Annotated in this window: 428 protein-coding genes, 5 tRNA genes, 1 other RNA gene, 6 pseudogenes, 2 riboswitches and 2 other annotated features (2 of these 444 cut by a window edge); of the genes and pseudogenes, 336 read left to right on the plus strand and 104 right to left on the minus strand. The window is 41.7% G+C overall.

Annotated features, from left to right (window positions below):
* A protein-coding gene (locus ACWPWY_RS02330; RefSeq protein ID WP_454190211.1) for a MalY/PatB family protein crosses the window boundary here: on the minus strand, nt 1-128 show its start. Its footprint begins 1069 nt before the window's first position; the window shows 128 of its 1197 coding nt (coding positions 1-128); the start codon lies at nt 126-128; the stop codon falls past the left edge of the window.
* Nucleotides 129-226: 98 nt separating this feature from the next.
* Between ACWPWY_RS02330 and ACWPWY_RS02335 the strand changes: the two genes are divergently transcribed.
* From ACWPWY_RS02335 to ACWPWY_RS02355, 5 genes are read left to right on the plus strand one after another with little or no spacing between them, the layout of a single operon-like run.
* Nucleotides 227-1303: an undecaprenyldiphospho-muramoylpentapeptide beta-N-acetylglucosaminyltransferase gene (locus tag ACWPWY_RS02335; protein ID WP_454190212.1), complete on the plus strand. Its 1077-nt coding sequence runs from the start codon at nt 227-229 to the stop codon at nt 1301-1303.
* 37 nt (nt 1304-1340) lie between these two features.
* Entirely contained in the window at nt 1341-1889 is a 549-nt protein-coding gene (locus tag ACWPWY_RS02340; RefSeq protein ID WP_454190213.1) for a maleylpyruvate isomerase N-terminal domain-containing protein, read from the plus strand.
* Between the two features lie 16 nt (nt 1890-1905).
* Complete coding sequence (locus ACWPWY_RS02345; RefSeq protein WP_454190214.1) at nt 1906-2199, plus strand: antibiotic biosynthesis monooxygenase family protein; 294 nt, start codon at nt 1906-1908, stop codon at nt 2197-2199.
* Between the two features lie 49 nt (nt 2200-2248).
* Entirely contained in the window at nt 2249-2707 is a 459-nt protein-coding gene (locus ACWPWY_RS02350) for a GNAT family N-acetyltransferase (RefSeq protein ID WP_454190215.1), read from the plus strand.
* A 3-nt stretch (nt 2708-2710) separates the two neighbouring features.
* The gene (locus tag ACWPWY_RS02355) at nt 2711-2836 is read left to right on the plus strand and encodes a hypothetical protein (protein WP_454190216.1); all 126 of its coding nucleotides are present in this window, start codon (nt 2711-2713) and stop codon (nt 2834-2836) included.
* Between the two features lie 56 nt (nt 2837-2892).
* Here the strand turns inward: ACWPWY_RS02355 and ACWPWY_RS02360 are convergent, their stop codons facing one another.
* Nucleotides 2893-3978 (minus strand): Gfo/Idh/MocA family protein, encoded by a 1086-nt coding sequence (locus tag ACWPWY_RS02360; RefSeq protein WP_454190217.1) that lies wholly within the window; start codon nt 3976-3978, stop codon nt 2893-2895.
* Between the two features lie 714 nt (nt 3979-4692).
* Between ACWPWY_RS02360 and ACWPWY_RS02365 the strand changes: the two genes are divergently transcribed.
* The 3 genes from ACWPWY_RS02365 (at nt 4693) to ACWPWY_RS02375 (ending at nt 9475) form a co-directional block, all read left to right on the plus strand.
* Nucleotides 4693-7584 carry a 2-oxoglutarate dehydrogenase E1 component gene (locus ACWPWY_RS02365; RefSeq protein WP_454190218.1) on the plus strand — a complete coding sequence of 964 codons (2892 nt, stop codon included), beginning with the start codon at nt 4693-4695 and terminating at the stop codon, nt 7582-7584.
* Between the two features lie 6 nt (nt 7585-7590).
* Nucleotides 7591-8844: a 2-oxoglutarate dehydrogenase complex dihydrolipoyllysine-residue succinyltransferase gene (gene odhB / locus ACWPWY_RS02370; RefSeq protein WP_454190219.1), complete on the plus strand. Its 1254-nt coding sequence runs from the start codon at nt 7591-7593 to the stop codon at nt 8842-8844.
* A gap of 97 nt (nt 8845-8941) precedes the next feature.
* Nucleotides 8942-9475: a YfiT family bacillithiol transferase gene (locus ACWPWY_RS02375; protein WP_454190220.1), complete on the plus strand. Its 534-nt coding sequence runs from the start codon at nt 8942-8944 to the stop codon at nt 9473-9475.
* 81 nt (nt 9476-9556) lie between these two features.
* Here ACWPWY_RS02375 and ACWPWY_RS02380 read toward each other — a convergent pair whose 3' ends face one another.
* From ACWPWY_RS02380 to ACWPWY_RS02395, 4 genes are read right to left on the minus strand one after another with little or no spacing between them, the layout of a single operon-like run.
* Nucleotides 9557-10492: an alpha/beta fold hydrolase gene (locus tag ACWPWY_RS02380; protein ID WP_454190221.1), complete on the minus strand. Its 936-nt coding sequence runs from the start codon at nt 10490-10492 to the stop codon at nt 9557-9559.
* Between the two features lie 41 nt (nt 10493-10533).
* Nucleotides 10534-11505, minus strand: coding sequence for a type I phosphomannose isomerase catalytic subunit (locus tag ACWPWY_RS02385; RefSeq protein WP_454190222.1), 972 nt, complete (start codon nt 11503-11505; stop codon nt 10534-10536).
* 57 nt (nt 11506-11562) lie between these two features.
* On the minus strand, nt 11563-12147 hold the full coding sequence (locus tag ACWPWY_RS02390) for a class I SAM-dependent methyltransferase (RefSeq protein WP_454190223.1): 585 nt from the start codon (nt 12145-12147) through the stop codon (nt 11563-11565).
* A 6-nt stretch (nt 12148-12153) separates the two neighbouring features.
* Complete coding sequence (locus tag ACWPWY_RS02395) at nt 12154-13101, minus strand: TIGR01212 family radical SAM protein (protein WP_454190224.1); 948 nt, start codon at nt 13099-13101, stop codon at nt 12154-12156.
* Nucleotides 13102-13392: 291 nt separating this feature from the next.
* Here ACWPWY_RS02395 and ACWPWY_RS02400 point away from each other — a divergent pair, with 291 nt between their 5' ends.
* The 3 genes from ACWPWY_RS02400 (at nt 13393) to ACWPWY_RS02410 (ending at nt 16019) form a co-directional block, all read left to right on the plus strand.
* A complete protein-coding gene (locus tag ACWPWY_RS02400) occupies nt 13393-13590 on the plus strand; it encodes a hypothetical protein (protein ID WP_191797726.1) in 198 nt (65 codons plus the stop codon).
* A gap of 149 nt (nt 13591-13739) precedes the next feature.
* Entirely contained in the window at nt 13740-14489 is a 750-nt protein-coding gene (trmB, locus tag ACWPWY_RS02405) for a tRNA (guanosine(46)-N7)-methyltransferase TrmB (RefSeq protein ID WP_454190225.1), read from the plus strand.
* Between the two features lie 171 nt (nt 14490-14660).
* Nucleotides 14661-16019: an IS1182 family transposase gene (locus ACWPWY_RS02410; RefSeq protein WP_454190226.1), complete on the plus strand. Its 1359-nt coding sequence runs from the start codon at nt 14661-14663 to the stop codon at nt 16017-16019.
* Nucleotides 16020-16126: 107 nt separating this feature from the next.
* Here ACWPWY_RS02410 and ACWPWY_RS02415 read toward each other — a convergent pair whose 3' ends face one another.
* Nucleotides 16127-17260: an MGDG synthase family glycosyltransferase gene (locus tag ACWPWY_RS02415; RefSeq protein WP_454190227.1), complete on the minus strand. Its 1134-nt coding sequence runs from the start codon at nt 17258-17260 to the stop codon at nt 16127-16129.
* 55 nt (nt 17261-17315) lie between these two features.
* Nucleotides 17316-17843 (minus strand): phosphatase PAP2 family protein, encoded by a 528-nt coding sequence (locus tag ACWPWY_RS02420; RefSeq protein ID WP_454190228.1) that lies wholly within the window; start codon nt 17841-17843, stop codon nt 17316-17318.
* Between the two features lie 556 nt (nt 17844-18399).
* On the opposite strand from ACWPWY_RS02420, the gene ACWPWY_RS02425 reads away from it, so the two are divergent.
* From ACWPWY_RS02425 to ACWPWY_RS02465, 9 genes are all read left to right on the plus strand, one after another.
* Complete coding sequence (locus ACWPWY_RS02425) at nt 18400-19638, plus strand: glycosyltransferase family 2 protein (protein WP_454190229.1); 1239 nt, start codon at nt 18400-18402, stop codon at nt 19636-19638.
* Between the two features lie 262 nt (nt 19639-19900).
* Entirely contained in the window at nt 19901-20395 is a 495-nt protein-coding gene (gene infC / locus ACWPWY_RS02430; RefSeq protein ID WP_191798616.1) for a translation initiation factor IF-3, read from the plus strand.
* Nucleotides 20396-20425: 30 nt separating this feature from the next.
* Nucleotides 20426-20626, plus strand: a complete 201-nt coding sequence (rpmI, locus tag ACWPWY_RS02435; protein ID WP_191797736.1) for a 50S ribosomal protein L35 — start codon at nt 20426-20428, stop codon at nt 20624-20626.
* Between the two features lie 73 nt (nt 20627-20699).
* On the plus strand, nt 20700-21059 hold the full coding sequence (gene rplT, locus ACWPWY_RS02440; RefSeq protein WP_160032823.1) for a 50S ribosomal protein L20: 360 nt from the start codon (nt 20700-20702) through the stop codon (nt 21057-21059).
* Between the two features lie 455 nt (nt 21060-21514).
* Nucleotides 21515-22546 (plus strand): BMP family lipoprotein, encoded by a 1032-nt coding sequence (locus ACWPWY_RS02445; protein WP_454190230.1) that lies wholly within the window; start codon nt 21515-21517, stop codon nt 22544-22546.
* A 135-nt stretch (nt 22547-22681) separates the two neighbouring features.
* Entirely contained in the window at nt 22682-24220 is a 1539-nt protein-coding gene (locus ACWPWY_RS02450; RefSeq protein ID WP_454190231.1) for an ABC transporter ATP-binding protein, read from the plus strand.
* Nucleotides 24213-25292 carry an ABC transporter permease gene (locus ACWPWY_RS02455; RefSeq protein ID WP_454190232.1) on the plus strand — a complete coding sequence of 360 codons (1080 nt, stop codon included), beginning with the start codon at nt 24213-24215 and terminating at the stop codon, nt 25290-25292. Before ACWPWY_RS02450 ends, ACWPWY_RS02455 begins: the two co-directional genes overlap by 8 nt.
* A gap of 2 nt (nt 25293-25294) precedes the next feature.
* The gene (locus ACWPWY_RS02460) at nt 25295-26269 is read left to right on the plus strand and encodes an ABC transporter permease (RefSeq protein WP_454190233.1); all 975 of its coding nucleotides are present in this window, start codon (nt 25295-25297) and stop codon (nt 26267-26269) included.
* Between the two features lie 152 nt (nt 26270-26421).
* The gene (locus tag ACWPWY_RS02465) at nt 26422-26847 is read left to right on the plus strand and encodes a hypothetical protein (RefSeq protein WP_454190234.1); all 426 of its coding nucleotides are present in this window, start codon (nt 26422-26424) and stop codon (nt 26845-26847) included.
* 130 nt (nt 26848-26977) lie between these two features.
* Here the strand turns inward: ACWPWY_RS02465 and ACWPWY_RS02470 are convergent, their stop codons facing one another.
* A complete protein-coding gene (locus tag ACWPWY_RS02470; RefSeq protein WP_454190235.1) occupies nt 26978-27430 on the minus strand; it encodes a GNAT family N-acetyltransferase in 453 nt (150 codons plus the stop codon).
* Nucleotides 27431-28005: 575 nt separating this feature from the next.
* On the opposite strand from ACWPWY_RS02470, the gene ilvB reads away from it, so the two are divergent.
* From ilvB to ACWPWY_RS02490, 4 genes are all read left to right on the plus strand, one after another.
* On the plus strand, nt 28006-29751 hold the full coding sequence (ilvB, locus tag ACWPWY_RS02475; protein WP_454190236.1) for a biosynthetic-type acetolactate synthase large subunit: 1746 nt from the start codon (nt 28006-28008) through the stop codon (nt 29749-29751).
* A gap of 3 nt (nt 29752-29754) precedes the next feature.
* Complete coding sequence (ilvN, locus tag ACWPWY_RS02480; protein WP_454190237.1) at nt 29755-30237, plus strand: acetolactate synthase small subunit; 483 nt, start codon at nt 29755-29757, stop codon at nt 30235-30237.
* A 234-nt stretch (nt 30238-30471) separates the two neighbouring features.
* A complete protein-coding gene (gene ilvC, locus ACWPWY_RS02485; RefSeq protein ID WP_454190238.1) occupies nt 30472-31464 on the plus strand; it encodes a ketol-acid reductoisomerase in 993 nt (330 codons plus the stop codon).
* A gap of 114 nt (nt 31465-31578) precedes the next feature.
* A complete protein-coding gene (locus tag ACWPWY_RS02490) occupies nt 31579-33120 on the plus strand; it encodes a 2-isopropylmalate synthase (RefSeq protein ID WP_454190239.1) in 1542 nt (513 codons plus the stop codon).
* A 125-nt stretch (nt 33121-33245) separates the two neighbouring features.
* Here the strand turns inward: ACWPWY_RS02490 and ACWPWY_RS02495 are convergent, their stop codons facing one another.
* Entirely contained in the window at nt 33246-34226 is a 981-nt protein-coding gene (locus ACWPWY_RS02495; protein WP_454190240.1) for an aldo/keto reductase, read from the minus strand.
* 255 nt (nt 34227-34481) lie between these two features.
* Between ACWPWY_RS02495 and leuB the strand changes: the two genes are divergently transcribed.
* The 16 genes from leuB to ACWPWY_RS02575 all read left to right on the plus strand — a co-directional run bounded on the left by leuB (nt 34482) and on the right by ACWPWY_RS02575 (nt 57943).
* Entirely contained in the window at nt 34482-35582 is a 1101-nt protein-coding gene (leuB, locus tag ACWPWY_RS02500) for a 3-isopropylmalate dehydrogenase (protein ID WP_454190241.1), read from the plus strand.
* A gap of 452 nt (nt 35583-36034) precedes the next feature.
* Nucleotides 36035-36457 (plus strand): hypothetical protein, encoded by a 423-nt coding sequence (locus tag ACWPWY_RS02505; protein ID WP_160032835.1) that lies wholly within the window; start codon nt 36035-36037, stop codon nt 36455-36457.
* Nucleotides 36458-36895: 438 nt separating this feature from the next.
* Entirely contained in the window at nt 36896-37999 is a 1104-nt protein-coding gene (locus ACWPWY_RS02510) for an ATP-binding protein (protein ID WP_454190242.1), read from the plus strand.
* Between the two features lie 177 nt (nt 38000-38176).
* A complete protein-coding gene (locus ACWPWY_RS02515; RefSeq protein ID WP_454190243.1) occupies nt 38177-39712 on the plus strand; it encodes a leucyl aminopeptidase in 1536 nt (511 codons plus the stop codon).
* A gap of 176 nt (nt 39713-39888) precedes the next feature.
* Nucleotides 39889-40836, plus strand: coding sequence for an AAA family ATPase (locus ACWPWY_RS02520; protein ID WP_454192770.1), 948 nt, complete (start codon nt 39889-39891; stop codon nt 40834-40836).
* Nucleotides 40837-40839: 3 nt separating this feature from the next.
* Nucleotides 40840-41940, plus strand: a complete 1101-nt coding sequence (locus tag ACWPWY_RS02525; protein ID WP_454190244.1) for a DUF58 domain-containing protein — start codon at nt 40840-40842, stop codon at nt 41938-41940.
* Entirely contained in the window at nt 41933-43270 is a 1338-nt protein-coding gene (locus ACWPWY_RS02530; RefSeq protein WP_454190245.1) for a hypothetical protein, read from the plus strand. The genes ACWPWY_RS02525 and ACWPWY_RS02530 overlap by 8 nt, the downstream gene beginning before the upstream one ends.
* 78 nt (nt 43271-43348) lie before the next feature.
* Complete coding sequence (locus ACWPWY_RS02535) at nt 43349-44308, plus strand: aldolase catalytic domain-containing protein (protein ID WP_454190246.1); 960 nt, start codon at nt 43349-43351, stop codon at nt 44306-44308.
* Nucleotides 44309-44592: 284 nt separating this feature from the next.
* Nucleotides 44593-46716, plus strand: coding sequence for a putative bifunctional diguanylate cyclase/phosphodiesterase (locus tag ACWPWY_RS02540; protein WP_454190247.1), 2124 nt, complete (start codon nt 44593-44595; stop codon nt 46714-46716).
* 166 nt (nt 46717-46882) lie between these two features.
* Nucleotides 46883-46956 (plus strand) — tRNA-Pro (locus tag ACWPWY_RS02545).
* Nucleotides 46957-46966: 10 nt separating this feature from the next.
* A tRNA-Gly gene (locus ACWPWY_RS02550) sits at nt 46967-47037 on the plus strand.
* Between the two features lie 134 nt (nt 47038-47171).
* On the plus strand, nt 47172-48323 hold the full coding sequence (locus ACWPWY_RS02555) for an SGNH/GDSL hydrolase family protein (RefSeq protein ID WP_454190248.1): 1152 nt from the start codon (nt 47172-47174) through the stop codon (nt 48321-48323).
* Nucleotides 48324-48740: 417 nt separating this feature from the next.
* On the plus strand, nt 48741-50642 hold the full coding sequence (gene abc-f / locus ACWPWY_RS02560; RefSeq protein WP_454190249.1) for a ribosomal protection-like ABC-F family protein: 1902 nt from the start codon (nt 48741-48743) through the stop codon (nt 50640-50642).
* Nucleotides 50643-51158: 516 nt separating this feature from the next.
* Complete coding sequence (pheS, locus tag ACWPWY_RS02565; RefSeq protein WP_454190250.1) at nt 51159-52193, plus strand: phenylalanine--tRNA ligase subunit alpha; 1035 nt, start codon at nt 51159-51161, stop codon at nt 52191-52193.
* A gap of 58 nt (nt 52194-52251) precedes the next feature.
* A complete protein-coding gene (pheT, locus tag ACWPWY_RS02570; protein ID WP_454190251.1) occupies nt 52252-54699 on the plus strand; it encodes a phenylalanine--tRNA ligase subunit beta in 2448 nt (815 codons plus the stop codon).
* 214 nt (nt 54700-54913) lie between these two features.
* Nucleotides 54914-57943, plus strand: coding sequence for a hypothetical protein (locus ACWPWY_RS02575; protein WP_454190252.1), 3030 nt, complete (start codon nt 54914-54916; stop codon nt 57941-57943).
* A gap of 83 nt (nt 57944-58026) precedes the next feature.
* On the opposite strand, the gene ACWPWY_RS02580 is transcribed toward ACWPWY_RS02575, so the two are convergent.
* On the minus strand, nt 58027-58410 hold the full coding sequence (locus ACWPWY_RS02580) for a cytochrome C oxidase subunit II (RefSeq protein ID WP_454190253.1): 384 nt from the start codon (nt 58408-58410) through the stop codon (nt 58027-58029).
* Nucleotides 58411-58582: 172 nt separating this feature from the next.
* A complete protein-coding gene (locus ACWPWY_RS02585; protein WP_454190254.1) occupies nt 58583-58933 on the minus strand; it encodes a phage holin family protein in 351 nt (116 codons plus the stop codon).
* Nucleotides 58934-59088: 155 nt separating this feature from the next.
* Here ACWPWY_RS02585 and ACWPWY_RS02590 point away from each other — a divergent pair, with 155 nt between their 5' ends.
* The 17 genes from ACWPWY_RS02590 to ACWPWY_RS02670 all read left to right on the plus strand — a co-directional run bounded on the left by ACWPWY_RS02590 (nt 59089) and on the right by ACWPWY_RS02670 (nt 73726).
* Entirely contained in the window at nt 59089-61446 is a 2358-nt protein-coding gene (locus ACWPWY_RS02590; RefSeq protein WP_454190255.1) for an endonuclease MutS2, read from the plus strand.
* A gap of 149 nt (nt 61447-61595) precedes the next feature.
* Complete coding sequence (locus ACWPWY_RS02595; RefSeq protein ID WP_454190256.1) at nt 61596-62219, plus strand: hypothetical protein; 624 nt, start codon at nt 61596-61598, stop codon at nt 62217-62219.
* A 179-nt stretch (nt 62220-62398) separates the two neighbouring features.
* The gene (locus ACWPWY_RS02600) at nt 62399-63592 is read left to right on the plus strand and encodes an MFS transporter (RefSeq protein ID WP_454190257.1); all 1194 of its coding nucleotides are present in this window, start codon (nt 62399-62401) and stop codon (nt 63590-63592) included.
* Between the two features lie 76 nt (nt 63593-63668).
* Nucleotides 63669-63905 carry a hypothetical protein gene (locus ACWPWY_RS02605; RefSeq protein WP_454190258.1) on the plus strand — a complete coding sequence of 79 codons (237 nt, stop codon included), beginning with the start codon at nt 63669-63671 and terminating at the stop codon, nt 63903-63905.
* 43 nt (nt 63906-63948) lie between these two features.
* A complete protein-coding gene (locus tag ACWPWY_RS02610; RefSeq protein WP_454190259.1) occupies nt 63949-64269 on the plus strand; it encodes a spore coat protein in 321 nt (106 codons plus the stop codon).
* Nucleotides 64270-64429: 160 nt separating this feature from the next.
* Complete coding sequence (locus ACWPWY_RS02615) at nt 64430-64930, plus strand: Lrp/AsnC family transcriptional regulator (protein WP_160032851.1); 501 nt, start codon at nt 64430-64432, stop codon at nt 64928-64930.
* Between the two features lie 15 nt (nt 64931-64945).
* Nucleotides 64946-66166, plus strand: coding sequence for an aminotransferase class I/II-fold pyridoxal phosphate-dependent enzyme (locus tag ACWPWY_RS02620; protein WP_454190260.1), 1221 nt, complete (start codon nt 64946-64948; stop codon nt 66164-66166).
* A 196-nt stretch (nt 66167-66362) separates the two neighbouring features.
* On the plus strand, nt 66363-66578 hold the full coding sequence (locus ACWPWY_RS02625) for an aspartyl-phosphate phosphatase Spo0E family protein (protein WP_454192771.1): 216 nt from the start codon (nt 66363-66365) through the stop codon (nt 66576-66578).
* A 108-nt stretch (nt 66579-66686) separates the two neighbouring features.
* Nucleotides 66687-67253 carry a hypothetical protein gene (locus ACWPWY_RS02630; protein ID WP_454190261.1) on the plus strand — a complete coding sequence of 189 codons (567 nt, stop codon included), beginning with the start codon at nt 66687-66689 and terminating at the stop codon, nt 67251-67253.
* A 50-nt stretch (nt 67254-67303) separates the two neighbouring features.
* Nucleotides 67304-67846: a bifunctional adenosylcobinamide kinase/adenosylcobinamide-phosphate guanylyltransferase gene (locus ACWPWY_RS02635; protein ID WP_454190262.1), complete on the plus strand. Its 543-nt coding sequence runs from the start codon at nt 67304-67306 to the stop codon at nt 67844-67846.
* Between the two features lie 12 nt (nt 67847-67858).
* Entirely contained in the window at nt 67859-68428 is a 570-nt protein-coding gene (locus ACWPWY_RS02640) for a cob(I)yrinic acid a,c-diamide adenosyltransferase (protein ID WP_454190263.1), read from the plus strand.
* Nucleotides 68425-69384 carry an RluA family pseudouridine synthase gene (locus ACWPWY_RS02645; protein ID WP_454190264.1) on the plus strand — a complete coding sequence of 320 codons (960 nt, stop codon included), beginning with the start codon at nt 68425-68427 and terminating at the stop codon, nt 69382-69384. Before ACWPWY_RS02640 ends, ACWPWY_RS02645 begins: the two co-directional genes overlap by 4 nt.
* A gap of 46 nt (nt 69385-69430) precedes the next feature.
* A complete protein-coding gene (locus ACWPWY_RS02650; protein ID WP_454190265.1) occupies nt 69431-69790 on the plus strand; it encodes an arsenate reductase family protein in 360 nt (119 codons plus the stop codon).
* Between the two features lie 132 nt (nt 69791-69922).
* On the plus strand, nt 69923-70822 hold the full coding sequence (locus tag ACWPWY_RS02655) for a 5'-3' exonuclease (protein ID WP_454190266.1): 900 nt from the start codon (nt 69923-69925) through the stop codon (nt 70820-70822).
* Between the two features lie 226 nt (nt 70823-71048).
* Complete coding sequence (locus ACWPWY_RS02660; RefSeq protein WP_454192772.1) at nt 71049-71657, plus strand: MOSC domain-containing protein; 609 nt, start codon at nt 71049-71051, stop codon at nt 71655-71657.
* A 22-nt stretch (nt 71658-71679) separates the two neighbouring features.
* Complete coding sequence (locus tag ACWPWY_RS02665) at nt 71680-72561, plus strand: ROK family protein (RefSeq protein WP_454190267.1); 882 nt, start codon at nt 71680-71682, stop codon at nt 72559-72561.
* A 160-nt stretch (nt 72562-72721) separates the two neighbouring features.
* Complete coding sequence (locus ACWPWY_RS02670; RefSeq protein ID WP_454190268.1) at nt 72722-73726, plus strand: HRDC domain-containing protein; 1005 nt, start codon at nt 72722-72724, stop codon at nt 73724-73726.
* 184 nt (nt 73727-73910) lie between these two features.
* On the opposite strand, the gene corA is transcribed toward ACWPWY_RS02670, so the two are convergent.
* Complete coding sequence (gene corA, locus ACWPWY_RS02675; protein WP_454190269.1) at nt 73911-74846, minus strand: magnesium/cobalt transporter CorA; 936 nt, start codon at nt 74844-74846, stop codon at nt 73911-73913.
* A 430-nt stretch (nt 74847-75276) separates the two neighbouring features.
* Nucleotides 75277-75407, plus strand: a riboswitch (SAM riboswitch).
* Between the two features lie 145 nt (nt 75408-75552).
* On the opposite strand from corA, the gene metA reads away from it, so the two are divergent.
* The 4 genes from metA to mqnC all read left to right on the plus strand — a co-directional run bounded on the left by metA (nt 75553) and on the right by mqnC (nt 80116).
* On the plus strand, nt 75553-76512 hold the full coding sequence (metA, locus tag ACWPWY_RS02680) for a homoserine O-acetyltransferase MetA (protein WP_454190270.1): 960 nt from the start codon (nt 75553-75555) through the stop codon (nt 76510-76512).
* Nucleotides 76497-77681: an aminotransferase class I/II-fold pyridoxal phosphate-dependent enzyme gene (locus ACWPWY_RS02685; protein WP_454190272.1), complete on the plus strand. Its 1185-nt coding sequence runs from the start codon at nt 76497-76499 to the stop codon at nt 77679-77681. Before metA ends, ACWPWY_RS02685 begins: the two co-directional genes overlap by 16 nt.
* Complete coding sequence (locus ACWPWY_RS02690) at nt 77674-78846, plus strand: aminotransferase class I/II-fold pyridoxal phosphate-dependent enzyme (protein WP_454190273.1); 1173 nt, start codon at nt 77674-77676, stop codon at nt 78844-78846. Before ACWPWY_RS02685 ends, ACWPWY_RS02690 begins: the two co-directional genes overlap by 8 nt.
* A gap of 130 nt (nt 78847-78976) precedes the next feature.
* Nucleotides 78977-80116: a cyclic dehypoxanthinyl futalosine synthase gene (gene mqnC / locus ACWPWY_RS02695; RefSeq protein ID WP_454190274.1), complete on the plus strand. Its 1140-nt coding sequence runs from the start codon at nt 78977-78979 to the stop codon at nt 80114-80116.
* 91 nt (nt 80117-80207) lie between these two features.
* On the opposite strand, the gene ACWPWY_RS02700 is transcribed toward mqnC, so the two are convergent.
* From ACWPWY_RS02700 to ACWPWY_RS02715, 4 genes are all read right to left on the minus strand, one after another.
* Nucleotides 80208-81089: a YitT family protein gene (locus tag ACWPWY_RS02700; RefSeq protein WP_454190275.1), complete on the minus strand. Its 882-nt coding sequence runs from the start codon at nt 81087-81089 to the stop codon at nt 80208-80210.
* Nucleotides 81090-81125: 36 nt separating this feature from the next.
* Complete coding sequence (locus ACWPWY_RS02705; RefSeq protein WP_454190276.1) at nt 81126-82373, minus strand: cation:proton antiporter; 1248 nt, start codon at nt 82371-82373, stop codon at nt 81126-81128.
* A gap of 4 nt (nt 82374-82377) precedes the next feature.
* Nucleotides 82378-82875: a cation:proton antiporter regulatory subunit gene (locus ACWPWY_RS02710; protein WP_454190277.1), complete on the minus strand. Its 498-nt coding sequence runs from the start codon at nt 82873-82875 to the stop codon at nt 82378-82380.
* An 84-nt stretch (nt 82876-82959) separates the two neighbouring features.
* Nucleotides 82960-83331 carry a hypothetical protein gene (locus tag ACWPWY_RS02715; protein ID WP_454190278.1) on the minus strand — a complete coding sequence of 124 codons (372 nt, stop codon included), beginning with the start codon at nt 83329-83331 and terminating at the stop codon, nt 82960-82962.
* A 174-nt stretch (nt 83332-83505) separates the two neighbouring features.
* On the opposite strand from ACWPWY_RS02715, the gene ACWPWY_RS02720 reads away from it, so the two are divergent.
* From ACWPWY_RS02720 to ACWPWY_RS02795, 16 genes are all read left to right on the plus strand, one after another.
* A complete protein-coding gene (locus tag ACWPWY_RS02720) occupies nt 83506-84441 on the plus strand; it encodes a putative sporulation protein YtxC (protein WP_454190279.1) in 936 nt (311 codons plus the stop codon).
* Between the two features lie 9 nt (nt 84442-84450).
* Nucleotides 84451-84719, plus strand: a binding site (T-box leader).
* 79 nt (nt 84720-84798) lie between these two features.
* On the plus strand, nt 84799-86736 hold the full coding sequence (thrS, locus tag ACWPWY_RS02725; RefSeq protein ID WP_454190280.1) for a threonine--tRNA ligase: 1938 nt from the start codon (nt 84799-84801) through the stop codon (nt 86734-86736).
* 79 nt (nt 86737-86815) lie between these two features.
* The gene (locus tag ACWPWY_RS02730; RefSeq protein WP_454190281.1) at nt 86816-87388 is read left to right on the plus strand and encodes a 3D domain-containing protein; all 573 of its coding nucleotides are present in this window, start codon (nt 86816-86818) and stop codon (nt 87386-87388) included.
* A 158-nt stretch (nt 87389-87546) separates the two neighbouring features.
* The gene (locus ACWPWY_RS02735) at nt 87547-87789 is read left to right on the plus strand and encodes a hypothetical protein (RefSeq protein ID WP_454190282.1); all 243 of its coding nucleotides are present in this window, start codon (nt 87547-87549) and stop codon (nt 87787-87789) included.
* Between the two features lie 193 nt (nt 87790-87982).
* Nucleotides 87983-88909 carry a cell wall-active antibiotics response protein LiaF gene (gene liaF, locus ACWPWY_RS02740; RefSeq protein WP_454190283.1) on the plus strand — a complete coding sequence of 309 codons (927 nt, stop codon included), beginning with the start codon at nt 87983-87985 and terminating at the stop codon, nt 88907-88909.
* 4 nt (nt 88910-88913) lie between these two features.
* Complete coding sequence (locus ACWPWY_RS02745) at nt 88914-89939, plus strand: sensor histidine kinase (protein ID WP_454190284.1); 1026 nt, start codon at nt 88914-88916, stop codon at nt 89937-89939.
* Between the two features lie 63 nt (nt 89940-90002).
* Entirely contained in the window at nt 90003-90638 is a 636-nt protein-coding gene (locus tag ACWPWY_RS02750) for a response regulator (RefSeq protein ID WP_454192773.1), read from the plus strand.
* Between the two features lie 143 nt (nt 90639-90781).
* Entirely contained in the window at nt 90782-92419 is a 1638-nt protein-coding gene (locus ACWPWY_RS02755; RefSeq protein ID WP_454190285.1) for a S1C family serine protease, read from the plus strand.
* Between the two features lie 207 nt (nt 92420-92626).
* The gene (locus tag ACWPWY_RS02760) at nt 92627-93316 is read left to right on the plus strand and encodes a response regulator transcription factor (protein ID WP_454192774.1); all 690 of its coding nucleotides are present in this window, start codon (nt 92627-92629) and stop codon (nt 93314-93316) included.
* Between the two features lies 1 nt (nt 93317).
* Nucleotides 93318-94802 (plus strand): sensor histidine kinase, encoded by a 1485-nt coding sequence (locus ACWPWY_RS02765; protein ID WP_454190286.1) that lies wholly within the window; start codon nt 93318-93320, stop codon nt 94800-94802.
* A 40-nt stretch (nt 94803-94842) separates the two neighbouring features.
* Nucleotides 94843-95787 (plus strand): 4-hydroxy-3-methylbut-2-enyl diphosphate reductase, encoded by a 945-nt coding sequence (locus ACWPWY_RS02770; RefSeq protein ID WP_454190287.1) that lies wholly within the window; start codon nt 94843-94845, stop codon nt 95785-95787.
* Between the two features lie 272 nt (nt 95788-96059).
* Nucleotides 96060-97109 (plus strand): 3-deoxy-7-phosphoheptulonate synthase, encoded by a 1050-nt coding sequence (aroF, locus tag ACWPWY_RS02775; RefSeq protein ID WP_454190288.1) that lies wholly within the window; start codon nt 96060-96062, stop codon nt 97107-97109.
* 247 nt (nt 97110-97356) lie between these two features.
* Nucleotides 97357-98781, plus strand: a complete 1425-nt coding sequence (glnA, locus tag ACWPWY_RS02780) for a type I glutamate--ammonia ligase (RefSeq protein WP_454190289.1) — start codon at nt 97357-97359, stop codon at nt 98779-98781.
* A gap of 197 nt (nt 98782-98978) precedes the next feature.
* Entirely contained in the window at nt 98979-100067 is a 1089-nt protein-coding gene (gene serC / locus ACWPWY_RS02785) for a 3-phosphoserine/phosphohydroxythreonine transaminase (protein WP_454190290.1), read from the plus strand.
* A gap of 114 nt (nt 100068-100181) precedes the next feature.
* Nucleotides 100182-100646, plus strand: coding sequence for a tRNA (uridine(34)/cytosine(34)/5-carboxymethylaminomethyluridine(34)-2'-O)-methyltransferase TrmL (gene trmL, locus ACWPWY_RS02790; protein ID WP_454190291.1), 465 nt, complete (start codon nt 100182-100184; stop codon nt 100644-100646).
* Between the two features lie 157 nt (nt 100647-100803).
* Nucleotides 100804-101058, plus strand: coding sequence for an AbrB/MazE/SpoVT family DNA-binding domain-containing protein (locus tag ACWPWY_RS02795; RefSeq protein WP_160032883.1), 255 nt, complete (start codon nt 100804-100806; stop codon nt 101056-101058).
* Between the two features lie 310 nt (nt 101059-101368).
* Here the strand turns inward: ACWPWY_RS02795 and ACWPWY_RS02800 are convergent, their stop codons facing one another.
* Together ACWPWY_RS02800 and ACWPWY_RS02805 are read right to left on the minus strand one after the other, a co-directional pair.
* The gene (locus ACWPWY_RS02800; RefSeq protein WP_454190292.1) at nt 101369-102439 is read right to left on the minus strand and encodes a phosphodiester glycosidase family protein; all 1071 of its coding nucleotides are present in this window, start codon (nt 102437-102439) and stop codon (nt 101369-101371) included.
* A complete protein-coding gene (locus ACWPWY_RS02805) occupies nt 102436-102846 on the minus strand; it encodes a hypothetical protein (protein WP_454190293.1) in 411 nt (136 codons plus the stop codon). Before ACWPWY_RS02805 ends, ACWPWY_RS02800 begins: the two co-directional genes overlap by 4 nt.
* Before the next feature lie 343 nt (nt 102847-103189).
* Here ACWPWY_RS02805 and ACWPWY_RS02810 point away from each other — a divergent pair, with 343 nt between their 5' ends.
* From ACWPWY_RS02810 to ACWPWY_RS02820, 3 genes are all read left to right on the plus strand, one after another.
* Complete coding sequence (locus ACWPWY_RS02810) at nt 103190-103843, plus strand: response regulator (RefSeq protein ID WP_454190294.1); 654 nt, start codon at nt 103190-103192, stop codon at nt 103841-103843.
* 115 nt (nt 103844-103958) lie between these two features.
* A complete protein-coding gene (locus ACWPWY_RS02815) occupies nt 103959-105185 on the plus strand; it encodes an aminotransferase-like domain-containing protein (RefSeq protein ID WP_454190295.1) in 1227 nt (408 codons plus the stop codon).
* A 232-nt stretch (nt 105186-105417) separates the two neighbouring features.
* Complete coding sequence (locus ACWPWY_RS02820; RefSeq protein ID WP_454190296.1) at nt 105418-106044, plus strand: FMN-dependent NADH-azoreductase; 627 nt, start codon at nt 105418-105420, stop codon at nt 106042-106044.
* 82 nt (nt 106045-106126) lie between these two features.
* Here ACWPWY_RS02820 and ACWPWY_RS02825 read toward each other — a convergent pair whose 3' ends face one another.
* Nucleotides 106127-106888, minus strand: a complete 762-nt coding sequence (locus ACWPWY_RS02825; RefSeq protein WP_454190297.1) for a DUF2161 family putative PD-(D/E)XK-type phosphodiesterase — start codon at nt 106886-106888, stop codon at nt 106127-106129.
* A gap of 386 nt (nt 106889-107274) precedes the next feature.
* On the opposite strand from ACWPWY_RS02825, the gene ACWPWY_RS02830 reads away from it, so the two are divergent.
* The 4 genes from ACWPWY_RS02830 to ACWPWY_RS02845 all read left to right on the plus strand — a co-directional run bounded on the left by ACWPWY_RS02830 (nt 107275) and on the right by ACWPWY_RS02845 (nt 112543).
* Entirely contained in the window at nt 107275-109170 is a 1896-nt protein-coding gene (locus ACWPWY_RS02830; RefSeq protein WP_454190298.1) for a PrkA family serine protein kinase, read from the plus strand.
* 257 nt (nt 109171-109427) lie between these two features.
* Nucleotides 109428-110444 (plus strand): protoglobin domain-containing protein, encoded by a 1017-nt coding sequence (locus ACWPWY_RS02835; RefSeq protein WP_454190299.1) that lies wholly within the window; start codon nt 109428-109430, stop codon nt 110442-110444.
* A gap of 135 nt (nt 110445-110579) precedes the next feature.
* Nucleotides 110580-111590: a LacI family DNA-binding transcriptional regulator gene (locus ACWPWY_RS02840; RefSeq protein ID WP_454190300.1), complete on the plus strand. Its 1011-nt coding sequence runs from the start codon at nt 110580-110582 to the stop codon at nt 111588-111590.
* Between the two features lie 257 nt (nt 111591-111847).
* The gene (locus tag ACWPWY_RS02845; RefSeq protein ID WP_454190301.1) at nt 111848-112543 is read left to right on the plus strand and encodes a hypothetical protein; all 696 of its coding nucleotides are present in this window, start codon (nt 111848-111850) and stop codon (nt 112541-112543) included.
* Nucleotides 112544-112604: 61 nt separating this feature from the next.
* On the opposite strand, the gene ACWPWY_RS02850 is transcribed toward ACWPWY_RS02845, so the two are convergent.
* Both ACWPWY_RS02850 and ACWPWY_RS02855 read right to left on the minus strand, forming a co-directional pair.
* Nucleotides 112605-113159 carry an SEC-C metal-binding domain-containing protein gene (locus ACWPWY_RS02850; protein WP_454190302.1) on the minus strand — a complete coding sequence of 185 codons (555 nt, stop codon included), beginning with the start codon at nt 113157-113159 and terminating at the stop codon, nt 112605-112607.
* Nucleotides 113160-113493: 334 nt separating this feature from the next.
* Nucleotides 113494-114135 (minus strand): annotated as a pseudogene (locus ACWPWY_RS02855) (SpoVR family protein); the annotation flags it as partial.
* A gap of 101 nt (nt 114136-114236) precedes the next feature.
* Between ACWPWY_RS02855 and ACWPWY_RS02860 the strand changes: the two are divergent.
* The 4 genes from ACWPWY_RS02860 (at nt 114237) to ACWPWY_RS02875 (ending at nt 116889) form a co-directional block, all read left to right on the plus strand.
* Nucleotides 114237-114959 carry an AAA family ATPase gene (locus ACWPWY_RS02860; protein ID WP_454192775.1) on the plus strand — a complete coding sequence of 241 codons (723 nt, stop codon included), beginning with the start codon at nt 114237-114239 and terminating at the stop codon, nt 114957-114959.
* An 8-nt stretch (nt 114960-114967) separates the two neighbouring features.
* Nucleotides 114968-115375, plus strand: coding sequence for an AAA family ATPase (locus tag ACWPWY_RS02865; RefSeq protein WP_454190303.1), 408 nt, complete (start codon nt 114968-114970; stop codon nt 115373-115375).
* Between the two features lie 170 nt (nt 115376-115545).
* A complete protein-coding gene (locus tag ACWPWY_RS02870) occupies nt 115546-115959 on the plus strand; it encodes a hypothetical protein (RefSeq protein WP_454190304.1) in 414 nt (137 codons plus the stop codon).
* A gap of 282 nt (nt 115960-116241) precedes the next feature.
* Nucleotides 116242-116889 carry a DUF429 domain-containing protein gene (locus ACWPWY_RS02875; protein WP_454190305.1) on the plus strand — a complete coding sequence of 216 codons (648 nt, stop codon included), beginning with the start codon at nt 116242-116244 and terminating at the stop codon, nt 116887-116889.
* 443 nt (nt 116890-117332) lie between these two features.
* Here the strand turns inward: ACWPWY_RS02875 and ACWPWY_RS02880 are convergent, their stop codons facing one another.
* The 3 genes from ACWPWY_RS02880 to ACWPWY_RS02890 are packed head-to-tail and all read right to left on the minus strand — an operon-like array spanning nt 117333 to nt 120511.
* Nucleotides 117333-118907: a recombinase family protein gene (locus tag ACWPWY_RS02880; protein ID WP_454190306.1), complete on the minus strand. Its 1575-nt coding sequence runs from the start codon at nt 118905-118907 to the stop codon at nt 117333-117335.
* Nucleotides 118894-120345, minus strand: coding sequence for a recombinase family protein (locus ACWPWY_RS02885; protein WP_454190307.1), 1452 nt, complete (start codon nt 120343-120345; stop codon nt 118894-118896). Before ACWPWY_RS02885 ends, ACWPWY_RS02880 begins: the two co-directional genes overlap by 14 nt.
* Before the next feature lie 7 nt (nt 120346-120352).
* Nucleotides 120353-120511, minus strand: coding sequence for a hypothetical protein (locus tag ACWPWY_RS02890; RefSeq protein ID WP_454190308.1), 159 nt, complete (start codon nt 120509-120511; stop codon nt 120353-120355).
* Nucleotides 120512-120544: 33 nt separating this feature from the next.
* Between ACWPWY_RS02890 and ACWPWY_RS02895 the strand changes: the two genes are divergently transcribed.
* Complete coding sequence (locus tag ACWPWY_RS02895; RefSeq protein ID WP_454190309.1) at nt 120545-120889, plus strand: helix-turn-helix domain-containing protein; 345 nt, start codon at nt 120545-120547, stop codon at nt 120887-120889.
* A gap of 101 nt (nt 120890-120990) precedes the next feature.
* Here the strand turns inward: ACWPWY_RS02895 and ACWPWY_RS02900 are convergent, their stop codons facing one another.
* Nucleotides 120991-121251, minus strand: a complete 261-nt coding sequence (locus ACWPWY_RS02900; protein ID WP_454190310.1) for a hypothetical protein — start codon at nt 121249-121251, stop codon at nt 120991-120993.
* Between the two features lie 103 nt (nt 121252-121354).
* On the opposite strand from ACWPWY_RS02900, the gene ACWPWY_RS02905 reads away from it, so the two are divergent.
* Nucleotides 121355-122839: a recombinase family protein gene (locus ACWPWY_RS02905; protein WP_454190311.1), complete on the plus strand. Its 1485-nt coding sequence runs from the start codon at nt 121355-121357 to the stop codon at nt 122837-122839.
* Between the two features lie 50 nt (nt 122840-122889).
* Here the strand turns inward: ACWPWY_RS02905 and ACWPWY_RS02910 are convergent, their stop codons facing one another.
* On the minus strand, nt 122890-123798 hold the full coding sequence (locus ACWPWY_RS02910) for a hypothetical protein (protein ID WP_454190312.1): 909 nt from the start codon (nt 123796-123798) through the stop codon (nt 122890-122892).
* A 365-nt stretch (nt 123799-124163) separates the two neighbouring features.
* On the opposite strand from ACWPWY_RS02910, the gene ACWPWY_RS02915 reads away from it, so the two are divergent.
* From ACWPWY_RS02915 to ACWPWY_RS02925, 3 genes are read left to right on the plus strand one after another with little or no spacing between them, the layout of a single operon-like run.
* The gene (locus ACWPWY_RS02915; protein ID WP_454190313.1) at nt 124164-125657 is read left to right on the plus strand and encodes a type I restriction-modification system subunit M; all 1494 of its coding nucleotides are present in this window, start codon (nt 124164-124166) and stop codon (nt 125655-125657) included.
* Complete coding sequence (locus ACWPWY_RS02920; RefSeq protein ID WP_454190314.1) at nt 125657-126937, plus strand: restriction endonuclease subunit S; 1281 nt, start codon at nt 125657-125659, stop codon at nt 126935-126937. The genes ACWPWY_RS02915 and ACWPWY_RS02920 overlap by 1 nt, the downstream gene beginning before the upstream one ends.
* Nucleotides 126938-126967: 30 nt before the next feature.
* Nucleotides 126968-129895, plus strand: a complete 2928-nt coding sequence (locus ACWPWY_RS02925) for a type I restriction endonuclease subunit R (RefSeq protein WP_454190315.1) — start codon at nt 126968-126970, stop codon at nt 129893-129895.
* A gap of 34 nt (nt 129896-129929) precedes the next feature.
* Here ACWPWY_RS02925 and ACWPWY_RS02930 read toward each other — a convergent pair whose 3' ends face one another.
* Both ACWPWY_RS02930 and ACWPWY_RS02935 read right to left on the minus strand, forming a co-directional pair.
* Complete coding sequence (locus tag ACWPWY_RS02930; RefSeq protein ID WP_454190316.1) at nt 129930-130655, minus strand: M48 family metallopeptidase; 726 nt, start codon at nt 130653-130655, stop codon at nt 129930-129932.
* Nucleotides 130656-130763: 108 nt separating this feature from the next.
* Complete coding sequence (locus ACWPWY_RS02935) at nt 130764-132197, minus strand: SpoVR family protein (protein WP_454192776.1); 1434 nt, start codon at nt 132195-132197, stop codon at nt 130764-130766.
* Between the two features lie 104 nt (nt 132198-132301).
* Here ACWPWY_RS02935 and ACWPWY_RS02940 point away from each other — a divergent pair, with 104 nt between their 5' ends.
* The 3 genes from ACWPWY_RS02940 to ACWPWY_RS02950 all read left to right on the plus strand — a co-directional run bounded on the left by ACWPWY_RS02940 (nt 132302) and on the right by ACWPWY_RS02950 (nt 133462).
* On the plus strand, nt 132302-132886 hold the full coding sequence (locus ACWPWY_RS02940) for a restriction endonuclease (protein WP_454190317.1): 585 nt from the start codon (nt 132302-132304) through the stop codon (nt 132884-132886).
* A 63-nt stretch (nt 132887-132949) separates the two neighbouring features.
* Complete coding sequence (locus ACWPWY_RS02945) at nt 132950-133183, plus strand: hypothetical protein (RefSeq protein WP_454190318.1); 234 nt, start codon at nt 132950-132952, stop codon at nt 133181-133183.
* Nucleotides 133184-133462 carry a hypothetical protein gene (locus tag ACWPWY_RS02950; RefSeq protein WP_454190319.1) on the plus strand — a complete coding sequence of 93 codons (279 nt, stop codon included), beginning with the start codon at nt 133184-133186 and terminating at the stop codon, nt 133460-133462.
* Nucleotides 133463-133524: 62 nt separating this feature from the next.
* Here ACWPWY_RS02950 and ACWPWY_RS02955 read toward each other — a convergent pair.
* Together ACWPWY_RS02955 and yhbH are read right to left on the minus strand one after the other, a co-directional pair.
* Nucleotides 133525-134352 (minus strand): annotated as a pseudogene (locus ACWPWY_RS02955) (SpoVR family protein); the annotation flags it as partial.
* On the minus strand, nt 134349-135515 hold the full coding sequence (gene yhbH, locus ACWPWY_RS02960) for a sporulation protein YhbH (RefSeq protein WP_454190320.1): 1167 nt from the start codon (nt 135513-135515) through the stop codon (nt 134349-134351). The pseudogene ACWPWY_RS02955 and the gene yhbH, both read right to left, overlap by 4 nt.
* 253 nt (nt 135516-135768) lie before the next feature.
* Between yhbH and thrC the strand changes: the two genes are divergently transcribed.
* The 3 genes from thrC to pdaA all read left to right on the plus strand — a co-directional run bounded on the left by thrC (nt 135769) and on the right by pdaA (nt 138777).
* Entirely contained in the window at nt 135769-137181 is a 1413-nt protein-coding gene (gene thrC, locus ACWPWY_RS02965) for a threonine synthase (RefSeq protein WP_454190321.1), read from the plus strand.
* Nucleotides 137182-137482: 301 nt separating this feature from the next.
* On the plus strand, nt 137483-137899 hold the full coding sequence (locus tag ACWPWY_RS02970; protein ID WP_454190322.1) for a hypothetical protein: 417 nt from the start codon (nt 137483-137485) through the stop codon (nt 137897-137899).
* Nucleotides 137900-138036: 137 nt separating this feature from the next.
* Entirely contained in the window at nt 138037-138777 is a 741-nt protein-coding gene (pdaA, locus tag ACWPWY_RS02975) for a delta-lactam-biosynthetic de-N-acetylase (protein WP_454192777.1), read from the plus strand.
* Between the two features lie 83 nt (nt 138778-138860).
* Here pdaA and ACWPWY_RS02980 read toward each other — a convergent pair.
* Nucleotides 138861-139707, minus strand: a pseudogene (locus ACWPWY_RS02980) (DegV family protein).
* Between the two features lie 95 nt (nt 139708-139802).
* A complete protein-coding gene (locus ACWPWY_RS02985; protein WP_454190323.1) occupies nt 139803-140231 on the minus strand; it encodes a hypothetical protein in 429 nt (142 codons plus the stop codon).
* Nucleotides 140232-140420: 189 nt separating this feature from the next.
* On the opposite strand from ACWPWY_RS02985, the gene ACWPWY_RS02990 reads away from it, so the two are divergent.
* Nucleotides 140421-140795, plus strand: coding sequence for a DUF423 domain-containing protein (locus ACWPWY_RS02990; protein ID WP_454190324.1), 375 nt, complete (start codon nt 140421-140423; stop codon nt 140793-140795).
* A gap of 40 nt (nt 140796-140835) precedes the next feature.
* Here the strand turns inward: ACWPWY_RS02990 and ACWPWY_RS02995 are convergent, their stop codons facing one another.
* Nucleotides 140836-141327, minus strand: coding sequence for a hypothetical protein (locus ACWPWY_RS02995; protein ID WP_454190325.1), 492 nt, complete (start codon nt 141325-141327; stop codon nt 140836-140838).
* Between the two features lie 263 nt (nt 141328-141590).
* On the opposite strand from ACWPWY_RS02995, the gene ACWPWY_RS03000 reads away from it, so the two are divergent.
* Nucleotides 141591-141893, plus strand: a complete 303-nt coding sequence (locus ACWPWY_RS03000) for a YunC family protein (RefSeq protein ID WP_454190326.1) — start codon at nt 141591-141593, stop codon at nt 141891-141893.
* 95 nt (nt 141894-141988) lie between these two features.
* Here ACWPWY_RS03000 and mtnA read toward each other — a convergent pair whose 3' ends face one another.
* Nucleotides 141989-143080, minus strand: a complete 1092-nt coding sequence (mtnA, locus tag ACWPWY_RS03005) for an S-methyl-5-thioribose-1-phosphate isomerase (RefSeq protein ID WP_454190327.1) — start codon at nt 143078-143080, stop codon at nt 141989-141991.
* Nucleotides 143077-144300, minus strand: a complete 1224-nt coding sequence (mtnK, locus tag ACWPWY_RS03010; RefSeq protein ID WP_454190328.1) for an S-methyl-5-thioribose kinase — start codon at nt 144298-144300, stop codon at nt 143077-143079. Before mtnK ends, mtnA begins: the two co-directional genes overlap by 4 nt.
* Before the next feature lie 299 nt (nt 144301-144599).
* Between mtnK and ACWPWY_RS03015 the strand changes: the two are divergent.
* The 6 genes and pseudogenes from ACWPWY_RS03015 (at nt 144600) to sufB (ending at nt 150616) form a co-directional block, all read left to right on the plus strand.
* Nucleotides 144600-145062 (plus strand): annotated as a pseudogene (locus ACWPWY_RS03015) (Dps family protein).
* Nucleotides 145063-145446: 384 nt separating this feature from the next.
* Complete coding sequence (gene sufC / locus ACWPWY_RS03020) at nt 145447-146229, plus strand: Fe-S cluster assembly ATPase SufC (protein WP_454190329.1); 783 nt, start codon at nt 145447-145449, stop codon at nt 146227-146229.
* 26 nt (nt 146230-146255) lie between these two features.
* Nucleotides 146256-147557 (plus strand): Fe-S cluster assembly protein SufD, encoded by a 1302-nt coding sequence (gene sufD, locus ACWPWY_RS03025; RefSeq protein WP_454190330.1) that lies wholly within the window; start codon nt 146256-146258, stop codon nt 147555-147557.
* Nucleotides 147554-148777, plus strand: a complete 1224-nt coding sequence (locus ACWPWY_RS03030; protein WP_454190331.1) for a cysteine desulfurase — start codon at nt 147554-147556, stop codon at nt 148775-148777. The genes sufD and ACWPWY_RS03030 overlap by 4 nt, the downstream gene beginning before the upstream one ends.
* A complete protein-coding gene (sufU, locus tag ACWPWY_RS03035) occupies nt 148767-149198 on the plus strand; it encodes a Fe-S cluster assembly sulfur transfer protein SufU (protein ID WP_160032916.1) in 432 nt (143 codons plus the stop codon). Before ACWPWY_RS03030 ends, sufU begins: the two co-directional genes overlap by 11 nt.
* Before the next feature lie 20 nt (nt 149199-149218).
* The gene (gene sufB / locus ACWPWY_RS03040) at nt 149219-150616 is read left to right on the plus strand and encodes a Fe-S cluster assembly protein SufB (protein WP_454190332.1); all 1398 of its coding nucleotides are present in this window, start codon (nt 149219-149221) and stop codon (nt 150614-150616) included.
* A gap of 399 nt (nt 150617-151015) precedes the next feature.
* Here sufB and ACWPWY_RS03045 read toward each other — a convergent pair whose 3' ends face one another.
* Nucleotides 151016-152056 carry an HD-GYP domain-containing protein gene (locus ACWPWY_RS03045; protein WP_454190333.1) on the minus strand — a complete coding sequence of 347 codons (1041 nt, stop codon included), beginning with the start codon at nt 152054-152056 and terminating at the stop codon, nt 151016-151018.
* 85 nt (nt 152057-152141) lie between these two features.
* Nucleotides 152142-152873, minus strand: coding sequence for a molybdopterin converting factor subunit 1 (gene moaD, locus ACWPWY_RS03050; protein ID WP_454190334.1), 732 nt, complete (start codon nt 152871-152873; stop codon nt 152142-152144).
* Between the two features lie 133 nt (nt 152874-153006).
* On the opposite strand from moaD, the gene ACWPWY_RS03055 reads away from it, so the two are divergent.
* From ACWPWY_RS03055 to yfkAB, 3 genes are all read left to right on the plus strand, one after another.
* Nucleotides 153007-154467: a bifunctional metallophosphatase/5'-nucleotidase gene (locus ACWPWY_RS03055; RefSeq protein ID WP_454190335.1), complete on the plus strand. Its 1461-nt coding sequence runs from the start codon at nt 153007-153009 to the stop codon at nt 154465-154467.
* A gap of 33 nt (nt 154468-154500) precedes the next feature.
* Nucleotides 154501-155616, plus strand: a complete 1116-nt coding sequence (locus tag ACWPWY_RS03060) for an HD-GYP domain-containing protein (protein ID WP_454190336.1) — start codon at nt 154501-154503, stop codon at nt 155614-155616.
* A 108-nt stretch (nt 155617-155724) separates the two neighbouring features.
* Entirely contained in the window at nt 155725-156867 is a 1143-nt protein-coding gene (yfkAB, locus tag ACWPWY_RS03065; protein ID WP_454190337.1) for a radical SAM/CxCxxxxC motif protein YfkAB, read from the plus strand.
* Nucleotides 156868-156974: 107 nt separating this feature from the next.
* On the opposite strand, the gene ACWPWY_RS03070 is transcribed toward yfkAB, so the two are convergent.
* Nucleotides 156975-159635 carry a cation-translocating P-type ATPase gene (locus tag ACWPWY_RS03070; protein WP_454190338.1) on the minus strand — a complete coding sequence of 887 codons (2661 nt, stop codon included), beginning with the start codon at nt 159633-159635 and terminating at the stop codon, nt 156975-156977.
* A gap of 379 nt (nt 159636-160014) precedes the next feature.
* On the opposite strand from ACWPWY_RS03070, the gene ACWPWY_RS03075 reads away from it, so the two are divergent.
* Nucleotides 160015-160701, plus strand: coding sequence for an HAD family hydrolase (locus ACWPWY_RS03075; RefSeq protein WP_454190339.1), 687 nt, complete (start codon nt 160015-160017; stop codon nt 160699-160701).
* A gap of 142 nt (nt 160702-160843) precedes the next feature.
* Here the strand turns inward: ACWPWY_RS03075 and ACWPWY_RS03080 are convergent, their stop codons facing one another.
* From ACWPWY_RS03080 to ACWPWY_RS03100, 5 genes are all read right to left on the minus strand, one after another.
* Nucleotides 160844-161950 (minus strand): YheC/YheD family endospore coat-associated protein, encoded by a 1107-nt coding sequence (locus tag ACWPWY_RS03080; protein ID WP_454190340.1) that lies wholly within the window; start codon nt 161948-161950, stop codon nt 160844-160846.
* A gap of 16 nt (nt 161951-161966) precedes the next feature.
* Nucleotides 161967-163076 (minus strand): YheC/YheD family endospore coat-associated protein, encoded by a 1110-nt coding sequence (locus ACWPWY_RS03085; RefSeq protein ID WP_454192778.1) that lies wholly within the window; start codon nt 163074-163076, stop codon nt 161967-161969.
* Nucleotides 163076-164449 carry a YheC/YheD family endospore coat-associated protein gene (locus ACWPWY_RS03090; RefSeq protein WP_454190341.1) on the minus strand — a complete coding sequence of 458 codons (1374 nt, stop codon included), beginning with the start codon at nt 164447-164449 and terminating at the stop codon, nt 163076-163078. Before ACWPWY_RS03090 ends, ACWPWY_RS03085 begins: the two co-directional genes overlap by 1 nt.
* A 103-nt stretch (nt 164450-164552) precedes the next feature.
* Nucleotides 164553-165674, minus strand: coding sequence for a YheC/YheD family endospore coat-associated protein (locus ACWPWY_RS03095; protein WP_454190342.1), 1122 nt, complete (start codon nt 165672-165674; stop codon nt 164553-164555).
* Nucleotides 165675-165703: 29 nt separating this feature from the next.
* Entirely contained in the window at nt 165704-167071 is a 1368-nt protein-coding gene (locus tag ACWPWY_RS03100; protein WP_454190343.1) for a YheC/YheD family endospore coat-associated protein, read from the minus strand.
* A gap of 191 nt (nt 167072-167262) precedes the next feature.
* Between ACWPWY_RS03100 and ACWPWY_RS03105 the strand changes: the two genes are divergently transcribed.
* The 3 genes from ACWPWY_RS03105 to ACWPWY_RS03115 all read left to right on the plus strand — a co-directional run bounded on the left by ACWPWY_RS03105 (nt 167263) and on the right by ACWPWY_RS03115 (nt 169526).
* Nucleotides 167263-167613, plus strand: a complete 351-nt coding sequence (locus tag ACWPWY_RS03105) for a YlbF family regulator (RefSeq protein WP_285747566.1) — start codon at nt 167263-167265, stop codon at nt 167611-167613.
* Nucleotides 167614-167716: 103 nt separating this feature from the next.
* Nucleotides 167717-168031: a hypothetical protein gene (locus ACWPWY_RS03110; protein ID WP_454190344.1), complete on the plus strand. Its 315-nt coding sequence runs from the start codon at nt 167717-167719 to the stop codon at nt 168029-168031.
* Nucleotides 168032-168188: 157 nt separating this feature from the next.
* Entirely contained in the window at nt 168189-169526 is a 1338-nt protein-coding gene (locus ACWPWY_RS03115; RefSeq protein ID WP_454190345.1) for a DRTGG domain-containing protein, read from the plus strand.
* Nucleotides 169527-169546: 20 nt separating this feature from the next.
* On the opposite strand, the gene ACWPWY_RS03120 is transcribed toward ACWPWY_RS03115, so the two are convergent.
* The 3 genes from ACWPWY_RS03120 to ACWPWY_RS03130 all read right to left on the minus strand — a co-directional run bounded on the left by ACWPWY_RS03120 (nt 169547) and on the right by ACWPWY_RS03130 (nt 170792).
* Entirely contained in the window at nt 169547-169858 is a 312-nt protein-coding gene (locus tag ACWPWY_RS03120; RefSeq protein ID WP_454190346.1) for a YtpI family protein, read from the minus strand.
* A 102-nt stretch (nt 169859-169960) separates the two neighbouring features.
* Nucleotides 169961-170446, minus strand: coding sequence for a hypothetical protein (locus tag ACWPWY_RS03125; RefSeq protein ID WP_454190347.1), 486 nt, complete (start codon nt 170444-170446; stop codon nt 169961-169963).
* Nucleotides 170447-170465: 19 nt separating this feature from the next.
* Nucleotides 170466-170792: a YtrH family sporulation protein gene (locus ACWPWY_RS03130; RefSeq protein ID WP_191798628.1), complete on the minus strand. Its 327-nt coding sequence runs from the start codon at nt 170790-170792 to the stop codon at nt 170466-170468.
* A 155-nt stretch (nt 170793-170947) separates the two neighbouring features.
* Between ACWPWY_RS03130 and ACWPWY_RS03135 the strand changes: the two genes are divergently transcribed.
* The 26 genes from ACWPWY_RS03135 to ACWPWY_RS03260 all read left to right on the plus strand — a co-directional run bounded on the left by ACWPWY_RS03135 (nt 170948) and on the right by ACWPWY_RS03260 (nt 201079).
* On the plus strand, nt 170948-174655 hold the full coding sequence (locus ACWPWY_RS03135; RefSeq protein ID WP_454190348.1) for a DNA polymerase III subunit alpha: 3708 nt from the start codon (nt 170948-170950) through the stop codon (nt 174653-174655).
* 199 nt (nt 174656-174854) lie between these two features.
* Nucleotides 174855-175346, plus strand: a complete 492-nt coding sequence (locus tag ACWPWY_RS03140; protein WP_213532248.1) for a phosphatidylglycerophosphatase A family protein — start codon at nt 174855-174857, stop codon at nt 175344-175346.
* 171 nt (nt 175347-175517) lie between these two features.
* Nucleotides 175518-175706: a glutamate decarboxylase gene (locus ACWPWY_RS03145; protein WP_191797943.1), complete on the plus strand. Its 189-nt coding sequence runs from the start codon at nt 175518-175520 to the stop codon at nt 175704-175706.
* A gap of 211 nt (nt 175707-175917) precedes the next feature.
* Nucleotides 175918-176808, plus strand: a complete 891-nt coding sequence (gene accD, locus ACWPWY_RS03150) for an acetyl-CoA carboxylase, carboxyltransferase subunit beta (RefSeq protein ID WP_454190349.1) — start codon at nt 175918-175920, stop codon at nt 176806-176808.
* A gap of 1 nt (nt 176809) precedes the next feature.
* Nucleotides 176810-177775: an acetyl-CoA carboxylase carboxyltransferase subunit alpha gene (locus ACWPWY_RS03155; RefSeq protein WP_454190350.1), complete on the plus strand. Its 966-nt coding sequence runs from the start codon at nt 176810-176812 to the stop codon at nt 177773-177775.
* A gap of 139 nt (nt 177776-177914) precedes the next feature.
* Nucleotides 177915-179330, plus strand: a complete 1416-nt coding sequence (pyk, locus tag ACWPWY_RS03160; protein ID WP_454190351.1) for a pyruvate kinase — start codon at nt 177915-177917, stop codon at nt 179328-179330.
* A 109-nt stretch (nt 179331-179439) separates the two neighbouring features.
* Complete coding sequence (locus ACWPWY_RS03165; protein ID WP_454192779.1) at nt 179440-179958, plus strand: acyl-CoA thioesterase; 519 nt, start codon at nt 179440-179442, stop codon at nt 179956-179958.
* A 6-nt stretch (nt 179959-179964) separates the two neighbouring features.
* Nucleotides 179965-180360, plus strand: a complete 396-nt coding sequence (locus ACWPWY_RS03170) for an FxsA family protein (protein ID WP_191797949.1) — start codon at nt 179965-179967, stop codon at nt 180358-180360.
* A gap of 307 nt (nt 180361-180667) precedes the next feature.
* The gene (citZ, locus tag ACWPWY_RS03175) at nt 180668-181780 is read left to right on the plus strand and encodes a citrate synthase (protein WP_454190352.1); all 1113 of its coding nucleotides are present in this window, start codon (nt 180668-180670) and stop codon (nt 181778-181780) included.
* Between the two features lie 124 nt (nt 181781-181904).
* Nucleotides 181905-183200: an NADP-dependent isocitrate dehydrogenase gene (gene icd, locus ACWPWY_RS03180; RefSeq protein WP_454192780.1), complete on the plus strand. Its 1296-nt coding sequence runs from the start codon at nt 181905-181907 to the stop codon at nt 183198-183200.
* A 12-nt stretch (nt 183201-183212) separates the two neighbouring features.
* Nucleotides 183213-184154: a malate dehydrogenase gene (gene mdh, locus ACWPWY_RS03185; RefSeq protein WP_454190353.1), complete on the plus strand. Its 942-nt coding sequence runs from the start codon at nt 183213-183215 to the stop codon at nt 184152-184154.
* 220 nt (nt 184155-184374) lie between these two features.
* The gene (locus tag ACWPWY_RS03190) at nt 184375-184794 is read left to right on the plus strand and encodes a hypothetical protein (protein ID WP_454190354.1); all 420 of its coding nucleotides are present in this window, start codon (nt 184375-184377) and stop codon (nt 184792-184794) included.
* Between the two features lie 316 nt (nt 184795-185110).
* The gene (locus ACWPWY_RS03195) at nt 185111-185974 is read left to right on the plus strand and encodes an SDR family oxidoreductase (RefSeq protein WP_454190355.1); all 864 of its coding nucleotides are present in this window, start codon (nt 185111-185113) and stop codon (nt 185972-185974) included.
* A 153-nt stretch (nt 185975-186127) separates the two neighbouring features.
* Entirely contained in the window at nt 186128-187093 is a 966-nt protein-coding gene (locus ACWPWY_RS03200) for a bile acid:sodium symporter family protein (RefSeq protein WP_454190356.1), read from the plus strand.
* 45 nt (nt 187094-187138) lie between these two features.
* Nucleotides 187139-188956, plus strand: coding sequence for a two-component system histidine kinase PnpS (gene pnpS, locus ACWPWY_RS03205; RefSeq protein WP_454190357.1), 1818 nt, complete (start codon nt 187139-187141; stop codon nt 188954-188956).
* A gap of 106 nt (nt 188957-189062) precedes the next feature.
* Complete coding sequence (locus tag ACWPWY_RS03210; protein WP_454190358.1) at nt 189063-189794, plus strand: response regulator transcription factor; 732 nt, start codon at nt 189063-189065, stop codon at nt 189792-189794.
* 275 nt (nt 189795-190069) lie between these two features.
* A complete protein-coding gene (gene pstB, locus ACWPWY_RS03215) occupies nt 190070-190828 on the plus strand; it encodes a phosphate ABC transporter ATP-binding protein PstB (RefSeq protein WP_454190359.1) in 759 nt (252 codons plus the stop codon).
* Between the two features lie 55 nt (nt 190829-190883).
* Complete coding sequence (gene phoU / locus ACWPWY_RS03220; protein WP_454190360.1) at nt 190884-191543, plus strand: phosphate signaling complex protein PhoU; 660 nt, start codon at nt 190884-190886, stop codon at nt 191541-191543.
* A gap of 276 nt (nt 191544-191819) precedes the next feature.
* A complete protein-coding gene (locus tag ACWPWY_RS03225; protein ID WP_454190361.1) occupies nt 191820-192977 on the plus strand; it encodes an ABC transporter ATP-binding protein in 1158 nt (385 codons plus the stop codon).
* On the plus strand, nt 192964-193632 hold the full coding sequence (locus tag ACWPWY_RS03230) for an ABC transporter permease (protein ID WP_454190362.1): 669 nt from the start codon (nt 192964-192966) through the stop codon (nt 193630-193632). Before ACWPWY_RS03225 ends, ACWPWY_RS03230 begins: the two co-directional genes overlap by 14 nt.
* Nucleotides 193633-193712: 80 nt before the next feature.
* Nucleotides 193713-195311, plus strand: coding sequence for a glycine betaine ABC transporter substrate-binding protein (locus ACWPWY_RS03235; RefSeq protein ID WP_454190363.1), 1599 nt, complete (start codon nt 193713-193715; stop codon nt 195309-195311).
* Between the two features lie 148 nt (nt 195312-195459).
* The gene (gene polA, locus ACWPWY_RS03240) at nt 195460-198117 is read left to right on the plus strand and encodes a DNA polymerase I (RefSeq protein WP_454190364.1); all 2658 of its coding nucleotides are present in this window, start codon (nt 195460-195462) and stop codon (nt 198115-198117) included.
* 65 nt (nt 198118-198182) lie between these two features.
* Nucleotides 198183-199013 (plus strand): DNA-formamidopyrimidine glycosylase, encoded by an 831-nt coding sequence (gene mutM / locus ACWPWY_RS03245; protein ID WP_454190365.1) that lies wholly within the window; start codon nt 198183-198185, stop codon nt 199011-199013.
* A gap of 157 nt (nt 199014-199170) precedes the next feature.
* A complete protein-coding gene (locus ACWPWY_RS03250; RefSeq protein ID WP_454190366.1) occupies nt 199171-199908 on the plus strand; it encodes a manganese efflux pump in 738 nt (245 codons plus the stop codon).
* 14 nt (nt 199909-199922) lie between these two features.
* A complete protein-coding gene (coaE, locus tag ACWPWY_RS03255; RefSeq protein ID WP_454190367.1) occupies nt 199923-200519 on the plus strand; it encodes a dephospho-CoA kinase in 597 nt (198 codons plus the stop codon).
* A complete protein-coding gene (locus ACWPWY_RS03260; RefSeq protein WP_191797974.1) occupies nt 200516-201079 on the plus strand; it encodes a lytic transglycosylase domain-containing protein in 564 nt (187 codons plus the stop codon). The genes coaE and ACWPWY_RS03260 overlap by 4 nt, the downstream gene beginning before the upstream one ends.
* An 87-nt stretch (nt 201080-201166) precedes the next feature.
* Here ACWPWY_RS03260 and ACWPWY_RS03265 read toward each other — a convergent pair whose 3' ends face one another.
* Complete coding sequence (locus ACWPWY_RS03265) at nt 201167-201391, minus strand: small, acid-soluble spore protein, alpha/beta type (protein WP_454190368.1); 225 nt, start codon at nt 201389-201391, stop codon at nt 201167-201169.
* Between the two features lie 114 nt (nt 201392-201505).
* Here ACWPWY_RS03265 and nrdR point away from each other — a divergent pair, with 114 nt between their 5' ends.
* From nrdR to ACWPWY_RS03285, 4 genes are all read left to right on the plus strand, one after another.
* Nucleotides 201506-201973 carry a transcriptional regulator NrdR gene (gene nrdR, locus ACWPWY_RS03270; protein WP_191797976.1) on the plus strand — a complete coding sequence of 156 codons (468 nt, stop codon included), beginning with the start codon at nt 201506-201508 and terminating at the stop codon, nt 201971-201973.
* Between the two features lie 33 nt (nt 201974-202006).
* Nucleotides 202007-203143 (plus strand): DUF2264 domain-containing protein, encoded by a 1137-nt coding sequence (locus tag ACWPWY_RS03275; protein ID WP_454190369.1) that lies wholly within the window; start codon nt 202007-202009, stop codon nt 203141-203143.
* Nucleotides 203144-203167: 24 nt separating this feature from the next.
* Complete coding sequence (locus ACWPWY_RS03280) at nt 203168-203410, plus strand: hypothetical protein (protein ID WP_454190370.1); 243 nt, start codon at nt 203168-203170, stop codon at nt 203408-203410.
* 408 nt (nt 203411-203818) lie between these two features.
* Nucleotides 203819-203891 (plus strand) — tRNA-Ala (locus ACWPWY_RS03285).
* Between the two features lie 129 nt (nt 203892-204020).
* Here the strand turns inward: ACWPWY_RS03285 and ACWPWY_RS03290 are convergent.
* A complete protein-coding gene (locus ACWPWY_RS03290) occupies nt 204021-205907 on the minus strand; it encodes a sugar-binding protein (RefSeq protein ID WP_454190371.1) in 1887 nt (628 codons plus the stop codon).
* A 471-nt stretch (nt 205908-206378) separates the two neighbouring features.
* Between ACWPWY_RS03290 and ACWPWY_RS03295 the strand changes: the two genes are divergently transcribed.
* The 7 genes from ACWPWY_RS03295 (at nt 206379) to ACWPWY_RS03325 (ending at nt 215268) form a co-directional block, all read left to right on the plus strand.
* The gene (locus tag ACWPWY_RS03295; RefSeq protein WP_454190372.1) at nt 206379-209531 is read left to right on the plus strand and encodes a hypothetical protein; all 3153 of its coding nucleotides are present in this window, start codon (nt 206379-206381) and stop codon (nt 209529-209531) included.
* A gap of 27 nt (nt 209532-209558) precedes the next feature.
* Nucleotides 209559-210080 carry a phage tail protein gene (locus tag ACWPWY_RS03300; RefSeq protein WP_454190373.1) on the plus strand — a complete coding sequence of 174 codons (522 nt, stop codon included), beginning with the start codon at nt 209559-209561 and terminating at the stop codon, nt 210078-210080.
* Between the two features lie 27 nt (nt 210081-210107).
* The gene (locus tag ACWPWY_RS03305; protein WP_454190374.1) at nt 210108-210374 is read left to right on the plus strand and encodes a phage tail protein; all 267 of its coding nucleotides are present in this window, start codon (nt 210108-210110) and stop codon (nt 210372-210374) included.
* 1 nt (nt 210375) lies between these two features.
* Nucleotides 210376-210612, plus strand: a complete 237-nt coding sequence (locus ACWPWY_RS03310; RefSeq protein WP_454190375.1) for a phage tail protein — start codon at nt 210376-210378, stop codon at nt 210610-210612.
* Nucleotides 210613-210626: 14 nt separating this feature from the next.
* Nucleotides 210627-211157 carry a phage tail protein gene (locus ACWPWY_RS03315; protein WP_454190376.1) on the plus strand — a complete coding sequence of 177 codons (531 nt, stop codon included), beginning with the start codon at nt 210627-210629 and terminating at the stop codon, nt 211155-211157.
* Nucleotides 211158-211222: 65 nt separating this feature from the next.
* On the plus strand, nt 211223-214801 hold the full coding sequence (locus ACWPWY_RS03320; RefSeq protein ID WP_454190377.1) for an Ig-like domain-containing protein: 3579 nt from the start codon (nt 211223-211225) through the stop codon (nt 214799-214801).
* 2 nt (nt 214802-214803) lie between these two features.
* Nucleotides 214804-215268 (plus strand): GNAT family N-acetyltransferase, encoded by a 465-nt coding sequence (locus ACWPWY_RS03325; RefSeq protein WP_454190378.1) that lies wholly within the window; start codon nt 214804-214806, stop codon nt 215266-215268.
* A gap of 206 nt (nt 215269-215474) precedes the next feature.
* On the opposite strand, the gene ACWPWY_RS03330 is transcribed toward ACWPWY_RS03325, so the two are convergent.
* On the minus strand, nt 215475-217124 hold the full coding sequence (locus ACWPWY_RS03330; protein WP_454190380.1) for an MGH1-like glycoside hydrolase domain-containing protein: 1650 nt from the start codon (nt 217122-217124) through the stop codon (nt 215475-215477).
* Between the two features lie 458 nt (nt 217125-217582).
* On the opposite strand from ACWPWY_RS03330, the gene ACWPWY_RS03335 reads away from it, so the two are divergent.
* The 5 genes from ACWPWY_RS03335 (at nt 217583) to ACWPWY_RS03355 (ending at nt 223501) form a co-directional block, all read left to right on the plus strand.
* Nucleotides 217583-217948 carry a DUF4180 domain-containing protein gene (locus ACWPWY_RS03335; RefSeq protein WP_454190381.1) on the plus strand — a complete coding sequence of 122 codons (366 nt, stop codon included), beginning with the start codon at nt 217583-217585 and terminating at the stop codon, nt 217946-217948.
* Nucleotides 217949-218010: 62 nt separating this feature from the next.
* Complete coding sequence (locus ACWPWY_RS03340) at nt 218011-218679, plus strand: formylglycine-generating enzyme family protein (RefSeq protein ID WP_454192781.1); 669 nt, start codon at nt 218011-218013, stop codon at nt 218677-218679.
* Nucleotides 218680-218688: 9 nt separating this feature from the next.
* Nucleotides 218689-219777 carry an alpha/beta hydrolase family protein gene (locus tag ACWPWY_RS03345; protein WP_454190382.1) on the plus strand — a complete coding sequence of 363 codons (1089 nt, stop codon included), beginning with the start codon at nt 218689-218691 and terminating at the stop codon, nt 219775-219777.
* 513 nt (nt 219778-220290) lie between these two features.
* Nucleotides 220291-221856, plus strand: a complete 1566-nt coding sequence (locus tag ACWPWY_RS03350) for a glycoside hydrolase family 43 protein (RefSeq protein WP_454190383.1) — start codon at nt 220291-220293, stop codon at nt 221854-221856.
* 55 nt (nt 221857-221911) lie between these two features.
* Entirely contained in the window at nt 221912-223501 is a 1590-nt protein-coding gene (locus ACWPWY_RS03355) for a glycoside hydrolase family 28 protein (RefSeq protein ID WP_454190384.1), read from the plus strand.
* Between the two features lie 4 nt (nt 223502-223505).
* On the opposite strand, the gene ACWPWY_RS03360 is transcribed toward ACWPWY_RS03355, so the two are convergent.
* Complete coding sequence (locus tag ACWPWY_RS03360; protein WP_454190385.1) at nt 223506-224351, minus strand: AraC family transcriptional regulator; 846 nt, start codon at nt 224349-224351, stop codon at nt 223506-223508.
* 126 nt (nt 224352-224477) lie between these two features.
* Here ACWPWY_RS03360 and ACWPWY_RS03365 point away from each other — a divergent pair, with 126 nt between their 5' ends.
* The gene (locus ACWPWY_RS03365; RefSeq protein ID WP_454190386.1) at nt 224478-225392 is read left to right on the plus strand and encodes a pectinesterase family protein; all 915 of its coding nucleotides are present in this window, start codon (nt 224478-224480) and stop codon (nt 225390-225392) included.
* 12 nt (nt 225393-225404) lie between these two features.
* A complete protein-coding gene (locus tag ACWPWY_RS03370) occupies nt 225405-226505 on the plus strand; it encodes a glycoside hydrolase family 88/105 protein (RefSeq protein WP_454190387.1) in 1101 nt (366 codons plus the stop codon).
* A gap of 127 nt (nt 226506-226632) precedes the next feature.
* Here the strand turns inward: ACWPWY_RS03370 and ACWPWY_RS03375 are convergent, their stop codons facing one another.
* Nucleotides 226633-228093 (minus strand): MFS transporter, encoded by a 1461-nt coding sequence (locus ACWPWY_RS03375; RefSeq protein ID WP_454190388.1) that lies wholly within the window; start codon nt 228091-228093, stop codon nt 226633-226635.
* 179 nt (nt 228094-228272) lie between these two features.
* Nucleotides 228273-228504, plus strand: a binding site (T-box leader).
* Between the two features lie 96 nt (nt 228505-228600).
* Between ACWPWY_RS03375 and tyrS the strand changes: the two genes are divergently transcribed.
* The 3 genes from tyrS to ACWPWY_RS03390 all read left to right on the plus strand — a co-directional run bounded on the left by tyrS (nt 228601) and on the right by ACWPWY_RS03390 (nt 231585).
* Nucleotides 228601-229860 carry a tyrosine--tRNA ligase gene (gene tyrS / locus ACWPWY_RS03380; protein WP_191798022.1) on the plus strand — a complete coding sequence of 420 codons (1260 nt, stop codon included), beginning with the start codon at nt 228601-228603 and terminating at the stop codon, nt 229858-229860.
* Nucleotides 229861-230116: 256 nt separating this feature from the next.
* Nucleotides 230117-230189 (plus strand) — tRNA-Lys (locus ACWPWY_RS03385).
* Between the two features lie 163 nt (nt 230190-230352).
* Nucleotides 230353-231585 carry an AGE family epimerase/isomerase gene (locus ACWPWY_RS03390; RefSeq protein WP_454190389.1) on the plus strand — a complete coding sequence of 411 codons (1233 nt, stop codon included), beginning with the start codon at nt 230353-230355 and terminating at the stop codon, nt 231583-231585.
* Nucleotides 231586-231605: 20 nt separating this feature from the next.
* Here ACWPWY_RS03390 and ACWPWY_RS03395 read toward each other — a convergent pair whose 3' ends face one another.
* Both ACWPWY_RS03395 and ACWPWY_RS03400 read right to left on the minus strand, forming a co-directional pair.
* The gene (locus ACWPWY_RS03395; protein WP_454190390.1) at nt 231606-231962 is read right to left on the minus strand and encodes a hypothetical protein; all 357 of its coding nucleotides are present in this window, start codon (nt 231960-231962) and stop codon (nt 231606-231608) included.
* A 96-nt stretch (nt 231963-232058) separates the two neighbouring features.
* Nucleotides 232059-232982 (minus strand): S66 peptidase family protein, encoded by a 924-nt coding sequence (locus tag ACWPWY_RS03400; protein WP_454190391.1) that lies wholly within the window; start codon nt 232980-232982, stop codon nt 232059-232061.
* A gap of 154 nt (nt 232983-233136) precedes the next feature.
* On the opposite strand from ACWPWY_RS03400, the gene ACWPWY_RS03405 reads away from it, so the two are divergent.
* The 3 genes from ACWPWY_RS03405 to ACWPWY_RS03415 all read left to right on the plus strand — a co-directional run bounded on the left by ACWPWY_RS03405 (nt 233137) and on the right by ACWPWY_RS03415 (nt 235543).
* Complete coding sequence (locus ACWPWY_RS03405; RefSeq protein ID WP_454190392.1) at nt 233137-234054, plus strand: LysR family transcriptional regulator; 918 nt, start codon at nt 233137-233139, stop codon at nt 234052-234054.
* Between the two features lie 115 nt (nt 234055-234169).
* Complete coding sequence (locus tag ACWPWY_RS03410) at nt 234170-235312, plus strand: 5-methyltetrahydropteroyltriglutamate--homocysteine S-methyltransferase (RefSeq protein ID WP_454190393.1); 1143 nt, start codon at nt 234170-234172, stop codon at nt 235310-235312.
* 147 nt (nt 235313-235459) lie between these two features.
* A tRNA-Leu gene (locus ACWPWY_RS03415) sits at nt 235460-235543 on the plus strand.
* A 55-nt stretch (nt 235544-235598) separates the two neighbouring features.
* On the opposite strand, the gene ACWPWY_RS03420 is transcribed toward ACWPWY_RS03415, so the two are convergent.
* Nucleotides 235599-236477, minus strand: a complete 879-nt coding sequence (locus ACWPWY_RS03420; RefSeq protein WP_454190394.1) for an AraC family transcriptional regulator — start codon at nt 236475-236477, stop codon at nt 235599-235601.
* Between the two features lie 252 nt (nt 236478-236729).
* Between ACWPWY_RS03420 and melA the strand changes: the two genes are divergently transcribed.
* Nucleotides 236730-238028: an alpha-galactosidase gene (gene melA, locus ACWPWY_RS03425; protein ID WP_454190395.1), complete on the plus strand. Its 1299-nt coding sequence runs from the start codon at nt 236730-236732 to the stop codon at nt 238026-238028.
* A 151-nt stretch (nt 238029-238179) separates the two neighbouring features.
* Nucleotides 238180-239331: a sn-glycerol-1-phosphate dehydrogenase gene (locus ACWPWY_RS03430; protein ID WP_454190396.1), complete on the plus strand. Its 1152-nt coding sequence runs from the start codon at nt 238180-238182 to the stop codon at nt 239329-239331.
* A 144-nt stretch (nt 239332-239475) separates the two neighbouring features.
* Here the strand turns inward: ACWPWY_RS03430 and ACWPWY_RS03435 are convergent, their stop codons facing one another.
* Nucleotides 239476-240066: a helix-turn-helix domain-containing protein gene (locus tag ACWPWY_RS03435; RefSeq protein ID WP_454190397.1), complete on the minus strand. Its 591-nt coding sequence runs from the start codon at nt 240064-240066 to the stop codon at nt 239476-239478.
* 338 nt (nt 240067-240404) lie between these two features.
* Here ACWPWY_RS03435 and ACWPWY_RS03440 point away from each other — a divergent pair, with 338 nt between their 5' ends.
* The 13 genes from ACWPWY_RS03440 (at nt 240405) to ACWPWY_RS03500 (ending at nt 247421) form a co-directional block, all read left to right on the plus strand.
* Nucleotides 240405-240911 carry a phage holin family protein gene (locus ACWPWY_RS03440; RefSeq protein ID WP_454190398.1) on the plus strand — a complete coding sequence of 169 codons (507 nt, stop codon included), beginning with the start codon at nt 240405-240407 and terminating at the stop codon, nt 240909-240911.
* 173 nt (nt 240912-241084) lie between these two features.
* Nucleotides 241085-241372, plus strand: a complete 288-nt coding sequence (locus tag ACWPWY_RS03445) for a Dabb family protein (RefSeq protein WP_191798037.1) — start codon at nt 241085-241087, stop codon at nt 241370-241372.
* 37 nt (nt 241373-241409) lie between these two features.
* Nucleotides 241410-241538 carry a hypothetical protein gene (locus ACWPWY_RS03450; protein WP_263621304.1) on the plus strand — a complete coding sequence of 43 codons (129 nt, stop codon included), beginning with the start codon at nt 241410-241412 and terminating at the stop codon, nt 241536-241538.
* Nucleotides 241539-241543: 5 nt separating this feature from the next.
* Nucleotides 241544-241987: a DUF86 domain-containing protein gene (locus ACWPWY_RS03455; protein ID WP_454190399.1), complete on the plus strand. Its 444-nt coding sequence runs from the start codon at nt 241544-241546 to the stop codon at nt 241985-241987.
* 64 nt (nt 241988-242051) lie between these two features.
* On the plus strand, nt 242052-242975 hold the full coding sequence (locus tag ACWPWY_RS03460) for a DUF4261 domain-containing protein (protein ID WP_454190400.1): 924 nt from the start codon (nt 242052-242054) through the stop codon (nt 242973-242975).
* Between the two features lie 107 nt (nt 242976-243082).
* The gene (locus tag ACWPWY_RS03465) at nt 243083-243535 is read left to right on the plus strand and encodes a DUF948 domain-containing protein (protein WP_454190401.1); all 453 of its coding nucleotides are present in this window, start codon (nt 243083-243085) and stop codon (nt 243533-243535) included.
* A 17-nt stretch (nt 243536-243552) separates the two neighbouring features.
* Entirely contained in the window at nt 243553-243915 is a 363-nt protein-coding gene (locus ACWPWY_RS03470) for a YtxH domain-containing protein (RefSeq protein WP_454190402.1), read from the plus strand.
* A gap of 218 nt (nt 243916-244133) precedes the next feature.
* Nucleotides 244134-244943, plus strand: coding sequence for a glutamate racemase (racE, locus tag ACWPWY_RS03475; protein ID WP_454190403.1), 810 nt, complete (start codon nt 244134-244136; stop codon nt 244941-244943).
* A 169-nt stretch (nt 244944-245112) separates the two neighbouring features.
* On the plus strand, nt 245113-246000 hold the full coding sequence (locus ACWPWY_RS03480; RefSeq protein ID WP_454190404.1) for a M14 family metallopeptidase: 888 nt from the start codon (nt 245113-245115) through the stop codon (nt 245998-246000).
* Nucleotides 246001-246115: 115 nt separating this feature from the next.
* Entirely contained in the window at nt 246116-246379 is a 264-nt protein-coding gene (locus tag ACWPWY_RS03485) for a hypothetical protein (RefSeq protein ID WP_454190405.1), read from the plus strand.
* Nucleotides 246380-246517: 138 nt separating this feature from the next.
* A complete protein-coding gene (locus ACWPWY_RS03490) occupies nt 246518-246820 on the plus strand; it encodes an iron-sulfur cluster assembly accessory protein (RefSeq protein ID WP_454190406.1) in 303 nt (100 codons plus the stop codon).
* 28 nt (nt 246821-246848) lie between these two features.
* A complete protein-coding gene (locus ACWPWY_RS03495) occupies nt 246849-247073 on the plus strand; it encodes a DUF1450 domain-containing protein (protein WP_454190407.1) in 225 nt (74 codons plus the stop codon).
* Between the two features lie 81 nt (nt 247074-247154).
* Nucleotides 247155-247421 (plus strand): hypothetical protein, encoded by a 267-nt coding sequence (locus ACWPWY_RS03500; RefSeq protein ID WP_454190408.1) that lies wholly within the window; start codon nt 247155-247157, stop codon nt 247419-247421.
* Nucleotides 247422-247510: 89 nt separating this feature from the next.
* Here the strand turns inward: ACWPWY_RS03500 and ACWPWY_RS03505 are convergent, their stop codons facing one another.
* Nucleotides 247511-249508, minus strand: a complete 1998-nt coding sequence (locus tag ACWPWY_RS03505) for an LTA synthase family protein (protein ID WP_454190409.1) — start codon at nt 249506-249508, stop codon at nt 247511-247513.
* 181 nt (nt 249509-249689) lie between these two features.
* Nucleotides 249690-250835, minus strand: coding sequence for a THUMP domain-containing class I SAM-dependent RNA methyltransferase (locus ACWPWY_RS03510; RefSeq protein ID WP_454190410.1), 1146 nt, complete (start codon nt 250833-250835; stop codon nt 249690-249692).
* Nucleotides 250836-251077: 242 nt separating this feature from the next.
* On the opposite strand from ACWPWY_RS03510, the gene ACWPWY_RS03515 reads away from it, so the two are divergent.
* From ACWPWY_RS03515 to ACWPWY_RS03560, 10 genes are all read left to right on the plus strand, one after another.
* Nucleotides 251078-251710, plus strand: a complete 633-nt coding sequence (locus ACWPWY_RS03515; protein WP_454190411.1) for an O-methyltransferase — start codon at nt 251078-251080, stop codon at nt 251708-251710.
* Nucleotides 251711-252175: 465 nt separating this feature from the next.
* Nucleotides 252176-253582 carry an ABC transporter substrate-binding protein gene (locus ACWPWY_RS03520; protein ID WP_454190412.1) on the plus strand — a complete coding sequence of 469 codons (1407 nt, stop codon included), beginning with the start codon at nt 252176-252178 and terminating at the stop codon, nt 253580-253582.
* Between the two features lie 79 nt (nt 253583-253661).
* Entirely contained in the window at nt 253662-256616 is a 2955-nt protein-coding gene (locus ACWPWY_RS03525) for an extracellular solute-binding protein (RefSeq protein WP_454190413.1), read from the plus strand.
* Nucleotides 256603-257511, plus strand: coding sequence for a carbohydrate ABC transporter permease (locus ACWPWY_RS03530; RefSeq protein ID WP_454190414.1), 909 nt, complete (start codon nt 256603-256605; stop codon nt 257509-257511). Before ACWPWY_RS03525 ends, ACWPWY_RS03530 begins: the two co-directional genes overlap by 14 nt.
* A gap of 6 nt (nt 257512-257517) precedes the next feature.
* On the plus strand, nt 257518-258381 hold the full coding sequence (locus tag ACWPWY_RS03535) for a carbohydrate ABC transporter permease (RefSeq protein ID WP_454190415.1): 864 nt from the start codon (nt 257518-257520) through the stop codon (nt 258379-258381).
* A gap of 10 nt (nt 258382-258391) precedes the next feature.
* Nucleotides 258392-259891, plus strand: coding sequence for a hypothetical protein (locus ACWPWY_RS03540; protein WP_454190416.1), 1500 nt, complete (start codon nt 258392-258394; stop codon nt 259889-259891).
* The gene (locus ACWPWY_RS03545) at nt 259888-260505 is read left to right on the plus strand and encodes a Yip1 family protein (RefSeq protein ID WP_454190417.1); all 618 of its coding nucleotides are present in this window, start codon (nt 259888-259890) and stop codon (nt 260503-260505) included. The genes ACWPWY_RS03540 and ACWPWY_RS03545 overlap by 4 nt, the downstream gene beginning before the upstream one ends.
* Before the next feature lie 15 nt (nt 260506-260520).
* Complete coding sequence (locus ACWPWY_RS03550) at nt 260521-262932, plus strand: DUF5696 domain-containing protein (protein ID WP_454190418.1); 2412 nt, start codon at nt 260521-260523, stop codon at nt 262930-262932.
* 3 nt (nt 262933-262935) lie between these two features.
* Entirely contained in the window at nt 262936-263811 is an 876-nt protein-coding gene (locus tag ACWPWY_RS03555) for a carbohydrate ABC transporter permease (RefSeq protein WP_454190419.1), read from the plus strand.
* 1 nt (nt 263812) lies between these two features.
* Nucleotides 263813-264805: a carbohydrate ABC transporter permease gene (locus ACWPWY_RS03560; protein ID WP_454190420.1), complete on the plus strand. Its 993-nt coding sequence runs from the start codon at nt 263813-263815 to the stop codon at nt 264803-264805.
* A gap of 97 nt (nt 264806-264902) precedes the next feature.
* Here ACWPWY_RS03560 and ACWPWY_RS03565 read toward each other — a convergent pair whose 3' ends face one another.
* Entirely contained in the window at nt 264903-265817 is a 915-nt protein-coding gene (locus ACWPWY_RS03565; RefSeq protein ID WP_454190422.1) for an ArsR/SmtB family transcription factor, read from the minus strand.
* 247 nt (nt 265818-266064) lie between these two features.
* Nucleotides 266065-267273, minus strand: a complete 1209-nt coding sequence (locus tag ACWPWY_RS03570; RefSeq protein WP_454190423.1) for an MFS transporter — start codon at nt 267271-267273, stop codon at nt 266065-266067.
* A 251-nt stretch (nt 267274-267524) separates the two neighbouring features.
* On the opposite strand from ACWPWY_RS03570, the gene hemE reads away from it, so the two are divergent.
* From hemE to ACWPWY_RS03615, 9 genes are all read left to right on the plus strand, one after another.
* Nucleotides 267525-268586, plus strand: a complete 1062-nt coding sequence (hemE, locus tag ACWPWY_RS03575; protein ID WP_454190424.1) for a uroporphyrinogen decarboxylase — start codon at nt 267525-267527, stop codon at nt 268584-268586.
* Between the two features lie 26 nt (nt 268587-268612).
* Nucleotides 268613-269563 carry a ferrochelatase gene (gene hemH, locus ACWPWY_RS03580; RefSeq protein ID WP_454192782.1) on the plus strand — a complete coding sequence of 317 codons (951 nt, stop codon included), beginning with the start codon at nt 268613-268615 and terminating at the stop codon, nt 269561-269563.
* A 361-nt stretch (nt 269564-269924) separates the two neighbouring features.
* Nucleotides 269925-271283 (plus strand): CapA family protein, encoded by a 1359-nt coding sequence (locus tag ACWPWY_RS03585; RefSeq protein ID WP_454190425.1) that lies wholly within the window; start codon nt 269925-269927, stop codon nt 271281-271283.
* 28 nt (nt 271284-271311) lie between these two features.
* Complete coding sequence (locus ACWPWY_RS03590; protein WP_454190426.1) at nt 271312-272073, plus strand: glycerophosphodiester phosphodiesterase; 762 nt, start codon at nt 271312-271314, stop codon at nt 272071-272073.
* A 24-nt stretch (nt 272074-272097) separates the two neighbouring features.
* Nucleotides 272098-272721, plus strand: coding sequence for a fumarylacetoacetate hydrolase family protein (locus ACWPWY_RS03595; protein WP_454190427.1), 624 nt, complete (start codon nt 272098-272100; stop codon nt 272719-272721).
* 168 nt (nt 272722-272889) lie between these two features.
* Nucleotides 272890-273699, plus strand: coding sequence for a DUF92 domain-containing protein (locus ACWPWY_RS03600; RefSeq protein ID WP_454190428.1), 810 nt, complete (start codon nt 272890-272892; stop codon nt 273697-273699).
* Nucleotides 273700-273730: 31 nt separating this feature from the next.
* Complete coding sequence (locus ACWPWY_RS03605) at nt 273731-274318, plus strand: TetR/AcrR family transcriptional regulator (protein WP_454190429.1); 588 nt, start codon at nt 273731-273733, stop codon at nt 274316-274318.
* A gap of 54 nt (nt 274319-274372) precedes the next feature.
* Nucleotides 274373-276310 (plus strand): ABC-F family ATP-binding cassette domain-containing protein, encoded by a 1938-nt coding sequence (locus ACWPWY_RS03610; RefSeq protein WP_454190430.1) that lies wholly within the window; start codon nt 274373-274375, stop codon nt 276308-276310.
* A 52-nt stretch (nt 276311-276362) separates the two neighbouring features.
* A complete protein-coding gene (locus ACWPWY_RS03615; RefSeq protein WP_454190431.1) occupies nt 276363-277298 on the plus strand; it encodes a hypothetical protein in 936 nt (311 codons plus the stop codon).
* A 178-nt stretch (nt 277299-277476) separates the two neighbouring features.
* On the opposite strand, the gene ACWPWY_RS03620 is transcribed toward ACWPWY_RS03615, so the two are convergent.
* The 5 genes from ACWPWY_RS03620 to ACWPWY_RS03640 all read right to left on the minus strand — a co-directional run bounded on the left by ACWPWY_RS03620 (nt 277477) and on the right by ACWPWY_RS03640 (nt 281511).
* The gene (locus ACWPWY_RS03620) at nt 277477-277869 is read right to left on the minus strand and encodes a hypothetical protein (protein WP_454190432.1); all 393 of its coding nucleotides are present in this window, start codon (nt 277867-277869) and stop codon (nt 277477-277479) included.
* Between the two features lie 61 nt (nt 277870-277930).
* Nucleotides 277931-278968: a M42 family metallopeptidase gene (locus ACWPWY_RS03625; protein ID WP_454190433.1), complete on the minus strand. Its 1038-nt coding sequence runs from the start codon at nt 278966-278968 to the stop codon at nt 277931-277933.
* Between the two features lie 105 nt (nt 278969-279073).
* Nucleotides 279074-280864: an oligoendopeptidase F gene (gene pepF / locus ACWPWY_RS03630; RefSeq protein ID WP_454192783.1), complete on the minus strand. Its 1791-nt coding sequence runs from the start codon at nt 280862-280864 to the stop codon at nt 279074-279076.
* 225 nt (nt 280865-281089) lie between these two features.
* Nucleotides 281090-281272 (minus strand): hypothetical protein, encoded by a 183-nt coding sequence (locus tag ACWPWY_RS03635; protein WP_454190434.1) that lies wholly within the window; start codon nt 281270-281272, stop codon nt 281090-281092.
* Nucleotides 281273-281277: 5 nt separating this feature from the next.
* Nucleotides 281278-281511: a hypothetical protein gene (locus tag ACWPWY_RS03640; protein ID WP_191798086.1), complete on the minus strand. Its 234-nt coding sequence runs from the start codon at nt 281509-281511 to the stop codon at nt 281278-281280.
* Nucleotides 281512-281674: 163 nt separating this feature from the next.
* On the opposite strand from ACWPWY_RS03640, the gene ACWPWY_RS03645 reads away from it, so the two are divergent.
* The 3 genes from ACWPWY_RS03645 to pfkA all read left to right on the plus strand — a co-directional run bounded on the left by ACWPWY_RS03645 (nt 281675) and on the right by pfkA (nt 284230).
* Entirely contained in the window at nt 281675-281872 is a 198-nt protein-coding gene (locus tag ACWPWY_RS03645) for a cold shock domain-containing protein (protein WP_160033010.1), read from the plus strand.
* A gap of 336 nt (nt 281873-282208) precedes the next feature.
* Nucleotides 282209-283243, plus strand: a complete 1035-nt coding sequence (locus ACWPWY_RS03650) for a tetraprenyl-beta-curcumene synthase family protein (RefSeq protein WP_454192784.1) — start codon at nt 282209-282211, stop codon at nt 283241-283243.
* Between the two features lie 15 nt (nt 283244-283258).
* Nucleotides 283259-284230, plus strand: coding sequence for a 6-phosphofructokinase (gene pfkA / locus ACWPWY_RS03655; protein ID WP_454190435.1), 972 nt, complete (start codon nt 283259-283261; stop codon nt 284228-284230).
* Between the two features lie 62 nt (nt 284231-284292).
* Here pfkA and ACWPWY_RS03660 read toward each other — a convergent pair whose 3' ends face one another.
* The 3 genes from ACWPWY_RS03660 to ACWPWY_RS03670 all read right to left on the minus strand — a co-directional run bounded on the left by ACWPWY_RS03660 (nt 284293) and on the right by ACWPWY_RS03670 (nt 287028).
* Nucleotides 284293-285654, minus strand: coding sequence for an MATE family efflux transporter (locus ACWPWY_RS03660; RefSeq protein ID WP_454190436.1), 1362 nt, complete (start codon nt 285652-285654; stop codon nt 284293-284295).
* A 177-nt stretch (nt 285655-285831) separates the two neighbouring features.
* Complete coding sequence (locus tag ACWPWY_RS03665; protein WP_454192785.1) at nt 285832-286020, minus strand: hypothetical protein; 189 nt, start codon at nt 286018-286020, stop codon at nt 285832-285834.
* Between the two features lie 186 nt (nt 286021-286206).
* Nucleotides 286207-287028 carry a YitT family protein gene (locus ACWPWY_RS03670; RefSeq protein WP_454190437.1) on the minus strand — a complete coding sequence of 274 codons (822 nt, stop codon included), beginning with the start codon at nt 287026-287028 and terminating at the stop codon, nt 286207-286209.
* A gap of 321 nt (nt 287029-287349) precedes the next feature.
* On the opposite strand from ACWPWY_RS03670, the gene ACWPWY_RS03675 reads away from it, so the two are divergent.
* Nucleotides 287350-288963, plus strand: coding sequence for a DEAD/DEAH box helicase (locus ACWPWY_RS03675; RefSeq protein WP_454190438.1), 1614 nt, complete (start codon nt 287350-287352; stop codon nt 288961-288963).
* Between the two features lie 47 nt (nt 288964-289010).
* Here the strand turns inward: ACWPWY_RS03675 and ACWPWY_RS03680 are convergent, their stop codons facing one another.
* A complete protein-coding gene (locus ACWPWY_RS03680; protein WP_454190439.1) occupies nt 289011-289136 on the minus strand; it encodes a hypothetical protein in 126 nt (41 codons plus the stop codon).
* A gap of 423 nt (nt 289137-289559) precedes the next feature.
* Here ACWPWY_RS03680 and ACWPWY_RS03685 point away from each other — a divergent pair, with 423 nt between their 5' ends.
* The 3 genes from ACWPWY_RS03685 (at nt 289560) to ACWPWY_RS03695 (ending at nt 291225) form a co-directional block, all read left to right on the plus strand.
* A complete protein-coding gene (locus ACWPWY_RS03685) occupies nt 289560-290336 on the plus strand; it encodes a YesL family protein (protein ID WP_454190440.1) in 777 nt (258 codons plus the stop codon).
* A 71-nt stretch (nt 290337-290407) separates the two neighbouring features.
* Nucleotides 290408-290597, plus strand: a non-coding RNA gene (ssrS, locus tag ACWPWY_RS03690) — 6S RNA.
* 232 nt (nt 290598-290829) lie between these two features.
* Nucleotides 290830-291225, plus strand: coding sequence for a DUF1499 domain-containing protein (locus ACWPWY_RS03695; RefSeq protein WP_191798105.1), 396 nt, complete (start codon nt 290830-290832; stop codon nt 291223-291225).
* Between the two features lie 52 nt (nt 291226-291277).
* Here ACWPWY_RS03695 and tpx read toward each other — a convergent pair whose 3' ends face one another.
* Nucleotides 291278-291796 (minus strand): thiol peroxidase, encoded by a 519-nt coding sequence (gene tpx, locus ACWPWY_RS03700; RefSeq protein WP_454190441.1) that lies wholly within the window; start codon nt 291794-291796, stop codon nt 291278-291280.
* A 101-nt stretch (nt 291797-291897) separates the two neighbouring features.
* Here tpx and ACWPWY_RS03705 point away from each other — a divergent pair, with 101 nt between their 5' ends.
* A complete protein-coding gene (locus ACWPWY_RS03705) occupies nt 291898-292518 on the plus strand; it encodes a rhomboid family intramembrane serine protease (RefSeq protein ID WP_454190442.1) in 621 nt (206 codons plus the stop codon).
* An 88-nt stretch (nt 292519-292606) separates the two neighbouring features.
* Nucleotides 292607-293518: a LysR family transcriptional regulator gene (locus ACWPWY_RS03710; protein ID WP_454190443.1), complete on the plus strand. Its 912-nt coding sequence runs from the start codon at nt 292607-292609 to the stop codon at nt 293516-293518.
* Between the two features lie 23 nt (nt 293519-293541).
* Here the strand turns inward: ACWPWY_RS03710 and ACWPWY_RS03715 are convergent, their stop codons facing one another.
* Nucleotides 293542-294216 carry a zinc metallopeptidase gene (locus ACWPWY_RS03715; protein ID WP_454190444.1) on the minus strand — a complete coding sequence of 225 codons (675 nt, stop codon included), beginning with the start codon at nt 294214-294216 and terminating at the stop codon, nt 293542-293544.
* A 26-nt stretch (nt 294217-294242) separates the two neighbouring features.
* Nucleotides 294243-294671: a MerR family transcriptional regulator gene (locus ACWPWY_RS03720; RefSeq protein WP_454190445.1), complete on the minus strand. Its 429-nt coding sequence runs from the start codon at nt 294669-294671 to the stop codon at nt 294243-294245.
* A 308-nt stretch (nt 294672-294979) separates the two neighbouring features.
* Here ACWPWY_RS03720 and ACWPWY_RS03725 point away from each other — a divergent pair, with 308 nt between their 5' ends.
* Together ACWPWY_RS03725 and ACWPWY_RS03730 are read left to right on the plus strand one after the other, a co-directional pair.
* A complete protein-coding gene (locus ACWPWY_RS03725; protein WP_454190446.1) occupies nt 294980-296068 on the plus strand; it encodes a DUF294 nucleotidyltransferase-like domain-containing protein in 1089 nt (362 codons plus the stop codon).
* Nucleotides 296065-296802, plus strand: a complete 738-nt coding sequence (locus ACWPWY_RS03730; RefSeq protein WP_454190447.1) for an exonuclease domain-containing protein — start codon at nt 296065-296067, stop codon at nt 296800-296802. The genes ACWPWY_RS03725 and ACWPWY_RS03730 overlap by 4 nt, the downstream gene beginning before the upstream one ends.
* On the opposite strand, the gene ACWPWY_RS03735 is transcribed toward ACWPWY_RS03730, so the two are convergent.
* A complete protein-coding gene (locus ACWPWY_RS03735; protein WP_454190448.1) occupies nt 296788-297219 on the minus strand; it encodes a Mov34/MPN/PAD-1 family protein in 432 nt (143 codons plus the stop codon). The two genes, ACWPWY_RS03730 and ACWPWY_RS03735, sit on opposite strands and share 15 nt — an antisense overlap.
* Nucleotides 297220-297380: 161 nt before the next feature.
* Here ACWPWY_RS03735 and ACWPWY_RS03740 point away from each other — a divergent pair, with 161 nt between their 5' ends.
* Complete coding sequence (locus ACWPWY_RS03740; protein WP_454190449.1) at nt 297381-297944, plus strand: TlpA family protein disulfide reductase; 564 nt, start codon at nt 297381-297383, stop codon at nt 297942-297944.
* A gap of 57 nt (nt 297945-298001) precedes the next feature.
* On the opposite strand, the gene cimA is transcribed toward ACWPWY_RS03740, so the two are convergent.
* Entirely contained in the window at nt 298002-299621 is a 1620-nt protein-coding gene (gene cimA, locus ACWPWY_RS03745; protein ID WP_454190450.1) for a citramalate synthase, read from the minus strand.
* Nucleotides 299622-299844: 223 nt separating this feature from the next.
* On the opposite strand from cimA, the gene ACWPWY_RS03750 reads away from it, so the two are divergent.
* Entirely contained in the window at nt 299845-301125 is a 1281-nt protein-coding gene (locus tag ACWPWY_RS03750; protein ID WP_454190451.1) for a DNA polymerase IV, read from the plus strand.
* Nucleotides 301126-301252: 127 nt separating this feature from the next.
* On the plus strand, nt 301253-301495 hold the full coding sequence (locus ACWPWY_RS03755; protein WP_191798134.1) for a ferredoxin: 243 nt from the start codon (nt 301253-301255) through the stop codon (nt 301493-301495).
* Between the two features lie 166 nt (nt 301496-301661).
* On the opposite strand, the gene ACWPWY_RS03760 is transcribed toward ACWPWY_RS03755, so the two are convergent.
* Nucleotides 301662-301808 carry a hypothetical protein gene (locus tag ACWPWY_RS03760; protein WP_191798136.1) on the minus strand — a complete coding sequence of 49 codons (147 nt, stop codon included), beginning with the start codon at nt 301806-301808 and terminating at the stop codon, nt 301662-301664.
* A gap of 314 nt (nt 301809-302122) precedes the next feature.
* On the opposite strand from ACWPWY_RS03760, the gene ACWPWY_RS03765 reads away from it, so the two are divergent.
* From ACWPWY_RS03765 to ACWPWY_RS03775, 3 genes are read left to right on the plus strand one after another with little or no spacing between them, the layout of a single operon-like run.
* Nucleotides 302123-303217 carry a quinone-dependent dihydroorotate dehydrogenase gene (locus ACWPWY_RS03765; RefSeq protein ID WP_454190452.1) on the plus strand — a complete coding sequence of 365 codons (1095 nt, stop codon included), beginning with the start codon at nt 302123-302125 and terminating at the stop codon, nt 303215-303217.
* 59 nt (nt 303218-303276) lie between these two features.
* Entirely contained in the window at nt 303277-304089 is an 813-nt protein-coding gene (locus tag ACWPWY_RS03770) for a GTP pyrophosphokinase (protein WP_454190453.1), read from the plus strand.
* Nucleotides 304079-304570: a DUF309 domain-containing protein gene (locus ACWPWY_RS03775; protein WP_454190454.1), complete on the plus strand. Its 492-nt coding sequence runs from the start codon at nt 304079-304081 to the stop codon at nt 304568-304570. The genes ACWPWY_RS03770 and ACWPWY_RS03775 overlap by 11 nt, the downstream gene beginning before the upstream one ends.
* Before the next feature lie 81 nt (nt 304571-304651).
* Here ACWPWY_RS03775 and ACWPWY_RS03780 read toward each other — a convergent pair whose 3' ends face one another.
* Together ACWPWY_RS03780 and ACWPWY_RS03785 are read right to left on the minus strand one after the other, a co-directional pair.
* Nucleotides 304652-305140, minus strand: a complete 489-nt coding sequence (locus tag ACWPWY_RS03780; protein WP_454190455.1) for a PCYCGC motif-containing (lipo)protein — start codon at nt 305138-305140, stop codon at nt 304652-304654.
* On the minus strand, nt 305137-305706 hold the full coding sequence (locus ACWPWY_RS03785) for a thioredoxin family protein (RefSeq protein WP_454190456.1): 570 nt from the start codon (nt 305704-305706) through the stop codon (nt 305137-305139). The genes ACWPWY_RS03780 and ACWPWY_RS03785 overlap by 4 nt, the downstream gene beginning before the upstream one ends.
* Nucleotides 305707-305997: 291 nt before the next feature.
* On the opposite strand from ACWPWY_RS03785, the gene ACWPWY_RS03790 reads away from it, so the two are divergent.
* From ACWPWY_RS03790 to ACWPWY_RS03805, 4 genes are all read left to right on the plus strand, one after another.
* Complete coding sequence (locus tag ACWPWY_RS03790; RefSeq protein WP_454190457.1) at nt 305998-306774, plus strand: pseudouridine synthase; 777 nt, start codon at nt 305998-306000, stop codon at nt 306772-306774.
* 26 nt (nt 306775-306800) lie between these two features.
* Nucleotides 306801-307607, plus strand: coding sequence for a Cof-type HAD-IIB family hydrolase (locus ACWPWY_RS03795; RefSeq protein ID WP_454190458.1), 807 nt, complete (start codon nt 306801-306803; stop codon nt 307605-307607).
* Nucleotides 307608-307691: 84 nt separating this feature from the next.
* Nucleotides 307692-308741 (plus strand): hypothetical protein, encoded by a 1050-nt coding sequence (locus tag ACWPWY_RS03800; protein WP_454190459.1) that lies wholly within the window; start codon nt 307692-307694, stop codon nt 308739-308741.
* Nucleotides 308742-308938: 197 nt separating this feature from the next.
* A complete protein-coding gene (locus ACWPWY_RS03805; RefSeq protein WP_454190460.1) occupies nt 308939-310069 on the plus strand; it encodes a glycosyltransferase family 4 protein in 1131 nt (376 codons plus the stop codon).
* A 6-nt stretch (nt 310070-310075) separates the two neighbouring features.
* Here the strand turns inward: ACWPWY_RS03805 and ACWPWY_RS03810 are convergent, their stop codons facing one another.
* Nucleotides 310076-311125 carry a YkvI family membrane protein gene (locus ACWPWY_RS03810; RefSeq protein WP_454190461.1) on the minus strand — a complete coding sequence of 350 codons (1050 nt, stop codon included), beginning with the start codon at nt 311123-311125 and terminating at the stop codon, nt 310076-310078.
* A 226-nt stretch (nt 311126-311351) separates the two neighbouring features.
* Here ACWPWY_RS03810 and ACWPWY_RS03815 point away from each other — a divergent pair, with 226 nt between their 5' ends.
* The 3 genes from ACWPWY_RS03815 (at nt 311352) to ACWPWY_RS03825 (ending at nt 312705) form a co-directional block, all read left to right on the plus strand.
* Nucleotides 311352-311921: a xanthine phosphoribosyltransferase gene (locus ACWPWY_RS03815; RefSeq protein WP_454190462.1), complete on the plus strand. Its 570-nt coding sequence runs from the start codon at nt 311352-311354 to the stop codon at nt 311919-311921.
* A gap of 125 nt (nt 311922-312046) precedes the next feature.
* Complete coding sequence (locus tag ACWPWY_RS03820) at nt 312047-312373, plus strand: hypothetical protein (RefSeq protein WP_160033066.1); 327 nt, start codon at nt 312047-312049, stop codon at nt 312371-312373.
* Between the two features lie 113 nt (nt 312374-312486).
* Nucleotides 312487-312705 carry a hypothetical protein gene (locus ACWPWY_RS03825; RefSeq protein WP_454190463.1) on the plus strand — a complete coding sequence of 73 codons (219 nt, stop codon included), beginning with the start codon at nt 312487-312489 and terminating at the stop codon, nt 312703-312705.
* A 69-nt stretch (nt 312706-312774) separates the two neighbouring features.
* Here ACWPWY_RS03825 and ACWPWY_RS03830 read toward each other — a convergent pair whose 3' ends face one another.
* The gene (locus ACWPWY_RS03830) at nt 312775-313146 is read right to left on the minus strand and encodes a hypothetical protein (protein WP_454190464.1); all 372 of its coding nucleotides are present in this window, start codon (nt 313144-313146) and stop codon (nt 312775-312777) included.
* Between the two features lie 192 nt (nt 313147-313338).
* Here ACWPWY_RS03830 and ACWPWY_RS03835 point away from each other — a divergent pair, with 192 nt between their 5' ends.
* Nucleotides 313339-314205 carry a divergent polysaccharide deacetylase family protein gene (locus ACWPWY_RS03835; RefSeq protein WP_454190465.1) on the plus strand — a complete coding sequence of 289 codons (867 nt, stop codon included), beginning with the start codon at nt 313339-313341 and terminating at the stop codon, nt 314203-314205.
* Here the strand turns inward: ACWPWY_RS03835 and ACWPWY_RS03840 are convergent.
* The gene (locus ACWPWY_RS03840) at nt 314180-314836 is read right to left on the minus strand and encodes an N-acetylmuramoyl-L-alanine amidase family protein (protein WP_454192786.1); all 657 of its coding nucleotides are present in this window, start codon (nt 314834-314836) and stop codon (nt 314180-314182) included. The two genes, ACWPWY_RS03835 and ACWPWY_RS03840, sit on opposite strands and share 26 nt — an antisense overlap.
* 213 nt (nt 314837-315049) lie before the next feature.
* Here ACWPWY_RS03840 and ACWPWY_RS03845 point away from each other — a divergent pair, with 213 nt between their 5' ends.
* Complete coding sequence (locus tag ACWPWY_RS03845) at nt 315050-315268, plus strand: YqzE family protein (protein ID WP_454190466.1); 219 nt, start codon at nt 315050-315052, stop codon at nt 315266-315268.
* A 38-nt stretch (nt 315269-315306) separates the two neighbouring features.
* On the opposite strand, the gene ACWPWY_RS03850 is transcribed toward ACWPWY_RS03845, so the two are convergent.
* From ACWPWY_RS03850 to ACWPWY_RS03860, 3 genes are all read right to left on the minus strand, one after another.
* Entirely contained in the window at nt 315307-316236 is a 930-nt protein-coding gene (locus ACWPWY_RS03850; RefSeq protein WP_454190467.1) for a hypothetical protein, read from the minus strand.
* A 186-nt stretch (nt 316237-316422) separates the two neighbouring features.
* Entirely contained in the window at nt 316423-317382 is a 960-nt protein-coding gene (locus ACWPWY_RS03855; protein ID WP_454190468.1) for a YqhG family protein, read from the minus strand.
* Nucleotides 317379-319205, minus strand: a complete 1827-nt coding sequence (locus ACWPWY_RS03860) for a DEAD/DEAH box helicase (protein ID WP_454190469.1) — start codon at nt 319203-319205, stop codon at nt 317379-317381. The genes ACWPWY_RS03855 and ACWPWY_RS03860 overlap by 4 nt, the downstream gene beginning before the upstream one ends.
* Nucleotides 319206-319434: 229 nt before the next feature.
* On the opposite strand from ACWPWY_RS03860, the gene murB reads away from it, so the two are divergent.
* Nucleotides 319435-320451 (plus strand): UDP-N-acetylmuramate dehydrogenase, encoded by a 1017-nt coding sequence (gene murB / locus ACWPWY_RS03865; protein WP_454190470.1) that lies wholly within the window; start codon nt 319435-319437, stop codon nt 320449-320451.
* 279 nt (nt 320452-320730) lie between these two features.
* Nucleotides 320731-321189, plus strand: coding sequence for a MarR family winged helix-turn-helix transcriptional regulator (locus tag ACWPWY_RS03870; RefSeq protein ID WP_454190471.1), 459 nt, complete (start codon nt 320731-320733; stop codon nt 321187-321189).
* A gap of 46 nt (nt 321190-321235) precedes the next feature.
* Here the strand turns inward: ACWPWY_RS03870 and ACWPWY_RS03875 are convergent, their stop codons facing one another.
* Entirely contained in the window at nt 321236-321535 is a 300-nt protein-coding gene (locus ACWPWY_RS03875) for a hypothetical protein (RefSeq protein WP_454190472.1), read from the minus strand.
* A 155-nt stretch (nt 321536-321690) separates the two neighbouring features.
* On the opposite strand from ACWPWY_RS03875, the gene ACWPWY_RS03880 reads away from it, so the two are divergent.
* From ACWPWY_RS03880 to ACWPWY_RS03970, 19 genes are all read left to right on the plus strand, one after another.
* Nucleotides 321691-323697, plus strand: coding sequence for a Na+/H+ antiporter (locus tag ACWPWY_RS03880; protein WP_454190473.1), 2007 nt, complete (start codon nt 321691-321693; stop codon nt 323695-323697).
* Between the two features lie 194 nt (nt 323698-323891).
* Nucleotides 323892-324650 carry a polysaccharide deacetylase family protein gene (locus ACWPWY_RS03885; protein ID WP_454190474.1) on the plus strand — a complete coding sequence of 253 codons (759 nt, stop codon included), beginning with the start codon at nt 323892-323894 and terminating at the stop codon, nt 324648-324650.
* Between the two features lie 39 nt (nt 324651-324689).
* Nucleotides 324690-324887, plus strand: coding sequence for a YwbE family protein (locus ACWPWY_RS03890; RefSeq protein WP_454190475.1), 198 nt, complete (start codon nt 324690-324692; stop codon nt 324885-324887).
* Between the two features lie 239 nt (nt 324888-325126).
* Nucleotides 325127-328879 carry an alpha-L-arabinofuranosidase C-terminal domain-containing protein gene (locus tag ACWPWY_RS03895; protein WP_454190476.1) on the plus strand — a complete coding sequence of 1251 codons (3753 nt, stop codon included), beginning with the start codon at nt 325127-325129 and terminating at the stop codon, nt 328877-328879.
* Nucleotides 328880-329081: 202 nt separating this feature from the next.
* Nucleotides 329082-329987: an ABC transporter permease gene (locus tag ACWPWY_RS03900; protein WP_454190477.1), complete on the plus strand. Its 906-nt coding sequence runs from the start codon at nt 329082-329084 to the stop codon at nt 329985-329987.
* 15 nt (nt 329988-330002) lie between these two features.
* Entirely contained in the window at nt 330003-330893 is an 891-nt protein-coding gene (locus tag ACWPWY_RS03905; RefSeq protein ID WP_454190478.1) for a carbohydrate ABC transporter permease, read from the plus strand.
* Between the two features lie 75 nt (nt 330894-330968).
* The gene (locus tag ACWPWY_RS03910; RefSeq protein WP_454190479.1) at nt 330969-332750 is read left to right on the plus strand and encodes a sensor histidine kinase; all 1782 of its coding nucleotides are present in this window, start codon (nt 330969-330971) and stop codon (nt 332748-332750) included.
* Complete coding sequence (locus ACWPWY_RS03915; RefSeq protein WP_454190480.1) at nt 332725-334383, plus strand: response regulator transcription factor; 1659 nt, start codon at nt 332725-332727, stop codon at nt 334381-334383. Before ACWPWY_RS03910 ends, ACWPWY_RS03915 begins: the two co-directional genes overlap by 26 nt.
* A gap of 120 nt (nt 334384-334503) precedes the next feature.
* Entirely contained in the window at nt 334504-336144 is a 1641-nt protein-coding gene (locus tag ACWPWY_RS03920) for an extracellular solute-binding protein (protein ID WP_454190481.1), read from the plus strand.
* A 235-nt stretch (nt 336145-336379) separates the two neighbouring features.
* The gene (locus ACWPWY_RS03925) at nt 336380-337360 is read left to right on the plus strand and encodes a transposase (RefSeq protein WP_454190482.1); all 981 of its coding nucleotides are present in this window, start codon (nt 336380-336382) and stop codon (nt 337358-337360) included.
* Nucleotides 337306-337593, plus strand: a complete 288-nt coding sequence (locus ACWPWY_RS03930; RefSeq protein WP_454192787.1) for a transposase — start codon at nt 337306-337308, stop codon at nt 337591-337593. Before ACWPWY_RS03925 ends, ACWPWY_RS03930 begins: the two co-directional genes overlap by 55 nt.
* Before the next feature lie 446 nt (nt 337594-338039).
* Nucleotides 338040-339230 carry an ornithine--oxo-acid transaminase gene (locus ACWPWY_RS03935; RefSeq protein ID WP_454190483.1) on the plus strand — a complete coding sequence of 397 codons (1191 nt, stop codon included), beginning with the start codon at nt 338040-338042 and terminating at the stop codon, nt 339228-339230.
* A 336-nt stretch (nt 339231-339566) separates the two neighbouring features.
* Complete coding sequence (locus ACWPWY_RS03940) at nt 339567-341300, plus strand: sensor histidine kinase (protein WP_454190484.1); 1734 nt, start codon at nt 339567-339569, stop codon at nt 341298-341300.
* 6 nt (nt 341301-341306) lie between these two features.
* Nucleotides 341307-342941, plus strand: a complete 1635-nt coding sequence (locus ACWPWY_RS03945; protein WP_454190485.1) for a response regulator transcription factor — start codon at nt 341307-341309, stop codon at nt 342939-342941.
* A 101-nt stretch (nt 342942-343042) separates the two neighbouring features.
* Nucleotides 343043-344725: a sugar ABC transporter gene (locus ACWPWY_RS03950; RefSeq protein WP_454190486.1), complete on the plus strand. Its 1683-nt coding sequence runs from the start codon at nt 343043-343045 to the stop codon at nt 344723-344725.
* A gap of 120 nt (nt 344726-344845) precedes the next feature.
* Nucleotides 344846-345736 carry an ABC transporter permease gene (locus ACWPWY_RS03955; protein WP_454190487.1) on the plus strand — a complete coding sequence of 297 codons (891 nt, stop codon included), beginning with the start codon at nt 344846-344848 and terminating at the stop codon, nt 345734-345736.
* A 28-nt stretch (nt 345737-345764) separates the two neighbouring features.
* On the plus strand, nt 345765-346643 hold the full coding sequence (locus ACWPWY_RS03960) for a carbohydrate ABC transporter permease (RefSeq protein ID WP_454190488.1): 879 nt from the start codon (nt 345765-345767) through the stop codon (nt 346641-346643).
* 66 nt (nt 346644-346709) lie between these two features.
* Nucleotides 346710-348800: a beta-galactosidase gene (locus ACWPWY_RS03965; protein ID WP_454190489.1), complete on the plus strand. Its 2091-nt coding sequence runs from the start codon at nt 346710-346712 to the stop codon at nt 348798-348800.
* A 175-nt stretch (nt 348801-348975) separates the two neighbouring features.
* Entirely contained in the window at nt 348976-350409 is a 1434-nt protein-coding gene (locus tag ACWPWY_RS03970; protein ID WP_454190490.1) for a malic enzyme-like NAD(P)-binding protein, read from the plus strand.
* A 73-nt stretch (nt 350410-350482) separates the two neighbouring features.
* On the opposite strand, the gene ACWPWY_RS03975 is transcribed toward ACWPWY_RS03970, so the two are convergent.
* Nucleotides 350483-351709, minus strand: a complete 1227-nt coding sequence (locus ACWPWY_RS03975) for a stalk domain-containing protein (protein WP_454190491.1) — start codon at nt 351707-351709, stop codon at nt 350483-350485.
* A gap of 380 nt (nt 351710-352089) precedes the next feature.
* On the opposite strand from ACWPWY_RS03975, the gene ACWPWY_RS03980 reads away from it, so the two are divergent.
* From ACWPWY_RS03980 to ACWPWY_RS04000, 5 genes are all read left to right on the plus strand, one after another.
* On the plus strand, nt 352090-353154 hold the full coding sequence (locus ACWPWY_RS03980) for an FUSC family protein (RefSeq protein ID WP_454190492.1): 1065 nt from the start codon (nt 352090-352092) through the stop codon (nt 353152-353154).
* 102 nt (nt 353155-353256) lie between these two features.
* Nucleotides 353257-353733, plus strand: coding sequence for a pyridoxamine 5'-phosphate oxidase family protein (locus ACWPWY_RS03985; protein ID WP_454190493.1), 477 nt, complete (start codon nt 353257-353259; stop codon nt 353731-353733).
* Nucleotides 353734-353764: 31 nt separating this feature from the next.
* Nucleotides 353765-356134 (plus strand): RNA polymerase recycling motor HelD, encoded by a 2370-nt coding sequence (gene helD / locus ACWPWY_RS03990; protein ID WP_454190494.1) that lies wholly within the window; start codon nt 353765-353767, stop codon nt 356132-356134.
* A gap of 265 nt (nt 356135-356399) precedes the next feature.
* Nucleotides 356400-358217, plus strand: a complete 1818-nt coding sequence (ade, locus tag ACWPWY_RS03995; protein WP_454190495.1) for an adenine deaminase — start codon at nt 356400-356402, stop codon at nt 358215-358217.
* Between the two features lie 266 nt (nt 358218-358483).
* Nucleotides 358484-358576: riboswitch (cyclic di-GMP riboswitch) on the plus strand.
* Between the two features lie 28 nt (nt 358577-358604).
* Nucleotides 358605-359537, plus strand: a complete 933-nt coding sequence (locus ACWPWY_RS04000; RefSeq protein WP_454190496.1) for a hypothetical protein — start codon at nt 358605-358607, stop codon at nt 359535-359537.
* A 64-nt stretch (nt 359538-359601) separates the two neighbouring features.
* On the opposite strand, the gene ACWPWY_RS04005 is transcribed toward ACWPWY_RS04000, so the two are convergent.
* Entirely contained in the window at nt 359602-360513 is a 912-nt protein-coding gene (locus ACWPWY_RS04005) for an AraC family transcriptional regulator (protein ID WP_454190497.1), read from the minus strand.
* A gap of 200 nt (nt 360514-360713) precedes the next feature.
* Between ACWPWY_RS04005 and yicI the strand changes: the two genes are divergently transcribed.
* Both yicI and ACWPWY_RS04015 read left to right on the plus strand, forming a co-directional pair.
* Nucleotides 360714-363032: an alpha-xylosidase gene (yicI, locus tag ACWPWY_RS04010; RefSeq protein ID WP_454190498.1), complete on the plus strand. Its 2319-nt coding sequence runs from the start codon at nt 360714-360716 to the stop codon at nt 363030-363032.
* Between the two features lie 196 nt (nt 363033-363228).
* Complete coding sequence (locus tag ACWPWY_RS04015; RefSeq protein WP_454190499.1) at nt 363229-364509, plus strand: MFS transporter; 1281 nt, start codon at nt 363229-363231, stop codon at nt 364507-364509.
* 58 nt (nt 364510-364567) lie between these two features.
* Here ACWPWY_RS04015 and ACWPWY_RS04020 read toward each other — a convergent pair whose 3' ends face one another.
* Nucleotides 364568-365764: an MFS transporter gene (locus tag ACWPWY_RS04020; RefSeq protein WP_454190500.1), complete on the minus strand. Its 1197-nt coding sequence runs from the start codon at nt 365762-365764 to the stop codon at nt 364568-364570.
* Between the two features lie 65 nt (nt 365765-365829).
* A complete protein-coding gene (locus tag ACWPWY_RS04025) occupies nt 365830-366300 on the minus strand; it encodes a MarR family winged helix-turn-helix transcriptional regulator (RefSeq protein ID WP_454190501.1) in 471 nt (156 codons plus the stop codon).
* 202 nt (nt 366301-366502) lie between these two features.
* Between ACWPWY_RS04025 and ACWPWY_RS04030 the strand changes: the two genes are divergently transcribed.
* The 5 genes from ACWPWY_RS04030 (at nt 366503) to ACWPWY_RS04050 (ending at nt 369636) form a co-directional block, all read left to right on the plus strand.
* A complete protein-coding gene (locus ACWPWY_RS04030) occupies nt 366503-366967 on the plus strand; it encodes a GNAT family N-acetyltransferase (RefSeq protein ID WP_454190502.1) in 465 nt (154 codons plus the stop codon).
* Nucleotides 366968-367060: 93 nt separating this feature from the next.
* Nucleotides 367061-367663: a TraX family protein gene (locus ACWPWY_RS04035; protein ID WP_454192788.1), complete on the plus strand. Its 603-nt coding sequence runs from the start codon at nt 367061-367063 to the stop codon at nt 367661-367663.
* A gap of 180 nt (nt 367664-367843) precedes the next feature.
* Nucleotides 367844-368515: a ribose-5-phosphate isomerase RpiA gene (gene rpiA / locus ACWPWY_RS04040; protein ID WP_454190503.1), complete on the plus strand. Its 672-nt coding sequence runs from the start codon at nt 367844-367846 to the stop codon at nt 368513-368515.
* A 62-nt stretch (nt 368516-368577) separates the two neighbouring features.
* Nucleotides 368578-369105 carry a GNAT family N-acetyltransferase gene (locus ACWPWY_RS04045; protein WP_454192789.1) on the plus strand — a complete coding sequence of 176 codons (528 nt, stop codon included), beginning with the start codon at nt 368578-368580 and terminating at the stop codon, nt 369103-369105.
* A 75-nt stretch (nt 369106-369180) separates the two neighbouring features.
* On the plus strand, nt 369181-369636 hold the full coding sequence (locus ACWPWY_RS04050; protein WP_454190504.1) for a MarR family winged helix-turn-helix transcriptional regulator: 456 nt from the start codon (nt 369181-369183) through the stop codon (nt 369634-369636).
* Between the two features lie 64 nt (nt 369637-369700).
* On the opposite strand, the gene ACWPWY_RS04055 is transcribed toward ACWPWY_RS04050, so the two are convergent.
* A protein-coding gene (locus ACWPWY_RS04055) for an IS3 family transposase (protein ID WP_454190505.1) occupies nt 369701-371055 on the minus strand; the annotation gives its coding sequence in 2 pieces (ribosomal slippage) (nt 369701-370602 and nt 370602-371055; 1356 coding nt in all).
* A gap of 240 nt (nt 371056-371295) precedes the next feature.
* Between ACWPWY_RS04055 and ACWPWY_RS04060 the strand changes: the two genes are divergently transcribed.
* The 11 genes from ACWPWY_RS04060 (at nt 371296) to ACWPWY_RS04110 (ending at nt 380040) form a co-directional block, all read left to right on the plus strand.
* Nucleotides 371296-371703 carry a hypothetical protein gene (locus ACWPWY_RS04060; RefSeq protein WP_454190506.1) on the plus strand — a complete coding sequence of 136 codons (408 nt, stop codon included), beginning with the start codon at nt 371296-371298 and terminating at the stop codon, nt 371701-371703.
* Nucleotides 371636-371971, plus strand: a complete 336-nt coding sequence (locus ACWPWY_RS04065) for a cobalamin B12-binding domain-containing protein (RefSeq protein WP_454190507.1) — start codon at nt 371636-371638, stop codon at nt 371969-371971. The genes ACWPWY_RS04060 and ACWPWY_RS04065 overlap by 68 nt, the downstream gene beginning before the upstream one ends.
* A 49-nt stretch (nt 371972-372020) precedes the next feature.
* Complete coding sequence (locus ACWPWY_RS04070; protein WP_454190508.1) at nt 372021-373805, plus strand: ATP-binding protein; 1785 nt, start codon at nt 372021-372023, stop codon at nt 373803-373805.
* A 143-nt stretch (nt 373806-373948) separates the two neighbouring features.
* Complete coding sequence (locus ACWPWY_RS04075) at nt 373949-374911, plus strand: alpha/beta hydrolase (RefSeq protein ID WP_454190509.1); 963 nt, start codon at nt 373949-373951, stop codon at nt 374909-374911.
* Nucleotides 374912-374969: 58 nt separating this feature from the next.
* Nucleotides 374970-375689, plus strand: a complete 720-nt coding sequence (locus ACWPWY_RS04080; RefSeq protein WP_454190510.1) for a class I SAM-dependent methyltransferase — start codon at nt 374970-374972, stop codon at nt 375687-375689.
* Nucleotides 375690-375879: 190 nt separating this feature from the next.
* Nucleotides 375880-376398: a nucleotidyltransferase family protein gene (locus ACWPWY_RS04085; RefSeq protein ID WP_454192790.1), complete on the plus strand. Its 519-nt coding sequence runs from the start codon at nt 375880-375882 to the stop codon at nt 376396-376398.
* 101 nt (nt 376399-376499) lie between these two features.
* Entirely contained in the window at nt 376500-377198 is a 699-nt protein-coding gene (locus tag ACWPWY_RS04090; RefSeq protein WP_454190511.1) for a hypothetical protein, read from the plus strand.
* A gap of 109 nt (nt 377199-377307) precedes the next feature.
* Nucleotides 377308-377733, plus strand: coding sequence for a GNAT family N-acetyltransferase (locus ACWPWY_RS04095; protein ID WP_454190512.1), 426 nt, complete (start codon nt 377308-377310; stop codon nt 377731-377733).
* 71 nt (nt 377734-377804) lie between these two features.
* The gene (locus tag ACWPWY_RS04100; RefSeq protein ID WP_454190513.1) at nt 377805-378005 is read left to right on the plus strand and encodes a hypothetical protein; all 201 of its coding nucleotides are present in this window, start codon (nt 377805-377807) and stop codon (nt 378003-378005) included.
* 202 nt (nt 378006-378207) lie between these two features.
* Entirely contained in the window at nt 378208-378876 is a 669-nt protein-coding gene (locus tag ACWPWY_RS04105) for a GDSL-type esterase/lipase family protein (protein WP_454190514.1), read from the plus strand.
* A 90-nt stretch (nt 378877-378966) separates the two neighbouring features.
* Nucleotides 378967-380040, plus strand: coding sequence for a phosphotransferase (locus ACWPWY_RS04110; RefSeq protein ID WP_454190515.1), 1074 nt, complete (start codon nt 378967-378969; stop codon nt 380038-380040).
* 53 nt (nt 380041-380093) lie between these two features.
* On the opposite strand, the gene ACWPWY_RS04115 is transcribed toward ACWPWY_RS04110, so the two are convergent.
* Complete coding sequence (locus ACWPWY_RS04115; protein ID WP_454190516.1) at nt 380094-380765, minus strand: tetratricopeptide repeat protein; 672 nt, start codon at nt 380763-380765, stop codon at nt 380094-380096.
* Between the two features lie 225 nt (nt 380766-380990).
* On the opposite strand from ACWPWY_RS04115, the gene ACWPWY_RS04120 reads away from it, so the two are divergent.
* On the plus strand, nt 380991-381578 hold the full coding sequence (locus tag ACWPWY_RS04120; protein ID WP_454190517.1) for an HD domain-containing protein: 588 nt from the start codon (nt 380991-380993) through the stop codon (nt 381576-381578).
* 94 nt (nt 381579-381672) lie between these two features.
* On the opposite strand, the gene ACWPWY_RS04125 is transcribed toward ACWPWY_RS04120, so the two are convergent.
* The gene (locus ACWPWY_RS04125; RefSeq protein ID WP_454190518.1) at nt 381673-382542 is read right to left on the minus strand and encodes a helix-turn-helix domain-containing protein; all 870 of its coding nucleotides are present in this window, start codon (nt 382540-382542) and stop codon (nt 381673-381675) included.
* Nucleotides 382543-382674: 132 nt separating this feature from the next.
* Here ACWPWY_RS04125 and ACWPWY_RS04130 point away from each other — a divergent pair, with 132 nt between their 5' ends.
* Both ACWPWY_RS04130 and ACWPWY_RS04135 read left to right on the plus strand, forming a co-directional pair.
* A complete protein-coding gene (locus tag ACWPWY_RS04130) occupies nt 382675-384189 on the plus strand; it encodes a tagaturonate reductase (protein WP_454190519.1) in 1515 nt (504 codons plus the stop codon).
* Nucleotides 384176-385693 carry a UxaA family hydrolase gene (locus ACWPWY_RS04135; protein WP_454190520.1) on the plus strand — a complete coding sequence of 506 codons (1518 nt, stop codon included), beginning with the start codon at nt 384176-384178 and terminating at the stop codon, nt 385691-385693. Before ACWPWY_RS04130 ends, ACWPWY_RS04135 begins: the two co-directional genes overlap by 14 nt.
* A gap of 73 nt (nt 385694-385766) precedes the next feature.
* Here ACWPWY_RS04135 and ACWPWY_RS04140 read toward each other — a convergent pair whose 3' ends face one another.
* Nucleotides 385767-386675, minus strand: coding sequence for a hypothetical protein (locus ACWPWY_RS04140; protein WP_454190522.1), 909 nt, complete (start codon nt 386673-386675; stop codon nt 385767-385769).
* A gap of 167 nt (nt 386676-386842) precedes the next feature.
* Nucleotides 386843-388870, minus strand: a complete 2028-nt coding sequence (locus ACWPWY_RS04145) for a beta-galactosidase (RefSeq protein WP_454190523.1) — start codon at nt 388868-388870, stop codon at nt 386843-386845.
* Between the two features lie 114 nt (nt 388871-388984).
* On the opposite strand from ACWPWY_RS04145, the gene ACWPWY_RS04150 reads away from it, so the two are divergent.
* The 4 genes from ACWPWY_RS04150 to ACWPWY_RS04165 all read left to right on the plus strand — a co-directional run bounded on the left by ACWPWY_RS04150 (nt 388985) and on the right by ACWPWY_RS04165 (nt 392288).
* Nucleotides 388985-389824, plus strand: coding sequence for an AraC family transcriptional regulator (locus ACWPWY_RS04150; protein ID WP_454190524.1), 840 nt, complete (start codon nt 388985-388987; stop codon nt 389822-389824).
* A gap of 96 nt (nt 389825-389920) precedes the next feature.
* On the plus strand, nt 389921-390709 hold the full coding sequence (locus ACWPWY_RS04155; RefSeq protein ID WP_454190525.1) for an alpha/beta hydrolase: 789 nt from the start codon (nt 389921-389923) through the stop codon (nt 390707-390709).
* A gap of 165 nt (nt 390710-390874) precedes the next feature.
* Nucleotides 390875-391750 carry an SMP-30/gluconolactonase/LRE family protein gene (locus ACWPWY_RS04160; RefSeq protein ID WP_454190526.1) on the plus strand — a complete coding sequence of 292 codons (876 nt, stop codon included), beginning with the start codon at nt 390875-390877 and terminating at the stop codon, nt 391748-391750.
* A gap of 343 nt (nt 391751-392093) precedes the next feature.
* A complete protein-coding gene (locus tag ACWPWY_RS04165; protein ID WP_454190527.1) occupies nt 392094-392288 on the plus strand; it encodes a hypothetical protein in 195 nt (64 codons plus the stop codon).
* Nucleotides 392289-392396: 108 nt separating this feature from the next.
* Here the strand turns inward: ACWPWY_RS04165 and ahpF are convergent, their stop codons facing one another.
* Together ahpF and ahpC are read right to left on the minus strand one after the other, a co-directional pair.
* A complete protein-coding gene (ahpF, locus tag ACWPWY_RS04170; RefSeq protein ID WP_454190528.1) occupies nt 392397-393926 on the minus strand; it encodes an alkyl hydroperoxide reductase subunit F in 1530 nt (509 codons plus the stop codon).
* Nucleotides 393927-393938: 12 nt separating this feature from the next.
* A complete protein-coding gene (ahpC, locus tag ACWPWY_RS04175; RefSeq protein WP_191798273.1) occupies nt 393939-394502 on the minus strand; it encodes an alkyl hydroperoxide reductase subunit C in 564 nt (187 codons plus the stop codon).
* 785 nt (nt 394503-395287) lie between these two features.
* Here ahpC and rsmD point away from each other — a divergent pair.
* Both rsmD and coaD read left to right on the plus strand, forming a co-directional pair.
* A complete protein-coding gene (gene rsmD, locus ACWPWY_RS04180; protein ID WP_454190529.1) occupies nt 395288-395908 on the plus strand; it encodes a 16S rRNA (guanine(966)-N(2))-methyltransferase RsmD in 621 nt (206 codons plus the stop codon).
* Nucleotides 395901-396419 (plus strand): pantetheine-phosphate adenylyltransferase, encoded by a 519-nt coding sequence (coaD, locus tag ACWPWY_RS04185; RefSeq protein ID WP_454190530.1) that lies wholly within the window; start codon nt 395901-395903, stop codon nt 396417-396419. The genes rsmD and coaD overlap by 8 nt, the downstream gene beginning before the upstream one ends.
* Here coaD and ACWPWY_RS04190 read toward each other — a convergent pair.
* On the minus strand, nt 396394-397644 hold the full coding sequence (locus ACWPWY_RS04190) for a nucleoside recognition domain-containing protein (protein WP_454190531.1): 1251 nt from the start codon (nt 397642-397644) through the stop codon (nt 396394-396396). The two genes, coaD and ACWPWY_RS04190, sit on opposite strands and share 26 nt — an antisense overlap.
* A 209-nt stretch (nt 397645-397853) precedes the next feature.
* Here ACWPWY_RS04190 and ACWPWY_RS04195 point away from each other — a divergent pair, with 209 nt between their 5' ends.
* Complete coding sequence (locus ACWPWY_RS04195; protein ID WP_454190532.1) at nt 397854-398891, plus strand: SepM family pheromone-processing serine protease; 1038 nt, start codon at nt 397854-397856, stop codon at nt 398889-398891.
* A 146-nt stretch (nt 398892-399037) separates the two neighbouring features.
* Here ACWPWY_RS04195 and ACWPWY_RS04200 read toward each other — a convergent pair whose 3' ends face one another.
* Nucleotides 399038-400273: a nucleotidyltransferase gene (locus ACWPWY_RS04200; RefSeq protein WP_454190533.1), complete on the minus strand. Its 1236-nt coding sequence runs from the start codon at nt 400271-400273 to the stop codon at nt 399038-399040.
* A gap of 374 nt (nt 400274-400647) precedes the next feature.
* On the opposite strand from ACWPWY_RS04200, the gene ACWPWY_RS04205 reads away from it, so the two are divergent.
* The 12 genes from ACWPWY_RS04205 (at nt 400648) to ftsY (ending at nt 413902) form a co-directional block, all read left to right on the plus strand.
* The gene (locus ACWPWY_RS04205) at nt 400648-401187 is read left to right on the plus strand and encodes a YceD family protein (protein ID WP_454190534.1); all 540 of its coding nucleotides are present in this window, start codon (nt 400648-400650) and stop codon (nt 401185-401187) included.
* A 410-nt stretch (nt 401188-401597) separates the two neighbouring features.
* On the plus strand, nt 401598-401771 hold the full coding sequence (gene rpmF, locus ACWPWY_RS04210; RefSeq protein ID WP_160036476.1) for a 50S ribosomal protein L32: 174 nt from the start codon (nt 401598-401600) through the stop codon (nt 401769-401771).
* A 343-nt stretch (nt 401772-402114) separates the two neighbouring features.
* A complete protein-coding gene (fapR, locus tag ACWPWY_RS04215; protein ID WP_211746038.1) occupies nt 402115-402711 on the plus strand; it encodes a transcription factor FapR in 597 nt (198 codons plus the stop codon).
* Nucleotides 402695-403684 (plus strand): phosphate acyltransferase PlsX, encoded by a 990-nt coding sequence (plsX, locus tag ACWPWY_RS04220; protein ID WP_454190535.1) that lies wholly within the window; start codon nt 402695-402697, stop codon nt 403682-403684. Before fapR ends, plsX begins: the two co-directional genes overlap by 17 nt.
* Before the next feature lie 5 nt (nt 403685-403689).
* A complete protein-coding gene (locus ACWPWY_RS04225) occupies nt 403690-404685 on the plus strand; it encodes a beta-ketoacyl-ACP synthase III (RefSeq protein ID WP_454190536.1) in 996 nt (331 codons plus the stop codon).
* Nucleotides 404686-404766: 81 nt separating this feature from the next.
* Nucleotides 404767-405708: an ACP S-malonyltransferase gene (gene fabD, locus ACWPWY_RS04230; protein ID WP_454190537.1), complete on the plus strand. Its 942-nt coding sequence runs from the start codon at nt 404767-404769 to the stop codon at nt 405706-405708.
* Between the two features lie 43 nt (nt 405709-405751).
* Nucleotides 405752-406501: a 3-oxoacyl-[acyl-carrier-protein] reductase gene (gene fabG / locus ACWPWY_RS04235; RefSeq protein ID WP_454190538.1), complete on the plus strand. Its 750-nt coding sequence runs from the start codon at nt 405752-405754 to the stop codon at nt 406499-406501.
* Nucleotides 406502-406621: 120 nt separating this feature from the next.
* Nucleotides 406622-406855: an acyl carrier protein gene (gene acpP, locus ACWPWY_RS04240; RefSeq protein ID WP_160036471.1), complete on the plus strand. Its 234-nt coding sequence runs from the start codon at nt 406622-406624 to the stop codon at nt 406853-406855.
* 203 nt (nt 406856-407058) lie between these two features.
* Entirely contained in the window at nt 407059-408297 is a 1239-nt protein-coding gene (gene fabF, locus ACWPWY_RS04245; protein WP_454190539.1) for a beta-ketoacyl-ACP synthase II, read from the plus strand.
* 13 nt (nt 408298-408310) lie between these two features.
* A complete protein-coding gene (gene rnc, locus ACWPWY_RS04250; RefSeq protein ID WP_225229021.1) occupies nt 408311-409003 on the plus strand; it encodes a ribonuclease III in 693 nt (230 codons plus the stop codon).
* A gap of 280 nt (nt 409004-409283) precedes the next feature.
* Nucleotides 409284-412853, plus strand: coding sequence for a chromosome segregation protein SMC (gene smc / locus ACWPWY_RS04255; protein WP_454190540.1), 3570 nt, complete (start codon nt 409284-409286; stop codon nt 412851-412853).
* A gap of 32 nt (nt 412854-412885) precedes the next feature.
* The gene (gene ftsY, locus ACWPWY_RS04260; RefSeq protein ID WP_454190541.1) at nt 412886-413902 is read left to right on the plus strand and encodes a signal recognition particle-docking protein FtsY; all 1017 of its coding nucleotides are present in this window, start codon (nt 412886-412888) and stop codon (nt 413900-413902) included.
* 114 nt (nt 413903-414016) lie between these two features.
* Here the strand turns inward: ftsY and ACWPWY_RS04265 are convergent, their stop codons facing one another.
* Genes ACWPWY_RS04265 through ACWPWY_RS04285 form a run of 5 tightly spaced genes read right to left on the minus strand, consistent with a single transcriptional unit; the run spans nt 414017 to nt 417916 of the window.
* Nucleotides 414017-414223, minus strand: a complete 207-nt coding sequence (locus tag ACWPWY_RS04265) for a hypothetical protein (protein ID WP_454190542.1) — start codon at nt 414221-414223, stop codon at nt 414017-414019.
* 60 nt (nt 414224-414283) lie between these two features.
* The gene (locus ACWPWY_RS04270) at nt 414284-414607 is read right to left on the minus strand and encodes a hypothetical protein (RefSeq protein WP_454190543.1); all 324 of its coding nucleotides are present in this window, start codon (nt 414605-414607) and stop codon (nt 414284-414286) included.
* A gap of 21 nt (nt 414608-414628) precedes the next feature.
* A complete protein-coding gene (locus ACWPWY_RS04275; protein WP_454190544.1) occupies nt 414629-415642 on the minus strand; it encodes a polysaccharide pyruvyl transferase family protein in 1014 nt (337 codons plus the stop codon).
* A complete protein-coding gene (locus tag ACWPWY_RS04280) occupies nt 415639-416934 on the minus strand; it encodes a glycosyltransferase family 2 protein (RefSeq protein WP_454190545.1) in 1296 nt (431 codons plus the stop codon). The genes ACWPWY_RS04275 and ACWPWY_RS04280 overlap by 4 nt, the downstream gene beginning before the upstream one ends.
* Entirely contained in the window at nt 416891-417916 is a 1026-nt protein-coding gene (locus ACWPWY_RS04285) for a glycosyltransferase (protein ID WP_454190546.1), read from the minus strand. Before ACWPWY_RS04285 ends, ACWPWY_RS04280 begins: the two co-directional genes overlap by 44 nt.
* Nucleotides 417917-418147: 231 nt before the next feature.
* Between ACWPWY_RS04285 and wecB the strand changes: the two genes are divergently transcribed.
* The 8 genes from wecB (at nt 418148) to trmD (ending at nt 423920) form a co-directional block, all read left to right on the plus strand.
* On the plus strand, nt 418148-419263 hold the full coding sequence (gene wecB, locus ACWPWY_RS04290) for a non-hydrolyzing UDP-N-acetylglucosamine 2-epimerase (RefSeq protein WP_454190547.1): 1116 nt from the start codon (nt 418148-418150) through the stop codon (nt 419261-419263).
* Between the two features lie 77 nt (nt 419264-419340).
* A complete protein-coding gene (trhA, locus tag ACWPWY_RS04295) occupies nt 419341-419988 on the plus strand; it encodes a PAQR family membrane homeostasis protein TrhA (RefSeq protein ID WP_454190548.1) in 648 nt (215 codons plus the stop codon).
* Nucleotides 419989-420188: 200 nt separating this feature from the next.
* The gene (locus ACWPWY_RS04300) at nt 420189-420545 is read left to right on the plus strand and encodes a putative DNA-binding protein (protein ID WP_454190549.1); all 357 of its coding nucleotides are present in this window, start codon (nt 420189-420191) and stop codon (nt 420543-420545) included.
* Between the two features lie 41 nt (nt 420546-420586).
* Complete coding sequence (gene ffh, locus ACWPWY_RS04305; protein ID WP_191798315.1) at nt 420587-421966, plus strand: signal recognition particle protein; 1380 nt, start codon at nt 420587-420589, stop codon at nt 421964-421966.
* Nucleotides 421967-422011: 45 nt separating this feature from the next.
* Nucleotides 422012-422284, plus strand: a complete 273-nt coding sequence (rpsP, locus tag ACWPWY_RS04310) for a 30S ribosomal protein S16 (RefSeq protein ID WP_160036457.1) — start codon at nt 422012-422014, stop codon at nt 422282-422284.
* A gap of 23 nt (nt 422285-422307) precedes the next feature.
* The gene (locus ACWPWY_RS04315) at nt 422308-422538 is read left to right on the plus strand and encodes a KH domain-containing protein (RefSeq protein ID WP_454190550.1); all 231 of its coding nucleotides are present in this window, start codon (nt 422308-422310) and stop codon (nt 422536-422538) included.
* 87 nt (nt 422539-422625) lie between these two features.
* The gene (rimM, locus tag ACWPWY_RS04320; RefSeq protein ID WP_454190551.1) at nt 422626-423135 is read left to right on the plus strand and encodes a ribosome maturation factor RimM; all 510 of its coding nucleotides are present in this window, start codon (nt 422626-422628) and stop codon (nt 423133-423135) included.
* Nucleotides 423135-423920, plus strand: a complete 786-nt coding sequence (gene trmD, locus ACWPWY_RS04325) for a tRNA (guanosine(37)-N1)-methyltransferase TrmD (protein WP_454190552.1) — start codon at nt 423135-423137, stop codon at nt 423918-423920. Before rimM ends, trmD begins: the two co-directional genes overlap by 1 nt.
* 114 nt (nt 423921-424034) lie before the next feature.
* Here the strand turns inward: trmD and ACWPWY_RS04330 are convergent, their stop codons facing one another.
* On the minus strand, nt 424035-424979 hold the full coding sequence (locus tag ACWPWY_RS04330) for a polysaccharide deacetylase family protein (protein ID WP_454190553.1): 945 nt from the start codon (nt 424977-424979) through the stop codon (nt 424035-424037).
* 269 nt (nt 424980-425248) lie between these two features.
* On the opposite strand from ACWPWY_RS04330, the gene rplS reads away from it, so the two are divergent.
* The 10 genes from rplS to ACWPWY_RS04380 all read left to right on the plus strand — a co-directional run bounded on the left by rplS (nt 425249) and on the right by ACWPWY_RS04380 (nt 433607).
* Nucleotides 425249-425590, plus strand: a complete 342-nt coding sequence (gene rplS / locus ACWPWY_RS04335; protein ID WP_211745967.1) for a 50S ribosomal protein L19 — start codon at nt 425249-425251, stop codon at nt 425588-425590.
* A 246-nt stretch (nt 425591-425836) separates the two neighbouring features.
* A complete protein-coding gene (lepB, locus tag ACWPWY_RS04340; RefSeq protein WP_454190554.1) occupies nt 425837-426457 on the plus strand; it encodes a signal peptidase I in 621 nt (206 codons plus the stop codon).
* A 61-nt stretch (nt 426458-426518) separates the two neighbouring features.
* The gene (gene ylqF / locus ACWPWY_RS04345; RefSeq protein WP_454190555.1) at nt 426519-427385 is read left to right on the plus strand and encodes a ribosome biogenesis GTPase YlqF; all 867 of its coding nucleotides are present in this window, start codon (nt 426519-426521) and stop codon (nt 427383-427385) included.
* Between the two features lie 178 nt (nt 427386-427563).
* Nucleotides 427564-428241 carry a ribonuclease HII gene (locus tag ACWPWY_RS04350; RefSeq protein ID WP_454190556.1) on the plus strand — a complete coding sequence of 226 codons (678 nt, stop codon included), beginning with the start codon at nt 427564-427566 and terminating at the stop codon, nt 428239-428241.
* A 161-nt stretch (nt 428242-428402) separates the two neighbouring features.
* The gene (locus ACWPWY_RS04355) at nt 428403-430502 is read left to right on the plus strand and encodes a hypothetical protein (protein WP_454190557.1); all 2100 of its coding nucleotides are present in this window, start codon (nt 428403-428405) and stop codon (nt 430500-430502) included.
* Complete coding sequence (locus ACWPWY_RS04360; protein WP_454190558.1) at nt 430499-430801, plus strand: EscU/YscU/HrcU family type III secretion system export apparatus switch protein; 303 nt, start codon at nt 430499-430501, stop codon at nt 430799-430801. The genes ACWPWY_RS04355 and ACWPWY_RS04360 overlap by 4 nt, the downstream gene beginning before the upstream one ends.
* 12 nt (nt 430802-430813) lie before the next feature.
* A complete protein-coding gene (locus ACWPWY_RS04365) occupies nt 430814-431236 on the plus strand; it encodes a YraN family protein (RefSeq protein WP_454190559.1) in 423 nt (140 codons plus the stop codon).
* 243 nt (nt 431237-431479) lie between these two features.
* Nucleotides 431480-432043: a nitroreductase family protein gene (locus ACWPWY_RS04370; RefSeq protein ID WP_454190560.1), complete on the plus strand. Its 564-nt coding sequence runs from the start codon at nt 431480-431482 to the stop codon at nt 432041-432043.
* Nucleotides 432044-432288: 245 nt separating this feature from the next.
* Nucleotides 432289-433176, plus strand: a complete 888-nt coding sequence (locus ACWPWY_RS04375; protein WP_454190561.1) for a hypothetical protein — start codon at nt 432289-432291, stop codon at nt 433174-433176.
* A gap of 179 nt (nt 433177-433355) precedes the next feature.
* Nucleotides 433356-433607, plus strand: coding sequence for a YolD-like family protein (locus tag ACWPWY_RS04380; RefSeq protein WP_454190562.1), 252 nt, complete (start codon nt 433356-433358; stop codon nt 433605-433607).
* A gap of 86 nt (nt 433608-433693) precedes the next feature.
* Here the strand turns inward: ACWPWY_RS04380 and ACWPWY_RS04385 are convergent, their stop codons facing one another.
* Nucleotides 433694-435307, minus strand: a complete 1614-nt coding sequence (locus ACWPWY_RS04385; protein WP_454190563.1) for a YifB family Mg chelatase-like AAA ATPase — start codon at nt 435305-435307, stop codon at nt 433694-433696.
* 374 nt (nt 435308-435681) lie between these two features.
* Between ACWPWY_RS04385 and ACWPWY_RS04390 the strand changes: the two genes are divergently transcribed.
* The 28 genes and pseudogenes from ACWPWY_RS04390 to fliP all read left to right on the plus strand — a co-directional run.
* A complete protein-coding gene (locus tag ACWPWY_RS04390) occupies nt 435682-436146 on the plus strand; it encodes a MarR family winged helix-turn-helix transcriptional regulator (protein WP_454190564.1) in 465 nt (154 codons plus the stop codon).
* Nucleotides 436147-436401: 255 nt separating this feature from the next.
* On the plus strand, nt 436402-437562 hold the full coding sequence (sucC, locus tag ACWPWY_RS04395; protein ID WP_454190565.1) for an ADP-forming succinate--CoA ligase subunit beta: 1161 nt from the start codon (nt 436402-436404) through the stop codon (nt 437560-437562).
* Between the two features lie 60 nt (nt 437563-437622).
* Nucleotides 437623-438552, plus strand: a complete 930-nt coding sequence (gene sucD / locus ACWPWY_RS04400; RefSeq protein WP_191798352.1) for a succinate--CoA ligase subunit alpha — start codon at nt 437623-437625, stop codon at nt 438550-438552.
* 194 nt (nt 438553-438746) lie between these two features.
* Nucleotides 438747-439874, plus strand: a complete 1128-nt coding sequence (gene dprA / locus ACWPWY_RS04405; protein WP_454190566.1) for a DNA-processing protein DprA — start codon at nt 438747-438749, stop codon at nt 439872-439874.
* Nucleotides 439875-439949: 75 nt separating this feature from the next.
* A complete protein-coding gene (gene topA / locus ACWPWY_RS04410) occupies nt 439950-442052 on the plus strand; it encodes a type I DNA topoisomerase (protein WP_454190567.1) in 2103 nt (700 codons plus the stop codon).
* Nucleotides 442053-442148: 96 nt separating this feature from the next.
* Nucleotides 442149-443483 (plus strand): FADH(2)-oxidizing methylenetetrahydrofolate--tRNA-(uracil(54)-C(5))-methyltransferase TrmFO, encoded by a 1335-nt coding sequence (trmFO, locus tag ACWPWY_RS04415; protein ID WP_454192791.1) that lies wholly within the window; start codon nt 442149-442151, stop codon nt 443481-443483.
* 81 nt (nt 443484-443564) lie between these two features.
* Nucleotides 443565-444107, plus strand: coding sequence for an ATP-dependent protease subunit HslV (hslV, locus tag ACWPWY_RS04420; RefSeq protein WP_454192792.1), 543 nt, complete (start codon nt 443565-443567; stop codon nt 444105-444107).
* 84 nt (nt 444108-444191) lie between these two features.
* A complete protein-coding gene (gene hslU, locus ACWPWY_RS04425) occupies nt 444192-445589 on the plus strand; it encodes an ATP-dependent protease ATPase subunit HslU (protein WP_454190568.1) in 1398 nt (465 codons plus the stop codon).
* A 497-nt stretch (nt 445590-446086) separates the two neighbouring features.
* Nucleotides 446087-446496 (plus strand): annotated as a pseudogene (flgB, locus tag ACWPWY_RS04430) (flagellar basal body rod protein FlgB).
* Nucleotides 446496-446943 (plus strand): annotated as a pseudogene (gene flgC / locus ACWPWY_RS04435) (flagellar basal body rod protein FlgC). Before flgB ends, flgC begins: the two co-directional pseudogenes overlap by 1 nt.
* Before the next feature lie 41 nt (nt 446944-446984).
* Entirely contained in the window at nt 446985-447290 is a 306-nt protein-coding gene (gene fliE / locus ACWPWY_RS04440; protein WP_454190569.1) for a flagellar hook-basal body complex protein FliE, read from the plus strand.
* 39 nt (nt 447291-447329) lie between these two features.
* Complete coding sequence (gene fliF / locus ACWPWY_RS04445; RefSeq protein WP_454190570.1) at nt 447330-448907, plus strand: flagellar basal-body MS-ring/collar protein FliF; 1578 nt, start codon at nt 447330-447332, stop codon at nt 448905-448907.
* A gap of 11 nt (nt 448908-448918) precedes the next feature.
* Nucleotides 448919-449935: a flagellar motor switch protein FliG gene (fliG, locus tag ACWPWY_RS04450; RefSeq protein WP_454190571.1), complete on the plus strand. Its 1017-nt coding sequence runs from the start codon at nt 448919-448921 to the stop codon at nt 449933-449935.
* Nucleotides 449928-450785 (plus strand): FliH/SctL family protein, encoded by an 858-nt coding sequence (locus ACWPWY_RS04455; RefSeq protein ID WP_454190572.1) that lies wholly within the window; start codon nt 449928-449930, stop codon nt 450783-450785. The genes fliG and ACWPWY_RS04455 overlap by 8 nt, the downstream gene beginning before the upstream one ends.
* The gene (fliI, locus tag ACWPWY_RS04460; RefSeq protein ID WP_454190573.1) at nt 450772-452091 is read left to right on the plus strand and encodes a flagellar protein export ATPase FliI; all 1320 of its coding nucleotides are present in this window, start codon (nt 450772-450774) and stop codon (nt 452089-452091) included. The genes ACWPWY_RS04455 and fliI overlap by 14 nt, the downstream gene beginning before the upstream one ends.
* 11 nt (nt 452092-452102) lie before the next feature.
* Entirely contained in the window at nt 452103-452546 is a 444-nt protein-coding gene (gene fliJ, locus ACWPWY_RS04465) for a flagellar export protein FliJ (RefSeq protein ID WP_191798374.1), read from the plus strand.
* A gap of 39 nt (nt 452547-452585) precedes the next feature.
* Complete coding sequence (locus tag ACWPWY_RS04470; protein WP_191798376.1) at nt 452586-453536, plus strand: MotE family protein; 951 nt, start codon at nt 452586-452588, stop codon at nt 453534-453536.
* A 39-nt stretch (nt 453537-453575) separates the two neighbouring features.
* Complete coding sequence (locus tag ACWPWY_RS04475) at nt 453576-455036, plus strand: flagellar hook-length control protein FliK (RefSeq protein ID WP_454190574.1); 1461 nt, start codon at nt 453576-453578, stop codon at nt 455034-455036.
* Between the two features lie 15 nt (nt 455037-455051).
* A complete protein-coding gene (locus ACWPWY_RS04480; RefSeq protein WP_454190575.1) occupies nt 455052-455582 on the plus strand; it encodes a flagellar hook capping FlgD N-terminal domain-containing protein in 531 nt (176 codons plus the stop codon).
* Nucleotides 455579-455959, plus strand: coding sequence for a TIGR02530 family flagellar biosynthesis protein (locus tag ACWPWY_RS04485; RefSeq protein ID WP_454190576.1), 381 nt, complete (start codon nt 455579-455581; stop codon nt 455957-455959). Before ACWPWY_RS04480 ends, ACWPWY_RS04485 begins: the two co-directional genes overlap by 4 nt.
* Before the next feature lie 89 nt (nt 455960-456048).
* Nucleotides 456049-456864, plus strand: a complete 816-nt coding sequence (gene flgG, locus ACWPWY_RS04490; protein WP_454190577.1) for a flagellar basal body rod protein FlgG — start codon at nt 456049-456051, stop codon at nt 456862-456864.
* Between the two features lie 68 nt (nt 456865-456932).
* Complete coding sequence (locus tag ACWPWY_RS04495; protein ID WP_191798387.1) at nt 456933-457157, plus strand: flagellar FlbD family protein; 225 nt, start codon at nt 456933-456935, stop codon at nt 457155-457157.
* A complete protein-coding gene (locus tag ACWPWY_RS04500; RefSeq protein WP_454190578.1) occupies nt 457158-457622 on the plus strand; it encodes a flagellar basal body-associated FliL family protein in 465 nt (154 codons plus the stop codon).
* Between the two features lie 42 nt (nt 457623-457664).
* Nucleotides 457665-458663 carry a flagellar motor switch protein FliM gene (gene fliM / locus ACWPWY_RS04505; RefSeq protein ID WP_454190579.1) on the plus strand — a complete coding sequence of 333 codons (999 nt, stop codon included), beginning with the start codon at nt 457665-457667 and terminating at the stop codon, nt 458661-458663.
* Complete coding sequence (gene fliY / locus ACWPWY_RS04510; protein WP_454190580.1) at nt 458653-459936, plus strand: flagellar motor switch phosphatase FliY; 1284 nt, start codon at nt 458653-458655, stop codon at nt 459934-459936. Before fliM ends, fliY begins: the two co-directional genes overlap by 11 nt.
* 30 nt (nt 459937-459966) lie before the next feature.
* Nucleotides 459967-460332, plus strand: coding sequence for a response regulator (locus ACWPWY_RS04515; protein ID WP_191798395.1), 366 nt, complete (start codon nt 459967-459969; stop codon nt 460330-460332).
* Between the two features lie 5 nt (nt 460333-460337).
* The gene (locus ACWPWY_RS04520; protein WP_454190581.1) at nt 460338-460859 is read left to right on the plus strand and encodes a flagellar biosynthetic protein FliO; all 522 of its coding nucleotides are present in this window, start codon (nt 460338-460340) and stop codon (nt 460857-460859) included.
* A protein-coding gene (gene fliP, locus ACWPWY_RS04525; protein WP_454190582.1) for a flagellar type III secretion system pore protein FliP crosses the window boundary here: on the plus strand, nt 460856-461373 show its 5' portion. It continues 238 nt past the right edge of the window; the window shows 518 of its 756 coding nt (coding positions 1-518); its start codon is at nt 460856-460858; its stop codon lies beyond the right edge, outside the window. Before ACWPWY_RS04520 ends, fliP begins: the two co-directional genes overlap by 4 nt.

A 461373-nucleotide genomic window follows, 5' to 3' on the forward strand; every position in this document is an offset into this window, starting at 1 on the left:
ACCCATAGTGGAATCGCTTCTTTTACCCCAAAGAGCGACTCTATTCCATCCCATTTCACAGAACGTGTCTCTTTACGGTTAATCATGCGATGAAGCGGATGATTATGATTTGTAGTATTTTTATCCATTAATTAGTTTCCCCCAGCACAATATATAGCATAACAATCCATAATTATTATCTAATAAAGTAGGTATGAACGCAATGAGACAGGAGCGGAGGATATAAATGGAACAACAATCGATTGTTTTTACTGGAGGAGGATCTGCCGGACATGTAACGGTGAATTTGGCACTGATTCCTTATTTTCTGCAAAAGGGTGAAAAGGTACATTATGTAGGTTCTAGAGACGGCATTGAAAAAGAACTTGTTGAGTCTCTGAATGAGGTGAGTTATAGAGCGATCGCAACGGGAAAGCTGCGCCGGTACCTTAGTGTTAACAATTTGAAAGATCCTTTTAGAGTGTTGAAAGGGGTAGGTGAAGCTTACCGTTACCTTGGGGAGGTAAAACCTTCTATTGTATTTTCGAAAGGAGGGTTTGTATCTGTTCCCGTTGTTTTAGCTGCATGGATGCGTAAAATCCCCGTTGTTATTCATGAATCGGATCTTACCCCGGGTCTCGCTAACCGGATTGCACTTCCTTTTGCTACTCAGGTATGTACGACCTTTAAAGAAGCTGCTGAACATCTAAAAGGAAATAAGGCAGTTCATGTAGGAGCTGTTGTTAGAGAAGAAATAGGGCAAGGCGATAAGGAACGGGCTAGAAGGTGGCTTGGTTTTGAACAAGAGAAGCCAGTACTGTTATTTATGGGTGGCAGCCTTGGTGCGAAGAAGATGAATGATACGCTGCGGGCTATAGCGATTCAACTTACGCAAAAATATCAGATTGTCCATCTTTGTGGGAAAGGTCAAGTAAACCTAGAGATGGATTCGGTAAAAGGTTACAAGGCATTTGAATATCTTCAGGATGAGCTCCCAGATGTGCTTGCGTTAGCGGATATGGTGATTTCAAGGGCAGGTTCGAATGCAATATTTGAATTTTTAACGTTACATAAACCGATGCTGCTGATCCCATTATCTGAAAAAGTGAGCCGTGGAGATCAGCTATTAAATGCTAAAGCCTTTGAAAAATCAGGATATGCTCGAATTTTATGGGAAGAACATCTTTCTGAAGGTACCTTGCTAGAATCCATTCGTTTACTGGATGAGAATAAAGAAAAGATCAAAGCGAAGATGCAGGATTATGATAGACGAGATGCGATATCAGAAATCATCAAAATCATTGAAAATTCGCGTTTGAAATAAGTTTTATTTTGTGGAAAAGCAGGGGATTTCTTGTATTTTGACGAATGAGAATATCAGAAGTGATAACTATTCAAATGATTTCTGGCGAGGGGATGAAGGCGAAGTGAATACATTGCAAAAAAATTCCTTGATTGTGTCTTTTCATGAATGGCATGACTGGTTCCGTAAGTGGAGTATAGAGAGGGATACGCTTTGGGATACCCCGGTTGCAGCTGAGAAATGGACGGTTCGTGAACTGATTAGTCATATGATGCGCTGGGATCGTTATTTTTGGGAAGGTGCCATATCTCTGATTATTTCGGGAGAAGAGAAACAGCTGCAAATTCAGCATCTGGATTTTGATATATTTAATGAGGCGGCACGTGAACATGCACATACGATTAGTTTAGAAGAGCTAGTGCATGATACGCTTCATTACCGGGAGCAGATTATTCGCGCGCTTCATGAATTGCCCGCTGAGAATTGGACGAAAGAATATAGGGGACTTGATGGCGGACCTTTTACCGTACAAAGTTATGTTGAAGATTTTATTTGGCACGATCGCCATCATATGAAACAACTTGAAGATATGTCTAAGTCTTTGTAGCGAGGAACGATGTACGATGATTTTGGAAAGTGCCATGCTGTATGTAACGAAAGGGAATGAATTTGCGTTTGAACACGATTTTGCTAAGGCATCTACAATCATATCAAGCATGACAGGGTATATTCATCACGAATTGTATAAATGCATGGAGACAGATCATCAGTATCTGTTGTTAGTTCAGTGGGAAACACTGGAGGATCACACCATTGGATTTCGAGGTTCAGAAGGTTATCAGCAGTGGGAAGAGATGCTTCATCACTACTATGATCCTTTTCCAAAAGTAGAGCATTTCATGAAGGTCCGTCTGTAAGTAACAAAAAAGGCGGTTTTGCATTCCGTTGCATCAAGGGGGAACACTTATGGAATATAGGGTCCGTTCAATGGGGAAGGAAGAGCCAGTACCTTATGAAATATTACTACTCGCTGATCCGTCTAAAGCTGTGATAGACGAATATATTCACCGCGGACAGAGAAGCGTGGCTGTATTTCATGGAGAGTCTATAGGAATTGTGGTGCTGCTGCATACCAGGCCGCAAACTTATGAGATTGTAAATCTGGCAGTGAAAGAGAAGTATCAGGGCAAGGGTATAGGAAGAGCATTACTGCGCTATGCACTTGAGCAAGCAAAGGATCAGGGCGCCTCGACTATTGAGATCGGTACTGGCAATTCAAGTCTGGATCAGCTAGGCTTCTATCAGAGGGAAGGGTTCCGGATCACTGGAATTGACCGTGATTTTTTTATAAAACATTATCCTGACTCTATCATAGAAAATGGTATACTTTGTGTAGATATGCTGCGTCTGTCCAAGGAGGTGTAGCCTATGATTATTGAGATTCTAGTCATTACTTGTGCAGCTTATACTCCTATTATTTATAGTTTAATCAAAAGGATAAGACGTCTCGAAGAACAGGTTAAAGAGTTGAAGCAGCGAGAAGATATAATATGAGAATAAGCCATCCTAATCCTCTGCTGGATAATAGATGGCTTATTTTTTGATTGATGCTATAAATCAGGAATTTCAATTGTCACTTCTTTTTTTGCGGCTGAAGAACGGAGAACTCCGTCAATGATTGCCTGATTATATAAAATTTGTTCACCCGGTATGGGGGCTGGTAACCGCTTTTGAATCGCATTAGCATAATCAAAAATTTTCGCATGAAACAAATTGACCTGGTGATGTTGAATGGGAAGGGGACTTTCTGTATGATGACCAGCAATATCGTGATACAGCGTCATACTGCCGATTCGGCCTTCCCAGCCTCCGCTCCAAGGACCGCTTCCTGCAGGGGTAACTTTTAGACCAGCATCGGTTCCAAGGAACATCGTGGGTCCGAGCGTATCCATATGCATAGCCCAGGAGATTTTGTAGCTTAGCAAAATATCGCCTTCTAATCGAACCATCGCGGCTCCAAAATCTTCTACGTTAAACATATTTGCTTCTGGGTGATATTTTGGATTTGTGCCAAAATAATTGGAAGTATAGGCCGATACCGTAAGTGGTTTTGGATAACCAAGTGCATGGAGAACCATATCTAGAGAATAGCAACCAATATCCGCCATAGCCCCTGCTCCGGCAAGATCCTTTCTGATAAATGTCCCCCCAGGCATACCGCGTCTTCGGCCACCGCCTGCTTCAGCAAAGTATACCTTTCCAAGTTGTCCATCTTGAATCAAGCTGCGAATGGCCTGCATATTTGGATCGTACCTGGGTTGAAATCCGACAGTAAGCATTTTTCCTGTTCGTTTAGAGACTTCTACCATTTCAATAGCCTGATCAAGCGTAACAGACATCGGTTTCTCTACCATGACGTGTTTCCCTGCATTCAGTGCATCAATAGTAATATTGTAATGAGAGAAGTTCGGCGTGCAGATGCTGACACCGTCTAAATCCAGTTCCAGCAGATGGAGATGATCATCATAGGCTTTCGCCATAGGCAGGTTTGTTTGTTCTATGAATAGGGATGCTTTGCCTGGAATAATGTCCGCAACGGCCACAACCTCTACATAATCCAGTTGTTTATAGGCATTTGCATGGGCCCTTGCAATACCTCCGCTTCCAATGATTCCGATTTTAATTGTACGTTCCAAGCATCATTCCTCCTTTACCAAATCGATCAATGAATGAAATTACGTCTTGCCTTATGGTTACCACAATGTGGCTGAATGAAACCAATGTTTTTATATTTATTGTTGTAACCATCAAAATAATTCTACTCCGCAGGGAGAAGAAACATCGGATCGTAAAAACGTTAGAGCAAATTAGTTATGAGGCGAAAAAGTATAAAATCCATTCAAATCGTGAAAAGTGGGGTACTATATAGGTGTAGTAACCCCTTTTATATGAGAAGATTTACATGATTTTTGTTTTCTTACTCGTTATTTGGTAGAATCTCTAATTGGTGCATTGATACGTAAAAACGATTCATCTAATTAATGCATCGATTACCTTTAAAATTGGAAATGCTCTTCGCTTCAAATGTTTATAGAATAGAATTAGGAATTAAAACCATCCCTTGGGATCGGTAGAATAATTAAATGAGGTGACCGCCTTGGGCTAACATGAGCATCAGATTACATTTACTACATGAAATTAAGAAGCTCACCGTTTTATTGTGAGTGCCCGTAATTCATGAACGATGTAGTAATGTAATGAAAGATGAGAATGACCAAAGAGCGATTCATTACTGGAGTTAATTCATATTCTCTTCATATTAACGAATTATAATATGTTTTTAATTGATTACATTTTTATATGGTATTCCGTCCTGGAACAATCCAAAATAATTGACGGAGGGAACATTTATGGCTAACGAAGATGGCAATATGCAAAGCCCTTGGAAAGCTTATTACGGACCTAATATGGGTTATGTTCAAGAACAGTACGAAATTTATACAGTGAATCCGGATTCAGTAGATGCTGAATACCGTTTGCTTTTTGACCAATGGGGACCTCCTCCTGAAGAGGAAATAACAAGTAATAATGAGACGGGGAGTACAGTTGCTTCCGGTATAGCTGATATCCATCTTTTAAGGAAAGCGGTTACAATAACTGAATTAGTTCAAAACATACGAAGATTCGGTCATTTAAAAGCGAATATTGATCCTCTTGGAATCAGTGAAAATACAGATACAGATCTTCTATCTCCTGGGCATTTTGGTCTTAGTGAGCAGGATTTAAGATCATTACCAGCCTCTATTGTTTGGGAGAATGCGGATCAGACGACCAAAACAGCTTTGGACGCTGTCACACGTCTAAATGAATTGTATACAGGGCCGATCGCTTTTGAGTTCACGCATATTCAGGACGAAGAGGAACGAAAGTGGCTTAATGAATATATTGAGTCAGGCAAATTACAAGAGGAACTCAAGGAAGAAGAACGAAAGACATTGTTAAAACGTTTGGTAAAAGTAGAACAGTTTGAGCAATTTTTGCACAAGACATTCGTCGGTCAAAAATGGTTTTCTATCGAAGGCAATGACATGCTTGTCCCTATGCTCGACTCCTTTATTGATACGATGATGGATGCAGGTTCACGTCATATCTTAATGGGGATGTCTCACCGAGGACGCCTGAATGTTCTTGCACATGTTCTTGGAAAACCTTACGGCAAAATCTTCTCTAAATTCCATCAAGCAATAAACAGAGATCTGGTTCCTTCGGAATCATCTTCCGGTGTGAACTATGGATGGACGGGGGACGTAAAATATCATTTAGGTGCCACGCGCACGCTTAAAAAAGATGATAACAAACAGGCCAAAATCACACTTGCGAACAACCCGAGTCACTTGGAGTACGTAAACCCTGTTGTTCAAGGTTTCGCTCGTGCGGCTCAAGAAGAGCGCAGCGGGTCTGGTTATCCTAAGCAGGATGTATCCAAAGCCGCAACGATTCTAATGCACGGTGACGCTGCATTCCCTGGCGAGGGTATTGTAGCCGAAACTTTGAATTTCAAAGCACTGAAAGGTTACCAGAATGGCGGGACGCTTCATGTTATTGTCAATAATCGAGTAGGATTCACAACGAACAGCGGTGACTCTCGGTCTACGCTTTATTCTAGCGACTTGGCAAAAGGTTATGAAATTCCGATTGTACACGTTAATGCGGATTATCCTGAAGCATGTGTTGCTGCGATGAGACTTGCATCAGCGTACCGTAACCGTTATAAGAAGGACTTTTTAATAGATCTGATTGGTTATCGCCGTTACGGTCATAATGAGACAGATGATCCGGAAACGACACAACCAATTGTGTACAAAAAGGTTAAAAAACACGCACTAGTAACCGAGCTGTACGCTGAATATCTAAGCCAAAAAGGATTATCATCCAATCTTCTGGCTGAATATCGCGCGGAAGCTCAGCGTGTCCTGAAACAGGCTTACGAAGAAGTGAAACAAGGAACGGTAAGTCATGAAGAAGTTCATGATAAAGTGGATGCTGGAAGCAAGCGTCTGGATAAACCAGAACGAATGACTAACATGCCTACTGGCGTGCCACTAGATAAACTTCGCGAGATTAATGCAGAATTACTGAAATGGCCGGAAGGATTCAAAGTCTATCCAAAACTGCAAAGGATTCTACAACGTCGTCAGAATGCGTTGGATGAGGGAGAAAAGGTAGACTGGAGTTTGGCTGAAACATTGGCCTTTGCATCTATTCTTGCAGATGGCAAGCCAATTCGGATGTCGGGTCAGGATGTACAGCGAGCAACTTTTGCTCATCGTAACCTTGTTCTTCATAATGCTGAGACAGGAGAAGAGTACAACGTGCTGCATCGTTTACCACAAGCTAAAGCATCGTTCGCTCTTCATAACAGTCCTTTATCGGAAGAATCGGTTCTTGGATTTGAGTATGGATATAATGTCTTCTCTCCAGAGACGCTTGTCATCTGGGAAGCGCAATTCGGTGATTTTGCTAACTGTGCACAAGTTATCTTTGATCAGTTTATATCTTCAGGCCGTTCAAAATGGTCTCAGAATTCAAGTCTGGTTATGCTATTACCTCACGCAAGTGAGGGGCAGGGACCTGAACATACGAGTGCGAGATTAGAGCGGTTTCTGCAGATGAGTGCGGACGATAACTGGATTATTGCCAATCTATCAAGCAGTGCGCAATATTTCCACTTGCTTCGTCGTCAAGCTGCTTTAACCGAAACAGACGATGCTAGACCGCTTGTATTGATGTCTCCGAAAAGTCTCATTCGTAACCCTAGAGTTGCATCGCCGGCAAAACTGCTTAGCGAAGGCAGTTTCCAGGCAGTACTCGAACAACCGAACTTGGGTGTACAATCGGAAGGCGTAGAACGCGTCTTGTTATGCAGCGGCAAAATAGCTATTGATCTAGAAGAAGCTATTGATAAGGATAAGGAAAAAGACTGGTCTTGGCTTCATATTATTCGAGTAGAACAGCTGTATCCATTCCCTGAACAGGAAATTAAACGGATATTAGCTAGATTCCGCAACCTGAAAGAACTTATTTGGACTCAGGAAGAACCTAAGAATATGGGAGCCTGGACTTATATGGAGCCTAAGCTGCGGGGTCTTGCACCTGAAGGGGTTAAGGTGGAGTATGCTGGACGCGTCGAACATTCAAGCCCAGCTACGGGATTCCACCATGTTCATATCCAAGAACAACAACAAATTCTCGCTAAAGTATTGAAACAAAATTCGAAGAAAAACATACCACTGGGGAGGTAGCTTGCTTTGAGCGAAATTAAAGTACCGGCTATGGGGGAATCCATCACGGAAGGGACAATATCCAGATGGGTCGTTAAAGAAGGAGACTCTGTAAATCAAGGAGATGTACTTCTAGAAGTTGAAACCGATAAGGTAAATATCGAAATTAGTGCGGAAGAAAGCGGTGTGATCACCAGTATCTTGCATCAAGAAGGAGATACGGTACAGATCGGGGAAGCCATTGCTCTAATTGAAGCAGGCGCTGGCGCCAAAGAATCAGCGGCAACGTCAGTGCAGGCTCCGGAAGCTCCGGATCCTGTGGCGTTAGAACCAGCTCCTGCAAAGAGTGAGCAAAAAGAGGATGCTCCAGAGAGTGGAAGCCCTAAAGCTTCTCCATCTGCACGCAAGCTTGCTCGTGAACGTGGTATTGATCTTGATCAAGTACAGGGCCGCGATCCCATTGGACGTATCTACCAAGAAGATGTGAAAACTCATGGGTCGGTGCAAGCAGCTCCTGCTGCATCACCTAGTAAGTCTGCTAGTGCTCCGTCTGCTCCGAAAGAGCAAGCAAGCTTCAGTAAACCAATAGAACGTCAAAGAATGTCTCGCCGCCGTGCGACCATTGCGAAACGTCTTGTTGAGGCTCAACAAACTGCGGCGATGTTGACGACATTTAACGAAGTTGATATGACTGCAATCCTTGATGTTCGTAAACGTCGTAAAGACAAATTTAAAGAAAAACATGATGTAGGTCTAGGCTTTATGTCATTCTTTACGAAAGCAGTTGTAGGTGCATTGAAACAATTTCCAACAGTTAACGCGGAGATTGATGGCGACGATGTTATTCTTAAAAAATATTACGATATCGGTATAGCTGTATCTGCGAAAGAAGGACTTGTTGTTCCTGTTGTCCGCGATGCTGACCGTTTGAGCTTTGCTGAAATCGAGCGTAATATTGGAGAACTCGCTTCTAAAGCACGTTCGAATACATTATCTCTGAATGAACTGCAAGGTGGAACATTCACCATCACAAATGGCGGAGTATTTGGCTCTCTTTTATCGACTCCGATCCTGAATGCTCCTCAAGTGGGGATTTTGGGTATGCATAAGATTCAAGTTCGTCCCGTAGCTATTGATGATGAGCGCATGGAGAATCGTCCAATGATGTATATTGCTCTATCCTATGACCACCGTATTATTGACGGCAGTGAAGCAGTTCGCTTCCTTGTAACGGTGAAGGAATTGTTAGAGGATCCAGAATCATTGTTACTTGAAGGATAAGAAGGCGGAATATTGAATAATAAGAAGGACAGGTACGCGCAACTGATGTGGCGGCTTGTTCTTCTTTTTATATCATTTTTAGTAGGAGGAAACGGAAATGCTGAGTATCGTAGAGTTACAATATCCGATTGGGCAAGAGAAAGTTAAGCCCATAAATGAGGAAAACCTCAAAGAATGGATTAAAAATCTAGAAGAGTTACCTCAGAAGCTGAAAGAGGCGGTAGCGAATTTATCCGATGAACAGTTAAATACGGCTTATCGTCCGGAGGGCTGGTCAGTTAGGCAAGTTGTCCATCATGTGGCAGATAGCCATATGAATAGTTTTATTAGGTGTAAGCTCGCTTTAACAGAGAACAGTCCAACGATCACACCTTACGAAGAAACGTTATGGGCTGAACTGCCTGACGCAAGTGAAATGCTGATTACCCCCTCCTTAAACATCATAGAAGGACTACATACACGCTGGACTACATTACTTCATTCCATGTCACCTGAAGAATATCAGCGTACATTTTATCACCCGGGTTCTCAGAAGATGATAACCCTTGGCGAGTGTGCACGTCTCTATTCGTGGCATAGTCTTCATCATACAGCTCATATTACTTCACTTCGCGAGCGAATGAAGTGGTAGACATAGTACGACAAAAAACCTCTCTTGTCATTGAATGATGCATTCAAATTCAAGAAAGGTTTTTGATGTGAATATGATAGATTATACGGAAGAAGGTACATGACGAAGGAGCCAATCGGCGACATGTTCTTCTACTTCTTTACGGTTAATTTCATGAAGCATTTCATGTCTGCCTTCCGGGTAGATCCGATATTCCAAATCTCTTATTTGAAGTTCTTTATACATTTCTATTAGATTACGGACTCCTTTGCCATGCATACCTACAGGGTCATTCTCACCAGAAAAGATATAGACTGGCTTATCTTTAGGAATATCAGCAAGATGATGAGGAAGATGTATTTCCATAAGCAGTTCGAAAAAGCTTTGGTAGAAACGAGCCGTGCATAAAGAGCCGCATAAAGGGTCATCTATAAACTTCCGCACTTCTTGTTCATCCCTTGATAACCAGTCAAAAGGAGTAGCAGCAGGACGAAAGGAGCGGTTAAATCCACCAAATACAATGGCATTGAGAATAAAACTACGATGCTGCTTGCCTTGAATAAAGCTTTGCAGGTGAGCGAGAGTTTGACCCAGCTTCAGTAAATTTCTTTTCCCATTAGAACCGGATAGAATATAGCCTTCATACAAATGAGGACCTGCACACATTACCTTTTGAGTAAGGAAGGAACCCATACTGTGTCCAAGTAAAAAAATAGGTAAGTCAGGATGTTCTTGGCGTATAAACTTTCCTAGTTCGCCCATATCTTTTGCCATCCACTTAAAGGCGTCGGGTCCGCCATCTCCCAGCATCCCCTGATCAACAGCGGTTTTACCATGACCACGATGATCATTGGCATATATGATGAACCCGTGTTTAGTCAAGCATTCAGCCAGCTCTTTATAGCGCTTCGCTGTTTCGGACATCCCGTGTGCGATTTGAACAATCCCCTTAATAGGTACTTCATCTTCCGGAGTCCACCGATACACAAAGACATTGACCTCATCACTATCCAGCATTTGAAACGTATATTCCTGCATGACTAAATCCTCCTTCCAATATGAATGGCGGTTACTAATAATTAAGGAAGATAAGAACGCAAAACGGTCGTATTTCCTTTAAGCGTGTAACTTCCAAGGGTAGAAGGAAGTAGATAACATTGACCCGCTTTTAGATCAAGTTCTTCCGTATCATTCCAAATTAATTGGCCGCTGCCTTCACATACAACGAGAATAGTAAAACTCTCTTCCGTCGTGGACAGGTTCCAAGAATCTGCTACAATTCCTTTTTCGACGACAAAATAAGGACAAGAAGCAAGTGTAAGCCACTTACCAGGAACAGACTGATTTGTTTTCATCGAAGTAGCTCCTGTATTTTTGAACACGGTTACGTTTAAGGAATCTTCGATATGAAGTTCGCGAGGTTTACCGTCAAGACCAGGGCGGTTGTAGTCAAAAATTCGGTAGGTCGTATCTGAGTTTTGCTGAATTTCGGCAACTAACACACCGGCACATAAGGCATGAACAGTACCTGCTGGGATAAAGAAGGAATCTCCCGCTTCTACAGATACTTCCTGTAGTGTATCCATTACCGTACCGTTTTCAAGTACGTCACGCAGCTGATCGTGAGTAACATTTTCTTTTAATCCATATATAATTTTAGCGTCCGGTTTTGCATCAAGCACATACCACATTTCTGTTTTGCCGAGTTCCCCTTTTGGAAGTCCAGCATAATCATCGGTAGGATGAACTTGAATGGATAGATCATCATTACAATCCAGCAATTTAATGAGCAGAGGGAAACGCCCCCCTTGTTCGGAAACCCCCTTATTACCAAGCCAATCCCGTCCGTACGTTTCTCTTATTTCGTCAAGGCCAAGACCTGCTAATTCCCCGTTAAGCACTTTTGTTGTTCCATTTGGGTGATCAGCGATCATCCAACCTTCCCCAATATGTCCATCAGGTATCGTAAGACCAAATTGTTCTAAAGCGCGACCGCCCCATACTCTTTCCTTAAACTCGGGCTGAAATTGCAACGGATAAGGCTTATGCATGATTATTCTCTCCTTATGATATGAATTTAGTCTTTCTTCTACCCATATTAGATTCTGTTATTTTTTCTCAATAGCGATGAGATAGGGGGAAGAGGCTCTTTGCAACTGTCTGTATATAACTGCTTGCCCAATAGCGATAGGAAGTTTGCCAGCCCACTCCGTAACTGCATGTGCTTCTTCATCGCCTCCTTTGTGTCCGGGATATAATACGACAGTCAGGATTCCTTTGGGTCTAAGTAAATCAAGCGATACTTCCAAAGCAGAGATCGTAGTTGCAGTAAGCGTGATAACAGAAGGATCAGCTTGATCCGCCGGCAGATATCCAAGATTGAACATGACGGCTCCGATATGACCATGAAAATGGGAAGGGATATAATTGCTCATATCCCCATGACTTTGTCTAAAGAAGGTGACGGGAGCGAGTTTATCTTGATCAGCGGTATCCGCAAATCTTTTTTTTGCAAGGTCAATTGCTTGTTCTTGGATATCAAAGCCAAAGACCTGCCCTTTCGATCCAACAGTCCGTGCCAAAAATAAAGTGTCTGCTCCTGTCCCTACCGTAGCATCAATGGCTGTGTCGCCAGGACGCAGCCTGTCCGCTGTCCAAAGGTGAGCACAGCTAAGAATAGATCGAAAACCCATAAATTATTATCCCCTCCAGTATTTCCCTTGCCAAGTATTACGAGCTTTTAGCTCGGCGTCAATACCATTTAATACTTCCCACTTTTTAAGGGACCACATCGGGCCGATCAAAAGATCCCTTGGGGCATCTCCCGTTAGGCGGTGAACAATCATGTCCGGCGGCAAAATTTCAAGTGAATCTACAATAAGTTTTATATATTCGTCTTGTTCCAGAAAACGGAGAAGACCTGCTTCGTATTGTTTTACCATCGGTGTTTTGCGCATAAGGTGAAGGAGATGGATCTTGATTCCTTGTACACCCATGTTTGCCACTGCCCTTGTTGTCTCTAGCATCATTTCATGGGTTTCTTGAGGAAGTCCATGAATAATATGTGTACATACACGGATATTGTGTTTTCTTAGCTTTTCAACAGCTTCTATATAGCATTTTGTATCATGTGCCCGATTAATTAACTGAGAAGTTGAATCATGAATCGTTTGCAGACCCATTTCGATCCATAGATATGTGCGTTCATTGAGTTCAGCAAGATATTCAACCACATCATCTGGTAAACAGTCCGGGCGTGTCGCGATTGATAAACCCACTACTCCAGGCTGTTTCAAAATCACTTCAAAGTAATCTCGCAGTTCTTCAACTGGAGCATAAGTGTTGGTGTAGGCCTGGAAATATCCAATGTATTTGGCATTAGGCCACTTTTGATGCTGACGGTCACGGATGGTATTAAACTGCGTAACCAGATCATTTCTTCTCGATCCTGCAAAATCGCCCGAGCCTCTCGCGCTGCAGAAAGTGCAGCCGCCTTTTGCGATCGAACCGTCTCGGTTGGGACAAGTAAAACCAGCATCGAGCATGACTTTAAATACCTTATTGTCAAACTGCTCCCGCATTTCATAGTTCCATGTGTGGAATCGTTTGTCTCCCCACAATAAGGGGGAGGAAGTTGGTAAATTCATTTCAATACTCCTTTTCACTAAGTTCGTTCTATATATGAAAAACAAGTTCATAATTGAGTTAACGATAACCTTTTCTATTGTATCAAAAAGCTTTATAAAAAGGGAATTCTCTCCCATAAAATAGAGAAAAAGATCACAGACAAAATTTTAAAAAATAAGCGCTTTCCTATTGTAAACCTTACACAGTAATGTTATATTATAACTAGGTCAGACCTTAAAATTATTGCTTACAATTTCGCTAGAATTCATACATTTTGCTCGTCTCGGCCATACTAATAATGAGGTGATAACATGAATTCGATAATAAAAGCAGGACAGAACAAAGTCACGGTTGAGCTTACAGCGGATGAAGCGCTAGCACTTACGGGAGTAAGATTCAATAACAACCCACAAGTAGAAACAATTGCGAAGAAAAAAATACGAAGAGCCTTCGAAAAGACATTTGATTTTTCTACCCAAGATAAGGTAGACTATGAACTGTTAAAGTAGTTGGACCCCAATTCCAAATAAATGAAAAAGGAATTATATGCCGTGCCTTATGGGTACAGTGTGTGATTCCTTTTTCTTTTATCTTTACTTTTCACTCATATTTAGGCACAATTAATGCCGATGAATTTTTTATATAACGGAGGAGAGTTATGCGTTTAAGGGGCAGAAAAGGGATTCGTGAAAGTTTAGAAGAGCAAAAGGACCTTGTTATTCTGAATCCTGCTGATTATAAAGGAAAATGGTCGGAATTGTTTGGAAACGATAGACCAATTCACGTTGAATTCGGTATGGGTAAAGGACAGTTTATCAGTCAAATGAGTTATCGAAACAAGGAAGTCAATTATATCGGAATTGATATGTATGATGAGCTTGTCCGCCGTGCAAGTGATAAGGCTAGATTGGCATGGGAGCCAGAAGGGGTAGAAACTCCACCAAACCTTAAATTGGCACTGGCGAACATTGAAGATATTCTCGATGTTTTTGAGAAAAATGAAGTGGAACGAATATATTTGAACTTCAGTGATCCGTGGCCTAAATCAAAACATGCAAGAAGAAGACTGACTCATCCGCGTTTTCTTGATAAGTATAAAGAGGTGCTGAACAACTTGGGGCAGATTCACTTCAAGACGGACTCTGAAACTCTATTTGAGTTCTCACTTAACTCATTTGCTGATTACGGTCTCCAAATGACTAATATTTCTCTTAACTTGCACCGCGATGGAATCAATGAAGAACATGTAATGACAGAGTATGAACAAAAATTTATGGGCAAAGGAATGAACATTCACCGTGTAGAGGTTATTATTGGTGAACAAGCCCTTGCTGAATATAATGCAACGCGTTTGAAAAAGTATCGTTTAACAGAAAGTACAGGCAAACAAGAACAAGAACAAAATTAAAAAAAATTGGGAATGTTTACGTGCTTGTCCTCATAACATTTGAATAGTGGAAAATAAAAAAGGTGCCCTTATAAAGGCACCTCAGACTGTAGACAAACTAGCTTAAAATAGTTTGCCTGCAGTCTTTTTTATTTTACAATAGTAGTAACTACTTTATTTGAGGTGACAATCATGCTAACGAAACAATCATCCACTCAGCGTGACCAACTTGAAATGGTTGCCCTGGATCAACTCGTGCCAGAAGATCATTTGGTTCGCAAAATCGAATCAGCGATCGACTTTTCTTTCATCTACGATTTGGTTCAGGATCATTATTCGGAAATTGGACGACCTAGCATCGATCCGGTCATCTTAATTAAACTACCTCTTATTCAATATACCTTTGGTATTCGTTCCATGCGAAAAACGATCGAAGAAGTACAGACCAATATGGCGTATCGTTGGTTTTTGGGCTATGGATTTTATGATAAAGTTCCGCATTTCTCTACTTTCGGAAAGAACTACGAACGTCGTTTTAAAGATACAGATCTATTCGAACAGATTTTCTACCGTATTTTGCGGACTGCAGCAGAGAAACATTTACTCAGTGCGGAGCATGTTTTCATCGATTCTACACACGTAAAAGCGAGCGCGAACAAACGAAAATTCGAAAAGAAGGTTGTACGCAAAGAAACAAGAGCGTACCAACGCAAACTGGAAGAGGAAATTAACCAAGACCGGGACGACCACGATAAAAAGCCATTTCCGCCGGACTCTTTCAAAAAAGAAGAAGAAAAGGAAATCAAACAAAGCACAACGGACCCTGACAGCGGCTACTATGTCAAAGATGAACGGACCAAACAATTTGCTTATTCGTTTCACGCAGCAGTAGACCGAAACGGATTTGTACTCGGTAACATCGTCACTCCCGGAAATGAACATGACAGTCACTTGCTTGTGCCCCTCGTAGAATTGGTAAAAGAAAAGATTGGAAAACCTGTAGCAGTGGCAGCCGATGCGGCCTACAAAACACCTTGGATTAGCAAGTATTTATTAGAGCAAGGGGTTACTCCTGCGCTGCCTTATACGCGTCCACGTTCTCAAAAAGAAGGTTTTCAAAAAAATGACTACATGTATGATGAATATTTTGACGTCTATTTATGTCCTGCTAACGTGGTATTACCTTACTCGACTACCAATAAAGAAGGGTACCGAGAATACAAATCTCCAAAAGAAATTTGTAAATCGTGTCGTTATTTGTCCATGTGTACAGAGAGCAAAAACCACCAAAAAGTAGTGACGCGACATGTATGGCAAAACCACTTAGAAGAAGTAGAGCATCTAAGACAGCACCAGCATGTAAAACAAATCTATGCGAAACGAAAAGAAACGGTGGAACGGGTATTTGCAGATGCAAAAGAAAAGCATGGCATGCGATGGACAACCCTACGAGGGCTGAAAAAATTGTCCATGCAGGCGATGCTTACGTTTGCTGCCATGAATCTGAAGAAGATCGCGAGATGGTCGTGGAACAGACCAATCCCGGCGTAAATCAGGTAGAAACCCGTCTGATTTATTCTTGAAAAGAAGTAGAAATGACAAAAGGCATTCCGAATGTATACATTCCGAATGCCTTTTGTCTACAATCTGAGGTGCCCTTATAAAGGCACCTTTCTTGTTTCGACCATTTCAATGATGCTTTTAGCACTCTGCATCGGGTGAAATTTCTCGATTTCTTTTAAATGACGCTCTCTTGTTTCGACAATTGATTCATACTCACTAAGGAGACGGTTCATCCATTTTTCGACCACATCTAAAGAGGTGATGGGTTCTCCAAGTCCTTGTTCTGTGAAATATAGACAATTTTCTTCTTCCTGACCAGGTAAGGGGTTATGAAACAGCATTGGAATCCCTTTAGCGAGTCCTTCTGAACAAGTCATTCCGCCAGGTTTCGTCACAAGAACATCAGCTACTTCCATCAGCTTGTCGATTTCTCTGGTGAATCCCATGATATGAATGTTGGGCTTTTGATAAAGTGGGTTCTGTTCCATATGGGCCCTGGCTTTGTCGTTATTTCCCAGTACATAAATCAATTGTACCTTTTGTTGCCACTGAGCAAGGTACTCATTGACAATTTCATCGGTCATGAGTCCCCAGCCGCCATCCATGACAAGGACCGTAGGCATGTCTTTCAGCTCGAACCTGAGGCGGATCTCTTCACGACTTGGATGTTCCCAAAAATTCGGATGAACCGGAATACCGGTCACCTGAATTTTATTTTTTGGAACACCACGGTCAATGAGCTTGATCTGAACTTCAGTGGTTGAAACCAGATACCGATCGACTTCTGGGCTGATCCAAGTTCCATGAACATCATAGTCCGTTATAACAGTGCATAACGGAACTTCAACTCCTAGACGCTTGAGACGAGCGATGACAGCACTTGGTATAGGATGAGTGCAAACAATAATGTCGGGTTTAAGCTGTCTTACAATGCTCCTGGTGTGGGTATAAAAAAGTCTGTGTAAGGCGAGCGTTGCAAAACGATTAATTGGTTTTTTGTACTGTTTTCGATACATAAGTGCAACAAGCTTGGGTTGTTTTGTAATCGTTCTTTTGTAAGCATTTATAATGAGGGGAGCAACATGCGGATTGAGAAAACTCCCTAATTCAAGCACTTTCGTCTGCACATCAGATGAGAGTCTCCTTAAACTGCTCGAGAGTGCGTATGCTGCTTGAGTATGTCCGGCTCCGAAACCTTCAGATAATAACAACACTCTTTTTTTGGTCACTCTCAGCTCACCTGTTCCTTGCTCTTTGTTTTCTATCATTCAAAGATACTAAACATTATGGCCAAAATGCAACCGTTCCGAGTGCAACTGAAGTCCCAATTACTGCACCGGCAAGTACGTCAGAAGGATAATGTAATCCAAGATAGATTCTTGAAAAACCGACAATGCTTGCTAAAGGCAGCAGAACGATTGTTACACTGGGTACGATCATCATAAAAGGAACCGTGACAGAAAAAATCGCGGTAGTATGACCAGATGGAAAAGAATGATCAGATAAGGGATTACGAAAAGTATTTGTACCAGGCAGCGCCAAATAAGGTCTGATCCTAGGATACAGCTTCTTAGCTGCTGCAACAGGAATATGACTAATTGCTAAGGATACACAAGCCATATAACCAGCTTGTCTCCATGGCTCAGGTGCCGATGTAGCTATGAGAAGAGAAGCTGCGATCGTAAACGTTGCCCCACCCAAATGAGTTAAGTAGTAAAGCCAGAAATTTAGAAAACGGTTATGAAGACGTCCGTTAATCCACATAAAAATTTTTTGTTCGAATGCTTGTAGTCTTACGAAAAAACGGCTCATATAACATCCCCCTGCATCAATTGCGTCCACAATGAGTATTAATCCTAGTTTATCATATTTTTAAATGATATCCCTTTCAATAATAACCCATGTACACCCTGTAAAAAAACAGTGGTTTTGACTTTACCCAAGAAAAAAATATAAAATGATTCAAGCCACCAAATCTGGTTTAAAAAATTTAGAGGTATGTTTAAACCTTTTGCCTGCTTTTTGCGTTTAATATTTAGATCTTATTCCTGCATTTAGAAATAAATAAAAATGGAGGACAGAAAGATCAAATAAAAAACGCGTAATCGGATGAAAATAAGACTTAACTGCTATGAATGAAGGCTTGAAGTAGTTCTTATAGAGAAATCAGCCCAAAAGAACGCTTTATTGCCGAGATGCTGTCATTTGAGGATTTTGACAAAACTTCAGAAAGCATACAAAATCGAGTAGGCAGTTAAGAATAGTGGTGAAGATATAGAAATTGAACAAAGAACGGGTCATGTACTACAAAAAAAGATGTGCGTAAAAAAAGAGAAGCTCATATTAAAGAGGGGGTAGCAGAGAACAAATGTTTAATGCGATATTTGTGACGTTCCAAGTGATCTTGGCGTTTCTTGCTGTGTATCAGTTTAGTTTTTCTCTGTTCGGTCTGATTAAAAAGAAGAAGAAACAACAGTTTCCGCCGAACAAGTCATTTGCTGTATTGGTTGCTGCTCACAATGAGGCAGAAGTTATTGGAGCCTTGCTTGAGAATATGAAAAAGTTGGATTATCCCAAAGAGTTGTATGATGTGTTTGTGATCTGTGACAACTGTACAGATAATACAGCTGAAATTGTTAGAGCACATGGAATGAACGCCTGTGTCAGAGTAAATCCAGAACAACGCGGTAAAGGTTATGCGATTGAGTGGATGCTCAAAGAACTATGGAGCATGCCAAGACAGTATGATGCAATCGTTATGTTCGATGCAGATAATCTGGCAGCTACGAATTTCCTTCAAGAAATGAATAATGATTTGAATCGCGGAGCTCGCGTTATTCAAGGATATATCGATACAAAGAATCCAGAAGACTCCTGGATTACAGCTGCTTACGGTATTTCTTACTGGTATATTAACCGTTTGTGGCAGTTGTCCCGTCATAACCTGAATATGGCTAACTTTTTAGGTGGTACGGGAATGTGTTTTGAAAGTAAACTTCTTAAAGATATGGGCTGGGGAGCTACATCCCTGGTAGAAGATCTAGAGTTCACAATGCGTGCTGTAGAACGTGATGTGTATCCTGTGTTTAACTATGACGCTAAGGTGTTTGACGAGAAGCCACTTACATTTAAAGCTTCTGCAAGACAACGTCTACGCTGGATGCAAGGTCACTTCACAGTAGCGAGAAGATATTTCTTTCCACTGATATGGAAAAGTATCAAGCAAGGCAGTCTGGTTAAATTTGACCTCGCTGTATACAGTGCGAACGTGTATGTAGTATTACTGACGTTTCTTATGACGGCGGTCAGCCTGATCGATATTACGTTGTTTAAAGGTCCGAATATCACAAATATTTACGGATACCTGCCATTATGGGTAGGATTTATTGCTATTTTGGCAAACGTCGTTACATTCCTAGCGTCTCTTGCACTAGAGAAGGTTAAAATCAAGAAGGTGTATACATCACTTATCTTGTTCCCGATCTATCTGTTATCCTGGTATCCAATTACGCTTTATGCGTTCTTTACACAGAATAACAAACAATGGAGTCACACGAAGCATACTCGTGTTGTTCGCTTGGAAGAAGTACAGAGCAAACAAGGATAAAAAAATATATTTTGTGCTTGACGGTTTGTATGAGCTATGTTATATTAATCAAGTGATTGTTTACGGAATCATAAGAAGAAGGTACGACTTCTCACCTGATCGGCTGAAGCTGACGGGTACGATCCCAATGATTTGTGAAACTTGATTTTTCATGAAGAATTGTCGATTGTTCAGGGATGTCGGTAGCCTACCGGCATCCCTATTTTTTTTCGAATGGGTATCGATAACGACATGGAGGTGGACAGTTATTAGTAAAGAACACATGATTAATGATGAAATTCGGTCGAAGGAAGTTCGTTTGGTTGGAGCTGAAGGGGAGCAAATTGGGATTACACCAATTCGCGAAGCATTGCAGATGGCTGCAGATCTCAACTTAGACTTGGTGAATGTAGCGCCGCAGGCTAAACCGCCAGTATGTCGCATTATGGACTACGGTAAATTCCGCTATGAGCAACAAAAGAAAGAAAAAGAAGCACGTAAGAATCAAAAGATTGTGGACATTAAGGAAGTTTGGTTCCGCTCTAACATAGAGGAACACGACTACCAAACAAAACTTCGCAATGTAGTTAAGTTCTTGAAGGACGGCGACAAAGTGAAGTGCTCCGTCCGCTTCCGCGGACGTGAGATCGCCCATGCGGATATCGGTCAAAAGATTTTGGAACGCGTTAAAGTAGAAGTTGCTGAAATTAGCAGCATCGAACGTCAACCTAAACTTGAAGGTCGTAGCATGATTATGATTTTGGCTCCAAAAGCTTGAGCCAGTTAAACTTGGAGGAGGAAATACAAAATGCCTAAAATGAAAACTCACAGCAGTCTGAAGGGTCGTTTCAAAATTACAGGTACTGGTAAAGTGAAACGTTATAAAGCATACAGAAACCATTTGCTTTCCCACAAATCCAAACGTGCAAAACGCGTTCTTGCTGGTAGCCCGGTTATGGCACCTGGAGATGTTAAGCGTCTGAAACAAGGTTTGTCTAACCTTAAATAGTCTCGTAATGCCAACAACTGCATCTAAGCAGTACAACTACTAAACATATATATTTTCTGGGAGGTCTTCTAATATGGCAAGAGTAAAGGGCGGATTCGTTGTTCGTCGTCGTCATAAAAAAGTATTGAAACTTGCTAAAGGTTATTTTGGTTCTAAACACCGTATCTTTAAAACAGCTAATGAACAAGTAATGAAATCCATGGTATATGCATACCGTGACCGTCGTACAACAAAACGTAACTTCCGTAAATTGTGGATCGTTCGTATCAATGCAGCAGCTCGCATGAACGGATTGTCTTACAGCAAATTCATGCACGGTTTGAAACTCGCTGGAGTTGACATGAACCGTAAAATGCTCGCTGATCTTGCAGTGAACGATATCAATGCATTCAACTCTTTGGCTGTTGTAGCTAAAGAAAAAGTGAACGCATAATTTAATAATATGTTGCCGCCGTTATAGGCGGCTTTTTTATGGACATATTTAGGTTTGTTTACATAAATGAACTAGGTCTTCTGTCATAATGACTTGAACCATTCTTTTTGTAGAAGACTTAAAATAGTGCAAATGATAATTGGAATTCAAGGAAGTAAAAGGGATACAGAAGATACTTATATGGCAAGGAAAGTCACATGCAAGTTACATTAACGTGTTAAATTACGAAAGTAAAAACGTTTTCATTCCTTTTTTGCTATAAAAATTCAAAATTAAGTGATGAAACTGCTGGATTTTAAAAAAGGATGATTGTATAATCACACCTAGTAGGACAGTCCTACTTGAACTTCTCATTCGCTTGAACTGTAAAGTGCTCGATTAAGATTAATTGTCACAAGCAGCAGAGCTAATGAAAGATTCAAGAAGGCAATATTTTAAGGGGGAACAATTCCAAGATGAAGAAAGTATTGAGTTTGTCTCTAAGTATGATCCTTGCAGCATCAGTTGCACTTGCCGGTTGCGGTAATGACAACAGCAGTAGTTCGCAAGGTAGCGATGGAAACGAAGGAGCAGCAAAATCTGACGTACAAATCGGTATGGTAACGGATGTCGGCGGTGTAAACGACAAATCCTTTAACCAATCTGCTTGGGAAGCTCTGCAAGCTGTAGAAGCGGAATCAGGCGCAAAAGTTAAATATTTGCAGAGTAAATCGGATAGTGAATATAACACAAACCTAAACGAGTTCGTACAAAACAATTATAATCTTACTTGGGGAATTGGATACCAGTTGGCTGATGCTATTAAAACGGTAGCTGAACAAAACCCAGAATCAAATCTTGCGATTATTGACAGCGTTGTAGATGCGCCAAATGTGAAATCTGTTACTTTTGCAGAAGAACAAGGCTCTTTCCTCGTAGGTGTAATTGCTGGTAAAATGACAAAAACGAACAAAATCGGTTTTGTTGGTGGACAAGCTAGCCCACTCATCAAGAGATTTGAAGTTGGATTCAGAGAAGGTATTAAAGCTGTAAATCCTGATGCTAAATTTATTCCTACTTACACGGGTAACTTTGATAAACCTGACGAAGGAAAAACAGCGGCAGCTACACTCTACAATGATGGAGTAGATATTATCTTCCACGCTGCTGGTGCAACAGGTACAGGCGTATTCAATGAAGGTCTCTCCCGTAAAAAATCTGGTCAAGATGTTTGGGTAATCGGTGTAGATAAAGACCAATCCATCGAGTTTGGTGATGAAATCACACTGACTTCCATGATCAAAAAAGTAGATGAAGCAGTTAAAAAAGTATCACTTGAGTTAGTAAATGGTACTTTCAAGGGTGGAGTTGAAGAGCTTGACCTTGCCGATAACGGTGTAGGTATAGCGGAGACATCAACAGCTAACGTTCCTGAAGATGTTCTGAAGCTCGTTGACGAGTATAAAGAAAAAATCATCAGCGGCGAAATTGTTGTTCCTACTGAGTAGTTAAAATAGTACCGTTTCTTTCGTAAAAGTAGATACGATGTAAATAAGTATAATGACAAGGCTGGTTAACAGAACTAGCCTTGTTGTCACGTCTAGGGCCATAATTACTAATAAATTTTATATAAGGGTGATCTCATGGGTGCAGCAACTCCTGTAGTAGAGTTAAAGCAAATCACAAAACGCTTCCCAGGTATAGTCGCCAATGATTCCATTAGTTTGCAGCTGCACAAGGGTGAAATCCATGCGCTGCTGGGGGAGAATGGTGCGGGTAAGTCCACGTTGATGAATATCGTATTTGGGTTGTATCAGCCTGATGAAGGCAGCATAGAAGTTAACGGAAAGCCTGTGTTAATTGATAGTCCGAACAAAGCAATTGAACTAGGAATTGGAATGGTCCATCAGCATTTTAAGCTGGTGCAACCTTTTACTGTAGCTGAGAATATTATACTGGGTTCTGAACCAAAAAGAGGACTGGGTATTAACTATAAAAAGGCAGTAGCAGAGGTCAAACGTTTATCTGAAATGTATGGATTACAAGTTAATCCAAACGCCAAAATTGAAGATATATCTGTAGGTATGCAGCAACGTGTTGAGATTCTTAAAACGCTGTATCGCGGAGCTGAAATTCTCATTTTTGACGAACCAACAGCGGTACTAACACCACAGGAAATAACGGAATTACTTGTGATTATGAAGAAGCTCGTTGCAGAAGGAAAGTCTATTATTTTGATTACTCATAAACTGAAAGAAATTATGGAGATTTCTGATAAAGTTACAATTATCCGCCGCGGGAAAGTGATTGACTCGGTTAAAACTTCCGAGACTTCTCCAAATGATCTAGCAGCTAAAATGGTAGGACGAGAAGTCACTTTCAAGGTCGATAAGAAACAGGCTGAGCCTAAAGAAGTGGTTCTTGATATTCGTAATCTTACATCCAAGAATCAAGACCACATCTCTGTTCTTGATCAATTAAATCTGCAAGTGCGAGCTGGTGAAATTGTCGGGATTGCCGGAGTGGATGGTAATGGGCAAAGTGAACTGATCGAGGCTATTACTGGACTGCGTAAAGTAGATTCCGGAAGTATTAAACTCAATGGCAAAGAGATTAAGAATCAATCCCCTCGCAAAATTTCAGAATCAGGGGTAGGTCATATCCCAGAGGATCGTCATAAACATGGTCTGGTACTTGACTTCTCCGTAAGTGAAAATATGGTGCTTGAATCATACTACAAAGAACCATTTTCAAAGAACGGATTTCTGGATTTTAAAGAGATTGATAAGCATACGGTAAAATTGGTGGAAGCATTTGATGTAAGAACACCAAGTATTGATACGAAATCTCGTGCGCTCTCTGGTGGTAACCAGCAGAAAGCAATCATTGCGAGAGAAGTGAATAAAAACCCGGATTTACTTATCGCTGCACAGCCGACACGTGGGTTGGACGTTGGTGCCATTGAATTCGTACAAAAACAACTCATTGCCCAGCGAGATCAAGGAAAAGCTGTTCTTCTTATTTCTTTTGAGTTAGATGAAATTATGAATGTATCTGACCGGATCGCTGTTATCTATGAAGGACATATCGTAGGTGAAGTACTGCCAGAGGAAACAAATGACCAAGAACTCGGACTTATGATGGCAGGCAGCATGAAGAAGAGAGGTGCAGCGGGTGAATAATGTATTAAAATGGTTTACGAAGGACTCATTTATCTATCCAGTAGTAGCTATTATTATGGGTTTATTCTTGGGTGCATTCGTTATGCTGATTGGTGGATATAATCCGATTACGGCTTACGGTGCACTGATTGATAAAGTTTTTGGAAGTACCTATAACTTTGGTGAAGCAATTCGAGAGATGACTCCGCTCCTCATGACGGGTCTGGCTTTCGCTTTTGCATCGCGAGCAGGTTTGTTTAACATCGGGGCAGAAGGTCAGTATATCGTAGGTATGACCGCGGCTACGTTTATCGGGATTAAATTTACTAGTTTACCCGTACTCATTCATGCTCCGCTTGCTCTCATTGCCGGGGCAATCGCAGGTGGACTTTGGGCTTCTGTAGCGGGTTTTCTTAAAGCGAAACGCGGAGTTAACGAAGTTATCACCAGTATTATGATGAACTGGATTGCTCTTTATATGGCTAATCTTGTAGTAAGGCAGTTCCTTCTTATGCCTGGTGAAAATCGTTCAGAACAAATTCAGCCTAGTGCGTCGATCGCGATCGGCTGGTTGTCTGAACTGATGAACAATTCTCGTGTTCACTGGGGAACTTTAATTGCCTTGGTAGCAGCCTTGTTTTTCTATATTTTCATGTGGAAGACAAAACAAGGTTTTGAGCTGCGTGCCGTTGGTTTTAACCATCATGCCGCAGAATATGCCGGGATGAAAGTAAACCGTAATGTAGTAAAGGCGATGTTTATCAGTGGAATATTTGCTGGTCTTGGCGGTGCGTTCCAAGTGCTTGGGGTGTTTGGGTATCAAACCGTGTTCCAAGGTTCTCCAGGTATCGGATTTGACGGAATCGCCGTTGCTCTGATTGGTATGAATCATCCACTCGGTGTTGTATTAGGAGCTGTTCTATTCGGTGGATTAACATATGGTTCCTCCGGAATGAGCTTTGCTGCGGATGTTCCTCCAGAATTGATCCGAATCGTAATCGGTTCGATCATCTTCTTTATAGCTGCACAAGGAATTGTGCGCTGGGTGCTTAAACCCTTTAACTCCAAGCGCAAGAAAGAGAAGGTGTTGTAAACATGGACTTCATAACCCTTTCTGGACAACTGATTAATACCACACTCGTTTTTGCAACTGCACTTGTTTTTGCTGCGCTAGGTGGTATCTTCTCCGAGCGTTCCGGGGTAACGAATCTCGGGATCGAAGGTTTTATGATTTTCGGAGCTTTTGCAGCGGGTGTCACAGCTCACTATGCACAAGACGCAGGCATGTCTGGAGAATCCGCAGCGGTGATCGGTCTTATTGCTGCTGCCGTATTCGGACTGATTGTATCTCTTATTCATGCCGTAGCTTCGATCACTTTTAAAGCAGATCAAATTATTAGCGGTATCGTTATTAACTTCCTGGCTGCAGGGAGCACCTTGTATATGGTTAAATTACTCTTTGATGGTTCGGGAGAAACTCCGCTAATTCGTGGTTTTGAAAAATGGGACCCTGTCTTATTCGGTATAGAGTTAAAGGAAATTCCGTTCATTGGTAATGTATTTATTAATCATTATCCGACTACGTTTTTAGCTATATTGTTCGTTATTATTGCATACTACTTCTTGTATAAAACGCCTTATGGACTGCGTCTTCGTTCTGTCGGGGAGCACCCAAGTGCGGCAGATACAATGGGGATTAACGTTACGAAATATAGATATGTTGCAGTTATGGTTAGTGGAGCACTAGCAGCTATTGGTGGTGCAACGCTAACTCTTACAACAACGGGAGTGTTCTCACATAATACAATTTCTGGACAAGGATACATTGCTATTGCTGCTATGATTTTTGGTAAATGGAATCCTATCGGTGCATTTGGCGCTGCCTTATTCTTCGGATTGTCTCAAGCAGTTCGTAACTATATTCAAATATTCGAATGGTCTCAGGCTATTCCCCAGGAAATTATTTTCATGTTGCCGTATGTACTTACCATTGTCGTATTGGTCGCTGCAGTAGGTCGCTCTTCTGCCCCAGCTGCACTCGGACAACCATACGATCCAGGCAAACGATAAAATTGGGATTAGAAAATGGGCAGATAACCCGAAGGTGTTCACATTCATGTGTACACCTTCGGGTTTTTTTGTACATGCAGGACATAGGAACAGGCAAATCTCTGATCTATGAATAGAATAATAGTGAATTCTACTCAGAAGGAGGGAGAAAGATGAGTAAATCTGTGAGCGTAAATGAAGCAAAAAAATGGATTGGACAGGAAATTGTAGCTGTTCGTAAAGATGGAACACAGGTAGCAGGAAAGCTTGTGTCTGTATCGGGTAATAAACTTATACTCGAACCGTTGGGCGGAAAAGAAGCAGGTACACGGGCGATTATTCCGTTGGTATTATTTGATCTTCTCGCAATTGGTACTTTGCCTTTTATAGGAGGCGGGGGCTTTGGCGGCCCATTTGGCGGAGGCGGTTATCAAGGTGGCTATAATGGAGGAGGCTACCAGGGTGGAGGTTATCCTGGCGGCGGTTATGGCTACGGAGGCAAACCAGGTGGTGGTTACGGTTTTGGACCAGGTCCTGGCCCAGGTCCAGGTCCAGGTTTTGGCGGAGGATATGGGTATAAAAATAAATTTTTCTACTAGTGAATCAAATTCATAATATCTTTATCTGCTTTAAATCAGGACTATATATAGATCGAAATTGTTATATTTGTCTATATATAGTTACAAATTTAGTGTTTTAATGAGTTATGAAAATTGAACTAGTAACGTTTCAATAGTTTTCTAAATTTTTTCCCATCTCATAACAACGGCCAATGTCCATATATCGAATCAATTCATAGCCTGATTTCTTATAAAAAAGTACCCCTTGATGGTTGCCTTCATCAACCATCACTTTTGATCTTTTACAACCCCGTGAGATTCCAAACTGTTCTGCTTTGAGTAACAGTTCTCTGCCGTGATTCTTCCTCTGTTGTTTCGGTGAGACTGCCATCATGTCAATATAAAGCAGATCTCCATGCATCATAAAGTGAATGAAACCGAATAAATCCGATTCGTATGTCGAAGAGGATACGAAAGAAATTCCCCTTGATAATCTGAAGGGGATTTCTTTTATGACTTGGTCGATGTCCTGCTTGCTCATGTGAGAGAGAGGGACCAATTGTGTTTTAATGAGTTCCATGATAGCAGAGTCATCCTGTTTAGGTCTTCGATTTCGAATCATGGAAAACACCTCCTTTTGAGCAAGTTCTTGTTGAAATAGTATATGTATAGACGGGATAACAGGTGTTATTTTCCAGGGTAAAACAGTTGATATAGCAAGGTTTGTACAAAAAATGTAATACTTTTGAAAAATAAAGTGTTGACTATTTCCATAAATGAATCATATAATGTTCCTAACATTTAACCGCTATAGTTCATCGGCAATGATGAGGACGAAGTTGTAAGGGCGCTTATGCTCAGAGAGTGGACGGAATATGCTGCAAGCTCCACCATAATCCCTTATATACGAGCTCACCTCGGAGCTGTTTTCCTGAAAGGCAGTTTGCTTATTAGGGAAAATCGTAAGTCTACGTTACAGACATTAGGTAAGAAGATGGGGTGGGGTTATTTACCTTACTATTCTTCTACTTGCTAAGGTCGGATTCTGTGAGGAATCAGACAAAACTGGGTGGTACCACGGAAGAAACAACCTTTCGTCCCTTGCGAGGCACATATTGTGTCCGCTTGAGATGAGAGGTTTTTTTGTTTTCTTGTATGCAAGTTCAATGTAGTTCTTAAGAAGGGGGAGATCTTAGAGTGAATGCACATAATCCTGAAATGCGGTCAACAGATCAACTACGAGAGAAATGGATGAAGCCGGAAGTCATTACCGGTTCGGATATCTTGCTACGAAGCTTGCTCCTCGAAGGTGTTGATTGTGTGTTTGGTTATCCGGGCGGAGCAGTACTTTATATTTATGATGCGATGTATGGATTCGAAGATTTCAAACATCTTCTTACACGTCATGAACAAGGTGCTATTCATGCGGCTGATGGTTATGCACGTGTAAGTGGAAAAGTAGGGGTATGTATTGCTACTTCAGGTCCTGGTGCTACAAACCTCGTTACTGGAATTGCAACTGCGTATATGGATTCAGTACCTCTTGTTGTCATCACAGGAAATGTCATTTCAAACCTGATTGGTACCGATGCATTCCAGGAAGCTGATATTACGGGAATTACCATGCCCATCACAAAACATAGTTATCTGGTACGAGATGTTGAAGATTTGCCTCGGGTTATTCACGAAGCATTCCACATTGCGAATACAGGTAGAAAAGGGCCGGTACTTATTGATATTCCTAAAGATATCTCATCAGCGAAAACCCTTTTCAAACCTCAAACGGAACCTGTGCAGATGAGAGCTTACAATCCAAAAGTGATTCCAAACCGGATCCAGCTCGATAAACTGCATCAAGCCATTCAAGAAGCAGAACGTCCAGTCATTCTAGCTGGAGGCGGGGTTGTATATTCCGGAGGACATGAAGCACTTTACGAATTTGTTAAACAAACGGAAATTCCGATTACAACTACACTTCTTGGACTCGGAGGGTTCCCAAGCGGTCATGAATTGTGGATGGGAATGCCCGGAATGCATGGAACATATACAGCAAATCATGCGATTCAACAAGCAGACCTCCTAATCAGCATCGGTGCAAGATTTGATGATCGGGTTACGGGAAAACTGGATGGTTTTGCACCAAAAGCAAAAATTGTTCACATTGATATTGACCCAGCTGAGATTGGTAAAAACGTTGCTACTGATATTCCTATTGTAGGTGACGTGAAAACCGTTCTAGAAATTCTTAATCAAGATGCAGCTCGTGCAGATAAGGCAGATGCATGGCGGGAACAGATCAAGGAATGGAAAGGCGATCGTCTCTATAACTACAAGGATTCGGATGAAGTCTTAAAGCCACAATGGGTTATTGAAATGTTGAATGATACTACAAACGGCAGTGCAATTGTAACGACAGATGTAGGTCAACATCAAATGTGGGCTGCACAATATTATAAATTTAATCAGCCTCGTTCATGGGTTACTTCTGGTGGTCTTGGTACCATGGGATTCGGATTCCCTTCTGCGATTGGTGCACAGATGGCTCATCCAGATCGACTGGTCATTTCCATCAATGGAGATGGCGGAATGCAAATGTGTTCTCAAGAACTTGCGATCTGCGCGATAAACAAAATTCCGGTTAAGATTGTGGTAATTAACAATCAGGTGCTTGGAATGGTAAGACAGTGGCAGGAATTAATTTACGATAATCGGTTTAGTCATATTGATCTTTCAGGTAGTCCTGATTTTGTGAAATTGGCCGAAGCGTATGGAGTAAAAGGCCTGCGGGCCACAAACAAAGAGGAAGCTCAGCAAGCTTGGGAAGAAGCGATGAATACCGATGGACCTGTACTTGTCGAATTTGTAGTGAATAGGGACGAAAATGTATATCCGATGGTAATGCAGGGTTCGACAATTGATCAAATGCTGATGGGAGATGCATAAATCATGAATAGACATACGATTGCCGTGCTGGTAAACGATCAGCCAGGAGTGCTTCAACGGGTATCAGGTCTGTTCGGTCGCCGTGGATTTAACATCGAAAGTATTACAGTAGGTCAATCGGAAGAAGCAGGTTTATCTCGAATGGTCATTGTAACACTTGGAGACGACAAATTACTCGAGCAAATTGAGAAGCAACTATACAAATTGATTGATGTAATTAAGGTAGTTAATCTTAGTTCAAATCCAATGGTAGGACGCGAACTAGCGTTGATAAAAGTAAAAGCAGATCCTTCGGAACGACCTGAAGTGATGGGGCTCGTAGAAACTTTCCGCGCTTCAGTCGTGGATATAGGAAATACATCTTTGATGGTACAGGTTGTAGGGGATACAGAAAAGATTGATGCAATGATTGAGCTTCTGAAGCCTTACGGAATCCGCGAATTATCCAGAACCGGAGTTACTGCCATGGTTAGAGGCAATGTATAAAAACTTATTAGGGTGAATAGTTAATTCATGGAATTGTCATTCATTCTCTTTTTTACAGTAATAGTTTAGTCATTCACCGCGACATAAAATCACAGTCCTGAAGAATGGGCGGGGGTTTGAGGGGATTGCTGCTACTTCATAACTAAAGCCGATGAGTAGTCTGGGAGAATAGTCCCTTGAAACACCCGCTCATTCATGCAGGGTTTCTTTACAAATCAAAGGAGGATTTTAACAATGGCAGTTACAACGTACTATGAACAGGATGCAGAACTTAGTGTATTGAAAGGTAAAACCATCGCCGTAATCGGATATGGTAGTCAGGGACATGCTCAGGCACAAAACTTGCGTGACAGTGGACTAAATGTAGTAATCGGTCTACGCGAAGGTAAATCATTCCAAGTCGCTCAAAATGATGGTTTTGAAGTACTTTCCGTAGCAGAGGCAACAGGCCGTGCTGATGTCATTCAAATTTTGATGCCGGATGAAACTCAAGCTTCGGTTTACAAAAATGAAATTGAGCCTAACTTGAAAAAGGGCGCTACAATCATGTTCTCTCACGGTTTCAACGTTCATTTTGGTCAAATCGTTGCTCCAAAAGATAGCGATGTATTGCTTGTTGCTCCTAAATCTCCAGGACATATGGTTCGTCGTACATATGTAGAAGGTTTTGGCGTACCTGGTTTGATCGCGATTGAACAAGATGCAACAGGAAAAGCAAAAGAAATCGGTCTTGCATATGCAAAAGGGATTGGCTGTACTCGTGCTGGAGTTATCGAAACTTCTTTCCGTGAAGAAACCGAAACAGATTTGTTCGGTGAACAAGCTGTATTGTGCGGTGGTGTAAGTGCTCTCGTAAAAGCAGGATTTGAAACGCTGACAGAAGCAGGTTATGCACCAGAAATGGCATACTTCGAATGTCTGCACGAACTGAAATTGATTGTGGATTTGATGTATGAAGGCGGACTTGCAAGCATGCGTGATTCCATCAGCAACACAGCTGAATATGGTGATTATGTTACAGGTCCTCGTATTGTAACGGAAGATACAAAAGCAGCGATGAAAGCAGTTCTGACTGACATCCAACAAGGTAAATTTGCTCGTGACTTTATTCTTGAGAACCAATCAGGTCGTGCATTCCTTACAGCAACTCGCCGTAATGAAGCAAATCACCCGATTGAAGTCGTTGGCGGTCAATTGCGTGACATGATGCACTGGACTCATAAATAAGATTTGATCATAATCGAAAAATAATAAATTAGAATATTACTTCCTAAGCGGCCGTGCGATTATGCGTTGGCCGCTATAGGAGGTTAAACACAAATTTTTTTGGAGGTGCTGAGTGTGCGCAAAATTCATATCTTTGATACTACGCTGCGTGACGGAGAGCAGTCTCCTGGCGTCAATCTGAACACGCGGGAGAAACTGGAGATCGCTTATCAGCTTGAAAAATTAGGAGTGGACCGGATGGAGGCTGGTTTTCCGGCAGCCTCCCCGGGCGACCTTGCTGCAGTAAATGCCATCGCTAGAGCGGTGAAAAACTCAACCGTTATTGGACTCTCTCGTTCTAGAGAACAGGATATTGAAGCGGTACGGGAAGCACTTCAAGGAGCACAAGATCCGTGTATCCACCTGTTTCTAGCTACTTCACCAATACATCGTCAGCATAAACTTCGCATGGACAAAGCTCAGGTGCTTGATACAGCAAGATCTGCGATTCGGTATGCGAAACGTTATTTTTCTAAAATTGAATTTTCACTTGAAGATGCCGGCCGTACAGAACACGACTTCTTAGTTGAAGTGACATCGATGGCGGTACAAGAGGGAGCAGCCGTTGTAAATATCCCGGACACTGTAGGTTATTTATATCCAGAAGAATACGGTAATCTGTTCAGAATATTAAAAACGCAAGTACCAGAGATTGAAAAGGTGCAGCTCAGCGCTCATTGTCATAACGATCTAGGTATGGCGACAGCCAATACATTGGCTGCGATTATGAACGGAGCAGATCAAATTGAAGGTACAATTAATGGAATAGGGGAACGTGCCGGAAATACGGCTATTGAAGAAATAGCGATGGCTTTAGAGACACGACAAGAACTGTTTGGTGCGAAAACAACACTTCAATTATCTGAGATCGCTCGGACTAGCCGGCTGGTCAGCAGATTAACCGGTATGGTCGTTCCTGGTAATAAGGCGATCGTCGGTGCGAACGCGTTTGCTCATGAGTCAGGTATTCATCAGGACGGCATGCTCAAAGAAAAAACAACTTATGAAATCATGACACCTGAAACAATTGGACTGAAAGAAAGCAAGCTAGTACTTGGTAAACATTCAGGACGACATGCATTCCGTGAAAAATTGATTGAACTTGGATTTACCCTTCAAGAGGATGAAGTAAACCGGGCCTTTGCACAGTTTAAAGATCTTGCAGATAAGAAAAAAGAAGTGACGGATGACGATCTAATCGCTCTCTTAGAAGAAAAATTAATTGATATTCCTGAGGTGTTTAAACTCCAGGAAATGTATGTTACTTATGGAGATGCCTCGGTACCTGCTGCTAAAATCAGTCTTTGCTTGGAAGATGATAAATATGTGACCTCAGAAGCAGAAGGAAATGGCTCAGTAGATGCGATCTATAATGCGATCGATAAAGCAAGTGGAGAAGAAGTAATCCTTGCTGATTATTCTATTAAGTCTGTTACTCACGGTAAAGATGCTTTGGGTGAAGTGCATGTCGTCTTAAGGCAGGATAAAATGACGGTGCAAGGACGCGGAGTAAGTACCGACATACTTGGAGCGAGTGCGCGTGCTTATGTAGATGCCCTCAATCATCTTGTGGAGAAGCGTAAAACATATACAGAACGTATTAATGTAAATTTATAAAATTATGATGATTCGATAAAAAAAGCCCTTTTTTGGAACTTTCCTCAGCTGAGCAAAGATTCCTACAAAGGGCTTTTCGAGTAACTTTTTGTATTTATTTATCAAAACAGATTGTTATATATTGTTTACCAAGCATATGCATTAGGAGCATGACCGCCAGGTCCTGGGAAAATTTCATCTAGGCGTTTCATCGTGGATTCATCCAGGGTAACCTCAAGTGCATCTAGTGTACTTTCAAATTGCTCCATGGTTCGAGGTCCGATGATTGGAGCCGTTACAGCAGGATTTGATAGGAGCCATGCAAGGGCTACGTTATCCTGTGGTTCACCGAGTTCACGACAGAGTGCAGCAAATTGCTCTAACTGCTCCCGGTGTTGATCGATGTAAGCTGCATTATTACCAGTACGAGTGCCTTCTAACTTCTTAAGCGCATTACGTCCGAGTAATCCACCATCGAGCGGACTCCAAGGGATAATCCCAAGACCTAAATTTTGAGCAGCGGGAAGGACTTCAAGTTCAGGAAGCCGGCAGTTCAGGCTGTATTTATGCTGTTCTGAGATAAGACCGAGAAAATGCCGCTGTTTGGCAGCACTTTGGGCAACCGCAATTTGCCAGCCTGCAAAATTACTAGAACCGACATAGCCGATTTTCCCTTGTGCAATGCTGACTTCAAACGCTCCCCAAAGTTCTTCCCATGAAATGACGGGATCTACGTGATGCATTTGGTAAAGTTCAATATGATCCGTTTGAAGACGCTGTAATGATCCTTCCAGGTGACGACGAATTTTATACGCAGATAAACCTCCGTCATCGTTAGGACCATCGGTCTGATCATGCATGGAACCATAAACTTTCGTAGCTAGTACTACTCTTTCACGTCGGCCTCCGCCTTGTTTGAACCATTTACCGATAATCTTTTCGGTTAAGCCAGAGTGTTCACCCCAACCGTATACATTCGCTGTATCAAAAAAATTGATTCCTGCATCAAGAGCTGCATCCATAATTCGGAATGCCTCTTTCTCATCTGTTTCGGGACCAAAGTTCATTGTACCAAGACATAGTTTGCTTACCTTTAAACCAGACTTACCTAGGTAACTGTATTGCATAGTCCACTCATCCTTCCTCATAGGAACCAAATTTACCTTTCTATGTTATTGTAAACGGTTAATTCAAGTTCAATCAACTGATTACTTACAAATCTCTGAACTTAGATGCACCTGTTATAGTCTAAACCTATTAAAGCAATAGATTCTATATCTTGGTCAAATCCATCTCAATTATGGTACAAAGATATATAAGAAGTTTACGACGACGAGAAAAGAGACGTTTACGATTTTACATAAAAAAGGAGCGTGTTGTTAATGTCAGAAGTGAAGAAGATTGCAGTCATCGCAGGAGATGGGATCGGCCCTGAGGTTGTTGCAGAAGCAGAGAAAGTACTGAAACGGACCGAGGAAATATTCGGTTATACTTTTGAAACTACTCATGCTTTATTCGGCGGGATCGCTATTGATCAAAAAGGAACTCCGCTTCCAGAAGAAACGCTCGAAGTATGTCAGAATGCGGACGCAGTTCTGCTTGGAGCAGTCGGTGGTCCACAGTGGGATAATAACCCTAAAGAACTTAGACCGGAAACAGGATTACTGGGAATCCGTAAGGCACTTGGACTATTCTCTAATTTACGCCCAGCTGTTGTATTTGACTGTTTGAAAGATGCGTCTACCTTGAAACCAGAAGTTCTAGAAGGAACGGACTTAATGGTCGTAAGAGAACTGACCGGAGGAATTTATTTCGGTGACAAACTTCGCAGGCAAGGAGAGCACGGGGAAGAAGCAGTGGATACCTGTGTTTATAACGTGACCGAAGTGGAACGTATTGTTAGACAGGCTTTTGAAATCGCACAGAAGCGGAAAAAGAGACTTGCATCTGTAGATAAGGCTAATGTACTGGAGACCTCAAGATTATGGCGTGAAGTCGTAAACCGTGTTGCTCCTGACTATCCTGATGTAGAAGTAGAGCATGTACTCGTAGATAACTGTGCAATGCAGCTTCTTCGCAGACCGGCTAGCTTTGATGTCATTGTAACTGAGAATATGTTCGGCGATATTCTAAGTGATGAAGCAGCGATGTTGACGGGTTCGATTGGGATGCTATCTTCTGCATCTTTGGGAGAAGGCAGCTTCGGGCTGTATGAACCGGTTCATGGTTCCGCTCCTGATATTGCAGGACAAGGAGCAGCAAATCCTATTGCTACGATCCTATCTGTAGCTTTAATGTTCCGGATGACTTTTGGTTATGAAGATGCAGCAGAGGCCATCGAAAAAGCAGTAGCTAAAGTGCTCGATGAGGGTCATCGTACAAGCGACATTGCAGTAGACAAGAGCCAAGCAATCAGTACTTCAGCAATGGGAGATTTAATCGTGAAAAATATGGAGAAATCGACACTAGTTTCTTCCTATTAAATAGGTGACGATAGAGAGCAGAATTCTTTTAGATTCCGTTTTGATTACGGTAAAGGAGTAACTGTTCTCTATCTTTTCATGAGCTGTAATTTGACTTTAAGTCAGGCGAGTGATAGGATCGATATATTCTTCGTAATAGGGGTTGGGGGTTTTGGTCACATTTTCTTTTCCCCGCCGACAGTAACCTATATGTTTCCGCATTTTTTAAAATAATAGACAAGCCCTTACAGCATTTTTCATGTTGTGAGGGCTTTTTTCACCAAAAAGCGCGAACACCCTTATTTTTACAAAAATTACGTTTAAGAACACGGAAAAAGGTGTTATAAGGGGTATGGATTCTTTTTTCTTATAAAGAGGAAAACGAACTGTCATAACGAATAGGGTAAAAGAATACGCTATTGAACATAATGTAAATAATGCATCCGGTGCGTTTCTACAAGGAGGGTGAACAAATGAGTTTTTGTTGTGGAGCAAGTATGATTGGAACGAAGGGGACATTAAAACATTACCGTACACAGGTCCACAATGTTCCCCTGCTCTTTTGTCCAGTATGTCATCGGGTAGAAGTCCATTACAAAGTAGAAAATGAATATGAAATATTAGCCGAATATGCACATGGTGATGGTGCTTCTGAGATTGATTTTCAAGACTATGTAATGGAAGACGAAGATACGATTTATGAGAACTGTGTAAACCGTGAAAATGAAGATCCGCTCGAAGTCGTCCAAAGACAAATCGATACGTCTCTTGATTTGCTGTCCATTGCTAAAAATATAAAAGACGAAAAGTGGGAGAGCGAGTTGAAGCGCAGGCTTGCTGTCATGAGTAAAAAACGCTCAAAACTTAAGCACAATCAACCGGGAAGACAACCATAGGATATGAATGAAGACCTTTGCCCTAAGGGCAGAGGTTTTTTTATTGAGAAATAATCCTTTATGCCTGAACGAAAAGGGTTTAGCTCAGTTATTTCTGTTTATTCGACAGTATCTCTGATTGACTAGGCTTAGTAACCTTGTCTATGATAAAATAGACTTCTTTCAAAGCGGAATCAGCTAATTTAAAAACATTGCTCATACTATCGCTATTCCGTATCGGAAAATGGATCTTCCCATTTTTGTGTACATGATTAGAAACAAAGGAATACGTAATATTTGGACTAACTCTATACTTACTCTACGAAAGTCTTAAGAAAGGCAAACAAATGCCCTTCTGATGGGAAGACACTACACTTCAAGGTAGACGGTCTCACTGTTCTGCGACCATAGCTAGTCCGATCGGCAAGTTCCATTTAAGTAAAAAGGGGGAACCTGAGTATGATCAGTGAGTTTCAGGACACTTTGATTTCTGCCAATGAGGCTTTTCCACTAAGGCATCTCGATAATAGTAATTACGAGAACATTTTGGAACATTTGGACAGTGGTATCATGCTGTTTGATAGCGAAGGTTTTCTTACTTTTATCAATGTACAGATGGCAAAATTGCTGGAGCTTCCAAGACATCAGTTACTTGGATGTAACGTCCTTCAGTTAGTTCAACATCCTTATATCAGCCGCATCAAAAAGAAGAAAATTCTCAGGATATATCGAGAGACCATCTTCCACCGTAAGCGCTATCATGAGCTGCTTGATGAGTATGGGAAACATTGGCTGATAACGATTACCTATGGTGATCAGATGGATGGGAATTTCCTGCTGAGTGTAAAAGACGTATCAGATTTCAAACAGATTGAACAGACCGCTTATCAAAATGACAAGCTTGCGATGCTCGGGCAAATATCCGCTTCGATTGCGCATGAAATTCGAAACCCGCTTACAGCTATTCGAGGGTTTATTCAATTGCTTCGTCCTCATTTACTTCAGCTGGGCAAGGACGAATATGCAAAAATTATTTTGACAGAGATTGACCGAGCTAACGATATTATTTATGAGTTTTTAAATTCTTCCAAACCTTCAGCACCTCAAAAAACGGTCATTCCTATTCAGTCTTTACTCAAAGAAATTGTCCTGCTTACAGAGAGTGAAGGTTTGATGAAAGGCTGTGAAATTCAGCTGAATAATGATTTAACGCCACTATATGTCTCCATTGATGTAAAACAGATCAAGCAAGTCATGCTAAACATAGTGAAAAATGCGATGGACGCTATTGATCCTGTAGGAGAAGACTATTCTGGTATGATTCAGATTCATACTTATGAGGAGCAAAGTCAGGTCGTTATCTCAATCAATGATAACGGTCATGGGATGGATAACAACACGCTTGTTCGATTATTCGATCCATTTTTCACAACAAAAGAAACAGGGACGGGACTGGGTCTCTCTGTCAGTTATCGTATCATTAAGAATCATGGTGGAACTATAGCTGTGAACAGTAAGGTAGGAGAAGGGACCCATTTCAAAATTTCTCTTCCTCTTGTATAGCTTATCTTTAGTGACATGACTTTAATCTTCATCATTAAAATCGGCCAGGAGCTACACCAGCTTCCGGCCTGTTTTGTTTTTTTACGTGTGGCGAAGGGTATATATGGAGTAGTATGGATCACGTATATATAAACACATATATAAATATAGGCCTATACCGATTGGGAGATGAAAATATTGATCTACAACGCATTAGAAGTCACATGGAAAACAGCGATTCCTGTAGAATCGCTTGAAGCACATGCCGTCATATGTTTGGTATCAGAAGCTGAGTGGATTACGGGACATTTTCCAGAATCATGGAAGCAAGCGATCACTTCGGTAAAAGAAAGAGGTCTTTTTAATGGATCCGATAATCAACTGTTCACCATCCCTGTAAAGCAGGGGAGTGCAGCTGCTACACTTGTTCTAGTAGGAACAGGTGAGCATCCGATGAGTGTAGAAGAGCTCCGTAACCTCGCTGCAAAAGCAGCCAAAGCTTCGCTTCAAGTCAGCGCAGATGAAGTCGTGTTCGCCATGCCTTCCTCGCTGGTGTCATATTCTGATACTCTTGATGTTTCCAAAGTAGCACATGCTTTAACAGAAGGTTTTATTTTAGGAGCATACCGGAGAAAAAACTATAAACAGAAGCAAAAAGCTTATATAGGTCCAAGTAAACTTATTTTTCATCAGGAAAAGATCACGAACCCTGATTTTCAAAAAGAATGGGAGAAAGGGATCGAGCTGGGCCAAGCTTTTGCGGCAGGGACCAATTATGCTAGAGAACTAACCAATCTTCCAGGGAATATGCTCGTTCCTGAAGATCTTGCTAAGGCGGCAGAACAATTGGCTGAGAAACACGGTCTAGCGTATTCCATTTTGGACGAAAAGGAACTCGAGAGAAAAGGGATGGGTGGAATTCTCTCCGTAGGGAAAGGAAGCATCCATCCGCCAAAAATGATCGTAATCAAGTATCAAGGAAAAGAAACATGGGATGGCGATATTGTAGGACTTGTAGGAAAAGGAATTACATTTGACACAGGCGGTATTTCTCTGAAACCACGTATCGGTATGGAAGAGATGATTAGCGATATGGGAGGTGCGGCAACGGTGCTCGGCGCACTTGAGACCTTATCTATCCTCCGTCCGCAACTGAACGCACTGGTAATTATTCCTACTGCTGAAAATATGCCTTCTGGCAGTGCATTCAAACCAGGTGATGTCATTACAACATATAGTGGCAGAACCGTTGAAATTCTAAATACAGATGCGGAAGGAAGAGTTGTACTTGCTGACGGTATGACCTACGCGAAGGAATTAGGTGCAACTAGCCTAATTGATGTAGCAACGTTAACCGGAGCTGTAGTATCTGCACTTGGAGATGTAGCCACGGGTGCTGTTTCGAATGATGAGACGTTCTTGACTCGGTTTATTTCCGCTTCGAGACGAACGGGTGAAAGAGTGTGGCCTCTTCCTGCGTATCCTGAATTTCAAGAGATGCTGAGAAGTGATGTAGCAGACTTACGGAACAGTACAGGGCGCAATGCAGCTTCAAGTACCGCTGGTCTGTTCATAGGAACCTTTGCTGACGGAATGCCTTGGATTCATCTTGATATTGCCGGAACCGCATTTCTTTCGAAAGAACGAGGTGTGAATCCGAAAGGAGCCACCGGTGTTATGGTACGGACGATTGTGGAGTGGATCACAAGCGTGGAACAAGAACAGGGTTTTTAATTGTAGAATAGGTATATACCTTTGGAGAAACCAGGGGGTATACCTTCTTTTTTTACATAAAATGCATGTTTTCCAGCATTGTGATAAAATACAACACATATATGAAAACGTTTCCTTATTACAAATACAAAGGTGGTTTTTCTGTGGTTGAGGCTGAAATCAAGGCAATTGCGAAAATGGCCCAAGAACTGAGGACTAGTATAGCGAAGTACATGATCGGAAAAGAAGAGTCAGTCGATTTATTGCTGACCGCACTTATCGCTTCGGGTCATATCTTATTGGAAGATGTTCCAGGGACAGGTAAGACGATGCTCGCTAAAACAGTAGCTGCTTCGATGGAATGTTCCTTTCGGCGGATTCAGTTTACTCCAGATTTATTGCCGTCGGATTTGACGGGAATCCATTTCTATAACCAGAAAGAGGGACAGTTTGAGTTTAGACCAGGCCCGCTATTTGCGAATATCGTATTAGCGGACGAGATTAATAGAGCAACGCCAAGAACACAGTCCAGTTTGCTAGAGTGTATGGAGGAGAGGCAAATTAGTGTGGATGGACAAACTCATGTACTATCCAAACCTTTTATCGTGATTGCAACGCAGAATCCAGTTGATAACCAAGGGACTTTTCCACTGCCAGAAGCACAAATGGATCGATTCATGTTAAAAATGAATTTAGGTTATCCATCCCAAGCCGAAGGCGTTGAAATCTTGAAGCGGACGATGGAAGGCGGTTTCCAGGCTTCAATAAACCCCGTTATCACTCAGGAGGATATGATTTTAGCTCAGCAATCCTTTCAATCCGTTCAAGTTCAGGACGATCTTCTCCAGTACATGATTGCTATAGCTGAGGCTACAAGGCGCCATCCTGATATTGCCCTTGGGGTAAGTCCGAGAGGAACACAGGCACTACTTAGAGCTAGCCAAGCTCGGGCTGCCATCAGGAACAGGGACTACGTCCTGCCTGACGATATCAAAGCGCTCGCCCTGCCCGTTTTATCCCATAGACTTGTGTTGCACCAAAGATCAAGACAACAAGAAGGGAAGGCTGCTGAGCTGCTTCAAAGTATCATTGATCAAATCCCTGTCCCGAGCGAAAACATGAGTTCTGAAAGCAGTATAGGCTAGCTGATGGATCTTTTATGGTTTATTGTTGTCGGTCTTTTGCTGATTGTGGTGGAGCAAGCGATATTTGGAGTTCCTGTACTTAGGCGCGTTACGTATACGAGAGAGTTTGAAAAAGAACGCTGTTATGCAGGCGATCAGTTAGTTATGACGGAGAAGATTGCTAATGAAAAGAGATTGTCCATTCCTTGGCTTCGCCTAGAAGCAATGATGCCTGCTTCCTTTTCTTTTCAAACAGGAGAAGAGATGGGGATCAGTAAAGGAAACATTTATCAAAATCATCAAAGCGTGTTTACGATGAGACCCTTCACTAAAATCTCAAGAAGACACTTTGTGGTATGTCAAAATCGGGGTATCTATCAGATGGAGACGGTCACGATGACGGGGGGAGACCTCTTTAATATCTACTCTACAAGTCAAAAGTTGCCCGTATCCATTGCTTTGACTGTGTACCCGGCAATCCTTTCGGATCATGAAATGCCTTCAAGCTATGAAGTATGGCAAGGAGAATTGGAAGTATCCAGGTGGATTGTGGAAGACCCATTCTTAATTGTAGGAGTTCGGCCTTATGGGGAGAGCGATCCAATGAATCGTATTCACTGGAGTGCTACCGCAAGGACAGGCGATCTTCAAGTATTTAAGCAGGGCTATAGTTCTGATCCACAGACGATGATCCTGTTTAATATACAAGAATCGGAAGAAATGTGGAGTGTTGTGACTAGACCAGAACTGGCAGAGCGAGGCTTATCTTATGCGGCGACAGCAGTTAGTTATGCTGCTAGCAGAGGGCTAAAGGCAGGGTTTTCACATAATGCTTATTCGGAACAGACCGATACAAGTGTTCGGATCGAAGCGGATTATGGCTCTGTTCATGCAGAATATATTATGCAAACCATGGCTGAGGTTCAATTGAAGTGCCTTATGCCAATGGAACAAATGCTGCGGGATGAAGCTGACCGGCAAGAAGATGAGGAACAGAAGCTGGATTATTTACTGATCACCGCCTATGTGTCACAAGCGATGGAAACGCAGTTATCGAGACTTCGAACCGCAGGTAACCGGATCACCGTCCTGTTCATAGAGAATAAGGAGGGGGGAAATGAATAAGAATCAAACTTATACTTTTCCTGTGCAAGCTATATTACAAGGCGCAGCTGAATTAATTTATGGCTATGCTCTTATTGTTATTTTAGCTGTGTATATTCTCGGGATTCCTCCTATATATGTGCTCTGTATTTGTTTTATTGCGATCAGTGCCGGGGTATTGGGCGGAAGAGCTCTATTTATAAAGAGTCCTACATTTGCTGTTATTACAGCTGTACTTGGTGGGATATTAATTACCACTGCGGCATTTATGGCAGGATCAACGGGAAATCAACTTCTCTTCATCATAGCAGGTGTCGTTGTTGGCGGAGCTGCAGGATATCGGGGATTTTACTTGCAGAAGTATATCGAGCATTCGATTTTTGTATCAGGAAAATATCGGTTATTTGGTCTATTTTCTTTGGTATTGCTCAGTTTTTTCGTGGGAAGATATTCTTCGCTTACGCCTTACAGTGTGGGGATTTATGTAAGTGGTTTGGTTAGTTTTATCTTGCTGCTTTGGAATCGTCATAGCCAGGAGATGCGCAAGGTTACACTTGATCCCAAGGGGCAGAGGCCGCTCGTAAGAAGTTTTACGAGGATTAATCAATTACGTACCTTGATCTTCATTACTATCGTATTATTTGTGGGAGCTTTTCAGCGTTTATCAGAAGTGGCTGCCTCGTTATGGAGCTGGTTTACTGCTTGGGTGAGAAGTCTATTTAGCGGTGAGACTCAGCAGGAAAGTATCCCCGATTCTTCAGGAGTTACGGAGGCTCCTCCGCCCTTTCTGCCAAATGAGGGGAAGATTCCACAAGAACCATCGCCTATTTGGGAGTTTTTGCTGAAGGCGTTTGTTTTCTTGGCGGCGATCGTAATTCTAGTTTTTATATTCTATAAGGCTTGGAAATTGTTTTTGAAGTTCACTGAGTATTTAGATCATCGTAAAAAGAACCCAATGCCTGTAGTACCGCCTAAAACGGCATATATAGATGTGATTGAAACGATTGAGGAGAAACCGAAGAAGAAGAGCTGGCTTCGTTTCTTTCAGAGAGGATCTGTACCTAACGATCCGCAGGAACGTATTCGATATTATTATCGAGAGTACATTCTAAGAGTCAAAGGACAGGGACATGAAATCCCAGCACATCTAACTCCTTTTGAAGTGAAACAAGAGCTGGATAAGATTAAGACGGCAGCTAAGACAGAAAGAACGAATAAAAAACAGAAGGGTGACATAGGAGCCGCTCCTGATGACCTTTTCCCCTTATATAACGAAGTTAGGTACGGAAAGAGAAAGGTAAGTGAAGAAGCGATTCAACAAATAGATAGGGAATGGAAGACAAATCAATAGGTAAACCTTCCCTTTACTTTTCCTTCTACGTTCAAGTATCATGGTAGAAATAGATAAAGATGCCAAAGGAGCTTATGCATGAAGACATTGACGAACACAAGCAAAATTGTAGATTGCACCATTCGAGACGGCGGTCTCGTAAACAATTGGGATTTCAGCGTTGAGTTTGTCCAAGGACTTTATGAAGGGCTGAATGAAGCAGGGGTAGAGTACATGGAGATTGGTTATAAAAACTCTCCCAAGTTACTTAAAGGAGCAGAAAAAGCAGGACCATGGCGCTTTTTGAATGATGATTTTCTGCGTAAAGTGATTCCACAAAAAGGAACAACTAAATTATCCGCCCTGGTTGATATTGGCAGAGTAGACGAAGCTGATATTTTACCTCGTAGTGAAAGTATGCTGGATTTAATCCGCGTAGCTTGTTACATCAAAGATGTGGACAAAGGTCTTGAACTTGCACAGACCTTCCATGACCGCGGTTACGAGACAACACTGAACATAATGGCTCTTTCTAACGTTATGGAGAATGAACTTTTAGAAGCTTTTGAAATGATTAATGAGAGTGTTGTAGATGTAGTATACATCGTAGATTCATACGGTAGCCTGGATCATAACGACATTAAATACCTCGTTGAAAAATTCAAAAAGCATCTTCCTAATAAACGTCTCGGTGTACATACACATAACAATATGCAGCTAGCTTTTTCAAATACACTGATTGCTTCTGAACTTGGTGTAGAGCTCCTTGATGCATCTGTATATGGAATGGGACGTGCGGCGGGCAATTGTCCAACGGAACTGCTTATTGCTCATTTGAAAGGAACCAAGTACAAATTGCGTCCGGTTCTAAACGTACTGGAAAATTGGCTTGTGCCTTTGCGGGAAAAGGAAGAATGGGGTTATCTCCTTCCTTATATGGTTACCGGACATCTTGATGAACATCCCCGTTCAGCAATGGCTCTTCGAGCTTCGGAAAGTAAAGATCAGGTTGTAGAATTCTACGACAAGCTCACCACGCCTGAAGTTAATTTTGAATAAACACTAAATTATAATCCTTTGCTTGATGATATGAACGCTCTATGTGAAATTCGCGTAGGGCGTTTTTTGTGTTCGTTTTCGAAAATTTATAATACTTTAGAACTATAATATACGCCAATATGCATCGATGTTCACAAAAAAAGATACACGATTTCCTCTAAAAATGGTATTATAGTCCAGTAAAGTGGAAGAATAATGTTGAAATGTGTCATATTAGATCAAATATTGGGTAGCTAACTAAGTTGTTTTTTAGTTATAGATGAATGGGAGGCATAGAAAATGTTATGAACTTAAAAAATGGATATCACAAATCCATCAAAATTGTGTTAGCGGGTTTGTTTTTATGTTTACTGACTCCATGGATACCAAGTTCATTATCATCAATCGTAAATCAAGAATTTTTTCATCTATTAGGTCTTGGAATTTCGTTAGTTTCTATGATTATTTGTTTATCTGCTTATAACCAGAGTAGAATGCGGGCAAAAGGGGATCAAACCAGGAATGGACAATATTTTTCTTGCGTCTTTTTTGCTGGAGGAATGCTTAAACTGTTGTTATTTCTTTACTACGGAAAAATTATAATAGGGTATGAACTATTAGTTGACTCCGCAGATGCACTGCTCATTATTTTTATGGCTCGTTTCATCTGTGTGCTGTGCATGTTGTTTCTGGGATTTAAACTGCCTACAGAGCAGAAGCCTTTTCCGAGATGGTTCAGTTTTACAATGGGCGCTTTGTACATTAGTTTTCTTGTATTTATTCTTCGAAATAAGGGCACAGCGGAATTTTTCCTCAGCAGTTCGGATTCTTGGTCACAAATGATAAGTCCAATCCATTACGTTGTACATGCGTCGCTTCTTATATTTTTTGTGTTCGCTTTGGCAGGTATCATCTTCTCGCGGAAGAAGCGCTGTAATGAAATTAACTTCCGGCTGATCCTAGGTGTATGTTTTTGCATGATAAGCCAAGGTTTTATACTTCAAGTCCATTATGTTCAGGATGTATTCTTTACTTTTTCGATGTTGTTTCAATTGATTGCGTATGTAATCTTTCAAAATACTTATTTTAACGTTTATATTGAGAGCCCGTTAGAAGAGCAAAAAGTAACAAGAGAAAAATTGGACTATATGGCTCATTATGATGAGACAACGGGGCTTGGGAACCGAAGATCTTTGCTTCACTATGTGAGCGGATGTCTTGAAAAAGCTGAGGCTAATGGTACACTCTTAGGTCTGCTTGTTATTAATATTAGTCGGTTTAAGATCATTAACGATTCCCTTGGTTACAGACTTGGGGACCAGCTTTTGAAACAAACAGGGGAACGATTGCTTGACTATCAAGGGGGAAAAGAAGTGTTTTCTCTTGGAGGAGATCGATATGCAATCGTTATGAGTCAAATAGAAAGCGTAGAAATGTTACATAATCGGGTTCATGAAATTTTAGAGCATGTAAAAGATCCTATTTTTATAAAAGAACAAGAACTATACATTACGCCTTCGGCAGGAATTAGTATATATCCTTATGATGGTGCTAAGCCGGACGAACTTCTTCGTAATGCAAATACCGCTTTATATTTTGCCAAAAATGAAGGGCAAGACTTTACTAGGTATACCTTATCTATGAAGAAAGAGGCACAAGAGAGCTTACAGATGGAACATGATATACGTAAAGGTCTAGAACGTGAAGAGTTTTATCTTGAGTATCAGCCGCAGATTGATCTTGCTACCGGTGAAGTTGTTGGAGTAGAAGCATTGGTTCGGTGGGACCATCCGATGAGAGGACGTATATCACCAGTTGATTTTATTCCTATAGCTGAAGAATGCGGACTTATCGTGCCGCTTGGAGAATGGGTGCTTAGAGAAGCATGTTATCAGAACCGAATGTGGCAAAAACAAGGCTACAAACCTTTGACGGTATCCGTAAATTTATCGATTCAACAATTTCACGAAGAACAGCTTGCAGAGCGAATTAAGCGTGTTTTACTGGACACTGGGCTAGATCCTATTTATTTAGAACTTGAAATAACAGAAAGTACGATGTTTGATATGACGCAAGGGATGAAAGTGCTCGAAAGTATTAAAAAGCTTGGAGTACAGATTAGTATCGACGATTTTGGAACGGGATACAGCTCACTTCATTATCTGAAAAATCTACCTATCGACCGTCTTAAAATTGATCAGTCCTTTGTGCGGGAACTCATGGTGGACCGTAACAATAAAGCGATCGTATCCACGATTACCTCTATGGCAAAACACCTTCAGCTAAAAGTGACTGCGGAAGGTGTAGAGAATGAAGAGCAACTTTTATTTTTACAAGAACAGCACTGTAATGATGCGCAAGGCTACTTTTTCAGCAGACCACTTGCATCGACTGACTTCGAATCTAGATTCTTAAAAGCTATTGCGTAAACTTATTCTCAGATGATACCCAGCACATGCATTTATTTTTTGTTACCTGAACTGCATGTGCTGAGACTGAGAAAAATGCATTGTATTTATAAATTCAGGGTTGCAGAGAAAGTAGAGTTATGATATATTATTTCTTGTCACTAATGAATGACGCTCATTCATTTGACGGGACGTAGCTCAGCTTGGTAGAGCACCTGGTTTGGGACCAGGGGGTCGCATGTTCAAATCGTGTCGTCCCGATCGTCACTTTGCGGGTGTAGTTCAATGGTAGAACTTCAGCCTTCCAAGCTGATAGCGTGGGTTCGATTCCCATCACCCGCTTTCTAGTAAAACCTCTTGCCTTAGGCAAGAGGTTTTTGTTTTCCATTACCTGATTCATATTGAATATAAACAAAGCTTTAGTATAATGGGTGAGGGCTAGTTTGATTTTACATAATGAGGAAGGGGGGGGGGGAATGGCAGGTGAATATGTATCCGCAACAGCCGTCTCTACGGCAACTAATTTCATCATGGAGCAGAAAACAACGGTTACACGTACCTATCGGACGTACTTAAGACTGAGAGAAACAGGTCAGCTTGATTTGAAGTTTTGGCACAGTAATTCGGTAGACTCGACATGGGACGTAGGAAACACTGCGAAAGGAAGTATGCCTGGCGGTGAATGGATTATTGAAAGCGCTTATGTAGCGGTGAGCGGGCATAAACGAGATGGCAGTATTATGCCTGACAGCGCAATAAAGGTAACTTTTGATGAAGAAGTTAGCAAAGAAGTGGCTCCTGCAGAGGAGTTCTGGAGTGATTCGGTACATATAGATGTTCCGGCAGGACATGACTTAGTTTTCTCATGGACAATTTCGGCTTCCGCAGGAAGATCGTTCCCATACAATACGGAGGGGCTGCTTGTATCTGCTTTTGAAGCGGAAGGGAATAAGGCAGATGAAGAACAAGGAGCCTTGTTTACATCATCCGAGAATCGGCTTGTTCTGCCTGCTTTTGTAGGTTATAAAAAACTGGTGAGGGAAGAGATCGTTTTTTTGGGAGATTCAATAACGCAGGGAGTGAGAACGCGAAAAGATGGCTACGAATACTGGGTTTCTCGTATAGCTGATGGTGTTGGTCCTGATTATGGGATTTGGAATATTGGCTCCGGTTGGGCAAGAGCCTATGATGCAGCAGCGGACGGCCCGTGGCTTGCTAAATCAAAGCTGGGTAGTATCGTGGTCCTTGTCCTTGGTGTGAATGATATTGACATAGGCAGTCGAAGCGCAGATGAATTACTTTCTGATTTATCTATTATTATCCGAAAAGTAAAGCAAAATCCAGAGCGTACCGGTGTGCGGGTCATTTTATTTACCGTCCCGCCGTTTAATTTTGCGGAGAAAAGAGAAGAAGTATGGCGGACCGTTAATGAAACGATTCGGACACATCCCCCAGAAGGAACGGATGCTGTGTTTGATATTGCCAAAGTTTTATCCTGCCCGGCACCAAAGGAACACCGGATTCAGCCAAAGTTCATGAGTAATGAATTTGATCCTCATCCAAACGGCGAAGCGGGAAAAGAAGTCGCGGATGCTTTTCTAGATTGGTTTCGCAAACAAAATTTTTAAAATACAGAAAATTACAGGTTTAGAAATACATGAGATTATGATATACTAACTAACAATTAAAGATGAATGAGAGGTAACCACACGTCCCATGAAGTAAAACACATGAAATCCTACGGATAACTGCAAACCGATTGTGAAGCAGGTTAGCTGTTTGCGGCTGACGACCCTAGGATAAGTGTGCCTACATTCAGTCATGGGAATGGTGTGGTTTTTTTGTGCTATTCATAAGTTATTTGTACCTTGAATAAGTTCTGGTCATTACTATGGCAGAGCAAGGTATGCACATGAAAACCCGAACTTATTTTACCTACGACCCATCTTTAGAGGTGCATTCATTTCTATAGGCTCTCGTCTTCGCTGCAGGCTGCTTGCTTGCAGTGTTTTAGCTTGCGCGAAGAGAAAGAGGGAGATATTCATATGACGACACTTATTCATATGCATGAGATCAGTAAGGAATGGAATGGAAAACAGTTGTTTGAACACGTGAACTTGGAAGTGAACGAGCATGAACGGATTGCTTTGTTTGGACGTAACGGTTGTGGTAAAACGACACTATTACACATTTTGACGGGAAGCGAACAGGCATCAGAGGGGACACTTACCATTCACTTGGAACCGGAAGAGATTGGATTTATGCAGCAAGATTTCAAAGCAGATCTAGTGGAATCAGTGCAAGAAGTTGCTTATAAGGAAAGTGGATCTTGGGGAAGTTTGAAGCTGAAATTACAGAAAGCCGAGGCAAACCTCGCATCAGGCGATTCAGATAAGTCCTCAGAATTAATGGAGCAATATGGACAGATTACGGAACAATATGAAGCGCACGGCGGCTATAGTAGAGAAATAGAACTTGAGAAAATGATGACTCACCTGGGGATTGCCGCAGAGTTATGGAACCGTCCTTATGTATCACTCAGTGGCGGGCAAAAGACGAGACTACGACTAGCTGCTTTATTAGCTAGAAAACCACGACTTCTTATTCTCGATGAGCCAACCAATCATCTGGATCAAGAAAGTTTGATCTGGCTTGAAGACTGGATTTTATCTTATCCGGGTACTATTATATTTGTTTCGCACGACCGAACTTTTCTAGATCATGTAGTGACGGGGATTTGTGAACTCAGTAAAGACGGTGTCCGCAAATACCTCGGGGGTTATGAGGAATATAAACTTCAGAAAAAGCGTGAGCGCAAAGAACAGGAAACGATGTACCGAAAACAAGAACTTGCAAAAAAAGCACTAGAAGAATCCATTCGTAATTATCAGGAGTGGTTCAAAAAATCTCATAATAATGCGGGAAATGTAACCGAGTCGAGAATAGCAGCAAGCTATTACAAGGCGAGAGCGAATAAAAACATATCAAGATATCATGCCAAACAGAAGCAGCTGGAACGATTGGAAGAAGAGCGAGTGGAACGACCGCGCGAGGGACCAAAAGTCAGTATGGAATTAAAGGATGGAGAGTTCGAAGCCCGCACTTTTGTTCAGCTTCAAGATGTAGAATATCGATACGAAGAAAGTGAAAAACCTGTCGTCTCAGGAGCGACTTTTTCTATCCAGCGCGGGAAGCGACTCGTCCTTCGGGGGCCGAACGGAGCAGGGAAAACAACTCTGCTTAAGCTGATTACGGGAAGTTTGACCCCGCAAAAGGGCAGTGTTGTCCTTCATCCGAAGACGAAAATCGGCTATTTTTCTCAGGAGCTGGAAGGTCTACAAACAGAAATGACACTGCTGGACAGTCTGCTCGCCAATCCCTACATGACACAGACCGAAGCTCGTACGGTACTTGGTAATTTTTTATTCTCAAGAGATGATGCGTTTAAGAAGATCGGTGATCTGAGTATGGGAGAAAAATGCAGAGCGGCATTTATTCGTCTATATTTTAGCGGAGCAAACTTACTTGTTTTGGATGAACCGACTAATTATTTAGACATTGAGACGCGAGAAGTGATGGAGACAGCACTGCTTCACTATGAAGGATCTCTTGTCTTCGTATCTCATGACCGTACACTGGTTAGAAAGATTGCGAATCAATTGATTGAGTTGAGCGGAGATGAACAAGGTCAGATCCATATATATGATGGAAGCGTGGAAGAGTATGAGGATCATCTTGACCGAAAAAATAAAGTTCCAGCAGAGCGTGAGGAAGATAACCACCGTATGCATTTGCAGCACCGTTTACATGAATTACTGACAGGATCAGTCACCTCAAATCATCGTAATGGTCAGCCTGCAGATGTAGAGTCTTACTACATGGAAGAGTCTGTTCTAGAGGAAATCCGTCAAATCCGTGCTCAGCTTGATGCATATGCGAAGAAGTAGTGCCTATTTTTGAGGCGAGGACTTGATTGGCACTTGTCATTTGCGTATAATAATGTAGCAATGAATATAGAAAAACTAAAGGAATGAAGCGAAAAATTGTGTCACACTTTAGTTTCATCTATATATAAGATTTCATTGAGCAAAATGCGTGGATGGAGAAGAGTACACAGTGCTTTTGTACAGGGAGGAAGCGCCATTTAGATTGAGAGCGTTTCTACGAAATCAGGCTGTCGAAGTTCGCTCCGGAGCAGTTCCTTGAACAGCAGATAGGGTGGCTATGCAATTGCCTTATTTCATGGTCAGTAGAGGATACCGGTTCACGACCGTTACAAACGTGCTAAAGTGAGATTGATCTCGTACAGACTAGTAAGGTTTTATTATAAAACCTTGGATTTATTTTAGTCGTACATGAATCTAACAAGGGTGGTACCACGGTCTTTTCGTCCCTTTTTTTGGGGGAGAAAAGGCCTTTTTTATTGATTAAAATCTAAGAGTTACGAAGGGAGTAACCGCAACATGAAAGAAAGATTGGAAGCACTGCAAGTTGAAGCTCTCGCTGAGCTTGCAAACGTAGCCGATGATAAGGCACTAAGTGAAATACGTGTGAAATATTTAGGTAAAAAAGGAGCACTCACTGAGATTTTGCGCGGTATGGGTGCCCTAAGTGCAGAAGAACGTCCGGTTATCGGCCAAGTGGCGAATGAAGTGCGCGGTGCGATTGAGTCTGTTATTGAGGAAAAACAAACTGCTTTCCAAAAAGAAGAGACGGCGAGACGCCTTTCGAAAGAGAAGATTGATATTTCCTTGCCAGGACGCCGTTTGCCTGAGGGAGGTCTTCATCCGTTAACAAAAGTAATCCAGGATCTCGAAGATATCTTCGTTGGGCTTGGTTACAAAGTGGCGGAAGGGCCAGAAGTCGAAACGGATTATTTTAACTTTGAAGCTCTGAACCTACCGAAGAATCACCCAGCCCGGGATATGCAGGATTCGTTCTATATTACAGATGACATCCTCATGAGAACACATACATCTCCTGTTCAGATTCGTACCATGCAAGCCATGCAAGGAGAAACTCCGGTAAAAGTTATCGTACCAGGCAAAGTATATCGTCGTGATGACGATGACGCGACTCATTCCTTCCAGTTCCATCAGGTAGAGGGAATCGTTGTTGGCAAAAACATTCGAATGAGTGACCTGAAAGGTACACTTTTGCAATTTGTTCGTGAAATGTTTGGCGCTCATACCGAGATCAGACTTCGTCCAAGTTTCTTCCCGTTTACAGAGCCGAGTGTAGAAGTCGACGTTACTTGCATTAAATGCGGCGGGGAAGGATGCAGACTTTGCAAACAATCCGGTTGGATTGAGATTCTCGGAGCAGGAATGGTACATCCAAAAGTGCTGGAGATGGGCGGATATGATCCGGCTGAATACAGCGGTTTTGCATTTGGTATGGGTGTCGAGCGTATCGCTATGCTGAAATATGGTGTAGATGATATCCGTCATTTCTATAACAGCGATATGTCATTCTTGAAGCAGTTTGCAAGATTATAGAATATTTAAATCACAAATCATAAGGTTAACCTATTTTTATAGAAGGAAGTGAACGTCCGTGAGAGTATCTACAGAGTGGTTGTCTGATTATATATCTCTTGAAAATGTAGCTCCGGAAGATCTGGCAGAGCGTATTACAAGAGCGGGAATTGAAATTGATGTAGTGGAAAACCGTAACCAAGGTATTACGAAAGTGGTAGTCGGTTACGTTTTGAGCAAAGAGAAACATCCGGATGCGGATAAACTCAATATATGTAAAGTCGATGCAGGACTTGAAGAAGAACTTCAAATCGTGTGCGGCGCGAAAAACGTAGATGCGGGTCAAAAAGTACCGGTGGCTATGATCGGAGCTAAGCTTCCAGGCGGACTGGATATCAAAAAAGCAAAACTGCGCGGCGTATTATCCCAGGGGATGATTTGTTCTGCGAAAGAGCTGGGACTTAATGATAAGTTGCTGCCTAAGGAACAACAAGAAGGTATTCTTGTTCTGCCTTCCGATCTTGAACCAGGTACGCCGATAGAACAAGTCTTGGGTCTTAATGATCATGTGCTTGAACTTGATTTAACACCAAACCGTTCTGATGCCTTATCTATGATCGGGGCTGCTTATGAAGTAAGCGCGATTTTAGGCAGAGAGATCACTTTGCCAAAACCGGAAGAGCAATTAACGGAGTCGGGTTCTCCTGCAGCAGAGCATATTTCAGTAATGGTGAATGCGCCTGAGCTCTGCACTCACTATGCTGCCCGGTATATTACAGGTGTCCAAGTTGCTTCATCTCCACTATGGATGCAAAATCGTCTAATGGCAGCTGGTATTCGTCCAATTAACAATATTGTTGATATTACGAACTATGTCATGCTTGAATATGGTCAGCCTCTACATGCATTTGATGCAGATAGGCTTGCTGGCGGCAACATTGTTGTACGTACAGCGGCTGAAGGCGAAAAAATGGTGACACTTGACGGACAAGAGCGCAAGTTGAAAGAAACGATGCTTCTTATTACCGATGGTGAAAAACCGGCTGCGATCGCAGGGGTTATGGGCGGAGAGAACTCCGAAGTAACGAGTAATACGGTCAACCTTTTGCTTGAATCAGCTAGATTTGACGGAACTACCGTACGGAAAACATCTCGTGATCTAGGGCTTCGTTCTGAATCTAGCCTTCGCTTCGAGAAAAATGTAGATCCGAATTCTGTTATTCCGGCACTGAATCGCGCAGCATCTCTGATCGCTCAGTATGCAGCAGGTACTGTGCATCCAGGGATTGTTGAATCTGCACCTGCTCAAACAGAAGAGCTTGTGATTTCTTTATCTACTGATAAAGTGAATAATTATCTGGGAACTCAACTCACAACGGAAGAGATCAAAGCGATTTTCGATCGTCTTCATTTTGCATATGAGGTATCCGGTGATGAACTTAAAGTAACCGTTCCTACCCGCCGAGGAGATATTACCCGTGATGTAGATTTAATCGAAGAAGTAGCAAGACTATATGGATACGATCTTATTCCTACGACAGTGATCGAAGGTCCAACTACCCCTGGTTCCTTCACGAAGGATCAAACGATTCGTCGTGCGCTTCGCGCTCTTCTTTCGAATGGCGGTTACCATGAAATGATCAGTTATTCTTTCGTAAATCCGGTGCGCGGTTCATTGTTCTCGGAACTTACAAAAGGCAGTCACTCTGTTAAACTTTCTATGCCGATGAGTGAAGAGCAAAGTGTACTGAGAACTAGTATTTTACCGCAGATGCTTTCCGCAGCAGAATACAATCGGAATCGTAAACAGGATAGTTTGGCACTTTTTGAGATCGGAAATGTGTTCTACACAGAGGAAGAAAGCTTGACGAAGCAACCTCGTGAAATTCCTGCGCTATCCCTGCTTCTTAGTGGGAATCGCGTAGAAAAACAATGGAATACAGCTGTACAAAAAGTGGATTTCTTTGATCTAAAAGGTGCAATTGAGTCGATCTTTGCTTATCTTGGTCTTGATAAACATGTGTCCTATATTGCAAATGAACCGAAGGATTTCCATCCAGGGCGTTCTGCTTCCATTTATCTGAATATCGAAGGCAAGGATGCGATCCTGATCGGAACAATGGGGCAAGTTCATCCTGAGATTCAAAACAGCTATGATCTAGCGGATACGTATGTTGCGGAATTGTCACTTGAAGTAATCTATGAATATGCTAGACCTGCACTTGTCTATCGTGAGCTTCCTCGTTTCCCTGCTGTTGAACGTGATATTGCAGTTGTAGTTGAGGAGAAAGTCGAAGCAGGTGCAATGCTGACCTCTATTCGCGAATCGGCAGGAGAACTGTTACAATCGGTTCAGGTGTTCGATATCTTTACTGGAGAAAAACTTGGTCTTGGTAAGAAAAGTGTTGCTCTTGCTCTGACTTATCGTCACCATGAACATACGCTGACAGAAGAAGAAATTACAGCCGTTCATAGTAAAGTGGTAGAAGATCTTTCTACACGTTTTGGAGCCGAACTCCGAAAATAAGGATATGACGGGCTTGGCATGTAAGTTTCCATGTTTCTCCTTTATTTTTTGAGGAAATATTTGAAGGAATTGCTCTAAGTCACATCGAATCCTTAAAGATAAAGGCTTCGATGTGACTTTTTGTTTAGGGATCTTTATACTTAAACATATATACCTAATAAAATAGGGTTACATCATCCAGAATCAACATACAGACTTGAAGGAGGGCACAACTGTGACTACACCTGATCGTACACGCGTTACCGTAGAGATCTACGGAACTTCTTATAAATTGGTCGGCAGCAGTGCCGAATATATGAAACAAGTGGCCAGTATGGTCGATGAAAGAATGAACACCATTTCTAAAAATCACTCTAGGCTGGATACTCCAAGACTAGCAGTACTCACTGCAGTACATATGGCAGAAGAGTCTCTTCAGGTTCAGCAGGTAAAGAATGAACTGAAGATGGTCACTGGTGAACGCACTCAGCTCGTTACTGAGCTGGATAAACTTAAAACGACTTATGAACAGCAAAAAGAAAAATTAGAGCAGTTTGAAATGGTTACGAAAGACATGGAGAAAGAAAAGCAATCTGCTCAGCAAGCATTGGCGCAGCTTGAGAGTGTTCGTGCCGAAGAACAAAAGGCACTGAAAGCTCAGCTTGCAGATGCTCTTGCGAAGGTTTCTCTTCGGGAGGGTGAATTAAAACAGGCGAAGCAGAATAATACAGAACTCTCTACTCGTCTGCAGCAGAACGACAAAAAGTGGCAGCAACAGCTGTCAGATAAACAAAAAGAGTATACGGAAGCACTTGAAGCTCGGCGTAAGGAAGTGCTGGCTGAGGCAGAGCAAAAGCATAAGAAACTACAAGAAGAAGCAGATGCAAAATTGAAGGAGCTGAATTTACTTCTGAATCAGCGCTCTGCTGAACTAAATAAAGTGTCTCAAGAGCGTAAAGCGCTTGAAACTAAATTCCAGACAGATCAACAGAACTGGGAGAAACAACTTAAAGCAAACAAAGAAAATTGGGAGAAACAGCTCCAAACAGAGAAACAAAATTGGGATAAAGGGCTCCAAGCCAAACTCCAAAACCTCACGGAGCAACATCAGCGTAAGCAACAGGAGTTAGAGAATAATTGGCAACAGTTGAAAAAAGATCTTGAAAAGAAATTGGAACGTAAGGAACAGGAACGAGCAGCTGCAGATCAAGCATTGCAAGATTATAAACAGCAGGCTGCGGAAGAATTACAAACGATGCAGGAACTGGCTGATACTGAAATTCGTGAGGTTCGCTTAGCAGCTGATGAACAGATTCATCAAGCAGAAGCACAGCTGCAAACGAAGCTTGAACAATGGAAAGAACAGCATGCGCTTGATATCGAATCCATCAAAGCAGAGGCTCAGGCAGAAGCAGAGAAGAGTATTAATGAAGTCATGGAAATGCTTACGGAGACCGAAGAAAAGCATGCAAATGTAATTTCTTCGATTAAGGCGGATGCGCTAGAGCGTACAGCACAGCTGGAACAACGGCTTCAACAAGCAAATGATGATCTGGAAGCAGAACGCGAAAGATCGGAAGAACAGCTGCAAGAATTGAAGAAGGAAATGGAAGCGAAGGTACAAGAGGCTGAGCGTCTTGCGTTGGAAGAAGCAGAGAAAGCCGAGGCAGAAGCGTATGAACTATACAAAACAGAACTGAATAACACGAAACAGCAAATTTTGGCTGATCATAATAAAAAAGAGCAGAAACTTCTTCAAGAACTGACTCAGTTGCAGGAAAGTTTGGAGAATGAGCGAAAAGAAGCAAGTTTACAACTTGAAGAAGCGATAATCCAACTCTCAGAAGAAGAAGAACAGCGCAAACAATTGGCGGCTGTATTAGAAGAGGAGAAGTCTCGAATCCAGGAACTTGAATCTATGAATATTGCTGCTGAAGAGAACATTTCGAAATATACACGCCGAGTACAGGAGCTTGAACAACAGATTACGGAAAGTAAAGAAAGCAGTTCTACTTTGCAGAGAAAACTCCACACAGCAGAACAAGATCGAATGAAAGCCCAGGAGAGAATAGTTGAGCTGAAACAAAAAGTACAAGAAGCGGCTGATCGAGAAACAGCAAATACTGCGCTGATTCGCAAATTACAGGAACAACAAGCGGCTAGTCAGCAGGAATTGAATAAAATGAAACAAGTGGGAGCAAAAGCAGAAGAGGAACAGCGCCGATTGCAAAAAGTAATCGAACAAGCTCACGCGGCAACCCGTAAATTACAAAGTGAAATTACTTCCATCTCTGCAAGTGAGAAGAGTTGGAGAACGATTGCGGAACAAAGACAAAAGGATATTAGTCAGCTGGAGAATGACGTCTTAGAAAGTGCAGATCAATTAGAGTCTGCAGAAGCGCGTCTTCGTGACTTACAGCAGGAGCTAAATACGGCTCAAGAGGAAGCACAAAGAGCTCAACAGCATGCGGTAGAGCTTAGAGAACAGTTGTCTGTGCTTGACGGTAAGTATGCCGAACTGAATGCTAAATTTGAATCATCTGTTGAAGAGACTCACCAGCATCTTCAGATAGCAGAGCAGTACGAACAAGAACTCCAGCAGATTCGCAAAAATCTGAATGTTCTTGAAGCGGAACTGAAAGATGCCAAAGAAGAAGTGAATAGCAGGCAGTCTCTACTTGATAAAGCAGAAGAAGAAGCGATTGAATGGCAATTAAGATGTGAAGAACTGACAGAAGCCGAGTCCAAGCTTCAGCAGGAACGTAAACAGTGGGAAGAGGAGCAGGAACAGCTTCGCAGTCAACTTAGAGACTGGGCTGAGAAAGAACAAGAATGGACAAGTCTGCAGGAGCGAATGGATCAAGAGAATCAAGAGTTGCAGCGACAATATCAATATCTCATGAACCAACAAGCTGACTGGGAAGCGAATCGCAAGCATCTAGAGGAAGAAGTGAAGAGCTGGCAGCAACAGATTGCAGCTGGTAATGATAGATTGCTTGAATTATCCTATGAGAAAAATGAAGCGATCTCTCGTTCTTCTTCGCTCGAAAGTGATAAAAAATCACTTGAAATCGAACTTCAAGAAATGATGGAGCGTTATGAAATAACGGCTCATCAGTTGAGGCTCCTTGAGGTTGAACGTGAAATGCATCAAGATAAATCAGAAGATTTGGCGAATGACTACCGTAAATTGCAAGAAGAGTATGCTAAACTCCAAACGGAATATAACGAATGGATTGAACTGATTGAGCAGGATCAAAACTAATTTAGCTTCTATTCACTAATAAAATCATTGTAAAAAGACCCTCGTACCAGGCTGATTGCCTTGGGCGAGGGTCTTTTGTAATGCTATTCTTCTACAATAATTTTAGAAATCATTGATGAGTGACCTTTTCCGCACCAGACGGAGCAGGCAACTTCAAATTCACCGGTTTCCTCAGGCGTAATCACAGCAGAACTTTTTTTGGTATCCAGTTGCAAGCTGAGTCCTGGTACAATAATTCCATGGTTCCCTTCTACGTTTTCATAAACGATACGAACGGGAACTCCTTTTTTAATACGATATTCAGGTTGATCGAATTCGTAATTTGTTGCTTTAATGATAATTTCTTCACTTGCTGCCACTTCTGATTCAGAAACTCCGCTGCCTGAACCTGATTCCGAATCTTGACCGCATGCTGCAAGTACGAATAGTAACATAGTACTTAGAAGTAGTACGATTGCTTTTTTCAAGAATGAGACCCTCCTATAAAAATGTTTTAGGTACATGCTCTCTTATGATACCGTAGATCATCTGCGGGTGTACATTCCTATTACGTCATATTTTTGAATATTCTCGCTAATTTTAAAACAACACAAAAAGGTCTCCTTCATATAGAAGAAGACCTTTTTACTGTTATGCTCATTATTTATTTTTTTTCGCAGCATCGAATGGAGTTGGGACAAATATGTCTATAATCCCGATCACGAGTGCTGCCAGAAGAGCACCGAGAATACTTGCGGATACATCGTTAACAATATATTGAGATAACCAGATTACAAGCGCACTAACAAGAAATCCAACGACACCTCTGCCAAATGGAGATACTCTCTTGCCGAAAATACTTTCGACCACCCATCCGAGCAGTGCGATTACCAGCGCTAACAAAAGTGCACTGCCGAAACCATGCACGGAGAAACCAGGAACGATCCAACTCACCAGCAACAATACAATTGCTGCCACAATAAAACGAACAATTGCCCCTAAAATTGACATATCATATATCCTCCTTAAATTTGGTGTATTCTTGGGTATGCATAACCTATTATGTAGCAAATCGACACAAATTATGTGTAGAATTGATTTCTCAAATGGCACAAGTCCTGCTCATTCGTTATAATGAAATATAGAGCCTGAGAGGAGTTGTCACATTGGATTCGAAAATTTTGCATACGTTAGAATACCGTAAAATTTTAAATACAATATCTCTATACACACAAACCGAGATAGGTAAACATAAAGCAGAAAATCTAATGCCTGTATCTGATCTTGAAGAAGTGAAATCTTTGCTTACAGGAACAGACCAAGCGGTAGCTGTAGATCGTTTAAAAGGTATTCCTTCTTTTACTGGAGTGACCGATATTACATCTGCTGTGAAAAGAGCTCGGATCGGAGGAACACTCAGCCCTCATGAGTTGCTTGCTATCCATAATACGGTTCATACGGCACGCAGACTTAAACGGATCCTTCACAGCATGGAAGATGAGATTGAAATCGGTAAGTTGTCATTTTTAAGCGAACAGCTCTCAGAACAAAAACCGCTGGAAGATGCAATTAAATCTTGTATCAATGAAACGGCAGAAGTGCTGGATTCTGCAAGTTCCGCATTATCTCAAATTCGAAGAGAACTTCGGTCAGGTGAATCACGGATCAGAGAGAAATTAGACTCCATGATTCGTTCATCTTCGGTTTCAAAAATGTTACAAGATCAGCTCATCACCATTCGTGGGGATCGATTCGTTATTCCTGTTAAGGCAGAGTATCGTGCCCACTTCGGTGGTATTGTTCATGATCAATCGGGATCGGGAGCTACTCTGTTTATAGAACCGGAATCGATCGTTGCCATGAACAACAAGCTGAGAGAGACGCGCCTAGCAGAGGAACGCGAAATTGAAGTTATTTTGCAGAAATTGACAGCTCTTGTAGGTGAAGAGTCGGAGTGGTTAATCCAAGATGTCGAATTATTGGGAACGCTTGATTTCATTTTTGCGAAAGCACGGGTTGCCCGTGAAATGAAAGCAACGCTGCCGATCATGAACGATCGTGGATTTATGAAGATCAAAAAAGGGCGCCACCCTCTAATCCCACTAGACAAAGTTGTTCCAACGGATCTTGAACTTGGAAATTCATATAGTTCTATTATTGTGACAGGTCCAAACACAGGGGGTAAAACAGTTACCCTTAAAACGGTTGGTTTACTTAGCCTTATGGCCATGTCAGGGTTATTTGTACCTGCTGAAGATGGAAGTCAATTGAGTGTTTTTGATGCCATCTATGCTGATATTGGTGATGAGCAAAGTATTGAACAAAGTCTCAGTACGTTTTCGAGCCATATGACGAACATTATTCGTATTCTATCTCAAATGACACCGAAAAGTTTGGTGCTCCTGGATGAGCTGGGTGCAGGGACAGATCCTGCGGAAGGGTCCGCACTTGCGATCTCCATTCTTGAGCATATTCACGCTACAGGTTGTCGTATGATTGCAACGACTCACTATAGTGAACTGAAAGCATATGCATACGAACGAGAAGGAATTATTAACGCGAGCATGGAGTTTGATGTCGCGTCACTTAGTCCGACGTACCGCCTATTGATTGGTGTACCTGGCCGTAGTAATGCGTTTGCTATTGCTGAACGATTGGGTCTGCAATCTGACATTCTCGACTATGCACGCGGTGAAGTGAAAGAGGAAGATCAGCGTGTTGAGAACATGATTGCTTCCCTTGAAGATAACCGTCTTAAAGCGGAACAGGAGCATGATAAAGCTCAGCAAATTCGTGCAGAACTTGAACAACTCCGAAGTCAGCATGAACAGGAGATTAAAAAACTGGAAGAGCAACGCGAAAAAAGGCTACAAAAGGCGGAGCAAGAAGCTCGTGATATCGTAGCCAAAGCGCGTCAAGAATCCGAAAAAATTATTCAAGATCTTAGAAAAATGGCTCTTGAAGAAGGTGCTTCTGTCAAAGAGCACAAGTTGATTGCTGCTCGTAAGGGGCTTGAAGAAGCAGAGCCGGCGGAACGCAAGAAGAAAGTGAAGAAAGCTGCTGGGACCAGAAGTATTGGCCTTGGTGATGAAGTGAAGGTTACCAGTCTGAATCAAAAAGGTCATGTGGTTGAATTATCTGGTAAAGAAGCACTTGTTCAGATGGGTATTATGAAAATGAAAGTGGCCGTTTCCGATCTGGAACTGATCGAATCGTCGCAAAAAGCATCGACGCAGATCCAGCGACATGTTACGGCGGTAAAACGAACTCGTGATGATAACGTGCGGTCTGAACTTGATTTGCGAGGAGCGAATCTTGAGGAAGCATTGATTGAAGCAGATCGTTTTATTGACGAAGCATTTTTATCTAACCTTGGACAAGTGTACTTAATCCATGGTAAAGGAACAGGAGTACTCCGTACAGGAATTCAGGATTATTTAAGAAAACATAAAAATGTCAAAAGTTATCGTCTTGGGAATTATGGAGAAGGCGGTAATGGAGTGACCGTTGTTGAATTGAAATAAGAAGGTTCTATATGTACAGGAGGATCTATGAAAAATTTGACCCGGATTTTATTTGCTGCTGCCATCATATTTTTCGCAGCAGGAATCGTGTATATGATGAACGGGTAATGGGCTAAGATGAAATGGGATAGTATGAAAGGATGAATAAAATGGAAACAACAGTATGTCCATGGTGTCAAACAGAAATCGTATGGGATGAGGAGCTGGGTCCGGAAGAAGAATGCCCTTATTGCAATAATCCTCTATCCGCTATTCCAGACCAAGAAGAACCTGAAACCACTGCGGATGAGTTTCAAACCAATAACCAACATGAGAATCTTCCTAAAGTGAACCTAGAGGGATATCGTACGGTTAACTTGACGCTCACAGAAGAAGAGGAACTTTTGAAAGAAAAAGCGGCTGCTGAGGCAACGGAAGAAGATTATGATCAACTATGGGAGGATGAAACAGATACACTTCTTCCTACTGCCAGAGTACTCGATCAATATGAAGAATCCGGTGTTGATCTTGCTAAATATTCATCTGCTGTGCAGTCTATTCTCGATGTCCAGGAGGAAGCACCTGAATGTCCAAACTGCCGTGAATTTTTGCTTCATACCGGAGTTCAGACCGTAACAAGAGACAGCTTCACAAAAATTCAGTCCGTGTTGCCTCCACTTGAAGCGCCATTCGGTTTGAATATTTATGTTTGTCCTTCTTGTTTTCAAACGACACAAAGTCTAGCCTCCGAGGATAGACTACGTATGGTGAAACGCTTAAGTCAAAGTAAATAAAAAACATTTTATATAAGGGAACACATACCGTTTCAAGGTGTGTGTTCCTTTTTTATTGTTTCCAATTTCATGAAATTGATAAACAGAGACAAGTTTTCTGTAAAGAGAGGACATATTAGTTTTGTTACTTATGGTAGTCCTGCTCCCTGAATGTAGCAGAGCGTAAGGAGGGAAACGAAGTGAAAAAGGCGATGCTTGACGGGCAATCCAAACTGCTTCTGTTTGTAAATGGTTTGTTTGTCCTTGCGAGTGCCTTATCCGGCACCTTTATTAATGTGTTTCTGTGGAAAAGCCGTCAAGATTTCACCATGATTGGTTGGTTTACCATCAGTCAGCAAATAGCTCTTGTCCTTACTTTTTGGCTGGCTGGAAAATGGGTGAAAGAACATAACAAAATGAATGTCATCCGAGTCGGCATTTTATTATCTGCAGTATTCTATCTTCTTGTACTGTGGCTAGATCAGCAAGCAGTATCGTATATTTGGCCATTAGGATTACTATTAGGGGCTTCGCTTGGCTTGTTCTGGATCTCATTTAATGTCGTTTATTTTGAAGTCACTAGTCGAGATAACCGCGACTTGTTTAATGGATGGGTTGGGCTCATCGGCTCACTAGTTGGGATTGTGGGCCCCTGGGCATCGGGTCTCGTTATTTCACTATCAAAAGCAAATCAAGGATACAGAATCATATTTATGATTTCGATGGTTGTTTATGGAGTAGGTGTGATTGTCAGTTTCTTTTTGAAAAAAAGAAAGACAGAAGGGACTTACTACTGGATAGAGCCTTTTCGCCAGCTGAAGATTACAGCGAGTCCATGGCGTCATGCAGCTCCTGCTCTTGCTTTCCAAGGGATTAGAGAAGGCGTGTTTTCATTTTTAGTGAACCTCTTGGTATATATCGCTACAACTCAAGAAGTGAAATTAGGACAGTTCTATCTGTATACATCCTTAGTGGCTCTTGTTAGTTATCATTTTGTTGGAAAATGGTACAAACCATCTCACCGGTATTATGGATCTTTGATAGGGGCTGTATTGCTTTCTTTGCTTACGCTGCCTTTATTATGGTCTGTTAATTACAGCGCCTTACTCATCGTTGGTATAGGTTCAGCATTATTTATGCCGTTTTATCTCTTGCCGATGATCTCTTCTGTATTCGATCTCATGGGAACAAATGATGAAATGGTGTCAAAAAGAGTCGAACTTGTCGTTTTACGTGAAATTTGTCTAACCACAGGTAGGATCGCCGGAGTTCTTATCTTTATCCTAGTCCTATCTATCCATGATTCGAGCAGAACAATGACATGGCTCATGGTCATTCTCGGGTTCTCTCCGGTACTTAGTTGGTTTTTTATTCGCAAGCTCGTTCGTATCTAGCTGTACATAAAGATTTTGAATACGGGCAAGCTATCAAACGTAAATGGAGAGTCATAACTTGAGGAGGTAAAGATCTATGCAAACACAGTCAATGCAGCCGATCACCGGGAAAGAACTGGAATACATTGCCGATTGTTTATCGAATGAAGATTTATTGACAAAACAGTGTGCAGCGACTGCATCAATTATTCAAAACCCAAGGCTGAAGCAAGTTTTAAGTCAGCACATTCAGATGCATAAGCAACATGCTGATAAGCTTATTAGCGCTCTGCAGCAGCATCAGCCGCTAGCACCCACACAACCATCTAATTAAACAGATAAAAACCATTGAAAGATTGAGAGGGAGGCGAAAAAAGATGAATACATCATCCAGTAGTTCATTCATGCCTGAAGCAGATTTAGCATATACGATCTTGGCCGATTTAAAAAGAACGGTACGTGAATACACAACGGCTACAACGGAATCCAACTGTCCAACAGTACGCCAAATGTTTACTGATTTAACGAATAGTTCTTTAAAATTACAAGGTGAACTTTATACTGCAATGCAGCAAAGCAATTTATATCCTGCTCCAGGTAAAGCACTCCAATCGGATATTGACAAACAAATACAGACAGCGAATCAAACAAAACAGGAATGCGAACAATTTGTACAACAAAAAAATCAATTTAACTGATAAAGAGAAACCAGCGCCTCGCGAACAAAGAGGTGTTGGTTTTTTTATTTGCAGTAATATTCATTTCATGTCATATTATATTTAATCTGCTTAACGAAAAGGCAGCTGCATGGCCCGTTACACGGACCCGTTACTGAAGATGTACTCTGGAGGGAAATGCATGATAGAACTTAATGATTTGAAATTAAAAGTGCTCAATTTGTTAAAAGAAGACGCGAGACGAACACCGGCACTCCTTGCTACTTTACTTGGGACTTCGGAAGAAGAGATCAAGAAAGCGGTATCGGAACTTGAGAAAGACAATGTAATCGTGAAGTACGCGACCGTTGTAAACTGGGAAAAAGTTGATGATGAGAAAGTAACTGCCTTAATTGAAGTTCAAATTAGTCCTGAACGTGGTCGTGGTTTTGAAGGAATTGCAGAGCGCATTTATTTGTATCCACAAGTAAAATCCGTGTACCTTATGTCAGGAGCATATGATCTCCTGGTTGAGATTGAAGGGCGCAACTTGCGTGAAGTGGCTAATTTTGTATCGGAAAGACTTTCTACGATTGATTCTGTATTGTCGACCAAGACAAACTTTATTCTTAAAAAATATAAACAAGACGGCATCATTTTTGAGCCACATCAAGAAGATAAACGGCTCCCTATTTCGCCATAAAAGGAAGTATGAGAGATGATAGTTAACCAAGATAAAAAAGATAATAAATCCGGTTCGAAATCGATGAGTTCATATCTAAACCCAGGGGCTCAGCAAATACCACCGTCAGGGATCCGTAAGTTTTTTGACCTCGTTGGTCCTAACAAAGGGATTATTTCTCTTGGCGTTGGGGAGCCTGATTTTATTACCCCATGGCACATGCGTGAAGCTTCCGTATACTCCCTTGAACGCGGGTTTACGAGCTACACGTCGAACGCTGGTATGATTGAACTTCGAGAAGCTATCAGTGATTACCTGGAACGGGGATTTCATACTCCATACGATCCTGAAGATGAAATTCTCGTTACTGTAGGCGGCAGTGAAGCCATTGATCTGGCATTACGTGCGCTGATCGTGGCGGGGGATGAAATTTTGGTTCCTGAGCCTTGTTATGTAGCCTATTCGCCTATTATTGCGCTTGGCGGCGGCGTTCCCGTAGGTGTAGAAACGATAGCAGAGAATAATTTTAAGCTAACACCGGAAGCTCTTGAAGCAAAAATCACACCTAAATCCAAAGTGCTTATTCTCTGTTATCCAAGCAATCCGACAGGGGCAATCATGACGTACGAAGATTGGCTGCCCATTGCTGAGATCGTAGAGAAGCATGATCTTATCGTCATTTCGGATGAAATCTATGCAGAACTTACATATAATCAAAAGCATGTAAGTTTTCCTTCGATCCCTGGGATGCGAGACAGAACCATCCTAGTGAGCGGGTTCTCTAAGGCGTTTGCAATGACAGGTTGGAGAATTGGATACATGTGCGGAAATTCTGATCTGATTTCAGCAATGCTTAAAATTCATCAGTATACGGTAATGTGTGCTCCTTCTATGGGCCAAGTCGCCGCTTTGGAAGCTTTGCGTAATGGATTAGAGGAAAAGGATCGAATGGTGGAGTCGTACAATCAGCGCCGCCGATTAATTGTTCAAGGTTTCCGGGACATTGGACTGGATTGCCATGAACCTCAGGGTGCGTTCTATGCATTTCCAAGTATACGGAAAACAGGACTTACTTCAGAAGAATTTGCCCACAAGTTGTTAACGGAAGGCAAAGTTGCAACGGTTCCAGGCGGTGTATTTGGTTCCGGTGGAGAAGGTTATCTACGCTGCTCTTATGCGACTTCTCTTACTCAATTAAATGAAGCTCTAGAAAGAATCGGGAATTTTGTTTATAAATTAGAACAAGAGGGTAAATAAAAATATATAATGATGGTTGCCACTTGGTATAAATAAAACTAAAATGTAAACAATTCAACTATTTCCGTAAATTGTAACAATTGGTACGGGTTTATTCGTTTTTATGCTATAATCTGTAAGGATATAGATTTCTAGGGAGGGATTTACCTTGTTTTGTGCCGACTATGATTTGCCGACATACCGAGGTCAATATGCTGTGGATAGCGATAGCAGCACCTCTTGGCTTACACACTCGGAGAAAGCATCATCACGCAATCTTTCCTTGGAAGATGAAATCCATATCCTGCGCAGCAAGATGGAAAGAATCTTTTTAGAAGAGAAGTCTTTTACTTCAGACATAGTGATCGAAATCAGCAGCTTGCTTGATTTGAAGATCAATGAATATATGAAGACCTATCCTAAGAAAGCATAAAAGCGTGAGCTCATTTAACAGGAGAAGACCCTTTTGAGGGTCTTCTTTTTTTGTGTAGCAGTATTGTGATATGATGTGAAATAAGGGAAAAAGGAGGAATTATTAAACGTGTCTAAAAGAAGCGGATGGGCTATAGTTGTATTATTATTCATAGTAATACTCACGGCGTGTGGCAAAGAAGATGATACTGCGTTCCGGATTTTTATGACAGATGATCAAGGTAGTATTGCGGGTATTGAAGATGAACTTCAATCTAAGCTGCAAGAAAAGTTTGGAGACAGAATAACGATAGAAGTCATTTCTAGTCCGATCTATAATCAGCAAAAACTTCTGCTTGAGTACGTTGGACGATCAAATGATCTAATGATTATGCCAGAAAACGATATGAAATCGTACGGTAGAGAAGGTTCGCATATTGCAATTGAGGATGCTTTAAACCCAGAAACCTATAGTCGTGGTTATTTTGAGGGCGGTACATATGAGATTGATGAAAATGGAGAGATTTCTAAAGATATGGTAACGGGGGATCATTTATTTGGGATTCCACTTGATGAAATGACGATATTCAAAGAGCTGAATTATCCAGCAAAAAATTTATTCGCGACCATCCCGGTTTCTACATCTGATATCGCATTAGCAAAAGAAGTTCTCAAGTTTATGACGGAATCGAATTAATTTATAATGAACGGACTAAGTGATATACCAGTAGGAGGGGGGGCTGAGGGATGCTCATTATGGTAACAGGGGGAGTAAGCAGCGGTAAAACCCAGTTTGCACTATCCTATGCCTCAACACTTGCAAGGGAAGGCATTTATATAACAGATGAACATGCAAAACCTTTGCCCGAAAAAATGAGGGCCCCGTCCAAACTGCGCAGAGTACATATCTCTTCACATCAATCACTTCCGGATACACTTGATCACATCAACAGGGAATCGAATTTGTTCCGTGCTGATCACCGTATTGTTGTTATTGATAGTTTGACCAGCTGGATGATTAGTGAATGGAAAAACTGTTGGAACAGTGCGGATCAAGCTCGTATTATAGCAAGGTTGGAGCAATTAAAGGATGTTCTTTTCTCTTATCAGGGATTACTTCTGATTATTACCAACGAAATGCAGGGGAGTTTTCATCCTTCCGAGGAGGAAAAACAATTCATTTCTTCAATGGCTGAGATGAATCGTATGATTGCAGTCAGAAGCGACCAGGTGTTCCAGCTCACTTCAGGCATTGCAAGCGAGATCAGCAGGAACAAAATCAGATATTAAGTGGAGGGTATAATGAAAATATATACAAAATCAGGTGATAAAGGCCAGACTTCAGTGATCGGCGCAAGAGTACCAAAAGACGATGACCGGGTCGAGGCTTATGGCACGATTGATGAATTAAATAGTTTTGTTGGTCAAGCCATCAGTATCATAACGACCGAAGAAAAGTATTCGGACTTAAAAAAAGAACTAGAGACGATTCAGCAGGAGTTATTCGATTGCGGATCGGATCTTGCTTTTGTCAAATTGGAGGAAGGGAATTATAAAGTGTCTGGTGATATGGCAGAACGTTTAGAACAGTGGATTGATCTTCATCAAGCTGAAAATCCGCAAATCGAACGTTTCATTATTCCGGGAGGAGCTGCTTTATCTTCTGCACTTCATGTGTGCCGTACCGTAAGCCGGAGAGCAGAACGCCGGGTAGTAACGCTTGGGTCTCACACTGAAATTAATCCTAGCGTCAGGCTGTATATGAACCGTCTGTCAGATTACTTCTTTGTTGTCGCTCGTACGGCCAATGTTCGTTCCGGTGTTCCTGATGTAGAATATCTACGCAGCAAAAAGGTGTTTCGAAGCAAATGATGTCTTACTATGAACCGATTGTATATGTTGTTCTTCCAGAAGATGAAGGGATGCTTCTAAAAACGATTTTACAAAAAAGATTAGGAGTCTCCCGAAAGTTAATGTCCAGAGTGAAAATGACCGAATGTGGAATTCAATTAAATGGTCAACGCGTCTATATCAGTGAGAAAGTAAAGGGCGGAGACCGAATCGAACTTCGGATGGAAAAAGAGACTTCGGCAGATATTTTACCGGAGCCTATTCCTTTTGACATCATATATGAGGATGAGCATCTACTCATTGTGAATAAACCTGCGGGACTCATTGTTCATCCAACCAGTGGTCACTATACGGGAACACTAGCAAATGGTGTGGTACATTACTGGCAGGAGAAAGGTGAACAGGTACGTTTTAGACCCGTCCACAGGCTGGACCAAGACACATCAGGAGTTCTGTGTATAGCTAAGAATCCGTACGTGCATCAGCATATTTCCGAGCAAATGATGCAGGGAACGGTAGATAAGTATTATACAGCGATTGTGCATGGATATCCTGAACCCGCAGAAGGAATGATTGATGGACCTATTGACCGAGACCCATTAGAGCCGCATCGCCGTATTGTTACACCGGATGGTTATCCAGCTCGCACATTGTATCATATAGTGGAACGTTATCCACATGGCAGCATGGTACAAATAAAGCTTGAGAGTGGACGAACCCATCAAATCAGGGTGCATATGAGTTCGATTGGTTGTCCGCTAATAGGGGATACTTTTTATGGTGTCGATCAGCTCTCACATGCAAAATTTAACCGTGAACAGGCACTACTAACGGATACATGGATGAATAGACAAGCTTTGCATGCCAGCAAGCTTTCTTTCACTCACCCGCTTTCTGGGGAAAGAGTGACGTTTACTGCGGCTTTACCAGCAGATATGGAACAGTTACAAGCAAGACTTGAAGAAGCGCAAGGTTAACAACAATAATAACAAAACAGCTATCGATTCAGGAGGACACAAAAAAATGAGTCAATTAACCGTATATCAATATGCGAAATGCAGCACTTGCCGTAAAGCAGTAAAATGGCTGGAGTCAGCTGGACATGAGCTAACACTAATTCCAATTTTTGAAGAGCCGCCTACGGTAGATGAACTAGCATCACTTGTTGAGAACAGCGGACTAGAATTGAAAAAGTTCTTCAACACAAGTGGAGAAGTCTATAAAGAAATGAATCTTAAGGATCAGTTGAAAGAAATGAGTAGAGAAGAACAGTTAAAACTGTTGTCCTCTCATGGCAGACTGATTAAACGTCCTATTGTGACGGATGGAAGCAAAGTTACCGTTGGTTTCAAAGAAGAACAATTTCAAGAAACATGGGGTTGACCCGATCATCCCTTTTTATAAGAATGACTTTGGTATGGTTTCCATTGTTTTATCCCCAAACCTAGTGCAGCCTGTGCTATAATACAGGTATTATAAATATAGGTATGGAATAGAACAGGAGCGTTATCATAAGTGAGTAATGAAACAAAAGAACAACAATCGGTATTGATCGTCGACGGTATGGCCGTCCTATTTCGCGCATATTTTGCCACAGCTGCAGGTGGATATATCCGTCGTACTAAGGATGGACTGGCCACGAATGCAGTTTATGGTTTTATTCGTTATTTTTGGGATGCAGTTCAGACTTTTAACCCGACACATGTAGTATGTTGCTGGGATTTAGGTGGCGGAACTTTCCGAGGCGAGCATTATGCGGCATATAAGGGAAATCGTCCGGAAGCGCCGGAAGATTTAATCCCTCAGTTTACAATGATTAAAGAAGTAATGGAAAGTCTCGGAATTCCAAACATTAGTGCTCCAGGTTATGAAGCTGACGATTGTATTGGTACATTAAGTCGATTATACAGCGAAGAACTTGATATGAATGTGATGATTCTGTCTGGGGATCATGATCTTCTTCAGCTTGTGAACGATCGTACTAGTGTGATTATAATGAAAAAAGGACATGGTAATTATAAAGTATATACTCCGGATTCCTTATATGAGGAGAAGGGGCTGCGTCCTCGTCAAATCATTGATATGAAGGGTCTTATGGGTGATGCAAGTGATAATTATCCAGGCGTTCAGGGGATAGGCGAAAAAACAGCGATGAAGCTTGTTCAAGAGTATGAATCCATCGAAGGGATTCTTGAACATCTGGATGAGCTTAGTCCTTCTATTCGTAAGAAGATTGAGAATGACATGGACATGTTACATCTATCTCGCAAACTGGCTGAGATCCATTTGGAAGTTCCCGTTGCTTGTTCTCTTGAAAGTTGTGTACTAAGTTTAGATCATCATCAGGTCATCGCGAAATTCGAAGAACTTGAAATGAAAAGTTTGTGCTCACTAATCGGAGTTGCAATTAGTTAAAGATAGAATAAAAGATACGGAAGATTACTTTCCGTATCTTTTTTTGTGTATTTAGGCATTGACCTAAAACCGATTTCGGGGGATTATTAAATAAAGCCGGATGCTAACCTTATACAGCGAAGATAGAACTTCTTGGTATCCAGAAATAGTGGAGGCGTTACCATTGAATGATATTCAGTCCATTTCATATCAGATCATATCTCTAAACATTGGAACCAAGAAACGGATGAAAAGCGGCAGACAAGAATTTTATTCGGCCATCGATAAACATCCTGTTTCAGATCGTATATACCTATCAAAAACAGGGTTTGCCCGTGATGAACAGGCTGATCTGGTACACCACGGAGGTGTAGATAAGGCAGTGTGTGTATTCGACTATCTTGCCTATCCTTCCTACGAAGTTTTTTTAGGTCAAAACTTGCTGCCAGGCGCGTTTGGCGAAAATATTACTGTATCGGGTTGCAGTGAGCAGGACACATATATCGGTGATATATGGAAGCTTGGAGAAGCAACAGTTCAAGTGAGTCAGCCGCGTGAACCTTGTTTTAAACTAGGTGTAAAACACAACGTTAAGGAGCTTCCTTTGAAGTTTCAAACTACTGGGATTACTGGGTACTATTTTCGAGTGCTTGAAGAAGGATATGTATCAGCTGAGAGTGAACTTGTTCTGTATTCGCGAGCAGCTAACAGTGTAAGTATATTGGAAGCAAACTACATTATGCATCAGAATAAAGAAGATCTTCATGCGATACATAAACTTCTTTCGGTGGATTCTCTATCAGCGAGCTGGAAATCGACACTGACAAAAAGAATGGAAAAGCGAAAACTCAACTAGAATGATACGAGAGGGTGTTAATGTGCGAGTATTAGGTGCTATTGAAGCGGGTGGAACAAAGTTTGTATGCGGGATCGGTAATGAACAGGGTGAAATTTTCGAACGAGTTAGTTTTCCAACGACAACCCCTGAAGAAACCATGGCCCAAGTTATTGCTTTTTTTGAAGGTAAGAAATTTGATGCACTTGGTGTAGGCTCCTTTGGGCCAATCGATCCGATTAAGAACAGTCCTACATATGGGTCTATTACAACAACACCGAAACCGTTTTGGGGCGGGTATGACATGATTGGCAAGCTAAAAGAACATTTTGATGTACCAATGAATTTTGATACGGATGTTAATGGAGCTGCACTTGGTGAGTATACTTGGGGTGCTGCAAAGGGATTAGACAGCTGTATTTACATCACTGTCGGTACGGGAATCGGAGCAGGAGCCGTTGTTGGAGGACAGTTGGTTCATGGGCTATCTCATCCAGAAATGGGACATATCCGTGTTAGACGTCATTTGGATGATACGTTTGAAGGATTCTGTCCATTTCATGGGGATTGTCTGGAAGGGATTGCAGCTGGGCCTGCGATACTTAAACGCTGGGGGAAACCTGGCGCGGAACTACCAGCCGATCATCCTGCTTGGGAGATGGAAGCTTATTATTTGGCACAAGCTTTGGTCAATTATGTACTTATTCTTTCACCGCAAAAAATTATTATGGGCGGCGGTGTAATGAAGCAGGAGCAATTATTCCCTGAGATTAGACATCAGTTGAAGTCACTCTTAGGTGGATATGTTCAACATTCGAGTATTATCGAGCATATTGATGAGTATGTAGTATATCCGGAACTTGGAGACAATGCGGGTATATGCGGTTCACTCGCTCTTGCAAAGCTGGCATTAGAAGAACAATAAATTTAATATTGAAATTATAACCATTTATGGTATAGTGTTTGATAACAGAACAGCGCGGAGTTACATGAGGAAGCACCTCTCTCACATGAATATGTGAGAGAGGTGCTTTTTTGCGTGTTACTTTTGTACTGCCTGATTTTGAGAGGAGGCTGGCATGGTAATGAAAATTGTATTTATGAATCAATTATCTGTGACATCAGAGCAAAACGGGGCAAAGTATGCACAATTATGGATAGGGGAAGAAGAAGACTTGTGGCAGCTTGGCTGGAGTAGTATGAATATGGACGAAGAACAGGGGGATATCTGGTATGAAGGAGATTCTTGGAATGAGATGATGCATATCTATCGTTTTCAGCTTGCAATCAAGATGAGTGAAGGCTACCGACCGCTTATTGAGGGCATCTTTCATGAAACCGAAGAGGCGAAACAGCGAAATCAACATACCCAGAAACTGCAATGTTATAGCGAACTTTATGGTCGGGAAGAATTATATCAAGCTTTATGTGTATGGCGAAGACAAAAAGCATCAGCTGAGCGCAAGGCGCCTTATTTTATTGCAAGTAATCGATTGCTTCGGATGATTAGTACCTATGTACCTCATACCTTAGAAGAATTGCGAGAATTACCTGGTGTAGGCGAGAATAAGTTGGCTGAATATGGCCAGGAGTTGCTTGAAATCACCACACAAGAAACGAGAGAGCATGGTTTTCCACTACATTGGGTAGCTACCGTGCTTACGGAAGAGGAATATGAGTCATGGAATTATAGACAAAAAGAGCAGAAGTATAAACAGGAACTGGAGAAATTCAATTTAAAAAAATCAGTCTTAACAGCGATAGCAAGTGGACAATCTCTTGATGACATCAGTGCAATTACGGGTTTGAACCGTAGAGAACTAGTTGATTTTCTGGAGGAACTTGAAAAGAGTGGTTATGATACAGAGATGCTGATCGCGAAAGAACTGACATGGATGACGGATGATGAGCAGGAGCTGATCTGGAATGCTTATGACGAGCTTGGGACAAGCTTTTTAAAACCAATATTACTTCGAGTATATGGTGAAGATCCTGCAGGAGCAGGACCACTAGATCAATTGTATGAGCGGCTGCGTATGGTTCGTATTCGTTACCGAAGACAGACCGAAACGAGCAAACAGGTTGGATAAAAGGAGGAAGGTTACTCTACATAACTTCCGTATGTAACTCATGTTTATGATGTGAAAGAGCAAGGACGATACAACATAAAAAGGTTCCTCCACATTAATGAAGGAACCTTTTTATATATGATATTTACATGAAGATTTAATGAAGAAAGGGAAGGAATCACATTCACAAGAAAACTCAAAATTTCTAAATCCAATCTTTTTTACGGAAAATAAGGTACATCGTGATCCCTAGCGCTGCGATAATCCCAATGACTATAAAATATGAATATTGATAATCTAGCTCAGGCATATTCTTGAAATTCATTCCATAAATCCCGGTAATCAGTGTCAGTGGCATAAATACAGTTGTTATGGCCGTAAATACACGCATGATTTCATTGGCCCGGTTGGAAATACTGGACTGATAAGCTTCTCGTAAGTTACCCATCAAATCTCGATACGTATCAAATGTTTCTGATATTTTTACTGCATTCTCATAGATATCACTAAAGTATTTTTGCAATTGATCATCAATGAGACGCAGATCCTTTTTATTGAGTGTATTAATGACTTCTTTTTGAGGACCGAGCCCCTTTTTGAGCCATAAAATCTCACTTCGCAAACCTATAATTTCATTTAGATGACTTTTCTTAGTATGCATTAAAATATCTTCTTCCAGCTTTTCAATTCTTGCTTCAAGCCGGTCACCTACAGTGAAATAATTATCCACAATGGAATCAATGAGCAGATATAAGAAACGATCCGGTGAATTTACTTCCTGTTCCCAGAGGATCGGTTTCAGTGTTCGCAGTTCATTTACTTTCTGCTTCGTTACCGTAATAATATAATGTCTTCCTAAGAAAACGTTCACCGCACGTAAAAATATTTCCTCGTCATCAAAACGTATACTATTTACAACGATAAAATAATGACTTTCATAGATTTCGAGCTTCGGACGCTGTTCCTCATCACTCAAACAGTCTTCTACAGCAAGATCATGCATGTGGAATAAAGGTTGAAGAACCGCAAGATCGTCTACATCCGCATCAATCCAATAAAATCCTTCTTCAGGCGGAGTCAGTGTATCTTCAATATGATCAAGCGAAGTAAAAACTCCTTGGTTAACATATCTAATTTTCATTTGAACCACTCCTTAAGTAAACTCCCGGAATTTAAGCGGGACAAGCTGAATAACTAAGGAATGTGAACATCAGTGCCGACAAGGGTACGAAAAGGGCAGACATCAGGAATTACGCGTCCCGTTAGCCGGCAAGCTGATGGTACATCCTATGCTGTTATTATCATTCGGCTGCCAGTCAGGCCTCGGGTCGCCGTCCATTTTTGTCACCCCATTATGTTGAATTTGACACTGATTCTTAGTATAACGTGCTATATTTCAGCAATCAAGATAAATGTTTATGGCATATCTTATGTCCGGATTTTCATAGAGGTGACTTGTTTCCAAAGAATCGTTATAAATCCAGTTCTTGACGGATTCATACCTCATGCTATAGAGTAATGGTAACAATTAGTGAATTATTTTCATTTTAAAAAAAATTAAATACAGCGAAATCTTATCAAGAGTGGCGGAGGGACTGGCCCTTAGAAACCACAGCAACCGGCGAGCAATCGCACGGTGCTAATTCTTGCTATTCATGTTTTATGCCGGATGTGGCTTAAAACAAGAATTGAGAGATGAGAGAGGAGCATTACCGTATACGGATGGACGGCCTTTCTCAAGTGTATTGAGATAGGTCGTTTTTGTTTATCTTCCGTGGGAATAAGTTTGCTTCCTTAATAACCTCTCACTCCATTATCCAACAAAATGTTTTTAAGGAGGAATACCCTTGCCCATTAAAATCCCTGATACTTTACCAGCTAAAGAAATTCTCGCAGGTGAGAATATTTTTGTGATGGATGAGACACATGCTTTCAAACAGGACATTCGCCCTTTACGTATCGGTATTCTTAATTTGATGCCTACGAAAGAGACGACGGAGACCCAGTTACTCCGGCTCATTGGCAATACGCCCCTTCAAGTGGATGTGATTCTAATTCATCCGAAATCACATGTTTCGAAGAATACATCTCAAGAATATCTCGATATGTTTTATAAAACGTTTGATGAAGTGAAAGATCTGCGCTTTGATGGACTGATCATCACGGGGGCCCCGGTAGAACAGATGGAATTTGAAGAAGTGACGTATTGGGAAGAGATCCAGCAGATTTTCAACTGGTCCAAAACGAATGTGACTTCAACCATGCATATCTGTTGGGCTTCACAAGCAGGGCTTTATCACCATTTTAATGTACCCAAAGTGGCACTTCCTGAAAAATGTTTCGGCGTGTTTCCACACACGTTAGAGAAATCACATGTAAAACTCCTTCGAGGATTTGATGAGTTATTCCTTGCACCGCATTCCCGTCATACCGAAGTACGCCGAGAAGATATAGAGAAAGTGGCTGGACTTGATATTTTATCAGAGTCTGAAGAAGCCGGAGTATATATTGTGGCAAGTGAGGATGGCAAACAGATTTTTGTGACAGGGCATTCCGAATATGATTCGTTATCCTTAAAGTGGGAATATGATCGAGATAAGGCGAGAGGATTAGATGTTAAATTGCCTAATAATTATTTCCCGAATGATGATCCTAGCAAAACACCGTTGTCCAGCTGGAGAGCACATGCAAATTTATTGTTCTCCAATTGGCTTAACTATTATGTTTACCAAGCAACGCCCTATGACCTTGAAACACAAAACCAGTCTATATCTAAGGGGGACAATACGTTATGGAAAACAAGCTGAGATTAGAAAGTAAGTTGGCACAAATAGGATCAGTGAAAGAACCTGTAACTGGAGCGGTGAACTTTCCGATCTATCAATCGACTGCATTTAGACATCCTGAACTGGGAAAAAGCACGGGATTTGATTACATACGTACGACAAACCCAACTCGAAAAGTGCTGGAAGAAGCTGCAGCTGAACTGGAGTCAGGGGATGCAGGTTTTGCCTGCAGCTCTGGTATGGCAGCGATCATGACGATCTTCGCTAAGTTTGGGCAAGGCGATCATTTGATCATTTCACTTGATCTATATGGGGGAACATATCGTCTTGTGGAGCGAATCCTTGCTAAAAACGGAATTACAGCAAGTTATGTAGATACGAACGATTTAGATGCACTCGATAAGGTACGCCAGGATAATACAAAAGCGATTTTCATCGAAACTCCAACGAATCCGCTGATGATGATAACGGATATTGAAAAAGTCTGTACATGGGCTAGAAAATACGAAATTTTATCTATTGTAGATAATACACTGCTTACTCCTTTCTTCCAGCGGCCGCTTGAACTTGGAGCAGATATTGTTATGCACAGTGCTACCAAATATTTGGGGGGACATAACGATGTGCTAGCGGGTCTTATTGTAACGAAAGGAAAAGAAATTTCCGAAGAGATCGCTTTTCTCCATAACTCGATTGGGGCTGTGTTATCTCCGAGCGATAGTTACCAATTAATGCGGGGAATGAAGACGCTTGCGCTTCGTATGGAACGCCATGAACTGAATGCAACGAAGGTAGCAGAGTTTTTGTTGTCACATGAGCTGATTACAGATGTATATTACCCTGCCTTGCCGGACCACCCGTCTTATGAAGTCCAAAAACGACAGTCCAGTGGAAATACAGGCATCTTGTCTTTTAAAGTGAAAGACGCTCGTTATGTGGAGCCGATCCTAAGACATATCAAACTGATTGCCTTTGCAGAAAGTTTGGGCGGGGTAGAGTCACTGATGACGTACCCTGTAGTGCAGACCCATGCGGATATACCAGTAGAGATTCGTAATGCAGTAGGACTTGATGATCGTCTGCTGCGGTTCTCTGTTGGAATTGAACATATTGATGATATTATTCAGGACTTAGATGCTGCATTTCACGAGGCAGCTTTAGAGCTGGAAGGAAGTGTTGTTCGTGGCTAACAAAAAGGAAGATCAGCAAAACGACTATAAATTCGATACAAAACTGCTGCATTTTGGCGCAGAGATTGATGAGACAACCGGCGCATCCAGTGTACCCATATATCAAGCTTCTACCTTCCACCATCATGATATTTTTTCGCCGCCTACCCACGATTACAGCCGTTCAGGCAATCCAACGCGGCAGGCGCTTGAAGACTATATCGCGCTTCTAGAGGGAGGAGTACGTGGTTTTGCTTATTCTTCGGGGATGGCTGCGATTTCAAGTTCTCTCATGATTCTGTCTGCGGGTGATCATATTATCGCCACAGAAGATGTATACGGCGGAACATATCGTTTGCTAAGCAGCATTCTTACTCGGATGAATATTGAGACTACGTTCGTAGATATGACGGATCTAGAAAAAGTAAAAGCCGCCTATCGTCCAAATACGAAAGCAGTATATATGGAAACACCCTCAAATCCGACCCTGCGTATTACAGATGTAGCGGGCATTACCGGATGGGCAAAGGAAAAAGGGCTTCTGACGCTGCTTGATAATACGTTCATGACACCTTACTACCAAAAGCCAATTGAGCAGGGAGTGGATATCGTACTTCATAGTGCAACCAAATTCCTTGGTGGACACAGCGATGTACTTGCAGGGCTTGCTGTAGCAAGAACAGAAGCGATTGGCGCGCAGCTGAAGCAGCTTCAAAACGGACTTGGCACGGTACTTGGCGCCCAAGAGTCCTGGCTATTGATGAGAGGAATGAAGACGCTTGGTGCTCGTATGGCTCATTCAGAGATCAGTGCGACGAAACTTGCAGCTTGGCTTATGAGCCGCTCTGACATTCCTTCTGTATATTATCCAGGTCTACTTCATCATCCAGGAAGAGAAGTGCATGAGAAACAGTCTACGGGATACGGTGCAATTGTATCATTTGATGTAGGTTCAGGAGATCGAGCGAAAGCTGTCCTGAATAAAGTTCGTTTACCTCTTGTTGCCGTAAGTCTGGGTTCAGTGGAGAGTATCCTGTCCTATCCTGCAATGATGTCTCATGCAGCGATGCCGAAAGACTTTAGATTAGAGCGAGGCATAACGGATGGTTTACTTCGTTTTTCCGTTGGACTTGAAGATATAGATGATTTAATTGCCGATTTAGATCAGGCATTATCTAACACATAGCCCAAAATTTTTCTTGTCATAAGAAGCATGCTAACATTAGGTGCTTCTTTTCACATGTATCCTATGTTACGATATATAAGACAATATTTGATATTATTGTTACATTTCTAACGATAAGGGAGGCTGCCGTATGAGTGCGGTGAACCATATCTTAAATAAAGCGTTGAACGGAGAACGTCTGAATGTAGAAGACGCTATTGCTTTGTTTGAATCTGATGAAGTTGAAAAAATCGGTGAAGCAGCTAATGTAATTATGAAGCGGATGCATCCCGAACCAATCACCACTTTTGTTATTGGCAGAAATATTAACTACACGAATGTGTGTGATGTATACTGTCGTTTCTGTGCCTTCTATCGTAGACCAGGCTCTGATGAAGGTTATGTACTGCCGGATGAACTCATTTTCCAAAAGATCAAGGAAACGGAAGAAGTAGGCGGAACTGAAATTCTGATGCAGGGTGGTACAAATCCGAATTTACCATTCAGCTACTACACGGATTTGCTTCGTGGTATTAAGGAACGGTTCCCTAATATTACGATGCATTCTTTCTCACCAGCTGAGATTATGAAAATGAAAGAAGTATCAGACGGACTTTCTCTAGAAGAGGTGGTGCGTCAAATTCATGAAGCCGGACTTGATTCGCTTCCAGGTGGGGGCGCTGAAATCCTCGATGACCGGACTCGCCGCAAAATCAGTCGTCAAAAAGGCTCATGGCGTGACTGGATGGACGTGATGCAAACCGCGCACCGAATTGGTATGAACACAACAGCTACGATGGTTATTGGTTTTGGTGAAACGATGGAAGAGAGAGCTTTACATTTACAACGTGTGCGTGATGCTCAAGATGAATGTATTCAGAACGGATATGATTCGGAAGGATTCCTTGCGTTTATTCCATGGACTTTCCAGCCAGACAACACAAACCTCAAAAAAGAGCGTCAAACACCAGAAGCTTATCTAAAAACGGTAGCAATTAGTCGTTTGTTCCTGGATAATATTAAGAATATTCAGTCTTCTTGGGTAACGATGGGGCCTGAGGTAGGTAAACTTTCGCTTAGATATGGATGTAATGATTTCGGCAGTACGATGATTGAAGAGAATGTAGTATCTGCTGCGGGGGCAACCCATAAAGTCAATATTCATTCTATTCTGGATCTGATTCGTGAAACAGGTAATGTTCCTGCTCAGCGAAATACAAAATACGAAATTCTTCGTGTTTTTGATGAATCTGATAATGCGGTTGTGAATGATTTTGTTATGCAGAACTAATTTTCCTTATATAAAATAAAGCGTACAAGCATAGCAGCTATGCTTGATGTGAATAGGAAAAACCCTTGGACTTTAAAGTCCAAGGGTTTTTTTATAATCGATTCATATCCCTATCGAATAGAATGCTAGCATGTGGATCGATAGAACGAACGATATATTTGATTCGGCGAGATTCAAATAGATGTATTTTGTAATATAGTACAGGTAGTGTTTCCCATGGCTCGGAGCCATGGGTTGTCTCTTCTAGTCTGTCTTCAGATGCTTCGGGATCACGGTGTAACCGAGTCTTAATGGAATGTTCAATCCGCTCTTTCTCGGCACTTACAATACATATCTTACGATTAAAGGTATATCCTCTTAAAGAAAAGTGAACACCTTCAAAAGCAATCAGATAGGCGACAATGGAATACATCGCTTGCTGTGTACCGAATGTAATTCCGGCCGTGGTAAGCACGACCAAATTCACAACCATAATGACTCGTTCTAATCGATATTTTGATCGATTATTATTGGTGTGATCCATCGGCCGGATCGCTAGTGTATCCAGCGTACCACCTTCATATAAAACCATCCCAATTCCTATTCCGAGGAATAAGCCACCGCAAGCCGCAGCAAGCAGTGGATGTTCAATCAGAGCAGGAAAGGAATGAAGCATGAGAGAGCTAAGTGATAGAACCACTAACCCAAGAACCGTTAGTAGTGCATATTGCCTCTGGACTCTTCGGTAAGAAAGAAGTATAAAGGGCAAGTTAAACAGAAATAAGAAAAGTCCTAATCGCATCTCGGTTTGATAGGCGAACATGGCTGAAATTCCTGTGACACCGCCGATGATTAATTGATTCGGATGTAAAAATAACTCAAGCCCAATAGAAGCAAGAATTCCCCCAAGAATAACAAATAGCAATTTCTTTATCCATATTCGGTAAGATAGTTTGGCTGATGAGGAAAGAACGGAGTGTGGAGATTGATTCATCTTTGTTTCTCCTTTTCCTACATATTTGCGAACCCTTTATTCATTATCTATAGGTTTTTCTTTTAACACTTTAGGATTTGGTTTTTTCTTGTTATCTTCGAATTTGAATATTTTATTAATTCCACGGTAGATATGTTTTGATTCTTTCGTCAGCAGAGGTCCTAAGATCGCCAGAATTAAAACGTATATAGCAGCAAAAGGCTGGATAATCATCATCAGTCCGCCCGCTTGAGCCATGTTAGCGAGAATGATAGAAAATTCACCACGGGATACGATGGTAAGACCGATATTAGAAGAAGCTTTCGTTGAAAGACCCGCAGTTCGTCCCGCAAGCATACCGGCTACGAAGTTACCAATTAGAGTAACAACCACCGCAATTAGAGCCAACCAAACGGCTTCTCCACCAAGTGACAAAGGATCAATAGATAATCCGAAGCTGAAGAAGAAGATGGCACCAAAGAAATCTTTAAATGGCAATATCAAATGTTCGATGCGCTTCGCGTGAGTTGTTTCTGCAAGAACCAGTCCCACGAGAAGGGCACCGATCGCTTCAGCAACGTGAATCGTTTCAGAGAATCCTGCAATGAGGAACAATGAACCGAAAATAACGAGGCCAAACAATTCATTATTACGAATATTAAGCAACTTATTGAGCAGAGGAACCAGTTTGCGTCCTACAATGATGACGACAAGCATATAACCAAGTGCAATGAGAGCACTTAAAATGACACCGCCGACTGAAGAGGAATCACTGAGAACAAGTCCTGAAAGAATCGAAATATATACCGCAAGGAATACATCTTCAAACATTATAATTCCAAGAATCATTTCCGTTTCAGGATTAGCGGTTCTCTTCAGATCAACTAGCACTTTCGCTACAATGGCACTAGACGAAATTGTGGTAATCCCCGCAATAATGAGTACTTCTGCAATCGGAAAGCCTGACATAAATCCTAGCAAAAGTCCCAGGGTAAAGTTAATGCCTAAATATATACTTCCACCAACTACAATCGATTTACCTGATTTAATCAATCGTCCGACTGAGAATTCGAGTCCTAGATAGAAGAGCAGGAAGAGCACACCTATACGACCAAGGAATGAAATAAAAGGCTCGCTCTCAATAAATCGAAAATCGAGATGCCATATCTGTGCGGCATGCGGTCCTACTGCCATACCAATCAAAATATAGAAAGGGATGACAGAAAAACGCAGTTTTGAGGAAATCAGTCCGGCTGCCGCGATGAGTGCAATTGCCAAACCGACTTCAAGTACTAAATGATCCATCGGTTCACCAACTTCCATCCTTTAAGATTTGTTTTAATTTTTGTTGCTGATGTCTTTCTCCGACCGCGACTACTGTTGAGTCAGCTGTAATCTGGACATCAGGACCAGGACTTACATGTTTGTTTTTGTTATTTTTATCGACTACGGCAATAATGGTTGCTCCTGAGTTCTGCCGAATATCTAGTTCACCTATAGATTTGCCAACACAACTGTAATTCGCATCAATTTTATACCATTCGATAATAAGATCATCGAGCGTCATTTCCATACGCTCTAGTTGTTTTGGTTTGTAAGTCATCCCACCCACGATAGCGGCAAGCTGTCTTGCTTCGTAGTCTTCAAGCGTAATCATTGAAATACTTTGTTCTGGGTCATTATATTCAAAGTGATACATTTCACGTCTTCCGTCGTCATGAATCACGATAATTACTTTATCACCACTGCTTGTTGTCGCTTGAAATTTACGTCCGATTCCAGGCAGGTCTGTTTCACGAATTTCCATATAGATTAAATCCCCCTAAAGTTTGTTTATAGCCATGAATTGATTTCATAGCAGAGTACATAAAGTTTTTACAATTCGTTTTCTCTATGCACTTACAAACGTGGAGGTAAACTTAACGGGTTTAAGATAAAGCCGGCGCTTTATATTGTCATAAAACACCTTGAAAGGCGGCTCGATCATCGGAACCCGAAAGATCATCAGAATGGACAGTATCGTAAAGAGGTATTGCAAAGGGTTGACGGCAGTTAACTTCTGGGGCGACATCGATTTTCGGATCATTGCTTTAGGGTGATTATTCCCCGAGAATTCCAATGGTTCCATGGTTGATTCGTCAACAACTAAAATAGAATGTGACCCTGCAGTCGTTTTACCGAGGATGGGGATTTGATAGGAAAAAATCACAAATAAACATAGAAAAATCAGTAAGAAACGCTGAATCCAATTCTCTTTTTTCATCCCATCCCCCTCTCTGCAAGATACTGTTACTAAAATAATAACACAAATTTGTTCGGACTCCAAATTCGTTTTTCTTCTTACTATCCTGAGAATACATGACATTCTTTCCATTAAGCCGCTTCGTATATCCCCTTCGACCGGACCATATAATAATTAGAGAAGGGAGTGGGTCTTGTGGAATTGTTCGCGGTATGGACAGAAGTAAACAGCCAATCAGCAGAAGATTGTTTTTATCGATTCATCAAAAATAAAACAAAAGGTCTACATATAAGCAAACAAGGCTTTCGATTTTCTTTTCGGCAATATGGGGGCAAGGCAGCATGGATATGTAAAGGAACGGAAAGTCACCCCGGCTTTAAGGAAGGCTTACCTCGGATGTATCAGATTATGGCTGCAGGCATAGCTGATTACATACTTGATCAAAAAGAAGAAGAGCAGCTCGACCAGATCCTGAAGCGTGAATGTGTAAATATGGATGCTGAGGAACTTTCACGGGTCAAATTAATATGTGAACCTTTGCTGAGATCAAGATTCGAGACCGAGCAGGGGACGAGAGAACGAAGGCATGCCAAGCTAACAGAAGGGCTTATACAGGGGATGAAAGAAATACCTGTAATTCATCTTGATGGTGTACTACGATTTCGGATGCAGAGTTATAAGAACGAACTTCATGAAATCGTGGAATATGCATTAGATGAATTTTATATGGATCGGCAGTATGAGGAGTTTATGAGTCTTTTGAAATATTTTGTTTATTTTCAAGAAACGAAGGTGCCTCTTGTACATGTCGTGCATAAAGATCAACACGAATTTGTGTTATATGATGAGTACATGCGGCCTCTGGTTTTGCCTCCAGATGAAAGTGTTATTATGGAGATGCCAGGTATAGAACTTGAAATGGAAGTCGAAGATATGATTATTAGCAGGCTGATCTCTATTTCTCCTAAGAAAATGAAACTGCATACGCAGACTCAAGATTTTCCGGTCATTCGATCCATTACACAGATTTTTGAAGATCGAGTGGAGATTTGCCATAACTGCAGATATTGCTGTTCGATGAAAGAAACGGGGCTGCTGACGCTTGACGAAGAGGAATCTTTAGAATTATAATAACTGGTATTAAAAGCAATGACAAAGACATGAGCCGTAGAAAATGGGCCGTACAGAGAGAAGAAACTTGGCTGTAATTTCTTCCGGATACCAACTGCGACTTACCCCTTTGTAGCTGTGGTTTAGAACGCTTGCATTTATGCAGACAAGTAAGAACCGCCGGATTCATGCCCGTTATCTTGCATGCTTCAATGAGGGTTGTCCTGTTATGTGCACTTGCGCATGATAAGAGACAACTGAATTAGGGTGGAACCACGAGTATAACACTCGTCCCTTTGCCGGGACGGGTGTTTTTTGCGTCTGCAATAAACATAGCATCGTTCCCCGGCATCCAAAAGGATAAAGGAGGAAATAACAATGTCAGTAAGTATTAAATTACCAGATGGTTCTGTTCGCGAATATGAGAACGGAGCTAGTATCCTTGATGTAGCTGCTTCGATTAGCAGTGGACTCAAAAAAAATGCACTTGCAGGTAAAATGGATGGGATTGTTGTCGATCTTTCCACTCCGCTTCGTGAAGGGGCACTTGTTGAAATTGTAACTTATGATTCACCTGAAGGACTTGAAGTGCTTCGCCATAGTACTGCACATTTGCTGGCACAAGCCGTAAAACGCCTGTTTGGCAACAAAGAAGTCTTTTTGGGTGTAGGTCCGGTGATTGAAGACGGATTCTATTATGATATGGATCTTGAACATGCACTGAATCCGGAAGATCTGCAAAAGATCGAGAAAGAAATGGAACGCATCGTTAATGAGAACCTTCCTATCGTACGTAAAGAAGTGAGCAGAGAAGAAGCGATTCGAATTTTTGAAGAAGTTCAAGACCCTTATAAACTGGAGCTCATTCGTGATTTGCCAGAAGACAGCATCATTTCCATCTATGAACAAGGTGAATTCTTCGACCTTTGCCGTGGACCGCATGTTCCATCAACTGGAAAAATTAAAGTGTTTAAGCTGATGAACGTAGCCGGCGCATACTGGCGCGGAGACAGCAAGAATAAAATGCTTCAACGGGTATACGGAACTGCATTTGCGAAAAAGGCACAACTGGATGAACATCTTCATTACTTGGAAGAAGCTAAAAAACGGGATCACCGTAAGCTGGGTAAAGAACTGAACATGTTTACTTTCTCTCAGCTGGTCGGCCAAGGGCTTCCTATTTGGCTTCCCAATGGAGCAAAACTTCGTCGTACCCTGGAACGCTATATTGTAGACCTTGAAGAAAGTTTGGGTTACAAACATGTGTACACTCCTGTTCTAGGGAATGTAGAATTGTATAAAACTTCTGGACATTTAGAGCACTATGAAGAAGATATGTTCCCAAGAATGGTGCTTGATAATGAAGAACTTGTGCTACGTCCAATGAACTGTCCTCACCACATGATGGTATATAAAAGTGAAATGCACAGCTACCGTGATTTGCCGGTTCGTATTGCTGAGCTTGGAATGCAGCACCGTTATGAAATGTCAGGAGCACTGACTGGTTTACACCGGGTTCGTGCAATGACTCTAAATGATTCTCATATTTTCTGCCGTCCGGATCAGATCAAAGAAGAGTTTGCTCGTGTCATTGAGCTGATTATGATTGCTTATAAAGACTTTGGTATTCACGATTACCGCTTCCGTCTATCCTATCGCGATCCTCAGGATACTGAGAAATACTTCCCGAATGATGAGATGTGGGAAATGTCGCAGCGCATGTTGAAGGAAGTAGTGGAAAGTCTGGATATGCCGTTCTATGAGGCTGAAGGAGAAGCTGCTTTCTATGGTCCGAAGCTTGATGTTCAGGTAAAAACGGCACTAGGCAAAGAAGAAACATTGTCGACTGTTCAGCTCGACTTCTTGCTTCCAGAGCGTTTTGAACTGGAGTATGTAGGAGACGATGGACAGAAACACCGTCCAGTTGTTATCCACCGCGGTATTTTGGGAACTATGGAGCGTTTCACTGCATTCTTGCTTGAGAATTATGCAGGTAATTTGCCACTGTGGCTTTCTCCAGTTCAAGCAAAAGTGATCCCTGTATCGGTTCATTTTGAGAAATATGCTCGTGAAGTGGAAGCGAAGCTTAGACGCGCGGGAATTACGGTAGAAGCGGATCTGCGTAATGAGAAACTTGGCTATAAGATCCGTGAAGCTCAGCTTGAGAAAATTCCTTATATGTTCATCATTGGGGAAAATGAAATGAATGACGGCAGTGTCTCTATCCGTAAACGTGGTGAAGGTGATTTAGGAGCTAAACCTTTAGATGAAGTTGTACAAATGTTACAAGAAGAAATTCGTACGCACCAAGTCTAAAAGTAGTTAGATAGGCTCGGATGAATAGATTGTGTGTTTTATGGGGACCCTCTGCTAGAGAAAGGGAGGAATTAAACCTATGATACACCCTATGATTCGGCGATGTTCTTCAGCTGTTTTGCTGATGCTGCTGATTTGTTTTTCAAGTAATGACTTAGCCGTTGCCGTGAATCTACAACGAAGTGAGCCGGATGAGGCAAAAGAAGTGCTCGCTCCGCCAACGGAACAGGTGGTCGGGACAGTAAATGTGACGGCGACAGGTTATACTGCGGGATATGAATCAACAGGAAAAGGTCCGAATCATCCACTATATGGCATCACTTATTCTGGTGTAAAAGTACACCGGAATAAACAAGGGGTTTCGACCATTGCCGCAGACCCTTCCATATTCCCACTCGGAACGGTACTTTATATACCTGGGTACGGGTATGGAATTGTAGCTGATACAGGATCTGCTATTAAGGGCTCCAAGATAGATCTGTATTTTCCAACGATTAAGGCGGTATACAGTGAGTGGGGCAAAAAAGATGTGCAGGTTCAAGTGATCAAGCTAGGAAAAGGGAAATGTACGGAACAGATGTTAGAGCAACTTGGAGATGCCATAATGGTCAATCAGAGCATTCCAGATGCCTTGCTGAATGAAGAAATATAATTATCAAAGAGCTTGCCTGGGTAGTAACCTACCCAGGCAAGCTCTTTTCTTTTTTTTGAATAAGAAACAGCTAATCCTCACATAATACGGACTGAGGTAAGCAATACCTCAGGTCAAGCAAGTGACCTACACTTGCAGGAGAGGGAGGTGAATCTGACATGAAAAAAGTGAATTCTCAAGGTACGCAAAGTTCTCAAGGTTTTCAAACTCCGAATGAGAAATACGATGCTGAGTTTGGTCAAGAAACGAACTCTGCAGCTGAGAAAGTAAAACAATCTTCAGCTGCTAAAGTACAAGATAACTACCAAACTCCGGATGAAAAGTATGACGCTGAGTTTGGAGTAGAGAACACAGGAATTAAACAACAAAACCAACAAGGTCAACAAGGCCAACAAAAATAATGTAAGATAAATAAACAGACCCTGAAGAATATTCTTCAGGGTCTGTTTATTTATCTCTTTAGTTTTCAACTCAGTCTCAAGACCGAGTTCGATTTCATTCCTGCGCCGCTCTTCTTATCGCGCTATCTAGTTTACAATAAGTACATAATTAGTAAAACTAAAGAAATATGAAAAAAGAGAGGATGTACGAAATATGGCAAACCGTTTAATTGGAGCTGTACTGCTCATCGGAATAGGTATATTGGTGTTTTATCACGTATTAAACGGGGGGGACTTTAGTCTTGGCTACCTCTTCTCCACATTTTGGCCCGTCATTTTTTTGTATCTTGGATTTAGTTCCTTTAAAGAAAAAAATTATATTGGCGGTCTCATCTTGTTGGTTCTTGGCGCACAATTCCTAAATAATAATTTAGGGTATTTTTCTTTCTCTTTTGGAGACCTTTTCCGGTACGCAGTACCTGTAGCTTTGATCGGGGGCGGTCTTTACGTACTCTTAAGCCCGAGAAGAAGGGATCGTAAACATGATCAGAGAACAAAAGAAGAGGGAGAATATAAGGTACCTCCTGCACCACCGGTTGAACCAAGCCCGCTTTACTCCGATTTAGATCAACAGTTTGAGCAAAAGTTTGGATCAAGCGTGAAAGACGAAGATAACAAGAAGTATGAACAAGACAGAGAGAACAATCATTACGGAAAACATAATCATAATCATTATCGTAAAAATACGGATTTTCATGATGCGAAAATAAATAAATCGACTTTCATAGGTGATATTCGTCTGGGAGATGATTATTACGAACTGAAACCAACCAATATATCTCAGTTTATTGGAGATACCGTAATTGATTTAACGAAAGCACAAATTCCATATGGAGAGACACGAATTCATATCTCTAGCTTTATAGGGGACATAAAAGTCTTTGCTCCAAAGGATATGGAGATTGGGATTATGGTGAATTCCAACTCGTTTATCGGTGATATGGATGTTCTCAGCAATTCAAAACATGGTTTTATGGGCAATGCGGTCGCAGAAACTCCCGGTTATAGAGAAGCGGGAAAGAAAGTGCGTATTATTATTAGCGTTTTTATCGGCGACGTTAAAGTGAATTCGGTAGGTTAACACGATGAAAATGATATTTCGAACGGTTAAATGGGAGCTATTGTTATTTTTCTTAATGAATAGTGTAGTTACAGTAGGAATACTCTATAGCGCTTTTCGAACGGGGCATTTAGGATCAATGATGCCTCAGACCTGGCTTTACTATCTGGCGCTTATTGTGGCTACAACTCTGATTATTGGTTATATTGCTGGACTGCGCGTCCAGCGAAAAATAGATGTGCTGAATTTAAATATGCTGCAAGTAACGAAAGGGAATCTTTCTACTCGAATTGATGCGGATGAGGATGCTTCTTTTTCGGGAATATTCCCACAATTCAATGCAATGATGAATGCAATTGAGGAACGGATGAAATGGGTACAAAGACTGGGAGAACAAGAGGTAATAGAGAAGGAAAAAGCGGCAGAAGCAGCGGTACTGGAAGAGCGGAGAAGAATGGCTCGAGATCTACATGATACCGTAAGTCAGCAATTATTCGCCATGCATATGTCTGCTTCTGCTCTTCCATCTTTACTTAAACAGCATCATGAACAAGGAAATGTAGTACTTGAACAACTGATTATAATGTCACAAACCGCTCAAAAGCAGATGAGAGCGCTTATTGCTCAGCTAAGACCTGTAGAACTGGAGAACCGAAGTCTCGAAGAAGCCCTTGATGCTTGGTTTCCGGATTATTGCAGACAAAATGGACTAAAGGGAGTAAAAGAACAAGAGTTTATTGGGGAGATTTCTGAAGCTATCGAACACCAAATGTTTCTTATTATCCAAGAAGCAATGGCTAATATTGTGAAGCATGCAGGAGCAAGTCTTGTTAGTCTGTCGATACGAGAAGAAGAAAGGCAAATTGTGTTCAGTGTTAGTGATAATGGCAAAGGTTTTCGTCCGGAGGAAGCGGGAAGGCAAGGTTCATACGGGCTTACGACAATGAAAGAGCGAGCTGAGAAATTAGGAGGAAATGTAGAGATTATTGCACATCCGGGAGCCGGAACAACGATAAGAGTGCATATACCTAAGTTTAAGGCTGATTCATAAAGGAACTGTCAGGCGTAGATATGAAAGGGGAGATCTCAATTGGAACTAGAAAAAACGAAAATTATGATTGTGGACGATCATGATATGGTCAGAATGGGACTAAAAACATACATAAGTTTGGATCCTTCTTTTGAAGTGGTATCGGAAGGGAAAGATGGACAACATGCCTTACATACGTTACAGACCTCTGCTCCCGAACAATTACCCGAACTGATTCTTATGGATTTAATGATGCCTGTAATGAATGGTGTGGAAGCGACAAGAGCCATACTATCTAAATACCCAGACATGAAGATCATTATATTAACCAGTTTTCTGGAGGATCATTTGGTACTGGAAGCGATTGAATCGGGAGCAGTCAGTTATGTGCTTAAAACGATTTCAGCTGAGGAACTTGTTTATGCACTGCAGGGAGCAAAACGCGGGATGCCTGTAATGACCAATGATATCTCTCAAGCGCTTACGCGAGGGCTCAGACAAAAAACCGTTCGAGAAGACGACTCGGGGATGACGGAAAGGGAGCGAGAAGTTCTGTTACTCATTGCCGAAGGGAAAAGTAATAAGGATATATCAGAAGAATTACATATCAGCATCAAAACCGTCAAAACTCATGTAAGTAATCTGTTAATGAAATGTGAGATGGATGACCGGACACAGCTGGCAATCTATGCCCACCGTAAAGGCTGGGCGAATACATAATAAGATTTGTTTTTTATTTCAACAATTTTACATGTTTTATCTCCTTTTTAATTGTTTTTAATGTGTATTTAAGGTTTAAAGTACAAAATAAAGACAGTTAAACAATATCCCTTGGAAGCAAGGGGTTTAGGAGGATAAATAAAATGAGCGAGAATAACAATAATCGTTATAACCGTGAAGAGGATGAACGTGAATATAATAGAAGCGGCGAGCAACGTTCTCCTGAGAACAGCGGTGAATCTTACTACTACTCATATGGACCATTTCAATCTATTAACTCCGATGGGAAAGAACAAAGTTCGAATAATGTAAATGAGGTAGAAGTAACGCCACCAGATCCAATTAAACCGGTTCCGACGATGCTCGAACGGAATTCCAATGGTTTTGCTCGGTCCGGTCATACAAGTACGAATGCAGGAACAGGACAGAGTGAAGGCAATGGAAACGGCGGAAATCGCAACTGGAAGTATAACCAAAAACCGAAATCCAACTTTAAGACAGGGGTTACTTCTTTTTTTGCAGGCATGATTGTTGTATCACTGCTAATGTTCACCGCAGACCGTATGAACCTGTTTACTCCGGACACTGCATTATCGAATAATGAAACAGCGCAAAGTTCTACTTCTGATGACAATAGCGGATCAACAAACACAGGTAATTCTGGTGTAACCACTTCACTTCCCGTGGGATCTACAGACATTTCGAGCGTGGTAAGTAAAGTGAGTCCTGCTGTTGTGAAAATTGAAACTTTGTCTAAATCAAGTTCCAACAGTTCAAGAAACAATTCTTATTACAATGACCCTCTTTATCAATACTTCTTTGGTGGTAATGGCACGAATGGAAGTAGTAATAATAACAATAACAGCAATAATGGTTCTTCTGATCAACTTGTACCGCTTGGTATTGGTTCAGGATTTGTTTTTGAAAAAGAAGGCTACATTCTTACGAATGAGCATGTGATCTCTGGCGCAGACGTCATTCAAGTTACGCTTGAAGATAATACAAAACCTTATGAAGCAACGCTTTTAGGTAGCAGCAAAGATCTAGACCTTGCCGTTCTGAAAATTGAAGGTGACAACGATTTCCCAGTAGCAACCCTAGGTGACTCTGATAGTACAAAAGTAGGTGACTGGCTGGTAGCGATCGGAAACCCAGAAGGGTTTGAACATACGGTTACAGCAGGTGTGCTAAGTGCGAAAGATCGTACGATTACGATTAATGATGAAGATACGGGTGAAGCTAATGAATATAACAATTTGCTTCAAACCGACGCTTCCATTAACCCAGGTAACTCCGGGGGACCTTTGCTTAACCTAAACGGCGAAGTCATTGGTATGAATGTGGCGGTAAGTGCGGATGCACAAGGAATTGGATTTGCGATCCCATCTTCTGTTATTCAGGAAGTAGTAGAAAAACTGAAAAATAATGAAGAAATTCCGAAAGAACCAGAACCATTCATTGGTGCATCTCTGATGAACTTGACTCCAGAAGTGGCAAAACAAATGGGAACAGACCTCACAGAGGGTTCCGTAGTGACCAATTTAATTTATCAATCCCCAGCGTATACTGCAGACCTTCGTCCATACGATATTATTACCGGCATTAACGGTACGAAATATGCAACTGCGCAAGATTTGATTGAACAAATTCAAACGAAAAAAGTGGGCGATGTCATTACACTCAATGTAAATCGTGATGGAAAAGATATTGAAGTCAAAGTAACCATCGGCAACAAAAATGATTTCAACACGGAGAGCAGTTCACAAAGCGTGCAGCCTTAATTCGAGTAGCAGATTTATGGACTGCAACACAGAAGCGAAGGGAATCAGCCCCTTCGCTTTTTGCTGCTAGAATGGGTGCATGCTTGTACGTTGACTGATACAATATAAGTAAAAAGTGAATCAATTTCATAATACCTTTAGTTGCTTTATCAGGAGTATATGAGTATGGAATTGATTCAAGTGTATAGAGAAAAAGGAGATGCTGGGGTGCGTTCAACAATATTGGTTATTGATGATGACGAAAAAATTATTTCTATGCTAAGAAGAGGTTTGGCGTTTGAAGGTTACGATGTATTAACTGCAGCAAATGGAGCGGAAGGGCTTCAAAAGATGCTGGAGGCCGATCCTGATGTTGTTGTTCTTGATGTTATGATGCCAAAAGTGGATGGATTCGAAGTATGTAGAAGGGTTCGCGAAGGAGGAAGCAATGTCCCGATCCTAATGCTGACCGCAAAAGACGAGATTGAACAACGAGTCAAGGGGTTGGATCTTGGGGCAGACGACTATTTAGTGAAGCCATTTGCGCTTGAAGAATTGCTTGCACGTGTACGAGCTTTACTTCGCCGTAAATCAGAGACAAATGGGGAGAGCAGTAATCGGCTCAGTTTTGAAGACATCTTGCTCGATTATGATTCACGCGAAGTACATCGTTCTGGAGTAAGACTGGATCTTACCGCGAAAGAATTTGAACTCCTGTACCTATTTATGCAAAACCCGAGACGTGTGTTATCAAGAGACTTGATTATGGACAAAATATGGGGATTCGATTATAGCGGAGAATCGAATGTACTTGAGGTTTATATCGCTATGTTGCGTCAAAAAACAGAAGAACATGGAGGAAAACGTGTAATTCAGACCATTCGCGGTGCAGGTTACATTTTGAGAGGAGACTCCTAGTATGTCCATCCGGTTACGGCTAACTTTATGGTATTCAGGCTTGCTTGCCGCCGTACTGCTGCTTTTTGGGTCCATCATATATGCACTTGTGTATCATTATGCTTACCAGGATGTCGAAAATGAAATTTTGAGACAAACCAGAAGTCTTAGCAAGAAGATGGCCGTTGTGGTTGTACCCAACTCAGATTTTACGGAAGAGCTTAATTTGTTGTTACCGGAAGAGGCGAATCAACTCGCAGATCTGCAAATTTATGTCCAGTTATATAATTATGAGAATAATAAAGTGGTGACTTCAAAAAACCTGAATAATTTCAATTTTGAAGTGCCTGCAACCATAAATGAGGCTATGGAAAATGAGGGATGGAAACGGATGCTTGTGGATAAGACTCCTTTCCTTGTCTATCAATTCCCATTCACTTATACGATTCAAGGAACGACAGAACAGGTTAGCGGTCTACTGCAGGTAGGTTCGATTACGGCATCAGAAGATAAATTAATGGATCGTTTGCTTTTTATTCTGGTGTATGTATCCATTATTACGATTATGCTCGCCATGAGTGTAGGACTGTTTTTAGCTCGGAAGTCGATGCGGCCGCTTGTTCATATTATTAATGCAGCCAATGGTATTCAATCCGGGAATGACCTAAGTGTGCGGATTGAGTACGATGGACCAGAAGATGAAATAGGTAAACTTATAGGAACAGTAAATAAGATGCTTGCTCGTACGGAAGGGTTCTTCAAAGAACTTGAAGATGCTTATGCTGCGCAAAGACGCTTTGTTTCCGATGCCTCTCACGAGCTGAGAACGCCGCTTACCACCATTCGTGGAAACACCGATTTCCTGAAGAAGCTATGGGATCCGGAAACAGATGGCAGTAAACAAATGAGTGAGGAGATGAGAAAAGAAATTACCTTAGAAGCCATTGATGACATCTCAGATGAAGGAAAACGAATGAGCCGTCTTGTGAATGATATGTTATCCCTAGCGAGAGCTGATACTGGTCAGACGATTGATCTTCATCCTATTCCATTATCTATCCTCGTGAAGGAAGTGGCGCGTCGGGCGCACCATCTCGAACGGACGGCGGATTGGAATTATGGTGATTTGGAAGTGCTGAATGGTGTATATGTGCTTGGAAATAAAGACTATTTACAGCAAATGTTATTTATCTTTATTGAAAATGCCTTTAAATATACACCAGAAGGCAGCGTAACCCTGGATGCGATCCTTTATAATGGTCAAGTGGGCCTTAAGATCAGTGATACGGGTATAGGGATGGATAAAGATGAGGTCCCTTATATTTTTGATCGTTTTTATAGAGCCGATGAGTCCCGCGGGGTTACAAAAGGAACAGGGCTTGGTCTTTCGATTGCCAAATGGATCATTGAGGAACATGGCGGTTCTGTAGAAGTTGTGACAAAGCTAAATGAGGGTACGACTTTTATTATATGGCTTCCTTTGGTGTTGGCTCCCCCTCTCGAATAAGGTATACTAAGACTACGTTTAGAAGAAAGCAGGTGGCAACATGGAAGTACTACGAATTTCACCACGAGGATATTGTTATGGTGTGGTAGACGCTATGGTGCTAGCGCGACAAGCAGCAAGCAACTTGGATCTACCAAGACCAATTTATATATTGGGTATGATTGTGCACAACAGTCATGTAACGAACTCTTTTGAAGATGAAGGTATTATTACACTTGATGGGCCAAACCGTCTTGAAATATTGGAACAGGTAGACAAAGGTACTATCATTTTCACTGCACACGGTGTTTCTCCTGAAGTGCGTAAGATTGCGCGGGAAAAAGGGCTGACTACGGTTGATGCTACTTGTCCTGATGTAACCAAAACGCATGACCTTATCAGAGAGAAATCAGATGAAGGTTATCAGATCATTTATATCGGAAAAAAAGGGCATCCTGAACCAGAAGGAGCTATCGGTATTGCACCACATTCGGTACATCTCATTGAGAGAGAAGAAGAGATTGAGGATCTCGATATCCCGAAAGGGAAGATCATTATTACCAATCAGACTACGATGAGTCAGTGGGATATTAAAAACATTATGAAAAAGTTACTCACAAAGTTCCCAGGAGCGGAAGTTCATAATGAAATCTGTCTGGCTACTCAGGTGCGTCAAGAGGCAGTTGCTGAACAAGCAGGTCAAGCTGACCTTGTTATTGTGGTAGGTGATCCTCGTAGTAACAACTCCAATCGTCTTGCACAGGTATCTGAAGAGATTGCTGGAGTGACAGCTTACCGGATTTCCGATGTTACTGAAATCAAACAGGAATGGCTCAAAGGCGTCAATAAGGTAGCTGTTACTTCGGGTGCTTCGACACCTACACCGATTACTAAAGAAGTCATTAATTATCTGGAACAATACGATGCAAATGATCCTGAGACATGGGAGATTCAGCGTACAGTGAATATGAAAAAGCTGCTTCCTCCAGTGAAAATGAAATCGTAATTTATTTTATATAGTGAAGAAGACCTGGTGAATGGAACCGGGTCTTCTTCTTTTTTTTAGGAAACGTAAGAAAATAAGCAGATGTAGCGGTATCAATTCAATATAGGGAGCATAAAGTAAGGAGAGCTTGACGAGAAGTTATAAAACATGTATAGTTGCTTTAACGTATAAAAGCTTAAAAGCGAACAAGCGTTTAAGTGTAATAGTATAAATAACAACTGAGGTCTATCATAGAAGTATGATTTCACATTCGAAAGGTGGAGAATAATAAAATGATCGTTATAACAGGAAACACCACACCGGAAGAACAGATTCAGGATATTATTTTAGCGATTGAAAAGGAAGGGCTTCAAGTTCACCTTTCCCGCGGAAATGACCGGACCGTCATTGGACTAATCGGAACTGTCGAACCTAAACTAGCTGAACACTTACGACAAATGAAAGGTGTAGAGAACGTAGTGAAAATTTCGAAATCTTACAAACTAGCAAGTCGGGACTTCCATCCTGAAGATACCGTTATTTCTATTAAAGGTGTAAATATAGGCGGTGGCGAGCTCGTCGTAATGGGCGGACCTTGTGCGGTGGAATCGGCAGAGCAGATTGATGAGATCGCGGGTCTTGTAAAAGCAGCGGGCGGTCAAGTACTGCGCGGCGGAGCATTTAAACCTCGCACAGGACCATATAGCTTTCAAGGAGTAGGAGTAGAAGGTCTTATTATGATGGCAGAAGCAGGGAAAAAGCATGACCTTCTGACTATTACGGAAGTCATGACGCCCGAATATGTTGATATTTGTGCGGAATATGCAGATATTCTTCAAGTGGGTACTCGGAACATGCAAAACTTTGATTTGCTGCGGAAGCTGGGTACATGTGGGAAGCCAGTTCTGCTCAAACGTGGATTTAGTGCAACTTACGATGAACTTCTGAATGCAGCGGAATATATCCTTGCAGGGGGAAATCCAAACGTCATGTTGTGCGAAAGAGGAATTCGTACGTTTGAGACGTATACTCGTAATACCCTGGATTTGACAGCTATCCCTGTTTTGAAAGACCTTAGCCATTTACCTGTTATCTCTGACCCAAGTCATGGTACAGGGCGCAGAGAGCTTGTAGAACCGATGACAAAGGCTTCTGTGGCTGCAGGAGCAGACGGACTCATTATTGAAATGCATACAGATCCAGATAATTCAATGACAGGTGATGGAGTTCAATCCCTGTTTCCAGATCAATTCGCTGGACTTCTTCAAGATTTAGAGAAGCTAGCTCCCATCGTTGGTAAAACATTCAGCACAAAAAAAGCACCTTTGATTCATCAAAACTGATGTAAGGTTTGATATTTTATGAATAGCCTATAACCTCGTTCTATAGACCGAGGTTATAGGCTATTAGTCTATAATCCTATTGTTCCTGTTAGTGTCAGCAATTCTCACACTAGCATAAAAAATACCTGACATAACTATTGACGATGTAAGATTTGGGATTTATACTTACCTCAGTTGAAAATTAGATTGATGAACATTCACAAGGCTAAGGGTGTCTAATGTTCGGAAAAATTGGGAGGAAGAACACATGTCTGTTGAAAATGTATTGAAAACAATCCAGGAAAACAACATTGAGTGGGTCGATTTTCGTTTTGTAGATTTATCTGGTCGTGCGCATCACATTAGTTTGCCATCTACCGAAGTAGATGCAGAAACGTTCGTTAATGGAGTAGCATTTGATGGATCTTCCATTCCAGGCTTCCGCGGTATCGAAGAATCTGACATGGTTATGATGCCAGATCCAGCATCCACTTTTATTGATCCGTTTACTCAACATCCAACTATTAATATTATGTGTGATATATTTACTCCAGATGGTGAGCGTTATGAACGTGACCCGCGCAGTATCGCTGTAAAAGCAGAAGAATATCTGGAAAAAACAGGGATCGGTACTCGCGCTAATTTCGCTCCTGAATCTGAATTCTTTATTTTTGATGATGTGCGTTATGAAAGTGGAACAAACAGTGCTTCTTTCTTCGTTGATTCCGAAGAAGCGGGTTGGAACACCAATCGTAAAGAAGAAGGCGGAAACCTAGGATTTAAAGTCCGCGTAAAAGGTGGATATGTTCCTGTGGCTCCAGTAGATACACAACAAGACATCCGTAGTGAAATGTCTCGTTTGCTTGAAGAAGCAGGCATGCGCGTAGAACGCCATCACCATGAAGTAGCTACAGCAGGTCAAGCCGAGATCAATTTCCGTTTTGACACCCTTACGAAAACAGCAGATAACCTCCTCGCCTATAAATACATTGTACATAACACAGCACGTCAATATGGTAAAACAGCAACATTTATGCCAAAACCACTGTTTGGTGATAACGGTAGCGGAATGCACGTTCACCAATCCATCTTTGACGGTGATACTCCTTTATTCTATGAAAAAGGCGGATACGCTAACCTCAGTGAAATGGCACTCCATTACATCGGCGGTATTTTATACCATGCTCCAGCATTAATTGCACTAACTAATCCAAGCACTAACTCATTTAAACGTCTTGTACCTGGTTATGAAGCTCCAGTTAACCTCGTATATTCCAAAGGAAACCGTTCTGCAGCCGTACGTATACCCGTTGCAGCAGTAACACCAAAAGGTTGTCGTATTGAATTCCGTACTCCGGACTCTACCGCGAATCCATACCTTGCATTTGCAGCAATGCTAATGGCAGGTCTTGATGGAATCAAACGTAAAATCAATCCTACGGAACTTGGTTACGGACCCGTTGATAAAAACATTTATGAGTTGCCTGAAGATGATAAAGCGAACATTCGCAGTGTTCCCGCTTCACTGGAAGAAGCACTCGATGCACTAGCTGCTGATTGTGAATTCTTGACTGAAGGCGGCGTGTTTACAAAAGATTTCATCGACAATTACATTAAATTCAAACGCAATGAAGCTAAATCCGTTGCAATTCGTGTTCATCCACATGAATATAGTCTGTATTATGACTGCTAAGTAGCACTTATATCCATTTCGTCTTTTATAAACCCTCGGGAGATTTTTCCGGGGGTTTCATAATATTGTAATATATGTAACAGATATGAGGTATAAATACACTTGATATCACGAACGTTTATTGCTATTATAGCCATTATCATACGTATCATTAGATGTCATATAAAGATAACAGGGAGAGAAGGGCGGTTACTATAATGAATAAAAGAGCGTTCAATTTCAATGCAGGGCCAGCAGCATTACCATTAGAGGTGCTCGAACGGGCACAGGCAGAACTTGTAGATTATAAGGGAACTGGCATGTCTATTATGGAAATGTCTCATCGCGGAGTAGTATATGAATCAGTACATAATGAGGCTCAGGAACGTTTGTTATCTCTTCTTGGCAATCCTAAAGGTTATAAAGTATTATTTCTGCAAGGTGGAGCGAGCACACAGTTCGCTATGATCCCTATGAATTTTCTCTCTGCGGGCCTAACAGGTAGTTATGTTAATACAGGCAGCTGGGCTAAGAAAGCTATCTCAGAAGCGAAAATCATTGGTGAGACCCATATTGCTGCTTCTGGTGAAAGCAGTAAGTTTATGAAGCTGCCAGATGTATCAGGAATAGAGATGGCAGAGAACACAGCTTATCTGCATATGACTTCTAATGAAACGATTGAGGGAACCCAGTTCAAGGATTTCCCAGATACGGGTAATACACCGCTAATCGTAGATATGTCCAGTGATATTTTGAGCAGACCTCTGAATATGAATAAATTTGATATGATTTATGCTGGAGCACAGAAAAATTTGGGGCCGTCAGGGGTTACAGTAGTCATCGCCAAAGAAGAAATGCTGACAGATTCACCAAAAACAATTCCATCTATGCTTCGTTATGATACGTTCTTAGGAAACAATTCGCTATATAACACGCCTCCATCCTTTGGAGTGTATTTAGTAAATGAAGTGCTGAAGTGGATTGAAGAACAAGGCGGACTCGCGCAAGTCGAGAAAGCGAATGAGAAGAAAGCAGGATCCATCTATCAAGTCATCGATGAAAGCCAAGGTTTTTACCGGGGCTGTGTAGATGCTGAGGATCGTTCTAGAATGAACGTAACTTTCCGTCTGGCTGATGAAGCACTGGAGAAGGAATTTATTAAACAGTCGGAAAAAGAAGGTTTTATCGGAATTAAGGGACATCGGAGTGTAGGTGGACTCCGCGCTTCCATTTATAATGCGGTTCCCTATGAAAGCGTAAAGGCGCTTACAGATTTTATGAAAGAATTTCAGAAAATAAATGGTTAATACATGAATTATTAAAGAAATTTTCATTTACCTCCCACAAAAGTTTGTGGGAGGCTTTCTTTTATATTATAATTTAATTCTTATACAGTTCATACAAGAGGAGAAATGAGTCAGATGGCATTACACATCGTATTAGTGGAACCCGAGATTCCGGCGAATACCGGCAATATAGCAAGAACTTGTGCTGCAACAGGAACCCATCTTCATCTTGTCCACCCGCTTGGTTTTAACACAGATGACCGTACGTTGAAACGGGCAGGGCTGGACTACTGGCATGCCGTAAATATTGAATATCATAATTCTTTTGAAGAAGTACAGCAGAAATATGCCGGCAGTCGGTTTTTTTATGCAACTACAAAAGCAAAGAATAGATATTCTGACTTCCAATTTCAGGATGGAGACTTCCTAGTTTTTGGAAAAGAGACGAAAGGGCTTCCTCCGGAATTGATCGCCGAGAATCAGGAAACCTGTATGCGTATGCCAATGTCAGATGCAGTCAGATCTCTAAATTTGTCCAATTCTGCGGCAATAATCGTATATGAGGCGCTAAAACAACTGAATTTCCCTGGAATCGAATAATTTGGTTTGTTTTGGTAACCATCTTTCCTAATTATGGTAACTAAAATAAAGTTAATAATTTTATTAATTATTGCAGGATTCGACAAAAACGTAGCGAATGTATAAACTATAGTACAATTGTACCTAGAAATATTTTGAACAGGAGTGTGTACTGTTAATGAAACCTGCTGGAGTAGTACGCAAAGTAGACCAACTTGGAAGAATTGTGCTTCCTAAATCTTTACGTAAGAGATATCAAATGAATGAAGGAGATCCTGTGGAGATCCTCGTGCAAGGGGATCACATCATCCTTGAGCGCTATCGTCCAAAATGTATTTTCTGTGGATCGATGGAAGAAGTAAATGATTTTAAAGATCGTTATATTTGTGCTTCTTGCCTCACAGAAATGACGGGGCTTCAAGAGAACGCCTAATCGTCTGATAGCAGACGGATATCGCAGGCGTGATAGATAACTTACGTCTAGAAACAACAAAAAAAAGCTCTCCTCATATAGAGGGGAGCTTTTTTTGTTGTTTCTAAAGACCTTTTGTCTTGTCATCATTATAGGAGGACGTCAAGATTCCTACTGTGTAAAGGACAAGGACTATCGTGATGATCCAGAAAGTCAACGAGAATGACATGTCATCCACCTCCTGTTAATCTCGCAGCCCTTATTATACCTATTTTTCAGCAAAAAAGGAATCATTTCCCTGTTAAAGCGATTCGCTGATCATTAAATCGATTTATTCATAAAACAAAAAATGAGTAGGTACTTTTCTAAGATTTCCGTCAGATGGATCATTTACAACCTTTCCATTCAGAACAAGAGAGGCTGAGCCGCCTCCATCAAGGTTATAGGCATCTTGAACTCCAAGGGTATACATTTTATGCTGGAGTTCTTCTAAGGTGGCACCAGAGCTTCCTTTTTCGTTGTAACCGTCGATTACGAGAATAAGCAGTTGATCATCTTTATAATTGCCAATGACGGTACGAGGAGCACGGCGCGGTGTGTTTTTCCATTTGGAAGGGATAATGGTCTTATTGCCGTTTTTCATCAGCATAGGGACAAATGTAGCACCAAATACAGGCTCTTGCTGATCTAAGGCATATTTGCTGAAGTACTTCCCGCCAATGAGTTTCCCCTCTTTATTCAACCCCACAAAAGCGAGATCTTTTATACTCGGATGAAACCCTGTTACGTATTTCCCATCTTGTACCGTTGTGCTAAGCGGATATCTTTTTCCGCCGCTATCTGCATATCCACCCGCATTGATTCCTGCCACGGCTCCACCGCGAAGAACAGCTTGGAGGGTAGTTTGAGAAGATCCAAGCGTATCGTCAAGAGCCATTTGCATGGCGGAAGGATCTTTGAGTTTTATTTTCATCGCAAATCCATGATAAGTACCGGGATTAACTTTGAAAAGTTCAATACGAATACGGTCACTATCGACGACTTCGAATGGCACACCCAGTTTTGCTTGAATCCGCCGATTATAGACCGCTTCAGGCTTTTTGGCTTGAGCTGCCGTCATATTCGCAATACTTTGCATAGTTTTGCTCGTACTGTTATAAAGCTCGGTTGTTCTTTGAATGGACGAAGAAGTACTCTCGGCGAGTGCTTTTGCGTCATCCAAGTCACTCTTAATTCCTTCGGTTGTAGACCGAATATCACTTGAGGGAACATATTGTTCCACCGGCTCTGTAAATTCAATAACAAGGGGCTGCTGAAGTAACAAAAGACAGAGAATGATTCCAACAAACGGTGCGGTCGATAACATCAGGAAACGATTCAATCTTCTAATAGAAGTGATCATTTAAGTAAATCCATTTTCTTCTGGAGCGTGTCCAGTTGTTTTTTGACTTCTCTAAGCTCCGTGTACAACTGATTACTGTTATCGGATGTGTTACCCGCATTGTCTTTTGTAAAAGTCAGCAGTTCATTAAAAGTATTAACTTGCTCCTGGATCGCAGCAATCTCGGCAGCAATATCTTCAATTTGGAGCTGATATTCCTGTTTGACAGCGGTGAGCTGTTCATTCGTATAGGTTTTCATCTCTACTACCATTTGCTGTTTTAGATAATTGCTATAGGAGTAGGCTGCAAAGACACCAATAGCAATAATAATGATCCATAGGATCAGGAACATGCGGACAGAGCGTTTATTCTTACTTGCAGTTTGCCTAGTAGGATGGCCTGGTGACTGCTCTGTAGATAGATTCAATTTTCACCACTCCTCGCATTAATCGACTATATTCTATGATTTTCCAGACCTCATTCTATCATGGCCCTATCATTTCCGCAAAAAACGCCTTCTAGGTGCAAATAAAGAAAAAGAGATTGCATCGGAAGGAAGTCCTAGGATACAATTTCATATATAGACCAAATTAAGGACTTAAGAGGGATGCATTTTTCGACAATATGTGATCTGTTTATCCATTTATGTATGGGGCTTCCTCTAAACAACCATTGCCGCACATATAGCGCATAATTCACAAACAGGCTATAACATCGATCTAACGATCTTTTTAAACAATATATCAACTAATTTACTAGGGGGAGTTATTATGAGAAAGGAATGGCAGGTGGTCTTAATTGATATTCATCCAACGAGTATGCTAGGTACAAAGCTGATTTTGGAAGAACATCAAGACTTGTCTGTAAAGGCAATGGTTTCAACAGGAAGAGAGGGACTTGAAGAAGTAGATAGATTGCATCCGGATCTAGTGCTAATGGATTATAAATTACCTGATGGAGAAGCTGAGCATTTCATTGAACAGATGAAGCAGTTATCAGCAGACACGCACATCATTGTAATGACAGATGAAGATGATTTGAAACTATTCAGAAAATATATCGGAATCGGCGCGAGCGGAGTCATATCTAAGCAATCTTCACCACTGAAACTGATTCATCTTATCACGGGTTTGCGTGAAGGACTCGCTTCTATTCCTCTAACATGGCTGCAGAATGAAGATTGGGGTCAGCTAGGAGAGCCAGATCTTGATGTGGATATCCAGCTTACCGATATGGAGAAGTTTATTATGGAAAGAATTGTCCAAGGAATCACGTACGATAAGATCGCTAAAGAGATCAATGTAAGTCGCAGATCAGTTGATAATTATTTGCGAAAAATATATACGAAACTGGGTGTGTCGAGCAGAGCACAAGCTATTGAACAGTTCACGCTCTACACCAAATCAAAAAAACAACATGTATAATTGAACAGGTAGAGAAGGCATATTGCTTTGTGGCAGCGAATAGCTTTTATAGGTCTAGGTTCTTGTTATAATTAAGCGAGGGTCATATTTCGAATAAAAATTAGGGAGGACTGACATGGAATTTTCATTTGCTTCCCGTGCCTCAAAGTTATTGTCTTCTCATCTACATAAGGTGAATAAAGAAGAAAGACAGAATTCTTTTATATCTCTTGCAGAGGAATTGCCGGCAGAGGAGTTTTTTCCGATTAAGCGACTAGGAGAAGCGGCTCGTATGGTATTATCTTCGGATCCTTCCGTTTTGCAATATGGAGAGCCGCAGGGCTATGCTCCGCTTCGAAGCTGGATCAGCGAGGACTGGAAGCAAAGAAGAGGTATGCATACGTTAGCAGATCAGATTTTGCTGACGGCAGGAACTCAGCAGGCGATAGATCTTATTACAAGGTTGCTTGTGGATATAGGTGATTCTGTCGTGGTAGAAAATCCGACTTCTCCAGGATGCCTTCAGGTGTTGGAAATGCAAGGTGCTAATATTATAGCTGTAGAGAATGACCTGGAAGGTTTGTTACCAGACCGCCTAGAAGAGCAGTTTCAAAGTGTGAAACCGAAACTGCTTTTTGCTGCACCCAGCTTCTCAAATCCAACCGGGATCCTATGGAGTATGGAGCGGCGTAAAGCCGTACTGGAATTATGCCGTAAGTATGAAGTTCTTATTATTGAAGATGATTCCTACGGCGAACTGCATTTTGGATCAGAAGCGGCGGCTTCCCGGTTTTCAATATCTTATCCTACTCTGTATGCGCTCGATGCCATGGATGGCGGGAATCAAGTGCTTTATATAGGTTCGTTTAGCAAGACCATTGCACCTGCGATGCGGACAGGATGGGCTGTTGGAGACCAAAGGTTAATCAGAGGGATGTCTACTTTAAAACAAATGGCGGATTGGCAATCAAGTTCAATGAATCAACAAATATTATATTTTTTACTGTATGAATCTTCTTTTCGGTGGAAAGAACATTTGGCACTATTAAACAGGGAGTATGAGGTTAGACTCAAGCTGGTCCTCGAATTATTAAAGAGGCCAGGGTTCAAGGAAGTGAAGTATCACCCGCCATCGGGAGGAATGTACTTGTGGATTCAGCTTCCACAAGGGCTGCATAGTGAAGCGTTACTGAGAGCATCCATGCGACTTGGCGTCGCTTTCTTGCCAGGAAGCAGATGCTCGCCTGGGAGGCAGGCGGATGAGTATATCCGAATCAACTTCAGCAGGCCGGGAAGAGAAGAACTGCTGTTAGGGATGAATCTAATCAGTGAAGCGATACAAGAATTCACTGCTAGAAGATAAGGAACCTCCCATACTGAAGGGGGGACTTTTTTTTAGGTATATCATTCCAAAACGAAATAAATGGTTGCACTCACTAACATTTTTATATAGAATATGTATTAATCAGTTGCATTAACTTTTTCAGTTGTTGTGACGTTAAGGGCTGTAGCGAATGTTCTAAAATTATTAATGTCAATCATTATTTTTTGATTTGTTACAGTAACTATTCTTATCAAATGGGGGAACAAACAATATGTCTAAAGTTCTATTTATTAAAGCAAACGACCGCCCAGCGGATCAAGCAGTGAGTGTTCAAATGTACGATGCATTCTACAATGCATATAAAGAAGCAAACCCAACAGATGAAATCGTAGAATTGGATCTGTATGCGGCTAACCTGCCAGCTTACGGTAACAATGCTGCAACAGGAACATTCAAAGTAGCGAAAGGGTTGGAAACAACTCCTGCAGAACAAGAAGCTGCAGACCTGGCTGCTTTCTACCAAAAACAATTCTTTGAAGCAGATAAAGTGGTTGTTGCATTCCCGCTTTGGAACTTCACTGTACCTGCACCGCTTGTAAACTACATATCTTACCTTAGCCAAGCTGGCGTAACATTTAAATACACAGCTGAAGGTCCAGTAGGTCTTGCTGGTGACAAAAAAGTGGCACTTCTAAACGCACGTGGTGGCGTTTATTCTGAAGGTCCTGCCGCAGCAAGTGAACTTGCTGTGAAATATGTATCTTCCGCTTTCGGATTCTGGGGTATTCAAAATCCTGAAGTTTACATTATTGAAGGACACAATGCATTCCCTGATCGTGCTGCACAAATCGTTCAAGACGGTTTGAAAAATGTTGCGGAAGCAGCTGCACGTTTCTAATAAGTAATGGTAAGTAAAAGGCTGTACTTCTACCTCGAATGAGGAAGAAGTACAGCCTTTTCTTTCATAAGACAAGTCTATGTTATTTTTTGAATTCATCATCAGCAAGCACACTTTCAGCAATAAGATAATCATTTTGAGCAAGCATGCTTTGCTGTAAAACACTTTCATAGGTTGCTAAAGCTTCCTTGCCAGCGGGAGTTAATCTATAGCTACCTCGCTTAATGCGTTCAAACCAACCATAATAGTTGTTTTGAAGAATGGAAGCAGCTGTACTGATCCCTGTAGTTCTTGCGAGCTGTGCTGGAGAAGCGAAGGGCAGAGGCTCAAGGGCGAAGGCTACTCTTAGAGCTCTTTCGCGGTAAGCAGTGACTAATTTCGTTTTGTGGCTGCCGCCTAGGTTATAATCGCCGCTGCGACCCTCAAACTCACGGAGCAGTTTTTGTTTACGTATGGATTTTTTTGATTGTAGTTGTAATTGTGGTTGACATAAGATATCTACAAGGGCAGGTTTTGTCTTATAAATAGTTACGGTAATCAGTCCAAGTCCAAGCTTTTGACAAAGCTCTGTAATTTCACTAAATCGCTGGTTCACAGCTCCGCGCTTAGCACGGTTGCGTTCAACAGCGAGGTAGACATTGCTACTTATTTTTAATCGCTGCATCCCCTGAAAGAGCAGGGATAAATTAAAGGTTTTTTTAATCTCCACAATCAGTGGATCAGTCAATCCTTCTTTAACTCCAACAAGATCACAATACCGGATCTCGGATTTAATATGATACCCTTGCTTTTCAAAAAAGGATTTAACGGGTTCATATAATTCGGTTTCGTACCCCACGGCCATCCCTTTATCAAACTCCTTTATGAATTTACCGCTTCTAATAGCGCTTGTTTTCTCATATACGTACAAGTATAACATTGCTCTTCTTTCTTCACCCTAACATACCTTGCGCTAGGATTCCAAAACATTTTCTTTACCTGGTTCATCTTATTTTTTGCATCAAAAAGAGAGACCTGTCACAAAAAAAGAGGCAACTTATCCGAATTAACGCATAGGTATGTAATACACTTTTTTTAGATCAAAGTGTCGGACTTCTCTCACTAAAGTGATCAAGAACTGAAGGCGGAGGAGCTTAGACAGTTAGGAAAAGATGGGTTAGCAGTTCATGGAATGGACCTATTCGGAGTGGATGCTGAATCACTATGGAGCCATGGGAGGTACGAAAGAGCATGAATATTTTTGAACGCGTAGCTGAATTTCGAGCGGAAACCGATCGATTGTCATGGACGGGGACATTTAAAGACTATATTCAGATTTTGCAAAAGGATCCTACGCCTGCGATGACGGCTCATGCCAGAGTGTATGAAATGATCAAATCGTATGGTGTGGAAGAGAAAAATGGTCATAAACGGTATAAGTTTTTTGAACAACAAATTTTTGGACTAGACCGCAGTGTAGAAAGATTAGTCGAGGAGTATTTTCACTCCGCTGCAAGAAGACTGGATGTCCGAAAACGGATTTTGCTCTTAATGGGTCCGGTCAGCGGCGGAAAGTCCACACTCGTCACGTTGTTAAAACGGGGATTGGAGCAATTCTCACGGACAGATAAAGGAGCAGTTTACGCAATAGAGGGCTGCCCTATGCATGAAGATCCGCTGCATTTGATTCCACTTGAACTAAGGCCCGAAGTAGAGAAAGAGCTTGGAGTACGTATTGAAGGGAACCTATGCCCATCTTGCCAGATGCGCCTTCGTACGGAATACGATGAAGATATTGAAGAAGTCCGAGTAGAACGTGTCTTTATATCAGAGGACAGCCGTGTTGGAATTGGAACATTCAGCCCTTCAGATCCGAAGTCGCAGGATATCGCTGATCTCACCGGAAGCATTGATTTTTCGACCATCACAGAATATGGTTCTGAATCAGATCCACGGGCCTATCGGTTTGATGGAGAACTCAATAAAGCGAATCGTGGACTCATGGAGTTCCAGGAAATGCTGAAATGTGATGAAAAGTTTTTGTGGAACTTGCTATCACTTACCCAAGAGGGGAACTTTAAGGCAGGACGTTTTGCACTCATTAGTGCAGATGAGCTTATCGTTGCTCACACCAACGAATCAGAGTACAAATCTTTTATATCGAATAAAAAGAATGAAGCATTACAATCCCGGATGATTGTTATGCCGGTTCCGTATAACTTAAAGGTTTCGGAAGAGGAAAAAATTTATAAAAAGCTGATCGAGCAAAGTGACATGCGTCATGTGCACATTGCCCCGCATGCTCTTAAGACAGCTGCCATTTTCTCCATACTTACTCGTTTAAAAGAATCAAAAAAACAAGGAATGGACCTTGTTAAAAAAATGCGGATGTACGATGGTCAAGAAGTGGAAGGATATAAAGAAGCAGATCTAAAGGAAATGCAAAATGAGTACCTTGAAGAAGGAATGACAGGGATTGATCCTCGTTATGTCATTAACCGAATCTCCAGTGCACTCATTAAACAAAATCTAGAGTGCATTAATGCGCTTGATATTCTCAGAGCCATTAAGGATGGTCTGGATCAGCATGCTTCTATTACGAAGGAAGAACGTGAGAAATACCTCAACTTCATCTCCGTTGCACGTAAAGAATATGATGAACTGGCGAAGAAAGAAGTGCAAAAAGCATTTGTCTATTCTTTTGAAGAGTCCGCGAAGACTTTGTTTGAAAATTATCTTGATAACATAGAAGCGTTCTGCAATTGGTCGAAAATTCGTGATCCTTTGACAGATGAAACGGTGGATCCAGATGAGCGCCTTATGCGCTCTATAGAAGAGCAGATTGGAGTATCTGAGAATGCAAAAAAAGCGTTCCGTGAAGAAATTCTAATTCGGATCTCCGCATACTCGCGTAAAGAGAAGAAGTTTGATTATAACAGTCATGATCGCTTAAGAGAGGCCATCGAGAAGAAATTGTTTGCAGATCTTAAGGATATCGTGAAGATTACGACATCGACGAAGACACCAGATGCGATTCAATTAAAGCGGATTAATGAAGTCAGCTCTAGACTTATTGATGGGCACGAATACTGCCCTGTATGCGCGAATGAACTTTTGCGTTATGTCGGCAGCTTGTTAAATCGTTAATATTTAATTCGAAAGTGACTGTAACCGTTGCTCGACTGTAGTACATGTTTTTCCCATCCATCCACTTTGATTTAGATGAATATCAGCGTTAACTTTAGGCACTTGACATCTGCCGGGTTAACGCTTTTATTATGAAAATAAGGAAAATATTTGATGAAACAGGTCCTTAGGACTATGTTTATCTAGTGAGTTCGTTCTATAATGATCAAGTACGAAGAGAGATGTGCACGAAAATTTAGTAAAGAAAGAGGGATCAAATGGTGATGATCGATGTTTCACAAGAAAGAAAGTTGCAGCTTGATTTTATAGGTCTAACAAATAGTGAACTAGAGCTTTTAAAAAGCCATCGCCCTATTTTTGAACAAATTGTTGGACAGGTTGTTGATCGTCTATATGAACGAATCGGACAGGTTGAAAGTCTTAGAACCATCATTGAGAAACACTCTACTATAGATCGACTCAAAGAAACACAACGCTGGTATTTTTTATCTTTAGCAGACGGTGTCATTAATGAATCTTTTATAGAGAACAGAATTAAAATAGGTTTAGTACATTCCCGCATAGGACTGAATACTGATTTTTACCTAGGAACATATATGCTTTATTTGGATTTAGCCACTCAGTACATGCAGGCAGTGCTTCCAGATGATTGGTATCCTGTCATTCATGCGTTAACCAAAATGTTTAATTTAGATTCCCAGCTTGTATTAGAGGCCTATGAAACAAAAGAAAAAGATAAGATTAATGAGGTTGTACAAGAACAGGAACTCATGTTAAAAGCAATTACAGAAGTATCGCAAAAGCTTACAGGAATGATCGATGAACTACATAGAAACACACAAGTAATTTCCAAAACGGCTGGAGAGACAGCGGCATCGCAAGATTTGGCTCATGGACTAATTAATGAATTGAATCAAGAAGTACAGCATATACAAAAGATGGGCACGCTCATTCGAGATATATCAGACCAAAGTCATCTTCTTGGATTGAATGCAGCGATAGAAGCAGCTCATGCTGGAGAGAGTGGAAGAGGTTTTGAAATTGTGGCGGGCGAAATCCGTAAGCTTGCAACCGGGTCTAAGAAAGCGATGGACCAGATTCAAGGTGTAGTAGATAGTATTATGACAAAGCTAGCTCAAGTGAGTAAAGAATCAGATAATACAACCGGTAATACGGAAAGACAAGTTCACAGTTCTAAAGAACTCATGGCTTTTGTTTCGATGATGGAAGGTGTCTCTAAAGACTTGAAAGAGTTACAGAAAAAACATGTATAGGAAGAAGAATGGAAAGCGCATTCATTTGATCTATGAGGTTTTCTAGTTTTCCGTTATAATGGTGATTATGTGGGTCTATATACTACCCAGCTTATAAGGTAACGGATAGACTATGATTGATATAGAGGTGATCAAATGGCATCGATACATGATGTGGCTAAGGAAGCTGGGGTCTCAGTTGCTACCGTTTCTAAGGTGCTGAATGATTATCCAGATGTAAGTGACAAAACTCGTAAAAAAGTGAATATGGTAATTGAACAGTTACACTATCAACCTAATGTGGTTGCCCGGGGACTCGTGAAAAAAAGATCTTGGACTGTTGGTGTCCTCCTGACTGTCCCGTTTACCAACCCATTTGTAGCGGAACTGCTGGAAGGAATCAAAACAGCGCTTGAAAACAGCGGATATGATTTAGTTCGGCTATCTACCCGTTTTGACGATCCGAATTATTCTTTCATCAAACATTGCCGCAGCCGGAACGTGGAAGGAGTCGTCGTGTTTGGTGTAGAGCGTGAGAACCCGAGTATAGATGAATTGATACACTCGGACATACCTACTATGTTTGTAGATACAGATATTGTGGGTAAACGTGCGGGTTATATTACAACGGATAATCAGAATGCGATCCAGATGAGTGTAAAACATTTATACGAACTGGGTCATCAGAAGATTGCTTACATTTCAGGTACCCTTGGGCCGTCCATTGCGAACATGCGGCTTGAAGGTTACAGACAAGGGCTAAGAAACTGTGATTTGCCTTATTTAACATCGTATCTTGAGGTTTGCGATTATTCATTTGACGAAGGGGCCGCAGCGATGCGACGCCTGCTCCAGTTGAAGGAGCCTCCTACAGGTGTTGTCTGTACATCGGATCTGGCTGCTTTTGGCGCGATCTATGAGATAGAAAGACATGGTCTTCGTGTCCCAGAGGATGTTTCAGTTGTTGGTTTTGATAATACCTATCATGCCCAAGTGTTTAAACCAAATTTAACGACAATTAACCAAAATATTTATTCTATCGGAATCAAATCTATTGAGTGCCTGATTGCCTTAATTGAGAATCCTGATTTTTCACCTCCTGTTATTACGGAGCCGTCCGAATTAATTGTCAGACAGACGACAGCAAGCCCAAGTATTTCGATATAATGTTTTTTTAAAGCATCTCCAGAAAGCAGCCTTTTGATCATAATGGTCGGCAAAGGCTGCTTATTCTAGAGATGCTTTTTTCGTTAGGGGAGGTTTAATTCACCTGAAACACTTATTTTTAAGAAATTTGATCAAATTTTCCTGAATGTCTATCATGACGGGTATTCGCACTATATAATGGTAAAGGTAAAGTGAAGATAAGATGAATGTTCAACAATCAATTACTTATGGCTATGAATATAAAGGAGTTCAATTCATTGAATAAATTATTAAAATCACTTATGTTGCTGACTGCGATTATGCTGATCGGCAGTATTGTTGTTTATGCAGAATTCAAGGGTACATCCCATTCAGATATAGAATTTATGGAAGAAAATATAGATAACAAGCAAGGATCAGAGCAAGTGGATCAGCAAGAGGAAGTTACACTACAATCCATCGCGGAAGTGGCGAATACGGAAAATCGTTTGTATCCGATACAAGAATCAGAAGGGATATATGATGGGTTTATTCTCAATTGGGATGGCAAAACCACTGAATTTAATTGGAAAAGCATTGCTTCGCCTGCCGCACCGGCTGAGTTATTATCAGGTGATGTAACGGGTGATGGGATAAAAGATGCCATTATTACGCTGCCAGCAGGATATGGAACGGGCGTATATTTAGAGGATATTCATATCGTGAATGGAAAAACGCTGCGGGAAGAGCAAGTAGAGGATGCAACGAATGCTGCAAAAGAATGGGCTGCTTTGAGTATGGAGGCAACCAATCAGGAAGAACTGCTGCTAAATCACATTGACTACCAGATGAACGAAAATGAGCAGCTTACCGCTTTGATTGGGGTAGCGATATCTCCTATAGAATATATTGGGGAGCTCACTTTGACCTACGTTTATGACAATAAAAAAGAGATGTTGATGATAGACTCCATTTCCTATACTGCTTTTGAATAAAAAAAGCCCGAAGAAGATGATCTCCTTCGGGAATATGCCCATATGTTTAAACAGTAAAAAATTAAACGGTTTGCAGTGCAAAAGATTCTTTATCAGAGAACTCGGAAAGTTGATTTGCACATTTGGAGAGCGTGCTGGCCGAAACATCATGTTTTGCAGCCAGTTCTGAATGACTCACCGTTTTACCAAGCTTTGTTGCAGTTAAGTATTCTAGAGCTCCTGCGTAACCGCCTGGCTTACGATAGCGAGGGGCTTCGCTTTGGCTGTAGTCGCTCCATAGTTGCACCAATTGCGATTGTTGTTCATAAGACAACGAGTATTCTTTTGCAAGTTCAGGAATAATGGAAGCTGCTAACTCGCGGTCAGTATCGCTTTCCCAAGTAAATTCAGACAGGTCAAGTGCTCTGTCTGTAGTTGAGGCGGTTGAAGCTTCAACCGATTGCGCTGTTGGTGCTGGAGCTGATGTGGAAACAGCTCGTCTGGAACCTGTAATCACTTCAACAGAAGTGGCTACTCGTACATTACGTTGTTGTTCTCTGTCTTTCTCAAGGCAACATTTCTTATATTTTTTTCCACTGCCGCAGTGGCACGGTTCGTTTCTACCGATGTTGGACAATTTTGTTCGCTCCTTTATTCAATTGCAGATAATTCTAATGATGAGTGCTTACGTTCGTAATAAGCGCTGACAAAAGTAGATTATAACATATTTATCAGCTTTGTATGTATACGGGCATAAGATGACTAGTACATCTATTATTCAATTTACCCCATGAAAAAGCCTGTTTCAACCCAAATTTGAGTTAAAACAGGCATTTATCTAGGAAAAGTGCGAAGTAAGTCTATTTCACAACTCTTTAAAACATTGAATTTGAAAATATATACAGATAAAACACAGCATTTTAATCTATATATACGCTCGCTTGAAGAAACAGAAGAAAATATAAATGGATTCAAGTCATTAATTTTCTGTGCATTTTTTTGCCGTCAAATGTAAACAAAACAGGTTTATCATCAATTGTTGTCTCAAGGTGAACAGCACGGCCCCATAACTTAAATACGTAAGGAAGCGTACGCTCCATATATTTCAGATCAAGCTCAATGCCTTCGTACTGGTGTTTTAAGACGATCTCTCCTGTACGAAGATAATCAGCATCTTTGACAACGAGATAGGGAGATCCACCGTTAACTCGGGCAAAAATGAGCTGATCCCGAATGTTTTCCCAAGACTTATCCGTGATTTTCCAATCCGGTCCTTTTTTCTCGAACACATATAGATCAAGATCCTCAACCAGTTGCTTCGTCATATAGTTACGAATAAATGAGGTATCGGAATCATATTCACGAACTTCAAACATTTTGGCACGGCCCCCTCCGGGAGTGCGTCCGCGTCGTTCTTGTTCGTGTGCAGTTGGATGATCCCATCTTTTTTCAATATCTTCAAAGATTTTTAGGCCGAGATAATAAGGATTCAGACTTTGTTTAGACGGCTGTACAACAGAGGCGTTGAGCATTGCATACTCTACGGCTTCATCACTCGTAAGATCCAGTTCACGGATGATGCGTTGATGCCAATACGAAGCCCAGCCTTCGTTCTGCTAAGGAGCTTGATTACCGTTGATAGAACCATTCATTTAAACTATACTCTTGTGTAAGGAATTATTTACCAGAGGGGGAGATCGTAATTCGTAAGTTAATTGTAGAAGGATTGAATTCTAAAATATCAGATGAATTTAACTTTTATCCTGATATTAACTTGCTTACCGGAAAAAATGGAGCAGGTAAAACAACATTTTTAAAATTGCTTTGGTATCTTAATAGCGGTCATATCGGCATTCTACTTAGAGATATTGAATTTAAATATGTCGAACTGCATGGTGACGATTATATTTTGACAATTGAGAATTCGGTGACAGGTAAGACTAAAGTATTGGTTAGAGAAGAGGAAGAAGAGGATGAATATGAAAAAGAAACGTCTCATATTGTTTTTTTTGTAAAGGGAGAAAAATTGCTTGATACAAAGATTAGAAAAGATTTACGGAGAGGTCCAAGTAGCTTTAAGTTAGAGAGTATAGAGGATACAATTTCACTGCACACACAAGGATCGGTTTTTTTCCCTACATTTAGAAGAATTGAATATTCAATAGGTTCTAGTCCTATTCGAAATTCCGACAGGTTTCAAGAAACAATAAATAGTTATTCAGAACGTTTGTCTAAAAACAAGCACTCCTTTATAACTGCAATATCTACAAAGGATATAGTTCAATTGTTAAAAAATGAATATGCCAAAATGTCTAATGAATTCATTTCAATGAATATAAATTTTTCTGAAATAATAAGGCATGAAATTACAAATTACAAATCAAATAATTCTCGTAGAAATAGTCAGAATCAATCGAAAGGGCTAGTGGTGTTTTAACAAGTATTATGAATAAAGTTGATAACTTGGATCAAAGAAGAAATCAACTTATGAAGCCATTCTCAGAATTGAACAATTTTATTTCAGAAATATTTGAAGATAAAGGAATAAAATTAACTGACAGTATTATGTTCGGCTATGAAGAGAACGCTATGCTATCAGAGAAGTTGTCAGCCGGTGAGCAACAAATGCTTAGTTTTCTTTGTTATAATGCATTTTTAGATAATAGCGCCGTGTTTATTGACGAACACGAATTGAGTCTTCATGTTGATTGGCAAAGAGATTTGTTCCCTATACTAAGTTCACAATCCAAAAATAATCAGTTTTTCGTAGCGACTCATTCGCCATTTATTTATTCAAGGTATGAAAGCAATGAAATTATTCTTTCAGAAAATAGAGGATGGAACTATGCCTAGAACCCAAGTTACTATGACAGTAGACGAAATCATCTCTACAATAAAAAGAACAAACCGTCCTACTTTGTTTAGAAGGTTCGGATGATCTTTCTCTATTCTCTGAATATGGAGAAAAAAATTACGAAAATAGAAAATATACGATACAACAATGCTATGGAAGATCCCAACTTTTGCAGATTTACGAAAGAAGAAACGAGATAAATCAAAATAAATCGGTCACATTTTTCTGTGATCAAGATATGTGGGTTTTTACGGGGATACCTGTAGAATATGCAGAATTACTTGTTACAGAAGGATACAGTATTGAAAACGATATTTTCCGTCATTCCAAGAATGATGTCATAGGTAAATTGATGACTAAAAGTGAATATGAACTTTTCACACAAATTATCAATGAGGTTGTACAATGGTTTGCATATGAGTGTGACTTACATATTTCAGGTGGGAATTGCAATATAAACGTTCATTTGAACGAGGTTGTATGCGAGAAAACACAAAGGCTGATTTCGGATTTCCTTACAAAAAAAGAATTTAAGGCTCCCTCTACTGAGTTATTAAGTAAAGTTTCATCGGATGATTTTTGAGGCTAAGAGGAAAGTTTATATTCGAGACATTAGTAAGAGTAATTTGCAAGAGAAAAAAATATAAACCGCGGTACGGATATCCAGAATTGTTTGATTTGTGCATAACCTTTGCTCAACCACAAATGAAAGATTATTTTAACAGAGTATTTAATTCCCTTCTTCAATCAACAGAAGGTGTTTCAATGTTTGAAATTCGAACTTCCAGACAGCAGAGCGCGGCTTCAGGAACTTAATTACAATCAATGGACGATTTCATGTCTTAAAAATTTTATGGAGTGAATTATGAAAATTATTGGATTAGATCTCGCAGGTACGACTAATTCATCGGACACTGCTGTCGCAATTTTTGAATATAATGTGAATTCATTAACTTGTATTGAAATTATAAGTGATTTAACGGATTCTGATATTTATGATTTGGTAAAGCAATATGCTAATGAAGATCAAGTAATAATCGGTATTGATGCACCTTTATCATATCAATTTGGAGGGGGAGACAGATTATCAGATAAGTCTCTAAGAAAGTTGATTACAGAAATTGGTATGAGACCTGGGTCAATAATGGCTCCTACTTCGCCAAAAATGAGTTACCTAACCCTACGTGGCATAAATGTGTCCAGAGGACTTTACAATATTCCTAATGTAAACAAGATTCAAATTGTTGAAGTCCACCCTGGAGCAACAATTGGACTTCATTATGGACAACCTATCGTACCACAAGAAGTGTTAGATTATAAGGATCATAATAATATATTAAGTAGAAATGTTATATTAGCATGGCTTATGAGCAACATGTTTTTGAATGGTATTAATAACAAAATAAATACTGATGTTATTTCATCACATGAAGTTGATGCATGTGTACCGCACTTGCGGCGTGGAAATGGAAGGATTCTAAGTACAAGTGGAAACATCTATCATCAGGCTTAGACCATCCATTTGAATTTTCATGCTAGTTATTTTCATCAAAAAAGTCACACCAATTTCTCTTATAGTGGGAGGGTGGTATGACTTCTTTGTATTTAAATAGCTGAATAATTGTATAGATTTTAGAGCAAGTATGATTTGTTATTGCATGATCAACCAATTTGCCGAGATTTCTAATTTTGATAACCCAGTCACCGAGGAACGTTTACCATCATGAAATACTGTCCATAATGGAGAATATAGAAAACGGACAAACCCCAGTGTACAAGCACTTTTTAAGCCTTTCATCTCGGTAGCCGGTTAGGCTACCGATCGGGTGCCTATCTCGTTACCGAGATTTTGGCACCCGCGAAGGACAAGCTGACCTAATAACCGAGAACTTGTCCTCTGTGAGAAATGTTAACCGTGACAACTAAAAAACCTTCCGTCTTAGTCAAGACGGAAGGTTAACAGATTGTTGTTCTTACAAGACTGCTTCTGGTCTGGATAGCTATATCACCATAAGTCACTACTTTCTTGTTATCAATGGTTTTTGGAGTGAATATTGCTTCAACAACTAAATAGGTAATCATCTTTCGGATATCATTATTATTGCTACCATTAGTCATAACACTCATGGATTCGATATTGCGCTTAATTTCATTTTCATTTGCCTCAATCAGTTCGAGGTACTGAGCTGTCTTGTCTAACTGATGAATTTCTGTTTTAAGTTTATTGATTTGACTAGCGAGGTGTTCCTTCTGGAGAGTTAAAACTCGGATCATCTTCGTGTTATCGTCAATGTTTTCAAGATCTTTTACTAATGACGCGAGGCGCTTGGAATGATCTTCTGCCATTTGTAATTGGTGTTCTGCTCCGGTTAAATTCTTCATGCTCTTACTCTTTCTATCAGTGACGAGTAAACGTTCTTTTAATAATTCGTTATATACATTCTGACTAACGGATTCAAGATTTTGGGTCTTCAAATCATTCAACACAGCCTCAATGACGGAATGCATCCGATAGGATTCAACTTTATATTTACAAGTCGAGCAGCGATACCATTTCTCTCCGTAATGTTTGTTACGTTTTTTATCAAATGTGGTTTGGTCGTTACCAATCAAAATATTATTACAGACTGAACATTTCATTAGATTACTAAGAAAGAAACTCGTTTTGTACATTTTCGGGTTGAGTTTTCCGGTCTTTCTCTGTTCAAAGATCGCCCAGGTTTCTTTCCATTCATCCAGGCTCATAATAGGCTCTATTAAGTCACTTTTATTCATCAACCAGTTTTCAATTGGAGTGATTGAATTTCCTGAGCGTTCAGATTTACGGTGATGAGACATATAACCAGCGTAAAAAGGGTTCGTTATAATCCATCGTACAGTTGCCTTACTAATGGATTTACCGTATTCATAGGAGATAATATGGGCAATGGATTGAAATCCTTCTCGATCGCGATACAAATCATAGATACGTCGTACAATTGTTAATTCTTCTGCGCATTGAGAGAAGGTTTTGTTTACTTTGTCATAGCGGTAACCAAATGGTGCTTTACCGCCAGTCCATTTTCCTTTTAATAAAATGCTCTTAGCGGTATCGCGAGTACGAATTCGTGTGTTGTCAACTTCCATTTTGGAAGTTCCATCTTTTATCAGATCGACGATAAAATCCCCGGAGTCATACAGACTCTCAGAGCTAATAACAACAACGGGAATATTGCAACCGGCTAAGATCATTCGAATCTTCTGATGTTCCATCGGATTTCGTGCAATACGGTCGTGATGATTAATTAAGACAAAATCAAATTTGCCGTCAATTGCTTCTTTAAGAAGAAGAGAGATTCCCTCACGGTCATCTAACTTCTTTTTTCTAGCGGATACGCCAGCATCTTCGTATTCACATACAATCGTGCATCCATACTTCTTGGCAAATTCATAAGCCATGGTCCGCTGGGTTTCCATCGTTTGTTTATCGGTTGAGTGACGCCCATAGAAAGCTCCTCTCATACCAGGTTGTATGATATTATTTAGTGGCAAAATTCTCGACCACCGCCTTTCCTTTGAAAGGATATCGAAATTTTATACAAAGTGTAGGGGAGTTAAGCTCGATTCGATGAACGATGTCCCGAATAAATGTTGCTCTTTCGCTTTCACTGTAGGAATTTACTTCTGCAACCAAATCAAGCGAATCTTGTAGTCGTTCCATAAGTTTGAACTGATTCTTTAGATTTTTTAATTCTACGGGATAGTGCTGCTGTAACAGCTCTTCTCGATGAATGCAATTGATTAGGTGTACAAGTTCGGTTTGTAAGTTTGCCGTTGGAGACTGGAGCCATAATGAGGTATCTTCATAGAGTTTCTGCTTATATAATTGCAACGCTTCTTGGCTCTCAGAAATAGAACTTTGATAAAACTTAATCAGGTTCCCGTGTGTCAGTTGATATAGTTCAGGAAAGTAGGTCTGAAACTGTACTGTGACGAATTTTGCACACTCCTCTAAAATCATTTCTTCCAGCAGATCAGGAGCGATTTGGATATAACTATGCTTCTTACAACTGTAATATTTTCTTGCACTTATATCCGCTTTTTCTCTGCCATACATAGCTTGATCGCACTTTCCACAAAATAGAAGATCGTCGAGAATCATAGGGATTCGGTTAGTTCTTCGGGAGCGAGTTTGGACAAGATTTTTGATTCGTTCCTGTGCCTTAGTCCAAGTTAATTCGTCAACAATACGAAGTTTTTCATTTTCAATCTCAACATACTTACCAAATTCCTTGATTTTTCGAATGCCTTTATAAATGGTATTTCCAATCAAACTTTGGATTCGGTTGTTTTCCCACTCAGATGGAAACCAATCATGTCGATTCATATCTCGAACAAAGTCCGATAAAGTATTACATTTCGTCTCAATGATTGCATGGTACAGTTTGTAGATCGTCGGAGCCTGATCTGGATGCTTTTCATAGTGTTTGTCTTTATTAACTATATAGCCATAAGCTATCGGACCTTGAGCATGCTTTCCTTGTTTCGTCATCGTATATTTAGTTTCTTTGATGCGCTGAATAATCTGATTGGCTTCACGTTGATTGAAACCTGCGATGATCAGCTCGAAGAATTCTCCGGCTGGTGAGTATTGGATAGGGATTTCATTATCAGCAGTGAATACGACTGTGATTTGCTTGGAACGAAACAGTTCAAATATCTCCATCGACTGTACAACATTTCTAGCTAAACGATCACGCTTATAAACGTAAACCGTTGATACTAGTCCGTTTCCGATGTCGTGAATTAAACGACTTAACTGAGGTCTTTCGTGAATACCGGTCTTTCTTGCTGAAACAGCTTCATCTAGATATAGATCGTCAAATAAGATGCCTTTTGTTTTGACTTTCTCTAGCGCAAGAGCCTTTTGCATATCAATGGAATGCTCCTGCGTTTTAATGGAAGATCGAGCATACAACACTGTTTTCATCAGCTATTTACTCCTCTCCAGGACTTTGACTAACATGTTCAGAGATAAGCTGTTTCTTTAGCAGAGTGACGTAAAGTTCCATCCATTTTCGTGCGGCGAGCGGATCGTGAATATGACTAATGGACGAAATTTGAAGTTCAGTAGTACGAGTTTTTTTGTGAGTCAAGATGTTATTCCTCCTAAGGTGGTGTTAAAGAAGATGAGTAATTTTGGTCAACAATTAAGGCAAATTAGACGGCAAAAAGGGTTTGGACTCAATGAATTTGCTAAAGAGATAGGGGTTTCACCCGCTTATTTAAGCAATTTGGAAACGGGAAAAACACAAACCATCCAGCTAGAAGTATTAAACAGGCTGCAGCAAGAACTACATATGATCATTACTAAGGATGTATCCAAGAACGATCCTACATTGTGGCGTACAGACCGCATCAGTGAATTGCTGTTGGATCTACAACGTACCAATCCCTCTGCTGCTGATTACTTGATGACGATGGTGGAACAAGGAGTGGAGCTATTCACAGCTGGATCATCCGACATCCATTAAGTTGTCCTAACCATTGGAAAAGTATTCACCAACATAAATGACTGTTTATTATAATGAATAAGCAGATGACGATAAGGAAAGCCTAACTCCTGCAGATGGAGTTAGGCTTTTGGCGTTTCGTCGGTTATGTCTGAGGTTGTATGATTTTGCGCCACCATTATTTGATAGTTTGAATAATTATCTCTACCGAGTCTCTGCTGGAGCCATAACTCTGCCGCTGCACGTTTTAGACGCATTTCAAAATCATTGAGGCGATTCAATAGAAGGTCTGAGAATGAGTGCTGTTGCAAGCTAGATAATGACGTGAAGCTGCTCTGTTCATCTTGATGTTCCATTGTAAAACGTACTTTGAGTTGTCCCATAACATCACCTCGATCTAATCTATGCTGTGAGGTCGAAGGGACAACCCTGTGAATTATCATATATATAAGAGGACAGGCATAGGTATTGACAAGGGGGGAAGTCATGAGCGGGAAACAACGAAAAAATGAAACTTACAATATCCGTTCTGTGGCTCTGTATTGCCGGGTTTCCACCGATGAGCAGGCAAGAGATGGTGTCTCTCTGGATGAACAGCAGGAACGGTTAAAAGCGTATTGCCGGGCAATGGGTTGGACAGATCAGGTTCAGCTGTTTATCGATGATGGTTATTCAGCTAAAAATTTGGATCGACCGGAGTTAAAGCGGCTGTTGCAGGCAGTAAAGAACGGAAACGTATCTCGTATCATGGTTACCAAGCTCGATCGAATGAGCAGACGACTACTAGATTTACTGAATCTAATTGACATGTTTCAAAACTATGAGGTTTCTTTTGTATCCATTAGTGAATCTTTTGATACCAACACACCCTCAGGTCGACTTACTTTGCAGGTTCTGGGAGCAGTTGCTGAGTTTGAGCGAGAACGTATTCGTGAACGTGTGTTTGAAAATATGCTTCACGCCGCTACTAATGGAAAATGGCTGACGCAAAGTCCGTATGGGTATGACCTATTGGACAAGTCCTTGGTTATTAATGATAAGGAAGCAGATATAGTAAAGCGGGTATACGATTTGTATCTGAATGGAGGGCTCGGTTTTTATTCCATTGCGAAAAGATTAAATGAGGAGGGTATCCCATCCAGGCAGCGGAAAGAGTGGTCCATTCGGGCAATTAAGTTGATGTTAACGAATCCCGTTTATAAAGGTACATTGGTCTGGAATCGGAAAGATTCGAGCAAATCGAAGCGTAAAGATAAAGATGAATCGGAGTGGGTGAAAGTGGAAGACTGTCTGCCAGTTATTATTGAGAAGCCCATATGGGAAAGTGTGCAAAGGCGAATGGGACAGACAACTATGGCTCCAAGAGCCCAGACAAGTCCTCACCTGTTGGGTGGTATGCTAAGGTGCGGAAATTGCGGGTCGGGCATGAGTATTGGTTTCTCAGGTTCTCCTAATAAACGCTATCGTGTATATCGTTGTTCAGCGAATAAGAATAAAGGAACTTGTACAAGTAAGCAATATCGTGCCGATCTGGTAGAAAAATGGTTTAAAGATGGGTTGCAGCAGATGGTTGGAAATACTTCAGGTATGCTATTAATTATGGCGAAGGAAGCGGTTGTAAAGTCGCAGAAGGATCAGCTTGAGCAAAAGGCAAACACTGCTAAAGCCAGATATAAGCGAAAAATTGAAGCCTATACCTCGGGCTTAATTGAACTGAGTGACTTAAATGAAGAGAAGGAAAGGCTAGATCAGATACTAGCTGGGCTTGAGAAGATGGATCATGAGGAATTCGAAGCAATAGATATGGATATTGAGCAGATTCAGACAGAGTTAAACAAAAAAGTAAATAATATCATTAGTGCAATTGAGTTGCTTCCCGTCGAGCAAGCAAAAGGAATTATTCAAACATTGATAAAATATGTAGTCGTTCACGGAGACGAGGATATCGAAATAAAACTACAACCTCTGTGAATCTATACAACATCATGAGAAATGCCCCCGCCGAATGGTCGGGGGTTATGCTATTCCTTTTGGTTCTGAGAAGGTTCATCGCCTAGCATTTCATGCAAATCATCGGGATCTTCAGGTAGGTCATTATCCTGTTCCTGCTCGTCTTCTGCGTCATCATAAACATCAGTGAATAATTGTTGTTGTCCACTGACAGACAGTGCGGCTTCATCTTTTTTAGGGCGTCCTCTTTTACGAGGTGGTGCATCAGGCTCTTCTTTACTTGGTTTGCGTTGTGCTATTAGAAGTAACTCGGCTTCTTTTCTAGCGAAATCCGTTTTCAATTGTGCAACTTCTAATTTCTTATCATATTCCATTCGCAATAGATCGATCTGATGCTGTTGCATCTGGCATTGTTGCTTGAGGGCTTGATTATCTTCGGTTAATCGCTGGATTGTAGCGGGATAATCTGAAGATTGCCACTGAACGCGTTCTTGGTTCAACTTCTCGATCTCTGCTTCTTTTTCTTGCAGTGATTTTTTTAGCGTAGTACATAGATCTTCTAGAACGTTGCTTTGTTTCTGTAATTCCGTGAGATTGATCTTATACTGATTTGTCTGCTCATTAGTTTCAGTGAGTTCGGTTTCCAGCTCCTTACGGAGTTGCTCGCTTTGCTGGAGTTGCTGCTGTATCTCGTCTGATGTTTTCGTCCATTCGGCTTCTTGATGTGTTGCTTCATCCGCCATTTTCTTCATCATATGAACGATTGTTTCTTGGATGCGTGTTAGGTTCTGCTCAATATATTCCAGATCGCTGGCATAGCGTTTCGTCCCGTCCTCATGTTTTAGATGGTATAAGTCATAGATCGAGAGCAGATGCTGGAACCATTCCTTGTTCGTATCAAAGTCTGAGTCCTTGATGAGTTGTTCGATTTTCCCTTTCAGTTCAGGTGTGACTTTTACTCCGAAGGTTACATCTGACATATCATGTTCACATCTCCTTGGATTGGTTAACTGTATAACCCATGAATAGACAGAGGTTAACCGGTTTTTGAGGTTAACTATGTAGTCAATTTTCTCGTCATATGTATATGCTTGGAAATCACAAATATTCATAGGCTTCGAGAGCATATAAAAGAGAACATACATATAGGAAGAATGTAATACGAAGAGTGTAAGATAAAGTGCAGAACTTGGCTGTTCGTATGAAGAAGCTTATGTCGAAATCTCATTTTTTTTATGCTACGATAGCACTAGACTATGCTATTAAAAAAAATCAAGGTAATAAGTCTGGTTATATTGAATTTACAATAGGTTTTTATAGATGACACAGGGGGAACGACATAAAGATGAGTCAGTTAACATTGCAAGAATTAGAATCACACTTATGGAAGTCTGCAGACATTCTGCGTGGGTCTGTGGACTCAAGTGATTATAAGAATTACATATTCGGATTGTTATTTTTAAAGCGTTTGAGTGATGTATTTGAGGAGCAGAAACAAGGTCTGGTCCAAGAACATGGGGAAGAAATTGGACAGCTCCTGGCAGATGATCCGGATCAATACCAGTTCTTCGTGCCTGCATCTGCACGTTGGGAAGAAATTCGTAAACATGCAAGCGATATTGGTTCAGCAATAAACGTAGCTTTTGAAGCGCTTGAAAATGAAAATCAAACACTCGAAGGTGTCCTTACACCAATTGACTTTAACCGTAAAGAAGTGCTAACAGATAGTGTCTTACTGCGCTTACTACAGCATTTTTCCTTATTAGATCTCAGCAATGCAAACCTATCAGAACCTGATATGCTTGGTCGAGCATACGAATACTTGATTAAAATGTTCGCTGATGATGCAGGGAAAAAAGGTGGAGAGTTCTATACGCCATCTAAAGTCGTTGAATTGATCGTTAAGCTCATCAAGCCTGAGGAAGGCATGCGTGTATACGATCCGACTTGCGGTTCAGGCGGTATGTTGATTCAATCGGTTGATTACGTGAAGGAGCATAACGGCAACCCACAATCTTTATCTCTGTTCGGACAAGAGAAGAACTTGGGAACATGGGCGATCGCTAAGATGAATCTACTGCTGCATAATTTGCCGGATCACCGTATTGAAAAAGGTGATACGATTCGAGAGCCGAAGCTTGTGGAAGATGGCGAAATTATGCTGTTCGATCGTGTAATTGCAAATCCTCCGTTTTCCTTGAAAGAATGGGGACGTGAGGAAGCTGAGCATGATCCGTATGGTCGATTCCAGTATGGGATACCGCCTAAAAATGCGGGTGACTATGCCTTCATCCAGCATATGATTGCTTCTCTTAAAGCTGATGGAAAGTGCGGGGTTGTTATGCCGCATGGTGTCTTATTCCGTGGCGGAGCAGAGGGAAAGATTCGTCAAGGATTAATCGAGTCTGATCTATTAGAAGCTGTTGTTGGATTACCATCTAACCTTTTCTATGGGACAGGTATTCCTGCTTGTGTGCTGATCTTTAATCGCGATAAATCTGCTGAACGCAAAGGAAATGTACTGTTTATCGCGGCAGAGGATGCATATCAAGAAGGTAAGAATCAGAATACGCTTCGAGAAGATGATATCAAGCACATTGTGGCTGCGTTTGATGCTTATGAAGATGTTGAAAAGTATGCACGAGTGGTTACTTTGGACGAGATCAAGAATAATGACTATAACTTAAATATTACTCGTTATATTGATAAGTCTGAAGAAAAAGAAAAAGTGGATCTGGAATCGGTAATTCTGGAGATATCCTCATTGGAAAGTAAACGAGCGGATATTAAAACGAAACTGAATGGTTATCTTCGTGAACTAGGGTTGGGTGAAGTGTGATGAAACAGGTTCGTGATGGATATAAGATGACTGAGCTTGGGGAGATACCGGTTGAATGGGAAGTTGTTGATTTTTTCCACTACATTGATTCTATTTTAGATTTTAGAGGGAGAACACCAAAAAAGCTTGGTATGGACTGGGGAAATGGAAACATTCGAGCATTATCGGCGAATAATGTAAAAATGGGGTTTATTGACTTTTCAGCGGAATGTTATTTGGCATCGAACGAGTTATATGAAAGGTGGATGACCAAAGGTGATCTGGAAAAGGATGATGTTTTGTTTACTATGGAAGCCCCTTTAGGAAACGTTGCTCAAGTTCCTGATAATAATAGATATATTTTAAGTCAACGAGTTGTTGCATTTAAAGCTAAAGAAAATTTGAATAAAACATACCTCAAGTATTTTTTGATGTCAGATCTTTTTAAAGAGTGTTTAGATAAAAAAGCAACTGGGACAACTGCTAAAGGTATTAGTCAGAAGAATCTGGCACAGTTATCTCTAATCATACCTAATATGATGGAACAACAAAAAATCTCCGAGATCCTTTCGACAGTTGACGAGCAAATTCACAATACAGAACAATTGATTGAGAAAACAAAAGAGCTTAAAAAAGGTTTAATGCAGCAATTACTGACAAAAGGCATTGGACATACCGAATTTAAGAAGTCGGAGCTTGGGAAGATACCGGTTGAGTGGGAAGTGAAGCAAGTTGGTGATATAGCTAAAATAAAAACAGGCGGAACTCCAAGTAAATCAAATAAAGAATATTGGGAAAATGGAAGCGTAAGATGGATGAGTTCAGGTGAAGTGAACTTAAGAAGAATTTATGAGGTAGAAGGTAGAATTACGAATCTAGGATTAAACAATTCTAATACAACTATTTTACCAACAAAAACAATAATGATGGCTATGAATGGGCAGGGCAAAACAAGAGGAACTGTTGCTATTCTAGAAATTGAAACAACTTGTAATCAATCCTTAGCGGGTATTTTACCTTCAGAAAAATACTATAGCGAGTTTTTATTTTATTACTTGGAAAGCCAGTATGAACGTATACGTAATATTAATGGTGAAGGGCGCGCAGGATTGAATTTGAGATTAATCAATGAATTTCTAATTGTATTGCCGTCAATTGAAGAACAACAAAAAATCGCTTCAATCTTCTCAGCCGTAGATGAACAGATCGAAAACTACGAACAAGAAAAACAGGAATACCTCGAACTGAAAAAAGGTTTAATGCAGCAGTTACTAACAGGACAAATACGAGTGACGGTGTAAGCCGTCGCTCTTACTTTGAGGTGAACGAAAATGAACCCTTTGGAATATACTGAGGTCGAACAACCTTTTATAGAACAGCTAATGAGATATGGCTATTCCTATATGGAAGGGTCGAAGCTAGAGAACGATCGCTCCTCAAGAGGGAGCGTAGTTCTGGAACGAAGATTTGCAGATTCGATTCGCAAGCTCAATCCATGGATTGATGATACCAATGTAGATCGAGTCGTAAAGCAATTTACTTCTTTGCAGGCAGAAGATGTATGGCATGCAAATAAGACGATATTCGATTGGTTATTCGGACAAGGAATATCCGTAATGCAGGATGTTGGAGCAGGGAAGAAGAATCAGACGGTACAACTTTTTGACTATGAAAATGTAAATAACAACGATTATCTCGTGGTAAATCAGATTGTCTTCGAAAATGCAGAAGGAACCATCCGTCCCGATCTTATCCTATACATTAATGGTTTACCGCTTGTCCTTATTGAGTGTAAGAGTCCAAAACTACAGGTAGACAAGCAACTGCCGGAAGGTGTGCGGCAATTTGAACGATATATGGACACGAATGCGAAGTTATTCTGGTATAACCAGATGCTCATTGTGACGAGCCGTGATCGCGCTCGTGTGGGTACGATATTTGCTAAACCGCAGCACTATGGTCTATGGAAAGATCCTTATCCTTATACCTTTGAAGAGATCGGAAGCTACCGGGGACAGGATGTCCTGGTATCCGGAATGCTTCGTAAGGATACTGTTCTGGACCTCATGCGGAACTTCATCGTATTTGATGGTAAAGTGAAGAAGCTAGCTCGTTATCAGCAGTATCGTGCGGTAAACAAAACGATAGAACGAATTATGAATGAGAAGAAGCCTTCGCGTCGAGGCGGTGTAGTGTGGCATACACAAGGCTCTGGTAAATCCTTAACAATGGTGTATCTAGCAATGAAACTGCGCCGGCAGACTTCGTTAGAGAATCCGATGATCCTTATCGTAACGGATCGTCAGGATTTGGATGATCAAATTACTAAGACATTCCAGCAATCAGGGTTTCCAAATCCTACACAAGCAAGTTCGGTTGCCGATCTGAAACGTCAGCTAGCCAAAGGTCCAGGTACAACGGTAATGACGCTGATTCAAAAGTTCCAAGGTGATGATGAAAAGGTGTTTCCTGTCATCTCGGAATCGGAGCAAATCATCGTCATGACAGATGAGTCCCACCGTTCACAGTATAAGGGACTTGCTCTCAACATGCGTAAGGCTTTGCCGAATGCAACCTTTGTCGGTTTTACCGGTACGCCGATTGATAAGAAAACGCGTTCGACGACAGGCAAGTTCGGTTCCTATATCGATAAATATACGATTGAGCAAGCGGTTGAAGATGGGGCTACGGTTCCGATTCACTATGAATCTCGATTACCGAACCTACATATGAAAGGCGATACATTGGACGAGTTATTCGCCCGCACTTTCTTCGAGTATGACGATGATGCCAGAGAGAAGATTCAGAAGAAATATGTGAATGATCAGCTACTCTTAACTGCACCAGAGCGAATGAAGGAAATTGCACTGGATATCGTTCGTCATTTTGAGTCTCGTGTATTGATTAATGGCTACAAAGGTCAAGTGGTAGCTGTCTCCCGTACAGCTGCGGTTGAATATAAGAAGCTGATCGATGAATATGCGATGGGGCAGTTTGAGACAGCAGTAATTTTCTCAGCTGGACAGAATGATAAGGGTGAATTACGAAATTATCACATCTCGAAAGATGAAGAGAAGTTGCTGATTGAGCGTTTTAAGAAGCCGTTTTCCGAGGATAAGTTAGCGCTGTTAATCGTCTGTGATAAGCTATTGACTGGTTTTGATGCACCAATTGAACAAGTCATGTACTTGGATAAGCCTCTTAAAGAACATAACTTACTGCAGGCAATTGCTAGAACCAATCGGAAATATGATGCGAATAAAACATATGGACTTATTGTAGATTATTTTGGAGTGTCACGTTTCTTGGATCAAGCTCTTGAGATCTTCAGCGCAAATGATGTTCAGGGAGCACTGCAATCGATCGATGATGAATTGCCAAGACTCGAGCAGCGTCATCGCTCTGCAGTTCGGTTCTTCGATGGTCTAAAGCCGAATCAGTTAGAGGAAAGCATTCTGCGGCTCGTTGATGAAGATGTACGTGCTGACTTTGATATTGCTTATAAACGATTTGCGGAAAGTATGGATAAGGTGATGCCAAGTCCTAAAGTGGAGAGGTTCTTGCCAGATCTGAAACGTCTTGGTGTCATTCGGCAGTTAGCTAAATCCCGTTTCTCTATTGATGATGGTATGGACATCTCCGATTGCGGGGAGAAGGTAAGAAAAATGGTACATGACTATTTGCATTCTGCAGGTATTGATGCTAGAGATCCTGTATCAATTTTGGATGTTTCCTTTAAAGAGGAGATTGAGAAAAATACGCTTCCAGAAACGAAAGCCGCTCAGATGGAACACGCGATTAAGAAAGAAATTTCCGTTCGTCTCGGTGAGGATGAGGTCTACTATACTTCTCTGAAGCAGAAGGTTGAGGAATTATTGACACGGTATAAAGAGCGTCAGATGACGATCTTTGAGCTGTTAGAGAAACTGGACGCGGTGCGCGATGAGATGATAGAGAAAGTAAACGGTAAGACGAACAGCGGTCTGACTTATATGCAAGAGCCTTATTACAATAAGCTCCATGAAGTATGTGAGCAGCGGGCAGAATATGAATTGAAAGAAATTGCCGTTGATGTACAGCAGTTTATTGAGGAGCGTGTCACACCCATCAGTGACTGGACGACGAAAACCGATTTCAAGCGTCAATTGACTGGTGATCTGAAGGTGAAACTGCTCAAGCAGAAAATGGACATGAGCGATGCTTCTATGCTGACAGGATATTTTACGGCACTCGCCGAAACACAATACGGCAAAAAATAATGAAAATGACCAGCACATAAGTTGCTGGTCATTTTCATATATTCAGCGTTGATCCGTTTACGCGTAGCCATTCTTTCTTCTGTTCATAATCAGGGAGCAGCATTCGAACGGTATCCCAATATTCATTAGAATGATTCATGTATATCAGATGTGCTAGTTCGTGAACAATTACATAGTCAATAATAGACGCAGGAGCAAGAAAGATTCGCCAATTTAATAAGATATTGCGAGCAGGTGTACAGCTTCCCCATCGTTGTTCTTGATCTTTGATGACGATGTTATTGGGATATTGCTGTAATTTATCTGTGAATTTAGTTATCCGGTCTTTTGTAAAGATCATCCCTCGATGTTTAACCCATTCTACATAGAGCGGCATGAGGAGCTCTCTATATTGGTGTTCTGGTATGCTCTCATGAATATATGCTTGAAATTGACCTTGATAGAAGCTGATTTCTGGTTCTATCGATTCATTCGTTGTCAATACTTTTAATCGATATTGTCTGCCTAGATAGGGCAGTTTTTCACCAGAGACGAACTTCCGCTGGAGACAGTTCTGCTTCATCTCTTCAAAGTTTAACAACTGTGTGCGTATCCATGTTCCTTTACGTTGTAAGATATTTTCTATGGCTTGTTTTTCCGCGGTATTAGGAGCGACCACCTGTACACCTTGTTGATTAACAGAGATGGACACCGTCTTACGGCGGTTGCTTCTCGTTAATTCGTATTCAATGGTTTTGGATCCAAATTGAAATAATGGCATGATGATTCCTCCTGTTCATGTATTATAACAAGAATTTGAAGTTTATGGACAAGCAGTCTGTATGGAAATAAAAGGAGAGCTGATCAGCTCTCCTTTAAGCATTCATCTTTATATACTTTTACGACTAACCTTATTCCCATCATAAGCAAACTGTATCTGTTTATTATCGACAACCGTCTCCAAATACACAGCTTTCCCCCATAGCTGATAAACATAAGGGAGTGTTCGTTCCACATACTTTTGATCCAACTCGACACCCTCAAATTGATGCAGCAAGTAAAGCTCCCCTCTGTGCATATAATCCCCATCTTTAACGACCAGATAAGGAAATCCGCCATTTACCCTGGAGTAGGCTAGCTGATCCCGTATATTTTCCCATGACTTATCTGTAATTTTCCAGTCGGGACCTTTCTTTTCAAATACATATAAATCGAGTTCATTGACCAAATCCTTTGTAAGATAGTTACGAATAAAGGAAATATCATGATCAGCTTCGCGCACCTCAAAAATCTTTTCTCTGCCGCGCCCGGGTACTCTCCCGAAACGTTCTCTTTCTTCTAATGTAGGATTATCCCAGCGCTTCTCGATGTGCTCAAACATCTTAAGTCCTAGATAATACGGATTTAGTGATTTCGTTGAAGGCTGTACGACAGAAGAATTTAACTTGGCATACTCAATTGTTTCTTCTTCTGTCAGATCGAGTTCTCTCATGATCCGTTGATGGAAAAAGGTTGCCCAGCCTTCATTCATTATTTTTGTCTCCATTTGTGCCCAAAAGTAGAGCATCTCATCTCGTAGCATAGTTAGAATGTCTCGCTGCCATGGCTGCAAAACAGGAGAGTATTCCTCGATAAACCATAAGATGTCTTTCTCAGGCTGCGGAGGAAAGCAAACAGGATCCTCAGGAGCTGTTTCTGGAGCTTCTGAGGGCTCAAGTGACCAAATATCATCGTATGGTGTTTTTTGAGTTACAGGATCAATTACAGGCTGTTTATTAGCTAGAGAATTGACGTAAGAATCTTTCCCCATTTGATATGGTTTCACTTTATGAGGATCAATATGTTCTTGTATGGAGAGTACCGCATCAATAAACTTCTCCACTTGAAGAGCACCATGAATGATTTCATATTCTCGTATTCTTTCTGCCGTAGCGGTCATGCTTTCGACCATTTGACGATTGGTCTTGGAGAAATAGGCGTTATTTTTAAAAAAATCACAGTGGGCTAGGACATGCGCGACGATCAGTTTATTTTGTACGGGAGAATTGCTATCTAGAAGGAATGCATAACAAGGGTCTGAATTGATGACCAGTTCATAGATCTTGCTTAGTCCCATATCATATTGCATTTTCATTTTGTTAAACGTCTTACCGAAGCTCCAGTGGCTAAAACGTGTAGGCATACCGTATGCTCCGAAAGTATAGATAATATCGGAAGGGCATATTTCATAGCGCATCGAATAAAAGTCGAGTCCGAATCCCGTAGCGATTTCAGTAATTTCATCAATGGTGTATTCAAGATCTTTTATATCTTCTTGAGACATCATATTGAAGCCCTCCAACTCATATTTTTTCTAAACGATTGAACTGCTCTTGAGTTTTAAATTTGTTCTGAACTGGACAGGATGAAGTCAAAAGGAGTGTTCATATGATACTGATTGTCAGCCTGTTATTGGTGCTGAATTTTATTTTCTTTCACATGTATACCAGTCAAAAAAAGACCATTGAAAATTACCGTGACAATGCACTTGAAGCTATAACTACACATGAAGATATGAAGGAAACATTACGTATTGGTCTTTACCACCGGTATAAAAGAGATCTTGAAGAAGACAAAGTAGAAAACCCACTATTGTTCGAACATTTTGTTGCTGAGATTATGACTTCTGTCCGGGGAGGGAGCACTTATGTAACAAAAGGTTCTGGTGATTACGGTGTTGATATAGAAGAAGAGACAGATGCAGGTTTATACCTTGGACAAGTTAAGTGTTACAGCGATCAGAATCCGGTTAGTTTTGATCCCATTGCTATCATTCACTCACAAATGGTGAAACAAGGAGCTGTCGGAGGATACGTAATAACGACGGGTAAATTTACTGCAAATGCGTATAACTATGCAACTGGGCTTAATATTGATTTGATTGATGGAAATCAGCTTGTTGAGTTATGGCTTGAGCACTTGGACTCAAAACGAGAGCTTGTCTCCGAATTCAAAGCTGTACCTGCGACTTGAAATATTTTAGCTAATGTGAAGAAATATACGGTATGATATACTCGAACAAAGGAGGGTGAGGATATGAATTTCAGTCTCAAAGCTCCCGATGGAACGGTAATTGAGTCGTATCATAAGGATCACAGGGAGTATATTCGAATAGCAGGACTTGAATACGAGATCTATAATCCTGTTGAAGCATTGGATGCGGATCCCGAGATTAAAGAGATGATAGAAGCTTCTGAAAAAGATATTCAGCAAGGGAAATTATACTCTACAGATGATCTGGTCGAAGCGATAAAGCGTGGTGACTGGTAATTGATTGTCGAATGGACCAACACAGCTGTAAGGCGGCTTCACCAGATCAAGAGCGAGCATTATACAGAGCAGGAAACAATGGAGTATAAGATTGATCTTATTCGGCGTATTGAAGCTAAGGTGGTCCATATGGGTACAGCGATGCCATCTCGTGAATATCTGGGCACGTATTACTGTATCGTTGATCGTTATATTGTATCTTACAAAGTAATGGAGAATGGCGAACGATATGTGATTACTTCATTCAAACATGGTGCGATGAAGCGTAAACTGTATTAGATAAATGAAACCGATTCGCTTGGGAATCGGTTTTTTGCTGTATGAATTTAAGCACCTTGGCGATACGAAGCCCAGCCTTCGTTCATGATCTTGGTTTCCATTTGAGGCCAGAAGTACAGCATTTCTTCACGGAGCATGCTCATAATGTCTCTTTGCCAGTCGGATAATACCTCAGAAAACTCCTGTACGAACCACATCACATCTTTTTCCGGCTCAGGCGGGAAACGAAATACTTGATGTGTACTTGGATCAGGTCCCTCAGGTGCCGTTACGCCAATGTTCCACAGATCATCATAGCGACCGGGAGGACGAACGTCCGGGTTAGGATTTTTTTGCTCTTTTATCTTCAGTTCCATATAGCGCTGTTTATCGAGATGCTGAGGTTTAATCAGCTGCGGATCGACATGTTCTTGAATAGCGAGGACAGCATCGATAAATGACTCGACGGCTTCTGTCCCGTATTCAAGTTCATACTGCTTAATCCGGTCCGCCGTTGCTGCCATACTTTCGACCATATTTCGGTTAGACATCGAAAAACGGGCGTTATTTTTAAAGAAATCGCAGTGAGCAAGAACATGGGCTACAATGAGTTTATTTTGAATAAGGGAGTTGCCGTCAAGCAAGAAGGCATAACATGGATCAGAGTTAATCACCAATTCGTAAATTTTGCTGAGTCCAAAATCGTATTGCATCTTCATTTTCTGAAAGGTTTTCCCAAAACTCCAGTGACTGAATCTAGTCGGCATGCCGTATGCACCAAAAGTGTAAATAATATCAGAAGGACAGATTTCATATCGCATTGGATAATAGTCAAGTCCGAAGCCATTTGCAATCTCCATAATCTCGTCAATGGCATATTCGAGGTCTTTTAATTCACTTGCATTGCTCATGAAACGCTGCCTCCTTCTTTGTTATGAAAAAAGGTGCGCAGGGCCTTATATACTTCGCCCTTTTCTTTGATAACGTAGTACATGAACTGGTCTATTTTGATATTGCGATAGGCAGACATCAGCGTACTGCTTCGGTTATACTGATTCACCTCACCATAGCCAAACATATTGCTCCGCTTGAGCAATTCGCCAATTAATTTAACACAGCGTTCATTATCACTGGTTAAGTTATCGCCGTCAGAAAAGTGGAATGGATAAATATTGTAACTCGAAGGCGGGTACCGCTGATCTATAATTTCAAGGGCTTTTATATAAGCAGATGAACAGATCGTACCGCCGCTTTCTCCGCGGGTGAAAAATTCTTCTTCAGTCACTTCTCGTGCTTCGGTATGGTGGGCGAGGAAGACGATCTCTACTTTTTCGTATTGTTTACGTAAAAACCTTGTCATCCAGAAAAAGAAGCTTCTTGCGCAATATTTTTCAAAAGAGCCCATGGACCCGGATGTATCCATCATGGCAATTATTACGGCATTGGAGTGCGGAATGACGGTATCATCCCATGTCTTGTAGCGGAGGTCGTCAGGGCTAATATGATGGATTCCTGGTTTTCCGCTGGTGGCATTTCGGCGTAAATTTTCTAGGATGGTCCGCTTCTTATCGATGTTGGATTGCATCCCTTTTTTACGGATATCGTTAAATTTAATGCTTTGTGTCTCAATTTCTTCTTTATCTTTTTGTTTGAGATGGGGTAAGGAGAGCTCGGAAAACAACATATTTTCAAGGTCTTCCATGTTGATCTCTGCTTCTACAATGTCTTGACCTGGCTGATCGCCTGCTTTTTCACCTTTACCTGGTTTTTGACTCGCAGGATCGCGTCCAATGACATCGCCGACCTGACTTTCTCCATCTCCTTGGCCGACATGCTTTTGTTTTTGATAATTATAGACAAAGCGATATTCATCTAGGCTTCGAATCGGAACTTTAATGATCTGCTTACCATCGGACATAATGATATTTTCTTCTGTAATAAGGTCGGGCAGGTTCTGCTTAATGATTTCCTTCACCTTCTGCTGATGGCGCTGCTGATCTTGGTAACCTTTACGGTGAAGAGACCAATCTTCTTTTGAAACGACAAATGAGTAAGGCTGGCGAGAATCCGGCATTTTAGGCACCTCCCCTGTAAATTGTGCGACACAGTTTGACCTGCTGTAAATTAAGTATATTCACGGGCAGGGATGATATGTGATGACATCGATATAAAATAGAGAAGTGGAACATTTTTCTTCCTATTATTGTCGTTAACTTACAGAAAATGATTCGCTTTTGCTGCGGTTCAGTGTATGATGGTTTAAAAGATAAGAAAGATAGGACCATCGTTTTCGTGCATGGTCAAAAGTGCAGGAGGGAATATAGCGCATGCAATATCAAAGTACTCGAGGACAGGTTAGTGAAGTAGGATTTATTGATGCATTTCTGATGGGACTAGCTACAGATGGAGGTTTGCTCGTACCAAGTACCATTCCTGTCATATCTAGCGACAAGTTGGAAGAGTGGAGAACTCTTTCCTTTCAGGATTTAATGCTTGAGATTTTTTCTTATTACTTAAATGAAGAAATTCCGAGTGATGAGCTGAAGAAGATGGTCTATGCCAGTTACAGTACCTTCCGGCATGAAGACGTTACTCCAGTTCATCAACTTACGGATGATATATATTTACTTGAATTGTTCCATGGTCCAACATTTGCCTTTAAGGACATTGCGCTTCAACTCATGGGGCAGTTGTATAGTTATGTAGCTAAACAGTATAAACGCCCTATTAATATTCTTGGTGCTACTTCTGGCGATACAGGGGCATCGGCTATTCAAGGCGTTCGAGGTAAAGAAGGAATTAATATCTGTATCTTGCATCCGAATGGAAAAGTAAGTAAGGTACAAGAACTTCAGATGACTACCGTACAAGATGAGAACGTGCTGAATTTATCAGTAGAAGGTAACTTTGATGATTGTCAGCGAATGATTAAGGAACTTTTTGCGGATGTGAATTTCAAAAATGAGCATCATCTCTGCGCTATTAATTCTATTAATATCGTTCGCATCCTTGCCCAAACGGTCTATTATTTCTACTCCTATTTCCGAGTAACAGATCAGCGTCCTGAATTAATAGGAGCACCGCTTCATTTCAGTGTTCCTACAGGTAACTTCGGAGACATTTTTGCAGGATATCTTGCTTCTCGTATGGGTTTACCTGTAGGTAAGTTGGTACTTGCAACGAATGAGAATAATATACTGGAGCGTTTTGTGAAGGAAGGGATCTATAAACCGGATGGATTCCATACGACATATAGTCCTTCGATGGATATTCAGGTTGCTAGCAACTTTGAGCGATATCTTTATTATGTTTTGGATGAAAATGCAGAGCAGACCGAAAGATACATGAAGCGTTTCCAGGAGAGCGGCGAAATTCAAATTCCACAAGAGCTACTAGGCAAAATTCAATCGGAATTTGCTGCTTACGGTGTGATTGGGGCGGAGTGCCTCGCAACGATTCAAAAATATAACGATACCAAAGCTTATCTGCTCGATCCTCATTCCGCTTGCGGAGTTACCGCAGCAGAACGTACGCTTCCAGCAGGTGAAGTTGTCATTTCGTTAGCTACAGCGCATCCTGCAAAATTTAATGAATCTATTGAACTTTGTGAGATTAAGCAGGACTTCCCGCCGCAAATCTCAGCACTGTATGACATGCCTGTTCGCAAAACGGAGGTAGAAGGAACGATGGAGCAAGTGGTAGCTGAACTTCTTCCTTTTTACCATCGTCATCAGAAATAAAAGTGAAATAGAAGCAAAATAACATAAAAAACCGTCTAGGATGAAGAGAAAGTCTACATCTTAGACGGTTTTTTACTATGATATTAAGCCAGATCACTTTTGGAGCAGTGAAAGTGACTTTTTTATTTGCTTCCAAGTCTGTAATCCTCCTAAAATAAAATAACGGAAAGTAACATAAATTTCATATATTTCCCATTATATCATGAACAAAGTTGATCAACCGATTTAAAAGTTTTATTTCGGGGTAAACATGATCAAGTTAAGTCAAAATGTTTTAAAGAAAAATATAGGGGGCACCACCATGAAAGAGAAGAAAGAACCATTACATATAGATGTACAGTTTAAATGTCCAACCTGTACGCAGGAAGTGAAAGCTCATTTTGTGGAAGAACAGGTCGTCACGGTACGCTGTGAGAGTTGCCGACAAGGATATACACTAATGAGACCGACGATTGGTCAGGAAATATTGTTAGATTGGGAACAAGAGGCGTTGTTCCATAAAATGCGGGCCGAAAAAAAAGAACAGGATAACACAGAGATGATGGCTCTGCTGATTAAAATCGTGGAACTGCTGACATGGAAGGATGAAGGTCACGGCCAGATTCAGGCCATTGAGGCAGCACGAAGCTGGTTGTCTCATACTGATAAATCGAATGTTGTCCGTGAACTTCTACATATCATTTCAGAACAGGAAGGGAGAAAGGGTTACCGATTATAACGATTTTAAATCCGAAGATATGACATAAATAATTGAATTCTTGCTCATATTATCTTAAGTAACATAATTGTGTAGATGATAGGAGCGGATTCATGATGAAAAAGTGGTTTATGGTTAGCGTCATGATCATCTTGATCATGACTAGCGCCGGTGTCCACTATATACAGGCTTCCCCTGTGAAAGATGCATATCACTTTGGTTTCAAAAAAAGCAAAGATGGTGGGCTTGCATCCATTAATGAGGAAGGATTTAAAGGAATTCTCGAAAAAAATGAAGCGATATTCCTTGGAGATACCACTCAAAAAGAGTTATATCTAACGTTTGATAATGGCTATGAGAACGGATATACACCTGCTATTCTTGATGTACTTAAGACCAAGAAAGTACCTGCCGCCTTTTTTGTAACAGGACATTACTTGAAAGATCAGCCCGATCTGGTCAAAAGAATGAGTCAAGAAGGCCATATTGTTGGAAATCACTCCTGGAGTCATCCCGATATGAGCGTAACGCCCGATGCCAAAATTAAAGAAGAGCTGGATAAAGTCAAACAGGAAGTACTTGCTCTAACAGGCAAAGAAATTCCTTACCTTCGTCCGCCGCGCGGGATTTTTAGTGAACGTTCTCTTACTGTTAGTAAAAATGAAGGCTATATTAATGTGTTCTGGTCTATTGCTTATAAAGACTGGGATACGAAGGTACAGCATGGAGCTCAGTATGCCTATGATCAAGTGATGAAGCAGCTTCATCCAGGTGCGGTGATCTTACTTCATTCGGTGTCTAAGGACAACACAGAAGCCTTAGGACAGATCATAGATGCAGCTAGAGCACAGGGCTATACATTTAAAAGTTTGGATGAACTCAAAACCAAAACATATTAATTTCAATTCATTGTTTAGGTGTCTCTAAATACAAAAAGAAGAAGACCTTTTCCAATAGGGAAACGGTCTTCTTCTTTTTTGTCTTATGCTCTTACGTAAACGAGTCCAATCGTTTTAGGTCCACAATGACTCGAAACAACACAACCTGCTGTAGCCATTTCAATATGTTTTGCTTTGGTCTTTTCTTTTAATGTCTTCTGAATCAGAAGTGCATCTTCCTCACACATCGAGTGTACAACGATGATGGTATCATTATCCATTACATTGACATTGCTGAGTGCATTATTCAACATTTGGTCAATGGCTTTTTCACGTTTGCCTCTAACTTTATATGCGGGCGTCATCTTTCCAGCAATCACCTTAATTACAGGCCTGATTTTGAGAAGACTGCCGATTAAATTTTGCATTCCTGAACAGCGGCCGCCCATGTATAGATAATCAAGTGTATCAATGACAAACTCGATTTCTACTTTTGGTCTCATCTCAGTCAGTAGATCCACAATTTCACTGATGGTTTTTCCTTGCTCCGCAGCTTGTACTGCTTTCATCACCAGTACGCCAATTCCGGATGATAAATTAAGTGAATCAAACACAGTAACGCTTCCCTCAGGAAATTCGCCTGAAGCGATGAGTGCATTTTGATACGTAGAAGAAAGCTCAGATGAAAGGCTAATAAATAAAACGTGATAGCCCTGATCTATGTAAGGGCCAAAAGAAGCCATAAAATCAGCAGGAGAAGGTGCTGCCGTTTTTGGAAGGCGGCCTTCACGATCTACCCTTGCATACAGCTGTTCGGGGCTAATTTCAACACCATCTTTTAACGATTCATCGCCAAACACGGCATAAAGTGGAACAATACCAACCTCATGTTGCTGGACCCAAGTCTTAGGTAAATCACTGGCTGTCCGCAAAAATTTTAATTCGCGACATCTTAATCCCCTTTTTTAGAAAAAATTCATTTATAACATACTATTCTATTATAATGCATATAGACATTTGTAGCAAAATGATATCTAATATCCTGATTAGATGAAACTTAGACTAAAAAAACCGATGATCACGAGTAATATGATCCCATGAAGAACTATTCCAATCATAGGGAAGATTTTCTTTCGATTCTTAAGGGTTAATCCAATAATTGATAAAATGATACCAATAAGATTAAGAGATAATCCAATAAGTATCAGAACGCCGATGATCATTACATAAACACTCTCAAGTATTGCCTCAGGAGAAGAATTCTGCAAAATATCTTCTGCTGCTGCCGGTGCTAAGGCAAGAATCACAATGTAGGTGATAAGAGATAGGATCCCCAGTATAAGAGAAGTTAGCCCAGGACCCGAATGTCTCAGAGGGGTTACGGGAGGTTGAAAGGTTCCATAAGGATTATTTACTTCGATGACCTCTTCATGTTTCGCGTTTTCCATTTCCTGGACCGGCTCAATTTTATCCATTTCCATACTCCTTATATTTTGTTTTTCATTCACTTTTTCATAAATCCTACCAAAATGCAAGAGGAAGGAACGAATGAGTAACGGTTCTGAATGTTGCAGTTTAGTGACAAACCTCACTTTAGATAGCATAGGGGAAACCAATTGAGGTAAGATACAAGGAAGACAACAGGAACTAGGGGTGAAATGGAAGTGGCTAAAAAATGGATAGGCATCGGTGCAATTCTAGTCATGCTTTCGGTTATGATTGGTGCATTTGGCGCACATATGCTAGAACCTATCATTGGTGAGGACAAGGTTTCAGTATATGAAACAGGTGTTCATTATCACATGATCCATGCACTGGGCATTATTTTAATTGGAGTTATTGCCAAAGTTTTCGGTGAAGCTAAGTTACTTGTCTGGTCAGCTAGGTTATTATTCGTTGGTATTATATTATTCTCTGGAAGTTTATATGCGCTTAGTATAAGTGGTCTTGGTCCATTAGGAGCCATAACACCTCTCGGCGGTGTATGTTTTATTGCTGGCTGGATCTGTTTAGCGGTTACCGCTCTGAAGAAAGTATAAAAGAAACGGCTTCTCTCTATTGCTGAGGAAGCCGTTTCTTTTATACGTATTTTTCGATTTCGGAAGTATGAATAGAGTATACCTGTTTCTCGTCAACGTGATAAATACTTACTAATTTGGTCCCTTGATCATAATTTAATATGCGACAGGGGATGCTTTTTTGTTGTCCTTTATTGTCTCTAATATGGATCCGGATGAGTCTGCCTGCTTGCATCGCAGAATTGATCCATTCGTCAGAAGGACATGTGGAAGCAGGTATGGAATACGGTTGAGTTGCCGCATGGGATTGCGGTTTGTCTGCCATTCTCATGGCTCTAGGATCTGAAGAAGGGTATTGATGTAAAGCTTCTTTGATTCTTGCGCCCAGTTCGATGCCGGACTGTATTCGAAAGTCACTGATCCCTTCCGGTTCATTAAGAATCTCAAGCAAAGTTTGCAAGGCAAGGGCATTGGTACGGCTATGAATCATGATATCTACATTAAATAAAAAAGCTTGTTCATGATTTAAGTTTGATGATATGGACTTGTTCATGTTTTTAATTACCCCACACTGCAGATTTCTGTTACAATTTTTGGATATGTATTTTCTTACTATATCATTAAAATGCAAGGATGAATAGTACATTAGACGTATGAAATAACAAGAAAACGAATAATAAGATATAGAATTCGGGAGTTTTCTAGGTTGTAGGACATGCTTTATCAATAAAATAGCGCTCCGCTACTGTCCACACCGTTTGTAAGACCTAGGAATATGATGTCGAGACGTAATAGCGAAGGGGGTGTTTTACGCAAATGGTAACATTAGAACCGGTTCAAGTTGGAGAATATACCCTTACTGCCGTGGAAGTGAAGTTACCTAAAACGACGCTCATTACCGTTTCGACATCTAAGGGATATATTATGTGCGGAGCGCTCGATGTAGGATTACTTAATGACCGTTTGGGGCAACGACAGATTATTGCAGCTAGAGCAGTAGGGGTTAAGACCATTGCGGAACTGCTTGCAGCACCAATGGAGTCTGTAACACATGAAGCTGAGAAATTAGGAATCATTCCTGGTATGACGGGAGTAGAAGCTCTGATTAAAATGATGTGAGTGTAAGCAGAAGAGTCTCATAACTAGTAAAAAACAAAGCAGCTCCCTCAAACAAGGGGCTGCTTATCAATATATATTCCAAGGTAACAGAAGTATTATGAAATTGATTCAGAGTACAAAGCTTTTAAATTTTGGTCAAAAGGTGCGCGGACAATTCCTTTTTCCGTAATAATAGCTGTTACATACTCGTTTGGTGTCACATCAAACGCGGGATTAAATACTTTGATTCCTTGGGGCGCAGTTCGCTTACCAAATCCTTCTGTCACTTCTTCGGGTGCTCGCTCTTCAATTGGGATATCAGCGCCGGTTGGTGTATTTAAGTCGATGGTGGACATCGGACAAGCGACATAAAATGGAATTCCATGTGCTTTAGCAAGAACAGCGACACTATAAGTACCAATCTTATTCGCAACATCCCCATTAGCGGCTACACGGTCTGTACCTACAATAACGGCTTGGATCCAGCCCTTAGACATCACCATTCCAGCCATGTTGTCGGTAATGAGTGTTACGTCAATTCCAGCTTGCTGCAGTTCAAATGCAGTTAAACGAGCACCTTGGAGAACGGGCCTCGTCTCATCTGCAAAAATTTTAAGATAAATTCCTTGTTCTTTGGCAAGGTACATAGGAGCTGTAGCGGTACCGTATTTCGCTGTTGCTAATCCGCCTGCGTTACAGTGAGTAAGGACTCCCATTCCATCTTCAAATAAAGGCAAAGCATTTTCACCAATCTGTCTGCATACTTCCTCATCCTCTGCACGGATCGCAATGGCTTCTTGAGCTAGACCTTCGTTCAATGCAGAGATAGAGAGGTGATTCGAAGCTTGGCTGAGCTGTACAGCAGCTCCATACATACGGTCAAGCGCCCAAAATAGATTAACCGCCGTAGGTCTAGACGTCGCGAGATAATCGCATACTTCCTTCACTTTTTCAAGCCATCCTGTCATATCCTCATTCTGATACTGTGCAGCACCAAGTACAACGCCAAAGGCTGCCGCGATACCGATAGCCGGAGCGCCGCGTACCTTCATGGAATGAATGGACTCCCATATCTCTTCCGGAGTGTAGAGGTCTAGCATTACAATGGATTCGGGGAGTAGTCTCTGATCGAGAAGCTCAAGGTAATCTCCTCTCCAGTTAAGTGAAATTAATGGATTAAACTCCGTATTCGTGCTGAGATTGCTCATCGTTGTCCTACCTTTCCTTTACTTGCGTCTATAACGAGATTCATAAAATCCGTAATGGATGTAATTCGGCGGTGATTTTTCACCAAATTCTTGCCAATAGAGAGTGCTTTACGTTCAGCTTGTTCTCTTAATGTCTCATCGTTGATGGTATCGATGTCCGCTACATGAGCAAGTCCAACAATGCGGCGAATCATTTTGCTTCCTGCAAATCCGGCGCTGTCTTGAAGGAGTTTAGCTACGTAGAACTCCTGGTATCCTTTAGTACGAGCCATATGGTCCTGAACATCTTGATCCCATAGATTGCAGAAATTTCGTTCAAACTCGGTCCATACATTCTGAACCATAAGGAGCAGTTCCTCTTCACGCGCAGAGACAGCAGCTTCATCTTTAATCGAACCTGGTACAGAAACATAATGTAGAAGCAGGTTGGCAAGAATCGCCCCGATATCAAAGCCGATGGGTCCATAATAAGCGAATTCCGGATCGATTACTTTTGTTGATTCTGGTGTGACAAAAATACTTCCTGTATGAAGATCCCCATGAAGCAGGGCTTGGGCTTGAGTGAGAAACTTTTCTCGTAAAATCGCAATTTCCAAATGCAACTCGTTATCCGTGCGAAGTGCTTCTGCTTCATCCTCAATGGAAGGAGAATAATTGTTTCGTTCAGAGAAGCGATAAGGCTCTTCAAAAATAAGATCTTCTGTAATCTTACACTGGTCTGGGTTTACGAATTTTTTAACTTTTTCTTTTTTAAGAGATTGATCCATAGCTAGATCGGACGTGTAAAAAAGTGTCCGTGCCATAAATTCTCCGATATGTTTGGAAAACAGAGGATAATGGTTTCCTTCAATTAATCCTTTTCTCATGATGACATGATCACTTAGATCTTCCATGATGGTTAGGGCAAGTTCATCATCATAATAATATACTTGCGGAACAGAGCCAGGGCAGATTCTATACTCTTCCTGTAGTATCTCACGTTCAATCCGTGCGCGGTCTAGCGAAAGGGGCCATGATTCACCAACAATTTTCGCATAAGGCAAAGCCTGTTTAACAATCACACTGTTGCGGGAATTGGCATCTGTAATATGAAAAACGAGATTCAAATTACCGTCACCAATCTCTTGGCAGGTCAGTTCACTGTTTGCGTCAAATAGATCCAGTACGGTTCGGGATAATTGCATTGCTTCATCAAGAGTTAAAGGATGATATAAAGACAAGGAAGGCACCTCCGCTAAAGTATATGATAAAGAATAAACCCAACTTCTTTACTTGGTATATCAGTATATCGGATTATCCCTCAATTTTATAGCATTTTTTTGGCACAATTATCCGATTAGGGAAACTTTTTATATTAAGGGTCGATAGAGAGGTTTGTTTCATTCGCTAGGCTAAAGGGTAAATTTAATATAGCAGCGAAGAGAGGAACATTAACATCTGATCTTCATCAAATAGAAGGATTTCTGATCTACATAAGATTGGAAAGGTACATTAAACTCAATAAAAGGATGGGATATCAATGGCTAAATCAACCAATAAAACACAGACTAAAGCAGGCGTAGAACAAATTCTAAACCGTCAGGTTGCGAACTTGAATGTGATGTATGTAAAAATCCATAACTACCACTGGTATGTTAAAGGTCCAAACTTCTTCTCACTTCATGTGAAATTTGAAGAATTGTATAATGCAGTTACTCTTCAAATGGATGAAATTGCGGAACGACTCCTTACTATTAAAGGTAGCCCTGCCGCAACAATGAAAGAATATCTTGAACTTGCATCCATTCAAGAAGCAGCTGGTGGCGAAGATACAAAAACAATGGTGCAAAATATCATCGAAGATTTTGCTACCTTGTCCGAAGAATATGCTGAGGGGATTGAAGCGGCAGACGAAGCAGGCGATCAGCCAACAGCAGACATGCTAACTGGTTTCCAAGCAGATCTTGAGAAACATGTGGATGCTTCGTTCTTATCTTGCTTAATTTATAAAGGAAAAATGAAGATAACAAAAAGGCTGACCTTATAAGGTCAGCCTTTTTGGTTAACGATGAAGGAATCATAATGAATTTATGAAAAAGGTTAATCTCATTTGATTCGGTACCCTATTTACTATAGAATTCATATGTAGCAGTGGATTACAGTCTAATATTGTTGCAAGTTATGCAGAATTTTAGTGAGAGAAGGGTATTTTGTTTCCGCAGTCTGTAAACTTTTTAACATAAATGACTTGAGAATCATTGAGAATCAGTTTAGAATTATTATAAAGTGATGCTTTACAAGCGAAGCTGGAAATCAAGGGGCGACCCTATTTAGATAAACAATATGATTTCGACTATGAAATTATTTTATTGGAGGTTAAGGCACATATGGCTACAAATTTCGTCATTGAAGGACTTAAAGCAGAAATAGAAGGTAAGGAAATTCTGAAAGGAATTAACCTTAGCATGAAAGGTGGAGAAATCCACGCAATTATGGGTCCTAACGGTACAGGTAAAAGTACTTTAGCTTCCGCACTTATGGGCCACCCGAAATATGAAGTTACTGACGGTTCGGTAACATTGAATGGTGAAGATGTACTAGAAATGGAAGTTGATGAGCGTGCTCGTGCAGGAATGTTCCTGGCTATGCAGTATCCTAGTGAGATTTCTGGTGTAACAAACTCTGACTTCTTGCGCAGTGCGATTAATGCACGTCGTGAAGAAGGTAGCGAAATCTCTCTTATCAAATTCATTCGTCAAATGGAAGGTAAAATGAAAGAACTCGAGATGAATCCTGAGTTTGCTCATCGTTACTTGAATGAAGGCTTCTCCGGCGGCGAGAAGAAACGTAATGAAATCTTGCAAATGATGTTGCTTGATCCAACTCTCGTTATTCTTGATGAAATTGACTCCGGTCTTGATATCGATGCACTTCGCATTGTAGCAAATGGAGTAAATGCAATGAAGAATGAAGATCGCGGATTCCTCATTATCACTCACTACCAACGTTTGCTTAACTACGTGAAACCTGATTTTGTTCACGTTATGATGCAAGGTCGTATCGTAAAATCTGGTGGTCCTGAACTTGCTGAACGTTTGGAAGCGGAAGGTTATGACTGGATTAAAGAAGAACTTGGTATTGAAGATGAAACTGTAGGACAAGAAGCGTAAAGATTAACGGAGGAGGACAAAAGTAAATGACAACACAAACCATTCTTCCGGTTGATTCCGTAGCGCTTCGCGCGTTATCCGAAAGCAAAAATGAGCCGGCTTGGCTTACAGATCAGCGCCAAGCTGCGCTTGAACTTGCTGGTAGCCTTGAGCTTCCGAAACTGGAAAAAACAAAAATAGAACGTTGGAATATTTCTGCATATGGGCAATATAAAGCAGCAAACGCAATCTCTCTGGAAGAGGCTCCTGAATCAATTCAGTCATTGATCAGAGAAGAAGAAGACGGAACTTTGCTGATTCAGCGTAATTCCGGTGTTGTGTATAGCAACCTATCCAAAGAGTTAGCAGATCAAGGTGTTATCTTCATGGACCTGGAAACAGCGGTACGTGAACATGAAGATCTTGTTAAAAAACATCTTCATACAGCAGTGAAGTCGGATGAACACCAGCTTGCAGCGCTTCATTCTGCAATCTGGAACGGAGGAGTATTCCTCTACGTTCCTCGTAATGTGGTTCTCGATAAACCGGTTCAGGCAATTCTGTTGTCTGATGATGGTACTGCAACGTTTGCACCACATATTTTGATTATTGCTGATGCGAACAGTGAGGTAACTTATGTAGACAACTATGTTTCCGGACAACTAGATGCAGAAGTATCTCATATTGGGGTAGCCGAAGTATTTGTAAAAGCAGGTGCAAAAGTTCGTTTTGCGACGGTTCATCAGCTTGGTGATCAAGTGACGGATGTTTCCTTCCGCCGCGCCGTTGTAGAGAACGATGGTTCCATTGAGTGGATCGTGGGTGAGATGAACATTGGCAATACGGCCAGCGATACACTTTCTGTGCTAAAAGGCAATGGTTCAACATCCGATCAAAAAACAATTGCTGTAGGTGCTGGTTCTCAAAAACTGAATTACACCACACAAGCAAAACACTTTGGTAAGAGCTCTTCAAGTCAGATGATTACTCGCGCTGTTATGAGAGAAGAAGCAACAGCAATCATCAATGGTATTACCAAAATTGAAAAGGGTGCAACCAAAGCAGATGGTCAGCAGACAGAACGTGTTCTTATGCTTAGCCCGAAAGCACGTGGAGATGCGAACCCAATTCTTCTCATCGATGAAGATGACGTTACTGCAGGTCACGCTGCCTCTGTAGGTCAAGTGAATCCCGAACAAATTTTCTATTTAATGTCACGCGGTATTTCCCGTACGGATGCGGAAAGATTGATCATTTACGGATTTTTGGCTCCTGTTATTTTTGATATTCCAATGAAAGAATTGCAAGTTCAATTGCAATCTCTCGTTGAAAGGAAATTAGGACAATGAACGCCGAAGAGATTCGGAAACAATTTCCCATCTTAGGTCAAGAGATCAATGGGCATCCGTTGGTATATTTAGATAGTGCAGCGACTTCTCAGAAGCCGATTGCTGTAATAGAAGCCGTAAAACATTATTATGAGTGGGAGAACTCAAACGTGCACCGCGGAGTTCATACACTGGGCAGCCGTGCCACAGATGCGTATGAAGGTGCCCGTCAAAAAGTAGCCAAATTCATCAATGCAAGACGTACACAGGAGATTATATTCACGAGAGGTACAACAACGGCATTAAATCTTGTTGCATCCTCTTATGGTCCTTCTGTACTTTCTGAAGGTGATGAAATTGTGATTACTCCTATGGAACACCATAGTAATCTCATTCCTTGGCAGCAACTTGCTTTACGAACAGGTGCTGTTCTGAAATATATTCCACTTCAGCCAGATGGCAGTGTGTCATTGGCTGATGCGGAATCAACTATTACGCCAAAAACCAAAATTGTATCCATGGCATATGTATCTAATGTCCTTGGTGTAATCAACCCTGTGAAAGAGATCGCTGAGATTGCTCATCGTCATGGCGCTGTTATGGTCATCGATGGGGCTCAGAGTACTCCGCACATGAAAGTTGATGTTCAGGATTTAGACTGTGATTTCTATGCTTTGTCTGGACACAAGATGTGTGGTCCGACCGGTATCGGTGCACTTTATGGCAAGAAGGCGCTGCTTGAGTCCATGGAGCCGGTCGAATTTGGCGGCGAAATGATTGATGATGTTGGATTATATGAATCCACATGGAAAGAACTCCCTTGGAAATTCGAAGGAGGAACTCCGATCATTGCTGGTGCAGTAGGTCTCGGTGCTGCTATTGATTTCCTTGAAGATATTGGCATGGACGAGATTGAAAGACATGAAAGTGTTTTAGCGAATTATGCTATGGATCGGTTATCTGAAATTGAAGGAATTACCATTTACGGTCCTAAGAAACGTCACGTTGGACTGGCGACTTTTAATCTAGAGGGTGTTCATCCTCATGATGTAGCGACCGTACTTGATGCAAGCGGAGTAGCGATCCGTGCAGGGCATCACTGCTGTCAGCCGCTTATGCGCTGGCTGGAAGTAGGTTCCACTGCACGAGCTAGTTTTTATCTATATAATACTGAACAAGACGTTGACCGTCTTGTCAGCGCCTTAATCCAGACAAAGGAGTATTTTAGTGATGCAACTTGACGATCTGTATCGGCGCGTAATCATGGACCACTATAAAAATCCGCGAAATCGGGGTACTTTTGCTGATGACGCAGTCACAGTGAATTTAAACAATCCGACTTGCGGTGACCGGATTTCATTGCAGCTAAAAGTTAAAGACGGAATTGTCGAGGATGCAAAGTATTCAGGAGATGGCTGTTCGATCAGTATGTCTTCTGCTTCCATGATGACAGAGGCTGTTAAAGGCAAATCGATGGAAGAAGCTTTGAACTTGGCAGAACGTTTCTCCTCCTTGATGCAAGGAGAGGAACAAGAATTTGACGAATATGAAGATATTGAAGCCCTATCCGGTGTAAATAAATTCCCGGCGCGTATCAAGTGTGCAACCCTTGCATGGAATGCACTGCGTAAAGGGATTGATGAGGATCACAAATCACAATAACGATAGGGAGGTAGACCCCGATGGCTAAAAAAGCTCCAGAAATGGAAGAATATAAATATGGTTTTCGTGACGAACACCAATCCATTTTTAAAACGGGTAAAGGTCTGACTGAAGAGGTAGTAAGAGAAATTTCCCGTATTAAAGAAGAACCTGAATGGATGCTTGAGTTCCGTCTGAAGTCTCTGAAACAATTTTACAAAATGGATATGCCAAAATGGGGTGGAGATCTTGATGGTCTCGACTTCGACGAAATCCAATACTATGTAAGACCTTCTGAGAGACAAGGTAAGACATGGGAAGAAGTACCAACAGAAATCAAAGAAACATTCGATAAACTGGGTATTCCTGAAGCAGAGCAAAAGTTCCTTGCTGGTGTATCTGCTCAGTATGAATCTGAGGTTGTATATCACAACATGCAGAAAGAACTTGAAGACCAAGGTGTAATCTTCATGGATACAGATACTGCGCTCAGAGAACATCCAGAAATTTTGAGAGAGTATTTCGCTACAATTATTCCACCTGCGGATAACAAATTTGCTGCACTTAATAGTGCGGTATGGTCTGGCGGAAGCTTTATCTATGTACCTAAAGGTGTAAAATGTGAAGTGCCGCTTCAAGCCTACTTCCGGATTAACTCCGAAAACATGGGTCAATTTGAGCGTACACTGATCATTGCTGACGAAGATAGCTTCGTTCACTATGTAGAAGGCTGTACAGCTCCTGTATACAGCACGAATTCCCTGCATAGTGCAGTAGTTGAGATCATTGCGAAGAAGAACGCTCGCGTTCGTTATACAACGATCCAAAACTGGGCACCAAACATTTATAACTTGGTTACTAAACGTGCGGTTGCTGAAGAAAATGCAACGATGGAATGGGTCGATGGTAACATTGGTTCCAAACTGACGATGAAATATCCAGCTGTTGTTCTGAAAGGTCGCGGTGCAAAAGGTTCCGTACTTTCCATTGCGGTAGCAGGTAAAGAGCAGCATCAAGATGCAGGGGCTAAAATGATTCACCTTGCACCAGATACAACTTCTACGATCGTATCGAAATCCATCAGTAAACATGGTGGTAAAGTAACGTATCGTGGGCTTGCCTCATTTGGACGTAACGCAGAAGGTGCTAAATCCAATATCAAGTGTGATACACTGATTCTGGATAATGAGTCCACTTCGGATACGATTCCTTACAATGAGATCATGAACGACAACATTACTTTGGAACACGAAGCAACCGTGTCTAAAGTATCTGAAGAGCAGCTGTTCTATCTGATGAGCCGTGGCTTGTCAGAAGCAGAAGCTACACAAATGATCGTAATGGGCTTCATCGAGCCATTCACGAAAGAACTTCCAATGGAATATGCGGTAGAGATGAACCGTCTCATTAAGTTCGAGATGGAAGGTTCTATCGGTTAATTAGTCATAGAAGAACTTTAGAGGATTTTTGAACTAACGTGCTACATTTGTAGCCGATTCAAAAAGCTTTATCCAATAAAGAAGACGAACTTTTATAGTTCGTCTTCTTTTTTTTTGTATTAGTTTATTAAAAAAGGTTTTTCCTTGATGTCCTGGGTTTCCATCACCACTTTTTTATTATCTACGATTAGAATAGTTGGATATTTTTCCACACCCATTATTATATGGAAGTGAATATCATATTATCTCACCAAAAGAAAAGGCTGAGGAATGGTTCCTCAGCCTTTTTGTTATCTTTGCCTACTTGGTTATAGACAACGCATGTAATATGATCTAAAGGGTACGCCACCGTCATAGGTAACTTGATAGGCTCTTATGTATAGTTTCTAGTTCGTACTGTTAAATATAAATTTCTACAATCGCGATATAACGATGCTTAGCAAGATCAATAAACCCGTGAGGGCTTTTTACAAGAGGTCTGAAATAATCATTGGGATTGTTCAGTACAATAAGTCCTGTATCACCGGTAGTGAGCAGTACTTTTTTACCAATAAAATTCGGCAACAAATGTTTGATAAAACTTTGAGTTACTTCTGCATTCAATTGACCAAAGCTAAGACCGTACAGCTCGCATAGGACAGAGATATACTCTTGTTTGGATTGATACACACGAGTGGTAGTCATGGCGCTGTAAACGTCTGCCACAGCCGCTATACGCGAATATGGATGGATATCATCCTTGCGCAGTCCATAAGGGTATCCACTACCGTCCTCACGCTCATGATGCTGAAGTGCAGGGAGGGCAAGCAGTTCATTTCCCGTGGATGCAAGAATAATATCATGTCCTTGCTTTGCGTGTTTTTTCATGATTCGAAATTCTTCGGTGCTGAGTTTCCCAGGCTTATGTAATAGTTCTTGTGGAACCATTGATTTCCCGATATCTATGAGATAACCTGCTTTAGAGATGTTATAACAATCCTCTGCTGAATAACCGAGCCAAGAGGCCATATAATACGTGAGAATGCCGACTTGTACTGAATGGTTATAGGTATACTCATCATCCCGGTCTAAAAGCAGGAGTAGTGAGACAACATCCTTCTGCTCGATAAGCTGCTCTGTCATCGGTTGAAGCAGTTCATCAACTTCATTCATGGCAATGGTTCCAGAGTTCATTGCTTGCTTGAAAATGGTTGCTGTTCCTGCCATCGTTGTATCAAACAGCGGAACCAGCTTCATCAGCGATTCCCCCGGGGACGATGTGATAACGGGCAGCTGTACACTATCTGCGATATCTACATAATCAATACCATGCAATTTAAGTCTATTAATATCGGAATCGTTAAGGAGAGAGCCTGCTGGCATCAGCTGCACACCGGAATGATTAAATGCATCACTTTCCAGTAACTGACCGGGCTTAAGATCGGTGACATGTAATCTCAAACAAATAAACCACCTTTAAGCATTGAATTTAAAAATATCATAACAAGAAAAAAATGGTATGACAATGACTTGTTAAAGGAAATAGTCATGCTTTTGGTTTCCATGGTCCGGTCTGATGCCCCTTCCACTCGGATCCATCTGCCCATATTTCCTTTTTCCATATTGGCACAATTTCCTTTAGACGTTCAATAGCATACCTGCTTGCATCATAGCAGTCAGCTCGGTGAGGGGAAGAAACCGCAATGACTACACTAATCTCTGCAATACCTACTTTACCCAGTCGATGGGAGATGGCACACCGCGTTCCAGGCCAGCGCTGATCTATTTCTTGTCCTATCGTTTGCATCATAGATAAAGCCATAGGAATATAAGCCTCATATTCAAGAAGAACGGTCCGCTGATCCCCCGTCATTTCCCTTGTAGTGCCAACAAAGGATAGTGCAGCTCCATGATTAGGAGTAATGACTTTATCTGTTACTTGTTCTACAGACAGCGGAGAGTATCCAATTGTATATAACCCATCGGAAGTCGTGTGGATCTTTTCACTGTCAGCGGAAGCAGAATTGGCTCCGTCTCCACCAGAAACAGGCGGGATGAGGGCAATTTCATCTTCTGCATTCAGGGTAGCGTGTGAGGGTGCGTATTCTTGGTTTATTGCAATAATCGCACTCTGAATTAGCCCAGCAGCATCGGGGTATTGATGAATAAGTTCTTCTTTTACTTGTCCTGCTGTTGCAGATTCTGTTAACGTAAGTTCGACTCTAGATTTGCCGATTCTTTCAGCTATACCTGCAAATAATAAAACGGTTATTTTCATTTTATTCACCTCATTTTTGCTTGATAAACCCTTTTAATATATCATATCTTACATAAAAATGTTATGCTTATCTATTAGAGGAAACAGGTAATAAGGACTATACTGTATCATTTTTCCGGAGGAGAGAACGAAGATGAACGATTCACAAAAACAAGTATTAACCATTCTTCACACGAATGATATCCATAGTCATTTTGAACAAATGGGCTCGCTCGCTGCGATGATTAACGAAGCTAAAGAACAATCTTCATCCGGAGAAGAAGTGTTGGTTCTTGATATAGGAGATCATATGGACCGGATGGCCGCCGAGACAGAAGGCACGATGGGTGGTGCAAATATTGATATCATAAATATGACAGGCTATGATGCAGTTACCATCGGAAATAATGAAGGACTCACGTTTACAACTGATATTCTTGATCAAGCATATGCAGGAATTTTATGTCCCGTCGTATGTGGGAATCTTTTATTAAAAAGTACAGGTAAGCCTCCAATGTGGATGGAACCTTATCATATCATGAATAAAGGCGGGATCCGGATTGGACTCCTCGGAGCTACCGCTCCATTTAACGCTTTTTATGAATTACTTGGACTCGAAGCACTTGAACCGATTCATACATTACAAAGTCAGGTTGCTGAGATAAAGGATCAGGTTGATATTGTGATTGTATTGTCCCACTTAGGTATTATGATGGATGAGAGAATAGCCGAAATAATAGAAGGAATCGATGTGATTCTAGGAGGACATACACACCATGTGCTTAAAGAACCGCTGATGATAAATGGTACTGTGATTTGCGGCGCCGGAAAGTATGGTCAGTATTTGGGGAAAGTAACCCTTGAACGTCATCCTGGACAGGAGCGTTTTTCTTTGGTTTCCGGGGGATGTTATCCGGTAAATGAGACGCTTTTAGATGAAAATGTAACTGCGGCGATTCTTGCTCATCGTGAGCAGGCTGAGATTAGACTGAGCCGGACCGTAGCGATTACGGACAGAGATCTCCCTATTTCTTGGGATGAAGAGTCCCCATTTGGTAATATATTAGCTCAGGCGGTTAGACATTTCACAGAGGCAGAGCTCTCTGTTGTGAATGCAGGTCAGCTATTAGGGGCGCTTCCGGCAGGAAACATTACGGAGGGTATGTTACATTCTTTATGTCCATCTCCCATAAATGCGTGTACAATTCAATTAAAAGGGGCAGATTTGCGAAGAGCGCTGGAGCAAAGTCTGCTTCCTGAATATAGAGAATTAGTGTTCAAAGGATTTGGTTTCCGAGGATATCAAATGGGAAGTCTGTGTCTCGATGGTGCGGAAGTGTATTATGATGAATCGTTGCCGCCCTATCATAAGATTACGGAGATCCGTGTTCAAGGAACGGTTCTTAACGATGAGCAGCTTTATAAAGTAGGAACGCTTGACATGTTTACATTTAATATTGGTTACGAAAGTCTATCTTTAGGTTCCGACCTATCCTATCGATTACCCGAGTTTATTAGAGATTTGCTCGGTATGGAGCTGCAAAGACCACAATCGCTAGAAGAAAGTTCATTGGCCCGTTGGCATTCGAACGTATCGAAGGAAAGGAACTGTTAAAGAGCATTTTAATGTAGGCAGGAGAGGGTGACCTTGCGTCTTGTACCCATTGCTATGCTTGAGCCCGGTATGAAACTCGGCAAGCGAATATATAATGATGAGGGTATTGTTTTACTCAGTGAACAAGTTGAACTGACCTCCCATCTGATCAAGCGAATCTCTCAGTTGGGTATTAGTTATGTATATATTCAGGACCCTTTGACGGAGGATTTAGAATTTCCTGTTGTGTTGCGAGAAGAAACTAGAATTAGAGCGATGAAGGAGATCAAAGAACAGTTCTCTATTCTTTCCGGCGGAAAAATGAAAAATAAGTATCCTTATTTAGGAAAAAAATTTACCGGTGTGATGGAACTTATTCTTGAAGATATCAGTTCTCAGCCGGGTGTCATGATCATGATGACGGGAATGCATACCATGGATCACACTTTATATGATCATTCGCTTAATGTATGTATTAATACGTTGATTCTTGCCAAGGCACTTGGTTATGACCATAGTAAACTGATGGAGATCGGTCTTGGTGCGATGCTGCATGATATTGGAAAGACTCAAATACCTCCTCATATTCTACAAAAGCCAGGAAAGCTAACTCATGAGGAATACGAAATCGTAAAGAATCATACGTTATATGGATTCAAACTTTTAAAAGATGAACCTGGAATCCCTTTATTATCGGCACATTGTGCACTTCAGCACCATGAACGAATGGATGGTCAAGGTTACCCTCAGGGGCTAAAAGGATCGGATATTCATGAATATGGTAAACTGCTTGCACTCACAGACTCTTATGATGCCATGACCACGAATCGTGTTTATCAGAATGCTCTGCTGCCGCATCAAGCAGTAGAAATGCTGTTTACGGGATCAGGCACACTTTATGATCAGCATATCTTGGAGATTTTTAGGGATTATGTAGCTATTTATCCGGTGGGTCTTACCGTACAGCTTACCACGGGGGATACCGCAGTCGTAGTTCGTATCCATCCCCAAGCACCGCATCGTCCGGTTGTACGAATTATGAAAGATTCAGAAGGCAGGCAGCTACCTACTCCTTATGATCTTGATTTAATGAAACATTTATCCGTGATGATTGTGGGAGTGGGCGGGGAGGCAGTTATGATGAACTCGGAAGTGCCTCAGTTTACATAACGAGGTGTTTTTGTTGGGTAAACATACGTGATATACAAAATTAATAATGAATAATGGTAAGGATTGCTTTATGCTATCCGTTTATTTTAGGAAGTAAGGTGAATTAAATTGAGTTTATTAAATCATGAATCGAATTCTTTACAAGTTATTTCTCCGTCTTATGATCCTTGGGATCCCATTATGTCACTGCGAAAATATGGGCAGCATAAGCTGACAAGTGTAGAGATGACAGTGACCCACTTGTGTAATATGCGCTGCGAACATTGCGCTGTAGGAGACATGCTTGTCATGAAAGAGGCACCTGCATTGCCTGTTTCTGAGATGATCAAGGCACTGGATCAGGTAGAACATCTTGAAACGATTAGTTTAACAGGCGGGGAACCAAGTTTTCTCGAAAAAACGGTAGATGAAATGATTGTACCGCTGCTGAAATACGCAAGAGAACGAGGGATAAGATCCCAGATTAACTCTAACCTGACGCTTGACCTCAGTCGTTATGAGAAAATGCTGCCTTATCTTGATGTCATGCATATTTCCTTTAATTATCTAAGTGCTAAGGATTTACATGAGGTAGGATTTACAAACAGTCCGCGGCCAGTAAATTATGAAGTAGCAGCAAGAATGTACGATAAAATGATGGAAAATTCGTTGAAACTCAGTGAGCAAGGAATGTTTATATCAGCCGAATCCATGATTAATTATCGCACGCATGATAAATTAGCTGGTATTCATCGTTTAATTGGACAGATGGGGGCAAAACGCCATGAAGTGCACCCGATGTATGCGTCTAATTTTGCCGCTTCTCTGCCAGTGCTTTCATTAGATGACATGCGTACAAGTATTCATGGATTGCTAGATGCCAGAGACAAAGACATGTGGATGTTGTTTGGAACCCTTCCGTTTTACGCTTGTAATGGGGGCGAAGAAGATCGCAAGCTTATTTCTAGACTTCATAAAGAGCCGAATATAACGGTTCGTAACGATCCGGATGGTCGTAACCGAGTTAATGTGAACATGTTCACCGGTAATGTGTATGTGACGGATTTTGCGGATATCCCTGCTTTTGGTAACATCAAAAATAAGAAACTTGATGATATTTTTGAAGAATGGACGACAAATCATCCACTCAATCAAACCGTAAACTGTTTTTGTGATGCTGCTCAGTGCTGTGGACCTAACCTGCTTGTTGCAGATATGTATTATAAGGATGTAGATTTCAAAACTAGAAAAGCATTCTCTGATATCGTGTAACTTAATGAACTTAAGTAAATATAAGGTTATCGTCAGAGCAAGGAGAAATTTCATAAAGGAGAGGCAGTCACGTCATATACGTAACTGCCTCTTTTTAGATTTATTCGTTAGGAAGTAGCCTGATCATCTTTACGCATACTTACTCGTATAAATTTAATTACTTCCATCAGCAATACGGAGCCGAGGGCAAGTCCACCGGCAATAAGGAATTCATTCCATCCAAACGTTGTGGGAATGGAGAAGATACCACGCACGCCAGGAAGCAAAGTAATACCGTAAAGCACGAAACATAGTAGGACGGCTCCAATAACATATTTATTGGACAAGAATCCAACCTGGAAAATCGTTTGCTGACTGGATCGTGCTGCAAAGGTCTGCAGGGTACGTGCCAAAATCAGCGTTGTAAAGGCCATGGCCACACTCATTTCAGGCGAATGTTGAAGCCCGATATACTGGGAGATAATAACCGCGATCCCGATTAGCAGACCTCTCGTAATCACTGCTGACAGTGTTCCACCAGCAAAGATACCTTCGTTAATATCACGCGGTTTCCGCGACATCACATTCGGTTCTGCTTTTTCCATTCCTAGCGCAATGGCTGGAAGCGAGTCATTCGCCAGATTGATGAACAAGAGCTGAATCGCCGTAAATGGATTAATCCAGTCCACAATCAAGGCGAAGAGAATCGCAATGATTGCCCCTAAATTTCCTGCGAACAGATACGCGATCGCTTTCTTAATGTTATCAAATACAGTACGACCTACTTCCACTGCGTTAACAATGGAAACGAAATTATCATCTGTCAGAATCATGGCCGACGCATCTTTAGCTACGTCCGTACCACTACCCATGGCAACCCCGATATCTGCTTGTTTCAATGCAGGTGCATCGTTAACACCGTCACCCGTCATTGCAGTGATTTGACCTTTTTTCTGCCAAGCACGAACAATTCGAATTTTATTCTCTGGTGAAACACGGGCATAGACGGAGATTTGTTCTAACTTCTGATCAAGTTCTTGTTCTGACATCGCATCAAGTTCTTGACCTGTTACCGCAATATCTCCCTCACTCATGAGTCCGATATCCCGTCCAATAGCTTGAGCTGTTGTCTTATGGTCACCAGTAATCATTACCGTACGGATTCCTGCTTTTTTAGATTCCACAATCGAGTCAAAGACCTCTTCGCGCGGTGGATCGATCATCGCGGTAAGACCGACAAGAACAAGGTCATACTCGTCATTTACATTGATCTCTTTTGTATCATTCGGAATGTTTTTATAAGCATATGCCAGAACACGAAGCGCTCGTTTAGAGAACTCTTCATTTTGATGACGGAATTGTTCAATCATTTCGTCTGTGAGCGGTTGTTCTTCACCGTGGATAAAGACACGATTACAACGACTGAATAGTACGTCAGGACCGCCTTTTGTCAAAATGGTCTTCTGTCCATCAAAAGTATGGATGGTCGACATAAGCTTTCGATCCGAGTCAAAAGGAATTTCCGCTTCCCGTGGGAATTGATCACGAATTTCTCGGTAATGTTTGTTTTTCTTATTACTAAACGCAATAAGCGCAGTTTCCGTCGGATCCCCGAGTTCTTTTCCTTCTTCATTAATATGAGAATCGTTACAAAGTACAGCAATGTGCAAGAGTCTTCTTTCTGCAGCGGTTAACGTATCTGGATCATCAGGAAATTCTTCTTTGGTTCCTTCAGGCAGGTAATAATCGACTACAGTCATTCGGTTTTGAGTCAGTGTACCCGTTTTATCTGTACAAATTACACTCGTTGACCCTAGTGACTCAACCGCAGGCAGCTTACGAATAATCGCATGCTGTTTTGCCATTTTATTCGTTCCCACGGAAAGAACAATGGTCACGATGGATGATAAAGCTTCCGGGATGGCAGCAACGGCAACAGCAACCGCGAACATAAGAGCATTCAGAATAGATGCAGTCATATCTACGGAGCTATCGTTAAAATAAATACGCGCTGCTTCTACTCCGAAAATAATAACGGACAGGATGAGAATGAAAACCCCTAGTTTTTTACTGAATTTGTCCAACTTTCGCTGGAGCGGTGTTTGTTTGGATTCTGCACTTTCAATCAGGCCTGCAATCTTTCCGATCTCTGTTTGTTCTCCAGTAGCCGTAACGACAATCGTACCTCTGCCATAAACGGTAAGCGCACCGCTAAATACCATATTGAGACGATCGCCTATAGCAACTTCACCTTCTATAGGATCGGTATGCTTCTCAACAGCTTCGGATTCTCCGGTAAGCATACCTTCATTTACCTTTAAGCTTCCGGATTCAATGATACGTCCGTCTGCGGGTACATTGTCACCTGCTTCGAGCAACACAATGTCGCCGGGAACAAGTTCTCTAGCAGGTATCGTTATACGTGCTCCATCTCGAATGACTTTCGCTTCAGGAGCAGAGAGGTTACGGAGGGCATCAAGTGAACCTTCTGCTTTTCTTGTTTGCACAACACTAACGATGGCGTTAAGAACAAGAACAAGAAAAATGATTAAAGATTCAATATATTGCCCAAGGAAAAGCTGAACAGCAGCTGCAATGAGAAGTACAATGACCATAGGGTCTTTAAAGTTTTCTAAAAAAAGTTTCCATATGGGATCTCTGTCTTTTGCTTTCAGTTCATTATAACCTTTTGAATCCAGTCGTTTTTGTGCTTCTGTACTGGAAATTCCTTGTTCTGAACTATTTACTTTGCTGAGAACCTCTTCTTTACTTTGTTGATAGTAATTCAATCGAATTTCCCTCCCTTGTTATTCTGGCTGTCGAAGATTCTTACCAAGCCTGTATTCTCTTTTGCCTTATGTATATTTCAAGCATCAGCAAAAGAAAGTAATTGACTCTCTCCAGTGTAATTTCTCCACACCCTCCTCTTGTTATGCTTGAATCATAAATACTCTGTTCATTACCCGCTTAAATAAGAGCAGACACCTGATTTCTGAAGATAAATATATATCTTTTGTGAATTGAACCAATTTCTAATGAGTTATGAAATTGATTCAATCAAGTTATATTTTACATAACCCAGGTTTACATGACTGTTAAAAAATGCGTATCATATATAGAGATCATATATACTTTGATTATTTCGGATACGGAAAGGATGCTGCAGTAATGAATCAATTGGTTACCCTCAAAAAGCCGGAGGCCATGATCTTTGATATGGATGGTACTCTTTTTCAAACAGAATCACTTCTCATCCCTGTATATCACCGCTTGTTTGATATCTTGAGGGAGGAAGGTCATCATGAGGGTCCAACTCCGCCAGATGAACTCATGCTTGGATGTCTCGGGATGTTACTTCCGGATATATGGAATAAAGTAATTCCGAATGCGACAAAGGAGGCGAAGGCTCGTGCAGATGAGCTCCTTTTGCAGCTTGAATTGGAAGATCTAAAAGCAGGGTCTGGAGTTCTTTATCCAGGAGTAAAAGAAACACTTCAAGAGCTTCATAAGAAGGGTGTCAAACTTTTTGTAGCGAGTAATGGACTAGAACATTATGTAAAAGGAGTAGCTGAAATGCACGAGATTACCGAATGGTTTGACGATCTGTATAGTGCAGGTGAGTTCAGTACGGCTTCAAAAGTCGATCTAGTGAAGCTGCTTCTTGATAAACATGGCATTAGAAACGCGTGGATGGTAGGAGATCGTTCTTCCGATGTGGAAGCGGGGGTTCAAAATGGTCAGGCCGTAATTGGCTGTTCCTATGCTGGATTTGGTAAGGAAGATGAACTCAAGGGTTCAACTGCATTTATAAATGATTTCTCGGAGCTGCTCGAGCTGTATAACAAAGCCGAATAGATTATCGGTAACACTTATTAGATTGCGCATATCAAAAATACAACAAGCCGCAAGGTTATATACTTCCCATCTGGAGTAAGTGAATCCTCCGGTGGACAGATATAACATATGCGGCTTGTTTTTGGCATATCTTTATAGAGAGTTATTTATTCTTTTGTTTATAAAGCCACAGCGAGTATTCGAGAGGTTTAATAATGGCCTGACGGTATACCTCATCTTGACCAATCTCAATAAATACTTCACGTGCTGGTTTAGGATTCACCTCAATAAGATAAATGCGGCCGTTCTTATCGATAGCAAGATCAAGAGCCAATTCACATAAATCTCCATAGGTTTTCTCTAGGTACTCAGCAACCTCAATACCGAACTCTTCTGCTGTTTCTCGAACCTCGTTCCGTTTTTCAGGAAGTGATATCCATCGCGATAATAGTTCGTTCATCTCCGCAGCCCTGCCACCGCCATGCAGATTGGAAGTTACACTTCGCTCTGCACCAATTCGTCCTGCACAGCCGGTACATTCCCACTGCCCATGTTTATTCTTCTGTACGAGCATACGGTAATCATGAACACGACCATTAGGAAGTTTTAATTGAACCCCTTCTTGAATGATATATCGAGTTCCCATGTCTTCAGATGAAAGTAGTGTGGATATATTTTCAGTTTGGATCTTTCTTGGTGAGATGATACGTCTCTGCTGATCCCTTCCTTGTACAAGTAAGATGTTAGTGTTGTCTTTTGAGCTTCGCTCGATACGTAAGATTCCGCGGCCGCCTGTTCCGTTAATCGGCTTCAGATAAAGAAGTTTGTATTTTTTTAGCATCGATTTGACATCGGCCGTGCTTCCATACAGTTTAGTATCCAGTAGAAAGGGGCGAAATAGGGCTTTTTTATTTAACACTTGATGCAGGGTCCACTTATTACGAAGCGGACGATTTAGAAATAGAAGATGTGCATATTTTTTACGAAAACGAAGCAGTTCCTGAAATCGTTCACCCCGCTGAATTCGGCAACGATCAAAGATGAGATCCGGAAAAGAACGCCATTTACGTATCCAGCGATTCTGCTCAGGTAGATACATCAGAGTATGAATCAGTTCATTGCTGGAATTTACATCAGAGGGAGTGAATACATACACGTCTATGCCCAGCTTTTGGCCTTCTTCAATCATCTTCTCATAGACTTTTTTCTCTTCAAGATGCTTTTTATCGTTAAGATACAGAGTGAGTATGCCTAGGACAGGTGACGGCATAAAAGGATCACCTTCTCTAATTTTCTATTTGTTTCGCTAAATAGGTGCAGTAATGAATAATTCGCTCCAGTGACCGCTTGCGTATTAAAGGTTCATCGAATTTCATTGGTTTTGCATTTGCTTCAAAGAAACAGATACCTCCGCTCGGGTTCACACCCAGATCCATGGACATTTCACCAAGTTTATGACCTGCTGCCTTTTCCACTTGTTTTGCAATGGTGATGGAAGTCTCTTTCACATGATTCATAATCTGGCTTGCTCCTTCTGAACCGAATACTTCGGACAGCAGTTCATACGGATCCTCCACACTGCCACCGCGGGGAACATGTGTTGTAATACTTTTTAGACCAGCAAGTCTAGCACCGATTCCCGAGAGACTCCACACGCCTTTGCTGTTCTTTTGGACCAGTACGCGGAGATCAAAAGGCCGGCCCTTATAGGTGGCAAGTTTGATTCCTTGCTGAATGATATACTTGCAATCTTCCGTTTCTAATTGGACTCTGTTCCAAAGTTTTTGAAGGGTAGCTGCCTTGTACGTCACACTTTTTTTGTTGTCTTGAATTCGAAGTATAAAAGGTAGTTTTTCTTTCTTTTGAAAAGTAAGCCGCATAATTCCTTTACCTGCTTTTCCGTTTTCCGGCTTTAAATAAACATAAGGATATTGTTCCAGTACTTTTCCTAAACCGCGCCTGGTTCGAAGTCTTTTGGTATAGGGGATAAAATCACGGGTAGACTTCACTTTACTGAGCCATTCAAACAGATCCCATTTATTAAAAAAGTAAGGATTGAACAAAGTAATGCCCGGATGGTCCAGACACTCCTGTATCTTTTTCCTTACCAATGGATCTTGTTCATCTTCCCGCTGAGGAATACGGTTATAGATCACCTGAGGAAGGGGGAATAGGTCCTGAACCCATTCCTTTACGTGAGCATCATAGCGGTATCCTTTAATTTCTCTAGAAGACAGCTTCAAGTCGCGGACGGTTACGATGTATACAGAACATCCAAGCTCTTCACCGGTGTTAATAATGTCGCGAAAATTGTTGCGGTTTCCCCGAAAGAGAAGCTTCTTATCATGCATGGTCAGAATCGCAATAGTTGGCTTCGTGTCCCGGCTCTCACCAATCACAAATCTTCCCTCTGATGGAACTGACTTAGATATAAACAGTGGTCTAATATGTGTTCCACCGATGCTTTCCCCTCTGCTCTGAGGAGCGGGTGACGGAAGATCGATCGCCCCGGTTTTGCGTTCGCTTCGAACATCCATACGTGTTCCTCCTGATCAATGCCAAGGTCAAATCCAATTTCACCAAGAACATGCTTATGATGAAACTCAATGGCCTCCGCAAGTTTAATAGCGACATCTTTTGTTTTTTGCAAAACTTCAGATGACCTGCTGCCAAATGTTTTGGTGAGCGCTTGTTCTGGTGTCATTAAAGAGCCGCCATTTTTTATGTGGGTGGTAATGGATCCTTTCCCGGCTTTTTTAGCCCCAATCCCTACGACTACCCATTTGTTGTTTCCATTCTTGTGCATGTGAAATCGAAAATCGATAGGGCAGCGGTCAATTTCTATGAGTCTAATTCCTTGCTGTGCAACATAGTCATGAGACTCAGAACCGATTTTCGCTTTTAACATTCGGGCAAGGCTTTTAAATGTCTTAAAGCGCAAAAGAACATTACCACCCGCTTTACGATAACGGCAAAAATATCCGCGACTCGGCAAATAGGTCAATCGATAGATACCTTGACCCAGGCTTCCGGAAGAAGGTTTATAATAAACAATTTGATGTTTTTCTAACATTTCGTTAATAAGCTCCATGCTCGGATTAAGATGGGACTCGGGCACATAACCATTCACGGTTTGATCATCTTCAAGAAGTTTGTAAATATCTGATTTATTAAAAAAGCTCCAATTGAAGAAAGGGATGTTTTTACGTTCAAAACGATCACGGAGCTGGTTTGTAGAATACGAGAAATCAGACCTTCTGCTCGGCAGACGATTATAGATCACATCAGGAAGCGGTACACGCCTTCTGACAAATCCACCAGAGCTGTTAAGGAAATACCCGTATACCGTTTCACTGCTCCAGTCAATATCTCGAGGAGTAAAACCAAAGGTGTACGATTTCTGATTACCTTCTCTGAGTAACTGCTTCACAAAACCGGTTCTTGAACCAAAGGGTTTGGTAGCAGATAGGGGGCCGTCAGATAAAATTCCAATCAGTGGTCCGAGATGCACTTCGTCTCCTTCGACATTTTTTACAAAGATGCCGCCTGTTGTTGGTACCTGAATCGCACTGCGCACACCACTTGAAAGATAGATATGTTTTCCGCTTTTCTTCATGGGTTTTAGATTTACTTGAATCCGATTTTTACCCAGCCGGATATGAATGTTCTTTTTACCGGATAATTGAAAATTTTTAATGAGTGCATTAGATAGATATATGATTTTCTCCGGCCGCTTCGTAAAATGCAGATTGCATAATGTCAGGCTCATTTATTTTTATCCTCCTATCCCAAAAACGCAAAGGATTATTGATGTGTATAATTACAGAACTGGCAGTTTGCTTTGGAGGGATTTATTCCATTCTAATTTGTGGTTACTCTAATGAAGAAGGTGATCCTTGTGAACGGAGCAGTAGATAACGAGCATACTCTAGCGGCCGATTACAAGCTTTATTAATACTCTCGGAATCACCAGACAGAAGGAAGGCAGCACGCCCCGGTTTAGAGTTCACTTCAAGAATCCATAGATGACCGCTTCGGTCGATTCCGTAATCAATACCCAGCTCGCTGAGCCTTCCATAGCGGCTTTCTAGAATACTCGGGATGAGAGCAGATAACGTTGCTGCTTGTGCGAAAAGGAGAGAGGTGGTTTCTTTTTCGTATTCTTGCTCAAGGAAGGAGTGGGCATCCTTTGCTGTTCCGCCCCCGTGAAGATTGGATGTAAGACTATCTGCTGTGCCTTCCCGAATAATTAGCCCGCTAAGGTCCCATTGTCCAAAGCCGTTTTTTTGTACCAAAGCTCTAAGATCGAATGGTTTCTTATCTTTATTCATAAGCGGCAAAAATGGCTGGATAATATAAGGTTTGGAGGTGAGAATACGATGCAGCTGTGCAAGGCCGGAAGAGAGATGAGAGAATCGTTTCTCGAAGCTCCGATTGTATCGGTTACGTCCCTGAACATAGAGAGTTTGCTCCGATGAAATCCACTGTGCTCTTACGGTACTTTTGCCATGTGATCCTGCTTGCGGTTTCAGAAAAACGCCATCCGGGTGTTTTTTAAGCCATGTTTTCAACTGGTCCTTGGAGGTATAAAGTTCGGTTTCCGGTAAATGTTTATGCAGTATTTCATATGATTTTAGTGTCTGGTACACATGCCATTTGCCTGGCAGTGATCTGGAGAGAAATCGGATTTTGCGGGAAGCGGATTTGCTTGCCTGACGTAATCTGCGCCGAAATATTCCGGGAACGGGGGTGAGACAACGGTCGTAAATCAGATCAGGCAGATCAATCGTTTCCTGAGTCCAGTTCTCATTTACATACCGATACCCTTGATATTTTCCATTGGGTGCAGTTCCTTTAGGAGTAATAACGACGACGTCCATATCAAATTTATCACTTTCCTGACATAACCTCTGGCAAAAGACTTCATCCGCAAAAGGAGGTGAACCTTCTCGTTCATTAACGAGAACTCCGAGAGTACCGAGTGTTCCTTGCATATCTCATGTTCCTCCTTTCTTGTATGGATTTAGAAGCCTGCCAAATAGGCAGAATATTCAAGCATCGCTTTTACAGAAGGGCGTATCTTGTTATCCGAAAGCGGTGTATTATCATTTTTGGAAGGTTTCGAATTCACCTCAATGAGCCAAATGTTGCCTGACGTATCCATGGCAAGATCAATACCAAGTTCTCCAAAATGAGCTGGGATGGTTTCTTCAATAGCTAAAGCAATATCTAGAGCTGCTCGGCGCATTTGCGCAAGGGCATTTTTTTTGACTTCCGGAGGGAGTGAAGTTTTATTTACCGCTTCTTTTAACGTACTCAGTGAGCCGCCTCTAGCCAGATTCGACACAAAATGGCTTCCTCCGGCGATCCGCGCCACAATAGAGGTAACCTTCCACTTTCCTGTGTTGTTCTTTTGGACCAAGGCCCTGAAGTCGACTGGTTTTTTTCCAATATCAATAAGCGAAATCCCTTGCTGGATCTGAAATTTTGTAGTTTTCATCTTCCCGGATAAACCCGTGAAAAGTTTGGCTAGAGTAGGATAAGCTTGTTTCTGTACCCCGCCTACTAAGGTGGCATGAGTCAGGTATGAGCCGTCCGTTTGCCGAGAAATCCGAATAATTCCTTTGCCAAGACTGCCCCGCACAGGTTTTAGAAATACAACGGGGTGAGCCGAACACATACTTTTGAATCTAGAGAAAGACCTAAGTAAGTGTGATTCAGGCAAATATCGTTTTAGTCCAGCATTTGTCTTCAGTGCTTCAAATACTTCATGCTTATCGAGAAATTTCTCATTATACATCTGTGTCCCGTAGAGAGATTTTACTTCCTTCACAAAATGCTGTACGCTAGGTTTATTCTCAAGTTTGCGTGAAGTAAGCCGATTATTGATGACGTCGGCTACTGGCATGACTGTTTTTTTCCAGCCATCGTCGTAAATCCAGCCTTCGATTTGCCCAGTTACCGTTTCAACGTGACTTGGAGTAATGAAATACACATACGCACCCTGTTTTTGACACGCACCGACCAGTTCTCTACAGAACATGGTGATAGAACCAAAAGGTTTTTCTAGCTGATCCGGGTGGTCTCTGCTGATTAGAACACTAATGAGTGGACCGATACGTAGTGTACGGCTGTCGGCATGATAACGAATCTGAAGGACTGAACGGTGAATGAGACCCAGTTTCTTTGCTAAGGATGGACTCATTCGCATCCCTTCGTATTTCGGGACGGAAAGAACGGTTACTTCCTGATTGAAACTTCCGAATGCGAGGATTAACGGACGTCCAGTGGGGATTTTCCATTGCTTGAGAAATTTATCCCCGAGCATCACGACGTCATCCTGCAGAAGGCCAGATCCGCTTATTTGGATCGCTACTTTTTTCTTTGACATCGTGGATCTCCTTCCAGGGGGCAAACAAGATGTCTGTTTAGGGTGGAATGGGTAATAGAACAATGCATGTAATTCATCATATGAGGACATATATCCCTTGGTGATTGACCTGCTTTTTAAAATTGTTGTAACTTGCCTGAAACGTAAACTAGAAATGAAGAATTACTTAAAATCAGCTGGGAGGAATAATAATGAACGTTCATGACAAAGCTAATGAACTTGCAAAAGCACTGAAAGAAAGCGAAGAAGTACAGGAAATTACGGCAGCTATGAAATTGGTGGATGCAGATCCGGATAGCAAACGTATGCTCGAAGATTTCCGCAGACGCCAAAACGAAATTCAACAGCGTATGATGTCAGGTGATATGCCGGCTCAAGAAGAGATGGAACAAATGGAAAAATCATTTGAAGTTCTCAGTCTGAATTTAAATATCCGCAGACTATTTGAAGCAGAACGCCGTTTGAGTGTGATCATTGAAGATGTGAACAAAATTATTATGGAAAGTCTGCAACATCTATATGGTGGACCTGCAAATCAGTAGAATCTAATCTCTGATTTCTCACGCTTACTAATTTGTCCACATATTTACCACTTCTCATTCATAGAGTAGATATATAGATTCATGAGAAAGAGGAGTGAGAAATATGGTAGGTAAGTTAAAATTATCGAAGGCAAAACATATTTTCTACATGCTAATTGCTGGTGGAATGACAGTGTATGCCTTGCCTAATCTTTCGTTTACCGGATGGAGTGCGGCATTCAGCGCTACTTGGCTAGCTTTTGCCCTTCTCGTTATTGGTGCGAATCTACACTTTATTCTTGGTGTAGACGAAGAGAAGAGAAAAGCACTTGACCGGGTACGCAAATCTAAACTTCGTCAGTGGGAACTAAAGTGGATGGAAGATAAGGAGCGTGGGAAGACAGTGAAGATTGTTCCTGCTAAGGAGCGTTCACAGTGAATCTTTCACACGATCGAGGGTTTGTTCTGCAAGCTAGAAATGGCTTCAGAACAGCCCTTTTTGTGTTTCTATAAAAACCTTATTTTGGTTATTTTATGTATTTCATGATATAATGAGTACAGACTAGTACAGTTCCGAAAAAAAGGGGTGTAACAGATTGGAAGGGAACGAAGAAACGGTTACGAAGCATATGCAGCTTCTTGAATACATAAGACAACTAAAAATCGGAACAAAAATATCAGTTCGTGGATTGGCAAAAGAGCTTGGTGTAAGTGAGGGAACGGCATACCGGGCTGTTAAAGAAGCAGAGAATGCTGGACTTGTTGTTACGAGAGAAAGAGTAGGAACGATAAGAGTAGAGAAAAGATTGCGCGGTGCTTCAGAACAGTTGACGTTTGGTGATGTAGTAGAGATTGTCGAAGGATATGTTCTGGGAGGCAGAGAGGGGCTTTCTAAACCACTCCATAAGTATGTTATCGGTGCAATGAAAGAGGAAGCCATGGCCAAATACATTGATGCAGACAGCTTGCTCATCGTAGGGAATCGGGATAATGCCCATTTTCTGGCTTTAAATCAGGGGGCAGGTGTACTGATTACAGGAGGATTCGAGACGAGTGCAGAGGTAATACAGCTCGCAAATGAGCTGAGCCTTCCCATTATTTCATCCCGTCATGACACCTTTACAGTAGCGTCTATGATCAACAGGGCTATTTTTGATCGGCTGATTAAGAAAAAAATTATGCTGGTCGAAGATATCGTAGGAGACAAGCCTAGGTCATATTATCTTAAACTAAGCAGTACCGTTTCCGATTTTAGCAGGCTGGTTCTGGAAACAGGAGAACTCCGTTTTCCCGTTATAGATGAATGGAATCGAGTCATCGGGATTATTACTCGCAAAGATGTCATTGAACTCGACCAGAACGAAGCGATAGAGAAATGTGTAGTTCGTAAGCCAGTTACAGCAACCCTCAAAACTTCTCTTGCTTCTGCGGCTCAGTTAATGGCTTCGGAGGGAATTGATTATTTACCTATAGTGGACCGAAATCGGAAACTGATTACCTCCGTCAAGCGCAGAGAAGTGCTGGATGCCATGCGAGAAGCACAGAAACAACCCCAGCTTGGTGAAACGTTTGATCATCTCATATGGAATGGATTTGTAGAACAGCGAGGGCCAGAGGGAGAGACTAGATTTAACGGGATTGTGATTCCGCAGATGGCTACGGATTTAGGGACCATCTCTGAAGGTGTGCTTGTCAACCTAATGACGCAAGCGGGCTATAAAGCGGCTCAAGAAAAGACAGGCAGCGATCATGTACTGGAGAATATAACGACTTATTTTGTACGACCTGTACAGATTGAAGACAAGATTAGTATCGTGCCGAGAGTTCTTGAAATCAGCAGACTCAACTGTAAATTGGATATTGATATTATCCATGACGATAATAAGTTAATCTGTAAAGCAATCATGACCCTTCAAGCGATTGACCGGGTGTAAACGATAGCGAAAAGTCCACCTTACGCAGGGGACTTTTCGCTTTTTTGATTCGCATAGTAACTGCGGTTACGAATACCGGAAAATACATGGAATGCGCCAAGAACGAGAAAGAGAGCTTCTATGATGACAGCAACCGTAGACCCTTGAAACATGAACATCTGGATACATGCCAGTACAATCAGCATAATGCCCATCCAAATATTGCTGATCGCCTGCAAAATACCTCTTTGTTGCAGATTACGTGATCGTCTGCTACGAACGCTGGAAATACCCGCAGTGATCGTAGAGATGAGTAGCAGTGCGAATAAAACGTATCTGATGATATCTAGCATGATTGGCAGGACAACTCCTTTTGGGAAAAATATACATGTTGTCCTCATTGTATCATGAATTTCCTTAATATATTGAAAAAATCCCATGAGCTTTAGGTTTCCTTAACGAAATAAGGGCGTGATTTCGACCCATACTTGAAGCACACCTTCCATAACAAGTATGGTTGTAATTTTGACAGAATAGGGTTTCTCTCTCACGGTGTATGTTTTTTTATCCATCATAATTCGGGTCATTTTACTATATTCATCGATGTTATATACATCTCTTCCTCGTAACACTTCAAGTTCATCGCCTAACAGTTGTATAATTTCCTTTACCGAAACCGAATCGGGGATCTTGTCTGACTCTTCTGCACGAACGTTAATTTCTTTGATTACGGTTTGTCGCTTACTGTATTTTTTTAAGTTTTTTATATCCTCTATATACTGTTCTTCTTGAATCTTCAAATCTTTATTTTCAAGCCACAGCTCATTATAACTTGCATGAAACACCGCATTATAGACGACGCATCCGATAATCATACCCAGCACAAAGACACCGGATAATTGGATAAAAGGACGTAAAAGATAGGTTGGCGGTACACGCATTGGAACGTTTACCTCCTTCCTAATTTCGGGTAGTACATATCCATTTGACTAGTTCAGTCCCCATATGAGCACCTAAAAAAGCGAAAATGAGATACAAAATCTGTTTAATCGCCGGAGATAAATTCCCATCCAGCATATTGCTTTCTATGACACGCATGGGGTCAATCGTTCCACCGACAGCGGCGGCCAGTGCCCAAATTTTTATTCTGCCTGCAACATCCAGCATCGTCTGAGTAGGAGGCTGAAGGGACACGACAGCACCGACTCCGCCGAGCATTGCCCCGCCGAGTACGATGCCAAACGCAATAAAGAAATCGAGGATAATCTTAGACATGAAACTCATAATGTGGTCCGGCTCCTTTCTGTCCTCCTTCGTTTGTATACGAGAAAGGAAGGACATAGCTTGCTTGTACTCTATTCTATGGGCGGAGCCTGCCTTGTTATGATAAAATAGAAAAGATAAAATACGTGAAATATAAGTAAGGGAAGGATGTAACGGTCATGAGTTCATTTGTGCATTTACATGTTCATAGCGAATACAGCCTGCTTGACGGTGCTGCACGGATTGTAGAGCTCGTGGACAAAGCAGCGAACGACGGGATGAAGGCTCTTGCTTTAACAGACCACGGGGTCATGTATGGAGCAATCCCTTTTTATAAAGCATGTGTAGCAAAAGGAATCAAGCCGATTATCGGCTGTGAAGCATATATGACAACAGGTTCTCGTCATGAACGGGGAAACCGCAAGGATCAACCGATTTATCACTTGATCTTGCTTGCTCAGAATCATATCGGTTACCAAAACCTAATGAAACTCTGCTCCATTGGTCATTTGGAAGGGTTTCATTATAAACCTCGCATCGATATGGAGAGCCTGGCGCAGTACAATGAAGGAATCATTTGTTTAAGTGCGTGTCTTGGAGGAGAAATTCCGCAACATATACTCATGGGACGTATAGATGAAGCTAGAGAGGCAGCACTTCGTTATAAAACGATATTTGGAGACCGCTTTTATCTTGAACTGCAAGATCACGGTCTTGCTGAACAGAAACGAGTGAATCCTGAACTCATTCGTCTATCAAAAGAGCTGGATATTCCGCTCGTTGCAACGAACGACGCTCATTATCTGTCCGAAGAAGATGCGGAAGTTCAGGACGTACTCATCTGCATTGGTACGGGTAAGACCGTGGATGATGAAGACCGGCTTCGCATCCCCTCAAGCCAGCTTTATTTAAAGAGTAGTGAGCAGATGAAAAGTCTGTTCCCGCATGTACCAGAAGCGATTGAAAATACAGTACGGATCGCTGACCGAACCGATTTGAAACTTGAGTTTGGAAACTATATCCTGCCGGCCTATAGACCGATACCAGAAGGACTCACACCAGGCGAGTATCTTAAACTGCTGTGTGAAGAAGGACTTAGATCACGTTATGAGGACACAAGCCGATGGAGTAGTGATGAAGGGAAAAAGGAACTATTTGACCGGCTCTATTATGAGCTTGGTGTAATTGAAGAAATGGGATTTTCTGATTATTTCTTAATTGTGTGGGATTTTATTGCTTATGCACATCAAGAGGGCATTGCAACTGGACCAGGACGGGGTTCCTCAGCGGGAAGCCTTGTCGCTTATGTTCTACGCATTACGAATGTCGATCCGATAAAATATCGGCTTCTTTTTGAGCGCTTCTTAAATCCTGAGCGGATTACGATGCCCGATATCGATATTGACTTCAGCGATGAGCGAAGAGATGAAGTCATCGACTATGTTTCCAGAAAATATGGCCGCGAGCATGTCGCACAGATTATTACCTTTGGAACATTGGCTGCCAGGGCGGCAGTAAGGGATGTGGGAAGAGTACTCAGCATTCCGTATGCAGAGGTTGATAAAGCGGCAAAACTGATTCCCGGTCAGATTGGCATGAATATTACCAAGGCACTCGAACTTACTCCTGAGCTCAAAGCACTCTATGAAACCAAGCCCAAAACAAGAGAACTGCTGGATATGGCGAAAAAAGTAGAAGGCATGCCAAGACATGCTTCGACACATGCGGCTGGTGTTGTCATATCGAGAGATCCACTGACCGATGTGGTTCCTCTTCAGGAAGGCAGCGAGGGAGCTGCACTGACGCAGTATTCTATGGAAAACCTAGAGTCAATTGGTTTGTTGAAAATGGACTTTTTGGGTCTAAGAACGTTGTCTATCATTGAACGCTGCCTGCGCTGGGTTAGTGAACAGGAAGGCAAGGTACCAGATTTTCGGTATATTTCTGATGATGATCCTAAGACCTACGAAATGCTGGGAAGTGGGGATACTACGGGCATTTTCCAATTGGAATCTGCAGGGATTCGGAGGGTACTGAAGGATCTAAAACCTTCTGTTTTTGAGGATATCATCTCGGTACTTGCTCTATATCGTCCGGGTCCAATGGAATTTATTCCTAAGTATATTCAGGGTAAGCATGGACTCATTGAAGTGGAGTATCCGCATCAAGATCTCATCCCTATTTTAGAAGATACGTACGGTATTATCGTATACCAGGAACAGATCATGCAGATTGCTTCAAGCATGGCTGGATTTTCACTTGGAGAAGCAGATTTGCTGCGCAGAGCTGTGTCCAAGAAAAAGAGAGAAGTGCTTGATCTCGAACGAGAACACTTTGTTAAAGGAAGTGCGGCGCAAGGATATAGCAAGGAAGAAGCGGATCAAGTTTATGACATGATTGTTCGTTTTGCCAACTACGGATTCCCGCGTGCGCATGCGGCAGCCTATGGAATTTTGGCATTTCAAACCGCTTATCTGAAAGCACATTATCCTGCACCATTTATGGCTTCCATGTTAACTGCGGTCATGGGAAATCATCGGAAAGTAGCGGAATATGTCGTCGAATGCAGACGGATGGGAATCCCGATTCTTCCGCCTGATGTGAATGAGAGCGGGATTTTATTCACTCCAGTCGTGGAAGGTAACGAACACTCTCTGGGAGATGACACGGCTAAAGAAGAGAACACGCAGGGGCGTATCCGCTTTGGGCTGGCTGCAATTAAAAATGTTGGTACTCAAGCGATGGAAAGTATTCTTGCTGTTCGCAGTAAAGACGGTCCATTTGAAAGTTTGCTTGATTTTTGCCGAAGAGTAGACCTCAGGGTTTGCAACAAACGTGTGATTGAATCGCTGATTCAGGCGGGTGCTTTTGACCAGCTTCCAGGCCACCGCGCACAGCTGCTTGCCATGCTCGATGAAGTGGTGGAAGCCGCACTAAAATGGCGGAAAGAACGAGAAGACTTACAGATTCAACTTTTTGATTTTGTAGAAACTCCAAACTGGGAGATTGAGTATCCGAATATACCGGAACATAGCATGTCGCAGCAACTAGAACTCGAACGTGAACTGCTTGGGCTTTATCTCTCTGGACACCCGCTTGACCATTATAGTGAAGTTTTGGAGGCAGAAGAAGCAAGCAAACTGATGGAACTTCCAGATGCCGAAGATGAGTCAGTGGTCGTAACAGCCGGCATGGTGGTATCGGTCAAACAGATCACTACCAAACAAGGAAAATCGATGGCATTTATGGAGCTTGAGGATCAGATCGAGCGGACAGAAGTGGTCCTTTTTCCAGAAGTATGGCGTAAAAGCGAGCAGCTGATTGACAAAGGTGCATTACTTGCGATTCGTGCTAAAGTACAGCTTCAGGATGAAGGATTTAAGCTACTTGCTGACGAAATAGCTCCTTTATCCGGTGAGAACCTACATCGCCTTGCCTTACAAAAACAGCGTAGCACAGGGCGGCAAGATAAAAAATACGGTTCCTCTGTTCAGACGAAGACAACTGCGTCTCCTTTGCCGCAGCAAACTTCTGAAGCAGCCAGCCGGGCAAGAGTAAACACGGCGTCTAGTGGCTCCTCTATTGCTTCTCAGAAAGCGAAAGGGACAGCTAAGGCAGGAACGAGAAACGAGTCAGTACCTAAGCTTAACGTGCACGTAAAACAGCGAGTGTATATGAAGATAACACCAGCAGCGGAAAAGTCAGGTGTTCTTACCAAACTGAAGGCTGTATTGCAGCAACATCCGGGACCGGTAACAACCGTTTTATTCTATGAGGAGCATAGGTCCTACAGAGCGTTAAGCGAAGCTTATAGTATTAAACCTTCTCCAGAACTGATAGCTGGACTAGAAGAAATTCTGGGTAAGGGAACCGTCGTAGTGAAGTGACCCTCTTCAATGATGTAAGAGGAAGGTCGTGTAAAATGATTCATTTAACATACTTTTTACGAACAATTTCTATCCCGGCTGCATACACTTAGGAACACCAAACATTTGGTGCATTTTTAAGTAGATGATTTGCTCTCACTTTGTTACAGACTTTTTCAAAATGAGACAATTACGCCTACAGGGATGGGGGAATCAGCGGATGTCATATGAGATTGTGGAAGCGATGCTGAAACGACGAGGTGTGACGATAGAATCGATTGCAGAGATCGTGTTCACCCTTCAGAAGAAGTTTCACCCAGAACTGAAAGAAGAAGAGTGTGTGGAGAGTGTTCGTGCGGTTCTATGTAAACGGGAAGTTCAGTATACGCTTTACACGGGAATTGCACTGGATGAGCTTGCTGAGAAAAAACTTTTACCTCAGCCTCTTCAGGCACTCCTTGAAGCTGATGAGCCCCTTTATGGTGTGGACGAGACTCTAGCACTCGGTATTACTAGTGTATACGGGATGATTGGACTAACGAGTTTTGGCTATTTAGATAAAGAGAAAATGGGGATCATTGAAACACTGAATGACAAAAATTCAGGAGTTCATGTATTTTTGGATGATTTAGTTGCTGGTCTTGCCGCTGCGGCATCTGCAAGAATTGCTCATAAGAACATAAGCGCCAAAAATTATCCGTTTAATCCATAAATAAAGGTTTATCTTAAGTGGAAATAGGCGAAAACAATAGTTACATGAATAGAACAATACGACACATGAATCATTCTGCCTCCAAGCCTTTCTTGCGGAAAAAAAGAGAGGTATGTTATCATTAAGCCATTATGCGAGCTTTGATCATAAGGCTTAGGGGGCGGAAATGGCATGTGGACGGTGATATATATTGCACCGACAGCAAAAATTGCTGACAGACTAAAAACTCGGCTTGCGGATGAAGGATTTCTAGTACAGACCCGTCCCATCAGTTTATCCAAGCAACAGTATGAAATTCTCGTTCCCTCCGGTGAGTTAGAAGAGGTTCAGGAAGTACTGAATTCCATCTTGCATTCCTAAATGAAGCAATGGAGTTCTATTCTTGTTTGCGGACCTATTTTATGCGGCAGGGAATTTAAAGGAAAGAGTGAACGACTCCCTTGTCTGTGTGTGTCTGTCTCCTCTTTTTTTTGCGTATAGGCACTTTTTTTGTTTGCCCATGCTATGTTGTTAATGGCTGGTCATTTCTAGACTAGCAAGCCATCAAATTTACGGCTGAAGAGGTGTAGTTGTGTTCAAAGATATATTCCAGAAAAAGCGGAAATACGCGACCATACCTTCAGAGCGAACAGGGCAGAATGATGCTCCTGAAGGAGTGGACCGCCCAAGACGTGAGGTCCCGGAAGGGCTCATGAACAAGTGCAGCAAATGCGGCACGATTCAATATAGTAAAGAGCTTGAGAAGAATCTGAAAGTTTGTCCTTCATGCGGCTATCATATGCGTTTAAATGCAATGGAACGTATCAAGATGACACTTGATGAAGGCTTTATCGAATATGATTCGGATATGGTTTCAGTGGATCCATTAGAGTTCCCAGGTTATAAATCAAAGCTTGAACAACAAACCATGAAATCAGGTCTGAAGGATGCTGTAGTTACCGGTGAAGGTAGCATAGATGGTCATCCTGTAGTGGTCTGTGTTATGAGTTTTGACTTTTTCACGGGAAGCATGGGATCTGTAGTTGGTGAAAAAATCACCCGGGCTATAGAGAAAGCGACGGAGAAAAAATTGCCGCTCATTATCTTCTCTACATCCGGAGGAGCTAGAATGCAGGAGAGCATCTTAAGTTTAATGCAGATGGCTAAAACAAGCAGTGCTCTTGCAAGATTGGACGAGCAGGGGGGGCTGTACATCTCTGTCATTACTGATCCAACTACAGGCGGTGTATCTGCCAGCTTTGCTATGCTTGGTGATATTAATATTGCGGAACCAGGGGCTATCTTCGGATTCGCTGGCCGAATTGTAATTGAGCAAACCATTCGTCAAAAATTACCAGATGATTTTCAAACTGCTGAATTTAACTTGCAGCATGGACAGCTGGACATGGTAGTACATCGTAAAGATTTACGCACTACTCTAGCCAAATTACTAGATATGCATGAAGTGAAGGGAGAGGTGTAAGTTGGCGGGAGAGTTGCCACATGAAGCGCCCCTTACGGAGATGCGCAAGAAGATAGAAGAGCTTCAGCAGTTCGGTCTTGAAAAAGGGATTGACTTTACAGATGAGGTAAACCGATTAGAAGAGCGTTATGCCAAGCTTGAGGAAGAAGTGTATTCTTCCATCACGGCTCCTCAGAAAATGCATATCGCAAGGCATCATCAGCGTCCGACCTCACTAGATCTTATAACGCTTGTATTTTCCGATTTCATGGAGCTTCATGGTGATCGCCTGTTTGGTGATGATCTAGCAGTAGTAGGGGGCCTTGCTAAACTTGGAGGTAGACCGGTAACCGTTATTGGTCAGCAACGAGGTAAAGATACCAAAGATAACATTGCGCGATTTTTCGGAAGCGCTCATCCAGAAGGGTTTCGAAAAGCACTTCGATTGATGCGCCAAGCGGACAAGTTTGGTCGTCCGATCATCACGTTTATTGATACTAAAGGTGCTTATCCTGGTAAAACAGCGGAGGAAAGAGGACAGTCAGAAGCTATCGCTCGTAACTTAATTGAAATGGCGAAGCTGTCTGTACCTGTCATTTGTGTCATCATTGGTGAAGGTGGAAGCGGCGGAGCATTAGCGATGGCCGTAGGGAACCGTGTACTTATGCTGGAGCATGCCATCTATTCTGTGATTTCGCCAAACGGTGCGGCTTCTATTCTGTGGAAAGATGCCACGAAGGCAGATCAAGCAGCAGAAGCTATGAAAATTACAGCACAGGATCTAATAGAGATGGAAGTTATCGAAGACATCGTTCCTGAACCTAAGGGCGGGGCTCATCTTGATTATGAAGCGACAGCTAAATCAATTAAACTAATGATTGAACAGCATCTTTCCGAGTTAATAAGTATGACAGGGGAAGAACTTCGTCAAGATCGCTACAATAAATTCCGGAAAATCGGTAAGTTTCAAGAAAATTTAAAAAAATAAAAGAGACTCTTTTAGAAGATTCTTCTTTCGGCAAAGATTAATATGACAAAGTTCCTATACAAATGACGAAATTTGTAGTAGATTTAATTGTTGGAAAAGGATATATAAAGAGAGTCTTGAAAACGGAGGAAACTACAAAATGCGCAAAACAAAAATTGTATGTACCATTGGTCCTTCCAGTGAATCGTTGGAGAACACAAAAAAGTTGATCATGGCTGGTATGAATGTGGCACGTCTAAACTTCTCCCACGGTGATTATGAAGAGCACGGAGCACGTATCAAAACGATTCGTCAGGCTTCTGAAGAATTGAACAAGACTGTTGCCATCTTGCTTGACACTAAAGGTCCTGAGATTCGTACAGGTAAACTTGAAGTAGAACCAATTGAACTAGTTCAAGATGAGTTTGTTACCCTTACAACGGAAGAAATCCTTGGTAACAAAGATCGTATTTCTGTTACTTATGAAGATTTGCCAGGAGACGTATCTCCAGGATCAACAATTTTGATTGATGACGGCTTGATCGGTTTAACAGTAGTGGAAGTAAATGGTACTGAAATCAAATGCCGCATCGTAAATGGCGGTACGATTAAGAGCAAAAAAGGTGTAAACGTACCAGGAGTTGACATTTCCCTGCCAGGTATTACCGAGAAAGACGCTAACGATATCATTTTTGGAATTGAGCAAGGTATCGATTTTGTTGCGGCTTCCTTCGTACGTAAAGCAAGTGACGTACTTGAAATTCGCGAATTGCTTGAAAAGCATAACGCTGGACATATTCACATTATCTCCAAAATTGAAAACCAACAAGGTGTTGATAACCTTGATGAAATTCTTGAAGTTTCAGATGGTTTAATGGTTGCTCGTGGTGACCTTGGTGTAGAAATTCCTGCAGAAGAGGTACCTCTTGTGCAAAAACGTATGATTGAGAAATGTAACCTTGCTGGTAAACCAGTAATTACAGCAACTCAAATGCTGGATTCTATGCAACGTAACCCTCGTCCAACTCGCGCAGAAGCAAGTGACGTTGCGAACGCAATCTTTGACGGTACAGATGCAATCATGTTGTCTGGTGAGACAGCAGCAGGGAAATACCCAGTTGAGTCTGTTCTAACGATGGCTCGTATTGCAGAAAAAGCAGAATCTGCTTTGAACTACAAAGAACTTTATAAAAAACAACGCAGTGCTCAAGAAATCACAGTAACTGAGGCGATCAGCCAATCTGTTGCGAGCAGTGCATATGAACTACATGCAAAAGCGATTCTTACTTCAACGGAATCTGGTCATACTGCTCGTATGGTTTCCAAATACCGTCCTGAAGCTCCAATCGTAGCTGTAACAAATGAAGACCGTACGATGCGTAAACTAGCTTTGACATGGGGTGTAACTCCAGTTAAAGGTAATCCATGTGATACTACGGACGGATTGTTTGCAAATGCAGTAGAAGGCGGCAAAAAATCCGGTATTGTAGAAGAAGGCGATCTTGTTGTTATTACAGCAGGTATTCCACTTGGACGCTCTGGTTCTACTAACCTCGTTAAAATTGATCATATCTAATCGTTTTTAATTAAAATATCAAACAACAAAAAGCAATGGGGCCAATGGGTCCCATTGCTTTTTTCACAGTAATGAACCTCTGTAAAGGAAGTGAAAACCTATGAGCCCAATAAAGGATAGGGACGAGCAAGAGAAAAGTGCATGGTTCGGTGCTTGTTTTCGCGTGCGTTATCAGGAAAGTGACCAAATGGGCGTTGTGTACCATGCCAATTATGTGAATTGGTTTGAGATTGGCAGAACCGAGATGATTCGCAGTCTTGGGCTCACGTATCGCAGTATGGAAGAAGCAGGGGTGCTGTTACCTGTCATCGGTCTCGATCTGAAATACAGAAAACCTGCCAAATACGATGATTATGTCACCGTTTGGACTCGAATCATTCAAATGAGCAGTGTTCGGCTTACTTATGAGTATGAAGTGCGGAGAGATGAGGGCTTGTCATTAACAGGGCAAAGCCCGATCTCCTTAGGACCAATTACCTCATCTGCGGAGCTTCCAGGTGAACTTCTTGTTACCGGCACAACACAGCATGCGTGGGTAAACGGTGATTTTCGGCCCGTTAGACTTGATAAAAGTTTTCCGAACCTGTACGATGCTTTAAGTAAGGCTTTAAGGCTTGGAAGGGAGTAACCGTACATGCGAAATTGGATGTGGGCTGCGCTTTTAATCATTCCCGGTGTGGAATTGTTTGGATTTATATGGGTAAGTGAAAGAATCGGCGCTGGATCCACCATTTTGTTAATTGTTTTAACTTCGCTGATTGGAATAGCGATGATGCAATTTGAAGGCCGTAAAGTAATGCAGGACACCCGAAGAGAAATGCAAAATGGCCAGGTGCCTGGCCGAAAGATGCTGGATGGCCTCTGTGTTTTTGTGGGAGGCATGCTACTTGTCATCCCCGGGTTTATAACTGATATTATTGGCTTTACTCTTCTCTTTCCGCTAACAAGACCATTATATCGAATCTTTTTATTAAAATGGCTGGAGAAGAAATTGAAAGAAGGAAAAATTAGAATTCATCGGCGATTCTGATTGTTTATAGGAGCAGGGAGAATAATATTTTCCTGCTCCTTTTTACGGCAAGAAAACATGTACATAGCCCTCCTTAATTGTCAATGAAAGTGATTACAAAAAAATACTTATGCCTGTGAAAGAAATCTTTGATATCCTTCTAAACCTTCAAATTGTTCACATCATCGACAAAATCCAGTATGATGATGGAAGTGATACTTTTACACATGATGTCTGTAGAGCCTGGAATTTCTTAAGAATATTTAATAATGTAACTGTTTTCATTTTTAATTAGAACTCTATTTTGTAACAAAAGGAGAGGTGTAAAATGACAGCTACCAAAGGACTTGAAGGCATTGTGGCGACAACTTCCTCAATCAGTTCCATTGTTGACGGCGTCCTCACTTATCGTGGGTATGATATTGATGATCTAGCTTCAAATGCTTGCTTTGAAGAAGTTGCTTATCTGCTCTGGTTTGGCAAACTGCCGAATAGGATTGAACTTGATAATCTAAAACAGAAGCTAAGTGAATATGCACCTATTCCTGATGCACTTATTTCTCAAATTAAATTATATCCTCAAAAACAAAACACAATGGCGGCTCTTCGTTCTGCCATTTCAGCCTTGGCGCTCTATGATGAGAATGCAGAAGACGATTCTCAAGAAGCAAATGAGATCAAAGCCGTGAAATTGCAGGCTCAGCTTCCAACCATCGTTGCAGCGATTGCCCAAATTCGCGAAGGAAATGAACCGGTAGCGCCTAAACAAGGTGTATCCATTGCTGAGAATTTCCTGTATATGCTGACGGGTGAAGAACCGTCGGAGACATCTGTAAAAGCGCTTGATCAAGCCCTTGTTCTTCATGCAGATCATGAACTTAATGCCTCAACATTTGCAGGACGAGTGACGGTAGCTACGTTATCCGATATTTATTCGGGTGTAACTTCAGCTATTGGGGCGCTCAAAGGCCCACTTCACGGAGGAGCCAATGAAGCGGTAATGAAAATGCTGAGCGAGATCGGTTCAGTAGATAAGCTCGAATCTTATATTCAAGATAAACTGGATAACCGTGAGAAAATCATGGGTTTTGGTCATCGGGTTTACAAAAACGGCGACCCGCGTGCAAAACATTTGCAAAAAATGTCTCTTGAACTTGGAGAACAAAAAGGAAATACCGATCTATATGAGATGTCAGTTCAGATTGAAGAGCTGATCACCTCTCAAAAAGGTCTGAAACCAAATGTAGATTTCTATTCAGCCTCTGTTTATACACAGCTTGGTATTAATAGAGAATTGTTCACACCGATTTTTGCGATTAGTCGTGTATCTGGGTGGACAGCTCATATCTTGGAACAGCTTTCTGATAACCGGATTATTCGTCCTCGGGCAGAGTACACCGGTCCTACGAATCAGAAGTATATCCCGATTGAGCGTCGCTAGTCCCTAGAAACATGTATAATAAAAGAAGGTGCCCTTGGCAATCGTTTCCGTGAAGGAGATTGTTGCAGGGCCCTTCTATGCCCGTGTAGTACTGTAGATTCACAAAACAAGGAGGAAATAAATGATGCCAAACTTTGAAAAATTCGTACTCCCTACAGAAGGCGAGCAAATTACGATTGATAATGGACAGCTTCAAGTTCCAAATAACCCGATTATTCCTTTCATTGAAGGGGACGGAACAGGCCGCGATATTTGGAAAGCATCCAAACGCGTACTAGATGCTGCTGTTGAGAAAGCATATAACGGCGAAAAGAAAATTGCTTGGTATGAAGTATTTGCTGGTGAAAAAGCATTTAATACATACGGCGAGTGGCTTCCTGCGGATACACTTGAAGCAATCCGTGAGTATATTGTAGCGATTAAAGGACCACTTACTACACCAATCGGTGGCGGAATTCGTTCTCTAAACGTAGCACTTCGTCAAGAACTTGATCTGTATGTGTGCTTGCGTCCTGTACGTTATTTCGATGGTGTACCTTCTCCGGTAAAACGTCCTGAACTTGTTGACATGGTCATTTTCCGTGAAAATACAGAAGACATTTATGCAGGGATTGAATACCAAGAAGGTTCTGAAGAAGTGAAAAAAGTAATCCAATTCCTTCAACAGGAAATGGGCGCTAACAAAATTCGCTTCCCTGAAACTTCCGGTATCGGAATTAAACCTGTTTCTTCCGAAGGATCGAAGCGTCTAGTACGTGCAGCGGTTGAGTATGCCATTACTCATGGACGTAAGAGCGTTACGCTTGTGCACAAAGGTAATATCATGAAGTTTACTGAGGGTGCTTTCAAAAACTGGGGTTATGAAGTGGCTGAAGCTGAATTCGGCGATAAAGTATTCACTTGGGCTCAGTATGACGTAATTAAAGAAAAAGAAGGTACAGATGCAGCGAATGCCGCTCAAAAAGCAGCAGAAGATGCAGGTAAAATCATCATTAAGGATGCGATTGCTGATATCGCCCTTCAACAAGTGTTGACTCGTCCATCCGAATTTGATGTCATTGCAACGCTTAACCTGAACGGTGACTACCTATCTGATGCTCTTGCAGCACAAGTAGGCGGAATCGGTATTGCTCCGGGAGCAAACATCAACTATGTAACAGGACATGCAATCTTTGAAGCAACACACGGTACTGCTCCTAAATATGCAGACAAAGACTTGGTTAACCCAGGTTCCGTGATTTTGTCCGGCGTAATGCTTCTTGAACATTTGGGATGGCAGGAAGCGGCTGACCTGATCTATAAAGGTATGGGAACTTCCATCAATAACAAAACGGTAACTTACGATTTTGCACGTTTGATGGATGGCGCTACAGAAGTGAAATGTTCCGAATTTGCTAATGAAATTATTAAAAACCTATAAGGAGCGAATCTATTGACAATTCAGCGTAAAAAAATTACTGTCGTTGGAGCTGGGTTTACCGGAGCTACTACCGCACTTATGATAGCTCAGAAAGAACTTGGTGACGTTGTTCTTGTTGACATTCCTCAACTTGAGAACCCAACGAAGGGAAAAGCGCTTGATATGCTCGAAGCAAGCCCAATTCAAGGTTTTGATAGTAACATCGTTGGTACTTCAGACTACGAAGATGCAGCTGATTCGGATATTGTTATTATTACTGCAGGAATTGCTCGGAAACCAGGAATGAGTCGTGATGATCTGGTGAACACCAATGCAGGGATTGTCAAATCGGTTTGTGAAAATATTAAAAGATATTGTCCTGATTCCATCGTTATTATATTAAGCAATCCAGTGGATGCGATGACTTATGCTGCATACCATGCACTTGGTTTTCCAAAGAACCGTGTTATTGGGCAGTCGGGTGTGCTGGATACTGCTCGCTACTGCACTTTTATCGCTCAAGAACTGAATGTTTCTGTCGAGGATGTTCGAGGCTTCGTACTTGGCGGTCATGGGGACGATATGGTACCTCTCGTACGTTACTCTAGTGTGGGTGGTATTCCTATCGACTCACTGATTTCAGAAGATCGGATTGAATCTATCGTACAGCGAACTCGTGTTGGCGGTGGGGAAATCGTGAACCTGCTTGGCAACGGAAGTGCCTATTATGCTCCTGCCGCTTCCCTTGTACAGATGACGGAAGCTATTCTCAAGGATAAAAAACGGATTATTCCTGTCATTGCTTATCTTGAAGGAGAGTATGGTTACCACGATTTATTTCTTGGTGTTCCTACGATCCTTGGCGGTAATGGGATCGAGAGAATATTTGAACTTGATCTTACAACAGAGGAAAAAGCAGCCCTCGATCAATCGGCTGAATCTGTGCGTAATGTCATGTCTGTCGTAACGGTATAGGCCTTTAATTCATTAATAAATGAATAAACAGTGAATGAATGATAAGGAAATCCTGTAAATGAACAGGGTTTCCTTTTCTTTATACTTAATAATCAGTATAATTTGAGAGATAGGAATAAAGCGACGATGGAATCATTCTGTTTAGTCCATGGATTGGTTCCGGTTTTATTTCTACGGACAATATCATAATAGAACGGTAAGAAAGGAGTGAATCGAAAAGATGGGTTCAATTTTTTATTTTGTACACATACTTGGTGCAGTATCGGTAGGTTATTATCTTTTACTTCCTTTCGTGGTTAGTGCGCTTATGAAACTAGCAGCACCAGCTCAAGAGGGAAGTATCGCTGCTGTCAGAACATTTAATCGTGTTGCTCAATACGGTTTGATCATTCAGCTAATTACAGGCGGATACATCATGAGCAAAGGTGAGTATGAAGTTTCATGGATGATCCTGGTTGTTGTGATCTTTATCGCAATGCTTGCGATTGGTGGAATCATGGGTAAATCACTTCGTCTTGGCATTGCAGGTATTCAAGAAAAACGGGATATCAGTGCAGAGAAAAATAAACTGCGTATGTTCAGTATTATTTTAGCTGTATTGTTGCTCGTCATGCTTGGAATCATGGTCTACCCTTGGTAGAAACTAGGTAGAATACATATCGATATAAAGTATTCATCAACCCTATGTATTTTTAAGTAAGGCAGAATCATTCGCAAGTATTTGCGAAAAGTTCTGTCTTTTTTTTATAGAAAAGGGTTGGCTTTTCTTTTCATAGAGTGATATAAGAACGTTTCATTAAGCAGAGGACGGGTAAATTCATAACGAAGAGGATTGTTGTTAATCTGCTGTTACGTTTCGAAAAATGGCGTATAAGGAGAGCAAGATTAGCCATCCTATAACTTGATTATGAAAATGCGTGATAGAACATTCTAGAAAAGGAAGGGAGAACGAGATTATGTCAGAGAATCAGAACAAAACTTTACCTCCACAACAACAAAGCAAACAGCCAGGGATTGAATCAGAAATGACCCCAAGACCGAAGTACAAAGGGGAAGCTTACAAAGCAGCAGGGAAATTGAAAGGGAAGTCAGCTCTAATTACAGGTGGAGACAGCGGAATTGGTCGTGCTGTGGCCGTAGCGTACGCAAAAGAAGGAGCAAATGTATCGATTGTCTATTTAGATGAACATAGCGATGCAGAGGAGACCAAAAAATGCGTAGAGCAAGAAGGTGTGAAGTGTATTCTGATACCAGGTGATATTCGGGATTCCGCGTTCTGTAGCGAAGCGATCAAACAAACGGTAGATGAATTAGGCGGGCTGGATATTCTAGTGAACAACGCAGCTGAGCAGCATCCACAGCAGAATTTTGAAGACATTACGGATGAACAGCTGGAAACAACGTTCCGTACGAACATATTCAGTATGTTCTATATGACAAGAGCAGCTATGCCTCATTTAACAAACGGTAGTGCTGTCATTAATACCACTTCCATCACGGCTTACCGAGGCAGCGAGAATCTAATTGATTACTCTGCTACGAAAGGAGCGATTACCGCTTTCACACGTTCATTGTCAATGCATTTGGCCGATAAAGGAATCAGAGTAAATGCAGTAGCACCGGGGCCGATCTGGACTCCGCTTATTCCTTCTACTTTTGATGAAAAGAAAGTAAGTGAATTCGGAGCAACACAGCCGATGAAACGTCCAGGTGAACCGGAAGAACTCGCACCGGCTTACGTATATCTTGCATCCAGTGATTCATCATACGTGAGTGGACAAGTTATCCATGTAAATGGCGGAGAAGTAGTGAACGGTTAATAAATCAGCTATAACATATATCAGGTCTTGTACGGTCTTCCGTATGAGACCTTTTTACTTTAATTTAATAAAATTTACATAACGATCGAAGTACGCCGTTTAATGTGTGGTATGATCATTTTGATAGAAACAAGGAAAGGAATCGGATAATATATGGGATCTTGGTCACTTCGATTTGCTGCCTGGTTTGAGAAGTACATGTTTGCTATTATTCCATTCACCCTAATTGTAGGGATTGTTTTTTCTGAACTGTTTTTACCATTTGTAGCTTGGGTTCCCTATTTATTTGGTTTTGTTACCTTTGTCATGGCTTTGGGATGCGGTCTTACTCATTTGAAGAATGTGGTGTACAAACCGATGCCTGTATTTATTACACTGCTTCTAGCTCATGTACTGACACCGCTTATTGCTTTTGCACTTGGAGCAGCTCTGTTTGGTCCAGACTCTGACTATACGGTAGGATTAGTTTTATTCTCAATTATTCCTTTAGGTGTTTCTTCGGTATTATGGGTTGGCATGTCTTATGGCAGTGTTCCTTTAATGCTTGCCATGGTAGTGGTAGATTCAGCACTTAGTCCACTGGTTGTGCCAGGGATGATCGAACTCTTTTTTGGAGCAGATATCAAATTTGATACGGTTTCGCTAATGAAGGATCTTTTGTTAATTATCGTAGTTCCTACCGTTCTTGGTGTAAGCATCTATGAAATTTCAAAAGGGAAATTTAAAGCGTGGTCTGCCCCAGTTACATTGCCTATTTCAAAAATATTCTTCGCTGCAGTCGTACTTCTAAATGCGGCAGCCATCGCTCCTCATATGAGAACATTGGAAACAAGTGTTATTCTTGCTTCTATTGCTGTCGTGTTGTTAGTTGCGTTATGCTATTGTATTGGATTTGCAGGCTCTTTTCTTATGAAAAATGTTTCCCGGGAAATAAGGGTGACGATGTCTTACGCGGCAGGGATGCGTAATATATCACTCGGTCTTGTGCTCGCTATGGGTTATTTTTCACCGCAGGCAGCGATTCCGGTTGTTCTCGGGATTATGATTCAGCAGCCGCTTGCAACACTGCATCATGCACTACTGCAACGTTTTTTACCAGTTCAAAAAGAAGAAATATAAAAGATAATGTTAACAATAACGGTATAAAGGATGAGTAAATAACGCATGAAGACTTTTCGTTTTCGGCTTACAGCTATTATGATGACGCTGATCTTTATTTCTGTCTTAGCGGCAGGTGTGGCTCTGGGTCAAGTATTCAAAGAAGTACATATTAATGCCCTTGAAGAAAATATGGTGCGTGAGATTAACCTACTGAAAACCCATTTTCCTTTTATAAAGACTCAAGGTGATTCCGAGACGGTAACCAAATATTATACAGAAAAAGCAAAAGAACTTGAGGATCTCACCGATTCAAGAACAACGTTTATCCTTAGAGATGGTACCGTTATTGGTGATTCGGAGCATAGTGCAACCAAGATGGATAACCACCTAAATCGTGAAGAAATTACATCTATTAACGAAGGAACTACTTCATACGGACATTCTATTCGAACGAGCGAAACGCTTGGTCAAAAGATGTTATATATTGCGCTTCCTGTAACTTCATCAGATGGGAAATTTGATGGTTATATCAGGCTTTCTATGAGCTTAAAAGCGGTAGACGAAGGACTAGGTCGAGGTTGGTTTCTTATGTTTATCACTCTTATTATTTTGTTTGTATTGGTGGCATTTGTCTGCTACCGGGTGGGGAAAAGTCTTACAAGTCCAATCGAGCACATTACGAAGGTAGCGAATCAAATATCTCAACTGGATTATGATGCAAGAGTTAGATTTAATCGCGATGATGAAATCGGACAACTCGGCAAGGCAATCAACGGCATGGCAGACAGCCTGCAGACTCAGCTGAAAATGATCCGTGATAGTGAAGATTTGGTTCAGAGTGTAATGAGCAATATGACAGGCGGTATTATTATGATTGATGCCACACAAAATATCGCAGTGCTCAATAAAGAAAGTGAGCGTATGCTTGGTGTTGAACAGCGTCGTGTGATGGGCAGACCCTATCATGAACTCAAAAAACGACATTATGAGTTAACGAAAACCATTGAATCTTCCATAGATCATAGAGATCGTATACACGAAGAAGTACGTTTATATCAACCTGAAGAATTAATTGTTGGTTTAGACGGTGTTCCGATGTTCGAGAATGATGGGAGTTATCGTGGGATGCTATTTTTACTTCAGGATATCACCGCCATTCGGCGTCTAGAAAATATGCGGAGTGAATTTGTAGCTAATGTATCTCACGAATTGAAGACACCTGTAGCAGCAGTGAAAGGTTTTGCAGAAACACTTCTTAGCGGAGGAGTGAAGGATGAGGAAACTGTTCGATCCTTTTTGCAAATTATATATGATGAAGGTGACCGATTGAACCGCCTGATCGGTGATATATTGGAATTATCACAAATAGAATCCAGACGGTCCAACCTTGATTGCTCTCCGGTTCATCTTCATTCGTTCTTTGATATGGTGACCGGAACGCTAAGCAATGTAGCTGAGAAAAAACAGATTCGTCTTCTTGTAGATGTACCTAATGAATTATTTATTGAAGCTGATGAGGATAAACTGAAACAGATCTTTTTGAATCTAATCAGTAATGGGATTAACTATACTCTTGAAGGTGGACAGGTTAAAATTCAGGCATCCATTGACAAGGATGAAGGAGAAGAGAAAGTTGTTTTCCAAATCAGTGATACGGGGATCGGTATACCGAAAGCCGACTTACCGAGAGTATTTGAACGATTTTATCGAGTGGATAAAGGAAGATCTCGTAATTCTGGCGGGACGGGTCTCGGACTATCCATTGTTAAACATTTGGTCGAACTGCATCAAGGAACGCTAATGGTGGAGAGTGAGCTGGGTACGGGAACGACATTTACCGTTGTTTTGCCGCTTCTTCAGGAACATGCGGATGAGGAATAGATGATCAAATGGATAGCAGATAATATAGACTGTCATATTTTACACCACGATAACAAAGTAATGATATTATGAACTGAATGAACATGAGATGAAAGCAGGGGATACCATGGCACAGCGATTATTAGTTATTGAAGATGAGCCGACACTAGCAAGATTACTCTCCTATAACTTGACCCAAGAAGGTCATGATGTAACAGTAGAAGATCACGGTACATCCGGTTATGATCGAGCTTCTTCTCAGGAGTTTGATCTGATACTGCTCGATATTATGCTCCCTGGAATGAATGGACTCGAAGTTCTCAGTAAACTTAGAAGTACGGGGGTGAAAACTCCTGTCATTATTCTCACTGCTAAAAATGGAGAAAATGAAGTCGTTCAAGGACTAAAGCTAGGTGCAGATGATTATATAACGAAACCATTTGGGGTTTCGGAACTGCTGGCCAGGGTGGATGCGGTACTGCGAAGGGTATCTGGTATGGAGGAACAGCCTACACCTGATGAAGAGGACGGATCAAGAATTATTTTAGGGGAACTTGAGATATATCCGAAGAAGTATGAAGTGACGCTGAGTGGACAACCCATACAGCTTCGTCCGAAAGAGTTTGAAGTGCTTTTATATTTAGCTAAAAAGCCTGGTGTAGTACTTACAAGGGATGATCTGATGAATGCGGTCTGGGGATTTGATTACATTGGAGGGCAGCGAACCGTAGATGTTCATGTAAGCTCTCTGCGCAAAAAACTGGAGCTCGATCCCGAAACGGTTCATATTGACTCCATACGTGGTGTGGGATACAAGCTAGTAGCAGGCAAACGAAAGACGGTTTCACAGCTTCGATGATCCTTTACTTAGAATCATTAATTGTCCTTGGAGACAAGATAGGGAGAGGATTGTCCTGACTGACCAAGAGCCCTTGAAATCAGGAAAGTCCGCTCTTCGAAACGGAGAATAGGCGAATTAGCGGACTTTCCTGATTTACATTTTACATAGCGTTAACAATTGTTTATATAGCCTTTACAATGAGACGTTACAATGATGTAGAGCTTTTATTTTTGTGAGGTTTTTTTCGTATGACAAGATGAGCCTCACTATGCAGTAAAGGAGATAAACCAGGGATGAACAGCACGATGATAAATATTAAAAACCTGAATCTATATTATGAATCTTTTCAAGCGCTAAAGAATGTAAACCTTGAGATTCCCAAAAATACAGTAACTGCTTTTATCGGTCCTTCGGGCTGCGGTAAATCTACTCTCCTTCGTACACTTAACCGTATGAATGATATGATAAGCGGTACGAGAATTGAAGGGAAAGTGGAGATGGATGGACAAGATATTTATGGTGAGAACCTGCCGATTGAGACCCTTCGCAAACGGGTAGGTATGGTGTTTCAACAACCGAATCCTTTTCCTAAGACAATTTATGATAACATCGCTTATGGTCCACGCCTTCACGGAACAACGGATAAAAAAGTGCTTGATGAGATTGTGGAACAAAGTTTGCGCCGATCTGCACTGTGGGATGAAGTGAAAGATTACCTGAAACGCTCGGCAATGAGTCTGTCGGGAGGACAACAGCAACGCTTATGCATAGCCCGTGCTTTGGCAGTTCAACCTGAAGTGCTGCTTATGGATGAAGCAACATCAGCTCTCGATCCGATCTCTACCCTCAAAATTGAGGAACTTGTACAAGAATTAAGAGATCATTATACGATTGTCATGGTTACACATAATATGCATCAAGCTGCTCGCGTATCTGGAAAAACGGTCTTTTTCCTGAATGGGGAAGTGATAGAAGCGGCGGAAACGAACGAAATTTTCTCCAATCCACAAGACCCCAGAACAGAAGATTATGTATCTGGACGTTTTGGTTAACGGATTGTACGAATAAAATAGCTACACTTCATTTACATGAGGAGGAACAGCAAGGATGATTCGTAGAAAAGGATTTGACCGGGAATTAAATCAGCTTCGAGATTTACTACTCAAGATGGCGGAACACGTAAATACAGCTTTGGTAGATGCCATCAACAGTTTAAAGTCAGGTGACCTCAAACTTGCGCAGAAGGTTGTATCGAAAGATATCGAGCTAAATGCAATGGAAGAAGAGATCATGGAACTTGGAACGAAGCTAATTATCACACAACAGCCAGTCGCTAAAGATCTAAGAAGAATTATCGTAGCTTTCAAAATCTCAAGTGACCTAGAACGAATGGGTGATCTTGCACTGGATGTTGCCAAAGTGACACTGCGTATGGAAGGTCAGAAACTAATCAAACCTCTTGTCGATATCCCTCGGATGGGGGAGATTGTTAAGCTAATGATTGATGACTCCATTACTTCATATCTTGATGAAAATGCAGATTTGGCTTACAAAATGGCAAAAACGGATGATGAAGTGGATGAACTGTACAGCCATATGATAACAGACCTATATGCGCTCATGGTGGATCACCCGCAAGACGCTTCCCAGGCTATGCTTCTTATGCTAGTGGGTCGCTATATCGAACGAATTGGTGATCATGCGACCAATATTGGTGAGAGTGCCGTATATTTAGTAACAGGGAAACGTCCTGATTTGAATCAATAAAGAGGACAAATATTATAGGAAATAGGTTGTAATATATGGGTTTTTAGACCCTCGTAAATGGCAGAATTATTCTTTAATTTCTATTTTTTTAGAAATTTTAGGGTAATTCTGTTTCTTTATGTGTAATAGTGGGTAATTATACTCTGTCAGATAAGCAACTCACCTAGCAAATTTCGTGAAGATAGTGAAATGAGCCGTTGTTGACATCGGCTCTTTTTTCTATATGCTGGGAGTTTTTTAGGCGTAGGAACGAAATATGACAGGGGGAAACGATTCATGATTGAATTTAAAGGTGTTAAGAAAGTGTATGATGATGGTTTCGAAGCGTTAAAAGGCATTGATCTTACGATTAAACAAGGTGAAATTACGGTGTTCATTGGTCCTTCTGGTTGCGGTAAAACAACAACGATGCGAATGATCAACCGTTTGAATGTTCCATCACATGGTCAAATTTTGGTCAATGGGAAAGATATTTCGAAAATGGATGCCGTAGATCTCAGAAGAAGCATAGGTTATGTCATTCAAAGTGTGGGTTTGTTCCCAAATATGACAATCGCTAAAAACGTAGGTGTAGTACCGCGTCTACTGAAATGGGATAAAGCAAAAATTGATGCACGTGTAGATGAACTTCTTAATCAAGTCAGACTTGCACCCGAGACATTTGGGAATCGATACCCTTCCGAACTCAGTGGTGGACAACAACAGCGGATCGGTGTTATTCGTGCACTAGCAGCAGACCCAGATATTATTTTGCTAGATGAACCTTTTAGTGCACTTGATCCGATCAGCAGAGAAGAACTGCAAGATGAGTTAATTCGACTTCAAACTGAGGTGAAGAAAACCATCGTTTTCGTTACGCATGATATGGATGAAGCGATCAAACTCGCGGATACCATTGTACTTATGAAAGGTGGACAAATAGAACAAGTAGGAACGCCAGATCAGATTTTACGTCACCCGGCAAGTGAATTCGTAGAAAGCTTTATTGGTAAAGATCGTTTGTTGTCAGAAGACATTACCGAATTCCCGAATGTCGAGGAAGTCATGATTAACAATCCAGCTACCGCGTTCCCGTCCAGAGGAATTGCAGAAGCAATCACGATTTTACAAAGACGTAAAGTAGACTCTTTGCTCGTTGTGGATAAAAATAGACGTTTGCTTGGTAACGTGACGATCTATCAGTTAATCAAACATTATCGTGAGGAAGATAAGAAAATAGTCGATGTTATGCAGCCTGTAGAGCATGTGCTTTATAGAGGGGATTCGGTTACCACTGCGCTTACTATACTGAATGAGAACCAGCTTTCTAATCTACCTGTTGTTGATGAAGATGGACTTTTCCTTGGTCTCATCACAAGAGGTAGCGTCGTAAGGCTGCTCGCAGACGTCTATACTCCAGAACCAGAGGAGGCAGAAGTGAATGCAGGTATTTGAATCGATAAAAAGTTTCTTTGTTTTCATAGGTGAACGTTATCCAGATATTCTTAGTGCAGCGGGTCAGCATGCTTTAATCGCAGCGATTGCTACCATTCTAGGTATTGTTGTTGCCATACCGGTAGCGATTATGATCTCAAGTTCAGAGATTAAATGGGTGAATTCCGTAGTATTCAGTGTTGCGAATCTATTTCAAACCATCCCAAGTTTAGCACTTCTTGCTCTTATGATTCCTTTATTCGGAATTGGAATGACACCGGCGATCGTTGCACTATTTCTATATTCCTTGTTGCCGCTTTTACGAAATACATATGCTGGACTACAGGCAGTTGACCCTGCACTGAGAGATGCATCGAAGGGAATGGGCTACAGCAGACTTCAAAGTTTATTTCATATCGAGCTGCCTTTAGCGGTTCCGTACATTATGTCGGGTATTAGAATAACGACCGTTTATATCATTAGTTGGACTACTCTCGCTGGACTTATTGGAGCTGGTGGACTCGGACAGTTAATTATGTCGGGACTTGGCGTAAACAAGACCGAACTTATTGTAGCAGGCGCACTTTCAGCCATTCTTTTTGCATTGCTTGCTGACTTGTTACTTGGAGCACTAGAGAAAGCAATTAGACCGAACCAAAATAGTGCTAAGGCGTAGGTTTCCTAATTGTCTGAAGAAATCATATGAGATGTGAATATAGTCTCATAAGCTACTAAGGAAAGAGGGAGATCGTACAAATGAGAGTTACAAAACAAAAAACGTTGAAATTCACGCGCACATTGGTTTTATTTATGCTCATTCTTTCCATTTTTTCAGTAAGTCTGCCTGGTAAGGCGGAAGCTGCTGACCGGGTTAGAATTGGTACACAAACCTTTACAGAAACTAAGGTGCTTGCTGAGATATATAAAGCATTAATTGAAGATCGTACGGATCTAAGTGTAGATGTAACGACAGACTTAGCATCTTCGAGTCTACTGCTAAGGTCACTTAGCAAAGGCGAAATGGACATGGGAAGTTTATATTCAGGAGAAATTTTTAATGGGTATTTTGAAGTTGAAGATACAAAGGATCGAGATGCCGTCCTTCGTCAGGCTCAGGAAGGTTTTGATAAGCTGTGGAATCTGAAATGGTATGATCCGCTTGGCTTCGAGAATACGTATACACTGGCGGTCAAACAAGAAGTTGCAGATGAGTACGGACTTAGCAAGATGTCTGATTTGAAGGATCATGCAGGAGATATGAGGATTGGAGTGGATACGACTTGGCTTGAGCGTCCAGCAGACGGATATCCGGCATTCACAAAGGAGTACGGATTTACTTTTGCTCAGACCTCTCCCATGGAAATCTCACTCGTATATTCAGCAGTAGCTGACGACATTGTAGATGTGGTTCTAGCATATACGACAGATCCAGGACTCAAAGAGTTTAACCTCGCGACCCTTGCGGATGATAGACAGTTCTTCCCTCCATTCGATGCTTCAACAGTCATTCGTAAAGAGCTGATTGAGGAGCATCCTGAACTGGATGAAGTGCTTTCTTCTCTTGTAGGAACCATTGATGCAGAGACGATGACAGGGCTTAGTTATCAAGTAGATGTAGAAAAAATGGAACCGCGGACCGTCGCCATGAAGTATTTGGTTGATCTAGGATTACTTGATGAATCTAAGCTTCCTGCTTCAGCGATGCATCCAGACGCGAATTCATTCATGAAATTTTATTATTACATTACGGAAAATTCTTCTTATTTATTTCACTTAACATGGGTACATATTCTAATGGTGCTTTGCGGGCTGGGACTTGCTTTAGTTATTGGGATTCCGCTCGGTATTCTTAGTGCTCGTTATGAAAAAACAGGCAGGGTCATCATGTTCTTCACGAACATTATTCAAGTGCTTCCAAGTATGGCACTGCTCGTTCTGCTCATGGTTATGTTCGGCCTTGGATTCAAGAGTGTCGTTATTGGTTTATTCCTTTACTCTTTAAATCCCGTCGTGCGTAACACTTATGTTGGTCTGAAGGAAGTAAGTCCTGCTCTTCAGGATGCAGGAAAGGGGATGGGGATGAGCCGTTTCCAACTGCTGTGGAAAGTGGAAATGCCTTTATCCATTCCATTCCTCATGGCAGGTTTACGTGTAGCTGCCGTCATTGCAATTGGGGTGGCTGCACTCGCACCGATTATCGGGGGAGACGGTCTTGGCCGTGAAATTTATGCGGGTCTCAATCAGCGGCATAATATCAAAATACTAGCTGGTGCCATTCCTGCTGCATTACTTGCCATTCTGGCAGATATCCTTCTTGGAAGACTGGCGGAACGATTTAAAATAGCGAAACGGTAAAATGAAACAGTCTGAACTTCGGTTCGGACTGTTTTTCTTTCATTAGGCCGATAATGCAGGAGAGTGCATAGTTAATTCGTTTTGTTTTTTGAAGCAGAGTTCCCATGTGTTATCATATAGGGAGAAGTGAAACAAGAGAGGTGTATCTATGGAAAAGTTTATTTTGATTGATGGAAACAGTATAATTTATCGAGCCTTTTTTGCCATGCCCCCGCTGACGAATTCGAGCGGATTACATACAAATGCGGTGTACGGATTTACCACCATGCTTCTTCGGTTGCTCGAAGAACATAAGCCGACACATATGATGGTGGCTTTTGATGCAGGGAAAGTAACATTCCGCCATGAAGGTTATGAAGAGTATAAGGGAGGAAGGCAGAAGACACCTCCTGAATTATCGGAACAATTCCCTGTACTCAAAGAACTGCTTACCGCTTTCGGTATTGCTCAGTTTGAACTATCTGGATATGAAGCCGATGATATCATTGGAACACTCACAAAACGTGCCGATGAAGCGGGCCGCGAAGTCCTTGTGGTCACGGGTGACAAAGATATGTTACAGCTGGCATCGGAGAATGTGAATATTGCACTGACTCGTAAAGGCGTATCTGAGATTGAAAATTACGGTCCGAAAGAAATTGAAGAACGCTACGGCCTTACTCCGCTCCAGATTATTGATCTTAAAGGGTTGATGGGAGATACCTCTGATAACATCCCTGGTATTCCTGGAGTGGGAGAAAAAACGGCACTGAAGCTGCTTCACCAGTTTGGATCAGTGGAAGAGGTACTAAGTAATACTTCTGAACTCAAAGGGAAGATGAAAGAAAAAATAGAAACTCACGCAGAAGATGCACGGCTTAGTAAAAGGCTTGCTACCATTTACCGTGAAGTACCACTTGAGAAAACTTGGGATGACATGGTTTTCGGCGGTATTCAGGAAGAGTCGGCTGCTCCGGCGCTCGCGAAGCTGGAATTCAAATCACTGTTAGAGCGACTTGCCTTTACCGTCAAACAGGCAGATGCGGATGAGAATACACCAAAAGAAGAAGAGATTGAAACCGTTATTGTAACGGAAGATAACATAACGGACTTGTTGCCGTTACTTTCGGATATAAAAATCGTTCATGTCGAATCACGAGGAGACAACCCTCATCACGCTACTTTGATTGGGATTGTACTGACAGATCGCGAGAAATATTATTTTATTTCTCCAGAGATGCTCGTTACGGAAGCATGTGCGGGGGTAAGAGAGTGGTTAAGCAACTCGGACAACCCTAAACAGGGGTATGATTTGCACCGCGTAGACCTTGTGCTGCATACGAATGGGTTGCCATTTGCAGGTGCTGATTTTGATGTGCATCTTGCAGGTTATCTGCTCGATCCAACCGATTCAAACCAGACGCTATGGGGAGTTGCATCAAAGTATGGTCTGGCTCGTCTACAGTCGGATGATGAAGTATTCGGTAAAGGGGCAAAATATAAACTTCCAGAAGAGGAAGTGGTATGCGAGTATTTATGCCGTAAAGCAGAAACAATCTCACGCCTGATTTCTTTACAGCAGAAGGATTTAGAAGAGACAGGAATGCATGAACTTTTCTATGATCTAGAAATGCCTTTGTCACGCATACTTGCTGATATGGAGAAGCAAGGAATCAAAGCAAATGTAGACGAACTTAAAGCGCTTGGAGCTGAATTTGAACAGACGATTTCTTCATTAGTCACGAAAATTTATGAGATTGCGGGAACTGAATTTAATCTGAACTCGCCAAAACAGTTAGGCGAAATTCTTTTTGATAGATTGGGATTACCCGTTATTAAAAAAACAAAGACCGGTTATTCTACAGATGCAGAAGTACTGGAGAAGCTGGCTCCGTATCATGAAATTGTTCAGCACATCTTACAATACCGCTCAATCGCGAAGCTGCAATCGACGTATGTAGAAGGATTACTGAAAGAAATTTCAGATAAAACAGGGAAAGTTCATACGTACTATCGTCAGACGATTGCTGCCACCGGCAGACTTAGCAGTCAGTTTCCGAATCTGCAAAATATTCCGATTCGTCTGGAAGAAGGACGTAAGATCCGTAAAGTGTTTGTTCCTTCTGAAGAGAATTGGTACATTCTCGCTGCCGATTATTCTCAGATCGAACTTCGTGTGCTTGCTCACATCTCGGATGACGATAATCTAAAAGAAGCTTTTGTAAATGATATGGATATTCATACAAAAACGGCAATGGATGTATTCGGAGTCGAGGAATCAGCGGTAGACAGCGATATGCGGAGATCAGCGAAAGCTGTTAACTTTGGAATCGTGTATGGAATTAGCGATTACGGCCTGTCTCAGAACTTGAACATTACAAGAAAAGAAGCATCCCAGTTTATTGAGCAATATTTTGAAGTGTTCAAAGGGGTTCGTAAATTCATGGATGATATCGTGAAACAAGCTAAACAAGATGGGTATGTAACTACGCTTCTTGGGCGCCGCCGGTATTTACCTGAAATTAATGCAAGCAACTTTAATCTTCGTTCTTTTGCAGAACGTACAGCAATGAATACGCCGATTCAAGGAACCGCTGCTGATATTATCAAGCTGGCTATGGTTCACATGGATGCAGCACTTACGGAGAAAAAACTGAAAAGCCGTATGCTGTTGCAGGTACACGATGAATTAGTATTTGAAGTGCCGGAAGAGGAATTAGAAATAATGAAGGTATTAGTTCCTGAAGTGATGGGGAAAGCCTTGGAATTAGCCGTTCCGCTTAAAGCAGAAGTCAGCTTCGGCAGAAACTGGTACGAAGCGAAGTAAATCCGAGTAAAAGGGTATAAGAGTACCTCAAAATCCGCTATAATGGAAGATGAGGTGAAGACATCATGCCGGAACTTCCGGAAGTAGAAACAGTCAAAAGAACATTAAATTCGTTAATCGTAGGAAAATATATAGATCGTGTTACCGTTCATTTACCGCGAATTATTCAGCGGCCGGATGATATTGACGCATTTGCTATGGAACTTGTAGGACATACCATCCAAGGTGTGGAGCGAAGAGGGAAATTTTTGAGGATCTTACTGGATGGACTTGTACTTGTCTCCCATCTTCGGATGGAAGGTCGATATGGTTTATATCCTGAAGATGAACCCTTAGAGAAACATACTCATGTTGTATTTCATTTCTCTGATGGAACAGAGCTGCGTTACAAGGACGTAAGACAGTTTGGAACCATGCATCTGTTCCGCACGGGAGAAGATCTTACGAATAAACCACTGATGAAGCTTGGACTTGAGCCGCTCGACGAATCTTTTACCCTGGAAGCTTTTCGTAAAGCGATAGGGAAACGGTCAACCAAGATCAAAGTAGCTCTACTTAATCAGGAATATGTCGTAGGGATTGGGAATATTTATGTGGATGAGTCGCTGTTTAAGGCAGGGATTCATCCGGAACAACCCGCAAATACGCTCACTGACGAGCAGTTTGAACTGCTTCATCAGTCTATCATTGATACACTCCTTGAAGCGGTGCAAGCCGGCGGATCTACCATTAAATCATATGTTAACGGTCAAGGTGAAGTGGGCATGTTTCAACATCAGTTCAAAATATATGGCCGTCAAAATCAGCCTTGTGAACATTGTGGAACAATGATTATCAAGACAGTGGTAGGTGGACGCGGTACCCATACTTGTCCAAGATGTCAGGTGTTGGTGTAACGAATTAGTATAAATGAGCTCCAGGTAAGCGAGCTTTTATGAATAGGCACCCTTTTAATCAGGTTCCCATATACTGCTAGGGCAACGCAGTCTTAGGCATTAGCCTGCTTCCTGCTTTTAAAGCAGCTTTATGGCCTAGTTTTGGGAGGAATGAAGGGTGCCTCATTCATTGACGTTATTTTTGCTTGCTTTTGCGCTTAGTCTAGATGGCTTTGGTATAGGCATTACATACGGCCTTCGCAAAATGAAAATTCCTTGGCTATCGATCGTAATTATCTCCATCTGCTCTGGTCTTGTTATTGGAGTTTCGATGCAGCTTGGAGTTTTATTATCTGCTTTCGTATCTCCGGATGTAGCATCATGGATCGGTGCAGGGATTCTCATTGGTATGGGAACTTGGTCATTGATTCAGTCATTCAGGTCGAAAGCCGCGGATACAGAGGCAGATCCTTGGAAAGAAAAGGCGAACTTATCTTCAGATACTTCGTTGTCATCTCGGGAAACGGGAAAGAGTAGTACAGCTGAGGGGGAAGCGTCCGAATCGGAATCAAAAACGACCGTTTTTTTATTGGAAATTCAAAAGTTTGGTCTTGTGATCCAAATATTAAAAAAACCTTCCGCTGCTGATATGGACGATTCGGGAAGTATTTCGGGATATGAAGCGATGTGGCTTGGAATTGCCTTATCTTTAGATGCCTTTGGCGCTGGGCTGGGTGCTGCACTGCTTGGTTTACCTCCTTTATTAACCTCAGTTATGATCGCTTTTTTCAGCGGTATGTTTCTCGTCTTTGGTTTAAAGGCAGGTTTTCGTTTTGCAAACTCAACTTTTGTACAGTCTCTGACGGCCTTACCTGCAATTATGTTAATTATTATGGGAATATTGAAGCTGATTTAATTTGAGGTGAATACATGAATATTGGATTAACAGGCGGAATTGCGTCAGGTAAAAGCAGTGTTTCCAAGCTTTTTGTAAGCCTTGGAGCGATTTTAATTGATGCAGATCAGATCGCTCGGGAAGTCATGCTTCCCGGGCACCCTGTGCTTGCTGCTGTCGCTAAACAATTCGGACAAGTTGTTCTGCTTGAAGATGGATCACTGAACCGTAAGAAACTCGGTGAGCTTGTTTTTAATCATCCAGATCAGCTTCAAGCATTAAATCAAATTACCCACCCTGCCATTCGCCAAGAGATGAGAGACCGTAAGCATAAATTCGAAGAGCAGTTCCCAGGTCGTCTTATTGTTTCTGATATTCCTCTCCTTTATGAGTCAGGACTTGAAGATGGGTATGAACAGATTATGCTGGTATATGTACCGAGAGAGATTCAATTAGAACGGTTAATGAAAAGAGATGGATTGGACATGGATCAGGCGATCCGCCGTTTGAAAGCTCAGATGGATATAGAAGAGAAGAAGCAAAAAGCAGATATTGTTATCGATAACAGCGGAGATTTCGAAGAAACGAAGAAGCAAATTTTGGCCTTTTGGCGTGACGCGGGTTTATCATGAGATGGCTTCGTAAAAAAAGAGTGCTGCTTGTTATTCTTGTTTCCTTTTTATTTCTTCTATTTTTTAATACCAATTGGATGTCTTGGTTTTATCCGATTCATTATAAAGATGAGATTCGTACACAAGCAGAAGCTTATGATGTGGACCCATTCCTCGTAGCCTCCATTATTCGAGTTGAGTCCAATTATAAACTGAGCCGCGAATCGAAAAAGGGTGCCATCGGTTTAATGCAGCTGATGCCTGACACAGCGAACTGGGTTTTGGAGAAAAAGCAGAAAAAAAATGTTACGATGGATGAACTGAAGCATGAACCTGAGGCTAATATAGAAATCGGTACCTGGTATCTTGATTACTTATCCGATCATTTTGATGGCAATCCGATCGCGGCGATAGCAGCTTATAACGCAGGACAAGGAAATGTAGGCAGCTGGATTAAAAAAGGCTTATGGGATGGGAAACTCGACACCATTAATGAAATTCCGGTAGGAGAGACCCGGCACTATGTACAGCGGGTTATTTATTATTATAATCAGTATAAAGATATTTATAAGGAGTTCTGATTTTTATCACCTTATCGGTAAAAATACGAATAAGTGCTGGACAGGCCAGCCTAATGGCTAACCTGTTCAGCACTTTATAATTACTTATTATTGAAATTGACCAGCGAGTTGTTGTTCACCGATAGTTACAAGACGTTTTGTAATGTAACCCCCGATAGAACCGTTCTCGTAGGAAGTCATGTTACCTTGGTATCCATCTTGTGGGATGCTGATACCTAGTTCTTGAGCGATCTCATACTTCATTTGCTCAAGAGCACCAGAAGCGTTAGATACAACTAGTTGGTTAGAGTTTCCGTTGTTACCTTGTGCCATTGCTTTCACCTCCTTGCGAGTTGGTAAAAGTATTATGTCTCGTATATGTGATTTTCATTACACTTTTAAAAGAAAAATAGTTGGAAAGTATATACAATAAGAGGAGTGATGTCCGTGAAATGTCCGTATTGCGCGTACGGAGGTACGAAAGTACTGGATTCTCGCCCTGCTAATGAGAACAAGTCCATTCGCAGACGCCGCGAATGTGAACAATGTAACCGCAGGTTTACCACCTTTGAAACGATTGAGGAGACACCGCTGATCGTTATTAAAAAAGATGGAAGCAGAGAAGAGTTTAGCAGAGAAAAGCTGCTCAGAGGATTGATTCGAGCATGTGAGAAACGTCCTGTATCTGTTGAACAGCTGGACAATATTGCGTCTGCCGTAGAGTCTTCTTTACGAAATACGGCTGTTGCTGAAGTAGAGAGCAGAGAAATTGGAGAGCTTGTCATGGAACAGCTGTATCCGGTAGATGAAGTTGCATATGTACGCTTCGCTTCTGTATATAGACAGTTCAAAGACATCAATATGTTTATGAAAGAACTAAAAACGTTATTATCCAAAGAGCCTTACGAAGAGTAAGCATACCTATACGGTAAAGGAGAATTCACTTCCATGATACATAGTCGTAAGTTATGGCTTGAATCGATGTTTCGAATAGCAGATCCTGTATTGGAAGCTTTATCGAACCGGAAATTAAAGGAACTCATGCCTGTGGATTCTCCCTCAGCGGGTAGAGAAACCTATGCTTATCTTGAGGCACTTGGCAGATTGCTTGCTGGTATAGCTCCATGGATAGAACATAAGCAGGATGGAGAAGAAGAAATTCTAAGGAATAAGTATGCAGCAATGGCCAGACAAGCTATCGATGCTGGAACGGATCCGAACTCAGCAGATTTTATGAATTTTACAGAAGGCGGTCAGCCGCTTGTAGATGCCGCTTTTTTAGCTCATGCGATTGTGAGAGCTCCTCAGGAACTTTACGGACAGCTTGAACCGAGAGTGAAGAAGCAGCTTATTGATTGTTTGAAAAAGACTCGCCGTATAAAAGCCGTTCCCTCGAACTGGCTGTTATTCTCTGCGATGGTTGAGGCAGCCTTGTATAGGATGGGAGAAGAGGACTTTGATGTGATGAGAGTCGATTACGCTCTCAAACAGCATGAGCATTGGTATCTTGGGGATGGAACCTACGGAGATGGTCCGCATTTTCACTGGGACTACTATAATAGCTTTGTCATTCAGCCCATGCTTGTTGATATCCATCTCACATTTCAGGGAATGTACCCTGATTGGGACTCGGCTTATGAATCGGTACTGCTAAGAGCAAGAAGATATGGCGCAGTGCTTGAACGCATGATTTCACCAGAAGGAACGTTTCCTCCCGTAGGTCGTTCGCTGGCATACCGTTTTGGTGCTTTTCAGATGTTATCTCAACTTGCACTCATGGAAACGCTTCCTGAGGAGTTGGATTATGCAAGTGTGCGCTGTGCGCTAACTGCAGTATTGCAGAGAACAATCGCTGGCGAAGGTACTTTCGATGAGAAGGGATGGCTTCGGATTGGCTTTTGTGGCAATCAACCAGATATAGCCGAAGGTTATATTTCTACAGGGAGTTTATATCTGTGCAGTACCTTATTCCTGCCGCTGGGACTTACAGGTGATCATCCATTTTGGGTTTTACCCGATGAACCCTGGACACAGAAAAAAGCATGGAGCGGGCAATCTTTTTCACTGGATCGTTCAGTGTTCTAATTAATAATTGGAGAGGTGACAAAGATGAGCAAGAAGCAGATTGCAGAAAAGCTATGGAATATTTTCTTGTTTGCTTTACTCTTTATCCTTTTTTATATTGCAGGTAAATATATAATCTTCTCTTATGTGCAAGTAGACTCGTTGTTATATCAGAACTTAATTGAAATGATCTATCTTGTTATTACACTGGTATTATCTCGTTTGTTGTCTGTGACTGTATTATCATTTGAGCGAATGAATCCAAGTCACCATCGATCCGTAGTTTGAATGTCATATGAAAAGTTGTTGCATGCCTAATATGATGATTATCAGTCCCATGATTATGCAGATTACCCCAGCAAACTTAACATAGGAAAGCCACATATCACTGGGTTCTTTATCTTAATCTATTCTTTTGAACAACCACGAATCAGGACGCTTAATAGCGAGGATCCCAAGTGCAATTACACAAACACCCATCAGAAAATAAAGTATGAACATAAGATCAGCTCCTTTGAATTAAATACGATATAAAAGGAAATCTAGTTCCAATCCATTCTCTTAGTGAGTTTGAAATTCGATTAAAAAGCACTTGCAACGACGCGTTTCTGAGTGTATAATAACTAAGTCGGAAAGTTACTGAGTTAACTTTACGTCAGATACGAATGTTGATCTAACAGTCAACTACATAATTAAGGGGCCTTAGCTCAGCTGGGAGAGCGCATCGCTGGCAGCGATGAGGTCAGGGGTTCGATCCCCCTAGGCTCCATCTATTTACCAAATAAACCACGTCCAATGGACGTGGTTTATTTTTTATGATTAGTCCATCTAAAAAAGGATAGTGGGAGTCAGTCCAGGCGTTGGGCTTTTCGTATGAACTCTATACGATAGCGATTGTCTAATTGCTAAATAGGTCAGGTAAAATATTATAAATATACTGGTTCTGCCAGTTCCAAGCATGCGTGCCGCTATCGGCTTCGAGGAAGTAGAAATTCCCCTTCTTTGTATCCGATGAATAGATGAAGACATCCGTTAATTTCTTCATCGCATCAATTTGAGGCTTCAAGTTCGGATACGCAACATCAAGTTTACCGGTAGCACTGAAGATATAATAGTCCTGCGGCTTATATCCGGATTTTTTTGCAACATTTGCAAGATACTCTGCTGTTTTCTCCGGTTGAAGACCGCCTCCACGCTGTTCAATGATCCAGCTGTCACCACTTAACGGTATATAATATTTAAAATAGTCTAGAGCATGAATAAAGGTAAACCACGTCGTGACCGAACCCATAGAGAAACCACCGAATGCTCGATGCTCCCGAGATGCTTTCAAATCTTCCAAACTTCCTGATTTGGCATAGGTATTGTACTTGTTTTCCACCAACGGAACAATGGTGTTCATCAGTTCCTCGTGGAAGAGCGCGACGTCATTCTTACCGCCATTAAAGGTAGGCGTCACAACGATAAGAGGTTCAATATCACCTGAGGCAATCATATTATCTAAAATTTTCTTCAATTCTTTGCTCTGGCCAGGCCCGCCGAAGAGGAGATCCTCGTTCTCTCCGCCGCCATGCATCAAATAGAGAACATTGTATTTCTTATTTGTAGCTGAAGCATCATAACCGTATGGAAGATAGACATTCAATTTTTTATCGTCTGTACCATCCTTTACATTAGGCGTTTTGTAGTGAATGCTTTCAATTTTTCCTGGCTTGTTGTTTTCGGTTCGATAAGCATTTGGAAGCGGCTTGAAGTATTTCTCATTCGCGGCTTCTTCCGTCATTTCAAGCTTACTGATTGCAGCTGTAATTGCAGCATATTGACTGTCAATTTCTTTCTGGGTAACCTTATGACCATTGAATACGCTTTCAGAAACGACGTTAGTAAGAGCATCTGTTACGATATTCCCATTTTTATAAAGCTTGAAATCAAGCTTTAGTGTGTTTTTAACCAAATTAAATAGATTGTATGGATTTAATCCGCTGACATCGTTTTTTGCCTTTCCAGTAAGTAAAACTTCGCCGAACTTCGATGGATCATGCCATGCAGTTCCTGTTGCATCAAACAAATTTAAGGAACCTATACGTTCCGATCCTATAGCATCGTTAATCTGTAATTCAATACCAAGCACTTTTCCGTTTTCTGGTTCCGTATTCAGAGCAATTCTTGTTTCAATTACGTAACCGTCTTTCACTTTTTTCGCAGCAGTATAATACAGGTTTGGATCTCCGTCATCTACGGATAACGCATTTTCGTAGTTCACGCGGATATGCAAATCTTCAGCGCCGTAGTCTGTAGTTTTATCGTTGTTCTCATCAAGGAATATTTCCACCGAATCTTGCATGTAGGGTGTTCCGGATTGAACGGACAGATTCTTATCTCTCACTTCTGCTAGAATGTATAGCGCGCGGTCATCCCATAATACTTTAAATGTAGCGGAAGTATCTATGTTAGCGGATGCATGCTTAGGTGATACCTTATGTGCCTTATTCCATATCGGATCAACCTTTCCGTCAATGACTGGGGAACCGAAATGAGCCACCATACTTCCATCGGAATCCAAACCATTCTTACCCACAGATATGTTCCCAGGGTCTGTTTTCATGGGTGCCTCCTTAATTACGGCTTTTGTTACGAGAACGTCCTTTTGTTTGAATGCAGGATCAGCCATAGTTGCAGCTGCAGAAATATCAGGCAATGAGCCGAGTGAAAACATAATTACCAAGGATACAATAGTTAACATTTTCATAATGGGGTTAAGTAACAGCCTTATACCATTCTTCAAAAGTTCTCCTCCTTTTAAATGTAATCATTAGTATGTTTGTCACCCATTGGTTCTCTTACCGCTCAATCAGTTCCTGAATGTTCTCCCTACAAAATCATTAGACTGAATTGTTGCTTTTTATCTTAACTTTAATAATCACGTCCTTTCACTTTATATTTAACGTTCGTTTCTGAGAGAATTTAACGTTAATTATATAAAATGTCAACATCATATTAGCATGATGTTTGTTACCTGTGAAGGCGAAAAAAGTAGTAATAAAAATAATAAAAGTTTGATTTTATTCTGATTTTATTCTCCCAAAACTCTATAACAAATTGTATAAAAATAAGAAATAAAACAGTAAATAAAAAAATGTCGAAAAAGAGAAAAAAATGTCTTTTTTTATGAAGAAAATACCATTACAATAGGATTGAAATGTGACAATTATCATAATTTAGTAGGACAGTAATTTGGGATTACATAAAAGAGGGAATGTCACAATCTTATAATATGGAGGAAGAGTCGCAGATGGGAGTTATGGAAATAACCGAACAGTCGTTGTATTCCGGTGTTCAGCGAGGCAAAAAAGAAGAATGGATTTATCTAACGGCTGCAGATTTAACTTTAAACCAAGATTATTTTTCCGATTTAACAGCATGCTATTGGATTCAGGCGGATACGATTCATTTTGCAGGATCATTGAATTTACCTGGGCGTAATCTGACCCTGAATGCCAGAGTGATCTCTTCGGATGGAGACGTTACGATCAGTACATCAGGAACCCTCGTTCCTAAAGATAAGGACTTTGGTAGGCAGCCTAAGGCTAATCCAGGAGATATGCCTGTCAGAAGCGGAGACAATGGTGGAAATGGAGATGATGGTTTTGACGGGGGAGACGGGATGTCCGGCGGCCATATTGTACTTGTAGCAGAGCATTTCGACTTACAAGGTCAATTACAGCTTTCGGCAAATGGCAGCAACGGGGGACGTGGACAAGACGGAGGAGACGGCATGAACGGCCGTGATGGAGAAAATGGAAGAGACGCGGAAACCCATTGGTTTTCATCGGATGACTCTTCGGAACCTGGTAGAGATGGAGGTAATGGAGGCAACGCCGGTAAGGCGGGACGCTCGGGGAATGGAGGAGACGCTGGGCATATTTTTGTCGGATATGTGGCTGATTGTGCAGAACAAAAGATCACAATGGAAAGTCAACCAGGGATTGCCGGGGCACTTACTCATCCAGGAAAACCTGGTGCCGGAGCTAAGGGCGGAATAGGCGGACGTAAATTTAAAATTGTCACTGGAAGAACAACTGCGGTCAAAATAGTAAGCCAAGAAAGAGAGCCTAGCGGTTCAAATGGCAAAGATGGAAATCCCGGAGTGTGTGCCAGTAATGCTGTTGACGGTCAGCCCGCTAAAACTGGAGTTTTCCAATTACAGTATGGACAATTTTATGGAATAAAAGCAGACAGAACAGAGATTTACACGGATTTTTCGAAGTTAGATCTAGAGTCAGCTTTAAGTGCTTCTCTCGAACGCCAGATGTTAACCCTAAACAAGGCAGGACTCGCTTATCTGACAGGAAGTGAGGAGAAGCTCGAAGAGACAGCTATTCTTCTGAATTGGTTGCAGGAAACAACACCTGATGAGACTTGGTTTGATGGGGTACGAGCTTTAAACTCCTATTCCTCATTTCAAAAGAATATGCTGGATACTTCTATTCAGTGGCTCTCTTTGCGTAATAAGGCGATCATTTTGCTATCACAGTTGGGACAGGGGCTTGACTACTTCGGACATCCTTGGAACTGGGTACCACTAATGCCGCTGGATAAATATCAGGCTCTAGGTAGCAACCTCATTACTGCTGCTGAGCAAGCTGAAACCTTATATCTTGATTATGTAAAGGCTGAAAATGATCAAACAGGCCGAGTGAAGATACTAAAGGATGCTATGACCGTAGCAGCGAATCGTATTAATGACTTGGAAGACCTAAGGCAAAAATCGATTGTTGATGGAGAACGATTGGTATCTGAAGCGAGCGAGCTATACGAGAGCATATTATTAAGTGAAAAGAATCTTCAGAATGTAGCAGAGGAATTTGTAGAAGAGTTAAGATCAAAGCTTGCGATGGATTCCCTTAAGGCTACTTTTGATCTGGTCGTTAACGGAGTTGCATTGGTAACAAACGTTACACCTGCCCTAACAGCACTTAAAACAGGAGGAGCAATCGCTTCCGCTGTGAGCAACTATTGGAACACTGGAAAAACAATTGTGATTGATGATACTTTCAAAAGCGACAAGACCGTGTCAAAAGAGAAAAAACAAAAGGAAGAGGAACTTTCTAAATCATTGAAAAATGTAACCACTGTATTTTCTTCCGGCCTTGGTGTATTAAAGAGTGGTGCCGAACTGGTTGATCTGCTAGGGCAGATCGAAGAGGCGCGTGATTCCTTTGGCTATAATTCATCGATGCTTACGATGTCGCGTGAACAATTTGACGATATGTTAAAGCCGGTCTATGGCAAGATGCCCGAGGAGAAAGTCGAGGGATACCGCAAAGCTTTTAATCAATATCTTAATGTTGTCGAAGAGTATCAGAGTAAAACCCAATCGATCAAAGCTAAACATTTAGAGGAAGCAAGACTGTTTGCCGAAATGGAGCAGCGCCGAGCAGACGAAGATCGGATTAAACAGGCGATTGGCGATGATATGGATGCCGGTCTGCCGTTATTTCATACATATATACTAGATCTTTATAACGGATTGAAACTAGCTTTAACAGATTTTTTATATCAAGAATACCAGGCTTATCGATACTTGGTTCTAAGCAAGGACCTTTTCCCATTGATTCGGGATAGTCATGTAGCTGAGCTTAGTCGTATCCATGCCGAAATCACAGTGAAATTAAAAGATGCTTTAAATGCTTCAGAAAATCCAGTACAGCCATTCAAAAATGTGACTATTATTTTTAATGAAGCATCCTACCCAGAACAATTTGAAGCGTTACGTAAACACAAGCAGGCCTTTTTCCCTTTGTCTATAGATAATCAACTTATACGGGAAAAAATTGCAGGTAAAGCGCACATGATGGTTAGTGATTGTCATATTCAATTACCAGGAGCACGGCATACGGCGGGGAGTATTCATACGGAATACACCCATTACGGTCATTCAACATTCCTGAATTTATATGGTGAGCGGTTTGACTTTGTTCATAATAAAAGCCATGGTTTCTTCGAATATGAAGTAACACCCGAAGAAGATAATGGAGTTGAAAGAGAATCTATGGGGAAAATAACCAATCACTCCGGTGGAGCTGTAGGTGACGGGACTAGCCGGATCATGCCAGGTTTGTTATCCCTCTGGTCTATTGAGGTACCACTTGAGGATCGAAGTGGATGCAAGCTGAACGAAGGCGTTAATCTAAGTGATGTTAAGAAAATCGTAATGACCTTGGCAGGAAAAGCGGAAGCTTATGCGCCTAAGACTCCATCTGGTAAAATGAGCGCTTTTGCTGTGCCAAATCCTATTAATAGTAATGATATATTTGCTGATAATGAAATGTTTAGCCTGCCAGGAAATGAAACAGAAACGGTAACTGTGAAGGAGAAATTATCCGATTCGATAGTTATAGAACTATGAGTCTCAGAATAAAAAAGGAGATTTCTGATGAGTGATCAATATGTTGGCGAAATTCGTATGTTTGCAGGTAATTATCCTCCTAAAGGATGGGCGTTTTGCGATGGGGCGATTCTCCCGATTACAGGTAATGAGAGTCTCTACTCAATCATTGGGGTAACGTATGGCGGGGATGGAACAACGAATTTTAAATTACCTGACTTAAAAGGGCGATTGCCGCTTCATAAAGGAACAAATAGTAAGACTGGTACCGAATATACAATGGGTCAAACAGGAGGGACGGAAACCGTCGCTTTAACTTTAGCGCAGCTTCCAGCGCATACACATGCAGTTAATGCCCAATCTGCTGCAGGAAATACAGGAGATCCGGCAAATGCTTTTTGGGCAGCTAGCGCTTCAAAGCAATATTCGGTGGATAAAAATCCTACCGGTCTCATGAATGCAGCATCCGTATCATCAAGCGGTGCAAGTAACCCACATAACAATTTGATGCCTTATTTACCTGTTTCCTTTATTATTGCGCTGCAAGGCCTTTATCCGACACAAGGATAACTTATTAGATGACAAGGAGACTACAAGATGGCAGAACCTTTTATTGGTGAAATTCGCCTATTCGCTTTTGCATATGGAAACCCTCCACAAGGTTGGGCGGAATGTAATGGACAAATACTTCAAACTTCACAAAATCAAGCTTTGTCTGCTCTATTAGGTGATCGTTTTGGTGGGGAAGCACCACTAACGTTTGCACTTCCCGATCTTCAGGGCCGCGTTCCTCTTGGGGCGGTTAATCCCTATACACCCAAGTCCTTATGGTGGAGAAGAAACGCATGCCTTAACGACAAATGAAATGCCACAACATACGCACGAAGCTTATGCTGGTTCAGACGGCGTAACTGCAAATTCGGCTAATGCTACTTGGGGGACTACCACCGATGTAACCCCTTATGTAGCACAGTCTGATAAAACGATGTCCAGTGAAGCTTTAACAGCGGCGGGAAATAGTGAGGCTCACTCGAATATGCAGCCCTACCTTGTAGTGAATTATTGTATTGCTACAACGGGTATCTGGCCATCAAGAGGCTAATAAGGAGGAAGACAATGGACCCATATATAGGAGAAATTCGATTATTTGCAGGCACCTATGCACCAATGGATTGGGCTTTTTGTAATGGACAGATCCTGCAAGTTCAAGAAAATTCGGTATTGTTTAGTGTTATTGGAAACCAATTTGGGGGAGACGGAGTGACTACCTTTCAGCTTCCCGATCTCAGTGGAAGAGCTCCTATGCATTCAGGACAAGGTACTGGTTTAACGCCTCAAGAATTTGGAAAACCAGGCGGAGAAGCTCAGGTTACGGTGCTTGAATCGCAAATGCCGAACCATAGCCATACTCCCCAGACTCAGCCTACGGGCAGTGCATTGAGCCCTGAAGGAGCAGTATGGACCACAACTTCGAAAATGGGGAAGAAAGCCGCGCCAAAGTATTATTCCAATACGCCGTCCGTATCAATGAATCCACTTGCGATCAGTACTATGGGCGAATCGCAGCCACATAATAATATGCAACCTTATACAGAACTTAATTTTATTATAGCCTTGCAAGGCGTTTTTCCGGAAAAAACATCCTAAGGACTACGAATTTGAGCGTTATACCTTTAATTCTCCTAGAGAGCCTTATATGAAAGGACAGATTTATGTACAAAATTTCTTCTAAAAGCAAGACCATTGGGAATATATTGATGGTCTTCATATTAATTAGTGGGTCATTGTTCTCTGGACCACTCACTGCCAATGCTGAAACTACAAATGCTGATATTATAACTACTAAGTTTAGTGGTAGCTTAGAGACCGATATTACGGGATCTAAGAACTTTACCTTTATTAGACCTGAGATGCCGGGTGATGTTGCCTATGATGAGAGTGAACAAGGTGGTAATCCAGATGACTATGATGATTCTTTGCTGGAGCATACATGGTATTTTCAAGAAGGCAACAATAGCGCGGGATGTGGAGATGGAAATTATACTAATTGTGGAATATGGTTTGATAGACAGGACTTTTCAGATGAAGGATACGCATTTCAAGTGACAATAAGAGATGGCGAACCTGAAGGGGAATCCTACCTTCGAAATTATTTTTATAGAACCATTACTCCTTCTACTGACGGTATTTATAGCTTTTTGGTAACGCCCCCAGACAATAATGAGGATTTAAAAGAAGCATTAGATGATACGGTCCTATATCTGTACAAAGATAATTTTGATCCGGATCATCCGCTACATAATTTAATAGCGGGCAACGATGATACTTCGTATGATAACAATAGTAATTTGTCTCAAATCAGCAGTATTCATCTTAAGACTGGTGTAACCTATTATATGGTTATGACCGGATTTTGGAACGGAGCTGAAGGCAACGTTTCTTTTGAAGTAACTGGTCCTGGAAGTATTAATGATCTTGGTGCTCCGGCAGTTACGAGTGTTACTGTAACTCCAGATACCGCGGAAGTCTTGCAAGGGGGAAGCAAACAGCTCACAGCTAATGTAGAAGTCGTGGACGAAGCAGCACAAACAGTGAATTGGAGCAGCAGTGATGCTACAAAAGTTGCAGTAGACAAAACTGGGAAAGTGACGGTAGCTTCTAATGCTGAACTGGGTGATTACAAGATAACAGCAACTTCAACTGTAGATCCTAACAAATCGAGCACGTCTACGATTAAGGTAACGCAAGCACCGGTTGAACCAGCAGTTACTAGCGTTGAAGTAAGCCCAAGCAGTGCGAATGTAGTACAGGGAGGAAGTCAACAGCTGTCGGCTAACGTAGAAGTTGTGGGTGAAGCAGAGCAGACAGTGACCTGGAGTAGCAATGATGCTACTGGAAAAGTCACAGTAGACAACACAGGAAAAGTGACGGTAGCTTCGAACGCTAAGCCAGGTGATTACACAATAACGGCAACTTCACCGGTGGATTCCAACAAATCGAGCACGTCAACGATAACGGTCACTCAGAAACCAGCCGCCACCCGTGTGAATGTAACTCCTGATAGTGCGAATGTAGTGCAGGGAAGAAGTCAACAGCTGTCGGCTAGCGTAGAAGTCATTGGCGGAGCAGACCAGACAGTGACCTGGAGCAGTAATGATGTTACTGGAAAAGTTACAGTAGACAATACAGGAAAAGTAAAGGTAGCTCCGAACGCTAAGCTGGGTGATTACATAATAACGGCGGCTTCAACCGTGGATAACAGCAAAACGAGCACGTCTACGATAACGGTCACTCCGAAACCTGCAGTCACCCGTGTGACTGTAACTCCTGACAGTGCGAATGTAGTGCAGGGAGAAAGTAAGCAACTGACAGCTAACGTAGAAGTTGTGGGCGAAGAAGAGCAGACAGTGACCTGGACAAGTAGTGATGCTTCAAAGGTTGTCGTTGACGAAACCGGTAAAGTGACAGTGGCTTCAGACGCTATGATAGACGAATATACAATAACAGCAACTTCAACCAAAGATACTAGCAAGTTCGCTTCGTCGGTTATAACAGTAACATCAGCACCGGCAGAACTGAAATACAGTACAGGAGAAATTTCCGATCAAACAGCAACTCCTCTGACCGAAGGATACGAAATAGGGACACAGGAAACAAAGTCCATTACCGTATTAAACACAGGAACGGGGAATTTGACGAACATGAGGGTCGAATTGACCGCAGGGGATGTTAACGCATTTGAATTGACTCCAGTTGTTGAGGTATTAAATAAGGAAGAAGAAAGCACTTTTACTGTAAAAGTGAAAGACGATTTAGCAGCTGGAACCTATACGGCGACTATTAGCTTGTCTGCGGATCACCTGTCTGCCGTTACATTTCAGGTTATCCAAGTCGTAAATTCTCATAGTATTCCTATAAATCCTCAACCACCAGTAACACCGGAGCCGACAACGCCGGAGCCAACAACGCCAGAGCCGACAATACCAACGCCAATAATTCCAGTGCCATCAGTACCAGCGAATCCAGCGCAGCCTGAGAATAATACAGTTGAAGTCCTAGTGAATGGGAAGGTCGAAAAGGCAGGCACACTGGTGAATTCGACGGTGAATAATCGTACCGTCTCGACCGTTGTGGTTGATCCGGTTAAGCTTAATGAAAAGCTGGCTGCTGAAGGCGATCATGCCGTAGTAACGATTCCTGTTACTACCGATGCTGGCATAGTAATTGGCGAACTAAATGGCCAGATGGTAAAAAATTTGGAGCAGAAGCAAGCAGTAGTGAAGATTCAAACGAACAACGCTACGTATACTTTGCCTGCGCAGCAAATAGATATTGAGGCTATTTCTAATCAAATTGGACAATCGATTGCCCTCTCAGATATCAAGATTCAAATTCAAATCTCGGTACCTGAATCGGGAATGGAGCAGGTCGCTCAAAATGCAGCGAACAATGGAGGCTTCAGCATTGTTATTCCTCCGCTAGATTTTTCCATTCAAGGTTCTTATGGAGACACGAAAGTTGATATTACCCAGTTTAATGCTTATGTAGAACGAACCGTAACTTTGCCTGAAGGGATTGACCCCAATAAAATCACAACAGGTATTGTCGTTGAACCAGATGGTAGTGTCAGGCATGTACCCACTAAAGTGGTAGAAACGAATGGAGTCTATTCTGCAGTCATTAACAGCTTGACTAATAGCACTTATTCTGTAGTCTGGCATCCTCTTGAGTTCAGAGATGTAGCTAACCACTGGGCCAAAGTTGCTATTAATGATATGGGGTCCAGAATGATTGCCTGGGGCACTGGGAATGGTTTATACAATCCTAATCAGGAAGTTACACGTGCGGAATTTGCCGCGATTATTGTTCGGGCTTTGGGCCTGAAAGTGGAGAAAAGTTCTTCATCCTTCGCTGATGTTAGTGCATCATCTTGGTATGCAGGTTCTATTCAAACCGCTTACGATTATAAGTTGATCAACGGCTTTAAGGATGGCACATTCCGCCCGGCAGATAAGATTACTCGTGAACAAGCGATGGTCATTCTGTCCAAAGCTATGACCCTTACGGGTCTAAAGGAGAATTCATCTCAGCAAGATACCAATGAGATTCTAACTTCGTTTGCTGATGCTTCTAAGGTTTCTATCTGGGCAAAAGAACATATGGCAGCAGCCTTGCAAGGGGGGATTATAAACGGTAAGAATATGAAAATGCTTGCTCCAAAGGATGACTTAACCCGAGCTGAAATAGCTGTTTTAATGCAAAGACTTTTGCGAAAATCAGGGTTGATCTAACGATGTCGCTGACAACCCGCTCGGCAAACCTAGAAGATGGACCGTTTCTCTTTCAACTATATGCCGATACTCGAAAGTCTGAGGTAGCTTCCTGGGGATGGAGTGAGGATCAAGTTGAAATGTTCTTGCGAATGCAGTTCGATGCTCAGACACGTTCTCATTCCTCGCATCCCGTCCCGCTGAAAGAAGAAATCAACTTCTACAAGGGCGAGCGGATCGGCCGGATGTTAACCCGAGAAATGGATGAGATGTTAATGATTGTTGATATTGCCCTTCTTAGCGACTTTCGCAACCGGGGATTCGGGACAGAACTGATTTCCCGGTATCAGAAATATGCAATGGACAAGGGGATTTCGATCGAGCTTCATGTACTGAGTATTAACCCTGCGTGCAGGTTGTATGAAAGATTAGGTTTTGAATTAACGGGTGAGTCCCCTTTTTATTTAACAATGAAATGGACTCCTTAAAGCCGTTATTACCAGAAAAGACATAAACAAATAAGCCCAATACTTCAAGCTGACGTCAGTGTTCAAACTGCGTCAGCTTTTTTTATATGAAGGACAAGCTTGACAAAGGATGGTTTGAAATCATGACAACGAGTAAAATAGGAGTAGAAAATATGAAACTCACTTTTTCTTAGGGTTCCTGTTTGGCTGTGAACTAAATTACATCATTAACGGTACGTAGGATAGATGATACCAATATCCCTTTCTGTCTTTAAGTTTCCATCTTTATAGCACTGCATTTCGTTTCCTTTAATCAGCAGAGGAATAGATTTATCTTCATAGAAGATGACCCCCTTTATCGTACGAACGCTCATTCCAATGACTCCTTTTAATCTTCCAGTGCAATCCGTAATTAAACGAATTCCTGACGGTGCCTGAATATGAAGGACGCCATCTTGGTAGATCGTTACCTGTTCTTGTGTGTTCACTAATTCATAATGCAGCCCATTTACGGTCCTGCTATATGCTGTCTCACCAGCCACTTCCTCACCGTGATCCATATCTACCGGAATTAGTCCGGTAAACCACAGCTCGTTCGATCCCACCGGCATAATTCCGCATAGACGTTCAACATAATCTAGAAGACAGAGGATGGAGGGAGAATACGTTTCGGTAAAACCTTCTTCTCCTGTCCACGGACTTAAGGTTTGTCTAAATCGCTTTTCTCTCGTAAGTGCTGCTAGGATCGGATATTGCACCCATGTCAATTCAACATAACGGTGATGATATTCAAAGGCATGAGGCGCACGAATCAGGCTAAGAAAGTTAGAAGAACCACCCCAGCTGTTGTAAGTAGAAAAGGGATCAAACCGTGGATCATCCATGGCTAGGGATGTAAATGGATATTTAGCGAAAAACTTGCTTGTATTCAGCAAGTATCTGCGCAGTATTTTATCAAACAGCTCACGATCACCCACCTCACATGCCATCACTCGAAGTAACACATCGGACTGGACTTTAACCAGTTCGTCATTTCGATCCCGATCGTAGAAGAAGCTATCTTTCTCGTCATAACAGTAATGAAACAGACTTTCTAAGCTAACATCAGCTTTTGCTTTCCAGTCTGCTCCTGATTCACTAAGTTCCTCCGCAATAAGTGATAAATACTTTCGTTGGCAATACACATTCGCTGTTAAATCCGGCGCGAGAAAGGGCAGAACCGGTGAGTCGGGGTGATAGCTCGCAGCATCATTCATATAAGGGGTATCGGGAACATGCCAGAAGCGAGGTGACAGATCATGCCCGGTGTCAAAAGTACAAAACGCCTCCACACAACCGGTTCCTCGGGTATTGCGGTATTTTGTAATCCATTCATCGTAGCGAAACATGGCCTTATACATTGTCCTTAGAAAGTTTTTGTTCTTTCCGTGTAGCTGGTAATGATTCCATACACTTCTTGCCAGTGGCGTCACCAGTTGAATTTGGCGGAAAGAGGGACCTTTATCCGTTAGCTTATAGGGAAGGAGTCCATCTTCTCTTTGTTCAGCAGCAAATGCAAGATAAGTCGTTTCAGATACAGATGGAATCAGGCGTGACAACAGCTCAGCATTGATCGTACCGGTGCTCTCCAGCCAGCATCCCAAATAGTTGCCTCCTTCCTGCAAAATAAGCTTGCCTCCTCCCATAGGTTTGATGCAGGCGAGAAGTTTCTGCAGTGCTGAATAATAGGTATCCTCCAGATTTCCGGCCGATGCCGCAAATTTCACACCGGACACGTTCCATTGTTGTAACAATTTCTGATCTTCTGGTTTCTCCACAAATATTCGATCTTGAACTGAAATTTGCCGCAGTCGGTTTAGCATAACTTCTTCGATCATATCTGCCTCCTTGTACATTCATATTTTATGGATTCATACATAAATAAAGGGTCAAAGTTGAAAGTGAAGTGTAAGTTATTTACAGTAATATAATTTAACCATACTTGATTAACAGTCCTATTTCAAAGTGAAGTCATGATTTTTATTAGAGACCATATTGTATATTACAAAGTTGAAGAATACTTGAATGTATAGAAAGTGGAGATATGTATAGGGAGGTGTTATCCGAACAAATAGGGAATATATGATGTAATAGTAAACATTTTTAAGAGATACACTTAAGTATGAATGGGAGAGAATGTACTATCTAAATCAGCCGCTACTCGTGCAGTGATGGTGAATATTATAGTAGAGTGTTTGCTTTAAAAACAAAGGGAAATGAGCTGAAATCAGAGGAATTCAATAGGTAGGGTTGATAGTTGAGTTCGGACTAGCAGTTGATAATAGGAGGTAAATTAATGGATATTATGAAGACAGAAGTGAATGGGATAAATATTGCGATCGTGAATAGTGATGAGGTGATAATCAAGGATGTCCAGACAGCACTTGATCTGATGGCGACTGTACAGTATGAAGCAGAATGCGATCGAATCGGAATACATAAATCGTTACTTAGCGAATCATTTTTTGATTTAAAAACACGTCTTGCAGGCGAAATTCTCCAGAAGTTTACCAATTATCGAGTGAAGGTTGCAATTATCGGGGATTTTTCAATGCATTCAAACCAAAGCTTTAAGGCTTTTATCTATGAATGTAATAGTGGAAAAGATACCTTTTTCTTGCCAACGGAACAACAAGCAATTGAAAAATTAAGCATATTGTAAAAAAGTTTAAATTAGGAGGGGATTCATTGTCTACCTTACGGTATAGTCCTTTTGAGTATCCAATGGTGAAGATTCCAACAGGCGAAGTTGATCTCAGGGATGACCGGGTGAAGTCGACATGGAAAGTAACAGTAAATTCGTTTCTTCTTGCTCCCGTACCTGTTACGGCTGAATTATATGAAAGGTTTGGGCCGTCTGTCAAGTCAACTAGTCATTCACAAATGCCGGTGACAGATGTTTCATGGAATGATGCGATTCTGTTCTGCAATCAGTTATCTAAGCACTCAGGTCTGGAGGAATGCTACTCAGTAAGCAGTAGTGACGAGAGTACCATTTGCAACGGGGAAGCGGATGGTTACCGTCTGCCGACAGAAGCCGAATGGCAATATGCGTGTAAAGCAGGTACAGCAGGGTATAGGTACGGAGAGCTGGACGAGATCGCTTGGTATGATGAAAATGCGGGCGGTAGGGTGCACGAGGTGGCAGGTAAACTTCCAAATCCATGGGGCCTCTATGATATGCTCGGAAATGTCTGGGAGTGGTGCTGGGATCTATACGATGAAAAAGTGTATGACTCCTACCGAATCTTCCGTGGCGGAAGTTGGGCAGAGGAAGCCAGGGGCTGCGGAGCAACATGTCGCCGCCGTAGTCATCCAACATTTCAAATAGATGATCTAGGTTTTCGTCTCGCTCGGTCTTTGCCAGGCAACTATCCAATAGAGAGGGGATAAAGCATACGTATGCTGATTAATGAAGGAGTATTTTTACCTAACAGAGGGCAAACAGAAAGATGGAATCCCGATCTTTATTTTGCACAGCATACTCATAACATACGGCCGCTAGGTGCCTTTACATCAGAAAAAGAGTGGGGACAGTGGAGAAAAGAGCTTACAGGGCGATTGATGCCGCTTTTGGGTAAGTTTCCCGAACACCCTGCAGCTCTAGCTCCCGTGTTGTTGGAACGAACAGAACGTTCTGACCATATCCGCGAACGGGTAGAGATAACTACCTATGAAGGGCTTCGTATGCCGATGTATATTCTCTCTCCAATTGATTCTAAGCACGAACCTCGGCCCGTAGTGCTCGCCTTACATGGACATGGATATGGAAGCCGTGAGATTGTCGGTCTGGAGGCGGATGGTGCGGAGCGAATCGAATCACCCGGATTACACAAAGATTTTGCGCTCGAGTGGGTTAAGCATGGATTTATTGTTATTGCTCCAGAGCTGCTTGGCTTTGGTGACCGCAGACTGACAGAAGACCTCATAGCGGATCCGAAAAAAAGTTCCTGTCAGCGTCTTGCCTTGGCACTGCTGATGGCTGGAGAGACACTTGCTGGTTACCGCGTCTATGAAACGATGCGCGCGCTTGATTACATAGATCTCAGAGAAGGGGCAGATACAAATCGTATAGGATGCATGGGGATTTCCGGGGGAGGTATGATCGCTTCTTTGGTATCAGCGCTTGATGAACGCATTGGCGCAGCCGTCATCAGTGGATATGCAAATACATTTGAAGACAGCATTTTATCAAGAAGTCATTGTCTCGATAATTACATTCCAGGTATCTTACGAGAGGCAAGGATGGCGGATCTAATCGGTCTAATTGCTCCTAGACCACTGCTGATCGAAGCAGGGAGCGAGGATCAGGTATTTCCTCTAGCAGGGGCTAAACGGGCCTACACGATTCTCGAACAAATTTATGAAGCAGCCGGGGTAAAGGAGAATCTGGCAGCCGACTTTTTTAGTGGTGGTCATGAAATCAGCGGTCACATTGCCTATGACTGGATGGCAGAACAGTTTGGGATGGAGAACGAGAACAGAGCTTGATGAATGGAACATTATTATCACAGTCAATAAATGTATAAAATGATTTGCTATTCACCGGTGGAATCTCGACGATTTCACCGGTTTTTTATCTGCTTCCTCTAATTAAAACACCCCTTAAGACTAGGTTAGGAGTATTTCTATGGATAATTTCTGAATAAATAAGCTAAAGAATGGACAACTCTCTTAAAACGGATATTCACAAATCATATTAATGAAAAAAGTTTTAGTAAATAGAATCTAATTTTTTGTAATAAGCCAGTCTTCTTGGTGTTCAGAAGATCGGCTATTTTTTATTGAAAGTTGCTTAGCCGTAATTTTTCAAAAAGGTTAATAGAAAGATCTTGAAAAACCTATATGTAAGAAGACAATTCATCTGAAATAAGATGAATCCGAACGATAAAAATCAAAAAAGGACAAATAAAGATAAATTTAAACGATTTGAACAAGCGAACAGAGAGAATTGGTAATTTTCTTACTTTATAATCAAATCGATTCCAAATGGAGGTGTATCTATTGAATACATTCAGAAATCCGATTCTACCGGGATTTTATCCGGATCCATCGGTCTGCAGAGTGGATGAAGATTATTATATGGTCACGTCTACATTCGAGTATTTTCCTGGGGTTCCTATTTTCCATAGTAAGGATCTCGTGAATTGGAGACAGCTTGGTCATGTACTGAGTAGACCTTCACAGCTGGATTTGGATGGATTGTTGCCATCTAGAGGAATATGGGCTCCTACGATTCGTTATCACGAGGGCACTTTCTATGTTATCACCACGATGGTAGGGAATGATAAAAGTCAGCACAACTTTTATGTAACCGCATCTGATCCCGAAGGTGAGTGGTCAGAACCCGTATGGCTTGAGGATGCACCGGGTATTGACCCATCTTTGTTTTTTGATGAGGATGGCAAGGTCTATTACACAGGGAATAGGGTTCCACCGGAAGGACAGATTCATCCGAAAAATATGGATATTTGGCTCCAGGAACTGGATCTCTCGTCTGGCAAGCTGGTTGGAGAAAAGCATAGCCTGTGGCAGGGAGCACTGAAAGTAGCTCATGCACAGGAAGGACCGCATTTGTACAAAGTCGGAAGTTATTACTACCTGCTCATCGCGGAAGGTGGAACAGGAAGAACGCATGCCGTAACCATTGCACGTAGTGAGTCTGTGACAGGTCCATATGAGGGTTGCAGGTCCAATCCCATTCTGACGCACCGGCATCTCGGAAGAGACGCGGAAATAGTTAATGTTGGACACGCAGAACTTATCGAAACGCAAAATGGAGAATGGTGGATGGTATGCCTAGCTTCACGGCCTTATGGAGGGAATTATCGCAACTTAGGAAGAGAAACGTTTCTTGTCCCTGTCCGCTGGGAAGGCGGATGGCCAGTAGTAGCACCGGGAATTGGCAAGATTGAGCTAGTCATGAAACGCCCGGATCTTCCTGAACATCAATGGCCTTCGCTTCCGGCATGTGACCATTTTGATACGTTAGAGCTTGAAAACCGTTGGAATTTCATCCGTACACCGCGGGAAGAATTTTGGAGTTTAACAGAACGTCCAGGGTATTTACGGCTTCGTTTGAAACCAGAGTCAATTACCAAACCGGAGAATCCATCCTTTGTTGGACGCAGGCAGCAACATATCAGCTTTGCCTCAAGTACATTGATGGAGTTTAATCCGTGCTCAGAACAGGAATCTGCAGGGCTCGCGCTACTGCAAAATATGGATTATCAGTTCCGTTTTGAATACGGAATTTCGGCGGGGAATAAAGAAATTCGCCTCGTTCGCAGAGGAGGCGGGGAAGAGACGATCTTAGCCGCTCACGCTCTCGATGCTTCCAAGCTGTATTTGAAAGTTGAAGCGTATCAGCAGAATTACAGCTTTTTCTACCGGGAACAAGAAGGTCCATGGGTTACGCTCTGCGAGAATGCACTTGGTACGATACTCAGCACAGATATGGCAGGTGGTTTTACGGGAGCTTATATAGGGATGTATGCAAGCAGTGAAGACAAGAACAGCGACAATGCAGCCGATTTTGACTGGTTTGAATATATCGCCCTGACGGAATAAGAAAGAAGGACTCACGATTGATTGAAATCCAGCGAAAAAAGGAGCGGAATAACTTATGGAAAAAATAGTACCTGAAGCATGGTCAAGTGTGGACCAAAATATTGAACTGCCTTCTATACCAGATCGGACATTTGTGATTACCGATTTTGGGGCTGCCGGTGATGGTGTGACGGACAATACGGAAGCATTTCGACTGACGATTGAGGCGTGTCATCAGGCCGGTGGTGGAAAAGTAGTTATTCCTCCAGGGGTATGGAGTACAGGACCCATCGTACTAAAGAGCAGAATAAATCTGCATGCTGAGGCAGGGTCACTGATTAGCTTTAGTCAGTGTAGAGATGACTATCCGCTTATTCCTTCTACTTTTGAGGGACTGCCCACTTATCGATGTCAATCACCACTGGACGGGGAAGGACTAGAAGATATCGCGATTACCGGACAAGGGATATTTGATGGCGGCGGAGAGGTTTGGCGTCCTGTGAAAAAAACGAAGCTGAATGCAAGGGAATGGGAAAAGCTTATCAGTAACGGGGGAGTTGTAGACAATGATGAGGAGGTTTGGTGGCCTTCCGTCAGTGCAATGAACGGCAGGACGCTGGTTGATCGGCTAGATCAGGAAGGTTGCACTGATAAGCAGTCGTATGAGGCTGCCAGAGATTATTTGCGTCCGGCGCTCCTAAGTCTGCGAAAATGTAATCGTATCCTGCTCGAAGCGGCTACATTTCAGAATTCGGCAGCCTGGTGTCTTCATCCTTGGGCTTCTAAGCATCTGACGATTCGCTCTATTATGGTTCGAAATCCTTGGTATGCTCAGAATGGAGATGGTCTAGATCTGGATTCCTGTTCTTTGGTTTTGGTCGAGAATTGTATGTTTGACGTAGGGGATGATGCGATTTGTCTCAAATCCGGTAAAGATAAGCCAGGCAGGGACTTGGGAATTCCTTGCGAGGATATCCGTGTTCGAGGCTGTGTTGTCTATCATGGCCATGGAGGCGTTGTAATTGGTAGTGAAATGTCCGGCGGTGTCCGCCGCGTTCATATCACAGACTGTACTTTTATTGGTACGGATATAGGAATTCGATTTAAAAGCGCACGCGGTAGAGGAGGCATTGTCGAGGATATCATTATCCAGAATATTCGGATGAGAGAGATCGCCGGAGATGCTATATCTATGAATATGTTTTACAACGGAAATGAAGGTTCCGGCATCTGGGCAGATGATAAATATCCTATATCAGAGGAAACGCCTATTTTCCGAAACATTCGAATGGAGGGCATTATTTGTCTCGGGGCCGAGTCGGCTGTTTATGCCGGTGGACTTTCTGAAATGCCGCTTTCAAATATCGAAATATCAAGCTCAATATTCCAATGCCGTAGAGGAATAAAGCTGGCCCACGCGCAGCATTTTCAAATCAGCGATGTACAATTGTTCACGGATCATGGGCCTTTAATTGAACTTCATCAATGCCGCTGTGTGACAGCGGCGGGAGTGAAGGGAGAGAGCTGTGAGGAAGGAGAACGCCAAATCGCTGTTTTTGGAGCCGAAACGGCGGATATTACGGTCCGGCGTTCCGCTGCTGAATCCATGCAGATCATAACGGGGCAAGGTGTTTTAAAAGAAGAAATCAAATGGCTCTCCTATTAACTTTCTACTTGCCGTGTTGTTTTCGGTAACGAAGGGGAGAGGTACCCGTCAGTTTCTTGAAAGTCTTATTAAAATGATTGATATGTTCAAATCCCGTTTGCTCTGCAATCGACTGTACTTTATCGCGTGTTTCAGCAAGTCTTTTCTGAGCTTCGCGGATGCGAACGACTTGTAAATATTCTTTGAAATGGAATCCTGTTAACTTGGAAAAGATTCGGCTCAGATAGGAAGGACTGATATAAAACTGCCTTGCTAACTGCTCAAGTGTGAGCGGCTGTGCATAATGTTCATTGATATAGTTCGCAATTTCAGATACCTTGGCATGCATGGGATTTCTATCTTCGATCATGACTTTGTGGTCACTATGAAGATGGCGATCGAGGTGGATCAGCAGCTCCGTAAGTAACGAACGAACATAAGCTACATAGTGAAGGGGCTGCTCACTGCATTCCTTTAGCATTTGACGCAGAAGGTGTTCAATGAATGGTTGTTCCTTCAAGGTGAATCTTAGAAGAAGGGATTCACGAAAGGGAAGCTCCACCCCCGTACGAGGATTACCTTCCGTAAAGAATTGATGAGAGAAACTGATAAGTACACGCTCGAATTCAGGGACATCCGAACTTGCTGTGGAATGAAAATCATCTGAATTGACGACCATCATATCACCCTTTCGGGCAGTATAGACGGAACCATTCATAAAATATACTCTTTCTCCCTCTAGTAAATAGTAGAGCTCATAATAAGGGTGGCTATGAGGTCGCTTCATCGCGGAGATTCCACTTTTTTTCATCAACTGAATCGAAAAGGCGTGCTCGCCGATCATATGTTTTGGTTCAATACGATCACTCATAAGTTTATCCCTCCTTAGGAGAATAAGAAGAAGAATGATAAATAACACGAACATTTATTGGTAAATCAGAACCATTATACACAATGATGTAAACGTTCACAATAGAGAAAAGAGGTTGATGAATTCATGGACAATAAGCAGATCATCGTTGTTTCCCAACAAGGAACAGGAGACTTTGTGACGGTACAGGAGGCTGTCGATTCGGTGGGGAATGAACCTGCGGTGATTCAAGTCGAGCCAGGAATCTATAGAGAAAAAATTGTGATCCATAAAGACTTACCAGCTATTACTTTTCTAGGAAAAGATCAGAAAAACACCATTCTTACTTACAATGATAATGCACATACCCTAGGGGAAGATGGAAGTCCGCTTGGTACTTTTAAAAGTGCGAGTCTGTTTATTTATGCTCCGGACTTTATGATGGAGAATATTACGATTGTTAACAGTTCTGGTCCAGGAACAGTTCAGGCGGTTGCCGCCTTTGTAGATGCAGATCGGGCTTTGTTCAGGAAGGTACGGTTTTTAGGGGATCAAGATACCCTGTACACGGGTCCGGGTAGGCAATATTATGACCAATGTTATATTGAGGGAGACGTCGATTTTATTTTTGGACCGGCAACAGCAGTATTCGAACAGTGTCATATCCACTGTAAACGCAAAGGCGGATACATTACGGCTGCATCCACACCGGAGAATGTGGAACACGGATACGTTTTTCTGGATTGCGTGGTTACAGGAGGCGATGGGGTAGAGAATGTGTATTTAGGAAGACCATGGAGACCTTATGCGAAGGTCACCTGGGTTCGAACAAAAATGGATGCTTCCGTTCATCCTTCAGGTTGGCATAATTGGGGGGACCTAGAGAAGGAAAAAACATCTAGATATGCAGAATATGGCTCGTACGGACCGGGTGCGAATGATATGGAGCGGGTGACCTGGGCACAGCTCATAAGCAAGGAAGAAGCAAGCAATCTCACACCTGATTTTGTCTTGGGAGGTGTGGATCAGTGGCAGCCAGCAAAGCGTTCCGCACGGGTGTAGGAGGAAAGGCTAATGGGTAATCATGCGATACTGCTGGTGACGCAGTGGATCAAGAACTACCCAATGTTGATTCACTGTACCCGGGTTTCTGATCGTTGGCACTACGAACAAGGCTGCTTGTTGAAAGCTATCCACGATGTTTACAGGTATACGGGGGAGCACTATCTTTTGGAATATATCCAGACGAATATGGATCGTTATGTAGAGAACGATGGGAATATCCGTACTTACCGGGAACAGGATTATAATTTGGATCAAATCAATAACGGGAAAATACTGCTTCAACTCTATCGGCATACGGGCGAAAAAAAATATAGGCTGGCTGTAAAAAAGCTGATCTCACAAATGAACAATCAGCCGCGTACAAAATCCGGTGGATTCTGGCACAAAAAAATCTATCCCCACCAAATGTGGCTTGATGGTCATTACATGGCGATGCCGTTTCTAGCCGAGTACGGAACCATGTTTGAAGAAAGGCGTTATATTAATGAAGCAGTGCAGCAATTGATGCTGATGGAGAACAAAGCACGTGATTCACAGACCGGTCTTTTGTACCATGGATGGGATGAGAGTCGAGGTCAGAGGTGGTCAAACCCTGTAACTGGGCAATCTCCGCAGGTTTGGGGGAGGGGTATGGGCTGGTTTGCTATGGCTCTTGTGGATACATTGCCTTTTCTTGAGGGACATGAAGGGCGAGAAGAAATAGTAGCTATGCTTAAGCGTTGTTCCAAGGCAGTTCTTAACGTACAAGACACGCAGACTGGGTTATGGTATCAAGTCATGGATCAGGGCACCCGGCAGGGGAATTACCTGGAGGCTTCAGCTTCTTCTATGTTCACTTATACTCTAAAGAAAGGAAATGCACTTGGAATACTGGGCCCTGAGATGCATGAGGCTGCTAAGCGTGCTTATCAGGGGATAATAACAAAGTTCTTGTACAAAGATCGTGAGGGTATGCTGTCTGTTAAGCAGAACTGTAAAGTGGCAGGGCTTGGAGGACAGCCTTACCGGGATGGATCGTATACCTATTATGTTTCAGAGCCTATTGTAGAAGATGATCTTAAATCGCTGGGGGCTTGCATCATGGCTCTTAGTGCAGTTGAATATCTGTAGGTCGTGCATAGAATGAAGAATCATGTTATTTGTAAAATAAAAGACAGGATCATGGAGTTTACCTTAGGTAAAATTCTCGTGATCCTGTCTTCTTTTGTAGTAAAGGTTATAGGAAACTTGTATTCCCTTAATGATGTAGTACCTGATCTTTTTTCTTGTGAAAGGCAATGGTAATAGAAATAAGCAATAGGATCACTCCCGTAAATAAAAAACCTCCGATAATACTGAGAGACAGCCATCCTAATACAGAAGATCCAGCAACTACCCCTAAAGAAAAGAAGGCATAAAAGTATCCGTAAGCTTTGCCTCGCAGTTCCGCCGTGGTAGCTCTAATGAGCATCGTATTGATGGATGGGAACAAGAGGGCAAAGCCAATTCCATATAAGCCGAGTACGATGTATAGGGCGAGTGTCGTTGTTGATTGGCTAATCAGCAGCTGACTAACGCCAAGCAGGCCCATTCCAATGGCCATCGTTATCGAAGGAGCAACACGATCGAAAATACGATTCGTAGGAAGTACAAACATGAGAACAGCAATGATCCCGAACGTACTCAACAGTGTGCCGCTTAATCTTGAATCATATCCAAGCGTCTGAACATGCAGGGGTAGTAAATAAGCGATTACGCCTTGAGAGAACATTAAGAAAAATGCCCCGCAATATGCTTTTATAACCCCTATATTAAAGAACGATCCAGCTGATGTGTGGACGTTAACCTCTTTCTCTGTCTTAGACACTTTATATTTACGAAGAAAGATAACAGATAATACGGTTAGGATAAACCCCAGTACGGCTATACAAGTGAAAACGAAAGGTACCGAGGTTTTGTTTGCCATGATTCCGCTGAAAGCAGGTCCGATAATCGCGGCTAGCCCTACAAAGGTACCGGTAAAAGCCACTTTTTTGCCTTGTTCATGATTGATCGTTGTATTTGCTGAGAAGGTGAACGCAGCAGGAACAATGAGTCCAGCTACAAAACCATGAAAAATACGTACAACGATCAAAAATGTAGGTGATTCGACAAAATAATATAGCAGCAACGTACTGCTTGTTAATAGCAAACCGGCTATAAGTAATTTGAAAGGACCGATCTTATCCGTCAGAATACCAGATAAAACATTGCCCACCGTATTGGTTAATGAATACAGTCCTACCACAAAGCCTACAATAAATGTGCTTGCCCCGACAGAAGCCGCAAAAGTACTCATAACGGGCAGTTGAGCAAATAAATCGATAAAAGAAAAGAAGACAATACTATAAACAACCAGGGCAGGATTAAAAGGTTTCATCTTATATTTGGTTTGAGCTTTTTTTAGCTTAAAATCAAATACAAAATTACCGAACGGGATAAAAGCGGCAATAAATGCTGCAATAGACCACCATATGCTCCAATCGACCCGAATAGCAGCATAAAGGATCGCAAGAGCATATAAGCAGAAGATTGCCCCGTGAATACTACCCATGATCGAGACTGCTGCATCGATGCCGCCGATATACTTCATTGGCATGGCGATACATAACAAAAACAAAAATGAAAAACCATCTAATAGGCCTGTAATACGCAAAAAATTAATTGGATGTGTACGCAATTCTTTTACTCCTAATGCAAATTTTGAACATATAATTTCATTCTAACATTCTAAGGGTCGATAAAAAATGGGATGAGAGAGTAAATTATAACGTTATTGTGAAAACTTCGATTATTACACCAAACTTCAAAGGTTGACATCAAAAATTTATTTCTCTATACTGTCAATAATCTTATATATGATATACGTTGAAAGAGCCCAGTAGCAGCTTAGTCCCTGTTCTAGAAAGCCGGGGTTGATGGAACCCGGTACACACTAAGATCGCGAATTACACTCTGGAGTATCTCGGGTAATGCCGAGCGGAAGTGGCGAACGATACCTCGCGCAAAAAGCGGCATAAATGGCACACATGATGTGTAGTGTTCATTTATGCAATCTGGGTGGTACCACGGTTGTTCGATCGTCCCTATGTCTACAATAGACATAGGGACGATTTTTTTTATATTTACCGTGCTGATTTATCTCTCGTTATAAGAAAACTTACGAACCTGAAGGAGTGTTATGACTGTGAATATTATTGATGAACTGGAATGGCGGGACGCCATTAATCAACAAACGGATGCGGAAGGTCTTAAAGAATTAACGAACCAAAAATCAATATCGCTCTACTGTGGTGTAGATCCAACGGGCGATAGTATGCATATTGGTCACTTGATTCCCTTTATGGTACTCAAACGATTCCAGCTAGCTGGACATCGTCCGGTTATCCTGATCGGTGGGGCTACGGGAACCATTGGTGATCCAAGTGGACGTCAATCAGAACGTTCGTTGCAAACACTTGAAGAAGTACAAGCAAATGTGGATGCACTCACTAACCAAATGAAAAAACTGTTCATTACGGAAGGTGATAACCAAATTCGCATGGTTAACAACTATGACTGGACCCATAAGATCAATGTTATCGAATTCTTGCGCGATTATGGTAAAAACTTCAGCCTTAATTCCATGCTAGCTAAGGATGTTGTAGCAAGCAGACTCGAAAGTGGTATTTCCTTTACCGAATTTTCTTATCAAATCCTGCAGTCTCTTGATTTCTTGCATCTGTATCAGAATGAAGATGTTCAACTGCAGATCGGTGGTTCTGACCAATGGGGTAACATTACAAGCGGTCTAGATTTGATTCGGAAAAAAGAAGGAGCAGAAGCAAAAGCATTCGGTCTGACGATTCCACTGATGCTGAAAGCCGATGGTACGAAATTCGGTAAATCAGCGGGCGGTTCGATCTGGCTCGATCCGAAGAAAACAACTCCATTTGAGTTCTACCAATTCTGGGCGAACACAGATGATCGTGATGTAGTGAAATACTTGAAGTACTTTACATTCCTCTCCAAAGAGGAAATTGATGAGCTGGCTGAAAAAGTACAGACAGAGCCGCATAAACGGGAAGCTCAAAAGAAACTTGCAGAAGAAATGACAAGATTTGTACATGGCGAGGAAATGCTTGAGCAAGCGCTTCGGATTACAGCTGCCTTATTTAGCGGTGATATTAAATCCCTTACGGCAGATGAGATTGAGCAAGGGTTTAAAGAAATGCCAACTTTCGAAGCAACGAATGAACCGAAAAATATCGTAGACTGGCTTGTTGATCTCGGTATCGAGCCATCTAAGCGTCAAGCGCGTGAAGATATTACCAAAGGTGCGATTTCAATGAATGGTGAGCGAGTTACTGATGTGAACTTTGAAGTGACAGCAAGTGAAGCCATTGGTGGTCGGTTTATCATTATCCGTAAAGGTAAGAAAAACTACAGCCTAGTGAAAATGTCTTAGTAGACAATTAGACCACAGTATCCTAGTATTAGGAACCTGCAACGTTTCTGATAAGTTCTGACTAAGGTTCACTACAATCTAAAACGGCGGGACACTTTTACGTGTGCCGCCGTTTTATTATCATCAAGCTCTATACATCGGCGGTTCTATCTATGATCTAGACAAGAAAATAACGATCATTTATGATTTTTATAGCAAAAATGATTTTCATATGTTATAATAGACACATTGATTGGTTTTTAAATGAAATCGATAGGGGTTCTTAGCTCAGTTGGTAGAGCAGTTGACTCTTAATCAATTGGTCGAGGGTTCGAGTCCCTCAGAACCCATCATACCCAAATACGGCGAGTATCCGCCGTCTCAGACTGAAGGAAAACTAGTTTAAACTACTAGTTTTTCTTCAGTCTTTTTTTGTTTTTATGTATTTAGGGTAAAGGAATAGAGAATGAAATTAATTACTTTACAATAAATAAGAATAGGTGGTGTTTTGTCATGAATACAGTTACAAACGGAAATCAGTTTATGGAACTTTCTTTCCTTGAAAAGCACATTGTAGATACCGTTGATTTTTATGCTGGGCATGCAGAAGACGAAATAAACGGAGGATATTTCAACACTTATTTGGATGATGGAACCGTATCTGATGCGGAGATCAGACCACTCGTAGGAACAGCTCGTTTGATTTACATTTATAGTTCAGCGGCCATTCTAACAGGTTCAGATAAATACCGTGACTTAGCGAAGCGTGGTTTAACCTACTTAGATAAAATACACCGAGATAAAGAATATGGCGGATATTATTGGAAAGTAAAAGGGCAAAGGGTAGAGGATAATAGAAAAATGGCATATGGACATGCTTTTGCTCTTTTAGCTGCTGCTTCTGCTTATAAGGCAGATATTGCCGAAGCAAAACCAATGATAGAGCATATATACGAGATACTTGATCAGCACTTCTGGCGTGAGGAAGACGGGCTTTATGTAGATGAAATAACGGCGGATTGGTCGGTTACGTCTCCTTATCGCGGGCAGAATGCAAACATGCATCTGTGTGAAGCGATGATGGCAGCTTTTGAAGCTACAGGGGACGGTAAATATGATGAGCGAGCCAGAAAAATTGCACATTCGGTCATGTTCAAGTTACTTCCTCAGTCGGGTACAGAAATGTTATGGGAGCACTACGATGAGAATTGGAAGATTGATTGGGATTATGAAAAAGGGAATACAAAAAATGAATTCCGTCCCTATGGATTTGTGGTTGGACACTCGATTGAGTGGAGTAAATTGTTGCAACTGCTAGATCGGCATCAGCCGGAAGAGTGGCTGTTTCCAAGGGCAGAAGCTCTTTTCCGACATGCGACAAATAAGGGTGTGGATCGAAAATATGGAGGTATCGTATTCGCGATCTCGCCGGATAACAAGTCCGTTATCGATAATGATAAGCTGTATTGGGTACAGACAGAGGCGCTCGGAGCCGCCGCCTTATTTGCAGCGAGAACAGACTCAGAGGAATATAGAGAGTTTTATATTTCTTTATTTGACTACTGCTTTACGCATTTTGTTGATCATAAACATGGCGGATGGTATGAGCAGCTTGATCGCCGGAACGCATTGTATAGTGCCTTGAAAAGTCCATCTCCTAAGGCGGATTACCATCCGATTACGAATGCCATGACTGCTATGCTTGCTTTTGGAGGGGCAGCTATGAAAACAAGACTAAAAATGTGATCTAACGTAAAAAATCCAAGCTACATTTGTTCTTCTAGTTTGTCTACGTATAATTTAGCAGACTTTAGATCCATATCTTTTACTTCTCTGAGCTTTTTGATGGCAGCAATTTTTTTGCCTTGTTGGATCATGAATAGGAGTTGTTCATCAAGTGCTGTTACATTTATTTTCTCAGCTGAAGTGTTAAAAGAGACAGCTTGACCTTGATTCGGATCAGAAACAGGTGAGTAGGGGGAAAAATCTGCTCGACCTGTTTGATTTCTGATAAGATCAAGTTCAAGCTGAATTTCTTTGATTTGACGTTTTACTTTCATGACGATAAGCAGCAGGATACATGATAATAAAATAGCACTAATAGCAATGAGCTCAGGTTCCATCTTTATCGTTCTTCCTTTCCTTTATACGATGACTATATAGTGACTTGTAGAAGGCGATTTCTTTTAAGAGAGTATAACATAGTCGTTAGATAGATTTCAGGGAAGAATAGTGGGCTCGACCACGATCAGCTGATTCGCCTCTGTATTCAGATTCACAACGGCTCCAATAGGAAGGGCAGCCTTGTAAATACCGTGAGCTGTCGTAACATTAGTCATTAAGGGTTTTCCTAGTGGTACAATAACGTCTTCAATGAGTTCCTGATATGATACACCGTAAGCTTCTAGGCAACCGGTACATTCGCCCATAATAATCCCCGCGCACTCTTCCAGTTTACCAGCTAACTGAAGATGATTTAAATAGCGATAGACGGTATTCGTAGGTTCATGCGTCTCTTCCAGTACGAGAATTTTGTTCCTGATATCAATCTCATAAGGGGTACCCAAGGTATCAACAAACGAAGTAAGGTTTCCCCCGACAAGCGGACCTGTCACATTTCCCGGGATGCGGCTTATCATCGGGATACTTGGAGGGTTAGAGATGCGGCGTGTAGGAGTGGGAATAGAAGTGGCTGTGAAAAACTGTTCAAAGTTATAAGCAGGAGTCTGGGGATTAAAGTCGATTAACATCAAGCTTTGAAGTGTGATCAGATCAGCGTATTGATAAAGGGCGTTAAGCAGAATTGTAATATCGCTGTATCCTGATATCAGTTTCGGATTGTTACGTATAATATCAAAATCAAGATATGGAAGGATTCCTGCTACCCCCGTACCTCCTCGAGTGGGAAGAATTAATCGTACTTCTTCATTTTGAAACATCGCCATTAGATCTGCCGCTCGGTCTTCATCCGTACCTGCTAGAAAACCATCTTGATCATAAACATGCTCACCTACGATCGTGTTCAGCCCTGTGGATCTTAGAACCTCAATTCGTGCATCAATCGTTGCACGGTTCAACGGACTCCCAAGTGTGACAATTCCGACAGTATCTCCTCTACGCAGACTCGGCGGTGCGATAGCCATAAAATCTTCACCCCAATCACAGATAATTACAAACCTAAATACTTATTGATTATGTAGATACATAGTGAAACATACCGAAATTTTAGCGACAAAAACAAATCTTACTACTGGTATAATAAGGAATAGAAACTTGCACCTAAGAAAGAGGGATGGTATGGCCACACTTACCCAACTTAAATATGTTATTGAGGTAGCCAATCGAGGATCGATGAACGAAGCAGCCAAACGACTTTTTATATCGCAGCCGAGTTTATCTAAGGCAATTCGTGATCTGGAAGAAGATATCGGCATTACTATTTTTGAACGTACCAATAAAGGAATCTCGCTTTCGATGGAAGGCGTAGAATTTATGGGATATGCAAGGCAGGTTGCTGAACAAGCAGAACTTCTTGAGAGTCGGTATATGAACGCTAAACCATCGCCGCAACATTTTGCCGTATCCACACAGCACTACGCTTTTGCTGTAAATGCTTTTGTTAAGCTGGTTCAGCAGTATGGGCAGGAGGAATATGAACTTGCATTACGAGAAACCAAGACACATGAAATCATCGAAGATGTGAAAACGCTGCGCAGTGAAATTGGAATTCTCTACTTAAATGAATTTAACAGTAAGGTCATGAGTAAATTGCTTGAGGCAGCGAATCTGCATTTTCATAGTTTATTTACAGCGAAGCCCCACATTTTTATTAGTGCGCAGAATCCGCTTGCAAGGCAATCGAAGGTTACCATTGATGATTTAGAAGATTATCCTTACCTTTCATTTGAGCAGGGTGAATATAATTCATTTCACTTCTCAGAGGAAATTTTGAGCACGTTATCACATAAAAAAAGCATTCGAGTAAATGACAGAGCCACACTATTTAACCTTTTAATTGGTCTGAACGGCTATACGATTTCAACTGGGGTTTTGAGTGCGGATTTAAATGGTCATGACATTATCCCTGTACCGCTAGATTATCATGAGACTATTAATGTGGGGTGGATCTCTCATAAAAATGCGATGCTCTCAAAGCTAGCAATTGCTTATGTAGAAGCCTTACAAGAAGCAACGCAAAGATTTGATATAGTCTAAAGTTATAACCAGCTATAGTTTATTGGAGTTACACTATAACTGACCGGTCATGGTATCTTTCTATTACATACTTATGGAATATCAATGAAATGAGATTGTAAAGGAGATGAATGATATGAGCCAAATTACAAAAGCAGGTACAGTGAGAAGTGTAACTCCTTACCGTTATGACATGGTTGGAAGTTTCTTACGCCCCGAAGCGTTAAAACAAGCTAGAGCTAAATTCCAGGCAGGAGAAATCTCTAAGGCAGAATTAACGAAAGTGGAAGATGAAGAAATTATTCGTCTTGTAGAAAAACAAAAAGAAGTGGGTCTCAGGGCTGTTACAGACGGAGAATTCCGCCGTTCTTGGTGGCATCTTGATTTTATGTGGGGATTAGATGGAGTAGCGAAAGCAAGTGATGTCAAAGGCTACCCATTCCAAGGGGAGACAACAAGAGGAGAAACGGCTCGCCTTGTTGGCAAAATCGGATTTTCTTCTTCTCATCCATTTGTTGCACATTATCAGTTTTTGAAACAAGCAGCAGGTGATGACGTGGTAGCTCGTCAAACGATTCCAGCGCCAGCTCAGTTCCTATCTGAACTTTATCGCCCGGAGAATAAAGCTTCTGTTGATGAGTTCTACAGCAGTGAAGAAGAACTTGTAAAAGACATTGCGAAAGCCTATCATGATGCAATTCTTGCTTTTTATGAAGCCGGCTGCCGCAGCATCCAGCTCGATGACTGTACATGGGGAATGCTCTGTGGCAAAAAATATTTAGAAGCCAAACAGCAAGAAGGTGTTAATGTTACGGACACGGCGAAGTTGTATGCAAGGCTCAATGAACTGTCTGTTTCCTCTTTACCATCGGATCTAGTGGTTACGACACATGTATGCCGTGGTAACTATCATTCCACATGGGCATCATCAGGCGGATATGAACCCATCGCTGAAACATTGCTTGGGATTGAGAATATTTCAGGCTACTATCTTGAGTTTGATACGGACCGTGCGGGAGATTTCAAACCCCTTCGTTTCTTAAAAGAAGACCAACAGGTGGTTCTTGGTTTATTCTCATCGAAGATTGGTGAGCTGGAGAGTAAGGAAGAAATTTTAAAACGTATTGAAGAGGCAACAGAATATGTTGATATTAACCGGATTTGCCTCAGTCCCCAGTGCGGATTTGCTTCGACAGAAGAAGGAAATATCCTGACAGAAGAACAACAATGGAATAAACTTGCCTTTATTAAAGAAATCGCAGAGCAAATCTGGCAATAAGCCACATGGAATCATCCCTCTAACGCTACTCGGGAATGAGCTTTCTAAGAAGGCCATTAGCAGTTCAGAGGGATGTATTTCGGTTTGCGCTTATACTTGCCAATCTCAAAAATTACCATTATAATACAGGAGAATATGATAGATTATGCGGTCGTGGCGGAATTGGCAGACGCGCACGGTTCAGGTCCGTGTGGGTTACCCCCCGTGGAGGTTCGAGTCCTCTCGACCGCATCTTAGTAAGAAAGGTTCGTCACTTGCTCTTGTAGCAACAGTGGCGAACCTTTTTTTATTCTACCTCACTATTCTTTTGCGATCTAGTCTCAGCATTCCGATAATCTGTCGGTGACATACCAAACTCTTTGCGGAACTGCTTGGAAAAGTATAAAGCATCATTAAAACCAACAGATGAAGAGATTTGGTCGATTGTCAGATTTCCCAATAGCAATTCTTGAGCTTTTTTTAGTCGGACTTTCATTAAATATTGTTTAGGCGAGTATCCCGTCTTTGCTCTGAAAGCCTTAGATAAATGCGCTCTGTGGTACCCGAGTGTCGAAGCGATATGCTGAATACTGATCTGCTGAGGATATTGGAGAGAGAGCCAGCGTATGGCATGTTCTACTTGGCGGTCAATCATCGTGGGAAGATCTCGCTCAGGGAACGGGTTAGAGTCCGCATTAGCCAGACCAAAGTGATGAAGAAGCAGTCGCATCCAGCCAGATGCCTCTAAATTTTCCATCTCCGGATAGGCAGATTGCCGAAACGAATAACGGATACGTCTGAATAACTCATGAGCGGTAGATACATCGGTTGTATGCAGAACAGGTCGTTCTTCTGTTACCCCGATTTTTGTCAAATAAGAGGATACAGTATCACCTTGTAGTGCCACCCAAGTATAGTGCCATGGGTCAGAGGAGTCGGCCTGATAACGAAACAAAATACCTGGGAAGATAAAGAAAGTATCCCCTTTTATGCAAGGATAGGATACTCCATTACATTCAAAGGTACCTTTTCCATCAAGGACGGTATGTACGAGATAATATTCATGTACAGAAGGACCAATTCCATGAGAAGGTTCTGGTCTTCCTTCACCGGAAAATAAAACAGCGGGTTCATTCAGATCAGGATTCGGATTGATCGCTACTTCGAAATGAGTATGCTGATACATCTATGTTCCTCCATTTCTAGTTGAATGAGATCGAAACTCTTTTCTTAATAATGCAACAAACGTCCATATATGTCTTGTGTTTCTCCATATTTATTTCCTGCTTTTTGTTTTATATTGAAAGCGTAACAACAAAACAAATGATGTTAGACAAACTAAGTTATACAGGGTGAAAACAGCTTTTTATTGAAAGAAAATAATGATTTACATCGTAAAGATTGATTATTTTTAATTGCAGCTAAGGAGGAATAGAAAATGAACAAGATTACATTTATCGGGGCAGGAAGCACCGTGTTTGCTAAAAATGTGTTGGGTGACTGTATGATGACCCCTGCTTTGCAAGGTTTTGAATTAGCTTTATTTGATATTAATCTAGAACGACTGACCGATTCAGAGAAAATGCTGAATAATTTGAAAAAAAGCGTGGGTAGCACTTGCACAATTACGGCTTATACGGATCGTAAGGAAGCACTAAGCGGAGCAAAGTATGTGATCAACGCGATTCAAGTTGGGGGATATGATCCTTGTACGATTACCGATTTTGAAATTCCGAAGAAGTATGGTCTTCGTCAAACGATTGCAGATACTGTTGGAATCGGCGGCATATTCCGTAATCTGCGTACGATTCCGGTTATGATGGACATCGCTGCTGATATGCGGGAAGTTTGTCCTGATGCACTATTTTTGAACTACACAAATCCTATGGCTGTGCTCACGAATGTCATGAATACATACGGAGGAATCAAGACCGTAGGATTATGCCATAGTGTGCAGGTGTGTGTGCCTCATATGTTTGAACACCTGGGCATAGATCAAACGGGAGTACAGGCGAAAATCGCGGGAATTAACCACATGGCATGGCTCTTGGAAGTGACGCGGGATGGGGAGGACTTATATCCTGAGATCAAGCGAAGAGCAGCAGAGAAACAAAAGGAATCTCACGGAGATATGGTTCGATACGAGATGATGCTGAAGTTTGGATATTACATCACAGAGTCATCTGAGCATAATGCGGAATATCACCCTTACTTTATTAAAAGGAATTATCCGGAACTCATTGAAAAGTTTCAGATCCCGCTGGACGAGTATCCGCGCCGTTGTGTGGAACAAATTGCAGGATGGGAACGTATGCGGGATGAGATTGTGAATAATACGGAACTAAAGCATCAGCGTACTCATGAATATGCTTCCTACATTTTAGAAGCCATTGAAACCGGTATTCCTTATAAAATTGGCGGTAATGTAATGAATCAGGGTTTGATTACCAATCTTCCGAAAGAAGCTTGTGTAGAAGTACCGTGTCTTGTTGATCGCAGTGGAATAAGCCCAACATTCGTTGGTGATCTGCCTCCGCAGTGTGCGGCGCTTAATCGAACGAATATTAATACACAGTTACTTACGATTGAAGCAGCGATGACTGGCAAGAAAGAACATATTTATCATGCAGCAATGCTTGACCCACATACAGCGGCAGAGCTTTCTATGGATGATATCATCCGTATGTGTGATGAATTAATGGAGGCTCATAGAGACTGGCTTCCCGAATATATATAAATGATCTTTCGCAAGAATAGAAACATACTAAGATAATAAAAAGACTGTTCAGACACGTATACCGTGTTCTGAGCAGTCTTTTAAGTTGACAATTTGTACGTACATATTAGACACTGAATAGAGAATTCATCTTACAGGAGGCGTTTTAGTCATGGATGTGAATGAACGTATAGAAAGATGGAATGAAGAGGCGAGTCATTGTAACTGTGGTTCAGTACATTATAAAGTAAATATTCAGATTTGTATGGAGAAAGGGGCACTCCAAAAGATTGCGCCGTATGTGGTGAGTCAAGGTTATCAGCAGGTAAGCGTAGTTTATGATGAAAATACAGGCGATGCTGCTGGAAGAAAAGTGGCAGGGCTTCTCGGGGATGCCGGCATTACTGTAAGTGAAGTCCTCCTTAACGCTAATAAAGCAGGAGATGTCATTGCTGACGAAGCATTTATTGTACAGCTGCTTCTGGCCATCACCCATAGCAGTGAGGCGGTGCTTGCCGTAGGATCGGGAACCATTCATGATCTGGTAAGGATCGTATGCTTTAAAATGAGCATTCCGTTTATTTCTGTTCCCACCGCAGCTTCCGTGGATGGATTTACTTCTGCAGGAGCGCCCCTGGTTATCCGCGGGGTGAAACAAACGTTTCAGGCAACCGCACCTCAAGCTATTTTTGCCGATCTAGAAGTATTGTCAGCTGCTCCGCAGGTACTGACGGCAGCTGGTTTTGGCGATATGTTGGGTAAATTTACTTCACTTGCCGATTGGAAAGTGTCGCGTGATCTCGGGAAAGAACCATTTTGCCCGCTTGCTTATCAACTGACAGAAGAAGCACTGAATAGGTGTGTACTTCATGTGGATGATATTGCAGAAGGAAGCGAGAAAGGTGTCTCTATCTTACTGGATGCACTCATTGTTTCGGGGATCTCGATGCTGATGATCGATCATTCTCGCCCAGCATCAGGGGGAGAGCATCATATTTCTCATCGTCTCGAGATGAAATTTATGGAGCAGGGAAGACATGCTATTCTTCATGGAGCTAAGGTAGGAGTAGCTTCTGCGCTTCTTACTGATGTCTACCGTGAATTGTATCGAACAGAGAATGTATCCGAATTCGAGGCCTATCAAGATTTGCCACAACGCGAGCAGATGCAGGACTGGCTTAGGAAGGTGGGCGGACCTGCGACACTTGCCGACATGAACGTATCAGAATCCGAGTTTACAGATGCCATGGCTATTGCTCATACCCTTAGACCCCGATATACGGGTTTGACGTATAGAAATGAGAAAGTAGTTCCTCATATGTAATAGTGGAAGGGAACCTGTAATCAGCCAAACTAAAACGCTAATTTCGCGAGAGATATTAGACATATTGTACGTACAAATTATTAAAAAGGATGTTTCAGGCAGAAGTATTACTTGATCTGCACTGAAACATCCTTATGTATTAGTCTACGAATTTTGTTTTAATATGGCATCAGCAAATAAAATAGATTTCGGTATTTTAAAAAATTGCTCTGCCTGATCTTGAAATGCCGGTGAAGGCAAAGTTCCTTGGTGGAGCCATTTGCGGAAGGTTCCTGGATGCACACCGATCCAGTGGCTGACGTCCGTTACGGACAGATCATGTACCATACATAGCCCCGTTAGAATGCGATTGCTCACAGGAGAACGGGTAACCGTCCGTTTCATAAAACGAGAGCTTTCGGGCTGACAAATGACAGGACTTGTACGAATTACTTCTTCATTGAACAAAATATGGCGCGGATAACCAAGCAATTGACATACCTTTTCGAGATTGGTATTTCCAGGAATACGACCTTCATATACCCATGCGCTTACACTGCGGGAAGATATAGATAAATCTTCTGCTAATTGAGACAATTTAATGTCGTTAGCCATGAGGACAGCAAGCAAAATACGATTGCGGACCTGACAGCGAGTCGGTCTGCGGAAACGCTTAACGCGGACGCCTTTTCCTAGATATTTGCGGTTGATCAGAGACCACGCCTGGATTGAGTGTTGTTCTTGTTGTTTAGGCATATTTCCTCCGATTTTTTAATCAAATACTACAACAAGTAATGTTCACTTTCAAGTATACAGTTAACAGCGTATAAATGACCTTTTTGTATGCGATAAGTCCTTGTTAAATGAAGATTGAACTATTTTTTAAACCATATAATGTATATTATATCTATTTTATAGGATGTTTTTATGCATTTTTTTTATTTTACACACGAAAAATAGGTCTAAAATACTAATTTATTCTTTCGTAAAAAACATATTCATTGTCTTTTTCTAAACTAAATAGATGAAGGTACTGTCAAATTTTATCTATTTTCATAGATTAATAGGAAGGAGGAAAAGAAAGGGGGCTGTAAATGAACCCAGCACTGATTAATGTATCGTTAGGTTTGGTAGGAATGTTGTTTACGTATGCATTTGGGGGCTGGTCTGAACTCTTGATTTTCTTATGTATTGCTATGGCCGTAGACTATATAACAGGTGTAGCAGCTGCAATCAGAACAGGAGATAAACTGAACAGTGAAATCGGATTTTGGGGACTCAGTCGTAAAGGGCTCACACTTCTTGTTATTTTGATTGCCCATCAATTAGATCTGTTGATGAATACGGATATGATAAAAGGAGGAGCCATTTATTTTTATTTGGCCAATGAACTGATCTCGATCACTGAAAATTATTCTCGTATTGGTTTTCCGCTCCCAAATATCTTAAAAAGAGTTATTTATATTGTGAAGTCTCAGTCAGATGAAGAAGAAAAGAAAGAAAAAGAATCTCATGAAAAAGAGACGGAAAAGTCGAACATGGTGCAAGATTTCCCAGATAAAGATACAGAAGCAGGATCGGAAGAAGACTCTAAAAAGTAAATATCGAAGAGTTGTTAAAGGACTATCAGTTTGTAGATAGAGCCTTTTTTTATTTACTTCAGAGAAACAAGGCTGATAATTTTCCAATGTTCGCGTGTTTATGATATATTTTTTGTAACGTATCTAAACAACTGATAAATAAGAACTATCTATAGACAAAGGAGCAGATATATATGATTAAACACATTGTATTCTTCAAACTAAAAGATCGTTCGGAGGAAGCAATTCAGCGTACGGCTGAAATTCTTCGCAGTATGGATGGAAAGATGGAATTTGTAAGATCCCTGGAAATTGGCGTAGATGTTCTAAAAACAGAGCGTTCTTTTGACATCTCCCTAACGGCAGTAGTTGATTCCCTAGAGGATCTAGAGGCTTATCAAGTTCATCCTGTTCACCAAGAAATTATTAAACATATGAGTGAAGTCAAAGACTCTGCTGTTGCAGTAGATTACGAAGTGTAAGACCATATCTTAACAAGTAGAGAGAGGGAACTTACAAGTGGGCGATTTAAAAGATGTAATGGAAACCATGTTTATACTGATCGTCATTTTAATCGCATGTCCTGTCATGCTCATCTGGTTAAAGCGGAAAAACAAACGTAACCGACAACATACGAAACGGATGTGACTTCGATGTACTACGTAAATATAGATCAAATTAATTTGCGCCTTAACACCGTTCCTGAAATTACCGCTGCACTGAGGGAAGTTTCTTCTAATTGGGATGGAAGCCTTCTGTTCGGCATGGTTCAGGAAAGAGCACTTCATCTTGCTATAGAGACCGTGACAGACGTTGGAAGTTACCTCATTGATGGTTTTATTCTTCGTGATGCAAGCAGTTATGAAGATATCGTTGAAATTGTTCATGAAGCAGGAGCTTTTGACGAAGAGAGTTACCGTTTATTTATGAATCTTGTGTCCCTTCGTAAACCACTCGTTCAGGACTACTATGCCTGGGATCGGACAAGTCTTCATGAGATGACTGTACAGCTTCCTGCTGTATTGGATCGTTTCGGAGAACAGGTTCGTGCATACCTTGAGCTTGAACTTGGACCGTTTCAGAAAGCCAGAAGCTAATAAAGAGGTAACCCGGAATTTTTAATGTTATTGAAAGCAGTACCTTTCTTCAGGAGGAATCGTCATGTCAGTTTCACAAAATACAGATCAAAAACAGAATTCAGGGTTTCACCCGGTATATATGGCCGAGCTTTTGTTTAAAGAGCGTCCTGTATTTCGTGAGGAAAAATTAATGGAAGTGATGCGGCAAATGACAGGGAATGCCCGCGTGCTTAAGAAACGTTTAAAAGATGGAGCTGCAGTCCCTGTTGGAACTTCACCTTCGTCAAGCGTAGCTTCCGAGACAGAAGAGCAGGAACCACTGGTCATTATGCATACAGAGTTCATGGTACCATTTGAAGATGGTACGGTTCCTGCACAGACTTGTATTTTACCGGTTCAGGAAATCACAGATAAAAATCGATTTAAAGGTTCATTAGAGCAGTCATGGCACTGGAAAGAAGCTACGGGTGTTATTGGCGAGTGTAATTATCAGCTTCGAATTCATGACTTGTTTACAGCAGCGCTGCCTCACAAGGAACGGTTGCAGCTCTTTCAGCAGGCACTAAGTGCTGTGCTTGAGGTTGTACCTTGTGATGCTCTTTACTTTTATGGCAGTGATAAGATCGTTGAGCCTGCTGCCTATACACAGGCTCTGCAAGACGGAGATCACCTGTATGGTGCGATGAATGTTCGTTTGTATCAAGCGGGAGGTACGGAGGCTCGCCGAGAACTCGTGATGGATACGGTTGGGCTTTCTTCGCTTGGTGTTCCTGATTTCCAGTGTCACTTCTCGGGTCTTGATCCCGACCAAGTAGCACGTACATTGTTTGGTGCGGCTTATTATCTGTTTGATCAAGGGGATGTCATTCTCGACGGTCAGCTACTGGGTACAGCGGATTCGCAGCGCTGGCGCTGTGAGCATCAAGAATCGATTGTATCGCCTAGAAGGTATGTTATTGATCTCGATCCAGGGGCTCCCTATTACGCAGGTCAAATCGAACAGTAAATGGTTTTAAATAAATAATTTTCCGTAAGTGTGTCAAGTCAAGCTCCTCCTGCTTATAATGCGTTAACAAGTGATGGGCATTCGCCCGGATAGCAGGAGGGAGGAACATGATGGAATGGAGTGTGGCTGTTGCGGCGGGAGCGTTTGTTATCCTCTCTGTTGTCATGATTGTGGTGCTTATGAATCTGCGAAGACTCATAAAGCAGTTACAAGGCACCACCCTGCAGATGGAAGAACGAACGCGTCTGCTGACTGTGGATGCGATTCAGTTGCTTCAAAGAACGGATCAGACGGTGCTCATGATGCAGGAGCATATCCGTAAGTCAGCTTCTTTCATGGAATCAATAGAAGCGGCGGGAACCGTGATCAGATCAACGACCCAGCAGGTTGATAACATCAGCTCTGCGATCTCTCATTCTGTTATGCAGCATGTACAGCATGCTCATGAAGAGAATCAGCAACGCATGAGTCCATTGTTTCGTTCTCTTGATGCCGGGCTGACCTTATGGTCTACCTGGCAGCGTTTCTCCAAAGCGTCCGGCGAATCTGACCCAGGGTGAGAAGGAGTGAGCTTGACATGAATGAGAAAAACAAAGGTTTGCTATGGGGAACATTAATTGGAAGTATTGCAGGTTCGATTACTGCACTACTCTTCGCGCCTAAAGCGGGAACAGAACTGCGTCAAGATATTACCGATGGTGCCAAGCTAGTTACAGAGAAAAGTCAAGATTTGGCGACTAAGATCACGGATCAGAGTACTCAGCTTTCGGCCAAAGTGGCGGAAAAGACGGAAGGAATCATTCAAGAATTCCGTTCGATTGGTAAAACAAAACCGGTATTCCTTACGGTATCATCCATCAGCAGTTCTGAAGAAGAGACGAAAGTAGAGGAAGCGATACTTGCCGAGATTAAAAAGATTAATGAGAGAAACAACTCATAATTAAGGATTCAATCGAAATCTATGAATCAGCTTTAGCTGAGTAAAAGGTCTATGACTTCTTCCCGCTGCATTACAGCAGGTGAAGTCAGGCCTTTTTGTATTGTGGAGTTGTTGAAGGCTTGTTTGAAATGGAGTAAGATGTAGGTACCTTTTTGTCTGAAAGAACATAGAGTAAAGGTGAAAAGAAGGAAATTATTGAAGAAGGAAGCGGTGTGTTCGTGCAACAAGCTATAGCTATTTTAGACTCTGGTGTTGGAGGATTGACTGTTGCCAAAGAAATTATGCGTCAACTTCCTCGGGAAAAAGTAATCTATTTTGGAGATACTGCCCGTACACCATACGGACCCCGTTCGTCCGAAGAAGTAATACATTTTACAGAACAGATTGTTGATTTTTTGATTCAGTTTGACCCAAAAGTGATTGTGATTGCATGTAATACAGCTACGGCTGCTGCGCTTGAGCATATTAAGAAAAAAGTAGATATTCCAGTTATTGGTGTTATTCATCCTGGGGCTCGTGCAGCGATTAGCGCTACAAAGACCGCGAACATTGGGGTAATTGGCACGGTAGGAACCATTAACAGCGGGGCTTACACCGAAGCATTGAAACAGTTATCTCCTTATGTTCATGTGGAAAGCCTGGCTTGTCCTGCACTCGTTCCACTCGTGGAACAAGGGGATTTTCGTTCAGAACATGCAAAAAACACGGTAGAAACTTCACTCTCACGAATGAAGGAATTCCCTATAGATACACTCATTCTGGGATGCACGCATTATCCATTTTTGACGGAATGTATCAAAGAAGTTATGGGGCCGAGCGTGAAGCTGATTAGCTCAGCAGATGAAACTGCCAGGGAAACCAGCACCATTTTACATGATAAACGCAAGCTTGCTACGATAGAGGATACGCCGGTTCACCAGTTTTTCTGCAGCGGAGATCCGGAGATGTTCCAAAGCATAGCCCGTTCTTGGCTAGGGGAACAGATTAAGAATACGCCGGTTGTATGGCAAGTATCTAAAATGCTGTAACTAAACTTCAACCCATTCGTATAAAAAAGCAACCTAAGTCGGATATTCATACGGGCTAAGGTTGCTTTTTTGTGGTCATGACTTTTGATAGATGATTTTCACGATGGACAAAGTCATTTGCATATACTGCGGTAACATACGTTTTCGTTTTCTCATAGGGGGGATAAGGATGGAACGGTATGGATATCTGGAACTGTTAAATGACCTGGATGAAATCTGCTCGGGCGATCCTGGGATAAGATACGGTGTAATCGGAAAAAGCGTGATGGGGAAGGATATCCCCTATATTGCCATCGGAAGGGGAGAAATCCACCTTCATGTCAATGCAGGGATGCATGCGAATGAGTGGCTGAATGTTCCGTGTCTAATGTTTTTTGTGAAAAACTATATTAAGGCATTGAATCAAAAAGCGGTATTTTATGGGCATCAACCGGATCTTTGGTTTGAAGAAATTACATTGTGGGTACTTCCTATGTTAAACCCCGATGGAATTGAGCTTGTACTCAGTGGACCCGGGGAGGATCATCCTTGGAAGAAGGAATTGCTGGAGTTAAACTCGGGAGACACCAATTTTTCAAACTGGAAAGCCAATATTCGTGGTGTAGATTTAAATGACCAATTTCCTGCGTTCTGGGATGAGGAAGCAAGCCGGAGGGGGAAAACAGGGCCGGGTCCAAGAGATTTTGGGGGAGAGAGCCCTTTGACTGAACCAGAAACCATTGCTTTAGCAAACTGGACAAAAGAAAGAAAGTTTGATGCTATAATTGCTCTTCATAGCCAAGGTCAAGAGGTATACTGGAATTATCGTAATGCGGAACCTGCATATAGTGAGAATTGGGCTGTACAACTGGCTGATGCTGCCGGGTACAAAGCGGTGAAACTTTTCGGAAGTGACGCAGGATATAAAGACTGGTTTATTCATGAGTTTAGAAGACCGGGATTTACGGTAGAAACAGGACTTGGAGTGAATCCACTACCCATATCTCAGTACGATACGATTGCTCAGGAAGTGGAGCGAATCATGGTGACAGCAATGATGCTGGTGAGTACAAAATAAAAGGGTGAGTCGTACTAGCGAAAAGAGGTGCAGGAGGGAAATGATACATGCCCTCCGCATGCCACCATTATGGTATGATATCCATATTCTAAGCTTAAGGAAGGAGTATATGACAATGAAATGGAGAAGGTTATTTTCATTAAATAGATGGTCACATATTATTCGACGTTTACCTGCATTGCTCACTTCTTCTAAGGTATCAACGTTCGATAAAATGTTATTTCTTGTTCCTGCTCTCTTGTACTGGGTTCTTCCAGATGTGTTGCCGTTTATGCCGATTGATGATATCGGGGTGACGATGCTGCTGATGAACTGGTTTGTGACAAGAGCGGAGCGTAAATATTCAATTAATGCTTCTAGTGATCTTAGTAATCGGTAAAAATGAGAGGTTATTCCTTGCGATTTAAGCTGTTCTTGATTAAAATATAATGTATTGTCAATGGACAGGCTTATTATCTTGGGATTTAAATGCCTGATGCACTGATCACTATTTATAGATTCTAGGAGATGAACATACATGAAAGTAAAGATTACTCGCAACGCTGCTAAAGTATTGAAGCGTGAACTGGACTTGCCAGAGAATGAAGGGAAATTGGTACGCGTTCTGATTACATTGGATCATGGCGATCACGTGCATTATGGCATTGATTTTGATACACAAAAAGAAAATGATGAATTGGTTTCCACAGATAAAGAAATTGATGTATTGCTTGAAAAAGGAAAACCAATGCTCGAAAATATTAAAGTGGACTACCTTTACTTTCCAAGAGAAGGTTTTGTGATTACAGACCCTTCACAAGGGAACAATATTCATCATTAAGCCTTTGGTCAAAGAAGAAGGGGAATAAATGGCTAACGATATTAGAGTATGTGAAAAGTGTAAGCATATCAAACTAAAAAGTATGGTTTCTAAACTTCAGAAGATGGCTCCTGATGCTGAAATTAAGATCGGATGTAAATCTTACTGTGGCCCATGTGGTAAACGTGCATTTGTATATGTCAATGGACGATATATCAGTGCACCTACAGAAGATGAAGTACTTGCGAAAGCAGCTCCGTTTATAAAAAAATAAAGACCACTGTATAACCTCCTTAATTTCAAACCATGCTAACGATTGTAGCAGGATTTTGAGAGAAGGAGAGTGGTTTTCGAAATGAAGCACGATCATTCCAGTTTGCAATCTTCCACTTTGGTTGCGCAGGCTTCGAGTTCCGTTAAGAAATTGCACCATGCAGTAACTGCGGCGGTATCTCAGCCTACAGAAGAGCTCGTACAGCAGGCACAGAATCGATTGGTTCGTACCGAGAATGCGGTCAGAGCGGCTGAGCAGCAAACCACATATGGCGGAGTAGAATTTGCACAGGAGATTCTCTCAGAAGAGAAAGAACGTCTTTCATCCCTGAATGTGAGCAAAAAGTAAATATTCAGTGAGCAACGGCTTGATCACCCTGCACACCCAAAAAACCTGTCCGCGCGAAATGCGGACAGGTTTTTTTGGGTATAAAATCATTACTCTTTAGAACGGAGTTTATGAATTAAATTGTGTGTAATCAGCCGGTCGGAAATGGATAATTCGAATATGCTTTTTTCGTAAGACGGTCTGCAGGCATTGATATCGGTTTGTTCATCTGCGGGCATTTCATAACAGGATCCATTTTCGAATAAATGGTCTTCCGAAGGAATATATACAAGATCACTAGTAGCAAAAGCACCAGTTCGAAGGACAGTCATTCGCTTGGAGGTACTCAGCAGATCTGATCCCATAAGGTAATTCTCTTCGGTAGAGATTCCGAGCAGGTGTAGAATAGTAGGAGCTATATCTATTTGTCCGGCAGGTTCAAGAACAACCCCTGCGTTTTCTCCATTCGGGAGATGCATGAGCAAGGGAACCTGGTTCATGATTTGATGCATCTCGAGATCGCTGAGTGATCTGCCGAGAAATGTTTCGTAATCTGCTTTTTCCTTGATGGAACTGTCATGATCTCCGTAGACGAGAAGCAGAGTGTCCTCCCACAGTCCTTTTTTCTTTAATTGTTCTACAAGTTCTCCGAGTGCTGCATCCGCATAATGTATGGAGTGTAAGTAATCTCCCATCATTGTTCCATCAAGAGAGCCAGTATTTAGTTCTCGTAAAGAAGCAGGCATGACATAAGGATGATGACTGGTGAGTGTAATCATAAAAGAATAGAACGGAGCGGGATTTTTCGCTTGTTCTTCCGTTATATAATTGACAGATTGTTTGAAAAAGGATTTATCACCAAGTGACCATCCCACAGGCTCATCCAAAATATAGTTATTTCGGTTTAAGAATTCATCGTACCCCATATTTTTATACATCGTATATCGGTTCCAAAAACTACTCTCATATGCATGGAAAGCGGCTGTATGGTATCCTTCGCTGCCCAGAATCGATGAGAGGGAGTCGTACTCGTGATCCGGGAATCTTACAAAAACAGAACCCGTAGGAAGAGGGTGCAATGATATATTCGTAAGAAAATCCGCATCTGAAGTTCTGCCTTGGCCGGTTTGATGATAGAAGTTTTCGAAGTAAAGGCTCTCCTTCATTAAGTTGTTAAAATGAGGCGTAATTTCTTCTCCGCCGATTTCCTTGCCAATCACAAAGTTCATAAAAGCTTCCACTTGAACAACGACTACATTTTTCCCTTTATATTTCCCAAAAGTTTTGGTCGAGATCGCTTTTCTTGCTTCTTCTTGTTTTTCAGAAAAATAAGCAACGGTTTCTTCGAGTTCCTCGTCAGAGACCGATGCCTGACTATTCATGCGTTCTTTGTTATAACGATAGGCGTCATAACCATGGAAAGCGAGCAAACCCGTGACATTATAAAGACTCAAATTCCACCAGTTTCCTTCAAAAAGTCCTACAGCCCAAGTTTTGTGGGAATGATGAATAGGACCGACTGTGAGAATGATACCAAGAATGAAAGCCGTCAACCCGCTTACGAGTCTGTTTCGCATAGAAGCTTGCTCATCTGTTCTTTGTTTTTGTACAGAATGGAGAAAACTACGGTTTCTTCTGTTTTTTCGATATAAATTTATTACATATAGCAGTCCAAGTAGAGCAAAAAAGATAAGATCTATAAAGAACCATAGATCTCTACTGTAAATTAGAGAACGAATACTATCTCCGAGTGAACCGACTTGTCCTGTCTGAAGTAATACCGGAACGGTTATAAAATCGCCAAAATATCGATAATAGACAAGATCTGCAAAGATGATTCCCGTTAGAAGGAGATTTAACAACGACAAAGCAATGATTCGGATTCGAATGGGCAGCCACAACACCCAAAATGAAACGATGAGTAAGGAACCAACTGCAATGATATAATCAAGCCGGCTCATATCTATATTTCTTGCGTTTAATTCATCATGAAAATATCTGAGTTTTAGAGTCATAATGAGCATAAATAAAAGATAAGGAAGATAACTTCTGAGCCAGGTGAACTTTTTATGATCTGAGACGAGCATAGGGTTTGAGATGTTAGGCAATATGTACCCTCCAATGAGCCTTTCATATTGAGATATGATTTTTCTGTCTTATTATATCGTCTTAAGCCAGAGTAATAAACGTCAAGGTTCGGAAAAGAACGGGGAATTTTACGTAAATAACGATCTACTAAGGTGAAAATAAAAAGAGGGGTAAACATTACGTTTACTCCCTCTTTGTGTATTACGACCGATCTGGTCTTGGTGGCAATGGTCCCAAAAATTGATAAAACTGAGTTTCGATTCGTCCATTATACAATTTTCTGCGTTTATCCGCTTTTTGATTGAAATGTTTTTCGAATGATGTAGTGGAGGTAATGGCAAAGAAAGACCATGTTGGTACTTCGGCAGCAACTCTCCCTAAGGAGTAGATCAGTCTTTCAATTTCATTTTGCTCTCCAATCCGTTCCCCATAAGGAGGGTTTGTAATCAGGCACCCGTAATCACCTTTTAGGCGTACCCGGGAAACAGGAAGAACATCCAGTTTAATCTCCTTCGCAAAACCGGCGCTTCTGACTGCAGCCTCTGCGACTTCAATGGCTTGCGGGTCAATATCACTACCTGCGATTTGCAGCGGTACATCGTCTTTCACGAGATCGAAGGCTTCTTCCCGTGCTTGGTCCCACACTCCAGCGGGAACGATCGGCCAATGCTCAGCACTAAAGGAGCGGCGCAGACCAGGAGCAATGTTCCAACCAATCATGGCGGCTTCCACCAGCAGGGTTCCTGAACCGCAGAACGGGTCATAAAACGGGCGATGCGGGCCCCATCTGCTCAGTTGAATAAGAGCGGCTGCTAGTGTTTCTTTGAGTGGAGCCTCAGTTACAAGTTTACGGTAACCACGTTTATGAAGGCCAGTTCCGCTAGTATCGAGCGTCAGCATAGCTATATCATTGAGCAAATGGACCTCAATAACAAGACGGGGCCCATCTTCCGGAAACCATTCCGTATGATGGGTCTGCTTAAGTTTTTCTACAATGGCTTTTTTGACAATCCCTTGGCAAGCGGGAACACTGGATAATTGCGATTTATGGGAACGTCCTTGGACTGGGAATTCACCATCTGCAGGAATCCAGTCTTGCCAAGGTAGAGCTTTTGTTCCTTCAAATAGTTCATCGAACGTAGTAGCTTTGAATTCGCCCATTTTAATCAGGATCCGGTCGGCACTACGTAGCCAAAGATTACATCTGGCAATATCAATAAAATCACCGGAGAACATGACCCGCCCATTCTGGGTGGTTACGTCGGTGTAGCCGAGCAGTTTCAATTCTCTTGAAACGACAGCTTCTGTCCCCATTGGGGTCGTTGCAATTAATTGCAAAGGTTGCATAAAGAAATGTCAACTCCATCTGGTCATCACTGCTGCTTATGAAAGAAGCGGCAGGATCACCTTTCTTATATTTTCTTATATTTGAGTGTGTTCTTGCCTGATTGAATCAGGACCAGTACAATGATATACGCACCTTTCGTCTTTCGTCTAGGGTAGACAAAAACAAGGGTATATAAAACAAACATTTATTATAGAACAATTATGTCCATAAGGAAAGTAGAATGAAGGAGGAATAGAGTGAAATGAACATACATCCAGACGATTATGTAAATGATTTATATGAGGAAGATCCGCTCTTGGCTGAAGTTATCCATACGATTAAGGAAAAGGGGATGCCAGAGGTATCTGTTGCCCCTGCTTATGGCCGATTACTAACGTTTCTCGTACAAACATCGGGAGCAAAAAAAGTACTTGAAATCGGGGCTCTAGGGGGCTACAGTGGCATCTGTTTATCCCGAGGAATGTCTGAAGAAGGAAGACTTACATCCCTGGAACTCAAGGAAGAATACGCAGCACTTGCACATGCTCATCTGACAAAGGCAGGGTACGGAGATAAAGTGGATTACAAGATTGGACCTGCGGCAGATAGTCTGGAGGAGCTCAAAAAAGAAGGCGAGAAATTCGATTTCTTTTTTATTGATGCAGATAAAGAAAACTATCCAGTATATCTTGAATACGCGATCCAGCTGGCAAATCCGGGAGCTATTATTGCGGGGGACAATTGTTTCTTGCGCGGCAGAACGCTGAACACAGAGAAAAACGGGCCTTCCGTTCAAGCGGTTCGTAAATTTAATGAAAGCATCGCTACCGATGAACGCCTTATTAGTACCATGCTTCCTGCTTATGATGGACTTGCGCTGGCGATCGTGAAATAAAGTGTCATTCATTGAACTATAGAAAAATAATAAAAAAACATGCTCTGAATGAAATATTAGAGCATGTTTTTTTATTATTTTTTATTTATCTTGACAAATGGATCTTTAATCCGTAATAATTTGGTTATTCAATTCACATTTTCATTAAAGACTGTATCTATTTTACACAGTTTGATGATACCTTCCTATTTTTGTTCCTCTAGCTAAAGACTTCATTTGTTAACTTATCAGTTATCACTACATAAATTCTTTATAAATTACTTAGTTCCTTCCTCCATGAGAAACAAACTTCTAACATAAGTAACAAAAACGATATTTTATTTATGCCCAGTAATGTAAGCGCTAATATTATAAGATATGTATTTATTTTCCTTTTGAAGATGAACGGGGTATTCAGTCATTTCTTACAGCTGACTGACTTCCACTTCCGTCTTATATATTAAGCCATTTTAAGGAGGGATTGTCATGCGAAAAAGATTTACTTTATTTGTTTTGTTTGTGGTCGTTATTGCCATGATTACAGCATGTTCTGGTGGTGTCACACCGGAAGCAGGCACAGGAACGACAGAAGCTGTCACTCCGGTTGACCAAGGCGGGGGAGATACCGGTACAGAAAAAGAGACAGAAGAAGACTTGCTTCCCGCGTCTAGCCTTGATCCCAATATGTCAGGGGAAATTACGTTTTGGACATTTCTTGATGATAAAGAAATGACCGCAAAGCTCCAAGATAATTTTAATAAAGTCTATCCTAATATCAAGCTGAAAACAGTTTATGTTCCTTTTGCTGATCTTCATGACAAGCTTCAAACCACTTTAGCAGCTGGGAAAGGGGCACCTGATGTCGCGCTCGTAGAACAGGGTCAATTTCCAAGATACAGCACAACGAATGTACTTGTTGATTTACTTGAGCAGCCATATGATGCGAGCAAATATAAAGACCTCATATCGGAGTACAACTGGAATCGCTGGTCTTCTATTGATGGTTCAAAGTTACTTGGTATGCCCTGGGATATAACGCCTGCGGTAACCTATTACCGAGCTGATATTTTTGAAGAATTGGGTCTGCCGTCTGATCCGGAAGAACTGGGAGAGTATATTCAGGACCCTGAAAATTTCTTCACACTGGCCCAAATTTTGAAAGCAAATGGTAAGTACGCTATGGAGTGGAGGGATTCTCCGGTTCACTGGTATGGTGATTCTCTCGGTTATTATGATACAGAATTGAACTATATCCGAAATACGGATGATTTTATTCAATTTCTTGATATCAGTAAACGTGTAAATCAATTAAAGATTGCTCCGCATGATGGCATTCTCAGTGATAAAGGAAAGCAACGTGTTAAAAAAGGGGAATCCCCAATGTACGTTGCCGGAACTTATGGAGCAAGAGATCTCAGTCTGAATTTTCCCGAACAAAAAGGAAAATGGAGAGCAACGAATATGCCGTTTGGCTTAAATGTTGGTATGGGTGGTTCTACCTTTGTTCTTCCTGCACAGAGCCAAAATAAAGATGCTGCCTGGGCTTTCATAGAGTGGGTGACGACTTCTGAAGAAGCATGGAAAGTATGGATGGAACAATCAGTTCAACCTGACTGGAAAAATATTACGAGTACGGAATGGTATAGTTCACACATCAATGAATATTTAGGTGGCCAGGAAGATCAAAAATTCTATACATCTCTAACAGATAAAATTCCAGTTCGCAGGTACACTCCTCTTGATGGTTTAGCATGGCCGCTTTGGGTTGAAGGGGTGCTGAATGCAATTGACAAAAATATAGATTCCAAGACGGCCATTCAGCAAACAGCGGAAAATATAGAGAAGAAACTGAAAGCGGATAAAGAGAAATTACTCAAGCAGATTCAACCGTAAGAAGTAAGTATGGGCGAGGAGGAATGCTCCTTGCCTGTAACGGATACCGAACGAACTAGCAAAAGGAGGTATTTCATACGTGGTTCGCTGGCTGCTTCGATACAAAATAACCCTCATTTCTATTCTAGCTGCCGTTATTTTTTTGATATGGTGGAATGATTCAAGAGGGTATGACGATGATGTAATGGCTCATATTCCTGTTTTAACAGGTATAGAACAGACTTCCATTTTGGAGCAGGAAGATGCAGGAAGCAAACTTGAATCCTCGTATATGGATTACATAAGTGAGCACAGCAATCATGGGGCAGCTGATGCACAGAATATAAAGATCAATTTGCAATCGACTGATGCAGTAAAAACGAGTAATCAAGGTACGGAATTGGTAGGAAATCTTGGGGAACAAGCAGGTCCCTTTCTTGCTCTGACAGAGGAGAATAGTTGGAGCGAATACCATTTTGAAGTGCCGGAAGATGGTTTCTACCAGATAGGCATGGACTACTATGCACTGCCAGGAAAACGTTCTTCTATTGTGAGAAGTATACAGATTGATGGAAAGTTCCCTTTTTATCAGTCTCGTAAACTTGAATTTCAGAGAATGTGGTCTGAATCTGGAGAGCCATGGCATGATAATCAAGGAAATGAATTTAATCCTGCTCGAAAAGAAGTGAGTGGCTGGCAGTACCGAGATTTTCAGGATCCAGAAGCGAAAACATATGAACCGCTGCGTTATTATCTAACAAAAGGTGCGCATACTTTGCGAATGACTAATGTGAGAGAACCAGCGGCTATAGGTCAGATTTACATTCAATCGCCAGAAACAGTTCCTACGTATGAGGAAGTAAGTCAAGAATATACAGCAAAAGAGTATAGTCAGACGAAAGGTGTGCTAATTAAAGTACAGGCAGAAGAATCTAGTTTGCGATCAGATCCGACTTTAAAAAGAATAGAAGACCGGGAACCTTCGACAGAACCTTTTAACAAAGATGCGATTACTCTCAATACATTCGGTGGAGCTAGTTGGCGAAATGGAGGACAATGGGCAGAGTGGGAGATGGAGATACCGGAGAGTGGTCTTTATGAGATCGGAGCGCGTTATGGACAATGGTTTCTGAACGGAATACCCGTAGAACGAAAAGTGACTATTGATGGGGGAGTTCCATTCCATGAAATGAATGGATTTGCCTTCCCATATAAACAAGAATTCCAAATCGCAAAATTTGGAACAGACGAGAAGCCGTATCAATTTTATCTGGAGAAAGGTAAGCATACGCTCCGAATGGAAGTTCAGGTTGGTGGGCTGGGAGGTATCCTTGAAGACATTACACGTACGACTCGTAAAATGTCTTTAATCGGCCGAGAAGTAATTCAGGTTACAGGCACGAATCCTGACCCGAACGGAGATTGGGAACTTGAACAGAATATTGAAAATCTAGTACCTAGACTTCAGTTCATGGCTCGTACTTTTGATGATACGATCAAAGCGCTTTATGAACTTGGGGTTACCGAAGGAAGTTCTGAAGTAAGTACACTATACGAAGCTCGAGATGTACTGCTCAGTATGGCAGAGGAGACACGGTCCATACCAGGAAGAATACAACAATTTAATGATCTTCAGGCTTCTCTAGGAACATGGGTTAACTCACTAAGTAAACAAAGTCTTCTACTAGATTATTTAATTGTGAAGTCACCGGATCAGGAGTGGCCTAAGCCAAGTGCAGGCTGGGCGAAAAGAACAGGGACGATGGTCTATGATTTTGTACAGTCGTTTACAAAGAACTACGGCGGGATAGGCAATGTCTATGAAGGGGAAGAAGTACTTGAAGTGTGGGTAGCTAGAGGACGCGATTGGGTTGACATCATCAAGCAAATGATTGATGAAGATTTTACACCTGAGACCGGTATCAAGGTCAATGTAAATGTAATACCAGCCCAACAAATGCAGGTTCTGCTACTAGCGAGTACTTCGGGGATTGCGCCTGACGTAGCTTTAGGTGTCGAAGGAGAAGTTCCAATTGATTATGCGGTCAGAAATGGTCTTGTGAATCTTCAGGATTTCTCTGATTATAGTGAGATTGCAGCTAGATTTAGACCAGGTGCACTTATACCGTATGAATACAATGGAGGAAGTTTCGCTATTCCTGAAAATCAAAACTTTAATATGCTGTTCTATCGTAAGGATATTATGGAGGAGCTAGGATATTCGGAAGAAGAGATGCCGGATACTTGGGAAGAGGTTATGGATCTTATTCCTATTCTGCAGCAAAACGGAATGGATTTCTTTTATCCACATGCACCTAACAATCCTGCTTCTGCTATTAATGAATTTGCTCCGTTCTTGTTCCAACATGGTGGAGAGTTCTATCGTGAAGATGGCAAGTTATCAAATCTTGATTCACCAGAAGCCATGGAGGCATTCAAGATGTGGACGGGACTATTTACGAATTACAAAATCCAGAAGCAGGCTGATTTTTATAACCGATTCCGCTCTGGTGAAATGCCGATTGGCGTAGCTGATTACTCGACTTATGTCTTGTTATCTACAGCTGCTCCAGAACTTACTGGATGGTGGGGAATGAAGCCAATGCCAGGCATAGAAGAAGCGGATGGTCAAATTAATCGATCTACTGGGGGGCTTGCACAGACGGGAATGATTTTTAAAGATACAGAAATGAAGGAAGAATCATGGGAATTTTTAAAATGGTGGACTTCAGCAGATGCCCAAGAACGATTCGGGTCTGAACTGGAAGCACTACTTGGAGTGGAAGCCAGATGGAATACAGCTAATGTGGAAGCGCTTAAACGCCTGCCTTGGCAAGAGAACGATATTAACGCTATTTTGGAGCAATGGGAATGGTTCAAAGAACGTGAAGTCGTCATTGGTGGTTATTACACCACAAGACATATTGCCAACGTATGGAACGAAATTGTGCTAAACGGCAAAATCACCCGTGAGGCTGTGGAAGAGGGAGTGCGAGAAATTGACAAGGAACTACGGAAGAAGAGGGAGGAGTTTGGTTTAGATGATGACTCATAGTCGTTCCTCGCTCTGGCGGGAAATAAAAAAGAATCGGGTGTCCTACTACTTCCTAGCCCCGTTTCTGATTCTGTTCACACTTTTTACCATCGTTCCTGTAGCTACTTCCATTGGTCTGAGTTTCACCTATTACAATATTTTGGAGCCGCCCAAGTTCATTGGGCTGTCCAATTATCGATTGTTGTTTGTTGATGATGATATTTTTCTTAAAGCGATTGGCATTACATTGAAATTCGCATTTATTACAGGACCAATAGGATATATTATGGCTTTCCTCCTGGCCTGGCTTATCAGTCAAGTTCCGCAAAAGTACCGTTTTTTCTATACTCTCTGTTTTTATACACCATCTATAACGAGTGCGACAGCGATGTCCGTCGTATGGCTCTATCTATTTGCGGGTGATCGAAGAGGTCTGCTTAATTATTATGCAAGTAAGCTTGGGATCATCAACGAACCTTATTTATTTTTACAGAATGTAAATTCAATTGTGCCCGTTATTATTATTGTTTCTTTGTGGATGTCAATGGGGGTGGGTTTCCTTGCATTCCTTGCCGGCCTACAGAATGTTCCTAAAGATTTATATGAAGCAGGTTCAATTGACGGCATTAGATTCAGATGGCAACAGCTTTGGTACATTACGCTTCCTTCTGTTAAACCGCAGCTGTTATTCGGTGCTGTTTTGCAGGTTGTCAGTTCCTTGACCGTATTTGATATCAGTGTGCAGCTCGTAGGCTTACCAAGCCCGCTGTATGCAGGACATACGATTCTTGCGCATTTGTTTGACTATGCATTTATTAAGTTTGAAATGGGATATGCCGCAGCCATTGCTGTTGTACTCTTCTTCATGATGATCGGTCTGAACCGACTGATTTTTAACTGGCTGGGAAAGGACTGATTCGTAATGTTTGGCACATACCAAGGCAAGAAAAGGGATGTTGGAGGTATCGTCTTATATATCTTTCTGACGCTGCTCGGGCTGCTTATGCTGGCTCCTCTTGTTTATATGATCTCTACAGCGTTCAAACCGGTTAGTGAACTATTTTTATTTCCACCTCGTTTTTTTGTAAATAATCCTACCCTGCTGAATTTCAGGGATTTACTCTTAGTTACAGGTACGACATCGGTTCCTTTTTCACGCTATATCTTCAACAGTTTATTTATCAGTATTTGTATTGTGTTTTTTGGAGTTATCATCTCAGCTATGGCGGCGTATCCGCTTGCCAAGCACAATATGCCTTTTAGAGGGGCAATCTTCAATATGATTGTATTAGCCCTGATGTTTTCTCCGCTTGTTGTACAGATTCCACAGTATTTGCTCGTGAGTAAGCTTGGGCTCATTAATACATACTGGGCTTTAATTCTTCCTTACTTGGCTGCGCCAATGGGGATGTTCCTTATGACGCAGTTTCTTCGACAACTGCCAGATGCTCTTCTTGAAGCAGCTCGTATGGACGGCGCGTCGGAATGGAAAATTTTTATCAGCATCGTCCTGCCGATGTTAAAACCGGCTATTGCAACATTTGCCTTATTCAGTTTTATTTCCGCTTGGAATGATCCATATCCAGCTATGGTCTATACAACAGAAGAAGATATGAAGTCGCTTCCTCTTGCAATTCAGACGATCGGCGGGGGAGCAGGTGTTGTAGCCAGAGTAGGTACGCTTGCAGCTGCATCTTTGCTTATGATTATTCCAACGATCCTCGTATTTATCATTACACAGCGAATGGTGCTGCAGACGATGGCCCATTCGGGGCTGAAGGAATAGGGAGGAGCATATGAAACGTTGGCTTCGATACGGATCTCTACTATGTGCTGTATTTTTTGCGAGTGTAACTGTTGAACCTGCATTCTCTTATGCAGACGCACCTTATCAAGGATATACCGAAAATACACATGGGGATCCTGTTCATTCCATTAACGGATATCTGTTTGATCGTTCCATCGAAGGGGTGAGCCTGGAATCTGGTCCGCTGAATGCACCGGAGGATATTTTTGTAGGATCTGATGATTCCCTTTATATCGTAGACACTGGCAACAGCCGAATTTTACATCTGACAGAAGACGGGAAGCTAAAAAAAGTACTGGGTGTAGAAGAAGGGAAAGGAAAACTAAACGAACCCAAAGGAGTATTTGTGACGGGTGATGGCACCGTTTATGCAGCGGACACTAAAAATCAGCGGATAGTCATTTTTAATGCGGATGGTACGTATCAAAAAGAGTTCGTCAAACCTGAAAGTCCGTTGCTCGGTTCCCGTTTTTCATACTCACCTTCTAAGCTTCTCGTTGATAAGCGAGGCTATATGTTTGTTGTAAGTGATGGCAATACGCAGGGGCTAATTCAAATCGATCCAAATGGGCAATTTAGAGGGTTTTATGGTGCTAATCATATTGGATTTAGCTGGAGTCGATTGTTTATAAGAATGCTCGCGACTGAGGAACAAAAAGCAAAACTTGCGACAACAAAACCACTTGAGTTTTCGAATGCAGTTCAAGATAAGGAAGGATTTATATATACAACGACACTTGGTACGGAAACAAATCAGGTTAAACGTTTGTCTCCTGTCGGGGTGGATACACTGAATCCGGGAGTAAAGGTCTATGGAGAATCCTCATTTGATTCTATTCCTGCTTTTATTGATATTACAGTAGATGAGAATGGAGTAATGACGGCACTGGATCTAATGAATAGTAAGATTTATCAGTATGACAAATTAGGAACTTTGCTTTTTGTTTTTGGAGGACTAGGAGAGCAGAACGGACTTTTTGTTACACCATCAAGCATCGCACAGTCTAGTAAAGGTACGATTTATGTTGTGGATAAAGGCAGAAATCGAGTTGACCTGTTCCGTACTACTCCTTTTGCTGATACTGTCCACGAAGCTTCTAAGCTGTACGTCGACGGAAGATATCAAGAAGCAGAAGGGCTGTGGCAACAAGTGCTTCAGCAAAATGGAAACTTCGATCTAGCTTATTTTGCGATTGGCAAGTCTCTTTATAAGGCAGAACGTTATCATGAAGCCATGGGTTACTTTAAACTAGCAGGTGCTCGCGGTGAGTACTCTGATGCCTTTTTTGAATATCGAAAAGAATGGATAAGAGAGTATTTTGCCCGGATTAGTGGTGGGATCATTGTTTTGTTTCTTTTCCTGAGATATCTGCTGCCTCGAATGATCAGAAAAATGCTGCGGGGCTTTCGTGCTTACCGTAACAAAGAAAAGCATCCGCTGCCACAACCTCATGGCGATCGCACGATGAAAGGGGGCCAGGCGAAATGAGAACAACAGCACAAATGATGTTTGGTGTGTTAAGGCATCCATTTGATTTTTATGAGAAGATTCAAAAAACGAATCATATTCGATGGCGTGATGCTATCATTGTGGTGCTTCTGGCATATGTAGCGCGTATGTTGTCACTTGTACTAACCGGATATGCATTCGAAACAAGAGAGCCGTACGAAATTTCATATCTACATGAGTTTGTCTGGATCGTGGTTCCCTGGTTTACATGGTGTGTATCAAACTGGGGAGTCAGCGCTATTCTTGATGGCGAAGGGAAATTTAAGGAAGTGGTTGTAGGCAGCGCTTTTGCACTTGTTCCTTATACACTCTTCATCGTTCCTATAACACTGCTTACTTTTGTATTTTCATTACAAGAATATTCTACGTATTCGGTCCTAGTAAAAGTCGTGTTTATATGGACGGCCTGGCTTCTGCTCCTTAAAGTAAAAAAAATTCATGATTTTGAATTTGGAAAGTTAGTATTTATTACACTGCTTAGTATGATTGGAATCGCAATTTTATGGTTTATCGGCATACTTATGTTTGGTCTGATTAATCAACTTATTCAGTTCATCATTGAGCTGTTTAGAGAAATGAACTTCCGAAAGTAGGTGTTAATCATGCGGATGAAAAGCAGATGGATATTTGTTCTCGCTTTGGTGCTCGGATTCAGCTCTTATCCCTACTTTGGTTCAGCATCAGGCCAGTCTAATCTATCTAGTGCAAATACGAGTAATTCCATTCAATTTGCCTTAGAAGAAACAGATGTATCTTTGGAGGAGACTGGAGATGAACCTAGCGAGGATAGAGAGCAGCAAGGAATGGACCAAACAGAAGAACCGGATAAGAACCAGGAAGAAGGGTTAGCTGCTGAAGGAGAAGTTTCTACGGGAACGGTAACAGCAGAGCCTGTACTATCTCTCGGTCCCTATCCGATTACTGCGACAAAAAAAGTAACAGAGAATGATAAACTCGAACTTTATATCGATGAGAAGAACGGGAATATTAGGTTGATTGATAAATCAACAGAAAAAGAATGGATTGGTGCGCCCCAGGTGGACCGGACTACAATGCCAAACAATAAAAAATATATGGATTCTCCGCTTCATATTAAATACACCGAAGGAACGGATACGGTTCAGACGCACACACTAAAAGAAAAAGAAAATGAACTGACGATTGAGTATACAGAATTAGGGGCAAGGTTAAGCTTCCTTCTTCCCATAGAAAAACTGGAAATCACGATGGAATATAAACTTATGGATAATGGACTCGAAGTGATTATACCGGAAGAATCCATCAAAGAAGCAGGTACAGCCCGAATTGTAAGTCTAGAACCTCTACCTTTTTTTAATGCCGCTTCAGGAGAAGATGAAGGAGCTATCTTTATTCCTGACGGATCCGGAGCGCTGATTCATTTCAAAAAGGAACATCCAATGTTTTACTCAGGTTATTCAGAATATGTGTATGGTGCTGACCCTATTTATGTGAGCGCCGAACATACGAATATCGAGGCCAACTCTCGTAAAGTAAATCCACCTAAAGAAAAAATAGCAATGCCTGTATTTGGAAATTACCACGGAGGTGTTGGGTTTTTAGGAATCATCACAGAAGGTGATTATGATGCCAAGATCAATGCTACCCCTTCCGGTATACGGAACATACCACTGTACCGTGTTTCTTCTGAATTTGTTTACCGTAAGAACGATGTTATTTTTATCGGGGCATCGGGTCAAATCCCTTTTTATCAGGGAGAAAGGATCCCAGGAGAAAGAAGGGCTCAGTTCATAGTGCTCCAAGGCGATGAAGCTGATTATGTGGGGATGGCAAAAGCCTATCGTGAGTATCTGACGACAAGTAAAGGAGTTATACCGATTACGGAAAATGCTTCTTCCATGTCGATTCGTTTGGTCGGAGGAATTAAGAGGGATGAGATCATAGGGAGTACATTTATTGAAATGACTACTTTTCGTGAAGCTCAGGAGGTCATTGATCGTTTTGCTAAAGAAGGCATGACGAATGTAAGAATCACACTGGAAGGGTACGGTAAGGACGGTTTATATGGAGATCAGCCTAAGCATTTTCCGATTTCAAACAAGCTTGGGGGAGAAAAGGATTTACGAGAACTTGCTACTTACGCGAAAGACCGCGGTATAAGTTTATATGTAGAAGCGAACTATTCCCGTGCTCTTGAGGATAGTGGTGGTATACGGAAAAGTAGAGACGGCATCAGAGGAATGGATCGAGAAATTTCCGTAAGCTCGGAATATGAAGTCTCCAGTGGATGGAATGATGACAGTGAAATATTTTACTGGCTCAAACCAGATCGAATCATTGAAAAATATCTAAGCAAAGAAAAAGAAAAATTTAAAAAATTAGGTGCTTCGGGTATTCAGTTTTCCTATTGGGGAGAGACGCTAATCTCTGATCTGGATCCGAAAAGTATCTCAACAAGACAAAGTATAGCGGAGAAATGGATGAAAGCCATGGATACTGTGCGCAGCTCCGATTTAAAATCAGGGGTTAGTTATGGGAATGCGTATACTTATGGTCATATTGATACCATTGACAATGTACCGCTTGATTCCAGCCATTTTATTTATACAGATGAAACGGTTCCTTTCTACCAGATTGTACTCCGTGGTCTCATACCGTACAGTGCCAGTCCCACCAATCTACGAGATGATGCGATTAATGAGAAACTTCGTATGATTGAATATGGTGCGCTGCCAAGTATGCGACTTACCTATCAGCCAACTAACCTGTTGCAGCGAACGATGGAAGATGAATTATGGAGCTCCGAATACACGTACTGGTCGTCAGTGGCTGCTGAAGAATTTGGCCAGTTACAAGGGCTGTACAAGCAATTGGAGGGAGCTTTCATTGAAGATCATAGGCAGATGGAAAGCGGGGTCTATATTACTACCTACAGCAATGGAATTTCTGTATATGTAAATTATCGTACAGAGGCAGCTGAGGTTGAGGGATTGACCGTACCTGAGCTTGGATACATCGTGCAAGAAGGAGGGGGAGCATAAGTGATGAGAAAATCAAAGCTCTCCATGCGAGGCAGACATATTTTAGAGGGGTATGGATTTATTTCTATATGGATCATCGGTTTCATAATGTTTATGTTGTATCCCTTGGGACAATCCTTTTATTATTCCATAAACCAACTTACGGTCACTGAAAAGGGATTCGTCGCTGAGTTTGCGGGGTTTACGAATTATCGGGCTGCTTTTACAACGGATGTTGATTTCTTACCATTATTACAAAAGACAATGACTACCATGCTTACCCAAGTACCGCTTATTCTTATCTTTGCCATGTTTAGTGCATTATTGCTGAATCGAAATTTTAAAGGCAGAGTCATCTTTCGCGGTATCTTCTTTTTGCCTGTGATTATTGCGTCCGGTGCTATCTTAAGAGAACTACTCGAGCAAGGAGCAGCTCAGCTTCCCATTTTTTATCAGTATGGACTGTTTGGGATGCTTAATGATTTTATTCCGGGTGCTATTCTGGGTCCCTTATTAAAGTATGCAGATTCCCTTACCTTAGTTATGTGGGATGCTGGTGTACAAATTCTCATCTTTATTGCTGGACTGCAGACTATTTCTCCTTCTCTGTATGAAGCGGCAAAGTGTGACGGGGCAACCCAATGGGAAGCTTTTTGGAAAATCACCTTTCCGATGATTATGCCAATGATCTTTGTAAATACACTCTATAGTGTGGTGAACTCGTTCACAAAAACGGATAATCATATCATGAATCACATTATGAATAATGTATTTAAAACAAATAATTATGCCTACGGTTCTGCGATGGGTTGGATTTACTTTATAGTTATTTCGATTGTACTGGCTTTAATCTTCTTCTTGTTCAGAAAAAGCTTACTGCAGACAGAGGGGAGGGCTTGACATGTTGAAATCGGTTATTCGAAGATGGACAATGCCTTCTGATGTTTTATCTGATAAGCAAGAGCTGGGTTGGCAATTTCGAGCAGTACGCAAATCAGGACAAACGATCAAAGGAGTTCTTTTTTATCTCACCATTTTAAGCTTATCTTTTGTTTTTATGTACCCCTTGCTTTATATGGTGTCCAAATCGCTAATGCGACCGCAAGATATTGCAGATGCAACCATTCAATGGATTCCCAAGGACTTCAGCTTAGTAAACTACAGTATTGCCATGAACGAGATTAATTTTTGGCGAGGTCTTCTTAACAGCTCCATTATTTCGTTTGGCAGTGCTATATTGCAAGTGTTAAGTTGTTCTTTAGTGGGTTATGGTTTTGCACGTTATCGGTTTCCGGGGCAAACTTTGTGGATGGCTCTTGTCGTATTTACGTTTTTGGTACCTCCACAAACGATTGTAGTCCCATTGTTCACATTTTTTCTTGATCTAGGGTGGGTGAACACACATCTGCCATTTATCGTGCCTTCTGCACTTGGACACGGACTGAAGGGAGCACTATTTGTTTTGATTTTTGTACAATTCTATCGAAGACTTCCTACCGTGTTTGAAGAGGCAGCACGGATTGATGGGGCGGGGGCGTTTCGGACTTACTGGACGATCATGTTTCCTTTAGCCAAACCTGCTATGCTTGTTGTATTTCTATTTTCAGTAGTATGGCATTGGAATGATTTATTTCAACCGAATATGTATTTGTTGGTACCTGAATATTTTAATCTGGCTCAAAATATGGCTTTGTTTAACGGAAACGCAAATCTTGAATTTCAACAGGCAACTCAAAGTATTTCTGCCAGCAGTGCGATTGGTCTAGCTCCGACACTCCAGAATCAAATCATGGCTGCAGCTGTACTAACGCTACTCCCTGTTCTTATTCTTTATATGTTTACTCAGCGATATTTTGTAGAAAGCGTGGAACGAAGCGGTATCGCAGGAGAGTAATACGACGGTTATACAATACGTTTCTTATACGGATTTATCGTACAAAAATAAAAAAGGCAGCACTCCCGCTATTACATAAACCCGGGGGTGCTGCCTTTTATACGTCTACTTTTTCATAGTATAGTTTGAATACCAAGTCCTGATTGTAGTTACCGAACCCTGTTCCAAATAAAGTAGCTCCTCCGATATGCTCCGCATCTTCTTCCACGGCAATTCTGAAGGTCCACTGTTTAGACCGAATATCCAGATCCGTTAGTGTAATATCCGAGATTTTATGTCCATCGATAAAGGTTCCTTCATTGTTTACACGAAGCACTTTATACAGTCCATATTGATTAATCTCATCCCACCACCATTCGGGTGTAAATTTACCGCGCGATCCGCCAAAATCTCCAGGGCTCGTCCAAATACCAAGCCGTATTCCGTTGAAAAAGAAAGAAATATCAGAAGGCCAATTATCATTAGCCGAAGGAGCCTCGGATGAAATCTCAAAAGAAATTTCAAGTTCCGTAGGTTCTTCGCTTTTTAGGATGAAATTAGCAGTTCGATACTCTACATAACCTTTTGTAAACCATAGTATTTTTGCATTTACTCTCTCCGCATCCAGAAAGTATCTGGGTTCATCAAACAGCCCGATTACTTTTGTGGTTGTTGCAAGGCCGCAGGTTGGCTCGACGACGAAATCACTATAATGACCGATGGAAACAATGTATTCGTGGAACATTCGGCGTGTTCTTTCTTTTTGAGGGAAGACGATTTCAATCCCTTCGGTAGTCAGCTTACACATTTTTTTTGTTCCGTTCTGACCGGATACAAGATTGGATGTGATTATCCCTGCCTTTTCCAGTTTTTTTACATGCATCGTCATGATTGCACTGCTTAAATTTAGAGCTTGAGCTAGTTCTTTTACGTTCATATCTTGATGTGACAGCAGTTCAATCATTCGCAGTCTGACATCACTTGCAAGTGCCTCATATACCGGCAGATATAATTCATTTGTATTTATAATCATGAAAGTGAAGTCTCCTTCGGTTCATTAGTTTGTATAGGATATAATTGGAATAGATGGATTAATTAATTATATTACAAAAAGCTCAAGCTTACTACGCTACGTTTTCTATGTATGTGATCATATTTATCTCTATATCAAATTAAGTGAATTCTAAAAAGTAAAAAGGACCTTCTTGTCAAGCTACACTTACCGGCTTGAAGAAAGTCCTTTTACGAATTTGATCAATTAAAGCAATATAAAAATGTGATTAGCGAGACTCAATAGACTTTCGTGAATAAAGTTTTGCCCGTACCCAAACTACATTAATAAGAAGAAGTACACCTGAGATAATAAAGAGACCTTCAATCCCAATAAAACCGGATAAGAAGCCTCCGACTACTGCGCCTATCATGTTCCCTAAAGCCAGTGTACTGCTGTTAAATCCAAAGGCCCGGCTTTCCATTCCGTCGGGGGTATACTTGCGAATTAGAGAGTTGACGCTTGGAAGCAGTCCTCCCATAAATACACCCATGAGGAACCGGATCGCGACAAGCTGCCACACACTATTTACGAAAGCTTGAGGAATCAGTGTTAGGGCTGCTCCTATCAGCGCGAAAGTCAGAATACGATGAGACCCAACTTTGTCACTCAGTTTACCGAGTAGTGGAGAAGTGATCATATTTGAAATTCCGGCTACGGCACTGACTACCCCGGCAAAAAAGGCAAGGTTTTCTGCTGTACCATGGAGCTTATGTACATATAGTGGCAAGAGTGACATCGGGCTTACCATTGCAAACTGCAGAAGAAATGTAACTGCAAATAACGCAGGTAATTGAGGTGCTTTTGTCAGCTCGCGCAAACCTTCCATAACCGATTGCTGAGGTAAGTGTGCAGCTTCTTCCCGATCGAAACTTTCTCTGACCAAAAAGAGTGCCAGCATGGACGCAATAAAAATAAGTGATCCTGTAATGTAAAAGATAGGTCTGAACCCTACGAGATCGGCTAGAATTCCGCCAATGAGGGGTCCAAGAATCGTACCTGCTACTTGTCCTGATTGAACAGTTCCCATTGCAAAGCCCATTTGTTTCTTCGGTGTCGTTCCAGAAATGAGTGCTACAGCAGCGGGATTAAAGCCCGATATTGTACCGTTTAATAAGCGAAGGAACAACAGATGCCAAGGACTGGTAGCGAGTCCCATAAGGGCAATTACAATCGCCATTCCAAATCCGGAGCGAAGCAACATGATTTTTCTGCCATATTTATCAGCGAGTTTCCCCCATAGAGGCTGAAAAATAAAAGAGGTCAGAAAGTTAGCAGCAAAAATAAAACCTGCCCACAGTCCGATTTCTCGTTCACCCGTTACACCAAGATCCTGAGCGAGATAAAGGGACAAAAACGGAGTTACCATCGTCATGCCTGCATTAACGAGAAACTGTCCGAACCAGAGCACAATGAGATTAACTTTCCATGATTTCAAGGCGCCAGTTCACTTCCTTTCTGCCGTTTCTTAAGTTGAGTGTTTCCATTATTTCAGTATAGCACACTGAATTTTTGTTCATGGTTAAGCAGTTCATTGTTAAAAATTCTTTACAACATCTTCAGATGTCTTTCATGTTAGGCAGAAAACCTTCATCTAATTGTCAAGGGATGTTCGTTTTCATATCCTTGTTACCTGTTCATAAAAAGGGCATAATAAAGTAAAGACTTGAGAATAAGGGAGGCCCCAAAATGGCATACAATAATACGTTTATAGAAGCCAGCTTCAAAAGACAGGTAGATCGGTTGCCTGTATGGTACATGAGACAAGCGGGGCGCTATGACCCTGAATATCGGAAGATAAAAGAAAAATACACACTTTTGGAGATTTGTAAACAGCCGGAACTTGCAGCTGAGGTGACGATGTTACCCGTACGCAAGCTAGGTGTGGATGCAGCTATTCTTTATTCCGACATTATGAATCCGGTAGCTTCTCTTGGTATTGACTTTGACATCGTCAAAGATGTTGGGCCAGTTATCCATAATCCAATCCGCTCAGCGGCTGATATAGAGCGTCTTAAGCCCATTGATGTCGATAAGGATCTATCTCACATCATGGAAACCATTCAAATATTAAATAATGAACTTCAAGTGCCACTCATTACTTTTGCAGGGGCTCCTTTTACAATCGCAAGCTATTTAATTGAAGGTCGCCCGTCGAAGAATTACATACGGACGAAAGAGATGATGTATAGTGAGCCAGCTCTTTGGTTTACATTAATGGACAAACTTGGAGATATGGTAATTACTTATGTTCGTCATCAGATTGAAAATGGGGGAAAAGCCTTTCAGGTGTTTGACAGCTGGGTAGGAGCTCTTGCCCCGCAAGACTTTAAATACTATGTACTACCTACCATTACTCGTATTTTTGATGAGTTGTCGGATCTAAAAGTACCTAAAATTTACTTCCCAGGCGTGAGTTCAGGTGAACTGCTTCCTACGCTGCATGATATTAAGGCTGATATTATTGGTCTTGACTGGAGAGTCTCTATTACGGAAGGTCGCTTACGACTCGGTGAGAAGTTTGCCGTACAAGGCAATCTGGATCCTTATGTGTTGACCGCTCCAATGGACACTATTAAGAAATACGCCAAAGATATTATGGATCAAGGCATTCAGTCTCCTGGCTTTATATTCAATCTAGGTCATGGTTTATTCCCAGAGGCTTCGATAGAAAAACTGAAAGAACTTACGGATTATGTTCATGAATATTCAGAGCAAGCCATTCGTGCACAGAAGTCAACCGTATCTTAAATAAGACTTAACAAGGATGGGATGAAATAATGAATCAAATAGGTGTACTCGTCATGTCGTATGGCACTCCTCAAAGTATGGAGGATATTGAAGCATATTATACACATATCAGACGCGGGAATAAGCCATCAGAAGAGCAGCTCGCTGAACTTACCGAGCGATATGAAGCGATCGTGGGGGGGGTTTTTCCGCTACGTGAGAATACGAACAAGCAAGTGGAATCGTTAGAGCTAACTTTGAAACAAGACGCTAGAACAGCAGGTACAGAGTACCGTTGTTATCAAGGTTTAAAACATGCGAGCCCATTTATTGAAGACGGAGTAGATGCGATGGCGGCGGATGGGATTAAAAAAGCAATTGGCATCGTACTCGCTCCTCATTACTCTACAATGAGTGTTGGATCTTACATTAAGAGAGCACAAGCAAAAGCAGAGGAGCATGGGATAGAGATGGGCTTTATTGAATCCTACCATTTACATCCAAAGCTCATAGAGGCACTTACCATGCGAGTAAGCGCGAAGCTGAACGATTTTGAAGAGGCGGGAGCGATCCGCAAAGATGTTCGGGTATTGTTTAGTGCTCATAGTCTGCCGGCAAAAATCGTAGAGATGGGTGACCCATATCCGGAGCAACTGCTTGAAACTTCCAAGGTTGTAGCAAAACAAGCTGGAGTAGATCATTGGCAGTTCACTTGGCAAAGTGCAGGTCGTACAGCAACGCCTTGGCTTGGACCGGATATTCTTGATACACTGCAGGAACTTAGCAAAGAAGAGGTTGAGGATGTACTGGTAGCACCTATTGGTTTTGTATCCGATCATCTGGAAGTACTGTATGATTTGGATATTGAAGCAAAAGCGGTCGCTAAAGAACTGGATATGCGACTCATGCGCATCGATTCTCTAAATAGTGACCCGCTTTATATGGAAGCACTGAGTGATGTTATCATTAGACGTGCTGATGAAAAATGGAAAGTTTAAATGCTTAATTAACCTTTTATAGTATAATATTTACGATATTTCATATTGGAATAACCGCAAGCGGCTCTTAATACGAGCAAAGCTTTGCGGTTATTTTTGTTTGCCTATCATTCACTTTGCCTCTATGAATTCACACCAAATATCCTTTAAATGGTATAATAGATTCGTTAGATAGACTCGTAAAGGTTGCTTTGCTAGTCAATTACAAGAAAAAGGAGATTTTATGCTACCCTCAAGAACAAATAGAAGCAAAGCGGCGAAAAAGAAAAAACAACGTAAAAGAACCCAGCGGTGGTTAACCATAAACATAGTACTGGTTTTACTTGTTGCAGGAGTTTTTATTGCGATTAGAACAGGAGATATGACTAAGACCTTAAGTGAAAAGCAGGATCAAGCGAACCAGGTGAACGGTCCGGACTTATCCAGTTCAGTTTCGGAGAGCGAAGAGAAACCTGCTGATGATACGGAACGAGATCTAGCCGATAAGGAAAAATATATAGATCTTAATCAGCAGGCGACCGAAGAACAAGCTTCAGATCCGATCATAGATGAGGGACAAAAGCTAGAATCTAAGCCAGAATCACAAAAAGAGCAAAGCTTGAAGAACGAATCTGATGAGAAAGTTAAAGATGAATCGAATAAATCAGAATCGACGAAGGAACCGGTGAAGGAAGAAGGAACAAAGGAAGAGAAAGTGAAAGAAGAAGTAGCAAAAGAAGAAGTAGCAAAAGAAGAAGTGGCGAAAGAAGAAAAATTAACAAATACGTCTGCTAAAGAGACAATTACCATGCACTTTGCAGGGGATGTTCAATTTTCAGGTAAAGTAGAGGATTTATTATTAAAGAAAGGGTTCGACTATCCATATCAACACTTGGGCTCTTTGTTTACAGATGACGATCTTACCTTTATTAATTTGGAGACACCTGTCACTACAGGGGGAGTAGCCGCTCAAAATAAAAGCTTCGTATATAAATCATCCCCGAAAGCTCTCAAATCACTTGCTGTCGCGGGTGTGGATGTGGTAAACCTAGCCAACAATCATATATTGGACCAAGGAGTAAAGGGTCTTACGGATACACTTACGCATCTGAACAACAATAAACTTAGCTATGTAGGTGCCGGTCTGGATCGAAAGGAAGCCTATAGCCCTGTTTATTACGAAAAAAATGGAATCAAAATAGCGTTACTAGGTTTTACTAGAGTTATGCCTGAGGCTAGCTGGCGGGCAGAAGCAGGGAAACCTGGTGTCGCAGACGCATACAATAGTACGGAAGCAGTAAAAGCCATAAAGCAAGCTAATAAAAAGGCAGATCTAGTGATTGTAATGGCTCATTGGGGACAAGAGCGGCAGACCACTCCCGATGAGAACCAAAAAAACCTAGGCTATGAATTTATAGATGCAGGCGCGGATCTTGTGATTGGCGGTCACCCCCATGTCCTTCAAGGACTAGAATCCTATAAAGGGAAGTGGATTGCCTATAGCACGGGTAATTTTATTTTTTCTAGATCAGCTACAGCCGAAACTTGGAAAACAGCCATATTTGAAGCGACTTGCCAAAAAGACGGAAATTGCGGTATCAAAGTATTACCTTATCATGCAGAGCTGGGTCAACCTGTTCCAATGAACAAGAAAGAGGGCACAACATTGTTGCGTGAGGTTCAAGACAGATCATTTGGAGCTAAAATAAGTGAGGATGGGACGGTCTCATCCATAAAATAAGTCGTTCCTGTAAAGAGGGTGAGGTTAGATGGACAATCCATGCGTAGCACATCGCGGATATTCTTCACTTGCTCCCGAGAATACAATAGCTGCATTTAAACTGGCTATGGAGCAAGAGCAGGTTTCCTGGATTGAGCTTGATGTGCAGCTCTCTCGTGATGGAGTTCCTGTGGTAATCCATGATTTTCGGCTGGAACGAACAACAAATGGGAGTGGCAATGTTAGAGAGCATACACTTGCTGAACTGAAGAAACTGGATGCCGGAAGCTGGAAATCGAAAAAGTATGCGGGGGAACGGATTCCTACACTGACAGAAGTGCTTGAATTGACGAAGGGGAAAGTGAAGCTTAATATTGAGCTGAAAACGGTCGGTGATATGTATCCAGATTTGGCGGGTTCCGTTATTAGAAAACTGTACGGCGTATGGAAGCCTCGTGATTATGTTATTACCTCTTTTGAGAAGAAGGCATTACGTCAGGTGAAACGAATCCATCCGGAAATTCCGACAGGGCTGATTATTAATGCATCTCCTGCAGATCTTGAAAGGCAACTTGAAGAACTAGGATGTCATTTTCTATCCATTGGATATCCTTATGTCACCAAGTCGCTAATCAAAGAGATGAACAGTAAAAAAATAAGAGTTATGGCATGGACGATTGATTCATCACGTATCATGCGTAATATTGCAAAGATTGACGAAAGTATTATGCTCTGCACGAATCGACCTGAATTGTGGAACAAGGCGAACTCTAGAAAGTTATCGAAATTATTCAAACCTTCATCCAAGTAGACATGACAAGAGGAGAGAAGAGACATGCACAAAACAATTCGAAATGTATATTGTGTGGGGCGAAATTACCGGCTTCATGCGGAAGAACTAGGGAATGCTGTACCGGAAGAACCGATGATTTTCATGAAACCATCTCATGCGCTTGTAATGATGAATGGGCAGACTCTTGCACTTCCAGAAGGACGCGGAGAAATTCATTATGAAGCAGAACTGGTCATCAAAATTGGAAAAGAGGCATGTCCTGGAGAGGTTATCAATCAAGTGGTAGATTCCTACGCTTTCGGCATTGATTTTACCCTGCGAGATGTACAGTCTAAGCTGAAAAGTAAGGGACACCCTTGGACAGCTGCTAAAGGTTTCCTTGGTTCCGCACCTATCACTGAGTTTATACCTTTTGAAGGAATAGACACGCTCATGGAATCAGACTTTACGCTGAATAAGAATGATGAAGAAGTGCAGAGGGGCAATATTCGTGACATGATCTTTAGTCTTCAGGATATCATAGATTATGTAGCCCTGCATTATGGACTCGGTGAGGGAGATATTATATTTACAGGAACGCCTGCAGGAGTTGGACCCGTTAAGTCTGGGGATAGGCTAAAACTAACCTTTGCTGGTGAAGAAAAAGGCAGTATTATTATCAAATAACCTGATGAATGACGAATGGAACTAAATAAGGGCACGCATTTGTGACTATCTTGTTGCGATTGCGTGTTTTTTTTATATTTGTCTGATCCATTAGCTGGACTGACTCGGCATGGATCCGCGTGGTATACTATTAAAATATAAAATAGATGTACAGGAGAATGGACTCTTATGGATTGGATATTGGGCACTTTATTTGCACTCCTCGTGGCTGGTGCTGCCTATAGGAAGAAATCATTGACAGGATCGGGTTTCGCTGCAGCTGTTGTGATGGGTGCAGTATACTATGGAGCAGGCAATTTATTCTGGTTTGGTACATTGCTGCTATTTTTTATTACTTCGACCCTGCTCTCGAAATATAAGAAACGTGAAAAGCGTGAATTAGAAAAATCCTATGCTAAGACAGGAAACCGGGATGCCACACAAGTATTTGCAAATGGCGGACTAGGGATGATATTAGTCATTCTATATGCTCTTTTTCCACATCCCGTGTGGATGTATGTTTTCATTGGGATCATGGCAACTGTTACAGCAGATACGTGGGCTACTGAAATTGGAAGTCTTAGCCGTAGAACACCGAGATCTGTCGTTACACTGCAGCCCGTAGCTCCTGGAGCTTCTGGGGGAGTGACGTTGACGGGTAATATCGCATCCATGTCAGGGGCACTTCTTATCGGTGTGGGGGCCTATCTTTTCTTACAAGTAACAGGTCAAGATTTATCCACTTCCTTATTGCAATATGCATTAATCGGGCTTATCTCTGGTTTCGCTGGCGCTTATCTTGATTCCCTTTTAGGAGCGACGGCGCAGCGAATGTATCGCTGTACTATATGCGGTAAAGAAGTAGAAGTGAATGAGCACTGCGGCGTTAGAACGATAAAAAGTCGTGGTTTAAGCTGGATGAGTAATGACCTTGTGAATTTACTGAGTTCCTTGTTCGGCGGAGCTCTGGCAGGTATTCTTGGATACTTTATATTTTAAAATGACAAGATTTTGTAGGGTGGTGATAAATATGGATCCAATAGACAAACAGGAAGCGATCTTGGACGCGGGGTATCATCTATTTGGAATGAGAGGTTTCTATGAAACCAAGATGTCCGAAATTGCGGATGAGGCTGGCATCGCCAAAGGGACTATTTATTTATATTTTAAAAATAAAGAAGCCCTTTTTACAGCAGTTACCCGCAGAGATTGTGAACGTTTTCTTCAGTCAGCCAGAGTTATTTTAAAAGACTCCTCTATGAACATGCAAGAGAAATTAATCATTTTCGCGCGGAATCATTTAACATACTATTATGAGCGGCGCCAGCACACAAAGCTATTTTTTATGACGCCAAATAATGATCCTGAGCTCATGAAGTACATGAAGCATTTTTTGCAAGAGTATATGTATATTGTACAAGAGATGCTCACCGAAGGCGGATTACCAGAGCCAGAACTCTATGCTGTATCTTATATTGGTATTTTAGATCGGCATAAAATGGATATCATGGTTAACCCGAATTTTGGAGCAGAGGAATTAGAGAAAAGAGTGAAGTTTGCCAGTAATTTATTCATCAATGGTTGTGGTAAAGAGCTTGCGAGTTTGTACTTCACCTAATAAACAGCACACACTAGATTCACATAAACTGAAGTAAAGTAGGTAAATATCATAATGAATATAATGACAGTTGAACATATTTCTAAGAGCTATGGAGAAAAGATTCTTTTTAAAGATGCTTCTTTTGGTATGAATGATCAAGATAAAATCGGAATTGTTGGTGTAAACGGAACAGGTAAATCAACATTTCTTCGCGTGATTGCAGGTAAGGAACAAGCAGATGAAGGTAATGTGGCAATCGGTAATCATGTACGGATTGAAATGTTAGACCAGAATCCGGACTATGACCCGGATATCACAGTATTGCAGCAAGTATTTCAAGGCGACTCTCCTGAAATGCAGGTCGTTCGCAGCTATATGGAAATTATGGAACTACTCGAACTAAAGCCAAATGATGAAACGTTGTTGCAGAAACTTACTTCGCTTAGCGAAAAGATGGAAGAACATGATGCATGGCAGCTAGAGAGTGAAGCGAAGACGATTCTTTCTAAACTTGGAATTCATCAGATTGATGCAAAAATGGGCAGTTTATCCGGTGGACAGCGAAAAAGAGTAGCGCTTGCCGCTGCACTTATCCATCCATCAGACCTATTAATACTAGATGAGCCTACAAACCATATTGATAACGATTCTGTGGTTTGGTTGGAACAGTATTTACAAAAACGCCGCGGTGCGCTTCTTATGATCACGCATGATCGCTATTTTCTGGATCGAGTAGCAAATGTCATGATCGAACTTGATCATGGACGTCTTTTCCGGTATGAAGCCAACTACACTAGATTTTTAGAATTGAAGGCAGAACGTGAAGAGAGAGAAGCGTCATCAGAGCAGAAACGGCAAAACTTATTACGAAGCGAACTTGCTTGGATTCGCCGAGGGGCGAAAGCACGGACAACAAAACAAAAAGCGAGAATTGACCGCTTTGAAAAATTGAAAGATCAGGATAATCTTCATCGTTCCGGAGAGTTGGAAATGTCGGTGGCTTCTGCTAGACTAGGCAAGAAGATTTTGGAAATAGAGCATTTGTCTAAAAAAATGGAAGATCGCACCTTGGTGGATGATCTAAGTTACATCGCGGTTCCTGGTGATCGTGTAGGTATTGTAGGGCCGAATGGTAGTGGTAAATCCACGCTGCTTAACATGATTGCAGGACAAATCCAGCCTGATTCTGGCGAAATTGTGGTAGGGCCTACCGTTAAACTAGGTTATTTTACGCAAGAACATCAAGAAATGGACGAGAATCTAAGAGTCATTGAATATATTAAAGAAGAGGCAGAAGTGATTCGTACAGGAGACGGAGAGACTATTACTGCTGCTCAGATGCTGGAACGCTTTTTATTTCCTCCTGCAGCGCAGTGGACATATATTTCCCGTTTGTCAGGGGGAGAAAAGCGTCGTCTGTATTTGTTAAGAGTCCTTATGTCTGCGCCTAACGTACTTCTTCTAGATGAGCCTACGAATGATCTGGATATCAGTACCCTTAGTGTTCTTGAAACCTATTTGGAAGATTTCTCGGGTGTGGTTTTCGTGGTATCCCATGACCGTTATTTCCTCGATCGCACGATTGACAAAGTGCTTGCCTTTGAAGGCGAGGGGCAGGTAAGAGTGCATGTTGGGGACTATTCGGAGTATGCGGAATGGCTTGCCAAGAATGGTCAAGAGCCTCGGAAAGAGTCGGTAAAGAAAGAAGTAATGATAGAGAAAAAAGAATCTCCAGTTGCATCCGTGAAGTCTGAAGATCTATCTAAAACGAAACTGAAGTTCAGTTTTAAAGAGCAACGGGAATATGAGCAGATTGATGCGATGATTGAAGCTGCAGAGCAGAAGATAGAGAATCTTACTTCTCAGATGGAAGCCGCTTTTGCTGATGCATCAAGACTTCAGGAACTGATGCAGGAACAGAAAGAAGCGGAGAAAGAGCTGGAACAGTTAATGGAACGATGGACTTATTTAAATGAACTAGCCGAGCAGATTGAACAGAACAAAAAGTAAGTGAAAAAGTATGGTCCGCAGTCCTGGAAGTACCAAAAGGGGGAGGATGCTTGTGTATCAAGAAACGAATGAACGCCTCGCATTGCTGAAGGAGAAAGGCAGATTGCTTCAAAAATGGACTTCCCGAGAAGAAAACCTGCAAGAGCTTGAAAAAAGGGCAGAAGAACTCCTTTATGTCCGAACAGAACATCTGCGTGCAGAACAAAAGGATGTGGATCAGCTTTTAAAGACTTCTTTGTCTTCATTATTTTATAGTGTGCTCGGGAGAAAAGAAGAGAAGCTGGAGAAAGAGGAGAAAGAACTTCTAGAGAGTAAAGCGTTGTATGACGAAGCGCACCGTGCTCTTGAAGATATTCGTAAACAGCTGTCTGAAGTAAGAAGCGAGATTGCAGCTTTGTATGAATGGCAGCACTGGAGACAAGAATACGATGACCTTATGGCTGACAAACAGAAAAGCTTGGTAGATTCAGATGTTTTCATTCAGAAGTGTTTGGAACATGAGGTCATGATTAAAGGGCAACTGAAAGAGATTGAGGAAGCAGTGACAGCAGGTAATCGAGTGCTTGATCGTCTTGATGAGGCAGCAGAATCTTTGAAATCAGCGGGGAATTGGGGAACCTACGATATGCTTGGTGGAGGAATGATCTCTACACATATTAAACATAGCCATATCGGGGATGCAGAGGATCATGTTCATGATGCTCAGTTATACCTTCGTAAATTTCAGGAAGAGCTTCGTGACGTCGATGTCATCCTGAACAGTAATTTTGAAATTCAAGGTATGCTTACTTTCGCTGATTATTTCCTTGATGGATTTTTTAGTGACTGGTTGGTACAAAGTAAAATCCATGATGCCCAGGATAGCGTTAGCCAAGGTATGGGAGAGGTGGATAGAGTTTTAATAAAACTAGATTCCACAAAGCAGAAACTACTCGGTGAACTCAAGGACTGGGAGGACAAGCGGAAGAGAGCGGTAGAAAAAGCGTAGCTTCTTTTTGTTGTTACTCCTGAGATAATAAATATATATAGACTCTCTAGCTCGTGAAGCGTACCCAATGGTATGTTATCGGTTATACCTTAGGGAATACTAATGCTCATTCTAAGGGCTGTTCTTCAAGTGTAAGAACTAAATCATATTATAAGATAATAAGACCCCGAGAGGGGTCTTATTTTTTAAGAAGAATGTTTAGCTCGATCATTTCCTCATGAGAAGGAGAGCCTTGTATCCTACGAATTTTATCACGCATTTTTTCTACCTTAGTTAAAGGTTGATTATTCATCATTTTTTCAATAATGATTTGTCCTAATCTTGCATCAATCTCCATATCAGAGTAATACGACAGAGTATCAATTATCGAAGCAGAGCTTAGAGTAGAAGGGCTGGGGACTTTTCCCTCTTCGAGTGTCGAAGCAAAGAAAGTCAGCTCACTTCGTAATCTACCGTTTAGGTTTTGTTGATATAACTCTTGTTCAGCGTTATTAGAATGATACTGATAAACATTAAAGCATAAAGATCCAATGAATAGGATGAGCAGAGGAATGTAAATCTTTTGCTTCAAATAAACGCCTTCTTTATGGTGTGTTTTCGTGATGATAAATTCTTATTTAATCTAAAGAGAATTACGCAGTGATGTAAGCAGCTAACAGTTTAGCTGTATTGATCACTGCTTTTTTATGTGTACGTTCCATTGCATGTGATGCATGGACGCCAGGTCCGATTAAAGCCGCACGAATATTGTTACCACCGCGTAGTGCCGCTGTAGCATCCGAACCATAGAAAGGGTAGATATCGACAGCGTAGTCGATGTCAGAAGCTTTTGCTAGTTCGATCAGCCGGGATGTCATTTCATAATCATAAGGTCCCGAAGAATCTTTTGCGCAGATCGACACGTCGGTTTCTTTACAAGTCAGATCGTCTCCAATACAGCCCATATCCACAGCAATCATTTCATCAATATCACCTGGAATATAAGCCGTACCATGTCCAACTTCCTCATAGTTACTGATTAACATTTTAACTTGGTGTTTAGGCTTCCATTGATTACTCTTAGCGGATTCTAGTAAGGCAAAGAGGGCAGAGACACTTGCTTTGTCATCCAGATGGCGAGATTTGATATACCCGCTGGCAGTGAACTCGGCACGTGGGTTAAAAGAAATGAAATCGCCTACTCCGATTCCTAGATCCAAAACATCTTGTTTTGTTTCTACAAGTTCGTCGATTCGGATTTCCATATGATTCTCTTCTCGTTTGAACTCTCTTGCACCTGCATAGACATGAACGGATGGAGCGGAAGACATAATTGTACCTGTATAGGACTTGCCGCTGCGAGTATGAATGATGCAATACTCATTCTCGATCGAATTCATCATGAATCCACCGATCGATGTTAATTTTAGCGTCCCGATTGAGGTAATGGAACGAACCATGGCACCGAGTGTATCGACATGAGCACTTAACGCGATGGTTCTGCTATTGTCCTCACCTGGAAGCGTGATAATGGTGCCGCCTTTTGCATTGCGCTCATACGTAAACCCAAGTCTCGACACTTCTGCTTCGATGATTTCCATAATGTGATGAGTAAACCCACTCGGGCTCGGCGTGTTTAGTAATTTATCGAGTAATTGTAAAGTATATTCCTCATTGATTTGGATGCTCATTGTGCGATCTCCCTTATCATGTATTTTCTCTGACACTGCTTGAAAATGCTGTAAATCATGGAGAATCCCTTGCCAATAGCGGCAAGGGATTCTTGGTATCCTATTTTATTTCGTAAGCTGTTCCATTTGAGTGATTACTTCTTCGAATACAGCCATAGCTTCACGAATCGGTTCTGGGGAAGACATATCAACACCTGCTTTTTTCAGGATATTGATAGAGTAGTCACTTCCACCGCTTTGTAGGAAGCCAAGGTAACGATCTACTGCAGGTTGACCTTCTTCCAGAATCTGTTTGGAGAAGCTTGTTGCTGCAGAGAACCCGGTTGCATATTTGTAAACGTAGAAGCTGTTGTAGAAATGAGGGATACGTGCCCATTCCATTTCAATATCCTGATCAACAACCATATCTTCACCGTGATACTTTTTGTTTAGATCATAGTAGATTTCAGAGAGGAGCTGAGGTGTTAAGGATTCTCCTTGTTCTGCACGTTCGTGAATGATTTTCTCGAACTCAGCAAACATCGTTTGACGGAATACGGTTGTACGGAACTGATCTGCGTAATAGGTAAGCAGATACAATTTCTCTTTTGGATCAGTTGATTTTTTAAGCATGTAGTCCATCAGCAGCGCTTCATTTGTTGTAGACGCAACTTCAGCCAAGAAAATAGTGTACTGCGCGTCTCTATATTTCTGTGCATGGTCTGAGAAATATGAGTGAAGAGCGTGCCCCATCTCATGAGTTAACGTGAACATGCTGTTCAAGTTATCTTTATGGTTCAGGAGTACATAAGGATGCGTGCCGTAAGAGCCCCAACTGTATGCTCCTGTACGTTTGTTTTCATTTTCGTATACATCGATCCAACGGTCGTTAAAACCTTCCTGAAGAGCATCCAGGTACTTCTCACCAAGAGGCTTCAAGCTCTCTTTAACAGTCTTTTTCGCTTCATCGTAGGAGATTTCCATTTTATATTCATCAACGAGAGGAGCGAAGAGATCATACATATGCAGTTCATCTACACCAAGCAGCTTTTTGCGCAGTTTCATATAACGCTGCAGCAACGGCAAGCTTTCATGGATGGTATCAACGAGATTTGTATACACTTCGGTTGGAATGTTGTCACCATAGAGGGACATTTCCATAACGGAAGGGTATTTACGAACGGTGGAATAGAAAATGTTTTTATTTACACTCGCACTGAGCGTAGCAGCGATTGTGTTTTTATTTTTAGCGTAGGTGCTGTAGACTGCTTTGAATGCTCTTTCACGCACTTCGCGATTTGGATTTTCAAGAAACTGAATATAGCTGCCATGAGTCAATTCAACTTCATTTCCATGCTCATCCTTGATTTTTGGGAATTTAAGATCAGCATTATTCAACATGCCAAAAATCGTCTGCGGAGCTTGAGACAAGTTACCAACTTGAGCAAGTAAAGCTTCTTCCGCTTTCGATAGAACATGTGCTTTTTCGCGTTTCATCTCTACTAACGTGAATTGATAAGGTTTAAGAACAGGATTTTCAATAAAAGCATCCAGTTCCTTATCCGGTAAAGCAAGAATTTCCGGAGTCACAAAAGATAAAGATTCACTAACCTGCACACTCAATTTCTTTGCCTTTTGAGAAAGTGCTTGATATGTAGGATTTGCCGTATCTTCATCATGATGCATATGAGCATACACATATAAACGTTCTGTTTTGAGAGAAATATTATCCTCGAGTTCAAAACAGGATTTTACAGCTTCCGCTTGACTTAGTTTACCTTGGAATTCTGTTGCTTTCTTGGTCAAGGTTTTGACCTCTTCATATTCTTTATCCCAAGCAGCTTGATTCTCAAATAAATCCTGCAGGTTCCACTGATCCTCTAAAGGTACTTCACTTCGTTTCACTACTTTACTCATATTCATCCTCCTTTGATGATCATTAAATAAAGACGGGCCGGAACGGTCAGCTTGTGCTTGAGCAGGACCATTCGTAATTAACAGACTGGCGGCAAACACAAAGAGCAATGTCTTTCTGGCATACACTAGCGGTTCCTCCTTAATATAAGGCACTAAACCATAGTATGACCGTTCCGGTAATGAAATATTTGAAAGGAAGTAACCGCCAGGGTACCAGGTAAGCGGTTAGCTGCCCATTGTTAACAAACTGTACATAATAAGGAAGAAGGCGAACGCAATTATTAGAATAGAAATTATAGCTAGCGGCCTACGAAGTCTTTGTGGAAGCGAATCTTTTTTCACAATAATGACAACGCCGAGCAGGAAGGCAGAAACAATAAAAATAAGTATGTTACTGCTAACATCCATATATTTTATACCTCTTTGAAAGCAGCCATGATTTCAGCCCATTCTTCTTCTCTGTCTACAAAATCTTCTTTAGGAAAACGATTCTTGGCCCAATGCATAAGAGCGGGTCTACTCATAAACGTGTGGGTATCTTCTCCCCACTGATCAGAGATTTCACGAAGTACGATATAACGTCCTTGTACTTCTACAGTCATCATATTCCATTTGTCTTTTTTATATATTTGATGTTTTTTAATCATGTGCATTTCTCCATTTGCGGTTTTGGTAAAATGATACCTTACCCAGGTTCCAGAAGCAAATTATTTTATGGTTTTGATCAAAACAGTAATTGCATTGTAAAAACTTATGCAGTATAATATAGACATTCGCCATAGATGGCGGCATTTTTAGGAGGTTGTTCATTTGAAAGGTACAGTTAAATGGTTTAATGCAGAAAAAGGTTATGGTTTTCTTCAAGTTGAAGGCGGCGACGATGTATTCGTTCACTTCTCCGCTATTCAAGGAGACGGATTCAAAACTCTAGAAGAAGGTCAAGCGGTAGAATTCGAAATTACTGATGGAAACCGTGGTCCTCAAGCAGCTAACGTAATCAAACTTTAAGAATTTTTCCGTACTTATCGGATTTCTTATACAAGTTTGTTTGAATCGTGTATTGAAAGCGCAGTTTTCCCGATCAGGGGAGCTGCGCTTTTTTTGGTTGTCCCTGTGATTATATTCACACATGCTATACTAAAAATGTGATAAAAAATGGACAGAGGGCTTATGTTCGATCAATATAAATAAGTGACTTAGATTATTTGTACAAAATGGCATGTCATATTATAATGGGTATTGGTTTGAACAGGTATGAATATGTAAAGAACAAAGTGGAGGCACCGTCATTTGATTAACCAAAAACAAAGTAATCGTAATGTTCCACGGGGGCCCATTGGACTAATGAACCGGGTATACAGACATATCTTCCCGGGAGTAAGACAAGAACTTAGTCGAATTAAAATGAGAGCAGAAGAGATTCCAGACCCGGAGCTTAGAACACAGGCACTTGCCAGTATTGAAAGCAAACAGTTTCACTGCGAAGGAGGCGCTATTTATGCAGCCGCCAATTTGTCGATGAAGGATATCCTTATTCCACTCATCGTATCGTACCAAACGATCAGTGATTATTTGGATAATTTATGCGATCGAAGCACTTCCATGGATGCCGAAGATTTTAGGCTGCTACATAAATCGATGCTTGACGCGGTTAATCCTGACGCGAAATTAGTAAATTATTATGCGCTTCGTAAGGAACAAGAAGATGAAGGATATTTGCATAGTCTTGTATCTACTTGTCAATCCTGCTTAAAGAGGTTACCCGGATATTCGGCTGTTCAACCTTATGTTCAGGATTTGGTAGGACTCTATGTCGACTTACAAGTATACAAGCATATTAAGCCTGGACTTCGTGAACAAGCTTTACTCGATTGGTGGGAACTTCATAAGCAGCGCACTCCGGAATTAGAATGGAATGAGTTTGCAGCAGCTACGGGTTCAACACTAGGGGTATTCATGCTTTTCCTTGCTGCTACAGACCCACATCTAGATGATGTTGAAGCTTCCTCTATTCATGCATCCTATTTCCCGCATGTGACAGGGCTACACATCATGCTCGATTATTTAATCGATCAGGAGGAAGACAGACAGGGTGGAGATCTTAACTTTTGTAATTATTACGAAAGTGAGAATGAAATGATCGAACGTATCGCTTATATTGTCGATGAGGCTCGTAACGACGTTTCGCACATTCCTGCAAGTTCTTTTCACCGGATGATTATCGAAGGACTGCTTGCACTATACTTGACTGATCCTAAGGTCAGCGAGCAGCAGGAGGTTCGTTCCGTCTCCAAAAGGTTACTAAGAAATAGCCCGTTAACTAGACGCTTTTTCTTGGTCAATACCAAATGGATCCGTAAACATATGTATGAGAAATAAGAGGAGGAAATCATAATGTCAGCAGTCAAAAAAATAGCAGTGTTAACTAGTGGGGGAGACTCTCAAGGTATGAACGCGGCTGTTCGTGCCGTGGTACGTAGTGCACTTTTCTATGGGCTTGAAGTATGTGGGGTTCAACGTGGGTATCAAGGTCTTCTGAATAACGATATACGTCAAATGGATCTTCGTAGTGTTGGAGATATTATTCAACGCGGAGGAACCGTGCTTCAATCTGCACGTTGTAAAGAATTCATGACACCAGAAGGTCAGCAAAAAGGTGCGGACATTTTAAGAGAACACGGAATTGATGGTCTTGTCGTTATTGGTGGGGATGGATCTTATCACGGGGCTAACAAGCTGAGTAAACTCGGAATCAATACTATGGCTCTCCCTGGTACTATCGACAATGATATCTCTTATACGGATTACACGATTGGTTTTGACACAGCAACAAGTATTGTTGTGGATGCCATTAATAAACTTCGTGACACGATGTCTTCTCATGAACGTTCTTCTATCGTAGAGGTTATGGGTCGTCATTGCGGCGATATCGCTCTTCATGCGGGACTAGCATCTGGTGCTGAAACAATTTTGGTTCCAGAAGTACCATTTGACATGGACGAAGTTGCAAATCGGATGAGATCCAATTTTGAGCACGGTAAACGTCACAGTATCATTGTCGTAGCTGAAGGCGTTGGTAAAGGTGAAGATGTGGCTAAAGAAATTATGGAGCGTTGCCCAGCGTATGAGCCACGAGTAACCGTTCTTGGCCATATTCAGCGTGGGGGTACGCCAACTCCTTTTGACCGTAACCTTGCTAGCCGTCTAGGCGATTTTGCTGTTCGTAGCTTGATAGAAGGTGAGTCCGATAAAGCTTGTGGGATTATCAATAATCAATTGACACTTACAGACATCGACCTAGTAGTTAATACGAAAAAACCGATTAATATGGAATTGTATAATCTTGCACTTCGCCTTTCACAATAACCTATATAAATTAACCAAAAAGCTGCTCAGTGAATACCTTTCGGTACACTGAGCAGCTTTTTTTACTTGCTCGTTAATTTTTGATTGTATCTTCGTTGTATTTTAACAAGACGCCATAACAGAGCGAATGCACCGCATCCAAGACCGGCGATGAGACCGATCCAGTACCCGTAAGGCCCGAGAGTTGTATAAGTAGCGGTTATAAACCCGACTGGCAGTCCAATCACCCAAAAAGCGATAAAGGTAATGATAAAAGCAGGGGAAACATCCTTGTATCCTCGTAAGGATCCTTGAACCGGTGTGGCTACAGCATCTGAAATTTGGAAGAAGACTGCATATACTAAAAAATGCTGAATCAGATCAATGACTACCAAATCGGTTGAATAAATACCAGCAACCTGCTCCCCGAATACGATAAGTACCACAGCAGTGAGTAATGATAACGTTACAGCACTGCCAATTCCGATAACGCTGTATTTCTTGGCATCCTGTAGTCGTTTTGCTCCGACCTCAAAACCGACCAGAATCGTGAGTGACATACTGATACTAAGAGGAATCATGTACAAGGTAGAAGCAAAGTTTAAAGCAGCTTGGTGGGCTGCAATTGTTGCTGTATCAAATCTACTCATAAATAAGGTGACGGCTGAGAATACAGAGGTCTCAAAAAATATAGCGAATCCAATGGGTACACCAATCGTCAAGAGCTCTTTCCATTTATGAATAGAAGGACCATGCCACTTCCGAAATACGCCATACTCGGTAAAAGGGCGAATACGATGCACTACAACGATGGAAATGAAGAAAATAATCCAGTAAGTACATGCGGAAGCAACACCCGCACCAACCCCGCCTAGACGAGGGAACCCAAAATGACCGAATATTAATAAATAATTCAGCAAGATATTGATTGGCAAAGAAATGAGCGTAATGATCATCGTTATTCTTGTTTGGCCAAGAGAATCCATAAAGTTACGAAGAACGGTATATCCAAAGAGCGGGATAACCCCAAATGAAATGGCGCAGAGGAAATAATAAGCTACTGTTTGAACCCGTTCTTCAAGGCTCATGAATTCCAAAATAGGGCCAATGACGAAACTTCCCACAATAAGAATAAGGATCGCGATGGTAACAGCAAAATAGAGTGCCTGTATTACGTTGAAACGCACATCATTCTTGCGCCCGCTGCCGATCAACTGAGATACAATCGGTGTAATTCCCATCAGAATACCGCTGAGACCAGTTTGAATAGGAATCCAAAGACTCGCTCCGATGGCTACACCTGCTAAATCTTGTGGGCTAAAGTGCCCTGACATATTGGTGTCGAAAAAAGTAATTGCCGATAACGAAATCTGTGTAACGAGGATCGGGAGCAAAATAATAAGAAATTGCTTCCATTTTTGCGATGTAGTGAATGTCTGATTCATGTCTATTCTCCATTTATTTTTTTATCTAAGATTTGTGAATGCACACAAAGAAATATTTTAATGGATGTACGGAAGATTGAACAGAGTAATTTCTTTCTATAAAAGTGAAAAAGAGAAGGGAATTAAACTAAAAAAAACCGCTATGCCGAAGATCGGCGATAGCGGTGGCGTGCGGTTTTATTGTAAATACATATTGTCTTGCTGTTCACAAATACTGTACTGAATGATTTCCATAGCATCCTCTGGTTCCAAAATCCCGAATCCATCCCGAAGCACAATTAACGAATTGAGTTCATGTTGCTTTAAAGTGGGGAGCATTTCTGGAAACCATTTCGAGACGATATCAGACAGTTTTACCCTTTCCATTTCCACAAATAATCACCCTTTCCTCACTTAGAATCATTCAGCAAAGAATCATTCATTGCCTGGAAAAGCCATGTGCTTGGTGAAATTACGGATAGACAAGATAAGCTCTTGAGAACATGGGTTGCAATACGAGTATGCATTCATAGTATACCACAAGGCCCTTAAATATTACACTTGACAAACACCCTAATTCTTCCTAAAAGAACCCATAATCCCAACGGTTTCTACAATGTTAACAAACGCTTTTGGATCGGTATCCTTAATAATTTGTTTTATTTCGTCGAGCTCATATTTAGTCGTTACGGTCATCAGCATATCTTTTTCATGATCAGTGAAGGCACCTTGTGTTTTGATTTTGGTGACTCCTCGCTGTCTTGGCAACAATTTTTCTAGCATGATATCTGTCTCATTGGTAACGATAAATAAAGTCACTTTCACATGCCCGATATGAATAAGGTCTATAATTTTGCCTGTGATGTAAATGGATAATACAGAGATTAAGGCAATATTCCAGTCATCATTCAAATATCCGGCAAGCATAATGATAATTCCGTTCATGCACGCCATAATCGTTCCAATTGGAAAATCTCGGTACCGGGTAATAATGGAAGCAACGATATCCAGTCCCCCAGATGATCCTCCTGCCCGGTAGGCCAAGCCAGTTCCTACACCAATCAGCACCCCGCCAAATACGGAAGAAAGGAGGGGATCTACTACGACGGCAGTTACAGGTACTAAATTTAGCATCCACGTCGTCGCTATAACATTCACAATGCTAAAAGTGATAAACCTTCTACCGAGCATAAACCAACCGGCAACAAGGAGTGGAATGTTAAAAGCAAAGTACATGAAATTAAAATTCAGACTGGTAAAGTATCCGATCAGCATGGATACACCAGAAATACCCCCACTTAGAAGCTCATGAGGGATTAGAAAAAGATTGAAGCCTGCTGCAATAATGGCACCGCCAATAAAAACTAGAGCGGATTTTGTAAGTAATTTAAACACATTCTCACCTCAACAATAATTCATATTATAATGCTAGCTGGTAATTGTAAATCGTTTTGTGATATAATATTGTTTAGATGTTCTTGAGTAGGTCGCTTTTTTCGGAAAAAGCATGTTTTGTTTTCAGCAAGTTTCAATTAAACATCATATGTAGTTTAGTCAATAATAGAGAGAAAGTATTCTCTAAATTATTGAAAAAGGTGAAATCGTGCAGAAAACTCGCATGATCAAACAGCCAATAAATGTAACGCTACTTAAGAATACAGATAAACGAAGTGGATTTGTCCACATGTCCACCATATAAAAGGAGTTTGAAAAAATTTGACAACTTTCTCAGAATTTAATTTGGAACCTAAGGTTCTACAAGCTATTACAGAACTAGGATTCGAAGAAGCAACACCCATTCAATCTAAATCGATCCCATTAGCACTTGGCGGAAGAGATTTAATTGGACAAGCACAAACAGGTACGGGTAAAACTGCTGCATTTGGTATTCCACTGATCAGCAAAATCGACAAAACGGACGAAAAAATTCGTGCACTGATTATGGCTCCTACACGTGAACTTGCCATTCAGGTAGCAGAAGAAATCGAGAAACTTTCTCGTTTTAAAGGAATCCGCACTCTTCCAATCTACGGCGGTCAAGATATCGTTCGCCAAATTCGCGCTTTGAAAAAGAAACCACAAGTGATTATCGGTACACCAGGTCGTTTGCTTGACCACATCAACCGTAAAACAATCAAACTTGAAGATGTACAAACTGTTGTATTGGATGAAGCAGATGAAATGCTCGATATGGGTTTCATGGAAGATATTCAATCTATCCTGAAACAAGTACCAAAAGAGCGTCAAACGATGTTGTTCTCGGCTACAATGCCTACTAACATCCAAAAGCTTGCACAACAATTCTTGAATAACCCAGAACACGTATCTGTTATTCCTAAACAAGTAAGCGCACCGCTTATTGAGCAATCTTATATCGAAGTGCCTGAACGTCAAAAATTTGACGCACTGAGCCGTTTGCTTGATATGGAATCTCCTGAGCTTGCTATCGTATTCGGTCGTACGAAACGCCGTGTAGATGAGCTTGCAGAAGCTTTGCAAAAACGTGGATACTCTGCAGATGGTCTTCATGGTGACCTTTCTCAAAATCAACGTGATGCTGTAATGCGTAAATTCCGTGATGGAAGCATTGATGTACTTGTAGCTACAGACGTAGCAGCTCGTGGACTTGACGTTTCTGGTGTAACGCATGTAATTAACTTTGACCTTCCGCAAGATCCTGAGAGCTATGTTCACCGTATTGGTCGTACAGGCCGTGCAGGTAAAGAAGGTGCAGCTTACTCTTTCGTGACTCCGCGTGAGATTGATCATTTGCACTTCATCGAGCGTGTAACTCGTCACCGTATTCCGCGTAAACCGCTTCCTACACTTGCAGAAGCAATTGAAGGTAAACAACGCGTAACAGCAGAGCGTCTTCTTGAAATTGTACAAGATGGCGAACTTAACGAGTACAAAGGAATCGCTATTCAAATGCTCGAGCAGTACGACTCTGTACAACTCTTGTCTGCAGCTCTTAAACTCCTTACAGGAGACAAGAAAGATGCAACAGTTGAACTTACACCTGAGGATCCGATTCGTGCTAAACGTCGTAAACCAGATGTTCGTTCTAGTGGACGTAAGCCTTCTGGCAGCTACGGTGGTAATCGCAGCGGCGGATACAACCGTAGTGGTAGCGGCAGTGGAAGCAGCAGCAGTAGTAGTAACCGAGGCGGATACAGCAGTGGTGGACGTAAAGAAGGCGGATATAATCGTGACCGCGATCGCGATCGCAGCAAACCGCGTTCATACAGCAACAATAACAGCACTACTGGTAGCAGCAGCAACAACAGCGGTGAGCGTAGACCTCGTCGTGAAGATTCATCATTTGAATAAGATACAAAAAGAAGACGAAGCATATTATGCTTCGTCTTTTCTGTTATTTAACAGAAGAATGTTTTAGAAATAATGACAAGCAGGATGAATAAGACAAGGATTGTTCCTGTGGAGTACCAATCAAACCCACCTGTACCACAACCGGCAACAACAGGACCATAGCCGTAAGACATTGCGTTCACCTCCTTACAAACAGAAGCTTGCTTTGCTCTTGAATTACACGTTATTCTATGGACGAATCAAGAAAAATGACTAGATATATGCCTAACAGTCTAATAAATAGGCTTCTATCATTATATTTCGGTAAAATACACATATTTTTATAAATGGAAAGCCTCGTATTTGTTCGAGATGCTAGCTTTTCATTATAGTTATGCGGTATAGTTACTAATAGAGATCACGAATAACTCTGGATTTTCTTGAGCGGTCATTTTACATTATGAATGGATATTTTTATGCTAACAGAGCTGCTTCGCCTTGTATTCATACATAATATAAAGCGCTACTCGGATTCGAGAATCCGCATCTAAGATGATACATGGGGCTAAATTTCGGTATTATTGGAATTTTTCCTGTGTGTAAGGAGGAGAAAAATTTTGGAGTTTAAGGGAGCAATGGGAGGCATATACCGCCTTACGGAATGGATTAGTAGATTTGCAGGGGCGAACCTATTATGGGTGCTCTGTGCTTCACCATTCTTTTTCTTTACGATTGTGAAGATTCTCGTTATGGGTCAGGGGATGACGAATGAATCAGTACAAATGAACTGGGCTATCGCAATTGTGGCACCGTTTACATTCTTTCCTGCTACAGCGGCATTGTTCAATGTAGTTCGTAAATGGGTTATGGGGGATGCTGATGTCCCTGTATTCAAAACCTTCTTTGCTGGTTACAAAGATAACTTCAAGCAAAGTATGTTAGGCGGTATTTTCTATACCATTCTATTTATTGTGATGTATTTGGATTACACCGTTTACATGACACAATTTAAGAATTTGCAGTTGATTGGTATTATTATGCTGATTCTATTATTATTACTTGGTGTTTCGATGTTTAACTTCTTTTCGATGGTGGTTCATTATCACATGTCGATCGGATTGATTCTTAAGAATGCGGTGCTCATTACGTTAATCCGTCCCTTCCGTGTATTCTCAACTCTGCTTGGAGCGGGATTAGTAAGTTATATTGGTGCACAGTATCCAGCATTATTCTTTTTCTTTATTGGCAGCATAATTGCATGGTTTGCATTCTTTAATTTCTACGCTACTTTCACCAAGATGCAAGAGCAAATAGAGAAAATGCAAGCGGATCAAGAAGATGAAGAGGGAATTCAAGAAGAACCATCTTCTGACTCACGTGCAGAATTGAAATAAGAAGAGTCGTGATGATTAGCATATTCTGTTTTCTTATTTACATTTACATGGAATAGCGCTATAATTGTTTCTACATCCTGCGATGTTCGTATCGGTTATTCGTTGTTTTTGAACCAATGACTATGTCTCGGGAGATCAAACGAGGTGCGGCTGAAACGCCCTGTCTATATGACATGGGGACTTCATAAACAGCTCTGAGATCACCCACCTGCTATCGCAGGTTCAGAAGACAATATAATCGGACGGCATTTGCGGGAGTCCTTTTTAGGATTTAAGAAACATCTCCACGTACTCTGTAAGGGTGCTTTGAGATGTTTTTTTTGGTTGTATTAGAAATGGTGAATAGACAGCAGCTCATCAGTCTTCCCGTTCTAAATACGAATGAATTTCATTATAATTACATAGGTTGTTTCTGCTCTCTTTTGTTCTGCGATAGAGAATGTTACACTAGATTCAGAAAAAGGGAACGGTTATATATAAAGGGGGAAGGGTCTTGTCACTCAAAAGAACACTTGTCGGTATTATCCGCAGTATGGAGGGAACAAGCGATCGAGCTAAGGATCCCAAAATGAAAACGCGTTACTATAACTTGTCTAGAGACAAGGCATGGGATGAAATTTCTTCTCTAATGAAGAAGATCCCTGGCTACAAAGTACTTCATGAGGTACCTTCTGTTGGTGAAATTACGATGGAGAAACGCACTACATTTGGTCGTACATTAGACATTACGGTTACTTTAATTCAAGTAACACCTGTCCGCACGGCAGTTGATATTTATTCTGCTTCCAAAGGTTCATTAGGGGATCTTGGAGCGAATTATCGAATTATACTACAAATTTTTGATATTATTGATAAGAAGCTTTCCAGGTATAGAGTGACCGGAGAATAAAATAAAAGCGAGCAAGGACAAGTCCTCGTTCGCTTTTTTTGTATGACAGGAATTACAGAAGTTTTTTCACTGCTTGAATAGCTGTTTCATAGTTAGGAGGCTCTGTCATTTCTGCCAGGTACTCTACATATGTAATTTTGTCGTTCGCATCAATGACAAAAATAGAACGCATATCAAGTTTGAATTCTTTAATGAGAACACCATATGCTTCACCAAAGGAGTTAGTTTTGTAATCCGAAAGGGTTACCACTTTATCCACGCCTGCCGCACCGCACCAACGAGCTTGTGCAAAAGGCAGATCCGCGCTTACGGTTAAAATGACTACATTCTCTCCAAGAGAAGCAGCTTCTTCGTTGAAACGGCGAGTTTGTGCATCGCACACTCCTGTATCAAGTGAAGGTACGACACTGATTAGCTTGATTTTGCCAGCATAGTCAGAAAGATTTACTTCTGTGAGCAAGTCTTTGTTTAATGTAAAGTTGGGAGCTTGATCTCCCACTTTCAGTTCGGGTCCGATCAGTGTGAGGGGACTACCTTTAAATGTGGCTACGCCACTACGTTCTTGGGACATCTATGTCTACCTCCTTGAAATTGGTTATCTTCATACTTATCTATTATAATCGTATTAGCAAGTTCATGTCCAATGCAGGGCATTTAAGAAAGGGTGCAGTTATGATTTTTTTGCGTTATGAAAACTGGAAAGGTTACATAAAGTATTATCCGATAACCACGATACTACTTGCAGCTAACGTCATTATGTTTATGGTGTTACTGTTTAATGGGGGATCAGAGAATCCATTCACCTTATTGAAGTTTGGAGCGTTAGCTAATATCCCGCCATTCAATGATGAAGTGTGGCGTTTATTTGCTTCGATGTTCCTTCATTCTGGATTCGATCATTTGTTCTTTAATTGTTTTGCTTTACTCGTATTTGCACCGCCCCTAGAACGATTGCTGGGTCCTTGGAAATATGCTTTTTTATACCTAGCAAGTGGTTTGATTGGTAATTTGATCACACAGGGTTACTATAATAATCATTCTTCAGCAATGTTCTCAGTGGGTGCGTCAGGAGCAATCTATGGGATCTATGGTGCATTTTTATATATAGCCATTTTCCAGCGTAATCATATGGATGAAGCCTCAAGAAAAGTGATGTATACCATTTTAGGATTTGGTATTATTTTTTCATTGGGTGTAGCCAATATTAATTTAGTTGCTCATTTTGGTGGGCTGATTGCTGGCTTTTTCATATACGGTTTGTTAATTAGATTATTTAAACCGAAGCATCGTTGATTCATTCGTGCTTGCATGATACAGTAGAGTCAAGCAGAGTATCATTGGAATACTTGGATGGTTTTAGTAGATTGGAGCGATTAAACGAGTGGAACTACGACAGTTGCAGTACTTTTTAAAGGTTGCACAGAAAGAACACGTGACTCAAGCTGCGGAAGAGCTTCATGTAGCTCAATCCGCAGTAAGTCGCCAGATTCATCATCTTGAAGAGGAACTCGGAGTCGACTTGTTTATGCACAAGGGAAGAAATTTGCAACTTACTCCTGTGGGACAATTATTCTGTAAAAGAGTAGAGGGAATTCTTAAGGACTTGGATCGGGCTGTTGGTGAGGTACATGAATTTTCGGACCCTGAAAAAGGGGAAATTCGTATTGGTTTCCCGCATAGTCTTGGTATCCACCTTATTCCTTCTGTCGTTTCGGAGTTTAGAAAGCGCTATCCTAATGTGAAATTTAAGTTTAAACAAGGGATGTACCCAACATTGATTAGAGACGTATTATCTTCAGAAGTAGATCTGGCATTTATTTCTCCTTTTCCTGAGAAACATGAGCAGATCGGTGGGGATGTTGTTCTTACAGAAGAGTTGTTTGCCATTTTACCACAAAATCATCCGCTTGCTGGAGAAGAAACAATTCGATTGGAACAATTAAAGGAAGATAAGTTTATCTTATTTAGCAAAGGTTATTCTCTAAGGCCAATCGTATGGCATGCTTGTTTAGAAGCAGGATTTACACCGAGGATTGCATTTGAAGGAGAAGAAACCGATGCGATTCGTGGTCTTGTAGCAGCCGGGATGGGAGTAAGTGTTCTTCCGGAAATGGCATTATTTCAAACCAACCCGCTTCAACCTGCTAGAGTAAGATTATCAAGCCCGAAAGTAACACGTTCGATTGGGCTTATTCATCGAAATGATGAGAAGTTACCGCTGGTTGCGCAGTCTTTCCGGTCATTTTTACTTGATTACTTTGGCTTAGAAAATAACAAAACCCCAGTCAATTAAGACTGGGGTTTCTTATATATTCGCTATTCACGGTTACTTGTGAAGATCGCGATATATCTAATTAGCTCAAGCAGTGAGATAAGAGCAGCTGCAACATAAGTCAGGGCTGCGGCATTAAGAACTTTACCAACGCCACGTTCTTCTTCTCTCTGGATGTAGCCTTCTTGTACAATAATGTCGCGAGCCCGGTTGCTGGCATTAAATTCAACTGGAAGGGTAATCAATTGGAAAGCTACCGTTACAGAGAAGAAAATAATACCAATACCAATTAAGTTAAGTGCATTAAAGAGAAATCCACCTAAAATAAGAAATGGTGCAATACCGGATGCGAAGTTCACGACGGGGAAAATTTTGTGACGCAATACGAGCATTGGGTAATGTTCTTTATGCTGAATCGCGTGACCTACCTCGTGAGATGCAACAGAGATGGCTGAAATCGATCTTTCGTAATATACGGGCTCTGACAGCCGAACCACACGGTGAATCGGGTCATAGTGGTCAGAGAGAGCTCCACGCACAGGCTCAATCGGTACATCCTGAAGTCCATTTAGATCGAGCATGCGTCTTGCAACATCGTAGCCCGTCATTCCCGTTGTGTTTTCCACTTTAGCCCATTTGTTAAAGGTACCTTTTACTCGGAACTGTGCCCAAAGTGACAATATAAATGCAACGATAATGAGAACATACAAAAAACCCATAAATTTACCTCCATTCTTATAAATAACTACATCATGGAGCTTTCAAGCAAAATCTTCAGTGCTTCCATACAAGCGGCACTTTTCGTTAATAAACCTGCAACGACTTTGTGCTGGTGAGATGGTTTCATGTCTTGAAGGAGAGGTTTCAATTCATTCATTTCTCGTTCAAGCTGCTGTACATGAATTTCCAGACTGTTAAGTTTGCTTGTAACCTGCTCATTCGAGGAAACGGAGCTCCATTTTTCTAAAGACTGTTTAATCTCATCGAGACTATACTTCTCTAGTTTCATCTGGATAATACGTTCGAGACGAGACAAGGTTTCATGATTGTATAATCTATAGTTTTTTTGTGTACGTTGCTCTGGCGTGATCAGCCCAAGCTTCGTGTAATAGTCAATCGTACGTTCACTGACACCGGCAGCTTTCGACAATTCACCGATTCGATACAGCTTCATATCCCCATCGAGAAACACTCACCTTTCTCTATTCAATAAACAATATGATACATGATGAAGAACCGTACAGTCAAACGTCACACTTTTTAGGTCATTATATACACTTGCTCTCATAATTAGTCAAAAAAATAATCATATATGGTAACGATTTTATATAAAGATATACATTGTCAATAGGATGAGGTAGTGATTATAATCTTTACGATAAATAATTTTTCGTTAGGTGTTAATTTATATAACATATACATACCAATACATACCAATTTTTAAATTAAGATATATACGATAAGGACAGGAGGCAGGGAAAAATGGAACCTTTAAAATCTACAGGGCAAAGCCCATTAAGAAAGATGGATGATCTGGAAAATGTGGATTCCGCCTTTACATTGAAGCAAGCTCGTATGAAGAGACAAGAGCAATTACAACATGGTATTGATGAAATAAATATACTGGATTGGTATCAACTTGTTAATGATTTGCATGATGCCATTGCAAAGAAAGCGATAGAACTCACAGAAAAGGAAATGTGGAAGGAAGGATTAGGGCAGGCACCGGTTCCTTATGCTTTCGTTGTATTTGGCAGCTCTGGAAGAAGGGAAGCAACGCTGTGGAGCGATCAAGATAACGGAATGATTATCAGCGATGAAGAGCATCCAGACAAAGAACATTTTTTCAAAGAGTTTGGTCTAAGACTAAGTAATATGCTGGAGTCCGCAGGTTATGCAAAATGTGAAGGCAAGGTAATGTGTTCTGAAGCATTATGGGCAAGAACGCTCTCTTCTTGGAGGGAACAACTTAGTGAATGGTCGAGTGACTTGCTATGGGAACCGGTACGCTATTTCATCATTGCTGCTGATATGAGGCATGTCGCTGGGGATCTCGCTTTATCCAATCAGTTCCAGGAACATTTCTCTTTCTTATTTGAATCGACGCCTGATTTATCAGCAGCTGTATTACGCAACACCGTAAAACATAAAGCCACCTTAAATATCCTAGGTCAAGTAGTGAAGGAACGTTTTGGTGAGCATGCTGGGGGATTTGGTGTGAAATACGGGATGTATATTCCGCTTGTGAATAGCGGGCGCTATTTCGCTTTACAGCACGGTCTAAAAGAGACCAATACACTACAACGCTTAAAGAAACTATCGACTTTGGAAGCTGCTCCATCCCATCTGATTGAACCCTGTGAAAAAGCATTCTTGATCGCACTGCATTTAAGAAGAAGCGCTCTGATGAAGGAAGATCATGGTGTATTATCAAGTAGTGGATATATTGATCAGGCCCAATTAAAAGAAAGGGACACACTAGATGAACTAAGAGTAGGGTTGTCTGCTGTCAAGAAAATACATCGGAATCTGCAAAGACAACTTCGATTTATCGAAAGGGGCCGGATATGAAAGAGCCTAGCAGGGGGAATAACGGTTTTTGGAACTCGTTCAGACAAGGCGGAGTACCGTCTGCGATCGCTTCAATGATGGGGACTCCTACGGCACAGCAAATGGCTTTTTTACGTTCACTCATGAGAGAAAATCGACGGCCGGAAACACTTCGGACACCACTAAATGAACTAGATGCGGTTGTATTTGATTTAGAGACTACTGGTTTTGCTCCCCAACATGGAGATGAGATTTTGTCTTTTGGTGCAGTGCGGGTTGTAGGTGGTAGAGTGAAAGAAGATGAACAGTTTTATACTCTTGTTAAAACGAAGAAAAGTATTCCGGAGCACATAGCTAAGCTTACTGGAATTACAACAGAGATGACCCAGGATGCTCCTCAGCTATTGAATGGATTACATGATTTCATGTCTTTTGTAGGTGGGCGTGTTCTTGTAGCCCATGCGAGTGCACATGACAAATCATTTCTGAATGCTGCACTGTGGAAAACCTCAAAAGTGAGACTAAGCCACCGGGTCATTGATACAATGATGCTAGCGAGATGGCTTGAACCGCAGCGGTCTGGTTATGGACTCGATGAATTGCTCCAATCAAGAGATATTGAAATTAAGGGGAGACATCATGCCTTAGAAGATGCGATGATGACAGCTCGTTTATGGGGATCCTATCTCGATGATATCTCTAAGATGAATGTGGTAACTTTGTCTGATTTATATCATCATCTAAGTCACGCATAGTGTGGCAGGTCTAAGGCTATAACCATGATCTTGTTTAACAACCTCATAAGCATTAAGTTCTATTCGCTGTGCTTTGGGGTTAATTCCCGCTATGAGATACACCTCCATCAATTGTCCGTAAGACTGCAAGTTCTGAAGATCCTCAGCTGAGGGAAGCGGAGCGGAAACAGGGTGCGTGTGAAATAGACCTATTAAATCAGGAGAAGTTAGCAGATGATGAACCCACACTTCAGGTTCGAGCTCAAAGTAATGATTAGGTTCTGCTGCCACATTCTTGACAGATATAATGGAATGGATGTCAACAGAGTTGTCAATTGACGAGGTGCCTAGTAGTAAACCACATCCTTCAGAAGGCCATGATGCATTGAAGTGATATTTTATTTGTTCGTTAGTTGCAGTCGTCATTCGGATGATCATGTTAAGAAGCTCCTTCTTCTCTTTTTAATAAGATACATGCAGCTCCTTTTTAGAAAAGGAGTTTTTTGTGATATAATTAACCAAAATTAGGGGAAAAATGAGATCAAGGATATCAATTAACGAAGCATATATAGTCTATAACAATGAAAAAGGATGGGCAAATGAAACGTAACTTGTATATATGGGCTGGGATTCTACTGCTAATCGGTTTTGCTTTTTGGCAAACGAGTAATAAAGAAGGGGGTCTGTCTATTCAAAATGTATTCCAAACGGACAACCCTATTCCTACGGAAACGGGTGCAAAAGCAGGACTGCTTGCACCATCTTTTGAGTTAAAAGGACTTGAGAATAAAGAAACTTATAAAGTAGGCGGGGGAAGAGAAAAGGCACTCTTGCTTAATTTTTGGGCTTCTTGGTGTGATCCTTGTAAGATGGAAGCCGCTTCTTTAAATATGCTTGCGAAAAACTACAAAGATAAGCTTGATGTATATGGAGTCAATGTAACGAAATATGATACCGTTAAAGAAGCCAAACAATTTGTTGACACATTTAAACTTCAATTTCCCATCTTAATGGATGAAGATGGCGCTGTTTATGATTTATATAAAGGAATGGCATTTCCGACAAATGTACTGATTGATAAAAACGGAGTGATCCAAGAGATTATTCTAGGTATTTTGACGGAAGAAGAATTAGAAAAGAAAGTGAAGACACTTGTGAAATAAGAAGAGGCTGCAGATGATGAGATCTGCAGCCTCTTTTTGCATATAGAAGACAGAAGTTTAATGGTTTACTAATCCTTGTTGCGGCAAAGCATCCGGTTCAATGAACTCGGAAGGATTCTCCTCGAGAAGTGCATACCGGAAACTGTGCACGAGTGCTTCCCAGCTGGCTTCAATAATATTCTCGGAAACACCAACGGTGTTCCAGGTATCGCTGAAGTTTTTGGATTCGATGAGAACTCTAACTTTGGCAGCTGTCGTATCTTTATCGTCAAGTACTCTAACTTTGTAGTCAGATAAATGCATGTTTTTTAAAGTAGGATAGTAAGTGACGAGTGCTTTACGAAGTGCGTTGTCCAGTGCATTTAGGGGTCCATTACCTTCAGCAGCTGTATAGTGACTGCGGCCACCAACGTTTAGTTTGACAAAAGCTTCGGATACAACGGGTTTACCCACGCTTTTCTCAACCAACATCTTAAAAGACTCAAAGGTGAATAGTTCTTGCATATCACCGTTTGCTTCCCGAATGAGGAGTTCAAGAGAAGCATCTGCTCCTTCAAACTGATAGCCTTGATGTTCGAGATCTTTAATTTTGTCAATTACGTTTTTGGTCTGTTCACTGGTTGGATCAAATTCAATTCCCATGTCTTTGGCCTTGGAAACAATGTTGCTCTGTCCTGCAAGCTCAGATACGAGTACTCTTTGTTTGTTACCGACTTGTTCGGGAACAATATGCTCATACGTACGGGAATCGCGCATAATCGCCGATACATGAATGCCGCCTTTATGAGCAAAAGCTGCATTACCTACATAAGGCTGGTTAACCGGCATATTGACATTCGCAATCTCGCTGATATATCTAGCCACATTGGTTAATTGCCCAAGTTTTTCTTCTTCAACGCAGTCATAACCGAATTTTAGCTGCAGATTTGGTATGACGGAGCACAGATTAGCGTTACCACAACGCTCACCATAACCGTTGATCGTTCCCTGGACTTGTCTTGCCCCAGCAGAGATGGCTGCCAGTGTATTGGCTACAGCCAGCTCACAGTCGTTATGGGTATGGATGCCAAAATTTGCATTTGGTAATTGCTCGGTCAGGGAGGATACCACCTCATGTACTTCATGCGGCATCGTTCCGCCGTTCGTGTCACATAGAACAAGCCAGTTGGCGCCTGCTTCATATGCTTTTTTTATTACAGATACGGCATACGCTGAGTTGTTTTTGTAACCATCAAAAAAGTGCTCCGCATCAAAAATGACCTCTAGTCCGCTTTGTTTCAGATAACGGATGGAGTCATAAATCATTTCTAAGTTCTCTTCCAGTGTCGTTTGGAGTGCCGTATGCACATGAAAATCCCAAGACTTGCCCACGAGTGTAGCTGCATCTGCGCCTGATTCAATAATTCGATTCAGATTGGCATCTTCCGCAGCGACGCTGCCTTTGCGGCGTGTGCTCCCAAAAGCTACGATTTTTGCAGAAAGTCCGAGCTCCTGAACACGCTTAAAAAATTCAATATCTTTCGTGTTACTTCCTGGAATGCCGCCTTCAATATACTGTACTCCAAGAAAATCAAGTTTCTTGGCAATATGTAATTTGTCGTCTACAGATAAACTGATTCCTTCACCTTGTGTGCCATCGCGAAGTGTAGTATCGAAGATGGAGATGGACTTAGACATGAAATGTAATCCCCCTTTTAAGAAGTCACCCTTAGCTTTATAATTTTACTATTATATCAGTTCTTACCTGGAATGTAAGATGTTATTTTGTAATTATTATGGACGAATTCATTTATTATGGACGTAATCCGGTGTACTTAAGGAGATATTAACGGTAAAATAAAGCTTTAATGGATTGCTTTTATATCTATTCAACGAGTAAAAGAGTAAGGAAGGTATCCGCATGGAGAACGTAAAGAATTATTATCCTGTAAAGGGACGCGTCATTTTACATGTAGATATGAATGCTTTTTATTGTTCCGTTCATGCTGCGGAAAGGCCTGACCTTTATGCAGGGAAACCAACAGCTGTTGCCGGTAGCAGTGAAAAGCGTAAAGGAGTTATCGTAACCTGTTCTTACGAAGCACGTAAACTTGGAATCAGTACAGGAATGGTGGTAAATCAGGGACTTCGAAAATGTCCAGAACTTATCGTTATTTCACCAGACTTTCATCTATACCGTAAATACTCCAAGGCATTTATGAAAATCGCGTATGAATATACACCGGAACTTGAGGCCACATCGATTGATGAATGTTACTTGGACATTACGGGTTCAAAACAATTTGGTACGCCCATTCAGATTGCAGAAGAAATTCAAAGAAGAATTAATGAAGAACTAGGAATTCCTTGTTCTATAGGGATTGCCCCTAATAAACTGCTGGCGAAGATGGGTTCGGATATGAAAAAGCCGAACGGCATAACCGTTCTCAGATTGCGGGATGTGGAAAAGATACTATGGAGTAAGCCGTGTGGGGAACTCTTTGGAATTGGTCAAAAAACAGCAGAAAAACTTCGGAAACTCAACATTATGACGATTGGGCAGCTTGCAAAGGCAGATGAGCAGATGCTTAAAGACTATTTTGGTGTACTTGGTACATGGATGAAGCAAGCGGCTAATGGGATCAGTGATTCACCAGTTCTCGCTGACCGTGAACCGAATAAGTCGATCGGGCACACCACAACGCTTCCTGAAGATATATCAAATCAAAGCGACATTAACCGTGTTCTCCTTAATATCAGTGACCAAGTGGGTCGCCGTTTGAGAAGACAAGGAATGATGGCAGGCGGGATCCAGATTACGATTCGCACACCGGATATGAAAACCATTACTCGGTCCCATGCGCTGCAGGTACCTACTGATTATGACAAAGACATATATAAAGAAGCTGTGGATTTATTTTATCGGCAATTTGGTGCAGGTAAACCCATTAGGTTGCTCGGAATTACGCTGCAAAATCTGATTCCTAAGAGCGAATCTGTAGTGCAGCTGGATTTATTTGATTATCAAGAACAGCCGAAGAAAGAATCACTTATTAAGGTAATGGACACACTAAGAGATAAATTTGGAGAAAACGCGGTGGTAACGGCAGGGATGCTGGGAGACGATCCTTCCACCCTGATACGCAACTATAAATCACGTGGAACATCCTTACAAAAAGATAATCTTTCTCTCCCAGAATAGGGACTTGACAATGTCCTACATACAGGTCAAAATGATTTGTATTTGTTATCAGTTTGTATTAAACTGTTTGTTAGTATAGGTAAAACCTACTGGTTTGTTGTGTTTAAATATAGGAGGCAGAGAAGAGATGGCTAAGTATACTTGGGTTGAAAAAGATACATGTATCGCTTGCGGTGCTTGTGGTGCAACAGCGCCTGATATTTATGATTACGATGATGAAGGTCTTGCGGAGGTAATCTTTAGCGGGGATGCGAACCACGGTAACGCAGAAATCCCAGAAGATCTTCATGAAGATATGCAAGATGCTTGTGATGGTTGCCCTACAGATTCCATCAAAGTGGCAGATACACCATTTAACATGGAAGGTTAATCCTATCCATTTCAGATGATCGCCTTGGTGCCGAGTTACGGTGCCGGGCGTTTTTTTGTATAAAGGATGCCGCAAGGTCTATAGATTCCGGCACAGGCCGAGGACAGGTAGAGCTTAAGCTTGTCCACGGCCAAACGAATCCGGATAAAGCATATTATTAGCTAGATTAAGGGTTTGTCGACTCGCCGATAATGACGAAGACAGCAATTAAGATAATAAGGAGCAAAACACTTAGTGCGGTCCAGAACAAGGCTTTCCGATTTACTTCTTCTTTCTTTTGCTGCAAGCTTGGTTTCTTCCTCTTTTGAGACATGGCAGATGCTCCTTTCACGGCAAAAGTTAGATTTTATCATAAGCTTTCTCTATTGTATTCAAACTGGGATAAATTATCAAAGTATTATATCTGTCTGGATCTTCGCAAATGGGTAAGGCGTTAGGTCTCTATCCCTTTTCTTTTGCAACAAAAAACGCTAAACTGGAGAGTAGAGGGGATGCTGGTGATATCAAAAAGCACGCTGTATTCATACTATATGTTGTAAGTTTACATATGATGTAGCTAGATATAGGAGCAGTGTTTTGATACATTTGTAAGCACCCATAAAAGATCTAGTAAACGGAGTGGATGATTTGCTGTATCGTAATATCGGAAAACCTTTTTTCTTCGCAATGGACGCTGAAAAAGCACACCATCTTGTTATAGGCAGTCTGAACAAAGCAGGCCGAATACCAGGAGGAGTGAACTTACTTCGTTCCATGTATCGTGTACGTGAAACAGCGGATCTTGCAACCGATTTATTCGGTCTCCATTTTCCCACGCCGATAGGTCTTGCTGCAGGACTGGATAAGAATGGGGAAGCTGTTCCTGGATTTTCTTCCATTGGATTTGGATTTATGGAAGTGGGAACCGTAACGCCAGAACCACAACCCGGAAATGAACAGCCTAGACTGTTCAGACTTCCTCAAGATGAAGCACTTGTTAACCGTATGGGATTTAATAACCAAGGTGCAGCGGCAATGGCAACCGTTTTGTCCGGCTTAAAGGAACGACCGATACCGGTTGGAATTAACATTGGAAAAAACAAGATCACTGCGAATGAAGATGCTCCATTAGATTATCGCAAGTGTATCGAAATGTTGTATTCGCATGCTGACTTTTTTGTTGTCAATATTAGTTCTCCGAATACACCGGATCTACGCAGTTTGCAGCATGGAAGCGAACTTAGTGATTTGCTTGCAGCTGTTATGGATCAGATGAAGAAAGAATCTCAGAAATCAGGCGTAACAAAGCCTGTTCTAGTCAAGATTGCACCGGATGTAACTGAGATTGAACTGAAATATATGGTGGATACGATTTCAAAAAGCGGTGTTTCGGGTATCATAGCTACGAATACAACAATAAGCCGCGAAGGATTGACTCATGAGAATGCGAAAGAAACAGGTGGACTGAGTGGTAAGCCACTTCGTGATCGTTCAACTGAAATCATCAGCCAGGTTTACCGTCAAACGAATGGGAAGCTCCCTATTATCGGATCGGGAGGCATTTTTACAGCTAAAGATGCTTACGAGAAAATTAAAGCGGGAGCAAGTCTGGTTGAGATTTATACCGCGCTTATTTATGAAGGTCCTGAGATCAATCAACGTCTTCATGAAGGACTCAGGGAACTGCTCCGTAAGGATGGATATCGTCACATATCCGAAGCGGTTGGAGCCGACCATAGATAAGTGGCTGGTACTATAATGAATAAGATTTAGGCATGAGCATAAGACAGGAGGCATAGGCAATGGACGGAAGAGACTGGGGGACATTTTTGCTTCCTTACGAACAGGCCGTAGAGGAACTTAAGGTTAAGTTTAAAACAATGCGGGCAGAACTTAAAAAACGTGAAGAGTATGCACCTATCGAATTCGTAACCGGTCGCGTCAAGAAAATTTCAAGTATCTTGGATAAAGCCAAACGGCTTTCAGTGCCCATGAATGAAATTGAAACCGGGATCGAGGATATCGCAGGTATTCGGATCATGTGTCAATTTGTGGAGGATATTCGCAGAGTGGCCGAGTATATTCGGGAACGAAAAGATTTGAAAGTTCTTTATGAGAAGGACTACATTACCAATTTCAAGGAAAGCGGTTATCGTAGTTTCCATATGATTGTTGAATATCCTGTCCAGACAGCGCTTGGTCAAAAGCATGTACTTGCTGAAATCCAGATTCGTACTCTAGCGATGAATTTCTGGGCTACCATTGAACATTCTTTGAACTACAAATTTAGAGACAATCTGCCTGATATGGTAAGAGAGCGTCTGAAGAAGACTTCTGAAGCTGCCTTTATACTGGACAATGAAATGTCTGCAATACGGCTCGAGATTCTGGATGCACAAAAAACGTTTGAAGATGAATCTAGTATCATCTCCAAGACACTGGCTATCATTCATCAGTTATATTTCTATCACCTTGTGGATGAAGCGATTGATGCACAACAGAAATTCAATACGTACTGGCAAGCTCACGACATCGAGGCAATTAAGCATTTATCTGGAGAAGTAAAGGAACTGCTTAATAAGGCAAGAAAAAGCAGTGAAACCGATGAGTTCTAAATACGATCCACTCTATGTCGATTACCTGGTCTATTTTAACCGGGACCGTGATTATTTTGAGTGCCATGAAGTACTCGAGGAGTTGTGGCTTGCAGAGGATCGTGAGCCTGTATATAAAGGATTGTTGCAAGTCGCGGTAGGAATGTATCATTATCGGAATCAGAATCTACGCGGGGCGCAGTTAATGCTTAACAGTGCTATCCAGATTCTTGAACCTTATCCGGAGCAGACACTGGGTATAGAACTTGGACTTCTTCTCTCATCTTGCCGTAATGCACTGGAGAAACTGCAACATTCGGACCAAACTCCTGCACCTTATCATGATTATACAATCGTGATTTCGGATGATGAACTAGAAGAAGCAGTATATCAGAGATCGAAAGAATTAAAACCGAATATACCTCAGCGGAGAAGTCCGACACGCGGGAAAGTGTACGAGGAACGAATGAAAGCACTCGGTAAAAACGGATTCACATCCTAATCATATAAACCCCCGACTCTTCACTAATAAAGTGAAAGAAATCGGGGGTTTATATGATTATATATTAGCTTTTTGGAAAAATTAACTGGGATGTACTTCGCTAGAAGTAGGAGCACCTTCGGGTGCATATTTATCATCGATAAAGGTTTGGATTTCCTCAATTGATTTACCTTCTGAAGTGAGTTTTACGGTATCTCGTAGTTCTTCTAGACAAATACCGCACTGAGCACCGTGATCGGTCCATGTCACTTCCCCGTTCTCTTCAGAAGCGATGAAGCAGCGGTACAGAGAATCATGAGCTGATTCATAATCCATACATCCACAGTAACAGTTGAGCATTTTCAGTTCTTCTTTAACTTGTCCGACAAGAGCGTAGGTCGCTTGTGTGTTATCTGTATATTTGGTGAGGAACTCAGGCATTTCTGTGAGAGAGGCACTAGCCTCATACTGTTCACTTTCTTTGCCATGCATGGTGTGGTCGTGTCCTGCTTCTTTTTGCCCGCAGGCACTGAGTGCAAGGCTACCGAAGATGAGACCGGCGAAGAGGGTTCCATACCATTTGGTTTTCAATTCACAGCATCTCCTTTATATTTCGTAAAGAATGCTTTGATATCATTTTCCGTATAGCCAGTATTCGTGCCTTCTTCTTGGATACCGCCAACAAGACGCTCTTTCTCTACACCTTTCTCAAAATAAACAAGGGTTGGTGTAAATTCAATGTTGTAATCTCTCCAGCCGCTGTCAAATTCTCTTAAATTAAACTGCGGAAGATCAACGCCTAGATCGTCTGCAATCGGCATCAGTTTTGGAGTCGTTGCACGGCAGTGAGGACAATCAGAAGCAAAGAAATATACGAAAAAGTCTTCTTTGTTTTCAATTTTTCCCTTGAGTTCTTCCGGTAGGATGATATTCTGATAATTTGGATCATCTAATATTTCGAGTGTTGCTGCATTCAGCTTCGACTGAGGAAGCCCATATACTTCGTTAATATTGTTGTTATTGATCATGTTCATGGTGACAAGTGCGCCGATCAGTATGACAAATGCAGCAATAAAGGCAATAATAGCAGTGTTCGATTTTTTGTTTTTCTTACTGGTATAGCCTGTCTTCGATTTGGTTTGTGTTTTAGAACTCATTGTTCATCCCCCGTCGATATGATAAATTATGGAACTAGCTTTAGATGCCCTTCATTATACAACATTACGTATTGTAGTGGAACAAGAAATACAGGGATAAATTTTGTTGTATGGGGTACAAACTGCTGCAGATATTTCAATTGAAGAACAGAATGATCGTAATCTTATAGCGTTATATCTGTCTTTACGCTTTACTAAGCGTACGTAATCTTAGATTTTCGAGTAATATGAACAATTTGTGAAGTCTTATTTAAAAAATGAATATCCGGAATGATGGAGGTGGACTTCAGTATGGGTCAGCAAATAATTCAAAAGAAAACGGTGAAAAAGTTGCGTATTGATAAAATTTTAAGTCATATGGGATATGGCACTCGTTCGGAAATTAAGAAGGCAGTAAAGAATGGGTATGTTACGGTGAATGGAAAGCTGATCAAGGACAGCGGGATGCAAGTTGATCCTTATGGGGATTTGATTGAGATTGACGGGGAAACGGTGAAATACAGAGAGTTCATTTATCTGATGCTTCATAAGCCTCCAGGGGTTATCTCGGCTACAGAGGATATAAGGGAAGAAACCGTAATTGATCTTCTGGATCCCGAATATGCAATGTTTGGGCCTTTTCCGGTTGGACGTTTGGACAAGGATACGGAAGGGCTGCTAATTCTCACGAATGACGGGCAACTCTCACATAATTTGTTGTCTCCTAAGAAGCATGTACCTAAAACGTATGAAGCAATTGTCTCAGGGGAGATCGGTGAAAAAGAAATTCATGCTTTTAAGCAGGGTGTAACACTCGATGATGGATACACAACGAAACCTGCGGTTCTAGAGATTTCCTCTGTTGATTCTGGCGAAGAGAGAAAGACTTCCCGTGTGTTGGTTACGATTCATGAGGGGAAATTCCATCAGATTAAGCGGATGTTTGAAGCCGTTAATTCGGAAGTCTTATATCTCAAGCGTATCTCAATGGGTGCATTGCAGTTAGACCCATTGCTTCCCATTGGATCTTATCGGGAGCTGACGGAAGAAGAACTGAATATTCTCACCGGGGCGGATCTTGCAAAATAATAAAGAAACAAAGGATGGATAAGAATATGAATTATAAACTGATTGCTCTAGATGTAGATGGTACTCTTCTACATGATAATCATGAATTATCTGAAGCGAATAAAAAAAGTATCAAGGCCGCGGCTAGCCGTGGAGCAGAGTTTGTACTTTGTACCGGCAGAGGCCCGGTTAACACGATTCCACTGATGGAGAAAATGGGACTCGGCGGTTATGTGATCACCCATAATGGAGCCGTTACGGTTGAGATAAAGACGCAGGAAGTCATCGACCAATTTCCTATGAATGCGGAAGGACTACAGCCTTATGTAGATTATTGCCGAGAGCATGGAATTCATTTTGATGTGAATACGGCGTTTGGATTGTATGTTGATAAAGCAGATCAAATGTCCACTAAAGTGCGCGGTATGTATGATGAGGTTTTTGTTGAACCTTTGAATTTGCCACACTGGTCAGAATTAAGTGAACCGGTCGTTAAATTTTCGGCTTTTGGGGATCTTGATACGATGAATCAGCTAGAAAAAGAATGGAACACTTGGAACAGCCCGTTTTATATGGTCCGCAGCGGTGACTTCTTCCTGGATCTTATGCATAAGGATGCTTCGAAAGGAGAGGCACTCAGACGTCTTGCAGCGAGCAGAGGAATTGCCCGGGAGAACGTTCTGGCTATGGGAAACTATTATAATGATATTACGATGCTGACATTTGCAGGTAAAGGTATTGCGATGGACAATTCGCCTATTGATGTAAAGGCAGCTGCTGATGAAGTTACCCTCTCTAATAATGAAAATGGAGTTCATCATGCACTCGAAAAATTTGTAATAGACGTTAAGTAATATTCTTCCTTGTCCCAGGGTACTACTATGTATATCAGAAACTCTTAAAGCAAGAGTGAAATGGTCTACAGGAGGTTAACAAACATGAGCTATCATATTCGGCTTCGGCCTGATTTGCGAACGGCAAATGGAGAAGTTCAAGATATTATGATTGAAGACAGGTATGCCGGCACGCTTATTCTTGTCTTCCGGGAAGGCCATCGGCTTGCAGGGAGTGTCCAGCTTGATTCGCAAAGTGTTCCGCCGGATGCTAAAGAAGAGATTCTTACTTATATACAGCAATATTTACTGCAATTTCGTGATGCGGTAGATGCCGAACATTTTGATATTATGTTAACCTGGGGCGAGGTGGAAAGTGTCCTTGGAGATGAGGATGGTTACGAGGAAGATTCGCTCCCGCCGTCATCAGAGTCTATCATTCCTGAACCATCGTCTCTTTTTCTATATGAAGATGAGAGCGGTGAAATGCAGATTGAGCTGTTATCTGCCGGACGATTTGTGTCTCAGTTTGAATTGCAGAATGGGAAGGGACAGACGATAGCTCATGCTGTTCTAAAGCAGTATGGTACCGATATCCAGGGAGAAGTAGACTGGCTAAAGGAGCCGCTCGAAGAGGAACTTGAGTCTGCAGAAGAACTATTAGTCGCCGAGGTGGATGATGGGGAGATTGATACCATTACTATTGAGATGAAATATAAGGATAATTTGATCACAATCCTTGAACTCGTGAGGCAAGATCAAGTCGCGTACACGGCACCAGATGAGGTAGATGGTCCCGATTGGGATGAAGATGGAGTAGAACTGCAATCGATCTTAGATCATGACGAAGAGGAAGCGGAAGAATCCTGTTATGTGAGGTTGATCCGTCAAGATCATGAGATTGTATCCTACGATCTATTTCTTCAGGAGCACGGAGGATTACCTGTCGCTTCCGCCACCCTAGATATAAGTGAAGCTGCAGTATCGGGATATATTGATTTCTATATTGAACTCTCGGAGGAACAGCGCCATGATCTTGTCTTGGTCCTTTCCAAAGAAGTTGAAAAAGAGACCGATATAAAACAGCTGCATATTACGATGTTATACCGTAATGTAGTTATTGATGAAATGCTGCTTACTTCGGACGAGGATTGAAAATAAATAACGTTATAAATCAAAAGGCATCCTTTTAATGGTGCCTTTTTGTTATGTGTAAAAAAGGAAAGAAACGCTTAGCTGACCTCTGCTTTTATGAAAAGAATGGGGTACCTTCTTTACTAATTTACATAAGCTAAGATATCATGATGAAAGAATTACTTGATAAGATGACTACGAGAAAGGGGCTCTAATACATGCGATTGCTCCAAGCATTATTTTTCCCTCCTGAACAGCCAGGCGGGGTTTCATCCATGATTCCTTATATGCAAGAACGTTTTAGCAGCCCAAGATGGGAGATGGAATTGTTCTCCTTGCCAAAACGGATTCGAAATAAAGGCAGTGAAGAAGTTGTATTTGATACGTTTGATTGGACTCTATATCAGGATAGTTCTGTGGTCACCAAATATATCCAAACATACCGTGATTACTTATGGTGGGTGAAGCTCCGGCTACATAAATCTTATGATCTTATTCATGCTCATCATCCCATTGCCGGACTTGCTATGAAAGAAGCATTTCCTGATGTTCCCCTCATTCAAACCATTCACTCTAGTTACGAGAGAGAACTTATTCTCAACGGTAGAATCAAAGAGGGTGGATTGGAGCATAGGTTTCTGACTTCGCTCTATAGAGAAATGGAGGCTAAAGCGGATTGTCTCCTTACGGTTTCTGAATCATTTAAGGACTACTTGAGACCTTATATACAGCACCCTGAGAAGATTGACATTATTCCTAATGGCTTTGATGAGAAACGGTTTAAGCCTGTTCCTCACGAGAATGAAGTACCACAGCTTGTCACTGTATGCCGCCTTGTCCCTGCAAAAGGGATTGATACGTTGCTGAGAGCTTGTTATGAGCTGAAAAAGAAAGGTCACGACTATGTCCTTCATATTATTGGGGATGGTCCAATCCGTTCCGAGCTTGAGAAGTTGGCACAGGATCTCGGCATATATAACGAAACCATTTTTTATGGGTACACGCTCCATCCCGAGGAGTTTATGCCGTTCTTCGATATCTTTGTTCTTCCCTCGAGAGCAGAAGCGTTCGGTTCGGTATTTGCAGAAGCAGCACTGAGCTCACTTGCCCTTGTTGGTACGGAAATCGGAGGGATTGCAGAACAAATCGAAGATGGAGTAAATGGCCTGTTAGTTCCTGAAAATAACCCTGTTGCTCTCGCTGAAGCACTGGAGAAAGTGATTCTTGATCCATCGTACCGATATGAGCTGGCCCGTACGGCAAGTGAAAAGGCGAAATCAGAATACTCGCTTAGCCGTTCTGTTAATTTGCTTAAAAAGCTATATTTGCAGTACGAAATATCCAGTTAAGAAGAATTACGGTTTACTGCGAAAGGAACCTAGCGGGCTTTTGATTAGATGAAAAACCCAAATGATCGCTAGCAGTCCATAAACGGGATAGAGAATGGATAGTAAGGAACTAAACCCAAACTGACTTACTAAATAACACGTTAACATAATGAGCAAAGTGATAAGTTTAGGCGATACTTGGATATGTTGACGCACTTGTAGTGTAATTCCGTAGATATCCGCAACAAAAGTACTGAAAATCTCCAAGAAAATAAGAACAATATAGACAATCTGTATGGCGGCCCCCAAAGCAAAGGCAATACTCCCCATTGGAATCTCAAACTGCCGAATTCCAGGCATATAGGCGGATATAGCAAAGTGGGCCGTCATTAGCATACAACCAATCCCAATCCCCCCAATCATTCCTCCATACTTAATTACATTTCTATCTTTTAATTGGCTGCCAAGAGGTACAAGTATAGCTTGGGCCATAGCTAGGTTGAAGGACGTATACAATAACGGAGATAGCCAAGTGGCAAACATGCTGCGGTCCGGCTCAAGACGAATGAAATTAGAAGCTGAGGGATGTTGAATCGTGCTGATTAGGATCATTAGTGATAACAGAAGCATGAAGGGGACAATGACACTATTCATTTGCAGAATGGCTTTGATTCCTCGTCCAAGCAGTAAATAAGTGCCGATAAGAGTAATGATCAGTCCTGTTTGGTAGGTTAGATGAAGATGTTCAACAAAGACAGATCCTGCACCTGCCAGCATGACACTGTTTACACCGATGAGAACAAACAACGTGAAAAAACTAATCCATTTCCCAACCTTTTCGCCAAAAAGTTTCCTGTTTAAGTCTTCGTATGAATGTGCGCCAGAATCATGTGCGATCAGCATCATTTTCGTACCCAGCCATATAAAAAGTATGCTGGATAGAACAATGGTGAGTGTAGCCCATTTCCCATATTCAGAGAAAAACTGCAAGATCTCCTGGCCTGTGGCAAAACCTGCTCCGACAATCGTGCCTATGTAAGTGAATGCAACTTGTAAGACCTTGAAACCCTGTCTCATGAGTATCCTCCTTGTCCAATCTGTATAACAACAGCTTATAGTCGTCCCAAAAAATAACTACTCGTACAAGGTATGCTCTTGTCCATCTGGACATGACAATAAGTAAGAAGAGGAAGTATAAGGCAGGAATAGTTACACACCAATGGAAGAAATAAACTTTCATATTGAAAGCCACCCATATTTTATGATACTTTTACGTCATAGGATGGGCTGGGAGGTCATAACATTGGAAGTACTAAAACAAAAAATCAGGGAGCAAGGCGTCGTTATCTCAGACAAGGTTCTGAAGCTTGATGCATTACTGAATCATCAGATTGATCCTGCACTTACCATGCAGATGGGACGCGAGTTTGCGGCAAAATTTAGTGAAGATGGAGTCACACGCATCATTACCGTCGAATCTTCAGGAATTCCAGTCGCTTTTGCTACTGCTGCAGAAATGGGAGTGCCTCTTGTTTTCGCTCGAAGAAAGAAAACATTGCTGGCTGATCCGGATGCATATTGCGAGCGTGTTCCTTCGTTTACGAAGGGAATTGTAACTGATATTATGGTATCGCGTGAGTTTATTGGTCCAGAGGATCGGATTTTATTTATTGATGATATTATCGCGAACGGGGATGCAGCCAAAGGCGTCATTAAAATTATTGAACGTTCTGGAGCAGAGCTCGTCGGATTTGGTGTTGTGGTTGAAAAATGTTTCCAATCGGGTGCGAGCACCCTTCGTGAACAAGGGATTAGAGTAGAGTCACTCGCGAAGATTAAGTCTCTGTCAGATGGTAAGGTCCATTTTGCTTAATCCCTTTATTTGAACGGATTTATCTATTTCTTTCATATTCTGGTTGCCTAATTTTGTTTAATGCCTTTGCATCGCGTTTTTTATGGCTTATAATAAAAGTAGGTTAGGGAGAGGAGGCAACACCCATGGGGAAAGAACCAAACGAACAGTATTTCCTTGATAAGTTAGCGCAGTCCAAAGTTCATTTTGAGCGTGCCCTTGATTGTAAGCATACGGAGTTTGATGACCTTTATCCCTATATGCTTGAACATCCGCAGTTCTTCTGGTATAAAAGGTATGTTGCTTGGTCTGAACTTCTCACTATTGTAAACCTGTGTGAAGAATTGTCCTTCTCATGGAAAGATGAATTTACACCTCACCAGGTCGAATATGTTGAACAGCGTGTGATGTCGGCGAAGGTGCTTGATTTCTGGTTCGAAAAGAACGACAGTAAAGAGCATGCTTCACGTTAATTTTTAGTAACACTGTGATCAGCTTAAGACCTAAATGCACGCATTTAGGTCTTTTTTGCATGTTAGAATGAGACAAGCTGTGTTTCCTCGCAGCCCTAAGGAGGGATAGATAGATGATAACAGATGAGCGCTTAAATGAACTTCGTGAGTCGGGTGAACGTGTTCGCGTCGTTAGAGACAATCTGGAAGTTAACGATGTGGTTGGTATCGTCGTGGCTTGGAGTGATGAACAAATCATGGTTCGAAAACGCAATCGGCGTATTGTAAAACTAGATCGGAATTATTTAATTCAGCTAGAAAGCGAACCAAGACGAAGTCCTACAGACATGTAGCTAATACTATATTGCCGTTCTTATCTAATGTTCTTTCTAGAAGGAGCATAAGAAAGAACGGTTTTTATTTTATATTCCCTGATCCATTCCACCCAGATAAACCTGCATTCTTGAGTATAATTCATTTTTATACTGAGATAATGGAAGATCTACACGCATCTCTTTTCCTCTTATTTTGGCATCTGCCCATAAACCTTTCTTATTTGATTTGATATTTGTAATCCGTATATCCTTTCGAGCAAACTCCATTTGTATTTCTGACAATAGTAGAGTTACACGTTCCATTCCACTTGACAGCACTTCTATATAAAGAATTGGAGTTCGAAGGAGCGGATGGTTAGCTAATATCTGCAGATCTCGGTGAAAGATGCGATCAACGAGCAATAACTGCAAATAGCTGCAAATCAAGCTTTGTTCTTCATAAGATGTGTCTGCCGTCATGTGGATCTCTCCTTTTCGATATAAGAACTTATGTTCCTATTCTATGTTGTATTCCACAAAATAATCAATCATTCGCCTACTAAATATAAGAAATTTTCTTTCCTGAAAACCTCACATAATTTCTTGGTTCTAAACAAATAATGTATATATCTTCAATAAAAAGAAAAAATTCTTATAGAAGGAGGGGGCGTAATGGCAACTCGAAAACAAAAACGAAGACAGCTTAAGAAAAAAGTGCTGACTTCTTTTAGGTGGGGAAGTCTGGGCTTAATTGTATGGTGTATAGCCTCAAGTATAATGATATCTGCAACAATAGGAGCGAGCCCGGTTCATGCTGAGCCTGTAAAGAAAATGGTTATTATCATTGATGACCTTGGTAATGGAATGAAAGGTACGGATGAAATGCTGAATATGCCGACTACCATAAATGTGGCGATCATGCCTTTCTTACCGACAACGAAAAGAGATGCAGAACTTGCTCATCAAAAGGGGATTGATGTACTAGTTCATATGCCGATGGAACCTCGTAAAGGAAGAAAAGATTGGTTAGGTCCGGGTGCAATTACGACAGATTTATCCGATGAGGAGATTCGCAAGAGAGTCAATGCAGCAATCGATGAAGTTCCTCATGCCATTGCGATGAACAATCACATGGGGTCCAAAGTCACTTCTGATCGGCGCATCATGTCCATTGTGCTGGATGTATGTAAAGAAAGAGGTCTCTTTTTTGTGGATAGTAAAACGGATCAGCATTCGGTTGTGGCTGAACTCGCCGCAGAAAAAGGAATGCCGCCCGTGGAAAATGATATCTTTCTGGATGATCAGTACTCCATTAGTCATATATCAAGGCAGATGAGACTTGCTGAAGAGAAATTGAAGCAACAAGATATTTGTGTAACGATTGGACATGTCGGAGTGCCAGGGCTGATAACGGCAGGTATCATCAGAGATGCCATTCCCCGATTAACGGGAAAGGTCGAAATGATCAGCATCAGTGATATGGTGAAACAAGTATGGAACTGGAATCCAGATCCTACAATACCGACAAATAATAAATAATGCCTGTACTGATAGCTTCGGCTATCTGTTTTTGCCCGCTGCTTGAGCTAAGCATCTCTCGATCATGTAAGTTACTGATAAAACCGGCCTCAACGATGACGGCTGGTTTCTTTATATAATTGAGTAAATAAAAAGGTTTTCCCCATTCTACGCTGCGATCCGTGTGATACATCGTATTAAGTGAACTTTGAATCGATTCGGCCAGCATATAACTTCTTCCTTCCCGCTGATGAAGGACGACAGGCCCATGTGATTTTTCTTTTTTGCTCCAGTTGACATGAACACTGACAATAAGATCAGAGGGAAGCTCATCACTGAGTCCTTTTCGCTGAGCCAAGTCTTTTAAATGCCTGGAGCGGCTTTTAAGCCATGTGTTATCATCACTAAGTGCATAATCTCCATTTCGATTGAGCACGACAGGATAACCTTTCGACTTCAGCTTCATGTATACTTTCTGGGAGATGGAAAGGTTAATATTTTTTTCGAATAAATCATTCGCAGATGTTCCACCGTCAATCCCTCCATGTCCTGCATCAATAATAATAACCGGATGACGAAATACAGTATGAGATATATGATCATCATAATTTTGTTGAACAGCAGGCGTTGCTGTTGCGGCGGCAGATCCCATAAGGAAAAGAAATAATAAAGAAAAACATATCCGAATTTGTTTTGGCATATAAATCAGACCTTTCCTCTAATGTGTCGCTTATCGTTTCAAACCCCTTCCCATAGACTGTGCAAAATTAAATGTTTCATTCAGTTGAAAATTATAAAATGTTTATTTATATAGGTTCTCGTGCACACTAAGAAAAATAGCTGCTGGTCAAAGGAGAGAATGAACATGGCTAAAGGAAATGATCTGATTAGATATATAACCGAGCAAGTGGTTGAACATATGGAAAAGCCAAAAGAAGAGCGTAAATCCTTACGAAAAAGAAAAGAACCTTGGCAGACGAGATGGTTTGGAATGCTTCCACTTGGGGTATCCATGTGGGCAAAAGATAAGAAGAAGGAAGTTCGCAGCAAAAAAAAGAACCAGAATACAGCTTCTGATTCTTAGATTTAAAAAGCCTTATTCCTTATCACAAGGGATAGGGCTTATTTGGTATTTTCGTAAAAATTTCCGTTAAGGCGCAGTCTTTTAACAGGAATATACCTTACGAGGGAATCGTTTGTGCCAACACGGAGGAAAGAGACATCATCGCGATCAGGACTTGTCCATGTTGCATACCCTGAGATGGAAAGCGGTCCGCTGTACCACATATTGTGATCAGAAGAACGGAAGATGAGCTGTTTTGAGGTATCGAGTTTTTCGAGAAGTGTAAGTTCAGAAATGATAGGTACCGGAATTGAAGCCCGCCACTTGAGATTCTCGGAAGAATCAAAAAGGGGTGAGGTCTGTTGTATTGTTTTAAGTGTATGGTCCGTGCTTATCCAATCGGAATAACTATCTATAATATGGGGCTTAGTAAGCAATTCTGGGTTATCCAGAAGCACGTCTCCACTCCCAGCATCCACATATATTGTTTTTTCTTCTTTTTCAATAACCCAGTATGATAATTTCCCTGTATATTTCATTTCATAAGGAATAGAATTTTTCGTTCCCTTTTCCAGGTGAGAAAGATGCCCGAGTTCATATAATAATTCGGGATCAAACACGGAAGAAGTTCCTACCCCATATTCAGTAACTAGATACTTGGTCTGTGATACTGATGTTTCATCTGCGGATGACTGTTCCGCTGTTATGATCAGGTAGCCGACAATATCTTCACCTTGAAGCACATGCACAAGAAAACTGTGCGTCCCGGGACCAAGCGGCATAATATGAAGGCTGGAGTTCATAAAATCAGCAAATTCGTTGTTTTGAGAAAGCTCTTTTATCGTATGCTCTGCAAGCTGAAGGACGGGGGCAGGAGCCGTATTTCCATTATAAGTAGAGCCTTGTTCTGCATAAGAAGGTGTATAGTAAGCGTAAAAAGATAAAATGAAGATACACAACATGCTTAGCAGTAATTTTGTTCGTTTCAACGAAATAACACCTTCTTTTCTGCAGGCTAAAAAACGGCACCTGCTGTTCTTATCTACATTTTACCGATGAAAGAACGAGAAAGGTGCTGTTTACTGGAGTGGACCCTAAGAAAGACATGCACTAGTTTTGACGAAAAAGATGATGTTTCCTTATTCTGTGCCGAATGGAGGAAGCGGCCGAATTGGCTACCTTAGATGCATAATTCCACAGCTAACCGTACTTACGTTGATTTTAGGTTCATACTGCCATTTCATTTCGCTGCGTCTGCGATTATATTGTTCCTGAATAGGCAGCTTCTGTTCTTCCTCTGTTTGTTCTTTCAGTAAATCTTCATAGTAAGTATCCAGCACGACTAGTTCTTCTTCTAAGCGGCTTTTTGCAGCATCTGCCCAGCTATAGTCAATTAATCGAAGTTTGCCATGAATATGTTTTTCTAGTGACTCAGCGGCTTGCTTAAGTGGGATTCGCCCTCCTTGAACATGCATATTATCGGGGAGTCTTGGACTTAGTTCTCTTTTATCTAGAACGAGTCCAAAGTCTTCAGCAATTCTGCCTGTCAGCAGTGAAATTCCTAAAAAATGCAGTTCCTCTCTTTTAAGATCACAAGACAGTTCTACTTTAAAGCAGACGCTAAGCCAAGGCTCATAGGCTTTTGGAATCGAGCCGCTGATCTGCCTTTTAGAAGGGAGCTCAAATAAGTTAACGTAAGCTCCACCTTCACGAGAAGCCGTGAAAATTTGTTTGAGTCGAGGACTGCCATAAATTATAGGTTCACGAAGCACACGTCCTGGGCCGAGAACAGGGAGAGCAGGAGCGTTTCCATAGTAGCGTCCTAGCAATGCGTCTTGATTGACGCCGGATGTTCCGAGTTCTGCAGCCGTTTCTAAACTAGCTTGCTGTTTTTGTATTTGTTCAGCCTTTTCATGCGCTTCTTGGTCAAAAATAAACATAAAAGACATCGTCTCCGCAGGAGTGCCTGTTCGGTCTACAAATCCCCAGTAATAAGGTCGATTGGTGAGTGCTTTATCCGCTTCTATGGACAATTTCACCGTAACATGAGCAGGGGATTTTTCAATCACTTGGCAATCCATTGCTTCAAGAAATGTCATAACATAAGACTGAACCTCTTCTTTAGACATTGTCATAAGGAGCTCCCCCTTTTGCGGCTTTTAGTGGAAGAACCAGCTTGCTTCATTTTCATTGGATCTAGAACACTGCCTACTGCATCTTTAACAAGAGAAGCGTCAGGCTGCTGTTTGACCTCTTCTTTAATCGAATGAATGTTATGAGACAGAGCATTCATTTTTTCATTAATTTCGTCTTCGTTTGAGGATTCAAGTATGATTTTAGTGAGACTTTTCTCAATGGATTCTTGTTTCTCAAGACGTTCAAGGATGACGTCCAGTCCGCCGATTACCATCTCGAACATATTAATTTTTTCATGTAAGAGGTGCAAGATATGCTCTTCAATGGTGCCGCGCGTTGCTAAATTATATATATTAACGTCATTTTGCTGACCGAGCCGGTGGACCCGACCAATTCGCTGTTCGACTCGCATCGGATTCCAAGGCAGATCAAAATTAATCATGTTATGACAAAACTGCAGATTAATGCCCTCACCGCCGGCTTCTGTTGCGATCATGACTTGAACCCGACCACGAAATAGATCCATCATCCAGTCTTTTTTACCCCGGTTCATACCACCGCGATAGGGAACAGCTGTTAGACCGCGGTCACGGAAATAATTAAGCAAATACTCCTGAGTAGCTCGGTATTCAGTGAAGACAATCACTTTCTCATTCATTTCACGAATAAGCTCCATCGTCTTTTCTGCTTTGGTGTTGGCTTTTATCGCTTTGATATTGGCAACAAGGTCCCAGATTCGGTCACGCCATGGGGAGTCTGGAGCCATTTTTTTAGATAAATTAACAAGAGTAACGAAAACAGCATCACGACTGCTGCAGACCTCTCTTTGTAAAGTTACCATCGAGAACATGCTGGTCATATTACCACCCGCCGAATGAAACTGATCTTTTACGAAAGCGGTAACTCCATCATAAAGAGCTTGTTCTTCCGGTGAGAGGGTGAGATTAATATTCGTAACTTTCCGTTTCGTAAAGTAAACAGGGCCTTCGCCTCTTCGATTACGGATCATAACTTTAGCCAGCTCATCCTTCAGTTGATCCTCATTTTTAGCCATTCGTTTATCAACCACAAAATTAGCAGCAAAGTCGCCTTGGCGGCCAAGTTGTCCCGGTTTCAAAAGAGTAATGAGATTGAACAACTCACTCAAATCATTTTGCACCGGCGTTGCGGTTAACAAAAGACAATACTTTTTGCGCAATTTCAGCATGAATTGATAATTGGACGTTTTCTTATTTTTTAATTTATGAGCTTCATCAACGATAATCATATCGTAGTCGGTACTCATCAAGATTTCTTGATGCGGGTCGCGTTTTGCTGTATCCATAGAAGCAACCACAATATCATTTTGCCAGGAGTACGCCTTTTTCTGTGCGACAGCTGAGATTCCAAATTTAGAATTAAGTTCTCTTACCCATTGCAGTACAAGGGATGCAGGAACAAGAATAAGAACTTTAGATACGAGACCGCGAATTAAATATTCTTTTAAAATGAGCCCTGCTTCAATCGTCTTTCCAAGACCAACTTCGTCTGCAAGAATGGCACGTCCCGACATTTCAAACAGCACTCTGCGAGCGGTGTCAATCTGATGCGGAAGCGGTGTGAGATCTGGGATATGTTTTAAACACTGCATATCATCAAAACTTGGTATGAGTCCTCTTTCTTCAGCCTCAACGGCAAGTTGAAAAAGACGATAGTCGCCCCATGGTCCGCCTTTGTCTAGTCTACTCGTAAGTTCATCAAGCCAGTTTTGATCAAAGTGAAGTGGAACGGGCAGCGGTTCGGGCTGAAAGCTCGCGCGGGCGGGTGGTATTTTTCTATTCACTGGTGTTATTGCCTCCCCTGTCGTCTCATAAGTATTCATAGTATGGACGAAAGCGAAGAGATTCATAACTAATTCAGCACTTTGCTATAGAAGCGATACGACAAAGTTCCTGATTTTATTTGACTTACAATAGGTGCGTATACATAATGGCTACATACAATATAATTGTATATAATGATTAGACATCATGAAGCAATTTTGTTTTGTACAGCAGTAGGAGGGACACAGGGTGAATAAACAATTCATACAAAGTAATGCAGACTTATCAGCTTATTCTACTTATGAGATCGGAGGCAAGGCTAAATATCTAGCTGCGCCTGCCACAATAGAGGAATTAACTTCTGTACTAGAATTTGCAAAAGAAAAAGAACTAAAACCTTTTTGGTTTGGTATGGGATCGAACATCCTATTCCCGGATGAACCGAAAGAAGATATGATCTTTATCAGTCTTAAGGAACTAAAAGAGACTCATATTGATGAGAAAGGTTGGTTTGTTTCTGCCGGTATGCCGATGTCGCATTTGTCGCTTATTGGGCTGGCTTCGGGAACAGCTGACTTTGATTTTTGTTTTCTGCTCCCAGGAACGGTAGGCGCAGGAATTTATATGAATGCGAAATATTATAACAGACAAATTTGTGACATTCTTGATACTGCCTTTTATATTGATTTGAAAGACCCCGAATTTAAAGTCCAGACCATCCATGTAGATGGATGCGGTTATAGTTACAAGAATTCTATCTTTATGAACAATGATTGGATTATTGTGGGAGCATACTTAAAACATCCTGACTTTAACGCGCTTGAGCAAGGAATTCGTGAAGTGGAAAGACTAGAACAAGTAGTAGAGTATCGAAACCCATCTGTCTTGCCTAATTTTTATAAATACTACACGGCCATGGCTGAGACTTGGGCACAGGATCATCAAGCAGAGGTTCCTGAATCTTTCAAAAGCGTGATTCTGGATCGCGGAAGCAAGTTCCATTTTGATTATCCTTCTTGCGGATCTGTTTTTAAAAACAACTATAATTTTGGTGAACCCATGGGTAAAGTGGTCGATCGGCTAAACATGAGAGGAACAGTGCACGGGGGTGCATCTATTTCATCTTGGCATGGAAATATGATTGTGAATCAAGGTAATGCAAAAGCAGAAGATATCGTACATTTGGTTGAACAAGTGAAGAAATCAGTGAAAGAAGCATTTGATTTTATCCCGGAAGAAGAACTCATTATTGTAGAAAAGAAATAAGATTGGACGCAAATGAATCCCTTCTAAATTAAAAAACCATGTCTGGTTCCTTTTATTAGGAAGCTTGACATGGTTTTTTTGACATTGGCATTTCTAATTAGTGCTTAAAAGAAACGGTAAAACAGGGGGAGAAACTTGTGAAGAATAATGAGTTTATGTTAAAGTTAACATAATAAATATAGCTATTTTCGGGCAAAAAAGCTGGATTTGTTCGTTATGCGCTGAATGTGATGATATGAATTTCTATATCTGTTATTTTCAGAAAGGTGAGAAATTCAAGTGGTGAATAACAAGGAGTTGCAGGCAGAAGAACTAGAAACGTTAGACCAGTTATTAATGACTTTTATCAGGTTTAAGAACAAGATATATGTAGAACAGCAAAAAGAATTTAATCACAAGCTAAATCCCACGAAGATACAAATTATATATATGTTATCTCGTGAACGCCTTATGGCCGTTGAGATTGTGAAGCGACTTCAGCTATCTTCGGGTGCAACCACGATCATCCTTAATCAACTTGAAGCAGAAGGGTACATTACCCGTGCTCGAAGTGAGGAAGACAGACGAATCGTGTGGCTGTTCCTAACGAAGGAAGGCCAGCACATCGCAGATCATTTACGTGAAAATCGCAAACGTGTGAATAAAGAGATTCTAGGGCTTCTATCACAAGAGGAAAGAGTACAATTTCTGGATATCGTAAAAAGAATGGAAGAACGAATCCTTGATGCTCTTACATAAAAGAACCAGACTCTTGAAGCCTAGGCTGCTTGAGTTTGGTCTTTTTTTATAATTTGAACCTTTGAATATGGTCATTCAGATTTTCTTGTAATAGGATTTCTTTTTGTCTAGATCCAAGAAGATCAAAGTGCGGAAATGGATCTCGATGATGAATATATTTGGGATTAAGGTTATGTTCTTTGCACCAGTGCTGTAAACGCTTAAGATCAGAGCAACCTACCTTCGTTACACTGGTTACGCCAGGGAAACGAGGATCTATCCAGTAATGAGTCAGATAAGCAATCTGACCTTCTCTCACTTTTTCTTTCCACTCTTCGAGTTCGCTTCGTGTAATGCCAAAAGCCATGTTATTCATCCTTTGCTTCATTACGATTCGTCATCTATTCTTATATGTTACCTCAAAAATGGGATAGAAGCGAACAAGGATACGGAAAAAAACACCGTATTTATCAGAAAACAATGCCTATAGGAAAGAAGCAAGAGAGGAATTGATGATGATATATGGAGCTTTTTATTACAATACTCATTATGCTCATAATTATCGGGTTATCCAACGTAATTAATCGGTTTGTTCCCTTTATTCCGGTTCCGCTGATCCAAATTGCGCTTGGAGTGGTCTTTGAAGTTGTTCCTTTCGGGATCCATCTCGATTTAAATCCGGAACTGTTTTTTGTACTGTTCATCGCTCCGCTTCTTTATAATGATGGGCGTAAAACACCGCGGGATGAACTATGGAGTCTGCGTACGCCGATTTTGCTGCTTGCACTAGGACTCGTCTTTTTAACGGTTCTTGTAGCAGGTTATGGTATTCATATGCTGATTCCGAGCATACCGCTTCCAGCAGCGTTCGCGCTTGCCGCGATTCTATCTCCGACTGATGCTGTAGCCGTGGGAGCGATGGCTGAACGTGTTCATCTACCTAAGAGTATTTTGCGGACGCTTGAGGGCGAAGCACTTATGAACGATGCTTCCGGTCTGGTCGCTTTTAAATTTGCGCTGGCTGCGACGGTAACGGGTGTATTTTCATTAGCAGATGCCTCTATCAGTTTTGTGGTTATCGCTGTCGGCGGATTGCTCCTCGGTGCCGTAATGTCTTTTCTTATTCGTAAAATTGGAGTGCTGCTTCGAAGATTTGGCATGGAGGACGTAACCGTTCATATGCTCATTCAAATCATTACTCCGTTTATTATTTACCTCGTAAGTGAAGAACTCGGTTTATCCGGAATTTTAGCAGTGGTAGCAGGTGGGATTATCCATGCGATTGACCGGGATCGGGCCGATACGGTTCAGCCGAAAATGCAAATTGTGGCAGAAAGTACTTGGTCCGTAATTGTATATATATTAAATGGTCTTGTCTTTGTTATTCTCGGTATACAGTTTCCTAATGTACTCAGTAAGATTTGGGATAATGGAGCCTTTAATCATGTGCAGATTGTGACCTATATTTTCATTATTACGCTGATCCTGTTTGTTCTGCGGTTTCTATGGATTTATGCCTTTGAGACAACAACGTGGAAAATGAATAAGCAGGAAAAACCTGTGATGAAGCACATTATTTTAACGACCTTATCGGGTGTACGCGGAGCTGTGACGCTTGCCGGTGCCTTTTCGATTCCTTTTGTCCTTATGGATGGGTCCCCTTTCCCAGAACGAGATCTGATTCTCTTTATATCTGCTGGTGTGATTCTGCTGTCACTGATTACGGCAAGTATCGCACTCCCGCTTATTGCAGACAAAGAAGAGAAGGCCGGGGCAGATGTAGTCCAAATACGTGTGTTAACCAAAATATTTGATCGTTCCATCCAAGTGGTTAAGTCCGAGATGAATGATGACAACAAAGCGGCCGTATTGTCGGTAATCGCGGATCTTAACAAATACTTACATCATTATTCGGCCCAAGACGATAAGAAAAAATGGGGAAGTCATTTTCAAAAACAAGAAATGTCCATTCGTATGAAAGCCATTCATGCAGAGCGAAAAGAAATTGAGCATCTCCTGAAAACAGGGGAAGTAAATGAAGAGCTTGGAATGTTCTATTTAAAAGTTCTGGATCGCCGTGAAATTGTCATGTCCAGCCGAATGAAATCGCAGATTTGGTCTTCCTTGCGCAGTATCGGGCGCACGATAGGAAGGGTCTTTATGAAGAAACAGATGGATCAAAATAACCCGATGAGAGAAAGAGTGAAAGCCTCTCGTAATCTTCGTATCCAGACCTGTGAAAGTGCGATTACAGCCATCCGAAGTCAAATGAATGATGAAAACAGGGCTGCATCGCTGACCATTATTTCTAATTATGAACGGATCAACTTCATGCTTCGTGAAGGAGCTACCGAACTCGATGATAATGCTTTTAATGAAAAGAAATTAGAGCTGCAAATTAAAGCAATTCAAGAGCAACGGAATGCCGTTCAAGAGTTATTTGAAATGGGCGATATCCACCGGAATATGGCTGCTTCTTTGCGCCAATATATAAATAATCTGGAGTCTAATCTTCTGAGTGAAGAGTAAAGAAATATGCTTTATTGGAAGAGAGTTGTCCTGTTGCCGGTCTGGTGATGGGTCAACTCTTTTCTTTTGCTTTATTATAAAGAGATTTTGCAGGAGTATTTTTTTACAGATCAAAATTTATATATTTCCTCACCGTTAGTGGGATACTACGGAGCATGTTATGTACACAAGATAAATGTAAGGTGAGGAATAATATGACACTAAGAAAATGGTTCATTGCACTAACATCCGCTATACTTGTATGTGCTATGATCGCCTCCGAGGCAAAAGCTAGTCAGCCTGACCTGATGGACCGAACATATTATGAAAAAAGAGGGGATATTGTATGGGAGGTTCCTATTTCCCAAAAACAGATCGCTTTCACCTTTGATGATGGACCGGATGAGCAGGAAACCGTGCAGATTTTAGAGCTGCTTAAAAAATATGATGCAAAAGCTACTTTTTTTGTTATAGGCGAGCAATCTAAAAAGAAAAGTCATCTTATTCGTAGGGAACTTGAAGAAGGTCATGAAGTAGGGAATCACACCTATTTTCATACTTTTGGTGATAAAATCAAGAAAAAAGAGGATTACATGAAAGAGCTTGAAGACACAGATCGCATCATTGAAGAGGCAGGGGGACCCAAACCGACACTCTTCCGCCCACCGGGCGGTGTCTATAACGACATTGTACTGGACAGTGCTAAAAAGAGGGGATATACAATTGTGCTCTGGTCTTGGCATCAGGATACAGGGGACTGGAGTAGACCAGGAAAACAGCGTATTATTAATAAAGTACTTCGTAATGTTCGAAACGGTGATATCGTTCTTTTTCATGATAATGTACACGGACAGAGTCAGACGATAAAAGCATTGGAACGAATTTTGCCCGAACTGAAAAAGCAAGGGTATGAATTTGTGACTGTATCGCAGCTGCTCAAGACGAAGGAAAAGGAAGTAATGGAATTACCTTAAATCATGGGGTGTATGGAAGAAAAGGGGAGAAATAAAGATATGAATGGAAACAGCAGGGCTGATATTCGCGCAGGTATTGAAGTTGATATTGTACTTAAACAGGATCAAAGAACAGGGAAATTAACGAGAGGGATTGTTAAAGATATTTTAACCAACTCCCCGTCGCATCCCCACGGCATCAAAGTTCGACTTGAAAACGGTCAGGTAGGCAGAGTAAAACATATTTTACAGAAGTAAATAGATAGCGCAGCATTGAATTCAAAAAAGATAAGAAGGACTCCGTATGTAGGAGTCTTTTTTTGTTTTTGACTAAGAATTTCGCTTCATAAATTCTTTCAATATATGATTGTTTTTACTTTTTTGTTGAAAATTAAGTCGAAAGTGAGTACTATAACCTGTAAGCGATTCATTTATATAATTGTAAATCGATTTACATTCATTCAAATCAAAAGATCATCTACATAGGAGGCAGAAGAATGAGCAATTTTAAAGAGCAACTCATTGCACACTATAAGTTCGACAATGCAGCACACCTTGGTGAAGACAGCTCTGGAAATGGGCATGATGGAGCAGCTAAGGGAACAATGAAACCTGAAATTTCACGTATCTCTGGCAGATCTGCAGCTACCTTTCCAGGAGGAGCAAATGGAACTTCATATATACAGCTACCATCTAATTTGCTAGGTGATGTAAGCGATAACACGGGTCTGACCGTGACGGCATGGGTCAATTTCGGTAAAGGGTCGAACGTATGGGAACGTATTTTTGACTTTGGTAAAGGCGAACAAGGGCCTTATGCATTTTTGACACGTCAGTTAAGAGGGACTCTGTATGCTGGAGATGATCTGGTTGTAGACCCGGGCCGGGGATTTGCTGCCGGAGAGTGGATGCATATCGCATTATCGGTGACAGGTACCGAGGGTGGTAAACTAAGCAGTGCCGGTCCGATTGTCTATGTAAATGGAGAAAAAGTAGCAGATGGTTCCATCAGTCAAACTTCCAGTGGGACGTATGCTAAGCTGCGCAGTTGGTTTGATACGTTTACCGAAACTTCGAATTATAGCCAAAATTATATTGGACGTTCTCAGTATGCAGCAGACGTGGACTTTACAGGTTCGTTATCTGATTTCCGGATTTATCGAGATGGTCTGACGATTGATGAAGTGATTGAAGTTATGTGCGAATCATTGACGGATGAAGAAATTGTCAAACTTGCCGGAGATAAATATTTATCTTTTCCAACGAAAATTGTTACGAAAGACGTTGCATTACCTGATAGTTTACTAGGCGGTAAAGTACAAGTGAGCTGGAACTCGAGTCGTCCGGAATCTCTTTCTCATACAGGTGAGCTTCAGTCCATTACTTCTGCTGAGGAAATTACACTCCGTGCGGTATTAAGTAAAGGGGAAAGTACGCTGAGCAAACATTTTGAGATATCGGTTGTACCGGAACAGCTTCCGCCCTATACAGTAACGATTCACGGAGATCAGAAAGTTGCTGATATTAGTGAAGTGATGTATGGACTATTTTACGAGGACATCAATAATGCGGCGGATGGCGGAATTTACGCTGAGCTTGTGCAGAATCGCTCGTTTGAATCCTTTGCGTTTGATACTTACTCACCTGAATCGGGGGAATGTGGTTGTTCCACTGGCCGGAATCGTGATCCTTTGTTTGCATGGTCTGGAGATACCCATCTGATGAACCCGCAAAATAAAGGCGGCTTAAATGAACACTTTGGACAGGATGATCCAGAAGTGAACGCTTATTATGTAACGGTTCAGAATGGTGCAACGATTCGCAATCGCGGGTTCTCGGATTCCAATCAACATTGTGCAATGTCGATTAAGCAGGGAGAAGACTATAACTTTACTGTTTGGGCGAAAGCGGATGCTCCAGGTACGATAACCGTTCAATTACAAGATGCCAATAATGAGCCGATTAGTGAGCCGATCACACTGCATGTAGAAGGTGGAGGCTCATGGAAGAAATATGGTGAGCAAGATAAGCAAATCATTACTCTCACAGGTACGGGAACGGCTCTTGGTCAGCTAGCTCTTAGCTTTGAAGGTGATATTTCTATCGATATGGTGTCACTTACGCCACAAGATGTGTGGGGAGCAGACCCTGAGGAGAAAGGGATATCCGCTTCAGCTCATGCTAACTACAAAGGAAATCCAAATTATCGACTGAGAAAAGATCTAATTCAAGCGCTTGCTGACCTGCATCCCACATTTTTACGTTTTCCTGGCGGCTGTATCTCCGAAGGATCTTTCATTTGGGAGAATGTATATGACTGGAAGGACTCTGTAGGTCCTGTAGAGCTGAGAAAAGAGAATTATAACGTTTGGGGTTATATGATGACGATGGGACTTGGCTATATGGAATACTTCCAATTAGCTGAGGACTTGAATGCTCTTCCGGTGCCGGTTATGGCATGCGGGGTTCTGTGTCAGGCGCGTTCTGATTATGCACATCCGGCAGGCGGCGCTTTGAGGGAGTACTATATCAAGAACTTTACAGACTTGATCGATTTTGCACTTAGCACGGATACGGAGCATAACGAATGGGCACAAGTACGTAGCAGTATGGGACATCCGGAGCCATTTGATCTTCGCTACCTCGGTGTGGGAAATGAAAACTGGGGAAATGAATTTTTCGCCAACTTTGAAGTATTCAAAGCTTCGATTGATGAATATATGAAACGGAACTATCCGGAGCATGAACTCTATATTATCTCTACCGTTGGTGCACAGGCGGATGATGATGCTTATCAGCAAGGATGGAAATTCCTTAGTGGTAATCTCACGGGATCAGCTCAAGTTGCTTTTGCAGATGGCAAAGAGGTAATTGAAGAGACGGTAACCTGGTACGAGAATCAGAAGAACTACATGGATACGATTGCTGATGAGCATTACTATAGATCTAATGAATATCTCTTGAACAATGCGGATCGTTATAACTACTATGACCGCGCCTATCACGAAGATGGAAGTATAGACTTTAAAGAGACTTCCAAGGTATTTGTCGGTGAATATGCATCCACAGATAAAAATACACTGGCAGGGGCTATCGCCGAAGCTGCGATCATGACCAGTTTTGAAAATAATGCGGATGTCGTTCGCCTGGCAGCATATGCGCCGCTGTTCAATAAGGTACTGACAGATGGTACGTACCGCTGGACGCCGGACTGCATTTGGTTTGATGATGAAACGGTGTGGTTTACACCGAACTATTATGTACAGCAAATGTTTGCTAAAAGTGTTGGTGAAGAGGTACTTCGTACATCGTTCGGGACGTACAGCAAAGGTAAGCCCGTGGAACTTATTCCGCACGGCGGGATCGAAATCGCTGCAGGTAATGCCGATATTCTCGTGAAGAGAGTGGTTGTCACTTCGAACAAGGATGGGAGTATTCTTTTTGAAGAAGATTTCCGGGTACAAGAAGGACCAAGTGAAGCATGGAGTCTCATTCCTGGATCGGAAGGTTATACATCCGTTCCTGGCAAAGGATTGATCTTGACGGCACAGGAGAGCGGGCTAAACGGGTTGTACCTTCTGAATGATGAATGGACTAACTATAAGGTGCAGGTAGAAGCAAGCCGGATTAAGGGTGAAGATGGATTCTATATCGGTGTAGGTCTGACCGACATTACTCCTGAGAAAAAAGACGTAATCGAGTATGCGATCGCTTATGGCGGTCAAGCAACAGGTGTGAAAGTGTATAAACAAGGAATCGAAGGTTATACGCTAGGTGATTATTCGTCCAGTACAGCAGCTGGAAACCTGAGAGCGGCAAACTATGAACCGCTGGAGAATGAGAAGGATTATGTGATTACCGTGAATTACGGTGGAGAGAAAGGAAAGAACTTGATCTGCTCTTATACAGACGGGCAATTTACTAGTAAAACACTGGATTACAAGCTGGAAGCATATAACCGAGAAGTATTCCACTCCGTTACGAGAGATGCACAGCATGTATATGTGAAATTGGTGAATGCGGATGGTGTGGACAAGGCTACACAGATTAACCTGGAGAATCTGATTGTTCAGCCTAATGCAACACTGGTTACACTAAGCGGAGAAGAAAATCTGCTTCATGTTCCGAATGTTAACAAGAAAAACGATGAGAAAATTACACCGCAGCAACAAAGCATAGAACTGCAAGGAGATAGCGTTGTAATTAAGCTCCCTGCGAATTCTGTAAGCTTGTTGGTGATATCGATCTAAACTAGATATGCTATTTAATCCTTCATCTTGTAGGGCGCATTGGCGCTCCTGCCAGGATGGAGGTTTTTTGCATTTATAAGCAATAAATCATTTAATACCCAACTGAAATTTAGAGTCAACAGAAGATACCTAAAGTAAATACCCTACACTTTTACAGAGTTTGGTCTACTCCTATAATTGAATTTGAAGGAGGAGACAGCTTATGCGTTCGAACTACAGACAATTTATTCGAAATGTTCCGCTTCATCTTATGATTTTGCCTGGTCTGCTCATCATTATTGTATTCGGTTACATTCCAATGGCCGGGCTCTCCATTGCTTTTCAAAATTTTTCTCCCATTGGCGGATTTAAAAACGTAAACTGGGTGGGCCTGGACAATTTCAGATATCTGTTTGATCTGCCTGGTTTTAGACAGGTGGTATGGAATACGGTATTCATATCTGTCATGAAAATTGTTTCGGGTCTTGTGATTCCAGTGTTCGTTGCCTTATTGCTAAATGAGGTAGGAAGAACAGGATTCAAGCGAACAATTCAAACGGTAATCTATATGCCGCATTTTTTTTCATGGGTTATCCTAGCCGGTATTATTGTAGACGTGTTATCCCCAAGTAGCGGGCTCGTTAACATGTTTCTTAAAGCGATAGGTATAGAACCTATTCAATTCCTCGCTAGTAATGAATGGTTTCCCTACATACTTGTTATTACGGACCAATGGAAAGAATTTGGTTTTGGTACGATTATTTATTTGGCGGCACTTACGAGTATTGATAAGTCTCTTTATGAGGCATCCGTCATGGATGGCGCGGGAAGATGGAAGCAGACATGGCACATTACGCTTCCAGGGATTCGCCCTATCGTCATTTTAATGGTTACGCTTAGTCTTGGAAATGTGCTTAATGGTGGATTTGACCAGGTATTTAACCTTTACAATCCACTCGTCTATGAATCAGGAGATATTCTGGATACGATGATCTATCGGATTGGTTTGCAGGATGCGCAATATTCGGTATCCACAGCACTTGGTCTTATTAAATCTGTAGTATCCTTCGTTTTCATTGGACTCGGTTATTATTTAGCTTATCGCTTTGCCAATTATCGGATTTTCTAGAAAGGAGGCAAGACCATGCACCATACTTCGAGAGCTTATCGATGGTTTTTAGGGTTCAATTACGTCATTCTTACCGTTCTTGCCTTGCTTTGTCTGTTTCCGATCGTTAATATTTTGGCCATCTCTTTTAGTTCAAGTGATGCAGTCAAAGCGGGAAGCGTCACATTCTGGCCTGTAGATTTCACTTTCTCGTCGTATAAATATATTTTGGAAAATAAACAATTTCTAAATTCGTTTGGTACAAGTCTCCTTCGTGTTGTACTTGGGGTCTCGACGAATCTGATCTTTACGATTCTTGTCGCCTACCCTCTCTCTAAAGAGGCATCTAAATTCCGTTCAAGAACCATCTATGCCTGGCTGTTCGTATTTACGATGTTGTTTAGCGGGGGGCTTATTCCGGGTTACCTTGTAGTGAAAGAAGCGGGTTTACTCGATTCGATTTGGGCGCTCATTTTACCGGGAGCTGTGCCTATTTTCAATGTACTGCTCATGCTTAATTTCTTTCGAGGCTTACCCAAAGAGCTGGAAGAAGCATCATGGATGGATGGGGCGGGGCACTTTCGAACATTATGGAGCATTTATCTGCCGATCTCGCTTCCTAGTATCGCAACGATTACACTGTTTTCTATGGTGGGTCACTGGAATGCGTGGTTTGACGGCATGATTTATATGAAAAGTCCAGATCACTACCCGCTTGCTACCTACCTTCAGTCCATGCTACAGCAGGTTACCATGATTCAGAGCGAGATGATGACGCTTGAAGATGCAACGTTACTTAGTCAAATATCAGACAGAACAACGCAGGCATCACAAATCTTTTTGTCAGTTATTCCGATCCTGCTTGTGTATCCATTCCTGCAGAGATATTTTGTTCATGGTCTTGTTGTCGGAAGTGTTAAGGGATAAGATCATGGGTAGGGAAACCAAATGGAGGAGCCGATTTCTGGCTCCTTTTTTCCTATAAGGAGGGAGATTCGGGGGATGATGAAACATGTCAGGGGAAGCTGCAAAACGAATTCGATTGTCTTCAAACTAATGATTGCCTTTGTCTTTGTTATTCTGCCATTGTACGGGATAAGTATTATGATTACGCATTATAGCTCCACACAGATGCAGGTCGAAGTAGAACGGGCTCACGAATCGAAACTGGATTTCTACCATAACCATCTACAATTCGAACTGGAACGAATGAGCGGACTCGTAAATGAATATTCATTTGATGAACCGATGTCTACCTTAAGTACACGAGCAGCTATTATGAGCAGGTATGATGTAACTTCAAGTCTGAATAATATACATAACAAACTGAGTCAGATCATGGCGGCAAGTCCGTACATTAGTGATGTTGTATACTATGTCCCCGCTCTCCACAAAAGAGTCACTGCCACCGACGGTATCCGTAGTGTGGAAGATGATGAATGGAGAAACCTGCTGGCAACGATGGGAAACCTGAATGGCGAATTGTCCTATTTGAATAACGATCTCTATTTTCTTAAAAGTAATCCTTATAATATGAATTACGAAGAACCACCCAATTTCATATTAGGTATACATTTAAATGTTCAAGAGCTTAAGCAGAGGCTACAACAGCTCTCAGAAAAAGGGGGAAGCGACATTACCCTCAGTTTCGGTGATAAGCAGCAAGTCGTAATCTCTTCATCAGATCAGGTTACTTCTATTTCGCTATTGGATGTGCAGAATCCAAAATCTCAGGATTCACCGCAGATGACAAGATATCAGAGCGATCATTTCTTGCACTATTCACTCTATGATCCAGAGCATTCTTTTCTGCTTACTTCGAGCATTGCTGATAATGTACTTGAGGCACCTTTAGAGCAGTACAAACTATGGCTATGGATTTTAACAGTGATGTCCATCGTAATTATTCTGATTTTTTCATTTTCAATCTACAGATCCATTCACAAGCCATTATCTGCGCTAGTTAAAGGTTTTCGTATGGCAGAGCAAGGTCATACCAACATTTATATACCTCATTCCAGACGGGATGAATTCGGATATTTATACTCTCGCTTTAACCATATGATAGAGCGCTTACATATTTTAATTGAGGAAAATTATATTGCTCGGATCCGAACCAGCGAAGCCGAGCTTAAGCATCTACAGTCGCAGATACAGCCTCATTTTTTATACAATAGTCTATTCAGTATTAAACAAATGGCTGAAGTTGAAAATGTAGAATTAATACAGGAATTCACCGATTATCTCGGTCAATATTTTAGATATATGTCTAGAGACTCGCAAGCAGAGGTTTCTCTTGGAGAAGAGATGGACCATGCTCTGGTCTACGCAGCGATTCAAAAAATAAGGTTTGGATCAAGGATACAATTGCAAATCGAAGAGATGAATTCAGAATACAGAGCGATAACCGTTCCCCGGGTCATTATGCAGCCTATTGTAGAAAATGTTTTTGAACATGCATTATCCAAACGCAGCTGCGGAGGTGTACTTAAGATTTCTTACAAGGCACACCATGGTAAGTTTTCTATAAGAATAGAGGATGATGGGGATCAGTTAACCGATGAAATCCTGAATGACCTTGAGTTTGCTTTACAAGAGTCAGTACAGCGTCATGAGAGTAAAGAGATCACAGGTCTTATCAACGTCCATCAAAGATTGCGGATTAAGTTCGGAGCAGAATACGGTCTTACCGCACGGCGCAGTAAACTGGGCGGTCTATGCATCATAATGAATGTACCAGGGAGAGGAAAATTACAGGATGCAGCGGATGCTAATTGTAGATGACGAACCCGTTATTTTGGATGGATTACATGCTTTCTTTCAAAAAGCGGATTTTCAGGATATGGAGATTATCAAGGCTTATTCTGCTTTTGAAGCGATGGAGTGGCTAAATACGGTCAAAATTGATATTGTACTTAGCGATATCTGTATGCCTGGCATGGATGGAATGGAGCTAATCGAGAAAATTATGGATCGGTGGCCAAGATGCAAGGTATTGCTACTGACAGGGCATAACGAATTCGATTACGCGCACCAGGCGATACGAAATCCTTGTGTTGTAGATTACCTGTTAAAGACAGAAGGTATGGCTCAGATCCGTGCAGCAGTAGAACGAGCGCTTAAGCAAATCTCGGAAGAGAATGACTTCCGTTATCAGCATGCCTGGTTCAAGAGTAAGCTGCCGAGGGTTCTTCCTCAATTGCAGCGGCAATTGCTGCTTGATGTAATGAAACGAACGGAAAAGCAAGGTATTGCTTCACTTCAAGAAGAACTGGATGCCGTACAGCTTTCTCTCCGGTCAGGAGAATCTGTAATTCCCGTAATCATTCGAGTAGAGGACTGGAGCCAATATCAATCTCATGCGGACCGAAGCCTGATTCGCTATGCTGTTGCCAATGTCGCTGAGGAGTTACTTCAAGATAAGACTATTGTTAAGGCTATTGATCTTGATTATCAGATGATTGTCTGTTTGATACAACCTTTGGCAGAACACTCACGCTTTCCCTCAAATCAACAGGAGAGATGGGAGCAGACCTATCGTTTTGTCTATGGAACGCTTGAGTCCGTGCAGCAATCTTGTGCGGATTGTTTGAAATTGTCCGTATCGATTATGGTAAGTGATCAGGCTGTGGGATGGGCAGATCTTAATACAACGATTGCAAGGTTGCGATTGTCTATCCATGATGGGCCTGGGCTTGGGATGGAAAAGCTGCTTCGTGTACAACTTCAGTCTGATTCAGACTATTCACCAAACCTATTCAGTCAGCAGGCGGTGGCTGCTCTTCATATGGATCAGGTTAAAGAGCGGATCACTGCGGGTGAAAGAGAATGGCTTGACTCGTTTCATAAATGGACGGAAGCAGCGCAGGAGGGACTTCAAGATCCTTTTTTTCGAATGAAGATCATCACAGGAGCAGGAAATGGACTAATAGAAATACTTCATGAACTCGGTTTGTATGAGTCAGCCATGGAGGAAATAACGCTCTCCCGTATGCTTCATTACAATATACATACACCATGGCCAGAGCTGCTGGTTTTCTATCAGTCAGCATTCGAATGGATTATTTCCAAAAGGAGCGATACTCGCTTGAATGACCAGTCTCAAATCTTGATTGCTATTCATCATTACATCAAACATCACTTAGAAGATGATCTCTCTCTAACCCGCATTGCACAGGAGGTTTCCTTGAATCCTTCCTATTTATCCCGCTGGTATAAACGGATTACAGGAAAGGGGATATCTGACTACATTCATGATAGACGGATTGAGCGTAGCAAAGAATTATTACTAGGTTCAAACTGTAAAATGCATGAAATATCCGCTAAGGTCGGATTTAGCGACCAACATTATTTTTATCGGTTTTTCAAGAAAGCGATCGGTTGTACCCCCCAAGAGTACCGAGAACAAAAAAATTAGCAAAGGATTGAGAATTGGTAAATCAAAGATACCAGATGTCATCTTCGTCCACTCGATGTGACAGCGCTTTCTTTATAAAATGAATACATAACTCGGGGATGAATAAAAAGGGGGATTCACATGAATATATCACTTAAGAAGTTCTCATTACTTACGTTATCGATGGTACTAGCAGCGACGCTATCCGCTTGTTCGTCAGGTGCAGGAAGTGAAGAGGTAGCAAGCCCAAGTACGCAGCAAGATGCGGGAGGACCGCTTACAAAGTATGATCCAACCATCAAGCTTACGTCTACTATGGCTGAAACTGGAAAAGAAACCTTAGCTGAAGGAGATACTCAAGCGAGTAATATTTGGACCAGGGGCTATAAGGATGAACTCGGTATTGAAGTAACCTATGATTGGATTGTTCCGGATACCAACTACAATGATAAAATGAACGTTACGCTTGCCAGTGGAGATTTGCCGGATGTGCTGAAAGTGAGTGCCGTTCAATTTGAACAGCTGCATGAAGCCGGGATGCTTGAAGATTTGACAGAAATATATGACAAATACGCATCCGATCTTGTAAAAGAATTTATGTCCGCTGAAGATGGAGCAGGTCTTAAACCGGTAACCAAAGATGGGAAAATATACGCGATGGTTAGTTTCCCAGGATCACTAGACTCTTCGGATATGATCTGGATTCGCCAAGATTGGCTCAAAAAAGTGGGACTGGAAGCTCCGATATCTATGCAGGAGTTGATTAAGATTGCGGAAGCCTTCACATTTGAAGATCCAGATGGAAATGGAAAAAATGATACGTTTGGTATTGCACTGAACAAGGATTTGCCGATTAACGGTTTCTTGCTTGGGTATCACGGCTACCTTGAGACATGGATTAAGGATGAATCGGGTCAGGTGGTGAATGGTACCGTACAACCTGAAGTGAAAGAAGGGTTACGAGAACTGCAGGACCTGTATAAAAAAGGCGTAATTGATCCTGAGTTTGGTGTTAAGGATTTTGCCAAAATGATGGAAGATGTGAATGCAGGCAAATCAGGCATGTTCTTTCTGCCGCAATGGGCACCTTTTCAAGTTAGCAGTATGATTAAGAAGGATCAAAATGTAGACTGGATGCCATATCCTGTTCAGTCCATCGATAATGAGCCAGCGAAGACACAGAATCACCTAAGTTTAGGAGGAATCTTTGCGGTTCGTAAAGGCTATGAGCACCCTGAAGCATTAATCAAACTGCTCAATTTCCAAGCAGAAAAAATGTTTGGTGAGTCTGCAGAAACAGAACGGGCTGACTATCTGAATGGATTAACAGGACTTGGTTTTCAAAATGCAACGGTGTCAAACCTTCCTGCCAACAAAAACGTAAAAGCACAAGATGAAGTAGAGAAGGCGATCAAAACAGGAGGCACATCAGGACTTGGACTCGAAGCCAAGCTTTTCTATGAAGATATTATGGATTACCGTAATGGGAACCTCGATAAATGGCATATGGAACGTATTTTCGGACCAGAAAGCTCACAGGGCGTAATTAAATATTATCGGGATAATGATTTAATTGTGATGAATGAGTTTATCTACGCACCGACAAAGACGATGAACACGAAGCAGGCAACATTGGACAAACTGAGAGCAGAGACGTTCCTGAAAATTATTTATGGCAACCTGTCCATTGATGAGTTTGATAACTTTGTTACTAATTGGAAAAAACTCGGCGGTAATCAAATTACGCAGGAAGTAAATGAAGTAATCAATGCTAGTAAGTAAGCTTTCTGTTATCAACTAGATTGAAACAATCCGTAAGAGATGAATCATTGGGTAAGACCTATATCAATACAAAAAGGGCCTCCGTATAGGACAATGTCATTTAGTTAAGGCGTATGCTAAAAGAGCAGGTTATCGAAAAGATAACCTGCTCTTTTTTGTGAACAAACGAGAAATGAGACTTGACAAGCAGGTGGAAATGTGTGGCGAAGCCCCTTGAGACAAGGAGGTTACGCCAATGAACGAGTACGCTAATTCACTAAAACAATCACTAACATCCCTTATACACGAAAATGTCTTCGCACCTGCACCTTATGTCAAAAACCCTGAAACAGATTTTACCAGAAAGAAAAAACTGCCCTTTGAAACGGTCATGCAACTTCTCATCTCAATGGGTGGCAATAGTATATATAAGGAACTCTTGGAATCAGAGGGCTATGACGTAAACACCGCAACCACGTCCGCTTTTGTACAACAGAGAAATAAAATTCTACCCTCTGCTGTGGAATTTTTATTTCATGAATTTACGCGTTTGTTTACGGATATTAAGCACTATCGTGGGTATCGATTACTTGCCGTTGATGGTTCGGATATGCATATCGCAACGAACTCTGCGGACACAGATACCTATTTTCAAAGTGGACCGAACACAAAAGGTTATAACCTTCTGCATTTGAACGCGACCTATGACCTTTGCAACAGACTTTACGTGGATGCCCTTGTTCAGCCACGAAGATTGTGCAACGAGGGAAGGGCAATGGCAGATATGGTTGACCGTTCTCCTATCCAAGGCAAAGCCATAGTTATTGCCGATCGAGGCTATGAAAGTTACAATAACTTCGCGCATATTGAACGAAAAGGCTGGAACTACGTCATACGGGTAAAGGATGTAAACTCCAATGGTATTCTTTCGGGCTTACGTTTGCCTTCTAGTAGAGAGTTTGATATTGATGTTCATCGGACACTCACCAAAAAACAAACCCAAAAGGTCAAGGCTCAGCCCGAGATTTACAAGTTCATCCCTTCCACTTCTACATTTGATTTTTGGATCTGCATGAGCGCATCTTTTATCCCATTTCCTTTCGGGTTGTTCGTTTTATCCTGCCGAGTGGCACTTATGAAATCATTACCAATCTTTCCTCTACTGATTTCCCACCTGATGAAATCAAATCAATTTATAACATGCGTTGGGGCATTGAAACCTCTTTCAGAGCATTAAAATACACCGTTGGTCTGACAAATTTTCACGCAAAGAGGCAAGATTCCATTATCCAAGAGATTTTCGCAAAAATGATCATGTACAATTTTACTGAAATGATTACCTCGCGCGTAGTTATCTCCCAAATTATAAACGGTACCCATATCAAGTCAACTTTACAGTCGCTGTTTATGCTTGTAGACATTTCCTGCGCTTACGAGACGATGAACCCCCACCCGATTTGGAAGCGCTGATTCGTAAAAACATCTTGCCGATTCGATCCATTCGTCAAGGACAGAAGAATACACGAAAAATCCGGTATAGATCCGTTGTTAGCTTCGTCTATAGAGTAGCATAATCCGTTTCACACCAACTTTTTTAGCGGATATTTCATCCGCTTTGTTTGCTGTGCGTTTTTTTTTACTTACACAAAAAAACAGCACAGGACTTTTTCCCGTGCTGTTTTAAATTTAATTCAGGTGTTGTCTTTAAAGCTTAACTAAATGACATTGCCGTATAGGAGTCCCTTTTTATTTTTTTACATCAATAAAGTGTTTGCTTTCTGCTGTATCGTATGTGACTTTTTTCTGGGTGTTCGCTAGTTTGAAGCAGGCATTCCTGAAAACATCATGATTTCTTTGCTCTGCATACATTAAATAGAGAGTACGGATTGTAACAGCACAGAGGGAGGCGAAAAAAGATGAAATCCTCAGCAGATATTATGTCACAGACCGAAAGGTTTGGCGCCCATAATTATCATCCACTTCCAATTGTCATTCATAAGGCGGAAGGGGTGTGGGTAGAAGACCAAGAGGGACGTCGTTATATGGATATGCTTAGCGGCTATTCTGCTCTGAATCAGGGGCATCGTCATCCTCGCATTATTGAGGCACTCAAACGACAAGCAGACGAGGTTACGCTAACATCAAGAGCTTTTTATAATGCTCCTCTCGCAGAACTGATGGAAACACTTACGAAATTAACAGGGAAAAATAAAATTCTGCCCATGAATACAGGTGCAGAAGCAGTAGAGACGGCGGTGAAAGCGGCAAGGCGCTGGGCTTACCGTGTTAAGGGAGTGAGCCCTGATCAAGCAGAGATTATCGTTTGTGAAGGGAATTTTCATGGAAGAACAACAACAATAACATCCTTCTCATCAGAACCGTTGTATAAAAGAGAGTTCGGACCTTTTACTCCAGGATTCACTATTATTCCTTATGGGGATATTGATGCGTTAAGGGCTGCAATTAAGCCGAGTACGGCAGCCTTTTTAGTAGAGCCTATTCAGGGTGAGGCTGGAATTGTCATACCCAGGGATGGGTATCTGCGGGAAGCAAGAGAGATATGTGATCAAGAAAATGTATTACTTTTAGCCGATGAAATACAGACTGGGTTCGGCAGAACAGGAAAGCGGTTTGCATGTGATTGGGAGCAGGTAGTTCCGGATATATACATCATGGGAAAAGCACTTGGAGGAGGCGTACTGCCTGTATCTGCGGTTGCTGCTGATCACGATATTCTTGGATTGTTTGAACCAGGATCCCATGGTTCTACTTTTGGAGGGAATCCACTGGCAAGCAGTGTAGCCATAGCTGCACTAGCAGTGATAGAAGAAGAAAAGCTGGCAGAGCGCTCTCTTGATCTTGGCAAGAACATGCTGAATAGATTACAATCGATGAATTCTCAGGATATTGTAACCATTCGTGGCCGCGGATTATTTATTGGCGTAGAAACGAAGGGACCAGCTCGGCCGTATTGCGAGAAATTGATGCAGCTAGGACTGCTATGTAAAGAGACACATGAAACCGTAATTCGTTTGGCTCCTCCGCTTATCATATCGGATCAGGACCTGGAATGGGCAATAAAGCAATTGGAGCAGGTGTTTACGTAATAATGACAATGGTAAACTAACAAAAACCGCCATTTTATTAGTTTCTTGCGTAAAACAACGAAATGTATAAAAGTGTGTCAACTGTCAGTGCAACTAATGTCGGGCAGGTCAGATCTACTCGCTCTCGAATAATGTCAAAAAAATGGTTTTTATTTTGTATATAATAATTCAGGTAGACGTTAGTCTGCCTTTTTTTTGCACCAGAAACAAAAATAGTTTTACTTTTTCCATATCAAACGCTTACAATAAGATCGTCCGACATTTTTCGATTATTATTTCAATCATTCGTCATTATTTACGTTATATATCCTTAGACTTGAGGTGGCTTACACTGCTATGGTTCGATATCACTTATTTACCAAGATTGTACTTCTCATTGTAATTATGCTAATTCCTGTTGTACTTTTATACAGTTATTCGAACAAAATGACAACAAACGTCGTTGTGAATGAACTCAATCGTTCTAGTAGTAATCAACTCGCTTTTTTTCAAAGTCAGGTGAATACAAGTATCGAGGAATTATCCTCTTGGCCTATTATATTAATCCATGATCCGGATATTGAGAGCTTTGAACATGAGGATTTGGAGAGTGAATATTTAGATTTGGATCTTATTAACCATGTGAAAAGAATACAGAATAAGCTAAGTATTCAGGAAAGCTCCTCGAATTGGAGAAGCAATTTGAGCTTATATTCACCTTCTATGAAACGCGTGATTACCGAAAATGATTCCAGAACATACGATAGCAGGGAACTAGATAACGCCAATTTACCTGGCTGGCAGGTACAAAAAGTGACATCAGAGAAGGATGAGCGCTACCTTTTCTCCTGGTATACAGCAGCTCCATATTCTGCTAAGGATATAGTGGAAAATGCGAGAAGTATTATCAAGCTTGAATTCGATAGTACCAACATCCAGGATATGCTGGACAAGTTTAAAAGTAATGGAAGAAGAGATCCTTTTTATTATATACCTGGGACAGGCACTATTTATAACCGAACAGCGGATATTGACCGAAGTACGGAACTATTGGAACAACTGGATTTTACCGAAATTAATGATGTGGATTATCGCACTATAGAGCTTGGGGACGATATTTATAGTGTTCACACCGTCGTGTCACCTGCAACGGGCTGGTATTTAATTGATTATATTCCGCTTACTGATGTGCTTGCTCCAATTAAAGATTCCAATCGGTTGTTTTACGGAGCGGTTGCCTGCCTTTTATTTATGAGTTTCTTGGCAGCGTACTTGTTATATGTACAAGTGCAGATCCCAGTCAGAGCGTTAATGCACGGCTTTCAGCGTTTAAAGATTGGAGATTATTCCGTCCGGCTTCAGCCCAAAGGACGGAATGAATTCAGCTTTTTATCGGAGCGATTTAATTCCATGGTTATACAGATCCAGGAGCTATTCGAGCACGTATACCTTGAACAAATCCAAGTGCGTGAAGCTCGGCTGAAGCAACTTCAGTCTCAAATCAACCCTCATTTTTTTTATAATTGTTTCTCTTATATTACGAGTATGGCGAAGCTCGGAAAAACGGATGCAGTTGTGGCGATGTCTCATAACCTTTCCCGCTATTATCGTTATACAACACGTCAAGAAAGGGACCTTGTTCCTATGAAAGAAGAGATTGCCTTTGTGATCTCCTATTTAAAAATTCAAAAGATGAGAATGAGCCGTCTGGATTATGTAATGGAAATACCAGAAGAAATGATGGAACAGCTGGTTCCTCCTCTTGTCCTTCAGCCGCTGATCGAAAATGCAGTCATTCATGGAATTGAGCGGTCTGCAGATGCGTCTTTTATTCGCGTATCAGGATTCGAAGATGAGGGGCGAATGTGCCTTCAAGTCGAAGATGACGGACTTGGTATGGATGATGAGGCAATGAGTTTATTACAAGATCAGCTTGCAAGACCTATGGACGAACACAGCGGTTGCGGATTATGGAATGTGAATCAGAGACTGCAGCTGCGGTATGGAGAGAGAAGTTATATATCTTTTGGCAGATCTCCTATGGGAGGCCTGAAAGCAACCATTTATATAGATAATATAAAGAAGGGATGACTATTTATGATCAATGTACTACTTGTAGATGATGAGACCTATGTAACAGAAAGCTTAGAAGCAACAATCCCTTGGGATGAGCTGGGAATTCGCAAAGTGTATAGAAGTGATTCCGCAGGAGAGGCTCTCGAGCTGCTTGCTGCTCATCCTATCGACATTCTGATCACAGATATCCGAATGCCCGGTATGAACGGACTTGAACTCATCGAAAAAGCAAGTGTATTGTACCCGAGTCTACGATCGATTTTGTTAACGGGATATGGTGAGTTTGAGTACGCAAAGAAAGCGATTCAATTAGGTGCATCGGATTATATTATTAAACCTGTAGATGATGAAGATTTTATGAAAAGCGTTAAGCAGGCCGTTCAGTCCATTGACGAAGAAGGAAAACAAGCTACAAAGTATCAACAGTTGTTATATCAACGTAAATCAGACTATACGCTCCTCAGAGAAAATTTATTGCAGCAGCTTCTCATGGGTGATCAGATCCAGACAGAGAGAATGAACCAACTTCTTCACGATTACGAGATTAAGCTTTCAGACTCATCCATGACGACTATGATTCTTGTTCATCTACATAAAGGATTTATGGAACATGATGGAAAGACAAGAGTGCTAATGGAATACGCCATTGGCAACATGGCAGAAGAGATTTTTGGAGAAACCTACGATGTCTGGCAAGGACGAACACCGCATCATTGTTTATTAATATTGTTACAGCCGAAGGATCGACATGATATAGAAAATGGAGAGTCGAGGTCCCTTGAACCCAAATATCTTCGGCCATTCATCGATAAGTTTCGTTCTAGTGTATTGAACTATTTGCGAGGAGAGGTGCGGGTCATCGTAAACCGTCCATGTATGTTTCCGCAGGATATCAGTGGAACATACAGACGTGCTTTGAATTCTGTATATTTAGCGGATCGGCAGATGGAGTCGGGTGTAGTATATATTGAAGGTGACAATGCATTTAAAGAATCTCCATCTTCGAAAGCCGCTTTTGAAGTATTGTACAGACCGCCGATGCTCCAGCAGCTTTTAGAACGCAAAGCCTGGGAAGCCGCTTCTCAGCGATTAGATGAAGTATTTGCAGTCATTGAGAAAAATCCGGTCTCACGTGAGCACATGTATGAGATTTATCTAGCAATCATCAATTCTTTTTTATATATCACCCATCAAACGGGACACCGGATTAGGGAATTGGATGCAAAAGGGCTTGAACCTCATATGGTGGAACGAATGATTCACTATCCGCCGCTGTTAAAAGAGTATACAGAGCAAATACTTACGAAGTTTCAACAAGCAGTGTCTGCCCCAGCAGAACCGAAGAGTCATATTGTAAGTCAGGTAAAAGATATGATTTCGGCAGAAGAAGGAATTGAACTAACGGTAAAAATGCTAGCTGATCGCGTATACCTTCATCCCGTGTATTTATCGAAAATTTTCAAAGCTGAGACAGGAGAAGGATTAAGCGAATATTTGATTCGAATAAGACTTGAGCGAGCTTTATATCTGCTGAAACATACAAATAAAAAAATATATGAGATCACAACTGAGCTTGGCTATCAGAATCCTCAATATTTCAGCAAGCTGTTTAAGAAGCATTATGGTATCACCCCAAATGAGTATAGAGAGCAATAAGTTGTAAAAGGTGCAGAAACCTTAAATTAGTGTCATAGGAAAAAATAGATAGATCATCCATAATAAAAATATAAAGACGAAGAAATTTAGGGGGAAACAAAATGGCACGAACGTGGAAAAGTTCTTCACTAGCTGTCTTAGCATTAACGATGGTGATCAGTGCAGGCCTTATGGGATGTTCAGGTAAAGAATCCGGTGATAGCAATTCATCTGCACCGGCTAATACTGAAAACGTATACAAAGAAAAGTACGATCCGGAAGTCACGATCTCCACTGCATGGGGAATCGATCCGACAGTCACATTTAAGAATGGTGAAACGATTGAAAATAGTGTAGCTACGAAATGGGCAAAAGAAGAGCTTGGTATTAATATCAACTCTCTATGGTCTGTTACAGATACGAATGGTGCTTTTGCAACGAAAGTAAGATTGTCGATGTCTTCAAGACAGAACATGCCGGATATTCTTACAATCGGATCTAACGAGACGCAACTAATTCAAGATCTGATTGAGTCTGGCATATACGGAGAAGTTGGCGAACTCTTTGATAAATATGCTTCTGATACTTGGAAAAAAGCAATGGACATTGATCCTACGGTATGGAACACAGTTACACGAGATGGTAAGAAAATGGGGATTCCTGTACTCGATTATGCTTACAACAATGATTACATCCTATGGATTCGTCAAGACTGGCTCGATGCACTAAACCTCAAAGCACCGACAACGCTTGCTGAACTTGAACAAGTAATGGATGCATTTAAGAACAATAACCCAAGCGGACTTGCACCAAATAAAGTAATTCCTCTGAGCATCGGATTTAAAAATTCAATGAACACTTGGATGGGGGATCCTTCCTGGGTCTTTGGCGCAGCAGGTACACTCCCTCAACAATGGAATCTAGACGAAGCAGGAAAACTTGAATATGGATCCATACAACCAGAAATGAAAGAAGGACTTCAAACATTAAGAAATTGGTTTGAAAAAGGGTACATTCCACAAGAAGTAGCACTATGGGATGAAAACAAAACAGCTGAGCCTGCTGTGGCAGGTACGGCTGGTATTATCCCTGGACCTTACTGGATGAGCGGTTGGCCGCTGACGGATACCGTGAAGAACGATCCAAAAGCAGTGTGGAAACCATATGCAATACCAACGGGAGCAGATGGTACAGCAATGCGTCATGGAACGAATTTTGCTAGTGCAGTGACTCTTATTAAGAAAGATATGGAACATCCGGAAGCATTCTTTACTTACCAGAACTACATGTTTGACCAGTTTGCAGATCCAGCAGCAGGAAGTAAACATGATGTCGGTCTATTTGAAGGATATGACTATGAGCTCGATGCAAATGGCAACCAGAAGAGATACGACGAAATTGAAGGCGGTTATGTAAATGTACTTCGTTATCTGCTTGTTCGTGATGGAGCCCGGATACCAGATGCTCAGATGAAAGCTCTGCTTAGTCTCGCTGATGGTAAGGAAGCAACGACAAGACTAGAACGTGAAGTACAAGCGAACTATGGCCTAGAAACTCCGAATGCTGCGAAGGTTCTTGTGTCACAAGAAGATATTTCATTCAAAGATATGTTTACAGGTCCACCTACAGAAACAATGAAATCAAAACTTGATTATCTTAATAAAATCGAGAATCAAACATTCAATGAGATTATTTACGGTAACAAACCTGTAGAATCTTTCGATACTTTTGTTCAGACTTGGAAAGCTGGAGGCGGCGACAAAATTACAGAAGAAGTGAACACATGGTATGACAGCGTCAAATAAGATTGCATTTCGATTGTAAGACTATCACGATAAACTCCCGAAAAGCAGCATGCATTCATGCATGCTGCTTTTCTTCACTCAAAATGAGCAGGGAGAGATAAAATTTAGGAGGAACAGTGGATGAAAATGATAAAAAAAACATGGCCTTTCCATGTGATGCTGCTGCCTGCCATGATCTTCTTATTTGTATTTAGTTATCTGCCAATGGGCGGTATTGTCATGGCTTTTCAGGATTATAAACCTTGGGAAGGAATCTCAGGTTCTGCATGGGTAGGACTTGATAACTTCCGCTATTTATTTGAGAGAGATGACAGTGTTCAGGTTATCTGGAACACACTTGTAATTGCGGTAGCGAAGATGATTTTCAATCTTCTTGTTCCCTTTGTATTTGCCATCCTGCTAAACGAGATTAGACAGGTTGGACTTCAGCGCTCTATACAAACCCTTGTATATTTGCCTCACTTTCTATCTTGGGTAATTCTCGGAGGGATTCTGGTGGACTTGCTTGCTCCGGGGGGCTTGGTAAACCGAGTACTTGGAGAGTTCGGGGTTAATCCTATTCTATTTCTAGGGGATAATAACTGGTTCCGTTTCACTGTAATTTTATCGGATGTCTGGAAAGAATTTGGCTATAACACCATTATATTTTTAGCGGCATTAGCAACCATTAATCCTTCGTTATATGAAGCTGCTGAGATGGATGGAGCAACTCGCTTTAAGCAAACCCTTCATATAACGATCCCTTCCTTAATTCCAATCACGATTGTGGTGGGAACGCTTGCCTTAGGGAATGTACTTAATGCAGGATTTGACCAGATCTTTAACCTCTACAATCCGCTTGTATATGAAACAGGAGATATTATTGATACCTTTGTCTACCGTACTGCGATTCTAAATGGAGAGATGGGCTTTGGTACGGCAATTGGATTGTTTAAATCCGTGATTAGTATGGTCCTTATCTTAATCTCCTACAGACTCGCCTACAAATGGGCTGGGTACCGCATCTTCTAAATAAAGGATAAGAGAGGAAGGAAAAACTGTGTATCATAAATCAAAATCATACCGTGTCTTTAACGTTGTTAATACGATTTTCCTCATTTTTTTATCTGTACTATGTATTGTTCCGCTTGTTCATGTACTTGCGGTTTCGTTTAGTAGTAAAGCTGCGGCCGATGCCAATATTGTATCGCTAATTCCGATCGATTTTTCTTTAGAAGCTTATAAAAAGACAATAAATAATCCTGCGTTTCTTAGATCAATCATGATTTCGGTAGCACGTACCATCGTTGGTACGCTCATTACACTCGTTATAACTTTTTTAGCGGCTTATCCACTATCTAAAGATAATAGCGCTTTTAGAAGCCGAACACTCTATTCCTGGATTTTCGTATTCAGTATGGTATTTAACGGAGGACTTGTTCCATTTTACGAAGTCATTCAGTCCCTTCATTTGATGAATACATTCTGGGTACTGGTCTTGCCGTCAGCTGTAAATACATTTCTTGTTATACTGATGCTGAACTTCTTTAGAGGCATCCCGAAAGAACTTGAAGAGGCATCCCTTATGGATGGAGCAGGACATTTCCGAACATTGTTCTCGGTATATCTTCCTATTTCACTGCCTTCGATTGCAACGATCAGTTTGTTTAGTATGGTATTTCACTGGAACTCCTGGTTTGATGGACTATTGTATATCAATAATGCAAAAGATTTCCCGCTTGCTACATTTCTGCAAACGATCATCATTCAGCGTGATATGAGCTCAATGAGCATGAACCCACAAGAGATGGAGCTCATTAGCCAAACGACGGTGAAAGCAGCACAAATCTTTATCGGCGCAGCTCCAATTCTTATTGTGTACCCATTCCTGCAAAAGTATTTTGTAAAAGGAATGACGGTAGGTTCTGTCAAAGGTTAATAACACTTTTGAACGCAAATATGAAATATAAAAAAACGATGCAAATAAAGGAGAGATTACAAAATCATGATACAAAAATATCCACCTCTATTTGATAAAGCACCTGTAATGCTGCATGGCGCAGACTATAACCCAGAACAATGGCTGAAATATCCAGAAGTTCTTGAAGAAGATATTCGACTGATGAAAAAATCTCATTCCAATGTAATGTCCGTTGGTATTTTCTCTTGGGTTTCTTTGGAACCTGAGGAAGGAGTATTCACGTTTGAGTGGCTTGACCGCATATTGGATTCTTTCGCTGAGAATGGAATCTTTGCACTGCTTGCAACACCAAGCGGAGCGAGACCTGCATGGATGTCGCACAAATACCCAGAAGTACTGCGGGTAAGCAGTAACCGGGTTCGCAACCTCCATGGTTTCCGTCACAATCACTGTTATTCGTCTCCTGTATATCGGGAGAAAATCAAGATTATTAATACAAAACTTGCCGAACGATACGCAAATCACCCCGCTGTTATTGGCTGGCATATCTCGAACGAACTAGGTGGCGATTGTCACTGTGATTACTGTCAGGATGCGTTTAGAAAATGGGTTAAAGATCGATATGAAACGCTCGATGAACTGAATCATGCCTGGTGGACTACTTTCTGGAGCCATACTTATACGGATTATAACCAGATCGAGTCTCCTGCACCTCACGGTGAAACTCAGGTTCATGCGATGAATTTGGACTGGAAACGGTTTGTTACAGACCAAACAGTCGATTTCTTAAAACATGAGATTGCACCACTTCAGCAGGTGAACCCGGATTTACCGATAACAACTAACTTTATGAGTTATTTTGATGGACTGGATTACTGGAAATTTGCCGATGTCCTTGATGTTCTTTCCTGGGATAGTTATCCGACATGGCATGATACGGAACAAGATGATAGCAAGCAAGCAGCTTCTGTTGCGTTAATGCATGATATTGTGCGTACCATTAAAGGCGGCAAACCGTTCATGCTGATGGAAAGTACACCGAGCATGACGAACTGGCAGGATGTCAGCAAGCTGAAAAAACCAGGTATGCATTTGCTTTCCTCTCTACAAGCGGTGGCACATGGATCGGACACTGTACAGTACTTCCAGTGGCGTAAGAGCCGCGGTTCCAGTGAAAAATTGCATGGCGCAGTAGTAGACCATGTTGGAAATGAACACACCCGCGTTTTCAGTGAAGTAACCGAGGTAGGAAGCTATCTACAGGAACTTCGTGAAGTGGTAGGAACTGTAGTTCCAGCGGAAGTAGCTATTGTTTTTGATTGGGAGAACCGCTGGGCAATAACCGATTCACAAGGACCGAGAAATGTGGGAATTAAATATGATGAAACGATTCAATCTCATTATAAAGTATTTTGGGATCAAGGAATTCCGGTAGATATCATCAATATGGATGCGGATTTGTCCAAATACAAACTCGTTATTGCTCCGATGCTGTACATGGTGAAAACCGGCGTTGGGGAGAGAATTGAGAAGTATGTGGAGAATGGAGGCACGTTTGTCTCTACTTATTGGTCAGGTATCGTTAATGAGAATGACTTGTGTCATTTAGGAGGGTTCCCAGGACCGCTTCGGAAAACACTCGGAATCTGGTCCGAAGAAATTGATGGACTGCATGATGGCCAAGTCAACCGAATTGAAGCTCTAGCTGGTAATTCGTTAGGACTCACAGGCGAATATGAAGCGATTGAACTTTGTGACTTGATTCATCTGGAAGGTGCTACTGCACTTGCGGTTTATGGAAGTGACTTTTATAAAGGTAGACCGGCAGCAACTGTCAACTCTTTTGGAGAAGGGAAATCGTATTACATCGCTTCCCGCAACTCAGAATCATTCCATAAAACATTCTATCAAGGGATTATTAAAGAAGCAGGAATTAAGAAATCCATGGAGAGTGAATTGCCGAGCGGGGTAACAGTATCTGTTCGTACAGATGGAGAGCATGATTATGTATTTGTACAGAACTATACGGGAGAAGAACAAGTTCTTCCACTGGACGGTGCTGACTATACCGAAATCGGACTTCCATCTTCCGACCACAATCGGTCATTGCAGGAACAGATCGTACTCGAGCCATACAGTGTTCGTGTTATAAAAAGGAATCATATTATCAAATAGTAATGAAATAATAATCAAATAATAAGACAGAAGGCGACATTCATCTCTGATAAGTACTTATCAGCAGAAGGGATGTCGCCTTCTTGTTAAATCATGAACCAGGAAGGAAAAGGGAAGCAACATCACGAAATGGTAAAAGAATACGATAGGAATACTATATGCGGGAGGGAACATCATGATTCAGCGTAATCTGGATGGAAACAGTATCATTATCCGCCTTGAAATGAAAACAAAGACCATTAATTTTGGAGAAGTTGCTTCTGCCATCTCCATTGCTGGTGGAGATATTGTCGCCATTGACGTGATTTCAACCAATCAAGATGTAACGGTACGTGACTTAACAGTAGCGATTACGGATAGTGAACAGAACAAACGGATCATAGAGCAAGTTCGTAAATTAGACGGCGTTACGATTATTAATGTCTCTGACCGTACTTTTCTCCTGCATTTGGGCGGGAAAATTGAAATCACTCCCAAAACGCCGATTAATAATCGCGAAGATTTATCAAGGGTTTACACTCCTGATGTGGCAAGGATCTGTACCGCCATTGCAGAGGAACCGCATAAAGCTTATTCACTAACGATCAAGAGAAATACAGTAGCTGTCGTATCTGACGGCAGTGCTGTACTTGGGCTGGGCAATATCGGTCCTGAAGCAGCGATGCCTGTAATGGAAGGTAAAGCCATGTTATTCAAACAGTTTGCTGGCGTTGATGCTTTTCCACTATGTCTGCAGACTCAAGATACAGAAGAAATTATTCGCACGATAAAAGCGATCTCGCCTGCATTTGGAGGAATCAATCTGGAGGATATATCTTCTCCACGTTGTTTCGAAATCGAAGAGAGATTAAACAAGGAACTTGATATTCCTGTATTTCATGATGATCAACATGGTACAGCCGTAGTTCTGTATGCAGGTCTTATTAATGCATTGAAACTGGCAGGGAAAACACTAGAAAATAGTAAAATCGTCATTTGTGGAATTGGAGCGGCTGGAGTAGCTTGCAGTAACATATTACTCTCTGCCGGAGCAAAACGGCTCATTGGGGTTGATCGTGATGGTGCACTCGTGCGTACAGCAGTCTATGATAATCCAGTATGGCAGAGTTATGCAGAGCGGACAAATCCAGAACTCGAGGAAGGTACTCTTCATGAAGTTCTGAAAGGCGCGGATGTGTTTATTGGTGTTTCCAGAGGGAATTTGCTTACAAGGGAACATATACTCACGATGGCAAAAGATCCAATCGTATTTGCGATGGCGAATCCAATTCCTGAAATCATGCCGAATGAAATCGAAGATATTGTCGCCGTTGCAGCCACCGGACGATCCGATTATCCAAATCAGATCAATAATGTTTTATGCTTTCCTGGTATTTTCCGTGCTGCACTCGACTGCCGTGCTTCTGTAATTAATGAAGAGATGAAACTAGCAGCAGCCATTGCCATTGCTTCATCCATTTCAGATGAAGAACGCACGAAACACTACATTATTCCCAGTGTATTTAATGACCGTGTTGTTAAAAGTATTCGCGAGCGAGTCATTGAAGCGGCGATTCAAACGGGTGTAGCAAGAAGGTTTCCTAGAAAAAACAACGAAACGAAATCATAATGCAACGCAATATAGCACTCAGGAGCTAAAAGTATAGAAAACCCGGCAAACGCATTGCGTTTCCGGGCTTTTTTTAGTGTATGGACTTCGCTTCTCTTGAATCACTAAGTGAGGATCGGCTTCCTGTGCTGTCATGCTCATCATGTAGCTTAACGAAAGTGTCAGCAATCAGCCATTTTCCTGCTAAGTTTTGTTTCATATAGTACATACTTGTATGATCGCCTTCGAGATCTGATTCTTCTGTATGAACGATCGCTGTTTCGCCATCATATTGTACGATGTTAATCTCAGTAGCAGACAAATTGTAATCAAATTCTTCGAACCAACCGTCTTCAAGTACAGAGATTACATCACGATAAATCCAAGTCGTAGGATCAAAAGCGGATAATAAGAGCTGTTTATTCTCTGTGTTATATCCTTCGTACTGCGTATTTAATGTTTTCTCAATGGATGTTTTTGCTTTAACCGGCACGGCGGGTTTCTTACCGATCAGTTGTTCCGCTGTGTGCGTTTCAGAAATGACACCTTCATAGAATAACTGAAGGTTGCCATTTGCCGCCTTGGTAAGCTTCAGGATAAGTTCCTGTTCTACATCAAAATAAAAAGCTCCGCTTTTCCATGTATTTGTCTTCGTAACAAACACAGTGGCTCCGTAATCATACATGTTAACGGGATTAATGTTTGTATAGGTGACTTGACCCTGCGATTTGAAATATTCACTATAATCATGAATCATTTCTTCATAGAAAGGGGCATTATTATCGATTAGTGATGATACTTTTTCAAGACTGCGCTCATTCTCGGCACGACTGAGTTTGTTTACGAAGGCGGTAACTTGTGTTTTTGTTTTGTCATCGACTTTCCCTGTTTCGATATGAATCGTTTTCTTTTGCTGATTCCAGGTTACGTTATAACCAGTAGCTTCTGCAACAAAGCGAAGCGGGACTAACGTGCTTCCTTTGCTTATGTAAGGCGCTGCAGGCAACTGTGTTCTTTGTCCATCAATGTGTGCAGACTTCTTGCCTACAATTAATTGCAGTTTGGTCTCGCCATTGTCTGCGTTGATTCGTTTATCCGCATTGTTCCATTTCACTGTGTAGTCGAGTCCCTCAAAAAGGGGACGGAATTGTACAAAAGTCACTCCATTTTTGATGGTTGGCGGAACATCAAATTTCATTTCAACTTGATCCAGATAAACTCGGATTTGGTTCTGTGCTGCGGCTGCACTTACTGTGCCGCCCATGATGGACCATACCATCACTAGTGCGAGGGTGATAAGCCCCCATTGTTTTTTTAGCATGATGTCAACTCCTCTAGGTTGTGGTGGTGCAGTGTCTAACTCAAATACAAGATGTATGGTTATATCTAGTATAAGACAATGCAAAAATTCAGTTTACCTTTGGAGGAAAATAAATGCAATAGCGTTGGTATTATTATCTAAGGAAAAACAAACCAGATATAAAAAACAGTTATTTTGTTCAGAAAAGTACACGGAATACACAATTTTTAAAAAAACATGTTAGAAATAGACTCGTAAGTCATACTAAGATATGTTACAATAAATCGTTATGCTTTTTAGAAAATACCTCTATTATACATTGCTAACCTACACATAAAACAATAAAGAACGATATCATCCATTAACATATAAGGAATAAGGGAATAAGGAGGGGGAGAGTCATGTCATTTGGCGCTCGTGTATTGAAAACTGGTATTGCAGTAACACTTGCCCTCTATGTAAGTATGCTGCTAGGTATTGATCAGTCACCCGTTGGTGCAGCGATCGCCGCAATTTTTGCCATGCAGCCTTCCATTTACCGCTCGTGGCGGTATTTTTTGGATCAACTTCAATCTACTACGCTTGGAGCCATTGTTGCACTAATTGGGGGCATGGTATTCTCCAATGAACCGATTGCGGTAGGTGCGGCATGTATACTCGTCATAAGTATTTGTTTGAAACTGAATATGGGGGATACGATTGGTCTTACTCTGGTAACCGTTGTATCCATTATGGAAGCTTCTGGGGATTGGAATTATGCACTTAATCGATTTCTTCTCACCTTAGTGGGGATTATTTCGGCATCGGTTATTAATGTAACCGTATCACCTCCAAAGCCTAAAATTCAGTTTGTCATGCAGATCCGCAGTGTGTTTGACCGGATGTCACTGTTATTACGAACTTCGATATCCGACGAAATTAAGGAGTCGGTGTTCCGCGATGAGAAGAATGATTTAGAGGGCCAGATCAAATCTCTTGTAGACAAATATCGCTTATTTGAGGAAGAGACCCAAAAGCTGAGAAGAGCGAAGTTTAGTGCTACAAGACAGATGGTTGTCTACAAACTCATGTTATCTAGTCTTCAAAAAGGGTACGCTGTACTTGATGCAGTAGATAGGCATTATTTTCAGTCTGAAAGAACAGAGAAAACGGATGAATATTTTGACAACCACTTGGAAAAATTGATTAAGTTTCATGAACATGTACTGCTTAAATTTGAAGATAAACTGAAACCGAACGATCATGAAGGAGAAGAACTCGTCAGGACGAATGTGGAATTTATGGAATCCGCGATAGAACGAATTGAATTCGACAGAGAAGGAATGTTAAGGTTATCGATTGTTGCTGCTGCGATGTATGATTATGGATATCAGTTAGAACGTCTGAACAGGCTTGCTGATCACATACTCGATTCAGAAGAGACGAAAGACAGTTCAGACGGCCTTTCTGCTTGGTTGAAAAAATAATAGTTCATTTGCATCCATTCCGTGGATTGGATACAATAATGAAACAGCCCGGACACCGAACTACATTGTCCGGGTTTATTCTTTTTGGAGAGCTGGGGGACGATGAGAATGATGAAAACCGCCATTCCAGAAGCGCTGATGACACTGCTGAGCGGTGAAAAACTAAAAGAGAAGCAGCGTGAAGCATTTCTATTACAGACGGTGAACGAGGATGGTTGGCCTCATTCTGCGATGATTAGTGTGGGTGAAGTGCTCGCAGCTGATCCATATACGTTTCGCCTGATGTTATGGCCTAACACAATGACCACCATAAACCTCATAAGGAGTAATAAAGCACAACTCGTTATTATTCATGAAGGTCTTGTATATTATATAAAACTTCGAACAAAGCATCATTCTGCAGTTAATCCTGATATACATACAGGAGAGCGATTCAGTGCGCATATCCATGCGTTAAAAATAGATCAAGCGAAGTATGCCAAGATTGAGACAGGGATCCAGGTGAGACTTTATAATCCGGATACCGTAATCGACAGATGGCAGGCCCAAGTTGAAGTACTGAAAAATAGTCCATATTGACATATAAGTGAAGTACAAAGGAGAGAGCGTCTTGAGCACGGACAAAGATTGGCAATTGGAACAAGAACGAGTAGATGAAGTAACAAGACAAATACGACAAGCGATTACCAAGCTTGAAAAGGAAGTAGGTTCCGTCCGCGGCGAAGTCGTAGAGATGAGAAAAGACTTCTGGGATGAAGTAACGATTAACTTCAGCGAAGCAGATGACGTTGGAGAAACTTCAACTAACTTAAGACAGCAGTCTGAAGTGCTTTCTGAACGCGAACGTAGTCATAAAAATACGTATCAAGCACTTAGTAAAATGAATAAACTTGTCTCGAATCCATACTTCGGGAGAATTGATTTTATAGAAGAAGGTTCCGAGGAGAAGGAGTCGATATATCTCGGAATTGCCTCGTTCTTATCAGAAGAAGATCAGGATTTTTTAGTGTATGACTGGCGTGCACCGATCTCTAATCTATACTACGATGGGGCTCCAGGTCATTCTTCGTATGACACGCCCTCCGGATTAATTGAAGGTGATATTACACTAAAACGCCAGTTCACCATTCGAGATGCGGATATTAAGTTCATGTTTGATACCGGGATTACGATTGGCGACCAATTATTAAAGGCTGTATTAAGCCGGAGTTCTGATGCCGCAATGAAGAGTATCGTGGCAACAATTCAGAAAGAGCAGAATCAGATTATCCGAAATGATAAGAGCAAATTTTTAATCGTACAAGGAGCGGCGGGAAGCGGAAAAACATCGGCTGCTCTCCAGCGAGTTGCTTATTTATTATATAAAGATAGAGAACACCTGAAAGCGGATCAGATGATCTTGTTTTCTCCGAACCCTATGTTTAACAGCTATGTGTCTACCGTGCTGCCTGAACTGGGTGAGGAAAACATGCTTCAAACTACATTCCAAGAATACTTAGAGCGGAGAATCGGCAGAGAGTATCAGCTAGAAGATCCGTTTGTGCAATTAGAGTATGTATTGTCTCAGAAAGATGATCCTTCTTATGAGGCTAGAATTCAAGGAATCGAATTCAAATCATCTCCGTCGTTTCTATCCATGATTACGAAATATAGAGAAATGCTTGCTATGCGGGGCATGAGGTTTAGGCCCCTGCGTTTTTTGGGCAGGGAAATCGTATCTGCTGAGAAGATCCGTACGAAGTTTTATGAATTTGATCAAAGCATCCGTATAGCTAACCGTTTAGAGTTACTAAAAGATTGGCTCTTGAAAGAATTATCTCTTTTCGGAAAAAGTGAACTGGATGCACCTTGGGTAGATGAACAGATTCAGCTTCTTAGTAAGGAAGATTATCACCGGGCATATCAGAGGCTGAAACGAAAACAGCAAGGCAAGAAGGAAACCTTTGATGATTATGATTTAGAACGAGAGATTTTAGCGAAGATGGTTGTATCGGATCGGCTGAAGCCGCTGAGAAAATGGGTAAAAGCGATCCGTTTTGTGGATATGAAAAACTTGTATCGCGCTATTTTTAATGACCCTGAAGTTCTGTCTTTCATTTCAAAAGGAGTGAATTTACCTTCTGCATGGGAAGACATTAGCCGGTTTACTACCGATCATTTGCAGGCACAGGAACTAGCCTATGAAGATACAACACCATTTTTATATCTAAAGGATTCTCTGCTTGGATTCCGAATTTTCGCAGGGATTCGCCATGTCATTATTGATGAAGCACAGGATTATTCTCCATTCCAGTTAGCTTTCTTCAAACGAATTTTTCCTCGTGCCAAAATGACGGCACTTGGTGACTTTAATCAAGCGATTTATGCCCACTCGTCTGTACTACAGGCGGCAAGTCCGCTTGGAGAGATATTTGGTACAGAATCGACAGAAGTGATTCGTTTGACGCGCAGCTATCGGTCCACGAAAGAGATCGTGGAATTTACAAAAGCGATGCTGCCGCACGGAGAAGAGATTGTTCCCTTTAATAGGGAAGGTGAACTGCCGACAGTTCACGAGTTTAAACAATTCTCTGATATGGAAGAAGCCATCCATCATCAACTGGAACAATTAATCTCGGAGGGTTATGAATCCATTGCTCTAATATGTAAAACAGCAGACCAAAGTAAAGATGTATATGAAAGAATGTCTAATAAACTCAGCATGCCATCGAAACTTGTCAAGAAAACGACACTTGGTTTCGACAAAGGGGTTCAAATCATCCCGGCATATCTTGCAAAAGGCGTCGAATTTGATGCCGTCATTATTTATGATGGTTCAAAAGAAATGTATGCAGCAGAAAGTGAACGGAAGTTGTTTTATACCGCTTGTACAAGAGCGATGCATTTGCTGGATATTTACTCACTCGGACCTGTCAGTCCATTTATTGCAGATGTGCCTTCTGAGAAGTACAAACGAAGCAAAGAGTTACAAAGCAAATAACAGAGAAAGCATTTCAGATGAAAATCTGGAGTGCTTTTTTCATGAGAAAATAATGTGGTGAGATGGACGTTTTTCAAGTAATTCACATATGATGAAAGAGATGTTATTCATATAATGTTATATATTGGCACTTATATAAAATCATATCCAGCGAATTGAACGAAATAGTGAACTTTTAAGTTAATTTTATTTACATGTGAGACGTAGAGCACTATAATCGGTAACAATATATTTTTTGGGTGTTAATGAATGGGGGAGAACATACTTGAGTACAAAACGTTTTGAGAGACCTGTATTAGCGGAGTGTGTAAAGGATTTAGTAGCAACTGCCAGAGGCGATTTGAAAGCTACCCTAGTTATTCAAGGTGGATCTCTCGTTAATGTGATTTCTGGTGAAATCATTGAACAGATGTCGGTAGCAGTACAAGGAGCAAGAATTGCTTATGTTGGTAAAGATGTCTCACATACGATTGGGCCAGATACTGAAATTATAGATGCAACAGGAATGTATATTGCGCCAGGGTTGCTTGATGGTCACTGCCACATTGAAAGTACGCAGCTTAAAGTATCCGAGTTTGCGAGAGCGGTTCTACCACTCGGAACAACAGGGGGATTCTTTGATGCGCATGAAATCTCCAATGTATTAGGTTTAAAAGGGCTAAAGTACATGCTGGAGGAAGCAAGAACAACTCCGATGGCAGCCTATATGCAGGCTCCTTCCTGTGTACCTTCTACAAGTCCTGAGCTTGAAACGACAGGTGCCTGGATTGGTCCAGAGGAAGTAGCAGAAGCTCTATCATGGGGAGACGATATGATTGGACTTGGTGAAGTAATGAACTTTCCGGGTGTAGTCTATGGTGAAGATAAAATGATTGGCGAAATTGAAGCAACACTCAGGGCCGGAAAGGCAGTAGATGGGCATTTCACTTGGGCCTCTGATGATTGGAGACTTCCAGTTTACGCTGCTGCAGGCGTTACCGGAGATCATGAATGTGTAACTAAGGAAGACGTACTAGAGCGGATTCGGCTTGGGATGTATGCCAAACTACGACAAGGATCTGCATGGCATGATGTTGCTGAAACAGTCAAAGCGGCAACAGAACTTGGTCTTGATACACGGCGTATGATGCTCGTTACAGATGATCGAAGTTCAGAGTCCTTACTCGAGGAAGGGCATATGAATTTTGTTGTTAGACATGCCATTTCTCAGGGTCTAAAGCCGATCACGGCTTTCCAGATGGCTACCATTAATACAGCCGAACGGTTTGGAGTTCAACGGGATGTAGGTTCGATTATCCCTGGATCTATTGCAGATATCATTCTGTTAAAGGGACGTCTCGCGGATGTAGACGTAGATACGACGATTGCCGCTGGGCAAGTGGTGGCACGTTCGGGAAAAATGGTTGCAGAATGGGAAGCTTATATATATCCTGAGGACGCGCTAGGTACAGTTCATCTTGCAGAACCGGTACGAACAGAAGATTTTCGTATTATGGCTCCGGTCACTGAGGGAGAAATCAAAGCAAGAATAATTCAAGTCACTGAGAACCACGTGGAAACAAAAGAAATATGGGAATACGTAGAAGTTGAGTCGGGGTTAGTGAAACTGAGTACCGCAAAGGATGTTTGTAAAATTGCCGTCATCGAAAGACATCATATGACGGGTGACAAATCCGTTGCACTTGTTTCAGGAGTTGGATTCCATGGCCCGGCAGCCATCGCAATGACGGTAGCTCATGACAGCCACAATTTGATGGTCATTGGCACAAATGATGAGCTAATGGCTGAAGCAGCTAATCGAGTAGCGACGATGCAGGGCGGAGTTGTAGTTATAACAGAAGAAGGGACGACCGAATTTCCACTGCAAATTGCAGGTCTAATGTCTACCGAACCATTTGAAGTGGTAGCATCGCAATCAGCAGGAATCAGTACAGCTTTACAAAGTGCGGGATGTAATCTTAACAATGCATTTATGACTCTATCTTTACTCGCGTTAGTAGTTATTCCTGAACTTCGCTTATCTGACAAAGGGCTTGTGCAGATCTCCGCGGATGGAATTAAGATTGTTTCCTTGTTTGAATAATATAAGTAGTTAACTTCCTGAATAGGTGAGCAGACATGTGTCTGCTCACCTATTTTTTGTTTTAATTTATGAAATAATAGTGTAATATACCTAAATGAGTCTAAAGGCCTATAATCAGATTGCGTATTTATTACGAAATATATAATATAAGGCTTTTGACCTTCCTTATAACACATAAAATGAGACTTTCGTATTTCTGTATTGGTTAAGACTAGTTCAATGTAATGAGTAAAGAGAAAAAGGCAGTGACTATTGGATAGTCGTGTATACACTGAGGGCAAATTTACCGAAAGGTAAAGACGCAAAGCCATAGGATCTAAAGTGAGTCTTAGGACTTACGATGATAGCCGGTTGCCGACGTGAAAAATCGAAGGAGTGTGCAGACATATGTGGAGAAAAAACAGCAGGAAATTAAGCGCCATCATCATGGCAACCGTTATCGCGTTCGTTCCGTGGGCAGGAACAATTGAAGAAGTTGAAGCTATTGGAGCGATCAAAGCTAACAAAGTTATCGAATCGATAACGGTTCCGGCAAGTCAAACCGCCACTTGGCTGTGGGATACAACGCAGATTAAAACAGCACCTGATTCTGTTCTATCCTTTGCTAAGGAGAATAACTTGAACGTTATATATTTACAAATTAATCGTGATGTGCCAATCCCTGATTATCATTCTTTTATACATAATGCATCGCTTGAAGGAATTAGAGTGGAAATTTTAGATGGACGACCTTCATGGGGACTTACCAAATCCAGACAAGGTTTAGTTGATTTTATTGATTGGATTGAGAACTACCAGAATGAAGCTAGTGAGACGGAGAAATTCTCCGGAATTCATGTCGACATTGAACCTCATGTTCTTCCTGAATGGAAAGAGAACCGTGACGAAGTAGTAAAGCAGTGGCAATCCAATGTAAACTATTTGACTAGTGAAGCTGAGCGTCTCAATATGGAGATCGGAGCAGATATTCCTTTTTGGCTTGATAACTATACAGTTCCTGATAAAGATATGAAAATAAGCAGCTGGATGATCCGACAGTATGATTCGGTTTCCATTATGGCTTATCGTGATAAAGCAAGTGCGATCTATGATGCAGCTTCGAGTGAACTGGCTGAAGCTTCTGCCCTTGGAAAAAAAGTATCCATAGCAGTAGAAACCAATAAAAGCAATGAAGGAGATTTCATTACTTTTTATGAAGAAGGTCCCGAGTATATGGCGGAACAGCTTGAACTACTTGAACAAAAAGCAAACATCCATAATTCTTATACCGGAATATCCATTCATGAATATGGCAGCTGGTTGAAGCTAGTGAGACGTTAATAAAATAAAGGTGCTAAGAGATCCCAACTGGATACTCTGGGCACCTTTTTCATATGTGATCTCATTATATCGTAATGGCTTCGATTGCGATTTGTTCATAGAAGAGTTTTCGATACTGGGAAGGAGTCAATTGTTTTTGTTTTTTGAAAAGAGTAATGAAATAACTGAGATTGTCGAATCCAACTTCGAGAGCAATATCAACTACTTTATAGTTTGTATTTTCAAGTAACTTACAGGCTTTCTGAATTCGATAGTGATTAATGTAGTCAATGGGGCTTTTCTGTACCATCTGTTTAAAAAAACGACAGAAATGTCCTTCGCTCATATTCAGGTGAGAGGCTAAATCTTTCAGTTTAATGTTTTCACTGTAGTGATCGTGTACATAACCTAAAGCGACTTTAATTCGATCAATTTTATCTGGACTGCCTGTAACCCCCGTAGCTTTATCGTCTAGTTGCATTTGTCCAAACATGTCAGCAAAGATCAGATATAAGTGAGCTTTTGTAGAAATTTCGAGCGTTCGGTTCTTTACCTCGTGATCATGCAAAATCCGGTGGATGTATTGAAGAGTCGAAGATCCCCACGCTGTGCTTTTCTTAATGTGACGCGGAGGAAGGAGTCTCTTTGTCAATAAAGGATCAAATAAACTCTCTTGTAGTGCATCATATGAAGGCCCGGATAACCATCTTGAATTAAATACAATGGCGGAAAAGACACAACGTTCGTCACCTAACAAATACCCAGCATGAATTTCTCCACTCCCCACAAAGATAGCGTCCCCTGCGGTAACCTCATAGATATTCATGTCTACATGAAATACAGCAGTGCCTTGTTCCATTAATATAATTTCCATTTCATCATGCCAGTGGCAATCAAGGATGCTGTCCCCATTCAGCTGGTCAACTTTTGGATAGACACTGACAGGAAATAACGAATGTCCATGGACACGATTTTCACGAAGCAATTCTTTGTTCATAGTGACTTTTCACACCTCTCTTTTTCACCTATTACATCCTTTATATTTGCAATCGCTTCCATTAATAGGTCAGAGTAGACAAATAAATATCGAAGAATCGCTATAAATATCATAATAGTGATACTATTCATCAAAATATCGTAAGAAAAAGACTGATTATATCAATATCATTATAGTATAACTGAAGGGGGTAAGAAACAATGAAATTTACAGACGGATTCTGGCTCGTACGCGAAGGGTATCAAATTCAGAACCCCACTGATATTCGCGACATTGTTCAAAAGGGAGATTCAATTACGGTACATGCAGCTACAAAACGTATTTTGGTAAAAGGGGATACATTAAATGGTACGCTGCTTAAAGCGACATATAGTTCACCGATGCCGAACGTAATTAAAGTTACTTTGAACCATCATAAAGGAAAAGTAGATCATGGTCCTGCTTTTGAAATTTTTAATCAAGATACAGACGTATCTATTCATAAAGATGAGCAAGGTGCAGTACTTCAAAGCGGTAAATTAAGTGTTCATGTGGATAAAACGAACGGATGGGATGTTCAGTTTCTGTACGATGGTAAGCGCATCACTGGAAGCGGAAGCAGAGCAGCTGGGTACATCACAGGTCCGAGTAAAGAAGCATATTTCCGTGAACAACTTGATCTGGGTGTAGGCGAGTATATATATGGACTTGGCGAACGTTTCACTCCATTTGTGAAAAATGGTCAAGTGGTAGATATTTGGAACGAAGACGGCGGTACAAGCAGTGAACAAGCGTATAAAAATATTCCTTTTTACCTATCTAATAAAGGATATGGTGTATTTGTAAACCATCCTGAGCGTGTCTCTTACGAGGTTGCTTCCGAAAATGTGTCCAAAGTACAATTCAGTGTCGAAGGCGAAACACTGGAGTACTTCATCATTGGCGGCGATAATCCAAAAGACGTGCTAAATAACTACACAACATTAACAGGTAAACCAGCGCTGCCGCCGGCTTGGACATTTGGTCTGTGGCTGACGACTTCCTTTACTACGGATTATGATGAAGCGACCGTAAATCATTTCGTTGATGGGATGGCAGAGAGAGACTTGCCGTTATCTGTATTCCATTTTGATTGTTTCTGGATGAAAGAATATCAGTGGTCTGATTTTGTATGGGATGAGGAAATGTTCCCAGATCCAGAAGGGATGATTCGCAGACTTAAAGATAAAGGTCTTAAAATTTGCGCTTGGATTAATCCTTATATTGCAGAAAAATCTTATCTTTTTGATGAAGGTATGGAAAATGGGTACTTGGTCAAAACCGCAGACGGCAGTGTGTGGCAATGGGACCTTTGGCAAGCAGGCATGGGACTTGTTGATTTCACGAATCCTGATGCAGTGGAATGGTATAAGAGCAAACTGTCTGTGCTCATTGACCAAGGCGTAGACTCTTTTAAAACGGACTTTGGTGAAAGAATTCCTACCGATGTAGTGTATTATGATGGATCAGATCCGGTGAAAATGCACAATTATTATACTCAGTTGTACAATAAAGCAGTATTTGAATTACTTGAAGAGAAATTAGGTAAAAATGAGGCAGCACTCTTTGCGCGTTCTGCAACAGCGGGTGGCCAGCAATTCCCTGTACACTGGGGTGGAGACTGCTCAGCAACCTACGAATCCATGGCGGAGTCCCTTCGAGGTGGTTTGTCTCTAGGTTTGTCTGGATTTGGATTCTGGAGTCATGATATCAGCGGCTTTGAAAACACGGCACCGGCAGATGTATATAAACGCTGGGTACAATTCGGATTATTATCTTCGCACAGCCGTCTGCATGGAAGTACTTCATACCGTGTACCTTGGTTGTTTGATGACGAGTCTGTAGATGTAGTTCGTGATTTCACGAAACTTAAAATCAGTCTCATGCCGTATTTGTTCCATGCAGCTAAAGAATCAACTGTACAAGGGATCCCCATGATGCGTGCAATGATGCTGGAGTTCCCAAACGATCCTGCGACATTTGGGCTGGATACACAGTACATGCTCGGGGATTCGATTCTTGTTGCTCCGGTCTTTAATATAGAAGGAGACGTTAGCTACTATCTACCTGAAGGAACATGGACGAACTACCTCACTGGCGAAAAAGTAGCAGGGGGAAGATACATTCATGAGAACCACAGTTTCCGTACATTACCGATGATGGTAAAACCAAATAGCCTGATTGCAGTCGGTGCGGTTAACAATGTAATCGAATATGATTACGCAGATGGAGTCACTTTACATTTGTTTGAACTGGCAGATCAAGCTACTGCAGAAGCAAAAGTGCTCAGTACAAAAGCGCAGGAAGAGCTGGCAGTAATGGTAAATCGTACGGGTTCTGAGCTTAGAGTGTCTGCGGCGGGTGAAGGAAAAGCGTGGTCTTTGGTATTACGAGACATTCATGATGTATCGGAAGTAAACGGCGGGACTGTATCTAAAGGAGATCAGGGTCTGGTATTTACACCAGAGAAGAACAACGGAACATATACGATTAAGCTCTAATAAAATGGGTGAAGAAGGCGATGCATAAACGCAGCGTCTTCTTTTTTGTGTTTGATAACATTTGATAACATCAATGACTGCATAATTTTGAAGTGACAAAACCATATTAAGAACGTCGTTTGATCCTAATGTTATTTCGTATGCTGATCATAATTAGGTCAAATGAATAACCTAAAGCAGCTGAGGTGGATATGTAATGAAAGAAAAGAAATGGGATCTAGCTGCTCTAGCCTCAATTCCGTTTATTATGACTTTAGGTAATTCAGCCTTAATCCCTATTTTACCGAAGATCGGCAAGGAACTGGGAGTTTCTACTTTTCAAGTGAGTATGCTGATTACGGTGTATGCCGTAGTTGCCATCATTTTAATTCCCATAGCCGGGTACTTATCAGATCGTTTCGGAAGAAAAGCGGTTATTATTCCTTCTCTTGCGATAGCAGCTATAGGCGGAGCTATTTCGGGAGTCGCTGCCTGGCTCATGGCAGACGGGGCTGCTTACTGGACGATTATAGGCGGAAGGTTATTACAAGGTATCGGAGCGGCTGGAGCTTTTCCCATTGTTATTCCACTAGTAGGGGATATGTTTAGTGACGAAAAAGAAGTAAGTGCTAGTTTGGGAATCGTTGAAACATCCAATACTTTTGGTAAAGTGCTTAGTCCAATCATTGGGGCAGCGCTTGGAGCCTGGTTATGGTATTCACCATTTTTAATGATTCCCACACTCTGTATTATTTCTTTATTACTAGTCATTTTTTTAGTGAAAACACCAAAGAAACATAAAGAAGTACCACCTTTGCGAGAATTTCTTCGCTCCCTCAAAGAAGTGATGGTAGAAAAAGGGCGCTGGTTATACGCTATTTTTGCGGTGGGTTGTATTTGTATGTTTGTTATTTTCGGTGTGCTTTTTTACTTATCTGAAATCCTTGAGACCAAATACGGTATAGATGGCATAACAAAAGGTTTTGTACTGGCAATCCCCTTGGCAATGCTTTGTTTATCTTCTTTTGTGAGCGGTAAAATAATCGGCAGTCATAAATCACGAATGAAGTGGATTGGGTTTATTGGACTCGTCATTTTGACAGCAGCTTTATTTACGATGGGTTTTTCAAAATCCATTTATTATGTGGTGGGCGTTTTTACGGTTGGAGGAATCGGTATTGGCGCAACTTTGCCATGTCTGGATACGCTAATTACGGAAGGTGTAGAGAAGGAACATAGAGGAACAATCACTTCTTTATTCAGCAGTATGCGTTTTATTGGGGTATCTCTCGGGCCGCCTGTCATTTCGTTGCTGTTAAACACCTCCCATTTTATGTTGTTCTCCATATTAGCAGGTGTTGCAGCTGTAGGAGCGTTACTCACGTTGTTTGCAATAAAACCGAAACAAAATGAAGGTAGCGGTTCTGGAAAGAGTAAAGGCAGCAAGCATTACCGATTAGGCGGGAAAAGCTTCGTTAGAGTCAAACGTAAGGCATAAATTACAAAGCCCATTCCTTCAGTCGATAGAATGGGCTTTGCTGTATATGTAAGGTCGTTTACATAGATGTAGTTTGATTGATTTTTGTTCTTCTAGCCTTACTCATGTGAACAATATAAATGATGAGTAGAAGAAGGACGAAGAGAGCTGAGTAACGAAACATTAGATGGTATCCTGTAAAAGTAGCGATAAGTCCAAGGATCAATGAACCAAGCGCGATTCCAAAATCAAGACTATTTAAAAACATGCCATTGGCGAGACCTCTTTGCGCTGGAGATACAACTTGAATCATCCAGGTCTGAAAAGAAGGCTGAAGTGTACCATATCCAAGACCGAATAGGAAAGCGGACATAAATAAACCTGTTGTCGAACTAATGTTAGAAAGGAGTACGAGCCCTGCAATGACGAATATAGATCCAGGGATTACAAGAGCAAGGTGACCTTTTGTATCATAGATGCGTCCTGCAAAAGGACGGACAATAAGAATAGCCAAAGCGTTAAACAAGAAAAATAAAGCAGCGTTATCGATCCCATTTTCTTTACCGAATAGAGCAATAAAGCTGACGATTCCACCATAAGTGACAGCGAGCAGCATATTAAGAACTGAAGGTATAAGGAGCGCTTTATTAAATCCTGTTTTTGTTTCATCTGTAACAGGCGATTCATAAGGTTCTTTCGATATTGGACTTTTTGATGTCAGTATATAACTTAGCGGCGCGATAATGAGGATGACAAGTGCAGTAGCCCACGTAAGCACAGTAAATCCGGATGAGTTCAGAATGGCAAGTCCGAGAACAGGACCAATTGACATGGCTAGACTGGTGGATAGTCCGAAATATCCCATTCCTTCACCCATTCTTTTAACAGGGATGACATCGGTTGCCATGGTAGGAAAGGCTGTGCTGCTCAGTCCAAAGCCAATGCCGAATATCATCCGCATAATAAGGAGCACACCCATTACAGCAGCGAAATAATAGCCTAGGGTGACAAGCAAGATAATAACAATACCCCAATATATCATTTTATTTCGATTCCCTTTTTCCAGCTGTTTGGCTGAATAAAGACGTGCCGCAATCGCACTTAGTGCAAAAAGGGTAGTGAATAAGCTCACTTGGAATGAACTGGCTTTAAATTCTCCCTGAACGTAAGTCGGTAAGGTGGAGATAATCATGTGAAGTTGTAAGAATAGTAAAAAGTTACATAAAGTTAGTATAATGAACTCTTTGGTCCATAATCGGTTTTTCTCTGGCTGCATAATTATGAATAATCTCCTTTATTTGTAGAGCGGCTCTGCACAGCAGGGGTTCTTTTGATTTACTCCTATTGCTTTGAGCTCTTTTTCTGTTCGTTCTCTTCTTGTTGTTTTTGCACATGGTTGTGGTATTCGTTCAATACTCGGAGAAAAACTTTCATGTCTTCTTCGGGAATGATCTCAGTAAAATCCGCATTTAATTTCTCTTCAAGAGGAAGAATTGAACGGCATAAATTAGCACCTTCATCCGTAAGAAATAGTTCATACGCTCTGCGATCAGCAGGATTCGGTTTGCGTACGACTAAACTTTTCTTTTCCAGCATGTCAATAATTCGTGTAGTTGTTGGTTGATCCTTATATGCTTTGGAGGCAATCTCCCGTTGATTCAAACCTTCGTGGGAGTAGATGTGAAAAAGAACAGACCACTGTTCCGTTGTAATATCGTATTCTTTTAAAAGTTGATTCATTAAATGAATAGAGCGTCGGTGAGCAACGCCAAGCATAAAACCAAGCGAATGTTCAAGTGCAAACTTATTCAACGTGTTAGTTACCCCCTCTCATCAAATACTTGTTACACTAATATTATTAAATGTTTTTATTTGTGTCAAAGAATATGTTGAGTTAAACTATAAGAATATATACTTCCAAATAATGCAAACTTTTCAGTGAGAACTATATATGATAAAGCTTTGTTGTTTCTTACAATTTAAGAGTGACTAACATTAGAAAAGAGGGATTGCCATGACTAATAAGGACAAGCTGACGATGAAACGTGCTGAATATAAGGACATACCTAGGATTGCGATTTTATTTGATGAGTACCGTCTATTCTATGGACAGGAGTCTGATCTAAAGCGTGCGGAAGTTTTTTTGAAGGAGAGAATGGAAAAAGGTGAATCTGTTATTTTTTACGCGGAGATGAAAGGAACAGAGGAGCCTGTTGGTTTTGTGCAACTCTATCCCTCCTTTTCGTCCATATCACTTCAGTCTCTGTGGATCTTAAATGATCTCTATGTAAGAGAAGAGGCTAGAAGATCAGGAGCTGGGAGAGCTTTGCTTCAAGAAGCAGAACATATGGCCCGCTGCACAGGGGCGAAAGGACTGACTTTATCCACTTTAGCAGATAATAGCGTAGCCCAGAAGTTATATGAGTCTGAAGGGTACATACGAGACAACGAATTTTGGCATTATGATCTTCTTACATAATAAAGACTGTATATCTGGGATTCATTGTAATCTGAAGAATCCTTATGGCATAATACAGCTACGGAACATAAGGGGGGATTCATACTGCACTGGATTGCAATGCTTACGATGTTGATTGATCATATAGGTGCTATTTTTTATCAGGATCAAGGCATATTTCGGATCATTGGAAGGCTTGCATTTCCGATTTATGCATTTTCGACATACCTTGGTTATAAATACACAAGTAATATGAAACGCTATACTTATCGTTTACTTTTGCTGGCTATCATTTCGCAGATCCCATTTATGCTCGCTTTTCAGCATTATAATTTGAATGTTATCTGGACCCTACTGTCTTCGCTGCTTGTTCTTCAGCTGCTGGATAAGTCCCCAAGTGGAATTAGTAAAGCTCTGATCATTATGATCTGTGGTATTCTCATGGAATTATCCACGATGGACTATGGTATCTATGGTCTCTTCCTCGTTCTAATTTTTAGATATACGGAAGGTATGGTCATGGTTGGTGCTCATTTGCTACTTAATATTGCAGATATGGTGGTATCTGAACTTCAAATCTGGAGCACACTTGCGACGGTATATATTGCATTCTTCATGTATAAGGGAGCTTCATTTCGCTCTACCGTTCCGCGCTGGCTATGGGTAAGCTTTTATCCGCTACATCTTGCTGTACTTGCGATCATTCGAATGGTTTAACACGATAGCGAAAGCTTCCTATTATAATAGGCAATATAGAGTACATATCTTGTGTTGTTTTTTCTATGGTGATATTCCTTCATTATTATGAATCGGTTACAATAGAACATAAGATGGTCTATTCCACGAAGTGGTATAATGATTTGTTTTGCTAAACATAGATTGGGAGTTGAGAATTTAGTGGAACTAAAAAAAGCAGCAGCTGAAAGAGCAGTGGATTTCGTTAAAGATGGAATGAAAGTAGGACTAGGAACAGGATCTACGGCCTATTGGGCTATCAAGCGTCTAGGCGAAAGAGTGAAGGAAGAAGGACTGAATATTCAGACCGTAGCTACATCCAAAGCTTCTGAAGATCAAGCACGGGAATTAGGAATCCCCCTCATTCCTTTTGCTGAGGTAGGTAGACTTGACCTTACGATTGATGGTGCTGATGAAGTCGATGGCAGATTGAATTTGATCAAAGGTGGCGGTGGTGCGCTTCTGCGTGAGAAAATTGTTGCCATGAACAGCAGACGTCTCATTATTGTGGTGGATGAGAGCAAAGTCGTTCATACGCTTGGTAAATTCCCATTGCCAATTGAGATTGTTCCGTTTGCATTTGAATGGACATTTCAGGCACTTGATCAGCTTGGATGCCGACCACAGTGGCGTATGAACGGCGAAGAGAAATTTGTGACAGATAACGGAAACTATATTGCAGACTGTCTGCTTGGACGTATCTCTAATGCTGAGGCACTTAATCAAAAATTGAATATGATTCCTGGTGTAGTTGATAATGGTCTGTTTGTCGATCTAGCTGATACCGTGGTAGTGTCACACAGTGACGGGTCAATTGAGATCAAAAAAAGGTAGCTTCTTTTCCAAAGAGAGGAAGATAAGACATCGGACAAATTCTCCTGAAGCTAGATGATGTAATTCTACGCACCATAGAAGAACAAGATATTGATGATTTATATCAATTAATACATGGTGAAACCAATCCAGAATGGAAAAAGTGGGATGCACCCTATTATCCCTTAGAGCGTGAGAACCGAGAAGATTTTCGGAAAACCATTAAAAAGGCAACTTCAAAGGAAGTTCCTTATTGGGTGATTATGGAAGTAGACGGACAGATTATAGGGAGTTTATCCTACTATATTGAAGATCCTCAGTCCATGTGGATAGAGACAGGAATAGTGATGTACCAAGCAGCGGACTGGAACAATGGGTGCGGTACAAAAGCCATGACCTGCTGGATTGCTTACTTGTTTCAAGCTCTTCCTATTGTTCGTATAGGTCTTACTACATGGTCTGGAAATGTAAGAATGATGAGTGTGGGTACAAAGCTAGGGATGCAAATAGAAGGCCGTATGCGGAAGTGCAGAATCGTAGACGGAATCTATTATGATTCGATCCGAATGGGGATGTTGCGAGAGGAATGGGAAGCATACCATTCATCCTAATGATTCACTCCATGATCCAAGGGTAAAGTGGAACAGTGGATATATTTATTGATAGAGGCTATTGGAGGCAAGGTTATGTCTAATTTACGCGATGAGAAAGATATATCGCTTCAGTTGTTTGTGGTTCTTGCCAGAGCCTACAACTCTGTAACTGCAAGATCTATTCGAGACATTCAGAGTCATGGTTTAAATACGACGGAATTCGGAGTGCTTGATTTGTTATATCATAAGGGACCTCAACCTCTGCAAAAAATCGGAGAAAAGGTACTTATGTCAAGCGGGAATATTACTTATGTAGTGGACAAGCTGCAAAGTAAAAATTTGTTATTACGCAGAGCTTCCTTGGAAGATAGAAGGGTAATCTTTGCAGAGCTGACGGATGAGGGGACTGCATTTTTTGAGCGTATTTTTCCTGGGCATCATGAAGTCATCAGGGAAGCAGAGCAAGGACTAACCGATGATGAGAAAATGGAAGCAATTCGTCTGCTGAAGAAGCTTGGATTATCGGCGAGTGGGCAGGCAAACGAATAGTGAACATCATATGTTAAACCGACCTCAATGAAGTGACCCCTAAATGTTAGACACGGTTATTTCATTAGGCAGCTTGGGTAAAACGAGTTCGGTACTGTACCGGACTCGTTTTTAATTTTGCCTTCAATCGTTTTGTGTTGTAGTAGTTCATATATTTTTCTAGTTCTAATTTAAAATGTTCTACACTCTCAAATTCCTTTAAGTAAAGGAGTTCCGACTTTATAATCCCAAAGAAATTCTCCATTACTGAGTTATCATAGCAGTTACCTTTACGCGACATACTTTGTGTGATCCCTCTCTTTCGAAGAACTTCGCGATATGATTTCATTTGATAATGCCAGCCTTGATCTGAATGCATCATTAACTTGTGATCCTCTGGTAAACATTCTAATGCTTTTTCTAGCATCTCAGAAACGAGTGAATACGTTGGTCTAGAGCCAATTGTGTAGGAAATGATTTCACCGTTAAACAAGTCTAATACAGGTGATAAATAAAGCTTCTCACCAAATAATTTAAATTCTGTAATATCTGTAACCCACTTTTCGTTCGGAGCTTCTGCCGTAAAGTTACGGTTTAGAATATTTGGTGCAATTTTGCCCACTGTTCCTTTGTACGACTTATATTTTTTCATGCGAACTACGCTTTTTAACCCTAATTCTTTCATGATACGTTGCACTTTCTTATGATTCACTTTTTGCCCACGATTGGCTAGTTCATCTCGAATGCGACGATAGCCATATCGACCTTCATGTTCCTCGTAAATCGCTTTGATTTCAGCCTTTAAATCAGCATCTGGATCTGGACGATCTAGCTTCTTCACTACATCGTAATACGTGCTTCGTGGAATAGCAGCGAATGCCACAAGCGCCTTCACCGAGTATTTATGCCTTAATTCATAGATGACCTTTACTTTGTCTTCCTTGGTGATTTTTTCTTGTTTTGAACTAAGGCATTTAACTTTTTTAAATACTCATTTTCCATTCGTAAACGTTCCACTTCTGCCTGTAAGGCCTCTACAGACCCTTCTACTAACGGTTGATTCTTTTGTTTGATCGATTCTTTTTTCACGGGTGTACGCCCCTTTTTCTTTGGTCTTAGGGCGTCTATTCCATGTAATTCTAAGCTCTCTTGCCAGCTTAAAATGGTACTATGACTCGCAATATTAAATATTGCTGCCGTTTCTCTAGCAGACGTCCCGAATTCGTTCATATAATTAAGTACGTCTAGTTTATCCTGTAAGGAATACGGTGTATAGCGCTTTTTAAAAACCTCTTCACCATGGTGCTCATATTGTTTAATCCAATTTAATAAAACGGAATGATGGATCCCTATAGATCTCGCAATCGATTTTATACCTTCCGATCCATTTTGATAGCGCATAACTGCTTGTAATTTTTCATCTGAACTAAACTTAGCCATATAAAAACTGCACCTCCAATGTTAGTTGATGTCTAACATTTGGGGTGCAGTTCACAAACAGGTCGGTTTTTTTTGAATGGAATTGCCATTTACTTGCATGTTGTTTTATAGTATGGGACAATTAAATAATTGAAAGTGATCTAGATTAAACGAAAAAACGGATGTTGATTTATCTAGATTATCTATTATATATGACTTAAATAGTCTATTCGTTTTTCACAAGAAGGGAGCTGCGTTTTTATGAATGTTACCAATAATGCAGCTGGTGAATTCCTCTTGCGACAGGTTGATCGTCTCGCCGGACAAATTACAGAAAGGCAATATGAAATACAACCTGATTTAGAATTGAGATTTGGTGAATCCGGCAAAATCAAAACAAAACAAGATACAAAATATAGTCTGAGTTTTTTGGTAGAAAGTGTTTTGATGAAAAGCCCCTCTCTTTTTACACAGTATGTTTCTTGGCTGAAAGTTTTAGTTGAGAGATATCAAGTAACTGAAGAAGACTTGCGAATGAACTTTACTTTAATCCAAGAAATCTTAGAAGAAACATATAAAGTGATGGATCGAGAACTTATCCTTGATTATTTACAAAAAGGTATTCAGGAAAAGAGGGGACACTTATTATTTAGGTGCCAATGTTCCTAAGGAAGGTATTATTGAATCGATTCAAAAATATAATGTGGACGTACTTGCGTTGTCTGTAACGATGACTTTTCATGTTCATTTAGCTAAACGATTAATTTCAGAGGTACGAAGTAACCCTGCAACAAGGCATGTGTCTATTATCGTTGGAGGCCTTCCTTTTAATATGGACTCGGAACTTTGGAAAAATATCGGGGCAGACGGGTATGCTCATGATACCGGTAGTGCCATTGAAGTAGCTTATTCCCTGCTTTCTTCAAAGGAAGAATAATACTGCTTCGTGTTTCATTATAGGCGATCTATTAGAGAGGGGGGATGATATGCCCTCAAAATTTAATGAACACGAGATAACAAAATTGAGAAATATCATTGCTGATCTTAACAAGGAGATTAGTAAGAATAGAGAGCATGAGCAGAGTGTACTTAGTGAGTTTTCAAGTTTGAATAATGAGTTGGTTACTCTGCAGAGAGAACTCGCCAAAAATAATTCAAGACTGAATGATGCTAAGAGTCAGGCAGTTCAGGTAAGTGAAGCAAAAAGTGAATTTCTGGCTTTGCTGAGTCATGAGTTTCGGACTCCCTTGAATGGAATTTTGGGTATGACTGAGATTTTATTAATGTCATCGCTTACAGAGGAACAGCGACAATCCGTTTCCGTCATTCAGGAGTCGTCGCAACTGTTGCTCTACCTCATCAATGATATATTAGATCTGTCTAAGCTCGAAGCGGGAGAAATGAAATTGAATCCTGCTGAGATGAACTTACGAATGATTTCGAAGCATGTCAATTTGCTTTTATCAGCTAAAGCGGCTAAATCAGGTAATCGACTCCACACGGAGATTGATGACTCCTTATCTGAGATGTTGATTGGAGATACTACCAGGGTAACTCAAATCCTAGTGAATCTCGTTGGGAATGCCATCAAATTTACACAGAATGGATCGATCTATACCCGAATTCGGGTTTTGTCTGAGAATGATCATAAACAAAAGATTCGTATCGAAGTTACGGATACGGGAATTGGTATTGCCAAGGAAGATCTTCCTAAGTTGTTTAGACCGTATGTCCAGACACTTGAGGGGCAACAGTCTAAGTATGGTGGAACCGGCCTTGGGCTCTCCATCAGTAAATACTTTGTAGAGCTTATGAGTGGGCAGATTGGTGTCATTAGTGAGTATGGGGCAGGCGCTACGTTTTGGATTGAAGTGTCTTTTGAAGTTAAGTCTAATGACGAAGTTGTTATGATACCCACCACTAGTGAAGCGGGAGTTAACCGTTTAACAGCGGTGTCACTAGAGACAAAGGACTGCCTGCACTGCCCTCCACTAGAACATCCGATTCTAATCGCAGAGGATAACAGTATTAACCGTAAGGTTGTTCTTGTGCAGTTAGATAAGCTTGGGATTACGAATATAGATATGGTAGAGAATGGAGAAGAAGCAGTCGCTGCTTTTCTTAGCAAACCATATTCTGTCATTCTGATGGATCATATGATGCCAAAGCTTGATGGGCTGGAAGCAACAAAAAAAATTCGGCAGATTGAACAAGATGAAATGCGTCCACATACACCGATCATAGCACTTACTGGGAATGTTACAGAGAGGCAACGTAAAGAATGCCTTGAGGCAGGTATGGACGATTATTTGTCTAAGCCGATCCCACTAGAAACACTGAGAGACATGATGCAACGATGGCTCCCAGAACTGCAAGATGATTCTATTCTAAATGAGGAAGTGATTACAGAGTTACTAAATCTTGGTGAGGAGAAGAGGGGGGATTTATTAGAAACTTTGCTTGAAATGTATCAAGCAGATACACCGGGTAAAATAGATCTATTACATCAATATCTGAATAGTAATCAATGTGATGAAGTGATGAAGACAGCACATGATTTGAAATCGAGTAGTCTTAGTCTGGGAATTGAGCAATTCTCTATGCTGCTGGAAAAGATAGAATCATCTGCTAGAATGGGTTGTCTTGAAGAACCTAAGCGACTGTTAGAACGGCTGGTACCTGCTTACGAGAAAGCTTGCAGGGAGATTAAGAATCTACTTCCACTATTCATTAAAAATAAAATATTTACAAAAAAGGTATTCATTTTGTAATCAGGATACCTTTTTTTGTGTACTGAAAAAATTGCAAGGTTAGGAATTAGCGGACGGTTTAAGTACAATATAAGGTGCTAGGTGAATCTCTTTCATGATTACGAAAACTGGTATGAAATAAATAGATAGAGGTGAGACATTGGATGTGGTTTTTACTTGTAATTCTTCTTATTATTGCAGCCGTGCTTTGGGCATCAGTCTCCTATTTTTATAAAGTAGCGATTAAAAGAGCGCCTAAACCGATGCTCCTCAAGAATACGGAACAGGTGGCGGGAGATAAAGTGGTTTCAACGAGTCCTGATTATGCTTGGATTAGAGCTCAATTACCTGAGCAAGTGGAGATCACTTCTTTTGATGGATTAAAACTTTGCGGCACCTGGATACCTGGAAAAGGAAATGAGAACAAGATCGTTATCTTATCTCACGGGTACACAGGCCGCGGATATGAGATGGCGGGGTTCGCTCGTTTTTATGTAGAAGAGCTTGGTTATCGTGTATTAATGCCAGATCATCGAGGTCATGGGGCCAGTGAAGGCGACTATATTGGATTTGGCTGGCATGACCGGCTTGATTATATGCGATGGATAGATTTTGTGATTAAAAAGACGGGAGAGGATAGTGAAATCCTGCTGCACGGTATATCGATGGGGGCTGCTTCCGTCCTGATGGCAAGCGGTGAGAAACTGCCCACTCAAGTGAAAGGAATCGTATCTGATTGCGGATACACCTCGGTCAAAGATGAATTGTCTTACCAGATGAAGCAGATGTACAAACTTCCTTCCTTTCCATTCATCCCGCTGATCAGTCTATATACGAGATGGAAAGCCGGATATAGTTTTCAGGAAGCCTCTGCCTTGAAGCAAGTGAAACGAACACATCTGCCAATTTTGTATATTCACGGGGGTGCAGATACCTTTGTTCCTACCTCGATGGCTCATGAGCTATACCGAGAAAGTGCCGGTGACAAATATCTGTATATCGTTCCTGAAGCTGCGCATGGTACTTCGTTTCTAGTAGAACCAGAGGGTTATAAACGTCATGTGAAAGATTTTGTAGCCCGGTATTTGGGACAAGGCACGGAAATAAGAACGGAAAAGTGGCTATAAAAGGGTTCGGATTGGGTAATGGTAGTTCATACACCAATTTTGAAAAGGGGATGGACCCATGTCTGAACAACAATTTAAAGAAGCACGCAAGATGGAGGAGACTTATCATCGTCATTTTTATAAAGAGCACGATCTCTATGAAGAAGGTACTTGGATGGCCGGTCCTATGCCGATCGTAATGGAGACGCTCGACCGTCTAATCGCATTTAAAGATCAACTTACGGTGTTGGATCTTGGTGCGGGCGCAGGCAGAAATACAATTGCGATAGCAGATAGATTGCGTGAAACGAATAGTACAATCGTAGCGGTAGATTTACTAGAGGAAGCAATTGATAGTTTGAATAATCATGCTAAAAAATATCAAGTCGATCACTTGATTACGGCGGAGCGGGCAGACATTGAACATTACGAAATTGGGCCAAACCGGTATGATTATATTGCTGCCTGTTCTTGTCTTGAACATGTATCCTCTGAAGAAGCACTACATCAGGTTCTTGACCGAATGCAGGAAGCTACAAACATTGGCGGAATACATCTCATTACCATGAGTACCGGGGTGGAAGAAGTTAAACTTTCGGATCATGAAACACTTAAACCACTGATCGAATTAAATCTACCTACGCAATATGCTGAAGATTTATTAACTCATCGTTATCAAGACGATTGGGACATTTTATTTACGGAGCGAGTCACACAGGCTATTCCTGAAGAAAAGTATGAAGAGCCAACTGAATTCCGCTGTCAGTTGCTCCGGTTTGCTGCTAGAAAAAGAAAATAGCTAAGAAACAACAGACTGATGAAGTCTGTTGTTTTTTTGTGGACAAAAGTGCAAACATTTGATTGTAGCTGTTGTAAGTTCGCTCTATAATTAAGATATGTGAATCGGTGAAGTGTCACTTCAGATTAAATATCATAGAAGAAAAGGAGGATGATCACATTTGACATATGAAGAACGTTTACGAGATATAATGAATCAGCCGCAAATTATCGATGACCTGAAACGAGTTCGCGAACTTGGCTTACCGCAGGGATGTATAGCCGCTGGTTATGTAAGGAACCGAGTGTGGGATGAACTGCATGAATATAAAGATTCTACTCCCCTGAATGATATTGATGTTATTTACTATGATCCTGAGCAATTAGATGAATGGAACGACAGCCAGTATGAGAAGCAATTACGATCGGGGCAGGTTGGACGAAACTGGCAGGTCAAGAACCAAGCAAGAATGCACGAATATAATATGGACCCACCTTATCAATCTGTAGAAGATGCGATGAGGTATTGGCCTGAGACAGCAACTGCGGTTGCGATTCGTCTAAATGATCAAGATGAGCTGGAGATCATAGCTCCATTTGGTTTGTCTGATCTTTTCGAGATGAATGTGAAAAAAAGTCCATATTTCCGAAATGCTGGACTGTATAGACAGAGAGTATTTGAAAAGGAATGGCTTGATCTTTGGCCTTTGTTGTTGATGATGGATTCATAGCTCATAGATTGAGAAGAACATAGAGATAGAGAGAAATACGATAATAGAGAATATCTATTATGCTACTCATTTTATAAGGGGAAAAGCGGGGGAAATAAAGTATGCCTTGGCCAATGGTACATTTAACGGTTGCCCATCTGGTTCAACAAGGACGTCCATCACCATCTTTTGTTCTGGGCAACATCGCACCCAATGCGGTTCTTACAAGACGGAATATGAATGATCAGATGAAGTGGAATGCTCATCTCTGTAAGGTGGAAGGGATTTTACCTCGGGTAAGAGAAATCCAGCAGTTTCATGCAGCCCATACGAATATTCATCTTGGCGAAGATTACAGACAGTTTTTAATGGGATATGCTGCGCATATATACGTCGATTTGAGATGGGCCGAAACCATATATAAAGGGATGGAAAATCTAGCACAGAGCATTTTTCTATACCGATGGCATATGCAGTTTCGCTCATTTCAATCACTATATAATCGGGACGTCACACAACTTGAATACATACTCATGGATACGCATCCAGAAACAAAGCAATTACTTGAATCACTTGAATCGGCACCTGCTGCAGCAATGGGTGAATTCGTCTCACTTCAAGAAGTAGATGATTATCGTTATACTATCCTTCATAAATTAGAAGAACCGATTAAACCACGCTCTTTACGGCTCATGGATATTGAACGGGTAGAACGTTTTATTCAAGAAACAGCGGAAGAATTATGTTTTTTGTTACCTTCCTGGTCAGCTAGTAGTTCATCACCCGATTCTATTGAAGAGGCTTACAGTAATAAGTCATAAAATGGTTAGAAATGAAAAGTTAGTGCGTGATAGTATAAGAGACTTGAAATATTCATGTAAAAGCCCTAAAGTACGTATAGTAAATGCGTCATGAATAGGAGGATATACATTGTTTATTTCTTTACAAGATCGTTTGGAAGATCCTTTAGTACAGGAGCTCATTGAATACGCTACCCTTCCAGAGCGGGAATATGTACTTGCTGCTCTGAAGGAATATAAGGAACAAGACAGTATGACGTTATACGGTTTCGAGGATGAGGATCAGCTCGTAGCTCTCATCGGAATCGAGAAACAAAATCAAGAAGTGAAAATCAAGCATCTCGCTGTACTGCCAGAGAATCGACTGAAAGATTATGGACGCGGCATTATCTCTGAGATGATCAGTGCGCTAAAGCCTGAAGTCGTAACCGCAGAGATCGAAGAAGATGCGGTTGATTTTTTCCGCAATATTGGCTTTATTGTCTATAGTCTCGGTGAGAAATACCCTGGGCTTGAACATTTTCGCTGTGTGTTTGAAGTAGAAGAAGAGGAATAATCCATCCTAAGATGAGAACAGCAAGGCTTACGTATCATCCATAACGGTACTAATAGAAGGAGTATATGCATTTGCCTACCACGGTGTATCGAATAATCGGTTTACTTCTCGGACTTGCAGTTCCCTTTGTTTTTCTTTGGCTGAAAATTAGTTTCCTATTGTTGTTTTTGCTCATCGTTTATGCGGAGCATCGCAAAGTTAAAGTTCCGCTGAGCGGAACTTATTTTATCGCAGGCATGTTGGTAGGGACTCTTATTACCTTTGTTACCTAATAAAAAAGACATATATGATTCTGAAAAAGGTGGCTTCACCTCATCAGAAATATATGTCTTTTTTTACGTGTTTTTATGAAAAGAAGGAGGGGAAAGATCAGTTGCCGTGCCATCTACTCCCGTTCTTACATATGTTGTATTATTACAATCCTTGCCATATTCTTCTGAAATCGGTGAAGTCATAGAGAAAGGAGGAGTAGAAATGGTGTACCGTTATCTGGCACTTGGCGATTCTCTTACGGTAGGTATCGGTGCTTTATTTGGAAGTGGATTTGTTCCACTCTATCAAAAAAGACTGGAGTATCATTTACGTAGCGCTGTTCTTGTAAGTAACCAAGGGATCAATGGACTTACCTCCCAAAGACTTCTATCCATGGTAAAATACAATCAGTACTTGCGAAATCTCATTGTACATGCCGACATGATTACAATCTCCATTGGCGGGAATGATTTGATTCAGGCAGCTCGTTCAACGAGGTGGAATCTTAGTTCTCCTCTATTCATCGAGACGTTGGACATATGTGAGCACAATATGAAAGAGATCCTTTCACAGATTCATGCTTTAAAAAAGGAGTCGAAAAATTACTTTATTCGGCTCGTCGGACTGTATAATCCGTTGCCTAAGAATGAAGCTGCTTATCATTGGGTGAAACAATATAATGACTTTCTTACAAGCCTAGATAGTACAAAGATAGCAACGGCCCAGCTTCTCTATGCTTTTCAGGGAAGAGAAAGAGAATTATTATTTTTCGATAAGGTCCACCCAAGCAGTAAGGGATATCGGGTTATCGAATCGCAGCTCGATCGAATAGGCTATGCTCCGTTGTTGCAGCTAGAGAAGCCCCATACATTACGCAAAAAGAAGAAATAAGAATAGGAAGGGTGCAAGCAAAAGCCAGCTTGTATCCTCTACGTTTCGGTTAGGAGAACACTTCAATATTAAACGAAGGAGCATCCGTGTATGCAAATATCGAACAAGCCCTCTCTAACAAAAGAAGAAGAATTACAGGTTAGCCGTCTGCTTATGAATTATTTTGAGGCTTCCATAGGATCAGAACTTGAGGATTGTATGATTTGGCGGTTAACGGGAGGAATGAACAACTCTACGTATTTAATTCACCTGAAAGAGAAGCGATATGTACTGCGTAAGTACAATAGTCACCAGGATAAAGACAAGGTAAAGTATGAACATGCCATTTTGAATAGCCTTACCATACATAAACAAGAGTTTGTTTACCCGCAGCTGGTACGAACATTGGAAGATACGACATTTACTCATCAGGAAGGGAAAATCGGGGCCTTATTTCATTATCAAGAAGGCAGTAATGCGAAGCAAATGGGGCCGAGCCAATACTTGCAATTGGGACAAAAAGCAGGTCAGCTAACCCAGGCTTTGTCTCGGATAAAGGTTCCCTTAGCGCCGGTATATCCTCCTTACTACAGATTGGATCTGGCTTATCCGGAGGTTACGCCAGCAGATTTTGTTCGCTTTTTACAGCAACCAGATCCATCTTTTCTAACCCTATATCAAGAAACAAAGGAAATAGCGGAAGAGATCGAATTACTGTTCACCAAGATTGGCGGGGGATTAGAAGAACTTCCTCATCAACTCGTACATGGAGATCTGAATGCTTCCAATATCTTAGTGAATGAAGAAGGGGATATAACTACGATCCTTGATTTCGAGTTTGCTACTTGGGATCTTCGTGTGATGGAACTATCTGTCCCTCTTTCGGATCTTGTCTCTGGCATGATTTTGGATGAGAACAATACTCCAGAAGAAGAAGAGATGATGTGGAACAACCTTAATGCGCTGATAAGCGGCTATGTTACCGAAGTTTCTCTTCAGCAAGAAGAGAAGGATATGATTCCATCTCTTGTACTTCTTCGCAGAGTAGATGTGGCTATGCACTTTTTGACTCGGTATCACAAAGGAATAGATACAGTTGATATAGCATGGGATCAGCTGCAGAAGTTGATGAGCTGTGTAAGATGGCTTAAGTTAAATCAGGTTAGATTGAATCAATGGTTATAGAAAAAAAGCTGTCTTCTTCAGTTGAAATAGAAGAAGACAGCTTTTAATTATACTTAAAATAATTTCCGAAAAAAACTGCGAACAGCCCAGCGGCGCTCTTGCCGCTTTTTATATTTAGGCAGAGAGCGGTATACGTCAATGGACTGACGGTAAGCTTCTTTTGCATCATCCTTACGACCGAGCTTTCCATAGACAAGTCCAAGGTAATAGAAAGATTCACTGGAGGAAGACTGGATGTCCTGGAATTTCTCTACGTATTGAAGCGCCTTAGCTTGATCCTTATCCTTGTATGCAGAAGCAAGACGGAGGTAAGGTTGACCGTATTTTACTTTTGGATTCAGTTTAGTCGCGTGCAGCGTATGTTGTTCTCCTTGTTCAAGCTGTCCTTGATGAATCTCTGTAGTACCGACCATATCCCAATATTCTGCAGAGTGATCATAAGAAGACTCGATAGATATTAGTATCTGCTGAGCTTCCCTGTACTTTTTGCGTTCGATCAAGAGTCTCGCTAAGTCGAATTTTGAAGTAACGTCATTTGGATTCAGAGCAATTTGCTGACGATTTTTGGAGATGCTTCGCATCCGCTTAAAAGGTTTTGTGATGCTTGGAAATACACCGACAAAACGTCGATCCAGAAGATAAAAAATAAGAAACAGCACGATAATGGCAATAAAAGGATTGCCAATGATATAGAAAATCAGCCCAAATAGTAAAAACTTACTCATATACTTCCCCCTGAAAAATAATCATGTGATCTCATCATATCGAACTTAAGGCATTACGAACAGCTAAAATATATTTTGATGGATCGGGTGCATTTACATTCCGTCTTTTTCGCTTGACCGGAACCTATTTAGGACAATTTTCCATTATTATATCATACGTGATCGTGACAGATTCTCCAAAAGTTTAGTAAAATGAAGTGAATAGTGTAGAGAAGGGGTACAATCATGACCGAGAAAATCAGACAGCAAATTGAGTTTATACGCGAAATTGATAAATTGAAGCACGTACTTCGTAGATCCTATCTAATGAATCAAGAAAGACGCGAAAATGATGCTGAACATAGTTGGCATATTGCTGTTATGGCCTTGTTATTGAAAGAACATAGTCATGAGGATTTAGATATGACAAAAGTGCTGCACCTGCTTCTAATTCATGATTTGGTAGAAATCGATGCAGGAGATACGTTCGCTTACGATACCAAAGGATATGAAGATAAATGGGAAAGAGAACTTGCGGCGGCAAAACGAATCTATGGGCTGCTTCCTGCGGATCAAAAAGAGGATTGGATGAACCTGTGGTTAGAATTTGAAGAAGGTCTGACGAAAGAGGCACAGTATGCGGTGGCGATGGATCGTCTGCAGCCGGTCCTTCACAATTTTTATACCGAAGGCAAAGCATGGAGAGCCAATCAGGTATCTGCTGTGTCTGTTAGAAAAAGGCTGGCGGTAGTAAAAGAAGTTTCTCCTGCCCTAAATACATATGCTAATGAACTGATTGACGAAGCGGTAGAGAAGGGTTACCTGTTACCTTGAAACGAATTCAGTACGCTAGAAGGAAGGATTCTCTTGTAATAAGAGGTATCCTTCCTTTTTTATTAGATATTAATGAAGGAAGCAAATAGAACGTCTAGCGCATTAGTCTTCGATAGGAAGAAGGAGTCATACCGGTATGCTTCTTAAATAATCGGTAAAAATGCGGAAGACTTTCAAACCCGCTGGCCTCCGCAATGGCTACCATTGTATCATCAGTACGCAGCAGTTTTTCTTTAGAGAGAATGATGCGTCTCGCTGCAACATATTCGGTGAGTGTCATCCCCGTATGCTGTTTAAAAGCACGGCTAAAGTGAGCAGTAGAGATGGAAGCATCTTGGGCAAGTTCAGAGAGAGATACAGGCTGATGAAGATGTTCGTCCAACCTTTTAAGAGCTTGCGCCATCCAAATCGGTCCCGACAATGTAGTCTTTTCAGGTTTTAAAGCTTCCGTCATCCGCATGAGAGAAACCAGCATGAGCTGTAACAACAAGAGGGTAGCATAGGTCCTTAAGTGCTCCTGACTTACGGTTTCGGTGTAAATTTGTTCAATCCATCGTTCGAATTCCTCCATTTGTTTGTGGTCTAGAATTTGGATATAATTCCGAGACTTCCGAGACCTTTCGAAAAATTGCTGAATGGATGCTGCTTCTCCCCCCATACCTTGAAAAACAGCAGGGCTGATATAAAAAGCCGAAGATGTCAGCGGATTATCTGCATCTTGAAATGTACGATGAAGTGTATTGCCAGGAATAATGATAAGGCTTCTAGCCTTAATATCAACGATAGAATGATCAATTAACATTTTTCCTTCTCCTTGATGTACACAGATCAGTTCATGCCAGTCATGAAAATGGTCAGGAAGTTCATGTTCAGGAAGTTTGGTTTCATGATATAACATGCGAAAAGGAAGATCGATTGCTGCTTTTAAACGCCCATCTACAGGTGCCTCGAGCACATATTTCATAGCCACGCTCTCCTTCTACATACAATATCATCTGAGAGTATATTTTAAGCAAAAATAGCAATTTATGTTCTTTCTGATGATGATACAATGAACATCATAAGGATACAACCACTAATAATAGAGGTGAAGAGAGTGACGGTTAAAAAGGATTATCCAAGATTAAGTGTACCGAACGGTGATAGTCACCTAAATTTAGTTCATTCCGGGATCAAGCAGCTCCCTGTGAAAGTTCTTCAGATCGGCGAAGGGAATTTTTTGCGAGGGTTTGCAGATTGGATGATTTATGAAAGCGCTGTTAAAGGTGCGTTTAAGGGAACCGTAGCCGTAACCCAGCCTAGACGTAAAGGTAGAGGGAAGCTGATGACTATACGGGAACAAGACGGTCTGTATACGCTGCTAACAAGAGGCATTGTTAATGGGACAGCTGTTGAGAAGGCATCCATCATTCCTATTTTGGCTCGTACAATCGACCCTTATGAAGAATGGCAAGATTTTTTACAGCTTGCGGTAAGCCCTGAACTGGATATTATTATCTCCAATACGACAGAAGCAGGTTTAACCTACCTGGAGACGAGATATGAAGAGGGAGTACCGATCGATTCTTTTCCTGGTAAACTTGCTGTGTTCTTACATGAACGCTACACTCACTACTCAGGAAGCAAAGAGAGCGGTTTACTTATTCTGCCTTGCGAACTTGTCGATAGAAATGGAGATGTTCTCAAGAAGTACGTGCTGCAGCATAGTATTGATTTTGGTTTTTCGGATTCGTTTCGGGACTGGGTTCAGCAGGACAATCGGTTTCTGAATAATTTGGTAGATCGGATCGTAACAGGTGCTCCTTCAGAGGAAGAGGCGGCTGTGCTCACAGAGCGATTCGGATATGAAGATAAGTTAATGACATTAGCCGAACCTTACCATCTGTGGGCTATTGAAGGTGAACCGGATCTGGATGACAGGTTTCCGCTTGCACAAGCTGGACTCAATATCCACTGGACCACCGATCTAAAGCCATTTCAGCTTCGAAAGGTACGCCTTTTGAATGGTTCTCACACCCTGATGACCCCGATTGCGATACTAAAAGGCCAGTCCTTTGTGCGTGAGACGATGGAAGACAGCGAGCTTGGAGCTTTTGTAAGAGAAGCCGCGGAAAAAGAAATCATACCCGCTCTTGATCTGCCTGAGGAGGAAATGCAAAGTTATATCAAAGAAGTATGGGATCGTTTCCTGAATCCTTATATCAATCATAAACTAACAGATATTATGCTTGGCTCTATCTCTAAATTCAAAGTAAGACTGCTTCCGACCATGCTTGAAAGTATCAACCGAACCGGAGTTCTGCCGGAGCGCATCGTGACTTCTTTTAGTGCACTGCTTCGTTTATACCGAGCGGAACAAACGGAGAGTGGATATGTGTCGAACACTTTTGGCGGTGAGAAAGTATTCCTGCGGGATGAGGAACGGCTGCTTGCATCCTTGGCTCAGCATTGGTCTAAATTTAGCGGCGTTAATATGAATGAGGTTGTTGCTAATATATTGGCAGATGAACAAATTTGGGGACAGAATCTTGATTTGATCTCCGGACTGCGGGATCAAGTGACAGAGCATCTGAACAAGTGGGAAGAGGAGGAGCATAATGAATACGTATGAATCTTCTGTAACGGATTGGACTCGTCTTCATCCGAATGATGATGTGCTCATTGCACTCCGTAATCTAAACTCAGGTGAACAGATTGAGGCTGCCAGCGGACAACATATGATTTTGAAAGAGAATGTCCCCAAAGGTCACAAGTTTGCAATACGGACCATCCAAGCAGGCGAACATATTATGAAATATGGCTATTCCATAGGGGTAGCTAAGGAACGAATTGAGACAGGGAAATGGCTTCATACTCACAATGTCAGCACAGGGCTAAGTGGTCTTGTTGACTACGAATATGTGAAAACGCCAACCCTAACACCGGCCCTTGCTCCTGCGCATCTTCATACGTTTCAGGGTTACAGACGAAGTAGCGGTCAGGTAGGAATTCGTAACGAAATTTGGATTATTAATACGGTTGGATGTATCAACAAAGTATGTGAGGCACTGGCAAAAATGGGCAATACGGCATTTCAGGGCCGTGTGGACGGGGTCTATCATTTTGCTCATCCGTTCGGCTGTTCACAGCTTGGCGATGATCTCAAATATACTCAGCAGCTGCTTGCGTCCCTTGTCTCTCATCCAAATGCCGGCGGTGTACTCGTGATTGGCCTAGGCTGTGAGAATAATCAGATTGAGGAATTCAAAACATTTATTCCGGTTGAGGATCAAGCAAGGGTTCGATTCTTAAAAGCACAGGAAATTGATGATGAGATGGCCGAAGGGCTGCGCTTATTAGAAGAACTGACGGAGCTTGCGGAAAAGCAGGAGCGTGAACCTGTTCCTATATCTGAACTTACCATTGGACTTAAATGTGGCGGCTCCGATGGTTTCTCGGGTATCACAGCTAACCCTCTCGTTGGGGCTGTATCCGATAAGCTCGTGGCGGCTGGCGGTACAGCAATTCTTACCGAAGTGCCGGAAATGTTTGGAGCGGAAACGATTCTGATGAACAGAGCTCGTAGTGAAGGGGTTTATGAAGAGCTTGTGAACTTAATCAACAATTTCAAACAATACTATGTGAACCATGGACAGAATATTTATGAGAATCCCTCACCGGGTAATAAGGAGGGAGGAATCACTACCTTGGAAGAAAAATCTCTGGGCTGTACACAAAAAGGCGGACATTCAGAGGTTGTAGATGTGGTTGCCTATGGGAAAAAAGTAACGCAAAAAGGGCTCAATATCGTGGAGGCTCCTGGTAACGATCTGGTATCTGTAACTGCGTTGTCTGCTGCAGGTGCGCATATTGTTCTATTTACAACCGGACGAGGAACTCCTTTTGGTGGACCGGTTCCTACCGTCAAAATTGCTACCAATTCTGATCTTGCTAATCGCAAAAAGCATTGGATCGATTTTAACGCGGGACAGCTGCTTGAAGGAAAAGCAATGGACGATCTTGCGAATGAACTTCTGACAGAACTGATTGAAATTGCTTCGGGGAATAAAGAGACGAACAGCGAACGTTACGGGTTCCGCGAGATTGCGATTTTCAAAGATGGAGTAATCTTATAGATGTGAAATCATTCAGTAAAAGGAAGGCCAGCAGAGATAGCGTATTTCTCTACTGGTCTTTTTAGTGGTCTTTTTAGATGACTCCGTAGCTAGCCAGTGTCTTCAGACGTTCCATCGTAAGATGCCCCCGCCATTCTGCCTCGGCTGCTACACTGAGTGCTGGCCAAGAGATGGGCCAACCGCCATCGTCTTGCTGCGAAGCTAGAAGATGTTCCAGATGCTGCTGGGTAATTTCCTTCGGTATAAAGTGAGCCGCATAGCTGTCTGAACGAGGTGCCCAGTCCAGCACTTTTTGTACATAACCGGTTGCTTCTGGATCCAGTTCAATGACCCCAGGCTGTTGCAGCATATGATCGATTTGGTGTTTAAGCTGAATGGCTCGATCGCTCTCATCCTGAGTCTCGAGAAAATGTATCGCTTGAATAAGATCGTGATATCCTTCAAGTTCCGTGTTTTCAAGGGAAGACCAAACAAAATTTTCTGCCTTTTTGAACCAGTTCTCCCTAAGGAATGGATGCCAATCCTTACATTTATAAAGTAGTCCAATAATAGAACCTGAAGGATTAAGAGAAGTTATATCATCTTTTTCAGTGGTCCACCAGGGTGCATGGGGATAATCGTTTACGTTTTTGAAAGAATAGGGCCATCCGCCAGTTATGGGATTCGCATGTTTTTGCAGAAAAAAACCAAGTCCTGTTAGGATACGTTCAGGATAAAAGTGAACTTCATCCAGTAAATGAAGTGCAAACTCAGCACCTTGGGGTTGACTGTAAGGACTGCGGATATCAGGTTCTAGGGCATGCCCAAAACCGCCATCCTGATTTTGATAAGCGGCAAGTGCTTGTACCACGGATTCTTCAGATCTTTGTCCTGTCGCATATTCGAAACGGTAACGATCCAGCAAGCGAGCATGGGTATACATGAAATGATGAGCTTTTTTCACAACCGGATGAGACACATCTAGTAATGGATAAGTGGTCATAGTTTGGTTCACTCCTTCAGTGCTTGATCGTATCTTCTTCTGTATTCCTCGTATTCCTCTATTTCCCTGCAAATGCAAGGAAAATAGAAAATTCCCATACAATCTGCTATGCAGATTGTATGGGAATAAGTGTTTAGAAAACTACGCGTAATAGCACATGAAGAGAACTATTTAACTTGCAAAATTTGTACTCCACGTCCTTCAATTTGAATGGTTCCCTTATGAACAGTACCTGTCAGAAGATCCTCAACTTGAACATCACCTAGATCATAGGAACATGCTTCCTTATTGAAGTTGAGCACAAATAGATAAGAGATCCCGCCTTTCACACGGCGGCTAACTTCAACGCCATCAGGTGTAACCAGATTCTCTTCAATACCTTTATCGGCTGCTATTTTGTCAACCAGGCCGTCAAGGAAGCTGGGTTCTGGATCAGAAGCGACGTAGTACGCTTCACCACTACCAAATACATTACGGGTCAAGGATGGCATGCCTTGATAGAAATCTTCACCATACTCAGCAATCACTTCTGCACCTTCGGTATGGAGCAGATCACAGAGCAGACCGCATTCATACTCGCCCGAAAGTTTGCCATAAACGTCTTTAACAATCATTTTGTTTTTCTGGTCCGGGAAAAGGGCATCGATTTCTTCTACCCAGATACCGAGAAGGTCTCGAAGTTCTCCAGGATATCCTCCCACTGTGACAAGGTCATTCTCATTAACCACTCCGCTGAAGAACGTAGTAACAAAGGTGCCGCCGTTTTTCGTGAAGGTCTCCAGTTTATTAGCGAAACCGGGTTTCACCATGTAGAGGACCGGTGCTACAACAACTTCATAGGAAGAAAGATCAGTATCGACACTGATCATATCAACCTGGATATTACGACGATAGAAGGCTGCGTAGTACTTATGGATTTGTTCAACATAATTTAATGCTACCGAAGGGCCGCTTGATTTCTCGATTGCCCACCAGTTCTCCCAATCAAACAGAATCGCAACTTTGGATTCTATACGAGAGTCAAGTGTTCGATCTCCGAGTTTCGCGAGTTCTTGGCCTAGCTGAGTTACTTCACGGAATACTCGGGTATTTTCATGGCCCACATGTTCAATGACTGCACCATGGTATTTTTCACAAGCTCCAATGGATCTGCGAAGCTGGAAGAACATCACCGTATCGGCTCCATGAGCAACCGTCTGATAGCTTTGTAGACGCATTACGCCAGGACGTTTTAAAGAGTTGTAGGGCTGCCAGTTTTGCTGGCTTGGAGTCTGTTCCATCAGCATGAACGGCATGCCGTCTTTTAAACCTCTCATTATGTCATTTGCCATCGCTGTTTCACTAGGAGGAGTGGTGAGACTCGGGTAGCTGTCCCAAGATACGATGTCCATATGTTTCGCCCATTTGAAATAATCAAGCTGTTTGAAGAATCCCATCAAGTTCGTAGTTACTACAGAATCCGGTATGTATCTCTTAATTGCATCATACTCCATTTTGTAGCAAGTGAGCATGCTATCCGAGTTGAAACGAGAGTAATCAAGGGAAATTCCTTGGAAATTGGTTCTACGCTCACCCCATTCTTCACTGAGATTGCTTGGTAGTACGATCTCATCCCAGTCATAGAATGTATGTCCCCAAAAAGCGGTGTTCCAGGCTTTATTCAGGGTATCCAGATTCTGATAACGTTGTTTTAACCATACACGAAAAGCACGTTCGCAGTTGTCGCAGTAACATTCACCGCCATATTCATTGGAAACATGCCATACAAGTACAGCAGGATGATCTTGATAACGTTCCGCAAGCTTGCTTGCAATCCGTTCAGAGTATAAACGATAGGTCGGGCTATTTGGACAGGAGTTGTGGCGTCCGCCAAACTTCCGTTTTCGACCATCTCTATCTACACGGAGTACATCGGGATATTTCGTAGCCATCCATGCCGGATGTGCGCCGGTACTGGTTGCTAGACAGACATAGACACCGCTTTCATAGAGCCTATCAATCAGTTCATCAAGCCATTCAAAATTATATGTGATTTCATCAGGCTGATTTTTAGCCCATGAAAATACATTGATCGTTGCCATATCGATACCTGCTATTTTGAACATACGAAGATCTTCTTGATGTGTTGCCTCGTCCCATTGTTCTGGATTGTAGTCGCCGCCGTAAAATATTTTAGGAAGTTTAGAACTAATCAATGAATTCACCTCTTGTATAAGAATAAGTCCATGATATATCATGAGATATATTTTTAAAATATAAGAATTGTAAAGACGTATATAATAATATGGAACTAAACAAGAGGTGAAGTTATGCTATTTACTCCAGAACATCAACGTTTTTTTATGACGAGCAGAGAACAACCGCTGCCCTTATATATAGAAAGTATTGGAGCGAATTTAAATCAAGAATCGATTGTGAGGTCCGCAGGATATCCTTGTTATCACTGGCTGCAGACAATGGAAGGGGAGGGAGAGTTTACTTTCACCGGAAAAACGTATCGACTTTTCCCGGGAACGGGTGTACTTGTGGCCCCAGGTGAACCGCATGAATACAAAAGAAAAGGAGCAGATACGCTATGGTCTACTCTCTATATTACGTTTAGCGGCCCGCAGACGAGTGCTATTCTAGCAACGCTTGAACTTGAACCTTCGGCATGTTATCAGTGGGACCCTTCTTCAGAGCTTCAGTTCTTCGGACAACAAGTTCTTGGATCCATCGGCAGCGATCGGGATTTAACCGGTCTGGAAGCTTCCGGTGATCTGTACCGTTTTCTATTACTGCTTAAAAAGTATGGAACGACAGGGAATTCACCTTCGTTGTCTCACTCTCTTGAAAGACTTGCTCCGCTGCTTCAGTTTATGGAAGAAAAATTGAGTGATCCGAGTGTCGGTTTGTCGGAAATGGCAGCTGTTCTTTCGGTTAGTCCCCGATATGTCAATACCCTCTTCAAACAATCTTTTGGAGAGACCGCTTATGGATATTTCATCTTGAAACGAATCCGCAGAGCAAAAGAAATCCTCACATCACGTCCGGATATGACGGTTAAGGAAACGGCGGAAGCTGTCGGCTTCCGGGATGCAAGCCATTTTGTAGCTACGTTTCGTAAGATTGAAGGGGTAACACCAGAACATTTTCGTAAATTATACTGATACGGATTTTAGGATTGATGAAAACGGTTTTATGTAGGATGATGGGTGTTAGATAGACGAGGAACATCACTTGAGATGGAGAAAGAAGGGAAAAAAATGTCTGACATATTAATTTGGCCTGGTCAGCCTCCTTATGCAGCAGAAGGACATGAATCCGACTGGCCAACACTGAGAGCATACCTAGCGGAAGGAGCCAAAAGCGCCGTTATTGTCTGCCCAGGCGGTGGATACGGTCATCTAGCGGATCATGAAGGAGAGCCCGTAGCAAAGTGGCTGAATGAAGCCGGAATTTCGGCATTTGTGTTAAAATATCGGATTTCTCCACATAGAGAACCTGCACCTCTCGCTGATGCAAGACGGGCAGTACAATATGTGAGAGCCCATGCACAGGAATATGGGATTGATAAAAATCGGATTGCCATGCTGGGATTCTCGGCTGGAGGGCATTTGACTGCGAATGCCGGAACTTCTTGGGTTCCAGGTGAAGAAGACCCGAAAGATCCTGTAGCTATGGAGAGTTCAAAGCTAGATGCAATGATTCTCTGTTATCCTGTGATTACGATGGAGGATTACGGTCATTTGGGTTCAAGAGAAGCATTGCTTGGTAAAGCTGCTTCTCAGGATCTCATTCAAAAATATAGTAACGAAAAGCAAGTAGGCAAGGAAACACCGCCTGCTTTTATTTGGCACACGTATGAAGATGAGGCAGTCCCTGTGCAGAATAGCCTTGCTATGTCCATGGCCTTAAGTCAATCAAGAGTTCCTCATGAGCTTCACGTATTTGAACAAGGACGGCATGGAATCGGACTGGCTGAGGAGTTTGAAGAGACGACAGGAAAGTGGAAGGAACTATGTATTACCTGGCTTCGGAAGCAGGGATGGTGAGTGGATAAAGGAGATATCCGCTTGGAGCCGACATCTGACTTAGTTAGCACATAAGATAAATAATGAATTAGAATCACTTACGTTTAAGTGCTGTCAATCGGGTGTATTAACATGGATAGATACATCTGCTAGAGTGTTACTGCGATGAACAAAGGAGTGTTTAAGATGACAGAACTTGAACTTGTACTAGATGCAAAAGCGAAGCTTGGAGAAGGTCCCAGCTGGGATGCGGAAGCGGGCCGTTTATTTTGGGTAGATATTGAAGGGTTTCATCTGCATGCTTATGATCCTCAGACGGGTCAGGATACCGTCTATGACATAGGACAACATATTGGAGCTGTTGTACCGTATGAGAAAGAACGTGTTATCGTCGCGCTGCGAGAAGGGTATCATGTGTATAACCTCCATACGGGAGAGCTTGAGCTTATTCATGATCCAGAAGAGGGCCGTACAGATAATCGGTTTAACGATGGGAAATGTGACCCAGCCGGTCGTTTTTGGGCAGGCACAATGAGTCTTGAAGGAAAAGACAAGCAAGGCGCTCTTTATTGTCTAGAAGACGGAGAAGTGAGCACCATATTTACCGAAGTTTCTACCTCTAATGGTCTAGGCTGGAGTCCTGATCACAAAACCATGTATTACATTGACACACCTACAGGTAAGGTAGATAAGCTTGATTATGATGAGAAGACAGGCTCGCTGTCTAATCGCGGAACAGCTGTGGATTTTCCAGATGATGTTGGTTTCCCTGATGGCATGACCGTAGATGCAGAAGGAATGATCTGGATCGCACACTGGGGAGGATCACAAGTAAGCCGCTGGAACCCGAATACAGGAGAGATGCTATCACGCATAGAAATCCCTGCGGAGCAAGTGACCTGTTGCTGTTTTGGAGGCCAAGATTTGGACGAGCTATATATTACTACAGCGCGAAACGGACTAAGCGCCGAACAACTCAACAAAACTCCGCACGCGGGTGGACTGTTTCGAATCAAACCGGGCGTAAAAGGAATGCCGACTTTTCGGTATAAACAAAAATAAGTGGTTCTGATTTTGTAAGTCATCATGATTCACCGAGTGACCTTAATAAGACACGGTAATGATCGTATAAACGATCCTTTCTCCGCGTCTTTTTATTTTGATTAATAGGCTTAGTTATCGAGATATATGTAACTTTTTCTTTGCTAAAGTGTTTATAGAGTGAATCAATTTCATAACTCATTAAAACGATAAATTTGTAGCTATATATAGACAAATAGAACCGTTTTGATCTATATATAGTCCTGATTAAAGCAACTAAAGGTATTATGAAATTGATTCAGAGTAATAAATAAAATGTAAATGAAGGTAAGTGTGACTATAATCTTGCAAAGGGGATATTGCGATGAATGATGACCATTTCCAAGATCAGAATAAAATTCCTAAACCCATCGATCCATATAGTGCTAAAGCAAACTTTGATGTGAAGGAAGAGGAGCTGCACAAATATGGTGTTCCATCATTATGGCGAGAAGTTTCTAATTTGCTGATTATCGTCGGAATCATTGCAGGCGTAATTCTATTGTTGCGAATTTTCTAGTTAAGATAGAATTCAAAAGAGATATAGCGTTAAAACACGAAACACGAAACACAAAAAACCACAGAATGGTCATCCATTCTGTGGTTTTTGTATAAAAAATTATATATATTAATTGCGGATGAGATAATCAAATGCTCCGAGTGAAGCAGTTGCACCTGATCCCATGGAGATAATGATTTGTTTGTAGGCACTGTCTGTGCAGTCGCCGGCTGCAAATACGCCAGGAAGGCTTGTTGCTCCCCGTTTATCTACCACGATTTCACCCATTCTCGTACGTTCAATCGTATCGCCTAACCAATCTGTATTCGGAACAAGACCGATTTGGACAAACACACCTTGAAGTTCGATATGTTGAACAGTTCCTGTATCACGTTCAATGTAGGAAATACCATTTACTTTATCCGTACCTGTGATTTCCTTCGTTTGAACATTTTTAAGCACAGTCACGTTTGGCAGGCTGTAAAGACGTTCTTGAAGAACAGAGTCTGCTTTTAGCTCAGGCATAAATTCAAGAACAGTTACATGTTTTACGATACCCGCAAGGTCAATGGCAGCTTCGATACCAGAGTTACCGCCACCGATAACAGCAACATGTTTCCCTTCGAATAATGGACCGTCGCAGTGAGGGCAGTAAGCTACACCTTTGTTTTTAAACTCAGCTTCACCAGGTACGCCAACATTACGCCATCTAGCACCCGTAGAGAGAATTACTGTTTTACTCTTAACAACAGCACCGTTTTCGAGCTCAATCTCGATAAGATCTTTTTTCTCCAGACGTTTTGCACGTTGAAGGTTCATTAGATCAATATCGTACTCTTTTACGTGTTCTTCCAGGCTTGCAGCCAGTTTAGGACCTTCTGTATGTTTCACACTGATAAAGTTTTCGATACCAAGTGTATCCATGATTTGTCCGCCGAAACGTTCTGCAATAATACCTGTACGAATACCTTTACGTGCAGCATAAATAGCAGCACTAGCCCCTGCTGGTCCACCGCCGACAACGAGTACATCATATGGTTCTTTATTGTTGAATTCGGATGCATCTGGAGTGCTTCCTACTTTAGCAAGAATTTCTTCCAGGGTCATACGACCGCTTCCGAATGATTCTCCATTCAAGAAAACAGTGGGAACAGCCATGATGTCTTTGCTCTCAACTTCTTCCTTAAATGCAGCACCATCAATCATGGTATGTGTGATGTTTGGATTTAGTATACTCATTAGGTTTAACGCTTGAACGACATCAGGACAGTTGTGGCAAGACAAGCTGATGTAAGATTCAAAATGAAGTTCATCTTGAATGCTTTTCACTTGATCAATTATCTTTTGTTCTACTTTTGGAGGTCTGCCGCTTACTTGAAGCAAAGCAAGTACCAGGGAAGTAAATTCATGACCTAAAGGAATACCAGCAAAAACAACACCTGTGTCTTCAGAGACACGGTTTACACTGAAGCTTGGTGTTCTTTCTAATTGTGTATGTTCAACTTTGATTCTGGAGGACATCGTAGCGAGCTCGTCCACTAGGGATAGCATGTCACGGGAGACTTCGTCGTCCCCCGCACATACTTTAAGTACTACGTCGCCTTCCAGAAGCTGAAGATATTGTTCTAATTGAGCTTTAATATCTGCTTCTAGTATCATATGGACGTCTCCTTAAATTTTGCCTACAAGATCAAGGCTTGGTTTGAGTGTTGCACTACCTTCTTGCCATTTAGCCGGGCAAACTTCACCTGGGTTGTTACGTACATATTGTGCTGCTTTGATTTTGTTAACAAGTGTACTTGCGTCACGGCCGATACCGCCCGCATTGATTTCTACGGTTTGGATAACACCATCTGGATCGATGATGAAAGTACCGCGATCAGCAAGACCAGCTTCTTCGTCCAATACATCAAAGATACGGGAGATTTTTTGGGAAGGGTCGCCGATCATGATGTACTCAATTTTACCGATAGCTTCGGAATGATCGTGCCAAGCTTTATGTGTAAAGTGAGTATCTGTAGATACAGAGTATACTTCTACGCCAAGTTCTTTAAGTGTAGCATATTGATTTTGAAGATCTTCTAGTTCAGTTGGGCATACGAAAGTGAAGTCAGCTGGGTAGAAGCAGACTACGCTCCATTGACCTTTAAAGTTTTGTTCAGAAACCTCGATAAATTCACCTTTTTGAAAAGCATTAGCTTTAAATTCTTGTACTTCTTTTCCGATTAGAGACATATTCATGTTCCTCCTAAAGTGTTGTGTATGTTATTACAGAATTTATACTTAACTAGTATTGAAATAAAACTCAAAACTAATTAAATAATAATAATTCTAATCTGATAATTATTATCATATAACCTTATCATTCTGTCAAGAATAATTCTCAATTAGATCTAATTTTTTTCTTTTTCATAGTCTGTTTTAAAAGACTTTACTCTATTCAGAGATGTGTTATTACATTAAAGGGGCATCTGCGAAGATGAGTGTCTTCCTCTATAAGCTTACAGAGAAAAGAATCATTATTCAAATGTAGGTACTTTGAAGTTTAAAGTTTTTATATATATGGAGAGTTTCTTTTAAGTCGGGCTTGTACTGGTAATTCATTCGATAAGTTTAGAGTGGGTATAATGAGTGAGTAGAATCTATTTTTAAAAGCAGAGAGTATAAGGGAAGAAATTAGTAATTATCCTTCTTCTATTATAGAGGTCCGAAAAGTATATTTAAAGTGATTATTTTCCTTTATAAAATAATTTAGGGCGCCTCTTTCGAGACGCCCAATCATGGGAGAGGAGAAACCGGATGAAGAGCTTATGGGGAAACGTAAGTCTTCTCCGCGGTTGTCTACGGCACTTTTGATGCCGATAATTACATCATGACCGCTCTTAGTTAAGTTTATACATGGCAGGGGCAATTTCTTTTTGCTGAATTCATTTGGGCATTTTCACATCTATAATAGATTGTGGTACGATATCGGTATAATAAAGGTACATATTAAGACAGAAATAGGGTGACATAAAAAGGTGAGAGTTATATCAGGTACAGCAAAAGGAAGACCGCTTAAAGCAGTTCCCGGAACAGGGACACGCCCGACAACCGACAAGGTTAAGGAAGCAGTCTTTAGTATGATTGGACCTTATTTTGAAGGTGGGAATGTGCTCGATCTGTTCGCTGGAAGCGGCGGACTTGGCATAGAGGCGCTTAGCAGAGGGATGGACAAGGGGATTTTTATTGACCTTGAACCCAAAAGTATCGAAGTCATTCGTGCTAACTTGAAGGCTACAAAACTTGACAGTAAGGCAGAAGTGTATCGCAATGAAGCGGGCAGAGCTTTGAAACTGCTGGCGAAACGTGCTTACCAGTTTGATCTTGTTTTTCTGGATCCGCCTTACCGGATGAAGAATGTAGATGAACTAATGCTGGCGATGCAGGAGAACGATATGTTATCTGAAGACGCAATTGTCGTTGTTGAATATGATGCGGGTCATGAGTATGAGGAAACCTTTGGACATTTTGACCAAATTCGAAAAACAACCTATGGAGATACGGCTATATCGGTATACCATTATTCTTCCAGCACAGAATCAGTGGAAGAAGAGATAAATCATAATGAACCTAGTCAGGAGATACAAGCGGATGAATAAAGAATTACATTCAGGAGAGAGAGTAGCCGTTTATCCGGGAAGTTTTGATCCCGTAACGATGGGGCATCTCGATATCATTACAAGGGCTTCCAAACAGTTTGATCGTCTAGTAGTAGCTGTTCTGAACAATAAAAGCAAGAATCCTTTATTTTCGGTAGAGGAACGTGTTGAATTACTCGAAATGGTTACGAAGCATTTGTCTAATGTAGAAGTGGACAGTTTTCGCGATCTTACTGCCAACTATGTACGAGTTAAAGGCGCTGACGTCATTGTACGCGGAATTCGGTCGGTAACGGATTTTGAGTACGAATTGCAGCTCGCGTCCTTGAATAAGAAATTGAATAAGGACGCCGAGACTATTTTTATGATGACGGACCCAATTTACTCCTATCTTAGTTCCAGTGTAGTTAAGGAAATTGCGAGTTTTGATGGAGATGTGAAGGATTTGGTATCCAAAGAAGTGGAAGAAGCACTTCGGCGTAAAGTTAATGAGAAGAGGGCCCTCGAGTAGAATTCCACCCGGTAATCCATTTGGATAAGAAAATGAATGTTGTTAACAGCAGGATGAGAAACAGACCGAGCCATCCTGCATATTGGAAACTGTTTATAAAAGGTTCTGAAGTACCATCTGTTCCGAGATTGAAATCTCCAAATACAGATTTGGTGGAGGTAAGCCACATTTTGATCGGTGTCCATAGGATTAGGACAAGAATATAGGAAATACACGCATGTAATATTCGTCCAAAAGTAAAGATGGAAGTACTGATTCCATACGGTTTCAAGAGGGCTGAGACTTGCCAGTGTGAACTCAGTCCTCCCCAGCCGATTGCTGCTGCAAGCAAGCCGAACTGTAGTGGCTGCGAGATTATATTAGTAGAACGAAGTGCATAGGCACCAAGGTGTAATTCGAAAAAAGAAGACCAGAGATAATCCGGGAAAAATGGAGTGACGTATTTTCCAATCAACCTGATCAGGACAGAAAATACAATCATAGAGCCACCTGTCATCATCAGCACTTGAACGGCATGGCTTACTGTATCTCCGAGCAGTTTCCCAAAACTTCGGCCATCTTTTTCTCTAATCATGGATGCGGTTTGATACATGGAGTAGAGCAGACCTTTTTTTGGACCGGTTGGTTCTTTTAGATGTGATTTCGTATTATTTACGGAAGCTGCTTCCGCTTTGGTAGCTAGCCTTGCGAGAATGAATCCTGAAAGGATACCAGCTGCCCAGTGGACCAGGATGAGCACGTATCCGACAATGGGATTCTGATAAAAAGCGGCTCCGATTACAACGAGCAGCGTCATTGGATTAGTAAAATGGGTGAGAGAAGCAAGCCGTGAGGCTTCTTTAGATGTGATTACTTTTTGCTCATACAGCTGTACTGCGGTATCGGCTCCTGAGGGAAAACCGGCACTCATGCCTACGGCAAGTCCAATTCCGCTTGCTCCTGGCATTCGAAACCCTTTTCTCATTAAGGGGTCGATGAATACACCCAGTCCGTGGGTAAAACCGTAAGCAGTCAGCATCTGTGACAGCATCAGAAATGGCAGTAATGCGGGAAACACCATTTTCCACCAGATTTCAAGTCCTTGGATCGAAGCCTCAAACGCCTCTTCCGGTGATGAAATAATGGCGACTACGAGGAGAAGAGCACCTATGCCAAGTAGCATTGTGATGAGATAAGGCGGAACCAAGGTCCGCATACCAGCACTTGTTTTATTATTAGAGTTCAATGAACAATCACCTCTATAGGTAAGATAAAGACCGACCCTGCAAAAGAAGGGGCGCGGTTTTTTTTAAGGTTGAATGAGAATGGTGCAACATGTTCTTGTTAGTCTCACTGTTTCAAGTTCTGTGGATGAATATGTTGTCCTATACATGTATATGTAGAATACAAAGAACAAGAACAAGCTGTCTGTAAGTAAGGAGGAGGTGGACGTTCATGAGTGAAATGCGTAGAAAAAGCGGAATACGAACGACGCTATATATCGCCGTACTTGCCATTATGGTTTATGTTTTGGTGTACATGCCTACGCCATATATGATTACTCAGCCGGGTTCGGCGGAGGCAGTAAAACCCATGGTCGAAGTGAAAAATGGGGATGAAAAAGAAGAGGGCGAATTTCTCATGACTACCGTATCGGCGAGTTACGCGAATTTGTCACTCCTCTTTCTATCTATATTTAATGAACATGCTGAGATTGGAAAGAAAGCAGAGCGTCTTCAAGGAAAATCGAAAGATGAATATTCGGCAGAACAGGTTTACTATATGAGTGATTCTCAATCTTCTGCTATGGAAGCTGCTTATGAGCAGGCGGGCATTGCCTATAGTATTGTACCTGAACATATTTTTGTGTTTGGTCTGTCCAAAGATCCTGCGCCTCAAGGGGATATCCAAGCAGGTGACAAAATATTGTCTGTGAACGGGGTGCCTACTCCCGATCATACAGTTCTGTCTGAGGAACTGAAGGATAAAAAAGTGGGAGACACCATTGAAATGCAGTTAGATCGGAATGGAGAGACGATCACTAGAGAAGTGACACTTGTTCCGATTAAAGATACGAATACAGGGAAGACAAGAGCAGGCCTTGGCGTGATGATCGGAACCATCCAGAAGGTGAAGCCCGAAGATCCAGCTCACCAGATCGAATTTAAGGACACTCGAGTAGGCGGTCCTTCTGCAGGGCTTATGTTTACTTTGGAGATTTATAATCAACTCACTCCAGGGGATTTGACGAAAGGCCATATCATCGCGGGAACAGGTACGATTACGAAAGAGGGCATCGTGGGACCGATCGGCGGTATCGTTCATAAAATTGTAGCGGCAGATCGGAAAAATGCCGAAATCTTCTTTGTACCTAGAGCTAATTATGAGGATGCGAAGAAAAAGGCGGACTCCATTGGGACAGAAATGAAACTGGTTCCTGTAGATACAGTAGAAGATGCTATTGAATATATCGATACTATCTCCGAAAAATAAACCTTTTTTATCACATTTCAGTTGGTAACGAAATTTACATTTTTAAAAATAAGGCATATAACTTGAGGTCTGGGACATCACGTTATATGCCTTATTTTTATTGAATTATTAACTAAGATTCAGTTACCTATTTGCCAATTCTTTTTCTACATCCGTACAGGGGGTTCATAAAAATCTTGATATAGTAACCTTGGGTCCGGCTTAGGCATGCCCATTCCATAGACTGCTGTTGCCTGCTGATCCCATGTTAATTGATCATGCTCGAAGGCAGACGTTTTAATGACGATCGGCAGTGTTGCTTTTTTGCGCATTTCTTTTAACAAAGCTTGTCCTTTATCCGTGAAACCAAGAACGCGAATATAATGAGGGCCTTGACGCAGAATGTCCGGTGTCATTTTTTCCTTCTCATGATGAAGAAGAATATGAGTCAGCATGCGCTGAAGTTTTGTTTTTGTATATCGTTTCGTTCTGATTGCTTCAAGGAGAGCGTGGATGGAGAGCTCCGGAAGCTGAGGGAGCAGTTTAAGTAAACGATACTCCAGGCCCTCAGTGACCTCGCCAAAGCGTGCAAGTTCCTCAGGGCTCTTAGTCACGAGCTGTGTAAAGAGCGCGTCTCGGTAGCGCTCCAGATTCACAGGAGCGCGTCCATTCTGCCATTCGCGCTGCAGAATGGCAAGGACCTCCGCCGGCACATAGGGCGCGGCGGCTGCAAGGCCATCCTTGCCGAGCAGAAGCCGGCGCACGGCTGTTGCACTTGCGATGCTGCCGGTGCCTGGCATCGCATCGTGGTACCCGGCGCCGGTACGCTGCGCCGTGAAGGGTGTGATCGCGCTGCCTAGACGGCGAAGCGCGATAAGATAGTGCAGCCCAAGTGTATTATTGGGCTGCTTCAGCAAGGCTAGTGCCCCCGCAGGATCATTGCCGGGGGCAAGAGCAGCCGCAGCCGCTGCGTAGGCTGCGGGATAGCTTGCACCGCTGGCAAGCTGCTGCTGGAGGAGAGAAGCCAGAGCCTGTGGCTCACTGGCTAAGAGATCTGCCAGCTCCATCAGCGGTGCAAGCTCTCCCGATTCGCTGCCAAAGCATAGCGAATCAACAACGCCCGTATGGTGCAAGGTGGCCACGGCACCATAGGCAAACCATTCCGCCGGCTGTACTGCATACGCAGCCGGCAGTTCAAGCACGAGATCGACGCCCATTGCAAGCGCCATCTCCGTGCGTGCCCATTTACTGACGATCGCGGGTTCGCCGCGTTGCAAAAAATGCCCGCTCATGACGGCAACAACTGCGCTCGATTGCGTGAGCCCTTTCGATTCTTCTAGATGATATACGTGACCGTTATGCATGGGATTATATTCTACAATCAGTCCTACCGCGGAATTCACGATGATGTTCCACCTCCCGATTTGCTTAAGACCTGCTTTATCTGTTATTTTAATGAATTAATTTCATAATACCTTTAGTTGCTTTTAATGAGGAGTATATATAAATCAAAATGGTTCTATTTGTCTATATATAGTTACAAATTTATCGTTTTAAGGAGTTATGAAATTGATTATAATAGGATATTATTTTTAATTAGCCTTTAAGGTAACTGTTTTTACAGGAACAGGGTACCTTGCAATACAGGTGTAAAGTTTAAAGTGTTGACAAACCTCTTTGAAAATCGTTATAATGATTTTTGTTTGTTAGACCCTTTTCTCAACATACTTATGTCTGTATTGCAACACACTAAGATAGTATACAGTAATAGGGCTGATTGAAAAAATGGTTTATCGTCTGGAGTGATTATAATGCAAATGTCATTTCGCAAGATGGCGCAAGTGCTGAGCCCCTAAAGGTATCGGAACAACTTGATATTAGCCATCTTATTCGAAACAACAAGGAAATCACAGCCGTGTCCCCTTTGCAGGCAGATTTAACACTAACTGCATCACCGGGAGAGGTTGTGGATGTTCAAGGTCCGTTAACGGCCGAAGTGGATATGCTCTGCTCTCGTTGTCTTGGTAACGTACATGAACATTTAGATATGAAATTCGCCGAACAGTTCAAACAAGGAAAAGAGCCGGAAGATGCGGATGAAGAGGATGATACCTTGTATGTGGACGAGGATACCGTGAATCTTGATCCATTTTTGGAAGAATATTTCTTACTGCATCTACCGTTTGCGCCGCTGTGTAAGCCTGATTGTAAAGGGCTATGTCCTACATGCGGTACCGACTTGAACCAAAGCAGTTGTGACTGCGACAATACTGTTGTAGATCCGCGGCTTGCGGGGCTTAAGGATTTCTTTAAATGATATTAATTATTTGGTGCACCGCTTAGCGTGCATGAATAATTGATAGTAGATATTAATTATTTAGTGCATCGCTTAAGCGTGCATCGATAATTGATAAGATATTAATCATTCAGAGCATTGCTTAGTGTGCATGAATGATTGATAGTAATATTAATTGTTTGTTGTATCGCCTTGCTTACATGAGTAATTAATAGTAATATTAATTATTTGGTGCTTCGCTTAGCGTACATGAATAATTAATGGAAATATTAATTATTTGGTACATCACTTAGTGTACATGAATAATTAATAGTTGATATCAATAACTAGTTGCATCACAATAGGTATGCATGGATTATTGAAAGTTTTTGCTGAATACATGACATCTGTGCTATTATGCAACAGTTGATTTTGATAAGGAGGTGGGAATTGTGGCAGTACCTCAACGGAGAACATCCAAAACTCGTCGTGACAAACGTCGTACTCACTTTAAATTGGCAGTGCCAGGTATGGTGAAATGTGAACAATGCGGAGAAATGAAGCTTGCTCATCACGTATGCAAAGTGTGCGGAACGTACAAATCTAGAGAGATTATCTCTCAATAATAGCTTTGCTACCTAATAGTACTCTATCCTAGGATAGAGTACTATTTTTTTGTGAGGAATAAAGCAGTACTTTCTTTTTGCGCAAGGTTCCTTTATACTAAGCTTTAGTACCAGGTTCTAACCTTGGTAGTTTGTTATCTAAAAATGGTTTATAATCGTTGTCAGAAGGTATGAGATACCGGATTGATGAATGAATAATAAAGAATATAATGTTTTGACTCTATAGATGGTTTGGCTATGATTTACATAGACTAGACACGGATCAGTTTCACATATACAAGTTAATGATTTTGAATTGAGATTATATAATTCGGAAGTAAGGGGGAGCTTGGTCATAGAACGCATACCGAAAAGACAGAGGCAACAGCAGCTTGCACAGATGATTGAGGACAATCCTTTTATCACGGATCAAGAGTTAACCAGACTGCTGAAGGTAAGTATTCAAACCATTCGTCTTGATCGCATGGAACTTGGCATTCCTGAACTGCGTGAACGGATGAAGCTGATGGCTGAAAGGTCATATGATCAAGTTCGCTCCCTTCCGTTACATGAAGTGATCGGGGATATTGTTGATCTTCAGCTTGATAAAAGTGGTATTTCCATTTTTGAAATTAAAGATGAACATGTTTTTTCTAGAACGGGTATTGCCCGTGGACACTATGTGTTCGCGCAGGCCAATTCACTTGCTGTTGCGGTAATTAACGATGAAATAGCACTCACAGCCTCCGCAGATATTCGGTTTGTAAGACCGGTTCATTTAGGAGAAAAGTGTATTGCTAAAGCATATGTTCGTTCGATGCCGGAACAGAAGGGAAAGGCAAAAGTAGAAGTGTTCGCTTATGTTGGAGAGGAAATGGTGTTTCAAGGAAACTTCGTCATTTACCGATCTGCAAGACAAGATAGCGATGAGGGAGGTAATCATCATGAGGATCGTCATTGATGCAATGGGAGGCGACAATGCACCGGCTGCGAATGTAGAAGGTGCACTGCTAGCTGCTAAGGAATGGAAAGATACAGAGATTGTACTTGTCGGAGACGAAACAGCAATTGCCCCTTATCTTGGGAATGACCGGCCAGGCAACTTGACTGTTCAGCATGCATCTGAAGTGATTACGTCTGATGACGAACCCGTTAGAGCGGTTCGCCGTAAGAAAGATGCTTCGATGGTAGTTGCAGGACGTATGCTTCGTGAAGGCAGCGCGGATGCGATGATCTCTGCTGGCAATACAGGTGCGCTGATGACAACAGGGCTGCTCGTAGTTGGCAGAATGCATGGGATTGAAAGGCCTGCCCTTGCTCCTATGATTCCAACCATTGATGATAAGGGAATGCTTGCGCTTGACCTTGGTGCAAATATGGATGCTAAACCAGAGCATCTTGCACAGTATGCACTTATGGGAAGTATATACCGTCAGAAAGTTCAAGGCATTGAACGCCCGAGAGTGGGTCTTCTGAATGTGGGTACAGAACCGGGAAAAGGGAATGAACTGACGAAAGTAGCCTATCCTCTTTTGGAAAAGCTGCCAATTCATTTTATTGGAAATGTAGAAGCAAGAGATATTCTTACGGGAACATGTGATGTACTCGTCTGTGACGGTTTTGCAGGTAACATACTGCTGAAATCGGTAGAAGGAGCAGCGGGTGCTATTTTTGCTCTCTTAAAAGAACAGTTTTCTTCTTCACTGAAGACAAAACTGGCGGCAGCAATGCTTATGCCAGAACTGCGCAGTCTAAAAGGAAAACTGGATTACAAAGAACATGGCGGTGCACCTTTGCTTGGTCTTAGCCGTCTTGTTGTTAAGAGTCATGGTTCAGCGGATGCAAACGCAATTAAGAATGCCGTCCGGCAGGCTAGAATCGCGATTGAGAATCATTTGGTTGAAAGCATATCTAAGGAAATTACAGGGAAGTGAGTGACATGATGAATACACATTTACGTCCAGTCGGTGTCATCGGCACAGGTAAATATGTACCTGAACGTATTTTAACGAATCAGGATATGGAAAAAATGATGGATACCAACGACGAATGGATCGTTTCTCGCACAGGGATTCGCGAACGTCATATTGCAGCGCCTGAGCAAGCTACGTCTGACCTTGCTTATGAAGCTGCGAAAGCAGCTGCTGCATCTGCAGGTATTAAACATGAAGACATTGAGCTGATCATTGTTGCAACGGTAACACCAGACAGTGCTTTTCCATCTACAGCTTGTATTTTGCAGGATAAACTCGGTGCAAAAGGAGCGGCTGCTTTTGATTTATCCGCTGCGTGTTCCGGATTTGTATATGGTCTGGCAACAGCAACAAGTCTTATCCAAACGGGGATGTATAACAATGCACTCGTAATAGGTGCGGATTGTCTCTCTAGAATCACAGATTATACAGACCGTAACACCAGTGTTCTTTTTGGAGACGGCGCTGGAGCTGTAATCCTAGGCGAAGTACCTGAAGGACGCGGATTTAAGTCGTTTGATCTTGGAGCTGAAGGAGCAGGCGGTCCGCTTCTGAACTTGCAAGCAGGTGGTTCTAGATTGCCAGCTTCCGAAGAAACGGTAGCAAATAAACAGCATTACATCTACATGAACGGAAGAGAAGTCTTTAAATTTGCAGTTCGTGTTATGGGTACGGCTACGATTGATGTACTGGAGAAAGCGGGACTCGGAAAAGAAGACGTAGATTTGTTCATTCCTCATCAGGCTAATATTCGCATTATTCAATCTGCCATGCAGCGTCTTGATCTTCCAGAGGAGAAGGTAGTTATTAATGTGGACAAGTATGCGAATACTTCTGCAGCATCCATTCCTCTCGCACTTGTTGAAGCTGCGGAAGAAGGACGAATGAAACCAGGCGATAAAGTACTAATGGTTGGTTTTGGCGGCGGATTGACATGGGGAGCTTCAGTTCTCGTTTGGTAATCAACAAGTAGTACAGCCATTTTAAATGATATATTCTTTTCTTATCTTAGTTTATTGGACGAAAGGAGTCTTGAATCTAGTATGGGCAAAATTGCTTTTGTATTTCCTGGACAAGGTTCCCAGTCTGTAGGAATGGCGAAAGATGCATACGATCACGTAGGCGCATCCCAAGCTGTTTTTAAACAGGCAGACGAAGCACTTGGATTTTCACTTAGCACGTTAGTGTTTGAAGGTCCTGATACAGATTTGAAACAAACGAAAAATACCCAGCCTGCTCTATTAACAGCGAGTGTCGCACTTTATGAAGCATTGCGGGAAAAAGGCATTACCGCTGATTATATGGCAGGTCACAGCCTTGGTGAGTATAGTGCGCTTGTTGCATCCGGCGTAATTTCGTTTCAAGATGCGGTATCCATTGTTCGTGCAAGAGGAACATTTATGGAGGAAGCCGTACCTGGCGGCCGTGGTGCCATGGCAGCGGTCCTTGGTGCAGAGAGGGAAGCTCTGGCTGAACTCTGTGCTAAGATTTCTTCCCAAGGGGAGGACTACTTAGTTGAACTGGCGAATCTTAATTCACCAGGACAAATTGTTGTCTCCGGCTTACAGGACGGTGTAAATGAAGTTGTTCAGCGTGTAAAAGAAGCAGGCGGAAAAAGAGCGATCCCTCTTGTTGTCAGTGGTCCTTTCCATACCTCTCTGATGAGAGGTGCGGCAGAGAAGCTGCAAGAACGCTTAGCACAAGTTACATTGCATGATGCAACTGTCCCTGTTATTGCTAATGTTACTGCAGAACCGGTGACAGATGCTGAGAAGATTAAGAATCTTTTAGTCGAACAAGTTTATTCCTCTGTTAAATGGGAAGATACGGTCGTATATCTTGTCGAACAAGGCGTGGATACTTTTATCGAGATTGGCCCTGGCAATGTGTTAACTGGTCTAATTAAGAAAGTAGACAAGTCCTTGAAGCTTTATAATGTGAACAATTTGGAAAGCCTGAATTTATTGGCTGCTGAACTTTCTTAAACATCTAGTTTGATGATACTTGAGGAAAGGAGGTACACAAGAGATGTCTATATCACTCAAAGGTCAAATTGCTCTTGTTACAGGTGCGTCTAGAGGTATCGGACGCAGTATCGCCCTTGCCTTAGCTGACGCGGGCTGTCATGTTGCTGTGAATTATGCAGGTAATGAGGCTGCTGCTGCGGAAGTAGTGAAGCTGATTGAAGCAAAAGGAGTTCAGGCGATCGCTGTGAAAGCGAATGTCGGGATTACCGCAGAAGCTGACCAAATGGTGAAGCAAGTAATCGAACAATGGGGAAAAATCGATATTCTGGTTAACAATGCTGGAATTACAAGGGATAACCTCATTATGCGAATGAAAGAGGAAGAATTCGACCAAGTTATTGAGACGAATCTAAAAGGCGTGTTCAATTGCTTAAAAGCGGTAACTCGCCCGATGATGAAACAACGTTATGGTCGAATAATTAATATATCTTCTGTGGTTGGAGTACTAGGAAATGCAGGCCAGGCTAATTATGTCGCTGCGAAAGCAGGGGTTATTGGTCTTACTAAATCTTCTGGCAGAGAACTAGCTTCTCGTGGAATTACGGTAAACTGTGTTGCACCAGGTTTTATTCAAACAGAAATGACACAGGAGTTATCTTCTGATATTGTAGAGGGCATGATGACAAGTATTCCGCTTGGTAGATTAGGCCAGCCAGAGGAAATTGCTGGAGTTGTTACTTTCCTTGCATCCGAGGCGGCTTCCTATATGACAGGGCAAACACTGCATGTCGATGGCGGAATGTATATGTAACCTGCCTAATTCTTCTAGTCATAGAAACCTTTCTATAAGACACTTCGAAGAGAGACATGTAGGGTCTATGGCATTTTACTAGTTATTCTCGTATAATACGAAAGAGGAGGTGAACCGGAAATGTCCGACGTATTGGAACGCGTAAAACGCATTGTAATTGATCGTTTAGGCGCTGATGAAGCTGAAGTAACGCTAGAAGCATCATTCAAAGATGATTTGGGTGCTGACTCTCTAGACGTTGTTGAATTGGTTATGGAACTCGAAGATGAGTTTGATATGGAGATCTCTGATGAAGATGCAGAGAAAATTACGACCGTAGGTGAAGTTGTAAACTACATACAATCACATACCTAAGTCACCCTGGAAGTCCCGCGCTTGCGCCTATCGCATAGGCGGGACTTCTTCTCCTAAATGCACCATAAGGCTTAAGGCCAACAAGAAGCCCATTTTATAGGTGTTTGTTATCTGACACATGTATAAAATGGGTTTCATTACATTAAAATCTGTTAACTAGCTAACGCTTGGCGTTATGCAGTCGATATAGAGGTGAATTTGATTTGAGTCGTAGAGTTGTAGTGACAGGTATGGGTGTCATGACCCCAATCGGGAAAAATCTAGAGGAATTATGGAACAGCTTGATGGAAGGTAAATCTGGAGTTTCTCTTGTGGAAGCTTTTGACGTAACCGACTATAACACCAAGATTGCAGCATCCATTAAAGATTTTAATCCTGAAGATTATATGGAGCGGAAAGATGCTCGTAAAATGGACCGTTTTGTCCAGTTCGCAGTTGCTGCTGGCTCGATGGCTTTGAATGATAGTGGACTTCAAATTGGTGAGAATATTGATGCTGAAGATATCGGGGTTTCGGTAGGTTCCGGTATCGGTGGTCTTGGAACTTGGGAAGACCAGCATAACATTCTTCTTGAAAAAGGACCTAAACGAGTGAGCCCGTTCTTCATTCCGATGATGATCGCGAATATGGCTTCTGGTCAATTGTCTATTTCACTTGGTGCAAAAGGTCCGAATACAACACAAGTAACTGCATGTGCGACAGGAAGTCACTCCATTGGCGATTCTATGCGCATGATTCAGCGTGGTGACGCAGAAGCAATGATCTGCGGCGGTGCGGAAGCAACCATTCGCCCAACGGGGATGGCAGGGTTTAACTCGATGCGTGCAATGTCTACACGCAATGATGAACCAGAAAAAGCAAGCCGTCCATTTGATATCGACCGTGATGGTTTTGTAATGGGTGAAGGAGCCGGAATTCTTATTTTGGAATCACTGGATCATGCTCTTGCTCGCGGTGCTCGCATTTATGGTGAAGTGGTAGGCTACGGTTTGTCAGCTGATGCAAAACATATGACAGATCCGGATCCAGACGGCGGTGCACGCAGCATGAAGATGGCGATGAAAGATGCCGGAATTCAGCCAGATCAAGTCGATTACATTAATGCACACGGAACATCAACACCTGTTGGTGATAAATCCGAGACAAAAGGGATCAAGATGGCACTAGGCGATCATGCCTATAAAGTTGCAGTGAGTTCTACGAAATCAATGACTGGTCATATGCTTGGTGCTGCTGGTGGTGTAGAAGCCGTCATTTGTGCGCTTGCACTTCAGAACCAAACGATTCCTCCAACGATTAATTTGGACAACCCAGATCCTGAATGTGATCTTGATTATGTACCAAATCATCCGCGCGAAGCGAAACTTACTTATGTGCTTTCCAATTCTTTTGGTTTTGGTGGTCACAACGCAACCGTAATTCTCAAAAAATATGAATCATAAGGGGTCAGTTCGATTGAATGCAGATCTGAAACAATTAGAGCGCAAACTTCAAATCGAGTTTAACAACCGTCCGTTGTTAAAACAGGCCTTTACCCATGCTTCGTATGTGAATGAACATAGATTCAGTCACAGTCAGGATAATGAAAGACTTGAATTCCTGGGAGATGCTGTACTGGAACTCACGGTATCGGAGTTTTTGTATAATGAACATCCGAACCGTCCAGAAGGCGAATTGACAAAGATGAGGGCAGCTCTTGTACGAGAGCCCTCGCTCGTCAAATTCGCTGAAGCATTGGATTTTGGCAAGTACGTTTTTTTGGGTAAAGGGGAAGAACTTACAGGGGGGAGAACCCGTCCTGCACTTTTAGCCGATGTTTTTGAATCGTTTATAGGTGCCCTGTATCTTGATCAAGGCTTAGATACGGTCAAGCAGTTTTTAGGTAAACATATATTTGCCGGTCTTGTGATTGAAGGAGAACTCGCTCTTACCGATTTCAAGACAGAGCTTCAAGAACTTACGCAACATCATAATATGGGTGTACTTGAGTATCGGATTGTGGAAGAGAGAGGACCTGCTCATGAGCGGGAGTTTGTCTCAGAGGTATATATGGGTAGCCAAAGACTGGGCCGAGGTACCGGTCGATCGAAAAAGGAAGCAGAGCAAAAAGCAGCTCAGCTTGCTTTGAACACATTGAAACTTCCTTAAAGATGGTTTATTTGTACGTAAACCTGAATTTTGACAAACGAAGAGCAAAGAGCAGCCCGCTTAAGTATGAAGTATCTTGCTGAACATGGGGGATGGACTGCTTTTTGCTCTTCTTTTTGTTGAATGAAGTTTGGATCAGCTTACCGAGGGATGGATGCAAGTTAGATGTGTATCCTTCCATAGGGAAGGCATGGACTTCATAGGATGTTTCCCCTAAAATAAAGAACGGTTGTACATACCCGTTTATGGACCGTGGCAAGGCATGGAGGTGTCAAGATAGATGTATTTAAAACGTATAGAGCTGTCCGGCTTTAAATCGTTTGCTGATCGTACGGAGATGGAGTTTGTTCAGGGTATAACCTCAGTAGTTGGCCCCAACGGGAGTGGGAAGAGTAATATTTCCGACGGCATTCGCTGGGTACTGGGTGAACAGAGCGCTAAGTCACTCCGCGGGGGCAAGATGGAAGATATCATTTTTGCCGGAAGTGATACTCGTAAAGCGGTAAATTTTGCTGAAGTTTCTTTAACTTTGGATAACCAAGACCATGTACTCGCCCTTGATTTTGGTGAAGTTACGGTAACCCGCCGTGTTCATCGAAGTGGGGATAGTGAGTATTTTATAAACAAACAACCCTGTAGGTTGAAAGATATTACCGAACTGTTCATGGATACAGGGATCGGGAAAGAAGCCTATTCCATTATCGGTCAGGGCCGTATTGAAGAAATTCTGAGCACGCGTTCCGAAGATCGTCGTGGGATTTTTGAAGAAGCTTCTGGGATTGTGAAATATAAGTCTCGTAAAAAAGATGCTGTCCGCAAACTGGATGATACCGAGCAGAATTTACTGCGTATTCATGATCTTGTAACTGAACTTGAAGATCAGATTGCTCCCCTCAGGGAACAGTCCCAAAAAGCGCTTCATTATAAAGAGTTGAAAAATGAACTTAAGGAAAAAGAACTTTCCTTGTACGTATATCAAATTGAGCAAATTCATTCCTCATGGAGTAAAGCTAATGAGCGTCTAGTTTCGCTCAAAGAAAAACAGCTCGCATTATCGGAGATAGTATCCAATCATGATGCTATTCTCGAACAGGATCGTACTGAGCTTCGTGAAGTCGAAGCGGCTGTGGAACGTCTTCAAGGAGAACTGCTTCACTATAGTGAAGCAACAGAGAAGAGTGAAGGATATCGTGAGCTTCTAAAAGAGAGATTAAAAAACTTGTTAGCTAACAAAGAACAGTTGCTAAGCTCTCTGAATGGAAGTGAAGAACGTTATGTGGAACGAGAACAGGAACTCGATAGCTTTAGACTCAAACTTTCGCTCCTTGAGCAAGAACTTGCTGAACTGCGGGAGACCTTATCTGCGGAGGAAGCGAAGCTTGTTGGTGTGACGGGCGGAATCAGCCAGGAACAAGAAGAAAGCCTAAAAGGTAATCTTCTGGAGCTGATGAATCAGATGGCACAGGCCCGTAATGAGATTCGTTATGCTGATCAGCAAAAAGAATCGATTGAGCGTCGTTTAAACCGTGCGGATGAAGAATCAGATAAGTGGGAAGAGAAAAGAGATGAACTCCAGAAACGAAAAGGACTCCTTGAGCAAAACATTCAGAAGTTAGGTAAGGAGATCGCATCATTACGTACAGGCTATATTACAGAGAGCGAACGTTATCATTCGCTTCAAAAACAGTACTCCGAGAGCCAATCGACCGTAAGGAAATGGGAACAGAAACGAGAAGCCCAAGTCTCTAGACGCGATACGATGAAGGAAATGCAGGATGATTTTGATGGTTTTATGACTGGTGTCAAAGAGGTGCTTAAAGCTTCTCGTAAAAACGTCTTGCAAGGGGTTCACGGTGCGGTAGCAGAACTCATTAAAGTACCGGAAAAAATTGAACTAGCTGTTGAAACGGCGATGGGTGCTTCATTACAGCATGTGGTCATGGAGAATGAAGCAGTTTCACGCCAAGCGATTACTTTCCTAAAACAGCGTCAGCTAGGTAGAGCTACTTTCTTGCCGCTGGATGTTATTCGTCCGAGAACCATTGGCGCGGCTGATCGTGCTGTCGTAGAGGCGCTAGATGGTTTCGTTGGGATCGGAGCGAGTCTAGTTGAATATCATTCCAAGTATGAATCCATTGTAGGCAGTTTACTCGGTAATGTCATTATTGCAGAGCGCCTTGAGGATGCGAACCGTATTGCGGCGAAATGCCAGTATCGTTATCGCGTTGTTACTTTGGATGGTGATGTAGTTAATGCGGGCGGTTCGATGACGGGAGGAAGTCAGCACCGTAAAAATAGCAGCCTGTTATCCCGTAAACGTCAGCTCGAGCAGCTGGATCTAGATATTCAAGAAACAGAAAATCAAATTAGTAAACTCCTCCGTGATCTAGAAAAAATCAAAGTACAAACGGATCAATGTCAGGTTAGCCTGGATACCCTCCGTCAAAACGGAGATGACAAAAGGTCTGAGGAACAACAAGCCTCTCTGGAGTTAAAGCAGCTGCAACATGAACTTGATCATGTTCTTACTCAGGTCGAAGCTGCGGGACAAGAGAAAACAGGATTTGCAGATGAAATAAAAGAACTGGAACAGACACGCGCTAAAGCAGCTGAGAACTTATCTAAGCTGGAAGATGAGGAGAAAGCAACACATCAGGCGATCCATGCCGCTGAATTCGCTCGTAAGGCGAATGAGTCTGCCAAGGAAGAACTTCAAAACTCGCTAACCGTCTTAAAAGTGAAGGAAGGTAAGCTGGATCAGGAAAGATTCTCCCTTGAAGAACAGGTACGCCGGCTTGAACGAGAGTATCAAAATGTGGATAAAGAACGATATCGCAATCGTACGCTCCTTGCTTCGGTAGAAGCTGACCTCAAAACGAATGAAGAGGAAAGTATTAAGCAGACAGAAGCACTCAATCAGTACAAGCTGAAAAAAGAGGAGGCTTCTAGAGAACTTGATTTCAAACGCACTTCTCGCAGTCAGCTCATTAAAAAGCTTGAACAGGAAGAAAATGAGACAAGAGAACAGCGCCAGAGCCTCAAGAGCTGCGAAGACGAGCTGAGAACAACCGAAATCAGCGTAAACCGTTTGGATGTTGAACTTGATAATATTTTGAAAAAGCTGAATGACGAGTATGAGCTTACGTATGAGCTGGCTAAACAGCAATATGATATTCCTGAAGATATCGAGGGAAGCAAGGCAGAAGTGCAGCAGCTGAAACGAAATATCCAAGCGCTTGGTGAAGTGAATCTAGGTGCGATTGAGGAGTATGAACGTGTGAATGAGCGTTATACTTTCCTTAGTGAACAAAAAGATGATCTGACGCAGGCGAAGACAACCCTCTATCAAGTCATCAAAGAGATGGATGATGAGATGTCGAAACGTTTTAAAACTACGTTTGATGCAATTAAACGGGAATTCGGTACTGTATTCTCCAAGCTGTTTGGTGGAGGACGTGCAGATCTCGTCTTGATTGATCCGGATAAACTGCTGACTACCGGGATCGATATTGTTGCTCAGCCACCGGGTAAAAAACTTCAAAATCTTCAGCTTCTATCTGGAGGGGAGCGCGCGCTGACCGCAATGGCTTTATTGTTTGCCATTTTGCATGTGCGTCCTGTTCCTTTCTGTGTACTAGATGAAGTAGAAGCTGCACTTGATGAAGCGAACGTGGTCCGTTTTGCCCAGTATTTACGCGAGTTCTCCGAACAGACACAGTTTATCGTCGTAACTCACCGTAAAGGTACGATGGAAGAAGCCGATGTTCTGTATGGAGTAACGATGGAAGAAGGCGGAGTGTCCAAGCTTGTCTCTGTCAAACTGGAAGATGAAGAAGCGGTTATCGCATAACAAAGTACGTATTTTTGAGGTGGAGGGAACGTATGAGTTTCTTTAAAAAATTAAAAGATAGTATTTCAACCAAAACAGAAACGGTCACAAATAAATTTAAAGATGGCCTGGAGAAAACACGCAAGGGCTTTGTTGAAAAGGTATCAGACCTAGTAATCCGCCGTAAAAAAATTGATGAGGAATTCTATGAAGAATTGGAAGAGATTCTCATCGGTGCGGATGTAGGAGTCAACACGGTGATGGACCTGATCGATGATCTGAGAGTAGAAGTGAAGAAACGCAAGATCGAAGATGCTGCGGAACTTCAGCCTGTACTTTCTGAGAAACTGACTGCTCTGCTTCGGTCCGAACAAGACAATGCGCTAAACATAAATAAAGATGGGATTACGGTTATTCTTTTCGTAGGGGTTAATGGCGTTGGCAAAACAACGACAATTGGTAAACTCGCACACCGTTTCAAACAGGAAGGTAAAAAAGTAATGCTTGCTGCGGGAGATACATTTAGAGCAGGTGCCATTGAACAGCTGGAAGTTTGGGGAGAACGTGCTGGAGTAGAAGTTGTCAAACAACAAGCCGGTTCAGACCCTGCGGCCGTAATGTTCGATGCAGTGAAAGCAGCAAAACAGCGGAATGTTGATGTACTGCTCTGTGATACGGCGGGACGTCTTCAGAACAAATCAAACCTGATGGAAGAGCTGAACAAAATCTTCCGTGTGATTCAGCGCGAGATCCCAGGTGCTCCACATGAAGTACTTATGGTTCTTGATGCAACGACCGGGCAAAATGCTCTTAGTCAGGCTAAATTGTTTGGTGAGAAGAGCGGCGTGACAGGACTTGTTCTAACGAAGCTGGATGGTACCGCAAAAGGTGGTATCGTCATTGCCATTCGTCAGGAGATGGACATCCCTGTGAAACTGGTCGGTCTTGGAGAGAAAGCGGATGATCTGCAGCCATTTGATTCTGATCAATTTGTTCATGCTCTCTTTGCGGGCTTAATTCAAGAAGAAACCGAAGAAGATAAAGACAATAAAGAAGAGAAAGAAGAGTAGAATCTGTATAAGGCAGAATTTTATTTTTCGCATACCAAAAAAGATCGGACTCCAATGAAGGAGCCGATCTTTTTTTTATTTCATCGTTTTATTTAGATAACTTATACGGGTAAGCTAGGCAGCAAGAATACGGATGAGCTCCACAGACGAAAGGGGTACAAACGCAAGATCTCCCGGAGGTCCATAAATAATGGGAGGAACGCGGAGGATCAGCGTCGTTTCATCGACAGAAACCAAGATACCATCTAAATAGTCATTCGATGTTAGAATTTCAACTTCACTCCCTAAGAAGCCACGAACCATCTCTCTGAAATTCATCATTCATTCTCCTTTACGATTCCAATTTTCAGTTTGTTTTTTTAGTTCAGCTGATGCCTCTAGTTACTGAGCTACAGATATATTGTTATAAGGAATAATAACGATATCTCCTGTGTTTTCACGAATTTCGACGGCATCAATTCCCGCGGCAAGCACGGTACCGATCACAGTAATGCTTGTCGTACTAATACTGATATTACGACCTATCTTAGTTTCGAAAAAAGTTTGGAGTTCTGGATTTACGGTAAGCCCGGAGCGAACCTCTGCTTCCAGTTGAGATATACGGTCCTGCAATACATCTGCTTTAGCCGTTAGTTCCTCTACTCGTTGTTCCAATCGCTGAATCTGTGCCGCAAGCCGGCGGCAATTACAAAATAGAAAACACATGGGTTTGGCCTCCTTGATTCCTTATTTAATTTTTGTTGCTTGTTCAAGATCTTGAACAAGCTTCTTTAGTTCTGCTGTGCTTTCTTGTTCCGCCCTACGTATAAGCGGTAAATTTGCCTTTACTTCGGACGGACCATCTTTAAGAAAACGCTCGATTAAAGGATCTAGCGAAGCAAACGGTACAGAATAGTCACAATAGTAATGTTCCAGATGAAAACGACTGAGCAAATGCTTGACCTTGCCCATTTTGCTCATAGAAAGAACAGGTACGCCTGCACGCAGGGCGACTAATGCTGGGTGAAGCTTATAACTGATTAAATAATCCATAGACTGGATGATGTTATAGGTGAGGTCGATTTCCAGCAGAAGAGAGGTGGTTTGGATGGATGCTTGAGGATCTGTTTCTTTGATCGTTTGTTCAAGTCTTTTACAAGTGCTGTAATCGGAAAAACGGTTATTTGGATGGTTGACCACAGGGATAAGAACAACATGATAATTTTGGCGACTTAGTCTAAGAAGCAGGCGGGTCATTTCTTCGAAAGGAAATGCAGGATAGGAGAAAAGACAAACCCCGATCGTTTTTTTAGATGAAAAACGCTGAATCGGAAATGGGTGCTCCTGGTAAGCAAATACAATATCCTGTGCTACCTCTGGATGATCATGAAATCTCCCGATACCAGCAAGCTCTGCTGACGTTTTATCCCGGAAAACAGCTCTTTTTGCATGTTGAATATATTCACGGTGTCGATCGATCTCTTCCTGAGGCCATGTTTCCGGCGGATACGTATCGACAATCCCTACCCCGTATAACCACATCGGATGTTGCTGCAACACTTTAGGGAAATAATAATTACTGAATTTATAAGGTGTAATGAGGTCTCCACCGCCAATAATGACAGCATCCACCTCACGAGGGTCGATATAACCGTTCCAAGGAAATAGTTGATGTCTGTAGAAGGCTTGTTGTAACGTTTTTAAAAATAGATCATCTCCGAAATTGCCCATCCCGTAGTAACCGCTCGCTGCTATTTTCATGTGGATTCACCTCCTTTTTCATGAAGAATCCGGTTTTTTTTCCATGCTTGATAGTGATGTAGATTTTGTTGGCTGACGCTTCTGATATGAACAACTCTGTGGTAGACAATATCGTCTGTTTTAGCAAATTCATATTTAGTAAGCAGCTTTCTACAGACTTCTATATCTTCAAATACTCTACCATTCAGGCCATCATATTCTGTCCATCCCTTTACTGCTCTCAGTTGTTCAGTGCGATAGATTCTAGGCACGGGTGGATATGCATGGGTATCGGTCTCGAGTGTTCCTCCAAAGGTGGATTTTCCGCGCAAACTAATATGGCCGTCTCGGTTTTTTCTCCATACTAGGCTTGTTCCTGTACCAAGAGCAGCGTAGGGATTCTGTTCCATCAGACGGATGAGTGAATGAAGAGTGTTAGGAGGGAGCCAGTCGTCTGCATCGAGTTCTAGAACATAAGTGCCCGTAGCTTCACGAAGCAAGTCATTGAGTACAAAGGCTTTTCCTCGATTTGTAGGATAGCGAAGAATTCGGATTCGGCTATCTCGATCTATTGCAGATACCTTCCCTACGGTTTGGTCTGTGGAACCATCGTCTCCGATCAGTAGTTCGAAGTGAGGATAACACTGCGCTAGGACAGAGCGAATGGACCAGCCAATGGTAGATTCCATATTGTGTACACTAAGCAGAATACTCACAAGTGGATAAGAGGATCCCAAACCGATTTTTTGAACATTACGCTGTTGAACAGATAATGATAATGGGACAGTCCGCTGTATAACCGGAAGTATGGAGTCGTTAGAGAGATCAGTTTTTGATGCAGGGGTCAGAGGTGTATCCGTGAAAGTATTATGTTGCAGACATAGATATTTGCACGAGGAACTTGATTGACATAACTGTTGCAGTTCCCAGGGTAACCAGTGGGCAGAAGGTAGGGGGGCAAGTGTTAGATCAGAGGAAGGAGCAAACAGGCTTCTCCGAAAGAAGAAATATTCAGATCTACCAGGCACAGTATAAACGACGCACTGAACCTTGTTCGGCAGATGAATAAGTATATGACGTAGCTTAATCTCTTGAGTGGTAGAGAGGTGGACTCCTTGATTCGACCATAACAGCCATTCTGCACAGGGATGCTGTTCAAGTTCTTTACTGAGCTCTAGGAATAACGGATCAGCAAGGTATTTGGACTGTGACATGAGTTTGAAGTAATTAGGTCCCGTCATTTTGTAAAAAAAATGAGATATTTCTGTCTTACTCATAAATTCCTTTGGCAGCGAGGGTTTGACGGATGACAAGATCGGCTGCTGCCCCTCTTTGAGTCCAGCGGTTTTCTCTGGCGTATGCGATTCGAGCAAGTCTTGCCGAAGGATCTTCTGGTTCGTTTAGCATTTTTCCTAATTTAGTGATGAAATCTTCATGTGTGGTCGCAGTCGTAACATGAGGTTCCATGTGAATACATTCTGGCAGTGCGGTGGATAACACTTTTACACCCGTTGCCATATATTCGTAAGCTTTCACAGGATTCGTTGCCAGCGTGATGGGATGGTATAGGAAAGGGATAACAGCAACGTCGATATGCTGTAAATACCACTTTAATTCATGATGGGGTTTTTCACCTAAAATGTGTACGTTGGGGAGAGACTTATATCCTGGGATGTCTCCATAAGGAGCACCAATGGATACAAACTGTACATTTGGGTACCTTTCTGCGGACTTCGCAAAAAGTTCATGATCGACCCAATAAGCCCAAGCTCCAATGTAAGCTACAACAGGCCCACTTGGAAGATCATGCGGTCTTGAGACTGAGTCCGCATCAAACATGCTTGAATCAGCCCCATTCGGGATAAGCGTAATCGGTTTCTCCGGGTATGCAAGTGACAAGCGCGTTCGGATGGTCTCCGCTGTGGCTACTAAATGATCTGAGGATTCTACCATACGGTGCTCATACTTGGCCCAGTGAGGAAATTCATCACAGCAGTCATAAATGACCGCATCAGGATCATATAAAGCGAGCAGTCTCGTTCTTTGTTTAGCCCAAGTGGTCCATACGACAACAGGATGATCTTTTCGGAACTTGGATAAATGTCTTTTTACAAAAGCATGATGATCCGTGAACAGATGAACCCCGGGTTCGATCTCGGTGAGTTCACTTGTCATCGGAGCCAAATTTTCGAAGAACACATGATGTCCCCTTGCCCCAAGTTCGGTCATAAGCTGTTGAGGGCGCTGTTTCATAAAAGTCCAGTTCATCGTCTTAGGGTAAATGATAATCGCCATGTAATCGCAATACCTCCTTTGCAAACTCTATATCAGCTTATTCATCGCTAGATTAATAGAAACGGCAGATGACTTAGTTGGATGGCGGATATTTTAATATAAAAAACAATATATTAGAGGATCTGTCCGTTTCGCTAGATTGCTAATCTACATATAAAAGAGAGGAAGAACACTTTTTCTCCCCTTGCAAGGGGGATAGGAGATCGTTATTTCATAGGGGGATTTGATTACATGGAACAGAATTCAGTGCGGGTTCTCATTGTTTTTGGAACTAGACCTGAGGCGATTAAGATGGCTCCTCTCATTAAAACCTTACAAAGAACACCAGGTATCGACCCGGTGGTTTGTGTTACGGGGCAACACCAGGAGATGCTTGACCAAGTAATGAATGATTTTGATATAAAGCCAGACATTGAACTAAGCGTGATGAGAAATGCTCAAACGCTGCCTTCGCTCACTGCGCATTTAGTACAAGTCCTAGAACCAGTTATGCAGGAGGTATATGATCTGGTGCTTGTTCACGGCGATACATCTACTGCCTTTGCAGCAGCTCTTACTGCTTATTACGCAAAAATACCGATTGGTCATGTGGAAGCAGGGCTGCGTACGTATGACAAATATGCCCCTTATCCAGAAGAGATGAATCGGGAATGGATTGGAAGAATGGCAGATATTCATTTTGCCCCAACTCCCTTGTCTGCCCGGCAGTTAGCCCGTGAGAATCGAAAAGAGCATGTCTATGTAACAGGTAATACTTCTATTGATGCGCTGAGATGGACGCTTAAAAACAACTACCATCACCCGCTTTTGGATCAGATTCAGCCGGGAAGTCGAATGATATTCATGACCATGCACAGACGCGAGAACTGGGGCTTACCGATGGAACAAGTATTTGGTGCACTTAAGGAAATCGTAAACGATGACAAAACGATTGAACTGGTATTTCCCGTCCATACGAACCCGCTTGTTAAGAATCTGGCTTATGAAATGTTAGGGGGGGAAGAGCGAATCCATCTCACGAGCCCCCTGGATGTAATAGATATGCATAATCTCATGAGTCGTTCTTATCTTATATTGACGGACTCAGGAGGGATTCAGGAAGAAGCGCCAACATTAGGGAAGCCGGTTTTGGTTCTGCGGGAAAAAACGGAAAGGCCGGAGGGCGTCAAAGCAGGGACACTGCGGTGTATTGGAACTGATTATGAAAGAGTAAAGAAAGAGACTCAGATTTTGCTAAGTAATGAAAAGAAATATAAGAAAATGGCAACAGCGAGAAACCCATATGGGGATGGTTATGCATCAGACCGAATAGCAGAGATTATTTTAAAGTATTTCAAGAAACAATAAATGGGAAAGATGAACGGCGAGGGAAAACGTAGTATACTATATAGATAGGTAACACGGTTTTGGGAAGGAATGATGGAATGGCTAACACTTACACTTATACCCGCCGGGAAGAGGTAGTAAATGCCGTAACACACGGAATTGGGGCTGTACTCAGCGTGGCAGCACTCGTGCTGCTTATTGTGGCAGCAAGCATAAACGGAACAGCATGGCATGTTGTCAGTTTTACGATTTATGGGATTTCGATGTTGCTTTTGTATTTTAATTCTACGATGGTGCATGCATTAAAAGAGGGGAAAGCCAAGGATCTGTTTGAGATTTTTGACCATTCTTCTATTTATTTGTTTATTGCGGGGACGTATACTCCGTTTTTGCTGGTTGCAATACGCGGTACGCTGGGATGGACACTCTTTGGCATCATTTGGGGAGTTGCTCTTTTCGGGGTCGCATTCAAAGCATTTTTTACAAAGAAATTTCTTTTTATGTCCACTTTATTTTATCTTGCGATGGGGTGGCTGATTGTCCTGGCCTGGGGACCGCTTGTGGCAACGGTGCCTTATGGCGGAATAGTACTACTCGTGGCGGGCGGTCTTATGTACACGCTCGGAACCCTATTTTATGTATGGAGAGGATTCCCTTTTCATCATGCGATCTGGCATTTATTTGTTCTAGCAGGCAGTGTACTTCATTTCTTTGCTATTTTCATCTATCTAACACCGCTTAGATAAGCTCTTGAACTTACGAATTAAAGAATGATTATTCCGTATATGAACAGTTGAAAATGAGGTTTGTATACAGACGATTTGCATGAAATATGAATTATTAGAAGATGACAAGGATTTATGCTTGACATCTTCTTTTCTTTTATGTAAGATAAAGAACGTTAATGAGTGTAAAGTGTTTTTCCTTGACGAAGGGAGTGTCCCGTATGAGTCAGGAGAATCGGCTCGAGAAGACGAACCGAATCAACTTGCTGTTTGCTTTTTATGAAACACTGCTTACCGAGAAACAACAAACTTTTCTTAAATATTATTTTCACGATGATTTCTCATTAGGAGAGATCGCTGGGGAATTTGAGATTAGCAGGCAAGCCGTATATGAGCATATTAAACGAGCAGAGCAAGTACTGGAAATGTATGAGAATAAGCTTGGATTACTTGATAAGCACGAACGGCGGCTATCGGATTTGGTAGAGCTGAGAGGACTTATTGCTTCAAGCGATCTTGACAGTAATCAAAAGGATCGAATGAATACAATTGTGAACCACCTAGAGGTTCTGGAATAGGGAAGTTTCCCATAAGAAATGGACTTGAAGGAGGTGTGTTTATGGCATTTGAAGGATTAACAGCGAGATTACAGAACGTGTTCGGCAAGCTTCGAGGTAAAGGTAAGGTATCCGAAGAAGATGTGAATGATGCAATGCGCGAGGTTCGCCTTGCTTTGCTTGAAGCGGACGTTAACTTTAAGGTCGTAAAGCAGTTTATTACGAAGGTCAAAGAAAAAGCAGTCGGTAAAGAAGTAATGGATAGTTTTACACCCGGCATGGTAATCATTGATATCGTTAATAAAGAGCTGACTGAGCTGATGGGCGGAAGCCAATCCAAGCTTGCCAAAGCAAATAAACCACCAACTGTTATTATGATGGTGGGTTTGCAGGGTGCTGGTAAGACAACTACTTCCGGTAAACTGGCCAAACTGCTTCAGAAGCAGAATGCAAAACCTTTGCTCGTTGCAGCTGATATCTATCGTCCTGCTGCCATTAAGCAGTTACAAGTACTTGGAGAACAGATTAATGCTCCAGTATTCACACTCGGCGATCAGACAAGCCCGGTTGAAATTGCAAAACAGGGTTTACAGCATGCGAAAGATAACAATCATGACTATGTCATTATTGATACAGCAGGTCGTCTTCATGTTGATGAAGAACTGATGGCAGAATTGCATCAGATCCACAGTCATGTGAATCCAGACGAGGTGCTCCTCGTTGTCGATGCGATGACAGGTCAGGATGCAGTGAACGTAGCAGAACATTTTAATACTCAGCTTTCACTTAGTGGTGTTGTTCTGACCAAGCTTGATGGTGATACTCGTGGTGGTGCGGCGCTGTCTGTTAAGGCAGTAACAGGTTGCCCGATCAAGTTCATAACGCTTGGTGAGAAACTCGATGCCTTGGAGCCGTTCCATCCAGAACGGATGTCCTCACGAATTCTTGGTATGGGTGACATGCTCTCTCTCATTGAGAAAGCTCAATTCAATATTGATGCTGAGAAAGCAAAAGAAATGGAACAAAAGATGCGTACCGCATCCTTCACATTTGAAGATTTCTTGGAACAGATGGATCAGATTAAGAAGCTGGGACCGATTGATCAACTCATGGATATGATTCCTGGGATGGGCAAGATGAAACAGACCAAAGATCTGAAAGTCGACGACAAGCAAATGGGAAGAATTGAAGCCATTGTATTCTCGATGACCAAGGAAGAGAAACAAAATCCGGAAATCATTAATCAAAGCAGACGTAAGCGGATTGCAGCCGGTAGTGGTACAACTGTTGCTGAAGTAAACCGACTCATCAAGCAGTTTGATGAGATGCGCCGTGTGATGAAGCAGTTTAGTGATATGATGGGTCCTAAAGGTAACAAAAAAGCGATGAAGCAACTCAAGGGTCTTACAGGTGGTAAAGGGATGAAGTTCCCTTTCCGGTAAGTTCCATGATGATAAATTAAATTTCATTGAAGGAGGTGAATTTTCATGGCAGTACGTATTCGTCTGAAACGCATGGGTGCTCATAAAGCTCCTTTCTACCGTATCGTGGTATCGGATTCCCGTTCCCCGCGTGATGGTCGTTTTATCGAAGAAATCGGTTACTACAATCCGATTGAACAACCAGCAGTGGTTAAAATCGATGAAGATAAAGCTTTGGCATGGCTTCAAAACGGTGCACAAGCATCTGATACAGTTCGCAACTTGCTTAGCAAAGCGGGTGTAATGAAGAAATTCCATGAGTCTAAACTACAGAAATAAGGTGCTGATAACGGAGGGTATCTATGGAACAATTAGTCGGCGTTATTGCGAAGGCTTTGGTAGATCATCCGGAAGATGTGTCGGTCCGGACGCTTGAAAAAGATCGCCTGGTAGTCTATGAGCTGACCGTACATCCTGAAGATGTAGGGAAAGTGATTGGTAAACAGGGGAGGATTGCGAAAGCACTCCGTACGGTCGTCACATCGGCAGCAGTTAAGATGGATAAACGGGTTACCGTTGATATCGTATCTTAAAGATATACGAAAGGGGGTTAGGATGCATTTCCTAGCCCTTTTTCGTACATGCTTATAGAATCGTATTATCGATATACAGGAGGAATTATGGCACAATTTTTTAATGTAGGTAAGATCGTGAACACACATGGAATTAAAGGTGAATTGAAGGTATTGCCGTTAACAGATTTTCCAGAGGAACGTTTTGCAAAAGGTAGCAAGCTGGTTCTTGATACCACGAAACAGATCATTCCTGTTGTAGTGGAATCTGCAAAATTCCATAAAAATATGTATGTTGTTCAATTTGAAGGATTCAAAGATATCAATGAAGTTGAACAATATAAAGGATCCATGCTCAAGGTTTCCGAAGAATATCAAACCGAACTTTCGGGTGACGAATTTTATTTTCATCAAATTGTCGGCTGTACTGTGATTACAGACGAAGGTGAAGAAATCGGAACGGTGAAAGAAATTCTTACACCGGGAGCCAATGACGTATGGGTTGTCAAAACGAACAACGGAAAAGAAATTCTGCTGCCTTATATTGATGAAGTTGTACTTCATGTAGATGTTACAAATAAAAAGGTGACGGTTCATTTGATGGAAGGGCTTATCTAATGAAGGTAGATGTATTAACACTGTTCCCAGAGATGTTTCCTGGTGTGTTTGAGACAAGTATTCTTGGAAAAGCACAAGCGAAAGGAATTGTATCTTTACAAGCGATCAATTTTCGTGAGTTTTCAGGTAATAAACATGGTCAGGTAGATGATACGCCCTATGGAGGCGGCGGGGGAATGGTTCTTAAACCGGAACCTATTTTTAACGCAGTCGAAAGTATCACAGGTACAGATGATTTAGAAAATGGTGCAGTTGATCCTTCTAAGAAACCTCCGCGGATTATTCTGATGTGCCCGCAAGGCGAGACATTCACTCAGAAAAAAGCTGAGGAACTTTCCAAGGAAGATCACCTGATCTTTATTTGTGGTCATTATGAAGGTTATGATGAACGAATCCGTGAGCATCTCGTTACAGACGAGATCTCTACTGGAGATTATGTACTTACTGGTGGAGAACTTCCTGCCATGGTCGTAATTGATAGTGTGGTTAGGTTGCTTCCTGGGGTTCTCGGCAACGAAACAAGTGCGATCACGGACTCATTTAGTACCGGCCTCTTGGAATATCCTCACTATACGAGACCAGCCGAGTATAGAGGTCACAAAGTGCCGGATGTACTGCTATCTGGTCATCATCGTAATATTGATGTATGGCGTAGACAGCAGTCGCTTTGGCGGACGTATACGCGTCGTCCAGACCTGCTTGAGCATGTAGAAATGACGAAGAAGGAAAAGATATGGCTTGAGCAGCAGATTCGTGAGTATGAGCAGAAAAATGAAGCTGAATAAGCGGGTGACATATTCTCTTCATGGATACTTGGAAATCTAGGTCCGAGCATAATTGTCTAATATATAAAAAAGAGGCTGCACCCATGAATATCATTGGGGGCAGCCTTCTTCATTTCATTCCAGAGTTTCATCCAGCGGATGGAGGAGGACAGATAAATCGGTACCTGTAGTAACGGTTAATCGATTCAGCTTCATCGGATTATCACCAGGTTTTACAAAGCCCTGTCTTACAGAGAAAGCCATACGGTAACCTTCTTCACGCAAATAATACATCATTTGTGTACTTTTATTACCATACGGGTATGCAAAATAAGGGGTATCAATACCGAACTCTTTCATTTGCTTCATATCTTGTTTCAGCAGTTTTGAGTCTAGACCAGCGGCGTAGATAGAACCGCACTTTTCAAAACCTTTATAGTGGAGATTATAGGTGTGGCTGTGGAACTCGAATACATCCTTGCTCTCTTCCATTTGTGCTTTCGTTAAAAAACTTTTGCGAGCAGGATCAAACGGTTCATTATTTTCTTGTGTTTTACTTCCGATGACAAACACGGCTGCTTTAAAGTTATATTTTTTCAAAATAGGATAGGCATAAACTAGATTATTCTCATATCCATCATCAAAAGTGATGACAACAGATTTTTTAGGCAGTGTAATTTCGCCATTAATATATTGTTCAAGTTCTTGCAGGGTCGGAGTATAATACCCTTCACGATGTAGATAATCCATACCTTCTTCAAAATCTTCTGCATTCATAACCGACTTATTGCCAGGTTCTTTATTTAAGGATTTAGGAACCAGATAATGATACATAAGTACAGGAACCTGTTTGGCTTGCTGCTCCGTTACATTCTCAGCATAGGCAGTGTCGATGATATTCTCAGAAAGCTGACGATGGGACAATATAAACGATTTGTTTTTGACCATTTGCCACGAAGTACAAACCTTTTGACTGAAAGCATTAGTGGGATGTGTAACCAGAGCTGCGTATGATAAAATCATAGCGACTAGGACAATAATAAGCCGAGGGCTCCATTTTTTTAAAAACTTGCGGTTCATACAGTTCTCCTTTTAAAATCATCAAAGATTGAAGATTCCTTGTAGATTATCTTTTCTCTATCCTAAACGAGAAGGATCGCTAGAAAGTTACAAGGTTCTTACAATATATCTTTATAAATTAATAGAGCAGGATACTTGCAATATATTAGTGCCACATGTTATAATTATTCTGTTGTGTGGAATACGGTGGTCCTCTGTGGATGATGATGGATAACGTTGAGAGTATCCGGAAGATACATGAACACCTGTACGGAAGGAGGGAGTCATAGATGAATATCGTCCAAGCGATTACACAAGAACAACTACGTACTGATTTGCCGAACTTTCGTCCTGGTGACACTGTAAAAGTGCACGTTAAGGTTATCGAGGGAACACGCGAACGTATCCAGTTGTTTGAAGGTGTAGTAATCAAACGCCGTGGTGGTGGAATCAGTGAGACTTTTACAGTTCGTAAAATTTCTTACGGTGTAGGTGTGGAAAGAACTTTCCCGCTTCATTCCCCAAAAATCGATAAACTCGAAGTGGCTCGCCGTGGTAAAGTGCGTCGTGCGAAGCTTTATTATCTTCGTGAACTTCGCGGTAAAGCAGCGAGAATTAAAGAAATTCGTTAATATAACGAATAACGGAAAGGGCTTGGAAACAAGCCCTTTTTGCTTTTTTTACTTTATCTTTCTTGCTCGGTAATGCTGAAATAGAAAGTTGTAACCTGTACTTATTTCTCTTACAATAGCTTGAGGGACTCTTAAGTAGATGATGTTTCCTTGCTCAAAATAGGTAACCTATTTATAAGGAAAAGGAATCATACATAAATTCGTTAAATGCGTCATTTTGATGACATGGAAGGATGAGAACGAGCTATGGAGCAGGATGTACAAAATGGACGATTGAATCCACCACAAGATGGAGATTCTAAATCAAAGAAAGTAAAAAATGAAGTTTGGGAATGGACGAAAGCTATTGCGATTGCTTTAGTGCTGGTTTTCATTATTCGCTTCTTCTTGTTTAAACCTTTTATTGTAGATGGTCCTTCAATGCAGCCTAATTTTCATACGGGTGAAAGAGTCATTGTGAATCAGATCTTGTATGATATTAGAGAGCCGAAACGTGGAGAAGTTGTTGTGTTTCACGTTCCTTCCGAAAACCGGGATTTTATTAAACGGGTCATTGCGGTAGGCGGCGATACGGTGGAAGTTGATGGAGATACGGTAAAAGTAAATGGGCAAGTTATCGATGAGCCTTATTTAAAGGAAGCCATTGAAGAAGCACAGGATAGCGGCGGTCAGTATAATACGTATAACTTTCCAAATGAATTTTTCCCGGATGGAAAAGTGCCTGAAGGCATGATTTTCGCAATGGGTGACAACCGTAGTAATAGTACGGATAGCCGAATGATTGGTTATGTACCGCTCGAAGATGTTGTAGGTAGAGCTGATGTAATCTTTTGGCCAATTAAAGATATTGAGTGGATTAACCACTAAGACTTATTCTGATTGATGTATAGGTTTATCAGAAATGCTGTGTAAAAGAAGGTGAATGAACTTGACTATACAATGGTTTCCCGGACATATGACAAGAGCACGTCGTCAGATTCAGGATAAACTGAAACTGATTGACGTAGTAATCGAACTAATTGATGCACGTTTGCCGATTTCCAGCCGAAATCCAATGATTGATGAGATTTTGCAAGGCAAACCGCGGATGATTTTGCTGAATAAAGCAGATCTAGCCGATCCTGAAGTTACACAAGAGTGGATCAAGCATTTCAAAGAGGAAGGGCATACAACCCTTGCGATTGATGCAAATACTGGTACGGGTGTAAAAGATATTCCGGCAACTGCCAAACTTTTGTTCAAAGATAAGATCGACAGACAGATTGCAAAAGGAATTAACCCTCGGCCTATACGTGCTTTAATTGTTGGTATTCCAAACGTTGGAAAATCGACGCTGATTAACCGAATGGCAGGCCGTAACATTGCAGCAACAGGAGACAAACCTGGTGTTACAAAGGCTCAACAATGGATTAAGGTAGCGAACAGAGAGATTGAGCTTTTGGATACCCCAGGTATCCTGTGGCCTAAATTTGAAGATCAGAATGTAGGATATCGTCTCGCGGTAACGGGAGCAATTAAAGAAGAAATTCTGAATATTGAAGAAATCGCATTTTTTGCTATCAAATATCTTGTTCAGTTCTACTGGCCGGCAATGAAAGAACGCTATGGTTTGGAAGAACAGCCTAAGGATATCGATAATGCCGATGAGATTGTTGCTATTATGGAAGCAATCGGACGTAAACGCGGTGCGATCATCAGCGGTGGACGAGTAGATCTTGAGAAAGCTTCCTCTATCTTATTAAGGGAACTGAGAGCGGGCAAACTTGGACGTTTCAGTCTGGAAGCTCCTTACTAAACGATTTGCGAAATCAGCTTTGAATTCAATAGGTAGGTAAAGTCTCTGCTTTTTAAGCAGGGACTTTTTTTATGCCAAGTTTTTCACAATAGATCCCGTAGTAGACAAGGTTCTCGTATAAGGTTACATATGCTATGATAATGAATACTGAGTAATACCGCGAAGGGGAAGATCTCTATTGAAGAATCATGAGCTTGATATGTTAGATTATGAGGAAGAAGAGAATAAAACGATAGATATGTTGCGCTATGAACGAGATGCATGGGAAAGCGGAGCCGAATATATTGCAGGAATTGATGAAGTAGGAAGAGGTTGTTTGTTTGGAGATGTGGTTGCTGCTGCGGTAATTCTCCCCAAAGGGCTTGTTCTTGATGGAGTTAATGACTCCAAGAAACTATCGGACAAAAAACGCGACTTGCTCTATGACATCATTATGAAAGAAGCGCTGGCCGTTGGCGTAGGGATCTGTGATGTCGAAACGATTGATCGGATCAATATTAGACAAGCTTCCAGACTCGCTATGAAAAAAGCAGTGGAACTACTCTCCGTAGCGCCAGATCACTTACTGGTTGATGCAGAAACGGTGGATCTTCCGATCCCTCAATTATCGATCATTAAAGGGGATGCCAATAGTCAATCCATTGGCGCGGCTTCAATTATTGCTAAAGTGACACGAGACCGGATGTGTAAGGATATATGGGATGAAATGTATCCGGAATACGGGATTGCCGTACATAAGGGATATGCAACTAAATTTCATAGAGAACAGCTGCTGGCTTTAGGGGCTACCCCTATGCATCGGCGAAGCTTTCTTGGCAAAATTTTGGGTGAGCAGGAACAGCCGACGTTATTCTAATATACAACTGAGGTACCAGGATAGAAGATAACTTTGGTTTTATATCAAAGTTATCTTTTTTAATTGCGGCTTTTCTTCAGTGTGATCGAGGGATAACCGATAAAAATGATAAAGTACAGCGGTGAGACAGAGCAGAATGCAATGAAAGGGGAATTACTCCCATGAATATAGGACAAACCTTACGAGGACTGCTAGGTGATTCAAAAACAGCGGGAGGAACAAAGTCGCTCGAATTAAAAGAAGGACAGGTGGTTCGGGCAAGCGTTGTGCAGGTGTCCGCGGATCAAAAAGAAGCGGTTCTCCAAATTAAAGGAGTTCAAGTACGCGCTGCACTGGACACACAGCTAAAAGTGGGGGATACGGCATTACTTCAAGTAGGTCCCCCGAATAAAGACGGCATGATCGTGATGAAGCCGTATGAAGGAACACTTGCATCTGCATCACCCGGGACAATGACGGATCTCCTAAGTTCGCTTAAGCTGACCGATACCAAAGAAAATCGGCAATTGCTGATTGCGATGCAGCAAAGCGGTATACATCTTACGAAAGAAAATGTAACAAACGTGCAAAACACAATGACGGCGAAACCTGAAACTATAAAATTAGAAGAATGGGTGAACTCGGTAAGTCTTGCTATGCAAAGAGGACTTCCCGTTACTGGAACGAGTGTCCAAAGTCTCCATATGGCTTTGTATGGACCTTCGCTGGACCAACTGATGGGTGAACTTGATGGGATGCTGCAAAAAGTCATCACGGCAGACTCTACATGGAAGGGGACTTCTGCTAAAACGGAGGGGATCTTAGACGGGAACCGGACCCCATTCCTAGGTTCTGAGATGCCGTTCCGTTCTGAAACGAAAGCAGAGAATGTTAGTGGGAATGTTAGTATGACGGAAGGTAAAAGAGGTATGGTGCCCTCTGCCGAGTTTAGTGTTACGGGTCTTCGTACTGAAAGTGCTGTAGGAAGCGCGGCAACACCGCTAACGAATGGGGATCTCGGTTCTAAAGCTGCAGGAATGGGCGCAAAGAATACGAGTGATCTAAGTTCTGTTACTACAGGGGAACAGGCTGCAATTGAATCGGAAGGAATGACGAGTTCTAAAGTAAATACACAAGATAACGGATTAAAAGTTAGTGGAAATATACAGAGTGCGAGTATCGTTACAGATGGTAGCCAGGAACAGAATCAGGCTCCTAAGAATGCACTTGCTAGTGAGGGAAATAGCCAGAGTCTTGGTGACGAATATACGAGCAAGAAGAATAACGATGGAAATTCAATGGTAAGAGATATGAAGTTTGTATCCCTATCTACGACGAGTGAAAAAGAGCAGTCCATCAATACATCTGCAAACGCAGGAACGGCAGTTCAGGGAGATGCAGAACGGATTCCTACTCGTTCAGCAGTTGTACCACCTGGGCCTGAACTGGCCCAGCGTGTGGCAAACCTGCTGCAGGAACTGCAGGCAGCGCCGCAAATCGAGCCGCCCAGCGAGAACCCGGCCAGCAAAGCTGTTGCGATGCCAGACACACCGCAGCAGGGACAGGGTGCTGATGCACAGCCAGCACCCGGGCACACGACAGCCGCCACGAGTGATGACTCGTGGGTGGGACGTGTGCTGAAGCTGCTCGGTGCGGAGTACGAGCAGCAGATTGTGCGCGGGACATTGTCAGTTCCCGCGCAGAGTATAGTAGCTGCAGCAGAGCAAGCGGACACACTGAAGGGCTTGCTGCTGCAAGCAGAGGCAAGTACGGAACTTTCTCCAGCTGTGAGAGAGACGGCCGGGCAGCTTGTACACTTGCTTACAGGGCATCAGCTGCTAATGAATACAGACCGGACTACTCCCTTTGCGCAGATGAATTGGTTTATCCCATTAAACGGAGCAGACGGACAAGTGACGGCAAATGTTCAAATCGAGTCTCGGCGCGGACCAAGGGGTGAGCTGGATGCATCCCATTGCCGGATTTGGTTTGATTTGAATATGAAGCAGCTTGGCCCAACTTTAATAGACATGCAGGTGGTCGGTAGAGTAATCAGTTTGCATGTTCGTACAGATAATGAGCTTTCTGCTCGTATTTTTGAAGAAGGACGTAATCAGATTGGATCACTACTTGAGAACACGGGGTACCAACTTTCCGTATTTCGCTCTGAAGTAGTAACTAAAGAATCCTTTTCAAGCAACCGGGAATCAGGGCTCCAATCAAAACAATTGTCAGAAACATATGTACCTGACTCTTATAAAGGGGTGGATATGCGAATATGAAAGAGGACACCTCACGAAAAACAGAGCAAAAAAGGGCAGTCGCTTTAAAATATACACCGGGAGAAGCAGAAGCACCGGTCGTCGTAGCAAAAGGCAACGGCACTTTGGCAGATTCGATATTAGAAAAAGCAAGAGAACATGGTGTGCCGATTCAGGAAGATGCAGCTTTGGTCGAAGTTCTCTCCAAGCTCGATTTGGATACCCAAATACCTCCTGAACTGTATCAACTCGTTGCTGAAGTGCTGACATTTGTCTATCAAGCAGAACAAAAAGCAAAAGTTTATACTCTTCCCGAGTAGAGAGGAATTGCGATGGATAACGGACAAGTTCCTAATGGAGCCAAATCTCGTAGTAAAGTGCCCAAAGATACACGGAAAGCCAAAGGAAAAGCAGGAGAAGAAGCTGCCGTTGCGTTTTTAATAGAGGCAGGTTACCGAATCATGGAAACAAACTGGAGATGCCGAAGCGGTGAGATTGATATTATCGCTGTACTAGATGAGGTGTGTATTTTTGTGGAAGTTCGGAGTCGTACCGGTTCGCATCAGTATGGCACGGCTCTTGAGTCTGTGAATCTTCGTAAAATAAATCAGGTTCGGCAGACTGCCGCGGTGTATCTTCAAGAACGTCGTCTTGGCAATAGGCAGATAAGGTTTGATGTAATGGGTGTTTTACTTCCTTCAGTGAATTGGTCCGAGGGACCGGTAGAGATTGAGCATATTGAAAATGCTTTCTAATAAATTATATTTAATCTATGTAAAGTAAAGTGAAGTAAAGAGCGTATTGTAGAGTTAACGGTGAACGTCCGTCCAGACCCTTGGGGAAACAACCGAGTGGGTACTGGACTTTTTCTATTGTGAGGAATTGACTTTACAAGCATTACCAAGGTATGCTAGGAACAGTACTTAATTGATAAAGATTCTCATTATTCATATACTTGTGAAAAATAACTTTGAGCTTTTCTTGAGGAGGAAATAAGAATGAGTGATACACCTGTACAAGCTGCAGCAAAGAACTTGGACATAAAGGAAGTTATCCGTGGACGCCGCACGATTAAGAAATTTCAAGAACAACCTGTACCTGTAGAGAAAATTACGGAGTTTTTAGACACAGCCGTATGGGCACCGAATCATAAGCTTCGTGAACCATGGAGATTTTTACTGTTCCGGGAAGAGGGACGTCAAAAGTTGTCAGAAGCCATTACTGCTGAGATGGGAGAAGACAACAAGTTTGTAACTACGGTCCTTAATGTGCCGACTATTATGCTTGTAGTCATGCAAGAGGATCCAAGACAAGCGATTTGGGATGAAGATTTTGCAGCAACAAGTGCGCTTGTGCAGAACTTTATGTTAGCAGCTTGGGCCGAAGAGGTTGGAACTTTTTGGGTGACGAAACCATTCTTGTACGGTCCTAAGTTTAGAGAAACGCTTGGTATTGTTCCAGGTGAGAAGATTGTAGGTATGCTTTATATTGGCTATGCTGATGTCGTACCTAAACCACAAGAACGTACACCAGCATCTGAAAAATTAACGGTATTTAAATAGATAGTAACTAGTAGTTGATCATAGGGAAGAGCTATTACAAGGAGAAGTTCTTTTGACAGTCACATGTCATAGGAACTTCTTTTTGGTTTGTTCATTATCTATTTTTATCGTTTAGAAAATTGGTTTATTACGAGAAAAATACGAACGTTTGTGCTATAATTGAGATTGGTTAAGAATGGTGAAATCCATTTTATAGATATCATCTTCGTTCTTTAGATTGATACTCCGATACGAGGTGGCATACTTTGAGCTTAACTTCCCTTATTCATACAAATAAGGATTTTCAAGAAATCATCCGTAAGGTTACGCCGAAAGCAGCAGATTTTAAATCTTATTCTACGGAATTTCCTCCTTTCAAAAATAAATCGGTACTCGCAGAATCTAATTTTACGAGCTATGTATCCGGACTCGTTCGGGTATCTTTTCAATATATGATCAGTGCTGTTTTGGCCAGGAAAAATCAAGATTCTCCTGATAAAGCCTTCAATCCGCTTGCAAGAAAAGGATATGAAGTGATTCATGAATTCTTTTCCGATGTACCTGCGATGGGGGAGCTGACTCATCTTTTTGAGGAGTTCACTGGAATTCGGGATGCATATATAAGAGGAAAAGAGGTTCCGGAAGAGAAATTAATCCGTGGAGCCTTTATGTGGAGTAAACTGGATACGATCTACCGGCTCGGTGTACATGCTACTTATGGTAGTCCAACTGAGTTTGTTGAGCAGTTCATCTATCCCCCAATGCCTGATGTAGAGAGCGACCTAAAGCTTCTATGTCATATCTTTGAAGAACATTTTCCTTATGAACAAAGGACAGAGATAAAGTATTTCCCTTCCTTTGATGAGGAGCGAAGAAGAGTAGGTGGTGCTTCTGCTGATTTTATTATTGGGGATACACTGTATGATATCAGAACGACTAAGAAACACGGATATAACTGGAAAGAAGCTGCAGAACTAGTGACCTATTATTTACTGAATCGATTAGAAGCAGAGCCCTACAGAATACAGAAACTCGCTTTCTACAAAGCAAGATTTGGAGTCATAGAGTATGTGGAAATCAATGATTTACTGAGAAAGTATGATATGGATCAAGCTTTGAATGATCTGAGTAAATTTGATCGAAGATGGAAATAGGCTTTAGACTGTACAAGGATATGATAAAACCGTGGGGATTTGATTAAAAAGTTATCCTACAGTTCGGATATGCGATATAATGAACCTTTCAAAGACAATATCTTAAATGAGCATTTTGCAAAATAACTGAATTAAATAATAACTCAAAATATAGCATGAAGTGATAGGAGGACATCATCATGGCAAGATCCAAAGTACCAAAACGGCCAACAAGAGATGAATTTGTACTAGAAGAATTAGGGAACCAGTTGTCAGAAGCCTATCAAGAAAAATCCACAATTGAATTGACGGTATGGGCATGGGAAGAAACCGTACGAGGTCAGATCTTGACGATGGATTCACGTACAGGCAAGGTACATATTCAGTCTGAAGAAGGACTGTATAAAGTTCCTTTTATGGATATTATGAGAATGGATTACCCTAGAGATTAATAGCCAGAAAACAAAACAAACCCGATCCTCGTAAGAAGATGGGTTTGTTTTTTGATTTCTCATGTTAGACTTCAGAGAAGTTCCCCTTATTCATACTCTTGTATTGCAATGGATCTCACATCTAAATTCCGATACTGGATTGCTTCTGCCACATGGAGTGTAGAAATCTGTTCATCCCCTGCTAGATCTGCAATTGTACGAGCCATCTTGAGAATCCGATCATAAGATCTCATGCTGAGTCCGAGTGCATCAATCGTCTGATGAAGCATGTCCGCGGCCGGCTTATCAAGAACAGCGGTCCGCCGAAGTAAACTACCCGATAGTTCACTGTTCCAAGAAATGGGTAGCCCCTTATACCGTTCTTCCTGAATTTTCTGTGCAGCGAGTACTTGAGCCTGGAGCTCGGCAGAAGAGGAAGTAATCTTCACCTCAAACCCTTCTTTGGGCCGAGGGACTTCGACTTGCAGATCAATCCGGTCCAGCAGCGGACCGGATATTTTGGCACGGTAGGCGGCTATTTTATGAGGAGTACAAGTACATCGCTGCTGTTTAGGATCATTTCCAGCATAGCCGCACGGACAAGGATTCATAGAGGCGGCGAGCATGAAATGAGCAGGGAATGTAAAAGCAGCTCGGGCTCGGCTAAGTGTTACTTGACGATCTTCTAGCGGCTGTCGTAGTACTTCAAGAACTTGGCGGTTAAATTCAGGAAGTTCATCCAGGAACAAAATTCCTCGGTGAGCAAGACTGACTTCTCCTGGTTTTGGTATCGTTCCTCCTCCGATCAGGCCGGCGGCTGAAATCGTATGGTGTGGAGAACGGAATGGACGAACCCTTGCAAGCCTATTCAGTCCATCTTTTAATTTGCCTGAAGCGCTTAGAATTTTGGTGACTTCGAGTGCTTCTTGATCGGTAAGCGGGGGAAGTATGGTTGGCAGACGCTTAATGAGCATCGTTTTTCCCGTACCTGGCGGACCAACAAGCATGATATTATGCATTCCAGCGGCAGCGATAGTGAGCGCTCTTTTCACATGCTGCTGACCCAAAACATCAATATAGTCTTCCATCATGTAAGGAGATGCTACAGCAGACTCAACTTGTGATTCATATTTCTTCATAGACAGATGAGTGTAGTTTTCGAGCTGTAATCTACCTTGCTGTATTTTTCCCTTGGATACAGATGAATCCGTGTCTTCCGGCACAGAAGGAACCAAATCTCTTAAATGACGAAGACCATAGACTTCAATTCCTTGGATAACCGAACCTTCGGTTACATTCTCTATGGGAACGACAACAGAATCAAAGCCTTGCCGGCGAGCAAGGTCTACCATACTGAGGATACCGGGTACAGGCCTCAGACTTCCATCGAGTGCTAATTCGCCTAAAAATAATGTCTTCTTATCTACAGGAAGGATAAGCTGCTCACTAGTCGTTAGAACGGCCAGAGCAATGGCGAGATCAAAAGAAGACCCTTCTTTACGCAGGTCGGCAGGTGCGAGGTTAATGGTAATCCGCTGCAACGGATACTGAAAACCGCAGTTTTTAATCGCAGCTCGGACACGTTCTACAGCTTCACGAATAGCAGAGTCAGGAAGTCCGATAATCGAAGTTTGAGGTAGGCCGTTAGACAAATCCGTTTCTACTTCAATGAGTACCCCGTCGATCCCGTATAAACAAGCTCCAAATAGTTTTCCGTACAAAAAAAACACCTCTTTTTCAGTTATTCTCATTGCAACGAATGAGTGATAGACATGAAAAAAGGTGCTTCCTTATTTTCAAGATGAACGATTTATATAAAACAGACTTGAACACTATAATTTTAAGTGGCTTGAAGAGAATTGTATACAGAGACGCTTCAATGTGTCAATCTACAAAATAGAGGGCACTTGGTGTTACATATATGTTTCCTACAATATAATTTCCCGTAATAAATTAAGGGTGCGACTAAATGATTGAAAATTAAATATGGTATTTTAGATTTGCTATGATAAAATAAGATACAAAGATTGGGTTGTTTATGTATTTTGCACAGAATCCAACATGATTTGAATGCCAGGGAGCAGGTGGAATATTAATGAAAATTCATGAAGAGTTAAAGCTGGAGAACCAGCTTTGTTTTGCTATATATGCTTGTTCAAGAGAGATAACAAAGCTTTACCAGCCGCACCTAGACAAAATTGGTGTCACCTATTCCCAGTACTTAGTGCTCATGGTGTTATGGGAGCGAGAGGAATGTACAGTGAAGGAGATTGGAGAAGCCCTCTATCTAGATTCCGGTACCCTTACTCCGTCGCTTAAACGTATGCAGACCGCAGGACTGATCAACAGAGAACGTTCTGTACATGATGAAAGAAAAGTGCTTGTTTCACTGACTGAAAAAGGAAAAATGTTGCAGGACGAAGCGGTTCATATCCCGAATGCGATGCGAAATCAAGCTTGTCTTGATGATCAACAGTTTACATCTTTATTGAATCAATTCACAGGTCTTTTAACACAGGTTCACGAAAATAATGTGGAAGACAAACAAAAGAAGAATTAGGACTATAAATTAATGAGCTTTGACTCGTCTAGAAACGGAAGAACCTTCTACTACTCATGATATGGAGTGTAGAAGGTTTTTCCATTTTTACCCAAACATTCTTTATTAGGAATGATATTGATATCAAAATACACTCAGTTCGATATCGATTTTAAGGTAAGCGTTTTAAAAACGTGTTACAATGGTGTGGGTTTATAAGGAAATATGACTAACTAGCCCGCCTTGTTGCAGTCATGTTGATAGGAGGATTCGAGAATGAATATCCATGAATATCAAGGAAAAGAAGTACTGAAACAGTACGGAGTTGCCGTTCCTAACGGAAAAGTAGCTTACACAGTTGAAGAAGCGGTGGAAGCCGCTGCGTCGCTGGGAAGCCCGGTGACTGTAGTGAAAGCACAGATCCACGCAGGTGGACGTGGTAAAGCAGGCGGCGTAAAAGTAGCCAAATCTCTGGATGAAGTACGTGAATATGCCTCTGAAATTCTTGGAAAAGTGCTTGTAACGCACCAAACAGGACCAGAAGGCAAAGAAGTGAAAAGACTTCTTATTGAAGAGGGTTGCGATATTCGTAAAGAGTATTATGTAGGTGTTGTCGTGGATCGTGCAACGGGACGAGTAGTTCTGATGGCTTCCGAAGAAGGCGGCACTGAGATCGAAGAAGTGGCAGAAGCTACACCAGAGAAGATCTTCAAAGAAATTGTTGATCCAGCTGTTGGACTTCAAGTATTCCAAGCCCGCAGACTAGCGTATGCAATTAACATTCCAAATGAGCTCGTAAACAAAGCAGCGAAATTCATGCTTGCTCTGTACGAAGCTTTTGTAGAAAAAGATTGTTCGATTGCAGAGATCAACCCGCTTGTAGTAACGGGTGATGGTAATGTCATGGCGCTGGATGCGAAGCTGAACTTTGATTCCAATGCTCTTTATCGTCATAAAGATATTCAGGAACTTCGTGATCTGGATGAAGAAGATGAGAAAGAAATCGAAGCTTCCAAGTTTGATCTGAGCTACATAGCATTAGATGGGAACATCGGCTGTATGGTTAACGGAGCAGGTCTTGCTATGGCAACGATGGACATTATTAAATATTACGGTGGGGACCCGGCTAACTTCCTTGATGTAGGGGGCGGTGCTACAACCGAAAAAGTAACAGAAGCTTTTAAAATTATTTTGTCTGATGCAAAAGTAGAAGGTATTTTTGTTAATATCTTCGGCGGTATTATGCGTTGTGACGTAATTGCGGACGGGGTAGTGGAAGCTGCAAAACAGCTCGGTCTTACGAAACCGCTCGTTGTAAGATTAGAAGGTACGAATGTTGATCTTGGCAAAAAGATTTTGTCAGAATCCGGCCTTAACATCGTAGCAGCGGATTCGATGGCAGACGGTGCACAAAAAATCGTTGCCCTCGTGAAATAATTCATTCCTTTTCGGGGATACCCGAACACTTGAAAATAACCGTAGGGGATGTGAACAATCGTGAGTATTTTGGTAAATAAAGATACAAAAGTGATTACACAAGGTATCACGGGTGCGACTGCGAAGTTTCATGCGAAAGGTGCGCTGGACTATGGCACGCAAATGGTAGGCGGAGTGACCCCGGGTAAAGGCGGCACGACTGTCGACATTGAACTCGAAAATGGCAGTGTAGTTAAGCTTCCCGTGTATAACACCGTAAATGAAGCCAAAGAAGCAACAGGCGCAACAGCAAGTGTTATTTATGTACCGCCTGCTTTTGCTGCAGATTCTATTATGGAAGCTGTAGATGCTGAACTTGATCTTGTGATCTGTATTACCGAAGGAATCCCGGTACTCGACATGATCAAAGTAAAACGTTATATGGAAGGCAAGGATACGGTTCTGATCGGTCCGAACTGCCCAGGCGTGATTACTCCAGGCGAATGTAAGATCGGTATTATGCCGGGCTACATTCATATGCCAGGTCATGTAGGAGTTGTATCCCGCAGCGGTACGCTGACGTACGAAGCGGTTCATCAGCTTACAACACGTGGTATCGGCCAATCATCTGCCGTAGGAATTGGCGGAGACCCTGTTAAAGGATCCGAATTTATTGATATTTTATCTCGTTTTAATGATGACCCTGATACACACGCAGTGATTATGATTGGTGAAATTGGGGGTACTGCTGAGGAAGAAGCAGCAGAATGGATTCGCGATAATATGACAAAACCTGTCGTCGGTTTCATCGGCGGGGTTACAGCACCTCCAGGAAAACGTATGGGTCATGCGGGCGCTATTATCTCCGGTGGTAAAGGTACAGCGAAAGAGAAGATTGCAAAACTCGAATCTTGCGGCATTCGTGTATCTCCAACTCCATCTGAGATGGGCTCTACACTCGTAAGTGTACTGGAAGATCGCGGCATTCTTAACCTTTGTACGACTCATTAATATGATGTAACAGTCTATCAAGCCTTGTTTTGAAGACTTGTTAAAATTTTTTTCTTCTATAATAATAGGGGCAAACCCGAATCTGATTCCAGCCTAAAAGGTAAGCAACCTTTTTGTCGAATACATCGACAGAAGGGTTGCTTTTTGTATTTTATTATGGGTTTCTTTTGTTAGTTAAGGAAAGGGTGGAGAGTATGGAAGAGAGACATATTTTATTTGGACTTCAAGAGATGGAGGGGATTGGTCGTAAAACCATTAGAAGATGGATGACGAGTGGAAATTTATTAACGGACATGCTAAAATACGAAACTCAGGACTGGATTCAGTCCGGACTCTCGGCAGCAAGAGCTGCTGTGATGAAAGAATGCTTCCATGAATCATTTATTTATGAGAAACTTGAGCTGCTTCATAAGGAACGTATCGAAATTGTAACCTATTACGATAAAGACTATCCTATATTATTGAAGGAAACGGCGGACCCTCCTTGGGTTCTATACATAAAAGGGAATGCTAGTTTGCTTCATAAGCCGTCGATAGCGATGGTTGGAACCCGAGTTCCTACAGGTTACGGAAAAAAAGTAGGCGAGGTGTTTGCTTCACAGCTATGCAAGGCAGGGTATACGATTGTCAGCGGTCTTGCACGCGGAATAGATAGTGTATGTCACGAAGCTGCTATTCGCGCAGATGGTTTAACAATTGCTGTCCTTGGTGCAGGGCTGTCACATATTTATCCCGCCGAAAACCATGCTTTAGCGAGCCGGATTGCTTCTAGCGGATTGTTAGTATCCGAATATCCAATGCACCAAAAACCAAGACCTGGTCTTTTTCCTGAGAGAAACAGGATTATTGCGGGGCTGAGTTTAGGCACACTTGTGGTGGAAGCTGATTTACGCAGCGGATCTTTAATTACGGCTGATGCTGCATTAGAAGCAGGACGCGATGTATTTGCAGTTCCCGGCCCCATCACATCTCCTAAAAGTCAGGGGACACTTAATTTGATTAAACAAGGGGCTGCGCTAGTAACTAAGGTAGAAGATATTACGGATGAGTACAAGCATCTAATGAATTTAGCTAGAGAAGACAAGCAAGAAAAAGCCGGAGTTTATCCTGAGATGGGATCATCATCACTCCAGGAACTGATCCCAGAGCTTTCGAAAGAAGAAAGAAAAGTAGTTGATTTACTAGAAGCGGGCCCTATGACACTAGATGATTTTGTGGACAGGCTTCATCTTGATTTTGGACATTTGCATTCAGTTCTGTTATCTTTAATCATAAAAAAGCAGATTATACAATTACCTGGAGCTATATATAAGTTAATATAGATCCCTTTGACGTGATTTTACGTGTGATTTCGTCATAGGGGCATGCAGGCTATATTTTGAGAGGAGGATGAACCTATGGCGGATTCACTCGTCATCGTGGAATCTCCTTCGAAAGCGAAAACGATAGGGAAATATCTCGGAAGTAAGTATATCGTTAAGGCTTCGATGGGGCATATTCGCGATTTGCCAAAAAGTCAGATTGGCGTAGAAGTGGAAAATGATTTTAACCCTAAATATATTACCATCCGCGGAAAAGGTTCTGTACTGAAAGAACTAAAGGATGCTTCGAAAAAAGTGAAAAAAGTTTATCTGGCGGCTGACCCCGACCGTGAGGGGGAAGCGATTGCCTGGCATTTGGCTCATGCACTTGATCTTGATCAGACAGAAAGCTGCCGGGTTGTTTTTAATGAAATTACAAAACAAGCGGTAAAAGATGCTTTTAAAACACCGCGTAAAATAAATATGGACCTCGTGAATGCACAACAAGCAAGACGTATTCTTGATCGACTGGTAGGTTACAAGATCAGTCCTTTACTTTGGAAAAAAGTGAAAAAAGGATTGTCTGCTGGGCGTGTACAATCCGTTGCCGTTAAGATTATTCTTGACCGTGAGAACGAAATTGATGATTTTATTCCGGAAGAATACTGGAGCATTACTGCCAAACTAAGTGCAGATGGTAGCCCAATGGAAGCGAAGTTCCATAAGTGGAACGGAACCAAAATGGAACTCACAAACGAAGAACAAGTGAATTCGATACTGGGGCAAATTGAGAATGAAGATTTTACGGTTAAAGAAGTAAAAGAGAAGGAACGGACACGTAATCCGTCGGCTCCTTTTACAACAAGTTCATTACAGCAGGAAGCGGCTCGTAAACTTAATTTTCGTGCTGCCAAAACGATGTCTGTCGCACAGCAGTTATATGAGGGTGTAGATCTTGGTAAAGAAGGAACAGTAGGTTTAATCACCTATATGCGTACCGACTCCACTCGTATTGCGACATCGGCTCAGGAAGAAGCGAAAGATTTCATTTCTCAAAAATATGGAGAAACTTTCGTACCGGAAACATTCCGTCAGTACTCTAAAAAAGCAGCCAACGCACAAGAGGCGCACGAAGCGATTCGTCCTACCTCGATTCTAAGAGATCCAGATTCCGTGAAAGCATATACAAGCAGAGATCAATTCCGTTTGTATAAACTCATTTGGGAACGTTTCGTAGCGAGTCAAATGTCTTCTGCTATTCTTGATACTTTATCTGTAGATATTACTGCTGGGGATGCAACGTTCCGTGCTACAGGATCAAAAGTGCGTTTCCCTGGATTCATGAAAGTGTATGTAGAAGGAAATGATGATGGTACTACGGAAGAAGATAAGCTTTTGCCTCCGCTTAAAAGTGGAGATGCACTAGTTAAACAAGATATTGAACCAAAACAGCATTTTACTCAGCCACCACCGCGCTATACAGAGGCTCGTCTAGTTAAAACGCTTGAAGAACTTGGTATAGGACGTCCAAGTACGTATGCTCCTACCCTGGAAACCATTCAAAAACGGGGTTACGTAGCGATTGAAGAGAAGAAGTTTATGCCTACAGAACTTGGTGAACTCGTCATTGAACAAATGGAAACCTTCTTCCCGGAGATCCTCGATGTAGAGTTTACCGCACATATGGAAGAAGATCTTGACCATGTGGAAGAAGGTTCAGAGGATTGGGTGAAAGTACTTGCACAGTTTTACGGTTCCTTTGAGAAACGTCTTGAAGTAGCGGAAGAAGAAATGAAGGAAATCGAGATCGAGGATGAGGTTTCCGATGAAATTTGCGAAAAATGCGGGAAGCCGCTTGTATATAAACTTGGTCGTTTCGGTAAATTTTTAGCTTGCTCTGGTTTTCCTGATTGTCGTAACACGAAACCAATCATTAAAGACACAGGCATTGTTTGTCCAACCTGTAAGGAAGGACATGTTGTTGAACGCAGAAGTAAAAAAGGTCGTATATTCTTTGGATGTGACCGTTATCCAGAATGTGATTTCGTATCTTGGGATAAGCCGTCTACTAAACCTTGCCCGAGTTGCTCATCTCTCATGGTAGAGAAACGGAACAAGCAAGGAACGAAGCTGAAATGTACGGTATGCGATCATACTGAAATCATGGAAGAACCAGATGATGAGTCTGTTGAAATATAAAATACTAACAATGATATAGTGAAACCGGATAGACCGGACTGCTGTCAGCAGGTGGAAAAAATGAAGAGATGCTGTCAGCAGCAGGGAGGATATATGATGAGTGATAGAGTAGAGCAAGTAACCGTTATTGGAGCAGGTCTCGCAGGAAGTGAAGCGGCATGGCAAATCGCACAAAGAGGTGTGCCTGTTAAGCTGTATGAGATGCGCCCTGTTGTTAAAACGCCTGCACACCATACCAATCAATTTGCTGAACTTGTATGCAGTAATTCGCTGCGGGCTAATGGACTTACGAACGCGGTAGGTGTATTAAAAGAAGAAATGAGAATGATGGATTCGCTCGTAATCGGCTCCGCTGACCGTAATGCGGTACCTGCGGGCGGCGCTCTGGCTGTGGATCGAGATGGTTTTTCCGGTGAAATTACACGTATGCTTCATGAACATCCTCTAGTAGAAGTGGTGAACGAGGAGATCCAAGAAATTCCTACAGAAGGAATCGTCGTTATTGCGACAGGACCTTTAACATCTCCGGCTCTATCTGCTCAGATTAAAGAGCTTATGGGCGAGGAGTATTTTTACTTCTACGATGCAGCTGCACCGATCGTTGAAAAAGACTCCATTGATATGAGCAAAGTATATTTGGCTTCAAGATATGATAAAGGCGAAGCTGCTTATCTCAATTGCCCCATGAATGAAGAAGAATTCAATCGCTTTTATGATGCGCTCGTTTCAGCGGAAGTGGCTGAATTGAAAGAATTCGAAAAAGAAATCTACTTTGAAGGCTGCATGCCGATTGAAGTGATGATGAAGCGTGGTAAACAAACGGCATTGTTTGGTCCTATGAAACCCGTAGGACTCGTGAATCCTCACACCGGTGAACTTCCTTATGCGGTTGTTCAACTGCGTCAGGATAATGCAGCGGGTACTTTATATAATCTAGTAGGGTTCCAGACACATCTGAAATGGGGAGAACAAAAACGGGTATTCCAGATGATTCCTGGTCTTGAGAATGCTGAATTTGTCCGTTATGGTGTGATGCACCGTAACACATTTATTAATTCTCCAAAATTGCTTGAACCAACTTATCAATTCAAATCTCGTCCTAATTTGTTCTTCGCTGGACAAATGACAGGGGTTGAAGGTTATGTAGAGTCTGCGGCTTCCGGGCTTATTGCTGGTATGAATGCTGCAAATCTTGCACTAGGTCAAGATTTGTTTGTGCTTCCAAAAGAGAGTACACTAGGAAGTATGGCACACTATATTACCACTGCTGATTTCAAACATTTCCAACCGATGAATGCAAACTTTGGATTGCTTCCGAGTCTTGAACGTAAGATACGCAACAAGAAAGAAAAGAATGAGGCACTTGCGAATCGTGCTTTAGAAAGCATTCAACATTTCAAAGAAGAAAAAGGACTATCCGCGGAGAAGTAAGGATAGGCTAGCACGATGCCCGGCAAGTCTTTTTCTGACATGCCGGGCTTTTTTTAAACGAATGGAAGAGGAGGTTTCATGATGCAAACGACATTTCATGCGACGACGATTTGTGCTGTACGTCATAACGGCAAGGCAGCGATTGCTGGGGATGGGCAGGTAACAATGGGAGAATCCGTAGTAATGAAAAATACAGCGAAGAAAGTTCGCAGGTTATACCGAGGTCAAGTTGTGGCTGGTTTTGCAGGTTCCGTTGCCGATGCAATTACACTATTTGAGAAATTTGAAGGTAAGCTTGAGGAACATCATGGGAATCTTCAGCGTGCAGCAGTGGAACTCGCTAAAGATTGGCGCCAAGATCGTGTGCTTCGGAAATTAGAAGCGCTGATGATTGTAATGGACAAAACCGGCATGCTGCTGATTTCAGGCGGTGGAGAAATTATTGAGCCTGATGACGATCTGCTTGCGATTGGTTCTGGTGGGAATTATGCTTTGTCTGCCGCTAGAGCAATGAAACGAACAGCAACACACCTGGAAGCCAAGGATATGGCTCGTGAAGCACTACTTGTGGCTTCTGAAATCTGTGTCTATACAAACAATAATATTATCGTGGAAGAATTGTAAACTGAATCCATTTCATGTTTTATTGAGTTGTGAAATGGATTCAAACTATTTTAAGATAAGATAAATTAACTGGGAGGGAAGAAGATGTTAAACGAAGCTTTAACCCCTAGACAAATCGTGAGTGAATTGGACAAATATATCGTGGGACAAAAGCAGGCCAAAAAATCGGTTGCTGTAGCCCTACGGAATAGATACCGCCGCAGTAGACTTCCTGAGCATGCTCAAGATGAAATTGTACCCAAAAACATACTTATGATCGGACCTACCGGTGTAGGTAAAACGGAAATTGCTAGACGGTTAGCTAAACTGGTAGGTGCTCCATTTGTAAAAGTAGAGGCGACAAAATTTACCGAAGTGGGTTATGTTGGTCGTGACGTGGAGTCCATGGTTCGAGATTTAATTGAGACAGCGATTCGTATAGTCAAGCTTGAAAAAACAGAAAAGGTCAAGGACAAAGCCGAAGAAAATGCGAATGAACGCATTGTACAGATCCTTGTTCCTTCCGCAAATAAATCTAAAAATCAGAAGAATCCGTTCGAGATGATTTTTGGCAATCATAATCAACAGACGGAGGAAGCAGATCCTGCACAAGAAGCGAGCATTTCTGAGCGCAGACGCAAAGTGAAATTTGAACTGCTATCCGGTCAGCTTGAGAATGAGGTAATTGAAATTGACGTTGAAGATGCAGCCCCGAACATGTTTGACATGTTCGCTGGTCAAGGAAATGACCAAATGGGAATGAATATGCAGGAGATGTTTGGCAACTTCCTGCCAAAACGCACGAAAAAACGCAAGCTTAGTATAAAAGAGGCACGGAAAGTTCTCATTCAAGAAGAAGCCAGCAAACTGATTGATATGGACGATGTGACGCAAGAGTCCATCAGACGCGCTGAGCAATCGGGTATCATCTTTATTGATGAGATAGATAAAGTAGCCAGCCAGGGACGCGGTTCAGGCCCTGACGTCTCTCGTGAGGGTGTTCAAAGGGATATTCTCCCTATAGTGGAAGGATCGACCGTAATGACCAAATACGGCCCTGTGAAGACGGATTATATTTTGTTTATTGCTGCGGGTGCATTTCATGTGTCTAAACCGTCAGATCTGATCCCAGAGCTCCAGGGACGTTTCCCAATCCGCGTGGAACTGAATAGTTTGACGTTGGATGATTTTGTTTCTATTTTGACAGAACCTAAAAATGCACTGACCAAACAGTATACAGATCTTCTTCTGACAGAAGATATTGAAATTGAATTTTCACCAGAAGCGATTCGCGAGATCGCTAATATCGCAGAAGCTGTAAATCAAAGCACAGAGAATATCGGTGCGAGAAGACTCCATACCATTTTAGAAAAACTATTGGAGGACCTTTCTTTTGAAGCACCAGAACTTACACTCGATAAGATGCTCATCACGCCAGAATATGTAAAAGAGAAATTAGGTGAGATTGCGAAAGATCGTGATCTTAGTCAATACATTTTATAAAATAGAAGCTCTTTAAAGGATAAGTCCTTTAGAGGGCTTTTTTTATGTGTTAATTTTCGTTTTAATGCAAAATATGTGGTGTGAAATAAATAGTTAACTGAAAATAAAACGTTTAAATGACAATAAATGCGTTTAACTATTATATAGACTGGTTCAATATCTCCATTTCGACTTTGTATACTTGACTTTGAGTATCTTAGAAATGAGAAATTAGGTTGAAAAAACCTATATTTTATAGGACTCTTTTTTCATTAGAATGAAGTTTTATTATGGTTTATACTCAAAAAGTCCTCATTATTGATAAAAGATAGGGCTTTTTTCTTATTGTAATAAATGCCCAAGTGAAAGAAACTTATGTTATATGACAAATAACTTCGTAATTCTACTAAAGACCTATGAAAAGAAATAATGAATGCCATATTTGTCGAAAATGAGTCGGCTAAGGTCTTATTTTATATAGAAGTCATTTTAGGAATTAAATAAGGGAGGTGAGTGTTATTAATTTGTTAAATGATAGTAGCTTTAAGACACTTCAAGCGGGAATTGATCCGCAAACATCAGACAGCGTGCGATTGCTAACAATATAGCCAATAGTGACACCCCTTATTTCAAACGGTCTGAAGTCAAATTCGAAGAGTTTTTGCAAGATGAAATGAAAGGGAATGTAAGTACATTAAGTGGGAAAACGACAAATGAGAAACATATTCCTATAGGTCTTAGTAGCAAAACCCCTGTTGCGCGAATTTCGACAGATCATAATACGATAATGAATAATAACGAAAACAATGTCGATGTGGATAAGGAAATGACCCTTTTGGCAGAGAATCAACTTCGTTACAATGCCTACATTCAGCAGGTCACAGAACAAATTAAGATGATGCGTATTGCAACGGGAGGGAGTAGCTGATGAATATTAGTAATAGCTTTGACATTAGTTCTTCTGCATTAACCGCTCAGCGTCTTCGGATGGATGTGATTTCGTCAAACATCGCAAATGCAGAAACAACGAGAGCGAAGATGGAGAACAGTGAAGCAGTACCTTATAAACGAAAAATGGTTGTACTAGAAACTAGCAAATCAAGTTTTAAAAATATCGCAGACGCAAATGGAAGGTAAGGGAGTTCAGCAAGGTGTGATCGCAACCTCCATTCAGGAAGATACAGCGCCACTAAAGTCGGTATATAACCCAACACATCCGGATGCAAACGCCGAAGGGTACGTATATATGCCCAATGTTGATATAACTAAAGAAATGGTAGATTTAATTAGTGCTTCAAGATCTTATGAAGCAAATGTAACCGCGCTAAATGCTTCAAAAGCAATGGTGTCGAAAGCACTTGAAATCGGCAGATAGAGATTATTAGTTACTACATATTTTTCTAGGAGGGACCAAAGATGATACAAAATACGATGCTACAAACATCTGCTTTACAATCTCCTTCAACGAGCGGAACACAAAGTAAATCAACCCCCTCAGACACTATCAAACAATTCTCATCCTATTTAGAAAATGCGGTCAGTCAAGTGGCCGACCAAGAGAAAACATCTCATGTCATGTCAACAGAATTTGTTAAAGGGAACGTCAATGTGGATCAAGTCATGATTGCTTCGGAACAAGCACTGCTGAGTTTGCAGTTAACCAATCAAATTCGAAATAAAGTGGTTGAAGCTTATCAGGAAATCATGCGGATTCAAATGTAATAGAGGTATGATTAGCAAAAGTTCGGATGAGGTGACGGAGTGAACGAGAGAATCGCCCAGTATAGAGAGAAGATATCTCAGTATTGGAACAAATTTACCAAAAAACAAAGGATATTACTGATTTCTACGGTGGTGTTTCTCATCATTGCCATCGTTGCGCTTACGATTCAATTCTCTAAAACGGAGTATGAAGTAGCGTTTACTGATCTTAGTGCAGAGGATTCAGCTGGGGTCATGAGCTATCTTGAAAGTGGAAATATTCCTTTTGAGTTAAATAAAGATGGGACAAGCATTTCAGTACCCAGCACACAAGCGGCAAGAGTGAAAGTAGATGTTGGATCACAAGGATTAATTCAGAACGGATCGATTGGTTACGATATCTTTGAACAAAACGGTTCGATGATGGGTTCGACAGATAAAGAATTCGAAGTCAAATACGCTAACGCTTTTAATGGCGAGATTGAACAAATGCTCCGGACTATGCAGGGAGTACAAGATGCAAAAGTATTAGTTAATCTTCCTGAAAAAAGTTTGTTTGCTGGCTCTGATCAAGAAACAGCTTCCGCTTCCGCAGTCCTGACTCTTCAGCCAGGGTATCAAATGTCACAGAAGGCAGTGGACGGATATTTTAACTTAATGAAGACTGCGGTACCAAATTTACCCTTGGAAAACATCACAATATCTACGAATCAGGATGAAGAACTTCAACCAACCGAGCGTGGTGGAGGAAGTGGACTAGGTGAAGTACAAGAGAACATGGCGCTTCAGAAAAAATATGAGGGCGATGTTCAAAAGAGTGTAAAAGAATTTTTAACAGGTATCATCGGTAACACAGATATTAATGTGCTTGTGACATCGAATCTGAACTTTGACAAAGTGAACGAAACTCAAAATCTGGTCACTCCGGTAGATGAAGAGAACATGAAAGGGATTGAGATCAGTGTTCAAGATATTCAGAGTAGTTACACAGGCGGTACTGCAGAAGATGGCGGTGTAGCAGGAACAGGAGAAGGGGATGTTGTAAATTACCCAGCTGCGGGTTCTGAGACTTCAAGCGGAGAAGATAGTTCCACGACAATCAATTACGAGGTTAACCGAATCGCAAAGGAAATCATCCAAAGTCCATACACTGTAAAAGATTTAACCATTAATGTAGCAGTTGAACCACCACAAGGACAAGAAATTTTAGATGACCCAACAAGAGAAGCAATAGAAACAGTTTTAGTGAATATTGTGAGAGCGTCACTTGCAAATTCAGGAAGTACATATAATGACGATGAACTAGAAAAGAAAGTCTCTGTACTCTCCAAACCAGCGCAAGCGGCCACAAATACCCAAACAGGAATTCAGTTGTCTTCAGGTATGATATGGGGCTTAGCAGCGGGTGCTGTATTACTACTAGCAGGTGGAGGATACTTGATTTACCGAAATCGCCGTAAGAAGGAAGAGGAATATGAGGAAGATGATCTTCCGCTTCAGATTCCAACCGAATTTCCTTCTGTTAATATAGAAACGGTCACAAATGAAAGTCAGGTACGTAAACAACTGGAGTCACTCGCGAAGAAAAAACCGGATGAATTTGTTGATTTGCTTCGGACTTGGCTTGCTGATGAATAGGGGTGAGAGACTTGGTTAAGACATCAGGAAACGGATTAACAGGAAGACAAAAAGCAGCAATCCTACTCATAACATTAGGACCTGAGGTATCAGCCCAAATTTTCAAGCATCTACGAGATGAAGAGATAGAGCAGCTAACTTTAGAAATAGCCAATGTAAGAAAAGTCGAAGGTGGAGAAAAAGAACTCATTATGTCAGAGTTCCACCAAATTTGTTTGGCACAAGAATACATTACACAAGGCGGTATTAACTACGCACGGGAGATTTTAGAAAAAGCACTCGGATCTCAAAAAGCACTAGAAGTGATTAACAGGCTAACCGCTAACCTTCAGGTCAGACCATTCGACTTTGCTCGGAAAGCGGATCCGAATCAGATTCTTAACTTTATACAAAATGAGAGCCCGCAGACGATTGCGCTTGTCTTATCTTACTTGCAATTTGAACAAGCGGCGGCCATTCTTTCCTCTCTTCCGCAAGAGAAGCAAGCGGATGTTGCAAGGCGGGTTGCGGTAATGGATAGCACTTCACCAGAAGTGATAGCCCAAGTAGAAAGAGTACTTGAACAGAAATTATCTTCCACGGTTACGCATGATTACACGAATGCAGGTGGTATTGAATCGATCGTTCAAATCCTAAATGGAGTTGACCGCGGAACAGAGAGAACGATACTTGATTCTCTGGAAATACAGGATCCTGAACTGGCGGAAGAAATCAAGAAACGGATGTTTGTCTTCGAGGATATCGTTAATGTCGATGACCGGTCGATTCAGCGTATCGTTCGAGATATTGATAATGCTGATCTACAGCTTGCACTCAAGGTGGCGAGCGAGGAAGTTCGGAATTCCATCTTTAACAATATGTCTAAACGCATGGCGGAGACCTTTAAAGAAGAAATGGAATTCATGGGACCTGTTCGATTACGTGATGTAGAAGAAGCCCAAACCCGTATCGTTGCAACAATTAGAAGATTGGAAGAAGCTGGTGAGATTATTATTGCTCGCGGTGGAGGAGATGATATCGTTGTCTAATCTGATTAAATCCTTTGAGTATGTACCCGTTGATACCCATAAGCAGGTGAAATCGGTTCATGAGTATGGTGAAAAATCAGGTGTTGAAGCGAGTTCTGATCATAATGTGAGAATAGCGGAAGAAGAACAAAAGCCAACGGTTGATGAAGAAGCGATTCGAATGAAACACGAAATGCTCGGGAATGCGAAGGACTTTGCAGAACGGCAAGTGCGTGAGGCTGCAGAAGAAGCGGAGCGTTTACTTCAGGAAGCCAAGGAACAAATTGCTGCATGGTGGGAAGAAAAAAGACTTCAAGATGAGCATCTGATGGATGCTCTTCGCTCAGAAGGATATCAGCAGGGTTATCATGAGGGTGCAGACAAGGCAAAAGAAGAGCTTCACACTTATATGGAAGAAAAAATGTCAGAAGCACAGATGGTGCTGAGTGAAGTTTACGAAGCCAAAGAACAGATTATACAGGAAGCAGAACCTTTTCTAGTTGAACTCAGCACGGCAATTGCAGAGAAAGTAATCGATCATCAGCTTTCAACAGACCCGAGTCTTATGATTGAACTGATTCGAAAGAATTTGGCAAGAAAAAGAGAACAAGGCGTTATCACGTTATGTGTATCTCCTAAGGAATTTTCATTTGTCCAAGCTGCTAGAGAGGAATTGACTTACGCAATCGACTCCCAAGCTGAACTGAAAATATTGCCGGATGCTTCCGTTCGCGATAAAGGATGTGTTATTCGTTCTTCCTTCGGAAGTGTCGATGCCAGAGTGGATACACAACTCACCGAAATTAAGAAAGAATTGATCCGGGTAGCACTGGATAGTGAGGAGCGGACGAATTCATATGAAGGTTCTTAGTTCACAGCGGTACATGGATCAGCTGAAACAACTGGACCCGGTTCGTATTAATGGGAAAGTTACTCAGGTTATTGGGCTAATGGTTGAATCGGAGGGCCCAGATGCAAGCATAGGAGATGTTTGTTACATTTATCCGACGAATTCAGCCGTTCCGCTGAAAGCAGAAGTGGTCGGATTTCGAGATAATAAAGTACTTCTGATGCCACTTGGTGATCTCCAGTCGATTGGTCCTGGCTGTGATGTAGTAGGAACGGGAAAACCGTTGAATATTCAAGTCGGATCTGAACTTCTAGGTAAAGTGCTGGATGGACTAGGACAACCTCTCGATGGTTCACTTATACCGGCCCGAATGCAGCGCTATTCGACTTCAAGTGCACCTATTAATCCATTGAATAGACCCCGAGTGCTTGAGCCTATTAGCATTGGTGTTCGCGCAATCGATGGACTGCTCACAATTGGTAAAGGACAGCGGGTGGGGATCTTTGCTGGATCAGGGGTTGGTAAAAGTACCTTAATGGGGATGATTGCCCGTAATACATCAGCCGATGTCAATGTAATTGCTCTTATCGGGGAACGTGGACGCGAAGTATTAGATTTTATCGAACGTGATCTGGGGCCAGAAGGGCTCGAACGTTCCGTAGTTATCGTAGCTACATCGGATCAGCCCGCACTAGTACGCATCAAAGGAGCACTGATTGCAACTACCATTGCAGAGTATTTCCGAGATCGCGGCATGAATGTCATGCTGATGATGGATTCGGTGACAAGATATGCGATGGCCCAGCGTGAAGTGGGTCTTGCGGTCGGCGAGCCGCCTGCGATGAGAGGTTACACTCCTTCCGTATTTGCTAGTTTACCTAAACTATTGGAGCGAGCGGGGACGGGACCTGTAGGATCGATTACTGCTTTTTACACGGTCCTTGTGGATGGGGACGACATGAATGAGCCGATTGCTGATGCTGTCCGTGGTATTCTCGATGGACATATTGTGCTGAACCGGGGGATTGCGAATAAAGGACATTTTCCAGCTATAGATGTGCTCGCGAGCATAAGCCGGGTGATGAAAGATATTGCTCCTGCGGAACAGATTGATGCAGCTGAAAATATTAAACGTCTCATGTCGGTCTATAAAAACTCGGAGGATCTAATTAATATCGGTGCTTATCAAAAAGGTTCGAATATAGAGATCGATGAGTCGATTGACCGAATACAGGATATATGGCGGTTTACTCAGCAGAAGGTAGATGAAAAAGTAGTATTGGATGAAGTAAGACAAAGACTAATTACCGAGTTTGCAAGGAGATGACTTAGTACATTATGGGGTTTACTTATCATTTTCAAAAAGTTGTGGATCTCAAGTCGAAGGAGAAAACACAGGCGGAGTGGCTTCTTTCTTCTGCTATTGGTAAACTGCAAGCCGAGGAAAATCATTTGCTGGAACTTGTGAGAGATCGAGAAAATCTCATGGAAGGCATTTCTTCTTTCTCACTGCAAAGCGCTTCGGCTTCTAGTTTACAAGAGATGAATCGTTACGTTCACTATCTAGATGAATGCATCACCCGCAAAAATAATGATGTGGCTCATGCCGAAGTGAACGTAAAACAAAACCAAGCTTTTTTGAACGATAAAATGCTGGATGAAAAAGTATGGAACCAGGCGCGAGAAAAAGAAAAAATGCATTATCAACAGGAGATGCTCCTTAGAGAACAAAATGAACTGGATGAAATGGCAACGGTGCGCTTTGCTGTAAGAGCACGTTAAAGAATGTGCGGGCGTGATGCACCGAAGGAGGAATGATGTTTGGTAGACAAGGATCGAGAGGAACTGGAGCGAGAGTCCGGAGGGGCTTGGGAGAAATTTATGATTATTGCAATCCCTGTCGTCTTTTGTCTCGTACTGGTTGTTGTACTGCTTGTCGTTCTGAATGTTGATTTCAGAAAAAATGCAATCGATATTGCGAGTAAAATTCCGATAGTGAAAGAATGGATACCAGAGGAAGCATTAGATCCAGAGACCCAAAAAGAAAGGCAAGCCGAGAAACAAATTGAAAGCAATAAGGCAGTCATCGATAAATTAAAGACACAGCTTGCTGATGCGAAAACGGAGCTAGAGCAGGTGCAACAGGAAAAAGCTGAACAGGATAGCAATGTACAGAAATTAGAAGATGAAATAAAAGAGTTACAGGTAACAACGAGTTCTAGTGATAATGCTACAGCGTCAGATGAAACAGAAACCTTAGACCCTTACGAAAAGCAAGTGAAAGAACTCGCAAAAATGTACGGCCAAATGAAGCCGAGTAAGGCAGCTCCTATTATTCAAAGTATGACGCTTGAAGAGCAGGTTCAGCTTCTTGCGGAGATGAAATCAGACGCACAACGTAGCATTCTTGAAAAAATGACGCCTCAAGCAGCTGCTGAAGTTACCGCGGCACTAAAAAATACAACGACTTCTGAAAGTCGGGCCATTGCAGCGTTACAATCCAAAATGAACGACAAACAAGCCACATCAACGACTACATCTAACAGCCGAAACTTGGATAAAAATGAGCTGACTCAAACCTTTTCGTCGATGTCAGCAGACAATGGTGCAAACTTAATTCTTGAGACATATAAACTAAGTCCAGATCAAGCCATCACGATTTTAAAAACAGTAGATGATGCAACAAGATCAAAATTACTAGATCAAATGTCTTCTGCTGATGCTGCTGTCTCTGCAAAAATATTAAATCGTTTGATGGGGAGTAAGAATTAGGTGATATTTTTTATGAAGTGAGAGGAGGTGAAAAAACGAATGATATCTTCTTTTTCACAAGTAGGAAAAGCAGTTAGTTTGGTGGATTCTGGATCTGAGGCTAGTAAGACAACTGGAAACGAATCATCTGGGTTTCTTGCGGCTTTGCAAGTGAACATGCAGACAACGAGTGAGGGGAGTAATCAAACGGTCAGCAAGGAAACGCCGGCAATGTTTACTTTTCTAACTGTAAATCCAGATGAAAGTGTTGCTCAGGAAGTGAACACAAGTACTTTAGACGACGAAACTCTCAGTATGGAAGCAGAAACGATTATCGATGAACTCATTACCACACTTGAGCAAGATGAAGATCTGAATAATAGGGAAGAACATGAGGAAATGATGGTTGAGCTGAAAGGGTGGCTGCAGCAAGCCTTATATTATCTCTATCCAGTAAATAATGAAGAAACAGCAGAGCAAAACGTATCTTTTCAAGCGATTAATGCACTTTCTGAGCAGTCGGATACAGTAAAGTATGCTTTACAGGAAGTACTACACCAATTGGTAGAAGCAAGTAAAACAAATTCAGAAGCAGCTGCACCACTAGAAGATCTTATACATACCCAGGAGCAGCTTATCCTAAACCTGAAAGAGATTTTAGGAAAAACAGATATAAAAACAGAATCCGTTACTACATTAAATTCGCTGATGACCGAACTTAGCTTGATAGCAAGAAGCACCTCCACTTCATCAGAGAAAGCAATGTTTTCTATAGAACCTGCACTCCTTTCAGGAGATACTGAGATTTCGGAAAACTCTGGTGAACAAAACGGTAGTAACAAGCTAGCAGCAAAAGAAATGATCAAAGTAACGACTCCTCATGAGTCAGTACAGCAAAGTGTAGATCCCGAATCTTCTCAGGAAGTAAATACCGAGGAGACGCAGGATAATCAAGGTACAAACCCTATCACTGCAGGGCAGTTAGCTATAAAGAATGGAACAGCACCGCTAACTAGATCAGAAACGGTCATACCGGTTCAACAATTTTCTAAAGAGATGTCTGAATTTGTCGTTAGTAAATTTGAAATTGTGAAGCAACAGGGAATGACAGAAGCCGTTATTTCTTTAAGACCTCAACATTTAGGTCAACTGGACGTGCAGTTATCGATGCAAAATGGTCATTTGATTGCAAAGTTCATGACAGAGCATGCAGGAGCGAAGGATTTGCTGGAACAACAAATGACGCAGTTAAGAGCTGTACTTCAGGCTCAAGGGATTCAGGTAGAACGACTTGAAGTCACTCAGAACACCTCATTATCATCACATCTGTATCAGGACGGAGGTAGTTCAAACGGACAGCCTGGTAACCAGCGCAGATCTAAAGAACGAGAACAAAGCAATGAAGATCTACTAACTACAGTGGAGATACAAGACGAGCTTCGTGCATGGATGCAGGAGCAGCAAGAATTGGAGTTATATACGGAAGGAGATCAGACAAGCGGATTCACTGCGAAAATATAATTAGCGAAGCGGGGTGTGAACATGTCAGCAGATATTATTTCAACTACGAATAATTGGCCTAACTATTCAGCTTCCAATGTAACTACAGCAGCGGGTAAAGAATCCTCTGATGCGATGGGTAAGGATCAATTTTTAAAAATACTGATTACTCAGTTACAGAACCAGAATCCGATGCAGCCGATGGAAGATAAAGAATTTATCGCTCAAATGGCTCAGTTTACTTCTGTAGAACAATTGTCCAATATATCGGGTCAACTTCAAAATTTATCACAATCTTTAGGTGCGGTTTCTGGACTGATCGGTAAACAAGTAAGCTGGATTGGTAATAGTGATGGTTCAAATGAAGGTGCTGTTCAAAGCGGTGTTGTGGAATCCATAATTATTCGGGATCAAATGCAGTATGCAGTTATTAATAATAAGGAAATCCCGCTGAAAGACATTACTCAGATCAGTGATGTAAAAACAGAAGAAAAAGTTTTGGAAGCCAGTGCCTCTTCAGATGAACAAGTTGATGTAAGCGAAGAAGCCGATGGAGCTGAGGGATGAGTGGCGGCTCCGTAAGAGTAGGTCAACTGTATACAAGTACAGTTAATTCTCCCATCACTCGTGATACCAGTAAGTCAGTATCAGAAGAAACCGTTTCTTTTAACAAACTATTTCATGATGAGTGTATAAAGCTTAGTTATCATGCTTCTAAAAGATTAGAGCAGCGAGGTATACAGCTCGGTAAAGATCACTTAGAAAAGATTGCTGAGGCTGTTGATAAGGCGGCAGCCAAAGGTTCTAAAGAAACACTTGTGCTGATGGAAGATACCGCTTTTATTATAAATGTAAAGAACCGAACGATCGTAACTGCGGTGAATGGACCCTCGTTAACAGAAGGTGTATTTACGCAGATTGATAGTGCTATTATCATTCCTTAATTATCTATGTAAGGCTGGCCCTAACGGAAAGCCTGAGGCTTGCGGATCGACTGAAGCAGCCAATCAACCAATCGGAGGTAAAAATAATTATGCTTAAATCCATGTACTCCGGAGTATCCGGCATGAGAGGGTTCCAAACGAAGCTGGATGTCATCGGTAATAACATTGCAAACGTCAATACAACAGGATTTAAATCGAGTCGAGTGATGTTTAAGGATATTATGAGTCAAACCACTGCAGGTGCAACCTCCCCTACGGATGAAAACGGCGGTGTGAATTCCAAACAGGTTGGGCTTGGAGTTAGTGTAGGATCGATCGATACGATGCATTTAGCAGGCAGTGCACAGACCACTAATAATCCAACGGATCTTCGTCTGGAAGGTGACGGGTTTTTCCTAGTCAGTCTTTCGGAAGATCAGGAAGTCCCTTACCTAACGCGGGCTGGAGATTTTCATGTGGATGCCAATCGCAGATTGGTTACCTCAGATGGACTGTTCGTGCTTGATTCAGGCGGTGCTCCTATAACGCTTGATGATGAGGTAGTCGCTTTTTCTATCGGTCAAGATGGAACCATTAACCAACAAATGGCGGATGGAACGATGGAAGCTGGCGTACAACTAGGGATCGGTAAAGTATCTAACCCTAGCGGCCTTGATAAAATCGGAGGAAATTTGTACCGAATGACAATGAATGCGAATCTCGACGGGGAACTGGAGATAGTAACGGCAAATGATGCGGAAGCAGGTACGGGTTCAATCGTGGCTGGTCAGCTTGAGATGTCAAATGTGGACTTAACCGGAGAGTTTACAGAGATGATCGTTGCGCAGCGTGGTTTTCAGGCAAATTCCCGCATAATTACCACTTCTGATGAAATACTTCAAGAAGTCGTCAATCTTAAACGTTAATGACTAGTATCTGCGTAGGGAAGTGAAGCAAGCTTCCCGAAGCAGCTTACTGCAGGAGGTATCTAGAGATGATAGCAGTTACAAAGTTAAACGGAGAAAGCCTATTTTTAAATGCGTTGCTCATTGAGACTGTGGAAGAAACACCAGATACATACATCACCCTGATCACAGGCAAACGTTTAATTGTACTTGAGAAAGCAGATGAAGTCATTCGTAAGATCAAGGAATATAACCGGGGAATCGGCATCCATGCGGCGACAATTAAATTGCAGCAGCAAACGGAGGATATGTAAATGAAGAAAATGTTACCCTGGATCTCTACCATTATGCTTGCCGTTACACTTATTGTGCTCGTGACCATCATCATGAAGGGTCAGATGAATGCAGGAAACGAACAGCCAACTACGAAAGTGAGCGACAGCAAACCACATCTATCAGCCGATGAAATTGTTGAGGTAAGTTCCGAAATTATCGATATCAAAACAAATTTGGCCGATCCTAATTATCTTGTGCAAATGAACTTTGCCTTTCAACTGGATAGTAAAAAGGCGAAGGAAGATTTCGAGAAAATTAAAGATCTTGTTGTGACACCGATTATTATTCAAAAGCTGGCAGACACAAGCCCTGAAACGCTGAATGTAACGGTAGGAAGAAAGAAATTCAATAGCGAGTTGAAAGTTTTAATTAACAAAGAACTTACAGAAGGCCAATTACAAGATATTCGAATTACGAAGTTTCTTTCGACGCCAATGATGTAATGTGTCCCGGCTCAATTTTAAACCTGCAAGGGGGTGAATGAAATGGTTGATGTATTATCACAAAATGAGATTGATGCCCTCCTCGCAGCTCTTTCCTCTGGAGAAATGGATGCTGAAGAGCTGAAAAAGGAAGATAGCCAGAAGAAAATAAGGTCATACGACTTTAAAAGGGCAGTTCGGTTTTCTAAAGATCATATTCGAAGTTTAACCCGAATTCATGAAAACTTTGCTCGGTATCTGACGACATATTTTTCAGCTCAGCTACGAACGTTTGTCCAGATCAATGTAGTGCAAGTAGAACAATTGCCTTATGACGAGTTTATTCGCTCTATTCCTAAAATGACCATTTTGAATATATTTGAGGCAGAACCGCTTCAAGGGAGAATGGTACTTGAGGTGAATCCGAATGTTGCTTATGCCATGCTCGATCGTCTGCTTGGGGGTCCAGGCACATCTACTGCAAAAGTAAACACTATGACTGAGATTGAAATCACCATTATGGAGCGTATATTCAGCAAAGCATTCGACAGTTTGCAAGAGGCATGGAAGACCGTTCTTGATATCAAACCTCGGATGGAGGCTTTAGAGACGAATCCACAGTTTATGCAAATTGTATCGCCGAATGAGACGATTGCTTTGATCTCGCTTAGCACAAAGATTGGGGATACAACAGGCATGATCAACCTTTGCATTCCACATGTAGTTGTAGAGCCGATCATGTCAAAACTATCAACCCATCAATGGTTTATATCAGAGAAAAAATCGCGGGCTCCTGAAGAAATGATCGCTTTGAAAGAAAGAGTGAAGAAAGCCAAACTTCCGATTATTGCGGAGCTCGGGGAATCCCAGATATCGATTGCTGAGTTTCTGTCGCTTGGAGTCGGCGATGTGATCGCACTAGGTAAACCAGTAAACGAAGGATTAACGATTAAAGTAGGCGAAAAGGCCAAATTTATAGGAAGTCCAGGTAGCCTCAGAGACCGAGTAGCAGTACAGATAGATGAGATCCTCATGGAAGGAGTGGAAGAACTTGACGAGTAAAGACTTTTTGTCCCAGGAAGAGATCGATGCTTTATTAAAGCAAACAGAATCTATTTCCAGCGGTGAGCCGGTAGTGCAAACAGTGGATGATTATTTGACCCCACTCGAACAGGATGCCCTCGGTGAGATAGGGAATATCACATTTGGGAGTGCGGCTACGGCACTTTCTACTTTATTAGGTAATAAAGTAGAAATCACAACACCGAAAATTTCTATTATTAAAAGATCAGAATTTGAAGAGGAATTTCCTAAACCTCACGTGACTGTTCATGTCACTTATGTAGACGGGTTTGAAGGGATTAATTCACTCGTAATCAAGAAAAAAGATGCTCAGGTCATCGCTGATCTCATGCTTGGTGGTGAAGGGAATCCCAAGGACGAAGAACTGAATGAAATTCATATCAGTGCCGTTCAAGAAGCAATGAATCAAATGATGGGTTCTTCAGCCACATCAATGTCAACTCTATTTAATCGATTCGTAAATATATCTCCGCCAAGTATAGATATTCTAAATACAACTAGCGGTGAAGGGTTAAATAATTTCCCGGTAGATGAAACGATGATTAAAGTTTCATTTCGTCTACTTATCGGGGATTTGATTGATTCTACGATTATGCAATTGCTGAGAGTGGACTTTTCCAAAGATATGGTAAGGATGCTGATTCATGGCACGGAAGAGATGGAAGAGGTATCTACAGGTAATGTGACCGAAACATCTGCACCGGTGGAAGAAGCAGTAAGTGCGCCGCCAGAACCTGCAACTTATGAATCTCCTACTTATGAGCAGCCAATGCATCATGCAGAGGAGAATGTTCCTTACCAGGATCCTTGGCAAGCACCTATACCGCAGCAGCAGAACCCATATCAAAATTACCCTAACCAAGGTATGCAGCAACCTGCACAAATGTCGAATCCAGAACCGCAACATTACGGAAACATGCACGCCCGTGGTGTAAATGTGCAACCAGTACAGTTCGCAAACTTCCAAAACGGTGCTTTTGGGCAACCAAGCGACAATAATTTGAATTTATTGATGGACATACCACTAAAAGTAACCGTAGAATTAGGAAGGACCCAAAAGCAAATTAAGGATATTCTGGAATTGTCTCAAGGCTCCATCATTGAACTCGATAAACTGGCCGGTGAGCCCGTGGATATCCTCGTCAATCAGAAGCTGATTGCTAAAGGTGAAGTGGTTGTCATTGATGAGAATTTTGGAGTACGAGTAACCGATATCGTAAGCGAGTGGGACCGACTGCAGAAAATACAATAAGCAACATATTCAAGGAGGATTTTAATTAACATGGCAAATCGAATTCTAATCGTGGACGACGCAGCATTTATGAGAATGATGATACGGGATATTTTAAGCAAGAACGGGTTTGAAGTGGTTGGAGAAGCGCAGGACGGAGCACAGGCAATTGAAAAGTTTAAAGAACTTCGTCCTGACTTGATTACGATGGATATTACGATGCCCGAGATGGATGGTATCGCTGCACTTAAAGAAATTAAGAAAGTGGATCCTAATGCTAAAGTGATTATGTGTTCAGCGATGGGACAACAAGCAATGGTTATTGATGCAATTCAAGCAGGAGCAAAAGACTTTATCGTGAAGCCTTTCCAATCTGATCGCGTAATTGAAGCGATTAATAAAACACTAGGCATTTAATGTAAATGACAGATTCAAGTCAAACGGATTCTTTGGGATCAAGTCACTTCGGTTCGATCCTCTCTGTCGTATTCGTACTTATTATCATAGTTATTTCTATTGTTCTTTTGATTCGTTTTTTGGGAAGAAAGAATCAATCTTTTCTTCAAAAACGGACGATGAGAGTTATCGGTGGAGTGGGGCTTGGACCTAGCAAGTCACTTCAAATCGTCGAAGTTGGCAGCAAACTTTATATTCTCGGGATTGGAGACGATGTGCATATGATTGACACGTTGTCTGAGCCTGAGGAAATCAGAGCCCTAGTAGCTCAGTTTGAAAGGGAAGGGACATCAGAACCTTCCTTCGCCAAGCTTATTACAGGCGTAAAGAATAAACTCAGTAAAAATAAAGCGGAATCCTTTGATATGGAAGAAGCTTCATTTAGTGCGTTATTTGAGAAAAAGCTTCGAGAGATGCCTGATCGTAAGGATCAAATGGAACGCTTGCTTGAAGAAGAAGAAACAAGAGAGCGGTCGAGAGATTCATGAATAAAAAGATGGTAATAGTCTGCTTACTATGGGCGGTTCTTCATCTTATGATGGGGACGGAAGCGTACGCGCAGCCAATTCCGGATATCAATATTGAGATTGGGAATGGGGATAGTGGAGAGCCCAGCACAAGCTCTTTATCCATCATTCTTTTTGTAACGATTCTCAGTATTGCACCCGCCATTCTAGTACTGATGACAAGTTTTACTAGAATCGTCATCGTTTTAAGTTTTGTACGAACATCACTGGGTACCAATCAAATGCCGCCAAATCAGGTACTCGTTGGACTAGCCCTTTTTCTTACCTTATTTATTATGTCTCCAACGATATCTACCATTAATGATGTTGCGCTTCAGCCTTACTTAAAAGGTGAAATAACACAAATGGAAGCACTAGATGAAGCCACGGAACCTATGAAAAAGTTTATGTTTTCACATACAAGGGAAAAAGACTTGCTTCTGTTCATGGATTATAACGGGATGGAGAAGCCCGAAACTTATGTGGATATTCCGCT

The sequence above is a fragment of the Paenibacillus sp. Marseille-Q7038 genome (genome assembly GCF_965111595.1).

Excerpts from the sequence above, each read along its gene's own strand:
- ACWPWY_RS02335 (WP_454190212.1), top strand. The coding sequence starts at position 227 with ATGGAACAACAATCGATTGTTTTTACTGGAGGAGGATCTGCCGGACAT.
- ACWPWY_RS02345 (WP_454190214.1), top strand. The coding sequence starts at position 1,906 with ATGATTTTGGAAAGTGCCATGCTGTATGTAACGAAAGGGAATGAATTT.
- ACWPWY_RS02350 (WP_454190215.1), top strand. The coding sequence starts at position 2,249 with ATGGAATATAGGGTCCGTTCAATGGGGAAGGAAGAGCCAGTACCTTAT.
- ACWPWY_RS02355 (WP_454190216.1), top strand. The coding sequence starts at position 2,711 with ATGATTATTGAGATTCTAGTCATTACTTGTGCAGCTTATACTCCTATT.
- ACWPWY_RS02365 (WP_454190218.1), top strand. The coding sequence starts at position 4,693 with ATGGCTAACGAAGATGGCAATATGCAAAGCCCTTGGAAAGCTTATTAC.
- ACWPWY_RS02375 (WP_454190220.1), top strand. The coding sequence starts at position 8,942 with ATGCTGAGTATCGTAGAGTTACAATATCCGATTGGGCAAGAGAAAGTT.
- ACWPWY_RS02380 (WP_454190221.1), bottom strand. The coding sequence starts at position 10,492 with ATGCAGGAATATACGTTTCAAATGCTGGATAGTGATGAGGTCAATGTC.
- ACWPWY_RS02385 (WP_454190222.1), bottom strand. The coding sequence starts at position 11,505 with ATGCATAAGCCTTATCCGTTGCAATTTCAGCCCGAGTTTAAGGAAAGA.
- ACWPWY_RS02390 (WP_454190223.1), bottom strand. The coding sequence starts at position 12,147 with ATGGGTTTTCGATCTATTCTTAGCTGTGCTCACCTTTGGACAGCGGAC.
- ACWPWY_RS02395 (WP_454190224.1), bottom strand. The coding sequence starts at position 13,101 with ATGAATTTACCAACTTCCTCCCCCTTATTGTGGGGAGACAAACGATTC.
- ACWPWY_RS02400 (WP_191797726.1), top strand. The coding sequence starts at position 13,393 with ATGAATTCGATAATAAAAGCAGGACAGAACAAAGTCACGGTTGAGCTT.
- trmB (WP_454190225.1), top strand. The coding sequence starts at position 13,740 with ATGCGTTTAAGGGGCAGAAAAGGGATTCGTGAAAGTTTAGAAGAGCAA.
- ACWPWY_RS02410 (WP_454190226.1), top strand. The coding sequence starts at position 14,661 with ATGCTAACGAAACAATCATCCACTCAGCGTGACCAACTTGAAATGGTT.
- ACWPWY_RS02420 (WP_454190228.1), bottom strand. The coding sequence starts at position 17,843 with ATGAGCCGTTTTTTCGTAAGACTACAAGCATTCGAACAAAAAATTTTT.
- ACWPWY_RS02425 (WP_454190229.1), top strand. The coding sequence starts at position 18,400 with ATGTTTAATGCGATATTTGTGACGTTCCAAGTGATCTTGGCGTTTCTT.
- infC (WP_191798616.1), top strand. The coding sequence starts at position 19,901 with ATGATTAATGATGAAATTCGGTCGAAGGAAGTTCGTTTGGTTGGAGCT.
- rpmI (WP_191797736.1), top strand. The coding sequence starts at position 20,426 with ATGCCTAAAATGAAAACTCACAGCAGTCTGAAGGGTCGTTTCAAAATT.
- rplT (WP_160032823.1), top strand. The coding sequence starts at position 20,700 with ATGGCAAGAGTAAAGGGCGGATTCGTTGTTCGTCGTCGTCATAAAAAA.
- ACWPWY_RS02445 (WP_454190230.1), top strand. The coding sequence starts at position 21,515 with ATGAAGAAAGTATTGAGTTTGTCTCTAAGTATGATCCTTGCAGCATCA.
- ACWPWY_RS02450 (WP_454190231.1), top strand. The coding sequence starts at position 22,682 with ATGGGTGCAGCAACTCCTGTAGTAGAGTTAAAGCAAATCACAAAACGC.
- ACWPWY_RS02460 (WP_454190233.1), top strand. The coding sequence starts at position 25,295 with ATGGACTTCATAACCCTTTCTGGACAACTGATTAATACCACACTCGTT.
- ACWPWY_RS02465 (WP_454190234.1), top strand. The coding sequence starts at position 26,422 with ATGAGTAAATCTGTGAGCGTAAATGAAGCAAAAAAATGGATTGGACAG.
- ACWPWY_RS02470 (WP_454190235.1), bottom strand. The coding sequence starts at position 27,430 with ATGATTCGAAATCGAAGACCTAAACAGGATGACTCTGCTATCATGGAA.
- ilvN (WP_454190237.1), top strand. The coding sequence starts at position 29,755 with ATGAATAGACATACGATTGCCGTGCTGGTAAACGATCAGCCAGGAGTG.
- ilvC (WP_454190238.1), top strand. The coding sequence starts at position 30,472 with ATGGCAGTTACAACGTACTATGAACAGGATGCAGAACTTAGTGTATTG.
- ACWPWY_RS02495 (WP_454190240.1), bottom strand. The coding sequence starts at position 34,226 with ATGCAATACAGTTACCTAGGTAAGTCTGGTTTAAAGGTAAGCAAACTA.
- leuB (WP_454190241.1), top strand. The coding sequence starts at position 34,482 with ATGTCAGAAGTGAAGAAGATTGCAGTCATCGCAGGAGATGGGATCGGC.
- ACWPWY_RS02505 (WP_160032835.1), top strand. The coding sequence starts at position 36,035 with ATGAGTTTTTGTTGTGGAGCAAGTATGATTGGAACGAAGGGGACATTA.
- ACWPWY_RS02510 (WP_454190242.1), top strand. The coding sequence starts at position 36,896 with ATGATCAGTGAGTTTCAGGACACTTTGATTTCTGCCAATGAGGCTTTT.
- ACWPWY_RS02520 (WP_454192770.1), top strand. The coding sequence starts at position 39,889 with ATGGCCCAAGAACTGAGGACTAGTATAGCGAAGTACATGATCGGAAAA.
- ACWPWY_RS02525 (WP_454190244.1), top strand. The coding sequence starts at position 40,840 with ATGGATCTTTTATGGTTTATTGTTGTCGGTCTTTTGCTGATTGTGGTG.
- ACWPWY_RS02530 (WP_454190245.1), top strand. The coding sequence starts at position 41,933 with ATGAATAAGAATCAAACTTATACTTTTCCTGTGCAAGCTATATTACAA.
- ACWPWY_RS02535 (WP_454190246.1), top strand. The coding sequence starts at position 43,349 with ATGAAGACATTGACGAACACAAGCAAAATTGTAGATTGCACCATTCGA.
- ACWPWY_RS02540 (WP_454190247.1), top strand. The coding sequence starts at position 44,593 with ATGAACTTAAAAAATGGATATCACAAATCCATCAAAATTGTGTTAGCG.
- ACWPWY_RS02555 (WP_454190248.1), top strand. The coding sequence starts at position 47,172 with ATGGCAGGTGAATATGTATCCGCAACAGCCGTCTCTACGGCAACTAAT.
- abc-f (WP_454190249.1), top strand. The coding sequence starts at position 48,741 with ATGACGACACTTATTCATATGCATGAGATCAGTAAGGAATGGAATGGA.
- pheS (WP_454190250.1), top strand. The coding sequence starts at position 51,159 with ATGAAAGAAAGATTGGAAGCACTGCAAGTTGAAGCTCTCGCTGAGCTT.
- ACWPWY_RS02585 (WP_454190254.1), bottom strand. The coding sequence starts at position 58,933 with ATGTCAATTTTAGGGGCAATTGTTCGTTTTATTGTGGCAGCAATTGTA.
- ACWPWY_RS02595 (WP_454190256.1), top strand. The coding sequence starts at position 61,596 with ATGGAAACAACAGTATGTCCATGGTGTCAAACAGAAATCGTATGGGAT.
- ACWPWY_RS02605 (WP_454190258.1), top strand. The coding sequence starts at position 63,669 with ATGCAAACACAGTCAATGCAGCCGATCACCGGGAAAGAACTGGAATAC.
- ACWPWY_RS02610 (WP_454190259.1), top strand. The coding sequence starts at position 63,949 with ATGAATACATCATCCAGTAGTTCATTCATGCCTGAAGCAGATTTAGCA.
- ACWPWY_RS02615 (WP_160032851.1), top strand. The coding sequence starts at position 64,430 with ATGATAGAACTTAATGATTTGAAATTAAAAGTGCTCAATTTGTTAAAA.
- ACWPWY_RS02620 (WP_454190260.1), top strand. The coding sequence starts at position 64,946 with ATGATAGTTAACCAAGATAAAAAAGATAATAAATCCGGTTCGAAATCG.
- ACWPWY_RS02635 (WP_454190262.1), top strand. The coding sequence starts at position 67,304 with ATGCTCATTATGGTAACAGGGGGAGTAAGCAGCGGTAAAACCCAGTTT.
- ACWPWY_RS02640 (WP_454190263.1), top strand. The coding sequence starts at position 67,859 with ATGAAAATATATACAAAATCAGGTGATAAAGGCCAGACTTCAGTGATC.
- ACWPWY_RS02645 (WP_454190264.1), top strand. The coding sequence starts at position 68,425 with ATGATGTCTTACTATGAACCGATTGTATATGTTGTTCTTCCAGAAGAT.
- ACWPWY_RS02650 (WP_454190265.1), top strand. The coding sequence starts at position 69,431 with ATGAGTCAATTAACCGTATATCAATATGCGAAATGCAGCACTTGCCGT.
- ACWPWY_RS02660 (WP_454192772.1), top strand. The coding sequence starts at position 71,049 with ATGAAAAGCGGCAGACAAGAATTTTATTCGGCCATCGATAAACATCCT.
- ACWPWY_RS02670 (WP_454190268.1), top strand. The coding sequence starts at position 72,722 with ATGAAAATTGTATTTATGAATCAATTATCTGTGACATCAGAGCAAAAC.
- corA (WP_454190269.1), bottom strand. The coding sequence starts at position 74,846 with ATGAAAATTAGATATGTTAACCAAGGAGTTTTTACTTCGCTTGATCAT.
- ACWPWY_RS02685 (WP_454190272.1), top strand. The coding sequence starts at position 76,497 with ATGGAAAACAAGCTGAGATTAGAAAGTAAGTTGGCACAAATAGGATCA.
- mqnC (WP_454190274.1), top strand. The coding sequence starts at position 78,977 with ATGAGTGCGGTGAACCATATCTTAAATAAAGCGTTGAACGGAGAACGT.
- ACWPWY_RS02700 (WP_454190275.1), bottom strand. The coding sequence starts at position 81,089 with ATGAATCAATCTCCACACTCCGTTCTTTCCTCATCAGCCAAACTATCT.
- ACWPWY_RS02705 (WP_454190276.1), bottom strand. The coding sequence starts at position 82,373 with ATGGATCATTTAGTACTTGAAGTCGGTTTGGCAATTGCACTCATCGCG.
- ACWPWY_RS02710 (WP_454190277.1), bottom strand. The coding sequence starts at position 82,875 with ATGGAAATTCGTGAAACAGACCTGCCTGGAATCGGACGTAAATTTCAA.
- ACWPWY_RS02715 (WP_454190278.1), bottom strand. The coding sequence starts at position 83,331 with ATGAAAAAAGAGAATTGGATTCAGCGTTTCTTACTGATTTTTCTATGT.
- thrS (WP_454190280.1), top strand. The coding sequence starts at position 84,799 with ATGTCAGTAAGTATTAAATTACCAGATGGTTCTGTTCGCGAATATGAG.
- ACWPWY_RS02730 (WP_454190281.1), top strand. The coding sequence starts at position 86,816 with ATGATACACCCTATGATTCGGCGATGTTCTTCAGCTGTTTTGCTGATG.
- ACWPWY_RS02735 (WP_454190282.1), top strand. The coding sequence starts at position 87,547 with ATGAAAAAAGTGAATTCTCAAGGTACGCAAAGTTCTCAAGGTTTTCAA.
- liaF (WP_454190283.1), top strand. The coding sequence starts at position 87,983 with ATGGCAAACCGTTTAATTGGAGCTGTACTGCTCATCGGAATAGGTATA.
- ACWPWY_RS02745 (WP_454190284.1), top strand. The coding sequence starts at position 88,914 with ATGAAAATGATATTTCGAACGGTTAAATGGGAGCTATTGTTATTTTTC.
- ACWPWY_RS02750 (WP_454192773.1), top strand. The coding sequence starts at position 90,003 with ATGATTGTGGACGATCATGATATGGTCAGAATGGGACTAAAAACATAC.
- ACWPWY_RS02755 (WP_454190285.1), top strand. The coding sequence starts at position 90,782 with ATGAGCGAGAATAACAATAATCGTTATAACCGTGAAGAGGATGAACGT.
- ACWPWY_RS02765 (WP_454190286.1), top strand. The coding sequence starts at position 93,318 with ATGTCCATCCGGTTACGGCTAACTTTATGGTATTCAGGCTTGCTTGCC.
- ACWPWY_RS02770 (WP_454190287.1), top strand. The coding sequence starts at position 94,843 with ATGGAAGTACTACGAATTTCACCACGAGGATATTGTTATGGTGTGGTA.
- aroF (WP_454190288.1), top strand. The coding sequence starts at position 96,060 with ATGATCGTTATAACAGGAAACACCACACCGGAAGAACAGATTCAGGAT.
- glnA (WP_454190289.1), top strand. The coding sequence starts at position 97,357 with ATGTCTGTTGAAAATGTATTGAAAACAATCCAGGAAAACAACATTGAG.
- serC (WP_454190290.1), top strand. The coding sequence starts at position 98,979 with ATGAATAAAAGAGCGTTCAATTTCAATGCAGGGCCAGCAGCATTACCA.
- trmL (WP_454190291.1), top strand. The coding sequence starts at position 100,182 with ATGGCATTACACATCGTATTAGTGGAACCCGAGATTCCGGCGAATACC.
- ACWPWY_RS02795 (WP_160032883.1), top strand. The coding sequence starts at position 100,804 with ATGAAACCTGCTGGAGTAGTACGCAAAGTAGACCAACTTGGAAGAATT.
- ACWPWY_RS02800 (WP_454190292.1), bottom strand. The coding sequence starts at position 102,439 with ATGATCACTTCTATTAGAAGATTGAATCGTTTCCTGATGTTATCGACC.
- ACWPWY_RS02810 (WP_454190294.1), top strand. The coding sequence starts at position 103,190 with ATGAGAAAGGAATGGCAGGTGGTCTTAATTGATATTCATCCAACGAGT.
- ACWPWY_RS02815 (WP_454190295.1), top strand. The coding sequence starts at position 103,959 with ATGGAATTTTCATTTGCTTCCCGTGCCTCAAAGTTATTGTCTTCTCAT.
- ACWPWY_RS02820 (WP_454190296.1), top strand. The coding sequence starts at position 105,418 with ATGTCTAAAGTTCTATTTATTAAAGCAAACGACCGCCCAGCGGATCAA.
- ACWPWY_RS02825 (WP_454190297.1), bottom strand. The coding sequence starts at position 106,888 with ATGGCCGTGGGGTACGAAACCGAATTATATGAACCCGTTAAATCCTTT.
- ACWPWY_RS02830 (WP_454190298.1), top strand. The coding sequence starts at position 107,275 with ATGAATATTTTTGAACGCGTAGCTGAATTTCGAGCGGAAACCGATCGA.
- ACWPWY_RS02835 (WP_454190299.1), top strand. The coding sequence starts at position 109,428 with ATGGTGATGATCGATGTTTCACAAGAAAGAAAGTTGCAGCTTGATTTT.
- ACWPWY_RS02840 (WP_454190300.1), top strand. The coding sequence starts at position 110,580 with ATGGCATCGATACATGATGTGGCTAAGGAAGCTGGGGTCTCAGTTGCT.
- ACWPWY_RS02865 (WP_454190303.1), top strand. The coding sequence starts at position 114,968 with ATGAATAAAGTTGATAACTTGGATCAAAGAAGAAATCAACTTATGAAG.
- ACWPWY_RS02875 (WP_454190305.1), top strand. The coding sequence starts at position 116,242 with ATGAAAATTATTGGATTAGATCTCGCAGGTACGACTAATTCATCGGAC.
- ACWPWY_RS02885 (WP_454190307.1), bottom strand. The coding sequence starts at position 120,345 with ATGAAAACAGTGTTGTATGCTCGATCTTCCATTAAAACGCAGGAGCAT.
- ACWPWY_RS02895 (WP_454190309.1), top strand. The coding sequence starts at position 120,545 with ATGAGTAATTTTGGTCAACAATTAAGGCAAATTAGACGGCAAAAAGGG.
- ACWPWY_RS02900 (WP_454190310.1), bottom strand. The coding sequence starts at position 121,251 with ATGGGACAACTCAAAGTACGTTTTACAATGGAACATCAAGATGAACAG.
- ACWPWY_RS02905 (WP_454190311.1), top strand. The coding sequence starts at position 121,355 with ATGAGCGGGAAACAACGAAAAAATGAAACTTACAATATCCGTTCTGTG.
- ACWPWY_RS02910 (WP_454190312.1), bottom strand. The coding sequence starts at position 123,798 with ATGTCAGATGTAACCTTCGGAGTAAAAGTCACACCTGAACTGAAAGGG.
- ACWPWY_RS02915 (WP_454190313.1), top strand. The coding sequence starts at position 124,164 with ATGAGTCAGTTAACATTGCAAGAATTAGAATCACACTTATGGAAGTCT.
- ACWPWY_RS02920 (WP_454190314.1), top strand. The coding sequence starts at position 125,657 with ATGAAACAGGTTCGTGATGGATATAAGATGACTGAGCTTGGGGAGATA.
- ACWPWY_RS02925 (WP_454190315.1), top strand. The coding sequence starts at position 126,968 with ATGAACCCTTTGGAATATACTGAGGTCGAACAACCTTTTATAGAACAG.
- ACWPWY_RS02930 (WP_454190316.1), bottom strand. The coding sequence starts at position 130,655 with ATGCCATTATTTCAATTTGGATCCAAAACCATTGAATACGAATTAACG.
- ACWPWY_RS02935 (WP_454192776.1), bottom strand. The coding sequence starts at position 132,197 with ATGTCTCAAGAAGATATAAAAGATCTTGAATACACCATTGATGAAATT.
- ACWPWY_RS02940 (WP_454190317.1), top strand. The coding sequence starts at position 132,302 with ATGATACTGATTGTCAGCCTGTTATTGGTGCTGAATTTTATTTTCTTT.
- ACWPWY_RS02945 (WP_454190318.1), top strand. The coding sequence starts at position 132,950 with ATGAATTTCAGTCTCAAAGCTCCCGATGGAACGGTAATTGAGTCGTAT.
- yhbH (WP_454190320.1), bottom strand. The coding sequence starts at position 135,515 with ATGCCGGATTCTCGCCAGCCTTACTCATTTGTCGTTTCAAAAGAAGAT.
- thrC (WP_454190321.1), top strand. The coding sequence starts at position 135,769 with ATGCAATATCAAAGTACTCGAGGACAGGTTAGTGAAGTAGGATTTATT.
- ACWPWY_RS02970 (WP_454190322.1), top strand. The coding sequence starts at position 137,483 with ATGAAAGAGAAGAAAGAACCATTACATATAGATGTACAGTTTAAATGT.
- pdaA (WP_454192777.1), top strand. The coding sequence starts at position 138,037 with ATGACTAGCGCCGGTGTCCACTATATACAGGCTTCCCCTGTGAAAGAT.
- ACWPWY_RS02985 (WP_454190323.1), bottom strand. The coding sequence starts at position 140,231 with ATGGATAAAATTGAGCCGGTCCAGGAAATGGAAAACGCGAAACATGAA.
- ACWPWY_RS02995 (WP_454190325.1), bottom strand. The coding sequence starts at position 141,327 with ATGAACAAGTCCATATCATCAAACTTAAATCATGAACAAGCTTTTTTA.
- ACWPWY_RS03000 (WP_454190326.1), top strand. The coding sequence starts at position 141,591 with ATGGTAACATTAGAACCGGTTCAAGTTGGAGAATATACCCTTACTGCC.
- mtnA (WP_454190327.1), bottom strand. The coding sequence starts at position 143,080 with ATGAGCAATCTCAGCACGAATACGGAGTTTAATCCATTAATTTCACTT.
- sufC (WP_454190329.1), top strand. The coding sequence starts at position 145,447 with ATGGCTACAAATTTCGTCATTGAAGGACTTAAAGCAGAAATAGAAGGT.
- sufD (WP_454190330.1), top strand. The coding sequence starts at position 146,256 with ATGACAACACAAACCATTCTTCCGGTTGATTCCGTAGCGCTTCGCGCG.
- ACWPWY_RS03030 (WP_454190331.1), top strand. The coding sequence starts at position 147,554 with ATGAACGCCGAAGAGATTCGGAAACAATTTCCCATCTTAGGTCAAGAG.
- sufU (WP_160032916.1), top strand. The coding sequence starts at position 148,767 with ATGCAACTTGACGATCTGTATCGGCGCGTAATCATGGACCACTATAAA.
- sufB (WP_454190332.1), top strand. The coding sequence starts at position 149,219 with ATGGCTAAAAAAGCTCCAGAAATGGAAGAATATAAATATGGTTTTCGT.
- moaD (WP_454190334.1), bottom strand. The coding sequence starts at position 152,873 with ATGAAAATAACCGTTTTATTATTTGCAGGTATAGCTGAAAGAATCGGC.
- ACWPWY_RS03055 (WP_454190335.1), top strand. The coding sequence starts at position 153,007 with ATGAACGATTCACAAAAACAAGTATTAACCATTCTTCACACGAATGAT.
- ACWPWY_RS03075 (WP_454190339.1), top strand. The coding sequence starts at position 160,015 with ATGAATCAATTGGTTACCCTCAAAAAGCCGGAGGCCATGATCTTTGAT.
- ACWPWY_RS03080 (WP_454190340.1), bottom strand. The coding sequence starts at position 161,950 with ATGCCGTCACCTGTCCTAGGCATACTCACTCTGTATCTTAACGATAAA.
- ACWPWY_RS03090 (WP_454190341.1), bottom strand. The coding sequence starts at position 164,449 with ATGAGCCTGACATTATGCAATCTGCATTTTACGAAGCGGCCGGAGAAA.
- ACWPWY_RS03095 (WP_454190342.1), bottom strand. The coding sequence starts at position 165,674 with ATGCAAGGAACACTCGGTACTCTCGGAGTTCTCGTTAATGAACGAGAA.
- ACWPWY_RS03100 (WP_454190343.1), bottom strand. The coding sequence starts at position 167,071 with ATGTCAAAGAAAAAAGTAGCGATCCAAATAAGCGGATCTGGCCTTCTG.
- ACWPWY_RS03105 (WP_285747566.1), top strand. The coding sequence starts at position 167,263 with ATGAACGTTCATGACAAAGCTAATGAACTTGCAAAAGCACTGAAAGAA.
- ACWPWY_RS03110 (WP_454190344.1), top strand. The coding sequence starts at position 167,717 with ATGGTAGGTAAGTTAAAATTATCGAAGGCAAAACATATTTTCTACATG.
- ACWPWY_RS03120 (WP_454190346.1), bottom strand. The coding sequence starts at position 169,858 with ATGCTAGATATCATCAGATACGTTTTATTCGCACTGCTACTCATCTCT.
- ACWPWY_RS03125 (WP_454190347.1), bottom strand. The coding sequence starts at position 170,446 with ATGCGTGTACCGCCAACCTATCTTTTACGTCCTTTTATCCAATTATCC.
- ACWPWY_RS03135 (WP_454190348.1), top strand. The coding sequence starts at position 170,948 with ATGAGTTCATTTGTGCATTTACATGTTCATAGCGAATACAGCCTGCTT.
- ACWPWY_RS03140 (WP_213532248.1), top strand. The coding sequence starts at position 174,855 with ATGTCATATGAGATTGTGGAAGCGATGCTGAAACGACGAGGTGTGACG.
- ACWPWY_RS03145 (WP_191797943.1), top strand. The coding sequence starts at position 175,518 with ATGTGGACGGTGATATATATTGCACCGACAGCAAAAATTGCTGACAGA.
- pyk (WP_454190351.1), top strand. The coding sequence starts at position 177,915 with ATGCGCAAAACAAAAATTGTATGTACCATTGGTCCTTCCAGTGAATCG.
- ACWPWY_RS03170 (WP_191797949.1), top strand. The coding sequence starts at position 179,965 with ATGCGAAATTGGATGTGGGCTGCGCTTTTAATCATTCCCGGTGTGGAA.
- citZ (WP_454190352.1), top strand. The coding sequence starts at position 180,668 with ATGACAGCTACCAAAGGACTTGAAGGCATTGTGGCGACAACTTCCTCA.
- icd (WP_454192780.1), top strand. The coding sequence starts at position 181,905 with ATGCCAAACTTTGAAAAATTCGTACTCCCTACAGAAGGCGAGCAAATT.
- ACWPWY_RS03190 (WP_454190354.1), top strand. The coding sequence starts at position 184,375 with ATGGGTTCAATTTTTTATTTTGTACACATACTTGGTGCAGTATCGGTA.
- ACWPWY_RS03195 (WP_454190355.1), top strand. The coding sequence starts at position 185,111 with ATGTCAGAGAATCAGAACAAAACTTTACCTCCACAACAACAAAGCAAA.
- ACWPWY_RS03200 (WP_454190356.1), top strand. The coding sequence starts at position 186,128 with ATGGGATCTTGGTCACTTCGATTTGCTGCCTGGTTTGAGAAGTACATG.
- pnpS (WP_454190357.1), top strand. The coding sequence starts at position 187,139 with ATGAAGACTTTTCGTTTTCGGCTTACAGCTATTATGATGACGCTGATC.
- ACWPWY_RS03210 (WP_454190358.1), top strand. The coding sequence starts at position 189,063 with ATGGCACAGCGATTATTAGTTATTGAAGATGAGCCGACACTAGCAAGA.
- pstB (WP_454190359.1), top strand. The coding sequence starts at position 190,070 with ATGAACAGCACGATGATAAATATTAAAAACCTGAATCTATATTATGAA.
- phoU (WP_454190360.1), top strand. The coding sequence starts at position 190,884 with ATGATTCGTAGAAAAGGATTTGACCGGGAATTAAATCAGCTTCGAGAT.
- ACWPWY_RS03225 (WP_454190361.1), top strand. The coding sequence starts at position 191,820 with ATGATTGAATTTAAAGGTGTTAAGAAAGTGTATGATGATGGTTTCGAA.
- ACWPWY_RS03230 (WP_454190362.1), top strand. The coding sequence starts at position 192,964 with ATGCAGGTATTTGAATCGATAAAAAGTTTCTTTGTTTTCATAGGTGAA.
- ACWPWY_RS03235 (WP_454190363.1), top strand. The coding sequence starts at position 193,713 with ATGAGAGTTACAAAACAAAAAACGTTGAAATTCACGCGCACATTGGTT.
- polA (WP_454190364.1), top strand. The coding sequence starts at position 195,460 with ATGGAAAAGTTTATTTTGATTGATGGAAACAGTATAATTTATCGAGCC.
- mutM (WP_454190365.1), top strand. The coding sequence starts at position 198,183 with ATGCCGGAACTTCCGGAAGTAGAAACAGTCAAAAGAACATTAAATTCG.
- coaE (WP_454190367.1), top strand. The coding sequence starts at position 199,923 with ATGAATATTGGATTAACAGGCGGAATTGCGTCAGGTAAAAGCAGTGTT.
- ACWPWY_RS03260 (WP_191797974.1), top strand. The coding sequence starts at position 200,516 with ATGAGATGGCTTCGTAAAAAAAGAGTGCTGCTTGTTATTCTTGTTTCC.
- ACWPWY_RS03265 (WP_454190368.1), bottom strand. The coding sequence starts at position 201,391 with ATGGCACAAGGTAACAACGGAAACTCTAACCAACTAGTTGTATCTAAC.
- ACWPWY_RS03275 (WP_454190369.1), top strand. The coding sequence starts at position 202,007 with ATGATACATAGTCGTAAGTTATGGCTTGAATCGATGTTTCGAATAGCA.
- ACWPWY_RS03280 (WP_454190370.1), top strand. The coding sequence starts at position 203,168 with ATGAGCAAGAAGCAGATTGCAGAAAAGCTATGGAATATTTTCTTGTTT.
- ACWPWY_RS03295 (WP_454190372.1), top strand. The coding sequence starts at position 206,379 with ATGTCACAATCTTATAATATGGAGGAAGAGTCGCAGATGGGAGTTATG.
- ACWPWY_RS03300 (WP_454190373.1), top strand. The coding sequence starts at position 209,559 with ATGAGTGATCAATATGTTGGCGAAATTCGTATGTTTGCAGGTAATTAT.
- ACWPWY_RS03305 (WP_454190374.1), top strand. The coding sequence starts at position 210,108 with ATGGCAGAACCTTTTATTGGTGAAATTCGCCTATTCGCTTTTGCATAT.
- ACWPWY_RS03310 (WP_454190375.1), top strand. The coding sequence starts at position 210,376 with ATGCCACAACATACGCACGAAGCTTATGCTGGTTCAGACGGCGTAACT.
- ACWPWY_RS03315 (WP_454190376.1), top strand. The coding sequence starts at position 210,627 with ATGGACCCATATATAGGAGAAATTCGATTATTTGCAGGCACCTATGCA.
- ACWPWY_RS03320 (WP_454190377.1), top strand. The coding sequence starts at position 211,223 with ATGTACAAAATTTCTTCTAAAAGCAAGACCATTGGGAATATATTGATG.
- ACWPWY_RS03325 (WP_454190378.1), top strand. The coding sequence starts at position 214,804 with ATGTCGCTGACAACCCGCTCGGCAAACCTAGAAGATGGACCGTTTCTC.
- ACWPWY_RS03330 (WP_454190380.1), bottom strand. The coding sequence starts at position 217,124 with ATGATCGAAGAAGTTATGCTAAACCGACTGCGGCAAATTTCAGTTCAA.
- ACWPWY_RS03335 (WP_454190381.1), top strand. The coding sequence starts at position 217,583 with ATGGATATTATGAAGACAGAAGTGAATGGGATAAATATTGCGATCGTG.
- ACWPWY_RS03340 (WP_454192781.1), top strand. The coding sequence starts at position 218,011 with ATGGTGAAGATTCCAACAGGCGAAGTTGATCTCAGGGATGACCGGGTG.
- ACWPWY_RS03345 (WP_454190382.1), top strand. The coding sequence starts at position 218,689 with ATGCTGATTAATGAAGGAGTATTTTTACCTAACAGAGGGCAAACAGAA.
- ACWPWY_RS03355 (WP_454190384.1), top strand. The coding sequence starts at position 221,912 with ATGGAAAAAATAGTACCTGAAGCATGGTCAAGTGTGGACCAAAATATT.
- ACWPWY_RS03360 (WP_454190385.1), bottom strand. The coding sequence starts at position 224,351 with ATGAGTGATCGTATTGAACCAAAACATATGATCGGCGAGCACGCCTTT.
- ACWPWY_RS03365 (WP_454190386.1), top strand. The coding sequence starts at position 224,478 with ATGGACAATAAGCAGATCATCGTTGTTTCCCAACAAGGAACAGGAGAC.
- ACWPWY_RS03370 (WP_454190387.1), top strand. The coding sequence starts at position 225,405 with ATGGGTAATCATGCGATACTGCTGGTGACGCAGTGGATCAAGAACTAC.
- ACWPWY_RS03390 (WP_454190389.1), top strand. The coding sequence starts at position 230,353 with ATGAATACAGTTACAAACGGAAATCAGTTTATGGAACTTTCTTTCCTT.
- ACWPWY_RS03395 (WP_454190390.1), bottom strand. The coding sequence starts at position 231,962 with ATGGAACCTGAGCTCATTGCTATTAGTGCTATTTTATTATCATGTATC.
- ACWPWY_RS03400 (WP_454190391.1), bottom strand. The coding sequence starts at position 232,982 with ATGGCTATCGCACCGCCGAGTCTGCGTAGAGGAGATACTGTCGGAATT.
- ACWPWY_RS03405 (WP_454190392.1), top strand. The coding sequence starts at position 233,137 with ATGGCCACACTTACCCAACTTAAATATGTTATTGAGGTAGCCAATCGA.
- ACWPWY_RS03410 (WP_454190393.1), top strand. The coding sequence starts at position 234,170 with ATGAGCCAAATTACAAAAGCAGGTACAGTGAGAAGTGTAACTCCTTAC.
- ACWPWY_RS03420 (WP_454190394.1), bottom strand. The coding sequence starts at position 236,477 with ATGTATCAGCATACTCATTTCGAAGTAGCGATCAATCCGAATCCTGAT.
- melA (WP_454190395.1), top strand. The coding sequence starts at position 236,730 with ATGAACAAGATTACATTTATCGGGGCAGGAAGCACCGTGTTTGCTAAA.
- ACWPWY_RS03430 (WP_454190396.1), top strand. The coding sequence starts at position 238,180 with ATGGATGTGAATGAACGTATAGAAAGATGGAATGAAGAGGCGAGTCAT.
- ACWPWY_RS03435 (WP_454190397.1), bottom strand. The coding sequence starts at position 240,066 with ATGCCTAAACAACAAGAACAACACTCAATCCAGGCGTGGTCTCTGATC.
- ACWPWY_RS03440 (WP_454190398.1), top strand. The coding sequence starts at position 240,405 with ATGAACCCAGCACTGATTAATGTATCGTTAGGTTTGGTAGGAATGTTG.
- ACWPWY_RS03445 (WP_191798037.1), top strand. The coding sequence starts at position 241,085 with ATGATTAAACACATTGTATTCTTCAAACTAAAAGATCGTTCGGAGGAA.
- ACWPWY_RS03455 (WP_454190399.1), top strand. The coding sequence starts at position 241,544 with ATGTACTACGTAAATATAGATCAAATTAATTTGCGCCTTAACACCGTT.
- ACWPWY_RS03460 (WP_454190400.1), top strand. The coding sequence starts at position 242,052 with ATGTCAGTTTCACAAAATACAGATCAAAAACAGAATTCAGGGTTTCAC.
- ACWPWY_RS03465 (WP_454190401.1), top strand. The coding sequence starts at position 243,083 with ATGATGGAATGGAGTGTGGCTGTTGCGGCGGGAGCGTTTGTTATCCTC.
- ACWPWY_RS03470 (WP_454190402.1), top strand. The coding sequence starts at position 243,553 with ATGAATGAGAAAAACAAAGGTTTGCTATGGGGAACATTAATTGGAAGT.
- ACWPWY_RS03480 (WP_454190404.1), top strand. The coding sequence starts at position 245,113 with ATGGAACGGTATGGATATCTGGAACTGTTAAATGACCTGGATGAAATC.
- ACWPWY_RS03485 (WP_454190405.1), top strand. The coding sequence starts at position 246,116 with ATGAAATGGAGAAGGTTATTTTCATTAAATAGATGGTCACATATTATT.
- ACWPWY_RS03490 (WP_454190406.1), top strand. The coding sequence starts at position 246,518 with ATGAAAGTAAAGATTACTCGCAACGCTGCTAAAGTATTGAAGCGTGAA.
- ACWPWY_RS03495 (WP_454190407.1), top strand. The coding sequence starts at position 246,849 with ATGGCTAACGATATTAGAGTATGTGAAAAGTGTAAGCATATCAAACTA.
- ACWPWY_RS03500 (WP_454190408.1), top strand. The coding sequence starts at position 247,155 with ATGAAGCACGATCATTCCAGTTTGCAATCTTCCACTTTGGTTGCGCAG.
- ACWPWY_RS03510 (WP_454190410.1), bottom strand. The coding sequence starts at position 250,835 with ATGCAACCTTTGCAATTAATTGCAACGACCCCAATGGGGACAGAAGCT.
- ACWPWY_RS03515 (WP_454190411.1), top strand. The coding sequence starts at position 251,078 with ATGAACATACATCCAGACGATTATGTAAATGATTTATATGAGGAAGAT.
- ACWPWY_RS03520 (WP_454190412.1), top strand. The coding sequence starts at position 252,176 with ATGCGAAAAAGATTTACTTTATTTGTTTTGTTTGTGGTCGTTATTGCC.
- ACWPWY_RS03530 (WP_454190414.1), top strand. The coding sequence starts at position 256,603 with ATGATGACTCATAGTCGTTCCTCGCTCTGGCGGGAAATAAAAAAGAAT.
- ACWPWY_RS03535 (WP_454190415.1), top strand. The coding sequence starts at position 257,518 with ATGTTTGGCACATACCAAGGCAAGAAAAGGGATGTTGGAGGTATCGTC.
- ACWPWY_RS03540 (WP_454190416.1), top strand. The coding sequence starts at position 258,392 with ATGAAACGTTGGCTTCGATACGGATCTCTACTATGTGCTGTATTTTTT.
- ACWPWY_RS03545 (WP_454190417.1), top strand. The coding sequence starts at position 259,888 with ATGAGAACAACAGCACAAATGATGTTTGGTGTGTTAAGGCATCCATTT.
- ACWPWY_RS03550 (WP_454190418.1), top strand. The coding sequence starts at position 260,521 with ATGAAAAGCAGATGGATATTTGTTCTCGCTTTGGTGCTCGGATTCAGC.
- ACWPWY_RS03555 (WP_454190419.1), top strand. The coding sequence starts at position 262,936 with ATGAGAAAATCAAAGCTCTCCATGCGAGGCAGACATATTTTAGAGGGG.
- ACWPWY_RS03560 (WP_454190420.1), top strand. The coding sequence starts at position 263,813 with ATGTTGAAATCGGTTATTCGAAGATGGACAATGCCTTCTGATGTTTTA.
- ACWPWY_RS03565 (WP_454190422.1), bottom strand. The coding sequence starts at position 265,817 with ATGATTATAAATACAAATGAATTATATCTGCCGGTATATGAGGCACTT.
- hemE (WP_454190424.1), top strand. The coding sequence starts at position 267,525 with ATGGCATACAATAATACGTTTATAGAAGCCAGCTTCAAAAGACAGGTA.
- ACWPWY_RS03585 (WP_454190425.1), top strand. The coding sequence starts at position 269,925 with ATGACTAAGACCTTAAGTGAAAAGCAGGATCAAGCGAACCAGGTGAAC.
- ACWPWY_RS03590 (WP_454190426.1), top strand. The coding sequence starts at position 271,312 with ATGGACAATCCATGCGTAGCACATCGCGGATATTCTTCACTTGCTCCC.
- ACWPWY_RS03595 (WP_454190427.1), top strand. The coding sequence starts at position 272,098 with ATGCACAAAACAATTCGAAATGTATATTGTGTGGGGCGAAATTACCGG.
- ACWPWY_RS03600 (WP_454190428.1), top strand. The coding sequence starts at position 272,890 with ATGGATTGGATATTGGGCACTTTATTTGCACTCCTCGTGGCTGGTGCT.
- ACWPWY_RS03605 (WP_454190429.1), top strand. The coding sequence starts at position 273,731 with ATGGATCCAATAGACAAACAGGAAGCGATCTTGGACGCGGGGTATCAT.
- ACWPWY_RS03610 (WP_454190430.1), top strand. The coding sequence starts at position 274,373 with ATGAATATAATGACAGTTGAACATATTTCTAAGAGCTATGGAGAAAAG.
- ACWPWY_RS03625 (WP_454190433.1), bottom strand. The coding sequence starts at position 278,968 with ATGAGCATCCAAATCAATGAGGAATATACTTTACAATTACTCGATAAA.
- pepF (WP_454192783.1), bottom strand. The coding sequence starts at position 280,864 with ATGAGTAAAGTAGTGAAACGAAGTGAAGTACCTTTAGAGGATCAGTGG.
- ACWPWY_RS03635 (WP_454190434.1), bottom strand. The coding sequence starts at position 281,272 with ATGGATGTTAGCAGTAACATACTTATTTTTATTGTTTCTGCCTTCCTG.
- ACWPWY_RS03640 (WP_191798086.1), bottom strand. The coding sequence starts at position 281,511 with ATGATTAAAAAACATCAAATATATAAAAAAGACAAATGGAATATGATG.
- ACWPWY_RS03650 (WP_454192784.1), top strand. The coding sequence starts at position 282,209 with ATGAACCGGGTATACAGACATATCTTCCCGGGAGTAAGACAAGAACTT.
- pfkA (WP_454190435.1), top strand. The coding sequence starts at position 283,259 with ATGTCAGCAGTCAAAAAAATAGCAGTGTTAACTAGTGGGGGAGACTCT.
- ACWPWY_RS03660 (WP_454190436.1), bottom strand. The coding sequence starts at position 285,654 with ATGAATCAGACATTCACTACATCGCAAAAATGGAAGCAATTTCTTATT.
- ACWPWY_RS03665 (WP_454192785.1), bottom strand. The coding sequence starts at position 286,020 with ATGGAAAGGGTAAAACTGTCTGATATCGTCTCGAAATGGTTTCCAGAA.
- ACWPWY_RS03680 (WP_454190439.1), bottom strand. The coding sequence starts at position 289,136 with ATGTCTTACGGCTATGGTCCTGTTGTTGCCGGTTGTGGTACAGGTGGG.
- tpx (WP_454190441.1), bottom strand. The coding sequence starts at position 291,796 with ATGTCCCAAGAACGTAGTGGCGTAGCCACATTTAAAGGTAGTCCCCTC.
- ACWPWY_RS03705 (WP_454190442.1), top strand. The coding sequence starts at position 291,898 with ATGATTTTTTTGCGTTATGAAAACTGGAAAGGTTACATAAAGTATTAT.
- ACWPWY_RS03715 (WP_454190444.1), bottom strand. The coding sequence starts at position 294,216 with ATGGGTTTTTTGTATGTTCTCATTATCGTTGCATTTATATTGTCACTT.
- ACWPWY_RS03720 (WP_454190445.1), bottom strand. The coding sequence starts at position 294,671 with ATGAAGCTGTATCGAATCGGTGAATTGTCGAAAGCTGCCGGTGTCAGT.
- ACWPWY_RS03725 (WP_454190446.1), top strand. The coding sequence starts at position 294,980 with ATGGAACCTTTAAAATCTACAGGGCAAAGCCCATTAAGAAAGATGGAT.
- ACWPWY_RS03730 (WP_454190447.1), top strand. The coding sequence starts at position 296,065 with ATGAAAGAGCCTAGCAGGGGGAATAACGGTTTTTGGAACTCGTTCAGA.
- ACWPWY_RS03735 (WP_454190448.1), bottom strand. The coding sequence starts at position 297,219 with ATGATCATCCGAATGACGACTGCAACTAACGAACAAATAAAATATCAC.
- ACWPWY_RS03740 (WP_454190449.1), top strand. The coding sequence starts at position 297,381 with ATGAAACGTAACTTGTATATATGGGCTGGGATTCTACTGCTAATCGGT.
- cimA (WP_454190450.1), bottom strand. The coding sequence starts at position 299,621 with ATGTCTAAGTCCATCTCCATCTTCGATACTACACTTCGCGATGGCACA.
- ACWPWY_RS03750 (WP_454190451.1), top strand. The coding sequence starts at position 299,845 with ATGGAGAACGTAAAGAATTATTATCCTGTAAAGGGACGCGTCATTTTA.
- ACWPWY_RS03755 (WP_191798134.1), top strand. The coding sequence starts at position 301,253 with ATGGCTAAGTATACTTGGGTTGAAAAAGATACATGTATCGCTTGCGGT.
- ACWPWY_RS03760 (WP_191798136.1), bottom strand. The coding sequence starts at position 301,808 with ATGTCTCAAAAGAGGAAGAAACCAAGCTTGCAGCAAAAGAAAGAAGAA.
- ACWPWY_RS03770 (WP_454190453.1), top strand. The coding sequence starts at position 303,277 with ATGGACGGAAGAGACTGGGGGACATTTTTGCTTCCTTACGAACAGGCC.
- ACWPWY_RS03775 (WP_454190454.1), top strand. The coding sequence starts at position 304,079 with ATGAGTTCTAAATACGATCCACTCTATGTCGATTACCTGGTCTATTTT.
- ACWPWY_RS03785 (WP_454190456.1), bottom strand. The coding sequence starts at position 305,706 with ATGAGTTCTAAAACACAAACCAAATCGAAGACAGGCTATACCAGTAAG.
- ACWPWY_RS03790 (WP_454190457.1), top strand. The coding sequence starts at position 305,998 with ATGGGTCAGCAAATAATTCAAAAGAAAACGGTGAAAAAGTTGCGTATT.
- ACWPWY_RS03795 (WP_454190458.1), top strand. The coding sequence starts at position 306,801 with ATGAATTATAAACTGATTGCTCTAGATGTAGATGGTACTCTTCTACAT.
- ACWPWY_RS03800 (WP_454190459.1), top strand. The coding sequence starts at position 307,692 with ATGAGCTATCATATTCGGCTTCGGCCTGATTTGCGAACGGCAAATGGA.
- ACWPWY_RS03805 (WP_454190460.1), top strand. The coding sequence starts at position 308,939 with ATGCGATTGCTCCAAGCATTATTTTTCCCTCCTGAACAGCCAGGCGGG.
- ACWPWY_RS03810 (WP_454190461.1), bottom strand. The coding sequence starts at position 311,125 with ATGAGACAGGGTTTCAAGGTCTTACAAGTTGCATTCACTTACATAGGC.
- ACWPWY_RS03820 (WP_160033066.1), top strand. The coding sequence starts at position 312,047 with ATGGGGAAAGAACCAAACGAACAGTATTTCCTTGATAAGTTAGCGCAG.
- ACWPWY_RS03825 (WP_454190463.1), top strand. The coding sequence starts at position 312,487 with ATGATAACAGATGAGCGCTTAAATGAACTTCGTGAGTCGGGTGAACGT.
- ACWPWY_RS03830 (WP_454190464.1), bottom strand. The coding sequence starts at position 313,146 with ATGACGGCAGACACATCTTATGAAGAACAAAGCTTGATTTGCAGCTAT.
- ACWPWY_RS03835 (WP_454190465.1), top strand. The coding sequence starts at position 313,339 with ATGGCAACTCGAAAACAAAAACGAAGACAGCTTAAGAAAAAAGTGCTG.
- ACWPWY_RS03840 (WP_454192786.1), bottom strand. The coding sequence starts at position 314,836 with ATGGGATCTGCCGCCGCAACAGCAACGCCTGCTGTTCAACAAAATTAT.
- ACWPWY_RS03845 (WP_454190466.1), top strand. The coding sequence starts at position 315,050 with ATGGCTAAAGGAAATGATCTGATTAGATATATAACCGAGCAAGTGGTT.
- ACWPWY_RS03855 (WP_454190468.1), bottom strand. The coding sequence starts at position 317,382 with ATGACAATGTCTAAAGAAGAGGTTCAGTCTTATGTTATGACATTTCTT.
- ACWPWY_RS03875 (WP_454190472.1), bottom strand. The coding sequence starts at position 321,535 with ATGGCTTTTGGCATTACACGAAGCGAACTCGAAGAGTGGAAAGAAAAA.
- ACWPWY_RS03880 (WP_454190473.1), top strand. The coding sequence starts at position 321,691 with ATGGAGCTTTTTATTACAATACTCATTATGCTCATAATTATCGGGTTA.
- ACWPWY_RS03885 (WP_454190474.1), top strand. The coding sequence starts at position 323,892 with ATGACACTAAGAAAATGGTTCATTGCACTAACATCCGCTATACTTGTA.
- ACWPWY_RS03890 (WP_454190475.1), top strand. The coding sequence starts at position 324,690 with ATGAATGGAAACAGCAGGGCTGATATTCGCGCAGGTATTGAAGTTGAT.
- ACWPWY_RS03895 (WP_454190476.1), top strand. The coding sequence starts at position 325,127 with ATGAGCAATTTTAAAGAGCAACTCATTGCACACTATAAGTTCGACAAT.
- ACWPWY_RS03900 (WP_454190477.1), top strand. The coding sequence starts at position 329,082 with ATGCGTTCGAACTACAGACAATTTATTCGAAATGTTCCGCTTCATCTT.
- ACWPWY_RS03905 (WP_454190478.1), top strand. The coding sequence starts at position 330,003 with ATGCACCATACTTCGAGAGCTTATCGATGGTTTTTAGGGTTCAATTAC.
- ACWPWY_RS03910 (WP_454190479.1), top strand. The coding sequence starts at position 330,969 with ATGATGAAACATGTCAGGGGAAGCTGCAAAACGAATTCGATTGTCTTC.
- ACWPWY_RS03915 (WP_454190480.1), top strand. The coding sequence starts at position 332,725 with ATGCAGCGGATGCTAATTGTAGATGACGAACCCGTTATTTTGGATGGA.
- ACWPWY_RS03920 (WP_454190481.1), top strand. The coding sequence starts at position 334,504 with ATGAATATATCACTTAAGAAGTTCTCATTACTTACGTTATCGATGGTA.
- ACWPWY_RS03925 (WP_454190482.1), top strand. The coding sequence starts at position 336,380 with ATGAACGAGTACGCTAATTCACTAAAACAATCACTAACATCCCTTATA.
- ACWPWY_RS03935 (WP_454190483.1), top strand. The coding sequence starts at position 338,040 with ATGAAATCCTCAGCAGATATTATGTCACAGACCGAAAGGTTTGGCGCC.
- ACWPWY_RS03940 (WP_454190484.1), top strand. The coding sequence starts at position 339,567 with ATGGTTCGATATCACTTATTTACCAAGATTGTACTTCTCATTGTAATT.
- ACWPWY_RS03945 (WP_454190485.1), top strand. The coding sequence starts at position 341,307 with ATGATCAATGTACTACTTGTAGATGATGAGACCTATGTAACAGAAAGC.
- ACWPWY_RS03950 (WP_454190486.1), top strand. The coding sequence starts at position 343,043 with ATGGCACGAACGTGGAAAAGTTCTTCACTAGCTGTCTTAGCATTAACG.
- ACWPWY_RS03955 (WP_454190487.1), top strand. The coding sequence starts at position 344,846 with ATGAAAATGATAAAAAAAACATGGCCTTTCCATGTGATGCTGCTGCCT.
- ACWPWY_RS03965 (WP_454190489.1), top strand. The coding sequence starts at position 346,710 with ATGATACAAAAATATCCACCTCTATTTGATAAAGCACCTGTAATGCTG.
- ACWPWY_RS03970 (WP_454190490.1), top strand. The coding sequence starts at position 348,976 with ATGATTCAGCGTAATCTGGATGGAAACAGTATCATTATCCGCCTTGAA.
- ACWPWY_RS03975 (WP_454190491.1), bottom strand. The coding sequence starts at position 351,709 with ATGCTAAAAAAACAATGGGGGCTTATCACCCTCGCACTAGTGATGGTA.
- ACWPWY_RS03980 (WP_454190492.1), top strand. The coding sequence starts at position 352,090 with ATGTCATTTGGCGCTCGTGTATTGAAAACTGGTATTGCAGTAACACTT.
- ACWPWY_RS03985 (WP_454190493.1), top strand. The coding sequence starts at position 353,257 with ATGAGAATGATGAAAACCGCCATTCCAGAAGCGCTGATGACACTGCTG.
- ACWPWY_RS04000 (WP_454190496.1), top strand. The coding sequence starts at position 358,605 with ATGTGGAGAAAAAACAGCAGGAAATTAAGCGCCATCATCATGGCAACC.
- ACWPWY_RS04005 (WP_454190497.1), bottom strand. The coding sequence starts at position 360,513 with ATGAACAAAGAATTGCTTCGTGAAAATCGTGTCCATGGACATTCGTTA.
- yicI (WP_454190498.1), top strand. The coding sequence starts at position 360,714 with ATGAAATTTACAGACGGATTCTGGCTCGTACGCGAAGGGTATCAAATT.
- ACWPWY_RS04015 (WP_454190499.1), top strand. The coding sequence starts at position 363,229 with ATGAAAGAAAAGAAATGGGATCTAGCTGCTCTAGCCTCAATTCCGTTT.
- ACWPWY_RS04020 (WP_454190500.1), bottom strand. The coding sequence starts at position 365,764 with ATGCAGCCAGAGAAAAACCGATTATGGACCAAAGAGTTCATTATACTA.
- ACWPWY_RS04030 (WP_454190502.1), top strand. The coding sequence starts at position 366,503 with ATGACTAATAAGGACAAGCTGACGATGAAACGTGCTGAATATAAGGAC.
- ACWPWY_RS04050 (WP_454190504.1), top strand. The coding sequence starts at position 369,181 with ATGTCTAATTTACGCGATGAGAAAGATATATCGCTTCAGTTGTTTGTG.
- ACWPWY_RS04060 (WP_454190506.1), top strand. The coding sequence starts at position 371,296 with ATGAATGTTACCAATAATGCAGCTGGTGAATTCCTCTTGCGACAGGTT.
- ACWPWY_RS04070 (WP_454190508.1), top strand. The coding sequence starts at position 372,021 with ATGCCCTCAAAATTTAATGAACACGAGATAACAAAATTGAGAAATATC.
- ACWPWY_RS04075 (WP_454190509.1), top strand. The coding sequence starts at position 373,949 with ATGTGGTTTTTACTTGTAATTCTTCTTATTATTGCAGCCGTGCTTTGG.
- ACWPWY_RS04080 (WP_454190510.1), top strand. The coding sequence starts at position 374,970 with ATGTCTGAACAACAATTTAAAGAAGCACGCAAGATGGAGGAGACTTAT.
- ACWPWY_RS04085 (WP_454192790.1), top strand. The coding sequence starts at position 375,880 with ATGAATCAGCCGCAAATTATCGATGACCTGAAACGAGTTCGCGAACTT.
- ACWPWY_RS04090 (WP_454190511.1), top strand. The coding sequence starts at position 376,500 with ATGCCTTGGCCAATGGTACATTTAACGGTTGCCCATCTGGTTCAACAA.
- ACWPWY_RS04105 (WP_454190514.1), top strand. The coding sequence starts at position 378,208 with ATGGTGTACCGTTATCTGGCACTTGGCGATTCTCTTACGGTAGGTATC.
- ACWPWY_RS04110 (WP_454190515.1), top strand. The coding sequence starts at position 378,967 with ATGCAAATATCGAACAAGCCCTCTCTAACAAAAGAAGAAGAATTACAG.
- ACWPWY_RS04115 (WP_454190516.1), bottom strand. The coding sequence starts at position 380,765 with ATGAGTAAGTTTTTACTATTTGGGCTGATTTTCTATATCATTGGCAAT.
- ACWPWY_RS04120 (WP_454190517.1), top strand. The coding sequence starts at position 380,991 with ATGACCGAGAAAATCAGACAGCAAATTGAGTTTATACGCGAAATTGAT.
- ACWPWY_RS04125 (WP_454190518.1), bottom strand. The coding sequence starts at position 382,542 with ATGAAATATGTGCTCGAGGCACCTGTAGATGGGCGTTTAAAAGCAGCA.
- ACWPWY_RS04135 (WP_454190520.1), top strand. The coding sequence starts at position 384,176 with ATGAATACGTATGAATCTTCTGTAACGGATTGGACTCGTCTTCATCCG.
- ACWPWY_RS04140 (WP_454190522.1), bottom strand. The coding sequence starts at position 386,675 with ATGACCACTTATCCATTACTAGATGTGTCTCATCCGGTTGTGAAAAAA.
- ACWPWY_RS04150 (WP_454190524.1), top strand. The coding sequence starts at position 388,985 with ATGCTATTTACTCCAGAACATCAACGTTTTTTTATGACGAGCAGAGAA.
- ACWPWY_RS04155 (WP_454190525.1), top strand. The coding sequence starts at position 389,921 with ATGTCTGACATATTAATTTGGCCTGGTCAGCCTCCTTATGCAGCAGAA.
- ACWPWY_RS04160 (WP_454190526.1), top strand. The coding sequence starts at position 390,875 with ATGACAGAACTTGAACTTGTACTAGATGCAAAAGCGAAGCTTGGAGAA.
- ACWPWY_RS04165 (WP_454190527.1), top strand. The coding sequence starts at position 392,094 with ATGAATGATGACCATTTCCAAGATCAGAATAAAATTCCTAAACCCATC.
- ahpF (WP_454190528.1), bottom strand. The coding sequence starts at position 393,926 with ATGATACTAGAAGCAGATATTAAAGCTCAATTAGAACAATATCTTCAG.
- ahpC (WP_191798273.1), bottom strand. The coding sequence starts at position 394,502 with ATGTCTCTAATCGGAAAAGAAGTACAAGAATTTAAAGCTAATGCTTTT.
- coaD (WP_454190530.1), top strand. The coding sequence starts at position 395,901 with ATGAATAAAGAATTACATTCAGGAGAGAGAGTAGCCGTTTATCCGGGA.
- ACWPWY_RS04195 (WP_454190532.1), top strand. The coding sequence starts at position 397,854 with ATGAGTGAAATGCGTAGAAAAAGCGGAATACGAACGACGCTATATATC.
- plsX (WP_454190535.1), top strand. The coding sequence starts at position 402,695 with ATGAGGATCGTCATTGATGCAATGGGAGGCGACAATGCACCGGCTGCG.
- ACWPWY_RS04225 (WP_454190536.1), top strand. The coding sequence starts at position 403,690 with ATGATGAATACACATTTACGTCCAGTCGGTGTCATCGGCACAGGTAAA.
- fabD (WP_454190537.1), top strand. The coding sequence starts at position 404,767 with ATGGGCAAAATTGCTTTTGTATTTCCTGGACAAGGTTCCCAGTCTGTA.
- fabG (WP_454190538.1), top strand. The coding sequence starts at position 405,752 with ATGTCTATATCACTCAAAGGTCAAATTGCTCTTGTTACAGGTGCGTCT.
- acpP (WP_160036471.1), top strand. The coding sequence starts at position 406,622 with ATGTCCGACGTATTGGAACGCGTAAAACGCATTGTAATTGATCGTTTA.
- smc (WP_454190540.1), top strand. The coding sequence starts at position 409,284 with ATGTATTTAAAACGTATAGAGCTGTCCGGCTTTAAATCGTTTGCTGAT.
- ftsY (WP_454190541.1), top strand. The coding sequence starts at position 412,886 with ATGAGTTTCTTTAAAAAATTAAAAGATAGTATTTCAACCAAAACAGAA.
- ACWPWY_RS04265 (WP_454190542.1), bottom strand. The coding sequence starts at position 414,223 with ATGATGAATTTCAGAGAGATGGTTCGTGGCTTCTTAGGGAGTGAAGTT.
- ACWPWY_RS04270 (WP_454190543.1), bottom strand. The coding sequence starts at position 414,607 with ATGTGTTTTCTATTTTGTAATTGCCGCCGGCTTGCGGCACAGATTCAG.
- ACWPWY_RS04275 (WP_454190544.1), bottom strand. The coding sequence starts at position 415,642 with ATGAAAATAGCAGCGAGCGGTTACTACGGGATGGGCAATTTCGGAGAT.
- ACWPWY_RS04285 (WP_454190546.1), bottom strand. The coding sequence starts at position 417,916 with ATGGCGATTATCATTTACCCTAAGACGATGAACTGGACTTTTATGAAA.
- wecB (WP_454190547.1), top strand. The coding sequence starts at position 418,148 with ATGGAACAGAATTCAGTGCGGGTTCTCATTGTTTTTGGAACTAGACCT.
- trhA (WP_454190548.1), top strand. The coding sequence starts at position 419,341 with ATGGCTAACACTTACACTTATACCCGCCGGGAAGAGGTAGTAAATGCC.
- ACWPWY_RS04300 (WP_454190549.1), top strand. The coding sequence starts at position 420,189 with ATGAGTCAGGAGAATCGGCTCGAGAAGACGAACCGAATCAACTTGCTG.
- ffh (WP_191798315.1), top strand. The coding sequence starts at position 420,587 with ATGGCATTTGAAGGATTAACAGCGAGATTACAGAACGTGTTCGGCAAG.
- rpsP (WP_160036457.1), top strand. The coding sequence starts at position 422,012 with ATGGCAGTACGTATTCGTCTGAAACGCATGGGTGCTCATAAAGCTCCT.
- ACWPWY_RS04315 (WP_454190550.1), top strand. The coding sequence starts at position 422,308 with ATGGAACAATTAGTCGGCGTTATTGCGAAGGCTTTGGTAGATCATCCG.
- rimM (WP_454190551.1), top strand. The coding sequence starts at position 422,626 with ATGGCACAATTTTTTAATGTAGGTAAGATCGTGAACACACATGGAATT.
- trmD (WP_454190552.1), top strand. The coding sequence starts at position 423,135 with ATGAAGGTAGATGTATTAACACTGTTCCCAGAGATGTTTCCTGGTGTG.
- ACWPWY_RS04330 (WP_454190553.1), bottom strand. The coding sequence starts at position 424,979 with ATGAACCGCAAGTTTTTAAAAAAATGGAGCCCTCGGCTTATTATTGTC.
- rplS (WP_211745967.1), top strand. The coding sequence starts at position 425,249 with ATGAATATCGTCCAAGCGATTACACAAGAACAACTACGTACTGATTTG.
- lepB (WP_454190554.1), top strand. The coding sequence starts at position 425,837 with ATGGAGCAGGATGTACAAAATGGACGATTGAATCCACCACAAGATGGA.
- ACWPWY_RS04355 (WP_454190557.1), top strand. The coding sequence starts at position 428,403 with ATGAATATAGGACAAACCTTACGAGGACTGCTAGGTGATTCAAAAACA.
- ACWPWY_RS04360 (WP_454190558.1), top strand. The coding sequence starts at position 430,499 with ATGAAAGAGGACACCTCACGAAAAACAGAGCAAAAAAGGGCAGTCGCT.
- ACWPWY_RS04365 (WP_454190559.1), top strand. The coding sequence starts at position 430,814 with ATGGATAACGGACAAGTTCCTAATGGAGCCAAATCTCGTAGTAAAGTG.
- ACWPWY_RS04370 (WP_454190560.1), top strand. The coding sequence starts at position 431,480 with ATGAGTGATACACCTGTACAAGCTGCAGCAAAGAACTTGGACATAAAG.
- ACWPWY_RS04380 (WP_454190562.1), top strand. The coding sequence starts at position 433,356 with ATGGCAAGATCCAAAGTACCAAAACGGCCAACAAGAGATGAATTTGTA.
- ACWPWY_RS04390 (WP_454190564.1), top strand. The coding sequence starts at position 435,682 with ATGAAAATTCATGAAGAGTTAAAGCTGGAGAACCAGCTTTGTTTTGCT.
- sucC (WP_454190565.1), top strand. The coding sequence starts at position 436,402 with ATGAATATCCATGAATATCAAGGAAAAGAAGTACTGAAACAGTACGGA.
- dprA (WP_454190566.1), top strand. The coding sequence starts at position 438,747 with ATGGAAGAGAGACATATTTTATTTGGACTTCAAGAGATGGAGGGGATT.
- topA (WP_454190567.1), top strand. The coding sequence starts at position 439,950 with ATGGCGGATTCACTCGTCATCGTGGAATCTCCTTCGAAAGCGAAAACG.
- trmFO (WP_454192791.1), top strand. The coding sequence starts at position 442,149 with ATGAGTGATAGAGTAGAGCAAGTAACCGTTATTGGAGCAGGTCTCGCA.
- hslV (WP_454192792.1), top strand. The coding sequence starts at position 443,565 with ATGCAAACGACATTTCATGCGACGACGATTTGTGCTGTACGTCATAAC.
- hslU (WP_454190568.1), top strand. The coding sequence starts at position 444,192 with ATGTTAAACGAAGCTTTAACCCCTAGACAAATCGTGAGTGAATTGGAC.
- fliE (WP_454190569.1), top strand. The coding sequence starts at position 446,985 with ATGATACAAAATACGATGCTACAAACATCTGCTTTACAATCTCCTTCA.
- fliI (WP_454190573.1), top strand. The coding sequence starts at position 450,772 with ATGAAGGTTCTTAGTTCACAGCGGTACATGGATCAGCTGAAACAACTG.
- fliJ (WP_191798374.1), top strand. The coding sequence starts at position 452,103 with ATGGGGTTTACTTATCATTTTCAAAAAGTTGTGGATCTCAAGTCGAAG.
- ACWPWY_RS04475 (WP_454190574.1), top strand. The coding sequence starts at position 453,576 with ATGATATCTTCTTTTTCACAAGTAGGAAAAGCAGTTAGTTTGGTGGAT.
- ACWPWY_RS04485 (WP_454190576.1), top strand. The coding sequence starts at position 455,579 with ATGAGTGGCGGCTCCGTAAGAGTAGGTCAACTGTATACAAGTACAGTT.
- flgG (WP_454190577.1), top strand. The coding sequence starts at position 456,049 with ATGCTTAAATCCATGTACTCCGGAGTATCCGGCATGAGAGGGTTCCAA.
- ACWPWY_RS04495 (WP_191798387.1), top strand. The coding sequence starts at position 456,933 with ATGATAGCAGTTACAAAGTTAAACGGAGAAAGCCTATTTTTAAATGCG.
- ACWPWY_RS04500 (WP_454190578.1), top strand. The coding sequence starts at position 457,158 with ATGAAGAAAATGTTACCCTGGATCTCTACCATTATGCTTGCCGTTACA.
- fliM (WP_454190579.1), top strand. The coding sequence starts at position 457,665 with ATGGTTGATGTATTATCACAAAATGAGATTGATGCCCTCCTCGCAGCT.
- ACWPWY_RS04515 (WP_191798395.1), top strand. The coding sequence starts at position 459,967 with ATGGCAAATCGAATTCTAATCGTGGACGACGCAGCATTTATGAGAATG.
- ACWPWY_RS04520 (WP_454190581.1), top strand. The coding sequence starts at position 460,338 with ATGACAGATTCAAGTCAAACGGATTCTTTGGGATCAAGTCACTTCGGT.